Raw genomic sequence first — 461,373 nt, 5'->3', positions numbered from 1 at the left:
CCCCAGCGGTAACGCACGCCGATCATGTTCAGCGCGCCGACCACCACATCCCCGGCCTTGCCGGCCATGCCGGACAGGAACGAGCGAGCACCGCTTTCGCTTTCGGACGAAGCCGGCGCAGCAGTGGACGACGTTTGGGAGGAGGAATTAGGGAGCGAGGAAGAACTGGAGGAATTCGACGCAGTCGGCGTTGAAAACGAGGCATTCTGGCTAAAACCGGCGGCTTCGTCTGCGAAAACACTGGGTGCTGCGGTCAGTAGTACGCCAACGAACATTCCGGCGACAACGCGCGTGCAAACTTGTGTGAGAGATCGCTGCTGCATTGGGCGGTAGATTTTGCCTAAAAATCAGAGGGCTACGGAAAAAGTTTGGTCGATACTAGCCAGTAAGTATTTGTGTGTCAAAACAAATAGAAAAATACAATCGTCACACGCACCCAATTGGTGAATATCAGCGATCGAACGCCGCTTTGAGCAGCTTTCGAGTGTAAGGGTGCGCAGGATCCGCAAAAATCTTCTCGACTTCCCCGCTCTCGACGATGGAACCGTTCTGCATCACTGCCACCCGATGCGCCATCGCACCGATCACCGCCAGGTCGTGGCTGATGAACACAAAGCCGAGATTGTATTTGTGCTGAAGCTCGGCGAGCAGCTTCAACACCTGCTGCTGGATCGATACATCGAGTGCGCTGGTCGGTTCGTCGAGGATCAGGATGCGCGGCTCGAGCACCAGCGAGCGCGCGATCGCGATGCGTTGCCGCTGGCCGCCCGAAAACTCATGCGGATAGCGATGCAGCACCGTGCGGTCGAGCCCGACCTCGCGCAGCACGGCGACCACCTTGTCGCGCCGCGCCGCGTCGTCGAGTTGCGGACGATGCAGCGCAAGCCCCTCGCCGACTATCCGCTCTATCGTGTGCCGCGGCGACAGCGAACTGAACGGATCCTGAAAGACCACCTGCATCTCGGAGCGCAGCGCGGTCCGTTCGGGTCCGCGATAGCTCGCGAGCGGGCGCCCCTGGAATTCGACGTCGCCGTGTGCGCGTTGCAGCCCGAGCAGCGCCATCGCGAGCGTCGACTTGCCGGAACCCGATTCGCCGACGATCCCGAGCGTCTCGCCCTGCCGCACCGACAGATTCGCGTCCGACACCGCGCGAAACTGTCCCGCGCGAAACCAGCCACGAAACCCCGGCAGCTTCGTGCGGAAATCGACCGAAACACCACGCGCTTCGAGCAGCACGGGCGCAATCGGCATGACCGGCATCACCGTGCGTTCGGGCCGGCTCTCGAGCAGCCTACGCGTATACGGATGTTGCGGCGACGTGAAGATCGCATCGACGGTACCGCTCTCGACCAGCTTGCCCCGCTCCATCACCGCGACGCGCTGCGCGAAACGCCGCACGAGATTCAGGTCGTGCGTGATCAGCAGCACAGCCATGCCGCGCTTCTCCGCTTCGTCGCGTTGCAGTTCGAGCAGCAGCTCGACGATCTGCGCGCGGATCGTCACGTCGAGCGCGGTGGTCGGTTCGTCGGCGAGCAAGAGACGCGGCCGGCACGCGAGCGCCATCGCGATCATCGCGCGCTGCCGCTGCCCGCCCGACAGTTGATGCGGGTAACTGTTCACGCGCCGCCCGGGCTCGGTGACGCCCGTGCGCGCCAGCAGCGCGACCGCCCGCTTGCGCGCCTCGGCCGCGCTGACGCCGTCGTGTACGACGATCGTCTCGGCGATCTGCTCGCCGATCGTATACAGCGGGTTCAGCGCACTCATCGGCTCCTGAAAGATCATCGCGATGTCGGAGCCGCGCAGCGCGCGCATGCCGCGCTCGCTCTTCGCGAGCAGATCCTCGCCGGCGAAGCGGATCGCGCCGCCGATCGTCGCGTCGTTCACGAGACGCAAGATGGACAGCGCCGTCACCGTCTTGCCCGAACCCGATTCGCCGACGAGCGCCACCCGCTCGCCGCGTTCGATCGCGAGCGAGACGTCGTCGACCGCGACGGTGTCACCGAAGCTCACATGCAGACGATCGAGTTCCAGCAGCGGACCGTCCGCTGCGTGCACACCCGGCGCGCTCATTGATTGCCTCCGGCGCGCATCGCATCGGAGAGTCGCGTATCGAGCGCATTGCGCAGCGCGTCGCCCATGAACGTCAGCAGCAACAGCATCGCGACGAGCACGCCGAACGTCGACAGCGAGATCCACCATGCGTCGAGATTCGCCTTGCCCTGCGCGAGCAGTTCGCCGAGGCTCGGCGTCGGCGGCGGCACACCGAGGCCGAGAAAATCGAGGCTCGTCAGCGCGAGGATCGAACCGCTCATCCGGAACGGCAGGAACGTGATCACCGGCGTGAGACTGTTGGGCAATACGTGACGCCAGATGATCTGCCAGTTCGACAGTCCCATCGCGCGCGCCGCACGCACGTAGTCCTGCGTACGGTTGCGCAGGAATTCCGCGCGCACGTAGTCGGACAACCCGATCCAGCCGAACAGCGACAGCAACACGATCAGCAAAATGAAACCCGGCTCGAAGATCGACGCGAAGATGATCAGCAGATACAGCTCCGGCATCGCGCTCCAGATTTCGATCAGCCGCTGCCCGACGATATCGATCCGCCCGCCGAAGAACCCCTGCACTGCCCCGGCCAGCACACCGAACACCGTGCCGATCACAGTCAGCACGAGCGCGAATTCGACCGACACACGAAACCCGTACAGCAGACGCGCGAACAGATCGCGGCCGCGGTCGTCGGTGCCGAACCAGTTGTCGCGCGATGGCGGCGCCGGGTTCGGCGCCTTCGAGAAATAATTCAGCGTGTCGTAGTAATAGCGGTTCGGCGGATACACCACCAGGTTGCCGGGTGCCTGCAGACGCTTCTGGACGTACGGGTCGAGATAATCGGCGGGCGTCGGGAAATCGCCGCCGAAAGTCGTCTCCGGGTACTCGTGAAAAAGCGGGAAGTAATAGTGGCCGTCGTAGCGCACGACGAGCGGCTTGTCGTTCGACCACAGCGGCGCAGCGAGACTCGCCGCGAACGCGACGATAAAAATGATCATGCTCCAGTAGCCGAGACGCTGCTGCCTGAAACGCTGCCACACACGCCGTGCCGGCGACGGCGACACGAATGCGCGCACGGTCTGCGTGCGTGCGGACTGATCGGATCGGACGCGGGCTCGATTCAAGTCAGCGCTCCAGTTGTTCGAATTGAATACGCGGATCGACCCAGACGTAGCAGAGGTCCGAGATCAACTTCGTCGCGAGGCCGATCAGCGTGAACAGATACAGCGTGCCGAGTACGACCGGATAGTCGCGCCGCGTCACCGATTCATACGACAGCAGCCCAAGTCCGTCGAGCGAGAACAGCGTCTCGATCAGCAGACTGCCGGTAAAGAACGCGCCGATAAACGCGGCAGGGAACCCGACGATCAGCGGCAGCAGCGCGTTGCGGAACACGTGCTTCCACAGCACGCGTCGTTCGGACAGCCCCTTCGCGCGCGCGGTCAGCACGTATTGCTTGCGGACTTCGTCGAGGAACGCGTTCTTCGTCAGCATCGTGACGACCGCGAAGCTACCGACCACCGACGCGACGACCGGCAACGTGATGTGCCACAGATAATCGACGACCTTCCCCGCGAGGCTCAGTTGCGACCAGTTATCCGACGTGAGATTGCGCAGCGGAAACAGCTGCAGGAAGGTACCGCCGCCGAACAGCACGAGCAGCAGCACGCCGAGCACGAAACCCGGAATCGCATAGCCGACCAGCACGACGAGACTCGTCGCCACATCAAAACGCGAGCCGTTGCGCACCGCCTTCGCGATGCCGAGCGGCACAGAAATCAGATAGGTGAGGAAGAACGTCCAGAGCCCGATGCTGATCGACACCGGCAGCTTCGACACGATCAGCGACCACACGCTTTGATGCCGGAAATAGCTGTCGCCGAGATCGAAACGCGCGAAGCGCTTCAACATCAGCACATAGCGTTCGAGCGGCGGCTTGTCGAAACCGTATAGCGCTTTCAGTTGCGCGATCTGCTGCGCGTCGACGCCGGTATGCGCGCGTAGGCCGAACGGCGACGCCTGCTCCGCGCCCCGGCGCAACTCGTGCGCGGCCTGCTCGACGGGACCGCCCGGCACGAACTGGATCACGACGAACGTCAGCGTGAGGACACCGAGCAGCGTCGGGATCATCAGCAGCAGGCGCTTGAGTATGTAGCTCCACATAGGCGGCGATCGAACAAACGAAACGGTCAGAGAAACGAAGCGGAGCGTATCAGTGCTGCTGCGCGAACCACCAGGTCGAGATGATCCAGTCGTTCGCCTCATAGTACAGCGGCAATGTCTTCGGCCACGCGAGGCCACGCCTGAATGCCACGCGATGCGTCGCGCTGTACCAATGCGGCACGACATAGTAGCCGTGCATCAGCACACGGTCGAGCGCATGCGTTGCATCGAGCAGCTGTTCGCGCGTCTGCGCATTGACGAGCGCGCGCAGGATCGCATCGATCGCCGGCGAGCGAACACCGATCAGGTTGCCGGAACCCGGCTCGCCGGCCGCCTTGCTGCCGAACCGGTCGATCTGTTCGGAGCCCGGCACCTGGACGCCGGGGATGCGGATCGTCGTCGCGTCGAAATCGAATGCGTCGAGCCGCTTCTGATACAGCGCGAAATCGACGGTACGAAACGTCGCGACGATCCCGAGCTTCTGCAGGTTGCGGACATACGGCGCGATGACCGGATCCATCGACGACGCCGATCCGGAGTCGTCGAGAATCTCGAAGCGGAACGGTTCGCCCTTCGCGTTACGCAGCGCGCCGTCGCGATAATTCCAGCCCGCCTGCGTGAGCAACGCACGCGCTTCGAGCAGGTTCGCGCGCAGCGAACCAGGCGGATCGGTATTGGGCTGCGTGGGCGGCGGCCCGAACACGGCGGGATTGAGACTCGAGCGCCACGGGTTCAACAGCGCGAGTTCGCCCGGTGACGGCAGGCCCGTCGCCTTCAGTTCGGTGTTCGAGAAGAAGCTGTCGACCCGCGTGTATTGCCCATAAAAGAGCCGGCTGTTCAGCCACTCGAAGTCGAACGCGAGATCGAGCGCCTTACGCACGCGAACGTCCTGAAAGATCGTGCGGCGCTGGTTCAGCATGAAGCCCTGCATGCCGCCGCCGTTGTGCTGCTCGAACTCGTGCTTGATCAGTTCGCCGTCGTCGAATTTCTTGCCGACCACGCGCCGCACCCAGTTGCGCGCGATGTACTCGACGTACGCGTCGTACTCGCCCGCCTTGAACGCTTCGAGCCGCGCGACCGAATCCGAATACAGCTTGTAGACGATGCGATCGAAGTTGTTCATCCCGACCCGCACCGGCAGCGCCGCGCCCCAGTACTTCGGGTCGCGACGATATGAAATCGTGCGGCCGTTGTCGTAGTGCTCGACCACATACGGGCCGCTTGCGATCGGCTCCTGAAACGCCAGTTGATCGAACGGCACGCGCGTGCCGTCCGGCTTCAATCCCCACTTGTGCGAGAACACCGGCATGCTGCCCGCGATCAGCGGCAGTTCGCGGTTCGGTTGACGAAATTCAAAACGGATCGTCGACGGATCGACGACGACCGCGCGCGTGATGTCGGCAAAGAACGCGGACATCGACGGCGACGCCTGCGGACTCTTCAGCATGTCGAGCGAGAACTTGACGTCGGCGGCCGTGACCGGATCGCCGTTCGAGAAGTGCGCACGCGGATTGATGTGGAACGTGGTCGACAGGCGATCTGGCGCGATGCGGATGTCATCGGCGAGTAGTCCGTATGCGGACGCCGCTTCGTCCATGCTGCCGATGGTCAAACTCTCGAACAGCATCTCGATGCCCGGCGCCGAATTGCCTCGCAACGTGAATGGATTGAACTTATCGAAGCTCGTCAGGCGGTTCGGATTCGCGAGGACCAGCGTGCCGCCCTTCGGCGCGTCCGGATTCACGTAGTCGAAATGACGGAAGCCTTGCGGATACTTCGGCTCGCCGTATTGCGCGATCGCGTAGACCGCGTGCGCGGGCAGCGCGAAGGACATCGCGGCCAGCAACGCAAGCGCGCTCGCAATGAGACGCTGCCACCGCGCCGGAACGCTGCGACGACGGACCCGCGACGGCATTCGATCCGCGATGCGCCGCTTCGCGCGACGCGCGCCATTCCATCGCGAACCGATTGTCATAGAGTCCTTGCTGGTCAGTGGGCTGTGGCAATGTGAGAGAATTCTACCCAAAACCCGCGCGCCGTCCGCTGCCGTTCACCACCACGCGGAGCGCACACCGACTTCATTGGGAGAATTCATGGGCTTTCTCGCTGGCAAACGAATCCTGCTGACCGGCCTGCTGTCGAACCGTTCGATCGCGTACGGCATCGCGCAGGCCTGCAAACGCGAAGGCGCGGAACTGGCGTTCACGTACGTCGGTGACCGCTTCAAGGAACGCATCACCGAATTCGCGACCGAGTTCGGCAGCGACCTCGTGTTCCCGTGCGACGTCGGCGACGACGCGCAGATCGATGCGCTGTTCGCGTCACTGAAAACGCACTGGGACAGCCTCGACGGCGTCGTTCACTCGATCGGCTTCGCGCCGCGCGAGGCGATCGCCGGCGATTTCCTCGACGGCGTGACGCGCGAAAACTTCCGCATCGCGCACGACATCTCCGCCTACAGCTTCCCCGCACTCGCAAAGGCCGCGCTGCCGATGCTGTCGCCGAACGCCGCGCTGCTGACGCTGACGTACCTCGGCGCCGAACGCGCGCTGCCGAACTACAACACGATGGGTCTCGCCAAGGCATCGCTCGAAGCGAGCGTGCGTTACATGGCCGTGTCGCTCGGCGCGAAGGGCGTGCGGGTGAACGGCATCTCGGCCGGTCCGATCAAGACGCTGGCGGCGAGCGGCATCAAGGGCTTCAAGCAGATTCTCGATTTCGTCGAGGACAACGCGCCGCTCAAGCGCAACGTGACGATCGAGCAGGTCGGCAATACCGCTGCGTTCCTGCTGTCGGATCTGGCCGGCGGTGTGACTGCCGAAATCGTGCACGTCGACAGTGGCTTCAATGCGGTGGTCGGTGGGATGGGTATGGCCGCGGCCGCGGCGGAGTAACGCGATTCGCGCGGCGCCTCTCTATTAGCGTCGCGCGATTTGACCGGCCATAAAAAAACCGCCCTGCCCGGGCGGTTTTTTTGTCTGAGCGTGCGGCGTACTTGCCGCTCAGTCTCGCTCAGTGCCAGTGACGACCACGGTCGCCACCACGATGATCCCAGTGGCCCGGCGGATGACGGCGATACCATTCGTCGCGACCCCAGTAGCGACGGCCATCCCAGTAGCGGTCGCCATGCCAGCCGATCACGATCGTCGGGCCGCCGTACACCGGCGCGCCGTACACGGGGGCCGGCTGATACACGACCGGCGGCGGCGGCGGTGCATAAACCGGAGCCGGTGCGACATAGACCGGGGCGGGAATGCCGATGTTCAGACCGATGTTCACGTGAGCCATCGCTGCGCTCGATGTGCCAATCGCCAACGCCCCGATCACCAGCGTAACAAGACGAGCGGACTTCATGGATTTCACCTCTTTTGGGAACATGTTTTGTTGACTCGACTATAGCGCACGAAGGCTACCCGCATATTTCACGTTTGTAATAACTGATGCAACAGATCGCATCGAACAGTCCTGGGTAACGTATCGTTATATCTCGGGTGGGTCCGTGATAATTGCCGGCCTGACGTTGCTCTCGCAGTGGTGCGGCGTTTTATGAGACGGTGTATGGGGCGTGAATTTACCTGGGATCGCCAGGTAAATTTCCAGCACTCACAGCCCTCCACTTAGAACCCTCACGCCGTTTACGGACGGTTCGTCCGCAAAATCTCCACGACGAAATCGATGAACACGCGCACCTTCGCCGCAGGCAGGTGACGCGACGGATAAAGCGCGTACAGCGCGAATCCTTCGCCCGGCCATTCGGGCAGCAGTTCGACCAGACGCCCTTGCGCGATCAGATCCCGCACGCCGTTCGCCTTGAAGCGCGCGATACCGCCACCCGCGAGACACGCCGCGAGCATCGTCCCGGCCTCCGTGACGGACAGACGACCCGTTGTCTTCGCCGGCACCATCCGGCGCCCCGACCGGTATTTCCATTCGAGCGGCTGCCCCGTCATCGTGTTGCGCATCTGGATGCACGCGTGATGGATCAGATCGCCGGGTGTTTCGGGACGGCCATACTGTTCGATATAGCTGGGCGCGGCGACCGTCATCACGCGCGTGTCGGCCAGCTTGCGTGCAATCAGCGACGACGAAGGCGGCTCGCCGAAACGCACCGCGATATCGAAACCTTCCGCGATGAGATCGCCGAGCTGTTCGCGCGACACAAGTTCCAGCGAAAGCTCCGGATGGCGTTGCAGGAACACGGGCAGTTGCGGCGCGAGAATGTGCCGCGAAAAAAACGGGTCGACGTTCACGCGCAGCTTTCCGCGCACTGCCGCCGACGCGCCCGCAGTAAACGTCACCGCGTTGCCGATGCCCGTGAGCAGCGGACTGATCTCCTCGTAGAAGCGCCGCCCCTCGTCCGTCAGCATCACCGAACGCGTCGTGCGGTCGAGCAGCCGCACACCGATCTTCGACTCCAGCCGGCCGAGCGCGCGACTCACGCCGGACGGCGACAACCCGAGCGCATCGGCGGCGCGCGCCATGCTGCCGTTCTCGACGATCGCGGCCAGCACGCCGACGTTCGCGAGCAGGCGTCCATCGAAACTCATGTTTTTCTCCGCCGATCGATTCGTGCTTGGAAGGCATGAATTATGTGACATCGATTCAATTCCATCAATGATCGCCGACGCCTATGATCCAGTCCATCGGTCGGTCGCCGCTATTTTTCGCGCCGGCATTCAATCATTCGATGGAGCCCCGCATGTCATTCAAACTGTCCCGTCGCGATCTGTTGAAAAGCGCGTCGAGCGTCGCCGCCCTGTCCGCGCTCGGTGGAATCGGCGGGCTCGACAGCCGACGCGCCACTGCCGCCGAAGCAGACCCTGACGCGATCCCGCGAGTACCCGGCACATACGGTGCCGCGTTCGCACCGATCGATAACGCGCTGCGCGACGCGGTTGCGAACCGCGTGGCCGCCGGTGTCGTTGCAATGGGCGCGACCCGCGACGGCATCGTCTACGAAGGTGCAGCCGGCAGCGCGAACGCCGGCACAGGCGCCGCCATTTCGCCAGACACTGTGTTCTGGCTGCTGTCGATGACGAAGGCGATCACCGCGACCGCGTGCATGCAGTTGATCGAGCAACGCAAGCTGTCGCTCGATCAACCGGCCGCCGAGATTCTTCCGCAACTGAAAGCGCCACAGGTGCTCGACGGTTTCGATGCAGCGGGCCAACCGAAGCTTCGTCCGGCCCGCCGCCCGATCACCGTGCGCCATCTGCTGACGCACACGTCCGGCTACACGTACAGCATCTGGAGCGAGAACCTGAGCCGCTACGAGAACACGACCGGCATGCCGGACATCGGCTACTCGATGAACGGTGCGTTCGCTGCGCCGCTCGAATCCGATCCTGGCGAACGCTGGCAGTACGGCATCAGCATGGACTGGGTCGGCAAGCTCGTCGAAGCGGTCAGCGATCAGTCGCTCGAAGTGTATTTCCGCGAACGCATCTTCGCGCCGCTGGGCATGCGCGACACGGGCTTTCTGATCGGCAGCGCGCAGAAGCAGCGCGTCGCGACGATGCAGCGCCGTCAACCCGACGGTTCGCTGAAACCGGAACCGTTCGAGGTCAACCAGCGCCCCGAGTTCTTCATGGGCGGCGGTGGCCTCTTCAGCACGCCGCGCGATTACATGACCTTCCTGCAGATGCTGCTGCACGACGGCACCTTCCGCGACGCGCGCATCCTGCAGGCCGATACGGTGGCGTCGATGTTCCGCAATCACATCGGCGATCTGCGCGTGACCCGGATGGACACCGCGCAGCCCGCATGGTCGAACAGCTTCGACCAGTTCCCCGGCATGCGTCATCAATGGGGACTTTCGTTCGACATCAACACGCAGCCCGGACCGCACGGCCGCAGTGCGGGCAGCGTCAGTTGGGCCGGGTTGCTCAACTGCTACTTCTGGCTCGATCCGGTCAAGCGCGTGACCGGGACGCTATTCACGCAGACGTTGCCGTTCTACGACCCCGCCATCGTCGATCTGTACGGCCGCTTCGAAGCCGGGCTGTACGACGGTTTGCGGCACGCTTGATCTTTCTCGCGCTGCCGGATGGTTCATCGCGGCGCTCATTCATCGCTCATTCATCACTCACTCTTCGATAAGGAATTCATAGTCATGTACGCGATCACTGGTATCACTGGACAAGTCGGCGGCGCGCTCGCCCGCACGCTGCTCGATTCACATCTGCCTGTGCGCGCCGTCGTGCGCGATCCGGCACGTGCGCAAATCTGGGCAGAGCGCGGCTGCGACGTCGCGCAGGCGTCGATGGAAGACGCCGCGTCGCTCGCCGCTGCGTTCGAAGGCGCCGACGGCGTCTTCATCCTGCCGCCGTCGAACTTCGATCCGTCGCCGGGCTTTCCGGAAGCGCGCGTCGTCATCGACGCGGTGAAGCGCGCGATAGAAATCGCAAAGCCGGGCAAGGTTGTCTGCCTGTCGACGATCGGCGCACAAGCCACGCAATCGAATCTGCTGAGCCAGCGCACGCTGATGGAAGAAGCGCTGCGTACGCTGCCGATGCCGGTTACGTTCCTGCGTCCGGGCTGGTTCATGGAAAACGCCGCGTGGGACGTGGCCCCTGCACGCGACGAAGGCGTCGTCCGGAGCTTCCTGCAGCCGCTCGACAAACCCGTGCCGATGGTCGCGACCGCCGACGTGGGACGCGTCGCCGCACAGTTGTTGCAGCAGACATGGAGCGGCACGCGCATCGTCGAACTGGAAGGCCCGCAACGCACAAGCCCGAACGATCTCGCCGCCGCATTCGCCCGGATACTCGGACGACCGGTTCACGCCGAGGCCGTGCCGCGCGAAACTTGGGGCGCGCTGTTCAAGTCGCAAGGGATGAACGATCCGATGCCGCGCATCCAAATGCTCGACGGCTTCAACGAAGGCTGGATCGATTTCGAAGGCAGCGAAGCGTCGGTGCTCAAGGGCAACGTATCGCTCGAAACGGTGCTGCGCACGCTCGTCTCGCAAGCGGCTTGAACTGACCCGAACGCCTGTGTGCACCGCGAAGCGTCGCGATTTCGCGGTGCTACACTGCCCGACTTCAACAGGCAACCAGGCAACAGGAAGTCGCAGCGTGAATCATTCCTTCGATACGTTGATCATCGGTGCCGGCTCGGTGGGCATGGCGGCAGGCTATTTTCTGAGTCGTGCGGGGCAACGCGTGCTGCTGCTCGATGCAGGCGATCCGCCGCACGACGCCGGTGCGCATCACGGCAGCACGCGTCTGATCCGTCATGCGTACGGCGAAGGCGCCGGCTACGTGCCGCTCGCGCTGCGCGCGCAACAGCTGTGGCTCGATCTCGAACAGCAGACCGGCACGCCGATATTCGCGCCGACCGGCGTGCTCAACATCGGCGACGCGGACGAGCCCTTCATCACCGAGGTGCAACGCGGTGCGGCATTGAACGGACTGCGGCTCGACGTGCTCGACGGCGCAGCCGCATCGAAGCGCTGGCCGGCATGGCGGCTCGATGCGCATCAGGTGGTGTGTCACGAGCCCGATGCGGGCGTGCTGTTCTGCGAGGAAGCGGTACGCGGTTATCGCCGGCTCGCGACGCAGGCCGGCGCGGTACTGCATCCGCATACGACGATCACGCATATCGAAGCCGACGACACACGCGTCATCGCCGTCACCGCGCAGGGCGAGCGCTACGAAGCGCGGCACGCGATCGTCTGCGCCGCGCGGTCGAGCCACGCGCTGCTGCGCGAGCTGGGCGTCGCCATTCCGGTGACGCGTCTGCGCAAGACCTTCGCGTGGTTCGATGCCGAGCCTTCGCGTTTTGGTCAGACGGCTTTCCCAGGTTTCTCGATGTCGTCGGAAGTCGGACAGTTCTACGGTTTCCCCGATCTCGAGAACGCGGGCCTCAAGGTCGGACGGCACGACGGCGGACAGATTCTCGACGCCGATGCGTCGATCGCCCCGTTCGGCGCTCACACCGAAGACGCGGACGATCTGCAGCGCTTCGTCGCGCGTTATCTTCCCGACGCGGGCGCGTTGCGCATCGGCAAGACCTGTCAGTACATCATGACGCCGGACAGCGACTTCATCGTCGACCGGCTGCCGGGCCATCCGAACCTTCACGTCGCGACCGGTTTCTCCGGACACGGTTTCAAATTCGCCAGCGCGCTCGGCGAGGCATTGAGCGAGTGCGTGATCGATGGCGGGAGCCACGCGGACCTGTCGCTGTTCTCGCTCGCGCGCTTCGCCGACGCCTGAGGTCGCTTAAAGCCGCTCAGTCAGTACCCAGTCGGCATCGCCAACACCCTCTCCCGCGCCGCCCGAAAAAAAATCCAGCGGCCCCGGAATAATCGTCTTTCCTCGCGGTTCACCTCTACGACACGCATCGATCGACACGTGCGGACACCGAAGTGTCCGCCATCGATCGCTTCTATCTCACGTCCGCGAGGAATACTCATGAAAGCTTCATTCACCGTCAAGGCGGCACTGCTCGCCGCGTTGTGCGCATCGTCCGTTTTCCAGATCGCCTCGGCACAGACCACGCAGCCCACTCAACCCGTGCAGGCGCGCAACGTCGTGCTCGTGCACGGCGCGTGGGCCGACGGCTCCAGCTGGAACGAAGTGATTACGCGTCTGCAAGCTGCCGGCCTGCATGTGACCGCCGTACAGAATCCGTTGACGTCGCTCGCCGCGTCGGATGCGGAGACACGCCGCGTGCTCGCGCAGCAGGATGGTCCGACGGTACTGGTCGGGCATTCGTGGGCAGGCACGGTGGTGAGCGATGTCGGCACCGACCCGAAGGTCTCGGCGCTCGTCTACGTGGCCGCGCGCGCGCCCGATGCAAACGAGGATTTCGTCGCGCTGTCGGGCAAATTCCCGACGATGCCGGTCCGTGCAGGCGTGCAGAATGACAACGGCGAAACGACCATCTCCGAGCCGGCCTTCCTTAATTACTTCGCGAACGGCGTCACGCCGGAACGCGCGAAGGCGCTGTATGCCGAGCAAGTGCCGACCGCGGCAACGATCTTCGGTAATCGCACGACGGCGGCCGCATGGCACACGAAACCAAGCTGGTACGCCGTGTCGAAATACGATCAAACGATCTCACCGGATCTCGAACGCTTCCTCGCGAAACGCATGAACGCGACGACGATTGAACTGGATGCGGGACATCTCTCGCTCGTGTCGAATCCGCAGGCGATTGCGAATCTGATTCTCGCGGCGGCGGGTCGTCTTCCTGGTGCGGCAACAGTTCCGGGGCCGGTAGCTTCGGCGAAGTAAAGCTGCGCGGGCTGCGAGGCGGCACGCGACGGTTATGATGCAAGGTCTTCACGACCGTCCATGCATCCCAGCCGACCGACCGCCATGCACACTCGCCCGCCCGTCGTCTTCATTCACGGTTTCATCGGCTCGCTCGCGATAAACGGACACGCGCCGTCGTTGCACGAGCGCACGACCGTCGCGCCGGATCTGCTGGGCTACGGCGCGTGGCGTAACGCGCCGCCCGAATCGATCTCGCTTCCCGCACAGGCGGAGCACGTGCACGGACTCATCGAAGTGCAGTTCGGTTCGACGCCGGTCGATGTCGTCGGTCACTCGGTCGGCGGAGCGATTGCGATGCTGCTCGCGCACGCGCATCCGCAATCCGTTCGACGGATCGTCAACGTCGAAGGTAACTTCACGCTGGCCGATGCGTTCTGGTCGGCGTCGGTGGGACGCATGAGTGCTCAGGAAGCGGACGCGATGCTCGACGGTTTTCGCAGCGATCCGCCCGGATGGATCGGCGGCGCGATTCCGCATCCGACGCCGGAGATACGCGACGTCGCCGTCGACTGGCTCGCGCATCAGCCAGGTTCGACGCTGCGTGCGATGGGGCAGTCGGTGGTCGCGACCACGGGCGACAACGGTTATCTCGCGATGGTCCGCGACGTGTTCGAGCGGCATCCGGTATATCTGCTCGCGGGTGAGCGATCGCGGGATGGGTGGAACGTACCGGACTGGGCAGTTGAGCAATGCGCGGGTTTTCAGACGATCGAGCACTGCGGCCATCTGATGATGCTCGAGCGACCCGATGCGTTTTCGGCGGCGGTTGAGCGTTGTCTCGATTGAGTGACGCGTCGTCACGACTAATTGTTAAAGATACGGGCGCATCGGGCGCCCGTTTTATCGTCAGCCTTCGCCGGTGGCATATTCGTTTCAACCACCCGATTCTGGCTCGACTCATCACGCTAAACCACACTACTCCGCGTACCCGCAATTAATACCTGGTCCCGTCTATTCAAGATACGCAAGCGGAACAATTTTCCGTCAGATTATCCCCAGGTTAATCGCCTGATACCCGCTTGTTTAATATTCCGTTCTTCGTTCGTTTTGTATAATCTCCGGGCTCGAAAACCTCATACACCCTCTGTCACAACACAGTCATTAATAGTCCGGTTACGCGCGGAGTTACTCCATGAGTTTTCTACCCAATGGGAACAGCGGTATGGCGGGGGGCGGACTGTTTCCGTCCGGACTTTCGAACCTCGGTTCGATCGCGGGTGCCGCGAGCCAGGCGGGCGCGCTGGCCGGCGTTCCCGGCACCGGGCTGATCGGCGGCGCAACGAAGGCGGTCCAGCTCGCGCAGACCGGCATGTCGCTGCTGGGAAAGACGCCCGCATCGATTGCCGATGCGCTGAACAGCGCGTCCGGCGCGCAGCCGAAGCTGACCCAGGACAACCGCTTCGTCACGATGGATTCGCCGCTCGGCAAGGACGTACTGCTCGTCAATGCCGCGGTGATCGACGAATACGTGAACCAGATGCCCGAGATTCATCTCGATCTGCTTTCGCACCAGAACAATATCGAAGCCGAACAGGTCGTCGGGCAACTCGTGTCGGTCACACTCGATCCGCAGGGTTCGACATTGACCGGCATGGTTACCGCGTCGTCGCAAGGCGATAAACGATATTTTCACGGATATGCCGTGTCGTTCGGACGCGCGGGCAATTCGGGTTCCGTGACCCGCTATGAGATGACCGTCGTGCCGTGGTTCTGGTTTTTAACGCGCTCGACCGATTGCCGCATTTTCCAGAACCAGACCGCACGCGACATTCTGACCGGGATATTCACTGAACACGGTTTCCAGGATTTCGAATTCAATCTGAAAACCGCGCAGGTTCCGCTCGAATACATCGTGATGTACGGCGAGACCTATTACAACTTCTGCGCGCGACTGATGGAGCAAGAGGGACTGGTCTGGACGTACCGCTACGAGAAAGACAAACACGTTCTCGTCGTCGCCGACAGCAACGACGTGTTCCAGCCCGTGCCGCAGATGGACGGCGTCCCCTACTACGCCGACAGCTCCGCGAGCGAACTGAACGGCATCGACGGTTGGGACGAGGCGTTCAACTTCCGTGTAGGCAAGATCGTCTATCGCGACTTCAACTACAACACGCCGTCGACGCCGCTGATGCACGTCGAAGTGCCGACGGTGCTGAAGAACCCGAACATCGGAACGACCGAACGCTACGAGTACCACTCGCTCTACGATCACGGCGACGACGGCAACCGCTACGCGCGCTATGCGATGCAGGCCGAAGAAGCGCTCGCGCGCAAATTCAATGGCACGGGGTTCGCGTGGCGCATGACGACGGCGGGCCGCTTCAAGCTGACCAATCACGATACGTCGGCGTACAACGACAAGGAATTCGCGATCCTGCACGTCCGCCATCACGCGGTGAACGACTACTCGCGTCACGCAGCCGATCTGCCGTATCGCAATTCATTCTCCTGCCTGCCGATCGACATCCCTTACCGGTCCGAGCGCCGCACGCCGAAGCCGTACATGCAGGGCATGCAGGCGGCGATCGTCGTGGGACCGAAAGGCAACCCGATCTATACGGACGGCAGCCGCGTGAAGCTGCACTTCATGTGGGACCGGCGCGGCAAGAGCGACGGCACCGACTCGATGTGGATTCGCGTGTCGCAACCGTGGGCGGGTGCAGGCTGGGGTGGCAGCACGATTCCGCGGGTGGGCCAGGAAGTGATTGTCGCGTTCAATGAGGGGGATCCGGATAACCCCGTTGTGGTGGGACGCGTGTTTAACGGCGAAGCGTCGAATCCGTACCACGGCTCGGCCGGCAAGACGATGGGGATTCGCAGCCAGACGATTCAGGGACAAGGGGCGAACGAGCTGCGGTTTACCGATGTGAACGGAGCCGAGGAAGTGTTCCTGCATGCGCAGAAGGACATGAACACCACGATCCTCGACAACGAGACGCACACGGTGCAGAACGGCATGCGCACGGTCACCGTCAATACCGGCGACGAGAAGAAGCAGATCACTAAGGGCAACCTGAACGAATCGGTTGCGCTGTTGCGCAGCACGACGGCAACGACGGTCGAGGTCACGACGCCCGCGAAGGATGGCGGCGGCGGGACTCAGGACTATGAGGCTGAGCGCGGCATCATGCTGAAAGTGGGTGCGAGCATGGTCATCCTCGCGCCGGAAGGGATCAAGCTCCAGCACAACGGTTCTACCATCATGATCGATGACTCCGGGGTATCGGTGAACGGGAAGCGCATCGATCTGAATCCTCCTGCGGCCTGAGCCATGAACTATACGATCCACGAAGGTACATTCGCGTTGCCCGATGCCGCAGCCGATCGCACGGTCAACATGCTGTTGCTCAACATCGGGCCCGGCGGGCTCAGCCTCGTCGTGTCGCGCGATGTGCTGCGCGACGGCGAAACCGTCGACGGCTTCATCGAGCGGCAATGGACCACCGCGTCGCGGCAGGTGAAGGACCTGGCCGAGGTTGCACGGCGCACCGTCGCGGTCGGCGTGAAGCAACTGCCCGGCGTGCAGATCGACAGCACGATGCAACAGCAGGGCCGCACCTTCCATCAGTCGCAAACCATTTTCCGCATCGACGACGCCGGCCGGATGATGGTCATGACGACCACCTGTGCGTCGCCACTCACCGACGAGCAGCAGACCGCGCTTCAACACATGCTCGACAGCTTCGAGCCGCGCCAGCCCGAGCCTCCCACGCTTCACGCCTAACCCTGCGACCGACCGCTCATGAGCCAGCCTGCCGCACGTAAAAACGATCCCATCGAACATACGTCGCTCCTCGGCGACCTGCTCAGCATGGGCGGGTCGCTGCTGGGCAGCATCGGTATCGGCTGGGCGCTGACGACGCTCGCCGAGGGCGCGGTACTGGCCGGCCTCGCCGCACTCGAAATCGGCACGGGCGGCCTCGCGACGCCCCTCGTGATCGGCATCGGGATCGGCGTCGCGGCCCTCATGGAAGGCTCGGGGCTGAACGAGAAAATCGACGACGCCGCGCACTCGCTGGGTAATGCGATCGCTCCACCGGAGATCAAGGGCTACATCGATAACGGTTCGCCGAACGTCTACGTCAATGGTGAGAACGCCGCACGCGCCGCCGCCCCGAGCGACCTCGATACCGTTCATTGCGACAACCACTCCGGTCCGCAGATGATCGCGCAGGGCTCGGACTGCGTGTTCATCAACGGTCAGCCGGCCGCGCGCGTGAAAGACAAGACCACATGTGACGCGGATATCGCGAAGGGCTCCGACGACGTGTTCTACGGCGGTGGCACGCTGACCGTGCGCGAGATTCATGCGGCACGCAAGTGGGTCGCGATACTCGGCGCAGCGATCGGTATCGCGCTCGCGCTGTGCGGTCGCGGGAAGATGAGCTGGAGCTCGCTGAAAAGCGCCCTGCCCTGTCTCGCGATGAATCTCGGCGCAGGCCTGATCGGCGGATGGATCGGCAGCAAGTTCCGCACGATGATGGGTCATCCGGTCAACGTGATCACGGGCGGCAAGATTCTCGACGGCGAACACGATACCGATTTCGTTCTGCCGGGCGCGTTGCCGATCGTCTGGCGCCGCTTCTACAGCAGTCACGACGATCGCGCGGACAGTCTGTTCGGCCCCGGATGGAGTGTGCCGATCAGCGTCGAACTGAAACTGGTTCGCGATGCCGACGGAAATCTCGAGTCGATCGCGTACCACGACGAACAGGGTCGCGAGACTGTGTTCCCGGCGGTTCTCGCGGGCACGAGTCACTTTAGCGTGCCGGAGGCGACGTACCTGATCTGCACATCGGGTGGTCACTACGTCGTCGAAACGACCGACGGTTTCTATCGCGATTTCGGCCCCGCACACACAGCATTTGATGAAACGTTAAAGCTGCGGCGATTCGAAGACCGCAACGGCAACTGGATCGAAGTCGATTACGAGGCCGCCGACGGTGCGATGCGTCCTGCCCGGCTGCAGGACAGCTGCGGACGCACGCTGCGGTTCGTTCACGTGGACGGCATGTCGCAGCGGATTGCCGCGATCGAACTGGTGCGCGGTGTCGAAGGCGAGCCGGCAGAAACGCTGGTCAGCTACGCGTATACCGATGCGGGCGAACTCGCGAGCGTCACCGATCGCACTGGCCAGACGACACGCCGCTTCGCCTACGAACATGGCCTGATGACGAGCCATGTACTACCCGGCGGCCTGCAGTGCTTCTACGCTTGGCAAGGCACCGGGAAAGAGGCGCGCGTCGTGCGCCACTGGACCGACGACGGCGAATCGTATGTGTTCGACGCGGACGTCGAACGTCGGACCGTGACCGTCACCGACCAGCTTGGCCGTGTGATGCGCTGGGAGTGGAACGAAGATCGCCAGCCCACCGCGTGCACCGATGCCGAAGGCCATGTGTGGCGGCTCGAGTGGAACGATCTGCGGCAACTGGTCAGCGCCACCGATCCCAACGGCGGCGTCACCCGCTTCAAGTACGACGATCTGGGACGCCTCGTCGAACGGATCGACGCACTGGGTGCCGCGGAAAAGACCGAATGGAACGGCTACTTCGATCTACCTGTTGCAGAAACGGATGCAGCGAACCACCGGTATGCGTACCGGCACGATGACCGCGGCAACCTCACGGTCGCGATCGATCCCGCAGGCGGCCGCACCGAATATCACTATGACGAACGCGGCCTCGTTCACACCATTCGCGATGCGCGTGGTGGCTATAAACACCTCGAGTGGAATCGCCGCGCGCAACTGACCGCGTACACCGATTGCTCGAACAAGACGACACGCCTCGTGTACGACGCACGCGGTGCGCTCGCACGCATCACGGATGCGGCCGGCAACGCAACTGCTTATGAAGCCGATCCGATTGGCCGCGTGACGGCCGTCGTCGCCGCCGACGGCGCGCGTCAGGCATTTCGCTACGACACCGTGGGACGGCTCGTCGAAGTCGTCGATGCGAACCAGCGCAGCACGCGCTATGAACTGAATCCGCGCGGCCTGCTCACCGCGCGCACCGATGCAGCCGGTCGCGTCGTGCGCTTCGGCTACGACGGCGCATACCGCATCGCCACCCTCACCAATGAAAACCGCGAAAACTATCGCTTCGCGTACGACCGGAACGATCAGGTCGTGCGGGAGACGGGACTCGACGGAATCGGCCGGACTTACGAGTATGACGCTTGCGGCCACGGCATCCGCACAACCGATGCCGTGGACACGTCGTCAGCGCTCGTCACTGCATACGAGCGCGACGCACTTGGACGTGTCGTTGCGAAGGACGTCGACGGATTGCGATGGCTCTACGTCTATAGCAACACGGGACAACTGAAGAAGGCTGAGACCTGGAATCGTTCGCGTAGCGGCCTGTCGTTGCAGAACCGCGTCGAACTTGCTTACGGACCTCGCGGCGAAGTGACGGGCGAGCGCGGTCCAATGGGCGCACTCGGCCACCGGTACGACGAACTGGGCAACCGTGTCGCGACCGCATTGCAGGACGGCCGCACGATCAACTGGCTGTATTACGGCTCCGGGCATCTGCATCAGATCAACCTCGACGGTATGGTCGTGACCGATATCGAGCGCGACGATCTGCATCGCGAGATATCGCGTACTCAGGGAAAACTCGCCAGCCGATACGGTTACGACGCGATCGGCCGACGGACCGCGCATGACGTTCGCGCGGTCGGCGCGTCGTTCGAATCGAACGAGATGCTGCTGCAGAAGCAATGGCAATACGACCCGGTCGGCGAGGTATTGAAGAAGACCCACCTCCTCCACGGCGAGACGCGTTATCGCTACGACGCGACTGGTCGTATCGAACAGGCGGTGGGTAATGGCGTGCCGTCCGAAGTGTTTCGCTGGGACGCGGCGGCCAACCTCGTGTCGAGCGATCATCCCGGCGGCTACGTCGAGCACAACCGGCTCAGGATGTTCGAGGACAAGCGCTTCGAATACGACGTCTACGGACGTCTATCGAGAAAGCTGTGCGGGCACGGTCCACGCAAGGACCAGCAGTTTGTCTACGATGCGGCGCACCGCTTGACGCAGGTGAGGACGGTCGAAGGCAACGGCATCTCGACGGTGCGCTTCGAATACGATGCGCTGGGCCGGCGTATCCGCAAGACGAACGGCTACGTGAGTACGGATTTCGTGTGGGACGGCATGCGGTTGCTGCAGGAACGGCGCGGCGATGATGAAGCCACTTACCTGTATGAGCCGGACAGTTATGTGCCGCTCGCCCGGATCGACAGCCGGCCGGCGGAGGCGGCGAACGATAGTTCGGTTGAAGCGGCGCCGGAGAACGTCTATTACTTTCATAACGACGTGTCGGGGCTGCCCGAGGAACTGACGGATGCCGAGGGTCGGCTGGTGTGGCAGGCGCAGTATAAGGTTTGGGGGAGTGCTGTTCGGGAGGAGTGGATACTCGAACAGCGAACCGATTCGACGTACGGGTCGCGGCAGACCATGCCCACAGCCAGGTCTGTACCGTTGCCGCAAAACCTGCGATTCGAGGGACAATACCTCGATCGTGAAACTGGACTGCACTACAACACGTTCCGTTTCTACGATCCAGATGTTGGACGATTCATCAATGAAGACCCGATCAGCCTTGCGGGCGGCTTCAATCTGTATCAGTACGCACCCAATCCATTGGTATGGATTGATCCATGGGGATGGGCGTGTATCAAGAACAAGGAGGATGGTCTTGCTCGAGAGGCTCGGGCAAAGGACATTCTCGAGCAGCGGTACGGCAAAGAGAACGTTCTCAGCGAACGGTACCTCAGAGATGCAAACGGCAAGTCGGTCAAAGATCCGATCACAGGGGAAAGACGGCGTGTCGACTTCGTAGTAAAAGGACAAGACGGTGTCTGGCGTCCGGTGGAAATTACCAGCCAAACGGCACCTAAGTTTGACCAATTGGCCAAGGAGTTGCGAATCCGGGAAATGGGCGGTACTTTTGCAAAGAATCCCAATACTGGGGAAATAATCCCCGTGGATGGTGTTTCACGAGTCATAAGGGCTAGATGACCATGGTAGATCTTAGTTTGCACAACATCCCAGTACTCTTGTCCGCGAACAAGAGCGACGCGTATCGCGATCAAATCATCAGAATATCGACATCACTTCTCAATTTCCTTAAAGAAAACGATTTACTTGTTAACGCAGATCCTTTTGACGAAGGTGGGAAGATCAAGGAAGATTTTGTTCTGAGAATGTCCAATGTAACTCCTGACGGGCTTGAACTCTTCAAAAAAATCATCCCTGGTTGGTCAGCCTATATCGATAAAGGCGGAGAAATTGAAAATGTTTCCCGACTCGAAAAAGGTTTAAAAAAAATACGTGAAGAGAAATAAGATCAAGCGCGGCTTGTGCTTGCCTAGATCGCAAATTTCGGCGAAACAAAGAGCGATCAGAGGCAGCTTGAAAGTGTACGAAGCCTCTATCAAATCAGCCTCGATGGTATTCGTCGCTTTGGTTCCGGGCTAGAGCGACGTTAGAACAAGACCGGGGAATGGTCCTTTCCACGTTGATCTGGTAACGGGATGACTGAATTCGCGAAAGAAAATCTTTACGTGGTATCAGCAAAACTCAACGACTGGGTTGGGAGCGCCGAATTTCAACCAGATATCCAGCTTCCCTGGAATAATGTATCTATTGCGCAGAAAATAGATACTGAATTTCATATGAACATCAAATGGAAGCGTCTTAAAAGACTGGATTTCGATTACTTCAGAAATGTGACTCCGATTGTGAGTCAGAAATTCGCAGATCTTTGTCACGAACAGAGCGTTGATTGCCAACTAGCTCCTCTAAGAATAATCCTTAATGGAGATAAGCTCGATGGAATTTTTCATTTCCTCCTTTTGAATAGATTTATTTCCATCGTGGACGCGAGCCAAACCTCTCATGCCAGGATGATGACGCTCGACGGAAAAAATTATGAGATGAACAGATTTTTCCCAGAAATACCGGAATACGATATGCTGGAAAATATCGCATTTAATGAATCTGAGAAGCCACCCTTTTTTATGGCACCGGAAATCGGCAACAAGCGTGTCTGCACGCAGAGATTCAAGGATAGCGCTGAACGCAATAAAATGAAAGGAATCGAATTTAAGAAGATCGATGAAAATTTTAAATATCGATCACTTTCTTTTCAGTAGAACAAAGACACGAAGATAGCGAAACAAAATATGACACATCCGGTGTTCGCGCACTTTCCGTCGAGAGGGTTTGGATAACGAAATTCAGAAGCCACGAGAATAATCAAAATAAAATCATGATAAAACTTAAATTAATCAATCCGGCACAACCCCTATCCGAAGATGATCTCATCGATTTCGAGAGAGAGTTTGAAATCAAAATTCCGGCCAGACTGCGCCAACATTATTTAAAAGAAAATGGTGGCTTTCCAGACTGCCACAAAATGTACTACGTTCCCAAAGGCGTCGACCCTTGCGACGCAAATGGAGTGACGTTTAATGGATTTTATCCCATAAAATATACTTCGACACCAGATGGGTCAACCTTAGAAGCAAACTACACGAGCTACACAGACGATCAAAAATTGTTCGAGAAGGATGAGTACATTCCTTTCGGATTTGATGTAAGCGGCTTTCCACTTCTCATGAAATTCAGTGGCTGCGCAATTTATCTTCTCGACAGAGACGAAGTAGACGACGATGATCGAGAAGTCATCAAATTTATCGCTCCCTCCCTGCAAGATTTTATCGACGGCCTCATGCCGGGAGATGATTTTGAAAAATTAATGGAGGATTGTTAATGCGATCAAGCACACCCGCTAATTCGACACGATCACTTCAAAACATCGGCTCTTCGCTCTTCCCCACGCGATATCGTCGTCCACCAGCTAATCGACAGCGCGACTTCAAGTAACGGATTGATGACCCCGCTCCGCCACCTTGAGTGGCCGCGCGGCAACCGCGAAAGAAACCAAAAGCCGGACGCGGCTTTGGAACAGGCCTCCAAGCAAATCCACACACGCCTCCATTCACCGAGAAGCGCCCCCACTCCCCGGCACCACCCCACGCGGCAACCCCGGCGGCGGCCCACTATCCGGCAGATTAAACACCGGCATCGACGACGGACAGCGAAACGTCTTCAACACATCGCTCGTCAGCGGATTCGCAACGCTGCCGGTGCTGGCAATATCGAGCACTGCCTTGCGACCATCAAAGTCGAACGCGACGCGCGTGCGTCCTGGCGTAGCCGTCTCGACCACATGACCCGCCTGAAGCAGACGCATCAGTGCCCACGGCCCGTCGGTCGAGATCGTCGACGTATCGGGCCGGATACGTGGACTCGCGGTGATCTCCGCATGCACGCCGCCGCGCGGTCCCGGCCACGTCACAGTGAAAGGCGCCACCGGACCGTGCTGATAAAGCGACGTCTGCCCGTCGATATCGAGCGACAGGCTCGTCACGGTCGGATCGAGTTCGGGAATGCGGATGTCCGCTTTCCACGCCAGCTGCTTGTGACCCGGATCGTTGAAGAAGACGTCGCGAATCGCCTTCGCGTGTTCGAACGGCTCGAGATCGGGTCCCTGCACAGGCTCCGTAGCGCCCGGCAATGTGCGGTAGCGCCACGGCTTCGCAGAAGTATCGACGAACGGTGCAAGGGTCTTCGCAAAAAAATCGTCGATCACGCCGTCCTGTGCGAACACGCGCGTGAAGTCGTCGATGCTGACGTCGCGCTTGCTCTCGGGTGAAAACGGATAGTTGCCCTCGATCGTGAGCCGGCACGTATCGCCGACCACCGCCTGCATCTCGCGCGACAGCAGCTGTCCGATACCCTGATTGACTTCGTGCGAACCGTCCGCGGCAAGCTGCAGCAAGACCTCCCGGAACGGTGCCGGCATCGTGTCGGCGGTCATCTTGAGTTTCGCCGCCGTATCGCTCGCCGGCGGCATGCTGTTGTTCGACAACGCGTTGTCCGAAACAGTCAGTGCCGTGTAGTAGTCGTTCAGCAGATTGGTCACGCCGTTGAGGCCGGTCTTGCCCGCCTGCGCGGCCGCCGCTTGCGGACTGGCCTGCGTATCGGCGTTTCCGGTGACGACTTCGCGCAGCGCCGCGAAGCGATTGTCGACGAGTTCACGCTCGACGCGTTCGGATGCGCGAATGCCGAGCGCCTTGTCCGTCTTCTGGTTTATCTGGTCAGCCGCCTTCTGCAGAAAAGAACCATCCGAACCGGACACCGATTGCGTCAGCGTCGTTTCGCGAACCGCTGCACGCGCCAGACGCGCAAGCGGCGAATCGGGTGCGGCGAAGCTACGCAGCACCTGCAGATTGAACGCCAGGCTCGTGCCGCTCACGGTCCGGAGGTCACCGAGAAAACTATCCCATTGCTGTGCGTACTCCATCAGATACTCGCGACGCACCGCTTCGGTCAGCGCATCGTCCCTTCCGGTTGCGCCGCTCACGATCTCAGCTGTTTTTTTTTGAGCCGCAGCGGACGGCCCCGCGAGATACGAACGTCCCATCACCCACGCATCGTCATCGCGTGCGGCCTGCACGAATTCTCCCAGGCGTTTGTCGAACAGGTTCCGGTAGCCATCGAACGTGAACAGACCCGGCACCCCGCGCGACAGCGGCTGACCGCTCGCCCGCGTGAACACGGTCCCGGCTTGCGGCCCGACCGCGCGCAGCAGCGTGAATTCGTCCGGTGCTTCTTTCAGCATCGCGGACTTCGCGCGTTCATAGAGACGATCCGTCGCGTTGCTGCCGTCGAGAAACGCGCGGGCCTGCTGGATCATCGCATCGTTGCGGATCAACGGCGACTGTACGATTCGCTCACCGGAGAACAGCTGCTGAACGTGATCGATCATCGATGCCCGGCCGCCGAAGATCGCCGCACTGTCGGTTTTCGCCCAGTCGTCGAGTACCCAGGCCTTCACGTCGGCAGCGTTGAATTTCGCCTTGTCGTAAAGCATCAGGTAAACGCGCAGCGCGTCGTAGGCGGTTTTCGAGTCCTTGGTCGCGACGGCCTGCGAAATCACATCCTCCATTCGATGCACGATTTGCGGCAGCAGCAGGTTGTCTTCCAGTGCATCGTATGTGCGGTGACTTTCGGTCACGATGTCCGGCGGCGTGTACAGACCGTAGCGCCACGTGCTGTCTGGATCGGACAGATCGAGAGTCGGAAAGGTCGGCAGATAGCGCGCTTCGGTCAGTGTGTCGGGCGCGCCTTCGGGTTTAGGTGCCTTGTAGAACTGGGTGACATGCGCGGTTAGCGCCTGCACCTTGCGACCCTCCACGCGCAGATAATCGCTGTTATTGCCGAAGCTCACGCGCAGGCCGACGGCAAGCCACACGAACAGCAGTAGCGCCAGCGCGTGACCGACAAACCTGAGCATCCGGAAACGATATTCCCAACGCAGATTGGGGCTGACGAGATGCGCTTCGGGAAACACGATCTTCGTGAACAGATCGTGCAGGAAAAAGCTCTGGTTGCCTTCCGGGCGTCGCGCAGCATCGGCCGACGCTTCGGTCAACGCTTCCGGATCTGCAGCCAGTCGCCGTGCGACCGTATGACGGTCCGCCGCGATTTCATCGCCCGTTTGCGATGCGCTCGTGAAGTACACGCCGCGCAATGTCGAATGCAACTGGGTATCGTCGTAACGGGAATCCAGGAACAGCCGTTCGACCAGGTCGTCGAGCGGTCGGATTAGTGCGTCGAACTCCTCGGGCAACGCCGCCAGCCGACGGCGCTTGCCGGTGTCGTATTCGTCCTGCAGACGCGTATCGATAGCAGCCGTCAGACGCGTAGCGAGTTGCATCAGCTCGTCGTGACTTCGTTCGTCGACTGAAGTCCCATGAACCGTGTAATAACCCGCCGTGTCGATCAGCACCGCATCGTTCGTCAACCACCAGTCCACTGCCGTGCGATCGCCCGTACCCACGCGCGCTCGATGGCAGCCTCGATGTGCCAGGAAAAGTCGCTGATCGAACTCGCCCCAGCCGGCAATGCGGCAAGCGCGCGGGCGAAGTCGCGTTCGAGCACGTCGCTGTCGATCGCCGCGTGGCGCACGATCCGGCGCAGGTCGCTGTCGGGCTGCTGGAACATCTGGTGCAGCCAGTGAACAAGCTCAACATACGGGTTGCCACGCAGCTTGCAGAAACCGGTAGCCGATTCGATACCGCGATAGAGCAGAACACCGAGCTTGCCGAACAGCACCTGGCGCGAAATCGTCATCCTTTCCCCTGATTGGTTACTGCAACGTGAGCGGTGAGCTGACGTCTGGACCCGAATGAACTCTGTCCAGATACGTCACCACAACTCCTGGCATTGGCGTTCTGCCTTTAAAACGCCAATTATCTTTAATCGATCTTATTTGTTTTGAGTCGCATTGATGGAATCGATCATACATGCCACAAACGAATCAGGTAGACGACGATATGAGCATTAAACGGATCCGAGCCTGGCAATGTGAAAAACGTTGTCCGTTCGGCATATGGTTTTAACATTCCCCCTTTCGAGCCCCGGAAAAATCGCACAAACCAGTGCTTATCAATGGAAACAGCATCGCCAACAAATCGCCAGTCAACTCCAAAAAGACAATCACAGAGAAATAAAGAATTTCAAATATTTAACACTCAATCCAATAAATTCACGACATTTAACTTAATTCATAATTCTTCACATTAATTACGATGATTATTCGAATTTCGATGAACGAAAAGAATCCCATCGTGCTTAAAATGAGTCTTTATCGCCCACGAATTTCTCCATGCGCTCACTTCGTCTGCCGTGGCGCCGCCAGCCTCATATGCCTGACATCGAACCTGTACTGTCCGGATCGGCTCATCGAAGGATCGAGCGCGACTCCTACGAGCACATCGCGCGCGCGACGTCGTCCAGCGCGCGCGATGGCGATGCGGCAATACTTGAACTGATCGGCAACGACGGACAGGGCAAGACCGCGTTCCTGCCCACCACCGACGATATGGAGCATGCAAGCGATATCGTGCAAGGTCTGCACGCGCAATACTGGCGCGCACTGACCGATCCGCATGCGTCGTTGTCCGGTTCATGGATCGGACAACCGGACGAACCGCCGACGTCCGCAGCCGCGGACAATGCCGGGGACGGCTGGCAATCGCACGGCGAAAACGACGAAGCCCGTTCGCTCGAGACGCTGCTGTCCGGCGAATGCACGCTTGAGAAAATCTTCGGCAAACTGGAAAGCGGCGCCAACGGCACCGTTGCCGATCTCGAAGCCGAACCCGTGCCGGAAGTGCTGCGCCTTTTTGCGCCGCCCGAATATCACGCAGCGGTAGCAAGCCAGACTGCCGCGCTGCCCCCCGCACTCACCCGGCGCGAACACCACGCGCTGTCGTTCGATAGTCCGCTCGCCGCACCTGCACGCAAGGACGAAGCATGAACACGGCACATCTGAACGGCCTGTCGCTCGTTGAACAGATCGCCGAAATCGAAGCGAGCGTCCGCATGCAACCGGCCGTCGCGTCGCATCGCTGGGCGCTGTTCCAGCTGATGTGCGCGATGGGCAACTGGACGCGTTCGATCCAGCAGCTGCAGACGTGGGCGAAGCTCGAACCGCAACACACGCAGATTGCGCAAACGTATCGTGACCTGATTCGTGCCGAACACTGGCGACAAAAGGTTCTCGCGGGACAGCAGCGCCCGGGGTTCATCCTCGAGCCACCCGCATGGACAGCGCAATTGATCGACGCGCTGCGGCTCGCCGCAGACGGACACAACGACGCAGCGGACGACGTACACGCGAGCGCGCTAGAAACCGCGCCGCCCGTCGCCGCTCATACCTCGCACGGACACACCGAATGGATCGCCGACAGCGATTCGCGCTTCGGCCCCGTATGCGAAGTCATCACGGCCGGACACTATCGATGGGTGCCTTTTTCGGATCTGGCTGCATGGCACATCTCGTCGCCGGTCAACCTGATCGATCTGATCTGGGCGCCCTGCAAGCTAACGCTCGCGGACAGCAGCGTCGTGCACGGCCTGATGCCCGCTCGTTATCCCGGCTCGGAAGCATGCGCCGATACGTTGCGCCTCGGCCGCGAAACCGTATGGCAGGAATCGGGGCGCACCGGGGTCATTGCGCTGGGACAGAAAACCTGGATCACGGACCAGGGCGACTTCGGTCTGTTCGAGTTGACGCACTGCCAGTTCGGCACGCCTGCGACGATCGACGATAAGCAGGAAGGCAGCAGCCATGACCACACGTAAAGACGAGCTCTCCGGCCGCACGCCGCGCCGCGCGAATGCGCATCTGATGCCGACGCTGCTTGATCGCCTGCGTGACGATGCCCCGCATCGTCACGTCGAGACCGCCGACGAATACACGGTCACGCGCAAACAGATGCGCGACATCGTGCAGCGCGATCTGACCTATCTGCTCAACACGACCAGCATCGAAGACCAGATCGATCGTGAGCGTTACCCGCACGCGGCTTCGTCGACCGTCAACTTCGGCGTGCCGCCGCTCGCCGGTACGTTTCTCGCATCGCGTCAGTGGAACGACCTCGAGCGGATGATCCGCCATGCGCTGACCGATTTCGAACCGCGACTGATTCCCGATTCGCTGGTGGTGTCGCCCCGCCACGCGATCGACGCGGGTGAACATCACAACATCCTCGCGTTCGAAGTGCGCGGCATGGTTCACATGGATCCCTATCCGCTCGAATTTACGGTGCAGAGTTCGCTCGATCTCGAAACGAGCGAAATCCAGATCACCGGCATACGCAGCACCTGAGCAGACACAGCCCGACCACCATAACGAGACCTTTCGATGGACCCGCGACTGCTCGACTACTACAACCAGGAACTCATCTACATGCGCGAGCTGGCGGGCGAGTTCGCGCACGCGCATCCGAAGATCGCGCGCCGGCTCGGCATGCAGACGGGCGAAGTCGCGGACCCCTACGTCGAACGTCTGATCGAATCGTTCTGCTTCATGGCCGCGCGCATGCAGATCAAGCTGGATGCGGAGTTCCCGCGCTTCACCGGCCGGCTGCTCGAAGTGATCTACCCGAACTACATTGCGCCGACGCCGTCGATCGCCGTCGCACGGCTTTATCCAGGAAAGGCGGAGGGGAATCTCGTCGGGGGTTATCGCGTTGCGCGCGGCACGGCGTTCACTGCGCAGGTTCCCGATGGAGAAAAAACCGCATGCCAGTTCACGAGCGGCCAGGACGTGACGCTCTGGCCGCTGACGATTACCGAAGCGCGTTTGACCGGCATTCCGCCGGACATTCCGTCGCTCGATCGCTACGTGCCGCCCGACCGGCAGGTGCGCGGCGCACTACGACTCAAGCTCGCGGTCACGGGCGATGTGCGCGTGGCCGATCTGCGAGGACTCGACCGGCTGCCTGTCTATCTCGCCGGCGACGAACAGGTCGCATCGCATCTGTTCGAACTGCTGCACACCGCGAGCATCGCATCGGTGATTGCGCCGCCAGGCGAATTCGGTGCAACGAATCGTCCGCTCGCCGCTGTCACTGTCGACGCGGTCGAACACGAAGGATTGCGTACCGATCAAAACCTGCTGCCGCTCACATGGACGAAATTCCATGGGCACAATCTTCTGCACGAATATTTCGCGTGCCCGGAGCGCTTCTGGTTCTTCGCACTGAACGGCCTCGCTGAGGGCTTGTCGCAGATCGACGGACGCGAGGTCGAGATCGTCGTGCTGCTCGATCGTGCGCCAGGCCCGCTCGCGAATCTCGTCGACGCATCGCGCTTCGCGCTGTTCTGCACGCCGGTCATCAATCTCTTTGAGAAGCACACCGACCGCATCGAAATCTCCCCGCTCGAAACCGAGTTTCACCTCGTGCCGGCCCGGCTCACGCCGCTCGACTACGAAGTGTTCTCCGTCGCGACCGTGTATGGACAGGTCGCGGCAACCTCCGAGGAACTGGAATTCCGCCCGCTCTATCAAACGTTGAACGATGACGAGGGCAATCACGGTCGGTATTTTTCGACGCGGCGCGAGCGGCGGCTCGCGTCCGACTCCGCGCGTCGATACGGCACACGTACGCCGTATATCGGTACCGAAGTCTTTCTGTCGCTGGTCGATCAGAACGAAGCGCCGTATGGCGAGAACATCCGCTTTCTGTCGGTCGATGCACTGCTGACCAACCGCGATCTCGCGACGCTCGTCCCGCGCAATGGCATCCGCGATCTGACAACCGCACAGTCCGCGCCGGTCGAAAGCATTGGGCTGATTCGACCACCGAGTCCGCCGCGTGCCCCCTTCGCCGAGCGCGAAACCGCATGGCGATTGATCCGGCAACTCAATTTCAACTATCTGCCGCTCGACGATCTCGATCATCGCGACGGAGGACAGGGTTTGCGCGATCTGCTTCGGTTGTACCTGTCGGACGGGAACACGGAACACAGTCGGCAGGTGGAAAGTCTGATCGGCGTGAAGACGCGGCCCGTCACGCGCAAACTTCCGGGTACGGGACCGATGACGTTCGGACGCGGGATCGAATGCACGCTGACGGTCGATGAAGCGGGTTTCTCCGGCGCGAGTCCTTATCTCTTCGGGCTCATCCTCGAACACTGGCTGGCGCGGCATGTGTCGATCAATAGTTTCACGCAGACCGAACTGCATTCGATGCAGCGCGGCAGCGTGGCTCGATGGCCGGTTCGCACTGGTACGCGCGGAGTGCTGTGATGAAGCGCGCCACCCTTCCCGCGCGCGTCCGCGACAGCACGCTTTCGCCCGACCTGCTCGAGCGCCTGCAGGCCGAGCCGTGGCGCTTCGGGTTCCTGTCGCTGCTGAGGCGCATCGGTGCGAATGCGGCGATCGATCCGGTCGGCACCGCGCGTCGCCCTCAGGCCGAACCGTTTCGGCTCGGGCAGCAGCCGAGCCTCGCGTTTGCGCCGCGCGAAATCGCAAGCGTGCAGGAAGCTGCGGGACGCCTCAAGGTGCGGCTGTTCGGCCTCGGCATGCTCGGACCGAATGGTCCTCTGCCGATCCACGTTACCGAGATCGCGAAGGATCGCGACGAAGGTCGGCACGACCCGACGACCGTCGATTTCTTCGACATCTTTCATCATCGCTTTTTCACGCTGTTCTATCGGGCGTGGGCTTCCGCGCAGTCGACGGCGGGACTCGACCGATGCGACGACGAGCGTTTTTCGTTTTACGTCGCGAGCCTGACCGGTCACGACGTCGGCGAAATACGGCGACGTCCGCTGCCGTCGCATGCGCGGCTTGCTGCCTCGGCTCATCTCGTCCGCGAGTCACGCAATCCGGATGGACTACGCGCGACGCTTGCCCATTACTTCGGCGTGCCGGTCGCCATCGAAGAAAACGTATTTCACTGGATCGAAATCGATCCGGCGGATTGCGGCCGCATGGGTCGTCCGGGACCGGCTGCAACGATGGGGCACGGAGCGATGCTCGGGCGCGTTGCCCCCGATCGTCAGCATCGCTTTCGTATCGTGATCGGCCCGGTCGATCTCGCGGCGTATCTGCGCTTCACGCCGCAAGGCGAGGATCTGCCGCGCGTCGTCGAGTGGGTGCGTGCGTTCGTCGGTCATGAGCTCGAATGGGAACTGGAACTGCGTATCAAGCCCGACAGTGCGCCGCCTGCAGTGATGGGCGGCGCGCAGCGCATCGGGTGGTCGGGATGGCTCGGGTATCCGCACGCTGACCGGCCGATCACCGGCATGCGATTCGAACCCGAGCGTTACGCACGACACTTCGAGCGCGAAGCCAACGACAGGCGGAAAACATCATGAGCAAGAAGCACGCAGCCGGCCGGGTCGAGTCCGGTAAAGCCGCGGTCAAGAACACACCGCAGCACGACTGGCTGACACCCGTCACCGACACGGCTCCGTGCGGTCCGGATCTCGAATACGACCATGACTTCGTCGTGCTGTTCGCGAGCGCCGCGCCGAGGCAGGATGTGCAGTACGGCGCGTTCATCGGCGGGCCGGATCCGGTCAACTGGAGCGAGGTCGAACGCGACTGCAAGCGGCTCATGATGCGCACGAAGGACATGCGCGTCGCGATTCTCTATACGCGGTGCCGCACGCGGCTCGGTGGCGCAGCGGGGCTCGCCGAAGGCATCGGGTTGCTCGCCGCGTGGCTGCAGACGTTCGCCGGGCGCGTGCATCCGCAGTCCGATACTGATACTGATACCGAACACGACGCGGCGCTCGAAATGCGGATGAATGCGCTGCAGGCACTCACCGATCCCGAAGGACTGCTGGCCGACGTGCGCGAAATCGTGCTCACGAAATCGACGCTCGCGCGGCTGCAGGTCCGCGACGTCGAGCGCGCGTTTGCGTGGCCGCGCGCTACCGATGCACTCGCGCCGGAGTCCGTCGCGCAGCAGTTACAGGATCTGCGTACGCAGCAACCGGCGACGATGTTGGGCTTCGATGACGCAGTCGCCAGTCTCGCAACGATCGATGCGTGGTGCGCCAGTCATCTCGAAGCGTATCGGCCGGATCTGTCGCCGCTGAGCCAGCTGCTCGGCAAGTTAACTGCACCGATAAACGCATCCAGGTCGTTCGAAACAGCTATCGAACCGGGTTCTGAACCGGATGAATCATTGGAAAGCGACACACAGTCAGAACCCGAACCGACGAATGCCGTTCCTGGCCGCACGCCGACTCAGTCCTCTGCGGAACCTGCGGATCGCCGGGCAGCCCTCGACCTGATCCGCTCCGCTCGTACATGGTTCGAAATCCACGAACCGAGCAGCCCGATTCCGGTGCTGCTCAAACGTGCGGAACAGTTCGTCGGCAAACGCTACGCGCAGGTCGTCACGGCGATTCCCGCCGAACTTCTTGCGCAGTGGGAAGAGACTGGAGATTCGTGACGTGCGGGACAGAAGTGCATTCGGTCAAAGCGTGCAATCGAAAGTCCCAATGACCTGAGCGTCAAACTTCTGGCAGCGACCTGCGCGACCATCAGGACGGAATGATCGACAGCGTGCGACGCTTGCCATCGAGTCGCGCATCGCCCCACTAGTGCGCATCACCCTGCTGCAGCACACCTGCTATCCAGCGCTCCTCGGACGCCTGAAGATGCGCCCGCATGGCCGTTTGCGCCGAGATGGGATCGCCGGCCTGCAATGCCTTGAGAATCTGCTCGTGCTCCTTGACCGCTTCAGCCCAGGTTTCCGTGCTTTCCGAATGTCCCCGGATGGCCGCGGCGATCGGGTCGTGACGGCTATCAAACAGTTCGCCGACAAAGCGGCTCAGCACAGAATTGCCTGCCACCTCCGCGATGAGCATATGAAATTGCCGGTCTGCGTCGATGGGCGATTTTCCCGCTATGGCGAGCCGTTTCATCCGCTCGACGGTTCGGCGCAAACGGTCGAGGGCGGCGGCCGAAAATCGCCCGGTGGCCAGCACGATCACTGAGCCTTCTATGGCCCCACGAGCCTGCATCAATTCGGAAGGGCTATCCCCCAACGCCGGTATCGCGTTGCCGTCCCCTTCGCCGGGATCGCGGACGTAGATCCCCGATCCGAGACGGATCTCGATCTGACCGCCGATTTCCAGAGCGATCAACGCTTCACGCAACGACGGACGCGAGACCCCGAGGGTCGTGGCGAGCTCGCGCTCGGGCGGCAACCGGCCGCCCGACGGCAATCCGCCTTGACGGATCAACGCAAGAATCTGCGTCGCCACAGATTGGTAAAGCCGCTTTGGTTCTGTCTGTTTCATCGCCGCACAATGCTCGCTCGAATTCCCGGCTATCCCGGGTTCGAAGCGAGTCTACCATGGCGGCAGAATCCCTTATCGACTGGGGCACTCAGCGAGATATGAGGGTTTTTACCATTGGTATGGTCAGTTGTAGTTTATTGATATTGGCTTGACCAAATGGGTGTTCCAGGCTCTAATTCGTCGAAACTGGACTGGCCAGTTTCCACCCGTTCCGGGGCTGCGCCAGTCACCATGGAGACACGCATGACGAGTGCCAACACGCGGCAAGCACCAGACGTTTCCGCTGGACAGCCGGCATCCCCCACCATTCTGCAGTTGCAGGGTGTGGGCAAGCGCTTCCCCGGCGTTGTTGCACTCGATGGCATCGATCTCGATCTACGGTCCGGTGAGGTCCACGCCATCTGCGGGGAGAACGGCGCCGGTAAATCGACGCTGATGAAAATCATCAGTGGCCAGTACCACGCGGACGACGGTGTGGTGCGCTATGAAGGCGCGCCGGTGAAATTCTCGTCCACCTCCGAGGCACAGGCCGCAGGCATCGCGATCATCCACCAGGAGCTGAACCTGGTTCCCCACCTGTCGGTCGCGGAGAACATCTACCTTGCGCGTGAACCTAAGCGCGGCCCGTTCGTCGACTACCGCACGCTGAACGCCAACGCGCAGCAGTGTCTGCAACGCATCGGACTGAACGTGTCGCCGACGACGTTGGTCGGTGCACTCTCGATTGCACAGCAGCAGATGGTGGAGATCGCGAAGGCGCTGTCTCTCGACGCGCGCGTGCTCATCATGGATGAACCCACGTCATCGCTGACCGAATCGGAAACGGTCCAGTTGTTCCGCATCATCAGGGAACTACGCGCTGACGGGGTGGCGATTCTGTACATCTCGCACCGGCTCGACGAGATGGCCGAGATCGTGGACCGCGTCACGGTGCTGCGCGATGGCCGTCATATCGCGACGAGCGATTTCGCGGCGACGACCGTCGACGAGATCGTGGCCCGGATGGTCGGACGTCCGCTTTCCGACGCGTATCCGCCACGCGAGTCCACGCCGACGGATCAGGTCCTGCTGAGGGTGCGCGATCTGCAAAGGACAGGCACGTTCGGCCCGCTTTCGTTCGACCTGCGCAAGGGCGAGATCCTTGGCTTCGCGGGTCTGATGGGCGCGGGACGCACCGAAGTCGCCCGCGCGATCTTCGGCGCCGAGCGGCCCGATTCCGGTTCCATCCTGCTGGGTGACACCCCTGTCGTGATCGGCTCGCCGCGCGAAGCCATTCGCCACGGGATCGCGTACCTGTCCGAAGACCGGAAGAAAGACGGCCTCGCACTCTCGATGCCGGTGTCCGCCAACATCACGCTGGCCAACATCCGGGCTATCTCGTCGCACGGCTTTTTGCGCTTCTCCGAGGAGACGGCCATCGCGGAGCGCTACGTTCGCGAACTCGGTATCCGTACACCGACGGTCAGCCAGATCACGAAGAATCTGTCCGGCGGAAATCAGCAGAAGATCGTCATCAGCAAGTGGTTATACCGCGGCTCGCGCATCCTGTTTTTCGATGAGCCGACGCGCGGCATCGACGTCGGCGCGAAGTACGCGATTTACGGGCTGATGGACCGCCTGGCCGCAGACGGCGTCGGCGTCGTCCTGATCAGTTCGGAACTGCCCGAGCTGCTCGGCATGACGGATCGTATCGCCGTGTTTCACGAGGGGCTTATCACCGCTGTCCTCGAGACCAGACAGACCAGTCAGGAGGAAATCTTGCACCACGCATCAGGGAGAAGTCATGCTTGAAGTTACATCGGGCCGCGCGCAGGCTCTCGACATACAGGTACGGCAGCGACGCCGTGACCTGATCCAGAAATTTGCCGCACTGGGCAGCCTCGTGGTGCTGATCGTCTCGTTCTCGCTGACCAGCTCTGCATTCTTCTCTGTCGACAACCTGATGACCGTTGCGCTTCAGGTCACGTCCATCGCGTACCTCGGCGTGGCCGCAACGTGCGTGATCATTACCGGGGGCATCGACCTGTCGGTCGGATCGGTGCTGGCGCTGGCGGGTGTCGCGGCCGCCCTGCTCGTCAAGGCCGGCGTACCGATACCCATCGCGATGCTGGGCGGCATGCTCGTCGGCGGCGCCTGCGGATGGGTCAACGGCATCTGCGTCACGCGCATGGGGCTGCCGCCGTTCATCGCGACTCTCGGCATGATGCTGGTCGCTCGCGGTCTGGCACTGCAGATCACGGGCGCGAGACCCGTCTCCGGGCTCGGCGAAGCCTTCGGCAAGCTCGGCAACGGCGCGCTTTTCAAGATCTCTCATATCGGGGCTGACGGCTTTCCCGACACGACCTTTCCAGGCATTCCGTACCCCGTCATCATCATGGTGGTCCTGTTCGTTGCGGTCTCCGTTCTGCTGTCGCGAACGTCGCTGGGCCGTCACATCTACGCAGTCGGATCGAACGCGGAAGCCGCGCGACTGTCCGGCGTCAACGTGCAAGGCGTCAAGCTCTTCACCTACGTCCTGTCCGGATTGCTCGCAGGCGTCACCGGCTGCGTACTGATGTCGCGCCTCGTCACGGCCCAGCCGAACGAAGGCGTGATGTACGAGCTCGACGCCATCGCAAGCGCGGTCATCGGCGGGACGTCATTGATGGGTGGCGTCGGCACGATCTCCGGCACGGCCATCGGCGCGTTCGTGATCGGCGTGATGCGCAACGGCCTGAACATGAACGGCGTATCGAGCTTTATCCAGCAAATCATCATCGGTGTCGTCATTCTCGGCACCGTATGGATCGACCAACTCCGGAACCGGAAGTTGTAATCAGAAGATGAAGTCCAAACCACAATCAAGGAGCGAGACATGAAAAAGCTATCCGTGCTGGCAACGGCCGCAACGATGTGCGCGATGTTCAGCGCGTACGCGCATGCGGCAGGCGGCGAAATCGCCGTCATCGTGAAGACGGCCAACTCCAATTACTGGCAGAACGTCCAGAAAGGCGCCACCGCCGCCATGGCCGATGCGAAGGGATACACGATGACCTTCCAGGGCCCTGCCGCGGAGTCCGCCATCGCCGATGAAGTCAACATGGTCGAGAACGCCGTCAATCGTCACGTCGCGGGCATCGTGCTGGCACCGTCCGACCCGGATGCGCTGGTCCCCGCGATCAAGAAAGCGTGGGAAGCCCACATCCCCGTCGTGCTGATCGACTCGGCGGTGTCCGATGCCGGTAAGCAGTACTACCAGTCGTTCCTGTCGACCGACAACGAGAAAGCCGGCGAACTCTGTGCGAAGGCGATGATCGATCGGGTTGGACAGACCGGCAAGATCGCAGTCATGTCGTATGTGCCGGGAGCCGGATCGGAGGTCGGTCGCGTCGGCGGGTTCCGCAAGTACATTGCCGCGCATTCGAAGCTGCAAGTGGTCGGCCCGTTCTATTCGCAGTCGCAGATGGCAACTGCGCTGAATCAGACGACCGACGTGCTGTCGGCCAACCCCGACCTGAAGGGCATTTTCGGCGCCAACGAACCGACCGCCGTCGGGATGGGACGCGCCCTTCAACAATCTGGAAAAGGCGGCAAGGTCATCGCAATCGGCTTCGACGGCAACCAGGACCTGCAAGGGTTTGTTCGCGACGGCACGATCCAGGCCATCGCAGTTCAGAGTTCCTATCAGATGGGCTACAAGGGAATCCAGACCCTCGTCAGCGTGATCGGACACAAGCCTGTGTCGAAGCAGGTGGACACGGGCGTCATGATGGTCGAAAAGCAGAACCTCGATTCGTCCGACGCCAAAAACGTTCTCTACTGATGAACGCGCCGGCGCGGCGGTTTTTTATAGCCGTCCGCCGGCACCTCCGCCTTCGGACATAGCCTCCATGAAAGCCATTGCAACGCACGCGCTGCCACGAAGTGGACTGGCGATGAGCACACTGGGCCTCGGCTGCTCGCAACTCGGCGGACTCTACAAGCCGATGTCCGCCGCAGAGGCCAACGCGCTCGTCGACTGGGCGTGGAACGCCGGCATCCGTTATTTCGATACCGCGCCGTTCTACGGCTATACGCTTTCCGAGCGGCGCGTCGGACAATCGCTGCAGATGCGCGAGCGCGAACACTATGTCCTGAGCACCAAGGTCGGCCGGCTCATGTGCCCGGATGACACCGTTCAGGCCGGCGACGACGGATGGGCGCACCCTCTACCCTTCCGGCCGCGTTTCGACTACACCTTCGACGGCATCATGCGTTCGTACGAGGACAGCCAGCAACGCCTCGGCATGCCGAAGATCGACGTCCTCTATGTTCACGACATCGGCGTTGCCACGCACGGCGACGGGCATTCACGGTACTGGGAGCAACTGACTCGGGGAGGCGGGTTCAGGGCGCTCACCGAACTGCGCGACTCGCAGGCTGTTGCTGCGATCGGACTCGGCGTCAACGAATGGCAGATCGCCGTCGACTCGATGCAGGAAGCCGATCTCGACCTCATCCTGCTGGCCGGCCGCTACACGCTGCTCGAACAGGACGCGCTCTCGCCGTTACTCGACCCATGTGTGCGCAGCGACGTTTGGATCGTCGCCGGCGGCGTATTCAATTCAGGCGTGCTGGTGGGCAACGGCAAGTTCAACTACGCCGATGCGCCGGTTGAAGTAGCACGGAAGGTTGCGCGTCTCGCCGACGTATGCGCGCGGTTCGAGGTTCCACTCGCGGCAGCGGCACTTCAGTTTCCGCTGGCGCACCCGGCCGTCGTGTCCTGCGTGGTCGGAGCGAGCAGTATCGAGCAGTTGCAGAAGAACGTCGCATGGCTCGAAACGCCGCTTCCGCCAGAGCTTTGGCAAGCGTTGCGGCACGAGGGGCTGGTCGCAGAGTCGGCTCCGGTCCCGGAGGCCTGCGCGTGACGTTCCGAATCGATGCTCATCGCACTTCTGGCGAATTGTCAGCCGTGTTGGTTACTGGCCACCTCAAACGCTGGATGCCATCGACCGGGACTTCGGTCCGCAGGACCTCGCTCCTCTGCTTGCGCAGTCCAGCGTGCAGCGAACGTGCTCGTCCAGTTACAGAATCGATCAACCGTCCGGCGATCGACAAGCTCACTCAACAGGATGCCTAAATGCTTAGCGTCATTTGCGAATCGCCGGGCGTGTTGCGCCACGAAAACCGTGAACTCCCTCACCGCGCCGAAGGCGAAGTGCTGTTGCGGGTCAGTCGCGTGGGTATTTGCGGCACTGACATGCACATCTATTCCGGGAACCAGCCCTACCTGCAATATCCACGGGTCATGGGGCATGAACTGTCCGCGATCGTCGCGGAGGCCGATCCCGGCGCGCACGTTGTGTCCGGCGATGCCGTCTATGTGATGCCCTACCTGTCGTGCGGGCAGTGCATCGCCTGCAGACAGGGCAAAACCAACTGCTGCGTCAACATCAAGGTGCTCGGCGTGCATCGTGACGGCGCGTTGACGGAATACCTGTCGGTGCCCGCGCAGTTCGTGCATAAGGCAGAGGGCGTAACACTCGACCAGGCGGCGATGCTCGAGTTTCTCGCGATCGGCGCACACGCGGTACGCCGCGCCGATGTGTCGGCTGGCCGGCGGGTCCTCGTCGTGGGCGCGGGACCGATCGGCATGGCGGCCATGCTGTTCGCGAACCTGCGCGGTGGGCACGTCACCTGCCTGGACACGCGCGCCGATCGTCTTGCGTTCTGCGCGAAGCACATCGCCGTCGCCACGGTTCAGGCCGGGCCGAATGACGTCGACGAACTGTCGGCGATGACCGACGGCGAGTTCTTCGACGTCGTGTTCGATGCGACGGGCAACGTCAACGCGATGAACCGCGGTTTTGAGTTCATCGCGCACGGCGGCAAGTACGTGCTGATTTCGATCGTACCGGGCGAGATCACGTTCTCCGATCCGGAGTTTCACAAGCGCGAAGCAACGCTGCTCAGCAGCCGCAATGCAACCGCAGAAGACTTCGAGACGGTACTCGTCGCGATGCGCGCGGGCCGCATCCCCGACAAGGCGCTCAATACTCACCGGATGAGTCTGGCCGACGTACCTACCGCGTTCCCGAAGCTGATGGAGCCTGGACAGACCGTCGTCAAGGCGCTGGTCGAGTGCTGACGTGCTAACGGAAGCCGCAGGGATCGCTCGAGATGAGTGCCCCTGTTCTTTAGCACATTACTTCGATCACTTTCCGACATGAGGTTGCCATGCGTTACTGTTTCGCCCTGGATCTGAAAGATGACCAGGCGCTGATCGCCCGCTACGAGGAGCATCACCGCGCAGTGTGGCCGGAAGTGCTGCAGCATCTGCGCGAGCATGGAGTGCTGGGTATGGAAATTTTTCGCCTCGGGACTCGCATGATGATGGTCATGGACACCGATGATGCTCGGTTCGATGCGGAGCGTACGTCCCGAGCCGCAGAAACCAATCCGGCGATTCGCGCCTGGGAAGATCTGATGTGGACTTTCCAGGCCCCTACTCCGTGGACACCAGCCGGCCAGAAGTGGATGTCGATGACGCGGATATTCGACCTTCGACAGCAGTCTTGATCGCCAGGATTTGGCGGATTTCGAGAACCACTATTCAGCGTGCGTTTCGATAATCAGCGACGTCTGGATTAACCGGACGATCCTGCATCACGTGCGTCTTATCGAGTTCGCTAGCGCGATCAATCCGCTCTTCAATCAGTCGATCGATGCGATGACGCAGGCATTGAACATTGATCGAGGCTCGGCCGCCAAAAAGAAAAAGCCCCGCAAGTCCGAGAACTTGCGGGGCTTTGTCACCGCCTATTGGCGGAGACGGAGTCCGCCGCAATGAGTTCTAGCGAGTGACGTAAAGCTACAGGAAAATCCATATTCTATAAGGATTTCAAGCGAATGATCCCCTAATGAGTTCTGGCAAGTTCGCGCTGGTTCGGGTATTCTATGCAGTACAACATGCAATACATTGGAACCGACGTAATGCCGAAGAAAGCACCGGAACTCAAACCGTTACAGTTGCCGAAACTGGTTAAAGAACTCAAGGCGAAGCCGAACGGCGGAAAGGTTGCAGTAGGCGGCGTTGACGGCCTGTATCTGCGAATCGTTGGCGATTCAACCGCATGGGTTCTATGTGCCGCAATGGGCACGCGAACCAACGCCAAGGGCTTGCAAGTCGTTCGCCGGTTGAACATGGGCCTTGGCCCGTATCCTGAAATTTCGTTGTCGGACGCGCGCCTGAAGGCCGCCGAACTCCGCAAGCAAATTCGCGATGGAATCGACCCGCTGGCAGCGAAGAAAGCCGACAAGCAAGCCGAAACGCAACGCTTGGCCAAGCTGAAAACGTTCCGCGATTGTGCGAAGGCCGTTATCAAGCTAAAAGCCAACGAACTCCGCAACGAAAAGGCGCTGGCGCAATGGGAATCGACGCTTGAAACCTACGCGTATCCGTTGCTTGGCGACCGCCACGTTAGCGAAATCACCAAACAGGACATCGTTGCAGTACTTGAACCTATTTGGCGCACGAAGCACGAGACCGCAAGCCGGTTGCGCGGTCGCATTGAAGCCGTGTTCCACTATGCCAAGGCGAACGACTATCGTGAAGGTGACAACCCCGCCGAATGGAAAGGTACGTTGCAACCGCTGCTTGGCAACGTCGAACGCACTGTTGAACATCATGCCGCATTGCCCTACGGTGAGATTGGCGCGTTCATTGTTGAACTACGCGAGCGGCAAGGCTTATCGGCCCGCGCGCTTGAACTCGCCATTCTGACCGCCACGCGATCAAACGAAGTGCGTTCCGCAACGCGGAGCGAGTTCGACCTAGCGGCGAAAACTTGGACGATCCCCGCCGCGCGCATGAAGATGAAAAAGGAACATCGCATTCCCCTATCGGATGCCGCAATCGAGTTGCTAAAAGCGTTGCCGAAAATCGAAGGAACGGACCTCATGTTCCCCGCCCCGCGCGGCGGTGTCATGTCGGACAACGTGTTCAAAGCGCTGTTTGAGCGCATGAAACGCGACGATTTAACCGCGCATGGGTTCCGGTCAACCTTCCGCGATTGGGCCGGTGAAACGACCGCATATCAACGCGAAGTAATCGAACACGCCCTAGCCCATCAACTCAAAGACAAGGCCGAAGCCGCATACCAACGCGGTGACTTACTTGCGAAGCGTGCTCGGTTAATGGCCGATTGGGCAAAGTATTGCGCAACGGCTCAAATGGTAACGACGGACAACGTCATTGCGATTAATGCGGCGTAATCCTACCCACAGTTTGAGGAAATTTAAAATGAGAAAATATGCTGTTGTTGCACTTGCATTCACGTCCATTAGCGCACATGCCTTTACTGATGAACAATGCGTATCTATCAGCGACGATGCCGCATACATTGCTCGCGCACGTGACGGCGGTGCGCCAATGGCTTCCCTGTTGAATCAATACGATACTAGCGCCGCATGGTCGGACAAAAGTAGAAAGCAACGCGCAGTCGCGATCAATGCAATTTATACGTCACCTGCATTTCTAGACAAAACACCGAACGAAGTTCGTGCCATTGTCATAGGCAATTGCCGCGCCCAAAAATAGGCCGATTGACCGAACGCCAAACGAAGCCCGATAGCGCCACCTGTCGGGCTTTTGCTTACCCGCCCCTTCCCAGCATCACACCAAGCCCGCCTAGCGCTCGCTCGCAAGCCACACTGGCATAGCGCCGCCCTACTGTGGGCACGCTTCGACCTATTCTAGTTCGCATCCCGATCAATTCCGCATTCAATCATCGAATAAGTTACTGGTTCGATTATTCCGCATTAAACCCTGATTTTATAAATCATATTTTTAGCAGTCATTTGTTGAATTCATTGAGAAAAAAACCGGTATCCAAAATATCACTTGGCCTCGCGATTGCTCCGCTCGTTAATATCTCTTTCATGCTGCTAGCGAGTAGCGAAAACCAGCGGCAACCAATTACAGATATTGCACGGAGTATTGAAAATGACAACTCGTTTTATTCGTCTTCCTGAGTTGATGGAACGCACCGGTTTACCGGAAAGCACGATTTATTGGCGCATGAATCATGGCACTTGGATTCGCCCGGTAAAGATCGGCCTCCGCGCTGTCGCATGGCTTGCCCATGAAATCGACGCACTTTGTGAAGCAATGGCAAACGGCAAGACGCATGATGAAATCGTTGCATTGATTGTCGATTTGACCGCAGCACGCAGCAAGTCAAAATCGGCGGAGTAATTTTCCGTTACTACGCCAATAACAATAAGGCTTTCCGGTTCATTGCACCGGTATGACCTGCATTCCGTACCGCATAAAATGAACATGGCACCTATTCAACCCGATAGCATTCCGCGAGAACTCCGCGACCGCTTCCAATGGGTCAATTGGACGTACCGCGTCGACGAAAAGAGCGTGGAACGGAAAGTGCCGTTGAATCCCCGCGATGGCAGCAACGCCAGCGTCAACCACCCGACCAGTTGGGCGGATTTTGACAGCGCTATGGCCAACGTCGAAACGGGCCGTTGCGCCGGTATCGGCTTCATGTTGACGCAGAACGACCCATACGCGGTAATCGACATTGATAACCCTGTGGGCAAGGTTGATCCCTCCGACATTGACCGCGTTTATCGGATCGGCAATGCGTTGATCGGAGACGCAAACAGCTACACCGAAGTTTCACCTTCCGGTAACGGCATTCACATTTGGATGAAAGCGGACATTCCGCCCAACGGTGTGCGCTCGTCGGCTGACTCTATCGAACTGTACTCAACCGCCCGATTCATGACCGTAACGGGGAACGCGTACGGTGAAGCGAAACCGATCAACCAAGCTGACGAACTAGCCCGGGCATTGCATGGCGCGCTCGATACCTGTTCCAAGCCGCACTACGACGTAATCGAAAAACCGTGCAACAGAGACGCCGCCGCAATCCTAAACGATATCTGCGATTGGAAGAACGGCGCGGAATTTGAACGCAAGGCCCGCTTGGACTTCGGTGTTGAAGATGATAGCGGTGTTGACCAAGCCGTTATGAACGCCATCGTGTTCGCTTGTCAGAACGTCGAAAAGGCGCGGGAATGTTTCAGCATGACCCCGCGCGCGAACCGCGACAAGTGGCGCACACGTAAAGACTATCAGGACGCTACGATTCGCCGCGCTTTTGACAAACTAGCAAACGGCGTCAAGTCGATCGATATCGCCGCGCTGATCGCAAGCGGTAGCGAAACCCTAGCGGCGTTCAAGAACGTCGCATCGGTGGCGGAAGTGAACGCCCATATGGTCAACGGTCCTCCAGCCAAGGCATTCCCGATTGCCGGACGCGATGAACTGATTGCCGGTGACGTGTCGGAACTGGCGAACCAATGGCGCATGTTCGGCGTGCTTCCTGCACGCGGAACCGCCGCAATTCACGGTGCATCGGGTTCCGGCAAGTCGTTCCTAGCGTTGGATATGGCGTGCGCAATCGCCGAAGGTACGAAGGGCCGTTCGCGCTGGGCCGGTCAATTGATCGAAGCCGCGCCGGTTCTATACGTCGTTCTAGAAGGCGCAGCGGGCTTCAAAGCGCGCGCGAAGGCTTGGGAGCAAAACCGCGCACGCAACTTGCCGGAAGGCTTGAAGGTTTTATCTTCGAACTTCGCGCTGAACAGCAAAGACGACGTTGAAAGACTGATCGAAACGATTCCAAATGGAACCGTAGTGTTTATCGACACATTGGCACAAGCTGCACCCGGTATGGATGAAAATTTATCGCGTGATATGGGCGAAGTGGTTAGCGCTATCCAACGCATTGCAAGCGCCCGCAACGCGCTGGCGGTACTGATTCACCATTCAACCAAGGCCGAAGAAAACCGGACCATGCGCGGTCACGGTTCGCTTTACGCATCGCTTGACGCTGTTATCGAAGTTAGCCGAAGCAAAGACACGAACGAACGGTATTGGACGGCGGTAAAGACGAAAGACGGCGGCGACCGTAGGACGTTCAGTTTTACGCTTGAAACGGTCGAACTTGGTTCCGCTACGTTTGCAGGTGAAACGATCGAAATTACCAGTTGCGTATGTGCCCACAGTGGGCCGGTTGATGCGAGCGGCAACGCTACGGCGGGTCCGACAAGGGCGACACCCGAAAGTCAAAGGGCATTGCGCGGCAACGATCAAATCGTATTTAAAGCATTGAATGCCGTAATCGGTGGATTGAAAGACCCGATGCACGGCGCAAGTAAAGACGAATGGTATCGCGGGTTCGAAGAAACAGATTACGGAAAGGGAAACAAAGCAGCAACCGTAGAACGAACATTTAGCCGATCTATGAAATCACTTTTGAAAAATTCGGCGATTATGGAAATGAATGGACGTTACATGACAGCATTTGCAGCGCTAATGATGCGGGCCAATGAATAGCCGGACGGACAAAGTTGAACAGGCCGCAAAGCCGCACGGGGTGGGCTTCGGACAAAACAGACATTTTCGGACAACCTTAACTTTTGTCCGCCACCATTTTCCCGGACAAACGGACAATCCCCCTTTAGGGGGTGTCCTGTACGGAATGGAAACGCCGATTTCGCTTTGCTAGTTGCCCGCGTCGCAAGCATCGCAAACTGGTATCGACGGAAGTTAAGGCGTGTTAGCTGTCGCATTGAATAGTCAGAGTTGCTACCGATCTGTCACACCCAGATCGCCGGAAGCATTGACAGGTATAGAACGAACCACAGCGCTCCCCCATACACACGCCGGGTAACTACTGTGGGTACAAATTAACGAGTTTTGGGAGTTATCGAAATGAACATTGAACACCAAATCAATTCGCAGTACGAAACGATTATCGAAACGACCGCCGTTAGCTGGATGGTTGAACAACTTGCCGACCCGGCGAAGTTGCCAGCGGCCTACGGATTCCAAGACGAATACAACAGCAGTGGAATGCGCCTTAGCCCGTTGCGCACGATGGACGCATCAACAAGCAAGTTTGTTCGCCGCGTTCCGTTCAGTGGATTGGCGGATCACTCTTCCGCCAACGAATTCGGTAGTTAAAGGGATTTCTTTTGTACCTCGACAACTGTACTGCAAACCGTACCGCATACGCATCCACACATACGGAGCAAACCATGAATACGAAACTTGGTCACGAATTCGAGCAATTCTTTAACAACGGGTCCATCGGTCGCGCACTCTCGCGGGCCGGTATCAAAGACCCGTTAGCGTTCTCTATCGCGCTTCGGTCCCTTAGCGAATCGAAGAAGCGCAAAAACAGCGAAGATCACGCCGGTTTGCTTGACGCGATGCTTCTGTCTGCCGTCACGCAATGGGCCGATGAATTCAAAGACTATTTGACACGCTATCGGGGTTATCGGTATCTCGCCGGTGAACTGTTGATTGAGAACACTGCAAGGGAACTTCGCTCACTTGCGCCGGTTGTCAAGCGGTACGTCGGTATAACGCTTCGTTGGCGTCAAGAAGCCCTGTACGAAAAACCGGAATATACGTTCAAAGTTGGCTCGATGTTGATTACCGAACATCCTATGAAGACATTCAACCGGCATTCCGGAATTATCGACATGGAACGAAGATTGAAAACGAAGCCCGAATTGCTTTCATTGCGTTGGGAGTTGCTTTGTATTATGCGAATCGGTGACGCATTCTTTAGTCGAGACGAATGGGAGGATACTGTTACCGAAGTTGGTCCGAATAATTAGGGGAAACCATCGCATGGATTTTAACGAGACGCGCGATGACATTTGGACAGGTATTACATAAATTGCCCGCACTCCCTTAAAAAATTCTTGTTAAACGTAATATGGCGCTGTTAACCTATTTTTAATTTAATTAGATGACGGCTTTAGTCATGACGACGGGAAAATGGGTAACGGGGTCGGCGACCTCGAAAGTCGAAAATAAGCCCACAGATGGGTTCGCGATGATCGGCGAGACCTTGGGAACGGACGGCACGCAACGAGCCGCGCCACGGACCGCAGATCAAGCGACAAGCGAAGATGGGCGGGTGGACAAGCGCCACACTCGCGCCAAGCTTGGGACGGTACAGGAAGTACGGTATGAAATGGCCCGTCTTTATCGCCAAGCCAGAAACGGCAAGGTTGACGTGTCGGATGCTTCTAAGTTGGCGCATATGTTATCGCAACTATCACGCGTAATTGAAACATCAGATATCGAAGCGCGTATTGAAGAACTTGAGCGGCAACGGGGCCGGTAATGCGAGCCGGACTTAAAACCCGGCTTGAAAAGCTGGAAGGCGTCCGATTAGAGCAAGGTCCGAATAAGGTTCTTCACTGCAAACCCGACGCAATCAAATGGGGCGGAATAGACGGAAGTATCGAAGTTTGGCTTCAGGGATACTTCAAACCCGGATTCAATCCCGGGAAAGGCAAGATAAGCAAATTCAAAGGTAAGTTTGTCGTCATTCCAGAATACGAATCACTAGACGCATTTGAGCAAGCCGCATCACAGCAACAAATCAAATCACTAGCATTTACAGGCGATAGGCGCGGCAAAGACCTGATAGATACATCAGCCGAACCGCGTAGTAAGTTCGTCGATACAGATGATATTACATCGTCAAAATGGCGAACGAATCGTTAAACGTATTTTCAACTTAACTTACATTAGGCAACCAACATGAAAACCCTCGTAACTCAGCCCGCCGCAACGTCTTTCGTTCAAATCATGGCAACGGCGACCGGTCGCAAAGCGCGCCTTGGCGATGCTGAAAAACTGGAATGCGGTGCGGCCCCGTTCGTTCTGAAAGCCGATATCGCATTGCGCGACGCAATCAACACGGTTGCACGCCTGACCGACGACAAGACGCGAACCGAAGTTGCACGGCATGCTGCGGCTCGCAAGGTCGCGCTGGATACTGTGGGCACTATCCGCAAAGCTGCTACCGATATCGCCGCACATGCCGACACACTGAACGAACGCGCGATGACCAGCATCAACAGCTATTTCGACAACGCACTACCCGGCGACGGTATGACCGCACGTATTAGCGCATGGGTTGCCGATACGCTGAAATCGCCGGAAGGTGTCGCAAAGGTCAAGCAAGCGGCGAAGGAAGATAGACGCGTTGCCGCAGTGCTACATGCCGAACCGCTGTTCCTGACTGGTATCACCAAGGGATTGCGCGATAGCATCGTTACGGATGTAATCGCTACGCGTTTGCCCGATGCAGCAAAGCAGTTGACCGACGCCGCCGACCTTCATGCAATCGCGCCGAAGTATGAAAAACTGGCGGCGGAACTCCCGACCCATCTTTACAACAGCGCATTGGCCGACCAAGCCGATACGCGCGTTGAAATCTAATTTCTGTTGTGCGCCCGTAGGTTAAAGCCTACTTTGGCCCGGTATCTCAAGCGGATATCGGGCTTTTTTTACCAATACCAGATAGGATTCCGAAATGCTTATCGAAACAAGCAAGCACTGAGTCTTGCACAAACGGCGCCTGCGTCACCTCAACTCTTGGTGAGATATTTGACGATCGCCTTGAATGGTTCGCTTCCAAGAAGATTGACAATTCCTGTCGCGACGTTCACGGTCGCAGCAGCACTAGCGATGGCTTTGCCGAAGAACCCGCCAGCGTCTGTTTTTTCGATCGCTTCGCGATACTCCGCGTCTACGACAACATTGCCCATTGCGCAATTCAGAGCATCGACTACAGGAAAGATGCCTGTAATGAAGTATTCATCGAGGCTTGTGGTGATGCGATTGAGATAGCGCATTATTACGAGCTTGACGTCATCGGGAATGTCGTCGGCGTCGATGATCTTCGTACGTGCCTCGGCGAACGTCTCGTTAAGTTCATTCAATGTGGTCGGTGGCTGCATGCTCTCGCGTTCATTCAGCATTGTTTCAACCATCGACAGGTGAACAAGCGACACCGCCGAAACATTGGATATGAAAGTTTGCCACTGCCCATTCAGGTTCTGCTTGACGATACCATCACGCAACTGCACTTCTAACGTTCGCATATGCGTCAGATGCACCGGAAAGAGCCTGTTTGTCGCTTCCGAAACGTCACCGGCGAGGACTATCAACTTCGATAGACGCGAAAGAAGCTCTTCCTCGCTGCTGGTGTGTAGTAGCTCGCTCCAAGCCTGTCTGCAGACTTTTTGCTGATTAATGGCGTGAATGCCCTTAAGAATCTCGTGCAGTCGTGCGGCTGGATTGTTCTTGACTTTTTTTGTCATTTTTTCGATGCAGGCAAGTTCGGACCAGTCCCGATTATATCGGGACGAGCGGATGGCTGGGCGCTACAGCACGGAGCAGCGCACACGCTACATAGCTACCAACATGTTGTGATCCCCGATTTATAAGCCGTTTCTTTGATGGAATTGGCATCGGATCGAACCATACAGGCTCGCATGCAGCTTGTTGACACAGCCCCGGTTCGATGCCAGCGCAACCAAAAATGTGGGCATACGATCATTTTTGCTATGCAGTATTTTATGCAGCACAGAGCGATCGACAGATAACAAAAAACCCCGTAAGTCTTTGAACTTACGGGGTTTCCTGACCACCGGATGGCGGAGACGGAGGGATTCGAACCCTCGATCCAGGTTTTGGCCCAGATGCTCCCTTAGCAGGGGAGTGCCTTCGACCTCTCGGCCACGTCTCCCAAACTTTCGCTCGCGCCAGGGAGGCAGCGCGACGAAGCCAAGATAATAGCGGGTTCGCCGATTGAGGTCAATTTTCAGGGCGCACTTTTTGGCTCATCGCGTCACGCGGGTGACATGCATGAAGACACGCATAAAACCGCTGCGTCCGCGACCTGCGCCCTTATACGTGATCGAGCTCGAATGCCTTATGCAGCGCGCGCACGGCGAGCTCCATGTACTTCTCGTCGATCAGCACCGAGATCTTGATTTCGGACGTCGAGATCATCTGGATGTTGATGCCCTCTTCCGACAGCGTGCGGAACATCGTGCTCGCGATGCCGACGTGCGAACGCATGCCGACGCCGACCACCGATACCTTCGACACCTTCGGATCGCCCAGCACCTGCTCGGCGCTTATATGGCCCTTCACCTGGCCGGTGAGGATGTCCATCGCACGCTGATAGTCGCCGCGGCCGACCGTGAACGTGAAGTCGGTCTTGCCCTGAACGCTCTGGTTCTGGATGATCATGTCGACGTCGATGTTCGCGTCCGCCACCGGGCCGAGAATCTGATACGCGATGCCCGGCTTGTCGGGCACACCCATCACCGCGATGCGGGCCTCGTCACGCTGGAACGCAATGCCCGAGATGACTGCTTTTTCCATGGTCTCGTCTTCTTCAAAAGTGATCAGGGTGCCCGACGACATTTCGGCTTCGAGCGGCATCAGCGGATCGGTCAGGCTCGACAGCACACGCGTCTTCACCTGGTATTTGCCGGCGAATTCCACCGAGCGGATCTGCAGCACCTTCGAGCCGAGGCTCGCCATTTCGAGCATCTCTTCGAACGTCACGCGATCGAGCCGGCGAGCCTCTTCGACGACGCGCGGGTCAGTGGTGTACACGCCGTCGACGTCGGTGTAGATCAGGCACTCGTCTGCTTCCAGCGCTGCCGCAACTGCGACCGCCGACGTGTCCGAACCACCGCGGCCCAGCGTCGTGATGTGGCCTTCGGGATCGATGCCCTGGAAGCCGGTGATCACCACGACCTTGCCCGCGTCGAGATCGCGCATCACGCGCTCGCCGTCGATTTCGTTGATGCGTGCTTTCGTGAACGCGCTGTCGGTTTTGACCGGCACTTGCCAGCCGGTGTAGCTGACCGCGTCGACGCCCGCTTCATGCAATGCGATGGACAGCAGACCGACGCTGACCTGCTCGCCGGTCGACGCGATCATGTCGAGTTCGCGCGGGCTCGGCTGCGCCGAAATTTCTTTCGCGAGGCCGAGCAGACGATTGGTTTCGCCGGACATCGCCGACGGCACCACGACCATCTTGTGGCCCGCCTTCTGCCATTTCGCGACGCGCTTCGCGACGTTCTTGATGCGCTCGGTCGAGCCCATCGAAGTGCCGCCGTATTTGTGTACGATGAGTGCCATTGTCGTTCTGAACTGAGGATGAAATCGCGTCGGGCGCGCTGCAAGCGGCCGCACAACAGGGCCGCACAACAAGCAAACGTTCGGGAACGACGGCGAAGTATGTGGCGGCGCAGGCAACGCGCGCGGATTTGCCCGCGAAATCGCTCGTAGCCGGCAATCACGCCTCTTGGGCGAGACACGACACGAGGAACGGTAAAAGCGGTCCGGGCAAACAAGTAACCGTACCCGATCGGCCGTAAAAAAACAAGCCAAATCCCTGGGATATGGCCCGCAAACGCTTATCTATCAAGGATTTGCAGGGAAACCGGCCATTTTTTCCGGGTCGGCTGGTGGTTTGCGTTGAGGACCGTCGCGCACTCAGGCGATCGACAGATCCTCGCGCCATTCGATACGCCGATACCGTCCGCCCGCGCCCTTCTCCGACGATACGATCGCCGCGCGATTCACGCCAAGCAGCGGCACGAACAGCAGTTCGTCGCCGCAAAACAGCAGCGGGACATCGCGTTGCCACGACGGCACGCCCCGCTCCTGGAACAGGTTTTTCAACGTACGGTTGGGTCCATCAACGCTCGTGCGCATCCGCTCGCCGCCCGCACGCGAGCGAGCACTGAGCGGTGTGCGCATCAACACAGCTTCGGGAATGGCATCGGGATCGTCGGCGTCAACGTCGACAAAGACGAACGTCCCGCGCCACGCCCGCAGATGCCACACCGCTTCGCCACGCCACGCAAGCGTCGCGGCTGGCCTCTGTGCGAGTGCCGTTTCGTCGGCGGGATCGGCGCTGTCGCCGGCTTCCCAGTAGACGTCGTCGCGATACACGCGCAGCGCCTGTCCCGCGTGATCGATCCGCAGTCCGTGATCGTCGCCGATCGTGCGCAACTGGCGCAGCGCATCGATAAGGCGTGCTGCGGGCGCGGCGGGCAGTGCGAGCGTGCGCATCCAGTAACGCAGAACGTTCAGCACGCGATCGTCGTCGAGTGCGAGCAGCGCGTCGCGTGACAACGCCCTGCCCTCGTCGCGCGATGCGTCCTGCAGATCGAGTCGCGCGAGGTCGTCGAGCAGACGTTGCGCCGATGCCGCGTGCGCAGCCGTCCTCGACAACGCATCGCGAAAACCCGGAAAGTGCACGGCAAGCGTCGGCAGCACGTCGTGGCGCAACGCGTTGCGCGCATAGCGTGTGTCCGCGTTCGACTCGTCGTCGATCCAGCGCAACGCGTGAGCGCGCGCATATTGCTCGAGCTGCGCACGCAGCAGCGGCAGCAGCGGACGCACGCGCGTCGCAGCGGCACCGGCCGGCAAGCGCTCGGGCGCCATCGCGGCCAAACCGGCCAGCCCCGCGCCGCGCAGCAGTTGCAGCAGCACGGTCTCGGCCTGATCGTCCGCGTGCTGCGCAAGCCACAGTACATGCACGTCGTGTTCGGCGCACATGGCATCGAGCGCACGGTAGCGTGCATCGCGCGCCGCGGCTTCGATGCCGGTGCCCGCATCGCGCGCAACGTCGACACGTCGATGCGCGAACTCAATGCCGCGCATCTCTGCGAATGCCGCGCAGTGTCGAAGCCATGCGTCCGCATGCGCGCTCAGACCGTGATGCACATGCAGCGCGACGCAACGTGACGCGCCCAGCACGCGCACTGCCGCGTCGAGCAGCACGGACGAATCGAGTCCACCGCTGAACGCGATCGCGATGCGCGCGTCAGCAGCGAGCGCAGCCGATGCCGCGCCGACAGCCTCGATTACGAGGCGGTCAGCGGGTGTGTCGGAGGAGGAAGTCACGGTGGATCACCGCGCACAGAGAGGATTAAGGAAACCCGCGACGCTTACGCGCCCGGCGTCGTTTCCTTGAACTTGCCGTAGGCCATCAGCCGCTCGAAGCGACGCTGACGCAGGTCTTGCGTGCTCATGCCCTGGAACTGACGCAGCGTGTCGGCGAGCGCGCGACGCAGCAGCGCGGCCATCCCTTTCGGATCGCGATGCGCGCCGCCGAGCGGCTCGTTGACGATCTTGTCGATCAGCCCGAGTGCCTTCAGACGATGTGCAGTGAGCCCGAGCGCTTCGGCTGCTTCCGGCGCCTTCGCCGCGCTCTTCCACAGGATCGATGCGCAGCCTTCCGGCGAGATCACCGAATAGGTCGAGAATTGCAGCATCAGCACGCTGTCGCCGACGGCGATCGCGAGCGCACCGCCCGAACCACCCTCGCCGATGATCGTCGCGATGAGCGGCACCTTCAGTTCGGCCATCACGTACAGATTGCGGCCGATCGCTTCCGACTGGCCCCGCTCTTCCGCGCCGATGCCAGGATACGCGCCAGGCGTATCGATGAACGTGAAGATGGGCAGCCCGAATTTCTCGGCGACGCGCATCAGGCGCTCGGCCTTTCGGTAGCCTTCCGGACGCGGCATGCCGAAGTTACGCGCGGCGCGTTCCTTCGTATCGCGGCCCTTCTGCTGGCCGATCACCATGCACGGATGGCCGCCGAAACGCGCGAGGCCGCCGACGATCGACAGATCGTCCGCGAACGAGCGGTCGCCATGCAGTTCGTGGAAATCGGTGAACAGCTCGTTGACGTAATCGAGTGTGTAAGGACGTTGCGGATGGCGTGCGATCTGCGAGACCTGCCAGGGCGTCAGGTTCGCGTACAGGTCTTTCGTGAGCAGCTGGCTCTTCTTGGAAAGCCGATCGATCTCTTCCGAAATATCGACGGCCGAATCGTCCTGCACGAAGCGCAATTCTTCGATCTTCGCTTCGAGTTCAGCGATCGGCTGTTCGAAATCCAGAAAGGTGGTCTTCATTGGTTGGAATCCTTGGACTTACCGGCAGCGCGTATTCTAACCGCGCCCGCCCATGTCAAAACCTGCTCGCAACTATTAAATCCGGGAATTGATAGTTGCGCAGCGACAGAGAGGATAAGCGCTTAGCTCTCGACCGACAACGGATCGAGGCTACGCCACATGTACCAGGTGGCGACCGTGCGCCACGGCTCCCAGTTCGCGGCGACTTCACGCGCCTCGCTGCGCGTGACCGGCTCGCCGCTGAAGTAGTTGACGCTGATCGCGCGGATCAGCCCGAGGTCGTCGAGCGGCAGCACATCCGGACGCGACAGGTTGAAGATCAGGAACATCTCCGCGGTCCAGCGGCCGATGCCGCGAATCTGCGTGAGCTCCGCGATCACCGCCTCGTCTTCCATCGACGTCCACTTGCCGACGTGCAACGCGCCCGATACGAAATGCTGCGCGAGATCCAGGATGTATTCGGTCTTGCGCTTCGACAGCCCGCACGCGACGAGCTTGTCCGGGCCGAGCTTGATGAACTGCTGCGGCACGAGCTTCGGACACGCGCTCTCGACACGCTGCCACACCGCCTGCGCAGCCGCGACCGAAATCTGCTGACCGACCACCGAGCGCGCGAGCGTGACGAACGGATCGCCGCGCGATTGCAGATGCACGGGGCCGAATTTCGGAATCAGTTTCTTGAGAATGCGATCGCGCTTGACGAGATCGGCGCACGCCTTGTCCCAATAGATGGGTCGCGTGACTTCGGGCGCGAGGCCGCCGATTTGCACCGGCACCGCGACTTCGGTATCGGTCGTGGCGCGCGACTTGCGGACGATCTCGCCGTCATGCAGTTCGTCGACTGTGAATTCCTGCGCGCCGTCGGCGAGCGCGTCGGGCAATGCGCCGTTCGCTTTGGCGGCACGTTTGCCGGGTGCCGCTTTGGTGCGTACATCCGCTGCCGGTGTGCGCGTCGAACGCGACAGCTTCGGCACATGCGATGCATCGCCGTTGAGCGTTCCGCGTTTCGCCGCGGTTTTCTTTGCTGCACCGTTCGCGGCTTTCGCCGCATGCGACGTCGCGCGCTGCGGCGCACGCGCGCCACTCTTCGCGTGCGTCGTTTTCGTCACGGGTGCCGCGCCTGTCTGAGACGCGGCTCGTTTAGCCTGCGTCTTCGTGGCCGTTGCCATCCTGCCTCCTGCCTGGCGTGTCGATCAGAGGGAAGTGCGGGAAGCGCTCACACGCGCCGCCACTCAGTCAACCCGCCCGGTTTGTCTTCAAGTGCGATTCCGGCTTCGAGCAGTTCTGCCCGGATCCGGTCTGCCTCGGCGTACTGCTTCGCCTGCTTCGCCGCGACGCGCGCGGCGATCCGCGCTTCGATTTCTGCTGTGTCGAGCCCAGCCTCATCGGCACTGCCGCCCGCCTGTTGCAGATAGGCGCGCGGTTCGCGACCGAGCAGACCGAGCACGCGCCCGAGACCTTGCAATTGCCGTGCAAGCGACGCGTCGCGTGTGCGATTGACTTCGCTTGCCAGTTCGAACAACACCGACACCGCGACCGGCGTGTTGAAGTCGTCGTTCATCGCCGCGCGGAACCGCTGCGCGTACGCGTCACTCCAGTCTAGTGCAGACGAGTCGGGTGTCACGTCTTTCAATGCGGTGTAAAGACGCGTGAGCGCGCCGCGGGCGTCGTCGATATGCGCGTCGCTGTAGTTCAGCGGCGAACGATAGTGTGCGCGCACGATGAAGAAGCGCACCACTTCGGCGTCGTAGCGTTCGAGCACCTCGCGGATCGTAAAGAAGTTGCCGAGCGATTTCGACATCTTCTCGTTGTCGATCTGCACGTAGCCGTTGTGCATCCAGTAATTGACGAACGTATGCCCCGTCGCACCTTCGCTTTGCGCAATTTCGTTTTCGTGGTGCGGAAACTGCAGGTCCTGGCCACCGCCGTGAATGTCGAACTGCTCGCCGAGCAGCGTGCAGCCCATCGCCGAGCATTCGATATGCCAGCCCGGACGGCCGCGGCCGTATTTCGAATCCCAGCCGGTGTCAGCGGGCTCGTCGGGCTTCGACTGTTTCCACAACACGAAATCGAGCGGGTCCTGCTTCGCGTCGTTCGCAGCGACGCGTTCGCCCGCGCGCAGATCCTCGATCGACTTGCCCGACAGCTTTCCGTAGTTCGCGAACTTGCGCACCGCGTAGTTCACGTCGCCGTCGGCGGCCTGATACGCGTAGCCGTTCGCTTCGAGCTTCTCGATCATGCCGAGCATCTGCGGAATGAAATCGGTCGCGCGCGGTTCGTGGTCGGGACGCTCGACGCCGAGCGCGTCCAGGTCTTCGTGCATCGCCGCGATAAAGCGGCTGGTCAGCGACTTGATCGTCTCGCCGTTCTCGACCGCGCGACGGATGATCTTGTCGTCGATGTCGGTGATGTTGCGGACATAGGTGACGTCGTAGCCCACCAGACGCAGCCAGCGCTGCACGACGTCGAACACGATCATCATGCGCGCGTGCCCGATGTGGCAGTAGTCGTACACCGTGATCCCGCAGACGTACATCCGCACGACGCCCGGCTGCAGCGGCGCGAAAGATTGCTTGTCACGCGCGAGCGTGTTGTAGATGCGCAGTGATTCCATAGAGACGATGCGTGGTTCGAAAGAGATCCGGCCGGCATTGTGTGCATGGAGCCCATCGAACGACGGACTCATGCGCTGCAGCACATCGGACAGCAAACCGGTGCACTGTGTGCTCGCACTTAGTGCTGTGGTGGGCTGCCATCGACGCGGAGACAACCACGAGTGGCGAAAAGAGAATCTGTGGTTCGACGGAACGCGCAGACCTTTTGTTAGAATGGGTCGGAGTATAACACCCCGACCTCAGCCTATGAAACCTTCCAGCGGCCGCGCGCGCAGCGCTGCGACCCTCGCCGCGACGGCCTTTTTCGGCGTCGCGCTCACGCTCTTTCCGGGCATTTCCGCGCATGCGGAGAAAGCCAGTGCGCTGCCGCAAGGGCCGGCCGTGCGCGACGGCACGCCGGAGATCGATTCGTCGATCGAGCAGAAAAACTGGACCGAGGCACTCGCGCAACTCGACGCGCGCATCGCGTCGAATCCGCGCGACGCACAGGCGAAATTCAAGCGCGCCACCGTGCTCGCGCGGCTGAATCGCGACGACGAAGCGATCACCGCGTTCACCGAACTCACGCAGACTTACCCGGAACTGCCCGAGCCGTACAACAACCTTGCCGCGCTGTATGCGAAGCACGGCCGCTACGATGACGCGCGTGCCGCGCTCGAAACCGCGACGAAGGTCAATCCCAGCTACGGCCTCGCGTACGAAAATCTCGGCGACCTGTATCTGCGTCTCGCGAGCGCCGCGTATCAGCGCGCGCAGGGCCTCGGCAAGACGAGCGCGACGACGCAGCAGCGTCTCGCCGACATCCAGAAAATCGTCGCGCCGCCGAAGGTCGCGGCAAAGTCCGCGAAGAAATCTGTATCGGTCGACGACTACACGAATCGCGCAACGTCGAACCTGACCGACACGCCGAGCTTCCAGTTCGGCGGCCCGAGCGGCTCGTTGCCGGTGCAGCCTTACGTCGCACCGGCGCAATAACGAATTAACTGCATTAATCGAATCCGTACGCGCCGGCTGGCACCGGCGCCGTTCGTTCACCGCGTTTTTTCCAACCCGAGGATCTTCATGAAATGGTTGATGCTGGCGCTCGGCAGCGCCGCCCTGATCGCACACGCCCCCGCCTTCGCACAAACGGCTTCGCCGACGACGCACCCGTCGGTGCTGTTCAAGACGTCGGACGGCGACATCCGCGTCGAGCTGTATCCTGAAAAAGCGCCGAAGACGGTTGCCAACTTTCTCGACTACGTGAAGTCCGGCCAGTACAGCGGCACGATCTTCCATCGCGTGATCCCGGGCTTCATGATCCAGGGCGGCGGCTACACGACGAGCTTCGCCGAAAAGCCGACGCGCGCACCGGTCGCACTCGAGAGCCGTAACGGTCTGAAGAACACGGTCGGCACGATCGCGATGGCTCGCACCAGTGATCCGAATTCAGCGACCGCACAGTTCTTCATCAACACCGTCGACAACGCAGGCCTCGACTATCCGAATCCGGACGGCAACGGCTATGCGGTATTCGGCAAGGTCACCTCGGGTATGGACGTCGTGAAGAAGATCGAAGGCACGCCGACGACGACGCGCGGACCGATGTCCGACGTGCCGCAGAAGTCGGTCGTGATCGAATCGGCGACGGTGATCGGCAAGTAACGCAGGTAACGGTTACGGTCACCCGAAGCCAATCAGCCGCGCCGGGCACGCAGCGGGCCGGCGCGCTAACATAATCCAATCGCTGCCGGGCGCGGCGTCGTGCGGCTTGTGCCGCGCGGCCCGCGCTTTTCACTCGATTTTTACTTAATCCTGCACTTCAAAGGTTGCCATCATGGTCGAACTGCATACGAATCACGGCGTCATCAAACTCGAACTGGACGCGGAAAAAGCGCCGAAGTCGGTCGAGAATTTTCTTAACTACGTGAAGGCCGGTCACTACGACAACACCGTGTTCCACCGCGTGATCGACGGCTTCATGATCCAGGGCGGCGGCTTCGAACCGGGCATGAAGCAGAAGCCGACCGAAGCGCCGATCAACAACGAAGCGAACAACGGTCTGAAGAACGTCAACGGCTCGATCGCGATGGCTCGCACGAACGATCCGCACTCGGCCACCGCACAGTTCTTCATCAACGTGAACGACAACGACTTCCTGAACCACTCGTCGCCGACGCCGCAGGGCTGGGGCTACACGGTGTTCGGCAAGGTCGTCGACGGGCTCGACGTGGTCGAGAAGATCAAGAAGGTAAAGACGGGTTCGAAGGGCTTCCATCAGGACGTCCCGGCCGATGACGTGATCATCGAGAAAGCCGTCATCGTCGAATAAGTTTTCGAGACACTGGCCACACCCGTGTCACCGTCGAGGACATGCGGCCGCCTTCGGGCGGCCACTTCGCGGTTTGCCGCGGGGTCGACCACAAGGTTGACCACCACTATCTGGCGCACTTCGATGCTGCAAGAAACGCCGCTGCGAAGCGTCGCTGCGGGCGTGCCCGGCGAGGGCAAACGCCCGCACGCCGCCCGCCCGTTTTTTTTCCTCTCCGATCTCCATCTGAGTGAGGCGATCCCGCGCACGGTCGCGGCGTTCGAACACTTCATCCGCGTCACGGCGGAGCAGGCCGACTCGGTGTTCATTCTCGGCGACCTGTTCGAATACTGGATCGGCGACGACATGCTCGCCGAACCGTTCGCCGCCCGCATGGCCGCGCTGATGCACACACTGTCGGAGCGTGGCGTCGCGCTCTACATCATGCACGGCAATCGCGACTTCCTGCTCGGCAAGCGGTTCATGAAAGCAGCCGGCGCGATCTGGTTGCCCGACCCGATCTCGATCACCGCGTTCGGCACGCGCATCGCGCTCGCGCACGGCGATGCGCAGTGCACGTCGGATCGTGGGTATCAATGGTTTCGGCGGCTCGCGCGCAATCATCTGGTGCAGATGCTGTTTCTCGCGTGGCCGTTTCGGTGGCGCCAGGCGCTCGCGCTGCGGATGCGTTCGGCGAGCCAGGAAGGTCGCGCACGGCCCGTGTCGCCGCGCTACGACGTGACGCGTGCAGGCATTGCGGCGCTGTTCCGCAAGACCGGCACGGCGACGATCATTCACGGCCATACGCACCGCCCTGCCCGTCATCTGGAAGCAGGCGGCGTGCGCTGGGTGTTACCCGACTGGGATCTGGATCACGGCGAACGACGCGGCGGTTATCTGCGCGTCGATGCCGAAGGGTTCAAGGTATTGCCGATCGACTGAAATTCAGTCGAGGTCGCCTTCCAGCGCGGCCGACAGTTGACGCAACCCGCGCAGCGTCACATCGGTGCCCTGCATCGCTTCGATGCGCGTGCCGAGCCGCTCAAGCGCCGCAACGATTTCGTCGACACGCTGGGTCTGCGTGGCCGCGTGATCGATCAAGCCGTGAATCGCCAGCGACATTGGGTCATCCGCATTCGGCGTGATCCCGTATGCGCAGAACGCGGAGCGCTCGGGCGCGACGTTGGTGCCAACGTCGATCTGCCCTTCAACGACCGACGAACCGCCGCGCGACGCAGCCGGCGCAATCACGCGCGCCGGATTACCGACCGCCGTGCCACCCGCTGGCACCGGCTTCACGACGACCGCATTCGAACCGATCTTCGCGTCCGCGCCGATCGTGAAACCGCCGAGCACCTTCGCGCCAGCACCGACGATCACGCCGCGCTCGAGCGTCGGATGCCGCTTCGCCCCGCGTTCGAGTGACGTGCCGCCGAGCGTCACGCCTTGATAGATCGTGCACTCGTCGCCGACCTCCGCCGTCTCGCCGATCACGACGCCCATCCCGTGATCGATGAATACGCGCCGGCCGATCGTCGCGCCCGGATGGATCTCGATGCCGGTCAGGAAGCGCGCGATCTGCGACACGAAGCGTGCGAGCCAGCGACGACGCATGCGCCAGCACGCGTGCGCGAAACGATGCAGCACCAGCGCGTGCAGGCCCGGATAGCACGTGAGGACTTCCCAGGCGCTGCGAGCGGCGGGATCGCGCTCGCGAATCGTGGCGACATCTTCGCGGAGTCTCGTGAACATGGCAGTGACCGTCGTGGGGGAGGAGCGCCGCCGGTTAGCATCCCGGCAGCTTTGCTTAGAACGTTTCCGGGATTGTAGGGCGACTGTGCGAAACGTGCCGGAAGTCCACGCGGACGGCAAGGTCGTCCGCTGACAGGTTGCTGTCAGGCTGACAGGCCGACCTGCGTTGGCCTGTGCATGAACCTGGGAACCGGGCGGTTCAGTCGCCGCTGTCGGGCGCTTTCGCCTTCAGCAGGATGTGCTTCGCGATGCCACGCACGATGTTCACCTCTTCGCGCTCGAGGCCCGCGCGTGCGAACAGTCGACGCAGCCGTGACATCAGCTTCTTCGGATGGGCGGGATCGAGGAACTCCAGCGCGATCAGCGCGTTCTCGAGATGGACGTACATGCGCTCGATTTCATCGCTGGCCGCGCGCGGTCCGTCCAGTTCGTCTGGTGCACGAACCGGCGCCGATGCGGCCGATGCCGATGCAGACGTCGCATCGCCGAGGTACGCAACGCGCAGTTCATACGCGAGCACCTGGATCGCCTGCGCGAGGTTCAGCGAGCTATACGCCGGGTTCGCCGGAATGTGCGCGAGCGCGCTGCACCGCTCGACATCCTCGTTCGACAGACCGGTGCGCTCGTTGCCGAACACGAGTGCGATGTCGCCGGCCGCGGCCTGGATGCGTGCCGCGTTCGCGGCCGCGCGCGGCGTGAGTTGCGGCGGACCGTATTCGCGTGCCCGCGCGGTCAGCGCGATCGACCATTGCACGCCGGTCAGCGCATCCGCGAGCGTCGGCACGACGTGCGCCGATGCGAGCACGTCGTCGGCACCGCTCGCCATCGCGATCGCTTCCGGATCGCTCTGCACGTGCGCGACGCGGGGCGCCACCAGCACGAGCCGCGAGAAGCCCATCGTCTTCAGCGCGCGCGCCGCCGCGCCGACGTTGCCAGGATGGCTCGGCTCGACCAGCACGAAGCGCGTCGACGTGAAGCCGCCGCGCACAGGGCCGGCCTCGCCCGAGGAAGAATGGCGGGAAGCAGGAGAAGAATCGGAAGACTGAACCACGATGGATGCCGGCACTCTGCAAGGACTGGAAAGCGGCTATGGTAGCGCCAATGGCGCCCCGGCCCAATCTGCACCGTCGACGCCGCGAGATATCGTCTCGCCTTTAACCGACCTGCCTCGCCCGTCGCCATGCATGCGCGGCTTCCCGCGCGTCTGGCCGGAACAGCCCCGGTTCGGGTAAAATCACGGCTATTCGCGCCGTCTTCGAACGTGCGCCCCGCTCTTCTTCAATTCGTCTCCGTGGCCGGAACGCGCGCCGAAACCGCGTTCCGTGTTGTTTAAGATCGCGCCTGCCGGCTTTCGCCGGCATATCGCACCATCCGGTTCGCAGCGGCACTGCACCGGCAAAAAGGATCCAGGCTCATGCATCCCATGCTCAACATCGCTGTCAAGGCTGCGCGCCGTGGCGGACAGATCATCAACCGCGCATCGCTCGATCTCGATCTGGTCCAGGTCAGCAAGAAACAGCACAACGATTTCGTCACGGAGGTCGACAAGGCATCCGAAGCGGCCATCATCGATACGCTGAAGACCGCCTACCCCGATCACGCGATCCTCGCCGAAGAATCTGGCCGCTCCGACAACGACTCCGAGTATCAGTGGATCATCGATCCGCTCGACGGCACCACCAACTTCATTCACGGCTTCCAGTACTACTGCGTGTCGATCGCGCTCGCGCACAAGGGCACGGTCCAGCAGGCCGTGATCTACGACCCGACCCGCAACGACCTGTTCACCGCCTCGCGCGGACGCGGTGCGTTCCTGAACGACCGCCGCATCCGCGTCGGCCGTCGCGACCGCCTCGCCGATTCGCTGATCGGCACCGGCTTCCCGTTCCGCGAGACCGACTCGCTCGACGCGTACTGCACGCTGTTCGCCGACATGACGAAGGCCTGCTCGGGCCTGCGTCGCCCCGGCGCCGCCGCACTCGATCTCGCGAACGTCGCAGCCGGCCGTCTCGACGGTTTCTTCGAACAGGGCATCAACGCGTGGGACATGGCGGCAGGCAGCCTGCTGATCACCGAAGCGGGCGGCCTCGTCGGCAACTACACCGGTGACTCCGACTTCCTGCATATCGGCGAAATCGTCGCGGCGAACCCGAAGGTGTATGCGCAGATGGTGCCGATCCTGTCGCGCTACAGCCGCACGCGACAAGCGGCCTGATAGATCGCGTCCTGCAAGGCGGCTTCGGCCGCCTTTTTCTTTATGTGTTGGGCTGCGCGGTGGTTGGCTGTCATTTGCCACACGCAGAACCGCCTGTCCGGGCCCTGTCCGACGCGCGCGATCCGCACGCGTTCTCTCGCGCTGTGTTCCAATCGGTGCCATGAAAAAAGGTTTCTTTACGATCATCGCGGCGCAGTTCGTGTCGTCGCTGGCGGATAACGCATTGCTGATCGCGGCGATCGCGCTGCTGACCGTGATCCAGTCGCCCGCATGGATCACGCCGCTGCTGCAAATTTTCTTCACGATCTCGTACGTGTTGCTCGCACCGTTCGTCGGCGCATTCGCCGACGCGCTGCAAAAGCGTCACGTGATGTTCATCTCGAACGCGCTGAAAGCGTGCGGTTGTCTGCTGATGATCGGCGGCGTGCATCCAATGCTCGCGTATGGCGTCGTCGGCTTCGGCGCCGCCGCGTATTCGCCGGCGAAGTACGGCATTCTCACCGAGCTGCTGCCCGCCGAACGCCTCGTCGCGGCGAATGCGTGGCTCGAATCGGCGACGGTGCTGTCGACGATCGTCGGCACGATGCTCGGCGGCGCGCTGATCAGCACCTACGCGACGCACTTCGTCGCACACGCGCACCTGCCGCTGATCCGCACTGCCGCCGATCTCGCAATGCTCGCCGTGATGATCACGTACGCGATCGCGGCCGCGATCAACTTCGGCATCCCCGACACCGGCGCGCGCTATCCGAACCGGCTGCTCGAACCGCGCAAACTCGTCGGCGATTTCGCAAACTGCTTTCACGTGCTGTGGTCCGACAAGCTCGCGCAGATCGCGCTGTGGGTGACGACGCTGATGTGGGGCGGCGCGGTCACGCTGCAACTGCTCGTACTGAAATGGGCTGATGTGAATCTCGGGCTGTCGCTGTCGAAAGCGGCGGTGATCCAGGGCGTGGCCGGCCTCGGCATCGCGGTGGGCGCAGCGGCGGCGGCCGCGTGGATTCCGCTGCGCGGCTCGCTGCGTGTGCTGCCGGTCGGCATCCTGACAGGGCTCGTCGCGATCGCGATGGCGTTCTACAGCAAGGGACTCTTTCCGCCGGGCGCGGGCTTTCGCGTCGGGCCGTTCGTCGCGCCGTTCTATATCGTGCTCGCGTATCCGCTGATGATCCTGCTCGGCGCGCTGTCCGGCTTCTTCATCGTGCCGATGAACGCGGTGTTGCAGCATCGCGGCGCGACGCTGCTGTCGGCGGGACACTCGATCGCCGTGCAGAACTTCAATCAGAATCTGGCCGTGCTGCTGATGCTCGGTGCGTATGCGCTGCTGTTGACCGCGAAGATGCCGGTGCAGTGGATCATCGTCGTGTTCGGTTCGTTCATTACCGTAATGATCTGGCTCGCGCGGCGGCGGAGTCTGGTGAATGCGCGGGAAGCGAATCTGGCGGGGTTGATTGGGGAGTGAGGACAACGGCGAACGGCAACGCATGGAATTCAAACACCGTCCTGCCCGATGAGTCGCTGATCAAGCGAAAAAGCCTCGCGCGAAAGCGAGGCCCCGATCGCAATCGGACAGCGACCGCCTCAGTCCGATAGACGGTTTACTGCGGCAGCGGAAAACTTCCCAGTACCCAATTCCGCTCCCCCTTTTTGCTCCTGTCATTACTGGCCGCGGCGCAGACCACATCGTTGTCCGCCTCCCAGATCTGCGCCGCGTGATAGAAGCAGGTACCGCCCGTCCACTTTGTGTGTCCATAGCGGGACACTGAGGGAATCTCGACTCGATCCTGGTTGGCGTTGTCGCTGTACACCGGCAGCCAGCGGCTACGGTTGCCGGTCACCGACAGACACACGAAGAAGTGCCCACCTTGGACAGCCAGCGCGGAATCGACCGTGCACCTAGTGGACTCACGTCTGCCGAGTACATCCGGCAAAAGGTACAGGACCAGTCCCCGCTGAAATTCAGCGCCCTCGACATTCATTAGCACGTCCGCCATGTTGAAACTCCAGAAAGTGCGGAGCATCGCCGGACCAGGCATGCGCGTGGCCGGTTTATCGAAAGCTCCGTTGATCCAGAAAATCCGCGCAAGCCGCAGGAAAACGGGATGCGCCCGAAGGCTTACCGGGTTCCTGCGAAGCAACGGACAGACATGTCGGCCGACAACATCAACTTAACCAGTCGATGCGCCGCATGGAATGAGCCATAGGTGGTGGCCGGCGGCACGTGAAATACATCACGGGGAAAGAAGTGGCTCGCCCGACTGAGCGCGGCTCATCGAGCGGGTCACGTCAGGCGCGGAAATTCATGCTGATCCGGTTCGCGTCACGGACTCCGACAGTGCAGCAACCTCGCTCGCGAAAAAAGTCCCACTCCGCGCAATATCGTCCATCCAGCCAGGTCCCCGTCGACCACCCGACGGGTTAAACTCACGCCCTGAACACCACGCAAAAAGACACCGAGGATGGGCAACCAGATCGCAGCAGTCGACGCCAAAACCAACGAATTGGCACAGCACACACCGATGATGCAGCAGTACCTTCGCATCAAGTCGGAACATCCCGGCACGCTCGTCTTTTACCGGATGGGTGACTTCTACGAACTGTTCTTCGACGACGCGGAAAAAGCGTCGCGCCTGCTCGATCTGACGCTGACGCAACGCGGCGCGTCGGCGGGCAATCCGATCAAGATGGCCGGCGTCCCGCATCACGCGGTCGAGCAATATCTCGCGAAGCTGGTGAAGCTCGGCGAGTCGGTCGCAATCTGCGAACAGATCGGCGATCCGGCTACGTCGAAAGGGCCGGTCGAACGCAAGGTCGTGCGCGTCGTCACGCCCGGCACGCTGACCGATGCCGCCCTGCTCTCCGACAAGAACGACGTGTTCCTGCTCTCTGCATGCGTCGGTCACAACCGTCGCGGCGTCGCGACGACGCTCGGTCTCGCGTGGCTTAATCTGGCGAGCGGCGCCCTCCGTCTCGCGGAGATCGCACCCGATCAGGCCGCGGCCGCATTCGAACGCATCCGCCCTGCAGAAATTCTCGTCGCCGATACCGGCAGCGATGCGAGCGCATGGTCGCCGCCCACCGGCTTCGGTGCGCTGACCCGCGTGCCCGCGTGGCATTTCGATACAACGTCGGGCACGAAGCGGCTGTGCGATCAGCTCGACGTCGCGAGTCTCGACGGCTTCGGCGCGCACTCGCTGTCGAGCGCATGCGGTGCAGCGGGCGCGCTGTTGCTGTACGCATCGGCGACGCAGGGTCAGCAGTTGCGCCACGTGCGTAGCCTGAAGGTCGAATACGAATCGGAGTACATCGGCCTCGACCCTTCGACGCGTCGCAATCTCGAACTCACCGAAACGCTGCGCGGCACCGAATCGCCGACGCTGTGTTCGCTGCTCGACACCTGCTGCACGACGATGGGTAGCCGTCTGCTGCGTCACTGGCTGCATCATCCGCCGCGCGACGCGTCGATTGCACGCACACGTCAGCAGGCGATCGGCGCATTGCTCGACGCGCCGCCGGCCAACGGTGTCGATGCATTGCGCGGCGCGTTGCGGCAGATCTCCGACATCGAACGGATCACCGGGCGGCTCGCGCTGCTGTCGGCACGGCCACGCGATCTGTCGAGTCTGCGCGATACGTTCGTGTCGTTGCCGGCGCTACGCACGCAGCTCGCCCAGATCACAGCCGGCGTCGACTCGCTGGTGCGGATCGAGGTGGCACTCGAACCACCCGCGCCGTGCGTCGATCTGCTGCGTCAGGCGATCGCAGAAGAACCGGCGGCGATGGTGCGCGACGGCGGCGTGATCGCGCGCGGCTACGACGCCGATCTCGACGAGCTGCGCGACATCTCGGAGAACTGCGGCCAGTTCCTGATCGATCTCGAAACGCGCGAACGCGCGCGCACCGGCATCGGCAATCTGCGCGTCGAGTACAACAAGGTGCACGGCTTCTATATCGAAGTCACGCGCGGCCAGACCGACAAGGTGCCCGACGACTACCGGCGACGTCAGACGCTGAAGAACGCCGAGCGCTATATCACGCCCGAACTGAAAACCTTCGAGGACAAGGCGCTCTCCGCACAGGAGCGCGCGCTGGCCCGCGAACGCGCGCTGTACGACGCGCTGCTGCAATCGTTGTTGCCGTTTATCGCGGACTGCCAGCGGGTCGCATCGGCACTGGCCGAGCTGGATCTGCTCACCGCATTCGCCGAACGCGCCCGCGCGCTCGACTGGGCCGCGCCGACGTTCCGCGAAGCGGGCGGCATCGAGATCGAACAGGGACGCCATCCGGTCGTCGAGGCGCAGGTCGAGCAGTTCATCGCGAACGACTGCACGCTGAACCCCGAGCGCAAACTGCTGCTGATCACCGGCCCGAACATGGGCGGTAAATCGACCTTCATGCGGCAGACGGCGCTGATCGCGTTGATGGCTTACGTCGGCAGCTACGTGCCGGCGCGGCGCGCGGAGTTCGGTCCGATCGATCGCATCTTCACGCGCATCGGCGCCGCCGACGATCTGGCCGGCGGCCGTTCGACGTTCATGGTCGAGATGACGGAAGCCGCCGCGATTCTCAACGACGCGACACCGCAAAGCCTCGTGCTGATGGACGAGATCGGACGCGGCACGTCGACGTTCGACGGCCTCGCGCTCGCATGGGCGATTGCGCGTCATCTGCTCGCGCACAACGGCTGCCATACGCTGTTCGCGACGCACTACTTCGAACTCACGCAGTTGCCGATCGAGTTTGCGCAAGCGGCGAACGTGCATCTGTCGGCCGTCGAGCACGGCCACGGCATCGTGTTTCTGCATGCGGTCAACGAAGGCCCCGCGAACCAGAGCTATGGGTTGCAGGTCGCGCAACTGGCGGGCGTGCCGTCGGCGGTGATCCGCGCGGCGCGCAAACATCTCGCGCATCTCGAGCAGCAGTCGGCGGGACAGCCGGCACCGCAGCTCGATCTGTTTGCTGCGCAACCGCTGTTGCTGGAGGACCGCGACGATCGTGATGACGACGCGCCCGCAGCCACAGAGAACCCGGCAACCCAGGCGCTGCTCGAACGCCTGCGCGCGATCGATCCGAACGAACTGCGTCCGCGCGACGCACTCGATCTGCTGTATGAACTGCACGACCTAGCTACTCCGCCGGATGCGGACGATTGATCGACCGATGCATCTCGCACGGCCGCGTCGCAATCTCGCGACGCGGGTCGCGGCTATCGCTTTACTCGCGATAGCCGCGTCGGCACATGCAGCCGAACCACGGCGCTATGCATTCGCGGTCATCGGCGGCACGATGCACAGCCCCGCCGACGAAGCGCCGACGCAGCGGCTCATCGACGCGATCGGCCGCGATCCGCAGATGTCATTCATCGTCTACGACGGCAATCTGAAAAGCGCGAAGGAAGCGTGCCGCGATTCGCTGTATGAGCGACGCCAGGCGCTGTTCGAAGCGTCACGTCCGGCGCTCGTGTTCATTCCAGGACAACACGACTGGACCGACTGCGGTACTGCGGCGGCCGGTGGCTTCGATCCGGTGGAGCGGCTCGATCTGCTGCGGCAGACGCTGTTCTCGGAAAGCGAGTCGATGGGCCAGAACCCGCTGACGCTCACACGCGAAAGCGAAGTGTCGCGCTTCCGTCCGTATCGCGAAAACGTGCGCTGGCAGGTCGGCGATACGGTGTTCATCGGACTGAATGCACCGGGGCCGAACAATCATTATCTGAACGCCGGTGGACGCAACGGCGAGTTCGAAGACCGCGTGATCGCCAACGGTTTCTGGCTCGAACACGCCGCCGAATACGCGAAGCGTCGCGATGCGCGCGCGATCGTCGTGTTCATGCAGGGAGACCCCGATCCGGAGCGGTACGAGCGACCTGAGCGGTTCGCGTGGCTGCGCTTCGGACGCAACGCGCGACGCGATGGGTATCTGGAATTCAAGCGGAGTCTGGTGAAGCTCGCACAGACCTTTCGCGGCCCGGTGCTGCTCATTCACGAAAACGATGAACCACTGGCAGGCGGTTTTCTGATCGACCAGCCGCTGCGTAACGACAAGGGTGCGCTCGTCACGAATCTGACGCGCATTGCATTCGCGCCGCGCGATCGTCTCAGCGAGTGGGTACAGGTTGATGTGGATCTGGCGCGACGTCCGCCGTTTCGCGTGATCGTGCGGGAGGTGCCGAAGAATCTGCCGGTGCCGCCGGCAATCCAGCCACCCAGCCCGCCGCACGAAGAACCGATGCTGCCGCCGATGCCGGAAGTGCCGGGATTACCTGGCGTGCCGCCGGCCTCCGAAGTGGCTCCGCTCGATGTGCCGCCGATTCTTCAATCCCCCGGCGAAGCGAGCGGCGCGTCGAGTAGTTCATCGGCTAGCTCATCGGGTAACTCACCCAGCAACGCGGCAAGCGGCATATCTCCCCTCCCGCCGCTGTCGCCGCATCCGGCAAGCTCAGTGCAGCGTGGGCCCTGATTTGCCGTCGTCGTCTTCGTCATCCTCGTCGACGATTTCGAGACCATCCGCGCCGTGCGCGTGTTCGTGCTGGATTTCGTCCTCGGTGGCGGGACGCACTTCCTTGACGCTCAGCGAGAAACGCAACGCCATGCCTGCAAGCGGATGATTGCCGTCGAGCACGACCTTGTCTTCGGCAACGTCGGTCACCGTATAGATCAGCGCATCGAGATCTTCATCGCCCTCTTCCGGCGTGCCTTCGAACTGCATGCCGACTTCGAGCGGCTCCGGGAAACGCGTGCGCGGTTCGATCTTCACGAGCTCGGGATCGTACTCGCCGAACGCATCCTGCGGGGCAAGCTGGATCTGGGTTTCGAAGCCCGGCTCATGGCCGTCGAGCTCTTCCTCGATCTTGGGGAACGTGCCATCATAGCCGCCGTGCAGATAGACCATCGGCTCGTCGCTTTCCTCGATCAGATTGCCCTGCGCATCCGATAGCTTGTACGCGACCGACACGACGGTGTTCTTTGCGATTTTCATTCGATTCTCCAGAATACAAATCACATTATACGATGCCCAAGCGGCCCCTTGACCACCTGGCCGGCACGGCTTCAGCCCCGGTTTCACCTGAGCGTTCGCGTGCCGGTTCGACTCCGCTTCCGTCCGCGGATCAACCCACGCCACTACTCGGCAATCTCACTCCGTCGCAATTCATGCGCCGGTACTGGCAGAAAAAACCGCTGCTGATCCGTCAGGCCATTCCGCAGGTTGCGGCGCCGCTGTCGCGCGACGAACTGTTCGATCTCGCCGGCAACGACGACGTCGAAGCACGCCTCATCACGCGCGCGCGCAATCGCTGGCAACTCGCACACGGGCCCTTCGCACCCGACGATCTGCCGACCCTTCGTCAGCGGGCATGGACACTGCTCGTGCAGGGTGTCGATCTGCACGACGATCGCGCGCGAGCATTGCTCGACCGCTTCCGTTTCGTTCCCGACGCACGCCTCGACGATCTGATGATCTCCTTCGCAACCGACGGCGGCGGCGTGGGTCCGCACTTCGACTCTTACGATGTGTTCCTGCTGCAGGTGCATGGCAAGCGCCGGTGGCGCATCGGTGCGCAACGCGACCTGTCGCTCGAGGAAGGTGTGCCGCTGAAAGTGCTGCGCCATTTCGAACCCGACGAAGAGTGGCTGCTCGAACCGGGCGACATGCTGTATCTGCCGCCGCATATCGCACACGACGGCGTCGCTGAGGGCGAATGCATGACGTGCTCGATCGGCTTTCGCGCGCCGTCCACTGGCGAGCTGACGTCGCAGTTCCTCTATCACCTCGCCGAGTCCGGCGGTGACGCTGCGGGCTCCACGGCGTTGTATCGCGACCCCGGCCAGCCTGCTGTCGAATCTCCGGCCGAATTGCCGCAAGCGCTCGTCGCGAAAGTCGGCGAGATGCTCGCGAAGGTCCGCTGGAATGAGCGGGATATCGTTTCTTTTCTCGGCGCCTACCTGAGCGAACCAAAGCCCTCGGTGTTCTTCGACCCGCCCGAACGCCCCTTGACCGAGGCCCGTTTTGCTGCGCTTGCGGCGAAGTCGGGAATCCGGCTCGACCGGCGCACCCTGCTGCTATACGACCATCGCGCATATTTCGTGAATGGCGAAGAAAATCCATTGGCAAACGCGCGAAAATGGCTCCCTGAATTCGCGAATAAACGGTCTTTGAGTGCGAAACGCTTTGTAACACTCTCACACGATTCATCGGTGACAGCACTGCTGCACGAGTGGTATTGTGCGGGCTGGGTGCAAGTGGGCGAGCTTGCGTGAAGCTGCCTGCGTGCCATACCGTACGAAGAAAATTTGTATGAGAAAGACAACGTATTGACCCCGGATTTGTCGACGGTCGATACGAAAGTGCATATAATTTCCGCCCAAGCCGTAGGGAAGATTCACGCTCATGCAGAAGTGCATCTCCACCAGCGGCCGAGGTCGATGTTGGAGCACATTACCGGTAATATTTTGCGCTGTTGCTTACCTTTAACCATAAAAGGACGTGATCATGAAGAAATCCCTCCTCGTAGCATCCCTGTTGGCAGCTGTGGCACTGGCCGCATGCAACAAGAGCAGCGATCAGGCTGCTGCACCGGCTAGCGACGCAGCGGCTGCTTCGGCACCGGCTGCTGCCGCTTCGGACGCAGCTACGGCCGCATCGGGCGCTGCTGCTGCTGCAAGCGACGCTGCTGCTTCGGCTACGGGTGCCGCTTCGGACGCAGCTGCTGCTGCTTCGGCCGCTGCTCCGGCATCGGGCGCAAGCCAGTAAGCTGTACTCGCCTTCGGGCGAAGCCGCATCGGGAACCACACGGTTCCCGAACGGAAAACAAAACGCCACGGATACTCTCCGTGGCGTTTTGTCATTGTGGGCCCGCTTTTCTTTGAGTCTTTGAGGCCGAATCGTATCGCTCAGGACAGCCCGGCCCTATCCGAAAAAAACTCCTGCACCACCCCGATCTCGCGTGTCCGTTTGAACGGCGGCAGACTCTGCCAGATTCGTCGCCCATACGGTTTCTCGACAAGCCGCGTATCGCAGATCATCAGCACGCCGCGATCCGTCTCCGCGCGAATCAGACGGCCCGCACCCTGCTTCAATGTGATGACCGCCTGCGGTAGCTGATGGACCGCGAACGGGCTCAAACCCTTCTTCGTCAGCGCGTCGAGACGCGCCGACAACACGGGGTCATCCGGCGGCGCAAACGGCAGCTTGTCGATCACGACGAGCGACAGCGCATCGCCGCGCACGTCCACGCCTTCCCAGAAGCTCTGACTGCCGACCAGAATCGCATTCCCGTACGCACGAAACCGTTCGAGCAGTTCGGTGCGGCTCGCATCGCCCTGCACCAGCAGCGGCATGTTCCAGCCACGCGTTTCGATCACTTCGCGCAGCTTGTTCGCGATACGGTCGACTGCGCGCAACGTCGTGCACAGCATGAAGACGCCGCCGCCTGCCGCTTCGATCGCGGGTAGCGCGGCGTCGAACACGGCGTCCGTGAAAGCCGGCGACGACGGCTGCGGCAGATTGCGCGGCACGTACAGCAGGCCTTGGGTCTCGTAGTCGAATGGACTGGGCAGCGTCATCGAGCGGCGCGCGTTCAAACCCATCTGCGCGGCATAGTGCGTGAAGTCGCCGCGCACCGACAGCGTCGCCGACGTGAACACCCATGCACGCGGCACACCCGCACGCTGCCGTGCGAAAATCGGCGCGACGGAAAGCGGCGTCTCGTGCAGTTGCACGGTATGCGAAAAGACTTCGATCCAGCGGACCTTTTCGTCGGTGTCATCGCCCTTGCCTGCAGCGTCTGCCTCGACGACTTCGGTGCCGTCCTCGCGCGTGCGCGTGATGCGATCGACCACTGCCGGAGCAGGTGCAGCGGCATCCGCAGCGGGCGACGTCGTCCAGCCGGCGAGCAGCTTCTGCAGTTCGCGCGCACGGCGCAGACACGCACCGATCGACTCGGCGCGCTCCGCCTGCCCGGCAAGCGCCGACGCGAGCGCATCGAGCTCCGTATCGAGCACGTCGAGCGCGGCGAACAGCGGATGATCGACCGCCAGTTGCGCGACCGACATCCGCACGACGTCCTCACGGAACGCGAGGCGCACGTCGCGCGCCGCGCGCTCCAGCGCGCTGCCGAGCTTCACCCACTCCACCGCATCGCGCGCATGTCCGAGCCCTTCCGCGACCGCATCGCGCGCAAGCTCGAGCAGTTGCGCCGTCGACAGCGTCTCGCCGAAAAACAGCGTCGCGGTTTCAGGCAATTGATGCGCTTCGTCGAAGATGATCGTATTCGCGGTCGGCAGCAGTTCGGCCATACCGGTGTCGCGCAGCATGATGTCCGCGAAAAACAGGTGATGATTGACGACGACGATATCGGCCTGCTGCGCTTCGCGACGCGCCTGCATCACGAAGCATTCCTTGTAGTGCGGACACTCCTGGCCGATGCAGTTGTCGCGCGTCGACGTGACCATCGACCACACCGCCGCCGTTTCCGGCACGCTCGCGAGCTCGGCCTTGTCGCCGGTGCGCGTGATCTTCGCGAACCGGACGATGTCCTGCAGATACGACGTTTCCTGCCGCGACGGCAGGCGGCCGTTGTCGGCGGTACGTTGCAGGTAGTAGTGGCACAGATAGTTCGCGCGGCCCTTCAGCATCGCGACCGTCACCGGCACCGCGAGCGCATCGCGCACCGTCGGAATATCGCGTTGAAACAGCTGATCCTGCAGATGCTTGGTACCCGTCGAGACGATGACCTTGCCGCCCCACAGCATCGCCGGAACGAGATACGCGTAGGTCTTGCCGGTGCCGGTGCCCGCTTCGACGATCAGCGTGTTCTCGCTGCCGTCGAGCGCGCCGGGTTCGTCGACGGGGGCCGCATCCGTGGCGGCGCCCTGAAGCTTGCGTGCGGGGCGCTTCTGCGCTTCGAACATCGCGGGCTCGGGCATCGCGCGGCCCGACGCTTCCATCGCGGCCGCAACCGCGCGCGCCATCTCGATCTGCGAAGCACGCGAGCGATAGCCATCGATCTGCCGTGCGAGCAGACCGTCGGCAGCGAAGATGCCATCGAGCTCCGCGACACGGCGCGGGTTAAGCGCGGGCGTCACGCGTGCATCGCGTGCATCGCGCGACACCGCGCCGGCGTCCGTCGAAGGACGCGAAGAAGAAACAGACGATGAATTCAAGGCAAGCGGTTCCTGCAAAATCCGGTGTGCGCGGGGCACGCCCGGCGCCTGCCAGGTGGCCCTATCAGGCGCGTCCGTCCGGTTCGAGCTGCAACTGCAGCAAGATGATTGTGTCCTTGACCTTGAGCTTGCGCTTTTTCAGCCGCTGCAGCTCCAGGTCGTCGATGCCGTGCTCTTCCGACATCCTGTCGATCAGCCGGTCGAGCCCACTGTGCTCCGACTCCAGCTGCAGAATGCGGTCGCGAAGCGTATCCGCGTTGATGGCGTGATGATCGCGCATGCTCTCGCCTCCTCTTCCCGAAGCGGCGGAGGGGCAATGGATTCAGCCGCTTCGCCTGCGGTTGCTGTCCGGCTTGAAACGCGTTACTGGCCCTGCTGCTGCCGTTGCTGCTGAAGCTGCTGCTGTTGTTGCTGTTCCTGCAATTGCTGCTGCTGTTTCTCGCGGGCTTTCTCGGCGGCTTGCTTCTGGCGCGCCTCGACGTCCGCCTTGTGCTGCGCGGCGTTTTCCTGCTTCTGCTGGAAGCGCTGCGTGTTCTCGACCCGCTCCTGCGCCTTCTGCGCGCCCTGCTGCCGCGCCTGCTCGAGCTTCTGCTGGAAACCCGCCTGCTTGCTATCGTAGGCCTGCTGGTTCGCCGCTGCCTGCGACGCACCGATACCGCGTTGCGCCTGATCGAGCGCATGCTGGCGCTGCTTGTCCTGATACGCCTGCTCGTTCGCCGCGCGCTGCGGCGCTTCGGCCGTGCGCTGCGCCTGATCGAGCACATGCTGGCGCTGCTTGTCATCGTACGCCTGCGCATTGCGCGCGTCGTTCGCGGCGCGCTGCGGCGCATCGACTTCGTTCTGCGCACGGTTGAGCGCGGCCTGCTGATCGCGCTTCAGCGCCCGCGCGACACGCTGCTCGTCGTCGAGCGCGAGCTGTTCCTTGCGGATATCCGCCTGCTCCTTGCGCATATCTTCGCGCGCCTTGCCGAGGCAGTGATTCACGAAGAACCTGCTGTAGCAGTCGTGCTCCGCCACGCCATAACGGTAGCTGTTCTCCGCGCCCCTGCGATCCAGATCCTTCTGGCGCGCGTCAAAAGCGTTCGTAGCGTCCGCGTCGTCGCCGGGCGATGGCATGGATGCCGCCATCGGCGACGAAGCCGTAGCCGGCACTGCGGAAGCCGCGGTATCCGATTGCGCGAACGCCGGAGCCGCAACAACAAACAACCCCGCGACGAAACAGGCTACCGCCCGTACGGCAAACAGGGCGCGAGGCGCGGCAGCAGCACGCGATAAAAGAGAAAAGCGGGAGTTCGGCAACGTCGGGGATGGGCAGCGGGACATGCCCGAAATTCTATCACCGTGCGCTTGAGCGTCCTGGCATTTATGGCAAAATGCCCCGCTTCACCAACCCGGTCGCGGCCGGCAGGAACCTCAAGACTTTATGACGGAAACCGTAGCACTCAAGATCGTACAGCGCATCGCCACCGAACTGGCCGTCCAGCCGCGCCAGGTTGCCGCCGCGGTGCAACTTCTCGACGAAGGATCGACTGTTCCGTTCATTGCCCGCTACCGGAAGGAAGTAACCGGCAATCTCGACGACACGCAGTTGCGTAACCTCGAAGAGCGTCTGCTGTATCTGCGCGAACTCGAAGACCGGCGCGCGACGATCGTCGCGAGCATCGACGAGCAGGGCAAGCTGACCGACGAGCTGCGCGCCGCGATCGAAGGCGCCGACAGCAAACAGGTGCTCGAAGATCTCTATCTGCCGTACAAGCCGAAGCGCCGCACGCGTGCGCAGATCGCGCGCGAGGCCGGGCTCGAACCGCTTGCACAGCTGCTGCTCGCCGATCCGCAGCGCGATCCTGCCACCGAGGCCGCCACCTACGTCGACGCGGAGAAAGGCGTCGCCGACGTGAAGGCCGCGCTCGACGGCGCACGCGACATCCTCTCCGAACAGTTCGGCGAAACCGCCGACCTGCTCGGCAAGCTGCGCGATTACCTGTTCAACCAGGGCGTGCTGTCGTCGAAAGTGGTCGAGGGCAAGGAAAGTGCGGAAGAAGAAAAATTCCGCGATTACTACGATTATTCCGAAACCATCAAGACCGTGCCGTCGCATCGCGCGCTCGCGCTGTTCCGCGGCCGCAATGCCGGCGTGCTGATGATCAAGCTCGGCCTCGGCGAAGAACTCGACGCGCAGGTGCCGCATCCCGGCGAAGCGATGATCGCGCGCCACGTGGGCATCGCGAACCAGAATCGCCCCGCCGACAAATGGCTCTCCGATGTGTGCCGCTGGTGCTGGCGCGTGAAGGTGCAGCCGCACATCGAAAACGAACTGCTGACGAATCTGCGCGAAGAAGCCGAGCACGAAGCAATCCGCGTGTTCGCGCGCAATCTGAAGGACCTGCTGCTTGCCGCGCCGGCCGGCCCGAAGGCTGTGATCGGTCTCGATCCTGGCATGCGTACCGGCGTGAAGGTGGCCGTGGTTGACCGGACTGGCAAGGTGCTCGCCACCGACGTGATCTATCCGCACGAGCCGCGCCGCGACTGGGATGGTTCGATCGCCAAGCTCGCGCGTATTTGCGCGCAGACGCAGGCCGAACTGATCAGCATAGGCAACGGCACGGCGTCGCGTGAAACCGACAAGCTCGCGAGCGAACTGATCGCGAAGCATCCTGAATTCAAGCTGCAAAAGATCGTCGTGTCGGAAGCAGGTGCATCGGTGTACTCGGCGTCCGAACTCGCGGCGAAGGAATTCCCCGACATGGACGTGTCGCTGCGCGGCGCGGTATCGATCGCGCGACGTCTGCAGGACCCGCTCGCGGAACTCGTGAAGATCGAGCCGAAGGCGATCGGCGTCGGCCAGTATCAGCATGACGTGAATCAGCGCGAACTCGCGCGTTCGCTCGATGCGGTCGTCGAGGATTGCGTGAACGCGGTCGGTGTCGACGCGAACACGGCGTCGGTTGCGCTGCTCGCGCGCGTGTCGGGGCTGAACGCGACGCTCGCGCGCAATATCGTCGACTTCCGCGATGCGAACGGCCCGTTCCCGTCGCGCGAACATCTGCGCAAGGTGCCGCGTCTCGGCGATAAAACGTTCGAGCAGGCCGCTGGCTTTCTGCGCATCAACGGCGGCGACAATCCGCTCGACCGGTCGTCGGTGCATCCGGAAGCGTATCCGGTGGTCGAACGGATTCTCGCGAAGATCAGCAAGCATGTCGGCGACGTGCTCGGCAATCGCGAAGCGCTGTCGGGACTGTCGCCCGCCGAATTCGTCGACGAGCGCTTCGGTCTGCCGACCGTGCGCGACATCCTCGTCGAACTCGAGAAACCGGGCCGCGATCCGCGTCCGGAATTCAAGACCGCGACGTTCCGCGAAGGCGTCGAGAAGGTGTCCGACCTCGCGCCGGGGATGGTGCTCGAAGGCGTCGTGACGAACGTTGCGGCGTTCGGCGCATTCATCGATATCGGTGTGCATCAGGACGGTCTCGTCCACGTGTCTGCGATGTCGACGCGCTTCATCAAGGATCCGCACGAAGTCGTGAAGGCAGGTCAGATCGTCAAGGTGAAGGTGCTTGAGGTGGACGTGAAGCGTCAGCGGATTGCGCTGACGATGCGTCTCGACGATGACTTCGCCGGCGGTTCGGCGTCGCGGGGCGGCAATGCGCAGGATCGCGGGGCGAATCGTTCGGGCGGCTCAGGCGGTGGACGTCCGCAGCAGCAGCAGCGGTCGCGCGAGCCGGAAGCTGGCGGTGCGATGGCGGCTGCGTTCGCGAAGCTCAAGCAGCGGTAGACGAACACCGCGTTGCGCGTCGCACGAATCAGCGTGCGACGCGCAACGGGGATAACGCAGTACGCGTTCGCCAATCGGCACAAAAAAGCCCACGCATGCGTGGGCTTTTTTTCATTCGCGCATATCGCGCGTTGTCTACGCTCAGATCTCGATCTTCGTCCCCAACTCGACAACCCGGTTCGCCGGAATACTAAAGAAGTCCGTCGGCTTCGCGGCATTCTGATGCATCCACGCGAACACGCGCTCGCGCCACACCGACATCCCCGGCAACTGCGTCGGCACGACCGTTTCGCGCGCGAGGAAGAACGACGTGTCCATCAGTTCGAACGTCATGTCGTGCGTGCGACCGACCTCGAGCAGCACGGCCTTCACATCGGGCGTCTCGTTGAAGCCGTACACCGCCTTCACGAGATAGAGTCCACCGTCGATCACCTTGACCGTGACGCGTTCGGCATCGTCGACATACGGAATGTCGCGCGTGACGAAGGTCAGGAAGATCGTGCGCTCGTGCAGCACCTTGTTGTGCTTCAGGTTGTGCAGCAGGCTCACCGGCACGAGCGAGTCGCTGCCCGTCAGATAGATTGCCGTACCGGACACGCGATGCGGCGGATGCGCGAGCAGCCCCTGCAGGAACGGCATCAACGGAATACCGTCGGCGGCGGTGCGGTCCTTCACGATCATCCTGCCCTTGAACCAGGTCATCAGCAGGAAGAACAGCAAAGCGCCGATGCCGAGCGGCAACCAGCCGCCCTCCTCGACTTTCAGCAGATTCGCGCCGAAGAACCCCAAGTCGACGATCATGAACACCGCGATGATCAGCGCGACGAGGATCTTGTTCCAGTTCCACACCTTGACCATCACGACGCACGCGAGCACGGTCGTGATCACCATCGTCGCAGTAACCGCGATGCCGTATGCGGCTGCGAGATTATCCGAGCTCTTGAACGCGACCACGATGCACAGGATGATCAGCAGCAGCATCCAGTTCACGACCGGCACATAGATCTGGCCGATCGCGAGTTCCGACGTGTGCAGGATCTTCATCCGCGGCACGTAGCCGAGCTGGATCGCCTGGCTCGTCAGCGAATACGCGCCCGAAATCACCGCCTGCGATGCGATCACCGTCGCGACCGTCGACAGCACGACAAGCGGCAGCAGCGCCCAGTCGGGTGCGAGCAGGAAGAACGGATTTTCGATTGCCTTCGGGCTGTGTATCAGCAGCGCGCCCTGGCCGAAGTAGTTGAGCACCAGCGAAGGCCCGACCAGCGCATACCACGCGACGCGAATCGGCTTCGCACCGAAGTGGCCCATGTCGGCGTACAGCGCCTCGGCGCCGGTCAGCACCAGCACGACGGAACCGAGCACGACGTAAGCCTGCAGCACGTGTGCCGACATGAAAGTGAAAGCGTAGTACGGGTTCAGTGCCTTGATGACGACCGGCGCCTGGACGATATGCGAGATACCGAGCACGGCGATCGTCACGAACCACACGACCATGATCGGTCCGAACAGCCGGCCGACCATCGCCGTGCCGTGCCGCTGGATCCAGAACAGGATGACCAGGATCACCATCGTGAGCGGCAGCACCAGATGCGAAAGTTTCGGCGCCGCGATCTGGAGCCCTTCGACCGCGGACATCACCGAGATCGCCGGCGTAATCACCGCGTCGCCGTAGAACATGCAGGCGCCGAAGATGCCGAGCATCATCAGCAATCCAGCCCCGCGGCTCTTCTGGTTGAACGAACGTAGCGACAACGCCATCAACGCAAGCACGCCGCCCTCGCCGTTGTTGTCGGCGCGCATCACGAACAGCACGTACTTGACACTGACGACGATGATGATCGCCCAGAACAGCAGCGAGATGACACCCAGGATCGACGCTTCGGTGAGGGGAATGCCGTGCGATGGGCTGAAAGCTTCTTTCAGCGAATACAGCGGGCTCGTGCCGATGTCGCCGAAGACCACTCCGATTGCAGCGATCGCAAGGGAAGGCAGCGGTTGCTTCCGCATGTGATGGGTATCTGTCATAAACGCAAAGAATCCGTTCCGGAGCGGAGTAAAACGAGCGCTATTCTAACTGCGGGCCAGAACCCGCCGTCCAGTCGTTGTGGATCCACGACGCCGACGGTCCGCGAAGTGTAGCATCGCGTCCACGGCAAGTCTGCGTGCGACTGGGACTATTGGCGGACTGTTGCGCCCATTCTGCGGCGCGCTTGCGGCCGTTCGTGTGACGCGGTAGCAAAACCCTGTCACCCACAAAAAAGGAGCCGCGAGGGCTCCCTGTAGCAACGCGATAACGACAACCCCGGACTACCCGGCGTGCCGCATCGCTTATGCCTTCGATGCGGAATCCTGCGCGGTGCCGCGCTTGATCCATGCGCCGAGATTGTGCGGCCGAACCGTGTCCCATTCCTCGAACGGCTGGTGGATCCACGGGTTGGTCGGCAGGTACTGCACGTGAAAATCCGGCTTGACCTTCGAGCAGCCCTTGTACCAGAGCACCGCGGAGCGCACCGACGTGATCGCCGGATAACGCTCTTTCAGATGCTGCTGAACCCGCGCGAGCGTTACGCCGGAATCGACCAGATCGTCGACCAGCAGCACGTTGCCCGACAGTTCGCCGCGCGTCATCGTGATGTACTGCGCGATGTCGAGTTCGCCCTGCTCGGTGCCGGCGGCCTCGCGATACGAACTCGTAGCGAGAATGGCCAGCGGCAGATCGTAGATGCGCGACAGCTGGTCGCCGACGCGCAGACCGCCGCGCGCGAGGCACAGGATCTTGTCGAACTTCCAGCCGGAATCATGCACCGCGAGCGCGAGCAATTCGATCAGCCGGTGATACTCATCCCAGCCGACCCACAGGTTCTTGTCGTCGTTACGCGGGTCCTTCATTGCGATCATGGGCACACCCTGCGTCATGGTCAGACCTTGAACGGATGGCGCAGCAGGATCGTTTCGTCGCGGTCCGGACCGGTCGATACCATGTCGACCGGCACGCCGGAAACTTCCTGCACGCGTTCGAGGTACGCACGCGCATTCGCGGGCAGCACGTCCCACGACTTGATGCCGACCGTGCTTTCCTTCCAGCCGCCGAACGTTTCGTACACCGGTTCGCAACGCGCGACTTCGAGCGCACCGCGCGGCAGCAGATCGACCGCCTTGCCGTCGATCGTGTAGCCGACGCACAGCTTCACTTCTTCGAGGCCGTCGAGCACGTCGAGCTTCGTCATGCACAGGCCCGACACGCCGTTGATCTGGATCGAGCGGCGCAGCGCGGCGGCATCGAGCCAGCCGGTGCGGCGCGGACGACCCGTGACCGAACCGAATTCCTTGCCGACGTTCGCGAGCGTCACACCCACCTGGTCCTGACGATCGGCGTTGTCCGCGTCGTACAGCTCGCTCGGGAACGGGCCCGAACCGACGCGCGTGCAATACGCCTTCGTGATGCCGAGGATGTAGTGCAGCTTCTGCGGACCGACACCGGCGCCGGCCGTTGCCGCGCCCGCGACGCAGTTGCTCGACGTGACGAACGGATAGGTGCCGTGATCGATGTCGAGCAGCGTGCCCTGCGCGCCTTCGAACAGCAGGTTGCGGCCGGCTGCGTTCTCGTCGTACAGACGGCGCGAGACGTCGGTGACCATCGGCTTCAGACGGTCCGCGTAGCTCAGCATCGTGTCGAGCGTCTGCTGGAAATCGACGGGTGCCGCGCCCAGGTACTGGGTCAGCACGAAGTTGTGATAATCGAGGTTTTCGCGCAGACGCGCGGCGAAACTCGTCGGGTCGAACAGGTCCTGCACGCGCATGCCGCGGCGTGCAACCTTGTCTTCATACGCGGGGCCGATGCCGCGACCCGTCGTGCCGATCTTGCTCGCGCCGCGATGGGCTTCGCGCGCCTGGTCGATCGCGACGTGATACGGGAGGATCAGTGTGGTGGCTTCGGAAATGAACAGACGTTTCTGGACGTCGATGCCGGCGGATTCGAGCTCGCCGATTTCCTTGAACAGCGCTTCCGGCGACAACACGACGCCATTGCCGATGTAGCACGCGACGCCCGGGTGCATGATGCCCGACGGGATCAGACGGAGGATCGTCTTCTTGCCGCCGATGATGAGCGTATGGCCGGCGTTGTGACCGCCCTGGAAGCGAACGACGCCGTGTGCGTGGTCCGTCAGCCAGTCGACGATCTTGCCCTTGCCCTCATCACCCCACTGGGTCCCCACCACGACGACGTTGCGCCCGGCGTTCACATTCACTGCGCTGGCAGACATGTTGTTTCGTAAGCTGGTTAAAAACGTATTCTACCCATGTTCGCGGCAGGCTCCGAATTTTTGCGTTTCCGCTCAAAGGTCTGCAAAAACCGGTGCCGCGTTGGGCTTTGTTCGTGCGTTGTTCGCGCTTTGTTCAGGGCCGCTTTTCGACGACCCACGCACCGTTGCGCTCGACCAGTACACGGTCGCATGCGAATTCGTCGAGGTCGTGGTCATGGCCCGGCAGCGCGTGGATTACGACCTCGCCGGCGTCGCGCAGTGCCGCGACACTCGCGCGCAATGCGTCGTCATGCTGCCACGGTGCGAGGATCGCGCTGCTGCGTGCCTCGACCGGCGAAATGCGCGCCACTTCCCGCAGATCGAGCGAGAAGCCGGTCGCCGCACGGGCCCGGCCATACGCCTGACCGACGTGGTCGTAACGGCCGCCGCGCGCGACCGCGTTCGGCACGCCGTCGACATACGCGGAGAACATCACGCCGCTGTGATACGCGTAGCCGCGCAGATCGGCGAGATCGATCATCACTTCGGCGCCGTCGACCTGCTTCGCAAGGAACGCGAGATCGTCGAGTGCACGCGCGATTTCCGGTGCGTTCGGCAGACGGGCGCGCGCCTCGTCGAGCACCGATGCGTCGCCGTACAACGTCGGCAGTGCGCGCAGTGCATCGCGCGTCACCGGTTGCAGATGCTCCGTGAGTTCGACGAGCCGTGGCACGTCCTTCGCCGCCAGCGCGTCGAACAGCGTTTCGCCGAGTTCGGATGCGGCCGGTTCGCCGTCGAGCAGCGCGGCCAGCACGCCTGCATGACACAGGTCGAGCCGCACCTTCGCGAGACCCGCGAGACGCAGTGCGTCGAGCATCAGCTGCTGGATTTCGAGATCGGCTTCGAGCCCTGCGTGACCGTAGATTTCTGCGCCGATCTGGATCTGCTCGCGCGTCGCGTGGAGGCCGCGCGGTCGCGTGTGCAGCACGTTGCCCGCGTAGCACAGGCGCGTCACGCCCTGACGGTTCAGCAGATGCGCGTCGATGCGTGCGACCTGCGTCGTCATGTCCGCGCGCAGTCCGAGCGTGCGGCCGGACAGCTGATCGACGAGCTTGAACGTGCGCAGGTTCAGATCGCTGCCGCCACCGATCAGCAGCGACTCGATGTATTCGAGCAGCGGCGGCATCACCATCTCGTAGCCGTACGCGCGGAAGCGATCCAGCAGCCTGCGCCGCAGTTCTTCGATCTTGCGGGCCTCCGACGGCAGCACGTCGGCAATATTCTCGGGAAGTAACCAGGTCGACATCGATGCAGTCCTACGACGGTAAGCGCGACGCGAAAGCGCCGGCAGAAAATGGTATGCGTGCCTGAGGCGGTGACCGGCCGGTGAGAGCGGAATACACACGCACTGACGCCCGTATGCGGGACATCCGGTGCGTCGCGCCCTTTGCGGCTTGTCAGGTGGCGATCAGCAGCAGCACGAGTCCCAGCGACATCACGATCAGGCCGCCGATCCGGATGTGATGCGGCGGCCGCTCCGCTATTCTACGAAACGTGTCGCGCCACGCGCTCGGAAAAACGAAAGGGAACATTCCCTCGATGATCAGCATCAGTGCGATCGCGAGCAGTAACGAGCCGGCTATGTCCATTCGGGTGACGACGCCGCGATGCGTGTGCCGCGGCGCTCCGGTAATCAGTGTTTGCGTGACGTCGCAGCGGCATCCGGCGATGGGCCGCCGGACGGACTGCGCATGAAGCGGAAGAATTCGCTGCTCGGGTCGACGACGATCACGTCGTTCGGCTTGAAGCTGTTCCGGTAGGCCTGCATGCTCTGGTAGAACTCGTAGAACTGCGGGTCGCGACCGAACGCGTCGGCGGCAATCGATGCCGCGTTGCCATCGCCCTCTCCCTTGATCGTCTGCGCCTGACGGTACGCGTCGGCGATCAGCGCCTGCTGCTTGCTGTCCGCATCGGCCTTGATCTGGTCCGCTTCCGACTTGCCTTCCGCGCGTTCGCGCGCAGCCGCCTGTTCGCGGCCCGCGATCATCCGCTTGTAGACCGAGTCGGCCATCGCCGCAGGAAAATCGATCCGCGTGATCTGCACGGCGAGCACGTCGACGCCGAGCGACGCCGCGGCCTTCTGCATGCCGTCGCGCGCTTCGGTCGCGATCGCCTGCTGCTTCGCGAGCGCGTCGGCGACCGAATACTTCGCGAACGCATCGCCGAGCGACGTGCGCGACAGCAGCGCGAGCCGGTCGGGCAGACTTTGTATGTCGCCCTTCGTTTCGGCGACGAGCTTCAGCGGATCGCTCACGCGATACTTGATGACCGGATTCACGAGCAGATCGGACTTGTCGGCGCTGGAATAGCGGTCTTCGTCCGGTGCGTCGAACGTCTGGATCCGCGTGTCGACGAGACGCAGTGTCTGCAGCGGCGCCGGCAGCTTCACATGCAGGCCGGGGCCGACCAGCGTGCCCTCGCCCGCACCGCGCGACGACAGCACACCCATGTGACGCTGATCGACGACGAACACCGTCGACGACGCAATGAACAGCACCACTACGATGCCGACGACGAGCGCAATGATTCGATTCATGGTGCGCTCCTTATTGCTGCTGCGGCGTGTCGTCTTCGCGGCCGCGGCTGCGAAAACCTTCACGCGAACGAAGAGGATCGCTCGCGGCCACGGCCTGGCTGGCCGGAGCCGCCGACGTCGCGGCAGCAGCGCCCGATGCGGCGCCTGCGCTGCCGGTCGCTGCCATCGCCGCAGCGTCCGCGTTCGATGCGGACGCATTGCCCGAGGCACCGGTGGCTCCCGTAGCAGCTGCAGCACCCGCACCTGCGGCACCGCTTGCAGCAGCCGCTTCTGCTGCACGTTGACGCGTCTGCTCGACGAGTTTATCGAGCGGCAGATACAGCACGTTGTTGCCCGACTTGCTGTCGACGAACACCTTCGTCGTATTCGAATAGATGTGCTGCATCGTGTCCAGGTACATGCGTTCGCGAATCACTGCGGGCGCCTTGGAATACTGCGCGTAGACCTGCTTGAAGCGCGCGGCGTCGCCTTGTGCCTCGGCTACCACGCGGTCGCTGTAGGTCTTCGCTTCGTCGATCATCTGTGCGGCCTGGGCTTGCGCATGCGGCAGCAGATCGCTTGCATAGGCCTGCGCGTCGCGCTTCGCACGTTCGCTATCCTGATGCGCTTTCGCTGCGTCGTCGAAGGCGGCCTGCACCTGCTCTGGTGCCTGCACGCCCTGGATCGTCACGCCGGTGACCGCGAGGCCCGTGTGATATTCGTCGAGCGATTGCTGGATCGCATCGCTCAGTTGCTGGCGGATTGCTTCGCGATCCTGATAGAGGATGTCGTCGGTGCTGCGCGCGCCGACGATGCTGCGTATCGCAGCCTGCCCGGCCTGGGTCACACTCTGCTCGGGATCGACGCTGCGGAACAGGTAGTCGGTCGGCTTGCGAACCTGGTACTGCACCGAGAAGCGCACGTCGACGATGTCGGCATCGTGCGTGAGCATCGACGCGTCTTTCACGTTCGCGAGACGCACGACGTTGTTGCGGCCGATCTCCACAGAGTGGATCTGCCCGACGTTGACCATCTCGTGAGTTTCGAACGGATACGGCATGCGCCAGTGCACGCCCTGCCCGGCGGTATAGCGATACTCGCCGAACTGCGACACGACACCGGCCTCGCCATCCTGCACGACGAACACGCCGCTGCCGAGATAGATCGCGATCAGCACGCCGACGACAATGCCGACACCGATGCGCGCGCCGCGTCCGTTATCCGGACGACGCTCGCCGCCATTCCCGCCACCCGATCCGCGGCCGAACAGCTTCGACAGACGCCGGTTGAAGTCGCGCCACATCTCGTCGAGATCGGGGGGGCCTTCGCCGTCCTTGCCGTTTTGCGGACGACGCGGTTCATTCGGACGCTGCCGGTCGCCATTGCCGTCGCCTCGTCCCCAACGCGGGTCGTTCAGCGACAACATGCCGCGCACACGCAGCCAGATACTCCGCTCGTTGTAATCGTTCACCTGAGTTCGTTCACCCGAATAGACAGCCGGTCAATGCAATTGGAACGGGTCAACGCCCGTGTTCCGGGATCTTGCGATGCTCGTGCGGAGCCGCGGCAGATGATGGCTCGTCCGGCAGTTGAGGCGCCCCGCCGGCAAGATGTTCGGCAGCAGCGATTTCAGCGATGGCCGCGCGCAATGTGTCCAGCCCTTGCCCTGTGCGCGCACTCAAAAAGACGCGCGAAATATTACCATACTCATCCCTTTCAACCGCGTCGCCACGGGCCGCCAGCTCAGGCACCGCGTCGATCTTGTTGAACACCAGCACCTGCCGGATCGCGTCCGCGCCAATCTCGTGCAGCACGTCGTTGACCTGGTCGATCTGATCGAGCCGGACCGCGCTCGACGCATCGACGACATGCAGCAGCAGATCCGCGTGAATCGTTTCCTCGAGGGTCGCGCGGAACGCCGCGACCAGCTGGTGAGGCAGCTCGCGGATGAAGCCGACCGTGTCGGATACGACCACCTGTCCCACGTCGCCGCCGAGGTACACACGACGCGACGTTGTATCGAGCGTCGCGAACAGCTGGTCGGCCGCGTAGGCCTGCGCTTTCGTCAGCGCATTGAACAGCGTCGACTTGCCCGCGTTCGTATAGCCGACGAGCGACACCGACATCGTGCGATTGCGTTCGCGCGCGCGTCGCTGCGTGCCGTGCTGACGACGCAGTTTTTCGAGCCGCGTCTTCAGCGCCTTGATGCGTTCGCCGATCAGCCGGCGGTCGGTTTCCAGCTGCGTTTCGCCAGGTCCGCGCAGACCGATACCACCCTTCTGACGTTCAAGGTGGGTCCACGCGCGGATCAGCCGCGTCGCCAGATACTGCAGCTGCGCGAGCTCGACCTGCAGCTTGCCTTCGTGGCTGCGTGCGCGCTGCGCGAAGATGTCAAGGATCAGACTCGTGCGATCGACGACACGCCTGTTAAGCGCGCGCTCCAGATTGCGCTGCTGCGCCGGCGCGAGTGCGTGATTGAAGATGACGAGTTCGATGTCGTTCGCCTCGCACGCGAGCCGCAATTCTTCAGCCTTGCCGCTGCCGACGAACATCGCGGCATCGGGACTGGAACGGCGACCGGTGAGGGTAACGGCAGGATGGGCGCCCGCGCTTTTTGCGAGCAGGCTGAGTTCTTCGAGACTGGCAACGAAATCGATCTTTCCGAAGTCGATGCCGACAAGCGCTGCGTTAATCAAATTGGTGGTGGTCAAGATGAGGCGGCCGGCAAGGCTCGCCGTGAGCGACGCCAGGCCGGCCGCGACGAATGGTTAGGCCGCTGATTCGGCATCGGGGTGGAAGTTCACCGGACGGGCGGGCACGACAGTCGAAATAGCGTGCTTGTACACCATCTGGGTCACCGTATTCCGGAGCAACACGACGTACTGGTCGAACGATTCGATGTTCCCTTGAAGCTTGATGCCGTTGACCAGGTAGATCGACACCGGCACATGCTCTTTACGCAGTGCGTTCAAAAACGGGTCTTGTAACAATTGCCCTTTGTTGCTCATAGCAAACTCCGTGTTTTTTGCAGGTTGACTGAATTGTCGGCGAAGGAAAAAGGGATCCGCCGTCAATCGCTACACTATAGCCGATTTTCGTTTTCGCGCACTGCGCCGGCCATCCGGCCAAACCCAATGCACACGCGGGTTTCAGCCTGAAACTCAGCCTTTGTCCGCGTAAGGGTTCGTCGACGAACGAAACTCTATTCGCAATGGAGTGCCGGTCAGCGCGAAAGTTTCCCGGAAGCGGTTTTCAAGGTAGCGCTTGTAGGTTTCGGTAATCGCGTCGAGCGCGTTGCCGTGGACCACGATGATCGGCGGATTCTGGCCGCCCTGGTGCGCGTAGCGCAGTTTCGGGCGCACCGGACCGCGCCGGCGCGGCTGCTGGAATTCAACCGCGTCGATCAATGCGCGCGTCAGTTTCGGCGTCGGCAGCTTCGCCATCGCTGCTGCGTACGCATCGTCGACGGAACGCATCAACGGGCCGATGCCGGTCTTTTCCGTAGCCGAAATAAAGTGGAATTTAGCGAAGTCGAGGAATTTCAGCTTGCGTTCCATGTCGACTTTGGTGCGCTCGCGCACGTGCGGATCGAGACCGTCCCACTTGTTCACACCGACCACGAGCGCACGCCCCTGCTCGACGACGAAGCCCGCGATGTGCGCATCCTGATCCGAGATGTCCTGACGCGCGTCGAGCATCATGATCACGACGTTCGCATCTGAGATCGACTGCAGCGTCTTCACGACCGAGAATTTTTCGATCGCTTCGAACACCTTGCCGCGACGACGCAGGCCCGCGGTATCGATCAGCGTGTATTTCTTGCCCTGCCGTTCGAAGTCGACGTAGATCGAATCGCGCGTCGTGCCCGGCATGTCGAACGCGATCACGCGCTCTTCGCCGATCAGCGTGTTCACGAGCGTCGACTTGCCGACGTTCGGCCGCCCGACGATCGCGATCTTCACGCCGCGCGCTTCCTTGTCCTCTTCGCTTTCTTCCGGATGTCCCGCGTACGCGACTTCGAGCGCATCGCCGATCATCTCGGTCACGCCATCGCCATGCGCGGCGGAGATCGCACGCGGATCGCCCAGGCCGAGTTCGTAGAAGTCGGCGGCGACCATGCTGTACTTCATCCCCTCGGCCTTGTTCACGACGAGGAAAATCGGTCGGCCGGTCTTGCGCAGATAGTCGGCGATCGACTTGTCCTGCGGCGCGAGTCCGTTGCGGCCATCGACGATGAACACGACGATGTCGGATTCTTCTACCGCCTGACGCGTCTGCCGCGCCATCTCGTGCAGGATGCCGTCCTTCGCGACCGGCTCGAAGCCGCCGGTATCGACCACCAGATACGGCCGCTCGCCGACCCGCCCTTCGCCGTAGTGGCGATCGCGCGTGAGCCCCGGCAAATCGGCGACGAGTGCGTCGCGCGAACGCGTGAGGCGGTTAAACAGCGTGGATTTCCCCACATTGGGGCGCCCAACGAGGGCAATGACGGGTTTCATCTGATGTTGTTCACGGTGAAACGCGGCGCGCGGAAAATCGCGGCGCCGCGAACGGCGTCAGGCAGCCGCTTCGCGGCGGCATCTGACGAAAATTATCACGAATCCAGCCGCGGCCGGACAGGCGGGAAGTCTGCTGACGTCTGCTTGTGCCTGTTTTTCACAGCGTTCCATCAGCACGGAGCACACGTTTGTACGCAGGTTCGGGCGACAGCTTCCGCCCAGGTCGATCGCCGCTCTCGAGCACGCCTTAGTGTGCAAGATAACGTGCGAGACAAAGCGGATTGTCGTACCGCGCCGGCTTTCTACCTCTGGCCACGCGACACGGCGCACATCGACCGCTAAGGGGCAACCGGCACGGCGCCCCTGAAAAACATGCGGCCGGCGCTACAGCCGGCCTGCATTCATACCGTCAACGTGTTGGCAATCAGCGCGGACGGAATCCGTACAGATCGCCGTCGTGCGTCTGCACGACCAGCGTATCGCCGGCCAGCACCGGTGCAGCGGTGATCGGGCTACCGTCCGTCTTCATCCGCGCGATGAACGTGCCGTCGTCACGCGACAGGAAATGTACGTAACCCTCGAAGTCGCCCAGGACAACCGCGCGGCCGAGCAGATACGGAATGCCGACATCGCGGTTCTTGAGCTTGTCGGTATGCCACAGCGGGTTGCCGTTGGTCGCATCGAACGCAGACACCACCGACCAGTCGTCACCACCGACCACCGCGCGATCGTCCTGTGCAAGACCACTCGTGCTCGAGAACGGCTTCTCCCACACCGGACGCCCCGAGTTCGCGTCGAAGCAGCCGAGCTGCCCCTGGAACGTCACAGCACAGGCCTGCGCACCGACCAGCGTCGGCGGGCCGGTTACGTCGTTGATCCGCTCGACTTCAGTCACGCCCTTCGGATACGACACCGGCGTCTGCCAGAATGCGTCGCCGCTCTGCAGGTTGATCGCCGCGAACGAACCGCCCGGGAAACCGGCCAGCACGCCAGCATCGCCGGCGAACGTCATGCCCGACGACACCCGCAGGTTCAGCGGCACTGCGCGGTTCCGGTAGATCCACTTCTGCTCGCCGGTCTGCGCGTTGAACGCCGCGATCTGGCCGTCGATCGTACGTACGATCACGAGGCCGTTGCCCACGAGCGGCGGCGAAATGATTTCACCCTGCACGCTGCCCTTCCACAGCACCTTGCCGTCCGGTCCGAGCACATAGACGCCGCCCTTCAGCGCACCGACCGCGGTCAGCGTGCCGTCGCTGCCGACGCCCGCCGACAGATCGCTGCCGACCTTCGTGCGCCAGATGTCCTTGCCGGTCTTCGCATCGATCTTCGCGACCGAGCCATTGGTCCCCGCCGCATACACGGCGTCGCCGACGGCGACCGGCGAGAACAGATAGCGACCTGCCTTCCCGACACTCGACTTCCACGTCTGCTGAACCTCGAGCACGGGTTTGAACGCGGTGAGCGGCGTCGGCACGCGACGCTCGTCTTTCGTGGATGAGCAAGCCGCCAGGGTGAGCGCGGTCATCGCACAGGCAACGGGCACAGCGTAACGTTTCAGCAGATTCATCGTGAGCGAAGCTTGGGTGAGAGGTTGATCGATGGACGGGCGGCGCTACACGCGCCGCTTAGCCGCCCAGTGCGTCGAGCTTGAACTGGACCAGCTGGCGAGCCGACGAATCGGCCTTCGGCAGCGTGTCGAGTGCGAGCTTGTAGGCGGTGCGCGCGTCGTCGCGTTTGCCCTGGGCCGCGAGCAGATCGCCGCGACCGTTGGCGACGACGCCCTTGAACGCATCCGACTGCGGTTGCGCAAGCAGCGCGAGTCCGGCGTCGTACGCTTTTTCGTCGAGCAGCAGCGACGCGAGACGCAGCTTCGCGATCTGCTTGAATTCATCGTCCTTCGCGTGGTCGGCGGCCCATTGCAGCTGCGCCTTCGCACCCGGTTCGTCGCCGGCCGCGTAAAGCGACTTCGCGGCGGCGAGTGCGGTCATCTGCGCGTACGGGGTGCCGCCGAACTTGTCTTCCATATCGGAAGCGACGCGTGTGACCTTCGCCTTGTCGTTCGATGCGACCGCCTGCTGCACCTGGTCGTACAGCACGGCTGCTTCGGTGGACTGGCGGCGCTGCCAGAAGTGCCAGCCGTTCCAGCCGGCTGCAACAACGAGCACGGCCAGCACGATCCACGTGGTCGAATTGCCCCACTGTGCCCACCATGCCTTCAAACTTTCGAGTGATTCCTGTTCGTCGTGGTAACTCATCGCGAGGCGATTCCTTCCTTATATCGACCGCAGCGGGCGCTTCGGCTGTCGGCCGGGGTGTGCGCTTTAGCGCGTTGATCCGGTCCCATGCCAAGCACTCACTACTGTCTCATGCAACATCGTTGCGTTATATCTGTCCGTGCCGAGCCGCAGTCAAACCGCCGCGATCAGTCCTCGCCGTCATCGGCGGATGCAACCATCGCATTGATTAGAAATTCGGTCAAGTCTTCGGCCGCGACGTTCTGTTGTTCGCTCTTACCGTTATTTTCAGCGGCACCGCGCAGCGGTTTGACCCCTACCGTGCCGTTCGCGATCTCGTCATCGCCCAGGATCACCGCGAACGATGCGCCGCTTGCATCGGCGCGCTTCATCTGCGACTTGAAGCTCGCGGGCTGGCCATCGACGCTGCAATGCAGGATCACGTCGAGCCCGGTATCGCGCAGCCGCTCGGCGACGATGAACGCCTGCTCGCGTGCCGCTTCACCCTGGTGGACGACGTACACGTCGCAGCCTTCCTGCTCCGGCACGAGGTTCTCTTCTTTCAGCAGTTCGAGAATGCGCTCGATGCCCATCGCCCAGCCGCATGCAGCCGTCGGCTTGCCACCCAGCTGTTCGATCAGCGGATCGTAACGGCCACCGGCCGCCACCGTCCCCTGCGCGCCGAGCTTGTCGGTCACCCACTCGAACACGGTGAGATTGTAGTAGTCGAGCCCGCGCACGAGCCGCGGATTGATCTTGAACGGAATGTTGTTCGACTTCAGCAGACGTTGCAGTCCGTCGAAGTGCGCGCGCGATTCGTCGCCGAGAAAATCGATCAGCTTCGGCGCGTTCTGCGCGATCTCCTGCAGATCCGGATTCTTCGTGTCCAGCACGCGCAGCGGGTTCGTGTACAGACGGCGCTTCGCCTCTTCGTCGAGCGCGTCCTGGTGCTTTTCGAGGTACGCGATCAGTTCGACACGATGCGCGGCGCGTTCGTGCGCGAGGCCGAGCGAATTGATCTCGAGCTTGATGCCCGACAGCCCGAGGTCGTCCCACAGGCGCTGGCACATCAGGATGATTTCGGCATCGGTGTCCGGGCCCGCGAAGCCGAGCGCCTCGACACCGACCTGGTGGAACTGGCGATAGCGCCCGCGTTGCGGACGCTCGTGACGGAACATCGGACCGATGTACCACAGACGCTTCGGACCGTCGTACAGCATGTTGTGTTCGATCGTCGCCCGCACGGCGGCGGCCGTTCCCTCGGGACGCATCGTGAGGTTTTCGCCGTTGAGCGCGTCGGTGAAGCTGTACATCTCTTTCTCGACGATGTCCGTCACTTCGCCGATACCGCGCGTGAACAGTTGCGTGTGCTCGACGATCGGCGTGCGGATGTTCTGGTATCCGTACGAACGGAGCATCGACTTCACGGTCGATTCGAAAAACTCCCACAGCCCTGCTTCCTGCGGAAGGATGTCGTTCATGCCCTTCACGCCGGACAGCTTCTCGAGCTTCTTTTTCTGTTCAGTCATCTGTCTTCGATCGACGAATATTTAGTTGAGCGCCGTTGCGCGACCGTAGGTGCGCTCGACGTAATCGCTCACGATTTGCTGGAATTCTTCTGCGATGTGCTCGCCGCGCAGCGTCTTCACCTTCTCGCCGTCGATGTACACCGGCGCGGCCGGATTTTCGCCGGAGCCCGGCAGGCTGATGCCGATGTTCGCGTGCTTCGATTCGCCCGGACCGTTGACGATGCAGCCCATCACCGCGACGTGCATCTTCTCGACGCCGGGGAACTGATCGCGCCACGCCGGCATCGACGTGCGCAGATACGTCTGGATCTGCGATGCGAGTTCCTGGAACAGCGTGCTGGTTGTCCGTCCGCAGCCCGGACACGCGATCACCATCGGCGTGAACGAACGCAGGCCCATCGTCTGCAGGATTTCCTGGCCGACGATCACTTCGCCGGTACGTGCACCGCCCGGTTCCGGCGTCAGCGAAATCCGGATCGTGTCGCCGATGCCCTGCTGCAGCAGCACTGACAACGCGGCCGTCGATGCGACGATACCCTTTGAGCCCATCCCCGCTTCGGTGAGCCCGAGGTGCAGCGCGAATTCGCAACGCTTCGCCAGCTCGCCATAGACGGCGATCAGATCCTGCACGCCGCTGACTTTGCACGACAGGATGATCTTGTTGCGTCCGAGGCCGAGTTCGACCGCGCGTTCCGCCGAGCCGATCGCCGACTGGATCAGCGCTTCGTACATCACGCTCTGCGCGCCCCACGGCTCGGCGCGCGCGCCGTTCTCGTCCATCATCCGCGCGAGCAGATCCTGGTCGAGACTGCCCCAGTTCACACCGATTCGCACCGGCTTGTCGTAGCGGATCGCCGCTTCGATCATCTGTGCGAACTGCGTGTCGCGCTTCGCGCCCTGACCGACGTTGCCCGGATTGATCCGGTACTTCGACAGCGCTTCCGCGCAGGCCGGATAGTCGCGCAGCAGCAGGTGGCCGTTGTAGTGGAAGTCGCCGACGAGCGGCACCGTCACGCCCATCCGGTCGAGTTGCTCGCGGACTGCCGGCACGGCGGCTGCGGCTTCCGGCGTGTTGACCGTGATGCGCACGAGTTCGGAGCCGGCCTGCGCCAGTTCCTTGATCTGGATCGCGGTGCCGATGGGATCCGCGGTGTCGGTGTTGGTCATCGACTGCACGCGCACGGGCGCGTCGCCGCCGATCGTCACGAGCTGGCCGCCCCAACGCACGTCGACTGCATGCGACTTGCGACGCGGCGCATGGCCGCCGAAAACGGGCTCGGACGAACAGATCTGGCTGCTGGAGGGCAAGGGATCGGAATGCATCGAAAAATCCGCAAAAAATCGGCCGGGCGTCTGCGCACATGGGCGCCACCCGACCGGGGAGCGCCGCAGGCCGTTGGCCGCGACGCGTCGTTACTGAATCAAGGCAACGCGAAACGCGCGACGTTGCCTCGGGCCGACGAATACTTGGCGGGATCGACCGGCTGGCCGTCGATCGTCATCGACTCGAGGCCTGCCTTGTTGCCCACCGTAACCTTGAACGGCGCCGCGCCGGTGACTTCCTTCGTCTCGCCGGCGTGGACGAGCCCGGAGAACAGCTCCTTGCCGTCTTTCCCACGCACGCTGAACCAGCTGTCCTGGGTCACACGCATCGCGACGATCGCTTCGCCGTCCTGCGCGACGACTGCCGACGCTGCTGCAGCAGCTTGTGCTGTTGTTGCCGTTGTTGCCGTTGTTGCCACTGCCGGCGCGCTCGCGGCGTTCTGTGCCTGCGCTGCAGGCGCAGTCGTCGCAGCGGCTACCGATGCGGGCGCCGTCCCTGCGGACAGCGGGGCCGGCATCGGAGCGGAAGATGCTGTCGTCGTATCGGCGGCCGTCGACGCCGCTTGCGCATCCGGCGCGCTGGCCGAGTCTTCGGCGGCCGTCGTTGTCTGACCCTGCGCGACCGTCGCGGATGCATCGGCCGGCGCGTTTGCCCCGGTCGTACCGTTTGCGCTCGCCTTCAACCGCGCGAGCCATGCGGACGATTCGCCGCTGTTCGTGTGCCACATCGCCAGCGCGATGACCGCGACGACAATGGCCGCGATCCCCCACAGCCACGACCGGTGCCGCGGCGCGCCACCAAGCGACAGCGACACTTTGCCGCGCGGCAGATCGCGTCCCGACGACGCGGGCATCGACAGATCCGGCTGCGCCACGCCCTTCTCGCGGCGCAGTGCCTGCGTGAACGGGGCGGGATCGGCGCCGAGCATCCGTGCGTAGCTACGCACGACGCCGAGCGCGAAAGTCGTGTCCGGCAGATGGCTGATGTCGCCCGCTTCGAGCGACCGCAACTTCGGGGCGGCGACTTTCAGACGCGCCGACACATCGTCGATCGACCAGCCCTTCGACTCGCGCAGCTGCGCCAGACGGGCGCCCACTCCCGCGAGGGAATCCAGCCCGCTCAGCGCTACCGGCGGCACAGCGGCCGGCGTGGGGCGGCTTGCGTTCGTCTCGGTGTCCTGCGGCTGCGGGTGCTGCGGCTCACTCATCCCAAGTCCTTTCGCGTCGATTCTTTTTCACTCGTGCGATCCTTCGGGACACCCCCGCCCCAAAACCGGATTCGCAGACCGTTTATAACAAAATGCGCGGCCAGTTGTACCAATTGCCGCTTCCGATCGATTCTGCAAACTTTCGTTCAACCAGTCATAACCAGTCTTGCCGGCAACGCCGGAACCTGACTGCGTCTGTTTCTCGCGACGGCGCCAGCCGCCACATCACACAGCACGGACCTCGATAACCTTCGCCGCCTTCCCGGTGCGTTCGGCAAGCCGTGTGCGGTCCTGGACCGCACCGGCAAGCTGACCACAGGCCGCATCGATGTCGTCGCCGCGTGTCTTGCGCACGGTAGTCACGACACCTGCGTCGATCAGCACCTGTGCGAACCGCTTGATCTGTTCCGGCTTCGAGCGGAAAAGTCCGGACTCCGGGAACGGATTAAACGGGATCAGATTGAATTTGCACGGGATGTCGCGCGTCACCGCCAGCAGTTCGCGCGCCTGCGCTTCACTGTCGTTCACGTTGTCGAGCATGCAATATTCGAACGTGATGAAGTCACGCGGTGCGACCCGAAGATACCGGTCGCACGCGGCCATCAGCTCGCGCAGCGGGTACTTTTTGTTCAGCGGCACAAGCATGTCCCGCAGATTGTCCGTCGGCGCGTGCAGCGAAACAGCGAGCGCCACGGGCAGATCGGCGCCGAGGCGATCCATCATCGGCACCACGCCCGATGTGGACAGCGTCACGCGCCGGCGCGACAGGCCGTACGCGTTGTCGTCGAGCATCAGACGCATCGCCGGTACAACCGCGTCGTAATTCAGCAGCGGCTCGCCCATGCCCATCATCACGACATTGGTGACCGCGCGTTCGCCCTTGCCGTCGCCGCCCGTTGCACGACCGCCGGCCGTACCGCGCGCCGCGCGCAGCGCGAACTCGGCCATGCGCAGCTGGCCGATGATTTCACCGGTGGAGAGATTACGTGAGAAGCCCTGCTTGCCGGTCGAGCAAAAGCGGCAATTCACCGCGCAGCCGGCCTGCGACGACACGCACAGCGTGCCGCGGGTTTCTTCGGGAATAAAGACGGTTTCAACGGCATTGCCGTTGCCGACGTCGACGAGCCATTTACGCGTGCCGTCGGCGGAAATATGGTCGCTGACGATGTCGGGCATCGTCAGGGTTGCGCGCCCTTTCAGCTTTTCGCGCAGGGATTTCGCAAGATCGGTCATGCCGTCGAAATCCGCCGCGTTGTACTGGTGAATCCAGCGCTGCAATTGCTTGGCGCGAAACGGCTTTTCGCCGAGGCTGTCGCAATAGGCGACAAGCCCCTGAGCGTCTAGATCGAGAAGGTTGACGGTTGTGCTCGTCATATCGAATCCTGCCATTTCAGTGCGAGACCACGTTCATGCAAAACAAGCTGCATGAACGTTCCAGCCGTTCGCGCCCGTTCCTGCTTTACCTTACTACTTTACCCGGTGATTAACGCGAGTAAACGTTGACTTCCGGGAAGAAGAACGCGATCTCATTACGCGCCGTTTCAGCGGCGTCCGAGCCGTGCACGGCGTTCGCGTCGATGCTGTCGGCGAAATCCGCGCGGATCGTGCCCTTCTCTGCCTTCTTCGGGTCCGTCGCGCCCATCAGCTCGCGATTCTTCAGGATTGCGTCTTCACCTTCCAGCGCCTGCACCATCACCGGGCCGGAAATCATGAATTCGACGAGGTCCTTGAAGAACGGGCGTGCTGCGTGAACCGCGTAGAACTTTTCCGCGTCGGCGCGGGACAGGTGCACCATGCGTGAGGCGACGATCTTCAGACCCGCGTTTTCGAAACGGCTGTAAATCTGGCCGATCACGTTCTTTGCCACTGCATCCGGCTTGATAATCGACAAAGTGCGTTCGAGCGCCATAAAAACTCCAGAAAATTAAGAGGTTACAGATTCAAATGAATCCGCTATTGTAGCATGTTCCGATGTATGATTGCGATTGAACCCTTACAATCAGAAAGCATCTAACGAAGGGTTGCACCAACGTCGCACGATCGCAAGGCACAACCCGTCCGGCAAGCATTGCAACTCCTTAAGACACGGTTAATCTTAGGGATGTAGTTTTCACGCGTAGGGCGGGCAAGCCGGGCCGAACCGGCAGACGGCGGGCACCACCACTACGCACACACTGCGCTCGGCGCAAGGAGAAACCATGAACGAGTCCTACAACTTTGGCCGTGGCGGCACCGTCACCTCGGTCGAAACCCGTAACCGCGTACTGCGCAATACCTATTGGCTGCTCGCGCTGTCGATGGTGCCGACGGTGCTCGGCGCGTGGGTGGGTATCGCGACCGGGTTCTCGCTGTTCGCCGCCACCAGCCCGGCGATGAGCATGCTGGCCTTCTTCGCGATCGCGTTCGGCTTTATGTTCGCGATCCAGCGCACCAAGGACAGCTCGGTCGGCGTGTTCGTGCTGCTCGGCTTCACGTTCTTCATGGGCCTGATGCTGTCGCGCATGCTCAGCTTCATCCTGGGCTTCTCGAACGGCCCGTCGCTGATCATGCTCGCGTTCGGTGGCACCGGTGTGATCTTCGCCGCGATGGCGACGATCGCCACGGTCAGCAAGCGCGACTTCTCCGGCCTCGGCAAATGGCTGTTCGTGGGCGTGATCGTGCTGCTGCTGGCGATGGTCGCGAACATGTTCCTGCATCTGCCGGCGCTGATGCTCACGGTGTCGGTGCTCGCCATCGTGATCTTCTCGGCGTACATGCTGTTCGACGTACAGCGCGTCGTGAACGGCGGTGAGACGAACTACATCACCGCGACGCTCGCGATCTACCTGGATCTGTACAACGTGTTCGTGAACCTGCTGGCGCTGCTCGGAATCTTCGGCGGCAACCGCAACTAAGCGATACGGCACTGTCCGGCTAACCGCCGGACAGCGGTACGAAAAAAACGCCCATGACGAACATCGTCATGGGCGTTTTTTATTCACCGGCGACTCCCGTCGCCCCACTTCGGCATTCAATCCAGAGCCATCACAGGCTCAGCCACGCAAACCCCTCTTCCTGCGACGCGACGATCACATCTTCCATCGCCCCACCCAGCACTGCTGCCATCGCCGCTTGCGCCAGTTCCGGCAGATTGTTCTGCTGACTCAGATGCGCGGCCACCAGGTACCGCAGCTTCGAACGATCCAGCGAAGCCAGAATGCCGGCAGCATCGTCGTTGTTCAGATGCCCGTGCGCGCCGCCGATCCGCGCTTTCAACGACGGCGGATAGCGGCTCGCCGCGAGCATCCGCAGGTCGTGATTGCATTCGAGGATCAGCGCATCGCAGCCGCTCAGCACCTCGGTGATGTGCGGGGTCGACGTGCCAACGTCGGTAAGCACGCCGAGTCTCGCCGCGCCATCAGAAAGCACGAACTGCAGCGGCTCGCGCGCATCGTGCGGCACGGTGTACGGCAGCACCGACACATCGCCGATCGCGACCGTCTCGTCGCCCCACAACACATGCAGATCGACGTCCGGCTCGTCCGCGCCGACCGCGCGCGCCGTGCCCCAGCTCATGTACAACGGGATCGACCATTTGCGGGCGAGCGTCAGCGCGCTGCCGATATGGTCGCTGTGTTCGTGCGTGATGAGAATGGCATCGAGTGTCTCGGCTTCCGCGCCGACACGCATCAGTCGCCGCTCGACTTCTTTCGCGGAGAACCCGCAGTCGAGCAGCACGCGCGTGGTCGTCGTGCCGCTGTGCGCCTCGACGAGCAGCGCGTTGCCTTCACTGCCGCTGCCGACGCTCGCGAAGCGCACGGCCTCGCCTAGTTCAGTTGCGCGTGCAGCAGCGACACGATGCGCTGCGCTTCCGACGACGTGTCGACCTGCCCGTTCGAATCGATCACCGCGACCTGGGTCGCCGTATCGCCGCGCGGCCGCACGTTGACCATGAACTCCTGGCCCTGCTTCTTCGCCGCGCTGTTGCTGTAGAACAGCTTGCCGAACAGGCCGTCGCGCTTCAATTCCTGCATCGAGTCGGCGTAACGCACGTAGTAGATGCCCTTCGCGCGATCGCGGTTGTCGACCGTGAAGTTGGTGCGGTCGAGCGCGAGACCGACGCGCAGCCACGCACGGTCAAACGACTCCTGCAGATCAAGCGTCGCCGCGCCGTTCGACGTATCGAGCTGCGCGGGCGCCGTGGCCGGACGCGCGTCGGTCAGCAGTTGCTTCGACTGCGCGTCGGTCAGGCCGAACTTCTGCATCAGCTTCGCGAGGAATTCCGCTTCGAGCGCCGGATCGCGCGGCCGCTCAACCCAGCGCGACCCTGTCTTGTCCTGGCCGGTCAGCACTTCTTCCATCGCGCTGTGCGTGATCGAGATATCGGTCGCGCCGTTCTGGTCGCGCGACACGAGCGTGCGGAAGCTGTCGCGCGTGCCCGACGAATACGCGAAGTCGATCACCTTGCCGATCGTGCGGCGGAACCAGTCGTCCGGAATGTTCGCGCGGTTCTCCGCCCAGTCGGTCGACATGATGCCGGTCGCGGGCGAGTCGGTCTTCACCGAGAAACCGTTATCGCGCCAGAAATCCTGCAACTGCGGCCACAGCTGATCCGGCGAGCGGCCATCGACGACCAGCCAGCGATGATCGCCGTCGCGCTCGATGTGCATGCCGAACGGGTCTTGCGCATTCGGCACGCCTTCGGTCGTGTTGCCGGCCGGCGTGACGGCACGTTGCGGTGCGCCGCCGAATGCCTTGTCGGTGGGCGGTGCAGCGTAACGCTGGTCGATCTGCGCAGTGGTCAGGTCGCTCGGTACTGCCAGCGGCGGTGCACTGCTCGTCGACTTGTAGTTGACGCGGTCGGAAGCGAACCAGTCGTTCAGCGTATCGCAGCCGGCAAGTGTGACGAGAGCAAGCGTCAGCGCCGCCATGCGGGTTGCGTGGAGGGAAAGTGCGGAACGTTTCATGAGGTCCTTCGTGAAGCTGGAACGCGGTGCCTGGTTCTGGGCCTGGAACGCGGCGGGATCGACGTCGGTTAAGGGGATGCCGGTGACGGTCCGGCCCGGTCGGGCAACCGGGCCGATGCCGCTTCAGCCTGTCAGGTCCGCTTCACGCAGCGCGGCGCGCACCACGTCGTGGTAGCGCTCATCGAGCGGCGTCAACGGCAAGCGGATGCCGCCCTGAATGCGGCCCAGCTGTTGCAGCGCCCACTTCGCGGGAATCGGGTTCGATTCGATGAAGAGGTTCTTGTGCAGCGACAGCAGTTTCAGGTGAATCGCGCGCGCGGTTTTCGCGTCAGCGGCAAGCGCAGCCTTGCACAGCTCGCTCATCGCTCGCGGCGCGACGTTCGCGGTCACGGAAATATTGCCGTGGCCGCCCAGCAGCATCAGCGCGATCGCAGTCGGATCGTCGCCGCTGTAGATGCCGAAATGCGCGGGCGCCGACTTGATCAGATGCGCCGCGCGATCGATATTGCCGGTCGCTTCCTTCACACCGATCACGCCCGGGACGCCGGCCACGCGCAGGATCGTTTCGTTCGTCATGTCCGCGACCGTACGGCCCGGCACGTTGTACAGGATCACCGGCAGATCGACGGTTTCCGCGATCTTCGCAAAATGCCGATAGATGCCTTCCTGCGTCGGCTTGTTGTAGTACGGCACGACCTGCAGCGTCGCATCGGCGCCGGCACGCTTCGCCTGCTCGGTCAGCTCGATTGCCTCGGCCGTGGAATTGCCGCCTGAGCCCGCGATCACCGGAATCCGGCCCGCTGTGTGCTCGACTGCGGTCTTGATCATCAGCACATGCTCTTCCACCGACAGCGTCGCCGACTCGCCGCTCGTCCCGACGACGACGAGCCCGTTCGTGCCCTCTTCGATGTGCCAGTCGATCAGTTTGCGGAACGCCGGCAGATCGAGGCTGCCGTCTTCGAGCATGGGTGTGACGATTGCGGGAATGCTGCCGCGAATCCAGATAGCGTCGTTGCCGTGGGTGCCGTTATTCATGAAACGCCGTGAAGAAGGGAATCGATAAATCGCGATTGTAGCGGATTAGCCCGCGAGGTCGTAACGCGGAGGGAGTCCGGTGCGCTCCGACCCGGCCGGACGGCCATCGGGCGGCTCGAAGACCGCACAGATACGCTGCACGAAAGCAGGTCGGGGCTGCTCCATAAAACCGTCCTGAAAAGCCACCACCCGCAACTTGCCGCTCACCACGTCGAGCAGTTCGCCCGACGCGAGCAGGAAGTCCGGCCGTGACGGTTTGCCGACTGTCTCGTTGCCGTGTGCGAAGGTTTCGTAGATCAGCACGCCGCCCGGCGCAAGCGCTGCGAGCAGCAGCGGAAACAGCGGCCGATGCAGATAATTCGTGACGACCACCGCAGCAAAACGCGCGTCGTCGCGCAACGGCCAGCCTGCTCCTTCGAGGTCGGCGGCGAGCGGTGTGACGAGCGGCTGGTCTCGCAGCGTGGCCAGCGCATCGGTGTCGCGATCGATTGCGGTCACCGGATGGCCGTGCGCCGCGAACCAGCGCGTATGACGTCCACCGCCGCACGCGACATCGAGCACGGCGCCGCCCGGCGCGACCAGATGCGTCCAGTGACGCACCCAGCGCGACGGTTCACCGGCCACAGGTGCCGCGGAGGTCAGCTCGCTCATGCTGCAAAAAAGCGCGTGGACGATCAGTTGTACGAGAGACCCATCGCCTCGCGCACATCCCGCATCGTCTCGACGGCGAAGCGACGTGCCTTGTCGCAACCGTCCGCGACGATCGCGCGCAGCAGCGACGGATCGTCCATGTACTTCTGCGCACGTTCGAGCATCGGCTGCTGTTCGCGCAGGATGCCTTCGATCACCGGCTGCTTGCAGTCAAGGCAACCAATGCCCGCAGTCCGGCAGCCCTTCTGCACCCATTCGTGCGTGGCTTCGTCCGTGTAGACCTGATGCAGCTGCCACACCGGGCACTTGTCCGGATCGCCCGGATCGGTGCGGCGCACGCGAGCAGGATCCGTCGGCATCGTGCGAACCTTCTTCGCAATTGTTTCGGCATCCTCACGCAAACCGATCGTGTTGCCGTACGACTTCGACATCTTCTGTCCGTCGAGCCCCGGCATCCGCGAGGCTTCGGTCAGTCGCGCCTGCGGTTCCGGCAGGATGATCTTGCGCGCGCCTTCGAGATAGCCGAACAGCCGCTCGCGATCGTTCAGCGACAGACTCTGCGATTCCTGCAACATCGCGCGGGCCTGTTCGAGCGCTTCGTCGTCGCCTTCCTGCTGATACGCGTTACGCAGCTCGTGATACAGCTTCGAGCGCTTGCCGCCGAGTTTCTTCGCAGCCTCGAGCGCCTTCGCTTCGAATTCCGGTTCGCGGCCGTACATGTAGTTGAAACGGCGCGCGATCTCGCGCGTCATCTCGACGTGCGGCACCTGGTCCTCGCCGACCGGCACGAGCGACGCGCGATACAGCAGGATGTCGGCGGCCATCAGCACCGGGTAGCCGAGGAAGCCGTAGGTGGACAGATCCTTGTCCTTCAGCTTCTCCATCTGCTCCTTGTACGTCGGCACGCGTTCGAGCCAGCCGAGCGGCGTGCTCATGCCGAGCAGCAGCGACAGCTCTGCATGCTCGGGCACACGGCTCTGGATGAACAACGTCGCCTGCGCCGGATCGATGCCCGATGCGAGCCAGTCGATCAGCACTTCCCAGACGTTCTTTTCGATCACCTCGGGCGTTTCGTAGTGCGTCGTCAGCGCGTGCCAGTCGACGACGCAGAAGAAACACGGGTATTCGGACTGCAGCCGCACCCAGTTTTTCAGCACGCCGTGATAGTGGCCGAGGTGCAGCGACCCGGTGGGTCGCATGCCTGAGAAGATACGGTCAGGGAACATGGATTTTTATGAGAATAGCGAAACGAGAGGAGACAGGATGACGGTCACCGCTGCGTAACCGAGGCTGACGAGCGGCTGCAGCCAGTACCGCGTCAGCGCACCCGTCATCAGGAGCGCCATCACGATGAAGAATCCATACGGCTCGATGCGCGACAGCGCGATGGACTGGCGAGTAGGCAGCAGCGCGGACAGTATGCGGCCACCGTCGAGCGGCGGCAGCGGAAACAGATTCAGCACACCGAGCACGAGGTTGACGCCGACACCGGCCGCAGCCATCCGCGTGAAGAACGGCTCGTCGACGCCGGCCACCGCAAGCCCGACGCCGAATACGCCCCACACGAGCGCCTGAACGAAATTGCATGCGGGCCCCGCGAGCGCGACCCACAGGCTGCCCCAGCGCGGATTGCGCAGGTTGCCGAACGCGACCGGCACCGGCTTCGCGTAGCCGAACATGAATGCGCCGCTCGTCGCGAAGTACAGCAGCAGCGGAATGAAGATCGTGCCGAGCGGATCGATGTGCCGCATCGGATTGAACGACACGCGACCGAGCACATAGGCAGTGTTGTCGCCGAGCGCGCGCGCGACGTAGCCGTGTGCCGCCTCGTGAAGCGTGATCGCGAAGATCACCGGCAACGCGTAGACGACGATAGTTTGTATCAGGGAAGAATCCATAGCGCGCTATTGTAGCAACGCGGCCGCAGACGGCCGGCCGCTTTCTTTTACAGTGTGTTCGGGGCGCCTCGCAGCGCCACTCATGCCGGCTGCTCGAGCCCGAACGGCGCGAGACTGCCCCGCCCCGCGCGCACCAGCACCGGCTCTTCGCCGCTCAGATCGATCACCGTGGACGGCTCGCACGGACACGCACCACCGTCGATCACCAGATCGAGCTGCTTTTCGAGACGAACGCGAATGTCATCGGGATCGTTCAGCGGTTCGGTTTCCCCGGGCAGGATCAGCGTCGAGCCTAGCAGCGGCTGACCCAGTTCCTCGAGAATCGCGAGCGTGATCGCGTGATCCGGGACGCGCAGCCCGATGGTCTTGCGCGACGGATGCGACAGCCGGCGTGGCACTTCCTTGGTCGCCTGCAGCACGAACACGTACGGCCCCGGCGTCACCGATTTGATCAGCCGGTACTGACGGTTGTCGACCATCGCGAAATTGGAAAGCTCGGACAGATCGCGCACGAGCAGCGACAGCAACTGACGCTCGTCGAGTCCGCGAATCCGCCGCAGCCGTTCGACGGCCTGCTTGTCGTCGAGATGGCACGCGAGCGCGTAGCTCGAATCGGTCGGCAACGCGACGACGCCGCCGTCGTTGATGATCTGCACCGCCTGCTTGATCAGACGCGGCTGCGGATTATCCGGATGAAGCCGAAAAAATTGCGACATGTCGATCAGAGAATAAAGTGGAACGCGACGTGGGTTGGTGATGCCGTTGCGGCACCGCGTGGCATCACAGCCAGCGTTCCCAGACAGGTTTGAGATCGGCGGGAAGCGGCGGCAGGCTGCCGAGTTCGACGCGGCTCTCGCCCGGCGAATGGAAATCGGATCCGCGCGATGCTTCGAAACCGAAGCGGCGTGCGACGTCCGCATATTCGCGATATTGATCCGGCGTGTGGCTGCCGGTGACGACTTCGATTGCCTTGCCGCCGAGATCGATGAATTCGCCGAACAGCGCGTCGAATTCCACTTGCGTATACGCGTACCGACCCGGATGCGCGATCACCGCTTCGCCGCCCGCGACCTGAATCCATTTGACTGCATCCGCGAGCTTCGCCCAGCGATGCGAGACGTAGCCGGGCTTGCCGTCGCCGAGATAACGGTTGAACGCGTCCTGGGTCGATTCCGCGTAACCGTGCTCCGCCATGAAGCGCGCAAAGTGGGTCCGCGACATCATGTCCGGGTTCGACACGTATTTCAGCGCACCTTCGTACGCATCGGGGATGCCGAGCGTGGCAAGTTGCTCGCCGATCGCCTCGCCGCGCGCCGCGCGTCCATTGCGGGTGCGCTCGAGACCGTCGACGAGCGCCGCGCATTCGTGATCGACGTGCAGCCCGACGATGTGCACCGTCCGCGACGCCCACGTCACCGAAATCTCGACGCCGCTCAGATAGCGCATGCCGAGCGCCTCGGCCGTTTCGCGTGCCTCCCGTTGACCGCCCAGTTCGTCGTGATCCGTCAGCGCCCACAGCGTCACGCCGCCTGCGTGCGCGCGGCGCGCGACGTCGGCCGGCGCGAAATGGCCGTCGGAAACGGTGGAGTGACAGTGGAGATCGGCGTTCATGGGTGCTCGAGGATTTTCACACTCCATTTTACTGCAATGCAGTAACGCAGATGCGGCCAATCTCGGTGACAACTCACGCCGCGCTGCAGCACCTTATGCGCAAAAAGTCACGGAAGTGACATCACGCGCAGAACGCTTCGATCAGCGCGGCAACCTGTTCCGGCTGATCGTGATGGACCATGTGCCCCGCGTCATCGATGATTTTTTCGCGCCAGTCGGGAAATGCGCTGAACCGCGCCTTGAACTCCGCGAGCGGAATCTCGCCGGCGAGTTGCGCGAGCGTCGGCGACGCGACCGCTTCGACGTGCAGCACCTTCGCGCGCACCTTTGCCCACACGGCCATCACCTCGTCGAGCCGGTACAGCATCGGGCCACGCAGTTTATGCGCGGGATCGGCGAGCAGCATGTAGCCGCCCTCACCGTCCGGCCGCGACCAGTGCGGCGCGAGAAAGCGTGCGCGCTGCGGAAGCAGTCGTTCGTTGGTCTTGATGAGCCGCGCGGCGACCTCTTCAAGCGACGCGTAATGCTTCAGACGCGGCGGCTCGCGCATTTCGTCGAGCCACGCCCGCAGGCGCCCCGGCATCTGCTTCGGATGCGCCGGCGGCAGACCGAAGCCCTCCAGATCGACGACGCGACGCACCCGCTCGGGCCGCGCGCCCGCATACAGGCACACCACGTTGGCGCCCATGCTGTGCCCGACCAGATTCACCTCGCCCGACGGCGCGTAATGATCGAGCAGCGCATCGAGATCGGACAGGTACTCGTGAAACCAGTAATGACCGCCGCCGTTCGCCGCGACGGGCCAGTCCGACAGTCCGAAGCCGCGCGCATCCGGCGCGATCACCTGCCAGTCGCCGCCAAGCGCATCGACGACGAACTGGAACGACGCCGCGACATCCATCCAGCCGTGCAGCATGAACAGCGTGGGCGCGTCCGGGTTACCCCAGCGACGCACGTGCAGCCGGACGCCACGGACGGTAACGAATTCGGACCGGGAGGTATTCATGAGTTGATCTGCCAAAAAAGAACGGTCGTCCGATTATAGCCAGCTTCGCCGCTTGAGGCAGCGGCGGCATGCTGGAGGCATCACTCAATCGGTGGATGGGCTGTCGGAGGCGGCGAGCGCCGCCAGCTCGGTTTCGTCGAAACCGGCGTCGCGTCGCGCGGCAAAGTTGAACGGGCCGCGCAGCTTCGGCGCGTGATAGCGCTCGGCAAGCTCGATATAGGTCGGATGCGGATCGAGCCCGCGTTCGTCGCACAGGTGACGAAACCAGCAGTTGCCGATCAGCACGTGGCCGATCTCGTCGTGCAGGATCACATCGAGAATCGCCGCGGACGCGTGATCGCCTGCCTGCTGAAGCCGTGCGCGGATCGGCGGCGATGCGTCGAGACCGCGCGCTTCGAGCGTGCGCGGCACGAGCGCCATCCGTGCGAGGACGTCGTCGCGGGTACGGTCGCACATGTCCCACAGGCCATCGTGCGCGGGGAAATCGCCGTACGCGTGACCCAACTCGCCCAACCGCGCGACGAGCAGCGAGAAGTGATGCGCCTCCTCTGCCGCGACCTTCAGCCAGTCGACGTAAAACGCCAGAGGCATGTCCGCGAAGCGCCAGACGGCGTCGAGCGCAAGATTGATCGCGTTGAATTCGATGTGCGCGAGCGCGTGCAGCAGCACCGCGCGCCCTTCCGGCGATTGCATGCTGCGGCGCCCGAGCCGGCGCGGCTCGACCAGTTCGGGACGCTGCGGCCGTCCCGGCAGATCTGCGGGCTCGGCGATCACCGCCGCCGGCAGACACACCGCCACGCCGCTCGCGACCTGTTCGCGCAGCAGACGCGTCACCCGGGCCTTCACCGGCGGAGCGGATTCGCGCAGCGCGGCCAGCGCCGCAGTCCGCGCACACAACGGCGCGGACGAAACAGAAACAGTGGAAGCAGCGGAACTCATGACGGACAAAAGCAAGACCTGCGAAGAAAACCCCACGATGCCCGGAAAAACCGCTGCAACGACCAGAACCGACCCTCCGATCCCACGTCACCCAGCCGGCATGCACAACCGTTTACAATACGCGATTCGATCACGATGCAGCGCGCTGGCGCTGCGAACGCGTGTTTGCGCCGCCCGCGCAGCACGCGACGCACAGGAGACACCGTGGCAATCTACAAGCTCGGCGGCGCGGCCCCGACCATCCATGAAAGCGTGTTCGTCGCGGATACGGCGACGATCATCGGCAAGGTCGAGCTCGAGGAAAACGCGAGCGTCTGGTTCGGCGCGGCGATCCGCGGCGACAACGAGCCGATTACCGTCGGCACCGGCAGCAACATCCAGGAAGGTGCGGTGCTGCACACGGACCCCGGCTACCCGCTGACGATCGAAGCCAACGTGACGATCGGCCATCAGGCGATGCTGCACGGCTGCACGATCAAGGAAGGCGCGCTGATCGGAATTCAGGCGGTGGTCTTGAATGGAGCGGTAGTCGGCCGCAACTGTCTGGTCGGGGCGGGCGCGGTCGTGACCGAGGGCAAGGTGTTTCCGGACAACTCGCTGATCCTCGGCGCGCCGGCGAAGGTCGTCCGCGAACTGACGGACGCGGACATCGCCGGCATGCGACGCAACGCGGCGAACTACGTGGAACGCCGCGAATATTTCAAGGCGCAGCTCGTACGGATCGGCTAGATGGCGATCGTACGACGGCGTGCCGGCACGGCAGCAAGCCGTGTCATCAACCAGGGAAAAGTTGTGAAGGACGAGCTGCAAAAATTTATCTTCAGCGCGGCGCCGGTGCGCGGCGAGATCGTTTCGCTGCGTAACACGTGGCAGGAAGTGCTGACGCGTCGCGACTACCCGACGCCCGTGCGCACGATACTCGGCGAAATGATGGCGGCGTGCGCGCTGCTGTCCGCGAATCTGAAATTCGACGGCACGCTGATCATGCAGATCTTCGGCGATGGCCCGGTCAAGATGCTGGTCGTGCAGTGCGCGTCGGATCTGTCGATGCGTGCCACCGCGAAGTTTTCGGGCGACGCAGCGGCCACGATCGGCGACGACCTGACGCTGATCGACCTCGTCAACGCGGGCGGTCACGGCCGCTGCGTGATCACGCTCGATCCGCAGGACAAGCAACCTGGCCAGCAGCCATATCAAGGCATCGTGCCGCTGTCGGGCTTCGACGGGCCGCTGAAATCGATGGCCGAGGTGCTCGAGCACTACATGCATCACTCGGAGCAGCTCGACACGCGTCTGTGGCTCGCCGCCGATGCCGAACGCGCCGTCGGCATGCTGCTGCAGAAGCTCCCCGGCGACGGCGGCATCGTCCCGCATCCGGGCGAACTCGACGCCGACACGTGGGACCGCGTGTGCACGCTCGGCGGCACGCTGTCGCGCGAAGAACTGCTGACCGAAGAGCCGGACACCGTGTTTCGCCGGCTGTTCTGGCAGGAAAACGTGCAGCACTTCGAGCCCGCGACCGCGCGCTTCCAGTGCAGCTGTTCGCGCGAACGGGTCGGCGCGATGCTGAAGATGCTGGGCCGCGAAGAAGTCGATAGCGTGCTCGAAGAGCGCGGTCACGTCGAGGTCCACTGCGAGTACTGTAACCAGCGGTACGAGTTCGACCCGGTCGACGTCGCGCAACTTTTTGTCTCCCCGGGGCTCTCAGAAGGATTGACGCCCGCTGCGACGCAACGACACTGACGCGTAGCGCAGGCTGGGGGCGACGGCGGCACGGTTCATCGATCGCCGCAGTGTGGCGAGATGTATGACGGGCGGTGTCGCACGACAATCAATAGCCGTGCGATACCGCCGACGGAGATCCAGCAATGAAAACGCCTCTTCCCATCCTTCTGCTGTCGGGCCGCAAAACCGCGATCGCACTGTCGCTTGCCGTGGGTGCCGCTGCGCTCGCAGGCTGCGCAATGGAGCCGCCGGGCCCTTCACCGATCTACAGCCGTCTGCCGGCGGATCAGTCCGGGTTGCCGAACGGCACACGGCCGCTCACCGAACAGGAACGCCAGCGCTACGATGTGATCGACCGACAGGTGTTGAACGAACAGAACCAGCAGATGGCCGCCGAAGCCGCCGCTCAGGCGTATGCGCGTTACTACAGCCCGCCGGTGAGCGTCTATGGCAGCTATTACGGCGGCGGTGGATGGGGCCGTGGCTGGGGAACGGGCATCGGCTACGGTTATTCGCCGGGCTGGGGATGGGGCTGGTAGTCCGATCGTTACCGCACAGGTTTCGGCCAATAAAAAAGCGCGATGAACATCGCGCTTTTTTTCGTTTCGGAGAGCCACGAACCGCGTGGCCGTAATCCGGTCAATGCTCAATGCTGGGCCGTGCTCTTTCCCTTCGCTTCCTTGCCGTCCTTACCCTTCTTCCCCGCGTGCTTGCGGTCCGGCCTCGCACGCGACTCCGGATTCGGCACGACGCGCACCGGAGCCGCCGACATCACGCCACGCGTCGACGTCGCCGAGGTCGGCGTATTCGCCGCAACCGGGCTCGATGCGTTCGGCGACACGAACTGCACGAACACCTCGCTGTCCTTCACCATCCCCATCTCGTAGCGCGCGCGCTCTTCGACGGCGGCCGTGCCGTTCTGCAGATCCTGCACCTCACCTGCGATCCGCTCATTGCGCAGTTTTTCATCCGCGTTCTTTTTCTGCTGTTCACCGAGCTGCTGCTGCAGTTCGTGAACGCGCAGCCAGCCGCCGTGCCCCCACCAGAGTGGGAACTGGATCAGCGCCAGCAAAACGATCAGAACGACAGTGACGAGCCGCATGAAAAAGGGAGTGCAGATAATACGCGCCGCCCTGCGCTATACGCAGGGCGGCAGGTTGATGCGGAAACGAAGGATGACGGCTGCAACGCTTGACGTACTTAGCGCAGGTTGTAGAACGCCGACTTGCCCGGGTAGCTCGCGATATCGCCGAGATCTTCCTCGATGCGCAGCAGCTGGTTGTATTTCGAGATACGGTCGCTACGCGACAGCGAGCCGGTCTTGATCTGCCCGGCGTTCAGCCCGACTGCGATGTCGGCGATCGTCGAGTCTTCGGTTTCGCCCGAGCGGTGCGAGATCACCGCGGTGTAGCCGGCGCGCTTTGCCATTTCGATCGCGGCGAAGGTTTCGGTCAGCGTACCGATCTGGTTGATCTTGATCAGGATCGAGTTCGCGATGCCCTTGTCGATGCCTTCCTTCAGGATGCGCGTGTTCGTGACGAACAGATCGTCGCCGACCAGCTGGATCTTCTTGCCGAGCTTGTCGGTAAGCAGCTTCCAGCCTGCCCAGTCGCTTTCGTGCATACCGTCTTCGATCGACACGATCGGAAACTTGTCGGCGAGCGTCGCGAGGTAGTCGGTGAATTCCGCCGACGACAGTTGCAGGCCTTCGCCCGCCAGCTGGTACTTGCCGTCGTGATAGAACTCGCTGGCCGCGCAGTCGAGCGCGAGCAGCACGTCTTCGCCCGCACGGTAGCCGGCTTTCTCGATGGCCTGAAGGATCGTCGACAGGCATTCGTCGTTGCTGCCGAAGTTCGGCGCGAAGCCGCCTTCGTCGCCGACCGCCGTGCTCATGCCGCGGTCTGCGAGGATCTTCTTCAGCGCGTGGAACACTTCGGCGCCGCAGCGCAGTGCTTCGCGGAAGGTCGGCTGGCTGACCGGCACGATCATGAATTCCTGGATATCCAGGCTGTTGTTCGCGTGCGCGCCGCCGTTGACGATGTTCATCATCGGCACCGGCAGTTGCATCGCACCCGAGCCGCCGAAGTAGCGGTACAGCGGCAGGCCGGCTTCTTCAGCGGCCGCCTTCGCGACGGCCATCGACACAGCCAGCATCGCGTTCGCGCCGAGGCGCGACTTGTTGTCGGTGCCGTCGAGTTCGAGCAGCGTCTTGTCGAGGAAAGCCTGCTCGGAGGCGTCGAGGCCCATGATGGCTTCGGAGATTTCGGTATTGATGTGCTCGACCGCCTTCAGCACGCCCTTGCCGCTATAGCGGCCGGTTTCGCCGTCGCGCAGCTCGATCGCTTCACGCGAGCCGGTCGATGCACCCGACGGTACCGCTGCGCGGCCCATCGTGCCCGATTCCAGCAGCACGTCGCATTCGACGGTGGGGTTGCCTCGCGAATCGAGAATCTCGCGACCGATGATATCTACGATAGCACTCATGGTTTCCTCAAGAAATAACGGTGGATGCTTTACGGTGACGACCGCGTTCGCGCCTTGCGTCTGTCGTCAGACGCCGCTGAAGGTCGTCGGTTCATCTGCGCCGAGCCGGTCGGGCGGCGCCGTTTCGTCTCTTCGTGAGCCGGTGTGTCGATGCGTGCATCGCCGCCGGCCTTTCGTCTCCCCTCCATCGATTCGTCCACGGCGCTTATCGCAAGCACCGCAGACGCCGCATCAGTTGAAATCGCTTTCGAGGAACGGCGCGCGTTTTACCGCCGCGTCCAGTGTAATCAAGGTTTCGAGCAGATCGGCCATGCGGTTCAGCGGCACCGCGTTCGGGCCATCCGACTTCGCTTCCGCCGGGTTCGGGTGCGTCTCCATGAAGACGCCCGCGACGCCCGTCGCGATTGCAGCACGCGCGAGCACCGGCACGAATTCGCGCTGACCGCCCGAGCTCGTGCCCTGCCCGCCCGGCAACTGCACCGAGTGGGTTGCATCGAACACGACCGGTGCGCCGGTTTCGCGCATGATCGCGAGCGAACGCATGTCCGACACGAGATTGTTATAACCAAACGACACGCCGCGTTCGCAGGCCATGAAGCGGTCTTCCGACAGCCCTGCTTCACGGGCCGCTTCACGTGCCTTGTCGATCACGTTCTTCATGTCGTGCGGCGCGAGAAACTGGCCTTTCTTGATATTGACCGGCTTGCCCGAGCGCGCGCACGCGTGGATGAAATCCGTTTGCCGGCACAGGAACGCCGGCGTCTGCAGCACATCGACGACCGCCGCGACCGGCTCGATCTCGTGTTCGCTGTGAACGTCGGTCAGCACCGGCAGGCCGAGCTGGCGCTTCACTTCGGACAGGATGCGCAGCCCTTCGTCCATGCCCAGACCGCGGAACGACTTGCCGCTGCTGCGATTGGCCTTGTCGTACGACGATTTGTAGATGAACGGAATACCCAGTTTCGCGCAGATTTCCTTCAGGCGGCCGGCGGTGTCGATCGTCATCTGTTCGGATTCGACGACACACGTGCCCGCGATCAGGAAGAACGGCTTGTCGAGACCGGCTTCGAATCCGCAGAGTTTCATGCCTTCTCCCCTACCTTTTTCGCCGTGCTCGACAGCGACTGCCGACGCACGAGCGCCGCTTCGACGAACGACTTGAAGAGCGGATGACCGTCGCGCGGCGTGGACGTGAATTCCGGGTGGAACTGCACGCCGACGAACCACGGATGCATGCTACGCGGCAGTTCCATCATTTCCGGCAGATCTTCGCTGGGAGTACGGGCGCTGATGATAAGGCCGCCGGCTTCGAGCTGGGGCACGAAGCGGTTATTGACTTCATAACGGTGGCGATGGCGTTCGTTCACGTCCTTGCCGTAGATCTCTTCGGCCATCGTGCCGGGCTTGATCGGGCAGCGCTGCGAACCGAGGCGCATCGTGCCGCCGAGATCGGATTCTTCCGTGCGCTTTTCGACCTTGCCTTCGCGGTCATACCACTCGGTGATCAGCGCGACGACGCGGCTCGGCGTCTCCGGATCGAATTCGGTGCTGTTCGCGTTCGCGAGGCCGACGACGTCGCGTGCGAACTCGATCACCGCGAGCTGCATGCCGAGGCAGATGCCGAGGTACGGCACCTTCGCTTCGCGGGCGTAGCGGATCGCCTTGATCTTGCCTTCGGTGCCGCGCCGGCCGAAGCCGCCCGGCACGAGTACCGCGTCGAGATGCTTGAGGCTGTCGATACCGTTCGCGTCGATCTCTTCGGAGTCGAGGTACTGGATGTTGACCTTGGTCGACGTGTGGATCGACGCATGGCGCAGCGCTTCGATCAGCGACTTGTACGACTCGGTCAGATCGACATACTTGCCGACCATGCCGATCGTCACTTCGTGCTTCGGGTTCTCGAGCTTGTCGACGAGCGACGCCCACATCGACAGGTTAGCCGGCTTCGGTGCGATCTTGAGTTCGTCACAGACGATCTTGTCGAGCCCCTGGTCGCACAGCATCTGCGGAATCTTGTAGATGCTGTCGACGTCCCACACCGAGATCACCGCGTCTTCCGGCACGTTCGAGAACAGCGAGATTTTCGCGCGTTCGTCGTCGGGGATCGGGCGATCGGCGCGGCACAGCAGCACGGTCGGGAAAATCCCGATCTCGCGCAGCTTCTGCACGCTGTGCTGCGTGGGCTTGGTCTTCAGTTCGCCGGCCGTCGCGATGAACGGCACCAGCGTGAGGTGCACGAAGCATGCGCTGTTACGGCCCATGCGCAGGCTCATCTGCCGCGCGGCTTCGAGGAACGGCAGCGATTCGATGTCGCCGACCGTACCGCCCACCTCGACGATCGCGACGTCAGGCTCGCCGCACGTCGCGGATGCCGCGCCGCGCTCGACGAAAGCCTGGATTTCGTTTGTGATGTGCGGGATGACCTGCACCGTCTTGCCCAGATAATCGCCGCGGCGTTCCTTGCGGATCACCGATTCGTAGATCTGGCCCGTGGTGAAGTTATTGGCCTTGCGCATCTTCGTACTGATGAAGCGCTCGTAATGGCCGAGGTCGAGGTCGGTCTCCGCTCCGTCTTCGGTCACGAACACTTCGCCGTGCTGAAACGGGCTCATCGTGCCGGGGTCGACGTTGATGTAGGGATCGAGCTTGAGGAGGGTGACTTTGAGGCCGCGCGATTCGAGGATCGCGGCGAGAGAAGCGGCGGCAATACCCTTGCCGAGGGAAGACACTACGCCGCCGGTGACGAAAACATATTTGGTCATCGCTGGATGCTCGCGGGAAAAACGGATTATACCGTAAAGCAGGGCCCCAACCCAGCAATGTGCGGGGCATCCGGTGCAACTTCAGCCCGCTTGCGGCGACGCGCGGCACGACCGTTCGAACCTGCGCTGCAACATCGGCTCAACTGTCTTTTTGAGATTGTCCGGTGTGTGCGTGAGCATGCGATGACGTCGCGCCTTTTCCGACGCATAAACCACCGGTCGATACACGTCACACAGTACGCAGTGCGGTGCATTCGCGTCCGGCGAATCGATTGTCCGCCCCCAACCCACTCGCTACGCGCGTCGTTCGAGTTCGCGCAGCATCCGCTGAATTGCCCGCGCGGTTTCGATCGGCTTTTCCATCGGATACAGATGACTGCCCTCGATCCATTCGAGATGTCCGTCGGTCGCGCGCCGCGTCGCCTGGAGACCGGCCTGGCGGATCTCCTTCGACTGCGTGCCCGCGATGAACCCGACCGGCACCGGCGCGCCGCGCGCGAGCCGCGCACCGAGCGTGTGCGGCAACGTGCGATAGATCCGGTATTCGGTGCGGCGATCGAACGCGAGTGCGCGCGAGCCGTCCGGCGCGCTCTGTGGAATCCCGAAATCGATGTAGTCGGACAGCACGCGTTCGTCCCAGCGCGCGAACGCCGGCTTCGAATGGAAATGCCGCCATGCCTCCTCGCGGCTCGTCCAGTGCGTGCGCCGCGTGCGCGTGGCTGCGGCCGGCGACAGCCGCTCGTCGAGCCCCGTCCACTGCGACACGCGCAGCATGCTGCTGCGCCAACCCGCGACGACCGGCGAATCGAGCATCACCACGCCCCTCACCCACTGCGGCTTTCTCAGCGCGGCCATCAGCGACAGATAGCCACCGAGCGAATGGCCGACGAGCCACACCGGCTGTTCGTACGTGCGACCAATGTCCTCGAGCAGTTGTTCGACCAGATGCGGCCAGTCCTGCGTCACCGGAAAGCGGGCATCGTGGCCGATGCGCTCGATGAAACGCAGATCGTAGTCGTCCGACAGCTCAGCGAAGATCGTTCGATAGATCGACGCTGGAAAGCCGTTCGCGTGCGAGAAGTGGATGATGTTTTTCAACTGCGGCTGTCTCCGTTCTGAACGCGGTTTTGAACCTTGATGCTTCCCCCGGATCGCGGCACGTCCGGCCGTGAACCGTGATCACCGGTCCATCCAGTAACGCCGCTGCGTGTCGCGATACCGATCGAGCGACAGCGTCGTGCCTGCCGCTTCGATCGTCACCGCGCCATCGTCGTCGCTGCGGGCAAGTTCGATATGCCGCGCTTCGTAACGCGCGAACACGCCGGGATGCGGATGATGAAATCGGTTGCGATAGCCTACCTGAAATACGGCAACGAGCGGACCGACAGAGTCGAGGAACGGCTCAGTCGACGACGTGTGGCTGCCGTGATGCGGCACGAGCAGCACCGGCGCGCGCAACGCAGCCGGATCGCGCTCGCGCAGCGTGCGTTCGACTGGCGCCTCGATATCGGCGGCCAGCAACGCGGCGAGCGCAGGGGTGCCGTTCGGCACGGGGATGCTGACGCGCAGCACGCAGCACTGGTCATTGGCCTTGCCGTGCAGCGGACCGGGGTCCGGCCACAGCATCGCGAAGTCGACGCCGTCCCACTGCCAGTGCTGCCCGGCCACGCAGCGTACGCGGTCGGCACCCACGGCAATTGCGCGACTCCACAGCGCGTTCGTGCCCGGCAACGACGCGAGCAGTTGCCGCACGCCGATGTTGTCGAACACGGCCGGCGCACCGCCCGCGTGATCGGAGTCCGAATGACTGACGACGAGCGCATCGAGCGTCGTCACGCCGTGCGACTGCAGGAACGGCACGACGATGCGCTCACCCGCATGCGTCGACTCCGGACCGGGACCGGCGTCGAACAGCAGCGTGTGATGCGCAGTCTGGACGAGAATCGACGAGCCCTGCCCGATATCGAGCGCGATCAGCCGGAACGTGCCCGACGGCGGTCCGGCCTGCGGCGGCAACAGCAACGGCAGCAACGCGAACGCGCCGGCCGGGCGCATCGGCCAGCCGCGCGGCGCGAGACACCACGCGACGCCGAGCGCTGCGCAGGCCAGCGCGCCTGCGCCGGGTCGCGGCAGAAACCACAGCGCCCATTTCGGCGCAGCGAGCCATTGCAGAAACGGCATCAATGCACGCAGCAGTTCGTGCGCGACGTCGAACGCGTAGGCGTCGAGCGGCGCGGGCAACACCGTGCCGACGAGTACCGCAGGCGTGACAAGCAGGCTCATCCACGGAATCGCAACCGCATTCGCGAACGGCCCGACGAGCGGAATCTGCGCGAACCACCACACGGTGAGCGGCGCCAGCGCGATCGTCACCGCGAACTGCACACGTGCGCCTTCGCGCAGATGCGTGGTACCGGCACGCAGACGGCGCAGCATGAAGCGCCTGAGAGGAGATAAATCAGCGATCCCAGGATCGGGCAATGCCCGATGCGACGGTCCGGACAACGCGAACAGAATCGCCGCGACCGCGCAGAACGACAGCCAGAATCCCGCCGACAGCACCGACCACGGATCGATCACCAGCACGAGACCGAGCGCCCACGCAAGCACGACCGTCGCCGGCACCGTGCGACCGCTCGCGAATGCGAGCGCGACGACCGTGAGCATCCACAGCGTGCGTTGCGCCGGCACGTTGAAGCCGGCCAGCGCCGTATGCACTGCGGCGAACGCCGCGCCGCCGAGCGCCGCGACTTTCTGCGCCGGCACGCGCAGCGACCAGTTGCGACCGATGAATCCCGAGCGTCGCCACACGCCACCGACGAGCCACGCGGCGAAGCCCGCGACAAAACCGATATGCAGCCCGGAGATTGCGATCAGATGACTCGTGCCGGTCACGCGCATCGTGTTCCAGTCGACGGCGCTCACTGCATCCTGCGCACCGACTGCAAGCGCGACGACGATCCCGCGATGCGGTGCGTCCGCGAGGACGGCATCGATTCGTGCGCGTAACGCATCGCGCCAGCGATCGATTACTATATCGACGCTATGTGCGTCGCCGCTAAGCCGAAGCGCACGAATGGGCGCGCTGACGTAGCCGGTCGCGCGTACGTCGCGTTCGAGCCACGCCGCCTCGATATCGCGTACGCCGGGGTTCTCGTTGCCATGCGGCCGCTTGAGGCGCACCGGCAAACGCCAGCGCGAACCGGGCGGCAATGCGGGCGGCGGCGCATCGCGGGCAATCCACGACAGCTGCAGCGTGCGCGGGAAATGTGGAATGGGTGCGTCGACCGAGTCGACATGAAACAGAAAGCGCACGCCGATTGCGTCGCTGGAAGTCAGACCGTCGACGTAGCCCGTCACGTCGATATCGCGTCCTTCCCATGCATGCGGCAAGCTCGTCGCGAGACGCAGTTCCGCACGCCACGCGGCGTAGCCGAAACCGATGCAGGCGGAGGCGAACAGCAGCACGCATGAGCCCACGACAACATATCCGCGCGCCTTCGCGTGACACCACATAGCGACGCCGATACTCGCGAACATCGCCGCGATCAGCAGACACCACACCTTCGTCGACGGCAACACCGCCTGCTGCTGCAAAACCATCACGCCCAACGCAAATCCGCACCACACTGCCCGCATTCGCCCTCCGCAACCGCCATCGAAAGCGGTCGCCGCGTCGGCGACAAAACGGTAAGCGTGGCTCACCGCAGCGGTCGCGAGAACGCGGCCCGCTGCAGACGATTATGCGGACGATCGGGCGAGCCGGGGCAACGCGGCGTGCGCGTTAGCCGTTGTGCCAAGGGCGAGTTCGTCTTCGCTAATGCCGCGTAGTTGCGCGAGGCATGCGCCGATACGCGGCACCTGGTCGGGAGTATTGCGTTCGCGGTAAAGCCATTCGGGCGCGATGTCGGGTGCGTCGGTTTCAACGACGAGCGCTTCGAGCGGCAACTGCTCCGCGAGCCGGCGAATCTGCCGAGCCCGCTCGAACGTCAGATTGCCGCCGAAGCCGAGATGCATCCCGTGATCGATGAACGCATTCGCCTGCTGGAAGCTGCCGTTGAACGCGTGCGCGATGCCGCGATGTACGTTATGACGTCGCAGTCCCTTCAACACCTGGTCCTGCGATTTGCGCACGTGGCAGATCACCGGCAGATCGAATTCGCGCGCGAGCTTGAGCTGCCCGTTATAGAAGAACTGCTGACGTTCGTCGTCGAGACCAGGAACGAAGTAGTCGAGACCGATTTCGCCGAGCCCGACGAACAGCGGATCGTCGAGGCTCGCCTCGATCTCCATCCGCAGCGCGTCGAGATCGCTGTCCTGCGCGCGCGGCGTGAAGAGCGGATGAATACCGAGCGCGTACGCGCCGCCCCTCACCTTGTGCGCCAGTTCGCGGACCCGCGAAAAATGCTCGCGTGCGACGCCGGGAATCACGATCCGAGCGACGCCTGCATCGTGCGCCGCCGCCGCGACCGCGTCGCGGTCCGCGTCGAATTCGGACGCGTCGAGATGACAGTGCGTGTCGATCCACATGCGGTGCGCTCCGCCAAAGTCGAACGTTAAACGGGAGCCTTGGGCTCCTCGTGCAGCACGCCGTCGCGCAGACGCATGATGCGATCACAGCGTCCCGCGAGTTCCAGATCGTGCGTGACGATCACAAAGCTCGTGTTCAGCGTTTTGGACAGTTCGAGCATCAGGTCGAACACGGTGTCCGCCGTGCCGCCGTCGAGGTTGCCCGTGGGCTCGTCGGCAAGCACGCACGCGGGCTTCGTCACCAGCGCGCGCGCAATCGCGACACGTTGCCGCTCGCCGCCCGAGAGTTCGCCCGGCCGATGCTTCGCACGATGCGCAAGCCCGACGCGATCGAGCATCGCGAGCGCTTCGCTACGCGCGGCCTCGGTGGTCATACGGCGAATGCGCAGCGGCATCGCGACGTTGTCGAGCGCCGTGAATTCCGCCAGCAGATGATGGAACTGATAAACGAAACCCAACGCGCGATTACGCAGGTCGTTGCGCTCGCGCTCGGACAGCTTCGTGAACGGCTTGCCCAGCACCGACACCTGGCCCGCGCTCGGATCGTCGAGGCCGCCGAGCACGTGCAGCAGCGTGCTCTTGCCGGACCCCGACGCGCCGACGATTGCGAGCTTCTCGCCGCGATGCACGGTCAGCGCGGTGTTGTCGAGCACTTGCACGTTCAGACCGCCCTGTACGAACGCTTTCGAAATGTTGAAGGCTTCGAGCACATACGGGTAATGCTGGGTGTCGCCGGACATCGTTTCGGGCCGCTTTTGCTTTTGCGTTTGATCAAGATCGAGATTACTCATAGCGGAGCGCCTCCGCCGGACGAATCTTCGCACCGCGCCAGCTCGGGTACAGCGTCGCGAGCGACGACAGCACGAACGCGATCACGCCGATGCGGATCACGTCGCTGGCAACCAGCTCCGACGGCAGCTCACTGATGAAGTACACCGACGGCGGCAGGAACTGCACGCCGAGCAGATGCTCGATCATCGGCACGAGCCACGGAATGCTCCACGCGACGAGACAGCCGAGCGCGACACCCGTCGCCGTGCCGATGAAGCCGATCGTCACGCCCTGCACGACGAAGATCTTCATGATCGATCCCGGCTGCGCGCCGAGCGTGCGCAGGATCGCGATGTCCGCCTGCTTGTTGGTCACCGTCATCACCAGCGACGACACGAGATTGAATGCCGCGACCGCGATGATCAGCGTGAGGATGATGAACATCATCCGTTTCTCGATCTGCACGGCCGAGAACCACGTCTTGTTCTGCTGGGTCCAGTCGCGGATGTACAGGTCGCCCGATAACGAGCGCGCAAGCTGATGCGCGACCTCTGGCGCACGCTGCATGTCCTTCAATCGCAATCGAACGCCGGTCGGCGCAGGCAATCGGAACAGCGCCTGCGCATCGCGGATGTTGATCAGCGCGAGCGTACTGTCGTATTCGTAATGCCCGGACTCGAACACGCCGACCACGGTGAACTGCTTGAGACGCGGCAGCATGCCGGCCGGCGTCATCGTGCCCTCCGGTGCGACAAGTGTGATCTTGTCGTCCTTGCGCACGCCGAGGTTGGCCGCGAGATCGGCGCCTAGCACAATGCCGAAATCGCCGGGCGTCAGCGCGTTCAGCGTGCCTTCCTTCATGTCCTTGCCGATGTCCGACACCTCCGGCTCCAGCGACGGCTCGACCCCGCGCAACGCGACCCCGCTCACCGCATCGGCGCGCGTGAGCAGCGCCTGCGCTTCGACGTAAGGCGCCGCGCCGATCACCTCGTGGTTCTGTCGCGCTTCCTTCGCGGTCAGCTGCCAGTTGGGCATCGAGCCGGTCGGCGAAAAGATCTCGACGTGCGCGAGCACCGACAGCATGCGGTCGCGGACTTCCTTCTGGAAGCCGTTCATCACCGAGAGCACAACGATCAGCGCCGCAACGCCGAGCGCGATGCCCGACATCGACACGAGCGCGATGAACGAGATGAAGCCGTTGCCGGTCGTGCGTTTGCCGGCGCGGGTATAGCGCCAGCCAATCTGCCATTCGTAGGGAAATTTCAAGCGAATCCTTGTCTGCGTTCTGCGGCCGTCGGCGCGGTATGCCGTCGTGCGGCGCGGCCGGCCCCGACCGCGCACCACTGTTGCCCCCGGAAACTGCGCCTGCCGTCGTTTTTTACTGGTGCTGCTGTTGCTGCTCTACCGTTGCGTGTCGTGCGATGTCGTGCCGCAGCGTCCATTTTCGCGCCCGCACCTTACGGCCGGGTATTACGGACGCTTACCGGGCGCCTGGTCCATGTTGCATCGCGCCTGTTGCTTCGGGTGTCGCGGAGGCTTAATGGTTCCTTCCGGACTCCTGCCGCACACTATGTTTATTGTGCGACTCCGCCGTGGAAGCGCCGCGCCGACACTGCATAGACACCGATCAACCGCGAAGTTTGCCATACAATGCGCAGCATCATGCATGTCGACCGTCTCCATCTTTTACTGCCTTTCGCGCTGCCTGCTGCAGCCGACGCATCCGCCGCACTGTCCGGCACCGCTTATCCGGCGCTCGCCCGGCTGATCGCCCGGGCGACCGAAATCGAACGGGTGATCGGCGAGGACTTCCAGCGCACGCTGCCACACGAACGCTGGATCGCCCGGCGCTTCGGCGCCCTCGCCCAGGCATCGCCCGCAGCAGCAGCCGACGAAGCCCCGCTCGCCCCCTACATGCTGCTCGCCGACGGCGGCGATCCCGGCAACGCGACGTGGGCCTGCGTGCAGCCGGTCCACGTGCGCATCGCGCACGACCATCTCGTGCTGATCGATCCTGCGTCGCTCGACGTGTCCGACGACGAAGCCACGGCATTGCTCGCGCTCGCGCGGCCGCTGATCGAAGAACTCGGTGTGCGTATCGAGGCGCCGCGACCGACGCGCTGGTATCTGTCGAGCGACGCGTTCGGCACGCTCGCGGGCGCGTCGCCGCTGCGCGCGAGCGGCCGCAACATCGAAATCTGGCTGCCGCACGAAGCGCATACCGGCGCCCGTTCACGGATGTGGATGAAGCTGCAGAACGAAGTGCAGATGGCGTGGTTCGAGCATCCGGTCAACGAGGCCCGCGAAGCGCGCGGGCTACCTGCGGTCAACTCGATCTGGTTTCACGCGCAGGGTGCCGCGCAGCCGGTGACGAGTCCGTTCGCGCGGGTGTTGTCGGCGGCTGCGGCTACGCGCGGACTCTCGCTCGCGTCGGGAACGCCGGTCGGCGATGCGCCGGCTTCGTTCACGGCGCTCGAAGTGTCGACTGCGGCGTCGACCACGACCTCGACCGGCACCACCCTCGTCGAACTCGATCCATTATCGGCGCCGTTCCTCGAACAGGACTGGGCCCGCTGGAACGACGCGTTCGCGGCGCTCGAGCGCGACTGGTTCGCGCCCGCGCTCGCGGCCTTGCAGGCCGGCACGCTCGGCGCATTCGACGTCACGCTGTGCGGCGACACCGGTTCGGTTTCGCTCTCCGTGACCCGGGGTGACCTGCGCAAATTCTGGCGACGCCGCGTACTCGCATCGCTGTTCATCGAATGATTTCACGACTCTCCGACAGCGTTCCCGCATGACTCGAATCGTTACGCGCAAGTGTCCTCCCGCCGACGCCGAAGTGCTGGCCCGGCACGGTCTGCATCCGGTCCTCGCGCGACTCTACGCGGCACGCGGCGTGTGCCGCCCCGACGAACTCGAAACGGGCCTCGCGCGGCTCGTGCCGCCCGGCTCGCTGAAGGGCTGCGACGACGCAGCCGCGCTGCTCGCCGATGCGATCGCCGCCGGTCGCCGGATGCTGGTCGTCGCGGACTACGACTGCGACGGCGCAACCGCGTGTGCGGTTGCCGTGCGCGGGCTGCGGATGTTCGGCGCGCAGATCGACTACCTCGTGCCGAATCGCTTCGAGTACGGCTACGGACTCACGCCCGAGATCGTCGCGCTGGCCGCGTCGCGCGCCGACGTGAAGCCCGATCTGCTGATCACCGTCGATAACGGCATCGCGAGCGTCGACGGTGTCGACGCGGCGAACGCACTCGGCATCGACGTGCTCGTCACCGATCACCATCTGCCCGGCGACACCCTCCCCGCCGCGCGCGCGATGGTCAATCCGAATCAGCCGGGCTGCACGTTCCCGAGCAAATGCATTGCGGGCGTCGGTGTGATGTTCTATGTGCTGCTCGCGTTGCGTGCGGAGCTGCGGCGTCGCGGCGCGTTCGGCGACGCACGGCCGGAGCCGCGTCTCGACGGCCTGCTCGATCTCGTCGCGCTCGGCACCGTCGCCGACGTCGTGAAGCTGGACGGCAACAATCGCGTGCTGGTCGCGCAGGGCTTGCAGCGCATCCGCAACGGCCGCATGCAGCCGGGCATCGCCGCGCTGTTTCGTGCGGCGGCCCGCGATGCGCGCAACGCGTCCGGTTTCGATCTCGGCTTCGCGCTCGGTCCGCGTCTGAACGCGGCGGGCCGGCTGTCGGATATGTCGCTCGGCATCGAATGCCTGATCACCGACGACATCGGGCGCGCGTGGGAACTTGCGCAGCAACTCGACGGGATGAACCGCGAGCGACGCGAAATCGAGGCCGGCATGCAGCAGCAGGCGCTCGCCGATCTGTCGTCGGTCGATCCCGAAGGCGCCGCGACAATCACGCTGTTCAACGAGACGTGGCACCAGGGCGTGATCGGTATCGTCGCGAGCCGGTTGAAGGAGAAATTTCACCGGCCGTCGTTCACGTTCGCACCCGCCGACGATCGCGGCGAACTCGTCAAGGGTTCGGGCCGTTCGATCCCCGGCTTCCATCTGCGCGACGCGGTCGATCTGATCTCGAAGCGCGAACCGGGTCTGATCATGAAGTTCGGCGGTCATGCAATGGCCGCCGGCCTCACGCTCGGCGCCGCCGACGTGCCGCGCTTTTCCGCCGCGTTCGAAGCGGTCGCCCGCGAGTGGCTGTCGGAAGACGCGCTCGCGCGCACGGTCGAAACCGACGGCGATCTCGAGGACGCGTACTTCACGCCGCAGTTCGTCGAACTGATCGAAGCCGCGGTATGGGGTCAAGGGTTTCCGGCACCTGTGTTTTCCGGTGAATTCGACGTGGCGTCGCAGGCGCTCGTCAAGGACCGGCATCTGAAACTTCAGTTGCTGCGCGGCCGGCAACGTTTCAACGCGATCTGGTTCAACCACACCGAGACGCTGCCCGCGCGGACGACGCTTGCGTACCGGCTCGCGTGCGATACGTGGAACGGCGTCGCGCGGGTGCAGTTGATCGTCGAGCACGCGGCCGGCTGAAGAATCCACCCGAAGCAGCAAGGCAAACCCATGCCGCAGGCTCGTGAGGCGAGCCCGATGGGCTATAATTTCGTCCTTTTACAGCATCGGAAGCAAGAAGACCGACATGGAAGCGGAACGCCTCAACGCGATCGAAAGCTCCCTCGCAGACCTGCGCAATCGCGCGGGCGAGCTACGGGGGTATCTTTGACTACGACAGCAAAGCTCTGCGTCTAGTCGAAGTCAACCGGGAACTCGAAGACCCGAACGTCTGGAACGACTCCAAGCACGCCCAGGCACTCGGCAAGGAAAAGAAGCTGCTCGAAGGCGTCGTCGATACGCTGACAGCGCTCGATAACGATCTGCGCGACGCGCAGGATCTGTTCGACATGGCACGCGAGGAAAACGACGAAGACACGCTCGTCGCATGCGAAAGCGACGCGGCCGGACTCGAACAGCGCGTCGCCGACATGGAATTCCGCCGGATGTTCTCGAACCCGGCCGACCCCAACAACGCATTTCTCGACATCCAGGCCGGCGCCGGCGGCACCGAAGCGTGCGACTGGGCCGCGATGCTGCTGCGCCAGTACCTGCGCTACTGCGAGCGCAAGGGCTTCAAGACCGAAGTACTCGAGGAGTCGGAAGGCGACGTCGCGGGCATCAAGAACGCGACGATCAAGATCGAAGGCGAATACGCGTACGGCTTCCTGCGCACCGAAACCGGCATTCACCGGCTGGTGCGCAAGTCGCCGTTCGATTCGTCGGGTGGACGGCACACGTCGTTCTCGTCGGTGTTCGTGTACCCGGAAGTCGACGACTCGATCGAGGTCGACATCAACCCGGCGGACCTGCGCATCGACACCTACCGCGCGTCCGGCGCGGGCGGTCAGCACATCAACAAGACCGACTCGGCGGTGCGGATCACGCACATTCCGTCGGGCATCGTCGTGCAGTGCCAGAACGACCGCTCGCAGCACCGCAACCGCGCCGAAGCGATGGCCATGCTGAAATCGCGCCTGTACGAAGCGGAAATCCGCAAGCGTCAGGCCGAGCAGGACAAGCTCGAAGCCGGCAAGACCGATGTGGGCTGGGGGCATCAGATCCGTTCGTACGTGCTCGATAACAGCCGTATCAAGGATCTGCGTACCAACGTCGAAATCAGCAATACGAAGAGCGTGCTCGACGGCGATCTCGACGCGTTCATCAGCGCCAGCCTGAAACAGGGCATCTGACGTCACATGGGGCGGCGCAGCGTGCGACCGCCCCGCTCTGAAGTCATTGAAGTCACTCAAGCCGTATAGCGTGCAATCCTGTTGCCGTTGCGGGACCTTCCCGATTACCGAACCATCATGACCGAACCGAATCAGCCGAATGCCGGAGCCGAGCCGGACGACAACCAGATCATCGCCGAGCGCCGCGACAAGCTGCGCGCACTGCGTGAACAGGGCGTCGCCTATCCGAACGATTTCCGTCCCACGCATCACGCGGCCGATCTGCAGACGCAGTACGCCGACCACGACAAGGAAGCGCTCGAAGCGAATCCGCTCGAAGTCGCCATCGCCGGCCGGATGATGCTCAAGCGCGTGATGGGCAAAGCGAGCTTCGCGACGGTGCGCGACGGGTCGGGCCAGATCCAGTTCTTCATCACGCCCGCTGACGTCGGCGAAGCCACGTACGACGCGTTCAAGAAGTGGGACCTGGGCGATATCGTCGCCGCGCGCGGCGTGCTGTTCCGTACGAACAAGGGCGAGCTGTCGGTGCGCTGCACGGAGCTGCGTCTGCTGTCGAAGTCGCTGCGTCCGCTGCCGGACAAGTTCCACGGTCTCGCCGATCAGGAAATGAAGTATCGCCAGCGCTACGTCGATCTGATCGTCACGCCGGAATCGCGTCAGACGTTCGTCGCGCGTACGAAGGCCGTGTCGTCGATCCGCCGGTTCATGGCCGAGGCCGACTTCATGGAAGTCGAAACGCCAATGCTGCATCCGATCCCCGGCGGCGCGGCGGCCAAGCCGTTCAAGACGCATCACAACGCGCTCGACATGCAGATGTTCCTGCGTATCGCGCCCGAGCTGTATCTGAAGCGGCTCGTAGTTGGCGGGTTCGAGCGCGTCTTCGAGATCAACCGGAATTTCCGCAATGAGGGTGTGTCGGTGCGGCACAACCCGGAATTCACGATGATCGAGTTCTACGCGGCGTACACCGATTACACGTGGATCATGGACTTCACCGAGCGCCTGATCCGCCAGGCCGCGATCGACGCGCTCGGCACCACGGCGCTCACCTATCAGGGCCGCGAGCTCGATCTGTCGAAGCCGTTCCATCGGCTGACGATCACGCAGGCGATCCAGAAGTACGCGCCGCAATACACCGACGCGCAGCTCGCCGATGCAGCGTTCCTGCGCCCCGAGTTGAAGAAGTTCGGCGTCGACGCGTCGCAGCCGCAATTCCTGAACGCAGGTGTCGGCGCGCTGCAGCTTGCGCTGTTCGAAGAGACTGCCGAATCGCAGCTGTGGGAGCCGACCTATATCGTCGACTATCCGATCGAAGTGTCGCCGCTCGCGCGCGAGTCGGATGCGTTCCCCGGCATCACCGAGCGCTTCGAGCTGTTCATCACGGGCCGCGAGTTCGCGAACGGCTTCTCCGAGCTGAACGATCCGGAAGACCAGGCTGCGCGTTTTCGCAAGCAGGTCGACCAGAAGGACGCCGGCGACGAGGAAGCGATGTACTACGACGCGGACTACATCCGTGCGCTCGAGTACGGCATGCCGCCGACAGGCGGCTGCGGGATCGGCATCGACCGTCTGGTGATGCTGCTGACCGATAGTCCGAGCATTCGCGACGTGCTGCTGTTCCCGCATCTGCGTCGCGAAGACTGACGCATTGATTGCTGTACGCGCGTAGCGCTCTAAAGGGCGGCCGGATCATCCGGCCGCCCTTTTCTTCTTATGGTTTGTAACTATCGGTAAAAGCCTGTCGATACGCCAATGCTGACGCGCACGTTGCCGGTCGAAACATCGTGAGAATTCAAGGCTCCTCGCACTCGCGACCGCCCTTTCACGCGGCCCGCATCGACAGCGCTGCGGATTTGGTTACAAATTGAAACCCGGCCGGTTCGTACGTGTCCGACACTAGTCTCGATCACAGTCGACTCTGCTAGAGACGGAGGCCAATCATGGACAATCTGAACAACACACAGCCCGCGCAACAGAACACTTCACAACGCCGTATGCACCCGCTCGTCGCGACCGCAGCCGGTGCCGTGATCGTCGCCAGCCTCGCGGCTACTGCGGCCGTCACGGGCCTGTTCCCGAAGGCATCGAGCACGGATGCGCAAAACAATCAGACGCAAGCCGCGCAGGTCTCGCCTGGTGCATCGCAGGCGGTCGTCGATTCGGCGGCGCCGGCTAATCCGGCTGCTTATGCGCAGCAACAGGCACCGCGTGCGCCTGCGCCGACGCGGCAGCAGCAGCAATACGCGGCCCAGCAGGCACCGCAATACGCGCAACAGCAGCCGGCTCAACCGGCGTACTGCCAGAGCTGCGGCACGGTCGAAGGGATTTCGGCTGTTCGTCAGGAAGGTCACGGAACGGGGGTCGGCGCGGTCGGCGGTGCAGTGGCCGGCGGCGTGGTCGGTAACCAGTTCGGACGCGGCGGCGGCCGTACCGCGATGACGATACTGGGCGCACTGGGCGGTGGGCTCGCCGGTAACTCGGTCGAAAAGCATCTGCGCAGCACGACGTCGTATTCGGTCCGCGTGCGGATGGAGAACGGCCATACGCGCTACTTCACGTATGCGTCGCCGCCACCGTTCCAGCAAGGCCAGCGCGTGCGTGTCGAGAACGGCACGATTGTGGCAGGCTGAGGTTGCTTGCTGGCGGCTTTGAGCGAGGATCACGATCGCGTATCGTGATCTGACTTAGGCAGCGGCACAAACAAAAAGGCGATTCCTCACGGAATCGCCTTTTTTATTGCGGCCTGAAATTGCGACCTGAAGACGTCGCGACTCAGTAGTCCGCGTCTTCGATCCACGCGGCCTGAATAGCCTCAAGAATCTTTTCGTTCGACCGGTTCGGGTCGTCGTCGAAGCCTTCCAGTTCCATCACCCAGCGGTGCAGATCGGTGAAGCGCACCTGCTGCGGATCGATGTCCGGGTGCTTGTCGGTCAACGCCATCGCGATGTCCTGCGTGTCGGTCCACTTCATGGCTGCTCGCTCCTGTTAGTGATTTTCCTTCGCGTGATTGATCGAATAGCGCGGGATCTCGACGACGAGGTCTTCGCTTTCCGGCACGATCGCCTGACAGGATAACCGCGACTCGCGCTCGAGCCCCCACGCCTTGTCGAGCAGATCGTCCTCGTCTTCTTCCGACGGCGTGAGCGCGTTGAACCCTTCCCGCACGATCACATGACACGTCGTGCACGCACACGATTTTTCGCACGCGTGCTCGATCTCGATGCCATTGTCGAGCAGATTGTCGCAGATGCTCTTGCCCGGCACGGCATCGATCACCGCGCCTTCCGGACACAGCTCGACGTGAGGCAGCACAACGATTTGAGGCATACGTATTCCGTTAAGTCCGCGACGCGGCTGCCGGGTCGGCTTCGCGTCATTTTACTGGTCGCGCGTGGAGTTTTGGGCACGCGCGGCTGTTTTGGTTTGGCCGATTTGGGGCGGCCCCCCGCTCAGATCTCGTCGAGCTTGCGACCCGCGAGTGCGCGGCGAATGCCCTTGTTCATCCGGCGCGCGGCGAATTCGTCGGTGCCTTCGGCAAGCGTTTTCGTCGCGGCTTCGATCGTGTCGACGTCGTCGCCCTGCGCGACTGCCTGCAACGCGGCAATCTGCGTATCAAGCTGCGCGCGTTCGGCTTCGTCGAGCAGTTCGCCATCGGCGGCAAGCGCGGCGCCGGTCGCTTCCAGCAGACGCTGCGCCTCGACCTGCGCTTCGCGCAGGGCGCGGGCACGCATGTCGACTTCGGCGGTCTGGAAGCTGTCTTCGAGCATCTTCGCGATATCGTCGTCGGCGAGACCATACGATGGCTTCACGACCACCGACGCCTCGACGCCCGACAACTGCTCACGTGCGAACACGGACAGAAGACCATCCGCATCGACCTGATACGTGACACGAATCCGCGCCGCGCCGGCGGCCATCGGCGGAATGCCGCGCAGTTCGAAACGCGCGAGCGACCGGCAGTCGGACACAAGCTCGCGCTCGCCCTGCACTACGTGGATCGCCATCGCGGTCTGGCCGTCCTTGAACGTCGTGAAGTCCTGCGCGCGTGCGACCGGAATGGTCGAGTTGCGCGGCACGATCTTCTCGGTGAGACCACCCATCGTCTCGACGCCGAGCGACAGCGGAATCACGTCGAGCAGCAGCCAGTCGTCGCCTTCCCCGCCACGGTTGCCGGCCAGCAGATCGGCCTGGATCGCCGCGCCGAGCGCGACGACCTTATCGGGATCGAGATTGATCAGCGGCGGCTGGCCGAAGAACGCTTCGACCGCGCGGCGAATGACGGGCATCCGCGTCGCGCCACCGACCAGCACGACGCCCTTGAAATCAGTCGTCGTTACCTTCGCGTCGCGCAGCGCTTTCTTCGTCGGGCCCAGCGTGCGCTGCACGAGCGCGCGCGTGACCGTTTCGAACGTCGCTTCGTCGATCGTCAGATCGAGTTTCGCACCGTTCGACAGCGTCGCCGCCAGCCGCGCGAACGGCGCATCGGACAGCGCCTCCTTCGTTTCGCGCACGGTATCGAGCAGCAGACGCACGTCTTCGGGCGTCAGCGTTGCGGGCGCGATGCCGGCCTGGTCGAGTGCATGGCGATACAACGCCTGGTCGAAGTCGTCGCCACCGAGCGCCGAATCGCCGCCGGCCGCGAGCACTTCGAACACACCCTTCGTGAGTTTCAGGATCGACAGATCGAACGTGCCGCCGCCGAGGTCGTACACCGCATAGAGGCCTTCAGCACCGTTGTCGAGGCCGTATGCGATCGCGGCTGCGGTCGGCTCGTTCAGCAGACGCAGCACGTTCAGGCCCGCGAGTCGCGCGGCGTCTTTCGTCGCCTGGCGCTGCGGTTCGTCGAAATACGCGGGCACCGTGATCACGGCGCCGACGAGTTCATCGCCGAGCGTGTCTTCGGCGCGCTGGCGCAACGTCGCGAGAATTTCAGCGGACACTTCGACCGGGCTCTTCACGCCGTCGATCGTGCGGATCTGCACCATCCCCGGCGCGTCGACGAAATCGTACGGCGCGTTCTCGGCGCCTTCCACTTCACTCTTGCCACGGCCCATGAAACGCTTGACCGACACGATCGTGTTGCGCGGATCGGTCGCGGCCTCGGCCTTCGCGATCCGGCCGATGCGTCGACCGCCCTTCGGCAGATAACGCACGACCGACGGCAGCAGCGCGTGACCGTCCTCGTCGGGCAGCACGTCGGGCACGCCGCTGCGCACCGCCGCGACGAGCGAGTTCGTGGTGCCGAGGTCGATGCCGACTGCGAGGCGCCGCTGGTGCGGCGCGGGTGCCATGCCGGGTTCGGAGATTTGCAGTAAAGCCATCAGTGATCTTCTTCGAAATCGTTCGATCCGCATCGGGCGGATCGCATTGCTGTTGGGGGCGTTATCGCGAGTTGCGGTGCCTTGCAGGCGCTCACGCGTCGAGCCGTTCGATCTGGGTGCCGATCTCCGTCGCGACGCGCTCGATGAACATCAGCTGGCGCACCGCTTCGCTCGCGGCCTGATCCACGCCGCTGTCGAGCAGCGCAGCGAGCTTGCCGAAACGCACGCGCTCTTCGTCACGCAACTCGGACAACAGCGCGTCGAGTTCATCGACGTTCTTCGCGCCGGCCGCGTCTTCGATCCGCTCGCGCCATTCCATCTGCTGCATCAGAAACGCCGGTTCCATCGCGGTGTTGTTCTCCGCGCCGACGTCGATGCCGCGCAGTCCGAGCAGATACGTCGCACGTTTCAGCGGATCGCGCAGCGTCTGATACGCCTCGTTCGTGCGCGTCGCCCACTGCATCGCGATGCGCTTCTGCGCATCGCCGGCCGCCGCGAAACGGTCGGGGTGCACCTGCGCCTGCACGGTGCGGTAGGCGTCATCGAGCGCGTGCGCGTCGAGCGCGAACTGCGCCGGCAGGTCGAAGAGATCGAAGTGGCTGTCGTTCAGCGAGGCCATCTGGGTGTCGTTCGCGTGGTGTGCGTGGGTCGCGTAGGTCGGTTCAGGAACTGCAGGCGTTCGGGATTCACAGCAGAGGAGGCAACGCTCGAGAGCAAATTAAAAAGGCGGCCCGCGCCGCCTTTTTGCCGCCCTGCGCGCGATTACACGCGGAACGATTCGCCGCAGCCGCACTCGTCCTTCACGTTCGGGTTATTGAACTTGAAGCCTTCATTCAGCCCTTCGCGCGCGAAGTCGAGTTCCGTGCCGTCGATATACGCGAGGCTCTTCGGATCGACGATGATCTTCACACCGTTGCACTCGAATATCTGATCTTCCGGCGCGAGTTCATCCACATACTCGAGCTTGTACGCGAGCCCCGAGCATCCGGTCGTGCGCACGCCGAGCCGCAACCCGACGCCCTTACCGCGGCGGACCAGGTACTTCTGCACGTGCTGTGCCGCTTTTTCCGTCAACGTGATTGCCATAACGTCTCTCATTGCTCCGTTGCGCGCCGTTCTGCGTTATATCCGCCACGCGCGTCGGCCCTGCTTCGCTTCTGCTGTTCCGTGTGCGTCGGCAGCGACCGGCGTGCTGCGGCAGTGTTTCCGCCTGGGCCCGCCGCACGCTGCCGTTGCCTTCTGCGTACTCGCTCAGGCAGCTTGCTTGTCGCCTGCTTCGGCCGTCTCGCCGCCATGACGCTGACGGTAGTCGGCCACGGCTGCCTTGATCGCGTCTTCCGCGAGGATCGAACAGTGGATCTTCACCGGCGGCAGCGCGAGTTCTTCCGCGATCTGCGTGTTCTTGATCGACATCGCTTCGTCAAGCGTCTTGCCCTTCACCCATTCGGTGACGAGCGAGCTCGATGCGATCGCCGAACCGCAACCGTAGGTCTTGAACTTCGCGTCTTCGATCACGCCGTCCGCGCCCACGCGAATCTGCAGCTTCATCACGTCGCCGCATGCCGGCGCACCGACCATGCCGGTGCCGACTGCATCGTCATCCTTCGAGAAGGAACCGACGTTGCGCGGGTTTTCGTAGTGATCCAGAACCTTGTCGCTATAAGCCATGATTACACTCCTTGATTCGTTTCAACCTGCATTCGATATGAACGGGCGCGTCAGTGCGCAGCCCACTGGATCGTCGAAATATCGATCCCGTCCTTGTGCATTTCCCACAGCGGCGACAGGTCGCGCAGCTTCGCAATCTTGGACTTCAGCAGGTTGATCACGTAATCGACGTCCTGCTCGGTCGTGAAACGGCCCACTGTGAAGCGGATCGAGCTGTGCGCGAGTTCGTCGTTACGACCCAACGCGCGCAGCACGTAAGAAGGTTCGAGCGACGCCGACGTGCACGCCGAACCCGACGACACCGCGACATCCTTCACCGCCATGATCAGCGATTCGCCTTCGACGAAATTGAAGCTGATGTTCAGGTTATGCGGCACGCGCGTGTCCATGTCGCCGTTCACGTAGACCTCTTCGATCTCGGACAGGCCGCGCAGCAGACGGTCGCGCAGCATGCGGATGCGTTCGTTCTCCGTCGCCATTTCTTCGCGTGCGAGACGGAACGCTTCGCCCATGCCGACGATCTGGTGCGTCGCGAGCGTGCCCGAACGCATGCCGCGCTCGTGACCGCCACCGTGCATCTGCGCTTCGATCCGCACGCGCGGCTTGCGGCGCACGTACAGCGCGCCGATGCCCTTCGGGCCATACGTCTTGTGCGCCGAGAACGACATCAGGTCGACCTTCAGCTTCTGCAGATCGATCACGACCTTGCCGGTGGCCTGCGCCGCATCGACGTGGAAAATGATGCCTTTTTCGCGGCAGATTTCGCCGATCGTTTCGATGTCCTGGATCACGCCGATCTCGTTGTTGACCGACATCACCGACACCAGGATCGTGTCCGGACGCAACGCTGCCTTGAAGACGTCGAGATCGATCAGACCGTCGTCCTTCACGTCGAGATACGTCACCTCGAAGCCTTCGCGCTCGAGTTCGCGGCAGGTATCGAGCACGGCCTTGTGCTCGGTCTTCACCGTGATGATGTGCTTGCCCTTGCTCTTGTAGAAGTGCGCGGCGCCCTTGATCGCGAGGTTGTCGGATTCGGTCGCGCCGGAGGTCCAGATGATTTCGCGCGGGTCGGCGTTGACGAGCGCCGCGACGTTTTCGCGCGCTTCCTCGACTGCACGCTCCGCATCCCACCCATACGCATGGCTACGCGATGCCGGGTTGCCGAACTGCTCGCGCAGATACGGGATCATCTTGTCCACCACGCGCGGGTCGACCGGGGTCGTCGCGCTGTAGTCCATATAAATGGGCAGGTGGAGGGTATCGTTGTTCATCAGTTGCTCCGGGGACATATTGTTCTGACGTTGCATTCCGGCTCGCTCTCGGGCGCGCTCAGGAACTCGCCATGTTGAAAACGGAATTCGGTCCTTTCGGCACCGCGCGCACCGTTTCGGTCGCGGGCGCTTCGCTGCGCCGGTCGCGGATCACCGCGGGGGCGTTTTCGCGCGAGCGCTGCTGATCGACCAGATCCTTCAGCGATACCGAATCGAGGTATTCGACCATCTTCTGGTTCAACGTCGACCACAGTTCGTGCGTCATGCAGTGGCCGTCGTGCTGCTTCGTACCTTCGCAGGTGCCCTTGCCGCCGCATTGGGTCGCGTCGAGCGGTTCGTCGACGGCGATGATGATGTCGGCGACGGTCACGTCCTCGGCGCGGCGGGCAAGATTGTACCCGCCGCCGGGTCCGCGCACGGACTCGACGATCTCATGACGGCGCAATTTGCCGAACAGCTGTTCCAGGTAGGACAGGGAGATGTGCTGGCGCTGGCTAATACCCGCAAGCGTCACCGGGCCCTGCTCCTGGCGCAGCGCCAGGTCAATCATCGCCGTGACGGCGAAACGGCCTTTCGTGGTGAGTCTCATGATGTGTGGGTGTCCGCAATTCTCGACAATTTTCGTCAAGTATAAATACATGAGCGTTTTAGTCAAGTATCCCTATCGCGAATTGGGTCATTACTTAACTGCAAACGGCCTGAATGCGTGCTACGTATGAAGCAATTGGGGGCGAAGGACTGCGACAAGCCCACGGCATGCCGCTTCGCACTGGTCGAGCACCTGCTCGAAGCCGGCCGCGCCGCCGAAATAGGGATCGGTGACCTCGCGCGAGCCTGCCCAGCGGCGATCCGTCTCGGGCACGAATTCCATCAACAGACGGATCTTGTCGCGCTGCGCCGGCGGGCAGACGGCGCGCAGTGCAGCGACGTTGGCGTCATCCATCGCGATCAGCAGATCGAAGCGCTCGAAATCGGCGGCAGCAATCTGCCGACCTCTTAGCGCGGACAGATCGTAGCCGCGCTGCCCTGCTGCACGTTGAGCGCGCTCGTCCGGCGCCTCGCCGATGTGCCAGTTGCCGGTACCGGCCGAATCGACCTCGATGCGGTCAGCGAGCTTTGCCTCGGCGAGTTGATATCGCATCACGCCTTCCGCACTCGGGGAACGGCAGATGTTCCCGAGACAGACAAAGCAGATGGCGATGGATTTCATCAGCGGCTTTTTTTCGTTCGTTTGCGCGGGCGTGCTGCGCAGGTTAGATGGGTTGGGAAAACGGGTGCCGCGATTATACAAAGCGGCTGTCGAGCACGCGCCGGGCTTCACCGGCGCGTGACGGGTTCAAATCAAAACGATGCAGCCGACGGCATTGCCGCGGCACGCGACGGTTTCAATGGCATGTCAGCCGTGTCGGCGATCAGTCCGTACGACACCGTACGCGCAAGTTCTGCTGTCAGCTGATTGGCGGCGAGCGGCGCCTGCGATGCGCGCGAAGCAACATCGCTGCAGATGTGAAGGAACGCAGCCGCTGCGAGCGGCACAACAATAGCCAAAGGCCAGTACACCGATATTTTCGTTTTCATGATGTCACTCTCTACGTTCGGCGCCGGGTACCGCGGCTCACGATGCGTCGCGTCCAGACCCATTGCGCCTCGATGAAATTGTAGAGGTTCCGGCAATCCGGAAAAACCCGCGCAACCAGAATACAGTGTTGCCTCGTGATGAACAGTTGGCGGATCAGCGTCATCGACGCCGCGATGTAAACGAGCAGACAAAATACTTACAAAAACATACAGACGCGGGAAGCGGTCCAGCGGAAAATCAGGTCGACTTTCCTTCCGGACCGTATCGATGTCGATTCCGCTGAAACGCGTTATCCCGCTCGCGAGCCTCGCACTCGCGATGTTGCTTGGCGGCTGCGCCGCTTACCCTGACGGTTCACCGGTGTACGGCAATGGCTACGATCCCGGCTACTCAGGCTATGGCGACATCGATGGTGGCCCAGGCTATTACGGCGCGCCGCCCGTGCAATCGAACGTCTATCTGGGATTCGGCGGCTACTCGGGGCCGTCTTATCCGGACCGCAACCCGTGGTGGGGTCAACCAGGCTATCGCGGACGCCCCGACGACAACGGGCATCGCGGCTCCGACCGAAGTGGCTGGCGACCCGATCATGGCGGCTGGCGTGGGCCAGGCGGCAATCAGCCTCAAGCGAACGCACCGGGCGGAGGACGACCTTCGAACCCGCCTCAGCAGGCGCCGGGTGGAGGAAACGGCTGGAACCGCGGTAACGGTGGCGACAGAGGGCACGGCGGCGATTGGGGCAACCGTGGGGGCGGACGCGGAGGCAATCGTGGAGCGGCCAGCAACGACGACCAGTCTCACGGCAGCCGCCACTGACTCTAGTACGCGCTACGCGCCGCGATCAGCCGAGATGGCTACGCTGCGCCTTGTACAGTTCGCGAAAAGTACGTCCGACCGGCGCGGGCATATCGCGCGTGCCGGTCCAGCCACCGCCGAGCGGCAGCCGCGCGATCGAACGCTTTTGACCGCCCATCCGTTCGAGCACCCGCACCGCGAACTTCGTCAGCAGCGCGTACGCATCCGGATGCAACGCGAGATAGCCCCAGACTGCGAGCCCCATGCGCTCGCGCCACGGACGTAACCGACGCTCCACCTGTTTCTCGCGCAGCTTGCGCAACAGATCCGATAACGGAATCCCGACCGGGCAAACGCTGTTGCACTCGCCGCACAGCGTCGCGGCCTGCGGCAGATCGAGCGCCTTGTCGAGTCCGACATAGCTCGGTGTCAGCACGGAACCCATCGGCCCCGGATACACCCAGCCATACGCATGTCCCCCGACCTTCTGATAAACCGGGCAATGATTCATGCACGCGCCGCAGCGGATACAGCGCAGCATCTCCTGAAAGTCACCGCCGATAAGACCCGTACGTCCACCATCGACGAGCACCACATACATATGCTCAGGACCATCCTGGTCGCCTGCTCCACGCGGCCCGGTCAACAGCGAGAAATAGTTTGACGTCGTCTGGCCGGTCGCCGAGCGCGGCAGCAGACGCATCGCGGTGGCCAGATCCTCGAGCGTCGGCAGCACCTTTTCGATCCCCGTGATCGCAACGTGCACGCGCGGCATCACCGTGCACATGCCCTCGTTGCCTTCGTTCGTGACGATCGCGACCGAGCCGGTTTCCGCGATCACGAAGTTGCCGCCGGTCACGCCCATGTCGGCGGTCATGAAGTGCGGACGCAGGATCTCGCGCGCCTCGTGCGTCATTTCCGGGATCTCGGTAAGACGCGGCCGCTGATGCGTCTTCGCGAACAGATCCGCGATCTCGTCCTTGTCCTTGTGCACGACGGGCGCAATGATGTGGCTCGGCGGCTCGTTGTCGTTGATCTGCAGGATGTACTCGCCGAGGTCTGTTTCGATCGACTGCACGCCCATCTCGCCGAGCACCGCGTTCAGCCGCATTTCCTCCGACACCATCGACTTCGTCTTGATCACCTTCTTCACATCGTGACGACGTGCGATATCGGCGACGAGGCGCGCGGCTTCCTGCGTCGTCTCCGCGAACAGCACTGTCACGCCGCGACGCGTCGCTTCACGCTCGAAGGTTTCGAGCCAGACGTCGAGGTTGTCGAGCGCGCGGTTGCGGCGCGCCTTCAGTGCATCGCGTGTCGCGTGAAAATCGATCGCGGTCATCGCATCGGCGCGAGCCGAGACGAACTTCGTCGACAGCTTCGTGAGGTTCTGCTGCAGACGCTGGTCGGCAAGCTTCTGGCCTGCGCGCGCCTTGAACTGCATCGATTGAACTTGCATGGCGACTCTGGGGAAAGCGTGGAAACGGAAGCGGCTTGAGGGACGTGAGCGACCTGATCGACGCGCGGATCAGGCGTCGCCGGCCAGCACCTGCGCGATGTGCAGTACTCGGGTCGTCGTGTCGCCCGTGCGACGCAGACGCCCTTCGATGTTCAGCATGCAGCCGAGATCGCCGAGCACCACCGCACCCGTACCGCTCGCGGCGATGTTCGCGCACTTCTCGTCGACGATCGCCGTGGAGATGTCACCATACTTGATTGCGAACGTGCCGCCGAAACCGCAGCAGTGTTCGCAGCCCTTCATTTCGGTGACCGGCACGCCGGCCTGAGCGAGCAATTCGCGCGGCTGCGTCTTGACACCCAGTTCGCGGAGTCCCGAACACGAATCGTGATACGTCACCTGTCCGTCGAATCCGACTTCGTCCAGTTCGATCTTCGCGACGTTGACGAGGAAATCGGTCAGCTCGAATACCTTCGGTTGCAACCGGCTGTAGCGGCCCATCAGTTCGGGATCGTCGCGGAACAGGTCGCCGTAGTGTGCGTGAATCATGCCGCCGCACGAGCCCGACGGCACGACGACGTAATCGAACTGCTCGAACTCGCGCACTGCCTTCTCGGCGAGATCGCGGGCGATGCGTCTGTCGCCCGAGTTATAGGCGGGTTGTCCGCAGCAGGTTTGCGCGGGCGGCACGACGACTTCGAAGCCGGCGCGTTCGATCAGCTTGATCGTCGAGAAACCGATTTCCGGGCGCATCAGATCGATCAGACACGTGACGAACAGTCCGACTCGCATGAGGTCTCCTCCAGAATGATGGTCCCGATTATCCGCTGTTTGATCGTCTGCACCAACGCTGTACGAGCGTCGGATCGGGCCGCGCGGATTCGAAGGCTGCCTCGGACGGCGTTCGCTTTTTTCACCATACGAGATACAATCGATTTTCCCGCTGTTTGACGCGTCAACTGATCTACCCCCCAATGAGCGAAACAAACCCGGATCCCAAGACTTCGATCCAGGTGATCGAGCGCATGATGCGCCTGCTGGACGCCCTCGCGGCGCACAGCGATCCGGTCAGCCTGAAAGAACTCGCCCTGCGCACGGAGCTGCATCCGTCGACGGCACACCGCATTCTCAACGACATGGTCACGTGCCGGCTGGTCGATCGCTCGGACCCGGGCACCTATCGGCTCGGTATGCGTCTGCTGGAACTCGGCAATCTTGTGAAAGCGCGCCTGTCGGTACGCGATGCTGCATTGATGCCGATGCGCGAACTGCATCGACTCACAGGGCAAACGGTCAATCTGTCGGTGCGTCAGGGAGACGAGATCGTGTATATCGAGCGCGCCTATTCGGAACGCTCGGGCATGCAGGTGGTGCGCGCGATCGGTGGCCGTGCGCCGCTGCACCTGACCTCGGTAGGCAAACTCTTTCTCGCCGCCGACGAAGCCACCCGCGTACGCGCGTACGCAACGCGCACGGGTCTGTCGGGGCACACGCAGAACAGCATCACCGATCTCGCGAAGCTCGAACGCGAACTGAATCATGTGCGTCAGCAGGCATGCGCGCGCGACAACGAGGAGCTCGAACTGGGGGTGCGCTGTATTGCCGCAGGCATCTACGACGACACGGGCAAACTGGTCGCTGGTCTGTCGTTGTCGGCGCCTGCCGATCGACTACAGGATTCGTGGCTCGGGCAAGTTAGCAAGACCGCGCTTGTGATCTCGGAATCGCTCGGCTATCACCAGGACGCAGCGAAGGTCGCGCAGAGTCTCAACGGCCATGCGTCGCATCACGCTTAAACGGCACCACGCGCCTATGCTGTAAGCGCGCAAAAAAAGAGCCTCGCATCGCGAGGCTCTTTTGCATTTGAAGCTGCGCCCGTCGTCTACAGGCGCGCGCTGACGAAATCAGGTACCCGCGCCGCCAGCGTCCGCGCTCGTGATGCGCGCTTCGCCGCCATTGTCGAGCCACGTCCGCAGACGCACCGCATCCGCGAATCGCGAGTACTTGCCCGACGAGTCGAGCAGCACCATGATCATCGGACGGCCGTGAATGGTCGCCTGCATCACGAGGCATTCCCCTGCTTCGTTGATGAAGCCGGTTTTCTGCAGGCCGATATCCCACGTCGGGTTACGCACCAGCGCATTCGTGCTGTTGTACGCGAGCGTGCGCTTGCCGGTGAACACTTCGTAGCTGCGATCGGTCGAGAAGCGGCGGATCAACGGGTACTGATACGCAGCGTTGACCATCTTCACGAGATCGCGCGCGCTCGATACGTTCTGGCTCGTGAGACCCGTCGAATTCTCGAAGTGCGTATCGGTCATGCCCAGTTGCTTCGCCTTCTCGTTCATCGCGGCGATGAACGCCGGACGACCACCCGGGAAGTAGCGCGACAACGCAGCAGCCGCACGATTTTCCGACGCCATCAACGCGATGTGCAGCATGTCCTCACGCGACAGTACCGATCCAACCGACAGACGCGAGCCGGTGTTCTTCTCGTAATCGCGGTCTTCGTCGGTGACCTCGATCTGCTCGGTCATCGGCGCCTTCGAATCGAGCACGACCATCGCGGTCATCAGCTTCGAGATCGACGCGATCGGCACGACAGCGTGCGAGTTCTTGTCGAAAAGAGGCTCGGACGAATTCTGGTCGACGACGTACGCAACGCTGGAACGCAGCGCGAGCGCATCGGGCGTGTCGTGCAGACCAAACGCCTGACCCACCGTCGGCGGACGCGGCTGGAACGCGACGCGGCGCACCACGGTGCGATGACGGCCGTTCATCGTGTACGCGACGCGGCGCTTCTTCGCGACGACGCGCGGCGATTCGTCGCTCGCCTTCGCGGCGGCGGTCTTCACGGCGACACCTTTAGCGGCGGATTTCGAGGACCGCGCAGCCACCTTCGCAGCAGCAGGCGTGGCCTTGCGCGTGGTTTTGGCGGACTGGGCGTGGACGGTACGTTTGGCGTGCGTAGCCGTGGACGCGGCGAACGCGTCTACCGGCACCGCAGCAAATGCCGCAGCGATGACGGCCGAAGCGGTCACCGACAGCACGGCGCCGAGTACGGCACCGTGGAGCGTTTTGAGCGGCGAAAACATGTCGGTTTTCATTCGTGTTCTGAAGGGAGCGGCGGGAGTTTTCCGCAAGTGTAGTAAAAGCGTGAAAAATTAGCAATATTAAGCACTTATCGGTTCTCGTTAAACCTCGTTGTAAGGTTTGATTGAGTGAACCAAACAAGTCTTGTCTTTCGATCGAAAAAATCGATCGTATGGGTAGCAACCGCGGGAACCCTGCTTGCCGGCTTAACGGCCAATCCAGCTGTGGACTTGATGGGGGCAAACGCGAAGCAGTTTTAGCCCCATCGCCCAGGACCTGACCGACGACGGAACCACGCGGTGGCGCGCATTCGACCGCAGCCCGCAAGTTAACGTTCCGTGACAATAACCGGTTTACATCGAACGCGAATTTTGCCCCACTTCCGACCGCGCTGCAGCGTGCACCACAAGAGGCGACGGGTTTTCCGCAGCCTTCATCCAGTCGTCATGCTCTTCGCATAACGTGTTGTTTTATCAGTAAATTCTTAATATTGTGCGATGCACAAAAAGAACTTGACATCCCGAGAGGCTCACCTAAAATGGGAACCATTGTGCGACGCACAAAACGCATACGGCGCGATGCATGACCCAAAACCGTGCCGGGTGCTACCCAGGTTTCTGCCGTTAACCCACACGGTCTGCGCCAGACAGATCGTAATCAGGAGCGTAAACATGAGTCTGCTGACCCCCGAGCAAATCGCCGCAGCCCACAAGGCCAACCTCGAAACGCTGTTCGGCCTTACGACGAAAGCGTTTGAAGGCGTGGAAAAGCTGGTTGAACTGAACCTGCAAGTCGTGAAGTCGACGATCGCTGAGAGCCAGGAAAACGCGCAGCGCGCGCTGTCGGTGAAGGACGCGCAGGAACTGCTGGCACTGCAAGCCAGCCTGACGCAACCGGTCGCGGAAAAGGTTCTGTCGTACGGTCGTCACCTGTATGAAATCGCATCGTCGACGCAAGCCGAATTCGCCCGCGTCGCGGAATCGCAATACGAAGAGCAGAACCGCAAGGTGCAAGCGCTCGTTGACAACGTCGCGAAGAACGCACCGGCTGGTTCGGAAACCGCTGTCGCCGTGATCAAGTCGGCCATCACCGCCGCGAACACGACGTACGAAACGGTTCACAAGGCAACGAAGCAAGCTGTCGAAATCGCTGAAAGCAACTTCAACGCAGCCGCATCGGCCGCGCAGAAGGCCGCTACGCAAGCAGCCGCACAAGCTTCGCGCTCGACCAAGAAGGCTGTCTAAGCTTCTGCACCAAACGATGCGGGGCGTCAGGCCTCTCGCAGTAGCAGGATCGAATCGCAAGATCATCGAGCTGTACCGTATCAGGCAACAGCGCCGTGCCGCTCTCCTTCCGGAGAGTTGCACGGCCCAACGCTCCGATACGTCAAGCAGCGTATCGTTTCCCGGCTCGGCCGGGATTTTTTTGGGCGATACGTAAGCGCTACCTCAGCGACACTCGAGCAACACCGATCTGCATCCACACATCCGTGCCAGAAAAAACGGCGCGCCCCGCAAAGGGCGCGCCGTTTTTTTATCGCCGACATCTGTCCGCTATCAGAGAACGGACATCACACGCGTCATTACTTCTTACGTTGCGGCGGCAGGTCGGTACAGACACCTTCGTACAGTTCGGCAGCCATGCCCACCGATTCGCCGAGCGTCGGATGCGGATGGATCGTCTTGCCGATATCCGTCGCGTCCGCGCCCATCTCGACCGCGAGACATACTTCGCTGATGAGGTCGCCGGCATTCAGTCCGACGATCCCGCCGCCGATCACGCGATGCGTCTCTTCATCGAACAGCAGCTTCGTGAAGCCCTCGTCGCGACCGTTTGCGATCGCGCGGCCGGACGCTGCCCACGGGAACACCGCCTTGCCGTACTTGATGCCTTCGGCCTTGCACTGGTCTTCGGTCTTGCCGGCCCACGCAACTTCCGGGTCCGTGTAAGCCACCGACGGAATCTGCAGCGCGTCGAAATACGCCTTCTCGCCGTGCGCCACTTCGGCCGCGACGTGCCCTTCGTGCACGGCCTTGTGCGCGAGCATCGGCTGCCCGACGAGGTCGCCGATCGCGAAGATGTGCGGGACGTTCGTGCGCATCTGCTTGTCGACTTCGATGAAGCCACGGTCGGTCACAGCCACCCCCGCCTTGTCCGCGCCGATCTTCTTGCCGTTCGGGCTACGGCCCACGGCCACCAGCACGAGGTCGTAGCGTTGCGGCTCGGCCGGCGCTTTCTCGCCTTCGAACGACACGTAGATACCGTCGTCCTTCGCTTCCGCAGCCGTCGTTTTCGTCTTCAGCATCACGTTTGCGAAACGCTTGCTGTTGTACTTCTCCCAGACTTTCACGAGATCGCGGTCGGCGCCCATCATCAGACCGTCGAGCATTTCGACGACGTCGATCTGCGAGCCGAGCGTCGCGTACACGGTTGCCATTTCGAGGCCGATGATGCCGCCACCGATCACGAGCATCCGTTGCGGAACCTGACGCAGTTCGAGCGCACCGGTCGAGTCGACGACGCGCGGATCATCCGGAATGAACGGCAGCTTCACCGCCTGCGAGCCGGCTGCGATGATCGCCTGCGCGAACTTGACGACCTTCTTGCCGCCTTCGGTCTGCACTTCGAGATGGTGCGGATCGACGAACGTGCCGACGCCCGTCACCACTTCGACCTTGCGCGCCTTCGCCATGCCGGCGAGACCGCCGGTCAGCTTCTTGACGACGCCGGACTTGAAGTCGCGCAGCTTGTCGAGATCGACCTGCGGCTTGCCGAACGTGATGCCGTGCGATGCAAGCGCAGCCGCTTCGTCGATAACGAGCGCGGTATGCAGCAACGCCTTCGACGGAATACAGCCGACGTTCAGACACACACCGCCGAGCGCCTGATAACGCTCGACGAGCACCGTCTTCATGCCCAGATCCGCCGAGCGGAATGCCGCCGAATAACCGCCGGGACCCGAACCGAGCACGAGCATTTCGCATTCGATATCGGCGCTACCCGAGAAGCTGCCGGCCTGCGGAGCAGGAGTAGCCGCCTTCGGAGCCGCCGCTTGCGGTGCGGGCTTCGCCGCTTCGGTTTTCTCAGGAGCCTTCGCAGGCGCCGCTTCCTTCGCGGGCGCAGCAGCCGATGCCTCGACCGTTGCGATCACCGTGCCTTGCGACACCTTGTCGCCCGGCTTGATGCGGACTTCCTTCACAGTGCCAGCGACGTCGCTCGGCACTTCCATCGACGCCTTGTCCGATTCGAGCGTCAGCAGCGACTGCTCTTTCTCGATGACGTCGCCGGGTTTGATGTTCACTTCGATGACATCGACATCGTTGAAATCGCCGATGTCCGGCACCTTCACTTCGACGAGACTCATGGTGTCCCCTTCTTTTGTTGATCGCGATCGGGCGGACCGGCGGCATCAGCCGACATACGCCAGCTTCAAAAAGCCGCAGACCCTGCGACGACGTCCGCGACGCGCGGCATCGAAGCCCGCGTCGCGGCCGTCTTCAATCGACGATCAAAGAATCACACGCCGGAAATCGGCAAGAATAGACGACAGGTACGCATTGAAGCGCGCCGCCTCGGCGCCGTCGATCACGCGATGGTCGTACGACAGCGACAGCGGCAGCGTCAGGCGCGGCACGAACTGCTTGCCGTCCCACACCGGCTTCATCGCTCCGCGCGACAGGCCGAGAATCGCCACTTCAGGCGCGTTGATGATCGGCGTGAAGTGCGTGCCGCCGATACCGCCCAGCGACGAAATCGAGAAGCAGCCGCCCTGCATCTGGTCCGGCTTCAACTTGCCTTCGCGAGCGGCCTTCGACAGATCCGCCATTTCCTTCGCGATGTCGACGAGCCCCTTCTTGTCCGCATCGCGGATCACCGGGACCATCAGACCGTTCGGCGTATCCGCGGCGAAACCGATGTTGTAGTACTGCTTGAACACCAGGTTGTCGCCGTCGAGGCTCGCGTTGAACGTCGGGAATTTCTTCAGCGCAGCGACGCACGCCTTGATCACGAACGCCAGCATCGTGAACTTCACGCCGGCCTTTTCGTTTTCCTTGTTCAACTGCACGCGCAGCGCTTCGAGCTCGGTGATATCGGCTTCGTCGTTGTTCGTGACGTGCGGAATCATCACCCAGTTGCGATGCAGGTTCGCGCCTGAGATCTTCTTGATGCGCGACAGCGGCTTCGGATCGACCGGGCCGAACTTCGTGAAGTCGACCTTCGGCCACGGCAGCAGATTCAGTTCGCCACCACCCGCAGCAGCCGGCGCAGCACCGGCAGGCGCCGCACGCTGACCGGTCATCACGCCCTTCACGAACGCGGTGATGTCGTCCTGCGTAATGCGGCCCTTCGGACCCGTGCCCTGAACACGCGACACGTCGACGCCGAGTTCGCGTGCAAACTTGCGCACCGACGGCGACGCGTGGCTCGCGCGCTGCGTGCCACCGACGCCTGCGGGAATCTCAGGCGCGCTTGCAAGCGCGGACGGTGCCGACGGCGCGGGCACCGCAGCCTGCGGTGCATCGGCGGATTTCTGTGCCGGCGCCGCTTCCTGCTTCGGCGCCGGAGCAGGCGCTGCAGCAGCACCCTCGCCTTCGAGCAGTACGATCACGGAGCCTTCCGACACCGCGTCGCCTACCTTCACCTTGATTTCCTTGACGACACCGGCAGCCGGGCTCGGCACGTCCATCGTCGCCTTGTCGGATTCGAGCGTGACGAGCGACTGTTCCTTCTCGACACGATCGCCGACCTTCACGGCCACTTCGATCACCGGCACGTCCTTGTAGTCGCCGATATCCGGGACCTTCACTTCCTGAACGCCGCCACCGCTCGCAACAGGAGCCGCGGCAGGTGCAGCAGCCGGCGACGGCGCGGGCGCAGGTGCCGGAGCAGCAGCCGGTTGCGCACCATTCGCCTGGGCCGGCTTCGCCGCGCCTTCGGCGCCGTCGAGCACGACAATCAGCGTGCCTTCCGAAACGGTATCGCCGAGCTTGATCTTCACTTCCTTGACAGTGCCCGCTGCGGGGCTCGGCACGTCCATCGTCGCCTTGTCGGACTCCAGCGTCACGAGCGACTGCTCTTTCTCGACGGTGTCACCCGCCTTCACCAGCACCTCGATCACAGGAATGTCCTTGTAATCGCCGATGTCCGGCACCTTCACTTCAATCGCTTGACTCATTGTGGGTGTCTCCTGGGGCGCACGTGCCTTCCCATGCGGGAAGGCACGTGCGACACACGCGGGGGGTGATGCCTTAAACGGTCATCGGGTTGGGTTTGGCGGCATCCAGGTTGTACTTCGCGAGCGCATCGGCAACTACCTTGCGTTCGATCGTACCTTCGTCGGCCAGCGCGTTCAGCGCGGCGACGGTCACCCAGTAGCGGTCCACCTCGAAGAAGTGACGCAGATTCTCGCGCGTGTCCGAGCGGCCATAGCCATCGGTGCCCAGCACGACGAAACGTTGCGGCACGAACGCGCGGATCTGTTCGGTCAGCGCGCGCACGTAGTCCGTCGATGCGATGACCGGACCTTGTGCATCCTTCAGCAGCTTCTCGACGTGCGAGACCTTCTTCTCTTCGCTCGGATGCAGCAGGTTCCAGCGCTGCACTTCGTGGCCTTCGCGCGCGAGTTCGGTGAAGCTCGGCACGCTCCACAGATCGGCGGCGACGCCCCAGTCGTTCTTCAGCAGGTCGGCGGCGGCGATCACTTCGTTGAAGATCGTGCCCGCACCCATCAGCTGCACGCGCGGACCCTTCGATGCTTCAGCCTTGCGGAACGCGTACATGCCCTTGATGATGTCCGCGGCCACGCTGTCGCCCTGCGGAATCGCCGGGTGTTCGTAGTTCTCGTTCATCACCGTGACGTAGTAGTACACGTCTTCCTGCTCCTGCACCATCCGGCGCAGGCCGTCCTGCATGATCACCGCGAGTTCGTAGCCGAACGTCGGGTCGTAGCTGATGCAGTTCGGCACCGATGCCGCCCACAGCAGCGAGTGGCCGTCTTCGTGCTGCAGCCCTTCGCCGTTCAGTGTCGTACGGCCTGCGGTACCGCCCAGCAGGAAGCCGCGCGAACGCATGTCGCCAGCGGCCCATGCGAGGTCACCGATACGCTGGAAGCCGAACATCGAATAGAAGATGTAGAACGGGATCATGATCTCGCCGTGCGTCGAATACGACGTCGCGGCTGCGATCCAGTCCGACATACCGCCGGCTTCGTTGATCCCTTCCTGCAGGATCTGGCCGGTTTCCGATTCACGGTAGAACATCAGCTGATCGGAATCTTCCGGCACATACTTCTGGCCGTCCTGATTCCAGATACCGATCTGACGGAACAGGCCTTCCATACCGAACGTACGCGATTCGTCCGGCACGATCGGCACGACGCGTTTGCCGAGCGCCTTGTCCTTCAGCAGGATGTTGAGAATCCGCACGAACGCCATCGTCGTCGAAATCTCGCGGCCTTCGCCCGTGCCCTTCAGCAGCGGCTCGAATACTTCGAGCGCCGGCACCGGCAGCGATTCCGCCTTCTGCCGGCGAGCCGGCAGATAGCCGCCCAGCTCCTGGCGGCGTGCGCGCATGTACTCGAGTTCCTTCGAGCCTTCTTCGAACTTGAGGTACGGGACGCTCGCAAGATCTTCGTCCGCGATCGGCAGACGGAACTGGTCGCGGAACTGCTTCAGCTGCTCCACCTGCATCTTCTTCTGCTGGTGGGTGATGTTCATCGCCTGACCGGCTTCGCCCATGCCGTAGCCCTTGATCGTCTTCGCGAGGATCACGGTAGGCTGGCCCTTGGTCTGCGTCGCTTCCTGGAACGCCGCGTAGATCTTGTGCGGATCATGGCCGCCGCGGTTCAGATTCCAGATGTCGGCGTCGGACCAGTCGGCGACGAGCGCCTTCAGTTCGGCCGTATTGAAGAAATGCTCGCGCACAAAAGCGCCCGACTCCGACTTGTACGTCTGGTATTCGCCGTCGACGACTTCCATCATCCGGCGCATCAACGCACCCGTGCGATCGCGTGCGAACAGCGCATCCCAGCGGCTGCCCCACACGACCTTGATCACGTTCCAGCCGGCGCCGCGGAATTCGCTTTCGAGTTCCTGGATGATCTTGCCGTTACCGCGCACCGGACCATCAAGGCGCTGCAAATTACAGTTGATCACGAACACGAGGTTGTCGAGGCGTTCGCGGCCGGCCATGCCGATCGCGCCGAGCGATTCCGGTTCATCCGTTTCGCCGTCGCCGAGGAACGCCCACACCTTGCGGCCTTCGGTCTTCGCGATGCCGCGCGCCTGCAGGTACTTCATGAAGCGCGCCTGGTAGATCGCCATGATCGGACCAAGGCCCATCGACACCGTCGGGAATTGCCAGAAGTCCGGCATCAGCCACGGATGCGGATACGACGAGATGCCCTCGCCGCCCACTTCCTGACGGAAGTTGTTCAGCTGGTTTTCGTTCAGACGTCCGAGCAGGAAGGCGCGCGAGTAGACACCCGGCGACGAGTGGCCCTGGACGAACACGAGGTCGCCGCCATGCTCGGCGGACGGCGCATGCCAGAAGTGGTTGAAGCCGACGTCGTACAGCGTCGCGGCCGAGGCGAACGAAGCGATGTGGCCGCCGACGTTCGTATCCTTGCCGGCGCGCAGCACCATCGCGATCGCGTTCCAGCGCGTGTACGAGCGGATGCGGTGTTCGATGTCCTGGTCGCCGGGGATCTTCGCCTGACGCGAAACGGGAATCGTATTGATGTAGGGTGTGTTGGCCGAGAACGGCAGGTGTTCGCCGTGTACGCGGGCGAATTCGATCTGCTTCTCGATCAGGTAATGAGCGCGGTCAGGCCCGACCGCAGAAATCACGCCATCCAGCGCTTCAAGCCATTCGCCGGTTTCCTGTGGATCGTCGTCTTTTTCGGCGGCGACATATTTCATGACTTCGTCGGGTACAGCGGACATGCTCGTCTCCTGGAATGGAAGGAACGCCTCTTTGGACAGACTGAACGGATGACGCGGACAAGGTTCATCCACGGCAGCTAGCTTTGCCGCCGATTGTAATGAGTCGCCCGATGTCCTTGCAACAAAATTTTCGAATTACGAGATTCATTCTCATAATGCGAAAAATTGCTGCGGCGCACCTCGTATTGACGCTTCCTTTGCCGATACGTCGGCTAGTTTGCTCCGAATAGGGGGAGTTTCCGTGCTTTTTTGCGGCATTTGAGCCCGACACGCTGCGCTACAATGCCGCAATGTTGACCGAACGGCTTTTCGCACGCTCGGCGCGGCCGTCCGGTTCGCCGGCGGACTCGTCGCCGTCCCGCTGGCACCACGGACCGTGGTGGTCGAACTCCTATTTGCTGACGCCGCTCCTGTCGATCCTGGTGTTCCTGATCGTCATGAGTCTGATCCTCTGGAGCCTGAACCGGCGCGAGCAGCAGCAACAGGAAGACACGCTCTATCGCAACGTCGCGTGGGCGCAGCAGCAGATCCGCCTGTCGATGACGGGTGCGCAGGAACAGATCCAGGCGCTGTCGCGCGACCTCGTCGCCGGCCATGCCGATCCGCATTCGTTCCAGGTGTCCACCACGGACATCATGCAGGGGCATCCCGAGATCCTCTACATGAACTGGTACACGAGCCAGCAGCAGCCGCGCTGGCCCAATACCGCGCTACCGCTGTTCGGCCAGCGCCTCGCCAAACCCAACGACACGCAGATGGACGAGGCCGTCAAGGCCGCGTTCGCCGAGGCGCGCAACACGCGCCGCCAGATCTACTCGCCGCTGATCTACGACGACGTCGGTAACGGCTATCTGACGCTGCAGACGCCGGTCTATCGCGACCGCGAATTTCTCGGCACGATCGCCGCGGTGTTTTCGATCGAAGGGATCCTGAAGCACGACATCCCGCCCGAGCTGTCCGCGAAGTACAAGATCTCGATCATCGACGTCAACAATCGCGAGCTTGCGACGACATCGTCGCGCCCGCGTCTGCCGCGCGACGTCTACTACGACCTGCCGCTCGACCCGCCGGGCCGTGGCGTGTCGGTGCGCGTGTACTCGTATCCGCAGATGACCAACTTCACGAACAACACGCTCGTGTGGCTGGTCGCGGGTCTGTCGTGCTTCGTGCTGTGGAGTCTGTGGAGCTTGTGGAAGCACACACGGCAACGCTTCGAGGCGCAGCAGGCGCTGTACGCGGAAGCGTTCTTCCGCCGCGCGATGGAAAACTCCGTGCTGATCGGCATGCGCGTGCTCGACATGCACGGCCGCATCACGCACGTGAACCCCGCGTTCTGCCGGATGACCGGCTGGGACGAAAGCGACCTCGTCGGCAAGAACGCACCGTTCCCGTACTGGCCGCGCGACGCGTATCCGGAAATGCAGCGCCAGCTCGACATGACGCTGCGCGGCAAGGCACCCTCTTCCGGCTTCGAGCTGCGCGTGCGTCGCAAGGACGGCTCGCTGTTCCACGCGCGCCTCTACGTGTCGCCGCTGATCGACAGCTCGGGACGGCAGACCGGCTGGATGTCGTCGATGACCGACATCACCGAGCCGAAGCGCGCGCGCGAAGAACTCGCCGCCGCGCACGAGCGTTTCACGACCGTGCTCGAAAGCCTCGACGCCGCCGTGTCGGTGCTGGCCGCCGACGAAGCCGAGCTGCTGTTCGCGAACCGCTACTACCGGCACCTGTTCGGCATCCGCCCGGACGGCCACCTCGAACTCGCGGGTGGCGGTTTCGACAGCGGCGAAGCATCGTCCGATTCGATCGACATGGTCGACGCCTACGCCGGCCTGCCCGCCGCCGCGCTGACCGAAAGCACCGCCGACGCGCAGGAAATCTACGTCCAGAGCATCCAGAAGTGGTTCGAGGTGCGGCGCCAGTACATCCAGTGGGTGGACGGCCACCTCGCGCAGATGCAGATTGCAACCGACATCACGACCCGCAAGCAGGCGCAGGAACTGGCCCGTCAGCAGGACGAGAAGCTGCAGTTCACGAGCCGCCTGATGACGATGGGCGAAATGGCGTCGTCGCTCGCGCACGAACTGAACCAGCCGCTCGCCGCGATCAATAACTATTGCTCCGGAACCGTCGCACTGGTTAAATCTGGTCGAACGACGCCCGACAACCTGCTGCCCGTGCTCGAAAAGACCGCGCAGCAGGCCGTTCGGGCAGGCATGATCATCAAGCGGATCCGCGAATTCGTGAAACGCAGCGAACCGAAGCGCCAGGCTACCCGCGTCGCCGATATCGTCGCGGACGCGGTCGGTCTGGCCGAACTCGAGGCGCGCAAACGCCGCATCCGCATCGTGACCGACCTGCGTTCGCGGCTGCCCGTGATCTATGTCGACCCGGTGCTGATCGAGCAGGTGCTGGTGAACCTGCTGAAAAACGCGGCCGAAGCGATGCACGATGCGCGACCGAATGCGATCGATCCGGTGGTCCGCGTGGTCGTGCGGCTGGACAGCGGGTTTGTTTGCATCAGTGTTGTCGATCAGGGGCCGGGCGTCGACGAGGCGATGGCCGAGCGTCTGTTCGAGCCGTTCTACAGTACCAAGTCGGACGGCATGGGGATGGGTCTCAACATTTGCCGTTCGATTATCGAATCGCATCGAGGTCGTCTGTGGGTGGTCAATAACGTCGAGGCGGACGGCCACATCACAGGTGCGACCTTTCACTGCAGTCTGCCCATTGGGGAGCCTGACGGCCCGAGCAACGGCGGGTCCGAGGCGCCGATACCACAAACCGTTACGGGAGAGCCATGAACACCCCAGTCACCACACAGGAAACCGTCTTTGTTGTCGACGACGACGAGGCCGTGCGAGATTCGCTGCGCTGGCTGCTGGAGGCGAACGGCTACCGCGTGCAGTGCTTCTCCAGCGCCGAGCAGTTTCTCGACGCGTGGCAACCGGCACAGCATCCGGGGCAGATCGCGTGTCTGATTCTCGACGTGCGGATGTCGGGCATGAGCGGGCTCGAATTGCAGGAGCGACTGATCGCCGACAACGCGTCGCTGCCGATCATCTTCGTCACGGGTCACGGCGACGTGCCGATGGCCGTGTCGACGATGAAAAAAGGCGCGATGGACTTCATCGAAAAACCGTTCGACGAAGCCGAACTGCGCAAGCTCGTCGAGCGGATGCTCGACAAGGCGCGTAGCGAAAGCACCAGCGTCCAGCAGCAACGTGCAGCGGCAGAACGCCTCGGCAAGCTCACCGCGCGCGAACATCAGGTGCTCGAGCGGATCATCGCAGGCCGCCTGAACAAGCAGATCGCCGACGACCTCGGCATCAGCATCAAGACGGTCGAAGCGCATCGCGCGAACATCATGGAAAAGCTCAACGTCAACACGGTCGCCGATCTGCTGCGGCTCGCGTTGTCGAACAAGCCGCAACAGCAGCAGTAGTAGCAGGCATCCATCCATCGTTAAGCCGGGCGCCGTCGCATCGGACGCCGCCACGACGAACGTATTGACGCCGAGCTCGTGCATGCACGCATGCGTGTGTGCCGCTTTCCTGTCTGTCGAAGAGGCCCGGCCTGTGTGGCCCGGCCTTTTTGTTTGTGCGTTTGCGCGGCAGGCGTTTCAGCAGCATCGCCCGCACACCGCTCCCCTCGTCGCACGCACTCGCGACGGTATAATGTCGATCCCGGCGCATCGCAGTTTGTGCGCCGCGCGCTTTTCCCGACCCGCCAGGTTCCTGCAGAAAACCGCCACCACATTCGCCCTGCCTGCAGCCCGCATTTCTATCGCTCTGACCGACCATGACAGCCAAACTGATCGACGGCATCGCCCTTTCCAAGACCCTGCGCACCGATGTCGCGACACGCGCCGCTGCGCTGACGGCCCGCGGCCATCGCCCCGGCCTCGCGGTCGTTCTGGTCGGCGACAATCCGGCGAGCGAGGTGTACGTCCGCAACAAGGTGAAGGCCTGCGAAGACAACGGACTGTTCTCATCGTATGACCGCTATCCCGCGACGCTTTCCGAAGCCGACCTGCTCGCGCGCATCGATGCGTTGAACCAGTCGCCGGAGATCCACGGGATTCTTGTGCAGTTGCCGCTGCCGCCGCATATCGACAGCCACAAGGTGATCGAAGCGATCGCACCGGAGAAGGACGTCGACGGCTTTCACGTCGCCAATGCAGGCGCGCTGATGACCGGCAAGCCGCTATTCCGTCCGTGCACGCCGTACGGCGTGATGAAGATGTTCGACGCGTACGGTATCTCGCTCGCCGGTGCGAACGCGGTTGTGATCGGGCGCTCGAACATCGTCGGCAAGCCGGTCGCGCTGATGCTGCTCGAAGCAGGCGCGACGGTCACGATCTGCCATAGCAAGACCCGTGATCTCGCCGCGCACACACGCACCGCCGACGTGATCGTCGCGGCCGTCGGCAAGCGCAACATTCTGACCGCCGATATGGTGAAGCCGGGCGCGACGGTGATCGACGTCGGCATGAATCGCGACGACGCAGGCAAGCTCTGCGGCGACGTCGACTTCGCGGGCGTCAAGGAAGTGGCCGGCTACATCACTCCGGTGCCGGGCGGCGTCGGTCCGATGACGATCACGATGCTGCTCGTCAACACGATTGAAGCTGCTGAACGCGCGGCGAGTCGCGCTTAAAGAGTGACGCGCGCGCTTCTGTCCGCGCGCTCCTGCTTCTGCGTCAATTTCAGTTCGCCGGCTCGACGTTAGTATCGTCGGCGCCCGACGAGCGGCCAGATGTCCCCGGCGCACGCGCAATGCGTCGCCGGCACCAGTGCAACGCGGGCCGCTCGACAAAATGCCACGACAGCGCCGCGCACAGCAGAATCGCCGGCGACGCGATCAGCAGCCCAGTCAGATGATCCAGCTTCGGCGCCACCGCGGCGACACACTGCTGGATCGCGAATCCATACAGATAGATCCCGTACGAGTAGTCGTTACGCGGCACCCAGCGACGCAGCCACGGCGTCGTGCCGGCCCACAGCACGCCATACGCGAACGCCAGATAGAACAGCGGCTGCGCAGCCGCCGTATCGTGGAACGCGAAGTACAGTCCGAACAGCGCGAGCGCCGCCATGCCGTCGATCCGCACGTATTCGCGCAGCCCGTACAGCAGCATCCCCAGCATGAAGAACGGTTCCGGCCAGAACGAGTAGCCGCCGGGTTTATCGGCGAAATCGCGCAGCCCGATCTGCAACGGATCGACGTGGACATGCAGCCCGAACGCGACGAGCCCGATGAGCGCCGCCGCGACGATTCCGCGATTCGTCGACAGCAGTCCGACCATTCCCGTCGCGAGCACGATCAGATAGCAGCGGACTTCGAGCGGCAGCGTCCACAGCGGCGCGCTGACGTCGGGACCGAAGCGGTTGTGCTCGAACACGCCGGGCAGCACCCAGCCGCGCTTCAGCACGAGCGTCGAGAAGTTGTCGAGATTGGCCCACGTCGCGTGCAGATGGAAATACGCGGACAGCGGCAGCGTCGTGAACAGCGGCCCGATCGCGAACACCGCGAATAGTGAGCCGACCGCAACCGCCGGCCACAGACGCGCGACCCGCAGCGCTATGAAGCGCGGCGCCGAGCGCTGACGCGCGAAGCTCGCGGTCACCAGCATGCCGCTCAGCAAGAAGAACGCGTACACACCGAAAGGGCCCGAGCCGTCGAACCCGAGCGCGGTCCCGACCGGATCGCTGGTGCCGTCGGGCAACTGGATCAGGAACGCGTGGTAATAGACCACCGAGATGGCGGCAATCAGACGCACGAGGCCGAAATTGTTCCCGTTGCGCGACAGCGAATGCGAAAGCAGATTCATCGCGATAACAATGACCGTGCGGAAGAGGAAAAGAGAAAAGGACAGGCAGGCCGGCGGACGTCGCGGCACTGGACGAAGCATGCCCGTCACGATGCGGCAAACGCCCGGCGATGACGGTGCGCTCGCCCACAGTCGCGGCGCATGTCCCAGGCGCGACGAGCGACGCGAAACCGGCCCGAAAAAAATCGAGAAAAAACCTCCACCGCGCCCTCGCCGCGAAGTTCTGGTAATTTGTCCCGTAGGTGGACTGGAATCGCCGCGCACTGCCCCCATACTGTTCACATGGCCCGGGCGATCGGCGTGGCCACGCGGTCCGGTCCGGCGCTGCGGCGGTTTCGCCGGCAGCACGCCATTTCGCCTGCCCCCTTTTTCGCGTCAGACAGGAAGCACCATGTCCCAAACCCAATCGACATCCGACAATCCGCTCCTCGACTTCTCCGATCTGCCGCGCTTCGGTGACATCCGCCCCGAACACGTGACGCCCGCGCTCGACGTGCTGCTCGCCAACGCGAGCGCCGCCGTCGAGCGGGCCAGTGCGCCCGCCACGCCGTCGTCGTGGGCCGACGTCGTCGAGCCCGTCGAGCACGCGACCGAACCGCTGTCGCGCGCGTGGGGCGTCATCGGCCATCTGAACGCCGTCGCCGATACGCCGGAGCTGCGGGCGGTGTACGGCGAGAATCTGTCGCGCGTGACCGAGTTCTGGTCGAGCGTCGGACAAAACCTCGCGCTGTACGAGAAGTACAAGGCGATTGCCGCAGGCGGCGAATTCTCGTCGCTGACCGGCGAGCGCCGCAAGATTCTCGATAACGCGCTGCGCGACTTCCGCCTGTCCGGCGCCGAACTGCCCGAAGACCAGAAGCCCCACTTCGCCGAATTGCAGGAGCGCCAGGCAGGGTTGTCGAAAGCATTCTCCGATCACGTGCTCGACGCGACCAACGCGTACGCGTACATCGCAACCAGCGAAGCCGAACTCGCCGGTCTGCCCGAAGACGTGATCGCGGCCGCGCGCGAAGCGGCGGAACGCGAAGGCAAGGAAGGCTGGAAGTTCACGCTGCACTTCCCGTCGTACTTCCCCGTGATGCAGTACTCGGAAAACCGCGCGATGCGCGAAGCGATGTACCGCGCGTACGTGACGCGCGCGTCGGAGCTCGGCGCCGCGTACGGCGGCGGCAAGCCCGAGTGGGACAACACCGCGAACCTCGCCGAGCAGTTGACGCTGCGTGCCGAAGAAGCGCACATGCTCGGCTACCGCAACTTCGCCGAGGTGTCGCTTGCACCGAAGATGGCGGAGTCGCCGGAACAGGTGATGGCGTTCCTCAAAGACCTCGCCGACCGCGCGCGTCCGCATGCGGAACGCGACTGGCAGGAACTGCGCGCCTTCGCCGCCGACGAACTCGGCATGACCGAACTGCAGCCGTGGGACACGACGTTCGCCGCCGAGCGCCTGCGTCAGAACCGCTATGCGTTCTCGGAGAACGAGGTCAAACAGTACTTCCCCGAAGACGCGGTGCTGAAGGGTCTGTTCAAGGTGATCGAGACGCTGTTCGGCGTGCGCATCCGTCGCGACGAAGCCGCGCTGTGGCATCCGGATGTGCGTTTCTTCCGCGTCGAGAATCAGGACGGCGGACTCGTCGCGCAGTTCTATCTCGACCTCTACGCACGCGAAGGCAAACGCGGCGGTGCATGGATGGACGATGCGCGCGGGCGTCACAAGCTCGCGCACGGCGCCGTGCAGACGCCGGTCGCCTACCTGACGTGCAACTTCTCCGCGCCGGTCGGCGGCAAACCCGCGTGCTTCACGCACGACGAAGTGATCACGCTGTTCCATGAAACCGGACACGGCCTGCATCACATGCTGACGCGCGTCGAGGAACTTGGCGTGTCGGGGCTCAACGGTGTCGAGTGGGATGCGGTCGAACTGCCGTCGCAGTTCCTCGAAAACTTCTGCTGGGAATGGGACGTGCTGTCCGACATGACGTCGCATGTCGATACCGCGAAACCGCTGCCGCGCGAACTGTTCGACAAGATGCTCGCGGCGAAGAACTTCCAGAGCGGTTTGGGCACTGCGCGGCAGATCGTGTTCTCGATGTTCGACATGCAACTGCACGGCGACTTCGATCCGTCAGGCCCGAAGAGCGCGAACGATCTTGCACGCGAAATCAACGAGCGCTTCCACGTCGTGCCGCAGGCATCGTTCTCGCGCTGGCCGAATACGTTCAGCCATATCTTCGCGGGCGGTTACGCGGCGGGCTACTACAGCTACAAGTGGGCGGAAGTGTTGTCGGCCGATGCGTATGCGGCGTTCGAAGAAGCCGCGCAGGCGTCGAACGGCAGCGTGCTCGATGCGGCAACCGGCACGCGCTATCGCAAGGAGATTTTAGAAGTGGGCGGCAGCCGTCCCGCGATGGAATCGTTCAAGGCGTTCCGTGGCCGCGAGCCGCACATCGATGCGCTGCTGCGGCACAACGGGATGACGCCTGCGGCGACGAACTGAACGCTGTCGATCGTCTGACCAGACCGGCGCTCCGCCTCGTGCGGGCGCCGGTTTTTTATTCGCGATGCAGCCGGAAATCGACCTCGGACGGCCGCCCTTCCAGCGACAGCACCGCACGAGCCGCAGGCGCACGGCTCACCACCTTGCCGCGCCGTACAACCGCGAGCCGCGCTGCGCGTAGACGGATCGCCTCGACCGGATCGCGCGCATCAAGCACCACGCAGTCCGCCGCACAGCCCGGCGCGATCCCGTAGCCGTCGAGCCCGAGGATGCGCGCCGCGTTCACCGTCACCGCGTCGAAGCACGCATGCATCGCGTCGACGCCCGTCATCTGCGCGACGTGCAGCCCCATGTGCGCGACCTCGAGCATGTCGCCGGATCCGAGGCTGTACCACGGGTCCATCACGCAGTCGTGGCCGAACGCGACTGTGATGCCCGCGGCCAGCATCTCGGGCACACGCGTCATGCCGCGCCGTTTCGGATAGGTATCGGAGCGGCCCTGCAGCGTGATGTTGATCAGCGGATTCGCGATCGCTGCGACGCCAGCCTCGCGCATCAACGGCAGCAGCTTGCTGACGTAGTAGTTGTCCATCGAATGCATCGACGTCAGATGCGAACCCGCGACGCGACCATGCAGTCCGAGCCGATGCGTTTCGGCAGCGAGCGTTTCGATGTGGCGCGACAACGGATCGTCGGATTCGTCGCAATGCATGTCGACGCGTAGCCCCTTGTCCGCCGCGAACTCGCACAGCAGCCGCACCGACTGTGCGCCGTCCGCCATCGTGCGTTCGAAATGCGGAATGCCGCCGACCACATCGACGCCGAGCGCAATCGCACGCTTCAGGTTGTCGAATGCGCCGGGACTGCGCAGCAGACCATCCTGCGGGAACGCGACCAGTTGCAGATCGAGATACGGTGCGACGCGACGCTTCACTTCGAGCAGCGCTTCGACTGCGAGCAGCCGCTCATCGCAGACGTCGACGTGACTGCGAATCGCGAGCAGCCCGCGCGCGACGGCCCAATCGCAGTACTGCAACGCACGTTCGACGAGCGCATCCTGCGTCAGCTGCGGCTTCAGTTCGCCCCACAACGCGATGCCTTCGAGCAGCGTGCCCGACGCGTTCACGCGCGGCAGTCCGTACGACAACGTCGCGTCCATATGGAAATGCGGATCGACGAACGGCGGCGTGACGAGCGAACCCGCCGCATCGATTTCTTCGGCTGCGGTTGCCGCGAGATGTGGCTCGACCGCGACGATGCGGTCCGCGTCGATGCCGATGTCGACGAGTCCTTCGTGTCGCGCTGTACCGCGCGGCAATGCGGCGCGACGGATGATCAGGTCCATGAGCGTCTCCTGTGACTGGTTCCGATTCTATCGGCACCAGAAAGCCGTGCGGGAAATCGGCGAATCAGACCGACGCAACCTCGTCGGGCCCGGCTTCATCGTCCTCGTCGCTGTCATCGAACAACACAAACTGGCCATGCTGCGCGGCATCGTCCTCTTCGAGCCGCACGCCGACACCGAGCAGCCGCACCGGCTGATTGCGACGCGCAAAACCTTTTTCGAGCAGGCCGAGCAGCGTCGGCACATCGGTCGCATCGCCGACGCATTCGACCGTCGTCCGCTGAAAATCGGCGAAGCGGATTTTCACGAACAGCTTGTGGATCGCCGGCCCTGCCTGCGCGCGTTCGATGCGCTCGTCGAGCATCGCGGTGAGTCGACGCACTTCGTCGGCGCACGCATCGAGCGTCGTGAGATCAGTGACGTAAGTGGTCTCGACGCTCACCGACTTGCGCTCCTGGTCCGCGCGAACCGGCCGCACGTCAATGCCGCGCGACAGCTCATAGAGCCGCTTACCGAACACCCCGAAGTGCTGATGCAGATCGATCAGCGACCACGTGCGAACATCCGCGCACGTCACGAGCCCGAGTTTTTCGAGCCGCGCCGCCGTCACCTTGCCGACGCCGAAAATCTTGCGCACCGGCAACGCGGCAACGAACGCATCGACCTCGTGCGGTCGCACGACATGAAGGCCATCCGGCTTGTTCCAGTCCGACGCGATCTTCGCGACGAACTTGTTCGGTGCCACACCCGCCGACACCGTCACGCCGACCGTCTCGCGCACGCGCTCGCGAATCTCTTTCGCCATCAGCGTCGCACTGCCCTTGCAGAGCGTGATGTGCGTGACGTCGAGATAGGCTTCGTCGAGCGACAACGGTTCGACGTCGGCGGTGTAGTCGCGATAGATCGCCATGATCTGCCGCGACGCGATGCGGTACTTTTCCATCGACGGCGGCATCATCAGCAGATCGGGACACTTGCGCATCGCGAGCGCCGACGACATCGCCGAATGCACACCAAAGCGACGCGCCTCGTAGTTGCAGGTCGCGACGACGCCGCGATGCTCGGGCCGGCCGCCGACCGCGAGCGGGCGACCGCGCAGCGACGGGTCGTCGCGCATTTCGACCGACGCGTAGAAGCAGTCGCAGTCGCAATGGATGATCTTGCGCGGCGGCGACGCTTCAGACGAATGCGGACGGGAATCGGGATCGGGCGTATCCAAGATGCCGATACTGTACAAAAACACAGGGGTTTTTACAAGAATCGGACACCGGTTTCCGCGCTTTTTTGACGTATCCGTATCGGCCGCGCGCGCACGATCCGTATCGCTGTGCGGCGCCATACGGGTCCTATACTGGCCGACAACCCCATCGCAGGGCAAACAGAGGAAAGCGCGGATGAAAACGATCGGAGTGATCGGCGGAATGAGCTGGGAGTCGTCCGCCGAGTATTACCGGCTGCTGAACCGTTACGCGAAAGCGCGTCTCGGTGGTCATCACAACGCGCGCAGCGTGATGGTGACGGTGGATTTCGCGCAGATCGAAGCCGATCAGCGCGCCGGCGACTGGGCATCGCTCGGCCGCCAGATGGCGGATGCGGCGCGACAACTCGAACGCGGCGGTGCCGATCTCGTGATGCTCGCCACCAACACGATGCACCGCGTCCATGAATCGATCGAGCAGGCGATCAATGTGCCCTTCCTGCACATCGCCGATCCGACCGGCGCGGCGTTGCGCGAGGCCGGTATCGAACGCGTCGGCCTGCTCGGTACGCGCTATACGATGGAACAGCAGTTCTACGTGGGACGTCTGCGCGAACGTCACGGACTCGACACCGTGATCCCCGACGACGACGAACGCGCCGACGTGCACCGGATCATCTACGACGAGTTGTGCCACGGCACGATCGACGCGCAATCGCGCGATACGTATCGGCGCGTGATCGATCGCCTCGCCGCACGCGGCGCGCAGGCGGTGATACTCGGGTGCACGGAGATCACGTTGTTGATCAAACCGGAAGATTCGACGCTGCCCGTGTTCGACACGACGGCGTTGCATGCGCAGGCGGCGGTTAACTGGGCGATCGATGAAGACAGCGCACGCAGCAGCTAGCGATGAATCGAGCACCGCAAATGAAAAAGCCCGCATCGCGTGATAAGCGAAACGGGCTTTTTTAATGCGTGGTTGCGGGGGTAGGATTTGAACCTACGACCTTCGGGTTATGAGCCCGACGAGCTGCCAGACTGCTCCACCCCGCGTCAGAGGAAGCGAATTGTACTGACGCATGCTGGATGCGTCAAACGAATCTGCCGATTATTTTTCGTGCGCCGAACGATCGCGCGCGAACGCACGGAATCGATACGCTCAGCGACTCGCCTACGAGCACTGCACACAGGCAACACCCGAGGTTCGCGGTAAGATTCATGCAACCAGATTCAACCGGGAAACACCGATGAAGTTAGCCACGTGGAACGTGAATTCGCTCAAGGTCCGTCAGCAGCACGTGATCGACTGGCTCGAAACCAGTCAGACCGATGTGCTGTGCCTGCAAGAGCTCAAGATGCCCGACGAGAAATTTCCGCGCGCCGAGTTCGAAGCGAAGGGTTACCGCAGCTGGTTCGCGGGACAGAAGACCTATAACGGCGTCGCCATTCTCGTGCGCGACGGGCTCAACGTGGACGACGTCACGGTCCTACGCAACATCCCGGGCTTCGAGGATCCGCAGCAGCGCGTGATCGCTGCGACGATCGACGGTGTGCGCGTGATCTCCGCGTATTTCCCGAACGGTCAGGCGCCCGGCACCGAGAAATTCGCGTACAAGCTGAGCTGGCTCGCAGCGCTGCACGCGTGGCTCGAAAAAGAACTCGTCGCGTATCCGAAGCTCGCGCTGCTCGGCGACTACAACATCGCACCGGACGATCGCGACGTGCACGATCCCAAGGCATGGGAAGGACAGAATCTGGTTTCGCCGGAAGAGCGCGCCGCATTCACGGGGCTCATCGCGCTGGGCCTCGTCGACGCGTTCCGTCTGTTCGATCAGCCCGAGAAAACCTTCTCGTGGTGGGACTACCGGATGCTCGCGTTCCGCCGCAACGCGGGGGTACGTATCGATCACATCCTGCTGTCGCAGCCGCTCGTCGCGAGCTGCACGTTCTGCGACATCGACAAGACGCCGCGCAAATGGGATCAACCGTCGGATCACGCGCCGGTCGTCGCACAACTCGATTAAGACGTATTGATCTCGCAGGTCTTGCGCGCGAAGCATGCACTGCACACGCGCAAGACCTTTTGACCGTCACGACTCCAGGTGCAGTTCCTGGATCTTGCGCGTAATCGTGTTGCGACCGATACCAAGCCGCTCGGCGGCTTCGACCTTGCGGCCACGCGTGAAGTCCAGCGCTTCGCGAATCACCGCCGCTTCGAAACGACGCGACAGTTCGTCCATCACATCGGGCGAGTTCTCGCGCAGCAGACGCGCCACCTCGGTACGCAAACCGTTTTCCCAGATGCTCGCCGGCGGCGTCGCGGGCAGCGCTGCTCCGCCCATCAGCGGCGAACCGATCACGCCGTTCGATGCCGCGACACCCGACGCAGCAATACCGGCGATCCCGGCGGATGCACCGCTCGCGGCCTCCCCCACCCCGAGGCCACCCATCCCTGCCACACCGTTGCTGTCAGGCCCGAGATCGGGCGGCAGATCCTTGATCTCGATCGTCTGCGCGGGCGCCATCACGGTCAGCCAGTTCGCGAGATTTTCGAGCTGACGCACGTTGCCCGGAAACGGCAGCGACGTCATGTAGGCCAGCGCTTCATCCGACACGCGTTTCGGCTCGACGCCGAGATCGCGTGCGCTCTTCTGCAGGAAATGTCGGGTGAGCAGCGGAATGTCTTCGTTGCGTTCGCGCAGCGCGGGCAAGCGCAGACGGATCACGTTGAGCCGGTGATACAGATCCTCGCGGAACAACCCCTGACGCACACGCGCTTCGAGATTCTGGTGCGTGGCCGCGATCACGCGCACGTTCGCACGCAGCGGGTTGTGTCCGCCGACGCGATAGAACTGTCCGTCGGACAGCACGCGCAACAGACGCGTCTGCAGATCGAACGGCATGTCGCCGATTTCATCGAGAAACAGCGTGCCGTTCTCCGCCTGTTCGAAGCGGCCCTGGCGCATCGCCTGCGCGCCGGTGAACGCACCGCGCTCGTGGCCAAACAGTTCGGATTCCAGCAGATCCTTCGGAATCGCTGCGGTATTCAGCGCGATGAACGGTCCGTTCGCACGCGGACTATGCCGATGCAGCGCGCGCGCCACCAGCTCCTTGCCGCTGCCCGATTCGCCGGTGATCAACACGGTCGCCGCCGAATGCGACAGCCGACCGATTGCGCGGAACATGTCCTGCATCGCGGGCGCCTGGCCGAGCATCTCCGGTGCATCGGCGACGCGATCGTCCCACGTGTGTTCACCGCGCACGCTCTCATCGACCGCGCGACGGATCAACTCGACGGCCTTGTCGACGTCGAACGGCTTCGCGAGGTATTCGAACGCGCCGCCCTGAAACGCAGCGACCGCGCTGTCGAGATCGGAGAACGCCGTCATGATGATGACCGGCAGACCGGGCACCTTCTCGCGCACCGTCTGCAACAGTTCGAGCCCGGAGCCGCCCGGCATCCGGATGTCGGACACCAGCACCTGTGGGCTATCGTGGTCGAGTGCGCCGGCTGCCTCGCGAACGTTCGCGAAGCTGCGCGTCGCGAAGTTCTCGCGTGCGAGGGCCTTTTCGAGCACCCAGCGGATCGATTGATCGTCGTCTACTATCCAGATCGGCTTCATATTGGTCGTTCAGAAGGAAGGCGTGGTCCTAGCAGTCGAGCGGCAGCAGGATCTGAAACTCGGTATGTCCCGGCCGGCTTTCCACTTCGATCAGTCCGTCGTGCTGCTGCACGAACGTCTGCGCGAGCGTGAGGCCGAGACCGCTGCCGTCTTCGCGCCCGGACACGAGCGGATAGAAAATGCGGTCGCGAATATCGGCCGGAATGCCGGGGCCGTTATCGATGATATGCAAGTCCAATGCCAGCTTGCACAGGCGTTTCGCGATCGTCACCTTGCGCGCGACGCGTGTGCGCAACTCGATGCGCGCATCGCCCTGCGAGATGCGTTCGCGCAATGCTTCGGCCGCGTTGCGGACGATGTTCAGCAGCGCCTGGATCAGTTGTTCCTTGTCGCCGCGCAGATCGGGCACGCTCACGTCGTAGTCGCGCTCGATCGTGAGGCCGCGCGGAAATTCCGCCATGATCACTGCGCGCACGCGTTCGCATACTTCGTGGATGTTCACGTCGCCGACGATGTGCGGATGTCGGTGCGGCTCGAGCAGACGGTCCACCAGTGTCTGCAGCCTGTCTGACTCCTTGATGACCACCTGCGTGTATTCGCGCAGTTCGTCGCGTTCGCGCGCGCCGAGTTCGAATTCGAGCAGTTGCGCCGCGCCGCGAATGCCGCCGAGCGGATTCTTGATTTCGTGCGCGAGATTGCGGATCAGCTGTTTGTTGACCGAAGTCAGATCCTGAATGCGCTCTTCGCGATCGGTGCGCAGATGGCGCTCGTTCTCGAAGAGTTCGAGCAGCACGTAGTCGGGCGCGCTCTCGAGAAAACCGACGATTGCGTGCACGTGCAGCGGCTCGTGCGCTGCTCGCTCGAGCACGGCATCAAGATGCGTCGCATGAAAACGCTGCTCGGCGATCGATGCGATCGTCGCGACCAGTTCGTCCGCGTTCGCGTAGATGTCCGGCCACGTCATCTGCGTCAGTTGCCTGCGCGACAGTTCGAGCATCGCTTCGGCCGTCGGGTTCGCGAACGCGATGCGCAGCGTGCGCTTTTCGAGCACGAGAATGACCGTCGGCAATGCCTCGAACCCGGGGAGCAGACCCGAGTCGACGAGCTGCGGATCGTCGGACAACGGTTCCGCCACGCCCTTCCTCGCCTTGATCAGATTCTTCAGAACCATCGTTCAGTCTGGCCGGTATGAGACAGTGAAGTACAGCAGTTGCTCGCGAGGCTGCAACGAAAAAGGGACGGCGCCGCCGTCCCTTCGTTACCGATCGCGAGCGTCGGGCGCGCGCTTCGCTGCTAGTCGCAGACGAAGCGCCATCGCCGTTTACAGCGAGTAGTACAGTTCGAACTCGACTGGGTGCGTGGTCATGCGCACGCGTTGCAGTTCGCCTTCCTTCAGATCGAGGTACGCATCGATCATCGTGTCGGTGAACACGCCGCCGCGCGTCAGGAACTCGCGATCCTTGTCGAGCGCTTCGAGCGCCTGGTCGAGGCCGGCACATACGGTCGGGATCTTTGCATCCTCTTCCGGCGGCAGGTCGTACAGGTTCTTGTCGGCAGCTTCGCCCGGATGAATCTTGTTCTGCACGCCGTCGAGACCCGCCATCATCAGTGCCGAGAAGCACAGGTACGGATTGGCCAGCGGATCCGGGAAGCGCGTTTCGATACGGCGACCCTTCGGGTTGCTCACGTGCGGAATACGGATCGATGCCGAACGGTTGCGCGCCGAGTAAGCGAGCTTCACCGGTGCTTCGAAGTGCGGCACAAGACGCTTGTACGAGTTCGTACCCGGGTTCGTGATCGCGTTCAGCGCGCGTGCATGCTTGATGATGCCGCCGATGTAGAACAGCGCGAATTCCGACAGGCCTGCGTAGCCGTTGCCCGCGAACAGGTTGACGCCGTCCTTCCAGATCGACTGGTGAACGTGCATGCCCGAACCGTTGTCGCCGACGATCGGCTTCGGCATGAACGTCGCGGTCTTGCCGTACGTGTGCGCGACGTTGTGGACGATGTACTTCAGTTGCTGCGTCCAGTCGGCGCGCTGCACCAGCGTCGAGAATTTGGTACCGATTTCGTTCTGGCCTTGGCCCGCCACTTCATGGTGGTGCACTTCGACCGGGATGCCGATCTGCTCGAGCAGCAGACACATTTCCGAGCGGATGTCCTGGAACGAATCGACCGGCGCGACCGGGAAGTAGCCGCCCTTCGTGCCCGGACGGTGACCCGTGTTGCCGCCTTCGAATTCCTTGCCCGACGACCACGGTGCTTCTTCCGAGCCGATCTTGACGAAGCAGCCCGACTGGTCCGTGTTCCACTGGATCGAGTCGAAGATGAAGAATTCGGGTTCCGGACCGAAGAACGCGGTGTCGCCAAGACCCGAGCTCTTCAGATAGGCTTCAGCGCGCTTTGCGAGCGAGCGCGGATCGCGTTCGTAGCCCTTGCCGTCGGCCGGTTCCACGACGTCGCAGGTCAGCACGAGCGTCGATTCTTCGTAGAACGGGTCGATGAACGCGGTGTCCGCGTCCGGCACGAGCAGCATGTCCGAAGCTTCGATGCCCTTCCAGCCGGCAATCGACGAACCGTCAAACGCATGGCCGCTTTCAAACTTGTCGTCGTCGAATGCCGACACCGGCACCGAAACGTGTTGCTCTTTGCCGCGCGTGTCGGTGAAACGGAAGTCGACAAACTTGACGTCCTCGTCCTTGACGAGTTGCATGACGTCGGCCACGGATTTACTCATAACCTATCTCCTGATTAACGAATTCGGCGGATCGAGCCGCCGCCCAAATCTAGCTGACCCGTCCGGGCCCGTCCACCCGATCCTTCGAGTGGAGCGAAAAACCGGCGATCGAATCGATCGGCACCAATAAAGCAGCTTCCATGCCACACATGCGCCAAAGCAGCGCAATCCTTTTGCCGGCGTGCGTCCGCGGGGAATCGACCCGGTCGTTGCCGCGGCTTCGCCAGGACACACGACGCACTTCGGCACTATAGCGGTGCATTCGTATGTCCCGCGTTATCTTCGAACACAAAAATGGTGCATTTCGCCCATTCTGCACCGATCCGGCGCATCCGCGCGATCGCTTCGTTCATCGCGTGTTGCGTCGCGACGAATGCGCGCGGTACTGCTCCGCGTGCCGCGCCATCAGCGCGTAGCAGCGCGCCCGCGCCACACGCTAGAATGATTTTTTGGTCCAAGGAGAATCGCCGTCATGAGCACGCTCGAACAGTTGTACGCCCAGGCGGATAAACGCCGCGTCGAAAACCAGTTGCCGTATGCCGGCGCCGTGTCCCCTGCCGAAGCCTTCGAGTTGCTGCAGCTCGATCCGCAAGCCCGGCTCGTCGATGTCCGCACGCGCGCCGAGCTCGACTGGGTGGGTCGTCCGGTGATCGGCGACGGCCAGTATGCGCACATCGAATGGACGCGCTATCCGGGCGGCGTGCCGAACACAGAATTCGTCGAGCAGCTTCGCCAGGTCGTGCCGCCCGATACGCCCGTCTTGCTGCTGTGCCGTAGCGCCGCGCGCTCGAAGCTCGCCGCGATCGCGGCCACCCAGGCCGGCTTCACCCGCGCGTTCGATCTGCTCGAAGGATTCGAAGGCGACAAGGACGGCCAGGGACATCGCAAGACGGTTTCCGGCTGGTGCTTCCGCGGACTGCCGTGGATCGGCGCCTGAACGACCTTGGCGCATCTTGAGCTATCGTCGGCACTGGACATGACACGCCGATGATGCAAACGCCGCAGCGATAACGAAATGCCTCCGCACAACGGAGGCGCGCATTCAACCCTGCGGCTTCGCGCCGCCTGCCTCCGCCGCGACCTCGACGATATCGCCGCCGAGCAGATGCACGCCTTCGCGCAGCTTCACGAACGCGGCAGCAACCGCTTCGGGCTCGCCCTTCACGCCCAGATCGATGTGCCGGCGCGCGTAGATGCCGCCGCGCTCCGCATCGCCGACGCTCGGCAGACTGAACACCCGCACGCCCGGAAAATCCAGCTCGATCTTTTCCATCAGCGGCGTCAGCGTCGATTCGGGCAACTCGAATACGAACAGCGATTTCTCCGCGTGCGGCGTCGCGTGATGCAGATGCGCGTAGCGCGAGTCCAGCACCCATTCGATCATCGGCCACGCCATCACCGGAAAGCCCGGCACGAAATGATGATCGCCGACCGAGAAGCCGGGAATCTTGTTGTAGCCGTTCGGAATGATCGACGCGCCGCGCGGAAACGTGCCCATGTTCAGGCGATGGCGATTCTCCGGCGAATCGAGATCGATCGGCGTCGGCGAATTCGCCGGATGCATGTCGCGGATGCGCTGCTGGATCAGCACTTCGGCTTCGGAATGCAGTTCGAGCGGCACGCCGAGCGCGGTGGCCGCGCACTGGCGCGTGTGATCGTCCGGTGTTGCGCCGATGCCGCCCGTCGAGAACACGATGTCGTCCGACGCAAACGTGCGGCGCAGCGTCGCGACGATCCGTGCAGGATCGTCGCCGACGTACTCAGCCCACGCGAGTTCGAGACCACGCGCGCCGAGCAGTTCGATGACCTTCGCCAGATGCTTGTCGGTACGTCTGCCCGACAGGATTTCATCGCCGATGATGATGACGCCAAATGCCATTACGGCCTCTCGATAAAAGTCAGTAGGGAGTCACCGCCGTGCGCGCGCCCTGCTCGTCCGCGCGCATCCGCTGCAGCGCGCGCAGGCAGTAGTAGCCGAACCAGAGCGCCGAAAACACGAGGATGAACGCGTAGATCCAGATGGTCACGGCCGTGATGACCGGAAACAGCACGATCAGCCAGACCGACGACGCCCACAGCAGCGTCGGCAGCGAACCGAGCAACCCGCTCGCGACGCCGATCAGCAGTAGCGGCAGCCGGTAGCGACGTATCAGCGCACGCCGTTCGTCGGCGCTCGCATGCAGCGCAAGCGCATCGTAGGTCATCACGCGATACGTGAGCCAGCCCCACAGCAGCGGCGGAATCAACGCGAAGAACGGCGGCACCAGCCACAGCGGCAGCGTGATTACCAGCAGCACGAGACAGATCACGGTGGTCACGAGCGAATGCGCGAGGCTACCGTACCATGTTCCGCCGCGCCGCATCTCGAGCGCCGCGAACTGCCGCGCCGACAGATGGCGGATCACAGCGGGCATCGACAGCGTCGCGATCAGCAGCAGCACGGTGACGACGATCAACGGAATCGCCACCGCGATCACGATGAACGGCGCGATCACCGCATGCAGCGACGAAAACCCGAGCCAGCCGAACAGGTTGTACAACGTCGTCGTGAACGACCAGCCTTCGAGCCACGTGCGCGTCGCGCCGGTCAGCGTCTGCCAGAAGAACCACAGGATCAGGCCCCACCCGACCGTGGCCGCCGCGAACGGCATGAACGTCAGCCACAGCATCCGCGGATGAAGCGCACTCGTCAGCGCGCGCCCGAACGAGCGCAACAGATCATTCATGCGAGCCGGTGCCGGTGAATGAAGCGGTGGGAAGAAAAGGAAACGGAACAGTCATCGGGACAGGATAAACCAGTCGCGATGACGTCGGTAGGTTGTGGGACGGATGGGCGAGGAAAGACAGATCGAAGGAATGCAGCAGCAGCGAGACAGCAACGCCCCTCGTCAAACCGCTGCGGCATCCTCGCCAGGCGAACCAGGCGAACCCGGCGTCCGCCCCTTCGACGAAAGCCGCTTCGCGATGCGCTTGAACGCGAGCCCGTGCTGCGCCCAGAAACCCTCGCCGTACGACCGCCCGTCGAGCTGGTCGCGAATGCCGGTCGGCTCCATTTCGCGGCTCCACGACACGCTGCGGAACAGCATGTCCCACCACGGAAACAGCACGCCGAAATTGCAGCCGTACTTCAAGCCTTCGTGCCCGTAACCGATCGCGTGATGCCGGCGATGGAACGTCGGGCTGACGAGCAGCCGCTCGCCGAGCCAGCCGAAGTACATCCGGATGTTCGCGTGCTGCACGCTCTGCGCGAGATTCGTGATCGCGACCAGCACGACGAACTGCGCCGGCGGTACGCCGATAAACAGCGCGATCAGCGCAAAGAAACTCGCCTGCAGCAGATCGTCGAACAGATGGTTGCGGTCGTCGGCCCACAACGACATCTGCCGCTGGCTGTGATGCACCGCGTGCAGTTCCCACCAGATGCCCACGCCATGCTGCCAGCGGTGATACCAGTAGCCGGCGAAATCGAGGATCAGCAGATAGATCGCGAACGTGACGAGCGGCTGCGTCGTCACGCCGGGCCAGATGTTGTCGATCTCGATGTTCGCGATATTGCGCAGCCGCAGCCAGCCTTGAACGTTGTCGAAGAACGGCTGCAGCGCGAAGAAGAAAAAGAGGTTCAGGATGCCGAGCTTCGCGATCCACGTGTAGATCACGTCGACGCGCACGGCCTTGCGGTTGTCCCACTTCTCGACCGGGCGCAGCGCCTCGAGCGGCCGCAGCACCGCGTACATCGCGAGCACTTCGAGCACGCCGACGATCACCCAGTACAGGCTGTCGTACGTATCCTCGTCGTAGTCCATCAGATCGAAGCGATACAGCAACGGCTGCACGACGTCCACGTACAGCGCGGTCTGTATCGTGGAAACGAGGCTGTCGAGAGCGGAGAAGATCAGATGGAACATGGTACCTGTCACGCTTCACACGTCGTGCCGGCCCGCATGCGGACCGGCGTTACCGCGACACGTGCTACCGTCACGCGCCGTTCGGCGCGGTGACCGGCGCGCGGTCGTAGAAATAGATGCCGTGCGGCGAACGGCCGACGGCGATCGTCTGGATCAGCTTGCGCGTCGTCAGGTCGATGATACCGACGTGCTTCGCGAAGCGGAACGTTACCCATAGATACCGTTTGTCGGCCGTCAGTTCCATATCGTCGGGCCCCGGCATCAGACCGGTGATGTCACCGACGTTGGTCAGCGTGTCTTCGTCGATGATGCTGATCGTGCTCGCCACCCGGTTCGACACCGCGACGTGCCGGCCGTCATCGAGCGAGCGGAAGTTGTGCGCGCCCTTGCCGGTCGGAATCGTCTTCACGATCTTCTGGTTCCGCCAGTCGACCACCGCGACGTAATCGGCGCCCGTCATGCCGATCAGCAGGTATTTCTCGCCCGGCGTCATCCACAGTCCGGCGGGCACCTTGCCGACTTTCATCTTCCATTTGACGGTCTGCGTAGCCAGATCGACCGCCGCGAGTTCGCCCGAGACCTGCAGCGTGACGAACACAGTCTTGCTGTCGTTCGTGAACGCCATGTGACTCGGCATCACCGCGAGCGGCAGACGCTTCGCGAGCGTCAGATCGTGGCCGTCGTAATGATAGATGTCGAGCCGGTCGAGCCGCAGCCCGGTCGTGACGAGCCATTTACGATCGGGCGAAAAACCGAGTTGATACGGATCTTCGATGTTTTCGATCCAGCGTTGCGGCTTGCCGGTTTTCGGATCGACGAACAGCAGATTGTTCGACACCGAATTCGCGACGATCAGCGACGAGTTGTCCGGCGTCGCCATCAGGTGATGCGGTTCCTTGCCGGTCGGCACGGTCGCGACGACCTCGTGCGTGGTCTCGTCGATCAGGCTCAGCGTCGCTTCGCCGGAATTGAGCACGATCACGTTGTTCGCGTGGACTGCCGGGGAGAAAAAACCTGCGGCAACGGCGAGTGCCGCGCCTGCTGCGAACGTGCCGGTCAACTGATTAAAGCGGCGAAGGGAAAATTTGCGCATGAAGTGTCACATCGAAGAACAGCCGTCATTGTAGAACGTTTGCCGGCGCGCGCGGTTGACGCAAATCGACCGCGCGCGGCGAATCCGTTCAACGCTGCATCGATTCCCAGACCTTCGCGAGCCGTTTGACCGACACCGGCATCGGCGTGCGCAACTCCTGCGCGAACAGCGAAATGCGCAGTTCTTCCAGCAGCCAGCGGAATTCGGTCAGACGCGGATCGGCGACACCGCCGCGCTGCGCGAGCGCACGCTGATAGTGCTGCGCGAGCGGCTGACATTCCGCCGACTGCCGCGCGTCGCGTGCCGAATCGGCCTTCAGCTTGTCGATGCGCAGCGCGATGCCCTTCAGATAGCGCGGAAAATGCGCGAGCTGCGCATACGGCGTATCGATGACGAAGCGCTTGCCGACCAGCGCGTCGAGCTGGTTCTGCATGTCCGCATACGCGGCAGCGAACGGCTTCGCCTGCGGCAGCTTCTTCAGCACGGCGGCGTAGTCGCCGAGAATCTGCCCGACGAGCCGCGCGATTTCCTGCGCGAGCAGCGTGAGCCGCCCCCTGCCTTCGTCGCGGCGCGCGTGAAAACTCGCGTCGTCGGTGGGCAGCGGGTCCTGCAGACACGCGCGGTCGAGTGCGACGTCGATCAACTGGTCGCGCAATTCTTCCTGCGTGCCGCGCGGCATGAACTGCATCGCCATTTCGCGCAGCCCCGGCAGGTTCTTCTCCAGATAGCGAATTGGCTCGCGCAGCTGCAACGCGAACAACCGACGCAGCCCCGCACGATGAATCCGCGACGCTTCGTCAGGAGAATCGAACACTTCGACGTCGCAGTGCGTGCCGCGATCGACGAGCGCCGGATAACCGAACAGCGTCTGCCCGCCACGGCGGATTTCGAGCAGTTCGGGAAGCTTGCCGAAATTCCAGGTCGTGAGGTTTTCGTACAGCGCGGTGGCGGTCGCGGTCGCAGGTGCCGATGCAGCGCCCGTTTCGCGCGGCGTGGACGGCGCTTTGCCGCGAGCCGCGCCACCACCTTGCGTTGGAGTCTGCGCAACCGTGCGCGCGTCACCCGGCGCATCGTTCAGCGTCACCCCCGCCGCAATCTTCTGAAACTGCTGCTGCGCCTGACCACCAAGCTCCGCACGCAACTGCGAAAGATTGCGGCCCATCGCAAGCTGCCGCCCGTGCTCGTCGATCACCTTGAAGTTCATGAACAGGTGCGCGGCCAGCGTCTCCAGCTTGAAGTCCGCCTGACGGACAGCAACCTGTGTCTGCTCGCGGATGTCGGCGATCAGCGTCTCCAGGAACCCACCCGCGCCGAAGCGCTGCCCTGCCGTGCGCTCGACAAAACCCGCCGCATATTCGGGCAGCGGTACGCAATGGCGGCGCAACTTCTGCGGCAGCGACTTCAGCAACAGCTGGGTCTTCTCTTTAAGCATGCCCGGCACGAGCCATTCGCAACGCCGCGCATCGACCTGGTTCAGCGCATACAGCGGCACCGCGAGCGTCACGCCGTCGCGCGGCGTGCCCGGTTCGAAGTGATAGGTCAGCGCCATCTCGACGCCGGACATCGTCATCCGCTTCGGGAACAGATCGGTCGTGACGCCGGCGGCTTCGTGACGCATCAGATCGTCACGCGACAGGAACAGCAGCCGCAACTTCTCTTCCGGCTGACCGCTCTTTTTCACCTCGTCGCGATACCAGCGCTCGAACGACGCGCCGGTATGGATGCCCTGCGGAATCGCCTGGTCGTAGAACCCGAAGATCAGCTCGTCGTCGACCAGCACGTCCTGGCGGCGTGACTTGTGTTCGAGTTGCTCGATGTCGGCGAACAGCTTGCGGTTGTGCGCGAAGAACGGGAGCTTCGTATCGAATTCGCCTTCGACCAGCGCGCCGCGGATAAACAGCTCGCGTGCCCGCGCCGGATCCTGGCGGCCGAACGCGACGCGCCGCCGGTGATACACCGTCAGCCCGTACAGCACCGCCCGCTCGAACGCCGACACCTGCGCCGCGCGCTTCTCCCAGTGTGGCTCCGACAGCGATTTCTTCAACAGATGCGCACCGACGCGCTCGATCCACTCCGGCTCGATCTTCGCGATACAGCGCGCGTAAAGCCGGCTCGTCTCGACGAGTTCGGCGGCGATCACCCAGCGCCCCGCTTTCTTCACGAGCGCCGAGCCCGGCCACAGGAAAAACTTGATGCCGCGCGCGCCGAGATAGTGCGGCTCGTCGTCGGCTTTCAGACCGATGTTGCCGAGCAGCCCGGTCAGCAGTGCGAGATGGATCTGCTCGAACGTCGCTTCGCTTTCGTTCAGCCGCCAGCCGTGTTCGCGGACCACCGTCAGCAGTTGCGAATGGACGTCGCGCCATTCGCGCAGCCGCAGATGCGACAGAAAATTCGCGCGGCACGCGTCGGCGAGCTGGCGATTCGACTTCTTGTGCTCGACTGCTTCCCCGAACCACGCCCAGATTTTCAGCCACTGCAGGAATTCGGAACGCTCGTCGGCGAACTTGCGGTGCGCCTGGTCGGCCTGCTCCTGCGCTTCGACCGGACGGTCGCGTGGATCCTGCACCGACAGCGCGCTCGCGATGATCAACACTTCGGCGAGCGCCTGCTGATCACGCGCGGCCAGAATCATCCGGCCGACGCGTGGATCGAGCGGCAGCCGTGCCAGTTCGCGACCGAGCGGCGTGAGCGCGTTGTCGTCGTCGACGGCGCCGAGTTCGTTCAGCAGCTGGTAGCCGTCGGCAATCGCGCGGCCCGGCGGCGGCTCGATGAACGGAAACGTTTCGATGCCGGTGAGATGCAGCGACTTCATCCGCAGGATTACCGACGCGAGCGACGAGCGCAGGATCTCCGGATCCGTGAAGCGCACGCGCGACTGGTAATCGGTCTCTTCGTACAGGCGGATGCAGATACCGTCGGCAACCCGGCCGCAGCGACCCGCGCGCTGGTTCGCTGCGGACTGCGAAATCGACTCGACCTGCAACTGCTCGACCTTGTTGCGGTACGAATAGCGCTTCACGCGCGCGAGCCCCGTATCGACGACATAGCGGATGCCCGGCACCGTCAGCGAGGTTTCGGCGACGTTGGTCGCGAGCACGATGCGGCGCGCGTTCGACGAACGGAACACGCGCTCCTGCTCGGCGGCCGACAGCCGCGCGAACAGCGGCAGGATCTCGGTATGCGGTGGATGGTGCTTGCGCAGCGCTTCGGCGGCGTCACGGATCTCGCGCTCGCCGGGCAGGAACACGAGTACGTCGCCCGAGCCTTCGCGGCACAGTTCGTCGACTGCATCGACGATCGCGTCCATCAGATCGCGATCGCGGGCTTGCCCGCTTCTGGCGCGGTCGCGTCCGCTCGTGCCTTCAGCGGCTTTCACGGCGGGACTATCTTCGGCCACTGGCCGGTAGCGCACTTCGACCGGATACAGCCGCCCGCTCACCTCGATCACCGGCGCGGGCTTTTCGTCGCTGCCGAAGTGACGCGCGAAGCGGTCCGCGTCGATCGTCGCCGATGTGATGATCAGCTTGAGGTCGGGCCGCTTCGGCAGAATTTCTCTCAGATAGCCGAGCAGGAAGTCGATGTTCAGGCTGCGCTCGTGCGCTTCGTCGATGATCAGCGTGTCGTATGCGCGCAGCAGCGGATCGGTCTGCGTTTCGGCGAGCAGGATGCCGTCGGTCATCAGCTTGACCGACGCGCCCGGCGCGAGATTGTCCGTAAAGCGCACCTTGTAGCCGACCACTTCGCCGAACGGCGTGCCGAGTTCTTCGGCAATCCGTCGACCGGTCGCCGACGCCGCGATCCGGCGCGGCTGCGTGTGACCGATCAGCCCGCTGCCGCCCGCGCCGAGACCGCGTCCGAGCGACAGACAGATTTTCGGCAGCTGCGTCGTCTTGCCGGAGCCGGTCTCGCCGCTGACGATCACCACCTGGTTCGCCGCGATCGCCCGCGCGATCTCGTCGCGTCTGCCGGACACGGGCAGCGCTTCGGGGAACGTAATCGGCGGAATGGGATTCGGTTCGACGACGCGCGGTGCGCGCGGCGCGCTGCGGTTGGGCCGCTCGGCGCGCTCATTGCGGTCGGTACGGTCGGTGCGGCCACCCTCGCCGCGCGGCTTGTCGCGGCGCGGTGAAGGTGCAGACGGCGATGCGGACGGAGTGGCAGACGGCGACGCTGACGGCAACACAGACGAAGCAGCAGACGACGCCGGCGAACGCTGCGCATCGCGCGGCACCGGCGCCGTGTCGCGGCGAGGCTGCGCCGGTTTGTCTTGCCCGGCGCCCGATGCATTTTTTGCGTTCGGCGAGGCGGGACTTTTGGGTACATTCGACATGGGGGCGCATTATAATCCCGGCATGAATTCTCAAACCGACCTCGTCCCCACGCCCGCGAGCGCGCCGGCCCCGTCCGCCGCCACGGAATCCGACTTGCAGCATGCGCAGTTCGTCGACTGGATGCGATCGGTCGCCCCCTATATCCACGAGTTCCGCAACAAGACGTTCGTCGTCGGGTTCGGCGGCGAAGTCGTGCATCAGGGTCTGCTGAATGCGCTGGTGTCCGACATCGCGCTGCTGCAGGCGATGGGCATCCAGATCGTGCTGGTGCACGGGTCGCGTCCGCAGGTCGAGGAGCAGATGAGCCTGCACGGCGTCGAGTCCGAGTTCTCGCACGGCATGCGCATCACCGACGCCCGCGCGCTCGAATCCGCGAAGGAAGCCGCCGGCGAAGTGCGTCTCGACATCGAGGCCGCGATCAGCCAGGGTCTGCCGAACACGCCGATGGCGCACGCGCACATCAACGTCGTGTCGGGCAACTTCGTGACGGCGCGGCCGGTCGGCATTCTCGATGGCGTCGACTTCGCGCACACGGGCGTCGTGCGCAAGATCGACGCGGAGTCGATCCGCCACTCGCTCGCGAGCCGCAAGCTGGTGCTGCTGTCGCCGCTCGGCTTCTCGCCCACCGGCGAAGCGTTCAACCTGTCGATGGAAGATGTCGCGTCCGCCGCCGCGATTGCGCTGCGCGCCGACAAGATCGTGTTCCTGACCGAAACGCCCGGCCTGATGCAGGACGGCGAAGAAGGCACCGAACTGGTCCGCGAACTGTCGCTCGACGACGCGTACAAGCTGCACGAAACCGGCGAGGTCACCGGCGACGCCGGCTTCTATCTGAAGCATTCGATCCGTGCATGCCGCGGCGGCGTCGCGCGGGCGCACATCATCCCGTACGCGCTCGACGGCAGCCTGCTGCTCGAACTGTTCCTGCACGATGGCGTCGGCACGATGATCTCGTACGAGAACCTCGAGAGCCTGCGCGAAGCGACGCCGGACGACGTCGGCGGCATCCTGACACTGATCGAGCCGCTCGAAACCGACGGCACGCTCGTGCGGCGCGGACGTCACCAGATCGAACGCGACATCGACCACTTCTCGGTGATCGAGCACGATGCGGTACTGTTCGGCTGCGCGGCGCTGTATCCATACCCGCAGGAGCGCATCGGCGAAATGGCCTGCCTGACCGTCGCGCCCGAAGCACAAGGCTCCGGCGACGGCGAGCGCCTGCTGAAACGCATCGAGCAGCGCGCACGGGCGCGCGGCCTCACGCGCATCTTCGTGCTGACGACGCGCACCGAACACTGGTTCCTCAAACGCGGCTTCGTGAAGGCAACGGTCGACGACCTGCCGGAAGATCGCCGCCGCCTCTATAACTGGCAGCGCAAGTCGCTCGTGCTGATGAAGCAGCTCTGAGCGCACACAATAACGACTGCCGCCCCACCCCGTTACAGGAGAAGCACAGAATGGCCCGTATGGTTCAATGCGCGAAGCTCGGCAAGGAAGCCGAAGGCCTCGATTTCCCGCCGCTGCCGGGCGAGCTCGGCAAGCGGATCTACGAGAGCATTTCGAAGGAAGCGTGGCAGGCATGGCTCAAGCAGCAGACCATGCTGATCAACGAGAACCGTCTGAACATGGCCGACCCGCGCGCGCGCCAGTACCTGATGAAGCAGACCGAAAAGTTCTTCTTCGGCGAAGGCGCCGATCAGGCGTCGGGCTACGTGCCGCCGTCGCAGAGCTGATCGCTTCCCGATCTGTCGACCGATCCGCGCCGCGTGCGCGGATTTTTTTTGCCTTTTTCGAGCCGCCGAAAGCGTCGTCCGGACGTGATCGACGCGTACCCGGCGATCCGCCGGAATCGCCCGCCACATAAGGGTTAAGCGGACGCTCCACTCCTCCCGCAGCACCCCGCGTTTGCGCGATCCTCTGTCATCGTGCTATCATGTGCATCGTTTCAACAGCAATTCACCCTCATTCGCGTTCAATTCGCGGCTGGGTTGCCGCTTGGCACCAGCGTCCTTCGGGGCGTTTCCAGGCAGCGTCGCCCGTCACGAATCGGATAGTTTTTTATACAAGAAGGCTTGTCGGTTACTCGCAGTTTGAGCTGCGGTTCGAGCCGCGGTTTGAGTCGAAACTCATCACCGGCCTTTTTCGTTTCAAGCCTTTCAATGGCGCAGGCCGCAGTGCCCGCGTCGTCCTGCATCTGCCCCCCTCCACGGCCACGCAGATGCAACCCTGTCAGCACCTCGAACGAGTGCAATTTCGCGACGGCCCGTGCGATGCGGGGGCGTCGGCGTTTTTCTTCGCCACTGCGTGACTCGCCGGCTTCGTGCCGTCGTCCGCTCGCGAAACTGCACTTTCCCGACAACCGTGGCCCGGCGTTCGCGTCCGGTCGCAGTCCATTGGAAAGGGAGTTTCACCTTGACCGCATCCAGCAACGGCTTCTGGCGACATCGCAAGCAGGACGATCGCCTCACCCTCGACGACATCACCGTCGTCGACAAATCCCTCCTGAAGCGCGCAGTCGGCGCGATGGCACTCGGCAACGCGATGGAATGGTTCGACTTCGGCGTGTACAGCTACATCGCCGTGACGCTCGGCCAGGTATTCTTCCCGTCGAGCAGTCCGTCCGCGCAGTTGATCGCCACGTTCGGTACGTTTGCAGCCGCGTTCCTCGTGCGGCCGATCGGCGGGATGGTGTTCGGGCCGCTCGGCGACCGCATCGGCCGGCAGCGTGTGCTCGCGATGACGATGATCATGATGGCGTGCGGCACGTTCGCGATCGGCCTGATTCCGTCGTACGACTCGATCGGCATTCTCGCGCCAGTGCTGTTGCTGGTCGCGCGGCTCGTGCAGGGTTTCTCGACCGGCGGCGAATACGGCGGCGCCGCGACCTTCATCGCCGAGTTCTCGACCGACAAGCGACGCGGTTTCATGGGCAGCTTTCTCGAATTCGGCACGCTGATCGGCTACGTGCTCGGCGCGGGCACGGTCGCGTTGCTGACGGCCACGCTGTCGCATGACGCGCTGCTGTCGTGGGGCTGGCGCGTGCCGTTCATGATCGCCGGGCCGCTCGGTCTGGTCGGTCTGTACATCCGGCTGAAGCTCGAGGAAACGCCCGCGTTCAAGAAACAGGCCGACGCGCGCGAAGCCGACGACAAAGCGCATGCGCCGCAGCCGCTGCGCGAACTGCTCGCGCAGCAATGGAAGCCGCTGCTGCTGTGTGTTGGCCTCGTGCTGATCTTCAACGTGACCGACTACATGGCGCTGTCGTATCTGCCGAGCTATCTGTCGGCGACGCTGCACTTCGACGAAACGCACGGTCTCTTCCTGGTGCTGCTCGTGATGGTGCTGATGATGCCGATGACGCTGTACGCAGGACGGCTGTCCGATCGCCTCGGCCGCAAGCCGGTGATGCTCGCGGGTTGCGTCGGCCTGTTCGTGCTGTCGATTCCCGCGCTGTTGCTGATCCGTACTGGCGACACGCTGCCCGTGTTCGGCGGTCTGCTGATTCTCGGCGTGCTGCTGTCGTGTTTCACTGGCGTGATGCCGTCCGCGCTGCCCGCACTGTTCCCGACGCGCATCCGCTACGGCGCGCTCGCGATCGGCTTCAATATCTCGGTGTCGCTGTTCGGCGGGACGACGCCGCTCGTCGCCGCGTGGCTCGTCGATACGACCGGCAATCTGATGATGCCCGCGTACTACCTGATGGGCGCGTCGCTGATCGGCATCGTGTCGGTGCTCGCATTGCGCGAGACGGCGCGCAAGCCGCTGCCGGGTTCGGGCCCGAGCGTCGCGACGCATGCGGAAGCGCACGCGGTGCTGCGCGGTCATCGCGAGGCGGAAGAGATGGATGAGGCCTACGAAGCGAGTGCGACTGCGCGGGCTTGATGCATGAAAGAAGAAACGGGCCGGCGTCGAGAGACAACTCGATGCCGGCCCGTTTTGCGTTCTGTCGTGCGTCGCTTTCAGTGCGGCGTTAAACCGTCAACGTATGCAGCGTCGCCGTCGCGCGTGCGTCCGTGATTTCCAGCATCCCCACCGACACCGGCAACTTGAAACGCCGCGGCCCCGCGCTACCCGGATTGACGAACAGCACGCCGTCGCGCGTATCGACGAGCGGCTTGTGCGAGTGTCCGGTCACCACGACGCCGATATCGTCGCGAAGCAGATCGTCGGTCACGTCGGCGATGTCGTGTACGACGAGGATCGTCACCTGCTGGATGGTCAGTGTCGTGTGAACGGGCAATGCATGCGCCCATGCACCGGTGTCGTTGTTGCCACGGACGACAGTGAGCGGCGCGAGCGCGGCAAGCGCATCGAGTACCGCGCGCTCGCAGATATCGCCGGCATGCACGATCGCATCGCAACCGGCGAGCTGGGTCAACGCCTCGGGACGCACGAGGTTGTGCGTGTCGGAGATCAGGCCGATGCGGGACGTCGATGATCGGGTGGACATGGGTGATTCGGCGATGACGTTAGCGTTGATGGTAGAGCATCGAATGAAAACACACGCGGTCACACCACTGTGGCAACACGCTGCCGCCTTCCGACCAGCCCCTTCGTCGCCCCCTGCACCACCACCGACACAACCGCCGCGCACGCAAAAGCCAGCAGCACACCGGTATGCGGCAACAGCGTCGCGGTCACCGCGAAGAACGCCGCGAACGAAGCGCGCCCGATCACCATACCGCGCGTCAGCAGCGCGACGAAGCCCGCTCCATGTGCGCGCTGCGCGGACACCGCGAGCACCATCCCGAGCAACGGAAACACCGACAGCAACCCGCTCCACGCAGCGCCCATCGATGCGGACAGCGCCGTCACCGCGAGCGTCAGCAACGCGCCTGCGAGCATCCGCATGCCGAGGTCGACGGCACCGATGCGCGCGACCGGCACGACCGTCGTCGTGCGCGGCAGCCAGGTCTGCGACACCATCACGGCCGCGCACGCGGCGGCAAACGCCCACGGCAATTGCGCAGGCAGTTGCGCGAGCAGCAGCACCGCGACGCCCCACGCGACGAGTCCGGCGCTCGCGGCAAGCGGCCATGCGAAGCGTCGGCAGGTCCATGCATACGCGAGGTTGAACGCCTCCGACCCGGCGATCGCTGCAATCGAAGCAAGCGATGCCTGCGCAGCAAAAACAGGCCCGCGTTCGAGCGCGAGCAGCAGCACGATCGGCCCCGAGACCACCGGCAGCCCAGCGAGCCAGCCCGAGACTGCCGGTCCCCACACGCGACCGGCTATCGTGAGCGCCGCCAGAAAACCTGGGACGAGCGCGAGCTTGAGCGCGAGCAGCACGTCAATCCTCCTGTACCACGCGCTCGATGCGCCGGTCCGGAATGAACCACAGCACAGCGGCGAACGTGTAAAGCCCTACCGATATCCACGGCTCGACGAACGCGAGCACCACGCCCGCCAGATAGATCACGACCGACACCTTGCCCTTGATGTCGCGCCCGACCGCTTTCGCAATCGTCGAGTCGCGTCCGTGGCTACGGATCAGCACGTGAATCAGGATGAAGTACGCGAACGCCGCCATGCACAGCACGAAACCGTACAGCGCGGTCGGCCACGACGCGAGATGACTCTCGCCGATCCAGTGCGTGACGAGCGGAAACAGCGACAGCCAGAACAGCAGATGCAGATTCGCCCACAGCACTGCGCCGTTGACCTTCTGCGCCGCATGAAAAGTGTGATGGTGATTGTTCCAGTAGATCCCGACATAAACGAAGCTCAGCACGTACGCGAGAAACACCGGAATCAGCGGACGCAATGCGTCGAGACCGATGCCTTCGGGCACCTTCAGCTCGAGCACCATGATCGTGATGATGATGGCGATCACGCCATCGCTGAAGGCTTCGAGTCGTCCTTTGCCCATCTGCCGGGTTCCCTGTCGGTTGGCGCATTGCGCGCGGGTGACGGGATTATCGGCGATGCGCGGGCGGGTTGTCGATGCCGCTCGGCGTGCGGCATCGACCCGTTTCATCTCGTTATTCGAGTGGCTTTAGTCTGTCGAGCAACGTGGGGATCAGTTCGCTGATCGTCGGGTGAATGTGCATCGCGTATTGCAGCGTGGTGTATGGCGCATCGGCGGTCATGATGTCGATGAACGTGTGGATCGCCTCATCGCCTTCGATGCCGTGAATCGCCGCGCCGAGAATGCGCTTCGTCTGCGGATCGACGAGTGCCTTCATGAAGCCGTCCGTTTCGCCGCGCTCGCGTGCGCGGCCCACGCGCGACATCGGCATCGTCGCGATCAACGCGGGACGGCCGCTCGCGCGCACGTCGCTCTCCGATAGCCCTACGCGTGCGAGCGGTGGATCGACATAGACCGCGTACGCCATGATGCGATCGTCGACGCTGCGCTTACCGCCATCGAGCAGATTCGCGGCGACGATCTGGAAGTCGTCGTAGGACGTATGCGTGAATGCACCTCGACCGTTGACGTCGCCGATCGCCCAGATGCCGGGCACGCGCGTGCGCAACTGGCCGTCGACGGGAATCATGCCGTGCCTGTCGGTCGCGAGGCCGGCCGCGTCGAGGCCGAGATCGTCGGTGTTCGTACGACGGCCGGTGGCGAACAGCAGATGGCTCGCGTCGACGGGTTCGCCGCTGCTGCTACCTGCTGCGAAGCTCACGCGCACGCCGCTGCCGTCGACCGCGAGCGGCTCGACGCGCGCAGGCTCCGCGCCGAAGCGAAACACGATCCCCTCGCGTTCGAGCACCGACTGCACGCCATGCGCGAAATCCTCGTCCTCGCGCGCGAGTATCCGATCGCCGCGCACGAGCACCGTGACGCGGCTGCCGAAACGGCGGAACACCTGAGCGAATTCAAGCGCGATATAACTGCCGCCGACGATCGCGAGATGATCGGGCAACTCAGTCAGTTCGAGTAACGAGGAATTGGTGTGATAGCGGATGCGCTCGAGTCCTTCGACCGGTGGAACCACCGCGCGCGTACCCGTGTTGATGAAGATCTCGTCGGCTTCGAGGTCTTCTGTCGTGCCGTCGTTGTTTTCGACGCGCAGCGTGTGCGGGCCGGTGAAGCGCGCATGCCCGTTGAACACCGTCACGTTCTTCGTGCCGCGCAGCCATTTCTCCACGCCGTCGCGCGACTCGGCCACGACGCCGTCCTTGCGCGTCTTCACCTTTGCCAGATCGACATGAACCGGGCCGCCGATCTGCACACCCAGTTCCGCCGCGTGCCGCGCGACATGCGCGGCACGCGCGCTCGCTACATAGCTTTTGGTCGGCGTGCAACCGACGTTGACGCAGGTGCCGCCGAACGCCGCGCGCTCGACGACCGCCGTCGTTCTGCCGCTTTCACCGAGGCGCGCGGCAAGCGGCGCGCCGCCTTGCCCTGTGCCGATGACTACCGCGTCGAAATGCCGAGGCATGACCGATCTCCCGAAGCTGTTGGCTCCGCGTCATCTTACGCCTCGATGTGGATAGCTCCTGTGCGCTTGCGCATTGTCATCAGTGAACCGCGCATCAAGCCGCGCAATCGCCGCAGTCGCCGTGATGGAACAGCCGGCGCGAGCGCTGCAACGCGGCCTGAGCACCGCGCGTCGCGACCATGAAACCCACCTGCCCGAGATTGAAATCCTGCGACACCATCAATTGCATGAGCGAGACCATCGGCAGCACGAGTGCCGGGTGATATAGCTGTCGTTCGATCAGATCCTTCATGGCCGCTCCCATCGCGCGGAGCCGCTTCGGCGCTGCGCTGCAAATGACGTTTCGATGAGAGCATTTTAGGAACCCAGCGCCCGCAGATAAATGGGCGGAATACGAAGTCACTTGTCGCGTGAAGCGAACAATCGCCGGCAGCGCGGCGGACCGTGCGTGGCGGACGCTCGGCACGCCCGCCGGCGCGGGTTCGACGCCTAGTCGAGCGGCGTCGCGATGAACTCCGGCAGCGCCTCCGCGCGCGCCGACAACGCTGCGAGCGCCGGATAGCGGACCGGATCCAGCGCACCCGGCAGCATGAAGTCCGTGAAGCGCCACGCCACCGCGATCGTGATGTCCGGCTGCATCAGCCGTTCGCCGCACAGCCAGCCTTCGCGATTCGCGATCATCGACTCGAGCTGCGTGTACGCCGCGTGCATCTGCGTGTTCACGCGGTCCACCCACGGTTCGTGCTGCCGCTCGACGGGCCGCAAGTGGCGCTCGTACACCTGCTGCATGGCTTTTTCCGTGGCAGCGAGCGCGAAGCCGACGAGCTGCAGCCGCGCGGCTGGGTCCTCGGGCATCAGCCGCTCTGCCGGCGCGACCTTGTAATCCAGATGATCGAGGATCAGCGACGACTCGATCAGCAACGTGCCGTCGTCCTCGATGAACGTCGGCGCCTTCACGACCGGATTGATCTTCACGAACGTGTCGTAGTCGCGAAACACCGACACGTTGTGACGCTCGAACGGCAAGCCGAGCACGCCGAGAGAAATTGCGACGCGACGCACGTAAGGGGAGTCCAGCATGCCGATCAACTGCATCTTCGTGCTCCAGATAAGGAAGAGGATCGCCGGGGAACGCCGGCTCGCGAAGCCGCGATGAAGCGGCTTCGCGAGTGTCGCATTCCTGCGCGTCGCGCTCAAGGCTCGGTGTATTACGGCGTGCTTGCGTGGCGATGGCGGAGCGGGACGGCGATGCGAGTCTTGCTGTCACGGCGTGGCTTCGCGGCGTGCGTGTACGTGTGCGCGTGGGATGCCGCGCGGAAGTACGCACGGAGATACCCGTTCGACTCCCCTTCCCTCGCCTTTTCGTCGCGCCGTGCATGACCGCCTCCTGTTCGTCGTCCGAAGCGCGATTTGCGCGCTTTCGTTGCACGACGAACGGCGATCCGCCGGTTCGACACGACACAACAAAATTCTTTGCGCGGCCGGCACGCTGCAGCATCGCGTCGCGCGGAACGGCCCCTGCTTCCCGTTACTTCAACTGCTCCTCGATCGATCGCGTCAGCGGCGTCTGGACGTCGCCGGTATGGCGGGTCGATACCGCTTCGATCAGCACGATCCAGCACTCGTCGTGCGCGACCGGGTTGTGCAGCACGCCCTTCGGCACGACATGCACCATCCCTTCGGAGAGTTCGACCACGCGACCGCCTTCGTATTCCATCCGCAGATGGCCGCGCAGGATGTAGAACAGCTCGTCCTCGTCGCGATGGCTATGCCACGTCAGCTCGCCCTTCACCTTCGCGAGTTTCATGTACTGATCGTTGACCTGCGCGACGACTTTCGGCGACCAGTAGTCGGTCACGTCATCGAATGCGGACGCGAGATCGAACGCTTCCGCGAATCCTGCTTTACTCATGCTTATCTCCACATCGGAATGATCGATACCGCGAGCAGGATGCCCAGTACCGTGTTGACGGTTCGCCATTGACGCGGCGTACGCAGCAGCCGCGCGAGCAGCACGCCGGCCGCGCACCACAGCGCCATCGACACCAGCGCGCTGCCGCCGAACGCACAGGCGAGCAGCAGCGCGAGGTGCAGCGGCCCGTTCGCGAGCATCGCGAACGACGCGGCCGCGCCGAGCGCCATCGCCCAGCCTTTCGGGTTGAGCCACAGCAGACACGCGCCGCCGACGAGCGTCGTCGGCATCGCGGAGGCCTGCGCGCCGCGCCTGAGATCCGGCGGCCCGCTGCGCGCGATCTGCCACGCGAGCCACAGCAGATACGCGCTGCCGATCGCCTTCATCGCCGTCTGCAGCGCGGGGGCTGCGAGCAGCACGCTCGCGAGGCCGGCGGCGGATGCGGCCGCGAGCGACGCGAGACCCACCGCGATGCCGGCCATCAGCGGAATCGAACGGCGAAAGCCGAAGCGCGAGCCGGACGCCGTCGCGAGCGCGGTTGCACCGCCCGGCGTGATCGTCGCGACGACGACGAACAGGAGCAGCGGCGCAAGCGAACCGGCGCCTGCAGTAGACACGGAGGAAAGCACGGACATGGCGGACACGCTGACGTAACCCAAAGAGACGTCACTGTAGCCAGCCGGCCATCATTAGAAAATCGAAAGATTCTGATGCCATGTATTAGCTTCTATAATGCGACGATGGCACGCAACCTTGTCCACAACCTCGATATCTCTCTTGTCCGCACGTTCGTCGCCGTCGCTGAGCGCGGCAGCATGACGGTCGCCGCGAACACGCTGCACCTCACGCAGGGCGCAGTGAGCCAGCAGATCAAGCGGCTCGAGGAATCGTTCGGCTCCAGCCTGTTCGAACGCGTCGGGCGTCAGCTGGAACTGACGCAGGTCGGCGAGCGTTTTCTCGGCAAGGCAAAGCGCCTGCTCGGGATGAACGACGAGATCTGGGCCGACATGGCCGCGCGGCCGCTCGCAGGACAGGTGCGGCTCGGCGTGCCGTACGACCTGGTCGGCGCAAGTTTCTCGCCGATCTTCAAGGCGTTCACCGAGGCGTGGCCGAATGTGGAGATGTCGATCGTCTGCGGCTCGTCGCCGGAACTCGCGGACTGGCTCGCGCGCGGATCGCTCGACCTCGCGGTGGTCGAAGAGCCCGCGACCCATGCGGGCGGCGAATGTCTGCGGGTCGAACGGCTGGTGTGGGTCGGCGCACGCGGCGGCAATGCGCACCTGAAGCGGCCGCTGCCGATCTCGATGGTCACCGACACCTGCGCGTTTCGCGACAGCGTGCTCGACGCGCTGCGCGAGCACGACATCGAATGGCGCACAGTGTTCGAGAGCGGCAACATCGAAGCGACGACCGCGACGGTGCGCACCGGCCTCGCGATCACCGCATGGCTGGTGTCGACGGTTCCGGCCGATCTCGACATCCTCGGCGCGGATGCGAAGCTACCGGAGTTGCCGCCGTTCGCGATCAGCCTCTACCTGCCGGAGCATGGCGGCAGTCCGGTCGCGCGCGAACTCGCGCAGTTCGTCAGGGATGGGTTGTTGAAGCAGCATCGGGCGGCTGCGGCTTGATGAGGTGGATCAACGGAGTGATTTGATCCACCACAGCGCGAGCTTATGACGTGCGTTCAGGCGCGGGGGGCGGGATACGCCGTTCCGCTCACGATGTCGTCGATAGCAACACCGTCCCAATCGACCGATTGAACATCGCGACGCTTCACGCCCAGATACTGGCTATGACAATACAGCCCCTGCACCCATTGACCGCGCAGATAGGGATCGGCAAGCGACGAGAACTTCCCCGTGATCGGGTTCGCCATCGCGGCTTCAATACATTCGAAGCCGAGCGCCGGGGAAAATAATGCGCGGAGTCCCATGTCGCTGAACTGGAAGAAATGCCACGGACGTTCATGCGACGAGTACGAGAAGTGTGTCTCGATGAACAGCATTCCGCCGACCTTCAGCAGTTTCGATATTTCCTGCGCGACGACCCAAGGCATGGCCAGATGCTCGAACACCGCGGTCGAATAGATCAGGTCGAATTTCTGTTCCTTGTCGAAGTACGTGGAAAGCTTGTGGGCATCGCCCACCACGTCGACGTTATTTCCCGGGTAGTAGTCGAATCCAGTGTACTTCGCGTTGGTGAACAGACTTTTGGCATTGGATACTCCGGTGACCTCGCGGCTACCGATCTCGAGCACGCTCATGCCCTCGTGATTTCCAAGCTCGAGAACCAGATTGCTCTGGTTTAGATGGGCGTTTTTCAGCTTGTCCGGCGCCGGGATACTGTTGTCCAGCAACGCGCGATCTATCTCGGCATCGGACATCGTCGGCTTGAACTGCATCCTTTGCTCGTTCTGCCCGTATCTGACGAAGTGTGCGAATCCCGTGAACATCGGGTTTCTCAACGCTTCCTGTGCAAGATCTGCATTGGCGAGCAGGTAGCCCAATTCGCTGAAATTTTCAAAAGTCGCGAGTTCTTTGATCATCTTGGGGAAAGTTTTGACTGCAACGGTCACTAAGAATGTGCATCGGCTTTTCAGCCGGAGAGATAGCTTAACCGGGGCAATCAGACTGGACCAGGATGAACTGGTTGTGACACTCGCGTGTGTCGAGTTTGCGCGTGCGTTTTGGTAGTCGATCCGGCCGGCGCTCGAACGGTATCATCGGGCCTTCGCTCAAACAAGGCCCGCCTCGCCTGACGCGATGATTCGACCAAGGGTTCAACATCGTGATTCGCTAGCGCCTCGCCGGGTTGCGTGAGCACATCCGCTTAACCGTAGATGCAGCCCCCAGCGAAGCGCTTCAACCTCACCGCCCCACAGCCAGCACCCCACTCGCCCCACGACGTCCCGCTTCGACGAGTGCGCCGAATCCAAGCCCGATCGTCGTCCACAGAATCGCCTGCATGCCGAGCGCGGCCATGCGAAATTTCCACAGCAGCACGGCCGGGAAGGCAGCGGGGACTTCGTTGATCGACGGCAGTCCGGCCTGCACCGCCGCGATGATGACGATGAACACGCCGGCCGCGAGAATCGCGCCGTTCCATGCGCCGTAGCGCGCCGCCGCGCGACGCCGCAGCTTCAGCGAGAACACCGTCGCCGCGAGCGAGATCGCGATCATCAGGAAGTACAGGCCCGTCCGATAGCCGATCGTCTCCGGGTCGCCGACCGATGGCGGATTGGCCGGGTATTTGAGCCCCGGCACCACGACGATCGACACGAACGCCGCGAGCGCCAGGCATGCGGACAACGCGCGTGCGCCGAGCTTGCCGACGCGGCCGTACGCATACGCGAACACCAGCGAGAACAATCCGCCCGCCGCTGCGCCGTACACGACGCAACCGGTCAGCAGACCGAGCCCTGCCTGCGTATGGCGGCTGACGAGTTCCGGCTCGGGCGCTTCGCCTTTCGCCGCATCGGCTTTTTCTTCGAACGAAATCGCGCGATCTACCTGCGGTTCACCCGCGATCCTCGCGAAACCGAACGTGAGCAATCCTGCGGCGATGCCTACGAGCATCCCGCGCATCAACAATCGACCTGTCATCGCAATGCTCCGTCAGTGGCAGGGAAAGCCGAGCAGATGGCGGCCGTCGTGCACGAACTCGTGCACATACATGCCGGGAATCAGCGATGTCGCGCCTTCTTCCGCGCCGACGAAGTAGATCGCCAGCAACAGCAGCAGACCGCCGAAGACGAACCACGGCAACAGCTCACGCAGCGGGATGGGTGCCGGCTGGGCAGCCGGTTGGAAAACAGCATCGGTCATGACGGACTTCTCCTGGGGTTGCGCGCCCCGATAGTCGTTGGAAAGAGAGGACGCAAAGCTAGGGTCTGGCTTCCGGTTCGTCGATGAACCGATTACAGTGGCGCGACCGCGCCGGGCTTGCACCGGCTTCCTTGCTTTGGTGACGGTATTCTACGCGTTAAACCTCGCTGTGCCGCCCTACGGTGAAGCGCTTTACAAGGGACGATGTGATGCACACACGGCTCTGGCTCGTGAGCCACGCGGCCACCGCGGCGATGCGCGCGGGCCGCTTTCCATCGGACGATCCGCTCGACGCGCGCGGCATCGCTGACGCGCACGCGTATCGCGAGCGGTTCGATGTGCCGCGCGATGCGACCGTATTCGTCAGCCCCGCTCTCTGCGCACGCGAAACAGCCGACGCGCTCGGCCTCGCTGCACAGCCTGCGTCCCCGCTCGCCGATATGGACTACGGCCACTGGCGCGGCCAACGTGTCGCCGATGTCGCAAACGCCGATCCATCCGCGCTGTCCGCATGGAGCACCGACCCCGACGCCGTCGTGCCCGGCGGCGAATCGTTCGCTGCGGTAGCGACACGCGTCGCGCGATGGCTCGATGCACTCGACGACGTCCCTTTCGTCGTCGCGGTCACGCATGCGGTGGTGATTCGCGCGGCTGTGCTGCATACGCTGAAGATCCCTCTCGCTGCAGGCATGCGGATCGAAATCGGGCCGCTGTCGAGGGTGGAGCTGCGGCGTTCGATGCGTGGTTGGGTGTGGTGGCCTGGTGCGTAGCGTGCGTGCGCTGAAGGATCGCGCACGCTACGCTGCGGCGTCGCTTTGCTGCGGTTGCGGTCGGGTCGCATCGCGAATTGACGGAGCCTCGTCTCGCGACTTCACCTGCGCGATCGCCATGCTCACCATTGCATCGTCGCCCCCACGCCCGCCGCGCTGCTACCGCTGGTCACCCCCGCGCCGGCCCGGACTTGCAGGTTATCGGTCAGGCGCGCGGTCGCGCTAACCGCAACCGCCTGGTAACCACGATACGTGCCGACACCTACACCGAGCGCAATCGTCTTGTCCTTGTCGACATCGCCAATCATGCTGAGCGCAGTCACCGCCGCGATACCCGAGTATGCGTTGCGCGCGGTTTGATCGATGCTCTGTTGCACACCGGCGATGCGCCTGTCCGTGTAGCTGTTCGCTTGCCGCATTCCGTCCGACGTGACCCGGTTCAATTGATCGAGATTGACCGCATCGGTGGCTTGCGTGCCTTCCGCTACGTTGACGAGTTGCCGTTGCTGCGCGGCATTGCCTATCGAGACGACATTGCGGCGGCCGCCATCGTTCGAATTCGCTCCGATCGCCGCCGAATTGGCACCGGCGGTGACGGTGGGCTTGTCGGCGCCGGTGCCCTTCATGTCGGCAGCCACGCCGTTGGCGGTTCTGATCTGCTCGACACGTTCGTAGATACCCGTCGATAGCGACGAAAGCTGCGCGCCGACGTTTGCGACGCCGGTAGACAACGAGCCGATGCCCGTCGACACAGAGGTGGCCAGCGACGCCACGTTGCCGTCGGTCGTGCTGAGGCCGGTGGACAGCGAACTCATGCCGTTCGCGATCGACGTCGACAACGAAGATACGTTGCTGCCGGTCGTGCTCAGTCCGGTGGACAGCGAACTCATGCCGTTCGCGACCGACGTCGACAACGACAATACGTTGCTGTTTGTCGTACCCAGCGCTGTGGACAGCGAACCGATACCCGCCAAGGTCGACGTGGACAGCGACGTCAGTTGCGACACGTTCACGGCGTCGGTCGGCTGGACGCCGTCGGCGACATTCGCAAGCGCTACAGGCTTTTGTGAGTTGGCGCCGCCCAGCGTGACTTTCGTGTGATCGGGGCTGTCGTACTGCACCGAATCGGCGACGACGGTCGATAAGGAACTGACGTTGCTGGCGGCAGTACTTAGACCGGTCGACAGTGAACCGATGTTGCCGTTGGCCGTGCTCAGGCCGGTAGATAGCGAACCGATGTTGCTGTTCGCTGTACCCAGTCTAGTCGACAGTGAACCGATATCGCCGTTGGCTGTACTCAAGCCCGTCGATAACGAACCGATACCCGTCGAAACAGAAGTGGACAGCGACGACAGCTGCGCACCGTTCACTGCGTCCGTGCTATCCGGACTTACCGTGGCCGGCATAAGACCGGTGATCAGATGCCCCTTCATATCGACAGTCGCGTTGATTTCGACCTTGGAAGATTTAATGGCCAATGTGCCATTATTAAGGCCAACGATCTGCACTGCATTGCTTACATTATTCGCGCTCTCTAAATACCCATTTCCATCCCCAGTATTTCCAATTGAAAAAGAAAAATTCCCATCAGATGGGTTTTCTGTATGCGTACCATTGGCATCAATAATCACGCCAGCGGTACCATGAAATGCAGCGAAATACCCACTGTTACTCGCCGGAGGCGCAGTCTGCGCCAGCGCGAGATTCACGCTCAAGCCACTCCCGGAAAACAGCAAAACCACGCGAACGATAGCAAGCGAGTAGCGTCGCGAAGGCGATCCCGATCTCAAGCGCCCCGACGAAGATTTCCCTCGCCCACGAACAAGCTCCGAAGCAGCAACCCAGGCGCCCAGTGCCGGATTCCACATTGACCGATACAAGCGGTTCACAGTCCCCTCCCTTTATTAGAAAATAAATAACGCGAACGCCTTTCAGACAGGCATCGTCGGATTACGATTTATTTTCTAAAACTAGCAGGGATCTTATTTTTGTTTGTGAACCTACGTGACATACCACCTTGATTAACAGTTATCAACAAATAACACGAGTCGAATAACTCCAGATACATCTGTTTTATTTATTTCATTTCGAATATCTTCATACGGCAATGAACTCGCAAATGAAAACGCGGCCGGGATCGACGCGAATCGATCCGGCCAGACGCACTCCATGAATTGAACAAAACCGAAGCGCGCGTCCACGCGCATCACGCGCCGCTCAATCGGCCTTACCCGCCGGCTCGTAAAACAACGCGAACAGTTCCGACTGCGAACCGATGCCGAGCTTCGCGTAGATATGCTTCTTGTGCGCGCGCACGGTCTCGAACGAGATCGTGAGCTTCTCCGCAATCGCTCGCGACGAGAAGCCGCTCAGCGACAGCATTGCCACTTCGATCTCGCGCGCGGTCAGCGTGCCGCGCCCCTGCTTGCCGGACAATGCACCGACGCGCGCAGGAAAATCCACCAGTTCGGCACCGGCCGAAGCCGCGCGCTCCGGCACCGCACAGAATTCTTCGTGTCGCAGCCGCTGCTGCATCAACGCGAGCACCCACGGCGCGAACAGCGTCAGCAGTGCAATCTCCCGTTCGTGATAACGCCGCGTGCAACCGAGCGAAAAACCCATCGTGTGATCCGCATCGATCACGACATTGAAATGCACCTCATCGCCGACGATGTTCTTGCGGAAATAGCGCAGGTAGTACTCGGTCATGCGGAAGTTGTCGGGCGCGACGTCCGCGAGCGTATAGAAGCCCGATGCGTGCGTTTCGAACGCGGCGAGATAGAACGGATCGAGTTGATAAAGCGCCGCGAGATAGTCCTGAAACATCAGGTCGATCTGCCCGTCCGGCATCGCCTGCTCCGCGCAGACGAACGGCGGCGCGTGACGCGCGAAACGCAGCGCCACCCAGCTGTCGAAGCCGATGTGCCGCTCGAGTACTCTCGTCAGACGCGCCCAGAAATGCGGGCTGTCGAGCGCGTCGATGGCCGAGCCAATCTCTCGATGAAACGCGAGATCGCGCCATTCAAGCTCCATCCGTTCTCCGTTGAGGTAACCCACGTGGGTGATTTGCGAACAAAAATAACACGCCGATAATGCGCCGAAGGACATCGCGTGCGCCCGGGCCAATCCGCGCCGGCGCACGGCAACCGCAAGGAGACAGACGATGCAGGTAGAACTCGCGCAACTCGCGCTCGTCGACGGCGGCCTCGAACGCAATACGCGTAAGGTCGTTGAAATAATCGATCGCGCGGATGCGGCCGGCGGCACGCAGCTCGTCGTGTTTCCCGAAGCGACGCTATCGGGCTTTCCGACCCGCGACAACGTCGCCGACGTCGCACAGACGCTCGACGGCCCCACGCTCACTGCTGTGCGCGATGCCGCGCGGCAAGCCGGCGTCGCGGCTGCGGTCGGTTTTGCGGAACGCGACGGCGACCGCTTCTACAACACGACGGTGCTGATCGATAGCAGCGGTGCGATCGCACTGAAGTACCGCAAGGTGCATCTGTGGGCGTCGGATGTCGGCGTGTTCACGCCCGGTGAGCGCTACGACACGTGCCTGTGGAACGGCTTCACGGTCGGTCTACAGATCTGCTACGACATCGAGTTTCCCGAAGGCGCCCGCGCGCTCGCATCGCTCGATGCGGACCTGCTCGTCGTCACCAACGGCAACATGGATCCGTTCGGCCCCGTGCATCGCCGCGCGATCGCCGCGCGCGCGATGGAAAACCAGATGTTCGCCGTGATGGTGAACCGCTGCGGCCCCGGCGACGACAACCTGACCTTCCCCGGCGAATCCGCGCTCGTCGAGCCGTCGGGAGAAATCGCTGCGGTCGCGGGTGCCGACGAAACGGTGCTGCGCGTGAACGTCGATCGCTCGCTGCTCGAAGCGAGCCGCGAACACTATCGCTATCTGCATGACGCACGGGTGCCGCTCGCACTCACCCGCGTCGAACACGACGACGGTTCGCGCTCGCTCGTGATCGAACCGCGCCGTCGTCGGGATTAATCCGCACACTCACGTTTCGTGATTCAACGCTGCACCTTCAGTAGCGCTTCACTGCTGTTCCGTCGGTCGCGCCTCCTGGCGCGGCCCGTTCAAGCCGTCGTCGTATCGCGCCCATTCGGGGCCGCGCTCCGCAAGAGAGCGTTTCACGCCTGCCCGCAGGCTCAGGAGACATCATGCAAGACAGGGAAGATCAACCGCATCTGAAACGCACGCTGGGCCTGCCGTCTGTGCTGCTGTTCGGCCTCGCGTACATGGCTCCGCTGATCGTGTACGGCACGTACGGCGTGCTCGCGAAAGCCAGCGACGATACCGCCGCCCTCGCCTACCTGCTCGCGCTGATCGCAATCGCGTTCACCGCATTGAGCTACGGCAAGCTCGCGCGGCTTTATCCGGTGGCCGGCTCCGCGTACACGTACACGCGCAAGACGTTCAATGCGCACCTCGGTTTCATGATCGGCTGGGCGACGCTGCTCGACTACTTCTTCCTGCCGATGGTGATCTGGCTGATCGGGGCCGCGTATCTGAACGCCGCGTTTCCGCACGTGCCCGTGTGGATCTGGATCGTCGCGTTCATCGTGCTGACGAGCGCGCTGAACATCGTCGGTATCGAACTCGCCGCGCGCTTCAACATCGTGCTGATGGTCGTGCAGCTCGCGATCGTCGCGCTGTTCGTCGGCCTGTGCTGGCACTATGCAGCCGCTGCAGCCGGCCCCGGCGGCATCGCCGCAGCCGAACCGTTCTTCCGGCCGCACGTGCCGCTGTCGTCGACGATGGCGGGCGCCGCGATCGCCGCGTACTCGTACCTCGGCTTCGACGCGGTGTCGACGCTCACCGAGGAAACCATCGATCCGAAGAAGAACATGCCGCGCGCGATCCTGTTGATCGCGCTGATCGGTGGCGCGATCTTCGTGATTGCGTCGTACACGATGCAGCTCGCGCATCCGGGCGTCGAGTTCAAGGACACCGATTCGGCCGCGTTCGAAGTCGCGAAGATGATCGGCGGCGACATCTTCGTCAGCGTGTTTCTCGCGGGGCTGATCCTCGCGCAGTTCGCGTCGGGGATCTCCGCGCAGGCGAGCGTCGGACGACTGCTCTACGCGATGGGCCGCGACGAAATCCTGCCGAAGCGTGTGTTCGGTTTCATCCATCCGCGCTTCAAGACGCCGGCGATCAACATCGCGATCGCGGGCATCGTCGGATTGATTGCGTTGAAGCTCGACGTCGCGACGTCGACGTCGTTCATCAACTTCGGTGCGTTTCTCGCGTTCACGGCGGTGAATCTGTGCGTGGTGCGTATCTATCTGTCTGGCGAACATGGCGACAAGCGGATCGGCTTCATCGGCGGGCTGGTGTTTCCGCTGATCGGCGCAGTCGCCGATATCTGGTTGCTTGTGAGTCTAGAGAAGACGGCGCTCGTCCTGGGCGCGATCTGGTTCGTGCTGGGGCTGCTGTATCTGTGCTGGATTACGCGGCTGTTCCGGCAGGCACCGCCGGAGGTGGCGATTTGATTTGCGGGTGATATCGTGACGGGCGGTGCCGGCCTGGGAGGCGGCGCCGCTCGTGATGCTTCTGTGCCACCGCGCGCAGACTCCAGGAGAGAACGATGAAGCACGCCGGTTCAGCCTCACTCGATCAACTCGACAATACGCTAGGCCTCCTGCGCGAACTGCCGGGCCTGAGCGAAAAATCGCGCGGCGTATTTTATCGACGCGGTAAAGCGTTCCTGCATTTTCACGAAGACCCGACGGGGCTTTACGCCGATCTGCGTGCCGGGGATGTCTTTGAGCGGTACCCCGTCAACACGGCGGCTGAAAGAGCGAAGTTCGTGGCACTGGTGCGCGTGGCGTTAGACCAACGCTAAAGGGTTAAGGGCGAAGAAAACCCTCGCCCCCACACCCCGTTCAATACAACGGCGTCCCAGCGTTATAAGCACCGACAAACGACTGCCAGTCCAGATTCACCTGCGCTGCATAGCTGAACGCGAAGCTCGAAATCTCCGATGCCAGTCCGCTGGTGCTCGTGACCGCATCGGTGATCTGCTTGTCGATGCTGTAGCTGACGATCGCGCTGTTATAGTCCTGATCCGAGATCGCGTGAGCCGATGCGAGCGCCTGCCCGAGATAGGTCGCGGCGGTATTGAGCTTGCCCGCGCTGGTCAGCTTCGTATAGTCGAAATCTTCCTCGAAGGGCGACTTCTCGTGGAAGTAGAACGTCATGCCGTTGATCGTCGCGTAGCCGACGAGCACGTCGGCGTTCAGCGTCTGCGCCTTGTTGGTCAACGCGACGCGCGCACCATCGTTGCTGCCGTCGGCGGACGACAACGTCTGCCCGTTGCTGCTCGCCACCGCAGCGGCGCTCGCGGTTTCCTGCTTCACTTCGAGAATCACGTCGTCGGACGTGGACGTCGACTGTCCTTCGATCAGCACGTAGTAGCGCAGCTTGCCGAGACTGCCCACGCCCGAACCGAGCTTCTGGTGAATGTCCTTCACCTTGTAGTAGCTCGTCGCGTACTGCTTCGACGAAGCGATCGTGCTGATGTAGCTGCTCATCGCCGCCGAGATGCTGCTGTACGTCGTGCTGTTCACCGCGACCAGCGTGCCGGCGATATTCTGGAACGCGCGCACGCCGTTCGTCACCTGTGTGTATTTGCTTAGTAGATCGGAGCGGCTATCGTCCTTCGAATCGCCGATCGTCGATTGCACCGCACCCGACGTGTTGCCGTTCTTCAGCTGGAAGCTAAGTTCGTCGTTGCTGCCCTTGAAGTCGCTCATCTCGCTGATGTACGCGCCGACCATCGTCTTGATCGCGGTCGTGATGTCGCTGTCCGCGATGCCGTTCGCGCGGCCCGCGAGGACCATGCTGGTCGCGAGTCGGCGCAGGTCCCACACGTACTGGCCGAGATAGCCTTCGTCGAAGTCGTCGACGGAAAACACGTTGTTGCCGCCGCTGTCCTGCCACGCGCCGAAATTGCTGATATGCGCGTCGCCGCCGATCCACGTGTAACCGGTCTGCGTGGTCGTGTAGCTCGACGCGGGCAGCGTCTTCATGTCCTGATAGAAGATGTGATCGGTGCCGCGATAGAACGAGAATGCGTCGCCGGCCATCGTCGACATTTTCGTCGCGAGATCGGTGCTGTCCGTGGCCGCGAACGGATGGTTGGTGTTATAGATTTGCGTCACCACCCAGCTGGTGCGCGAGGTCTGCGCATGCGCAGAAACTGAGCCCAGCAGACAGGCAGCGGCGGACAGCGCGATCCACGATTTTTTCATTGTCTTCCTCGGATAAAGAAAAGGAGCGACACGGTCGCTCCTTGCGGTTTCTTATGATGGCTGCGTCATTCAAGCAGCGCGGGATGACAACGGCGTGACGGGGTACTGAGGGTTATAGTCGCGTGAATACTGCAGCCCGCTATTTCGAACTACCGGCAGGAAACCTCATGACGCTCTCAAAGCAATACGGCAGATTCCTTTTGCTCGGCGCGTTGCTGGCGTCGACGGGACCAGCAGCTGTATTCGCACAGGAAGCCACACCGCGCACCGCTGCTCGCGAGATTCCGGAGATCGGCATCGATCGCTCGGGGTTAAGCATGCAAGACGAAGCCGTTCGGCAAAAGACGCTGAAAGACATTCGCACGCTTCATGCAAGCTGGTTTCGCGACGGACCGAGTTCGGGATCGGCACAGGCCGTGATCAATTTTGTCGATGAGGTTCGGCTGGCGAAACAGCAAGACCTGAAGGTCCTGGTCAACATCCTTCAGATGGACGAAGACTACGACGTTGCATTGCCGATGAACGATCACGGCTGGAGAGCAAAGAAACTCAGCCAGATCGATCTGGCTAGATTCTCGCAACGATTCCGCCGCCTGCTTGACGCGTTGAGAGCGGCCAATCTGTCCATCGACGCAGTGGAATTCGGCAACGAGGACGACACGTACTACTACGACGCCGATGTTCCGAATGGACACAGCGCCAGCCCCGATGAGTTGCATACCTGGTTGAAGGGCTATGGCGAATTCCTGAAGACAGGTGCCACGATGCTGCACGACCCTCGTTACTATCCGCAGGCAAAGATCGTGACGTTCGGAATCGCGCATGGCTATACGGCGCCCGGCAAGCCGCCGCAGTGTCTTCCGAACCCGGCGCATGCGGTTGCGATGTTGAGCAACGTCGATGGTTTCAATTATCTCGACAACACCGGGTATCGCGTCGACGGTTATGGCACGCACATCTACGCGTCGCCGCGCGATCCCGGCGCAGGCGCGACCGCGCTGCTGCGTCAGGACATATGGGCGCTCGGCCGAAACACACCGTTCTGGATCACTGAATGGGGATTCACGGACGCCACGAAATTCCCTAACCAGAAGGGGCAAACCGCAAGCGACGGGATGAAAGCAATGCTCGATGCGTTCGACGACCTGAGTCAACGCGCGCCGGTTGGCCCGATGTTCTTCTACTCGTACAACTCCGGGCTGCAGGATGCCGATGGCAAACCGGCTGGTCTCGTGAATTCGCAAGGGACATTCGTCCCGGCGGCAAACGTGTTGTCGGCGCGGGCAGCGCAGGTTCCCGCACGCTAGACGCATTGTCTCTCACCGTTGCCGGGTCCAGAGATCGCCTTGTGAGAGCACAGGCCGATCGCACGTCCCGTGAAGAACGACACCACGCGAAGCATGACGAGCAGTCTATTTCTCGCGTCGGATCGAGCGATTAGTGTTGAATCATCCGCGAACCCGAGCCGTTCGATTCGAGCGAAGGCCGACGCGGTGGCAGAGAAACGTAATCGACCGGCAACTGCACGGCGATCGCCTCCTCTGTCTCGAGATTCATTCCCGATGCTCAAAGACCGCAAGGAGAAGCACCATGGCGACACTCGTCAACCTCACGAAAACGACGCCCACCGCAGTACAGATCTGGGGATTTCACGATCCATGCAACGTCCGGGACGTCGCGGCCGCATTGAACACGATCGCGGCCGGCCTGAGCGGCGACGGCCACACCATTCACGTGATGTCGGGAACGCACGGATACTGCAGCGGCCAGGTCGGCGCAGTGGCGACACGCGAACAGAAATTCGCGGCGGAAGACCGCGCGCTCGCGGCCCCGAAAACGAAAGACGGCAAGACGGTTGCCATCGCGGTGCACGACTTCAACACCGACAAGCTGCCCGCCCCCGATCCGGCGACGGCCGCGCTCGCGAAGCTGAACACCGACATGCGCAGCATCGTGGGCAGCAGCACCGGCACCGCGACGTTTCTGCTCGCGTACTGCTGTAGCGCGGGGACGCGTTAAAACCGTCGCGCATTGCCGCTAGCAGTTGATGGTGGAACACGCGGCTTCGATCGCTCGAAGCCGCGTCACGTTAAAGGCCGACGTTCCCTCGGCCGCCGTTCCACTGCCGGTAGCGCTGCGTCAGCTTGCGCGTGCGTAGCTGATCGATCACCAGCGTGAACGCCGCCGAGTACGCCGCTGCGTTTCGACCGGCACGTCCTGTACCGAGCGCGCGCAGCCGACGCTTGACGAGCGCCATCCGCGCGAGCGCAGCCATCATCTGGTCCTTCCAGCCTACCGATTGCGCGGCGACCGTATCATTGCCGCCCGCTTGCCAGCGCGCCGGCAGATCGGGGGCAAGCGCAAGCGCGGTCGCCATGCCGACCATCGCCACGCCGCTGTCGACGACCGCTTCCGCAACCGCACGGCGACGAACGCCGCCGGTCGTCATCAGCGGCATCGTCGCCACAGTAGCCAGCTCTTTCGCGAACGCGAGAAAGTACGCTTCGCGTTCGAGCGTGCGACCGTCGGCGGCACGTCCCTGCATCGCGGGACTTTCATAGCTGCCGCCAGACAGCTCGACGAGATCGACCGGCAGTTCGTTCAGCCACAGGATCACCTGCTTCGCATCCTGTTCGGAGAAACCGCCGCGCTGGAAATCCGCTGAATTCAGCTTCACGCCGACACCGAAGCCCGGCGACACGCGCGAGCGCACCGCGCGCACGACGTCGAGCAACAGACGTGCGCGGTTCTCGAGACTGCCGCCCCACGCGTCGGTGCGTCGGTTGGTTAACGGCGACAGGAACTGCGACAGCAGATAGCCGTGTGCCGCATGAATCTCGACGCCGTCGAATCCCGCGCGCTCGGCTGCAGCCGCCGTGGTCGCGAAGCGTTCGATGGTCTCGTGGATCTGCACGTCGGTCATCGGTTGCGGCTGCGCGAAGCGTTTGCTGTACTTGCCGAGCTCCAGCGCGACCGCCGACGGCGCCCACGCGGCACCGCCCAGATCCGCGCTGACCTGACGCCCCGGATGATTGATCTGCATCCACACCTTCGCGCCTTTGCGATGGCTTTCGCGCGCCCATTCGATGAACGGCTCCAGCGACGTGCCCGCCTCCAGTACGACGCCGCCCGGACCGGTCAGCGCGCGGCCGTCGACCATCACGTTGCCGGTAATGATCAGACCCGCGCCGCCGTCGGCCCACGCACGGTACAACCGATACAGCGTCGGACCGGGCAGCTGCCCGGGGTCGGCCATATTCTCTTCCATCGCCGCCTTGGCGATGCGGTTCGCAAGCGTGGTGCCGTTCGGCAAACGCAGCGGGGTGAAAAGGGAGGAAGCAAGGGAGGAAGCCATAGCTGAAAGCCCGGAAATAACGATGACACCGCTATACTAGGTTTCAAGTCAACTTGAAGGTCAAGGGCGATGAAAATCGGCGAACTGGCGGCACAAACGGGCCTTGCACCCTCCGCGATCCGTTATTACGAACAGAGCGGCCTGCTGCCCGAACCGACGCGCGGCCCGAACGGTTACCGCGTTTATCCCGAAGCGGCGATCGAACGGCTGCGTCTGATCCGGAATGCGCAGCAACTGGGTTTTTCGCTCGATACGCTACGCGATGCGTTCGCCAGCACCGAAACGTTGACGGCCGACAATCTGCTGTGCGGACTCGATAAGCGGCTCGACGAGATCGCGCAGTCGATGGCTACGCTGCGCGCACAGCGTAGCGAATTGCAGCGGCTGCGTGCGCTGGTGGTCGATGCGCGTGAGACGGGGACGTGTGCGGGGATTGTGAAGGGTACGCACGCGGAGACGGGGGCGTGTGTCGAGGCGCCGGGGGTTTCGTCGCATAAGCCGGAGCCGGGTCAGCCGCGCAAGCCATCCAGGCCGCGTGCGCCTGCTGCTCCCGTGCGCACTGTTCGCAACGGTCTCGCCCAGCGCTAGTCCTATCACACCGACTCCGCGAAATTCTCCGTATAGCCGAGCAATAACGTCGAACCGCCCTGCACGATCTCCGCGAGTTCGTGCCACGCATCGCCCGTTGCTTCGCCGGTGCAACCATATAGCGTGGACAGATCTGCGACGAGATGTTCGGCCTGCTCCGGCTGCAACGGCTGCTCGCGCACGAAGCCGAGCCACGACGCACCGATCCCGAAGAAGCGATAGCCGTGCTGCTCCTGCATGCGCCGGATCACCGCGTGATTCCGGAACACGTTCCAGTCGCTGACGAAATAACCGTTGGGCAAGCCGGCGATCAGCAGATCGTCGGACGGCACCGGAAGCCGCTGCACATACACGACGTCGTCGAGCACGTTCGATGGTTCGCGGTTCATCGCGACCAGTGCGTCGATGTCTTCGTCGGCGGTGGTCAATGTGCCGGGCACGTCTTCCCATGTCAGCCGCAGTTGAGGGTTCTGCAGTTGCGCGGCCACGTGTGCGAGACGCTTTGCATCGAACGCGTGAACCGAGTCCCGGTTATCGAAATCGATCCCGTCGTAGTCGATGTCGATGTCGATGTGTTCGTGCTGCTGAGCGTGGCCGCTGGTGTAGCAGCATTGATTCAGATCGTCGAGCGTGCAGAGGAAGCGGAACCCAGGCTCGGTCCGATGCAGTTCGTCCAGGAAGGCCAGAACCTCCTGCAGCGAATCTGGATTGGCAAGGCGCCTGCAGCTGAATGTATCGACTGGCCTGAATGGCTTTGAAGGATCGGGGTTCCGGAAGTCGATAGCATCGATCTGCATGGAGGTGGCCGCCCGGGAGAGAGACTGTCCTGCCTGTCGTGCAAATCGCAGCACGCGAATCGCACACACAGGCAGGACGCAAAGCAAAGAACGTCAGTCGTCGGCCGTCTGCGCAGCAGTAGCCGCTTCAACCGACTCAAGCTCGCCAGCCCGCGCCTCATCATGCGGCACAACCTCGATCGGAACAATCGGAATCCGCCGATGCGCAGGCCCGCCACGCGACGCCGCGAACGGCATCGCATGTTCCGGCGCACCGCATTCGCGCAGCAGCGAACGCAGTTCGTTGATCACCGGAAACACTTCGTGATTCCAGTCCGCGCCCTGGCGATCGTGCGCTTCCTGCTCGCGCTCGACGATCCAGCGGTCTTCCTTGAAAATGCGTTCGGTGAACCACACGAGCAGCGGCCACGCAACATCGAGCAGCACACCAACCCGCGGACGCCGCACCGACAGCAGCCCGAACGTGCGGTTCGTGCGCTGTTCCGCGTCGAGCGGCACGTAGACGATCCACAGATCCATCACGACCGTCTTCGACGAGTTGACGATACGCAGAGTCTGGTACGGATACTGCGTGCGGATCGTCATCACGTCCTTGTCGTTACCCGACGTGCCCTGACGGCTCTGCCCGAAAATGATCGCCTCGCCGACCGGCTGCTGTCCTTCCATCCGCGCGAACGTGTAATCGACTTCGACCCAGTCGTCGCCGCGACGCCGGCCGAGCGAACGCGCGCGCATCTGACCCATCTGTTTGCGATGCAGGAACTGATGGTTCATGTCCATCAGGTTCTCGTGCATGAACGAGTAATGGCACGCGACTTCGCGGCCGAAGCGCCGCGTCTTGTACGCGGGGTCGCTCGATGCATCGAGGTTCGGCAGCGGACTCTGCTCCGCGAGCGCGGGGTCGCCGGGGAATACGAAAATCAGTCCCGATACTTCGCGGCACGGGTACGAACGCACGCCGTTCGGCAAACGCTCGCGCCCAAGATAAGGGACGTCGATACAGCGGCCGGTGCAGTCGTAGGTCCAGCCGTGATAGCAGCAGCGGATCGACTCGCCGTCGACCACGCCGCCATGCAGCGGCACCTGACGGTGCGCGCAGCGGTCTTCGAGCGCAAAGATCGCGCCCGACTCGGTGCGCACGAGCACGATCGGCTCGCCGGCAAACGTCACGCCGTGCGCCTTGCCGCGGCGAACCTCACGCGACCATGCGAGCGGATACCAGTGATCGGGATGAATATCGACGCGGCGCAGATCGCGCTCGGACGTCTCGGGGGCAGAACCGGTTGCACTGCCTTCCAGCGGGGGAACTGCATGCACGGGAGAAGCCTCCTTGTACAGCGGGGTGGGCGGCCTGGCCCACGGATGATCTCTGGCCTGGGCCGACAGTTTACTCGATGCACACGCTCCCCGGGGCCTGGGATCTGCACTCACCCAGGCGCCGGGGTCTTCTCCCGATTCCTCCGTTGCACATCAAACGCACCCGCCCCGCCCGCGGTTCAGCCCCCGCTACGCACGACCGGCTCGACCTCGCGACGCCGGTTCGCGACCCGCACCGCGTCGAAATACGCGGCATTGGGCGGCCGCTTCAGATAGCGTCCCGCGCCGCGTTGCGCACGCAGCTCGCCGTCGGCCCACACGAGTTCGCCGCGCGACACCGTGTGTGTCGCCACGCCCTGCACGGTCATCCCTTCGAAGACATTGAAGTCGACGTTCTGATGATGCGTCTTGACGGAGATCGTCCGCGACGCCTGCGGGTCCCACACGACGAGATCCGCATCCGAGCCGACCTCGACCGCGCCTTTACGCGGATACAGGTTGAAGATCTGCGCGGCATTGGTCGACGTGACGCGCACGAACTCGTTCGGTGTCAGACGCCCCGCGTTGACGCCGTGATGCCACAGCACCGCCATCCGGTCCTCGACGCCGCCGCAGCCGTTCGGAATTTTCGTGAAGTCGTCGCGGCCCATTTCCTTCTGCGAGGCGCAGAACACGCAGTGATCGGTGGCCGTCGTATGCAGATGACCGGCCTGCAAACCAGCCCACAATGCATCGCGATGTTCCTTCGCGCGAAACGGCGGGCTCATCACGTGAGCGGCCGCGCGATGCCAGTCGGGATCGCGGTACACCGATTCGTCGATCACCAGATGCCCGGCCAGCACTTCGCCGAACACACGATGTCCGTCGCTGCGCGCGCGCACGATCGCATCGAGCGCATCTTTCGCCGACACGTGCACGATATACACCGGCACACCGAGCACCTGCGCGATGCTGATCGCGCGATTCGCGGCCTCGCCTTCCACTTCAGGCGGTCGCGACAGCGGATGCGCCTCCGGTCCGGTGAAGCCGCGCGCGAGCAGTTCGCGCTGCAGACGGAATACGAGTTCACCGTTTTCCGCGTGCACGGTGGGCAGCGCGCCGAGTTCGAGCGCGCGCGAGAAGCTGTTCACCAGCACCTCGTCGTCGGCCATGATCGCGTTCTTGTAGGCCATGAAATGCTTGAAGCTCGACACGCCGTGCTCGTGAACGAGCGTGCCCATGTCGCGGTACACCGAGTCGTCCCACCACGTCACCGCGACGTGAAAGCCGTAGTCGGACGCGGCTTTTTCGGCCCAGCTGCGCCAGTCCTGGAACGCGGCCATCAACGGTTGACGCGGCGACGGGATCACGAAATCGATGATGCTCGTCGTACCGCCCGCGAGTCCCGCCGCCGTGCCGGTGAAGAAATCGTCGCTGGCGCGCGTGCCCATGAACGGCAGTTCCATGTGCGTGTGCGGATCGATGCCGCCGGGCATCACGTACTGGCCGCCGGCATCGACGATCGTCGCGCCGGCCGGCGCATCGAGATCGGCGCCGATCTGCGCGATCGTGCCGCCGGATGCGCTGTCGTGACACAGCACGTCCGCGCGATAGCTACGGTTGGCGTCTACTACGGTGCCGCCGCGAATCAGGGTTGCCATGATGTCTCTCTCTCCGTGCGACGACGCTGCGCAGATTGCGCAGCGTCGTCTGTGTACCTACGTGTTGCTCGTTACGTCATGCGAGGCATCGCACGCGCATGCTCAAGCCCGCGCCACCCGCGTCCGCGCACTCCCCGCCGACTTCATCCAGATCCCATACACCAGCGCGGCCAGCGCAAGCCCCACGAACCACGCATACGTGTAGAGGCTTTTGAACGCATCCGGCACATTCGGAAACGACGCCGGAAACGCGGTGTTCAGAAACCCCGGCAGATTCGGCAGCACACCGATCGCCAGTGCGACCACCGCCGCGATGTTCCAGCCGCCGACATACGCATACTCGCCGCGCTCGTCGAACAGTTCGCGATGATCGAGTTCCGTGCGACGGATCAGGAAGTAGTCGACCATCATGATCCCGGCCACCGGCCCGAGCAGCGCCGAATAGCCGACGAGCCACGTGAAGATGTAGCCCTGCGTGGTCGCGAGAATTTTCCACGGCATCATCACGATCGCGATCGTCGCGGTGATCATCCCGCCGGTGCGGTACGAAATGCCCTTCGGCCACAGGCTCGAAAAGTCGTACGCAGGGCCGACGAGATTCGCCGCGAGGTTGCAGCACATCGTGTCGAGCGTGAGGATGATCAGCGCGAGGCCGACGCCGATGCCGGTCATACGGCTCGTCAGATCGATCGGATCCCAGATCGCCTGGCCGTAGATCACGACCGTCGCCGATGTGACGACGACCGAGATCACCGACAGCAAAGCCATCGGCAGCGGCAAACCAATCGCCTGGCCGATCATCTGGTCGCGCTGCGTTTTCGCGAAGCGCGTGAAGTCGGGGATGTTCAGCGCGAGCGTTGCCCAGAAGCCGACCATCGCGGTGAGGCCCGGCCAGAACGTCGCCCAGAACAACCCTGCTTTCTTCCCGCCGGCGACGAACTGCGACGGCGTCGACAGCATCGAACCGGCGCCGCCCGCCTTCGACGTCGCCCACCACACGAGCGCGATGCACATCACGACCTTGATCGGCGCGGACCAGCTTTCGAGCCAGCGGATCGAATCGGTGCCGTTGACGATGAAGTAAATCTGCAGTGCCCAGAACGCGAGAAAGCACGCGGCCTGGCCAATCGAAATATCGATGAACGGCAACGCCGTGCCGTGCAATGCGTTGCCGGTCAGGATGTTCAGCAGCGTATAGATCGCGCTGCCGCCGAGCCACGTCTGGATGCCGTACCACCCGCACGCGACGATCGCGCGCAGCAGCGCCGGCAGCTTCGCGCCCTGCGTGCCGAACGACGAGCGCACCAGCACCGCGTACGGAATGCCGTGCTTCGCGCCCGCATGACCGATCAGCAGCATCGGCACGAGCACGATCACGTTGCCGAGCAGCACGGTCATCACCGCCTGCCACGGCGACATGCCCTGCTCGGTGAGGCCGGCTGCCAGCATGTACGACGCGATGTTCATCACCATGCCGACCCACAACGCAGCGAAGTGATACCAGCGCCACGTGCGCTGCGTGCTGCCGGTCGGCGCGAGGTCGTCGTTGTAGAGCGCGCTGTCCTGGACACTGGCCTGCAATGGCGAATCGCCGGGTACCGCGGACTGATTCATCGAAAGATCTCCCATCGTCGAAAAGCCGGCGCGCCGTCATGAATGCGGCGCGTCCGGCGGGAGCACGCGAGGCGTGCGGTACGTGCTGTGGTTAAAGTGTTCTGCTCATGCGGCGTGTGCCGTGTGGTCCGCCTGCTCATCGGTCGCGACGACACGCGCCGGGTTGTTCGGATGCGTCGTCCAGTTCGACGATGCGCCCGAGTCGACGCGCTCCATCGTGATGCATTGATCGACCGGGCACACGTGCATGCATAAATTGCACCCGACGCAGTTCTCGTCGATCACATCGAAGTGACGCTCGCCGTCCTTTTCCTTCGTGATCGCCTGATGCGACGTGTCCTCGCATGCGATGTGACACAGCCCGCACTGGATGCAGCGGTCCTGATCGATGCGCGCCTTGATGTCGTATTGCAGGTTCAGGTATTGCCAGTCGGTGACGTTCGGGACTGCGCGGCCGCGGACGTCGTCGAGTGTTGCGTAGCCTTTTTCGTCCATCCAGTTCGACAAACCATCGGCGAGATCGGAGACGATCCGGAAGCCGTAATGCATCGCGGCCGTGCACACCTGCACGCTGCCCGCGCCGAGCACGATGAACTCGGCCGCGTCGCGCCACGTGGTGATGCCGCCGATGCCGGAGATCGGCAGGCCTGGGGTTTCCTTATCGCGTGCGATTTCCGCGACCATGTTCAACGCGATCGGCTTCACCGCCGGTCCGCAGTAGCCGCCGTGCGTGCCCTTGCCGTCGACGGTCGGCATCGGCGCCATCTGGTCGAGATCGACGGCGACGATCGAGTTGATCGTATTGATCAGCGACACGCCGTCGGCACCGCCCTTGTACGCGGCACGCGAGCCGAGCCGGATGTCGCTGATGTTCGGCGTGAGCTTCACGAGGCACGGCAGCCGCGTGCCCTCCTTCACCCAGCGCGTGACCATCTCGACGTACTCGGGCACCTGACCCACCGCCGCGCCCATCCCGCGCTCGCTCATCCCATGCGGGCAACCGAAATTCAGTTCGACCGCATCGGCGCCGGTATCCTCGACGAGCGGCAGGATCCATTTCCAGTCGCGCTCATTGCACGGCACCATCAGCGACACGATCATCGCGCGGTCCGGCCAGTCGCGCTTCACCTGCGCGATCTCGCGCAGGTTCACGTCGAGCGGACGATCGGTAATCAGTTCGATGTTGTTCAGCCCGGCCATACGCTGCCCGTTCCATTGCACCGCGCCGTAACGCGAGCTGACGTTGACGACGTGCGGATCGAGTCCGAGCGTCTTCCACACGACACCGCCCCAACCCGCCTCGAATGCGCGGTTGACGTTGTAGGCCTTGTCGGTCGGTGGCGCGGACGCGAGCCAGAAAGGATTCGGCGACGTGATGCCGGCAATCGTGCAGCGAAGATCGGCCATGTTCGGCTCCGTGGGGATTGCGTTTGTTATGTCGTTTGCGTGGAGGCGGCTTACGCAGCGCGTATCGCCGTGCGCGCGAACATCCGGTCGATCGATGCCGCCGCGAGCTTGCCGTCCTGCACCGCCTGCACCGTCAGATCGAGACCGGTCGCCGCGCAGTCGCCGCCCGCCCATACGTCGGGCAGCGACGTGCGTCGCTCGTCGTCGACTTCGATGCGTGCGCCGTCGTGTGTCAGCAGGTCGGCGTCGAGCGCATTCGCGATGAGAGTCTGGCCGATTGCCTTCAGCACCATGTCGGCTTCTATTACGAAGCGCTCGGCTTCGTTGCCGTTCGCTGCGCGGCGTTCGAATTCGACGCCTGTTACGCCGTTTTCATTGCCGAGTACGCGGACCGGTCTTGCATCGAGTACCAGCGCCACGCCCTGCGTTTGCGCGAATTCGCGCTCGGCCCACGTCGCGCTCATCGCATCGACGCCGCGCCGGTACGCCATCGTCACGCTCTGCGCGCCCAGCTTGCGGCTTTGCACGGCCGCATCGACGGCTGTATTGCCGCCGCCGATCACGACGACGCGCCGGCCCACCGGCAGCGTCGACAGATCGTCGGCCTGGCGCAGCCGCGCGATGAAATCGACTGCATCGAGCACACCGGCGAAACCCTCTCCTTCGATCTGCAACGCACGCACACCCCCGAGCCCGATACCGAGAAACACCGCGTCGTACTGCGTGCGAAGCTCGGTGAGCTTCACGTCGCGGCCAAGCATCACGTCGCCACGCCAGTCGATTCCACCGATCGACAGCAGCCACGCCACTTCCCGTTGCGCGAAATCGTCAACGGTCTTGTACGCGGCGATGCCGTACTCGTTCAGACCGCCCGCTTTTGGACGCGCATCGAACAGCGTCACCGCGTGACCGGCCATCGCGAGACGATGTGCGCATGCGAGTCCCGCTGGGCCTGCGCCCACTACCGCGACACGACGTCCGCTATCCGCCGCACGATGGAATAACGTCACACCCGCGCTCATCGCCCAGTCGGTCGCATGACGCTGCAACGCACCGATCGCGACCGGCTCGCCGTCCTGGTGATGACGCACGCACGCGCCCTCGCACAGGATCTCGGTCGGGCACACGCGCGCGCACATGCCGCCGAGCGGATTCGCCGACAGGATGTCGTGCGCCGCGCCCTTCAGGTTGCCGTTGCCGATCTTGCGGATAAAGCTGGGGATATCGATCTGCGTCGGACACGCGTTCACACACGGCGCGTCGTAGCAGTAGTGACAGCGGCTCGAAGCGACGGCCGCGGCCTGCGCGTCGAGCAACGGCGCGACGTCGCTGAACTGGCACGCGAGTTCGGCGGCGGGCAGACGGCCGGAGGTGATGTCTCCCGTTTCCTTGATGGTCATGCGCACTCCTTGAAGCGGGTTGCAAGCGGGTGGCAAGCAGGTTGCAAAAGGCGGCACGAATCCACCGCCTCATAAGAATGAGAACGTCCGGACTGCGGTATTCGTTAAACGAGTTTCAGCGGATGTCAGGAAGCCGGTTCGCGTGCACGCTCGAGCATCGCGTGCAGCAGCACGTTCGCGCCGGCCTCGATCCATTCGAGCGTCGCGTCTTCGATTTCGTTGTGACTGATGCCGTCGATGCACGGCACGAACACCATCGACGTCGGCGCGACCTTCGACAGGTAGCAAGCATCGTGGCCTGCTCCCGACACGATGTCGCGATGCGGATAGCCGAAGCGCTGCGCCGCGTTGCGCACCGACTGCACGCACGCGGTATCGAACGCGATCGGCGCGTAGTAGAAAATCTGCTCAAGCTGCGTCTCAAGACCGATGCCGTCCGCGATACGCGCGACGCCTTCGCGCAGCTCGGCATCCATCTGCGCGAGCACCGCGTCTTCGGGATGACGGAAATCGACGGTGAAGAACACGCGGCCGGGAATCACATTGCGCGAGTTCGGATGCACCTGCATCATGCCGACCGTCGCGCATGCGAGCGGCGCATGATCAAGGCCGATGCGATTCACCAGATCGACGACACGCGCCGCGCCGAGCAGCGCATCGCGACGACGCGGCATCGGCGTCGGACCCGCATGCGCCTCCTGCCCGGTCAGCACGATTTCGTACCAGCGCTGACCCTGCGCGTCCGTGACGACGCCGATGGTCTTGTGCTCCGCTTCGAGAATCGGCCCTTGTTCGATGTGCAGTTCGAACGCCGCGTGAATGGGCCTTGGCTGGCCGCCGCACGGCACGTCGCCCGCATAGCCGATGCGCTGTAGTTCCTCGCCGATCGTCTTGCCGTCGACGTCCTTGCGCGACAGCCCGTACTCGAGCGTGAACACGCCCGCGAACACGCCCGACGCGACCATCGCCGGCGCGAAGCGCGAGCCCTCCTCATTGGTCCAGATCACGACTTCGATCGGATGTTCGGTCTCGATGCCGCGATCGTTCAGACTGCGGATCACTTCGAGCCCGCCGAGCACGCCGTAGATGCCGTCGAAGCGGCCGCCCGTCGGCTGCGAATCCGCATGCGAACCGGTGACGACCGGCGTCGCATTTGCGTTGCGACCCGCGCGGCGCATGAACACGTTGCCCATCTGGTCGACCGTGACCGTGCAGCCCGCCTCCTTCGCCCAACTGACGATCAGGTCGCGCCCTTCGCGGTCGAGGTCGGTCAGCGCGAGACGGCACACACCGCCCTTGGGCGTCGCGCCGATCTTCGCCATCGACATCAGGCTGTCCCATAGACGCTGGCCGTTCACGTGGATCGACAGGTCCAGCGCGGCTTCGGTCACTGCGTTCATCGCATGCACTCCTCGTCGGGATGGAGCGTCGGCTCCGTCCTTGCAGGCCGCCGCGTTGTAAGCGGCGGGTGGGGAAAAGGACGCTTCGAAGCGTCTTCGTGAATTGCTTTGTGCTGCTTGGTGCTATGCCGTGCTGCATTGCGTTGCGTCGTCGCGGGTCGTGCCGCGCGCCTGGGCGGTGCATCCGTGCCGGACTTCCAGGCATTTCGCCCGCCGCCGGTGCATCGCCGCAACGCAGTTTCGGTCCCTCTGTTTCTGCTGCGCCAATCCTGTCCGATTGGACAGGTTTTATACGATTTGCGCCGCGATTTCAATGACTTCTTTTCGAGCGAAAAGCGTGCCATTGCGAGATAGCAGAAACCCTAAGCAGTGGATGAGCGACGTGCAGGCGGGTCGATGCGACGAGTGCGAACCGGTCATGCCGATGTGGCTACAATGAGGCGCGATGAAACCCGGTGAACAGCACCGGGCACCCGCTGCATCGCAACGACAAGGCCCGACGATGAAGAGCGACGACATGCCTGCGACGAATGCGGGTTCCGCGGAAACCGCCGCGCCACGACGGCGCAAGGCGCACATCCGCCATACGAACGAAGCGCACCTGCTCGCGTGCGCGGAGGCCGTGTTCGCCGAACGCGGCCTCGAAGGCGCGAGCACCGCGATGATCGCGGAACGCGCGGGCCTGCCGAAGGCCAACCTGCACTACTACTTTCCGACCAAACGCGATCTGTACCGTCGCGTGCTCGAAGACGTGTTCGAAGACTGGCATCGCGCCGCCGATACGTTCGATGCGAGCAGCGATCCAGCAGAAGCGATCGCCGGCTACGTACGCGCGAAAATGGCGTTGTCGCGGCGCCGGCCGCTCGGTTCGAAGGTGTGGGCGAACGAGATCATCCACGGCGCGACGCACATGCAGGACATACTCTCTGAACGCGTGAAGCCATGGATGGAAACACGCATCACGATGATCGACGACTGGATCGCGCGCGGCCTGATCGCGCCCGTCGATGCGCGCACGTTCCTGTTCACGATCTGGGCGCTGACGCAGCATTTCGCCGATTTCGATGCACAGATCACGGCGCTCGCGGGCAAGCGCGCGCTGTCGAAGAAAGCATTCGATGCGACGACCGAAGAAGTGGTTACGCTGGTGTTGCGCGCGTGTGGCGCGACTGAAAAAGAAGGCCATCCTCGCGCCTGATGCATTCGCGCGATCAACCGAACACGGAGTACTCCGATGTCATTGCTTGGCAAGCTCTTCGGCAGCAAACCTGCACCCGATAAACAGACTCTCTCTGCTGCCGACTACGCGGAGCGCTACGCCGCCCATATCCGGTCATGCGATCCCGGCTACGAAGTCAGCGTGCAGCACGGCGATAACGCGGCGATGACGAGTGTCCACTGGAAAGACGACCAAGGCGGTACTGCGAACCAGTTTATCGGCAACTACTATAGCCGCTATCTGCTCGCGCCGAACACGATCGAAGCGCTGTTCGAAGAGCAACGGATGCAGGCCAAAACGACGCTCGCGAGTTTCGGTCAGCCGGGGCCCGTACTCGATATGATCATGCCGATGCTAAAGCCGGTCAGCTGGCAGCACATTGCGTTGAACCAGCTTAAGCAAGGCAATATCCCGACGGAGGAAAGTCCGTTTATCGTCGAGCCGTTCGTGGGTAACCTCGTGCTGACTTACGTCGAGGATCGCCCCGATCAGATGGGTTTTCTGAATCCGAAGCAGGCTGCGGAGCTTGGACTGAACCAGGCATCGCTATTCGAAGCTGCGCGATCGAATCTGCGCAAGCTGCTGCCGCAACTCGTCGTCGAAGGCGGCGGTGGACGCTACGCGGCACGGCTCGATCGCAACTACGATGCAAGCATGATTCTGCTGTTCGACGAATGGCGCGACCGTCTCGCGCTTCAGGACGAGCCGGTGATCGCGCTGCCCGCGCGCGATGAACTGTTGATCTGCGGCAGCACGGATATGGACAGCGTCAATGGCTTGCGGCAGATGGCTGCGGAGATCGTGGCTGGCTCGCCTTATGCGCTGTCTGCCGAACTGTTTGTGTGGCGGGAGGGCCGGCTTCAGGTTCTGGCAACATGATTCACGTCCAATGACATCGGATTCGGGTCACGCAGTGTCTTCAGGAATGGCAACTGCGCGAGGGCCCCGCCCTTAACTCACCCATTGCGACTGGAGCGAACTCCATGCAGCTTCTCGATCATGTTTCGATCGGTGTTCCCGACATTCAGGCAGTGCGTCCGTTCTACGATTCGATCATGAAAGCGCTGGAAGCGACGAAGGTCTATGAGCGTCCCGATGCACTTGGGTATGGCGAACGCTGCTCGTCGGACGACACGGTATCGACTTGTCTTTCGGTTTATCTGGACCCCGCGACAATCGGCGAGAACAGGCGTCATTGGTGCTTCAAGGCGCTGTCCCGCAAACACGTCGATGATTTTTTCGCTGCGGGTGTAGCTGCGGGAGGACGCTCCGATGGCGAACCTGGTCTTCGGCCTCGCTACCATGCCGACTACTACGCGGCGTTTCTCTTCGATCCCGCCGGCAATCGCGTAGAGGCGGCATGTCATTCCGCGCAAGGTTGATACGCTGCTAGCGAGTAACAGAGGCAAGCTGATTTCGCACACAACCCATCCAAAACAAACGTGAAAATCAAACCCGGCCTCATCCTCGAACTCGTCGTCAATCTGGTGCTGCCGTGGCTCGCGTATCGAATCGCGCAGCCGCACTACGGCGATACCGGTGCGCTCTACGCATCGGCCATCCCACCGCTCGTATGGAGCATCGTCGAATTCGCGCGGTTGCGCCGCGTCGATGCGCTAAGCGCGCTCGTTCTGCTGGGCATCGCGCTGTCGATCGTGATGATGGCGCTGGGCGGCAGCCCACGCGTCCTGCTGATGCGCGAGTCGCTGGTGTCGGGCGCAATCGGTGTCGCGTTTGTGGTTTCTCTCGTTCTAACGCGGCCTTTGATCTTCTACCTCGCGCGCGCATCGATCGCGCGGCAGCAGCCCGACAGCGTCGAACGTTTCGAAACGCTATGGGACGACAAGCCTTCGTTTCGCAGCGCGATGCGTTTGATGACGGCCGTCTGGGGCGGCGGACTCGTCGTCGAGATGCTGCTGCGTTGCTGGTTCGCATGGAACTGGTCCATCGAACGCGCGCTCGTCGTGTCGCCTGTCGTCAGCTATTCGATCTACGGGGTGCTGATCTTCTGGACCTTCTGGTATCGCGGCCGCCTGCAAAAACAGGGGCGGGAAGCCAACCTGCTTTAGGCCGCCGCGTCACACAGCTAAAAACTCACGACGCCCCTCGTCACGGATGGATGGTTTCGCCACGCTTCAGCATGCCGATGAATTCCTCGATCTTGCGCGCCCGCGTTTCGGGCTTTTTCGCGTTCTGTATCCGAAACAGGATCGCGTAGCGGTTGCGGCTGTTCAGCGTGGCGAAGAACGCGCTGGCTTTGGGATTGGCGTCCAGCGCGACCTGCAGATCGTCCGGCACCGTCGAGTTGCGAGCGGACGTATAAGCCATTTCCCAGCGACCGTCTTTCCTGGCTTTCTCGATTTCCCGCATGCCCGGCGGACGCATTCTGCCGTCGGCGATCAGTGCTTCAACCTTGTCCTTGTTGAGCTGCGACCAGATGCTTTTCGCGGAGCGTCGAGTGAAGCGCTGTAACCAGTACTCCTCGCTCTCGGCCTGCTTCTGACCATCGATCCAGCCATAGCAGAGCGCGCCCTCCACCGCTTGCGCGTAGGTCAAGGTCGGTTGTTTGGCGCCCTTCTTCGCGAGGCGCAACCATATCCCGGTCGACGTACCTTCGTTTTGCGCCAACCAGTTTTCCCAATCGTGCTGGGTGGCAAATATCAGATGCGCTTCAGTCATGGCAACGACCCGCGTAGTTGGATTCATGATCGATCGCAGTATATTCGCCGCAAATTTCTCTACCCCTTTTCCTCAACCCCGCCAGCACACCCGCGCGTGATACAAAACGTCGCCATTCCTTTCTGCCTGCCATGCAAATCCGCTGCCTGGTCATATAGCGGGAAGCCCATTACGCGGCCCCAACGAGCACGCTCGATAAACGATGCCGTAAGCCACACCGTAAGCTTCCGGTCAAAATGCGTAACAACTGTGAGCGCGGCTGAAACCTCTTGCACGGAGGATCGACCTACACTCGAAGCGCTTTACCTTCATCTATCTGTTTGTACCGGCCCGCGCTCCAGTGCGGGTCGCTTTTTGCGCGTTGCCATGCGCTGCAGGAAAAGATCGTGATCAGGCTCCTCGTCGCCCTCGCATCAAGCGTTACGCTCGCCGGCTGTATCGTCGCACCTCCGTATGGTTACGCGCCGGCTTACGGCTACGGCTACTACCCCGCGCCCGCCTATTACGCGCCGAGCGTCGGTGTGGATATCGGCATCGGCCACGGCTGGCGCAGATAGTCGGGCTTGTCTCTCCGGCGTTCGATGCCGCGAACGATATCGCGGGAAACCATGTCTTATGAGTCTGGGTCGTAACCGATCCGGCGCTGCCCTTTCGACCATATTTCGTGCAGATTTCAGCACGCATTCCATGCACGTGGGCCGGCGTTTATTGGGCTCGGATCTTCGAGGGAACGCGAGTCGTTCCCCGTCGCGCGCTCATCGACCAATCCGCTTTCGTCACTGCATCTGAATCGCCCATGGATATACCCGGTTCCCCGGTCGCAAGAACCGTGAGCTCCGTCGCACTCGCGGCGATGGGCCACCTCTACGACAGCGGCGCACGACTGATGCGCCGCATCTACGACCGCCGTCTGCACGACGCGGCCGTGCTCGACCCCGCACGCGATTTCCCCGATGCCGCGCGTTTCGAAGCGAACTGGCAGACGATTCGCGCAGAAGCATTGCAGGTCGCGGCCAGCCTCGCACGCATTCCGCGCTTTCACGAAGTGATGCGCGAGCAAGCCGACATCTCGGACAACGACGGACGCGACTGGCGCATGTACATCATGCAGGCGTACGGCGTGCGCTTCCCGCGCAATCTCGCGCGCTGCCCGACGCTCGCGTCGATCGTCGCGCAGTCGCCCGACGTGCTGTCAGCATCGTTCTCGTTTCTCGCACCGGGCAAGCACATCCCGCCGCATCGCGGGCCGTTTCGCGGCATCCTGCGCGGCTATCTCGTGCTGTCGATGCCGCTCGATGAGCAAGGCCAACCCGCTGCGACGCTGACCGTCGACGGCCACGCACATCGGCTGCACGACGGCGCGTTCATGCTGTGGGACGACACGTTCATGCACGAGGTACGCAACGCGAGCGACGAAGTGCGCATCGTGCTGCTGCTGGACGTCCGCCGTCGCCACATGCCGTTCGATTTGCGGCTGCTGTCGAACGCGGTGATTGCACTCGTGCGGTTGGGCATCCGGTTGCACGGGTCGAAGATCGCGGTCTAGCTGTGGGTTAGTCGACGCCGAGCCGGACCGGTCGAGACTGGCCACATAAACGCTAGAGCAAAACACGCCTCGCAGTGAGTGCGCGTTCACGCGCGCACTCCCGCGCACCCCCTCTTCGTACGCAACGTACGACGCGCACCCCGACTCGCCTTCCCCCTTTCTGCTCCTCATCAGCGCGATTCGCGCACCGCGCGCTCGCCGCTACGCGAGACCGTCGCCGCTCCGTGTATACCCTGTTGCAGTCATTTTTTTTGCATGAAACACTGCCCTTCATCTGCTGTACCGGACTTCATTCCGATATACCAGACAACAGGATCGCCAGCGTGCAATGACCTCGCCCCCACAAGCGGCAGGCGTCGGCACCGCGCACACCTGTTGACCGCCCTCTCCTTCACGCACGAAGAAGCTCTCACCAGATCGGGATCGAACATGAGATTTGTCAGGGAAAGCGCAAGATTCACCGGCGTGCTCGTCGCAGCCGGTCTGCTGATGCTCGCGGGCTGCACGAAGGTCGCCGCGCCGGAACAAGGCGCTACCGCCACAGCCGATTCGACGTTGAAGCAGGTCCTGCAGCGCGGCACGCTTCGCGTCGGCGATTGCCTGACCTTCGCGCCGTTCGGCTTCTACAACAAGGACGGCCAGCCCGACGGCTACGACGTCGACCTCGCGAAAGAACTTGCGAAGCAGATGGGCGTGAAGCTCGAGGTCGTGAACACGACCAGCGCGAACCGCATTCCGAACCTGCAGACCAGCAAGGTCGACGTGGTGTTCTGCAACTTCACGCGCAACCTCGAACGGGCGAAGGAAATCGCGTTCACGAATCCGTACGTGGTCGCGAGCGAGGCGCTGCTCGTCAAGAAGAGCAGCGGCATCAAGTCGATTCAGGACATGTCGAATCGCACGATCGCGACCGTCAAGGGTTCGACGAACGGCGACGAGGTGCGCTCGCTGAACATGCAGGTGAAGATCCAGGAATTCGACAGCTCGCAGGCCGCGATCCTCGCGGTCAAGCAGGGCCAGGCCGACGCGATGATCGAGGACAACAATTTCCTCGCGTATCAGGCGTCGCTCGATCCCGATCTGGTCGTGACCAACGAAGCGCTCGTGCCGCTCGAGTACAACGCGTTCGGCGTGAAGGCCGGCGATCAGGTCTGGCTCAACTATCTGAACCTGTTCCTGTTCCAGGTCAACGCATCGAAGGAAAACGCGCAGTTGTACAAGAAGTGGTTCGGCGCCGAGCCGCGGTTTCCGCTGAATCCGCAGTACTGAAACCCGGCTGACATCGCGCGGCTCGATCGACGGAGACACCATGAGCTATGAATGGGTGACCCTTGCGGGTTATTGGAGCGATTTCGTTCGCGCGTCGTGGCTGACGCTCCAGGTCACGCTGCTGGCCTTCGTCGTCGCGCTGGTGCTCGGCCTGCTCACCGCGCTCGCGAGTACATCGCGCGTCACGTTGCTGCGCGCGATCGCAAGGGTGTACGTCGAAGCGATCCGCAATACGCCCGTGCTGCTGCAGATTTTCATCGTGTTCTTCGGGTTGCCGTCGCTCGGCGTCACGCTTGGCGCGTATACGGCTGGCGTGATTGCGCTGGGCCTGAACGTCGGTGCGTATCTGGCCGAAGTGTTTCGCGCGGGGATCCAGTCGGTGCCGCGCGGTCAGCTCGAGGCGGCATCGATTCTCGGCCTGGACCGCTCGCAGATTTTCGTCGAGGTCGTGTTGCCGCAGGCCGCACGCGCGGTCTATCCGGCGATCGTCAACAACCTGATCCAGCTGCTGCTCGGTACGTCGCTGCTGTCGGCGATCGCGCTGCCGGAGTTGAGCGGCACGGCGACGGTCATCAACGCGCGCACGCTGCTCTATATCCAGACCTTCTCGATCACGCTGATCGCCTATCTGGTCTTGAGCAACGTGTTGTCGTGGGTCGCGGGACAGATCGGCGTGCGGGTCTTTCATCCGCCGCTCGTCGTGAAGAAACGCACACGCTGGCCTTTCGCGGTCGCGCGGCACGCCGATCGCTAAAACAGGAGACCGACCATGTCGAGCGAACTGCTCATGACCAGCCTGTCGATCCTGCTGCAAGGATTGCTGGCTACCCTGCTGCTCTCCGCGGCGGCGATCGTCGGCGGTACGCTGATTGGACTGCTGGCCGCCGTGCTGCGCTCGTTCGGGCCATGGGACACGCAGCGCATCGCCACGCTCTATATCGAACTGTTTCGCGGCACGCCGGTGCTGATCACGCTGATGTTCATCTACTTCGGCGTGTCGTACTTCGGCTATGCGATCGATGTTTTCGCGGCAGGTGTCGTCGGCCTGAGCGTCTATCAAGGCGCCTATATTGCCGAGGTGTTTCGCTCGGGCATCGAGGCCGTGCCCAAGGGCCAGTGGGAAGTGTCGCAGATCCTCGGGCTCAGCAAGATGCAGGCGTTCTTCTCGGTGATCCTGCCGCAGACCGGAAAGATCGTGCTGCCGCCGCTCGTCGGCCAGTATCTGTCGCTGATCAAGGACACGTCGATCGTCAGCATGATCGGCATGTCGGAATTGATGCATGGCGGCCAGGCCATCGTCGACCGGGTCGGCAAACCGGTCGAAATCTATGGCCTCGTTGCCGTGCTTTATTTCATCGTGTGCTTTCCCCTGTCGCAGTGGGTACGCCACCATGACCGAAGAAGGAGCCTGCTGTCATGACCACCGTTACCACCGCTACCACCGTTCCCACCGTCACGGCGACGAAGCCCATCATCAACCTGGCCGGCGTCAGCAAGTCGTTCGGCGCGCTGCAGGTGCTGAAGGAAATCAATCTCGATGTGCGGTCGGGCGAAGTACTCGTGCTGATCGGTGCATCGGGCTCGGGCAAGAGCACGGTGCTGCGCATCATGAGCGGCCTCGAAACCGCCGACACGGGCGAAGTCTGGGTCAACGACGTACCACTGCACGATGCGCGCCGCGCGAAGGAAATTCGCGGCCACGTCGGCATGGTGTTCCAGCAGTTCAACCTGTTTCCGCACAAAAGCGCGCTCGGTAACGTGACGCTCGCGCTGATCAAGGCACGCAAGATGAACGCGGCGGATGCACACAAGCGCGCGATGGATGCGCTCGACCGCGTCGGTCTCGTCGATCGGGCCGAGCATTACCCGAGCCAGCTTTCCGGCGGACAGCAGCAACGCGTCGCGATCGCACGCGCGCTCGCGGTCGAACCGGGCATCATGTTCTTCGACGAAGCGACGTCCGCGCTCGACCCGGAACTCGTCGGCGAAGTCACCGAAGTGATGCGCGGCCTCGCGCGCGACGGCATGACGATGGTCGTCGTCACGCACGAGATGGGCTTTGCGCGCAAGACGGCGGATCGCGTCGTGTTCATGGACAAAGGCGTGATCGCGGAACAGGGGGCACCCGAGCAGATTTTCGTGAATCCGCAGAACGAACGGACCCGTCAGTTTCTGCATCGCGTGCTCGATCATTGAGTACGTCACTAAAAAAAACAAACCGCGATCCCGATCGCCGACGGAGTTGAACGCATGTCCGCAACAGAATCATCGAGGGCGAGAGGGGTCGACCGCGTAATCGGTATGCTCAGGCAGTTGCATATCGCGCGGCGTCCGATGACGATGCGCGAGTTGATCGAAGCGACCGGCGCGCCGCGCTCGAGCATCTACGAACTGGTGACGATACTCACCGAAGCCGGATGGCTCGAAACCTCGGCGGACGGGAATGTGTTTTTCGGCCGCGAAATGCACTACTACGGCTCCGATTACGCGATCCATAACGATCTGATCAGCCGCGCGCATCAGGCGATCCTCGCGCTCGTCCGCACGCACGACGAAACCGCGCAGCTGTGCATCCTCGAAGGCAACAAGTACACCGTGGTGCTGTCGGAAAGCAGTTCGCGCCCGTTCAACATCAGCTCGGACATCGGCGTGAAGGTGCCGATTCCATGGACCGCGTCGGGTCGCCTGCTGCTGGCGCATCTGAAGGCGGAAGAAATCCGCAGCCTGATCCCGGATGAAGACTTTATCCTCGACAACGGCCGGCGCGTCGAATTTCAGGACTTTATTGCGGACGTGCAGCGTGCGGCTGAACAGGGGTACTGCTGCACCGAAGGTCTGTCCCACACGTTCCGGCTGTGCATGGCAGCGCCGGTCCACGACCGCACGGGTCTTCCGGTTGCCGCGCTGTGCTTCATGACGAGTCGCGACACGGATCCGCAACGGCGCGCGACGATGCTCGAAGATCTGATCCGGTCTGCTAAAGCGCTGTCGCGAGCTTAGGGGTCGTTCGCACCCCTACCCCCGCGAATGCCTCGCACCGATCTCCTGCAGATCGAGATCGTGTTCAAGCTCATGCAACAGTTCGTCGTGCAGTTGCCCCGAGCGATGCAGCCTCAGCAGTTCCGCGCGGCCCGCGGCGACCGCCGCGAGTATGACGTCGTAGTGCGCGGCGCGCGCGCCGACGGGAAACGACTCTTCCTGCTGGATCCGCGCGGTGATTTGCGCACGATAGCTGTACTGCTCGAAGAGCCGCGGATGAATCAGCGTGCCGTCCGGCGCGCGCACCAGCGGCTCGATCGCGGCGAGCTGCGCGGCTTCGAGACGGGCCCACGCCTGAATTTCGGTCAGATGATGGGCAGCACGCACATCGTCGCGCGTGAGACGGATTGCCGCTATCAGCGGACCGATCGTCGTGCCCTGCAGCAGCACCGTCACGAGTATCACCGCGAACGCGGCGACCAGCGCGAGGTCGCGGCCCGGTATCGTTTCGGGTAGCGACAGCGCGATCGCCAGCGTGACCACGCCGCGCATCCCCGCCCAACTAACGACCGTCGCGGCCCGCCAGCCTCCGGTCGGCTCGACAGGTCCGGCGGACCGGCGCCGAACAAGACGCTCGAACATCGAACGCAGCCCGACCGCACTGAACACCCACACGAAGCGCGACAGCACGACCGCTCCGACGATCGCGGCGACGGCGGGACCATACGCGTCGAGCACGTCGCCGAAACCACCGAGCCGCACCACCACGCCGCGCAACGACAACCCGATCAGCACGAACACCAGCGCTTCGAGCAGAAACACAACGACCTGCCAGAACGCCGTGCCGCGCATCCGGACCGACGCCGAAAAGATTTCATGCTGATGCCAGCCGAGCATCATCCCGCACGTCACCGTCGCGAGCACGCCCGACACGCCCGCCATTTCGCCGCCGATATACGCGATCCAGCCGGCCAGCACCGACGCGGTGATGACGAGGTATTCGTCGTCGAGCGCGCGCAGCAAACGAACCACGAGCCAGCCGATCGCAAGACCGACCGCGACGCCGCCCAGCGCGAGCGCGCCGAACGTCAGCGTCGCTTTCCCGAAGCTGAATGCGCCGGTCAGCGCAGCCGTGATCGCGAAGCGGAACAGCACGAGACCCGCCGCGTCGTTCAGCAGGCTCTCGCCTTCGAGCAGCGCCATCAGCCGGCGCGGCAATGCGACGCGCGCGAGCACGGCCTTCGCGGCGACGGCATCCGGCGGCGACACGATTGCGCCGAGCGCGAAGCACGCGGCCCACGGCAACCCCGGCACGACGAGATGCGTGATGTAGCCGACCACGAACGTCGTGAACGCAACCGCGCCGACCGCGAGCAGCAGGATGCCGCTCAGGTTGCGCTTGAAGTCGTCCCAGACGAAGAAGTACGCGCCGTCCATCAGCAGCGGCGGCAGGAAGACGACCAGCACGAGATCGGGATCGAGCGTGACCGGCGGCAGACCGGGCACGAACGCCATCGCCGCGCCGCCGACCAGCAATGCGGCCGCGGGCGGCAGCCGCAGACGCTTCGCCGCGAGTTCGAGCACGATGATCGCGATCAGCGACAGCAACACCAGTTTGAAAGCCTCTACGGAAGACATGGGCTCTGCCTCGGAAAAATTGGAAACGGGCGTGGGTTATGCAAGCGACGCCGCGCGATGCACTTCGGCCATCCCGATCAGATAGCCGCGCACCGCGATCCACACGCGTTCGCGCAACGCGGCCGCGTCGGTCTCTTCGCGCTCGCCGGCCATGTCGACGATGCCGTGCGCGAGCGCGAGCACGTCCTGCGCGGCGACTTCGCGGTTAGCGACGACGGGCGCATCGGGATGCGCAAGCGCATCGACGATCACGCGATGCAACTGCTGCGCGACGCGTTCGTTCTGATCGCCGAGCGGCAACCGGCGCTCTTCGAAATCGATCAGCCGTGCAAGCGCCGGCCGACGCATCTGATGCGCGACCGCCGCATCGATGATCCGCGCGAGTGCGCCGGTGCAGGTCGTTTCGACGGACGCGCGCCGCGCGTCGTCGAGCAGTACGCTGGTCTCGCGTTCGATCAGCCGTGCAGTGAGCGCGTCGCGATTCGGAAAGTACTGATACAGCGACCCGATGCTGACGCCCGCGAGCGCTGCGACCGCGTTGGTCGTGTAGCCGTCGGGGCCGCGCGTTTCGAGAATGCGTGCGGCCGCTTCGAGGATCGCATCGACGGTCGCAGCGGAGCGCCGTTGCAGAGGTGCCTTGCGGGGTGCGAGTGGAGCGTTGGGGGACGTGCGGGTCATGGGCAAAAAAGATTGAGTCAAATGCTGCTGGCTAACATGATCGAACGGCCTCAGCCGCTCGTGCTGCTAAAGATTCGCTGAGCCAGGCTACCGCGCCAACCCGAATCGAATCACACGATCTTCGCACCCCGCTCCTCGAGCATCTGCCGGAGAATGCCGCGATGGCAGCGCTGCTCGTCCTCGCAATAGCAGCCGACCGAAAAATCCGCCGACGCGGACAGCACCGCCAGCGTATCGAGCACCTTGCCCGGATCGCCGTCCATCTCCGCGCGAAAGCGGCGCACGAACGCGTTCCATTCGGCATCGGTGGTCGCGGCCTTCGCCTGCGCCATCAGCGGCAGACTCGGCGCGAGCACCGGCAACCAGACATCGTAGTAATCACGCGACGCGAACTCGCTTTTCGGCACGCCGCGCGGCGGTCGTCGCACGGTGCCGATGCGCACGCCTTCGTGTGCCGCGCGCGGCGAACCCAGCCTGACGATACGGATGCTCATCGTGGTCTCCTGCGATCGAGGGGTCGATGATTCCGGACAGTAGCCGCGTTCGGCCGCATTCGCAACCGGGGGCGATGGTGCGATGCATAGGCGGCACCGCGTACAGGGGTATAGACGTAACAGCCCGCACGCGTGTGACAATGCGGGGCACTTATTTTTGCGTATTTACGCGATAGCCCCACGGAGCCTCTAATGATCGACTGGTCTGCCGTTCTGGCCGTGTTTTCCGTGTATATCGTCGGCGTGATGATGCCCGGGCCGAACTTCGTTGCGGTCGCGCACAAGGCTGCGTCGTCGACGCGCCGTCAGGCGCTCGCGATGGTGCTGGGGATCGTCTTCGTGAACCTGTTCTGGGCGTCGTGTGCGATTCTCGGCGTGGGGATCGTGTTCGCGGCGTTTCCGTGGATAGCGGTCACGGTGAAAGTAGTGGGTGCGGCTTATCTGATCTGGTTCGGTGGCCGGCTGATCGTCGCATCCGTTGGCGCACGCCCACAAATCGACGCCGGCGACGCATCGCTGCAGACCGGCAGCCTGCGCCGCGCGTTCGCCCAGGGCTTCGCGACGAACATCGCGAATCCGAAATCGATGGCGTTCTTCGCGGCCGTGTTTGCATCGGCGACGCCGGCGCATGTGTCGCCGGTGACGTTCATCGCGATGCTCTCGGTGGTCGGTGTCGTCGCGACGTCGTGGTACGGCTTCGTCGCGCTCGTGCTATCGCATGCAGGCGTCGCCGCGCGCTATCGACGCGGCAAGGCATGGATCGACCGCGCGTGCGGCGCGGCGATCGTCGCGCTGGGTGTGCGGCAGCTGTTGCGTTAGCCGCGTTGACCATGACGCGCGGCGTTTATTCCACCCGATGCGCAGCAAACCCTTCGACACCCGGCGCGACGTCTGCCTTCAAACTCAGCGCGGGAATCTCGTACTGCCCGCCGTTCTGACGGCGAAACGGTAGCGGCGTAGCGGTTTCGAGCGTGTCGATCCGCTGCCCGAGCGATTCGCGGATCTGCGCGACGCGGTCCGCATCGGTCTTGCTCGTTCGATACACGACGAACGGCGGCAGCACATCGAAGCCCGGGTAATACAGCACGCCGTGATGGATCGGGAACAACAGGTCGTCGATCGGCCCGTTGATGCCGCGCGGACCATAGTGTGATTCCCAGCCGCCGGTCGTTACCAGCAGCATCGCGCGCTTGCCGGCCATCGAACCCTCGCCGTAACGATCGCCCCAGCGCCGGTCCGAATGCTCGCCGACGCCGTACGCGAACCCATGCGCAAACACGCGATCGACCCACCCTTTCATGATCGCGGGCATCGTGAACCACCATAGCGGAAACTGCAGGATCACCGTATCCGCCCACAGCAGCTTCTGCTGCTCGGCAGAAATGTCTTCGCGCTGCTCGCCCAGCTTGTAGCCGCGCTCCGATTCCGCGATCGGATCGAACGGCGCGGTGGATTCTCGCTGCGGATAATCGGCTGCATCGAGCGGCGCTTTCCAGTTCATCGCGTACAGGTCGGACACCTGGACGGTATGACCAGCGCTGGTCAGCCGATCGACCATGAAGCGATTGAGCGTGCCGTTCAGCGAACGCGGTTCGGGATGGGCATAGACGATAAGAACTTTCATGACGGGGTCTCTAAAGAAGAAGAACGATGCGCCAGCGTACCGCCGCCCGAGGTATAGTCGAAATGAATTGTTCAGATAGCAGGTATTCGAATGACTAATTTACGTCGACTCGACCTCAATCTGCTCGTGACGCTCGATGCGCTGCTGGAAGAGCGCAACGTGACGCGCGCGGCGCAGCGGTTGAACTACTCGCAGCCGTCGGTGAGCGTGCAGCTCGCGAAACTGCGGGACACCTTCGGCGATCCGCTGCTGCTGCCTGGTCCGCGCGGCATGATGCCCACCGCACGCGCGCTCGAACTGCTCGAACCGTTGCGGCAGGCGCTCGGCGAACTGGAACGCGCTGTGCTGCCGGCAACACCGTTCGACCCCGCGACCGCGCAGAACACGTGGCACGTCGCCGCAACCGACAACGCCGAACAGGCGATCCTGCTGCCGCTGCTCGCGCGTCTGCGCACGCTCGCGCCGCATACGCGGCTCGCGGTGATCCAGGCCGAACCGCCGCGCCTCGGGAAACAGGCGCAGACCGGCGCGATCGATCTCGGCTTCCATACGACCGATGAAATCCCGGAAGGTCTGCGTTACCGTCCGCTGTTTCGCGAGCATTACGTGCTGGTCGGACGCATCGGGCACCCCAAGCTCAAGCGCCGGCCGACGCTCGCGCAGCTGTGCCAGCTCGAGCACGTGATCGCTTCGCCGGACGGCGGCGGCTTTCGCGGCGTCACCGATACCGTGCTCGAACGCGCGGGGCTGCAGCGCCGCGTCGTGCTGTCGGTGCCGCATTTTCTGTTCGTGATGTCGGCGGTCGCGAACACCGACCTCGTCGCGATGCTGCCGTCGCGGCTCGTGCGCGGCGTGCCCGGTCTGAAGGTGTTCGAACTGGCCGTCGACATCCCCGGCTATGAAATGTCGATGTTCTGGCACGAACGCTCGCACCGGGACCCCGCGCACCAGTGGCTGCGGGAGCGGATCGTGGAGACGGTGTAGGGTCGTCGAAGGAAAACTCCCCTCCTTCGCCTCGCCGAACGCAACTTCGCGTGCCGCGTGTTGAAAACGCCGCGGACGCATACAGTCTCTCGCATGGTTGGCGTAGCTCCCTAACCCATTTCTCAGGAGAACATGCGATGAGCGCTGCAGTGATGAACGGTGGTCCCGGGCTTGTTCAGTACAACCCCGGTATGCAGTTTCCGCAACAGAACAACAATGCATCGATGATGTTGCAGATGCTGGTGACGCTTCTGTCGGAATTCCAGCAACTGTTGCAGACCGCCGAGCAAGGCGGCCAGCAAGGTGGTCAGGGCGGACAGCCGGGTGCCGGTGCGCAGCCCGGTGGCGGCGCGCAGCCGGGCGGTGCGCCGGTCGCGGGCGGCGGTGCGCAACCGGGCGCGGTTGGCGGCACGCAGCCGGGTGTGATCGGCGGTGGCGGCCAGCAATTCAACGCGCAGAACGCGTCGGGTGCGCTGTCGAGCTATATGAGCGCGAACGGCGTGCAGTCGTTGAATCCCAGCCAGCTGTACCAGCTCGCATACAACCCGCAAGGCAACGCGACGCCGACCGATTCGGCCGCGGCCAAGTGGATGCTGCAGAACCCGAGCGTCTTCAACCAGATCGAAACGCACGACGTGCCGGGTTCGGATGGTATCGCTGGTGTGAACGACTTCCAGTGGGCCGCACAGGGCGGCATGGGGAACGCCGGCGGCGCGGGTGGTGCAGGCGGTACGGGCACCGCGCCGTCGTTCGGTGGTGGCATGCCGCAAATGCCGCAGATGCCGATGGGTGGCGGAATGCCGATGGGCGGCACGATGCCGCAGACGCCTGCGTTCCAGATGCCGATGCCGCAAACGCCGGCCTTCACGATGCCTCAAGGCGGCGGCACGCTGCCGCAGAACGGCGGTGCGCAACAGATGAACGCGCAAAGCGCATCGGGCGCGCTGTCGAGCTACATGACCGCGAACAACGTGCAGTCGCTGAATCCGAACCAGCTGTACCAGCTTGCGTACAACCCGCCAGCAAACGCGACGCCGACCGATTCGTCCGCAGCGCAGTTCATGCTGCAGAACTCCAGCGTGTTCAACCAGATCGAAACGCACGACGTCGCGGGTTCGGATGGGATCGCCGGTGTGAACGACTTCCAGTGGGCGGCGCAAGGCGGGGGTTGAGCAGCGGATGCGCGAGCGGCAAGTTTCATTTCACGAATGACGCCCGCCTGGAGATGACGCGTGACAGAGAAAACCCGCGCGGCCTTTGGCTGTCGCGGGTTTTTCGTTTCAACGCATGCGGATCGCGAGCGCACCGAGATTCAGCGCGAACGCCGTCATCGCGCTATGGGTTGAGCCGAGCGCATGCATCAGCGGCACGGTCAGGAACGTGCCGCCGAAGCCGAAGATCATCATCACCGGACGCCGGCCGATGCGATCCGACAGCCAGCCGTCGGCTGTGGGGTGGCGTTGAGACGACGGTCGTTTGCGGCCGCTACGCTTCCCACCTCGCAGCCTGCTCGCGAATCGCAGTCGCAAACCGCTCCGCGCTCCACGATTCCGCCAACGCGCGACGAAACAGCCCCTGCTGACTTTCCGGCGCAAGTCCACCGCGCGGTGGGTCTTTGTCCAGATTCGTCGGAAACGGATAGCCCTCTGCACACGATGCGATGACCGCTTCGACTTCCGCTGGCTCCAGGCTCGACGCTGTCGTGTGTTCGAGAAGAATGGGGTACAACGCTTCGCACATGCGCGGGCGATTCAACGATTCCATCGCACGGCCATACGCCGACGAAATCTGCAGCAGGTTCGCCATCCGCTGAACGGTCGCTGTCCGATTCGCGCCGGCTGCGTGGAATAGCGCGGGGTTAAAGAACAACGCATCGCCTTTTTCCAGCGGCAACTGGATGCAGTGTTGCTCGAAGTAATCGCGGAAGTCCTGACGACGCCACGCAAGATAGCCCTGCGCATACCGCTGCGAAAACGGCAACAGCTTGGTCGGCCCGCTTTCCACCGGCATGTTGCTATGAGCGACGGCGCCTTGCAGCGTCAGAAACGGCGACATCGCGTGAACGTGCGCCGGATAGCGTTCGGCTTCCGCGACCGTCTGGAATCCGAGGTGATAATCGCGGTGCGCCTGTTGCGCCTGCCCACCCGGACGCACGACGTTCACTTGCGACGTCATCTGAAAGTGCGGCCCGAGCCATGCTCCGGCGATCGCGTAGAGCGCGGTATTCGCGAAGTATCGTGCGAACACCGATGGCGCGCGCAGACAGAGCTTCTGTTGCGCATTCCATATCCGGTCGTTTGCACCGGCCTTCGCGAAATGGTCCGCTGCTGCGACGCCGGATTCGCGTTCGTCGCGGATGATCGCTTCGAAGACCTCGGTCGCGTCATCGATGGGCGCTGTGTCGGCATAGGCCCGTTTTAGCACCAGCACACCTGCGCCGCGATTTAGAACCTCGATCCATTCCTGCTGCAGGTTTGCGCGGTCTGTCGTGTCTTCGGTGTTCTCGATGCAGCCGCGTAGCGAATCGCAGTCGTACACCGGGACGTGCTCGCACATCTCTGCGGCAAATCGCGGACGGTCGCTCTCCTGCTCTCCGTGCCCTGTGCGAAGCGCGGCGATGAAATCTTCGAGCGAACAATCCTGCTCGCGATACCAGTGGCGTGATTCCGTGCGTTGCATGGTGTCTCCTGCTGTTCCTCTGCCAAAGATAACGCGGTGGAGATCAGGCTTCGGAATTGTCTTCGCAGTCTTGCCAATACTTCAGCGGGTCGCGATGATCCGGGTACTGCGCATCGAGCCAGTCCGACAGAATCTTCCACTGCGGATGATTCGGCCCGCTTCTCGTGTCCCAGAACGACTCTTTGAGAATGCTGTTACCGCCATCGCGATCGCGGACGACAATCCGGCAACGCTCGTCCGAATCGTGGAATTCGGCTTTCAGGTAGTAGCGCGGCAGTATCTGCAACGTCGCGTTCGCGCCGAACCTGCCCTCGGCTCGCACCACCTTATCGCTGTAAATTCTCAGCACGCCGTCCACGGACCGGTCTGCTCTCCATCCAACCGGCAGCCTCACGACGCATTCGTCCTTGCCGATCTTGACCCAGTCCATGCGCCACGCGCGGGCGAGCACATCGCGCATGTGGGCGGCATCGTCATAGCCTCGCGGTATTTCCATCTGGGTCGGGAAAACCACCAGGTCGTCGCGGCCCTGCGTGGGCTGGCCGACGGGCTTGAAGGGATCGTCGTCGAACGGATTCGCCTTTCTGCCCGACGACGACATGGCCTTCCCGGTCGATCCGCCACCAAACAGACTCTCGGCAGCCTGCCGTGCACGTTTCGATTTTTCACTGCTCATCACTATCTCCGGGAAGTCTGAATTGAAGGGGTGTTCCGATATGGGGGATTTTCACGCATATTTTATGCGAGCGTCAGTGCCGGGGGAAATTTCGTAGCAGGCCGAGCGGCCGCTGGAGGGGATTGCGAGGAAAATCCGTCGTCCTCGCTTCGGGGTGCTCGGGAAGATGGCGGATGCGCCACCTCCCCTGCTGTTAGCGATATGCGCGTAGCAATCAGATTCGCTTCGCCTCACGGATACTTTTCAGGAATGCACGCGTTCTGTCGCGCGTGGGGTCGCCGAAGATCTGTTCCGGCGGCCCTTCTTCATAGACGGCGCCGTCGCACAGAAAACAGATCTTTGACGACACTTCACGCGCGAACCCCATCTCGTGCGTGGCGAGCAGCATCGTCATGCCTTCGTCCGCGAGATCTCGCACGATATTCAGCACTTCGGAGACGAGCTCCGGATCCAGCGCGGACGTGATTTCATCCAGCAACAGCACCATCGGGTCCATCGCCAGCGCACGGACAATTGCCACGCGCTGCTGCTGACCGCCGGACAATCGATCCGGATATTCCTTCGCCTTATGCTCAAGACCAATGCGCTTGAGCAAGGCCATCGCGCGCGCTTCTGCTTCGTCTTTAGGACGCTTCAGCACGCGAATCGGCGCGAGCGTCACATTCTCGAGGACGCTCATATGCGGAAACAGGTTATAGCCTTGGAACACGATGCCGATGTCCCGACGCAACGCGTCCACGTCCACGCCTGGACCGGTGATCCGGTCTCCGTGGACCAGTATTTCGCCGTCGTCGATCAGTTCGAGGCCATTGATGCAGCGGAGCAGCGTCGATTTCCCCGAGCCCGACGGGCCGATCAGGCATACGACGTCATGCTCATTGACCGTCATCGCCAGGCGCTTGATGACTGGCACGTCACCATAAGACTTCGAGATATTGCGAATGTCGATGAACGACATGGGATCGTCTCCTCAAACGCCACCGGCACGCATACGTGCGCGATCACGCCGCATCATCCGCTCGACGAATCTTGTCTGCGGAATCGATACGACGATGAACAGCAAAGCCACCGTGCTAACCGCGGAAAGGTTGTAGTAGTTCGACGCGATCAACATCGATTGATTGAATGAGTCGATGACACCGACGACCGAAACCAGCGCGGTATCTTTCTGCAACGAGATGAAGGAATTGAGCAGCGGCGGAATGATCTGCCGGATGCCCTGCGGAACGATGACAAACCGCAACGTCTGAAAGTGCGACAGCCCAAGCGAACGGGCAGCGGCGTTCTGACTCCAGTGAATGCTCAGGATGCCGGCGCGATAAATTTCCGCGACGTACGCACCCACCGTCAACGTCAACGCGACAATCACGAAGACCGTCAGCGACATGTCCTTAAGCACGGGTATGCCCGTCAACGGAATACCGAAGCCGACCAGATAGATCACCAGCACGGCGGGGACCGCGCGAAAGATATCGACGTAAGCCGTTGCGATCAAACGAATCGGTTTGCCGGCGGCACCCGGCGCGAACATCGCCAGCGCCACGATCAACCCCCAGATCAGCACCAGCACTTCCGCGATGATCGAAACCTTGACGTTCATCCAGAAGGCGGTCAACACCAACGGGAACGTCTTGACCATCAACGGCACGAGGAAGAACGTCCTGGCCACCGCCTGGTGGTTGACGAGGAAGAACTGAAACACCAGCACGACGACCAGTTGCGCCAGTGCATAGCCGAACGCGATCAGGCAATGATCTCTTGCTTGCGAACGCGCCGCCCGCGCGTCTGCGTAATTCTCGCGCGCAACCGCATCGCGAATGCGACCGCTCCATCTGAGTGCGCGAGTCAGCGGCAAAACGATCGCAAGGGAGAGCAACGCGAGCAGCACCGCGCCCGCGTTGACCACTACGCTGTTGAATTGAGCAGCGATGAGCGGTGCACGCAAAACGCTAATCGTGTACCAGCTCGCCAGCACAACGACGAATACCGCAGCGATCGACATGAGCAGTAGCGACGTGGGCACACATGGCGTCTTTCCCATCCGCAGACGACGTCCATTTCCTGCCGGACTGGGTACGACGTCACTCGCCTGCCGTGTTGCTTCGCTCATGGTTTCGGCTCTCTCGATCGGGCTCGGAATTCGTTTCGCTTAAGGGCTCAGCACCGGTACGGTGGCCGGGTCCTTGCCGAGTTCGGGAGTCAGGTATTTGGCGCTCAGCTTCTGGAGGGTGCCGTCTTTCTTGAGGCCATCGACCAGCTGGTTAAATGCCGCGAGATTCGGAGAGTCCTTGTTCACCAAGCCGCCCCACTTCTCACCGGTGTCGAAGCGACCCACGACTTCCACCGCGCCATTCGAGTTCTTCGCACGCAGCAGGACATTCGGTGTGTCGTAGACAACTGCATCGACCTGCCCGGCTGCGAGCGCCGTGTACATCGACGGCGGGTCGTTGAATACCTTGGGCTGCTCGGTAGGCTTGATCTTGTCGACGATGTAGTCGTAGGCCGTCGTGCCGCGCTCGACTGCATAGCGCAGACTGCTCAGATTCTTCTTGTCCACCTTGGTCCCGGTTTTGACGAGAACGCCCTGATCCGAGCTGAAATAAGGATCGGTGAAATTCACGATCTTCTTGCGTGCATCGGTGATCGTGATTTCGCTCAGCGCGATATCGAATCCCTGCGATTGCCCGGTCAGAATCTGCTGGAACGAACGGCTCACCAGGATCACTCGATCAAGCCCCGCACGATAGGCCATGTTTGCCGCCATGCAGTACTCGAATCCGTCCTTGATCGTATCGAGAGAGTCGCCGTTCCACCAGCCCGGCACACCGAGAACCGGTCTGACCGACAGCGCACCCGGCACGACGGTCGTCAATTTGACGGAGCCCTTTTGTCCGGTTACCTCGCAGTTGCCGAAGTCCGGTGCTGCGAATGCCGTGACGGCAAACGCGCTTAAGGCGACTGATAGCGTCGCGCGATAAAGCCACGCCGTGAGATTCCTTCCAGGGGAAATAATGCGTTGCATGACGTCAGTCTCCTCATTGGTAGAGTATGGGACCTTCAAGGACTGTGGGCGTTACTAGATCAACCGAAGCCAGGTGTCGCCGGCTGCGCAATGCCGCCGTGAGGCATGCCACCCGACACGTCGCCCCAAAGGACTGCGTGATCTTCAGGCAACGCGCGAGAGTTCGGCACCGACAACCAGAGTCGCATCAGCATGCGATCCTGCCCGGTCGTCACGTCGTCCTTGAAGGCCGTGCGGCCATGATAGATGACGTGATTGTTGAGAAGCTGGATATCGCCGGGCGCAAAGCGCATCTCGAAGCAATGCTCCTGTGCGAGCTCAAGCAGCATGCGGATCGCTTCGTGTTCGGCATCGGTCAATTTGCGCACGCTGGGGAGCAGTTGAGCATTCTCGATGTAAGTCAGCGAAAAGTGACTCGTCAGCTTGCCGTCGCGCACACCGAAAACCGGCAGATCGTAGGTGACATACTGGCCACCGGCCTCTTCCCCGAAGCGGCTGCGCGAAATGGCTTTGCAAAGCAACGCATGCAAATCCGGCCGACGCTTCAGCATTTCGTTGTAGACCGTCGCGCTGCTCGCGAGCTTGCTGACTCCACCCTCGGACGCCTGACGGACACAAAGCAGCCCGACAACGTCGCAGCGATCAGTATGAAAGCGCAATTCTCCGGGAGACAAGGTCCGGGCACCCGATGAAAGAAATTCCTTGCCCGATGCATCCACCGTTGCACCGTATAGCTGCGCACCGATTCCCGCGCCTTCGTCTTTTATCTCGCGCATCAACTCGCCGCGGCGATTCTGGAACATCGGCGTACCGAGGTAGCGACCGAGCGCGTACCAGATGCGGCGTAGCTGTTCCGCGTCGTAACGACTGACGTCGAGGCCGCGGATTTTCACCATCCCTGAGCCGTTTTCGAGCTCTTCGCGCACGTCGTCGAAAAACGCTTCGGAGCCCGGCAACGGAAAGTTGTCGCGGTTCACGTCCTTCCAGTCGATACCGCGCGATTTTTCGACTGCTGCATCGATCCCGTCCAGCACGGCATCAGGAAACTCTTTCACCCAACGCGGGTTCGCATGCATTTCGACACCGTTCCATAAGCATGCTCCTTGCAGATAATCGGCGGAATACATTAGCTCTCCAAATTGAATTGATGCCTCGTCACGCTTGCTGTCTGACACGAAGAATCTTGTTCACCCTGAACGTCTGACGTATTCCGTTGGGGCGCTCTGCCGTATCGAAGAATTGTATATACAAGGTATGCACAATAGGTTGAACCTTGAATCACAGCAAGGAGTTCTCGCTGGCGTCCGGGAAAACACTTAAGTGGGGCTGGTGGCGTTTATTCGCGTTGCCTGTGTTGCGTGTTCGTTGCGGCGGGATAGCTCTTGAAGCTGCCCGCGATCAGGGGGTTTTCTGTACTTGCCTCAGGCTTGTATATACAAATTAAGCAGCCAATTCGGGGTTCACAACCAGGGCAAGTGCTTAGGCGGGATTGCAGTCCCGAGCAGGCGGGAATTCGCCCGCAGTCACGGCGCGCACTACGAATGGTGAATACCGGAGCAAGGTCAAAGCGACAGCAAGTGTTCTCGTGCGTGCGGCGATCTATCGTGGGTCAGGGCAACGAAGTTCTCTATCGCACCCACCACCGTGCCGCACGCTGGACGGCTTATATATTGCAGGCACTCGGGAAACTTCTTGCGCTCACCACATCGTATCCAATGGATACATCAATGATCAGTACGTTTTTGGGCTGAAGTAAAATTCCAATGCTAAAGTGGTGTCTTCCAAAAACTTCCAAACTGCGCGATGAACCGCAGAATGAAGATCGTAGGTGGCCTTCAGCTCGCCACGCTAACTGGTGCGGAGATCGGTGCACTGGCACGGCCGGTTGTGCAGCGATCGGACGGACCGGTCATTTACGTAGATCACGCCGACACCGAGACGTTGCGGAACAAGTATCAAAGCGATCCATATGTCGATACATCGGCAATCGTGGACGTCGGTGGGGTCTGGGGCAAGAATACCCTTCTCGAAGCGCTGGGTAAGAAGGTCGACTATATCGTGGCTTCACATGTGATCGAACATGTTCCCGATCTGATCACGTGGCTCTGCGAGCTCGTTGCAGCCCTAAAGCCTGGTGGCGAAATCCGGCTAGTGATTCCCGACAAGCGCTTCACCTTCGATTTCAAACGACGGGTTACCGTGCTCGCAGACGTGACCCCCGCATATCAGGCGCGGACGCGCCGCCCGCTACCCGACCAAGTATTGGATTTCGCCAGGTATTACACCCTGATCGATGCAGCCGATCGATGGCGCGGCAAAGGGTTCGACACGCCCACGGAGTTCACGCTGCAGCAAGCTCAGGCCTTCGCGTCAGACGCTGCCAGTGGTACATATCGGGACGTGCACTGCTGGGTCTTTACACCTGCCAGCTTCGCGAGCCTGATGCGCGATCTTGTCGGCGCAGGACTGATCGCGGTGCAGTGCTCGCAGTTCTACGACACTGAGCTAGGCGACATGGAATTCTTCGTGCAAATAAAGGCCGGTAGCGACCTTTCGAGCTGGCAAGAAATGGAGAGGCAATGCACGGACTGGGAGCGCACGCTAATCCGCCGGTTCCATCCGCGCGTGATGCGCCACCGTCTCCAGGCTACGTTCCCGCGCGCAGCATCCGTCATCCGGAGGATTGTTCGGCGCTAGACACGTGCACGCAATGAGCTCTATCTTCCCCAGCGAGGATGCCCTTACACACAGCACAGGGGTTCGCATGCGCGGTGACAAACGACAGTAGCCTCTCACCGATGCGATGGGCGAAATCCAGCTTTCTCTGTCTGGCGTCGAGGTTGCGACGCGGTAGAGCTATCTCGTGAAGCGGGCGACCGCGAACCTGTTTGCGTGGATGACAATGGGAAGTCTTGAGTACCCTAATCGGCAAAACGCCCTCAAACCGTTGACTTGCAGCGTTTTCTGGTAGCCCACGGAAGATGCCTGGAAGAACCTGGTGCCGGGGACCGGACTCGAACCGGCAAGCTGTTAAGCGGCGGATTTTCGTCACACCACGTCTTTCGACGCCGGCCTCGAGAAGAAACTCGCGAACCGTTCGTGCGCTGGACTATGCCTTCACCGTCGCATGCGCAGCAGAATCTTCCGCCGCGCTGCCTTAGGCGCCCCCCGTCTAGTCTCTACACCTTCCGCACCACGCACAGCGAAGAAGCTGCGTGCATGGAGGGCTTGGCTCGGCGTTGCCTCGGCGCGCGCTGCACGTCAGGGGGTTCGCCGAATTTGAGGGGTTCTGCACCGGCCGTTTCCGGCCGGGCACTCAATGTTTTAAGTCCGCTATGTTTACCAATTTCATCACCCCGGCAAGGGCGGACGCGATTCTACCATCGCCCCGCAGGCCGGCCAAACGGAGCGCCCCGCCCCGTCTGCCTCTGCAGTCATCGCGCAGTCATAAACGGCCCCGATAATCCGTCGAAGAAAACGTTTTCAACGGGGTAAATCTTGACGATTCCGACGATCCGGGACGTCGCCGCGCATGCAGGTTTCTCCATCGCGACGGTCTCGCGCGCGATCAACGCGCCGCACACGGTCAATCCAGTCACGCTAGAAAAAGTCCGTCAGTCGATCGACGCGCTGCACTTCCGTCCCAGCCCGATCGGTCGGCAGCTGCGCGGCGAACGCACGCGGCTGATCGGCGTCGTGATGCCGACTGTCGCGAACCCGGTGTTCGCCGAATGCCTGCAAGGCATCGACGATCTCGCGTCCGCGCAAGGCTATCGTCTGATGCTGATGACGACGCAGTACGACGCCGATCGCGAACGCCACGCAATCGAAACGCTGCGCGCACAACGCGTCGAAGGGATGATCCTCACGGTCGCCGATGCGGACACGCATCCGATGCTCGATGAACTCGACCGCGACGGTCTGCTCTACGTGCTCACGCACAACGACACGGTGCGTCGTCCGGCGGTATCGGTCGATAACCGTCTCGCCGCGTACGACGGCGTGCGCATGCTGATCGCGCACGGCCATCGCCGCATCCTGATGCTCGCGGGCACGCTCGCCGCATCGGACCGCGCGCGGCTGCGTCATCTCGGCTACGCACAGGCGATGCAGCAGGCCGGTCTCGCGCCAGCGCCCGCGCTCGAAATCGACTTCAACGCGGACGAACTCGCGCCATCGGTGCTCGCGCATCTGACCACCGGTCCGCAGCGCCCGACCGCGCTGTTCTGCAGCAACGACCTGCTCGCGATGGTCGTGATGCGCGGTCTGCGCCGCGCACGTCTGCAGATTCCGACCGACATGTCGATTCTCGGCTTCGACGGTCTCGCGATGGGCGAGCTGCTGTCGCCGCCGCTCGCGAGCATCGTCGCGCCGAATCGCGAGATCGGTAGCGCTGCCTGGCAGCGCCTCGTCGCACGTCTCGACAACACGAACCACGACGCGCCGCTCGCATTGACGCTGCCGCACACGCTGCGCGAAGGCGCGACGATTGCGACGATCGCATCCACGTCGTCGACAACGCTCGCTCATCCGTCTGCAGGCACGCGTCCGCGCAGTGCCGTCTGATCCGTTCCCGTTCCGCCCGACCATCAGGAGACCCGCTGTGATCCGCCGTTCCCGCTCCGGCCCTACCCTTTTCTCACGGACGCTGCGCAGAGCCGCATCGTTCGCACTCGCCACGATCTCGACCGGCGCATTGCTCGCAACATTCGTTGCGCCGACGTCCGCATCCGCCGACGAAACCGCGATCTGCTACAACTGCCCGCCCGAATGGGCCGACTGGGCGAGCCAGATCAAGGCGATCCAGCAGAAGACCGGCATCCGCGTGCCGTTCGACAACAAGAACTCGGGCCAGGCGATCGCGCAGATGATGGCCGAGCAGAAGAGCCCGGTCGCCGATGTGGTTTATCTCGGCGTGTCGTCGGCATTCCAGGCGAAGGACAAGGGTGTGATCCAGCCGTACAAGCCGGCGCACTGGGACGACATTCCGGCGAACCTGAAGGACCCGCAAGGCTACTGGTTCGCGATCCACTCGGGCACGCTCGGTTTCTTCGTCAACAAGGATGCGCTTGAAGGCCGGCCGGTGCCGCAATCGTGGGCCGATCTGTTGAAGCCGGAATACAAAGGCATGATCGGTTACCTCGATCCGTCTAGCGCATTCGTCGGCTATGCGGGCGCGGTTGCGGTGAACGAGGCGCTCGGCGGCAACTTCGATAACTTCCAGCCCGCACTCGACTGGTTCCGCAAGCTGAAGGCCAACGCCCCGATCGTGCCGAAGCAGACCGCGTATGCGCGCGTGCTATCCGGTGAAATTCCGATCCTGCTCGACTACGACTTCGACGCGTACCGTGCGGAGTACAAGGATCACGCGAACGTCGCGTTCGTGATTCCGAAGGAAGGCACGATCGCGGTGCCGTACGTGATGAGTCTCGTGAAGGGCGCGCCGCACGAAGCGAACGGCAAGAAGGTGCTCGATTTCGTGCTGTCCGACGAAGGCCAGAAGCTGTGGGCGAACGCGTACCTGCGTCCGGTCCGTGCGAACGCGATGAGCGCCGACGCCGCCGCGAAGTTCCTGCCCGCGAGCGACTATGCACGCGCCCATGCCGTCGATTTCTCGAAGATGGCCGGCAAGCAGCAGAGTTTCGGCGAGCAGTATCTTCAGGTGATGCATTGAACGACATCACGTTCCCGCTGCGCTGGCGCGTTGCATTGCTCGCGCCGGCGCTCGTCGTGTTCATCGCATTCTGGCTGCTGCCGATGGTCGCGCTGCTGCAGGTGAGCGCCGACGGTCACGCGTTCGCGACGTACCGCGCGTTGCTGTCGAACGAGCGCTACATGCAGAGTCTCGGCGCGACGGTGCTGCTGTCGGCTGCAGTGACCGCGGCGACGCTCGTGCTGTCGGTGATCGCGGGTCTGCTGCTCGCGCGCAGCGAGTTTCCGGGCAAGCGTTTGCTGCTCGCGCTGCTGACGTTCCCGCTCGCATTTCCCGGCGTCGTCGTCGGTTTCATGGTGATCATGCTGGCGGGACGTCAGGGGTTGATCGGCGCGCTGTCGATGAAGCTGACCGGCGATCGCTGGGTATTCGCCTATTCGATGGCCGGTCTGTTCATCGGCTATCTGTACTTCTCGATTCCACGCGTAATCGTCACCGTGATGGCATCCGCCACCAAGCTCGACGCATCGCTCGAAGAAGCCGCGCGTTCGCTCGGCGCATCGCCGTGGCAGATCATGCGCGACATCGTGTTGCCGGCGCTGTCGCCTGGCCTGATCGCTGCGGGCGCCGTGTGCTTCGCGACCGCGATGGGCGCGTTCGGCACCGCGTTCACGCTCGCCACCGATATCTCCGTGCTGCCGATGACGATCTACACCGAGTTCACGCTGAACGCGAACATGGTCACGGCTGCGGGTCTGTCGATCGTGCTCGGCATCGTCACGTGGCTCGTGCTCGCACTTGCGCGCAATGCGACGGGTTCTGCCGTCGCGGCGACCGCATGATCCGTGCGCCGCGCAATACATCGTCCGATCCGCGCTGCCTCATGAATTCACCGACCCATACCGCCGCACCACAAACACGCCTTTCGTCACGCTTCCAGTCGCGCGCGCTGCTCGCCATCGCGCAATGGGGCGTCACGCTACTGCTGTGCGCATTCCTGATCGTGCCCGTCGTGATGTCGATCGTCGCGGGCCTGACCGTCAATTACTTCAAGGGCGTATCGAGCGGCCTGACGCTGCGCTGGCTCGCCGAAGTGTGGGCACAGTACAGCGGCTCGGTGTTTTTATCGCTTGAAATCGCGGCGATTACGCTCGCTGTGACGCTCGTGACAGGCGTGCCGGCCGGCTACGCGCTCGCACGCAGCAAAACGCGCGCGGCACGCTTCGTCGAAGAGCTGCTGGTGCTGCCGATCGCGCTACCCGGACTCGCGTCGGCGCTCGCACTGCTCGTCGTTTACGGCGGCTTTACCGCGTTTCGAATGAGCATACTGTTCATCGTCGTCGGGCATGTGGTGTTCACGCTGCCGTTCATGGTCCGCGCGGTCGCGGCGATCTGCGCGAGCGCGGACCTGCGCACGCTCGAGGAAGGCGCTGCGAGTCTCGGCGCGACGTTCATGCAGCGCTTCGTGACGATCGTGCTGCCGAACGCGCGGCCCGGCATCGTCGCGGGTGCGCTTGCGGTGCTCACGCTGTCGATCGGCGAATTCAATCTCACATGGATGCTGCACACGCCCGACACGAAAACGCTGCCCGTCGGTCTCGCCGATACGTACGCGTCGCTGCGCATCGAGATCGGCAGCGCGTACACGATCCTGTTCTTCATTATGACAATGCCGCTGCTCGTCGCGATGCAGTGGTTCGGCGTCGACCCGACCGGCCAGCGCAACACGACGAAACGCCGCCGCCCGCGTGCAACCCATGCCGCCCCTGCGGCGCCGCTTTCCACCGATCCGCAGGAAGATTCGCCATGACCCCCGCCTCGATTCCGATCACCCTCACGCAGTGCGCGAAGACGTTTCGCGGCACACGCGTGCTCGAACCGCTCGACCTGCGCATCGACGCCGGCGAAACGCTCGTGCTGCTCGGCCCGTCGGGTTGCGGCAAGACAACCACGCTGCGGATGATCGCCGGGCTCGAAACGCCCGATGCGGGCGGCCGCGTCGCGTTCGGCACCGACGACGTCACCGCGCTGCCGATCGAGCGACGCGAAGTCGGCATGGTGTTTCAGAGCTACGCGCTGTTTCCGAACCTGACGGTGCGCGGCAACGTGGGCTATGGGCTGCGTATTCGCGGTGTCGATAAGGCGGTCGCGCACGGCCGCGTCGACGAACTGCTCGCGATGATGCGGCTCACCGCGCACGCGGACAAACCTGTGGATCAGCTGTCGGGCGGCCAGCGTCAGCGCGTTGCGCTTGCCCGCGCACTTGCACCGCGACCGCGCGTGCTGCTGCTCGACGAGCCGCTGACCGCACTCGACGCACGACTGCGCGACACGCTGCGCGGCGAAATGAACGCACTGCTGCGCGGCCTCGGCATCACGACCGTGTACGTCACGCACGATCAGGCCGAAGCGATGGAACTCGGCGACCGCGTCGTCGTGATGAGCGCGGGACGCATCGAACAGATCGGCTCGCCGCGCGATATCTACTACCGTCCCGCGAGCCGCGCGGTCGCGCAGTTCATCGGCACGATCAACCGGCTGGCTGGAGAAGTGCGCGCGGGACAGTTGACGACTATTGGCGGTACGGTACCGCTGCCTGCCGCGCACTCATCGAATGCAAACGCCACCACGTCGCGCGAACTGTTCTTCCGTCCCGAGGACGCATACCTCGCCGATCCCGCGCATGCGCATCTGCGCGGCACGATCGAGGCTGCCGCATTCCTCGGCGAACGCACCCGTCTGACGATTGCCGGCGCGGCGCCCGACGCGCTCATCGTCGACGTCGCAGGTCGCGTCGAGCTGGCGCGCGGCACGCCGGTCGGCATTTCGATCGGCGAAGACGCGCTGATTGCATTATCGTGATGAAAGCGCGGTTGACTGACTGCACCGCTCACGCACCGACCTACCAGGATTTTTTATGTTGCTTGCCCAGATCAGCGATCTGCACATCAAACGCCCGGGCGCGCTCGCGTACCGCCGAGTCGACACCGCCGTGTGTCTCACCCGCTGCGTCGAACGACTGAACGCGCTGCTGCCGCGCCCCGATGCCGTGCTCATCACCGGCGATCTCGTCGACCAGGGCACCGCCGAGCAGTACGCGTACCTGAAAACGCTGCTCGCCCCGCTCGAGATGCCGTACTACCTGATGGTCGGCAATCACGACGACCGCACGGCATTGCGCGAAGCGTTCCCCGACCGCCCCGAACTCAAGACCGAAGGCGAGTTCGTCCAGTACGCGATCGACGTCGGCCCGTTGCGCATCGTCGCGCTCGATTCCGTGGTGCCGGGCCAGAGCGGCGGCACGCTGTGCGACGCGCGACTCGCGTGGCTCGAAGCCCAACTCGATGCCGCGCGCGACCGCCCTGTCGTCGTCGCGCTGCATCACCCGCCGTTTGTCACCGGCATCGGACACATGGACGAAATCCGACTCGAGCCTCGCGCCGCTGAACGGCTTGCGGCAATCATCGCGCGTCATCCGAACGTCGAACGCGTGTTGTGCGGGCACGTGCATCGCCCGATCTTTGCGCGCTTCGGCGGCACGATTGCATCGGCGGTTGCCTCGCCCGCGCACCAGGTCGCGCTCGATCTGCGCGACGACGCACCGTCCGCGTTCTCGATGGAGCCCGCCGCGTTCGCGCTGCATCGCTACGATCCCGCGACCGGGATCGTCACGCATCACGCGTACGTCGATGCGTCGGATGGGCCGTATCCGTTTTATGAACCCGAAGGCGCGTTGATCGATTGAGCGGTGTGTTTCCTCGCGAGCCCGGAGTCGCTGACGAGCCCGTAAAAGGGCTCTGAGCGGCCTGCTGCACGATCGGCGGGGCTCCGGTATCATCGGCACGCTCGAAGTCCGTCTGCCGGCCTGTGTGCCGGCTCATCGTCTGCCGTTCCGCTCATGTCCACGCCCCACGCCAACTCTTCCGCGCCGCCCGACCGGTCGCTCGCCGGCCTGCTGCTTCTGCTCGCCACGATCGCCGGCGTCGCCGTCGCGAACATCTATTACAACCAGCCGCTGCTTGACGACTTCCGTCGTTCGTTTCCGCAAAGTGCGGAGTGGGTCGGCGTCGTGCCGGCCGTCACGCAGCTGGGCTACGCGGCCGGGATGTTGTTGCTTGCGCCGCTCGGCGACCGCTTCGACCGACGTCGTTTGATCCTGCTGCAGATCGTCGGCATGTGTGTCGCGCTGCTGGTCGCCGCGACCGCGTCGACACTGGCCGTGCTGATCGCTGCCAGCCTCGCGATCGGCATACTCGCGACGATCGCGCAGCAGGCCGTCCCGTTCGCTGCTGAACTCGCGCCGCCGGCACGCCGCGGCCACGCGGTCGGCACCGTGATGAGTGGCTTGCTGCTCGGCATTTTGCTTGCGCGGACTGCGGCGGGTTTTGTGGGTCAGTATTTTGGCTGGCGTGCGGCGTTTGGTGCGTCGGTGGTGGCGTTGCTGGCGCTATCGGTGGTGATCGTGATGCGCCTGCCGCGCAGCCAGCCGACGTCGACGTTGCCGTACGGCAAGCTGCTTGCATCGATGTGGCATCTGACTGTCGAACTGCGCGGGCTGCGCGAATCGACGCTGACGGGTGCGGCGTTGTTCGCCGCATTCAGTATTTTCTGGAGCGTGCTTGCGTTGTTGCTCGCGGGTGCGCCGTTTCACATGGGGCCGCAGGCTGCTGGGCTGTTCGGGATCGTCGGTGCGGGTGGTGCGCTTGCTGCGCCGTACGCGGGTAAGTTCGCTGATAAGCGCGGGCCGCGCGCGATCATTTCGCTGGCGATCTTGCTGGTCGCGGTGTCGTTTTTGATTTTCGGGGTGTCGGGTGCGAGTATTGTCGGGCTGGTGATCGGTGTGATCGTGCTCGACGTTGGTGTGCAGGCGGCGCAGATTTCCAACCAGTCGCGGATTTATGCGCTTAAGCCTGAGGCTCGGAGTCGCGTTAATACGGTTTATATGGTGGGGTATTTTATTGGTGGCGCCGCCGGGTCTGGTGTCGGCGCGGTTGTCTGGCCTGCGTTTGGGTGGATTGGGGTTTGTGTTGCAGGTGTTTTGTTTGCTGCTGCGGCGGGGTGGAGTCATTCTCGTGGGCGACGGGAAGCTGTTGTTGCTGCTTCTTCCTGATTTTTTGTTTTTCTGTTTATTTCCGCTGAGCGGTGCTTAATTGCGCCTCGCGGCGCAGGCGTTGCCCCTGTGCGGGGCGGCACCTACTTTTCTTTGCCGCGGCAAAGAAAAGTAGGCAAAAGAAAGCCGCCGATACGAAGCTTCTCTTTTCCGTGTGTGACCCCAGTGGCACTCGCCTAAGTGGGCACCACGTTCACGCTGGATAGTGGTCCGAGACGAGATCGTCCCCCGCATAGCGACGCGGAGTGACAAGGGGCTCGCACATCCCGCGGCGCACTGGTGTGCGCGCGGACCGGTCTGCATGGGAAACCATCTGGAAGATTGGGGCACAGGCAAAACGCGACCGCGTTGAGAGTCGATGAGTGACCGCCACGAACATATGGCCGCATGTATGACCGCATGCAATGGCAGCCCGCCAAGCGATCACATTAAACCGAGGGCGTTATGCCTCACGGCGGCGAAGCCCGCCGGAACGGAAGACTGCCTTGTCACTAAGGCAAGCGGTGCGAGGGCTGATCTCGTCTCGGACCACTAAGCAGAGTGGGCGTGGCGCCCACTTAGGCGAGTGCCACCGAGGCAACACGCGGAAAGGACAAGGTAACGTTTCGAGCGGCTTTCTTTGCCTACTTTCTTTGCCGCGGCAAAGAAAGTAGGTGCCGCCCCGCACAGGGGCAACGCCTGCGCCGCGAGGCGCAATTAAGCACCGCCCAGCGGAAATAAACAGAGAAAACAAAAACCACCCACCGCTACGCGAAAAAACATCAACGCCTTTTCATAAGAAAAACAAAAACCTTCTCATGAACAGAAACATCCACAATCTCATTCCCAGTCTGCTTCGCGAACGCAGCGAAGTCCCTCTGCGACCCAGGATCCGTCGCCAGCACCTTAAGAATCTGCCCGCTCTCCATATCAGCAAGCGCCTTCTTGGCGCGCAAAATCGGCAGCGGGCAGTTCAGCCCGCGTGCATCCACTTCCTTATGAACCTGAATCTGCATCGACGGTAACCTTCGTGACGGGCGTCGAACGACGCCGCATAGATGCTCCGATTCTACCGCAGCCTCCCCGCGCTCACAGCGTCACCGCCTGCCCGCTCTGCAGCGACTCCCGCAACGCACTGCCGATCCGCGTCGCCTCCAGCGCATCCGCGAGACTCGCCCCCGCCTGCTCGCCGCTAGATGAACCACCCAACGACACCGCCGCCACAAAAGCCTGCGCCTCAGCAAGAAAAGCATCCTCGAAACGCTCAAAGAACGTCGGCGTGCATTCGTTACGCACCCCACCCGCATCGAGAATCTCGACGCGATTCACACGCGGAATCCGCCCGATCGTCATCGCGCCCGCCGTGCCGATCACCTCACTGCCCGTGTCGTTGCCGTGCGCCATCGTCCGCGACGCGTAGAACATCGCAATACCACCGCCTTCGAATTCGCAGATCGCCACGCCGTTGTCGACGTCGCCAAATTCGCGCAGCCCCTCATGCAATGCAATCGTGCCGGTCGCGTACACGCGCGTCGCGCGCGGTTTGCCGAGCAGCCAGCGTGCAACATCGATATCGTGCACGGTACAGTCGAGAAAAATGCCGCCCGACGTCGGCGCAAAGCGCACGAAGAATCCATCGGGGTCGTTACGGTCGCAGGTCTGCGAGCGCACGAGAAACGGCCGGCCGATCGCGCCCGCGTGGATCTTGTCGAACGCATCGCGGTAGCTCGGATCGAAACGTCGCATGAAGCCGATCGTCGCCTGCAGATGCGGATAGCGTGCCGCCTCGGCAATCACGCGCTCGCACTCGGCGAGATCGAGCGACAGCGGCTTCTCGCAGAACACATGCTTGCCGGCCTGCAACGCATCGACGATCTGCTGCGCGTGCAACGCCGACGGCGTGACGAGCCACACGGCATCCACATCCGGGTCGGCGAGCAAAGCAGCATACTCAGCATAGAGGCGCGGTTCGGGCAACGTATCGCGCGCCCACGCAAGCTCTTCTTCGAGCGGACTGCATGCCGCGACGAGCACCGCGCCCGGCACACGGTACGCGAGATTCTGCGCATGCCGGCGCCCAAGCCGGCCCAGTCCGACGATACCGACGCGCACCGGTCCCTTACGTCCACTCGAACTCATCGCACAGCCTCATCGAGCTTCACCGCGCGGCCTTCACGCCACGACCGCGTCGCGGCCTCCGCGAGTTCAAGCGCCTTCATCCCGTCGGCGACGGTCGTGCGCACCGGCTTGCCATGCGTCACTGCTTCGAAGAAATGCGCGATTTCAAGCGCATACGCCGCGCGGTAGCGTTCGAGGAAAAACGCCTCAGGCACGTCGCTCGATACTTCGGTCTTCGAATACGCGACCACTTCGGTCGGTCGCACGTTACCGGCCTGCAACATCCCTTCGCTGCCGAGCACTTCGAAACGCTGGTCGTAACCGTACGCGGCGCGGCGTGCGGTGTTGATCTGGCACAGGCGGCCACGCTTCGTGCGGATCGTCACTGCAGTCGAATCGATGTCGCCCGCCGCCGCGATCGCGGGATCGGTCAGGCAGCTGCCGGTTGCGTGCAGCGTGTCGGCTTCGTCGTCGAGAATCCAGCGGAAAATATCGAAGTCGTGGATCAGCATGTCCTTGAAAATGCCGCCCGAATGCTTGATGTAGTCGACCGGCGGCGCACCCGGATCGCGGCTCGTCACGACGAGCATTTCCGGCGTACCGATCTCGCCCGCGTCGATGCGCGCCTTTAGCGCGGAGAACGTCGGGTCGAAGCGTCGTTGAAAGCCGATCATGCACACGACGCCCGCTTTCGCGACCGCATCCGCACAGGCACGCGCGCGTTCAAGCGTGAGGTCGACCGGCTTCTCGCAGAACACGTGCTTCTTCTGCGCGGCCGATTGAAGGATCAGATCCGCGTGCGTGTCGGTGCTCGAACAGATCACCGTCGCGCCGACCGACGCGTCGCCCATCGCGCCGTCGATGTCCGCGACCTGCGCGCCGTGTTGCGCGGCGAGCGCGGCAGCGGCTTCGCGGTTCACGTCCACCACGTACTTGAGTCGCACGCCCGGCTGTCGCGCGAGATTCGCCGCGTGAATGCGGCCGATGCGGCCGGCGCCGAATACGGCGACGTCGATCGTCTTGCCGGTTGAAGTTGTGTCAGTCATCGTAGCCTCCAGTGTCTTTCGATTCTTCTACGTTCAGTTCGAGCTTGTACGCGAGCGCGATAAACAGCGCCTGGCACAGGCAGATGGTGCTGGTCAGCGAGCGGAATGCGAATGCGCTCCCCTCCTTCACATACAACTGGGTCGTCGCATAGCGCGCGAGCGGCGACAGCTGGCTGTCGCTGATCACGAGCGTCTTCGCCTGGTGGTGATGCGCGACGCGCAGGCAGTACTGCGTTTCCTTGCCGTACGGCGCGAAGCTGATCGCGATCACGACATCGCCCTTCTTCACGCTGCGGATCTGTTCGCGATACATACCGCCGAAACCGGATACGAGATGCACACGCTTCGGCGTGTGCTGCAATGCGTAGACGATGTAACTCGCCACCGGAAACGACCGCCGCACGCCGATCACGTAGATGTTGTCGGCGTGCTGCAGCATCTTCACGGCGGCGTCGATCTGCGCGTCGTCGAGCCCTGCTTCAAGTTCGTCGAGACCGCCGCGGCAGGCCGCGACGAATTCGCGCGCCACCGAGCCGCCGGACAACCGGCCGCCCGGCTTGTCGTCGATCAGTTTGCGGATGCGCTGCTGGTAGCTGGTCGCCGAGGCGCTCTGGCCGGTGTACGCCTGGCGAAACACCGCCTGCAGATCGGAGAAACCGGAGAAGCCGAAGCGCTGCGCGAAGCGCACGACCGCCGACGGATGCACGCCGCAGCTCGTCGCGATATCGCTGGTGCGATCGACCATCACGCTCGAGCGATGCTGCTCGATATACGTCGCGACGCTCTTCAACTGACGCGGCAGCGATTCGTAATTTTCGGCGATGCGCTGCATCAATTCGTCGACGCTCGGCAACTCTTCAGTGCTGTCGTCCGCCATGGTCGTCTCTCTCCTCTTTTTTGCGCTGCAAAACCGCGTCCTGCGTATCTTCTAAACGCCTGCATCGATCGCAGAACGTGCTGCCGATTATAGGCAGCCCATTTCCGAAATGGAACGGATTTTCCATTTTTATTTGCAGTGAAATTTTCATTGCAACACGCAAAAAGATCGCCTAATCTTGGTCGTGAGCAGCGTAGCGGCGTACATGGACGTAGGTAGAAACACGTAACAACCCATCCATGTAGTCGTGCGCGAGCTCCCTTCAAAAACGACAGACCGAGAAAGGTGGAGACATGAGACTTTGCAAAGGCAAGGCTTCGCTCAGGATGCTGGCGGCAGCGCTTGCGCTGGCGACCGGGTTCGGCGCGGCATCGGTGGCGCAGGCAGCGGATGCGCACTTCGTGCTGATCAGCCACGCGCCGGATTCCGATTCGTGGTGGAACACGATCAAGAACGCGATCAAGCAGGCCGACGAGGACTTCAACGTTCAGACCGATTACCGCAATCCGCCGAACGGTGACATCGCGGACATGGCACGCCTCGTCGAACAGGCTGCTGCGCGTAACTACGACGGCGTGATCGTCACGATCGCCGACTTCGACGTGCTGAAAAGCTCGATCGGCAAGGTGACCGAGAAGAAGATCCCGCTCGTCACGATCAACTCCGGCACCGAAGAACAGAGCGCGCAACTCGGCGCGATCATGCACGTCGGTCAGCCCGAATATGTCGCGGGCCATGCGGCCGGCGAGAAAGCGAAGGAAGCCGGCGTCAAGTCGTTCCTGTGCGTGAACCACCTCGCCACTAACACGGTGTCGTTCGATCGCTGCCGCGGTTTCGCCGATGCGATCGGCGTCGACTACAAGACCTCGACGATCGACTCAGGCCAGGATCCGACCGAAATCCAGTCGAAAGTCAGCGCCTACCTGCGCAACCATCCGAAAACCGACGCGATCCTGACGCTCGGTCCGGTGCCGGCCGCGGCGACGCTGAAGGCCGTCCAGCAGATGGGCCTCGCGGGCAAGATCTACTTCTGCACGTTCGACTTCTCCGACGACATCGCGAAGGCCATCCAGGCCGGCACGATCCAGTTCGCGATCGATCAGCAGCCGTACCTGCAAGGCTATATCCCGGTCGCCGTGCTCGCCATCGTGAAGAAGGAACACACGACCGACCCCGCCAAGATCCGCGCACTGCTGCAGGCGAATCCGAAGTTCAAGGCCCGCCTCGAAGCGTACGGTCTGCAACCGTCGTATGGACCGAAGAACATCCGTTCGGGTCCGGGCTTCATCACGAAGGCGAATCTCGACAAGGTCATCAAGTACGCGGGCCAATACCGCTAACGCCTGGTCGTTCAGTTTCATTCAGTTAGCCGCCAGCTTCACGCGCGGCGCCGCACACGGGCGGCATCGGTGGAGTGCTTCCGCCATCGCTGCCCCGTTCATCGCGGCTTGAATTGCTTAACCTGTTTTTCACCGGACGGCCGACGCATCTGCGTCGTCCGCGCCGGGTATCGAGGAGACATCATGGGCGTTGCCGGCAAACACTACCCTTCGCATGCGGGTGAAAACTCGGACGAGCAGTCGTCGAGTGCATCCGCGTCGCCCGCCGCTCCGGCGGCCACCGCTTCGGCGGCCGCTGACGAACGCATCCGCAAGGAATCGTGGTTCGGCCATCTGCTGAATCGCCCGGAATTCGCGGCGATTTCCGGCACCGTGCTGGTGTTTATCGTGTTCGCGCTCGGCGCGGGCGGCTCCGGCATGTTCAATCTCGACGGCGTGATGAACTGGTCGCAGGTCTCCGCGTACCTCGGCATTCTCGCGATCGGTGCGTGTCTGCTGATGATCGCCGGCGAGTTCGATCTGTCGATCGGTTCGATGATCGGCTTCGCCGGCATGATGGTCGCGATCCCGGCGGTGTATTTCCACTGGCCGCTGTCGCTGGCCATCCTGTTCGCGTTCGCCGGCTCGATGCTGCTCGGTGCGCTGAACGGCTACCTGGTGATGCGTACGCGGTTGCCGTCGTTCATCGTCACTCTGGCCTTTCTGTTTATCCTGCGCGGTCTCACGCTCGCGCTGTCGATCATGGTCGCGGACCGCACGATCATCTCCGGTGTCGGCGATCTGGCGAAGCAGGACTGGGTAGCTAACCTTCTGTTTCATGGCGTTGCGCTGCATGGCCTGTTTGCGTGGCTCGCGCACATCGGCGTGGGGCAGATGCTCGACAACGGTCAACCGCTGGTGCCGGGCGTCCCCAAAGTCATCCTGTGGTGGTTCGCACTTGCAGCCGTCTTCGCATTCGTGCTCGCCAAAACCCGCTACGGCAACTGGATTCTGGCAGTGGGCGGCGATGCAAACGCCGCAAAGAACGTCGGCGTGCCGGTGCGCCGCGTAAAAATCTCACTGTTCGTGCTGACCGCGTTCTGCTCGTGCCTGTTCGCGGTGCTGCAGGTGTGCGACATCGGCTCGGCTGCTGCAGACCGTGGGCTGCAAAAAGAATTCGAAGCGATCATCGCTGCGGTGATCGGCGGCACGCTGTTGACCGGCGGCTACGGCTCGGTCATCGGTGCGTGTTTCGGCGCACTGATCTTCGGCGTCGTGCAGATCGGCATCACGTACACGAACGTGAGTTCCGACTGGTTCCGCGTGTTCCTCGGCGTGATGCTGCTGATCGCCGTGCTGTTCAACCACTACGTGCGCCGCCGCGTCGCGCAATCGTAAGTCACGAGGAGACGACCATGTCCGAACCTGTCAAAGACACCGCAACTTCCAGTGGCGACACGATCCTCGCGCTCGAAAACGTCAGCAAGTATTTCGGCAAGGTGATCGCGCTGTCCGGCGTCACGCTGCGCCTGAAGCGCGGCGAAGTGCACTGCCTGCTCGGCGACAACGGCGCCGGCAAGTCGACGCTGATCAAGACGCTCGCGGGCGTGCATCAACCGTCCGCCGGCGAATATCTGGTGGACGGCAAGCCGGTTCATTTCGAATCGCCGAAAGACGCGCTCGATCTCGGCATCGCAACGGTCTATCAGGATCTTGCGCTGGTGCCGCTGCTGTCGGTCGCGCGCAACTTCTTCATGGGCCGCGAGCCACAGAAAAAACTGTTCGGCTTTCTGAACGTGATGGACCTGCAGACCAGTGCCGTCACCGCGCGCGACAAGCTCGCCGAAATGGGCATCAACGTGCGCGACCCGCATCAACCGATCGGCACGATGTCCGGCGGCGAGAAGCAATGTCTCGCGATCGCACGTGCGATCCATTTCGGCGCGCGCGTGCTGATTCTCGACGAACCCACCGCCGCGCTCGGCGTGAAGCAGAGCTTCAACGTGCTGAAACTGATCCACACCGCGCGCGCGAAAGGGATCTCCGTGATCTTCATCACGCACAACGTGCACCACGCGTATCCGATCGGCGATTCGTTCACGCTGCTCAATCGCGGCAAGTCGCTCGGCACGTACACAAAAGAAACCATCAGCAAGGACGAAGTGCTCGACATGATGGCCGGCGGCGCCGAGATGCAAAAGATGATCGGCGAACTCGACGGCGCGGTGATCTGACGCCCCTCATCTGACGCCCCTCATCTGACGCCCCACTCGCGCAGCCCAGACTTCCAGGAATCCCCATGGCTCTAACCACTTCCAATCAAACCGGCACGAGCCGCTTCGCGGCGGGCCGCACGCGCGACGTCGTGTGCCTCGGCCGTCTCGCGGTCGATCTCTACGCACAGCAGGTCGGCGCGCGGCTCGAAGACGTGTCCAGCTTCGCGAAATATCTCGGCGGTTCGTCGGCGAACATCGCGTTCGGCTGCGCGCGACTCGGGTTGAAATCCGCGATGCTCGCGCGCGTCGGCAACGACCACATGGGCCGTTTCCTCACCGACTCGCTCGCCCGCGAAGGCTGCGACACGAGCCACGTCGCGATCGACCCGGACCGCCTCACCGCGCTCGTGCTGCTCGGCCTGAAAGACCGCGACACGTTCCCGCTCGTGTTCTACCGTGAGAACTGCGCAGACATGGCCGTCGACGAAGCCGACTTCGACGAAGCATTCATCGCATCGTCGAAAGCGCTGCTGATTACCGGCACACACTTCTCGACCGAGCAGGTGAACCGCACGAGCCGCCGCGCACTCGACTACGCGCGCCGCAACCAGGTGCGAACGGTGCTCGACATCGATTACCGGCCGGTGCTGTGGGGCCTAACCGGCAAGGCCGATGGTGAAACCCGCTTCATCGCGAACGAAAGCGTCACTGCGCATCTGCAGCGCATCCTGCCGCTCATCGATCTGGTGATCGGCACCGAGGAAGAATTCCGCATCGCCGGCGGCAAGACCGATCTGATCGACGCGCTCGCGATGGTCCGCGCCGTGACGCCGGCCACGCTCGTCGTGAAGCGTGGTCCGCTCGGCTGCCAGATCGTCGACGGCGCGGTGCCCGCCTCGCTCGACGATCTGCCAATTCAGGGCGGCGTCGAAGTCGACGTGCTAAACGTGCTCGGCGCGGGCGATGCATTCGCGTCCGGCTTCCTGTCCGGCTGGCTGCGCGACGAACCGCTCGAAGCTTGTGCTCGCGCGGCGAATGCGAGCGGCGCACTCGTCGTGTCGCGTCACGGCTGCGCACCCGCGATGCCGACGCCCACCGAACTCGCGTACTTCCTGCGCGAAGCGAAAGCGGACCCGCAGCGGATGCGCCGCCCCGATCTCGACGCGACGCTCGCGCGGCTGCATCGCGTGACGCCGCCGCGCACGCCGCGCGACGAAGTGCTCGGCTTCGCATTCGATCACCGCAACCAGTTCTTCGATCTCGCGCAGCAGACCGGTGCCGACGAAAGCCGCATCGCGCGTCTGAAGGGGCTGTTCGTCGAAGCGGTCGCGCAGACCGAAACGGCGCTCGGGTTGCAAGGGCGTGTCGCGGTGCTGATCGACGACCGCTACGGTCAGGATGCACTGAACGCGGCGACGGGTCGCGGCTGGTGGATCGGTAGGCCAGTTGAACTGCCGGGCTCGGTGCCGCTCGTGTTCGATCACGGCCGCTCGATCGGCACGACGCTGGTCAACTGGCCGCAGGAACACATCGCGAAGTGTCTGGTGCAGTATCACCCCGACGAGCCGATCGAGCAGCGGCTCGAACAGGAAGCGCAGCTGCGCGCGCTGTACGACGCGGCGCAGGCAAGCGGCCACGAACTGCTGCTCGAAGTGATTCCGCCGAAGCATCTGCCGCAGGGGCCCGACATCGTCTATCGTGCGTTGAAGCGGCTGTACAACATCGGTATCTATCCGGAGTGGTGGAAGCTTGAACCGATGGACGCCGCGCAATGGAAAAGCATCGACGCGCTGATCGCCGAGCGCGATCCGTACTGTCGCGGTGTCGTGCTGCTCGGGCTGTCGGCTGCGGTCGACCAGCTGTGCGACGGCTTTCGCGCGGCGGCGGCATCGGCGACCTGTCGCGGTTTCACGGTCGGGCGTACGATCTTCCATGAAGCGAGCCATGCATGGCTCGCTGGACAGATCGACGACGACGAAGTGATCGCGCGCGTGCGCAAGACGTTCGAAACGCTGATCGACGCGTGGCGCGATGCGCGCAACGCGGCCGGCGTGACGAACATCGCGACGAAGCGCGGCGCTCATCAGGAGCAGGCGGCATGAATCAGCGCATCTTGCATCACGAAGCTCAAAACCAGCCGGCGCCCGCGACCGGCACGATCCGTCTCACCGCGGCGCAGGCAGTCGTCCGCTACCTCGCCGCGCAGCGCGTCGCGACCGAAGACGGCAGCGGCACCGAGCCGCTGTTCGGCGGCGTGTTCGCGATCTTCGGGCACGGCAACGTCGCGGGTCTCGGCGAAGCGTTGTACCAGCATCGCAACGAACTGCCGACACTGCGCGCACATAACGAACAGGCGATGGCGCACAGCGCGATCGCGTATGCGAAGGCGCATTTTCGTCGCCGGATGATGGCGGTGACGACGTCGATCGGCCCGGGTGCGACGAACCTCGTCACGGCCGCTGCACTCGCGCACGTGAACCGTCTGCCAGTATTGCTGCTGCCCGGCGACATCTTCGTGTCGCGCGCACCCGATCCGGTGTTGCAGCAAGTCGAGGATTTCCACGACGGCGGCATCTCCGCAAACGATGCACTGAAACCCGTGTCGCGCTACTTCGACCGCATCGTGCATCCGGCGCAGTTGCTGAACGCGCTGCCGCGTGCGATCCGTGTGCTGACCGATGCCGCGCTGTGCGGCCCCGTCACGCTCGCGTTGCCGCAGGACGTGCAGGCCGCTGCGTGGGACTTCCCCGCTTCGTTCTTCGAGCCACGGGTCGTGCGTCCGCATGCGCCCGCGCCGCGCATCGACGAACTCGAAGCGGCTGTAGAACGGCTCGCGCAGGCAAAACGTCCGCTGATCGTCGCGGGCGGCGGTGTGCTGTACGGCCATGCCGCCGATACGCTCGCGACATTCGCGGCCGTGCACGGCGTGCCGGTCGCGGAAACGCAGGCGGGCAAAGGTGCGCTCGCGTGGGATCATCCGCTGAATGCAGGCGCGCTCGGCGTGACCGGTTCGCCGGCAGCAAACGGCCTCGCACACGACGCGGACTGCGTGCTCGCTATCGGCACGCGGCTGCAAGACTTCACGACCGGCTCGAACACGCTGTTCACACAGGCCGACGTGATCGGCATCAATGCGAATGCATTCGACGGCCTCAAGCATCGCGCGCTCGCGGTCGAAGCCGATGCACGTCTCGCACTCGATGCGCTCGGCGAACGCCTGCGCAACTGGCACGCGGACCGCACGTGGACCACGCGCGCGCAGAGGGCCGCCGAAGGCTGGCGCAACACCGTCAGCTCGCTGACGAACACGCCGCAGCGCGAAACGGTACTGCCCTACGACGCCGACGTGATCGGCGCGGTGCAGCGTTCGCACCCGCGCTCGACGACCGACGACATCGTCGTCTGCGCGGCCGGCACGCTGCCCGCCGAACTGCACAAGCTGTGGCGCGCGGGCCGGCCCGGCGCGTATCACGTCGAGTACGGCTATTCGTGCATGGGCTACGAGATCGCCGGCGGACTCGGCGCGAAACTCGCGCGGCCCGAGCGCGAAGTGATCGTGATGGTCGGCGACGGCAGCTATCTGATGATGAACAGCGAGATCGCGACGTCGGTGATGCTCGGTGCGAAGCTGATCGTCGTAGTGCTCGACAATCGCGGTTACGGTTGCATCAACCGGTTGCAACAGGCGTGCGGCGGCGCACCGTTCAACAACATGTTCGACGACTGCGTGCAGGGACCGGCGGGCGCACCGGCAATCGATTTCGCCGCGCATGCGCGCGCGCTTGGCGCGAACGCCGAACACGTCGCGAACGTCGCGGAACTCGAAGCCGCGCTGCAACGCGCGCGCGCCGCCGATCGCACCTACGTGATCAGCATCGATACCGACGCAGCCCGCACCACCGACGATGGCGGCTGGTGGTGGGAAGTCGCGGTGCCGGAAGTGTCATCGCGCGAAGCGGTCCGCGACGCGCGTGCGCAATACGAAGCCCAGCTCGCCGCGCGTTCGCACGCTGCCGGCGATGCCGTCAACGATTGATCGAGGAACCGCGCATGACTCCGTTCGAAGTACGCATCGGCATCAACCCGCTGTCGTGGATGAACGACGACCTGCCGTCGCTCGGCGGCGAAACACCGCTTGAACTCGCACTGACCGAAGGCCGCGAGATCGGCTACCAGGGGTTCGAACTCGGCAACAAGTTTCCGCGCGAACCGCAGGCGCTCAAAGCACTGCTCGCGCAATACGACCTGTCGCTCGTGTCGGGCTGGTACTCGGGCCGGCTCGCGAAACGCAGCGTCGAAGAAGAAATCGCCGCTGTCGGGCCGCATCTCGAACTGCTCGCTAAAAACGGCGCGACCGCGATGGTGTACGGCGAAGTCGCCGACACGATCCAGGGCTCGCCGCGTCCGCTGTATCAACGGCCGCGCTTTTTCAGCGAGGCTCAATGGGACGAATACGCGGCACGTGTCGATGCATTCGCGCGCTACACGCTGAGTCACGGCGTGCGGCTCGCGTATCACCATCACATGGGCGCGTATGTCGAGACGCCCGCCGATGTCGACCGTCTGATGGCGAAGACCAGCGACGCGGTCGGCCTGCTGTTCGACGCGGGACACATCACGTTCGCGGGCGGCGATCCGCTCGACGTGCTCGACCGTCACATCGCGCGCGTTTGCCACGTGCACTGCAAGGACGTGCGGCCTGCCGTGATGAAGCTCGCACGCAACCGCAACTGGAGTTTTCTTGAAGCGGTGATCGCGGGCGCGTTCACGGTGCCGGGCGACGGTGCGGTCGATTTCCCCGCGATCATCGCGAAGCTCAAGCGGCACGGCTATCGCGGCTGGCTCGTCGTCGAGGCGGAGCAGGACCCGGTGGTTGCGCCGTCGTATGCGTATGCGAAAAAGGGTTATCAGACGCTGCGTGCGCTCGTCGATGCGCCGCTTGAACCTGCGGCATCCACGAAGGAGGCAGCATGAGCCTGCTCGTCAAGGCAAAGCGCGAAGGTCAGACGATCGCGCGCGTGACGCCGGAGTCGGCCGGCTGGCAGCACGTCGGCTTCTCCGCGCATCGTGTCGCGCCGGACGGCATCCTGCAGGTGCTCGAAGCGACGCGCGAGGTGTGTCTCGTCGTGCTGTCGGGCACGGTCGATATCGAAACGCCGCAGACGCGCTGGACCGGCCTCGGTTCGCGCACGAGCGTGTTCGACGATGCGGCGCCGGTCGCCGTGTATCTGCCGCCGAAGGTGCGCGCCACGTTGCGCGCGCGCACGGCTGCGGAGATCGGCATCGCGAGTGCACCGGCCAAGGGGCAGTATCCGGTGCGGCTGATCGACCCATCGCAGATGAAGCGCTCGATGCGCGGCAAAGGGCAGAATACGCGCTACGTATGCGATATCCTGCCGCAGACCGAGCCTGCTGAATCGCTGCTGGTCGTCGAAGTGCGCACGCCCGGCGGTCATGCGTCGAGCTATCCGCCGCACAAGCACGACACCGACAACGTGCCGGTCGAAAGCTCGCTCGAGGAAACGTACTATCACCGGCTGAACCCGCCGCAAGGCTTCGCGTTCCAGCGCGTGTACACCGATTCACGCGACATCGACGAATCGATGGCCGTCGAGGATCACGACGTCGTGATGGTGCCGCGCGGCTATCACCCGGTCGTCGTGCCGTATGGGTACGACTCGTACTATCTGAACGTGATGGCCGGTGATCGACGCGTATGGCACTTCAAGAACGATCCTGCGCATGAGTGGATCATCGAGCGCGACTCGCGTGCGTAGTTAAAGTTAAGTTAAGGGGATTGTTTTGCGGCGACATCCACCGCAAGCGACCCGTCCTCTCCCATCCGCACCCTGCCCTTCGACACGTCGCGCCGATACGCGTACAGGTCGAAGTGCATCGGGTCGGCGCTCGAACTGTCGTGGATCAGCGTGCGACCGTTGACGACCAGCGAGTTGAACATCTTGATGTCGCCCGATTCGATCCACACGTAGCTGCTATTCGCTCCTCCTGCGACCGCCGGCGGATGCGCGATCGCAGCGCCCGCTACGCGCTGGAATTTCAGCACGAGCCCTTCGTCGGTCACCTCACCGCTTTCGAGCCGCCCTTGCAACACCGGCGGCGGAAACACCGTGTACTGATCGAACACGAGCTGATTGCCGTCGAGCTTCACGCCCTTGCGAGCGAACGGCGTCAACGACGCGAGCGGAATGTTCAGCGCGCGCAACAGACCCGCCTGAGGCACCCCGAGCACCGACACCGAGTCGGGCGTATACACGAGATGCCGCTCGTCGCGTACGGTGAGCGTGCCGTGCATCTTCGTCGGCAGCCAGACACCGGGGAAGTGATTCCACAGCTTGATGCCGCCAGTCACGTCGAGGCCGCCGTTCGCGGGCGTCAACTGCAGATCGTTCAGCGAGCGCGGCGAGTAGTCGAGCAGATAGTCGTTGAAGAGCGCGGCCATCGCGGGCCACGGCTCGACGACTTCACCGCCGAGGATATGGATGTCGTACTGATCGGGATCGTCGAGATCGACCGGCTGGCCTGGATGCTTCGGCACCATCTGCGCATCGAGCGTGCGGACGTGGAAACCGATGCGACCCGCGACGTAGAAGTCCACGTTCTGCACATGAATCAGCGGCGCGACGCCCGGCGAATGACGCTCGTCGATGACGACGCCTGCCGTGCCGCGTTGCGGTTGACTCATCGACGTGCGCAGGCTCGCCGGAATCACGCTGGCGGTGCCGGCGATGGCGGTCGTGCCGTCCGGCGAGTGTGCGCGCAATGCGGGCGGCACGCGCTGCCATTCGGCGCGCGCGAGTGCGAGCGATGCCTGTTGCGAGCGCAGGAAGCTGTCGTTGTAGCGCGCGGTTGCGCTGCCCGTTTGCGCGGCTTCCGTGGCCGTGTCGTGCGCTGCATCGGCGAGCGTCGGGTATGACGGCAGATGCACGTCGAGCGCGCCGGCTTCGTCGAACGTGAAGTAGCCCGCGGCCATCTGCTCGCGGTAGTGGTACAGGTCGAGTACGAACGGTGCGTTTGTGGTGCTTGACGTGCCTGTGTCGAGCGGCGTGATCGCCATGTCGATGTTCATCGGGATCGAGCGCATGAACTTCACGTCGCCGCCCTGGATCAGCATCCCGCGCGCGGGCATCGTCGCGGGCCACGCGATGTCGTGCAGCGTGCCGTCGTCGAGTGTGAAGCGCACGCCGGCCGGCGACGTGTCGATCCGCGTGATCGTCATTCGCAACGCGGGCGGCGGCGTCAGCTTCGCGACCGCCATCACGACGTCGTCGCCTTCGAGATGCGCGATCGGCGTGTCGACCTTCAGCAGATCCGCCATTCGCACGTGCGCGGCGCGCATCAGATTATCGGCAGAGACGCCCGCGACTTCGGTGTGATCCGCGTGGAAGACCATCTCGCTGGCGTTACGCATCGCGAGCGTGCCGGTCAACGCGATCGGCACCCAGCCGTCGCGCTGCATTTCGCCGGTGATTTTCAGGCGGCCGTCCTGCGGTTCGACGCGCATGTTGCGCAACGGCGAACCCTGGTACTGAAACAGATAGCGGTTAAAGATTGCCGTCAGCTTCGCCGCGTCGAGCGTGACCTCGCCGCGATGCACGCTGATCGACACGCTGGTCGGATCGTCGAACACGATCGGATCACCGGCGTGTGTCGGCGTCAGCGTCGCGGCCATCCGATGAATCATGAAACCGATGTCGCCGGTCACGCGAAAATCGACGTCGCGCGCGAACATCATCGAGCCGTCGATGCCGGAGTCGCGGAGCGTCAGCGGTCGCGTGCGGGCAACGCTCATGCCGCTTGCGGAAGGGACGCGGGCGGCGATGTGCTGCTCGTCGGCGAGTTGCTGGGCTTTGGCGGTTTCTAGTTTGGGACGGGGGGAGGATGCGGGGGTTGCGGTTGCGGCTACTGTGGCGGGAGTCGCGCTTGCGTTCGCATTGGAGTCCGCATTCGCGTCTGCGCATGCGGCGATGCCGAGTGCGCTCAGTGCAACGAGCACGATCGCCGACACTGCCAGCATGTAGCGCAGTTGCCTGGGTTTGCGCTGCGTATCCGCGCGGCGTTTGTTGTCGATGTCGTGCATTTCGTCTCCTCCCTGTGCGGTCCGCTCGGGAACGGCACACTGGACTATCTATCGGTATCGGCGCGTATGCGCTCATACGGCGGCGTAAAAGCGGCCACCTTCGCCCTTGATTGTCTTTATTTGTGGCCCCGTTGCCGACAAGATTCCTGGAGGGCCGGCACCAAACGCTCAGACGTTCGAATTAAACAACACGTGGGGCGGGGAACCGCGTGGGATGGGCGTGTATGTGTGGCGTGCGGGGGCTTGTCAAACGAGGGGAGCGTGGACGAACCCGTCGCGGGCGCGATGCGTGGCGTGCGGCAGCGCGGCAATCGGGTTGTGTAGCGCTGTCGCGCGACGCGGAGACCACGGGGCAAGCCGGTAGACGAAACGGCTTTTCACGGTACGCCCGCTATCGGTGATGGCTTCGATCGAAAGAGATTCGCATCGATGCATGCTTCACTCCATTGGCGACGTGGCATTAAAGAGCGAGGCCTCGCGGATTAAATCATTGCCCTTTCCAGGGCTATCGGACAGACCTTCGAGCAACAGTGCTACGTTCACGCAGACTGCCGTCCCCCTATCAAACACGGAGAACCACATGAGCGATGCCATCGTACGACATGCAACCCCGGGCGCCTTGACGGAAGCGTGGGCGAGAGAATTTTCGGAAGCAATCGAAATCCCCGCAGGCGCAAAGTACATCGTGTTGAGCGGCGTCGGCGCGTTGCCGTCGAACGTCGATGCCGATCCACGCACGGTGGCCTACTTCGGCGATACACGAACCCAAACGAAAAGCATACTGGATCAGATCAGCAAAACCCTCAGCAGCAAGGGCTATGCATTGGACGACGTCGTTGTCGTGCAGGCCATCTTTGTCGCCGATCCCGCGAACAACGGCAGGCCGGACTACGAAGGTTTTTCGAGTGTTTATCTCGACTATTTCGGCTCGCAGGCACAACCGAACTTGCCCACTCGCACCCGCTCGCAAGTCGTGGGGCTGGTAGAGCCTGGATGGCTTGTTGAAGTCACGGTGACCGCAGCCAAAGCGGCGTAACGGTTCGTCACGGTGCCCCTGGCCGCTGATGCGATGCGCGCGCATCGCCCACGCGGCCTGTTAGCGTCCCGCGCTCACTCGCCTGGCTGCAAGAAAGCCTCAACCACGAACAGCAAAAGTGACCACAATCAGAGCGGAAAAGACCACCGCCGGCGCAAGATGCTTGAACGACTCCCGGTTCCGCAACAGCGTAAAAAGCACACCGACCATAATCGCTCCGGCCAGCGTCAGCCCAAACACCCTGGTGTGTTGTCCAAAAAGAAGTACCGCACTGAGCAGCTCAAGCGCGCCACAGAGCAAGCGAAACCACGCCGGATAACCCCAGCGCGCAAAGTCGCTCTTCACCGCGCCGCGTCCTGCGAGATTGACCACGCCCGCCACCGCAAACAGAACCGTCAGGATCATCGCGAGAATCGATTCGAGAGATACGCCGTTCAACACCATCGTCATGCTCCGTCGATTTGCTGAGCGTTCGTGTGTCCAGAGAGGTCCGCAATCAGGCCAGGGCCGTGAGGTTGCCACGCAAGCACTCGCCGGGCGTGCTGACCGCTGACTGTCTGGTCGAGTGCCAGTGCATCGGCGAACGGTCCAAGCGATTCACGGGCATCGTCGAGCGGCCACGGATCGACACGGTCGACGCCGACCGATGCCCGAATCGCTTCACCTATTTCGGCAAGCGCAACGGCCTCTTCCGCGACCACGTTGAAGATCTGGCCCGCGACTCGATCGCCCCCGCTTGCCGCCTGCTCCACCGCGCTCAGGTAAGCCGTCGCGAGATCATCGACGTGAACGGCAGGCCAATGATTGCGACCATCACCGACGATCCGCACACTGCCTGCCTGATGGGCCATGCCGGCCAGCATGCCGAATACGCCGCCGCCGTAGCCGTGCACCATCGCCGGCCTGAGAATCACGGCGGCAATCGAGCGGCTCGCTGCGAGCGCCAGCACACGTTGCTCGACAGCCGGCCGCCACGCGACGAGCGGCGTCGGGTTCAGTGCCGACGCTTCGGTCACGGGCTCGCCTCCCGTATTGCCGTAGACCCAGGTGCCCGACGTGTAGACAAACGCCGCACCCGGACGCAAATACGCGAGCATCGCGACGACCGCGGCTTCGTCGGCAGCAGCGGCGGACGCATCGTTGGTCGACGCGGTGTGCACCACGCCATCGGCGGCACCGACAGTCGACGCAAAAGACTGCGGCTCACGCAGATCGCCAACATGCAGTTGCACACCGAGACGTACCAGCGCGCCGGCGGCCGCCGAGCTGTCCTGGCGCACCAGCGCCGTCACCTGATGGCCGAGGCCGATTGCCTTGCGCGCAACCGCCTGCCCGATAAAACCAGTACCGCCTGTCATGAACAGTTTCAAAGCGTTCTCCAATGATGGGTCGCGAAATCGAATGATCGGAAGAACGAGACTCATTGGTCTCGTTTAGGCGAATCTAAACGAGACTAACCAGTCTTGTCAACTACTCGACGATCTGCTATTTATCTGGGATGGACACTTCTTCCCTCCCCGACCTGAGCCCGCTGCAATACCGCAAGCGATCCGCGATCCTTGACGGCGCGAGAATCGTTTTTTTACGCGAGGGGTTCGGTCTGGCAACGATGGACGATGTCGCCTCGGCTGCCGGCGTGGGCAAACAGACGGTCTATCGTCACTTCAAGTCGAAGGAGGCGCTCTTCGTGGGTCTGGTGAGCTCGATGTGCGGCCAGGTGGGTGGATTTCTTGCCGGCGCTCGGGACGAGCAACCCGATGAATCCCCCGAAGTCGCGTTGCGCGAGTTGGGGCGGGTCCTGGCGCAAATCCTGATCGCGCCGGATTATCTGCGGCTGTACCGGGCCATCGTCGCCGAGGCCGAACGTCTTCCGGAACTCGGCCAGGTGTTTTACGAAAATGGCGCGAAGGTCGTGCGCGCGTTCGCTGCGAAAATTCTGCGCAAGCGGTTTGATGAATCGACTGCGGCATTGCGGGCGGCGACATTCGTTCAGCTGGTGCTGGGCGACGCGTATCTGGAACTGTCGATCGGCTACGCCGTGCCCGATGTTGAAGCGCGGTTTGCGCTGCAGATTGACGAGGCGGTGGCGGCTGCGCTTCGTTGAGGGATCGCGCGCAACGGCGTGTCGTGAGCGAAGCAAGACATCCGCATACGCGATCGCATCGACCACTCACGCTAAGGCAAAGTCCCAACCGACTTGCTGAACAGCACGACCGGCAACGCAGCCAGAATCCGGACCATCATCGCCGGAGGGTAGCCGGAATGACTTCGCACACCATCATCGACCGCTTCTTCCGCACGCCTGAACCGCGTGCAGATCCGCATCTCAACCGGCGGCGCATCCGCTCCGAAGGGCGCGCGGAACGCCGACACCCAAGGTCGTTTGTCGTCGAAGGCGACGTACATCGGCGTCGCACAGCAACTCGCGATCATCCGGCGGGTCTTCGTATGCGAGGTCAGCTTCGCCGGCTGGAGCAGGTCCGCGCCCCGTGTACACGCAATGCTGCCACGGCGAAACACCATGAACTCCGTGCCACCGTCGGCGCCCGACATCGGTGCTGAACTGCCGGATGCCGCATGACGTTGGCCTGCCGCCTGACAGTCGTCGCAGTAGCACGTACTGACCATCATCGGTTGGGCCCACGCGCTGATCTCGACCGTGCCACATTGGCAATGCCCGACGTAGGCTGGATTTTTTGCGGTCATGGGCGTTGCTCCTTGTGGCTCTACTAGCTCACACATCGGTTTGAAAGCGATGCGGTCGGCAAGAGGCCGAAGTCGCAATTACAGGGTCGCGATGACACGCGCGATCGTATTCAAATTCGATCGATGTATGCGGAGCCGACGGGTTGGCGTGAAAGAACTACCCCGCATGTTCACGCACATTCGACGAATGGCCGCTCCGGGTCAACCTTCAACGTGGTTCTCGCCCCCCGTCGTCTCAACGGTCAACCGGACACCGTGTACTCGAACGATCTGGCGCGTACGACCGGAACCGGTTTGCCGTGTTCCGGATTGCATGCGAAACAAACGCCTTCCGTCGTTAGCGACACCGCGCACGAGAATATGATGCCGTCGTCCGCTGCGTCATGCACGTACTCAAAGTGAAGAACACCTTCAAAGACCAGAACGTATCTCGTCACAGTCCCTGTCCCGGATTGACGATCGAATTTCAGGATCGCGGTTGCCTGGTCACCAAGCTCACAATGCATGGATCCGGACTCGTCTACAAACCGTCCGTCATGAAATTCGGCAGATGTCACGCATGAGTCATGCAGGCCGTGAGTTTCCCGAAGAAATTCATCGATTGCTTCCTGGCTTTTGACCATCCTCGGCATTTCAGTGGACGTAATTTTCCACCCATATCGTGATTGCTTGAGTGGCTCATTGTCGACGATCTATCGACGCGAACGATGAAAACGATCGATCGCAAACCCACTCCGACGCACGAACGACACACAACCTCGCTATCATGCGACCCCACTGCGTCGCCCACCCCCGAGCCCCGATGTCCATCACCGTCCCCTTCCCCACCGAACTCCGCGACTGGATCGCCGACAACCTCACACGCGGTGTCCCTCCGCAGACGATCGTTCAGGAACTGGTCAATCGAAAGAACCCGGTCGAACTCGCGTCGGGGATGGTCAACGCGATCACGTCGGCGTTTCTGTACGGCACGGCGTTGCCCGGCGACAAGCTCGAAATCGGCGGTGCGCCGGTGACCTACGAACTGGAGTCGCTGCGCGTGCCCGACGGTTCGCTGATTACCGTCGGCGAGCGCAAGGTGCGGGTCGTCGCGAGAATGCAGCGGCCTGCCGCGATCCAGCTCGGCAACTTTCTCAGCACGAGCGAATGCGAACAACTGATCGCGCTCGCGCGCCCGCGCCTGAATCGCTCGACCGTCGTCGATCCGGTGACAGGCCGCAATGTCGTCGCAGGGCATCGCAGCAGCAGCGGCATGTTCTTTCGTCTCGGCGAAACGCCGCTGATCGCGCGCATCGAAGCGCGGATCGCGGAACTCACGGGGCTGCCCGTCGAAAACGGCGAAGGCCTGCAGCTATTGAATTACGAAGCGGGCGCCGAATCGACGCCGCACGTCGACTATCTGGTCGCGAACAACGCGTCGAATCGCGAGTCGATCGCGCGCAGCGGTCAACGTGTCGGCACGCTGTTGATGTATCTGAACGATGTCGATGGCGGCGGTGGCGAAACCGTGTTTCCGCAGATCGGCTGGTCGGTGGCGCCGCAACGCGGGCACGCGCTCTACTTCGAATACGGCAACCGTTTCGGGCTGTCCGATCCGGGCTCGCTGCACGCGAGCACCCCGCTACGCGCAGGCGAGAAGTGGGTCGCGACGAAGTGGATTCGCACGCGCCGCTTCGTGCCACGCGATCAGGCTTAGTGCTAAAAAACGCGGCTCGAAAACGCGGGGCGATATAAACGCCCCGCCCTTCTCTACCGAAACCTCAACGCGCCATCACTTCGTCGGCCACCCAGCCGTCCGACGTCAGATGCACGCCCTCGCGCAACTGCATCGTGCCCGCGCCTTCGACGACGCGTTTAATCATCGGGAACACGCGCTGCACGTCGGCATCTTTCGCCCACGTCGCCGGTTCGATCTTGTACGTGTAGATCACCGACGTCGCGGTCTTGCCCTCGACCGGCGCGGGCCGTTCCCACCCGACCACCTTATCGAGCGTCAGCGTCGCCGCGCAGAAATCGGCCGGATGCGTGACGCTTCCGGTCGCGGTCGCGACCACTTCCGGAACGTGCAGATAGTATTTCTGGCCTTCGTCGGTCAACTGATACTGCCGCGCGGTCGCGGTGATCTTCTTGCCGGCCGGGTCAGTACGTTCGACCGTCATCGTCTTGCCCGCGACGAGGCCGACCTTCTCGAGCACTGGCATCTGGATCGCGTCGCGCGTGCCCGCGGCGACGTCGTCGGTCGTCACGTAGATCGGCCAGTCGTATTTCGCGAGACACAGGTGGCCGCGTTTCGCGAGGAAATCGTTGATCGTGGTCGTGAAATTCTCGCGGCTGACGTCCTGGCTTTTATCGTGGCAGCCGGCAAACAGCGTAAGGGAAATCATCGCAGCCGCGCCGCAAGCGAGGCGGACGGCAGTGGTACGTCGAATCATGGTGTGTTGCTCGAGTTGAATGACTGGGATGCAAATAAGGCACAGACAGATCGCAACGCGCGGCCACCCTTGCAGGCGAGCCGCGCGGGCTCATCGTCAGTTCACACAGGCACCGCTCGCAGGCGGCGTGGCGGGCGGCTGGTAACCGTCGGTCAGCGTGTTCAGGAAGCAGACCAGATCGGCGATGTTCTGCTGCGTCAGCTGCGGCGTCGAATGGATCGCACGCGGCTTCGCACCGTCGGCAGCGGTCGTGCCGCCGGCGTCGGTCTGCCCTTGCCCCATCGGCAGTTCTTCGTCGATGTTGCCTTGAAACGTGACCGGCAGATCGTTGAAGGACTGCGCGGTCGCGCCCGACGCCGCCGTCGGGAACAGCGCATACGACGGGTTCTGCACCATGTGCGTCGTATCGCCGCCGGTGCTCGGATACCAGTATTCCGGGTTCGTATCGCGGGTGTTGTAGAAGTTCAGTACCTGCGTCAGCGAATGGAATACGCCGTTGTGGAACAGTGCGGTCCGTGTCGCGACGTTGCGCAGCGTCGGCACCTTGAAGCGGCCGCAGTACGGATCGGGCACGTTGACGCCGGTGATCGAATCCGGACCGGCGCCGCTGTTGGCCGTACCCGGCGTATGAATGTTGTTGAGCGGACCGCACAGCCCCATGTCGACAAACGATGCGTTCGTGTTCGCCGGAATCGGATCAGGGTTGCCAGGAATCTGCGTGTCGTTACGCGGTGCGCCGATCGCCTGGTACGTGAAATCGGTCATCAGACCAACCGAGCCGTTGAAGTTCGCGCCGGCATAGTGGCAAGCCACGCATCCTGCGCCCTTATCGGTGTCGTTGAAGAGCTGGAGGCCGCGCATTTCCGCCGCCGTCAGCGTCCCGCCGATCTTGTTCGACTCGAACAGATCGAACTTGCTCGAGTACGGCGCGAAGCTCGGGTCTTCCACCTGATACGCCTGCAATGCGACGCCGACGTCGGTGAACGTCGCGTTCGCGTCGGAGAATACGCCCGCGCCGAAGGCCTGCTGGAACAGCGCCGCATACGACGCGCTCTGCACGGTCTGCACGACGACGGCCGGCGACGCATTGTTCATTTCGAGCGGATTGAGCAGCGGCAGCGCCGGCTGCGTGGCGAGCGTCGTCGCGCGGCCGTCTTCCATGAAGCCGCCGCCGGGCGCGTTCTGCGTGATGCCGTCGGGGTTCTCGGCGATGTCGTTGTACGGCGGCGTCATCGATTTATAGCGCAGCGAAGGCACCGCGCGCTGTCCCGCCTGCGACGGATCGGAGCCGAGCTGTACCGACAGGCTGTTCGGCGGCCCGTACGCATACTGCGGGTTGTGACACGTCGCGCACGACATGTTCTTGCCGCTCGACAGGTTCTTGTCGAAGAACAGTTGCTGGCCGACCTGCGCGGCCGCGCTCAGCGTGATCTTCGCGGGAGGCGCGAGACCGCCGGTCGAGCCACCACTCGACGAGGTCTGGCTCGAGCCGCTATCGCTGCCACCGCCGCCGCAGGCGGTCAGCAGCACGGAGAATGCGCACAGTACACCGAAGAAAATTTTTCGCATTTCAAGGTCTTTGATTGCCCGGGTCCTGGGACCGCTTCTGCGCGGTTCCGTTGAAGCCGAAGGTCACCCGACAACAGGAGTCACGATACGCAAACTGCCGGGCCGCACATTGCGGCCCGGCAGCGAGATCAAAAGCTTGTTGTCGCGGGAGACCATGCAGCGCCTCCCGCCAGTCACACACTTACTTCGCGAGTGCCCAGATGTTGGTCTGGCTTGCGTCCGGACCCGCAGCACGCGAGGCCAGCGACGTACCCGTCACGTCGACCGGGTTCAGCTTCTGCGTGTAGGTAGCCGGCGTGATGTACGCGTGGTTCATCGGTCGCACGGCGTCGAAGTGCGTATCCGCGCTGCCCGCGAGTTCCGGCAGGTTCAGGATGTTGCTGGCGATGAACGATTCCGTGTACTTCGCACGGGCGAGGTACGTGGCCGGCTGTGCCGGGTCACCGATCTGGAACATGTCCTGCATCGTACGCACCAGCGAGAAGTGGCTGTACTCGTCGCTGTCGACGATGTTCGGGTTGGCCTGGTTCGTTGCCACACCGAAGATCGAATTGCCGTGACCGTGGTTGCCGCCGTTGTACTTCGCCGTCGTCACCGGCGTGAACTTGCCGTTCGCGAACGTGAGCGGAGCCTGGTTGACGTCGGAGGTCACCGGGTTCCAGCCGCAGCATGCCGTCGAGCTACCTTCGCCTTCGTCGAACATCACGACGATCGCCACCTTGCGCTGCTTGTTGGCCCACAGCGGCGATGCCTGGATCTTCGTGATCACCTGACGGACATAGTCGTCGCCACGCTGAACGATCTGCGTGCTGCCGCCCGAGCACGACGGATCGGAGCCGGTGCCGTGCATGTCGTCGCACTGGTCAGGCATGATGAAGTTGATGCTGCCCACGTCGCCGGAGGCCAGGTCGGTGCTGAACTGGTCCGGGTTGTAGCCGGCCGGGATCGGGTAAGCCGTCGACTTCGCCCAGTCGGCTGCGCTGTACTGCGTGCCGAAGATGGTGCGGTTGTCGGCCATGAACTCCGGCAGGTTACGCGTCGGCTGATAAGCCATGCCCGGATGGTGCTTGGTCTTGTACAGCGCGTTCGGAACAGCGAATGCCGTGCCGTTGCTGCCCGGGCCCGTGTACGTGTCCGTAATCGCGGCATCGGCGATGCTGTCCGAGCGCGGGTCTTGACCCGGGTTCATCGACTCGCTGTAGGTACGCCACGTCAGGCCAGCCTGCGTCAGCAGGTTGAACAGCGACGGCGACTGGACGTTGTGGTTCGCGCTCGATCCGACCGTCGTACAGGCGGCGTTCGTCAGGCCCGTCAGGTGCGTGGTGTCCTGCGTCGGCAGTGCACCGGTCGCGACGAGCGGCTGGCCATCCGACGCCTTGCCGCCGGCAAACGCCACGTCCGTCGGGGCGTTCGCGCCGCTCGTGCCGGCACCGCAGCCCCACCAGTTGTCGTCGACGATACCCCAGTCGTCCGCACCGCCGAGTGCCGTGTAGTTCGGCTCGCTCGGGTTACCCGTCGAGTAGTACGTCGTGAACTGTGCGTTGCTGGCCAGGAACTGGTTGATGAACGGTGCGCTCGTCGAACCGAGAATACCCGGCGTGCCCGTCACCGGCGCCACGCTGTGGTTCTCCAGCATGATCACGAAGATGTTGTCGTAGCGCGGAATGCCTTCGACGTTGAACGCGGCCTGTTGCGATTGCGCGTACGTGATCGGCGCCTGCTTCGTCGTCGATACGACGGCGGTCGCGGCGGTCACGCCCGCAGCGCCGACCAGCGACGGATCGCCGCCCGGCACCGCGAGGTTGTCCGGATACTGGTCGTGACGGTCGAGCTTGGTCGTCGCGTACGTGTAGCGGTTGCCGAGTTCGTTTTCTTCGAACAGCATCGCCTGCTGCTCGGCACCCGACAGCTTCGTCACATCGCTCAGCAGATTCGCCGCGGTGATCGCCACCGACGACGCACCCAGGGCCGGCGCGCTCATACGCGTGACCAGGTTGGCCTTTTCGGTCGCGTAGGTCGTGCCGTTCGCTTCCACCAGACGCTGCACTTCGCTCGACATCGGGCTGATCACGACGTTCGTCGCGCCCTGGTCGGCGATCTGCGCAGCCGAAGCGCGCAGGATCACGTGGCTGGCGACGGCCGCACCGCTTGCCGTGTTCTTGGCATTCGTGCTGACATCGGCAATCAGTTGACCCGTGGCGGTCGATTGCAGCGAGAAATGACCATTCGCGTCCGTCGTTGCCGTGGCTTCCGACGCGTCGCACACACCATTGCCGTTCGCGTCGAGGCAAACCGTCGCGCCGGTGTAGTAGCCGGCCTTGACGGTCGGGTTACCGGTCGTGCTGCCCGGCGTGACAGCGGCCGCGTTCACGACGCCCGAGAACGTCGTCGGCGTCGGGTTGCTGGCCGTCGTCGCCGGATGGTTGTCGCTACCTCCGCAAGCGGCGAGCACACAGGCTGCCGCAATCGAAGTTAGAAGGAGGGTGCTGCGATTTGCTAAATGGACCGACATTGTGGGTGCCCCTGTAGGTTGCATGTGCGACTACTTTCTTCTTTGCAAACAGCTGTGCGTTACCTGCGGAGCCGGATTATCAAGTCGATAAATTAATATTTCGTGAAACCACCCGTTAAGGAATTTTACGATTCAATTTCTCAATTCCAACAGAATCATTACATCGCAAATAAGCAGCGGAGTGTCGCTACCTTGCAGACGACCCGCCCTGTCCTTCCCGTGCCGGAAGGCCTCCCGCCCCTGGACGCACTTCGCGCTCACCTGGAATGTCGGAAAAAGTAATGATCAATAAGGATGACTTGTAAGCTCGCGCTCCCATTTTTGAGCGCGTGCTTTTTTACGTGGAGACGGATTAGTCTCAGTCGTCGGCAGCGAATATTTATGTCGTGCCGAAGGTGTGGAATCCCGATGAACGCGTCGCTTCGCAATCCCTGGCAGACGATGCGGAGTGCATCGGTGCTGTGCTCGCTACCCGGGCGGAAAACGCGTGATGCTCAGCCGACGCCGAGCCATTCGTCGATCACGTCACGCCGCTCGCGAAACGCATCGAACGTGCCGTCGAACACGATCTCGCCATGCCCCATCACGGCGACACGTTGCGCGAGTGCATGCGCGATCGCGAGCCGCTGTTCGATCAGCAGCATCGCGACGCCGCGTTCGCTCAACGTGCGCAGACAGGCGGTCACCTGTTCGATGCGCTGTGCGGCGAGCCCTTCTGTCGGCTCGTCGATCACCAGCAGATCGGGGTCGCCGAGCAACGCGCGAGCAAGCGCGAGCATCTGCTGCTCGCCGCCCGACAGTGCGCCGGCACGCGTGCGCTGTCGTTCGTGCAGAACCGGGAACAGCGCGTATGCGTCGTCGAACGTGAAGCGCGGTGTGTGGCTGTGGCCGCGCCGCATCTGTCCGAGCAGAAGATTTTCGTGGACGGTCAGTGTGGGGAATACGTCGCGATGTTCGGGCACGTAGCCGATACCGAGCCGCGCGATCTCGAACGGTCGCAGCCCGCTCAACGAACGACCCGCGAAATTGAGTTCACCGTCGCTGCGGACCAGCCCCATGATCGCGCGCGCGAGCGTCGAGCGCCCCGAGCCGTTGCGGCCCGCGAGCGCGAGTACCTCGCCCGCTTCGATGCGCAGGTTCACGCCGTGCAGCGCCTGGCTCGCGCCGTGCCATGCACGCAGATCGCGGATGTCGAGTAGCGCTGTCATCGCGCGAAACCGTCTTTGAGGTCGCTGCCGAGGTAGGCGGCGCGTACCGACGCATCCGCACGGATCTCGGTCGGCGTGCCGGTCGCGATCACGCGACCGCCGACCAGCACCGAGATGCGATCGGCGAGGCCGAACACGGCATCCATGTCGTGCTCGATCATCAGCAGCGTGCGGCCGGCGGTCGCGCCGCGGATCAGTTCGATCGCGCGCGCGGCCTCCGCGCGGTTCATGCCCGCGGTGGGTTCGTCGAGCAGCAGCGTGTGTGCGCCGCCCGCAAGCGCGAGACCGAGATCGAGCGCGCGCTGCTCCGCATAGCTGAGCGTGCCAGCCAGCGTATCCGCACGCGCGCCGAGGCCGACCGCATCGAGCACCTGTTCGGCGCGTGCGTCGGCGGCACGGAAACGGGTCCAGCGACGCCACACGCTGCCGCGCCCGCGCTCCGCGAACAGCGCCGCACAGCGCAGGTTGTCGAATACCGACAGCCCCACGAACAGACTCGTGCGCTGAAAACTGCGCGCGAGGCCGCGTCGGCTGATCGCCGCAGCACCCAGCCGCGTGATGTCGACGCCGAACAACTCGATGCGCCCCGCGCCCGGCCGGCTCGCGCCCGCGATCAGATCGAACAGCGTCGACTTGCCCGCGCCGTTCGGACCGATCAGCGCGTGACGCTCGCCGGGCTCGACGACGAGATCGACGCCGCGCAGCACTTCGGTCGCGCCGAAGCGTTTTTCGATACGGTGGAGTGTGAGGGCGGCCGTCATGGGGCGGGGTCGTGCGATTCGCGAACGTTGGCGGCTACGGCTACGGCTGCGGTTGTGGCGACATGAAGCGCACTACCCTGTCCCTGTTCCTGTTCCCGCTTCACACGCATCGCTTCCGCGCTCGCCCATCGACGTCGCGCAGCCCGCGCCGCGACGAAGCCCATCGCCGCCAGCAGCACAACGACTGCGGCGATCGTTGCAACGTGCGCGTCGATCGGCGTCGTGCCGTCGGCGTGACCGGCCGGGAACCAGTTCGCGAGCGCTCCGTTGCTACCCGCATCGTCAGCGCCGAACTGTCGCGCGTACGCCCACTGCACCGCGACGACGATCGCCGCGACCCACGCACACACAGCGCTCGCGCCGAGCAGCCACGGCGCGACGCACGTGCGCCAGCCGTAACGCGTAAGCCGCGCGGACGCGCGCGCGGCGAAACCGGCGAGACCGTCGGGCGAGCCGACCACGACCGCGACGAACAGCAGTCCGAGATAGAACAGCCACGCGCGCGTGACGCTCGCGACCGCGACGCTGAAGAACGTCAACACGACCGCGCCCGCGACCGGCCCAAAGAACGCCCCGGTCCCGCCGATCACGGTCGCGATCAGCACGGCGCCGGAGCGCAGCATGCCGACGCTTTCCGTCGATACGAGTTCGACGTTGATCAGTCCCAGCGTCCCCGCGACGCCCGCGAAGAACGCTGCGCACACGACGCTCGCGTAGCGCACGCGTCGCGGCTCGCAACCGATCGCCGCCGCGCGCACCGGGTTGTCGCGCACCGCGTTCGCGATGCGCATGAACGGCGTACGCGACAGCGCGAACATCGCGACGCACGCGAGCACGCACCATATGGCGATCAACACGTACGCTTCGCGCGCGGGGCCGAAGGTCCACGCGCCGAGTGCGGGACCGCTCGCGCGATCGATCGCGACGCCCGCCTCGCCGCCGAACCAGTCGGGCAACGTCCACGCGGCGGCGGCGATCAGCTCGCCGATGCCGAGCGTGATCATCGCGAACGCGGTGCCCGCGCGACGCGTCGATACGTAGCCGGTCAACACGCCTACCAGCGCGCCGCCGATCCCGCCTGCGAGTGGCAACACCGGCAGCGGCACACCAAACGCGTTGAACAGACGAGCGGCGATCAACGCGCCGAGTCCCGCATGCACCACGTGACCGAGCGACAGCAAACCCGTTTCGCCGAGCAGGATGTTGTACGACAGCGCGAACACGATCATCGTCGCGGTTTGCGCGAGGTAGGCGAGCAGCCAGGTGTTGGGGGATTTCGACGATACGAATAGAGGCACCATCAGCAGCACGATGAGTGCGAGCCAGGGTGCGAGTGAGCGTAGCGAGGGTGTGCGCGAGGTGATACGGACGCGCTGGGAAGATGTGCCGATGTCCTCGTTTGCTTCATCCAACGCGCGCACGTCATGTGCCCCGCGTAATTCTCGCGCATCGCGTGACCGACGTGTTTCGCGCTCGCCGGACGCCGCACGCTCCCCGCCCCTCTCGCGCGACCCACGTCCCGCCCCCCGCCGATCAAACGGCCCGCGTGCGTCAGACATCGTCTTGATACCGGCCGAACAGTCCGCGCGGCCGCAGCGCCAGCATCGCGACGAGCAGCAGATACGGAATCAGCGGTGCCAGCTGCGCGAGCGTCAGGCCGCCCCACGCGGATGACATCGGTTGCCCGAGCGCCGCTGCGATGCCGCCCAACGACACGTCGCTCGCGACCGCGAACGTCTGCACACAACCCACGAGCAGCGACGCAGCCAGCGCACCGCCGAGCGACCCCAGTCCGCCGATCACGACAACGACAAACACGATCGAGCCGACCGATTCGGCCATCGCCGGCTCGATCACGAAGAGCGGTGCCCCGATCACACCGGCGAGTGCCGCGAGCGCGGTGCCCGCTGCGAACACGAACGTGAACACGCGCGGCACGTTGTGACCGAGCGCCTCGACGGCCTCCGGATGCGTCAGCGCGGCACGCACGATCAGCCCCGTCTTCGACACGCGCAACACTGCGTACAGCACCGCGAGCATCGCCAGCGACACCGCCATCATGAACGCGCGATAACGCGGAAACGCGGCGCCGTCGAACGTGAAGAGCGCACCGTCAAGCGCATGCGGCACCGGCGCGGCAAGCGCCTGCAAGCCCCAGACGAGCTTCACCGTTTCGCCGATCAGATAGGCGGCGCCGAACGTCAGCAGCAGTTCGGCGAGATGGCCGTGCGGACGCACGCGACGCAACAGCACACGCTCGAACACCGCACCCGCAAGCCCGACGACAAGCGGCGCAAACACGAGCGCGCCCCAGAAGCCTGTCTTCGCGGCGATCGTCACGCCGACATACGCGCCGAGCATGTAGAAGCTCGCGTGCGCGAAGTTGAGCACGCCGAGCATGCTGAAAATCAGCGTCAGTCCCGCCGACAGCATGAACAGCAGCAGCCCGTAGCTGACGCCGTTCAGCAGGTTGATCGCAAGCGACTGCATGCGGCTCGTGCGCTCAGTCAGCGGTGCTGGTGCCGGCGCCCGCCACGGCAAGCGGCAGAAGCGCGGCTCGCAGTTCGGCAGGCAGCGCGACCGGTCGACGCGTCGCGCGGTCCACGTAGACGTGCACGAAATGTCCCTGCGCGGCGGGCTGCGTATGCCCTTCGCGAAAGAGTCCGATCTCGTAGCGCACGCTCGACGAACCGAGCCGCACGACGCTTAACCCCGCCTCGACCTTCTCGGGAAACACGAGCGGCGCGAAGTAATTGCACTGCGTCTCGACGACCAGCCCGATCGTCTCGCCATGCTCGACGTCGAGCACGCCCGCGCGGATCAGATACTCGTTCACAACCGTATCGAAGTAGCTGTAGTAGACGACGTTGTTCACGTGGCCGTACACGTCGTTGTCCATCCAGCGCGTGGTGATCGGCAGGAAGTGGCGGTACGCGGCGCGCAGCGCGGGAGCGGGTTTGTTCATCGTGTGTCTCGCCAATGGATGCGCGTACGCGGGATCAAAGCGATTCGGTCAGCATCCGACGATAATCGTCGGCGCTCGCTTCGCGCGGATTGGTCTTGTGACAGTGATCGGCGAGCGCGCCCTGGATCACCTTGTCGAACACAGCCGGCTCGACGCCCATCTGCCGCAGACCGGTCGGCAGGCCGAGACGCGCGGTCATGTCGAACAGCGCCTGCGCGAGATCGGCGTGCTCGGGCAGCTTCATTGCATGACGCATCCGCGCGTAGCGATGGTTCGCGACCACCGTTTCCGAATGCTCGTTGAAGCGAAGCACGGCAGGCAGCACGACCGCGTTCAGCGTCCCGTGATGCAACGACGTGCGGCCGTTCACCGGCACGCCGCCGAGCGGATGCGACAGCGAATGCACGCAGCCGAGTCCCTTCTGGAACGCCATCGCGCCCTGCATCGATGCGCTCATCATGTTCAGGCGCGCGTCGCGATCGTTGCCGTCGGCGGTCGCGCGCTCGATGTGCGTCCACGCGCGTTCGAGGCCGTCGAGTGCGATGCCGTCGGCAGGCGGATTGAACGCGGGCGCGAGAAACGTCTCGATGCAATGCGCGACCGCGTCCATCCCGGTCGCGGCGGTCAACGACGACGGCAGGCCGAGCGTCAGCCCCGGATCGCAGATCGCCGCCTTCGGCAGCAGATGCCACGAGTGAAAGCCGAGCTTGCGCCCATCGTTCAGGATCACGATCGCGCCGCGCGCGACTTCGCTGCCGGTGCCGGCGGTGGTCGGAATCGCGATCAGCGGCGCGGCGGCTTCGGTGATGCGGCCGCTGCCGCCCTCGATCGTCGCGTAACTGGTCAGCGTCCCTGTGTGTGTCGCCGCGATCGCGACGCCCTTCGCGAGATCGATCGACGAACCGCCGCCGACCGCAATCAATCCGTCGCAACGTTCGTCGCGATAACGCGCGGCGGCCGCGAGCACCATCGCTTCGGTCGGATTCGACGGCGTGTCGTCGAACACCGGCACGTCGCCGAGTTGCAGCGCCGCGAGCGTCCGCTCGACGAGACCGGCCGCGACGACACCCTTGTCGGTGACGATCAGCGGCCGCGTGATGCCGGTCCGCGCGCACTCCGCGCGCAGTTGCGCGAGCGCGTCGTAGCCCAGATGGATATGCGTCAGGTAGTAGATGTACGCCATGCCAGTCTCCATTGGAATCAGCGGATCATGCTATGCGTGCGGCGGGTTGCCGGACGGTTGTCTGTCGCGCGTTATTGTCCCGGCCGTTCGACGAATTCGAACGGCAGCCCACGCCGGCGCATCCATTCGCCGAGCGCCTGACCGGTGCCCGCGCGCCACGGCCGCAGCTTCGCCGGTTCGACGAGCCGGTATTCGAGCAGTTCAGGCGACAGCGCGATCGTGCCGTGCGCGCGCACGTGGTACGCGATGATCAGTTCGTTCTTGCGGATGAATTCGTACACGCCGATCAGTTCGACGGTTTCCGCGTGCAGCGACGTCTCTTCGAGCACTTCGCGCGCGATGCCCTGCTCCGGCGTCTCGCCGTTCTCGAGAAAACCGGTGATCAGCGCGAACATCCCCTCCTGCCACGCGGCGTTGCGCGCGAGCAGGATCTTGCCTTCGTACTCGACGATCGCCGCGACGACCGGCAGCGGATTGTTCCAGTGGACATAGCCGCAGGTGTCGTCGGGACACGCGCGGCGCACGCGGCCGCCTTCGTGTTCGGGATCCGCGCGCTCGGAAAGCGGCTTGGCACAGCGGGGACAGTATTGGTAATCGCTCATGGTCGAGGGGTGGAGAAAGGTCGATGCGGGGCGTGGGTGGTTGTCGGGTTGCGGTTGCTTTGCAGTTTCGATGTTGTGCGGCTGCGCGCGGTCGGGTCTTTCACGTGACGCGTTACGAAGACCGCCGCGCGGGTCATGGTACCTCTCATGTGGCATGTGCGCGCGAACGTCTCGATAGCCAGGCGTCCTGGCAACCGGTCGCGCGAAGCGACGCGAAAGCGGATATTTTAGTGCGCGGCTCGGGAAGATGTTCGAGGGATCGGTGAAGAGAGGCGGAGGTACGGACAACGCGGGGATGCGAACGGTGCAGATCGATGGATCGAATGGCTGGGCACGCGTCGTACGTGGGCTGCTTCGTTGCAGCGGCTAGACGGCACGAAGGACGTGCGGCCTGGCTTCGGTGCTTCGGTGCACACACGATGCGGGTTTTTCCAAGCCGGGAACGCAAACACCGCAGTTCCCTATTTAGCGTGGCCGGACCCGAACAGTGTGCAAACACCTTCTACATGTGCCATCGCTTCATGCGCCCGCGCAATCGCTACGCCGAGGCTCTTCGCGTCGATGCACGCGGACCCTTCGCCTGCACTTAGCGTCGCGGCCGCCGTCCAACCACCACAACCGCAACAAGCCCAACCGCCCCCAACATCAACGCCCCAGCCGCAAGCCACAGAGCCGGAGAGAACGACCCAGTGCGCTCCGCGATCGGCGCCGCGACGAGCGGCCCGACGATCTGACCAAGGCCGTACGCGGCAGTCGCATAGCCCATCAGTCCGGCTGCGCGATCGCCATGCAGACGACGCGCCTCGCGCATCGCGAACAGCGTGATCGCGGTGAACGGCAATCCGATCAGCACGCTGCCGAGCGCGAAGCCCGCCGCCGTCGGCCATACGATCCCGAGCACGATCCCCGCCGCCTGCAACACATAGCACGCGGCGAGCAGCGAACGGTTCTCCCAGTGCGACGGCAGCCGCGCGGCGCACAACGCACCGACGATCAGCGCGACACCGAACATCGGCCAGAACAGATCGGGCCATGCGGACCCAGACGGCAACGCATGGCGCGCGATCACCGGAAGAAAAGTCGCCGTGATGATGTAGCCGAAGCCGGGAATGCCGTACAGCACGACGAGCCAGAACGCGTCGGCGCGATGAGTCGCGGGTGAGGCGCTGGCGGCTGCGTTGATCCGCTGAACCGGAGTCGCTGCAGCCGTTGTGGAAACGCGCGCAATCGCATCACGCGACGGCACGACGAACACACGCCACACAAGCGCCGTGAGCACCGCCGCGATCGCCGCAAACGCCGCCCAGCCCACCGACGCCCCGTACCCGGCCGCCGCCCCCGCGAGCAATCCCGTGCCCGCGATGCCGAAGCCCGGTCCCGTGTAGATCACGCCGCCCCACGCGTTCGCATTGAGCGTCGCCAGGCGCCGCAATCCCCACTGCGACGCGAACACGAACGTCCACGCGCTGACCACGCCCGCCGCGAAACGCACGACGACCCACACACCAAACGACGAGGTCACGCCCATCGCGAGCGTCAGCAGCACGGTCAGCACGAGGCCGGCACGCACCATCCTCGCGTGCTCGATGCGCAGCGCCGCACACGTCGTCGCGCCGAGGAAATAGCCCGCGTAGTTCGCTGACGCGAGCCAGCCGCCATGTCGAAGATCGAGCATCCCGCCCGACAGCATCAGCGGCAGCAACGGCGTGAACGCGAACCGCCCGATGCCGAGCACCACCGCGAGCGCGATCATGCAGCCGAGCGCGGCACGCCGGGCGGCATGCGGTTCGGAACGGTCGGCGAGCGAGGCGGAGGCGAAATCGGTCATGAAGCGATGGCGTGGAAACCAAAGGCAAAAAGGCGTTGCCGGATGGCGCTCATCCTAGCTCCACCACCTCATCACAAAAAATGAATTATCCTGATGCTACCCATCGCTGAGAGAGAAACATGGACCTCGCCGCCTTGACCATTTTCCGCGCCGTCGTGCGCGAGAACGGCATCACGCGGGCTGCCGCGAAGCTGAACCGGGTGCAGTCGAACGTGACGACGCGCATCCGGCAGCTCGAAGAGCAGCTCGGCACGGAGCTGTTCACCCGCGACGGTCGTCGGCTGGTGCTGACGCCCGCCGGCGAAACGCTGCTGCCCTACGCCGAGCGTCTGCTCGCGCTCGCCGACGAGGCGCGTCACGCCGTCCGCGAGAATCGTCCGAACGGACGCCTGCGGCTCGGCACGATGGAAAGCGTCGCGGCGAGCCGTCTGCCGAGCCTGCTCGCGCGCTATCACCAGACGTGGCCCGACGTCGCGCTCGAACTCGAGACGGGCACGACGGGTCGGCTGATCGAACGCGTGCGTGAATTCGAGGTCGACGCGGCGCTGATCGCGACGCCGCTCGACGGCGGCCTGCCCGGCGAGCCGTTCGAAACGCTGCCGGTGTTTCGCGAGGAACTGGTGATGCTGACGCCGCGCGGTCATCGGCCGATTCGCGAGGCACGCGACATCGCGCTGTCGACGCTCGTGGCATTCGAGCGCGGTTGCGCGTATCGCAGTTACGTGGAGCGGTGGTATACGCAGAACAATTTGCGGCCGGCGCGTGTGCTCGAACTCGGTTCGTATCACGCGATCGTCGCGTGCGTCGCGGCCGGTGCGGGCGTCGCGGTCGCGCCGCGCTCGGTACTCGAGCTGCAGCCGCAGATGAACGACATCGCGATCCACTCGCTCGGCGCACTCGGGAAAATCGATACGCTGCTGATCTGGCGACGTGGGCATTTTTCGGCGGCGCTCAATGCTTTGCGCTCAGCGTTGCTTGAGGACAGCAATATTGGCGAGACTGACGCGGACGCCGCTCGCGGTGAGGGTGTGTTGCAGCCGGCGTAGGACAACGCGACACGGTCGGGCAATCGAACCCGTACGAGCGAGCATCAAGCAGTCAATCAACCGAATCGCCCATAAAAAAACCGCGCGTTTCGCAACGCGCGGTTTTTTTACATCGGCCATCGGCAGTATCGCCAACGCCTACAGCCGAACCAAAGCCCGCTTAAAGCAGCCCTTCGACCCAACCCTTCACACCCGCAAGCGCCGCCGGCAACCCCGCCGGATCCGTACCGCCCGCCTGCGCCATATCGGGCCGTCCACCGCCCTTGCCGCCAACCTGCTGCGCGACGAAGTTCACGAGTTCGCCCGCCTTCACCTTCTTGCTGGCCTCGGGCGTCACGCCCGCGATCAGACTAACCTTGCCGCCTTCGACCGACGCAAGCACGATCGCAGCGCTCTTGAGTTTGTCCTTCAGCTTGTCGACGGTTTCGCGCAGCGTCTTCACGTCGGCGCCTTCGAGCGTCGCCGCAAGCACATGCACGCCCGCGACATCGACCGCCTGGCCGACGAGTTCATCGCCCTGGTTCGACGCAAGCTTCGACTTCAGCGCGCCGAGTTCCTTTTCGAGCGACTTCACCTGGTCCTGCACCTGCGCGATCCGCTGCGTCAGTTCCGACGGCTGCGCCTTCAATGCGGCCGCTGCTTCGCTGATGCGCGAGTCGAGTTCCTGCACGTAGCGCACCGCGTTGTCGCCGGTGATCGCCTCGACGCGGCGAATCCCTGCCGCGACGCCGCCTTCCGCCACGATCTTGAAGAAGCCGATGTCGCCGGTGCGGCTCACGTGCGTACCGCCGCACAGTTCGCGCGAGAAGCCGAGATCGAGCACGCGCACTTCGTCGCCGTACTTCTCGCCGAACAGCGCCATCGCGCCGCCCTTCACCGCGTCGTCGTACGGCATCACGCGGACGATGCCCGGCGCGTTCGCGACCACTTCCGCGTTGACGATCGCCTCGACGCGGCGGATCTGGTCGTCGGTCATCGGTGCGTTGTGCGCGAAGTCGAAGCGGGTCTTCTCAGGATCGACGAGCGAGCCCTTCTGCTGCACATGCGAGCCGAGCACTTCGCGCAACGCCTTGTGCATCAAATGGGTAGCCGAGTGATTGCGCACCGTGCGGGCGCGGCGCACCGCGTCGATTTCCGCCTTCACGACGTCGCCAACTTTCAGCGTGCCCTGTTCGAGCGTGCCGTGATGGCCGGTCACGTCGGCCTGCACTTTCAGCGTATCCGCGACTGCGAAGCGCACGCTCGCGTTGGCGAGCACGCCCTGGTCGCCGACCTGGCCGCCCGATTCCGCGTAGAACGGCGTGTGGTCGAGCACGACGACGGCCTGTTGACCGTTCTCGACAGCCTTCACCGACGCGCCGTCCACATACAGCGCGACGACCTTCGCGTCGTCGAACACGATCTCGTCGTAGCCGTGGAACGTGGTCTTCGCGCCCGAGTATTCGAGGCCCTGCGCCATCTTGAACTTGCCGGCCGCGCGCGCCTGGTCGCGCTGACGCGCCATCGCATCGTCGAACGCCGGTTCATCGACGGTGATGCCGCGTTCGCGACAGACGTCGGCGGTCAGATCGAGCGGGAAACCGTAGGTGTCGTGCAGCTTGAACGCGAGTTCGCCGTCGAGCGTCTTGAGACCCTTTGCATCGAGATCGGCCAGCGCGCCTTCGAGGATCGACATGCCGTGCTCGATCGTTTCGAAGAAGCGCTCCTCCTCCTGGCGCAGCACGTCGGTCACGCGCGCCTCGGCTTCTTTCAGCTCCGGATACGCGGCGCCCATCTGCGCGACGAGGTCCGGCACCAGCCGGTTGAAGAACGCGCCTTTGCGGCCGAGCTTGTAGCCGTGGCGGATCGCGCGGCGCACGATCCGGCGCAGCACGTAGCCGCGCCCTTCGTTGCCGGGAATCACACCGTCGACGATCAGGAACGAGCACGCGCGGATGTGATCGGCGATCACCTTCAGCGAGTTGTTGGTCAGATCGGTCACGCCGGTTTCACGCGAGGCGGCCTTGATCAGCGCCTGGAACAGGTCGATCTCGTAGTTGCTGTGCACGTGCTGCAGCACGGCGGCGATACGCTCCAGACCCATGCCGGTGTCGACGCACTGCTTCGGCAGTGGCGTCATGTTGCCCTGCGCGTCGCGGCTGAACTGCATGAACACGAGATTCCAGATCTCGATGTAGCGGTCGCCATCTTCTTCAGGCGATCCCGGCGGGCCGCCCCACACGTCCGGGCCATGGTCGTAGAAGATTTCCGAACACGGGCCGCACGGGCCGACGTCGGCCATCTGCCAGAAATTGTCCGACGCGTAACGCGCGCCCTTGTTGTCGCCGATGCGGATGATCCGCTCGACCGGCACGCCGACTTCTTTCGCCCAGATGTCGTGCGCCTCGTCGTCCTCGTGATAGACGGTGACCCAGAGCTTTTCTTTCGGCAACTGATAGACGCCGGTCAGCAGTTCCCACGCGTAGTGGATCGCGTCGCGCTTGAAGTAGTCGCCGAACGAGAAGTTGCCCAGCATCTCGAAGAACGTGTGATGCCGCGCGGTGTAGCCGACGTTTTCGAGGTCGTTGTGCTTGCCGCCCGCGCGTACGCTGCGCTGCGATGTCGTGGCGCGCGCATAGGGCCGCGATTCCGCGCCGAGAAAGACGTCCTTGAACTGCACCATGCCCGAGTTGGTGAAGAGCAGCGTCGGGTCGTTGCCCGGCACGAGGCTCGACGAGCGGACGATCGTATGGCCCTTCGATTCGAAGAACTTGAGGAATTTCTCGCGGATTTCGGCGGCTTTCATGGCGTGCGGGGAGCGGTCTCTGCTTGATCTGGCGACATCGCGGCGATGCGCCAGCGGGTTATGGCGCTGGTCGATGCCGGTCAGACGGTGAAACGACCGATTATACGGGATCAACGCCCGCGCGAGGGTGCGTGGGCGTTGGCGGGCGGGGGTCTGGCCGTTCGGCCGGGTTTGGGGGCATCCGCTTCGGTGACGCTCGCCTCGCCGGCCAGGCGCTAGCACCATTGCGCCGCACGCGCCTCTGCCGTTTGGCCGGATGCCCAGTCGCCCGGTATTCGCTTAATATGGCCAATCGCTGCGCCTGGCCTCGCCGTGCCGCAGCCCGCTCACAGCAAACTACTCGGGACCAGGGTCGGCGCTATATGAAACCGACTCCGGCCGGCAAGGAGACAAGGTCCGAACATGGGTGCACTCAGTCATCTCCGCGTGCTCGATCTCACCCGCGTGCTCGCGGGTCCGTGGTGCGCACAGACGCTCGCCGATTTCGGCGCCGACGTGATCAAGGTCGAACGGCCGGGTGTCGGCGACGATACGCGTCACTGGGGGCCGCCCTACCTGAAAACGCCCGGCGGCGAGGACACTCACGAGGCCGCGTACTACCTCGCGGCGAACCGCAACAAGCGCTCGGTAACCGTCGACATCGCGACGCCCGAAGGGCAGAAGATCGTCCGTGAACTGGCCGCGCACAGCGACGTCGTGCTCGAGAACTACAAGGTCGGTCAGCTGAAAAAGTACGGGCTCGACTACGACTCGCTGAAAGCGGTGAAGCCTGACCTCGTGTACTGCTCGGTGACGGGCTTCGGCCAGACTGGTCCGTACGCGCAGCGCGCGGGCTACGACTTCATCGTCCAGGGTATCGGCGGCTTCATGAGCATCACCGGCGAGCGCGACGCGCTGCCGGGCGGCGGTCCGCAGAAAGCAGGCGTCGCGATCGCCGATCTGATGACCGGCATGTACTCGACGGTCGCCGTGCTCACCGCGCTCGCGCATCGCGACCGCACGGGCGAAGGCCAGTACATCGACATGGCGCTGCTCGACGTGCAGGTCGCGATGCTCGCGAACATGAACTCGAATTTCCTCGCGAGCGGCAATGCGCCCGCGCGCTGGGGCAACGCGCATCCGAACATCGTGCCGTACCAGACGTTCCAGACCAGCGACAGCTGGATCATCGTCGCGGTCGGCAACGACGGACAGTTCCGCAAGTTCGTCGAAGCGGGCGGCCGCGCCGAACTCGCCGACGACGACCGCTTCGCGACTAACCCCGCACGCGTGCGCAACCGCGACGTGCTCGTGCCGATCCTCGCGGAGATGGTGCGCACGCGCGGCAAGCTCGAATGGATCGGGGCGCTCGAGGCGGCCGGCGTGCCGTGCGGGCCGATCAACGATCTGGAAGAGGTGTTCGACAACGAGCAGGTGATCGCGCGCGGGTTGCAGGTCGATCTGCCGCATCCGTCGGGCGGCACGGTGAAGCTGGTGCGCAATCCGGTGAACATGAGCGCGACGCCGCCGCAGGCCCGCTCGCATCCGCCGACGCTCGGCGAACATACCGACGAAATTCTGCGCGATGTGCTCGGTTACGACGATGCGCGGATCGCCGCGTTGCGGGGCCAGTCGGTGATTTGAACGCGGACGCCCGCCCCTACTCGGGCAAAAGCCCCGCCGCCCGATAACTGTCGATCACCGTATCGTAGAGCTTGATATCGGAGCGGCCTCGCGCCAGCAGTTGCGCGCCGGAAACTGCCGCGAAGATCGCGCGTGCGCGCTTCTTCGCATCTCTCGAAGCCACGATTTCTGCGGCCACCAGATTCTTCGCAAGCCACGCGACGTTGACGTCGACGAAGGACTGAATCTCCTTCTTCACGACGTCCGGCAGGTCGTCGTTTTCTGCCGTCATGAAACTGGCCAGACACATGCGGTTCTCGTTCTCGAGCGCGGCCCGGAACGTCCCTGGGAATTTGCGCAGACGGTCGGCGGGATCGGGCGTGCTGGCCGACAGTTCTTCCAGCGCCGCCGCTGCGTCTTCCCAGTAACGCCGCGCGACGGCTGCGGCCAGATCCGCCTTGCTCGGGAAATGGTGATAGAGGCTCGCGGCCTTGATGCCGACTTCCTGCGCAAGCGCACGCAGATTCAATCCACCGTAACCGTGCGCCTGCGCGATCGTCGTCGCGACGGCCAGGATCCTGTCACTGGAACTGGTGCTCGAATTTGTGCCCGCCTGCTTGTCCACGAATCGCCTCTCGATAAATACGAACCGCCCGCGCAATCGCCTGGATCGGTTGGCCTGGGTTGGCCTGAATAGCCGCTGCACGGCAGCGTATTCCCGATAGTAGCGTGCCGCCGCGTCCGCGGACAGGATGCAACCGGATCGCCCTCCCGATTCAAAGGTGTTGACGTCACCGAACATAAGCCCTAGTTTACATCCTAACAAACGTTAGGTAGTTTAAAAATCCTGGCTTTGTCGGCTTCCGATCCAACACTTTTTGAGGCTCCCTATGAGCACCGAACTCAGCACCGAACTCGTCTCCCTGGACGCAACCAGGCTCGCAGAATTGATCCGTAGCAAAGAAGTCTCGCCAGTAGAAGTCATGCAGGCGCATCTCGACCGCATCCAGTCCGCGGATCAGAAAATCAACGCGATCGTCACGCTCGCCGACGACGCGCTCGACGCCGCGAAAGCCGCAGAGGCAGCCGTTCTCGCGGGGAAAGAACTGGGACCGCTGCATGGCGTTCCGTTCACGGCAAAAGACTCCATCGACACCGCCGGCGTGCTAACCCAACGCGGCTCGCCGATCTTCAAGGGCCGTCTGCCCGACACCGACGCGACCAGCGTCGCCCGGATGAAAAAGGCCGGTGGCGTGCTGATCGCGAAAACCAACCACCCTGAGTTTTCCTTCTGGATCGAGACCGACAACCTGCTGTCCGGACGCACGAGAAACCCGTGGAATCTGGACCGTACGCCGGGCGGGTCGAGCGGTGGCGAATCGGCGGCCATTGCAGCGGGCATGTCGCCCATTGGGCTCGCGACCGACGTGGCAATCTCGGTGCGCGGTCCGGCGGCGCTGACCGGCGTCGTTGGCCTGAAGGCAACGCACGGACGCATTCCGATGACCGGCATCTGGCCGCGCGTGCCCCGCCGCTTCTGGCACATCGGTCCAATGGCACGCAGCGTGCGCGACATCGCGCTCGCGTATTCGCTGCTGGCAGGTCCTGATGGCGCAGACGGTTTTTCCACGGCTCCGCTCACGCTCGATACGGGCATCGGATCGACACCGGGCCGACCGCTTCGCGTGGGCTGGCTCGTCGAACCGGCCTTCGCCCCGGTGGATGCCGACGTAGCAGCCACCGTCCAGGCCTCCGCCGACGCACTGCAAAGCCTGGGCGTCACCGTGGAGCCGGTGCGCATTCCCGTGCTCGAACAGATCAACTCGCTCGAGTTGCTGTGGAAACTTCAGGTGATGGAAACGAAGCCCGCGTTCCGCGAGGTAACGGCCGGACACGAAGACAAGATCTTCAAGCATGTGCAGGCGGTCTATGACACGCCCGACACGTCGATCGCCGATTTCGTTCATGCAGAGCAGCAGATCGAACAGCTGCGCGACGGCTTCGCCGCGTACTTCCAGCGTTACGACGCGTTGCTCTGTCCGGTGACGCCGGTGCCGGCGCATCAGCACGACGCCACCGAGTTCGTCATCAACGGTCAGACCGTGTCTTCGTTGCACGTGATGAGTGCGACCGCGCCTCTGAGCGTGACCGGACTTCCTGGCCTGTCGATGCGGTTCGGCACGAGCCGCGACGGGCTGCCAGTCGCCGTGCAACTGGTCTCGCCGTGGATGGCGGAGTCGACGCTGCTGCATCTCGCTTCGCTGCTCGAAAGCGTGAGCCCTGTCCGGGGTCTTCACCCGGATTTGTCCAGCCTGTGATTCGCGTCGAGCGGATCGATAGAACCTGACCCGGCGCCGACGCATTCCGTATTGAACGGAAAGCGATCGGCGCCGATTTTCTGAACGAGCCTTCGGGAGAATCCAGACGTGTCGAACGCAGTGAACACACAACGCCGCCGCTTGTTGAGCAGTGCATCCGCGCTGGCGGGACTTAGCTTGCTAGACCTGGCGGGGATGGCCCACGCAAGCGCAGCGACGCCGGCCGTTTCGCCGCAACGAACGACTCCATCGACCACGCTCGGTCCGATCCGCCAGATCGACGCAGGCAGACTGAACATCGGTTATGTCGACACAGGCCCCGCCGATGGACCGGTTGCGATCCTGCTACATGGCTGGCCTCACGACATCCACAGTTTCACCGACGTGGCGCCGATCCTGTCGGCTGCGGGCTATCGTGTGATCGTGCCGTATCTCAGGGGTTATGGCTCGACGCGCATCCTCTCCGCGGACACGCCGCGCAACGGACAGCAGTCCGTCTTCGCGGTCGACGTCATTGCGCTGATGGATGCGCTGAAGATCGACAAAGCCGTACTCGCCGGCTTCGACTGGGGCGGACGAGCCGCCAACATCATCGCAGCGGTATGGCCGGAGCGCTGTCGTGCGCTGGTGTCGGCCAGCGGCTATCTGATCGGCAGCCAGGAAGCGAACCGGAAACCGCTGCCGCCGCAGATCGAACTGCAGGCATGGTTTCAGTACTACTTCGCAACGGAGCGCGGCGCCATCGGTTACGCGGAGCATCGCGACGAATTCAACAAACTGATCTGGCAGCACGCGTCGCCACAGTTCAGGTTCGACGACGCCACGTTTCTGCGCACAGCCCGCGCGTTCGACAATCCGGACCACGTCGCCGTCGTCATCGATAACTATCGCTGGCGATTGGGACTCACTCATGGCGAAGCGCAATACGACGATCTGGAAAGACGGCTCGCGCAGGCGCCGAAGATTTCCGTCCCGACGATCACGATGGAAGGCGACGCAAACGGCGCGCCGCATCAGCCGCCCGCCGCGTACGCGAAACAGTTCATCGGCAAGTATCAGCATCGCGATATCAGCGGCGGCATCGGTCATAACTTACCGCAGGAAGCGCCTGACGCATTTGCCGATGCCGTGCTGCAAGTCGTGAAGCTGTGACCGCCAGGCGTGCTGCTTGAGATTTGCGTGAGTCGGTCGCCCCGCCCATGCATTGCAATGGGCGGGCTCAATGTGCGTCAATGCGCATCCGGCGGCGGCGCCGCATTGGCGACCGGCTGCGTGAAAAACGCACCGATAAGTCCCACGCAGAAACACAACGCGACAGCAAGAAACGCGTCCGCGAACGTCAGCGTGAGTGCCTCCCGCATCAACAGCGCATGCAACTCGGTTAAGCCTGCGCTCGCAGCGTTCAGCGTATCGCCCGCCGCTTCGGAAATGCGCGCGCTCTGGCTCTGCAAAAACGCGCCGACCACAGGACGTCCGATGCTCGCGTGTTCCGCCAGCCGTTCATAGTGAAAGTTCAGACGATCGTTGAGCATCGTGCTCGCGACCGCAATACCGATCGCGCCGCCGAGATTGCGCATCAGATTGAACAGCCCGCTCGCCGATCTCAGCCGCGAAGGCGGCAGTGAACTGAGCGCCATGATGACAATCGGCGGAATGGCGAGTTGCTGACCGAAGCCTCGCAGCGCCTGCGGAAGCAGTAGCTGCTGCCAGCCCCAATCGCTCGTCAGCGGCGCGTAGAGATAGCAGCCGAGGCCGAACATCGTCAGCCCGATGAGCAACAGGTAGCGCATGTTCATGTATCGCGCGAACACCGTGTAGGCAATCATGCCAAGCAACTGGAAACATCCGACCGACAGCAGCGCCTCGCCCGTCTCGAGCGAATCGAAGCCCCGCACCCGCGCGAGAAAAACCGGCGTCAGATAAACCGTGCAGAAAATCCCGATGCCGATGATGAACGACAACACGCTGCATATGCCGAAGTTGCGTACCGCGAGTGCGCGCAGGTCGATGATCGGATCGTCGGCCGTCAGCGCGTGCACGATAAACAGGAAGCCGCACAGAACGGACGCCCACGTGCACAGCAGGATGACCTCGTCGCTGAGCCAGTTCTTGCGCGGCCCTTCTTCGAGCACGTATTCGAGGCAGCCCAGACACACCGACATCAACGCTATGCCGACGTAATCGCCCTTCTTCAGCAGCGACGGGTTTGCGTGATCGAAGTTGACGAAACGCGGCACGAACAGCGTAACGATGATGCCCGGCACGACGTTCAGATAAAACAGCCAGTGCCACGACCACTCGGCCGTGACCCAGCCGCCGATCACCGGGCCGATCGTCGGCGCGAGCGTCGACAGTGCGCCGATGGTCGTGGCCGCGATGAGGCGCTGCTTCGGCGGAAAGATCACGAAGACGGTCGTGTAGACGGTCGGGATCATCGCCGCCCCCATCGCGCCTTGCAGGCCGCGAAACAGGATCATCGAATCGATGTCCCATGCGAGCCCGCACAGCATGCTGGTGATCGTGAAGCCGAGCGCGGAAAAGGCGAACACCCAGCGCGTCGAAAACACTCGCGTGAGCCAGCCCGACATCGGAATGACGATGATTTCCGCGATCAGATAAGCCGTCTGGACCCACGACAGTTCGTCCTGGCTCGCAGAGAGTCCGCCGCCGATATCGCGCAACGACGACGCGACGATCTGGATGTCGAGCGTCGCCATGAAGAAGCCGAGACACATGATGCCGAACGCGACGAGCTTCGTGCGCGTCGGCAGATCCATCGGATTCGGCAATGGAGTAGCAGAAGTAGTCATGCTGGCTAGTCGTCGGTCAGATCGAACAGTTCGCTCCGGAGCGCTTTCATGCGCCGGCTTCCAAAGCGTTCTTCGAACTCGGCTTGTGCTCTAGTCCAGTGAGGGCGCGCTTCTTTCAGACGTGTAGCCCCCGCGTTTGTCAGTGCGATGGTCAGCTCGCGTCCCCCACCCTTCCTGCTTTCGACAAGACCATCGCGCTGAATTGGCCGGATCGCACGCACGATGCTCGTGCGATCCATGACCATCGCCATCGAGAGCTGCTGCATCGACAGGTCGCCATGCATGTCCAGGCGATTGAGGATCGAGTACTGCGTCGTCGTCAGGCCGACGTGTGCAAGGTGCTGACTGTAGATCTGCGAGATAAAGCGCGAGGCCTGGCGCAGCGCAAAGCAATCGTCATCGAGCATCGTTTCCATGAGTCGGGCACCTCAAAAAGTGCGTATGCACGTTGTTTGTCGAAAATAAGCGTGCATACGCACGCTTTATGCTAAAAAAAACGGACCGCTAGCGTTCGATCGAACGCCGGGGGTCGCCGGTCGGGGTTTCGTGTGTGATGGTGAACAGTTCGCGACGAAGCGCTGTCGTGCGCGCCTTGCCGAACTTGCGTTCGACTTCATCGTGTGCGTCGCGCCATGCCTTTTTCGCCTGCTCGTACGCGTGTTTCCCACGCTCCGTCAGCGTGAGGAGATGGACTCTCGCGTCCGCTTTGTCGAGCTGCGATTCGATCAGGCCGTCTCGTTCCAGCGGTTTCAACGCACGCGAAACCGTGGTCCGGTCCATCACCATTTCGGTTGCCAGCATCGCAATCCTGACTTCGGACTGACTGGCGAGCTTGCCGAGAATAGTGAACTGGGCGGCCGTCACGCCAGCCGACTGGAGATGCCGGTCATACAGCTGCGTCATGTACCGCGCCGCCTGACGCATGGCGAAGCAGTGACATTCATCGTGACGGAGTGAACGGTTCATTCGCGCAGTGTATCGATGTATATGCACACACGCAAGATATTTGGGGCGATGAGTTATCAGTAATTTAGATAGGTTAGTGACGCCTGCGGAGGCCAGGTTCACACATTTCGTTGCCCCATAGTCGCCAGCACACGCACGCCCTCTTCCCAATCGCCGAGTCCGCTGTCCGCATTGATATGCCCGCGCGGTCCGATCTCGAACCACTCGCTGCCCCACGCGTTCGCGCACTGGCGCGCGAACGGCAGTCCGCAATAGGGATCGTCAGAACTCGCGACCACGGTGCTGCGAAACGGCAGCTTCGTGAGCGGCACCGGTACGAAGCCGCCGATCTCCTGCGGGAACTGCGGGTCGGTCGAGTCGGGCAGCGCGACAAGCAACGCGCCCGCGATCTTCGCGAGCGCATCGGGCGTCGCATACTGCGCGGCCCAGAATGCGACCGTCAGACAGCCGAGGCTATGCGCAGCGAACAGCACCGGCTTCGACGCAGCGGCGACGCTTGCATCGAGCGTGCGGCACCACGCGTCGCGCTGCGGATGGTGCCAGTCCGTCATCGGCACGCGCTCGCATTGCGGGTAAGCCGCTTCCCAGCGCGTCTGCCAGTGTCCTTCGAGTGAATTTTGATAGCCCGGCAGGACCAGTACGGTGTGTTGATCGAACATCGTGGTTTTTCCTGTCGACCGCAGTTGGCGCTTTAGCGCTTACTGCGGTCCCATGTAAGTTAATCGCTGTGGTCTTTACGGAAACACGCGCCCCACCCCCGCCCCGCGCGGATCCGCAGCCGGCTGCGGCTGCGTGCCGTCGACGCGCACCATCTGCACGTCGCCGTTGAACGACTGCCCCTGCAACTCATAGCCTAGCCCGCGCAACTGCTCCGCGAGTTCGCCATCGATCGGATGATACGGCTCCCAGTCAATCGTCTTCGGCGGCAGCAGCTGATGATGGAAGCGCATCGCGGCAAGCGCGTCAGTGGGCGACAGTCCGAAATCGTACAGATCGATGATCACCTGAAAGATCGACGTGAAGATCCGCGAGCCACCCGGCGTGCCGATCACGAGCGCCACCTTGCCGTCTTTCAGCAGAATGGTCGGCGTCATCGACGACAGCGGCCGCCGTCCCGGCGCGATCGTATTCATATCGCCCGCCGTCACGCCCGGCTTCACGACGAAATCGTCCATCGCGTCGTTCAGCAGAAAACCCGCACCGTCGATCACGACCCCCGAACCGAACGCGCCGTTCAGCGTGTACGTGTTCGATACCGCGTTGCCCCATTTGTCGACGACCGAGAAATGAGTGGTTTGCGCCTTCTCGGGCAGTGCATCGCCGAGACCCGGTTTGACCGGCGCGGCGCCCGGCACTTCGTCGGGACTGACTTCGTCGGCGCGTTGCGCGAGGTACGCGTCGTCGATCAGTTTATCGACCGGCACGCGGTACGCATCCGGATCGGCCATGTACTGCTGACGATCGGCGAACACGCGATCCTCGAGCTGCGAAATCAGATGAATGTACGGCGCGGAATTCAGATCGAGCCCGGCGAACGCGGGCTTCAGATAGGCCTTCATTTTCAGCAGCTGGATCAGCGCGACGCCACCCGAACCCGGCGGCGGTGCGGTGACGATCCGGTAGCCGTTCCAGTCGGCCGTCACCGGTTCGCGCCACACCGCATGATATTGCCGCAGATCGTCCTTCGTGATGAGGCCATGGCCGACCATCTGCCGGTCGATCAGATCGGCAGTGCGGCCTTCGTAGAATTCGCGGCCGCCGTCGCTCGCGATGCGTGTGAGCGTCTGCGCAAGTTCCGGCTGGCGGAACGTGCTACCCGCCTTCAGGTCGGCGAAATACGCGTCGAAACTGGTCTTGCCGGCGAAACCCGGCGCGGCGTTGTCGCGACGTTTCTGCAGCCACGGCTCGACGGTGAAGCCGTCGGTCGCGTAATGGATCGCGGGCGCGAGCACCTGCTTCCATTTGAGCTTGCCGAAGCGGCGCTGCGCGGTCCACAGCCCGTCGACCGTGCCCGGCACACCTGCCGCACGCGCACCGACGGCGCTCAGACCCGGCACGACATTGCCCTTGTCGTCGAGATACATGTCACGCGTCGCGCGCTGCGGCGCGCGCTCGCGGTAGTCGAGAAAATACGGTTTGCCGTCGACGAACAACGTCATGAAACCGCCGCCACCGAGATTGCCCGCATCGGGAGACGTGACGGCAAGCGTGAAGGCGATCGCGACGGCGGCATCGACCGCGTTGCCGCCTGCGGCGAAGATCTGCTGCGCGGTGTCCGCGCTGTAGCGGTCGGGCACCGCGACCGCCGATGCATCGAGTACCGCTTGCGGCGGTGCGGTTTTTGCGAGCGCGGGTGTGGGTGCGATGCCGGTGAAGCTCGCGACGAGCGCCGCGACGAAACCGAACGCCATGCGCCAGCGGTGCATCGTGCCTGCCGTGCGTGGCGCACAGGACGCGGAAACTGAAAAAGAACGCGTCGCACGACGCAACCCGTAGAGCGAAAAAGACATCGGCTGAACTCCCTTAACCGAGGGCGTCATCTTGCCGAACAGCCCAACTTCACGCAACACGACGACGGGCCAACACGCCGGCCACGACCAGTGACGACGGTAAAGCCGCTCAATGCCCCGCGCCGATCAACCCACCCGCCGCCGCGCCGACGATCGTCCCGACCGGGCCACCGGTCAGCACATAGCCGAGCGCACCACCGGCGCCGGCGCCAATCGCCGCATGCGCCTGCGAGCGGGACATCGAGCCGCATGCACACAGGCTCGTCAACAGCAACGCGGCGGTTGCGATCTTCAGCGTGGCAGTGACAGGACGGTTCATCATGATTCGGTGCTTCCTCGTAATTTCGTGTGCAGTGGGCCGCCGGATTCAGCAAGACCAGCGGCACCGTCCGCCAAAACACACGCAAAAAGCGCGCAGAAAACGCGGCAACGGTTCGCGACGGCACACTGCGTCGCGACGGACGCATCCTAAGCGGGCCGCGCCCGCGCGGACAAAGCGTTTTACCCGCTGTTACAGCGTGCAACGGCGCTGTTACCACGCAGCAACCACGCGTCGGCCGGGCGCCCGCGCTGCCGCCCCGCAGGCAAAGACTGCCGGCCCTTGACACGTCAGGTAGAATTGACAAATCAACGGGCGCGGTCCGTGCCCCAATCGACTCTCTCCTTCTCGCATGAACAACGAACGCAAAGACGCCGATCGCGGCGACGCGCCGGCGGCGTCCAATTTCATCCGCAACATCATCGACGACGACAACCGCTCCGGAAAGTGGGGCCAACGCGTCGAAACGCGCTTCCCGCCCGAACCGAACGGCTATCTGCACATCGGCCACGCGAAGAGCATCTGCTTGAATTTCGGCATCGCGCGCAACTACGGCGGCGTCTGCCATCTGCGCTTCGACGATACGAATCCGGAAAAAGAGAGCTTCGAATACGTCGACTCGATCGTCGACGCGGTGCGCTGGCTCGGCTTCGAGTGGAAGACCGACAGCACCGACCATCAATACTTCGCGAGCGACTACTACGACCGCCTGTACGAATACGCGGAGCTGCTGATCCAGCGCGGCAAGGCGTATGTGGACAGTCAGTCCGCCGAAGAGATGCGCACGAACCGCGGCTCGGCGACCGAGCCGGGCGTGCCGTCGCGGTTCCGCAGCCGCACGCCGGAAGAAAACCTCGACCTGTTCCGCCGGATGAAAGCCGGCGAGTTCAAGGAAGGCGAGCACGTGCTGCGCGCGAAGATCGACATGGCATCGCCGAACTTCAACATGCGTGACCCGGTGATCTACCGGATCCGCTTCGCGCATCACTACCGTACGGGCGACACCTGGTGCGTGTACCCGATGTACGACTACACGCATTGCATTTCGGATGCGCTCGAAGGCATCACGCACTCGCTGTGCACGCTCGAATTCGAGGATCACCGGCCGCTGTACGACTGGATCCTGAACGAACTCGCCGAAGCGGGCATCTTCACGCGACCGCTGCCGCAACAGATCGAATTCTCGCGGCTGAACCTCACGTACGCGATCACCAGCAAGCGCAAGCTGCTGCAACTGGTGACCGAAGGCCACGTCGACGGCTGGGACGATCCGCGCATGCCGACCATCGTCGGGTTGCGCCGCCGCGGCTTCACGCCGGGCAGCATCCAGCTGCTGTGCGATCGCATCGGCGTGACGAAGGTCGATTCGTGGATCGACATGAGCGTGTTCGAAGGCGCGCTACGCGACGATCTCGACGACAAGGCGCCGCGCGCCGCCGCCGTGATCGATCCGCTGAAGCTGATCATCGACAACTTCCCCGAAGGCACGACCGAGCCGTGCAGCGCGCCGGTGCATCCGCATCATCCGGAGCGCGGCACGCGGGCGTTCGAGATTTCGCGCGAACTGTGGATCGAACGCGACGACTTCAACGAGACGCCGCCGAAGGGTTTCTTCCGGCTGTTCCCCGGTAACAAGGTGCGGTTGCGCTACGGCTACGTGGTCGAATGCACAGGCGTCGACAAGGATGCGGACGGCAACGTCACTGCCGTGCACTGCAATTACTTCCCGGACAGCAAGTCGGGCACCGAAGGCGCGAATAACTACAAGGTGAAGGGCAACATCCACTGGCTGTCCGCATCGGATGCGGTGCCGGCCGAAGTGCGCCTGTACGACCGCCTGTTCCGCGAAGCACAACCGGACGCGGGCGGCCGCGATTTCCTCGAAGCGCTAAATCCGGATTCGAAGCGGATCGTCAGCGCATGGGTCGAGCCCAGCGTGCGCGATGCCGAACCCGAAGCACGCTATCAGTTCGAGCGGCACGGCTACTTCGTCGCGGATCGCTACGACACGAAACCGGGCAAACCGGTGTTCAACCGCATCGTCGGGCTGCGCGACAGCTGGGGCAAGCCGGCCTGACGGAATGCAGAGCGAGAGGTTGCAGTGAGGTTGCAATAGCATCGCGCGGCGCGGCCGGGTTTGCCGCACCGCGCGATGTTTGAATCAGGCCGTTTGAGGTTGCGTCACGAAGGCGCATTGCCGCAGCACGCTACGAGAAAAAAATGCGCGGTCACCGCGCGGAGAAGAAAACCATGAGACCTGCAGTCCGATGCCGGCTGGCCGCGCTGTTCGCGACAGCGTGCGTTGCATCGACTGCGCCTGCCGCTGATCTCACCGGCACGCTGAAGAAAATCCACGACGAAAACACGATCGTCCTCGGTGTGCGCGACAGCTCATTTCCGTTCTCGTACTCCGACGGCCAGCGCACGGTCGGTTACTCGCAGACCATCGCGCTCGCGATCGCCGACGAAGTCAAACGCACACTTAATCTGCCTACGCTGAAGGTGCGCGAGGTCACGGTCACGTCGACGAACCGGCTGCCGATGCTGCTCAACAGCCAGATCGACATCGAATGCGGATCGACCGCGCACACTCGCGAGCGCGAGAGCCAGGCGGCGTTTTCGAACAGCTTCTTCGTGTACGCGGTGCGACTGATCGCGCGACGCGATGCAGGCATCGCAGACTTCAACGATCTCGCGAACAAGACCGTCACGACGACAGCGGGCACAACCATCGAGCGACGGCTGCGTCAGTTGAACAGCGACCGGCAGTTGCACATGCGCATCGTCAGCGCGCGGGACCATCGCGAGGCGTTCGCGATGGTGCAGGCGTCGCGCGCGGCTGCGTTCGTGATGGACGAGCCGCTGCTATACGGCTTCAAGGCGAGCGATCCGCATCCGGATGACTATGTCGTCACCGGGACGCCGCTCGGCGACGAGATCTACGCATGCATGTTCCGCAAAAACGACGAGCCGTTCAGGAAGCTCGTGAATAGCGTGATCACGTGGATGCAGACGTCCGGCGAGGCCGAGCATCTGTACGACGTGTGGTTCATGCAGCCGATTCCGCCGAACGGCGTCCGTCTCGGCTTTCCGCTGACGCCGCAGATGCGCGCGTTGTTTGCGCATCCGAACGATACGCCGATCGATTGAAGCGCTGACGACGTAACAGGCGAGCCCGCATCACAACGTCCGATGCAACTCCGCCAGCGACAGCGTCGTCTCGAACAGACGCGAGAGACTGCGGCTCGCGTACTGCGCGATTTCATCGAGCGTGACCCAACGCCACGCGTCCATTTCGGGGATCATCACGCCATCGGAGCGACGCGGAAACAGCGACGTGCATACGCACGACGACAGATCGAGTTCGTCTTCGCGTGCGCGGGCCGCGAACAGATGCAGGTCCTTGTCGCGCCGGTAGACGAAGCGGCCGAGATCTTTCAGACGATCTGCCGCGAGCACGATACCGGTCTCTTCGACCAGTTCGCGCAGCGCCGCGACGTGCGGCGTTTCGCCCTCTTCGCCCTGCCCCTTCGGAATGTCCCAGTGCGTGGTTTCGGTCGCGTGCGCGAGCAGCAGACGACCGTCGGGATCGAGCAGCACGATGCCGCACGAGACGGTGCGCGATGTCATCGGCGGCACTCCGGCGCAGCGGAGTAACGCATGCATTCGACAACAACGCGCGAGACGTGCGGGGAAATCATCAACTGTTCCGGTGGTCGCAAAAGCGGGCCGGTCAGGATATCACGCTGTTTTTAGCGCAGCGCGCGGTCCGATCAGCGCACCGACACCTTATATCCATCCGTCAACGTCCCCAGAAACGCGACCACGTCCTTGATCTCCGCCTCATCGAGCGACGGTGCATCACCGCGCTTGCGATCGAACGGCGGATCGGTGTTCAGATTGGTCCAGTAACGCTTCGGCAGATCGTCGAACTTCTGCACGACGCCCTTCGACACCGGATAGAACTTCTCCGGATTCGTGTCGCGCTCCGCGTAGAAGCGCACGACTTCGTCGAGCGAACTGTAGATGCCGTTATGGAAGAAGCGCTTTTTCAGTGCGACGTTGCGCAGCGTCGGTGTGCGGAAGATGCCGCAGAATTCGTCGCGGCCCTTCAGATCCTGACGCTCCGGTCCGCATGCACCGAGATCGTAATAGTGCGGGTCGTGATTCACCTTGAGCGCGCGGTTACGCGGCACGCCGATCGCGATCAAGCCGAAGTCGCTGAACTGCGGCGGCGAACCGTCGCGGGCGCGCTGGCTGAGGTGGCAGCTCGCACAGTTGCCCTTCTTTTCATCTTCGAAGAGCTGCAGGCCGTGCAGTTCGGCGGCACTCAACTGCGTCTTGCCCGCGAGATACGCGTCGTACTTGCTCGTGTACGGATAGAAAATTTCCGGCGACTGCTCGAAGGTTTCGAGTGCCTTCAGCACGGCATCGAACGTCGCGTCGTCGCTGTCGAAGATCTTTGCACCGAACGCATCGCGGAACTCTGCCGCGTACGGCGCCGCCTTCACGGCCGCCGCGACCTTGTGCGGCGTGGTGCCCATCTCGAACGTCGACAGCAGCGGAATGCGCGCCTGATCCGCACCGTGATCGACTCGACCGTCCCACGTCAAACCACCGGTCGGCCCCGCGTCGATGCTCTCGTCGCCCTCGTCTTCCGAGTCGTGAAAGTGCTCGCTGAATGCAGGCACCGACTGCAGGTACTTCAGCGTCGGCACTGCGCGAAAACCGGGCTGACGCATGTCGCTGCCGCCCAGTTGCACCGCCAGCGCGTTCGGCGCAGTGAAGCCGCGCTCGGGGCTGTGGCACGACGCGCACGCGAGCTTGCCCGACCCCGACAGCGACGGATCGAAGAACAGCTGCTTGCCGACCGCGGTCATCTTGCGAACCGCTGCGTACACCTCGGCGCGCGACTGGCCACCGGCCGGCGCATCCGTCTTCGCCGCAGGCGCAGACGCAGACCCAGGCACAGAAGCCGCGCTCACGCCCGATGCTCCCGATGCACCCACCGCCCCAGCCCCCGGCTCGCGCGCATCGCACGCCACCAGCGCCACCATCATCAACGGCACCAGCGACACGCCCATCGCCGCCGCACCGATTCGAATCCCCGTCAGACCACGCCGCATAGATAGCACATTCTTGTGTTGATCAACCGAGCGAGCGTATGTCACCGATATGTCTACCAAATGACATACACCCTACGGCCTACCAACCATCCCTGAACGTCGCGCGATGCGAATCCAAGCAGATTGAACGGAAATCTTAAGCGTCCAGTAATGAATTACATCGTTCTGTCAAAAACCGCTGCGAGACTTCGGTCGCAGGTTGACCTTCGGCCGAGAGCCTCGGGCAACCCTGTCCCCAACGCGAGAGAGACAAACCGATGAACAAGAAACTGATCTGCGCGACGCCCATCGCGATCGCGGCAGCACTCGTGCTGTCCGGCTGCGGCGGCGACGACGTGACGAGCAAACCGCAACTCGGCGCCGTGCAAAACGTCGTCGTGATCTATGCGGAGAACCGCAGCTTCGACAACCTGTACGGCAATTTCCCCGGTGCGAATGGATTGCAGAACGTCGCCGCCGCGAGCACACGCCAGCTCGATCGGGACGGCTCGGTGCTCGCGACGTTGCCGCAGGTGTGGAACGGCCTCACGCAGACCGGCGTCACGCCCGCCATCACCCAGGCGATGACCGCGAACCTGCCGAACGCCCCGTTCGCCATCGACGATCCGAACGGCTTCAACGCGCCGGCCAGCGCAACGACGCGCGACCTGTACCACCGCTTCTACGAAAACCAGATGCAGATCGACGGCGGCAAGAACGACAGGTTCGCTGCGTTCGCGGATTCGGGCGGCCTCGTGATGGGTCACTACACGATGAACGCCGACAAGCTGCCGCTGTGGAAAATCGCGCAGCAGTACACGCTCGCGGACAACTTCTTCATGGGTGCGTTCGGCGGCTCGTTCCTGAACCACCAGTGGCTGATCTGCGCGTGCACGCCGACCTATCCGAACGCGGACAAGAGCCCGGCATCCGGCTCGATCTCGTCGGTGAATACGGACGGCGTGTCGCTGACGCTCGCGGCCAACTCGCCTGCGTCGTCGCTGTCGGGCCCGCCGAAGTTCGTCAACTCCGGCAACCTCACGCCCGACTTCTTCGCGGTCAATACGATGCAGCCGGCGTATCAGCCGAGCGGCAACAAGGCGGCCTCGGGCGGCGACGCGAACCTCGCCGATCCGTCCGCCGCGACGACGCTGCCACCGCAGACGCAGCAGAACATCGGCGACCTGCTGAACAGCGCGGGCGTGTCATGGGCATGGTACGGCGGTGCGTGGGGCGCGGCGGTGCAGGCGGCGCAGAACGGCACGTCGGGTGTGATCTACGGTGCGAATCTGACTGCGCCGAACTTCCAGCCGCATCACCAGCCGTTCAACTTCTTCGCGAACCTCGCGCCGGGTTCGACGAATCGCTCGCAGCATCTGCTCGACGGTGGTCTTGCAGGTTCGGAGTTCATCAAGGCAATCGATGCGGGCACGCTGCCGGCCGTGTCGTTCTACAAGCCGCAGGGCAACCTGAACGAGCACGCGGGCTACACCGACGTGACGTCGGGCGACCAGCATATCGTCGACGTCATCACGCATCTGCAGAACAGCCCGCAGTGGAAGAACATGGTCGTGATCGTCACGTACGACGAGAACGGCGGCTTCTGGGATCACGTCGCGCCGCCGAAGGGTGATCGCTGGGGTCCGGGCACGCGGATTCCGGCGCTGATCGTGTCGCCGTACGCGAAGAAGGGTTTCGTCGATCACACGCAATACGACACGACGTCGATCCTGCGTTTCATCACGGCGCGCTACAAGCTGCCCGCGCTGGCAGGTCTCACGGCTCGCGACAGCGCGCTGAAGGCGAACGGCAATCCGGCAATGGGCGACCTGACCAACGCGCTTGACATCGCGCACTGAGGTACTTCTCCCCCGTACTTCTCTCCGTTAAGCAGCAGCCGCGCTTTATGCGGGGTCTTTGCAGGGCAGCCTCGGCTGCCCTTTTTTATGTGAATTTGTAGACGACTAAAAAGCAAATGAATGGGTGCCGGCGGACTGTCTCTCATATCCACGCAACGCCTCTGCGACTAAGCGACAGAGTATGTGCGACAGCCCTACGCCTGCCGTCGTGCGGCGGCTCCCGGCCAGCAACGGCCGGTCGACACCGGTGTTCAAATCGTCAACAATCAGCTATCAAACGTCCATCCGGAGACTTGGCAGATGTCGGACATAACCCTACGCCCTGCTACAAAACACGACTGGGACTTCGTAGCATTCGTCACTGAAGCGTGCATGCGCGACTATGTCGAGCAAACCTGGGGACAATGGCGAGCAGACAGTCCTGAGGACTTTGATGCAAACCTACATCAGATCGTCCAGTGCGATGGCCACGACATTGGATGCATCGCATTGGTCAATGAACCTGCGGTCTTGGTCGTGAAGACCCTCTACATTCTGCCAAGTCATCAGAATCGCGGCATTGGTGCGGTTTTGATGCAGCAGATCATCGATCACGCAGGTGCGAGCAAAAAGCCAATTCAACTACGCCTCCTTCGTGTGAATCCCGCAAGACGTTTCTACGAGCGGCATGGCTTTGTTGTGACTCATTCTACGGATGAGCGGCACTTCATGGCTCGTCCGTCCAGTTGACGTCGTCTGGCATCGACTACACGATTTACGCTAGCGGAGAAAGGGCCCTGTCAGTTTCAGAATTCGGCCGCAACCGGTCAGTGGACGGGGCCGTTGAAACCGTCAACGACTTGACCTGCATTGCCTCAACATAAGGATATTTGGATGGGCGAATTTCCTCCCAGCATCTAATTGACCTTGACATGTAAGACGCTACTGCCGGTCGGGGACATTTGAAGCGAATTTTTCATCTGGGTAGCATCACGCGGCAATGGGGGCGTTCGGTATGGATTGGAAACTAGCGCAGTCGGTTGCTGACGATTTTGTCAGGCAGATGCAGTCTGGCGACGGGCCAGGTTGCGGCGTCATGCTGTTCGACGAGACACAAACTCGCGCTGAAGCGTTCGGTGGTTTCGCCAACCTCGAGCATCGCATTCCATTCTCAGCGCAAAGTGTCGTCAGACTCGCATCGGTCACGAAACACGTTGTTGCCGGCCTCGCGCTGAAATGCGTCGATCTGGGCATCCTCAATCTGGACGAATGTCTGAGTGCGCATCTTCCGCAACTCTCTGGCAAGCAGCGTGCGGTGTCTGTGCGAGGAGCGCTAGACATGACCGGCGGCCTGCCGGATATGATCGACTCTGCATGGCTGCTAGGCATCCCGCGCACTGCGTTGCTGGATCGCGAGCGCGTACTTGCGTTTCTCGCTGCAATCCAGGATTTGAATTTCAATCCGGGCGATGAATTCTCTTATTCGAACGCGGGATACCGGTTGGTGGAGGCAGCGATCGAAGCCCAAGGCATCGCCCTCGAAGCTGGAATCAGGGATCACCTCTTCGAACCGCTCGGCGTGTATGCCGCCATGCCGCGCGATCAGGCCGATGTCGTGCCGCGTCTCGCAACGGGGTACTGGTGGGGGTCAAACGGCTGGCGTCACGGTATCTCGGGGATGCCGTATTGCGGTGCCGACGGACTGGCAGCAAGCGCTGAACAGTTTGTCGTCTGGTTGAAAGCACTTCTTGCCGGTCGCGGCCCCGCTCGCGGTCTGATGGACCGCCTGGCGGCCTCTGCGACATTGTCCAACGGACGCGAGACGGGCGTAGGCCTAGGTCTAGCGAATAGCCATATTGCGGGATATGCCTTCCACGGCTTTGTCGGCGGCCTACCGGGATATCGGTCGGCATTCCTGCTGTCACCGGCTTTGAAGCTCGGCGCGTTCGCGGTTGCAAACCGGGAAGATGCCGATGTTGGGGGGGCAATCGCTTCGGTGATTTCAGCGCTGCTGGGTGCGCAAACGGACGAGCTGCCGCCGGCCGCCGCATTGCCGGATGGCATGTTCGTCACAGCGGATGGCCCCGACTGGCTGGAGATCAAACGGGGCTACGCGACGTTCCTCGGCGCACAAAGTTTTCTGCATCCGGTAGGCAACGGACAGTTCGATAGCCGAGCATTCTATTCGCCCATGCGGCTCCGACAGGACGGCGACGATATTGTTGGCGAGGTGGGGCATCGCTTCCGGCGCTTCCAGCTGAGTTCGGCATCCCCAACGCCCAGCCACAATTGGGCCGGCGAATGGCGTCTTCGGGCGCACGGCGGGATGATCAGAATCGACGTCGAAAATAACGAAGCGCGAATTGCGATCGGCTCTGGTCCTGCGACCGACAGCTTGGTCCTCACCCCTCTCGACGAGTGCCGCGCACTATTTGAACGTGCCGAAGGACCGCGACGGCAGCGCGTCAGTCTGAGCTTCAGCCCAGATGGTCGGTCCGTCTTGCTCGCGACGCAACGTAGTCGAGTGCTGCGATTCGAGCGTAGCTGAATCTCTGTTTGTCAACGTCGGCCTGTCCGACTCGCCTTTTCTATGTCCGCTTTCGAGAGAGTCGAAGGGCTGGAGCGGGTCGGGTATTGCCAATCGCAGCAGAAACAATGCTACAACTTCGGCGCGGACGTCGGTCGGTCGCGAGAACTTTGACGCCCCCCTGACAATCGTGGCGCGGCTACACATAGGTCCGTGATTTTTGACGTGCGTCTTCGCGATATTCATGGCGCCCTACGGATCCGATCAGAGAAACAGCAACACCCCGTTCAATTCCGCTTCATCGCGCGCACGCGCGAACCAGCGCTGCGCAACCGGCACCGCATACAACCTCGGCGCACCGAACCTCGGCCAGAAGTGGCACAGCCCCGGCACGATCACCTGCACGACCGGCAGGCCGATGTCGGGCCGCGTCTTGTCGACGACGAGCACGTCGAGTCCCGCCGACGCAATCTGTCCGTTGGTGTACGCGATCGCATCGTCGAGCGAGCCCTCGCCTGCGCGCGGCCATGCGGGCGCGCTGGTCTCGCCGACGCCTTCCGCCGGGTACAGGAAGCGCGTCGACGACAGCCGCGCGTGATCCCACGGCGGCGGTCCATTCGCCGACACGTCGAGCAGTTGATTCACTTCGGTCAGCGCGCGCTGCACCGCGATCCGGTAGTCGGGATGACAGCCGAAGCCGATCGAAAAACGCTGCGTGTCCGGCTGCTCGGCGAGCGCGACGATCGTCGGGATGTTCAGGTCGTGTGTGATATCGAGCGCCCATAGACGCCAGCCCATCGAGCGGTATTCGGCTTGCAGCGCGTCGAAATACGGATCGGCAAAGCTCGCGAGATCGACGCCCGGTCGTTCGATCTGGTTGTACCACCAGATCGCAGCGGCATCGCGCTCCACCAGTTCGAGCAGCCCCTGCAGGATCGCTTCCTCGATACGCGAGCCGGCCGCGCTGCCGTTCGGATTGTGGATGCAGTACTGCGGATCGCCACGCTCGGGCACATCGGCGTAACAGTAATCGAGCGGCACCCAGTGACGTCGCCCCGATGCAAGCGACCACGCAGGCGTCCAGTCGATCGAGCGATCCAGCGCGAAGCGCGGCGGCACCTGTTTGCGGACGTCGTCGGTGCGCGCGTTGATCGTATCGCGTTGCTCGAACTGCGCGTCGCTGAACTGCTGCAACGCGTTCACGTGAATCGCACCGTCGTCGGCGAGTTCGATGAAGCTCGCGCGCGTCACCGCTTCGTCGCCCTGATATTCTCCGCTGAAACGCTCGAGCGTTTCGCACAACGCGCTGACGCGTGCCTGTTCGTCGGTGCGGCCCTTGCCCGAGCAGATCCTGTCGAAGCGGTTAGTGCGCGGCACCGCACCCGGACACGTCAGATAGCCCGCGACATAAACCTTGCGGAGCCCCGCATGACGTCCGGGCATCGGATGCAGATAGGCGATCGCGCCACTCACGGGCGAGATCAGATGTTGATAGCGCTGGAAGGTCTGCTGCGGATCGGCGCTTCGATAACCGCCGTCGGCGTGTGCTGTCGACTGAGCGGGCAGCAGAACAGGCCTGCGTTCCGCCTGCTCGCGCATCCAGTGCGGATTGCCGCAACGCGGACACTGCGGCCGACGCACCACGCGATGCGACGTCGTCGCCAACGTATCGAGTCGCAGCGCGATCAGATGCGAACGCGCCTGCAGCAGGCGGTCGTCACTCACCGCCAGGCGTTCGACGAACGCGGCCACGAGCGCGGCGACCGCACCAAGCCCGGCACGCGAATGCGCGGGCGGCAGACGTGTCGCATCAGCTGAATGATGGCGACCGAGCAACGCTTCGACCGGCCGGTTGCGCGTAGTCCAGTAGCGCACGCATTCGATACAGGGAGCGTCTTCCGCAGGCGCGGCGAACAGCGGACCAATCGTCGGCTGCACGCCTTCCTGCACGACCGTCAGCACGGTGTCACCACGCGCCGCGATGCGCGCGACGGCTTCGATCAATTCGGGCCGGTCGTATGAATCGCTCACCGCGATCGTGAACGGCGCGTTATCGTCGACAACGATGCCGCTGTCCGACAGCGCGTGCATCAGCGGTTCCGCAGGCGTACCGAATGCAACGACGCTCACGCGCAGTTGCCCGACGCGCGCGATTGCATCATCGCCGTCGACACCGGTGCGCTCGAAAAACCCGCGACTCAAATCGCGTTCATCGGGTTCATCGACACGCACACAACCCTTCTGCACGAACCGGTCGAGTGCACCCAGCACCTGCCATTCGGAAAACACCGGCGCGAGTGCAGCAAAAATCTGCGCGATCGTCATCCGCTCGCGCACGCACGCGGCGACCTGCACGTACACCGCGCCCGACAGCATCGTGCGCGCGAATTCATCGACGATGAACAGCGTGTCCGGCCCTGCGTCGAGTACCAGCAGATGCGGCTTGAAACGCAGCGTGCGCGTGAAATCGTCGAGCATGAATAGAGGCGGCGTGCAGATAAAAACAGCGAATAAAACAGCGAGCCCGGCGCGGAGTACATCTGGCGCCGGGCGCGAAGAACACAGGCCGACGTGCAGTTCACACGTCAGACAAACCCATCAGCAGCAAGTGAACAGATAGCTCGGCCCTGCATCGTTATAAACCGACAGCGCCACCGCTTCTTCATCGCTCGGCAGCGGCCGAACCGGCACGCCGAACGTCATCACGTTCTGCGGCAGTGTCCAGCGTTGCGCGGCTGCGTCCCAGCCGAAGTTCGGACCGACTTCCGTCACCGTCAGATCGAGCAGCCACGGGCATTGATAATCGAAGTAGCGGCCGAGCGCGTCGAACGGATTCGCGAGCAGCGCCTGCTTGAATTCCGCATCTTTCCATGAGAGCGCGATTGCGCGCAGGTACACCTCCTGAAACTCCAGCATCGAGTCCAGCGAGGGAACGTTGTTGTTCAGTGCCATGTGAGCCTCACTCTTCGCAGCTAAGGATGTTGATGTGCTTCGCGTTGTACGCCGCGAGCGCGATCGCGTACTGGTCCTGCTGCTCCGGTGCGGGCGGCAGCATCAGTTGGAGCGCATTGTTCTCTTTCGTGATCCAGCCGCCGTTGGTCGGCGGCGACCACGTTGCACTGTCGGCATGCACTTTCAGCGCGAGATTCAGCGGATAGTGATAGCCGAAGCGTTCCTGCAGCGCGGCTTTCGGATGGGCGATCAACTGCTCGAGAAACGCCGGGTCGTGCCATGCCGCCGCGATCGCCTGAACGATCACGGCGCGGTACTCGAGAAATTCGTCGTAGGTCGGGAAACTGCCAAGCTCACTCAGATCACTCATCGATGCTCTCCGATAGGAGGGGTTGAACGGTGTACTGCAATCGTCGCAGTTCATCCTGCGCTTTCTGGCTGACGCGAACCATCGCCGCCGGTCCCGCGAGGGACAGCGCGCGACGGTATAGCGCAATGGCTTCGGCCTGGTCGCTGCCGTCGTCCGCATCCGGCAGATAGCGGACTTTCTTCAGCAGCAGTTCGGCTTCGTAATAACGTTCGTCGAGTGTGTCGCACAGCGCGAGACACGCATCGATACCGGCTAGCGCAGCCGCGCGGTCGCCGTGCATCGCGTCGATCTCCGCGACCAGCGACGCGTAGTACGTGAGTCCCAGCTGGCAGCCCGAGCGACGCAGCGCGTCGACGTGCGCGACGGCCGCGTCGCGGTCGCCGTCGCACCATGCATGGACGATCGCCGCGTAGCGCTCGACTGCGTTCAGCCCGTAGATGCGCGACAGCCGCAGGATCGTGCCCGACGTCACGCGTGCGCCTTCGCGGTCGCCTGCGCATTGCTGCATTCTCGCGAGGTACATCAGCGTGACGCCGAGCGTCGGCAGATGATCGCCGCAGGTCGCGCTGTAGACCGCTTCGCGTGCCTTCTCCAGTGCCGCGTCCGCGCCGTCTTCCATCACCCACATCACGCTCGCGAGCGCGGCCATCGACCACGCGCGAATGTCGAGTCCGAACATCCGCGAGTGGCCGCCGTCGCGCCGCACGTCGTAGCGATCGAGTGCGGTCTGCAGCGCGATGCGCGCACGCGCGTAATGCCCGTCGATCCACAGGCTCATCCCATGCATCGCGTGCGCGGCGACGCCGATGCTGTCGTCGCCGCATGTATCCGCGAGGTCGAGCAGTTGCCCGGCAATATGGCGCACCGCTGCGCGATCGCTCGCGACATGGTGGTAGGTCGCGAGCGTCCACAGTGCGCTCGCGGCGAGGCGCGCGTCGCCGAGTCCGCCGGGACCGTCGACACGATGAAGCAACCGCTCCGCATGTACGCGCACCTCCGGATCGGCCCAGCCGAAGCGGGCCATCCGTGCATGCGTAAGCGTGAGATCGGCGCGTGCCGCGTCCTGTTCGCGGTCCGCGTGACGGCAGTGCTCGAGCCACGTGCGTACCGCTTCCGCGTAGCGGATCGCATCGTCGTGCAGCGCGCGTTCGAGCGCGCGACGCGCCGCCTGCAGACCGTGCTGCACGGCATCGGCATGCAGGCTCGCCGAGGCGAAATGATCGGCGATCCGCGCGGCGTCGCCGGCTTCCGCGACGAGTGCCCGCGCGACGCGCTCGTGATTGCCGCGACAGAGTTTCGCGGGCATCGATCCATACGCGGCGTCGCGAATCAACGCGTGACGGAATGCATACGACACCCCGCCCAACCGATGCCGCGCGTAGACGACCCGCGCTTCGAGCAGCCGCCGCAGATGCTCGTCGAGCACCGCCGCATCGTGCGGCGACGCAGCCGCCAGCAGTTGCGCGTCCACTTCGAGACCGATCGTCGCGGCAAGCTGCGCGGTATCGCGCGCGCCGTCGACACGTTCGAACGACAGCTCCAGCATGTCGCGCAGACTGCCCGGCAACGGGTAATGCGCGGACGATGCGACGCTCGCCAGCGGACGACCCGGCTCCGTTGTCGCGCCGCTCGCCACCAGCTCACGGATGATCTCCTCGGCGAACAGCGGAATGCCGGCCGTACGCTGCGCCAGAAAATCGAGCGAGGCAGGATCGACGTCGTCGTGTGCGAACAGCGCAGCGATCAACTGTCGCGCATCGTCGCGCGACAGTCGACGCAGCATCAGCCGCGTCGCGACGCCACGCCAGCGCGCGAGATTCTCGGGACGAGACGTAAGCACGACCCAGACCGGCGTGGTGTCGGGATGACGGCGCAACGTGTCGAGAAAGTCGACGGTCGCGCGATCGATCCACTGCACGTCCTCGATCGCCAGCAGCACCGGCGCCCCGCCGCCGATCGACGCCAGCAGCTGACGCAGCACGTCGAACAGCATCTGCTGCTGACGCGCGCCCGACCAGCGCAGCGCGGCCGCATTCGCCCTACCGCTGCTGTCGATGCCGAGCCACGCGGCCAGCGTCGCGCGCGCCGCTGCATGATCGCAGTCTAGCGGCGCGAGCATCCGGTCGAGCACGGCGAGCGCGGCATCGGGCGATCCGTCGGTATCGATCTGCCAGTGCGACTCGACAAAACGCAGCACCGGAAACAGCGCGTGATTCATCTGCTCGGGCAGGCACGTGCAACTCGCGAACGCATGACGTTCCGTGCGCACCGCTTCGCACAGTTCATGCACGAGACGCGACTTGCCGATGCCGGCTTCGCCGACGACCAGCCGTGCATCGGGACGTTTGTTCGCTGTGCCTGTCAACTGCGCTTCGACAAACGCGTGCCAGTCGCGAATCAACGTGCCGCGCTCGCGATCGCGACCGATCATCGGCACGCTCGCGCCGTGATCGAGCGAATCGAACTGCACGTGTTCGTGACGTTCGCCGAGCAGCGCATGGACCGGCCGCGGCGACGCGCCCGCAGTGGCGAACTGCAACGACGTCGGCGCGTAATCGACGTAGCGTTCGAGCGAGCGGCGCGCATCGTCGCTCAGCAGGATCTGTCCGGGTTGCGCGTGGCGCAGTAGCCGCACTGCTTCGCCGGTCATCGCACCCACCGGTCGCGCCGACGTCTGCGACAACAGCGTGCCGACGTGCAGCGTCGCGGCGATCTCGACGTGCCACTGCGGTACAGGTTGCACACTGTCGTCCGCATCGGATTGTGGCGCGGACGCGGCGCTTGCCGTGCGCACGATGTCGAACGCGGCACGCGCCGCGCGACGTGCGGCGCGATCGATCCCGTCCGGATAGCCGAAGTAGAACAGCAGCGTGTCGCCGAGCGTGCCTGCCACCTGGCCACCGTAGCGGACCGCGATGTCGGTGCAACGCGTCAGCCATTGCGCTTCGTACGCGTCGAGCGCGTCGGGAGTCGCGGCATCCGCCGTGCTATCGACCGCGCCCGTGATCGTGACGCTGCAACACAACGCGGTGACCTGTCTGCGCTCGCCGCTTTGCGTGGCGGCAGCGACTGCATCCGGTGTGCTGAAACGCGCGGACGTCGCAGCACCCGACGACAGATTGCGCCGCGACGGTTTGTAGTCGAACTCGCCGACCAGCGCCGGAAAATGAATCTCGCGAAACCGCTCGAGCAGTTCGGTCGCCGATCCGGCGCGTTGCCGTGGATCCTTGTTCAGCGCAAGACGCAACACCGTACCGAGCGGATGCGCTGCGATCGCCGGCGGCAGCGCGACGTCGACCGGACTCAACTGCTGGTAGAGAATTTCCGCGATGCTCGCGCCCTGCATCACCGCGTGGCCGGTCAGACATTCGATGACCATCAGCCCCCACGCGTACAGATCGCTCGCGAGGGTCGGCGTTTCGTTGCGCAACTGCTCGGGCGCGCAGTATTGCGGCGTGCCGAGCACGTCGTTCATCTGCGTCAGCGTGTGCTCGTCGACGCGCCGCACGTCGGGCAGCAGGACGCCAATGCCGAAGTCGAGAATTTTCGCGTGCGGCACGCCGTCGATCGTCGTGACCATCACGTTGCTCGGCTTCAGATCGCGATGCACGACGCCCGCACGATGCGCGCTCGCGAGGCCGTCGAGCACCTGCGCCATCAGCAGCCCGGTCGTGACCGCCGGCAATGCGCCGTCGGCGCGCAGCAGATCGCGCAGCGTGTGTCCCGGCACGAACTCGAAAACAGCGAACAGGTTGCCGTCAGGCGTCTCGCCGCGATCGAGCAGCGCGACGACGTTTGGATGATGCAGCCGCTCGCACAACAGCATCTCGCGCTCGAAGCGCGCACGCAGACGTCGGCGTGCTTCGTCGGGTTGCGTCGCGTCTTCGCGCAGCAGCTTAACCGCGACGGTCTGCCCGGTCTCGATGCAGACCGCTCGATAGATCGACCCGCTCGCGCCTTCGCCGAGCAGTGCACCGGGTTGATAGCGATGAGCGCGCGGATCGCCGGGCAGACGCATGCCCGTGAGAACAGACAACGTCGATACGGGCGCGACCGAAGCAGAAACCGATGAAGACACCGCCGTCACGATCTCGCTCAGCCGATGTGCAACGACGACCGCGTGACCGCCGGGACCGGCCGGTACAGCGTGTAATCGACCTGCGCGGCCGGCGCAGACTGGCATTCGAGCATCTCGCCGCGAAACACGCGAAACCCTGTCGAGCCGAATCGCACGCTGCCGCGCCGGCGCTCGACCAGTTGTCCGCTACCCGGCGACAGCAATGCACCGATCTGCGCGCGCGCCCGATGGATCTGCACGTTCACGTGCGACACGTCGTTGCCGAGCATCCGTGCGAGCACTTCGAGATCGATCCAGCCTTGCGACGCTGCGTCATAACCGGCCCGCGCATCCGTGAAACGCAGCCGCGCGAGCGTCACGATGCAGTAGTGATGCGCGCGTTCGCCGAGATCGGTCATCCCGCCGCGCGTATGCAGCACCGCGCGGACATGTTCCTCGTCGCGGCTTACAGTGAAGTCGATCTGCTGCAAGCGTTCGGACAGGTCGGACGGTTCGGGCATCGCGAGCGTCGAATGACGTCCGTATGCGAGTACGAGACGCCATGCGAGCGGCCCCGACACGACTTCGTCGCCGTCGCGCAGCACGCGCATCGTCGGCATGTCGTCGCATAGCCAGTCGCCGTCGGCGGAGCGCACGACGGTGACGGCCGGCGTCGTATCGCCGGGCAGCACGTGTGCAGTGTCGAGAAGAATCGGTCCGGCGGGAGCGCGCAGCGGCCACAGCATGTCGGCGGGGTCTCCCAGTTCGCCGACCCGCCAGTGCATCGCGCTCGCCTTGCTGAAGTGAATCAGATCGCCCTGCTGCAGCACCACGCGCTCGCCGTCACGCACGAGGGTGCCGGACACCAGCGTGCCGTTGCTGCTGTGATCGTGTAATTCCCAGCGCCCGCCTGCCCAGCGGATGTGCGCATGCATTCTGGATACGTACGGATCTGCAATCACTGTGTCGCAGCGTCCGCCGTCCCGTCCGAATACGTGATGCGCACGTAGCAGACAGGATTCCCCCGTAAAGCTGTTTTCAAGTGTCGCCATTGCCACACCTTCTTAAATTCGTTCTTTACCGGCTTACATCATTGCCAGTGAAGCAACCGATCCGGCGAGTGGTCCGCTCGCCATTTTTTTATCGTTGCCATTCAGAACCCGCGTGTCTATGCGCGGCTCTTTTTCATTCGCATTTCCAGATTGGAGGCCAATAGTGCCCGAGGTCAAATACCTGTGCAAGCGCTCATCGCGGCATCGCTTCGCAGCGTGTGCAAACGGCAAGAATTTCCGTCATTTTCATTTGTCTGGCATCGACGAATGCGCTGTGGACATGACAGCGCAACGATTCCGTGCTTCCGCATTAGCGCTTTCTCCGGCATAGCGAATCGCCCCAGGTGTAATGGCCTGTAATTGATGGTGCCCCCCCTTCGCAGCACCATGAACTCACTCAGAACGACAGGCAACATTTCGTGACCAGGGAGGTTGTCGGCAGCGATTTTTTTAATGCCGTCGATCGGCCACGAACGCTCTTTCTCTGAGTCTTCGTTCGAGTACGCGCATCGCCCATTTTTTTCGAATTTCGGGGAGAGGCGAACGCGTGCCTGAACGAAACCGGTCCGCCGTCCACCTCGATGTCCAAACCCGATTTTTTTCTTGAGGATTTCAAAATGAGCGCACTTACTTTTCTCAACACGACTCCGTACATCGCCCAGTTCGTCGTGTTCAAGGGCGAGCAGGTCGTCGCCCGTCTGCCCGGCATTGCGCCGAACGCGCAACTGCAGGTTCCGTCGGACGACACCTACCAGGTGACGGCCACCACGATCCTCGAAGGCAACACGTACACGTCCGCGCCGGCGACCGTGTCGGGTGCGATGGGCTTCGTCGCGCAGGTCAAGCAGAACAACAAACAAGGCACGTACGACTTCGAAATGAAGGTCGAAGCGAGCAACTCCGCCGACCAGATGGTGTTCCAGAAGACCACGATCAACCCGGTCACGTTCTCGATCTCGAAGAACGGCGTGCTGCTGCAGAACGTCGTCGTGCAGAACTCGTTCCTCGTGAAGACGCTGCAGATCGGCAGCACGTACTCGATGTACGCGGTGGTCAACGGTGTCACGACGGACACCACGCAGACCAACAATCCGAACGCCGTGATCACGGCGCAACTCGACAACACCGATCTCGAGTCGGGCTACTTCACGCTCACCGCGTCGTAATAGTCACACCCGAGTTGCGACCGGGCACACGGCGCGTGGCGCGCACGGTGCCCGGCTCGCGAGCGACGGCTCCCTTCCCGTGCTCATCGCACCCGACACCATGAACGCTCCCGCATCCAACCGCATGCTGCACATCGCCAATCGCACTGGACGGATGGCACGTGTGCGGCTGTCCTGCGCGAATCACATGATCTGGGACGTGTGGGTCACGCCGATGGGCGCTACGCTCGCCCCCGCTTTCGCCCCGCAACGGTTGACGTTCGATGCGCGCGTCATCGAGCACGCGACCCAGGTCGCGTATCACAGCGCCGCGACCGACGTGAATTCGTCCTGCTCGATCGCCGCGCGTCTCGTGTCGCAGAGCGGCGCGCGCATGTTCACGCTCGATGCGAGTCCGCAAGCCGCCGCGCCCGGACTGCACGTGCACAACGAGAGCAGCGGAAGCATCGATTTCGTCGCGCGCTATCTCGACAGTCCGTACCGTCTCGCGGGATTCGTCGCGCCGGGTCGCGCGCTAAGGATTGCGTATGCGCCGCTCGATCTGGTGGTCGTGCTCGATGGCCTCAGCGCGCAGCAACGGCTGCCCGCAGTGGAGGGGGCGTGGGCCATCGCGGCACCGGCAGAAGCAGGCGGGTTTCCGGTCATCGAACCGTGGCATCCGCCGGATGCGTGAAGCCGGAGCCAACGCCTTTTCGTCAACCGTTACGTCATTCCACTCGAGGTCAGTCATGCCCGCAGCACTACTCACCCCTTATCCGCACGCGATCCAGCAGCGGCCCAACTCGTGCTGGGCAAGCGCGGGACGTTCGATCACGAACTGGTACCTCAGCACCAATCGCGGGAATCCTGCCTCGCCGCCCTACGGTTCCGACCAGGCGTTCGCGAACGCGTGGGCGATCGCCACGAATACCCCGGCGAATGCCAACATCAACGTGCAGCAGTCCGCAGCCGCTGCGCTCGGCGATCTGCAATTCGACAACAACACCGACGAACGCGCGTTCCCCACCGCCGCCGAAATCTACGACTCGATCAACATCGGCGATCCGCTGCTCGCGATCGTCGGAGCCGCCCTGCCGAATCCCAGCCCGGATCTCGCATGCAATGAGGGGCACTGGGTGGTGATCATCGGCATCACCAGCAACCAGAACGATGCGACGGTCAGCGTGTTCGATCCGGACGACGGGTTGATTCACGCGGTGCCGTACAGCGACACGACGTATCAGCAGGGGATGTACTGGCAGAACACGTCCTACGTGTCCGAGTATTCGCCGTTCGCGGAAAGCGATGTCGACGTCGACGGTATGAGCGATGTGGTGGATGCGGGGAACGCTGGGCTGGCGCAAGTGTCCGCACCGACTCCGACTCCGACTCCGACTCCGACTCCGACTCCGACTCCGACTCCGACTCCGACTCCGACTCCGACTCCGACTCCGACTCCGACTCCGACTCCGACTCCGACTCCGACTCCGACTCCGACTCCGACTCCGACGCCAACGCCAACGCCCCCCAACCCGCTAACCATCAGCCCATGGACAAGCGAAGCACGCGGCGGCGTCCAGCTTCGGGTCGACTGGGCCGCGCAAGGCGACGGCTCGAGCGTTCAGTTGAAGATCGCGCAGACAGCCGGCCCCGGTGACGCGAAAAGCTATCAGGCCGTCCTCGGCCGCACGCCCGGCATGAACAAGCAGGGCATCTGGCAGTTCGGCGCGGGCATACCGCTCGAGCTGACGCTCACGCTCAGTCAGGTGCCGGGCACGCAAGACAATCCGCAGCCGCAGGCGAACCTGTGGGCGTCCTATCCGCTGACGAATGCGGAAGGCGTGCACAAGGTCATCGCGACGTGGCCGATCGACACATCGTCGTGATGTCGACGCTGAAGCGATGAGGAGCCGCTCATGACCGAATCCACCCGACCGCCGATCCCGCAGGGTAACGGCCAGTGGGAAGTTGCCATCCGCACCGGCGTGCTGCTGCGCGTGAGCTGGATATGGCACGACGCGGGTCAGCGTGTCGAGGTGGAACTGCTGCAACTGGCCGGGCCCGGCATGCCGCATCACTACACCGGCATGCTGAGCTTCGACCCGTTGGGTCAGCGCAGCGGCACGTGGGTCTTCGGCGCGTTCGACGCGCCCGTCGATGCCACGCTGAGCCTGCGGCACGAGCACGAAGAAACGAACGCGCTGCTGTGGGCGAACGTCCCGCTGACGCCCAACGAATTCTTCTCCGACGCGATCGCGCAGTACAAACCGTTGCCGCCGCCCGACCCCACGCCCGACGATCCGGACGATCCCGAAGAAGTCGAGATCGACGCGCTACCCGGCACGGCCGACCTGTTCCCGCTGCTGTGGCTGCGTCCGCCGACGCCGGGACAACTCGCCGACGCGCTGCTGCGCTACATGACCGCCGCCGATCCGTCGAGCCTGCCGCTGTACGTGACGCTCGCGGCGATCAGCGGCACGGGCGCCGCCGCGCAAAAACAGCAGGCGGCGACGACGTTTCGCGGCACGGCCGCGTTCATTAGCGATGTGTCGACGCAACCTGCGCCGATCAATCAGTTGCCCGCGATGCGCGTGACGCTGCTCGCGACAACCGGCCATCGCACGCTCGACGAACTGCTCGCCGAAGCTCAGACGCTGCTCGGCGAGAGCGTTGCGGATTTTCTGGCGAGCAGTGTCTGCACGACGGCGCAACAGGACGCATGGCAAAGCGTCTTCACGCTGGCGCTGGTCGGCACATCGGCGGACGGCACGCTCGCCACGCAGCTCGTCGACATCCTGCGCGTGATTCACTACATGCAGGCACTCGCGACAGGTAACCACGCGCTGTGTGCCGATACCGTGCGCCGGCTACTGCTCGACGCGACGCCGTCGTTGCCCGATGCAGTATCAGCCGCACCGCTGTCGGGCAGCGTGAGCGCGCCGGCGCCGCAAGCGCAACAACAAGCACCAACACAAACACAGACGCCCGCTGCGTCGCCCGCCATCGTCGGCCAATGGTCGCTGCTCGGTGTCGGCGAAGTAGAAGTGGCGCGCCAGAGCCTGAGAGGCTATGCGGCGGGGGAACTCGCCGAAGTCGTCAACCTGATGCCGAGAGAACGTCAGGAGCGACATGAACGCAGTGTGCAGGACAGCGAGCGGCACATGCGCCATGACGAAGAGCGCAGCCGCAGCGACGACACGAGCAGTCACAGCGACGCCGCAAGCGAACTCGCGGACACGCTGAAAGAAGCGATGTGCACCGAAGGACTCGTGCGCAACCTGAGCAACGTGACGCCGAGCTACAGCAACCTGAATCTGCTGCTGACCGGCACCGCCGCCGACGGATCGGGCAAGCTCGCGCTCGACGGCAACAACGTCGCGAAGCTCGTGCAGCGGATGAGCGAACAGGCCGCGCAGAAAGTCGCGGACCGGATGAACGTACAGCGGCGCGATGTGTGGCGAGAGTGGCGTGAACGCCGCGAATCGCAATGCATCGACAACCGCGACGGCGAGCGTCTGGTCGGTGTCTATCGCTGGGTCGACCGGTTGTTGCGGGTGTCGCTGAAGCCGCGTGGTCGTCGGTTGATACTGGCCGTGCAGGTGCAATCGCCTGCGAGCGCGTGGATCGCGCAGGTACTCGCGCAGGGAGCGTTTCCGCTCGTCAAGCCGACGCCGCTCGCGGCGTTCAGCACCGCCGACGGTCAGGGCTATGCGCTCGTCACGCCGACCAGTTATCAGAGCTGGGGCGCGCAATACGGGCTGACCGATCTGCCCGCGCCGCCCGCCGACCAGATCACCGTGTCGGCGCAAATCAACCGCGTCACGGTCGCCGATACGTCGCTGTTGCGCGTGCCCGTCGGCTACATGGTTGCGTCGGGCAGCGCGACGCTCGCGATGGCGAGCACCGCGTATGGGCTTGTCGCAAGCGTCGGCGGGACATCGCTGACGGGGAACACCGCCACTGCGCCGGTGGCGGTCACGGTGACGATGCCGACGGTGTCGTCGTCGAGCGTCAGCAATCCGACGCTCACGCCACCGACGCCGCCCGTCGCGTGGTTGAACACGACGACGTTCACGAACACCGATGCGGTGATCGGCGCGCGCGGCGCGGTGCCCATCACCGTGATGAGCGACGCGCCGCTGTTCGGCTTGAGCGTCGAGCTGATCTGTCAGCGCGTAACGCTCACCGACCCAGTGACGAAGAACATCGTGGACCCGCTGCTCGTCGAGTGGCAGATGCAGGTCTACACGCGGCTCTTGCGTGCGTACCAGGACCAGTTGCGCACGTACGACGCCGACTCGGTCGCGCGCATCGCGGCCGCGAGCGCCAACGAAACCGCCGGGATTCAACGCGACGTGCTGCAGAGCGAATGTCTCGATCTGCTGTGCGCGACGAGCGCGACAAGCGACCCGCAGGCGCTGACCGGCTTCTTCGACTGGACTTGCATGAGCTGGCATTACGACTCGCCGCCGGCGGGCACCGGGCCGCGTCTGATCGACGCACCGGCTGCGCCCGTCGTGACCGAGCCGGCGTCGGCGCGGCTCTTTCGCCGCTTCCTCGATGCGGATCTCGCGTGGGTGCTGATCCCGCTGCGCGCCGAGACGCAGGACCAGGCGCTGTTCGCGCTGCAGTGGCAGGCGCGCTGGCCGGCGCCGCCTGTGCCACGCGTCGACGGTGGCGCCGACGTGCCGGTCGCGCAATCGACTGTCATTCCGCTCGAAGAACAGCGCGGCGGGCTCGAAGAACAGCACGCCCTGCTCCCGGCGCCGCGTCCCGCATGGACGCTGCGCGTACCGCTACCGCTTATCTATCTGCAACGCGGTGACGCGCTGCCGCGCTTCGGCGCGCAACCGCCGCATGAACCCGTGGAGACCTCATGAGCCATCCTTCATCCCCTTCTCACGCACACGCGCCGCACGATCCGAATCAATGGCCCGTCTGGCCGATCGGCATCGTGGTGCCGTACGCGGGCCTGCTCGCGACAACCGACGCAAGCAGCACGATCATCAGCCAGGTCCGCGCCGAGCTGGCCCGTCAAGGCTGGCTCTATTGCGACGGCAGCGCGTATTCGATGCGCGCGTACTGGGAACTGTACGGCGTGATCGGCAGCAGCTTCGGCAGCGACACGACGACGTTCAACGTGCCCGATCTGCGCGGGCGCTTCGTGCGCGGCGTCGACGGCGGCGCGGGTAACGATCCCGATGCGGCGAAGCGCACCGCGCAGCCGTCGAGCGGCGCGTCCGGCGATCACGTCGGCTCGTGGCAGGCCGACGCGTTCCAGGGCCACGAGCATTTCTACGTGTCGACGATGGAAAGCCCCGACACCGCCGAGCCACCCGGCAGTCCGCTGCTGATCCCCAATCCCGAGCAACCGACGACCGGCGTCACGACCGACAACACGAACGGCACGCCGCGTACCGCGTCCGAAACGCGCGCGGTCAACCTCGCGCTGAATTACCTGATCCGTTGCCGCTAAACCGCTGCCGTTGAATCGATAGAAAAGGAGTGTTCCCATGAAAGTCGCCATCATCGGCGGAGGCGTCGCGGGCATCGCGGCCGCCTACACGCTGCTCGCGGACAAGAACGTCACCGCTGTGCATCTGCTCGAGGCAACCGGTCGCTACGGCGGACGGGCTCGCACCGACACGACGTCGATCCCCGGCTTCGCGTTCGACAAGGGCGCGCAGTACATCCAGGACCCGACGCTCAATCCGCTGACGGCGATCGCGAAGAAACTCAACTTCGATACCGTCGAGGAAGATGCGGTGTATCGCTTGCGCGTCGAGACCGAAGACGGCTGGGAAACGCTGCCGACGACCGAGCCGCAGGTGCAGGCGGTCGTCGATGAAATCCAGGCCTCGTTCGACGAAAACAGCAAGAAGCCGAATGTGATCGTCGCGGGCAAGCCGCGCAAGATCGAGGAGGTCCAGCTGTTCGGTCACGCGACGTCGACGTATGGACCGTTCACCGAATCGGCAGAGACATGGCAGTACATCGCCGCCGATCGCGCGCGCGAAGCAAAAGGCGACGGCGAAGAGAATCTCTTCGTGGTCAAGGGTATCGGCAGTCTCGTCGCCGCGTGGGGCCAGAAACTGCGGCCGACATCGGGCAGCACCTACGTCGAGCACTTCGGCGCGGTCGTGTCGAAGATCGCGTACGACGACGACAAGGTCACGCTCACCTACGACAGCCAGAGCCTGACCGTCGACGCGTGCATCGTCACCGTGCCGGTGTCGGTGCTCGGCGACGGCAGCATCGCGTTCGAACCGGCGCTGCCCGACGCGCATCGCAACGCGCTGAAAGTGCTACGCCTCGGCTCGTACAAGAAGCTCGCGCTGCGGCTGCGCACGTCGCCGGCCGACATCGTGCCCGGCACCAACTACTACCTCGCCGAAGACGATCCGCCGGGCGTGTGGCAGTACTACCGCCTGCCCCATGCGGACGACGTGCTGATCGCGCACGCGGCAGGCGATTTCGCGGCGGCGCTCGACCGTCTGCCCGACAGCGAGGTATTCAAGCTGTTCAAGACGCGCATCCAGACCGCGTGTGACGGCGTGTTCTTCACGACCGGCCGCGCGATGACCAACTGGAGCAACGAACCCGCCGCGCGCGGTGCGTATTCGTACACCGCGTTCACCGGCGGCGGCCCCGACGATCCGAACGCATTGAAGGCACGCGACGCACTCGCTACGCCCGTGAAGCGGGTGTACTTCGCCGGCGAAGCCACCGACCCGTCGTGCTACGGCACGCTGCAGGCCGCCTACTTCTCGGGCGAGCGGGCCGCAGTAGCCGTGTTGCACGACGTCCACGCGGCGTGAGCCACACCGCGTTCGATCGCGCGGCATCCGTCGCGCGAGAGTCAGAACCGGTTCGTCGGCACAGGTCCGCGAAACGGTTATCGATAAAGGGAGCCACGTGATGTACCGCACCGTATCCGCAACCCACTATCCGGCGCTCAACGCCGCGCTGCACCGCGCGCACCGTCGCATCAGCAACATGATGATGGGCTCGGGCACACGCCTGCCCGTCACCCTCTGCCATATCGACGACGAACGCGGCCACGTCGCCGTCGGCGTCGATACGGCAGCATCGATCGCGAGCGTGCATCGCCACCTCGAAACGCTCGCCGGCGACGCGCCGTTGCACCTGTTTCCGTGCGCGCCCGCTGTCCGTCACGCCAACAAGCGGGACTACAACCGGCCGCCGGTCGGTGGCCTGTATCTCAGCTGTCCCGACGTGGCGAGCGAAGGCACGCTCTGTCTCGCGGCCACGCGCGAAGGGCAAGCAGGATTCGTGACCTGCGGACACGTCGCGGTTCGCACCGCCGTCGACGTCTATCAGCCGCGCCGAAGCGCCACGAACGACTGGCGCATCGGACGCGTGGTCGCGGTCACCGACTACACCGGCAACGCGAGCAGCGACAGCGCATTCGTCGCCGGCACGACGGCGATTACCGAACGCGCGATCTGGCGTTCGAGCAACAGCACCTACAGCGTCGACGCGATTTACGATGCACCGGCCCGCGGCATCGCCGTGTCGATGCAGGGCGCGTCGAACCAGACCGCGCTGCGCTCCGGCGTCATCTGCGCAAAGAACGTGACGGTGACGTTCGACGATCAAGGCGTGCTGACCGATCAACTGCTCGCGAACTACGTCAGCTCCGGTGGCGACAGCGGCGCGCCGGTGTTCTACGTCGCAGGCGGCGCGTCGGTGTACATGGTCGGTCTGAATGTCGGTGCAACGCTGCCTGCCGATGTGCAGCCGGCGCCCGACGAGCATCAGTGGCCACCGTCGACGAACGGCACTTACGCGGTGATCAGCCCGTGGATGAGCGTCGAGCGGGATCTGAATCTCACGCTGGGGCTGCAGGTGATCACGCCTTGATGGAGTGTGCAGACGGTTGACGGACGTGTGCTCGATGGAGCGGCCGGCAACCGTATTGAATTGAAGAGCGTTTCGCGCGGGATGTACCGCACAAAAAAGATATCCGCTGTCTACGGATAGCTGTGAAGCCGAAGACCATAGCGCACATCGTCCGCGCGATTCGCCGCACATCCCGCAAATGATTATTCCCATCTCAACAAGATTGATGCGTTCTTGACGCCGATCGCGATCAAAGCGATTCAATCCATTAAGAGCGCGTGCTCATTGGTCGCGATATCCATAAAGAAAGCGCTAAATATTTCGGTTCAGGCAATACTGTTTTGGCGAAACGATAAGGAATCGACGCGCGCGGTGTGTCCGATATTTCCGACGGTGGTGCTTCCAGCGTTTTACAGCGAACTTTTGCGTGGATAGTCTGCGACCCGGTGTTACCGCTAAAACACACAAACAACGCGCTGGAGAAAAAATGAAACGCAAAGTGCTACCCCTGATCTCGATCGCGACGCTCGCTACCGCGGGCGCCGCCCATGCCCAGAGCAGCGTGACGCTATACGGTACGATCGATACGTCGCTGACCTATGTTCACAACGCCGCCGGCAACAAGAACCTGTGGGCGCTCGGCAACAGCAGTGCGGGCAATCTGTCGGGTACGCGCTGGGGCATCAAGGGTGCCGAAGATCTCGGCAGCGGTCTGAAGGCGATTTTCCAGTTGGAAAACGGCTTCGATCCGTCGACCGGCAAGCTCGGCCAGGGTAACCGCATGTTCGGCCGCCAGGCGTTCGTCGGTGTCGCCAGCGACGCATACGGCACCGTGACGCTCGGTCGCCAGTACGATCCGCTGATCGACCTCGTGCAAGGCATCACCGAAGACAACTACTTCGGCAGCGCGTTCGCCACTGCCGGCGACGTCGACAACTACGACAACAGCTTCCGCGTGAGCAACGCCGTCAAGTACGCATCGCCGGTCTGGTCGGGCCTGCAGTTCGAAACGATGTACTCGTTCGGCGGCATCGCCGGCAGCACCGGTTCCGAGCAGTCGTACTCCGCCGCACTCGCGTACAACAACGGCCCGATCGCCGTGGCCGCCGGTTACTTCTGGGCCGCCAACAGCCCCGCTTCGGCCGGTCCGCGCAGCACAGACGCAGGCGCAGGCTGGACCAGCTCGTCGGACGGCACGTTCGACGGCCCGATCAACCTCGGCTACGACACCGCGCACTCGCTCGGTATCGCGCGCATCGCCGGTCAGTACACGCTCGGCGCATTCACGCTCGGCGCCGGCTACAGCAATGCGCAGTATCGTCGCGACAGCGCATCGGCATTCGCATCGAACGAGAAGTACAACACGGGGCAAGGCTTCGTGAACTACCAGGCGTCGACCGCCCTGCTCCTCGGCCTCGGCTATAGCTACACGAAGTCGAGCGGCGACACGTCGGCGACGTATCATCAAGTGTCGATCGGCGCGGACTACAACCTGTCGAAGCGCACCGACGTCTACATGACCGCTGCGTATCAACATGCAAGCGGCCAGACCGGCGACGGTACGGGCGGCTCAGTGGCGGCGCAGGCTTCGATCGGTTCGTATGGGTATGCAGGGACGAGCACGCAGGAGATGGTGAATCTGGGGCTTCGGCACCGGTTTTGATTTGATTCAGGCGATCGCGGCGTGAGTAGATGAAACGCGCTGCGTGACCGGACATGACGAAGGGATATCGCGGATGCGATATCCCTTCGTGCTTTTCTTCAGCCTGATTTTGCGTCGGGCTTATCGAATCGCAACTGGACTACTGCGTTTCGCTATGCCGCGTGTGCGATGCGGACAGCTCGAGCGCCTTAAGCGAACTCATCAGCGACATCAGCGTCGAGAATGCGTTTCCTTCCGTACCACCGCCCAGCTGGATCTGCGGCACGAGCGGCACCTTGGCTGTCTCGAAGGCCTCTGCGAGTCGCAGCATCACGGTCTGCGTCAGCTGCTTGTCGGCACCGTCGCCCTGCAACGCTTCGGACTTCGCCTTGATTGCCGACGCTTCCGCTTCGCCCACCGAACGAATCGCCGACGCGCGACCCGAGCCCTCCATCTCCTGACGGAATTTCTCAGCGTGAGCCAGCGCCTCGATTTCCTGGCGACGCTTCTCGGCTGCCTTCACGCTCGCCGAGCCCATGTTTTCCTTGATGCTGATGTCGACGAGCGAGCCCGTGAGCTCCTTCTGCTTGGCCGCGCGCTGCTCCGCTTCGTTCAGCTCGCGTTGCTTGTCGGCCGCGATCTGCTTCTGCGCAAAAGTCTCGACCTGTTCACGCGCAATCTGCCGGTCGCGCAACTGGGCCATGATGTTTTCGATCTGTACGTCACCGCCCTGCGCTTTCGGCGTGCCGATCAGCACTTCCTCGAATTCCAGCGAATACGCCTGGAAACGCCCGCGCATATCGTTCGATGCATTGGCCTGCAGCTCGCTGCGCGACTGGATCAGCTCGATGAAGGTCTTCGTCTGCGAGACGTTCTTGAAATACGACGACACCATCGGATCGAGCGTCTGCTCGACGAGCTGCGCGATGTTGCCGAAGCGCTGCACGACCATCGGCGCCTTGCGATAGTCGATGTGCACGACCACCGACAACGGCAGCAACGGCTCGAACGCATCCTTCGTGATCAGCGTAATTTCACGCAGATTCGAATCAAAGTTCGATCCGCTCTCGCCCGACTTCCACATCAGCACGAAGTTCGTCGTCGGCACGAGTTCGATCTTGCCCGCGTACGTGTTGAACGCGTACTTGCCCGGCATCAGCGGGTCACGCCATACGCCGCGGCAACCGCTCTCGACGAGCTCGCCGTGGCTATATTCGCTGCCCGACAGATCGGCGCCGCGACGACCCGTATAGGACACGACGACGCCTGCAAAGCCGACCGGAATCACGGTCTTGCGAATGAACTCGATCGTCGCGAACAGACGGTTGATGTACCACGTCCCTTCGACCAGCACGCGCTCCTGACGACCACGGCGACCGCCGGCAGCCAGAAACTTCTGCGGCTCCTGATACGAGTTGTGGACATCGCCGACGTCCGGCGCGAGCAGTTCGTCCTTCGGCAACGCGGGACCGTCCTGTACCGTGACGATCGCGAGCAGGTCGGAATCGTGTTCGCCCTCTGCGCCCTTCACGACGACCGGCGAGAATCCCGAGCGCTGATCGAGAAGCTCACGCATCTTTTCGTAATAGGCTTTCTCGGCGGCCTTAAGCGACAGCGAATAGGTAGCCTCTTCCGTCATCACGACAAAGAGCGCGGGATTCAGAATGTGCGTGCCTTCGCGCAATACCTTGCGCTGCGGGCCCTTCTCGCCGCCTTTTTCAAGGAAGGCGCGCACGTCGCGAAAATCATCGATGTTCGAGTTGTCGGCAAGCGTCTGTCCGGCGGGCAGATCGCGACCATCGCGGGCAAACACATAGCCGATCTTGCCTTGCGTCACCGACACCATCGAATGAATGTGGACACGGTATTGAAACGGCGCGAAAAAGTGAAAGCCGCCGCGACGCAGGTCCGGTTGAAAACCTGCTTCTCCGCTGAGTGCAAGCAGCCCCGACTTGACCGAGCCGTTCAGGCTCCAGAGCTTTTCGACCACGCCGACGCGGTCGTTTGGAATGTAGCGGATGATTCCCGATATCCAGACCAGCAATGCGATTGCCAGTATCACGGCGATGGCGAGTACCGCCATCTCCCCGTTTTGCAGCATATGACTCATGGTCAATTTCCCTCACAGCCTTTATCGGGCCTTCCCGTTTTGTTCTTCTGCAACCCATTCTTGATGCGGCTCCGGGTAGGTAGCACGCAGAAAGGCTCGTTGTCCGGTTGCCGCTTATTACTCTATCAGTGCCAATGCGGATAGCTAGTTGCGCTTTCGATTAACTCGTCTAGAACGTGTTGGCGGGTGGTGTTGAAACGTTCGAAGGCAGCGTGAATGCGTCGGGTTTTTTCGTGGCCTTGTGGCTTGAAAATGCAGAGAATTCTGGAGTTATGGAATGCGAAAAATCGTGGATCTTTAAAACGATTTCCCGACCATAAGCAACGCCCAATGCCTATGACCGATATATTGCGTAACACCGCCGTCATACGCGATCATCCATATCTGAAAACCGCTCGGCAATCCACCAGGTTCAGGCTCTTACCGGATGCCCCGAGGCTACCAGGCGACAACAAGGAAAAGTCCACATGAGCAGGACGATCGGTATCTGGTTCATTGCGATGATGGCGTTGGGCTTTGCGTGCATCTACGCGGGCGATGCGACGAAAGGTTCAAACCTCGAATGGTTTGCGCCGGCGTCGTCGGACATGCGCGCGCAACTCTCTCCGCTAATGGCAGAAGCCGATGCGATCGATGCCGCACAAGTCGGCTTCGGTCAGCAGAAAAAGGCCTTCGAGGCCGAGGTTGCCACGCTCGCCAAACCACAATCGACACCCGACGATGCGCGCCAACAAAAGGCGATCGACATCGCACACCGTGCCGATGCATTGGAACAACAGGCGTACAACATCAGCAATCGCGCCGACGTGTTGCGATCGCATGCACTGTCCACATCGAACACCGTCGATGCACACGCAGCAGGCGCTGTCGCCGGATACGCGGACAGGCTGGCACAACAGATCAGCCTGAACCAGGCGGGACACAAAGACCCCAACGCGCAGGACGCGCGCAGCTATGCGAAAAACTTCCTGCGTCTGCCTTCGCCGGGCGATCGCTGGCGGCGGTTATGGTCGCTGCGTAGCGATCTGTTCTTCGCGGCGGGTTTTGGATTCTTCTTTCCGCTGATGATCATCATCCCTGTGGGCGCGTTCGCGCTGCGCATTCTCAGGGCGAAGCGTCTGCGCCGTGTCGGCGTGCCAGCGTTCGGTCGGATTACTAACGTTCAGCGTCAGGGGCTGGTCAACTATATGCCCAATTACCGGCTGTCGATTCGACTGGAAACCGGCGAGGATGCAGTTGCCCATGCGCTCAGTTACCAGGGCTTTCAGGTTGGGCAGCAACTGTCGCTGCTCGTCGATCCGAAAAACCGGACACGTGCCGTTCTGGCGTGACGATTCGTTATCGATGTGAAGTAGATGCAGCGCTGGTCGCACAGACTTGCGATCAACGTAGATCGAGATTCAAAGAAGGGAAATGCCTACGCGCCGGCTACACGAGAATTCGCAACGACGAAGCGCGCGCAACAGAAAGTCCGGGCGCTGGATCAGACTGGCCCGCCCTACACGATTCGAACGTGTGACCTACGGCTTAGAAGGCCGTTGCTCTATCCAACTGAGCTAAGGGCGGATACCGACAAACGCGATCGACGCCAACCGGCCGCAAAGGCAACGGACCCTACGCATTGGGTCCATCAACACCAGAGAGCCGGTAGGCGAGACCGCGATTTTAACCGACCGCGCGCTCGCTGACGAGTTTGCCGGTTATCCGTCGTTTCAATTGAACCTCAGAAACATCAAACCGGCTGCGGATGCAGCATGAACCAGCCGAGACACAGCGCCCCCGCGATCACGCAATACACCCCAAACGCCGCAAGCCGTCCACGTCCTTCGAAGTAGCGCATCAGAAAGCGTACGCTCAGGTACGCGGCGATCGCGGTCAACACACCGCCGAGCACCGCATCTCCGAGTTGCCCCGGCGAGTGCAGCAGCTTCGGTACTTCGAGCAAGCCGGCCGCGAAGATGATCGGCGTGCCGAGCAGGAACGCGAATTCTGCGGCTTTCTCAGCGGTGAGACCCGCTGCATTGCCGGCGATCATCGTGAGGCCGCTGCGCGAAAAACCGGGGATCAGTGCGCCGATCTGTGCGAGGCCAACGAGAAACGCCTGGCGGAACGTCAGTCGCTCCGGCGCAAAATGCACGCGCGAGCGTTGCAGCCGATCGCCGAACCACAACAGCACGCCGTTGACGATCAACGCGATCGAGACGATCCGCAGATCGTGGAACAGATGCTCGAGCCGCTTTTCCAGCAGCAGCCCGACGATGCCCGCCGGAATGGTGCCGATAATCAGCGCCCACATCATGTGGCCGTCGTCGTTATGACGACCGCCCAGCGATGCGAAGAAGCCGCGCACCAGTGCGACCCAACGTGCGCGGAAGTACCACAGCAACGCGAGCGCGGTGCCGAGATGCAGTGCGACGAGAAACGGCAGCAGTTGCGGTGCATGCTTGTCGATATGCATGCCGAACAGCGCGGGAACGAGCAGCGTATGCCCAAGACTGCTGACCGGAAAAAGTTCGGTGACGCCCTGCAAGACGCTCAGAAAAATCAGAAACCACAAGCTCACGCGGCGGCCCTCTATGGTGAAATTAAATGTGAAATAAGCGCGAAAAAAAACGGACGGCGCGCCGGGCTCGCGACCCGGCGTCCAGAGGCGCACCGATTATGACTGCGGGAAAAGGCACCGCCAAGCGTTTACGCGTAGATAAAAAAATTCGCGGCAGCGACGGCTTACATCGATGAAAGCAAAAGCCCGCCAGGGCGGCGGCCTTGCGGGGAAGGCGGGTAGCTTGAACGAGCCGGACCCGACGTCACAGCGTCACGTATGGACAAAGACCAGATACGCGACGCGCAACGGCAATCGGACGGACCTAGCGCGCGATCTTGTAAAAGAAATACACCGTGCTGCAGGTAAACATGCCGAACAGGGCAACGCCCATTGCCATCGCGAGATCCATGACCGCCTCCGGAGATCGACTGCCGGCAACGAATGGCCGGGACAGTCAGACGAATTATCGACAACGCGAGCCTCGCGTCACACCCGCAATTTCCCGGGAGAGGGTTTCCCCGTAGCGCAAAGCAGCGCACAATCCACAGTCGCCTGCGGTCCCGCCGCGCGTTGCACCCGTCGCGCATTCCTTCAATCCCGGTTTCTTCCGTCGTTTCGTCCATGCCCGAATTCCAGCATCAACCCATCGTCGAAATCGCGCACGGCGCGTCCCTCCTCCGCTTCGCGCCGCAGACCGGTGGCCGGCTGCTGTCGTGGCATATCGACGGCCAGCCGGTGATCCACTGGCCCGATGCGGCCGACTGGAGGCAGCCGTCGAAAATCCGTGGCGGCAATCCGCTGCTGTTTCCGTTTCTCGGACGACATCGCGTCGATGGCCGGCTCGGCTTCTGGCGCGATGCACAGGGCGTCGTGCGCGAGTTGCCGATGCACGGCTTCGCCCGCGACCTGCCGTTCGCGGCGACGACCGAAGCCGACGGCCGCACGCTGCACATGACGCTCGTCGACAGCGACGCGACCCGCGCGGGCTATCCGTTCGGTTTCCGCTTCGAAGCGGTCTACCGGCTCGTCGACGAACACACGCTCGACGTCGCGCTGACCACGTCCAACACCGGCGACGCAGCGCTGCCCTACTACGCGGGCCATCACTTCTACTTCGAACTGCCGCACACGCAGCGCGGCGAGACGACGCTCGAACTGCCGCCGACACACCGTCGCCATCAGCAGCCCGACGGCACGATCAGCGCGCCGGAAGCCGGCGAGCCGCGCTATACGCTCGACGATCCGCGCATCCTCGATCGCTTTCATTGCCTCGAAGGCGGCGATGCGCAAGTGCGACTCGTCGCACCGGGCCTGAACCGCATCGTGACGATCGATCTGCAGCGTCCCGGTTCGATCGACTGGTACGCGGTGACGACCTGGACCGAAGCCGCCGACTCGGACTTCTACTGCGTCGAGCCGTGGCTCGGCCTGCCTGATGCAATCCACAACGGCCTCGGCCTGCGCTGGCTCGAACCCGGCGTCACCGAGACGGCCACACTGCGCATCCACGTCGCGTCCACTGCCGAAACCCGCTGACGGATACGGCGGCAGCGCCGCATCGTTTTCGCGGGGTCTGCAGCAAAACCGTTAGAATCGGGCGTTTTTGCCTCCGCCGCGTAATCGGAGTCAGCACGCGGAGTCAGCGCGCGGCGGTGCTTTGCGAGGTCCAATGCTGGGAACAACAATCAGACGGCTGGTCCGTGTGCCGCTTGCGGCTACGCTCGTCGCACTTCTTGCCGCGTGCGGATCGGCGCCGGTCGGGCCCGGGTTCTACCGGGTCGAACGGGGCGATACCCTGTCGAAAATCGCGCGCAGCAACCGCGCGTCGGTGCAGAGCATCGTGCGCTGGAACAACCTGTCGAATCCGGATGCGATCGAGGTCGGCCAGGTGCTGCGCGTCGAGCCGCCGGCGAACTCCGCAGGCGTAGCGGGCGGCTCGCGTAGCGGTAGCAGCAGAAGCAGTACAGCTTCGGCGAGCCCGCGCAGCGCACCGGTCGAAACGGAAGCGCCGTCCGCCGCCCCTGCCACGTCGATCTCGCTGATCTGGCCGGCGAACGGCACCGTGATCCGCACATTCGACGGCAAGAACTCGAAGGGCATCGACATTAGCGGCGCAGCCGGCACGCCGGTCGTCGCGGCGGCCGCGGGCACGGTGGTCTACGCGGGCAACAGCTTGCGCGGCTACGGCAATCTGCTGATCATCAAGCACCAGTCGGAATACCTGACCGCGTACGCACACAACCGCGCGCTTCTCGTGAAGGAAGGCCAGGCGGTCACGCAAGGCCAGAAGATTGCCGAAATGGGCGACACCGACAGCGACCGCGTGATGCTGCACTTCGAACTGCGCTATCAGGGCCGGTCGATCGACCCGTCGCGCGCGCTGCCAGCACGCTGATCGCCCTGCCCGGACGCTGTTGCAGCACGCCGATGCAGAACCGGCCGGGAACCCCAGCCGCCTCGCGACGCTCCATTGATTACGAGACGCGGTTTTCCGCCGCGTCGTCTACAGGGATCTCGCGATGAAAACCGCAACTTCCGCGGCCGGCACGGCTGCCTTCGTACGGGCCACCGCGCTAGCCGGGCTGGCCACACTGGCCGCACTGTCCTTAGCGAGCGTGGCGGGCTGCTCGAGTACCACCACGCTGACCTATCTGCCCAGCGGCGAAACCGGCTTCGCGATCAACTGCAGCGGCAGCGACGCGAGTTCGAACTGGGGCGAGTGCTACCGTCGCGCGGGCGAAGCGTGCGGCGCGTATGGCTACGACGTGATTTCGAAGGATGTGGACAACGGTGCGACCGCGGGCGGGTCGCTGGGTGGATTGTTCGGCGCGAACGTCAAAAACCGGTCGATGGTGGTGCGCTGCAAGCAGTGACCCGGCGCCTGCGTGCTGTGCCGCTGCCCGAGCCGCAACCGGCCCGACAGCGGGTCGACGCGTGACGCGAACGCGAACAGCACGCCGAACGCGACGGGGCACACTCCCACGAAAGTCCACAGCAGAATCATCGACGCAGTCCGGTTCGTCACCGGAGCATCATACGCAGCAACTTGCGACACCGCAGTGAAGTGGCCGCTTCCCGCATCTGGGTGGTCAGTCGCTCCCCGCAGCAAAACCGACGACGAAAAAAAAGCCCGGCACGCGGCCGGGCTAACGGGGGTTCGGCGCATATCGGCAAAGGACCGGTTCACCATGCGCCGATTGGAAATCTAACAACCTGCCTTTATATGTGCAATCTATTAATTTCCAGGAAAATGTGTTGCGGCGCACGGAGTACGCATTACGTGAAGAAAAATCCCCGACATACCTCGTTAATCCCATCTTAATATACAGACGAATTTTTAAAATTTAACTGTCTCATTATCTAAGGCATTGACCCAAAACGCAGGCTGGGCAGGCCTCTCAGCTATCTCAACATAGTTCGCAAAATGCTCTCAACCAACAAATATCGTTAAATCGACCCAGCATGTCGCGAATTTTTCGCACCGCATAATGAGATGTGCGGCAGTGCACGAATGAGTGAGGATTTTTGAAATCCGCGATAGGCTTCCGGTCCGCGATGTATTCCCTCGGTACTAATTGTCCGAATAAATAAGAGATACGGTTGAGTTAATTTATTACGTTTGCATCACAGAAATATGCATTGCATGCGAGGTTGCACGATGCTTTTACCGCCTGTCGATGGTTTATAGTAACGGCCGCCTTCCGCTTCCCCACCCTGCTCCGATGACTTCGTCCGACTCGTCCCATAGCCCGCTGTACGCCAAGCTGCTCGGTGAAACCGCCAAAATCGGCTGGCCTGAACTCGAACGGTTCTTTGCCCGCGGGATGCTGCTGCGCGTCGCGGGCGATCTCGACCTCGTGAGCGTCGCCGAAGCGATTGCCAGCGACGATACCGCGCAGGTCGCGCAATGGGTATCGGCGGGACTCGTCGAACGCATGCAGGAGAACACCGCCTCCGACTATGCAGCACGCGACCCGAACCTGTGGGCGGTCGTCGTGTCGCCGTGGGTGTGCGTGCAGGAACGCGCTTGAACGACAGCGACTCTGCGCGGACCGGTTCCGACTCGGTCGCACCTGTTCACTGGCATCGCCGGGTTTTCACGCTCGCGTTTCCGATCGTCATCGCCAATCTCACGCAGCCGATTCTCGGCGCCGTCGACACAGCAGTCGCCGGTCATCTGAACAGCGCGTCGTATCTCGGCGGCGTCGCGCTCGGCGGACTGTTCTTCAACTTCGTGTTCTGGGGTTTCGGCTTTCTGCGGATGGGCACGACCGGGCTCGTCGCGCAGTCGTTCGGCGCGAACGATCCGGACGCGCTGCGGATGAACGTCGTGCGCGCGCTGCTGCTCGCGTTCGCCATCGGCGCCGTGCTGCTGCTCGCGCAGGCTCCGCTGATCGACTACACGCTGCGCGCGCTCGGCGGCAGCGCGGACGTGCAACGACACGCGCGCGCGTACTCTCACGCGCGCATCTGGGCCGCGCCGTTCGCGCTCGCGAACTACGTCGTGCTCGGCTGGCTGCTCGGCACGCAACGCGTGCGCGCGGCGCTCGTCATCCAGGTGTTCATCAACGTCGTGAACGTGATCGCGGTGCTGTTCTACGTGTATGGACTCGACGGCGGCGTCGCGGGCATCGGCGCCGCCACCGCTACCGCCGATGTGCTCGGTTTCGTACTCGGCGCGGCGCTGCTGCGGCATCTGCGGACACATGACGGGCCCGCGCCGCGACGCATCGATCTGTTCGATCGCGATGCATTGAAGCGGCTCGTCGTAATCAATCGCGACATCTTCGTGCGCACGCTGTGTCTGCTTGGTTCGTTCGGCTGGTTCGCGCATCTCGGTGCGCAGCACGGCGATGCGATCCTCGCCGCGAACGCGTTGCTGCTCAATTTCCAGACCTTCATGGCTTACGGACTCGACGGCTTCGCGCATGCTGCGGAGGCGCTCGTCGGCGCGGCAATCGGCGCGCGCGATCGCAACGCTTTCCGGCAGGCCGTCCGGTCGACGATGCTCTGGGCAGGATGCGGCGCGCTCGGATTCTCGCTGGTGTATGCGGGCGCCGGCGCATGGATCGTCGAACGGCTGACCGATCAGGCGTCGATCCGGCAAGCCGCCGAGACCTATCTGCCGTGGGCGGCGCTATCGCCGGTGATTTCGGTGTGGGGTTTTCTGCTCGACGGCGTGTTTATCGGCGCGACGCGCACGCGCGAATTGATGCATGCGATGGCCGTCTCGTTCGCGGTGTTTCTCGTCGCGTCGTGGGGGTTCGTCGCGGCGTACGGCAACCATGGGCTGTGGGCCGCGTTGCTGGTGTTCATGGCGGCACGCGGTATTACGCTGGGGCGTCTGCTGCCGAGGGTTGCGCGAAGTATCGCGTGAAGATCCGTGCGTCCACGCACCCCACTTCGCACAACGCGTCCCGGTTACCACTTGAAACAAGCGCATACAGATCGAAGCGGCGATTCATGCTGGAATGCGTTCAGCCCGCGCGCTCCGCGCGAACAGTGCGTGCGGGTCAGAAGCCTCGGCGTGCCCGCGCCGGGGCTTCGTCTTTTGCGGCAGCTACATCATCCACACCACCACGTCGTCATCAAGCGTTACTGCGCGTCGGGCGCGACGATCATCGACGGCGGGCGCGTGTCGGTCGGAACGCCGTGGTAGTCGGGCGGATCCTGCGGCGGCGCCCGATGAGGCGTCGACGAACCGTCGGCGCAAGCGGAAAGAAGCAGAACAAAGGACAAAACGAAAGACGACTTTAGCGGAAACCGCCATGCAACACGATTCATAGGCTTTTCGACAGAAAACAGAAAAAGTGCGACGGCGCACACCGTCCGGCCGTGCAGTCTACCTGCAATGCGCGGAGCACGACGGCAACGCACCGTCCTTCCCCTTTGCCGCAACTGACCTACCATAAAGGGATGGCTGCATTAAGCAAGGAGGCTGCCATGGATGCTGAAACAATCGCCGGGCTGATCGGGCTCGCTGTCGGGTTGCTGGTGCTGGTTGCGTTGTCGGTGTTCGAATCGCGTCTATATCGCCGCGAACACGATGGCGAAGGCATGATGCACCACTGGTTCGCGGTCCATCACATGCCCGCGTGGATACGGCGTAGACACTGACCGGCGCCGGCGCGAATCGCTCGGGAGCGGACGGCGCGTTCGTCCGCTCCTGCGTCCGCGCGTTTGACTTCAGGAATCACCCAACCGCCCGCCACGCGGGCGCGTGTCTTGCTGTGCCGCTTTTTCTGACACCCGTCCTACACTCCCGCCTTCGCGAGAATCACGATCGACACGCCGAGCGCGCTCTGCTGAGCGTCTTCGTTGCGATACGAGTGCGGTACGTGCCCCGGAAACGCGAGCACGTCGCCGGCTTCGAGGCCGTGCCGCTCGCCCGCGACGAATATCGCAACGCGGCCTTCCAGGCACGTGAAATATTCGCGCGTGCCCGGCAGATGCGGCGTACCGCGCATGTAGCCGCCGGGACTGAAGGTCATCGTTTCGAGAATGCCGTCGGGCATCGGCTCGGGGACGAGCGGCCGGATCGTCAGTCCGTTGCCGCGATTCTGCGCAGCGACTTCGGCTGCCGACCATCGACGCACCTTCGCGCGCGGCGACGCGAGCAGTTCGTCGAGCGGCACGCCGAGCGCGCCCGCCGTTTTCATCAGCACTGCCAGCGACGGATTGCCGTCGCCCGACTCAAGATTCGCGACCGTCGAACGCGGTAGACCCGACGCCTTCGCGAGCCCCTCCTGCGTCAACGCGCGCGCATGCCGTAGCGCGACGAGATTGCGCGCGAGGTGCTGCGCGGCGTGCAGGGCATCGTGAGCCTGCTCGTCGGCGGATTCGTCCGCTGACGGCGGTAGGGTTTCGTCCATCGTATCGACTATCTGACAAGGGGTTGGACAACGCGCTGGGGACAGCGACTGTGCGTTCCTATTATCGGGCCATCGAGCTTGCACTCCTAACGTAACCAGTGCGCGGCTCTCTTACAAGGACCTCCCCATGACCCGATCGATCGAACCCTTCGCCAACGCACGCGTCGCCGTCACCGGCGGCACCTCGGGGCTCGGCCTCGCATTGATGGACGAACTGCTCACGCGCGGCGCGCGGGTCGCATTCGTCGCCCGCACGGCGGAGCGCGTCGCAGCGATCGCGGCGGCCCGTCCGAACGCGGTCGGACTCGTCGGCGACGTCGCGAACAAGGACGACATCTATCCGCTCGCGCTGCAGATCGGCGGCGTGCTCGGCGGGCTGGATGTGCTCGTCAATAACGCGTCGTCGCTGGGACCCGTGCCGCTCGCGCGGCTCGCCGACACGGAATGCGAAGACCTCGAAGCCGCGCTCGCGGCGAACCTGCTCGGGCCGTTCCGGCTCACGAAAGCGCTGCTCGGCTCGCTGACCTCGGCTGCACGCGAGCACGGCGGCGCGATCGTGCTGAACGTGTCGAGCGATGCCGCGATCGAGCCGTACCCGCTGTGGGGCGCGTATGGCGCGAGCAAGGCCGCGCTGCGCCACATGACGCGCATCTGGAACGCCGAACTCGCCGGCGAGCGTGTGCGCCTGCTGTCGCTCGATCCCGGCGACATGGACACGCCGTTGCATGCGCTTGCTGTGCCCGATGGCGACCCGGCTGAACTGAAGCCGCCTGCTGTTGCTGCTCGCGAGATCGCCGATGCGATGGGTGCGGCGCTGTACGAATTGCGTGGAGCGTCGACAGAACGCGAAGCCGTCGATGCACGGAGCCAGGTATGACCATGCGTGCTGCTACCTCGCCCATACAGCGCCCGCACGATGCACGGCTGCTCGTCGTCGATCGCGATGGTCGTATCGCTCAGCGTCCGCGCGTCGCGTTCGCCGGGCTGCTGCGTCGCGGCGACTGCGTGATCGCCAACGACGCGGCCACGCTGCCTGCGAGTCTCTCTGGTATTCACGTGCGCAGCGGCGCGGTCATCGAAGTTCGGCTCGCGGGTCATGCGGCGTTCGCTGCTCACGCGATGACGCGCTTCAGTGCCATCGTGTTCGGTGCAGGCGATTTCCACACGCCGACTGAAGCGCGTGCCGCACCGCCGATTCTCCGTGAAGGCGATCGACTGCGCTTCGGCGATCAGCACGCGACCATCGCGCGTTTCCTCGATCACACGCGTTTCGTCGAGCTGCATTTTGATGGTGACGCCGCGCAGGTGTGGCGCATGCTCGCGCAGCACGGCAAGCCGGTGCAGTACGCGCATCTGCGCGATCCACTCGCGCTGTGGGACGTGTGGACTTCAATTGCTGCGCAGCCGGTTGCGTTCGAAGCGCCTTCTGCAGGTTTCATGTTGGACTGGCAGACGGTTGCGTCATTGCGTGCACGCGGCATTCCGTTTGCGACGCTCACGCATGCAGCTGGTCTTTCGTCCACTGGCGATGCCGCGCTCGATGCCCGTCTGCCGCTCGATGAGCCGTACAGGATTCCTGTCGCGACGGCCGCGCTCGTTTCGGCGACGCATGCGCGCGGGGGGCGGGTTGTCGCGATCGGGACTACCGTTGTGCGGGCGCTCGAGCATTCGGCGCGGGTCGATGGCATCGTGCATGCGGGTGATGGCCTTGCGACTCAGCGTATCGGTCCGCATACACGGTTGCGGGCGGTCGATGTGATCGTGTCGGGGACGCATGAGCCTGACTCGAGCCACTATGCGTTGTTGCGGGCGTTCGCTGGGGCGGCGACGTTGATGCGGGTTACCGCTGCTCTCGAAGCTGGCGGGTATCGGACGCATGAGTTCGGTGATTCGATGTGGGTTGAGCGTGAGGCGCATGCGACGCATGTGTGCGATACCTGTGCGGAGGTGAGTAGCGTGTGAACGCATACTGTGCCTGGTTTTTTGCTTGTGCTTTTTTTTGTTTTTTCGCGTGGTGGTGCTAATTCGCGCCTCGCGGCGCAAGCGTTGCCCCTGTGCGGGGCGGCACCTACTTTTCTTTGCCGCGGCAAAGAAAAGTAGGCAAAAGAAAGCCGCTGACACGAAGCTTCTCCTTTCCGTGTGCGGCCTCGGTGGCACTCGCCTAAGTGGGCGCCACGTTCACTCTGCCTGGTGGTCCGAGACGAGATCAGCCCTCGCGCCGTTTGCCTTCGTGACAAGGCAGTCATTCTTCCCGCGGGCTTCGCCGCCGAAGGGCTCAGCACGCTCAATGGCGTGCGTCATGCTCGCGCTCTGTGTGGGCTTGCATGTGATCCTTTGCGCTGCCGCTTGCTGACCTTCCCACTGGGCACACGGCTTGCTGAATCGAAAGCAAGGACAGCGGTTGCGCGATGTACCACCCGCGCACCGCTGCCTGCGTATGCGTGCGCTCTCACCAGCTGCGCGTGCGCCCCTTCCTCGCCTTTCCTGATCGACTATCCGGCCACGAGCCGTAACGGAGACGACCATGACCCTCGGAACCATTCTGCTGATCGTGCTGATCCTGCTGCTGATCGGCGCCTTTCCAAGCTGGCCGTATAGCCGCGGCTGGGGCTATCGGCCAACCGGCCTTCTCGGCGTCGTACTGATCGTCGTAATCGTGCTGCTGCTACTCGGGCAAATATGACCTTGTCGTAAGCATCAGATCGCATGCGGCCGCTGCACGCGGCTGCGTGCAATCGTTTTTTCCAGTCTTTTCCATATACCCCCACCCCCTATACACAAGCCACGCGAAATTCTATACTCGCCCCGGTATAGAGGAGCATCCGCATGGGTCATACGATTCAGGACAAACAGAAGCTGCTTAATCGCGTCCGGCGCATCAAGGGGCAAGTCGAAGCCATCGAACGCGCGCTCGAAGACGAGCATGGATGCGCAACAGTGCTGCAGCGGATCACCAGTTGTCGCGGCGCAATGAATGGTCTGCTCGCGACCGTGCTGGAGGATCACATCAGGAATCACCTCGTCGATGCAGAGGTCGACGACGATCCGTCCGAAAGCGCGACGGAACAGTTGATCGACGTGGTTCACAGTTACTTCAGGTAGGGCGGCACATGAGCAACGATAAAAACCCGTTCGGCAGCGGTCCGTTTCGCGCCGCGCACGATCACGTATTCCTCGGTGCCGCGCATCAGCAGAACGAACGCAGAACGTGGGCGGTCATTGCGTTGTGCGCGGCAATGATGACGGCGGAAATCGTCGGCGGCAGTGTGTTCGGTTCGCTCGCGCTCGTCGCCGATGGATTGCATATGTCGACGCATGCAGGCGCAATGCTGATCGCGGCGCTCGCCTACACGTATGCGCGTCGGCACGCGACTGATTCTCGCTTCGTGTTCGGCACCGGCAAGCTCGGCGATCTCGCGGGGTTCACGAGTGCGATCGCGCTCGCGATGATCGCGGTGCTGATCGGTTACGAAGCGGTGTCGCGGTTTCTGTCGCCGGTGCCGATCCGGTTCGACGAAGCGATTCCCATCGCCGTAGTCGGCCTGCTCGTCAATCTCGCGAGCGTGTGGCTGCTGCGCGGCGATCATCACGGACATTCACACAGCCACGATCACCACCATTCGCACACCCACGACGCTCACGCGCATTCGCACGACGAACCGACAGCCAGCGGCAGCCATCACTCGCATCACGCTCACGGCGCGCATCGCGATCACAACATACGTTCGGCTTATATCCACGTGATGGCCGACGCTGCGGTGTCCGCGCTCGCGATCGTCGGTCTCGTCCTCGCGCGGCAGTTCGGATGGCTGTGGATGGACCCGCTCGCGGGCATGATCGGCGCGGTCGTGATCGCGAACTGGTCATACGGTCTGATGCGCGACACGGGGGCGATCCTGCTCGACATGAGTCCCGATCAGCGGATGACTGAAGACATGCGGCACGCGATCGAACGCGCCGGCGACACGGTGCTCGATCTGCACGTGTGGCGTGTCGGCCCCGGACATATGAGTGCGGTGGTTTCCGTCGCGACGCATGAGCCGCGCCGCGACACGCGGTTCTATCACGCGATGCTGAAGCGATTCGAAGGGCTGTCGCATGTGACGGTCGAAGTGAATCCGCCGGAAGCACTCGCATAACGCGAGCCGCAACCGGCGATCGCTAAGCCGACGCCCCTATCATCGACGACGCCAGCAACGACTGCGTATAAGGATGCGACGGCGCACGCAGCACGTCGAGCGTATCGCCGGCTTCGACGACACGCCCCGCCTTCATCACGATCACACGATGCGCCATCGCACGCATCACCGCGAGATCGTGCGTGATGAACAGATAGCTGAGGTGATACTTCTTCTGCAGTCGCGTCAGCAGATTCAGCACCTGCTTCTGGATCGATACGTCGAGCGCGCTGGTCGGTTCGTCGAGCACGAGCAGTTCCGGCTCGACCGCGAGCGCGCGCGCAATCGCGATACGCTGCCGCTGACCACCTGAGAATTCGTGCGGATAACGCGCCATCGCTTCGGCGGGTAGCCCCACTTCGTCGAGCAGCGACGCGACGCGCGTGCGCCGCTCCGCTGTTCCGACATCCGGATGATGCACCGCGAGCCCTTCGCCGACGATCTGCTCGACCGTCATCCGCGGCGACAGCGAACCGTACGGGTCCTGGAACACCACCTGCATCCGCGAATACAGTTCGCGACGCGAGCGGTTCGTGCCGGACGCGGGCAGCGGAATGCCGTCGATCTGGATCTGGCCGGAAGCCGGCACTTGCAGGCCGAGGATCGTCGCGGCCAGCGTCGATTTACCTGAGCCCGATTCACCGACGATACCGAGCGTTTCCCCACGCCGCACCGTGAGATCGACTTCGTGCACCGCGCGGAACGTCGCGCGACCGAACGCCGAGCGCCAGCCCGGCGCCGGAATCCGGTAATCGACCGTGAGCTTTTCCACGTCGAGCAGACGCCGCGCGCCCGGGGCGATCGGATCGACTGCGCGCTGCGGTTCGCTGTCGAGCAAACGCTGCGTGTAGGGATGCTGCGGGTTCGAGAACAACGCCTCGGTCGTGCCGGTTTCGACCAGCACGCCCTTCTCCATCACCGCGACCCGCTGCGCGAAACGTCGCACGAGATTCAGATCGTGCGTAATCAGCAGCACGGCCATCCCACGGTCGGCGGCTTCCTGCTCCTGCAGGCCGATCAGCAGATCGACGATCTGCTGGCGCACGGTGACGTCGAGTGCGGTAGTCGGTTCGTCGGCGAGCAGCAGACGCGGCCGGCACGCGAGCGCCATTGCGATCATCGCGCGTTGCCGCTGACCACCCGATAGTTGATGCGGCAAGCTGTCGATGCGCCGCTCCGGTTCCGGAATGCCGGTACGCCGCAGCAGTTCGATTCCACGTTCGCGCGCCGCGTTCGGTCGCAGCCCTTCGTGCAGCCGCAGACTCTCCGCGATCTGCTTGCCGACTGTGTAAAGCGGATTGAGCGCGGTCATCGGTTCCTGAAACACCATCGCGACGTCGGCGCCGCGAATGCCGCGCATCTGTTGCTCGGTTTTCTGCAACAGGTCCTCGCCGTCGAGCAGCATGCGGCCGCTCAGTTCCGCCTGCGCGACGAGCCGCAGGATCGACAGCGCGGTAACGCTCTTGCCCGAACCCGATTCGCCGACCAGCGCAACGCGCTCGCCGCGGCCGATCGACAAGCTCAGTTCGCGCACCGCTAACGTGTCGCCGAAGCGCACCGAGAAGCGATCGATTTCCAGCAGCGGACGGGCTGTGTTTGGTGCGTTCATCGCGGACCTCCGCCAAACGCGGAACCGCGCATCCGGTTATCGAGCGCATTGCGCAGCGCGTCGCCCATGAAGGTCAGCAGCAGCAGCGTGATGACGAGCGCCGCAAACGCCGACACCGAAATCCACCACGCGTCGAGATTGTTCTTGCCTTCCTGCAGCAGCTCGCCGAGGCTCGGCGTCGGCGGTGCAACGCCAAGCCCCAGAAAGTCGAGGCTCGTCAACGACAGGATCGCCGCGCTCATCCGGAACGGCAGGAACGTGATCACCGGCGTGAGGCTGTTGGGCAGCACGTGCCGCCACATGATCTGCCAGTGCGTGAGACCCATCGTGCGCGCGGCCTTCACGTAGTCGAGCGAGCGGTTGCGCAGGAATTCGGCGCGCACGTAATCGGACAGCACGAGCCAGCCGAACATCGACAGCAGGATGAACAGCAGCCACAACGTCGGTTCGAAAATCGACGCGAAGATGATCAGCAGGTACAGGTCCGGCATCGAACTCCAGATCTCGATCAGCCGCTGGCCGATCAGATCGGTACGTCCGCCGTAGAAGCCCTGCACCGCGCCCGTCAGCACGCCGATCAGCACGCCCGACACGGTGAGTGCGAGCGCCATCAGCACCGACAGCCGGAAGCCGTACAGCAGCCGCGACAGCACGTCGCGGCCGAACTGGTCGGTGCCGAGCCAGTTGTTCGCCGACGGCGGCGCCGGGAACGGATGCGCGGCGAAGTAATCGATCGTGTCGTAGTGGTAGTGATTCGGCGGATAGATCGCGAAGTTGCCCGGCGACTCGAGCCGCGAACGGATGTACGGGTCGAGGTAGTTCGCGCGCGCCGGAAAATCGCCGCCGAACGTGAGCTCCGAATAGTCCTTCACGATCGGAAAATAGTAATGCCCGTCGTAGCGGACGATCAGCGGCCGGTCGTTCGCGAGCACTTCGCCGAGCAGGCTGATCGCGAACAGCGTCGCGAAGATCACGAGGCTCCAGTAGCCGAGCTTCTGCTGCCGGAAACGCAGCCACGTGCGCCGCCATGGCGACGGCGACGGCGCATGCGCGACGACCACGGGCTCAGCGGTCGAGACGGTGGAACTGGATGCGGGGGTCGACGAGGACATAGCAGACGTCAGCGATGAGTTTGGTGATGAGACCGATCAGCGTGAACAGGAACAGCGAACCGAGCACGACCGGATAGTCGCGACGAATCACCGAGTCGTATGAAAGCTGGCCCATGCCGTCGAGCGAGAACAGCGTCTCGATCAGCAGGTTGCCGTTCAGGAATGCGCCGACGAATGCAGCCGGCAAACCGGTGAGCAGCGGAATCGCCGCGTTGCGCAGCACGTGCTTCCACAGTACGTCGCGCTCGGCCGCGCCTTTCGCGCGCGCCGTCAGCACGTACTGGCGACCGATCTCTTCGAGAAACGTGTTCTTGGTCAGGATCGTAACGATCGCGAAGTTGCCGACCACCGATGCGGTAACCGGCAGCACGATGTGCCACAGGTAGTCGAGCACCTTGCCGAACGCGGAGAGGTCGGCGAAGTTGTCGGAGGTCAGGCCGCGCATCGGGAACACCTGCCAGAACGTGCCGCCGCCGAACAGCATCAGCAGCAGCACGCCGAGCACGAAGCCGGGGATCGCGTAGCCGGCGAGCACGAGGATGCTCGTCACCGTATCGAAGCGCGAGCCGTTGCGCACCGCTTTCGCGATCCCCAGCGGCACGGAGATGATGTACGTGAGTATCACCGTCCAGAGCCCGAGCGTGATCGACACCGGCGCCTTCGAGCGGATCACGTCCCACACGCTGTTGTGCTGGTAGTACGACTGGCCGAGATCGAACGTCGCGTAGTGCTTGAGCATCATCACGTAGCGCGTGAGCGGCGGTTTGTCGAAACCGAACTCCTTCTTGATCTGCTCGATCTGCTGCGGATCGACGCCCTGGCTGCCGTGATAACCGCCGCCGCCCGCCCCCGCCTCTCCGCCACGGCCGGCGCCGTGGCGGAGTTGCATCATCACCTGTTCGACCGGCCCACCCGGCACGAACTGCGTGACGACGAAGGTCAGCGTCACGACGCCGAGCAGGGTCGGCACCATCAACAGCAGACGCCTGAGAATGTAGGCCAGCATGCGCGCTCCTCAGTGTGCGGCGGTTTGTGCAGCGGGTTGTTTCTGTGAACCCGCCTTCACGTACCAGTAGTCGATCACCCAGTCCTCGTATTGATACGAGTCCGGCACGACCGTCGGATACCCGAGCGTCGCCTTGTAGGCGATCCGCGCGCCCGGCGCGTAGTATTGCGGCACGAGGTAGTACGAGAACGTCAGCACGCGATCGAGCGCGCGGGTCGCCGCTTCGAGATCGTCGATCGTCGTGGCGGAGAGCGCGTCCTGGATCAATGCGTCGACGGCTTTCGAACGGATGCCCGGGTAGTTCTCCGAGCCGACTTCCGACGCGGCCGCGCTGCCGAACCGGCGCTTTAGCTCTGCGCCCGGAATCGACACCGGCGGATAGATAAACGTCGTCATGTCGTACTCGAAGTTGTCGAGTCGCTTCTGATACAGCGCGCTATCCAGCTCGCGGATGTGCGCCTGGATGCCGAGGTTCGCGAGCGCCTGCATGTACGGCAGGATCAGACGATCCATGCCGGGCTGATCGTCGATGATCTCGATCGTCATCGGGTTGTCGTTCGCGTCGCGCAGCGCGCCGTCGCGATAGTGCCAGCCCGCTTGCCCGAGCAGATCGCGCGCGACGCGCAGGTTGCCGCGCAACGAGTTCGGCGGCAGCGTGTCGGGTTGCTTCAGCATCGGTCCGAATACTTCGGGCGGCACGCTTGCGCGCAATGGTTCGAGCAGCGCGAGTTCCTTCGGTCCCGGCATGCCTGTCGCACCGAACGGGCTCGCGTCGAAGAAACTCTGCAGACGCCGGTACTGACCGTAGAACATCATCCGGTTCATCCAGTCGTAGTCGAACGCGAGACCGAGCGCGCGACGCACGCGCGCATCCTGGAACATCGGCTTGCGCAGGTTGATCAGAAAACCCTGCATCTGCGCGGGGCCGTCGCTGAATTCGCCGCGTTTCAGCATGCCGTTGCTGAAGTTCTTGCCGACGTATTTGCGCGCCCATTGTGTGGCACTGTATTCGACGTCGACGTCGTCGTTGCCTGCCTTGAACGCTTCGAGCTTTGTGTATTGATCGAGGTACAACCTGAACGTGATGTGCGCGAAGTGGAACATCCCGCGTCGCGACGGCAGGTTCGTGGCCCAGTAGTCCGGATTGCGTCGGTAGACGATTTCCTTGTCGTTGCGGCGCGATTCGATCAGGTACGGACCGCTCGCGATCGGCGGCACAGTAGCAAGTTGATCGAACGGAATGCGCGTACCGTCCGCGCGCATGCCCCACTTGTGCGAGAACACCGGCAGATCGCCGGCGATCAGCGGCGCATCACGTTCGGCGTGGCGGAAGTCGAAGCGGATCGTCGAGCTATCGATCACCGTCGCGCGGCGGATCACCGCGAACTGCGCGTTGAAGAGCGGCGATGCTTTCGGGCTCGTCAGCGTGTCGAATGAATACTTGACGTCGGCGGCAGTGACCGGATCACCGTTCGAAAAGCGCGCGGCCGGATTGATGTGGAACGTCGCCGACGTGAGATCGGGGGCAACCTGAACGTCATCGGCGATCAGCGCATATTCGGACGCGAGTTCGTCCCAGCTGCGCTGCATCAGCGTCTCGAACATCAGGTTCTTCATGTCGGGCGCGGGTGCGCCGCGCACGAGAAACGGATTCAGTGAATCGTAGCTCTGTGCTTCGTCGTAGTTCTGGAAACGCAGTGAACCGTCCGACGGTGCGTCGGGATCCGCGTACGCGAAATGCGTGAAGGTGGCCGGATAGCGGGGTTGATCGTACTGCGAGATCGCCGGGGCAGCTTGCGCTGGCACTGACGCCACCACCATGCCAAGCGCAACAGCCAGGCTCGCGGCTGCACACAGCCCTCGGAACTTCGCGGATTTCATCATCGATATGGGTGGGGACGCGCTTCGGCTCGTGACCGGCACGCGACTCGCCGAACGGCATGCCCGGCAAAAAGAGATCGCTCCGTCACGGCGGACAACCGACCGTTGTCCGCCGGTCTAACCGGAGCGACCAACCCTAAACTGCTCTACCGCTACTACACGTCAGAACTTGTACGTCGCGCCGATCTGTGCAAAACGACCGATGTACGTGTAGATCGACTGGTCGTAGCCGTTCTGGTCCAGCGTGCCTTGTGCGAAGACCGGATCGTACGGCGGCGTGCGATTGAAGATGTTGTCGATGCCGCCGAAGATGGTCCAGTGCTTGAAGCCCGTGTACGTCACCATCAGATTGAACTGGCTGTACGAACCAACCTTGTTCGGCTCGGCCAGCAGATTCTGTGCGTACGGGCCGGTGAACTGCCACGTCAGCGCAGCGTCGAACTTGTGATACGACCAGTCCAGCGTGGTGTTGCCTCTCCAGCGCGGGAAGCTGCCGCCGAACGGTTGCGTCAACGTGTAGTTGTTACCCGCACCGTTGACCGGCGCCTTGCCCGGGCTGCCGAGCTTGAAGCTGTTCACGTAGGCCCAGTCACCCGACAGCGTGAACGTGCCCACGGTCTTCGTCGGCAACGCCTGGCGGAACGTTCCTTCGAAGCCGTTCGTGTCGAGGTAACCGAGGTTCGCGTACGGAATCACCCTGTACAGCAGGTTGCCGTTTGCATCGGTCACCGTCTGCGACGGCGAGCCCTGACCAATCACGTTATCCACGCGAATCCGGTACCAGTCGAAACCGAAGTCCGTCGTACGGGTCGGCGACATCTGGAAGCCGATGTTGAAGTTACGCGTGCGCTCCGGTGCGAGATTCGGATTGCCCTCGGTAATCGACGTGTAGTTCAGGCCGGTGTTCTGGTCCACCTGAATGCCCAGCGTTTGCGATTTGCTGTTCTCGACGAACGTCGGCGCGCGGAAGCCACGGCTATACGACGTGTACATCGTCAGCGCCTGAACCGGCTGGTAGCGCAGTGCAAAGCGCGGCGAGAACGCACCGCCGACATCGCTGTAGTGGTCGTAACGACCCGACTGGCTGAACGTCAGGTTGTGGATGATCGGAATATCCACCTGGTAATAAACGGCCGCGACGTTGCGCTGGCCGTTCACGGTCTGCAGCAACGGGTTGATGACCTGGCCCGATGCGAACGCATCACCTGGGTTCATCACTTCGCTCTGGTGCGTGAACTGCGCACCGAGACCGAAGCCCACGTCGCCGGACGGCAGATGGAACAGCGTCGGCGTGGACAGCGTTGCATCGACAGTGTCGAGCTTCGAGATCGCCAGGTTGTTCGCGTCCTGGTACAGGCCGTTCAACCCGTTGGGCGTTGCAGCCGGATTCGCAAAATCAAACGTACCGTTCTGATAGATATTGGTCAGCGCGTTCGTGTTGATCTGGTTCGTGTACGTGTTCGAAACCGTGCTTTGCGAATGACTGACCGACGTCGCCCAATCCCAGTCGCCGTTCGGCAGGCTGAACGAACCCTTCAAGCCAGTCGACGCACGCCAGTAAGTGGCATACGTTTTTTCCGCTATGCCGTTCGGAAACGAATACGTGAGCGGCGTGGCCACCCCGAACGGGTTGTACGGGTTGCTGGCCGGCACGTTGATGTTGAACGGCTCGAGCAGCTTCGTCTGCGGGTTCATGATGAGCGTCGGATTCTGCGGGTTGCCGACTACGTTGCCCCAGATACCGTCGTTCGTGGTGGTCGTGTTGCTGCTGATCAGGAAGTCGCCGAACGCCGTCGTCGTATCGTTGATCTTGAAGTCGGCGTGAACCTTCGCGTTGAAACGCTCCATCATCGGAGCGATCGACATGTTTTCCGCGGTGTTGCGTCCGCACACCGTACCCGGCGATCCCGCGGTCAGCGAGTTGGTCGCTGCAGGCTGCACCGTGGCGCCGTACGCGCAATTGGACAGCGCCTGGATGCCGTTAGCGCCGTTCCAGTACGACGGCGAAAGCAGCGAGAGACCGCCCGGCTGATTCGTGAAATCCTGATTGCGCGTCGAGTCGCGGTCCGCGAGCGTGAAGCCGTTCGACTTGTAGTAGCTCGCGGCGGCCGTCACGTTGAAACGATCGGAGTTGAGATCGCCGAAGCCGGCCAGCACGCCGAACTTGGTCGTGCCGTCGCCGTTACCGGAATTGATCGCGCTGCCGTAGCTGCCGTCGAGCTGCAGCCCCTGGAAATTGTGCTTCGTGATGATGTTGACCACACCCGCAACCGCGTCCGATCCGTACTGCGACACCGCGCCGGTCTTCACGATTTCGATGCGCTCGATATCGTTCAGCGGCAGCGTGTTCAGATCGAAGAACGAGTCGACGCTGTTCGAGAAGAATGCGAACGGTGCAACACGCTGCCCATCCACCAGCACCAGCGTGTATTTTTCGCTGAGACCGCGCAGCGCGATACCTGCGGCGCCCGCCGCAAAGTTACCCGACTGGCCTTCGCTCCAGCTATTCGCCGAGTTGGCCGAGGTGTCGCGCAGAAAATCGGCGACGGTCGTCGCACCGCTGTTCTGGATGTCTTTTTGCGTAACCGTCTGCACCTGGTTGAAGCCAACCTTGTCGGACTGACGGATCAGCGAGCCGGTGACTTCGAACCGCTTCAGCTGCTGAACGTTGCCTTTGCCGGTCGTGGTCGTGGTGCCAGTCGCATCGCTGGTCGCGGCGGTGGCCGCGGGCGGTGTCGCTGCAGTTCCCGACGCGGGAGCGGCGGCCGCCGCTGCCGGCGTGCTACCCGTAGTCGTCGCGTCTACCGCGGCTCCCGCTGCGGGAGGCTGACTTTGTGCGAAAGCCGGCACGGCCATTGCGGCCGACAACGCCAGCTCGGCCCAGAATAGTCTTTTGACGGCTAACGCCAATGCTCGCTGTTTCATGATTCCCCTTTCTCTTGTCAGTAAGGTCACGCCTGTAAGTGAGGAGCGGTCTTATGGACCTCTCCGCCCGATCCACGGCAACTGCACATGCCGCGCTCCGCTCACACCCCCCGCACTTTTTGCTCGCGCACTTATGGCGTTCACTGGATTGACGGGGACTCTCTTATTAAAATCGGACTACTAATTTATTACATTGAGACAACGGCCTGATTTCCGACTTCTTTCTACTGCTGCACTGCGTTTTCTTTTCTGCCCGACTAGTTGCCGAACCGGCCGGCCGCTAGAACAGCGCCGGAGTCCCTACCCACCGGCCGCTAGAACAGCGCCGGAGTCCCTACCCAGACAAGCACCGCTTCTTCGGCGGCGGTATTCGACCATTCATGAGGCACGGTCGACGCAAAATGCGCGCTGTCGCCGGTCTCCAGCACGAAGGTGGTGCGCTCCAGCGTCAGCGAGATCCGGCCGCTCACCACGTATACGAATTCCTCGTCCGCGCGCGTCGAGACCACCGACGATCGCTCTCCAACCGGCATCCGTACCAGCATCGCTTCCAGCTGGCCGCCGACCGACAGGTTCGTCATGCGCCCGAACAGATTCGCGGTGTCCGCAAAGCCGAACAGCTTGAGTTCTTTACCGCGATGCACCGATCGGGCTTCGGTCGGCGTATCGATGAAGTACTGCACCGTGACGCCGAGCGCCTTCGCGATGCCCACCAGCGAAGCGACCGACGGCGTCGCGTGCCCACGCTCTATCTGCGACAAAAACGACTTCGAAATACCCGCCACACTCGCGGTCTCATCCAGCGTGCACTTCAGCCTCTTGCGAAGTACACGTATCTTTTCGCCTAAATCCGGTGCGATCTGTGCCTTGTCGGCGAGCGAAGAAGTCATCGGAGATCTGTGTCCCGCATTCAAGGTTTTCCTGACATGGCGAAGTCCATCGATCGAACCGCAGGTCCGACGCCACATTGAAAGAGTCGCCTTGCATCCGCGTCCGCGAAGATCGTCTGGAAGATGAAACCCTCCTCTTTCGAGTCGGCACCGACCGTGAGTGCTTCACGCGTCGAGCCGGACTACCGCATTGGGGTCGCTTTCTACTGCTTTCTTATCGCTGTTTTTACTGCTGCCTCCACCGCTGCTTCCATCACGACTTCGATGCGACCAGAACCCACAAACGCGCGAGATCGGCCGAACCGTCCTCGCCTTTGACCGTTTTGAACACCTGCACGGCGCGCGCTTTCTGTCCTGCGATGTAGTACGCAACGCCCAGATGCAGCTGTGCCTGATCGGGATGATCGAGACCGCCCTTCGCGATCGCGGCTTCCATCGCGGCGATGCCCTGTTTGGCCTGTCCCGCGAATACGAGGTTGAAGCCGGCGTCGACGGGAGCCACGGGGTTCGCGGCATCGGCGGGTGCCTGCGCGCGTTTCGTCGCCAGCGCCTGCAGACGCTTCTCGCGATCCGCCTGCGCGTCGTGACCCAGTACGCCGCTAGAGAACCCCTGATCGATGACCTGCTTGCCTTCGGCCGTCGTGCCGGCGACGATCGCGAGCTGGGTCATCTCCATGTAGTCGTCGGCAGTGTTGAGTGACCCGGTTGCGCGGCGCAACCGGTAGGTGTCGATGTCCAGTGCCGACGAATAGCGCGGCTTGCTGCGAATCGCCTGGAACAGATCCGCCCAGTACGACTGCTTCGGGTAATACGCGACCAGTTTTTCGAGAGCGCCGCGATACGCGGTGTCGTCCTTCACACGTTGCGCGCAGGTTGCGAGCAACTGCAATTGCGACTCGTCCGGCGCGTGACCGGCGCGCGTCGCCGCATCGATGCCGGGTTTGAGTGCGCTCACCACGTTCGCGCAATCGTTCGACAGGTAATACGACTGCACGAGCAGCGTCCGCATGTCGGGATCGGTGCCGCCTTCCTTCTGGTAGCGCTGCGCGATCTTGACGGCCTGCGCGTAATTCTTTTGCTGGAAGTAAATGCCTGCGAGCGCGGCGGTCGTGCGCTGTTCGTCCGCGCCCTTCAGCTGGCCGGAGTTCAGCAGCGTTTCGTAGGCCTGCGCGGCAATACCCGACTCGCCGGCTGCCGCCGCAGCGGCACCGCGCATTTCCTCGATCATGTACGTTTCATAGGGCGTCTTGCCGGGCACTGCAGCGGCCTGATCGATCTTCCCCAGTGCATCCTTGTACTTGTGCGCGCGATAGAGATCCTGCGCGGCATTCAGCGGTTTCGCGACGTCGGGACGCAACGTGTCCGCCGCCAACGACGGCGCGGACCATACGGCAAGTGCGGACAGCCCGCCGAGTGCCATTGCGACGGCGACGTGCCTGAACCGTTGATGAATCGCTCGCATTGCTGCTTCCTTATTGCATGTACTGTTCGTTGCCGATCAAACCGATCTTCGTCGCGCCGAGACGTTGCGCCGATGCCATCACAGCGGCGACGTCCTTGTATGGCACCAGCTTGTTCGGGCGCAGATGGATTTCCGCCTGCACCGGTTCGGCCGCGATCTGCGAGAGCTTCGACTCGAGCGCGGCACGGTCCGGCACCAGCACACCGTTCCACGTCGTCGTGCCGTCGAAGTCGATATCGATCTGCACGACTTCCGGTTGCACAGCGGGTGGCGGCGGATTGCCGATCGGCAGATTCATCTTGATCGCGTGCGTCTGGATCGGGATCGTGATGATCAGCATGATCAGCAGCACCAGCATCACGTCGATCAACGGCGTGGTGTTGATGTCGACCATCACTTCCGGCTCGCTGCTTCCGCCGCCTGACGATACGTTCATGCCCATGTTGTTTTCTCCTGTCGATGGGACTTAGTGCTTTAGCACTTAGTCCCATCCCATGCCTGAGTTAGTGCTTCAGCACTTACTCAGGCGGTCGGCCCCACTTAGCGCTTTAGCGCTTACTCAGGCGCTCGACCTCAACTACCCACCACGCGCCGGCGGCTCCGTGATAAACGAAACCTTCGCAATACCCGCCCGTTCGCAGGCAGTAATCACGCGACCGATAAATTCATAACGCGTGTTCTGGTCGCCGCGAACGTGCACTTCCGGTTGCGGCATCATCACCGAAACGGTTTTCAGCTGGGTCAGCAGCGTCGGCGCATCGATGAGCTTCTCGTTCCAGAAGAAATCGCCGTCGCGGTTCACCGCGATCACGATGCTCTTCGGCGTCGTCTGCAGCGGCTGGATCGTTTCCTTCGGCAACTGCACCGGCACCGTGTGCGTGACCACCGGAATCGTGATCAGGAAGATGATCAGCAGCACCAGCATCACGTCGACGAGCGGCGTAGTGTTGATGCTGGAAATCACCTCGTCGCTATCGCCTTCCTGCCCCACGCTCATCGCCATGATCGACTCCGCTTATTGAGCCAGCGATGCCTGACGCGCCGACCGCTTCGTCCCGGCGAGCAGAACCGTATGCAGTTGCGCGCCGAACGTGCGGACGCGTTCCATCACGGACTTGTTGCGGCGAACGAGGAAGTTGTAGCCGAGCACAGCGGGCACCGCGACGGCGAGACCGATCGCCGTCATGATCAGCGCTTCGCCGACGGGGCCTGCGACCTTATCGATCGAAGCCTGCCCGGCGATACCGATTGCCGTCAACGCGTGATAAATCCCCCACACGGTACCGAACAATCCGACGAACGGTGCCGTCGACCCGACCGTACCGAGGAAGGCCAAACCGTCCTGCAATCGATTCGATACGCTGGTGATCGCACGCTCGACCGACGTATCGATCCACGTGTTGCGATCGACCGCTTCGAGCAGCGCTTCGTCATGATGTTCACCGGCTTCGATCGCGGTTTCGGCGATGAAGCGGAACGGCGACGATTCATCGAGCAGCTTCGCGCCTTCGGTCAGCGACGGGGCGGTCCACAATTGTTCGTCGGCGCTCTTTGCGCGACGGTTTGCACGGAACTGCTCGAAGAACTTGGTGATCATGATGTACCAGCTACCCATCGACATGAGCACCAGCAGGATCAGCACGAAACGCGCGACGAAGTCGCCGTTCTTCCACAACGCACCGAGCCCATACGGGTTGGTCACCGTCTCCGAGGTTGCCGGCGCGGGTGGCGGCACCGGCTGGTCCGCCGCCGGCGCCGCGGCCTGTGCAGTCTGCGGCGCTGCCGTCACGGCGGAGGCGGTCGCCGCCGCATCACTGGCCTGCGCGTGGGCAAGCTGCGGTGCGATGAGCGTGCCCACCGAGGTTACAGCGATCAACATGCTTGCCGCCAGCGCGGCTAGAGTACGCGTCTTCATACCTGCTCCAGTTCATTCGTTGAACTTGTAAATCCGGACTAATACATCGCTACCGGTACCGTACGACCAGTGTGCTCAATTCAGGTTGAACGAGAACGGAACCTGCACACGAACAGCCTGGCCTTGCGAAATGCAATTGAACTGCTTGACTGCGTTGAATGCTGCGCGATCCAGCGACGAGTCCTCGGAGGACTTCGCGACGTGCTCATTCGTCACGTGACCCTGCGGATCGACGACAAACTCAATGAGGACATCGCCCGTCACGTTGTTTTCCTGCGCTTCCTTCGGATAGCGAATCGACGAACGGATCTGATCGGAATTCGGACACACCACGCCCACTTCCGTGCTCGGCGCCTTCGCAGGCGTCGCCGCAACGGGTGCGGGTACTGCCGGCGCCGATACGACGGGCGTGGCCTGGTGAGTAATGGTCTGTTGCGGCGGCGCCTGCACCGGCACCTCGGGCGGCGGCACGAACGGCGGCGGCGGCGGTGCGAACTTCGGCGGCGGCAACTGGACCGTAGGAATCGGCGGCGGTGGCGGTGGCTTCACCGGCTCGATGATCTTGGTTTCGATCGGATGCTGGATGACCTGCACGACCTTCGTCGCGAGACCGTTGAGAAGTGCGTAGATCAGCACGATGTGCAGCAGCAGAACCGCACCGATGCCGCCAAAGCGGCGCATGGGACTCTGCTGCTTGCGACCGAACTCGCGCGGACGCCCCGGACGATCGACCCGGGCGGTAACTGCAGGTAGTTGCCCTTCGACTTTCATGCCTGCCATTGCTCCTCAAGCGCGAACCGTTCGTTTCGTCGACCGCTGCAACGCGTCATGTACGCAACATCCGTGCTTCGGGTCGATCGAAAGTCATATCGCATATATTTTGGAGTACGAAACTTATGCCGTAGATTCACATCGGCAACGTCTCGCTCCACGCATCCCACCGTGCGATGCCCGGTCCATCGCCGAGCGTCGATAACAATCGGCGTCTCGCGATTTACAGGTCCGCACAAACCCTGATAGACAGGATTACTAATTTATAAATATGGCTGCGGTCACGCTTCGAGAAACTGATCGTGGGGTCCGCGTCCGGCGACTGTTCCCTCCCCTGAGGGGTGGGCCGTTCGTCATGGGAGGCGACGATAGCAGGACAAAAAATCAAAGGTCAAACTTTTTTTGATGGGAGCAAAAGAAGTTTGCCCGGAATAAACTTTTTTGCAGTCTTGAGCCGGCCGGTTATAAATTTGAAAGCAAATATGGAACGGATTTTGTCAATCGTCCGTGAAGACGTTGGAGGATCGAATGCGTTCGGATTGCAGCGGCGTGCACCTATTTCGACGGACGCGGAAACGTTGGAACGCGACGGCCGGAAGGCCTGACTGAGCGGCTCTGCGCCTTGTTTACAGGGCGTATGCGCCAGATTGGTGAACTGTAAAGATGTGCTTTGGCGACGGAGAAGCTCGGCACGCGAAAGCTCACTTTCTCTCAATTTAATTAGGCATTCGAATCAGTTATCAATCGCCCTGAGAATTTCGAATAAACGCTCTAGATGTGTCTTTTAGAACACTTACAATTTCCATTTTCAATAATTACGAATAAGAAATTTAATGGAATTAATTTGAAAGGAATGGGTGAAGGCGGCTTCGCTCAACGGCCATTGACGGGCGCACCGCAATCGCGGCAGCACTACGGATGCTTCCGCCGCCGATACACACGTCGCGCGCACCGCGTTGCGAACAAGAAGAACAAACGATCGCCCACCGCACACCGATCGAGTCGATGAACCGCACGTGAACCCCATCGAAGCAGCACAGAACAAAAGCATCGAAGCAAAAGAAAAGGGCCCACGGCAAAACACCGTGGGCCCTTCTGCTTTTTTCGTGGTCGGAGCGATAGGATTCGAACCTACGACCCTCTGATCCCAAATCAGATGCGCTACCAGGCTGCGCTACGCTCCGACGAATCGGCGATTCTAACTGGGTTCGTGGTCCGCCGTCAAATCCATGTCGCGGGACGATAATTCACTGACGGGTTGCGCGATCGCAAATGAACGTGCGCAGCGGACTCCGGTCCACCCGTGAACAGCAAACCGCTAGCGAACCGCAGAAGCTCACACGCGCTCGCGTACAAACAAGGAGACAGCCGATGAACCTCATCCTCTGGCGTCACGCCGAAGCCGAAGACATCGCGTCGAGCGATCTAGCCCGCCAGCTCACCGCGCGCGGCCGCAAGCAGGCGCAGAACGCCGCGAAGTGGCTACGTGCCCGCATCGAGGCCGATGCGGTGATTCTGGCGAGCCCGGCGGCGCGCACGATACAGACAGCGGAATCGCTGACCGATCAATACCGTGTGATTCGCGAGATCGCGCCCGATGCAAGCGCGACCGCCGTGCTCGAGGCAGCCGGCTGGCCCGACGGGATCGCGGGCACCGTCGTCGTGGTTGGCCATCAGCCGACGCTCGGTCACGTCGTCGCGCGGCTTCTCGCCGGTAGCGGCGCGAGCTGGCCGGTCAAGAAGGCGGGCATCTGGTGGATAGAAAGCCGCGACCGGCTCGGCGACGGACAGGCTGTCCTGCGCGCGGCGATCTCGCCGGACCTGATCTGACGACAAACCGCAACGACCTGCCAACCACCAGGAAACCACCCGGAAACCCGCATGCCGCCTGCATGCGCGACACGTCAAGCTTACGACACGTCATCGAATCGTCATCCCATTGCCATGCGAGCGTCACTGGCCATTACTACATTGGCGAAAAAGTGCAGCCCACCTTTTTCACCAAGGAACGCCACATGCGAGAACTGCCGACGCCTACCCTGCCCCTCGCCTCGATTCTCCCGCTGGAGCCGCGTCGCCGTCTGCCCCGCGCCGAAGAAACCGTCACCGCGCAACATCGCCTGCAAGTTGCATGGGCGCGCAGCGACGAAGAGCTTCGTGAAGCCCAGCGCCTGCGCTTCCGCGTTTTCGCCGATGAAATGGGCGCCCGTCTCACGGGCCCGGCCGGCCTCGACGTCGATGCATTCGATGCGTACTGCGACCACCTGCTCGTCCGCGACCTCGACACGCTGAAAGTGGTCGGCACGTATCGCGTGCTGCCGCCGCATCAGGCCGCGCGCATCGGGCGTCTGTATGCGGAAAGCGAATTCGATCTGTCGCGTCTCACGCACCTGCGTCCGAAGATGGTCGAAGTCGGCCGTTCGTGTGTGCACCCCGACTACCGCAGCGGCTCGGTGATCATGTCGCTGTGGGCCGGTCTCGGTTCGTACATGCGCCACAACGGCTACGAAACGATGCTCGGCTGTGCGAGCGTCGCGATGGCCGACGGCGGCCACTTCGCGGCCAACCTGTACTGCTCGCTGCGCGACAACGCGTTGACGGCGCCCGAATATCGCGCGTTCCCGCATACACCGCTGCCCGTCGACGAGTTGCGCACCGGCGCCGACGTCGCCCCGCCGCTGCTGATCAAGGGCTACCTGCGGCTCGGCGCGAAGATCTGCGGCGCACCCGCCTGGGATCCCGACTTCAACACAGCAGACTTTCTCACGCTGTTCCGTCTGTCCGACATCAACGCGCGCTATGCGCGGCACTTCCTCGGCGACGTGCTGTGATGATGCGTTGGGCGTCAGGCGCGCGGCGATCGCGAGCCAGCACTGACGCCAGCAAGCCACCAAAAAAGAAGCCCGGCGAAAACACCGCCGGGCTTCTTCATTTCACATGCAGCATGCAGCCGACCGTAGCCGTCGCACCAACCGGCCCGCTAGTCGTCCTTGTCCGTATACACCACCCGATACGGAATCCCGACCTTCTCCCACTCCGCCGCTTCCTGGATCAGGTTGTAATCGGTCAGCGGATTGTTCTCGACCCACTCGTGCGGCAGCCGCACTTCGTAGCCGCCCGCAGCTTGAGCGACGCGAATGCCGGGCAGCCCGACGTCCGCACGGCGACGGCACAGCAGCGATGCAAGGCGCAGACAGAACAGCAGCGGCCATTCGACGTCGCGTGTCTGCGACAGCTTGCCGAGCTTGCCCGCATGGCCCAGCACCAGCGCGGCGAGGCGCGCCTGGTCGGTGCGCGAAAAGCCGGGCATGTCCGCGTTGCTGGCGATATATGCCGAGTGCTTGTGATACGCGCTGTGCGAGATCGACAGGCCGATCTCGTGCAACGCGGCCGCCCAGCCGATAAACATCCGGTTTTCAGTGCGACGTTCCGCATCGGGTTCGTCGAACTGATCGTAGAAACGGATCGCGAGTTCGCCGATCCGCGCGGCCTGCGCGCGATCGATCCCGTAACGTCGCATGAATCCTTCGACGGTCACGGTCCGCATGTCTTCGTGCTGCGAACGGCCGAGCAGGTCGTACAGCACGCCGAGACGCAGCGCGCCGTCGGTGGTGTCGACATAGTCGATGCCGAGTTCGTCGAAGACCGCGAGCATGATGGACAGCCCGCCCGCCAGCACTGGTATGCGATCCGACTTCAGCGCGACGAGCTTCAGCCGGTTCACGTTCTCCGCCTTGATCAGCGCGCGTCGCAGCTTTTCGAGGCCGCCGCGCGAGATGCCGTGCGTGATGCCCGGATCGTTGAAGCCGTTCGCCTCGACGAGTTCGGCCAGCGCGCGCGCGGTGCCCGACGAGCCGATCGCCTGCTCCCAGCCGGTCTTGCGGTATTCGTTCGAGATGATCTGGATTTCGCGCGTGGCCGCGAGTTCGGCCTGACGCATCGTGTATTCGTCGACGTTGCCGGCTGGGAAGAATGCGCGGCTATGACTCACGCAGCCGATGTACAGGCTTTCCATCTTGATCGGCGTGTAGTGCGAACCGATGATGAATTCCGTCGAGCCGCCGCCGATGTCGACCACCAGCCGCTTGCCCGCGCTCGCCGGCACCGAATGCGCCGCGCCCGCGTAGATCAGCCGCGCCTCTTCCCGCCCGGCGATCACTTCGATCGGGAAGCCGAGCGCCGCCTGGGCCTCGACGAGAAATTCGCCGGCATTCTTCGCGACGCGCAGCGTGTTGGTTGCGACCGCCCGCACATGATCCGGATGGAAATCGCGCAGACGTTCGCCGAAACGCTTCAGCGCATCCCAACCCCGCACCTGCGACGCGCGGTCGAGCAACTTGTCCCGCCCGAGGCCGGCCGCCAGCCGCACGGACTCGCGGAGCGCGTCCACCTGGTAGATCTGGCTGCCTGCGTCGGTTTCCTCGATCCGGCCGACGATCAGCCGGAAGCTGTTCGAACCGAGATCGACTGCGGCGAGGAGTTGCGAAGATTTGACCATCGATTGGGCGGACTCCATACGCGCGAGCGCCGCCATCTGACCGGTTGCGGCGCTATTTAAAGTCGCCATTCTAAGCGGACTGGACCTCACGATGTCACTCTCGGGGGGATTGAGTGCCTTATCGTCACATCGCACTGCGTCTTAATTAAGACAAAGCACGAATACGGCGTAAAATTTATGACATTCCGAATGTCATAAAAATTTCATCGATCTGTGAGAGTTTCCGAGCGACCCTTTACCCCCTCTTCCGATCTTCCTTTCTCGCTGCCGATGTCCAACCGCTACCCTCTTCTCAATCGCGAGCTGGGCATTCTGGGTTTCAACGAGCGCGTGCTGGCGCAGGCTGCAGACCCCGCCGTGCCGCTGCTCGAACGCCTGCGCTTCATCTGCATCACCAGTAGCAACCTCGACGAATTCTTCGAAGTCCGCATGGCCGGCCTGCACGAGCAGATGCGCGACAACCCGGGCGCGCTGTCGCCCGACGGCATGTCGCTGCAGCATGTGTACGACCTGGTCGTCGAACGGGCGCAGAAGCTCGTGCACCGGCAATACACGATGCTGCACGAGATCGTGCTGCCCGCGCTCGAACACGAAGGCATCCACTTCCACGGCACCGAAGCGTGGAACGAAGCGCAGACCGCGTGGGCGCGCCAGTATTTCATCGACGAGCTGCTGCCGGTGCTCACGCCGATCGGCCTCGATCCGGCGCACCCGTTTCCGCGCGTGCTCAACAAGAGCCTGAACTTCGTCCTCGAGCTGGAAGGCAAGGACGCATTCGGCCGCCAGGCGTTGATGGGCATTGTGCAGGCGCCGCGCGCGCTGCCGCGGCTCGTGCGGATGCCGGAGGAACTGTCGGGTTATCCGCATGGCTTCGTGCTGCTGAGCTCGCTGCTGCAGCGTTTTGTCGGCGAGCTGTTTCCGAATCTCGTCGTGCGCAGCTGCAACCAGTTCCGCATCACGCGCAACAGCGAACTGTTCGTCGACGAAGACGAAATCACCAACCTGCGCGTCGCGCTGCAGGGCGAACTGCCCGCACGCCATCTGGGCAATGCGGTGCGGCTCGAGGTGTCGGCAGAAACACCGTCGCATCTCGCCCGCCGGCTGCTCGACGAGAGCGCGCTGCAGGAAAAGGATTGCTACTACGTCGATGGTCCGGTGAATCTCGTGCGGCTGATGCAGTTGCCCGAGATGGTCGACCGGCCCGATCTGAAATTCGTCCCGCACATCCCGGCGATTCCTGCGCAGGTTTCCAATAGCGCGAGCCTGTTCGATGTGATCGATCAGGGCGACGTGCTGCTGCATCATCCGTACGAGAGCTTCCAGCCGGTACTCGAACTGCTGCTGCAGGCGGCGAAAGATCCGAACGTCGTCGCGATCAAGCAGACCATCTATCGCACCGGCACCGACTCGCCCCTGATGGACGCGCTGATGCAGGCCGCGCGCAACGGCAAGGAAGTCACCGTGGTCGTCGAACTGCTCGCGCGCTTCGACGAGGAAACCAACATCAACTGGGCTGCACAGCTCGAGGCGGTGGGCGCGCATGTGGTGTACGGCGTCGTGGGCCACAAGTGCCACGCGAAGATGATGCTGATCGTGCGGCGCGTGTCGGCGGGCGGCAAGTCGGTGCTGAAGCGCTACGTGCACCTCGGCACCGGCAACTATCACCCGCGTACCGCGCGTCTGTACACCGACTTCGGTCTGATGACGGCGGATCAGCAGATCTGCGAAGACGTCCATCACGTGTTCCAGCAGTTGACCGGCATCGGCGGCGAACTCGCGTTGCATGAGCTGTGGCAGTCGCCGTTCACGCTGCATCCGAAGCTCGTTGCGGCGATTCGTGCTGAGGCCGAGAACGCGCGAGCGGGCAAGAAGGCGCGCATCGTTGCGAAGATGAATGCGCTACTTGAGCCGACGGTGATCGCCGAGCTTTATGAAGCTTCGCAGGCGGGTGTGAAGATCGATTTGATTGTGCGTGGTGTGTGCTCGCTGCAACCGGGTGTGTCGGGGTTGTCGGAGAACATCACGGTGCGTTCGATCGTCGGACGCTTTCTTGAGCATCACCGGATCTACTACTTCTATGACGGCGGCAAGGAGCAGGTCTTTCTGTCCAGCGCGGACTGGATGGATCGGAATCTGTTCCGGCGTGTGGAAGTGGCGTTTCCGATCAATAACCGGCGGCTTAAGCGGCGTGTGATTGCCGAAGGCTTGTCCGCGTTTCTCGGGGATAACCAGTCTGCGTGGTTGATGCAAAGCGATGGGCACTACCGTCGTCGGCGTCCGGGCAAATCGTCGCGCAATGCGCAGATGAGTTTGCTGACGAAGTTCTGTTCGTAGCAGCCACGGTCAGCGGCAGGGAGCGCGACGCGGTTGCGAAGCTTCGGTGGCCGCTCAGTTGATCAACCCGGCCGGCGTTCTGCCTGCCGGGTGACCTCGTGTCAGGGACAGTAGAAGGTACGTACTGGCCTCAGCACAGCTCTCCACCCTACTTCGCTACAGCCGCCGCATTAGCGCGCGCCTTGTGCAATTTCTTATAACTGTCGATCAGGCGGTGGTGCCTGTCGAGACCCTCCAGTTTCATACTCGTTGGCGTGAGCCCATGGAAGCGCACGCTGCCGTCCACCGACCCCATTACCGCGTCCATCCGGGCGTCGCCGAACATCCGGCGGAAGTTGAGCGCGTAGTCGTCCAGATCCAGATCGTCATCGAGCAACACCTCCAGCACCACGTTCAAGGCCTGATAAAACAATCCGCGTTCGACCGTGTTGTCGTTGTATTGCAGGAACGCTCCCACCAGTTCCTGCGCCGCTTCGAATTGCTGCAAGGCAAGATTAATCAGCAGTTTCAACTCGACGACGGTTAGCTGCCCCCAGTCCGTATTCTCGTCAAATTCAATGCCGATCAAGGTGGCAATGTCGGAGTACTCATCCAGTTCGTTGTTTTCCAGCCGATCGAGCAGCGCCGTGAGCGCTGCGTCGTCCAGACGATGCACATTCAAGATATCGGCGCGGAACAACAGCGACTTGTTTGTGTTATCCCAGATCAAATCCTCTACCGGGTAAACTTCGGAATAACCGGGCACGAGAATCCGACAGGCGACGGCACCCAGCTGGTCATACACCGCCATGTAAACCTCTTTGCCCATGTCTTCGAGAATACCGAACAACGTAGCGGCTTCCTCGGCGTTGGAGTTTTCACCCTGGCCGGAGAAATCCCATTCGACAAACTCGAAATTCGCTTTGGCACTGAAAAAGCGCCACGACACCACACCGCTGGAATCGATGAAGTGCTCGACAAAGTTATTTGATTCAGTCACGGCGTTACTGACGAAGGTAGGCTGAGGCAAATCGTTCAGACCTTCAAAACTGCGCCCCTGCAGCAACTCCGTCAGACTCCGTTCCAGCGCCACCTCGAAGCTCGGGTGAGCGCCGAACGAGGCGAAAACACCGCCGGTCCGCGGGTTCATCAAGGTGACGCACATCAACGGGTAGGTGCCACCTAGCGACGCATCCTTCACCAGCACCGGAAAACCCTGCTCTTCCAGGCCTCGAATCCCGGCGAGAATGCCGGGGTATTTCGCCAGCACTTCCTGCGGCACATCAGGCAGCGCAATCTCACCTTCCAGAATTTCGCGCTTTACGGCCCGTTCGAAAATTTCGGACAGACATTGCACCTGCGCTTCGGCCAGCGTGTTACCGGCACTCATGCCATTGCTGACGAACAGGTTCTCGATCAGGTTGGACGGAAAGTACACCACTTCGCCGTCCGACTGCCGCACATACGGCAGCGAACAGATACCCCGCTGCACATTGCCGGAGTTGGTGTCGTACAGATGCGAGCCACGCAACTCATCATCGGGGTTATAAATTTCCAGACAGTACGCATCCAGAATTTCAGCCGGCAGCGCATCCTTGCGGCCGGGCTTGAACCAGCGCTCGTCCGGGTAATGGACAAACGCCGCATTGGCGATGTCTTCGCCCCAAAACGCGCCGCCATAAAAGTGGTTGCAATTCAGGCGCTCGATAAACTCGCCCAATGCCGACGCCAGCGCGCTTTCTTTGGTCGCTCCCTTGCCATTGGTAAAACACATCGGCGAATGCGCATCGCGGATATGCAGCGACCACACATTCGGAACGATATTGCGCCACGAAGCAATTTCAATCTTCATGCCGAGGCCCGCCAGAATGGCCGACATATTGGCGATGGTTTGCTCCAGCGGCAGATCCTTGCCCGCAATATAGGTGCTGGCACCGGAAGCCGGTTGCAACGTCAGCAACGACTGAGCATCGGCATCCAGGTTTTCTACTTCTTCAATGACAAACTCGGGTCCGGCCTGCACCACTTTTTTCACTGTACAACGGTCGATAAAGCGCAAGATGCCGCGGCGGTCGGCTTCCGAGATATCCGGCGGCAACTCGACCTGAATCTTGAAAATCTGTTGGTACCTGTTTTCCGGATCAACAATATTGTTCTGCGACAGGCGGATGTTTTCCGTCGGAATGTTGCGATTTACGCAGTACAACTTCACAAAATAAGCGGCACACAAGGCCGACGAAGCCAAAAAATAATCGAAAGGCCCCGGTGCCGAGCCATCGCCTTTATAACGGATAGGCTGGTCGGCCACTACCGTGAAGTCATCGAACTTAGCCTCAAGACGCAGCTTGTCGAGAAAGTTGACTTTAATTTCCATGGGAGAACGCCAAGGCGGTGCTCAAAATGATGTGACCGCCATTATCCATCACCAGGTGCGGTTGCTGTTGCAGATCGCCAGGTGCTGGCGGTGTCCGTTGACGAGCTGATGCTCTCCGCTGAGTCCGCTAAGGTCGCTTTGCAGGCCGGAGCACGAACTCACTGCCGGGCACGACTGACAAAGCCTGGCCGCAGCATTCAAGGTCAGCCGAATCTCAATGCCTAACCTGGCGCCCGGCGACGATCGAACCAGAACGACAAGCCCACGCTCAGCAAAATCAACAGCGTCGCGATCACCGTCCAGCGCGTCACCGGCTCACCCAGCGTCACCGCGCCCAGCGCAACCGCGACAATCGGATTCACGTACATACAGCTGCTCGCGATGATCGGACTCGTGTGCCGGATCAAATAGCCATAAGCGACATAAGCCCCCATCGTCCCGATCATCACGAGATAAACGAAGGCAACAGCTGCGCCGAGCTTGAGGTCCATCATCCGCTCGTCGAGCGCCCATGCGATCACAGTCGACACCGCGCCGCCGAGTCCCACCTGCAGCGACGTCGACAGGAACAGATCCGACGGCATCCGCAACCGCCCCGCGAGATGCGCACCACCGGCCCAGAACAGCGCACCGACCAGAATCGCGAGACTACCGCCCGCCGATCCAGCGGAGGTGTCCCCATGATTCAGCACAGCGATCCCGACAAGCCCGAGCGCAACCGCGCCCCACTCGCCTTTTGTGATCGGCCGACCAGCGACCGCCGCGATCACCGTCGCGAACAGCGGCACGGTCGCGACCATCACGGCAGCCATGCCCGTGCCGACGGTACGCATCCCGACCGCGAGCATCCCGCTCGACATCGCGACGAGCATCGTCCCGACGAGCCCCGCGTTGCGGATCTCAACCAACGTCGGCCATTGCGGACGACGCTGCACAGCGAAAATAAACAGCCCGATCCCCGCGAACAGATTGCGCAACCCGGACAGCAGCAGCGGCGGAAACGACTCCAGCGCCACATGCACGGCGAGATACGTCGAGCCCCAGACGATATAGACGAACGCCAGCGACAGCGCGATGCGACCGCCCTGCGTACGCGGCAGCCGCAAGGGCAAGCGTGAGAAGAATGACCGATCCATGCGTTCAGCCCACCTGTGCAGCAAGGGCAAGGGCGCCCGCGCCCGGAAAAAGATTCAGGACGCGCAGACGCGCACACTCCGCGTGAAGCGCAGCGAGGCGGACAAGGCAGAACGGCATGATGGTCGAGCAGGAAAAACAGGAGACTGACGATAAGCCCGGCCACGCGAAGCGCGGAAAACCCGGGATCAGTGCGGCGCGGTCAGCCGGCTGACACCGAAATCGTCGGCGGCGGAGGAACATCCCGGCGGGACACGGCAAACGCAACGCACACCGGCAGCATTATGCAGGAGAGTCGGAAGGGACTTGTCAGGCCAAACGTAAAAATTGTTTCGACAGCGAAGCATCGCGGGCGCCGCGAACGGCGCCCGCGACCGTTCAGTTGCTCATCGCGCCGGACGCTTCGTGCTTCATGCCCATCGCGTCGCCGCCCTTCTTCATCTTGTTGTGCTTCGCCATCTTGTCTTTCGACATGGAATCCTTGGACATCGAGTCCTTCGACATCGAATCCTTGGCCATCGCGCCGCCCGACATCGCATCGCTTGCCTGAGCGAATGCGCTGCCGGCGCCGAGTGCCAGGGCCAGGGTGGTAACTGCGATCGCAAACTTCTTCATGAGATAACTCCGTTTTATCGATTGATCAAACCGGCTACGACGAACGCGTCGTGCCGGGTACTTCCAAAGCTTCTGCCGTGCGTGGCCGCCCGCTTCAGGCGACGACCCGCGCGTCAGGAGCCTCCGAACCAGTTGTAGCCCTGGTCGACCCAATAGCCGCCGGGATACGTGTTGGTGACGAAAATCTCGACGATGTGTTTCGGGTTCTTGTAGCCGAGCTTGGTCGGCATCCGCAGCTTCATCGGATAGCCGTATTTCGCGGGCAGGCGGCTGCCGTCGTAGTCGAATGCGAGCAGCGTCTGCGGATGCAGCGCGGTCGGCATGTCGATGCTTTCGAAGTAGTCGTCCGCGCATTTGAAGCCGACGTACTTCGCGGTCGTGTCCGCGCCGACGCGGTGCAGAAAATCGCGGAACGGCGTGCCACCCCAGCGGCCCACCGCGCTCCATCCTTCGACGCAGATATGTCGCGTGATCTGCTCCTCATGCGGCAGCGCGTACAGCTCGGGCAGCGTCCACACGCGCTGGCCCTTGACCAGACCGCTCACGTGCAGCCGATACGACGCGCCGTCGACATCGGGTACTTCGTCGATGCCGTAGTACGCGTTGAACGGAAACGGTCGCGTGATCTGCGCCTCGGTGTAGGTGGGCGCGAGTTGAGTCGGGTCGAACAGCAAGCCCTGCGCGCGATCGTTCAGTCGCGAGACCGCGGTGAGGAATGCGTTGACCGAATCGTTATCGGTCAGCGAGCAGCCAGTCAGCATCGACAGGCCGCCGAGCGTCAGCAACTGCTTGCCGAAGCGGCGCCGCGACGGCATCGAGAGCTCACGGCGTGCATCGATCAGGATCGACTCGCGATCGAGTTTCTGCGGAGAAGGTCGTTTGATATCGCTCATGACGGTGTCCGTGAATTAGCGGCCGCGCAGCATCGCGAGCAGCGAGCGCGGCACCAGTGCGACGAGCGCGAGATGCACGACGAGAAAACTGGCCATGACCGCCATCGCGCAGAAATGCACGATCCGCGCGGTGTCGTAGCCGCCCATCAGTTCGCGCAGCAGCGGAAACTGCACCGACTTCCAGATCGCGAGCCCCGACAGCACGAGCACGACCAGATCGACGATCACGACGACGTATGCGAGCTTCTGCACCGCGTTGTAGTGACTCAGATCGTCGTGCGCCAGCCGGCCGCGCAATGCACTCACCAGATCGCGCAGTACGGCACGCGGCGACAGCGGCAAGAACTTGCGCATGAACCGCCCGCTTGCGATGGTCAGGATCAGATAGACGAGCCCGTTGAACACGAGCAGCCACATCGCCGCAAAGTGCCACTGCAGCGCGCCGCCGAGCCAGCCGCCGAGCGTGATCGCGGGCGGAATCGAAAAGCCCGCGAATACCGGCGACGCGTCGTAAATCCGCCAGCCCGACAGCATCATCGTGATCGCGGCGAGCGCGTTGAGCCAATGCGTGACGCGCACCCAGCGCGGGTGGATCGGGCGCTCGCGCGGCACGCTCGGTGTGGGTGCCGGCGCGGACGCGGGCATGGGTAAGGGATTCATCGTGAGCTCCTTCGTGATCGTGGGGGGCCTACTGGCACGCCGGCAGATCGGCGGCCTGCAGCACGTCGCCGGTCGCGGCGTTCTCGACGAACGCGACGACGCCGAAGTGCGACGCCGGGACGGGTGCGGTGGCGCCGGGATCGTCGAGTGCGAGTGCGCGGCGAATCTGCGCATGTCCGGATGCGAGCGGAACGGGGCCGATCCACTGCCGCACGACGCGCTCATGATGCAGCGTCGCACCGCTGTTCTCGCCTGCCTTGACCTGCGAGACGAGCGAGTTCTCGTACACCGCGACGTAGGCGTTCAGAGAATCAGGCGATGTGTTTGATGCACGCGCCGCGAACTGCGCGTCGATATCGACTGCATTCGCCGCGCCGCCCACTCGCGGCGCAAGCGCAACCGATACATCCGCCGTCGCAGGCTCGCCGACGATCCGCTTGACCCGGTCACCGAAACTCTCCGCACTCGACCAGCCGCGCAACTCACGTCCCGCGACGAACACTTCAGGCGTGTAGATCGTGTGGCCGCCGCCGAGATCGGTCAGGCTCTGCTGCCGTTCGGTAAAACGATGCTGCGAGAAGCGGTCGGTCCAGCCGAGGCTGTTCCAGTAATCGACGTGCATCGCGAGCGGCACGATGCCCTGCGCGACGCCGCTCTCTTTCCATTGACCGAACCAACGGTCGGCCGGCGGACAGCTGTCGCAGCCTTCGCTGCTGTACAGCTCGACGAGCGCGACGCGATGCGCGGGGCTGTGCGCGATGCACTGGCCTGCCGCTGCATTCGCGGCCCCGCTCGCGACGACAGCACCGAACGCGGCAAGCAACGCAAAAACGCGCACAACGTTGCGTGCAAGAAAAATCCGCGCAATCAAACCGCGGCTCGAAACGATAGACATGACGTGCTCCTGCGAGGAATCCGAACGTTGGTCGGTGCAGGAACGTCGTTATGACAGCCGGAGCGAAGATTTTTTTGCAGACGGTACGCGATAGACGATCGTCGGCATGACGTCAGGCGATCGTCAGAAACCCAAGCGCGACGGGTTGCCAAGCCCCCGCCGGCCGGTGTATCGTGTGCGCTGCTAACGCGGGGGTCCTGCGTCGCACATCGTCTTCGGGCGGTGAGCCACGTGGGTGAGAAATACCCTTTGAACCTGATCTGGATAATGCCAGCGCAGGGAAGCGTACGGGCTTCGCTGCTTATCCCTGCAAGACCTCCCGCGAAACCCGACTCACTTCATCTCGTCTCCTGCTTAGCCGCCCCACATTGCCTGGCTAGAGGAGATAACGCATGAACGCCAACCCGAAGTTCCTTTCCGCCGACGCTCACGTCGACGAAGCCGCTGTCGCGCCGCTGCCCAATTCCCGCAAGGTCTACGTGACCGGTTCGCGCCCGGACATCCGCGTACCGATGCGCGAAATCTCGCAGGCCGATACGCCCGACAGCTTCGGCGGCGAAAAGAATCCTCCGGTCTATGTCTACGATACGTCGGGCCCGTACTCCGATCCCGAAGCGAAAATCGACATCCGCGCCGGTCTGCCGGCGCTGCGTCAGGCGTGGATCGAAGAGCGCGCCGACACGGAAGCGCTGACGGGTCTGTCGAGCGACTTCAGCCGTGAGCGCGCCGCCGACACCGCCACCGCCGACTTGCGCTTTCAGGGCCTGCACCGCACGCCGCGCCGCGCGGTCGCCGGCAAGAACGTGTCGCAGATGCACTACGCGCGAAAAGGCATCGTCACGCCGGAGATGGAATACATCGCGATCCGCGAGAACCAGCGTCGTGCCGAGTATATTGAGAGCCTGAAAACGAGCGGCCCGAACGGCGAAAAACTCGCCGCGATGATGGGTCGCCAGCATCCGGGCCAGGCGTTCGGCGCCAGTGCGTTCGGCCCGAATGGCCTGACGGCGATCACGGCCGAGTTCGTGCGCGAAGAAGTCGCACGCGGCCGCGCGATCATCCCGAACAACATCAATCACCCGGAAAGCGAACCGATGATCATCGGTCGCAACTTCCTCGTGAAGGTCAATGCGAACATCGGCAACTCGGCAGTCACCTCCTCCATCGGCGAGGAAGTCGACAAGATGACGTGGGCGATCCGCTGGGGCGGCGACACGGTGATGGATCTGTCGACTGGCAAGCACATTCACGAAACGCGCGAGTGGATCATCCGCAACAGCCCGGTGCCGATCGGCACGGTGCCGATCTATCAGGCGCTCGAAAAGGTCAACGGCAAAGCCGAAGATCTCACATGGGAAATTTTCCGCGACACGCTGATCGAACAGGCCGAGCAAGGCGTCGACTACTTCACGATCCACGCGGGCGTGCGTCTGCAGTACGTGCCGCTGACCGCGAAGCGGATGACCGGCATCGTGTCGCGCGGCGGCTCGATCATGGCGAAGTGGTGCCTGGCTCACCACAAGGAAAGTTTCCTGTACGAGCACTTCGAAGACATCTGCGAAATCATGAAGGCGTATGACGTCGCGTTCTCGCTCGGCGATGGTCTGCGTCCCGGCTCGATCTACGACGCAAACGACGAAGCGCAACTTGGTGAGTTGAAGACCCTCGGCGAACTCACGCAGATCGCGTGGAAGCACGACGTGCAGACGATGATCGAAGGCCCCGGCCACGTGCCGATGCAGCTGATCAAGGAAAACATGGACCTGCAGCTGGAATGGTGCGACGAAGCGCCGTTCTACACGCTTGGACCGTTGACCACCGACATCGCACCGGGCTACGACCACATCACGTCGGGCATCGGTGCAGCGATGATCGGCTGGTTCGGCACCGCGATGCTCTGCTACGTGACGCCGAAGGAACACCTCGGCTTGCCGAACAAGGACGACGTGAAGACCGGCATCATCACGTACAAGCTCGCCGCGCACGCAGCCGATCTGGCGAAGGGCCATCCGGGCGCGCAGGTGCGCGACAACGCATTGAGCAAGGCGCGCTTCGAGTTCCGCTGGGAAGACCAGTTCAACCTCGGCCTCGATCCGGACAAGGCGCGTGAATTCCACGACGAAACGCTGCCGAAGGATTCCGCGAAGGTCGCGCACTTCTGCTCGATGTGCGGTCCGCACTTCTGCTCGATGAAGATCACGCAGGACGTTCGCGAGTTCGCTGCGCAGCAGGGCGTGACCGACGACGAAGCGCTGAAGAAAGGAATGGAAGTGAAGTCGATCGAGTTCATGAAGAAGGGAGCGGAGATTTATCAGCGGCAATAAGCGTTAATGCGCTGCTGATATAGATTCCGCTTCACCGTGCGCGCGGACCGATGGGTCCGCGCGCACGGTTTCATTCAGCGTCAGTGCCCAAGCGATTCGGCGCCGACCGGTTTCGTACCGCCCGTCGACGGATGCGCGGCCTGCTTCACAAGCAGCGCCACACACGATACGACACCCGCGACCGCGATCGTCGCGAAGATTCCCTCGAACGACACGTGACGACGCGCCAGCTCGGCCACGAGAAACGATCCCGCGATACCGCCGAAGCGTCCAATGCCGAGCATCCACGCGACGCCGGTGCCGCGCCCTTGCGTCGGATAGAACGCAGCAGCGAGTGCAGGCAGCGACGACTGCGCGGTGTTCATCAACACGCCCGCGGCGAACACAGTCAACACGAGCAGCCCGACGTTGCCGAGCGCCTGGCCGATGCAGTACACACTCACTGCTGTCAGCGCATAGCACACCGCGACGATCCGGTTCGCGTTGAAGCGATCCATCAGCACGCCGCACAGCACCGCACCGACACCGCCGAGCGGGAACAGCGCGGAGATCAGCGTCGCGCGCTGCGGATTCAGGCCGGCTTCCTTCAACAGGATCGGCATCCAGTTGATCGACGCGTAGAAGATCACGAGCCCCATGAAGTACGCGAACCACAGCATCACCGAGCCGACGATGTAATCGCGCGACAAGACCACGCGCATGCCGCTGCGGCCTTCGACGTGCGCTACCGTCTCGGTCATCGTGAACGATCCGGCTTCCGATGCTGCCGATGAAATGCGCGCGAGCGTCGCGCGAATCAGCTCGGCAGGATGCCCTTTCGCGACGCGATAACGCACCGACTCGGGCAGCTTGAGCAGCAGCAGAACCGTCAACACGAGCGGCACCACGCCGCCCAGTTGCAGCACGCTACGCCAGCCCCAATGCGGGATCATCCATGCGGCGAGAAAGCCGCCGCATGCAGCCCCGAGCGGAAAGCCGCAGAACATCAGATTGATCAGCGTCGCGCGACGACGATCGGGACAGAACTCTCCGATCACCGTCACCGCGTTCGGCATCGCCGCGCCGAGCCCAACGCCGGTGACGAAACGCAACGCGGTCAGCTCAGACAGATTGCCCGAGAACGACGATGCGAAACACGCGACACCGAACAGGCCGACTGAACCGGTCAGCAACGCGCGCCGGCCAAGCCGGTCGGACAGCGGACCGGACACCAGCGCGCCGCACGCGAGACCGAACAGCGCAGCGCTCAGCACCGGTGCGAGCGCGGGCTTGCTGATGCTCCACTCGTTGACCAGCGAAGGAGCGATGAAACCGATCGCGGCGGTATCGAAACCGTCCAGCAGCACGATCGCGAAACACATCGCGAAGATGAGCCACTGGAAACCCGAGAACGGGTGCTCGTTGATGAACGTCTGCACATCGACGACAGGGCGCTGGTTCACGTCTCCTCCACTTCGTTCTGACGGCACGCGACAGTGCCGTCTCTGTTGCATCCGTGCCGGGCCTGGACCGGTGAATGATACCGACGCATGCGGTGAAATCGGCCGCCTCAAAAAGTTCTATATAAGAACAACGATTCATATAACGAACACGATGCCGCACTGTAGCGAAGACGTAAGCGACGGGTCAACGGGGGATAACCCGCGGGTTTACGCGGGCTCATACTGCCTGGCCGGGCCGCTGGTTCCGTCCGGAAACATCCCCTTACCAAACCAACATTTCCCTGACAAGCGCACACAACTGGAAACCGCGCGACGCGACGCACGCGGCTACGATGGGATTAACAGGGGCGTCCTGCGCTCCGGAATCCAGAACCATCGAGGAAGGAGGCTCATCATGAAGACGATTCGTCGAATCGGTACGTTTGCGGCGATCGCAGCGGTCGTCACCAGTCTAGCGGCGTGCGACGGCATGACCACGCGGCAACGCGATACGGCCATCGGCGCGGGCGTCGGCGGCGTGGCGGGCGCGGCGATCGGCGGCAATGCGCTGTCGACGCTCGGCGGTGCGGCGGCCGGCGGTCTGATTGGTAATCAGGTCGGCAAGTAAGCCTGCGGCGACAGACGCGCAAAGCCAGATATAGCCAGGCAGAATCAGGGAGCCCGAACGCCGCGTACCGCAGGCGGTGTCGATACGTTGCGCAACGAACGCGGCGTCGACAGAGAATGAAGAAACAACGGCGCGGCGCATCCATCGACAGATGCGCCGCGTCTCTTTTTGCAACGGCGTGAAATATGCGGTTACTGCTTCGCAACCCGGGCGTTGCGCGTCGGGCGTAAGCTCGGAGGATCTCGCGGCGCCGCGCGCCGATTGAAGGAGTTCCGTCATGAACACCCGTTTCGCCACGCCAAGACTCGTCGGCACTGTCGGCCTGCTGGCACTGGCCGGTTCGCTCTCCGGCTGCTACTACCCGTACGGTTATTACCCGGGCGGCTACTACTCGCCGGGCTACGCAACCTATTACCCGACCGTGCCGGCCGCCACGACGCAGCAGGCCGTGCCGGCCCCGCCGCCGCCTTCGGCATCGTCGAGGGCAGTACGCCCTCCCGTCGCCACACCGGACGAGCAATACGAGCCGCCGCCCACCTACGCAGTCGCGCAGCCGCCGGTGTATGTCGCGCCTGCGTATCCCGCCTACCCCGCGTACTACCCCGGCTACTATCCTGCGTACCCTTCGTGGGGCGGTCCGGCGTGGTGGGGTCCGTCGATCTCGCTGGGCTTCGGCTGGGGCGGTGGTCGCGGATGGCGTGGCGGCGGTCGCGGCTGGCATCACTGATCGCCTGATCGTCGGTTACCGGCGCGTTGCAGTGGAACGCGCCAGGGTCCGCTGCGCAATCGTCGCTTAGCGTGATCGTGCGGCGCGCGTCCGGCTCGTTCGTGTAAGCGCCGCGTCGCGCTGGTTTTCACGAAGACCGTCGCGTGCTCTGCACTTTCTTCACGACTTCGATCATCGCCGCGTGTGCCACGCGCGCCGAAGAACTTCTTCCGGATCCGGACGCCCCCGCATCCATACGCGAACCTTCGTTCCCGCTTACGCAGTACGCGCGGCACACCTGCCGGGTGACACGCCCGCGTCCGCACGCCACACCCTAAGCTTCTTTCCCGCCTCCACAGCACACGCGACACCCACCGCGTGACGCACCGACGTCCACACTCCACCGCTCTATCACCTGTCTCGACGACCCACGCGCCTTCATCCCCCTCGCGCAACGATCCACACCCCCGGTTTCTTCCCGTCGCGCTTCCGCGTAGTTTCCCGCCTTGACGTAACGCGCGGGGGTTCTATGCTGGCAGGTGCCACACCGCACTATCTACTTAATACGCGACCCCACGTCGTGCGACTGCACGACGCCGCCGCCATCCGTCCTGACCCGACCGACGCGCCGAAGTCGAAAACAAAGCGTCGATTCGAACAACAACGAAGCTTTGAACAAGATTGGAGCGAACGCGAAGGCGTCAAATCCAATCGACAGGAGACGCGATGTTCCATCAACTGTTGACCCCCATCGGCAACGCGCTGTTGCCGTCGTTCCTCGTCGCGGTACTACCGATTCTCACGGTGCTGCTCATGCTCGGCTGGGCTCGCCGTCCCGCGTGGCAGGCATCGCTGGCCGGGCTCGTCGTGGGGCTGCTGGTCGCGATTTTCGGCTGGCAGTTTCCGGCCGGGCTCGCCGTGAACTCGGTCGTCGCGGGCGCGGTGTTCGCGTGCTGGCCGGTCATGTGGATCGTGTTCGCCGCGATCCTGCTGTACAACATCGCGCTGCGCTCGGGGCGCTTCGCGGCGTTCCGCATGTGGATGATCGACAACCTGCCGAACGACCGGCGCATCGTGCTCGTCGTGATCGGCTTCTCGTTCGGCGCGCTGTTCGAAGGCATCTCGGGCTTCGGCACGCCGATCGCGATCACCAGTTCGCTGCTGATCCTGCTCGGCTTCCCGACGCTCGAGGCGCTGACCTTCACACTGATCTTCAACACCGCGCCGGTCGCGTTCGGCGCACTCGGCGTGCCGATCACCGTGCTCGGCGCAGTGACCCATCTGCCGACCGATGCGCTCGCGAAAATGGTCGGCCGCCAGTTGCCGTTCTTCGCGCTGCTGCTGCCGTTCTACGTGATCGCTGTCTACGCGGGCTTTCGCAACATGCTGCGCGTGTGGCCGGTGCTGCTGGTGTCGGGCGCGAGCTTCGCGCTCACGCAGTTCGTCACGTCTAACTACGTCAACTACAGCCTGACTGACGTGCTGTCGTCGCTGGTGTCGCTGATTCTCACGATCCTGTTCCTGCGTGTGTGGAAACCTGCAGCCGATCCCCGGTTCGCAGTCAACGTCGATCGCGTGAACGAGGTGCGCGGCAAGGTGAGCGGCGCGCAGGGCTGGTATCCGTGGTTGATCGTCGCGATCGTGGTGATCGTCTGGACCGTCGCGAAGGTGTTCACGATCGGCGACGTGAAGATCCCGTGGCCGGGTCTCGACAAGGCCGTGTTCATCACGCTGTACAACACGCCGTATGGTGCGATCTGGGACTTCCAGCCGCTCGCGACCGGCACCGCGATCCTCGTTGCGGCGATCATTACCGCGATCGTGGTCGGTCTCGGCGTGCGCGAGTTCGGCCGCGCGATCGTCGATACGTGGGTGCAGACCCGCATCGCCATTCTGACCGTCGCGACGATCGTCGGCCTTGCGTACCTGATGAACTACTCGGGGCTCACGTATACGCTCGGGCTGGGTGCCGCGTCGGTGGGCGCGCTGTTCCCGCTGGTGTCTGCGTTCCTCGGCTGGGTGGCCGTGTTTCTGTCCGGTAGCGACACGTCGGGCAACGCGCTGTTCGGCAACCTGCAGGTGGTCGCTGCGCATCAGTTGAACCTGAATCCGGTGCTGATGGCCGCGACCAATTCGTCGGGCGGTGTGATGGGCAAGATGATCTCGCCGCAGAACATCTCGACCGGCGTCGCCACCACCGAGCTCAAGGGCAAGGAAGGCATCGTGTTCGCGAAGACCTTCAAGCACTCGATCATCCTGACGATCGCGCTCGGTATCCTCGTGTGGCTGCAGCAGAACTTCCTGCAGGGAATGATTCCGCACTGACGCGGACGTTGTGGTTCGTGCTGCGCCGCGCGTGGTTTGCGCGGCGCGGTGCCCTGATCTCACCTCACGCTCTTCCGCTTCTCTCGCCCGCCTCACTCGCAATTTTTCTCACATACCCGTGAGAATTGATCGTTTGGAGCGCCACTGACGGCGCGTCTACGATGGCAGCCATCGACCGCGCAGCCCCTTGGCAGCGCCGGTCCGCGTGTTCTCCCGTTTCTTGCCATTTCATCCCGGCGTGAAGCTTTTCGCGCGACCGCGCTGCTACGATGCGTTCGCGTTGCGACTCAACCGCACTCAACGCCGACCTCATGAATCCAGTCAACATCGCCCAGCTTGTTTTTCTCGCGTCCCTGTGGGGTGCATCGTTCCTGTTTATTCGCGTCGGTGTCGCCGACTTCGGCGTCGCGCCGTTGATGGCGCTGCGCGTCGGCATCGGCGCGCTGTTTCTGCTGATCGTGATGTTCACGCGTCGTCCGGTGCGCGAATCGCTCGACACGCTGCGCACGCGCGCGTGGCCGCTGCTGATCGTCGGCATCCTCAATTCGGCCGCGCCGTTCTGTCTGTTCGCGTATGCGGAGCTGACGCTGTCGGCGGGCGTGACGTCGGTGATCAACGCGTCGACGCCGCTGTGGGGCGGGCTCGTCGCGTACCTGTGGTTGCGCGACCGGTTGAGCGCACTGCGCGTGCTGGGGCTCGTTGTCGGCTTTGCGGGCGTGCTGCTACTCGTGTGGGATCAGATCGCGACGCCGCACGGTGCAGCGGCCACGCCGACGACCACCGCGCTCGCGGCCGGCGCCGCACTCGCCGCGACGCTGCTGTACGGGATCGCCGCGAACTACACGAAGCGTCACCTGACCGGCGTCGATGCACTGACGGTCGCCGCCGGCACGATGACCGGCGCGACGATCGTGCTGGCGCCGCTCGCGGTGATCTGGTGGCCGGCCGCGCCGATCTCGCGCGACGCATGGGGCGCGGTGCTCGGCCTCGGTATCGCGTGCACGGGCGTCGCGTACATGCTGTTCTTCCATCTGATCGCGGTCGTCGGGCCGGCCCGCGCGATCACCGTCACGTTCGTGATCCCGATCTTCGGCATCCTGTGGGGCGCGCTGTTTCTGCATGAGAGCGTGTCGGTCGGAATGGTCGAAGGCTGCGCGGTGATTCTCGTCGGCACCGCGCTCGCGACGGGTGTCGTCAAGCGCATCCCCGGCTTCGGACGACGCGGCGAAAAACACGCGTAGCCCATCCTCCTGCGCCTTTCGTCAAAACAGCGCGGCCCCGGAATTCCGGGGCCGCGCTGTTTTTTGCAGAACGCTTCGCGCATTCCGCCGCCACAAAAAAAATAGCCCGCACTCCAAAGGAGTGCGGGCGAAACCGTCGCCCTACGAGGATAGGCGACGGGGCCACCGGGGCCCGCGTGCAACGCACGCGAGCCGTCGTCGGGGTCGCGCCGGTTCGTCGTCCGGCGCGCGAGTTGGGCGATACTTCGGGAAAACGCGCAAACCCTTGCTACATAAGGCTTGCATCCCGTGTCGGAGGAGATAAAAGCAGCTTACGTGCCAGCAAGCGATGTCACAGATCGACCGGCGCAACTCCTTGATTGTTATGGGTCTAGGTGCGCTGCGGCGAAAAACGGCGGGCGGGCGCCCGCGGCGTTACGGGGTAACGTCACGTTACGTGACGGGGGTTCCTCAGACGAAAAAACCCGCCGCGGCTTGCACCGGGCGGGTTTTCAGAGGGCTACCGGACCGTGGCCGCGAAGGCCGGGAGGGTTCGGTTCAGCGGGTCGATCCGCTGATCGGCCGGGGTTTAATCCGCGAGATCGGCCCGGGTTTAATCCAGGCAGATCAGTGACGGGTTTAATCCCCAAAGATCAGCGTAGCTGATCAACCATCAACGACATGATCTGCTTCGCCTGCGGCGACGCATCGATACCGCCCTTGTCGTCGACGACGGCCACGCGCGTCTGCTCCGGCGTCACCGCGCGGACGTTGACGAGATACTGCTTCGCGACCTTTTCCTTCTTGCCGTGGAACACCTGGCTCCAGAAACCCTGCTCGGCGGCAGTCAGATCGCGCGGATCGACGTAGCGGATGAAGTACAGGCCACGTGCGCGATCGCGGTCGTCGACCGTGAAGTTGCTGCGGTCGAGCGCAAGACCCACGCGCAGCCATGCGCGGTCGTACGGCTCGCCGAGGGTGAGCTCGGTCGACGTGAACTGCGCGGAGCCATCGCTGCTGTCGGACGATGCAGGCGTCGGCGTCTGTGCCGCCAGCGCGACGTTCGCCGCAGCCGTGGCAGCCGCCGCCGATTTCGCACCGGCAGTCGCCGCGCCCGGCGCGGTCTGCGTGCCCGCCGGCGACAGCGTGGCATTCTGCGACCCACCGCCGCTACGCGAATCGGCAAGTGCGAGCGACGCCATCAACCGCTTCAGATATTCGGCTTCGAGCGCCGGATCGTTCGGCTTCGGTTCCCACTTGCTGTTGTCGTTGTTCGCGCCGGTCATCGCTTCGCGCATGCCCTTCTGGCTGATGAACACGTAGGTGCCGCCGTTCGGTGCCGAGTCGAGACGCGTGCGGTACTTGTTGCGCTCGGACGCGACGTACGAATTGCCCATCGCCTTCGACAGCGTGTTGCGGATCAGACCGTCGTTGATCGCCGCATGGGTTTCGTTCCAGTCGGTTTCCATCACGCCCTTGTCGCGCTGGTCGACGACGAGCAGGAAGCCCTGCTCCTGCCAGAAACGGCGAATCTGCGGCCAGGCCTGTTCGGGTGTCTTGTTGTCGATGACGAGCCAGCTCTCGGTGCCGTCGCGCTGGATGTGCATGTTGCTGACCGGCGGCACGACCGCGTTGGTCGGCGGCGCGGCCTTCTGGACCTGCTGCAGCGAAGAAAGCGACGTTTCGCCGCCCTGCGGCGGCAGCGAACGCTGATCGGGCGTCTCGTCGATCATGTTCGGCGGAATGGCCAGCGACACCTGCTTCGATCTGGAATCGCTCTTGTAATCGATTTTGGTCGGCGACGACGTGCCGCAACCGGCGACCAGTCCACCTGCCATCAGCAATGCTGCGAACCGCTTGGTAAGACGAAGATCAATCATGTTCGGGAAATCCTTCGCAACGCCCACGGCAAGTTTTCCGTGGATCAACCCGACATTTTACCGATCCAGCGAGAGGATGTGCAAAAAGCGGTGTGGGGGGAGACGCAACGCGCGTCAGTCGGTGGAATCGGTGTGTGCGGTGGTCTTCACGAGGTCCGCCGGCGCGAGCCAGCGAAACGCGGTCAGGCCGTTGCGGTCGTACGTGCATTCGGCGGCGGCGGGGTCCATGATGGGCTTCGCTTTCTTCCGTTTCGCGGCGGCGGTCGATGCAGCAGAAGCGGCTGAAGCAACCGAAGCCGCAGACGCTGCGCGCGGCGCCGAGGCCGACGATGCCGCCGCAGCGACCGCTGCTTCGGACCCGGCTTCATCGTCAGTTGCATCCCCGGCAGCAGATGCAGCCGACGGCGCGGAAGCCGCCGGCACCGCCGAAGCCGCCCGTTGAATCGTGCCCTCGACGACAACCCGCGACCCATAAATCGCGACGCCCGTATGCGAGACCTTCAGCGGCTCGGACGATTCGGCGGCGAGCGCGTCGCGCATCGTCTGTTCGCAGGCGTTCCCGTTGCGATACACGGCGGCGCATCCGGCCGTCAGTGCGATCGCCGCCGCGATGCCTGCGAGAATGAAAGTGCGGGTCTTCATCGAGCTTCCGTAGTTCAGTGCGACGCCAATTGTAGCGTAGCGACCGCATGCGACTCCCCGTCGATATGCGCGCGCTGGCAGAATACCGGCGACCGTCGGTTTGCGCGCCGTCGAACCGCCCGCTTCCGGCAGCCGCGCCGCGCTTACGGAATATTTCCGCCCTCTTCATTCGCCCTCGATGATCCTGCCGCCCGCTTCGTTGCCGTCGTTCGCCGCTGTGGCCGTGCTCGCGGTCGCCGCGTACGTCGCCACCAACATCGACAACCTGTTCGTGCTGCTCGCGTTTCTCGCCGACGTCCGCGATCGTCGCAGCGGTGACACGCGCCGCATCGTCGTCGGGCAGTTCATCGGATCGGCCGCGCTGGTTGGCGCGTCGCTCGCGGTCGCGGCACTGCTCGCGTCGGTACCGGACCGCGTGATCGGGCTGCTCGGTCTGCTGCCAGTCGCCGTCGGTCTCGGCAAGGCATGGACGTGGCTGCGTTCGCGGCGCTCCCCTGCATCGCAACCTGATGGACAGACGCAACCGGTGACGCAGAGCACGTCCGCATGGACCGTTGCCGGCGTCGCGATCGCCAACGGCTCGGACAATCTCGCCGTCTATGTCGCGCTCTACGCGGGACGCAATGCAGTCGACAGCACGTCGATCACCCTGGTCTTCGCCGCGATGACCGCACTGTGGTGCGCGGTCGCCGTGTGGCTCGTGCGGCATCCGTTGCTCGGCGCGCCGCTGCGGCGTTATGGTGCGGCGCTGCTGCCGCTGGTGTTGCTGATCGTCGGCTGCTCGGTGATCGTCGAGCACGACACGTGGCGGTTACTGTCCGGCGGCTAACTCAACGTCCCGCAGATATCGTTATTACGATCGCCGGATACGCGCAACGCGTTCACGTCCGATAATGGCGGCACCGCCCACCTTCTTTTCACGGCTACCCCCATGCGTATGCTCCGTCACCCGCTCGCCAGAACCTCGTTAAGCGCCGCGCTCTGCATCGCGTCGGCAGCGCTGTTGCTGACCGCCTGCGCCACTGCGCCGCACGTCGCTCAAGTAGACAGCGCCGCGCTCGATGTCGCGATCGCCGGCCCGCAGCGCAGCGACGCCGCGAAAGCACGCGACGTCTACCGTCATCCGAAGGAAACGCTGCAGTTCTTCACGATCGCGCCGACGCAGCGCGTGCTCGAGATCGCGCCCGGCGGCGGCTGGTACACGGAAATCCTCGGGCCATATCTGCACGATCACGGCACGCTGTACGAAGCGGAATACGCGAGCCCGTCGGCGGAATCGCTAGCTGAAGAGCGCGCGACGAGCGTCGTGTTCGCCCGCAAGCTCGCGGCAGCGCCCGCGCTCTATGCGAACGTAACCGTAGGGACACTGCATGAAGGACAGTTCAGCTTTGCGGTGGACGGCACGATCGACCGCGTGCTGACCTTCCGCAACATCCACAACTGGATCAAGGATGGCCAGATCGACGCGAACCTGCGCGCGTTCTACGCGGCGTTGAAACCTGGTGGAGAACTCGGCGTGGAGGAACATCGCGCGACGCCGGGCACGTCGCTGCAGCAGATGATCGACAGCGGCTACGTGACCGAAGACTACGTGATCACGCATGCGCGTGCGGCCGGTTTCGAATTGCTCGCGCGCAGCGAGATCAACGCGAATCCGCGCGACACGAAGGATTATCCGCATGGTGTGTGGTCGCTGCCGCCGACCTACCAGGGCGGCGCGACCGATCGCGCGCGTTACGCGGCGATCGGCGAATCGGACCGGATGACGCTGACGTTCATCAAGCCGGTCGCACACTAAACCACGAATAACCGCAGCCTATTCGGTCCACGCTTCCGGCAACGTCTGCGTGAGCGTCGACACGAAGCTCGCGGTTTCCGCCTGACGCGGCCGCGTGAACACATCACGCGCACTACCCGACTCGACGATCGCGCCGTTGCTCAGGAACACGACATCGCGTGCGATCGATGCAGCGAGACGCAGATCGTGCGTCGCCATCAGCATCGTCATCCCTTCTTTCGCGAGCTGCTTCAACACCTCGACGACTTCGGCTGCGAGGCCGGGGTCGAGCGCCGAGGTCGGTTCGTCGCACAACAGCACTTCCGGCGACGGCGCGAGCGCACGCGCAATCGCGACGCGCTGCTGCTGACCGCCCGACAGCGTCACCGGCCACGCATCCGCCTTGTGCGCGATGTCGACCTTGGTCAGCAGTTCGAGCGCGCGTTCTCGGGCCCGCTCGCGATCCCACTTCTGCACGGTCAGCAGACCTTCCATCACGTTCTCGATCACCGTGCGATGCGGGAACAGCTGGAAGTTCTGGAACACCATGCCGGTGCGACGACGCACGGCGAGGATGGCATCGCGCGAAGGCTTTTCGGTGCGGCTGAATTCGAGCCGCTGCTCGCCGAGTTCGAGCGCGCCGGCCTCGGGAATCTCGAGCAGGTTCACGCAACGCAGCAGCGTGCTTTTGCCACTGCCGGAAGGACCGATCAGCGCGGTCACGTTACCCGGCTCGAGCGAAAGATTCACCGAGTTGAGTACGCGATGCTCGCCGAAATATTTGTCGATACTGGAGAGGCGGATCATCCGTTCCCCGACTGGAAAAGCGCGTGCCGGCCGAACTTGCGTTCTAGCCGCACCTGGGCGGACGACAGCACCGAGCTGAACACGAGATAGATCAGTGCGGCTTCGGTATAGAGAATGAGCGGCTCGTACGTCACCGACGCGATGCGCTGCGCGGCCTGGAAAATTTCCGGCACGGTCAGCACCGCCGCGAGCGACGTGTCCTTGACGAGCGCGATGAACGAGTTCGACAGCGGCGGCAATGCGACGCGTGCCGCCTGCGGCAGGATCGCGCGACGCAGTGCCTGGCCGCGCGTCATCCCCATCGAATACGCGGCTTCCCACTGCCCTTTTGGAATCGACTCGATCACGCCGCGGATCACTTCGGAGTTATACGCGCCGACGTTCAGCGAGAAACCGATGATCGCTGCGGTGAGCGGATCGAGCACGATGCCGACGTTAGGCAAGCCGTAAAAGATCACGAACAGCTGCACCAGCAGCGGCGAACCGCGAATCAGCCACACGTAGAAGCGGACGATCGCGATCGCCCACTTCGGCCCGAACAGGCGTATCAGCGCGGCGCCGAACGCGAGCGCGAGCCCCAGCACGAACGAAACGATCGTGAGGGGCACCGTGAACTGCAGCCCTGCGACCAGCAGCGGCCACAGCGACTGCGCCATCAATTGCAACCATGCCGGCATCATTCAGGCGCTCCGTGCGCTTACTGGGAGACGTCCTTGCCGAAGTACTTGTCGGAGATCTTCGCGTACGTGCCGTCGGCCTTCATGTCGGCGAGCGCCTTGTTGATCGCGGCGACCAGTTCCGGGTTGCCCTTGCGCAGCAGCACGGCGGACTTGTCGGCGTCGCCGGAGTCGTCGAGCGCGACGATCTTGACCTTCGCGTCCGGACGGTGCTTCTTGAAGTCGAGGTACGACAGCGAGTCGTTGACGGTCGCGTCGACGCGGCCCGACGTCAGCAGATCGACCGATTCGTTGAAGCCCTGCACCGCGATCACATCGGCGCCATGTGCGGCGGCGATCTTGCCGAAGTTGCTGGTCAGCGTGTTCGCCGACTTCTTGCCCTTCAGGTCGTCGAAGGTCTTGATCGTGGTGTTGTCCGAGCGAACGATCAGCGCCGCGTGCGACACGATGTACGGCGTCGAGAAATCGTACTTGACCTTGCGCGCGTCGGTGATCGCGACTTCATTGATTACGGCGTCATAGCGGTTCACGTCGAGGCCGGCGATCAGACCATCCCACTTGCCTTCGATAAACACCGCCTTCACGCCGAGCCGCTGCGCGATCGCACGGCCGATTTCGACGTCGAAGCCCGTCAGTTGACCCGAAGCATCGTGAAACGTGAACGGCGCGTAGGTGCCTTCGGTGCCGATCTTGAACTCGCCGGACGACTTGACCTGCGCGAGGCCGTCGGCTGCGAACGCCGCGGTCGCCGTAGCGATCTGCAGCAGACCGATCAACAGGATGGATCGAATCGACTTCATCTGGATGAGCTCCGTGAGTGTGTGGTATCGGTTTTTGCGGTGCGGAGCCGGCACGGATGCCGGCCCCGCAGAGTGGCCGGACTGTAGCAAACGGTCCTTGTTTTCACAACGCTTTTTGCGCTTGATGAATATACCGGAGCAGAATAAGGTAGACCGATCGCGTGGCGTTGGCAAGGCTCGGCAATACGGATGGCAGCGCGGAGAACAGCAAGACGCGCGCCGCCTGGGCCGGCGGCGCGCAGTGATCTGCAGGTGGGTTCGGGACCCGTCAGTAGGTTTCGAGGTGCAGCCGGCCTTCCTTCCTGAGCCGTTCCCACAGTGCGTCCCAGAGCATGCCCTGAGCCTCGGCGATCTCCTTCAACGCCTGCAGCACGCCGTCTTCCATGCCCTTGAGGCCACACACATAGATGTGCGTGTTGTCGTCTTTCAGCAGCTGCGCGACGTCGGGTGCGCGTTCGCGCATCGCGTCTTGCACGTAGCGCTTCGGCTGTTTCGGCGTCCGCGAAAACGCGAGGTTCGTGTCGATGAAGTCTTTCGGCAGGTTCGTGAGCGGGCCGAAGTACGGCAGCTCTTCTTTCGTGCGCGCGCCGAAGAACAGCATCAGCTTGCCGGTCGCCCCCTTCAGACGACGCCGCCGCCGATACTCGGTCATCGCGCGCATCGGCGCGGAGCCGGTGCCCGTGCAGATCATCAGCAGATGCGAGTTCGGATGGTTCGGCATCAGGAACGTGCCGCCGAACGGACCGATCACGCTGACCACGTCGCCCTTCTTCAGGTCGCACAGATAGTTCGAGCAGACGCCGTCGGTCGGATTGCCCGCGTGATCCTGCTGCACGCGCTTCACGGTCAGCGACACGTTGTTGTAGCCGGGCCGCTCGCCGTCGCGCGGACTCGCGATCGAATACTGCCGCGCGTGATGCGTGCGACCGTCGGCGGTCGTGCCGGGCGGCAGGATGCCGATCGATTGCCCTTCGAGCACCGGAAACGGCGTCGCGCCGAAATCCAGCACGATGTGATGGATCGCGCTATCGGTGGCGGCATCGGTGAGGCGGTAGTTGCCGACCACCGTCGCGCGTATCGGTGCCTTGTGCGTGTACAGATTGACGTACGCCTTCGCGGCGGACCACGGCGGCACGACGGAACCGCGCACGGTGTCGGTCGTGGGGCCGGGCGCTGCTGCGCCAGCCTCGGTGGACGCCTCAGTTACCGCATCGCTACCGCCTGCCGCTGACTCCGGCAACGCACGCTCTTCCGGCAGCACGTCCCACGTGAGTTGCGCGTCGATCGGGTACGCGTCTTCGCGTCGCACCGTGCGCCAGTTGTCGATCGCGCCGGTCGGGCACGGCGGCACGCACGCCATGCAGCCGTTGCACACGTCCGCCTTCACGACGTAGTTGTTCGAGTCGTGCGTGATCGCGTCGATCGGGCACGTCTCTTCGCACGTGTTGCAGCGGATGCAGATTTCCGGATCGATCAGGTGCTGCTTCAGGATGTCGATCGATACTGGCGCGTTCATGGCAGTCTCTCTTCAGTTGAAGCGGACGTATTCGAAATCGACCGGCTGCCGGTTCACGCCCATCGCGGGCGGCGCGATCCAGTTCGCGAACTTGCCGGGCTCGGCCACGCGTCCCATCAACGACGCGACGAACGCGCGGTCTTCCGGCGTCGGCAGCCACTTCGCCTCATTCGCGGCCCATTCGCCTGCATCGATCACGCGGCCTTCCGGCGCGACGCGCACGCCGGCGAACGTGCCGATCTGCCGGTTGAACGCCTTGTGCGGCACCGTCAACCGAAACTCGATGCCTGCCTTTTCGAGCACCTTGTTCCAGCGCCCCACCCCCGCCACCGAATCCTTGATGTAGTCGTCGCGCAGCACTTCGTTCATCGCGTTCAGCATCGGCACCTCGCGCTCGACGAGTTTGCCGTCCTGCACGTCGAGCAACCGGTAGCTCTGGCCGTTCAACCGATGATCGTCGTCGCGCTTCGTTTCCTCGTAACGGCCCTTCAACCCAGAGCTATAAAACGTCGCCGCATTCGACGAATGATCCGCACCGAACAGGTCGATCGTCACCGAGTAGTGGAAGTTCAGATAGCGCTGGATCGTCGGCAGATCGATCACGCCTGCCGAGCGCAGACGCGCGACGTCGTCGGTCTGCAGTTCGTTCATCACCTGCGCGGTACGTTGCACGACACGCGACACGCCCGATTCGCCGACGAACATGTGATGCGCTTCTTCGGTCAGCATGAACTTCGTCGTGCGCGCGAGCGGATCGAAGCCCGACTCCGCAAGCGCCGACAGCTGGAACTTGCCGTCGCGATCGGTGAAGTACGTGAACATGAAAAACGCGAGCCAGTCCGGCGTTTTCTCGTTGAACGCGCCGAGAATCCGTGGATTGTCGTCGTCACCGGAGCGGCGGCCGAGCAGCGCTTCCGCTTCCTCGCGACCGTCGCGGCCGAAGTAGCGATGCAGCAGATACACCATCGCCCACAGGTGGCGCCCTTCCTCGACGTTCACCTGAAAGAGATTGCGCAGGTCGTACATCGACGGCGCGGTGAGTCCGAGGTGACGCTGCTGCTCGACCGACGCCGGCTCCGTGTCGCCCTGCGTGACGATGATGCGGCGCAGGTTCGCGCGATGTTCGCCCGGCACGTCCTGCCACGCAGCTTCGCCCTTATGCTCGCCGAAGTTGATCGTGCGGTTAGCGTCACCGGGCGCGAGAAAAATACCCCAGCGATAGTCGGGCATCTTCACGTGATCGAAGTGTGCCCAGCCGCCTGCATCGACGCTGACCGCCGTGCGCAGATAAACGTCGTAACCGTGCGAGCCGTCGGGGCCCATGTCGCCCCACCACGACAGAAAATTCGGCTGCCATTGTTCGAGCGCGCGCTGCAATGCGCGGTCGTCGGCGAGGTTCACGTTGTTCGGGATTTTTTCGCTGTAGTTGATCGACGAGTTGATCGTGGACATGTCGGTTCCTTGTGCGGAGTGCGGCCAGGTGTTTCGCGAGAGGCGCGCGTGATGCTTAGTGCGCGATGCAATGCGGTTCGAAGCGCTCAAACCCGCGCGACGTCGAACTGCGCCTTGCTGCCCTTGCCGTACACCTTGAGCGCGCCCTTCTCGCCCACTGCGTTCGGCCGGTTGAAAATCCAGTTCTGCCACGCGGTGAGGCGGCCGAAGATGCGCGTCTCCATCGTCTCGGGACCGTTGAAGCGCAGATTCGCTTCGAGCCCCGTCAACGCATCCGGCGACATTGCCGCGCGCTCTTCGAGCGCGATGCGGATTTCGTCGGCCCAGTCGATGTCGTCGGGCGCGGCGGTGACGAGGCCGAGACGTTCTGCATCGAGCGGTCGCAATGCGGTGCCGATCTGCGAGCGCAGCGCGTCGAGTTGCTGCGCGTCGTCGTAGAAACGCCGCGCGAGCCGCGACTGATGCGTGACCATCGGATACAGACCGAAGTTGACTTCGGACAGCGTGAGCAACGGCTCTTCGTCCTCGTTGCTCGGCAGCGACTCCATGTACGAACGGTCGGCGGCGAACGCGAGTTCCGCAAACGTGCCGGCGAAGCACGAACCCGGTTCGATGAGCGCAAACAGCGAACGCGACGACACGTCGATCCGCGCGAGCGTCCGGCGCAGCATGCCGATCGTTTCGCGGACGAACCAGTGGTCGCGATGCTGCATTAGCGACGCGTCTGCTGCGAGCACTGCGCGCGCGTCGCCTTCAGTGCGGAAAATCCACGTGCCGATGTCGAGTTCGTTGGTGCGCATCGACAGGATCGCGTCGTCGAGCTCGCGCGCGAAGCGCAGCGGCCACCAGTTCGCGCCGGCGGCGGCGATGCCGTCGATGTCGGTGGGCTGCGCTGTAGCCGGTGCTTTTGCGGTGAAGGTCGCGGTGCGTTTTGCGCGATCGATCGCGACGTCGACGGTCGCATAAGCGAGACCATCGTTGCGTTCGGTGCGCTCGATATACGTCAGCGCGATGCCCTGCGCGTCGGCGGGACGATCGCTCTGCGCGGCGAGTTCGAGCGCACGTGCGCTGACCGCATGATCGAACTGGTTCGGCTTCGCGACTTCATCGACGAGCCGCCATTCCTTCGCGCGCTCGCCGCGAATCCCTTCGACCACGGTGCAGAAAATATCGGCGCGATCGTGGCGAACCTTGCGTTTGTCGGTGAGCCGCGTGAGACCGCCGGTGCCGGGCAGCACACCGAGCAGCGGCACTTCGGGCAACGCCACCGACGACGAACGATCGTCGACGAGCCAGATCTCGTCGCAGGCCATCGCCAGTTCGTAGCCGCCGCCCGCGCACGCACCGTTCACCGCCGCGATGAACTTGAGCCCCGAATCACGCGACGAATCCTCGATGCCGTTGCGCGTCTCGTTGGTGAACTTGCAGAAGTTGACCTTCCACGCATGCGACGAGAGCCCCAGCATGAAGATGTTCGCGCCCGAGCAGAACACGCGGTCCTTCAGGCTCGTCATCACCACCGTGCGCACTTCCGGATGCTCGAAGCGGATCCGTTGCAGCGCATCGTGCAGTTCGATGTCGACGCCGAGATCGTATGAATTGAGCTTCAGCTTGTAGCCGTCGCGGATGCCGCCGTCTTCGGCGATGTCGATGCCGAGCGTCGCGACCGCGCCGTCGAACGACAGCTTCCAGTGGCGGTACTGCGAGGGGTTAGTGCGGTAGTCGACCGGCTGGATGGCGGTGGCGACGGATTCGGCGGTGGACATGAGTGGGTGTCTCCTAATGAATGCATGCGGCTCGATCAAACTTGATCGAACAATAGTGCATTACATTGCATACGTAAAGCACTTTAATGCACTTTCAGGAGAAACCCTGGTCCGGGGGCCAGCAGCCGTTCAGTCGGCGGTTTCCGCCGCGAGACGCGCGGCCAGCCGGTCGCGCAGTTGCAGATAGGCGTCGGCGAGCGTCTTCTCGCTGGTGTCGAAGGTCATGTCCGCGCGGCCGTACAGCTCGCTGCGTCCGGCGAGAATCCGCTTCAGGTCTTCCATCGCTTCGCTGTTGCCGGACATCGGCCGCAGATCGCCCTGCGCGACGACGCGGCGCATGTGCTCCTCGGGCGTTGCCTGCAGCCACACCGTGAAGCAGTGCGACAACAGCGCGTTGAACGTGCCCGCCTCCGACACGAGACCACCCGGCGACGCGATCACCGCGCGCTCGTGTTCGCCGATCACGGCCTCCAAAGCGCGATGCTCGTAGCGGCGATACGCGCTCGCGCCGTACAGCGAATGAATCTCCGACGGCGGACAGCCCGCCAGTTGCTCGACCACCTTATTCAGCTCGACGAACGGTACTTTCAGCTCCTGCGCGAGCATCCGGCCGAGCGTCGATTTGCCCGCGCCACGCAAGCCGATCAGCGCAATCCGGTCCTTGCGATGCGGATCGCGCGGCGCCTGCGCGAACAGGTCCGCGAGTGCGACCCGTGCGCGCTGCAGCGCGGCCTGATCGCGGCCCTGCAACAGCTCGCGGATCAGCAGCCATTCCGCCGATGCGGTCGTCTCGTCGCCGATCACTTCCGCGAGCGGACAGTTCAGCGTCGTCGCGATCTGCCGCAGCACCAGCACCGACGCATTACCGACCCCCGACTCGAGATTCGCCAGATGCCGCTCGGACAGACCGGTCTCCTGCGCGAGCGCCTTGCGGGTCATCCCGCGACGCGCGCGCAGCAACCGCACGCGCTCGCCCATCGCGGTCAGAAACGGGTCGCGCTCTTCGCGCTCGCCCTTCTGCGCGTCGGCTTCCGCGACGTCGGCGACGGGATCGGAAGAGTAAGTTTGCTTCATATGATGGATTCCGTTTGCGCGAACATATGTACTATAGTGCTTGACATGCATCAAGCAAGCGGTTAATTTTCGCCAAAAGCTGGCAGAACAACAAACGTTAATGCACGTGTTTCGCCCGTTGCCGTATTCCGGCAGCGCCCAGGAGACAGCCGCCCGACGCGCATGTAGTGCAGTGCGCGCGAGCGGCCCAGGAGATTCGCATGTCCCCTTCCGATTTTCAGCGGCTGATTGCGGGCGTCACGTCGCAACTCGCCGACCGTCCGCTCGACGCCGCGCTCGCGGACTGGCTCAACGCAACGTGGCCCGCGCACGGCGACGTGTTTCGCGAACTCGCCGACGCGTGCCGCGAAGGCGTCGCACAGGGTTGGCTGTGCAATCGCGAAGCCGGCGGCCTGCGCTACGGACGCATCTTCAAGGCACTCCCCGATACCCACGGTTTCTCAGTCGATGTCGTCGACATGAAGGACATCGCCGGTCCACATCACGTGCATCCGCACGGCGAGATCGATCTGATCGTGCCGCTCACCGAAGGCGCGACGTTCGACGGTCATCCGGCCGGCTGGTGTGTGTATGGTCCGGGCAGCGCGCATCGTCCTACCGTCGCTGACGGCGAAGCGCTCGTGCTGTATCTGCTGCCGCAAGGCGCCATCGAATTCACGCCTGCCTGAACTGAGGGACATCGCCATGACCGAACTTCTGCTCAATCACGTCGCGGGCCGCTGGGTGGCCGGCGACGGCCCCGGCGTCACGCTCAGCGATCCCGTGACCGGCGAATCGCTGGTGCGTGTGTCCGGCGATGGGATCGATCTCGCCGAAGCGTTCGCATTTGCGCGCGAACAAGGCGGTGCCGCGTTGCGCGCACTCACCTACGCGGAGCGCGCGGCGAAGCTCGCGGAAATCGGCAAGCTGCTGCAAGGCAAGCGCGACGACTACTACGCGATCGCACTCGCGAATTCCGGCACGACGCGCGGCGATTCCGCGGTCGATATCGACGGTGGGCTCTTCACGCTGTCGTACTACGCGAAGCTCGGTGCGACCACGCTTGGTGCGGAGTCCGGCGGGTACTACACGACGCTCGGCGGCATGCATGCGCTGCGTGACGGTCCGTCCGTTTCGCTCAGCAAGGACGGATCGTTTGCTTCGCAGCACGTGCTTGTGCCGACGCGCGGTGTCGCGCTGTTCATCAACGCGTTCAATTTTCCGTCGTGGGGGCTGTGGGAAAAAGCCGCGCCTGCATTGCTGTCCGGCGTGCCGGTGATCGTCAAGCCCGCGACCGCGACTGCATGGCTCACGCAGCGGATGGTCGCCGACGTCGTCAATGCGGGCATTCTGCCGCCGGGTGCGCTGTCGGTGATCTGCGGACGTTCGGCGGGACTGCTCGACGAGATCCGCGCGTTCGATGTCGTGTCCTTTACCGGCTCTGCCGAAACCGCCGCGACGCTGCGCGCGCATACCGCGTTCGTGCGACGCGGCGCGCGACTGAACGTCGAAGCGGACAGTCTGAACAGCGCGATCCTGTGCGCCGATGCCGCGCCGGGCACCGCCGCGTTCGATCTGTTCGTCGCCGAAGTCGCACGCGAAATGACCGTGAAGTCCGGGCAGAAATGCACGGCGATCCGTCGCGCGTTCGTGCCGTCCGTGTTTCTCGATGCGGCCGTCGATGCGTTGCGTGCGCGGCTATCGACCGTCGTGACCGGCAACCCGCGCAACGAAGCGGTGACGATGGGCGCGCTCGTGAGCCGCGCGCAATACGACGCGGTACGCGCAGGCATCGCGACGCTTCAAGAAGAGGCTGAGCTTGTGTTCGACGGCTCGGGCGCATCGTTGGTCGATGCCGATCCCGCAATAGCCGCATGCATCGCGCCGCATCTGTTCGTCTCACGCGACCCGGATCGCGCGACGCGGCTGCATGAAGTCGAAGTGTTCGGCCCGGTCGCGACGCTCGCACCGTATCGCGTATCGAACGAAGCAGACGAATTACCCGAAGCGCATGCAATCGCACTCGCACGACGCGGCGAAGGATCGCTGGTCGCGTCGGTCTATGCGAACGACGATTCCCATCTCGCCCGCGTCGCGCTCGAACTCGCCGATTCGCACGGTCGCGTGCATGCGGTATCGCCGACGGTCGCGCGCAGTCACACGGGCCACGGCAACGTGATGCCGATGTCGCTGCACGGCGGACCGGGACGCGCGGGTGGCGGCGAAGAACTCGGCGGTCTGCGTGCGCTCGGTTTCTATCACCGTCGCAGTGCGATCCAGGCGCCGGCTGCGTCGCTAGACGCATTGGCACAGACAACCACGTAACGCGGAAGCCAAACACAACACCGCAGTCCGACGGCTCACGACCCATCGACACAGATCGAGCGCACGCCGCCCCACCGTTGGAGGAAACATGGAAGCCCTGCTGGACACGCCGGCCGATCCGCCTGCTCACCTATCTGTGCGAGAACCCGCGCCGCCGCCTGCCCGCTTCAATTTCGCGGCGCACCTGTTCGACCTCAACCGGTCGCGCGCGACGAAGACCGCATACATCGACGACATCGGCGAGACCACGTACGCCGAACTCGAAGACCGTGCACGCCGCTTCGCAACCGCTTTACGCGAGCTGGGCATCCACGCGGAAGAACGCATCCTGCTCGTGATGCTCGACACGGTCGAGTTGCCGATCGCGTTTCTCGGCGCGTTGTATGCGGGCGTCGTGCCGGTCGTCGCGAACACGCTGCTCACGTCCGCCGACTACGTGTACATGCTGACGCACAGCCATGCGCGCGCGGTGATTGCATCGGGCGCGCTGCTGCCGGTCGTCGCCCAGGCGCTAGGCGACGCCGAACACGACGGCTGTCTGCTGATCGCATCGCAGCCCACTCCCACCGACCTGCCGTGCGCATACGTGCTCGCACCGCTAATCGACCGTTCGCCGCCGGCCGTGCGCGCGGCATCGAGCGGCGCCGACGACATCGCGTTCTGGCTGTATTCGTCCGGCTCGACCGGCAAGCCGAAGGGCACCGTCCACACGCACGCGAATCTCTACTGGACTGCGGAGTTGTACGCGAAGCCGGTACTCGGCATCGGCGAACACGACGTGGTGTTCTCGGCGGCGAAGCTGTTCTTTGCATACGGTCTCGGCAACGGACTCACGTTTCCGCTATCGGTCGGCGCGACTGCTGTGCTGATGGCCGAACGTCCAACCGCCGACGCCGTGTTCGCGCGGCTGGTGCGTCATCGTCCGACGATCTTCTACGGCGTGCCGACGCTGTACGCAGGCATGCTCGTATCGCCTGCTTTGCCCGCGCGCACAGACGTCGCGCTACGCATCTGCACGTCGGCGGGCGAAGCGTTGCCGCGCGAAATCGGCGAGCGCTTCACCGCGCATTTCGGCTGCGAGATTCTCGACGGCATCGGCTCGACCGAGATGCTGCACATCTTCCTGTCGAACCGTGCAGGCGACGTTCAGTACGGCACGACCGGTCGACCGGTGCCAGGCTACGATGTCCAGCTACGCGACGAAGCAGGCCGGCCGATCGCGGACGGCGAAGTCGGCGATCTGTACATCAAGGGGCCGAGCGCCGCCGTGATGTACTGGAGCAACCGCGAGAAAACACGCGCGACGTTTCTCGGCGAATGGATCCGCAGCGGCGACAAATACCGCCGGCTCGACAACGGCTGCTACGTTTACGCGGGACGCAGCGACGACATGCTGAAGGTCAGCGGACAATACGTGTCGCCGGTCGAGGTCGAGATGGTGCTGGTACAGCACGATGCGGTACTGGAAGCAGCGGTGGTCGGCGTCGATCACGGCGGCCTCGTGAAAACGCGTGCGTTCGTCGTGCTGAAGCACAGTGCCGACGCATCGGACACACTCACCGATGAACTGAAGACGTTCGTCAAGGCACGCCTCGCACCGCACAAGTATCCGCGCGACATCGTCTTCGTCGACGATCTGCCGAAAACCGCAACCGGCAAGATCCAGCGCTTCAAACTGCGGGAACTGCTCTGAACTGGAGATTCGTCTCGATGCCTGGCTTGACCGACACCGATACCGCTTCCACCGCGACGTTCGCCGCACTGCCCGCCACCGCCACACGCGACGCTCTGCGGATCGAATACCGCTGGCTCGACGCCGGAGCACCCGATGCACCGATTGCGGTATTCCTGCACGAAGGCCTCGGCTCGATCGCGATGTGGCGCGACTGGCCGCAGACGCTGTGCGACCGGCTCGGCATGCGTGGGCTCGTCTATTCGCGGCCCGGCTATGGACGCTCGACGCCGCGTCCATCCGGCGAACGCTGGCCCGTCAACTTCATGCGCGACCAGGCGCTCGACGTACTGCCCGCACTGCTCGACGTACTCGGCATCGACACAGCCACGCGCACACGGATGTGGGTGATCGGCCACAGCGACGGCGGTTCGATCGCGCTGCTGTACGCGGCCGCGTTCCCCGACGCGCTCACCGGTGCAGTCGCGATCGCGCCGCACGTGTTCGTCGAACAGGTATCGGTCGGCAGCATCGCGGAAGCAAAAGTCGCGTACGAAACCAGCGATCTGCGCGACCGGCTCGCGCGCTATCACGCGGACGTCGATTCCGCGTTCTACGGCTGGAACGACATCTGGCTCGATCCGGCTTTTCGGACATGGAACATCGTCGGGAAGTTAGCGGCGATCCGTTGTCCGCTTCTCGCGGTGCAGGGTCACGACGACCACTACGGGACGATGGCGCAGATCGACACGATCGCCGGGCAGGTGCCGCACGCGCAACTCGCCAAACTCGACGGCTGCGGACACTCGCCGCATCGCGACGCTCCGGGTGCGCTGACCGACGCGATCGCATCGTTCGTCGAAACGGTAAGCAAACGCTAAACGCAGCGGCCAACCGGCTAAACCACTGAGACACCGGGCCGCCGACCCACGTCAGGCCTGCCCGGACCGCTCACCTGTCAAAACACCCCCACCGCCCCACCCCTCGCCGATTAATTTTTTTCGCACTTCGCGATTATTTTTCGACCCGTCGAGCGATTTTTTTTCGACACCCCGAGTCATATTTTTTAAATACCCCGCAGAGTATGCTGGCGCGTCGCTGGGCGGACGTGCAAGCAACGATGCGTCTCCCGGCCTGTCGCGTCGTCGCTGGAGGCGCCCGTGTCGCCCGCATTCCCCACAAGATTCCGCAGCGTCGCCGCTGGTCGCGCTTCATGCGCGCGCCGATGCAAACGTTTCGCTTACGCGCTGAGGCGCGGTGCGGCATTTGCATTGATTGCCGGCCTCTGCGCCGGCACGCTCGCCGCCTGCGGCAACGATGACGACCGCGCGCAGGCTGCCAATCCGTCTCAGGCCGCCGACGCATCGCAAACGCCGTCATCCGCTTCGTCGTTCAACAACACCCCGCTCGCTTCGCAGTTCTCGCAAGGCAGCAACGCCGCTCCCGCAGTCCAGATTCCGCCGTCCTCGATCGTCGAGACGCCCGCGCAGACGCCGGCTGAAGCCGACGCGGCGGCGTCCGCTCCGCTCGTGCCTCCCGTCATTCATACCGTCGACTGAAGTTGCTGCACCCGGAACGGTGCCGTGCCGAGTTTGTTTGCACCGTGGCTCACATCCAACCTGAAGATCGAAGCTCAACATGACCTCTAAAAACCGTCGAGACTTTCTGCGCGCAGCCGCCCAGGCTGCGGGCTCCGCCACCGCGTTATCGATGCTGCCGCTCGGCATCCGTAACGCGCTGGCGATCCCCGCCAACAATACGACCCGCAGCATCCGCGACATCGAGCACATCGTCGTGCTGATGCAGGAGAACCGTTCGTTCGACCACTACTTCGGCACGCTGCGCGGCGTCCGCGGTTTCGGCGATACGCGCGCGATCAGTCTGCCGAACGGCAAGCCGGTGTGGAACCAGCCGCTCGCGGCAGGCGCCGGCGAAGTGCTGCCGTTTCATCCGACCGCGTCGAACCTCGGTCTGCAGTTCATCCAGGATCTGCCGCACGACTGGGCATCGACGCACGCCGCATGGAACGGCGGCCGCAACGATCAGTGGATTCCGTCGAAGGGCACGACGTCGATGGCGTACCTGACACGCGACGACATGCCGTTCCACTACGCGCTCGCCGATGCATTCACGATCTGCGACGCGTACCACTGCTCGATCCTCAGCCAGACCGATCCGAACCGCTTCTACATGTGGACCGGCTGGGTCGGCAACGACGGCAACGGCGGCGGCCCGGTGCTCGCCAACGACGAAGTCGGCTACAGCTGGACGACCTATCCGGAAGTGCTGGAAAAAGCCGGCGTGTCGTGGAAGATCTATCAGGACCAGGGCCTCGGTCTGAATGCACAGGGCGGCTGGGGCTGGTCGAACGACTTCCCGTACATCGGCAACTACGGCGACAACTCGCTGCTGTACTTCAACCAGTACCGCAACGCGCAGCCGGGCAATCCGCTGTTCGACAAGGCGCGCACGGGCACCAACGTGCAGGCCGGCGGCACCTTCTTCGACATTCTCCGCAAGGACGTGCAGAGCAACACGCTGCCGCAGGTGTCGTGGATCGTCGCGCCCGAAGCGTATTCCGAGCACCCGAACTGGCCCGTCAACTACGGCGCGTGGTACATCGACCAGGTGCTGCAGGCGCTGACGTCGAACCCCGAGGTGTGGAGCAAGACCGCGCTGCTGATCAACTACGACGAGAACGACGGCTTCTTCGATCACGTGCCCCCGCCGTTCCCGCCGACCGCAGACAACGCGAACGGCATGTCGACCGTCGACGTGATCAACGAAAACTTCGCGGGCAGCGACCGCTTCGCGCCGGGCCCGTACGGCCTCGGACCGCGCGTGCCGATGCTCGTCGTGTCGCCGTGGTCGAAGGGTGGCTGGGCGTGCTCGGAAGTGTTCGATCACACGTCGGTGATCCGCTTTATCGAAGCGCGTTTCGGCCGTCAGTACAACATCCCCGAGCCGAACATCACGCCGTGGCGTCGCGCAGTGTGCGGCGATCTGACGTCGGCATTCGACTTCGTCGATCCGAACCGCTCGTTCCCGCCGCTGCCGAGCACGACCGGCTATGCGCCGCCGGACCAGTTGCGTCATCCCGACTACGTGCCGGTGCCCCCCACCACACAGGCGGTGCCGGATCAGGAACCGGGCGTGCGTCCGCTGCGCGCGCTGCCTTACGAAACGTTTGTCCGGATCGGACACGACTCGGGCAGCAGCCGTCTGACGATGCGCTTCATCAACACGGGTCGCGCCGCCGTATCGCTGGCGGTGTACTCGGCGGGCAGCATCTACGCGCCGCGCACGTACACGGTCGGCGCGCGCAAGCGGATCGTCGACTACCTGCTGCCGTTCCAGCACGAAGGCCTGTTCGACTACTCGGTGCATGGACCGAACGGTTTCCTGCGCCGCTTCGCGGGCTCGTTTGCCGCGATGGATCCGACGAGCGGCAACGGCCAGCAGGCGCTTCCCGAAGTGCTCGAAGGCTACGACGTCGCGAACGGCAACCTGCAACTGCGCCTGCGCAACAACGGCAAAGCGCGCTGCACGTTCACGATCGCCAATGCGTACGATCCGAAGCACACGGTCCAAAAGAAGGTGCGCGGCGGCGATAGCGAAGATCTGTACTTCGATCTGCGTCACGTGCATGGCTGGTATGACCTGACGATCACGGTCGATAGCGATCCGGCGTTCGTGCGCCGTCTCGGCGGTCACGTCGAAACGGGGCGTGACAGCAAGAGCGATCCGGCGCTGGGTGCGCAGTCTTGATGGGTTAGGTTGTGGGTTATCGCGGGCGGGGCTTGTGTGTTGAATGCCTCGCTCGCGATTGAAGATTGAACGCGGCCGGTGTGGCCGTATCGTGCGTGGCGTAACGCGTGCGGTACGGTTACATCGGCCGCTTTTCTTCAACGCGCTTTTGCGTTCGCGTTCAATGGTAAGCCGTCAACAAGCGACGCCCTTCCAACGAGAGGCAGAAGGTCAGATGCCAAGCCGGTTCTGTTGACGAGGCATTGAGGCGACGCTGATGGCCCGTCCTGAGCGATGCGCCCAGTTCTACCTCATAGTGCGACCGGCGACAGAATGGGGAGTGGCCCCACCGCGCCCTGGAGCCTGCGCGCGGGTTCCGTTCTGTGAAGATGAACAGCGTAAGTGTCCCACGGCAATTTGATGCTCTCTCCTGAGCGGGACGCAGCCTGGATCATCATCCTTCCCACCTCACCACGGTGATAGCCTCCGTGAGTCACAACATGCGTCAGTATCTCTTCGCGCGTCATGTACCCGTTATCACCATCTGTAAATGCGAAGGATACCGATTGGGACAGTATCGTCGGTGTGGCCGCTTTCACGTAGTCGAGATACCACTGATCGAGCACCGCGACCTCTGAATGCAGTTCGTCGAGCTCGGGAGTCTCGGGTGTGTTGTCGGCAGCGAAGCCGTGACGGTCACCCACCAGGTGTGCCGCGAAGATCTTGTTCACGATGAGGCAATGGTTCATCAGGCGAAGCGCCGAGTGACGCTCTTCGGCATGTCGCCGGACGTCGAGCCCCTTCATTGCCTCGAACATTTCGTCATGCGCCCACGCCTGATAGCGAAACATCCGAAACAACAGTTCGTTCGAACCCATGATAGTCACCTGTCCCGTTTCCAATAATATGTGAGCGTGACCTACATTATTTTGAGTTGGAGACCAGATGTCTACTCGCGTTTCCGATGCCGCGGCGCTAATGCGGAAAGCCCCACGTCAGGCACGTTCTCGGGCAACACTGGAAGTGATAGTCACTGCGGGAGCTCACGTTCTGGATACGCGAGGATGGTCCGGATTTACGACCAACGAGGTCGCCCGGATTGCCGGTGTCAGTATCGGCTCGGTGTATCAGTACTTCCCAAACAAGCTCGCCCTGGTCGACGCCATCCGGCGTCAGCATTTTGATGACGTACTGGCTGTCTTGCAGCGCGCGTGTGTCCGCGAATCTACGCCCGAGCGTCTGATCGCGTGCCTGGTCAGCGACCTGATCGCGGTTCATCGAAATTACCCGACGCTGCACAGGACACTCCTGGACTTGCCAGCGATGGAGGAAACGAAGGCTGCCTACGAGGAGTTCCAGAAAGAGTATCTACGCAGATATGCGCTTGTCGTCGCAGTCTATCGAGGAAGCGATCCTGACAAAGAGGACCGTATAACTGCACAGGTCCTATCTTCCGCACTTGAGGGCGTCATCCACAACGCGGCTCGACGGGGGCTGCTGGCGCGCCCCCGACTAAAGCGTGAACTCATCAGACTGGTCCGCAGCTATCTTGAATGCGCTTATGACGCCGCGGCGAATTCACGCCGATGAGGCGTCGTTAAAAGACCGCGTACGTTCAACGTTCCAGATGCGGCTCGATCAGATCCTCGAACCAGTCGATGAACGCATTGAGCCGGCGCGAACGCTGCCGTCTGTGCGGATACAACGCGGACACTTCCATCGATGGCGCGCGCTGCGCGGGCATCACTTCGACGAGCCGCCCTTCGTCGATCAGATGCTGCACGTCGAAGCGCGGGATCTGGATCAGCCCGATGCCCGCGATGCAGCACGCGATGTACGTCTCCGCGTTGTTGACGATCACACGGCTCGGCACGGACAGATGCAGCACGCGTCCGTCGTTGTGCTCGTCGGTGTATTCCCACGGCAGTTCGCGTCCGGTCGTCGGCGATGCGTAGCCGACCATCCAGTGACCGGCCGTTAGTTGCTGCGGATGTGCCGGCACGCCGTGCTCGTTCAGATACGCGGGACTCGCGCAGTTGATCAGCGCGATGCGCCCAAGCGGCCTCACGACGAGACTGCTATCCACCCGCTCGCCAACGCGGATCACGCAATCGACACCTTCCTGGATCAGATCGATCGAACGATCAGCGGAACGCAGCGCGAGTTGCAGCTTCGGATGACGTCGAAGTAGACCAGGCAGCGCCGGCGTGACGAGCCGTCGCGCGATGCGACTCGGTACGTCGACGGTCAGGCGACCCGCGACGTCGAGACGCGCGCGAAACAACCGGTCGATGTCCTCCGCCTGCGCGAGCAGTTCGCGCGCGCGGTCCATCAACAGCAGACCATCGGCGGTGGGTTGCACACGACGCGTCGTCCTGTGCAGCAGCCGCGTGCCCATCGCGGCTTCGAGTTGCTGGATCGCCGACGATACCGTCGCGCGCGGCAGTTCGAGCACGTTCGCGGCCTTGATGAAACTGCCCATCTCCGCGATGTGCACGAACACCTTCAGTTGATCGAGCCGGTCCATCGTTTCCTCGTCGGGGCTGCGGCGCAGTCACCAGGATAGCGCCATACGAACGCGACGATTGTTCAGTAATCGGGATGATTAATCCAGCATTCGCAGGCTTATCTTTAACAATGTTTTCCCTAGACTGAACGCCCAACCTGAACGAGGAGCTTCTCATGGCAGATCATTCGCTCAACGGCAAAGTCGCGCTGATCGCGGGCGGCGCGAAAAATCTGGGCGGCCTGATCGCACGCGATCTCGCTTCGCACGGCGCGAAGGCCATCGCGGTCCACTACAACAGCGCGGCCACCGCCGACGCAGCCGCAGCCACCGTCGCGGCGATCAAGGAAAGCGGCGTCGATGCGCGCGCGTTCCAGGCCAACCTGACGACAGCCGCCGCCTGCGAGAAACTGTTCGACGATGCGAAGAGCGCGTTCGGCCAGATCGACATCGCGATCAACACGGTCGGCAAGGTGTTGAAGAAACCGTTCGTCGACATCACCGAGGCCGAGTACGACGAGATGTTCGCGGTCAATTCGAAGAGCGCGTTTTTCTTTCTCAAGGAAGCGGGCAGGCATCTCGAAGACAACGGCAAGATCGTCACGCTGGTTACGTCGCTGCTGGGTGCGTTTACTCCCTTCTATGCGGCGTATGCGGGCGGCAAGGCGCCGGTCGAGCATTTCACGCGTGCGGCGTCGAAGGAGTTCGGGGCGCGCGGTATCTCGGTGACGGCTGTCGGCCCTGGTCCGATGGATACGCCTTTCTTCTATCCCGCCGAAGGGGCCGATGCGGTTGCGTATCACAAGACCGCCGCGTCGCTGTCCTCGTTCAGCAAGACGGGGCTGACCGATATTCAGGACGTCGTGCCGTTGATCCGTCATCTCGTCACCGATGGGTGGTGGATTACGGGGCAGACGTTGTTGATTAATGGGGGGTATACGACGAAGTGAGGTGCGGGGAAATGGTCGTGTTGCGTGGTGGGCGCGTTGCGAGGTGAACGCGCTACGAAGTAGTCGTGCCGCGAAGTGGTCACACGCTATGAGGTGTGCGCGTGATGACGTGGTGCGATCGCGTAGTGCATCAAGCGACGACGCGCGATAAAAAAACGCCGACGGGCCAGGCTGGCCGTCGGCGTTTTGCGTTACTGCATGCAGCACGCGGTACTCACGTGACTTAGCGCTCTACCCCACACTCACCCGTGCCGCCTCATCCGCCGACCGCTCACCACCGCGCGCAAGCACCGGTGCCAGTGCCTCACCCGTATGACTACGCGCAACACGCACCAGTTGCTCCGGCGCCGCCGACGCGACGATCGTGCCGCCGCTCGCACCACCTTCCGGACCGAGGTCGATGATCCAGTCGGCTTCCGCGATCACGTCGAGATCGTGTTCGATCACGACGACGCTATGCCCCGCGTCGGTGAGCCGGTGCAGCACGCGGATCAGTTTCGCGACGTCGGCCATGTGCAGGCCGACCGTCGGTTCGTCGAGCACGTACAGCGTGTGCGGCGCCTTCTGTCCGCGCCGCGTGATGTCGTCGCGGACCTTGCTTAGCTCGGTGACGAGCTTGATACGCTGCGCCTCGCCACCGGACAGCGTCGGCGACGGCTGACCGAGCGTCAGATAGCCGAGCCCGACGTCCTTCATCAACTGCAGCGGATGCGCGATGTTCGTCATCGACGCGAAGAAATCGACGGCTTCGTCGATTTCCATCGTCAGCACGTCGCCGATGTTCTTGCCGCGCCATGTGACCGCGAGCGTTTCCGGATTGAAGCGCTGACCGTGGCACACGTCGCATGGCACCTTCACGTCGGGCAGGAAGCTCATGCCGATCGTGCGCACGCCCTGCCCTTCGCATGCGGGGCAGCGACCATCGCCGGTGTTGAACGAGAAACGCGACGCAGTGTAGCCGCGCGCGCGTGCTTCGAGCGTTTCGGCAAACAGTTTGCGGATCGTGTCCCACAGACCGATATACGTGGCCGGGCACGAACGCGGCGTCTTGCCGATCGGCGTCTGGTCGACTTCGAGTACGCGATCGATTGCTTCCCAGCCGGTGATCGATTCGCAGCCATGCCACGCATGGCTCACCGTGAACGACGGACGTGGCGCACTGCGAGCGAGCACACTCGACCGGCGATCGGTACGCGGTGCGTCCTGCTGCACGGCCTTGCGCGCGCGTCGTGTGGCCGGCGACGACAGCACCGACCGGCCGACCGCGTCGAGCAGATTGGTCATCAGCACGTCGCGTGCAAGTGTGGACTTGCCGGAGCCGGACACGCCAGTCACAGCAACGAGTCGCGCGAGCGGAATGCCGACGGTCACGTCGCGCAGGTTGTGCAGCTTCGCGCCGTGCACGGTCAGCCATTGCTCGGGCACAGCAGGCCGGTTCTTGCGCGCGGGTTCGACCACACGTCGAGCCTGCAGCGGATGCGCGATCGGCCGCGCGAGAAACTGTCCGGTCAGCGAGCCGGGTTGCGCAGCGAGATCCGCGACGCCGCCCTGCGCGATCAGCGTGCCGCCGCGCTTGCCCGCGCCCGGCCCGATATCGATGATGTGATCGGCGCGACGAATCGTATCTTCATCGTGCTCGACGACGACCAGCGTATTGCCCTTGTCGCCAAGCTTGCGCAACGCGTTCAGCAAAATGCGGTTGTCGCGCGGATGCAGACCGATGGTCGGTTCGTCGAGCACATAGCAGACGCCCTGCAAATTACTGCCGAGCTGCGCGGCGAGCCGGATGCGCTGCGCTTCGCCACCCGACAGACTCGGCGCGGCACGATCGAGACTCAGATAACCGAGCCCGACCTCCTCGAGAAACTGCAGCCGGCTACCGATCTCGCTGACGACGTCGCGTGCGATATCCGCATCGCGCCCCGTCAGACCAAGCCCGTCGATCCACTGACGCGTATCGGTCACCGTCCATTGCGCGACGTCGACGATCGCCTGTCCTTCGAACGTCACCGCGCCCGCAACCGGATTCAGTCGCGTGCCGTGACAATCCGGACACGGCTCGTCGCCGACACCTTCCGGTTCCTGCTCTTCCGACGGCAGGCTCTGTTCGCGACCTCGGCCATCTTCGGCCACCACGGTATCGTCGTACGCGGCGCGCTGTTCGCGCGTCAACGCGAGGCCCGTGCCGACGCAGGTCGTGCACCAGCCGTGCTTGCTGTTGTACGAGAACATCCGCGGATCGAGTTCCGGGTAGCTGGTGCCGCACACCGGACACGCGCGCTTCGTCGACAGCACTTTCACTTCGCCGATCCGCCCGGTGCCGCGGCTCTTGCTCAACGCATCCTGCAAGCCATCGAGCGGCGCAAGCAGATGCATCACGCCCTTGCCGATCTCGAGCGTTTCGTCGAGCCGGCGCCGCAGTTCCGCTTCATCATCGGCGGACACGACGAGGTCGGCCACCGGTAGCTCGATCGTGTGTTCGCGGAAGCGGTCGAGCTTCGGCCACGGATCGACCGGCACGAATTCGCCGTCGACGCGCAGATGCGTATTGCCGCGCGCCTTCGCCCACTTCGCGAGATCGGTGTACACGCCCTTGCGGTTCACGACGAGCGGCGCGAGCATCCCGACATGCTGGCCGCGATGATCGCGCAGCAGCTGCGCGGCGATCGACTCGACGCTCTGCGCGGCGACCGGCGTGCCGTCGTGGATGCATTGCTGGATACCGAGCTTCACGTACAGCAGACGCAGAAAGTGCCAGACCTCGGACGTGGTCGCGACGGTACTCTTGCGACCGCCGCGCGACAGGCGCTGCTCGATCGCGACGGTCGGCGGAATGCCGTACACCGCGTCGACCTCGGGGCGGCCGGCCGGCTGCACGATCGAGCGCGCGTATGCGTTCAGCGATTCGAGGTAACGGCGCTGCCCTTCGTGGAACAGGATGTCGAACGCGAGCGTCGACTTGCCCGAACCGGACACGCCGGTAATCACGTTGAACTTGCCGTGCGGAATGTCGACGTCGAGCGCTTTCAGATTGTGCTCGCGCGCGTTGACGATGCGCACGACGCCCTCGCCTTCCACCGCGCGACGCGCCCGCGCTGCGGCGAGCGCGGTTTGCAGCGGCTTGCCGGATGCGGCATCGACGGTATGGGCCGAGCCGATCGCGCGATCGTATTGCGTCAGCGCGACGCCCGTGTGCGAGCCCTCGCATTGCTTCACGTCGTCGGGCGTGCCTGCGCACAGCACGAGACCACCGCCGTCGCCGCCTTCGGGGCCGAGGTCGATCAGCCAGTCGGCCGCGCGGATCACGTCGAGGTTGTGCTCGATCACGATCAGCGAATGGCCACCGGCGAGCAGCTTGCCGAACGCGCGCATCAGCTTCGCGATGTCGTCGAAATGCAGACCCGTGGTCGGCTCGTCGAACATGAACAGGCGGCCGGCGGTTTGCGGCTTCGCGGCGCGCGCGCTACGAGGCTGCGCCGTTTCCGCGAGAAAGCCCGCGAGCTTCAACCGCTGCGCTTCGCCACCCGACAACGTCGGCACCGGCTGACCGAGCTTCACGTATTCGAGCCCGACATCGACGATCGGTTGCAGCACGCGCAGCACGTCGGCATCGTTCGCGAAGTACGCGACCGCCTCACTGACTGTCAGCTCGAGAATATCCGCAACGCTGAGCGCGCGCGCCGGCGTGCCGCGCTCGATCTTCACTTCGAGCACTTCCGCACGATAGCGACGCCCGTCGCAATCGGGGCAGCGCAGATAGACGTCGCTGAGGAACTGCATCTCGATGTGCTCGAAGCCCGAGCCGCCGCAGGTCGGGCAACGGCCGTCGCCCGAGTTGAAGCTGAACATACCTGCGGTGTAGCCGCGCTGCTGCGCGAGCGGCGCCTTCGCGAACAGCTTGCGGATCTCGTCGAATGCACCGACGTAGCTGGCCGGATTCGACCGCGCAGTTTTGCCGATCGGCGATTGATCGACGAACACGACGTCGCTGACATGCTCCGCGCCCGACAGATTGCGGTACGCACCCGGCGATTCCGTCGGATTGCCGAAGTGGCGCGCGAGCGCCGGGTACAACACGTCCTGCAGCAGCGTCGATTTACCCGAGCCCGACACGCCGGTCACGCAGACAAGCCGCTGCAACGGAATCTCGACGGTAACGTCGCGCAGGTTATGTTCGGAGGCGCCTTCGAGCACGATGCGTGGCGTGTCGTCGGTCACTTCGCGACGCGCCCAGTGCGCGGCATCCGCGACGTGCTTGCGACCCGCGAGATAGTCGCCGGTCAGCGTGCCGCCCTTGCGGATGTCGGCCGGCGTGCCGTCATAGATGATCGTGCCGCCGCGCTCGCCGGGACCGGGGCCCATGTCGATCAGACGGTCGGCCGCCAGCATCACCGACGGATCGTGCTCGACGACGACGAGCGTATTGCCCGCATCGCGCAGCCGATGCATCGCCTCGACGATTCGGTTCAGGTCGCGCGGATGCAACCCGATGCTCGGCTCGTCGAGGACGAACAGCGTCTTGGTCAGCGACGTGCCGAGCGCGGTGGTGAGGTTGATCCGCTGCACCTCGCCGCCCGACAGAGTGCGGCTTTGCCGGTCGAGCGTCAGATAGCCGAGCCCCACGTCGCACAGATATTTGAGCCGCGTGCGGACTTCGGCGAGCAACAGCTTCAACGCATCGTCGAGCAATGCGCTCGGCAGCGTGATGTCATCGAAGAAACGGCGGATGCGTTCGATCGGCAACAGCATCACGTCGTGCACTGTGAGCCCCGGCAACGCTTCGAGCTGCGCGCGATTCCAGTCGACACCGCGCGGCAAAAAGCGCAGCGCCGGCGCGAGTACCGCGTCGGCGTTCGCCTTCGTGCCGAGCCGCCATTGCATCGATTCGGTTTTCAGGCGCGCGCCGCCGCACACTTCGCACGGCGTGTAGCTGCGGTACTTCGACAGCAGCACGCGGATGTGCATCTTGTACGCCTTCGATTCGAGATACTCGAAGAAGCGCTTCACGCCGTACCAGTGGCTCTGCCACTTGCCGTTCCAGTCCGGCGAGCCGCCGATCACCCAGTGACGCTCTGCGTCGGTCAGTTCCGACCACGGCGTATCGCGACGGATGTCGGCTTTCGCCGCGTAGCGCATCAGGTCGTCCTGGCACTCCTTCCACGCGGGCGTCTGCATCGGCTTGATCGCGCCGCCGCGCAGCGTCTTGCGTGCATCGGGGATGACGAGGCCGAGATCGACACCGATCACGCGACCGAACCCGCGACAGGTTTCGCACGCGCCGTACGCCGAATTGAACGAGAACAACGCGGGCTGCGGGTCGGCGTAACGCAGGTCGCTGTCGGGGTTATGCAGGCCCGTAGAGAAGCGCCATACAGGCGCTGCCTTACCTGCATCGGTCTCGGCGCCCTCTGCAGGCAGCACGTACACATTCACACGACCCGCGCCGCGTTTCAGCGACGCTTCGATCGCCTCGACCGCGCGCGCCTTGTCGACGTTGCGCAGCCGGAAGCGATCCGCGACGACATCGAGCACCTTGCGCGGCCCCGTCGGCGACGCGACTTCGCGCTGCGCCTGCACGCGCGTATAGCCGCTCGCGGACAGCCACTGTTCGATCTCTGCTTCGGATGCGGACTCGGGCAACTCGACCGGAAACGTAACGACCAGCCGCTGATCGTCCGCCTCGGTGCGCGCGAGCAGTTCCGCGTAGATGGTTTCGGGCGAGTCGTGCCGCACCGGCTGCGCGTTACGCCGGTCGAACAGTTCGGCCGCGCGCGCGTACAGCAGCTTCAGGTGATCGTTCAGTTCGGTCATCGTGCCGACCGTCGAACGCGAACTGCGCACCGGGTTGGTCTGATCGATCGCAATCGCAGGCGGCACACCGTCGACGCGATCCACCTGCGGCCGGTCCATCCGGTCGAGAAACTGCCGCGCATACGCGCTGAACGTCTCGACGTAACGCCGCTGGCCTTCGGCGTACAGCGTGTCGAACACAAGGCTCGACTTGCCCGAGCCGGACGGCCCGGTGACCACCGTCATTTCCCCGGTGTGCAGGTCGAGATCGACGTTCTTGAGATTGTGCTGGCGAGCTCCGCGAATGCGGATGGTTCCGTGAGAGGACAATTTGCTGACCGTCTGAAGGGGTTGGTCCGGCTTCGAGACACCGCGTTGCGGGAGCCGGAATTGACCGGAACACTATACTGTATGTTTATACAGTTTTCTACCCTGTTGGTGGGAGGGGCTTGGGGGCGCACATGGCGTCACCCAACGTGCACGTTTATGCACGTTTACATTCTTGTTCGTGCACGTTAGCATGCATGCATGAATCCCGATCTCCCTCTCGCCCGACGCGACGAAATTGCTCATCGACTCGCACAAGGCCAGCCAGTCGTAGCCGCCGCGCTCGCTGCCGAATTCAACGTTTCCGAAGATGCCGTTCGCCGCGATCTGCGTGCGCTGGCAGCCCAAGGGCTCTGCCGAAGGGTCTACGGCGGTGCGCTGCCGGTCACGGCCGCCAACACGCCGATGACGGGCCGCATCGACACCGCCCTCGAGCGCAAATCGGCGCTCGCGCGCGCGGCGTTGCCGCTAATACATTCGGGAGAACTGCTGTTTCTCGATACCGGCAGCACCAATCTCGCGCTGGTCGACCTGTTGCCCGAAGACACCGACATCACCGTGGCAACCAACTCGGTCGATATCGCAGCGGCCGTGCTGCGCCGGCCCGACCTTCATCTGATCATGATCGGCGGATCGGTCGATTCCACGGTCGGCGGATGCATCGATGCGAGTGCCGTGCAGCAGGTTGCGCAAATGAATATCGACCGGTGTTTCATCGGATCCTGCGCGATCTCGCCGAAGGGCGGCATCAGCGCATACGGTCTCGCCGACGCGACGTTCAAGCGCGCGGTACTCGCGGCCGCCGGGCACGCGATCGTGCTCGTGCTGAACGAAAAGTTCGATACGCGCGCGCCTCACAGGATTGCGGCCATCGGCGAGCTCGATTGCGTGGTCGTCGAACCTGACTTGCCGCGTGCAGCCCGTACGGCACTTTCGAAAGCCGGCACCTCGGTCGTGGTGTCCGCGGAGGCAGTCAGATCATGAACGTGCGCTCGACTATCCCCGAACAGGAAGCGACGGTGCGAAGCCTGCCTGCGGCCCGACTCGCCACGCGTCTGGCGTTTCTCGTGGCCGGCTTCGGCGTGTCGTGCTGGGCGCCGCTCGTTCCGTTTGCCAAAGCGCGACTGGGCGTCGACGACGGCGTGCTCGGACTCCTGCTGCTGTGCATCGGCGTCGGGTCGGTCGTCTCGATGGTGGCCACCGGCGCGCTCAGCGCACGATTCGGCAGCAAACCGGTCATCGTCGCGGGTGGCGTCGGGCTGTCCATCGTGTTGCCGTTACTCGCCGTCGTCGATACGCCGCTCGCGCTCGGTGGCGCGCTGCTCGCATTCGGCGCGTTCCTCGGCTCGCTCGACGTCGCGATGAACATTCACGCCGTCGAGGTGGAACGAGCGGAAGGCCGGTTTCTGATGTCGGGATTTCACGCGCTGTTCAGCGTAGGCGGATTCGCGGGCTCGATGTCGATGACCTTTCTGCTTTCATTGCACATCGGAACGTTCGCGAGCGCGTTGCCCTGTGCCGTGCTGATGCTCGCCGTCATCGCGGCGGCGCGTTCACGGCTGATGGTGACGACTCAAACAAACGACGGTCCGCTGTTTGCGCTGCCGCGCGGCATCGTATTGCTGCTTGCCGCATTGGCCGGCATCACGTTTCTCGTCGAAGGCGCGTTGCTGGACTGGGGCGCGTTGCTGATCACCGGCAAGGCACTCGTCGGCGCCGCCCAGGGCGGACTCGGCTACATGTTCTTCTCGATCGCGATGACGGCCGGCCGGTTCGGCGGCGACGCGCTGACCGCACGGATCGGCGATCGCGCGACGATGTTCTGGGGCGGCCTGCTTGCGATCGCCGGCTTCGTCGTGCTGCTGACTGCACCGGTCGCGGTTGTTGCGATGACCGGCTTCGTATTGATCGGCCTCGGCGCGGCGAATGTCGTACCGGTACTGTTTCGCGGCGCTGGCTCGCAGCGCGCGATGCCCGCCACGCTCGCGGTCGCGGCGATCACCACGACGGGCTACGCAGGAAACCTCGCGGGACCGGCGAGTGTCGGTTTCGTCGCGAAAGCCGTGGGATTGCCGAGTGCTTTCTGGATGCTCGCGGTTTTGTTATGTCTTGTGCCGGCGTGTGCTCATCTGGTTGGGCGTCGGGGTTGATGCGAGTGATCGGGTGCGTGGTTTGTGTTCTGGATGGGCGGGGTATCGAAGCTCCGGCCTAGCCCCCAGTTCCCGGTTATCCGCATCTCTTTGACCGATTGCGCCATACATCCCGGACAACAACGCGGCAACGATCAAGACCCAACCGTCCGCTCTCCCACACCCGCCCCTCCCGCCGACGCCAATAAGCCGCCTTGCGCGGCGCCGCGTCGATAACCCACCCACAACACTGCCGGAATCAAGGTCGGCCGGCGGCAAAACGAAGACGCCCTACGTGCCGCCGCCCCTTCCAGCAAAGGATTCGGACCGGTGTCTCGCTTGGCAAGGATACGTGCATAAAACAGTACCTTGTATAAAACAGTAGTGCCTGCTAGAGTGCTCCCATGCTCCAGGCTGGAGATGGATCCGGCGACCGTGGGTTGCTCAGTACCGACAGCGCCCACCCTCAACGTGGCGATTAATGAAAACGCAGTTAAAGAAAGGAACGCTCGATATGTGCGTGCTGGCCGTCCTCGCCCGCGGGGATAGCTACGCCTACGAGCTTGTGTCGACGCTGGCGGAAACGATGGAAATCAGCGAAGGCACGATCTATCCGTTGATGCGTCGCCTGCAGGCAGAGGCGTGGGTGTCGACTTACCTCGTCGAGTCGAGTTCGGGGCCACCCCGCAAGTACTACTCGCTGACGGGTGCCGGGCGCAGCAGTCTGATCGAGATGGAAGACGAGTGGCGCAGTTTTGTAGACGAGGTCAACGGCGTGCTGGGGCAACAGGGCAAACAGAACTCAGGAGACAACCCATGAAGCAGGACGAATTCATCGAAGTGCTGCGCCGGGAACTCGGTAGTCTGCCCAGACAGGCGGTCGATGAAATGGTGGCGGACTATCGCGAGTACATCGGCGACGCACTCGCCGCCGGGCGCCGCGAAGAAGACGTGATCGCCGCGCTGGGCGATCCGGTCAAGCTGGCGCGCGAACTGAAAGCGCAGGCGAACTATCAGCAATGGCAAAGTCGGCGCTCGGTCGGCAATCTGCTTCGCGTGATGATGTCGATCGCAGGGCTGGGGCTGCTGAACGTGCTGCTGCTGGTGCCGTTCATGTTGTACCTGGTGGTGTTGACGTTCGGTTACGTGGCCTTCACCGGGCTCACCATTGCCGGGATTGTCGGCGTGGTCGCCTTGAGTGGACACCACCTGTTCGGCACGCCGTCGCACGGCATTCCGTCGATCCACCTCGGCAGCAGCCAGCACGACAACGCCAGCGACGCAGATATCGCCACCGCCAGCAGCGACAACGGAAGCAGCGAGGAAGCGCCGGGCAACCTGAAGGATCTGAAGATCGTCGGCGACCGGTTTGTCTTCGATCTGCAGGACGGCAGCAGAATCCGGATGGTGACGCGCGCCGGTCCGATCGAGATGCGCAACGACGATGACGAACTGAAGATCGAGAGCCCGAGCGACAAGGCGCGGGAACTTCTGACCAAAGAGAAGGACGGCACGTTGAGTATCCGCCGCGATGAGGTGGCGACGCTCGACGTGAGAAATGACGACGACGATCGCGTGTCGTTTGTCGGCGCTGGGCAGGATGGCAAGTCGGCCAGATGGAAAATGTCCAGCTCCGACGGCGACCACGTGGAGATCACGGAAGACGCGCATGGCAACACCAGCAGTTTCAGCGCCAACAGTGGTTCGGACTCGGTGCAGATCCGCAACGGCAGTATCGATATCGACGATGGGCATGACCGGATTCGCGTCCACGCATCGGATAGCAAATACAACTATCTGGTCGCGATGCTGCCGATAGGCGTGCTGGGTCTGCTGTTCTGCATCTGGCTGACACGAATCAGCTGGCGCGCCGCGACGCGCTACGTCAAGCAACAGATCGACGTGGTCTCCGCAAGTCTCGATCACGGCCAGATGCCCTGAAAGTCAAACGATGAAACGCAGCTATGGCTTCAAATAGCCATTTAATGTTCGGATACCTAAACACATAAACAGCACTCGCACGTTCTCTCTACTAGAGGAAATCGTCATGAACATCGATTACCCAAGCGCGGTTTCAAGAGAAAGCCGTCCCCATAGCGCACCGGCATTGCGCTTCGCTTCCGGCCGTGAAGTCAGTCCGCTGCGTTTTTTCGCGTGGCTCGTTGCAGGCTGGCGTGCGGTCAGCTTGCAGCCGGTGCTGTGGCTCAGCATCGTGCTTCTCTGCGCCGACTTCATTACGCTGCTCGGCTTCCTGCCGTTGTTGCGGCCGCTGGCAGTGTTTCTGGCGCCGCTCATGGTGGGCGCGCTGATGGTCGTGCAAGAAGGTTCAAGCCGGGACGAGCCCGTGTCGTTGCGCGACCTGTGCGCGGCTATCGGCCGCAGCAGCAACGCACTCTGCATGATCGGGCTGTACGCCGCGGTGATTGTCGCAATCGGTTATGTCGTCATGCTGGCGATTTTCAATGTCTCGCTGATGACGTCGACTACGGCCAACGGTGTCCATAATCTGTCGATCAGCTACGGCGGGGCCTCGGGCCTGCGCGGCACACTCGAAGCCGTGTCCGGCGTGTCGATCTACGCTATCGCCGTCGCTGCCGCATGCTTCGCGCCGGCACTCGTGATCTTGCACAACATGACGCCGCTCGACGCCATGATCGCGAGTCTCAGCGGCACGCTGCGCAACTGGCCACTGACGCTGGGCTGTTTCGTCGTAGTCACCGTTGCGGTGCTGTTCATGCCGATGTTGCCGCTCGCGGTGCGGGCTTTCGTCGTGACACCGCTGTTGACTGCGCTGCCGCTGCTGGCAATCTACGGCGCGTATCGTGATGTGTTTGCCGGCAAGTCGGGCAACGTGAAGTAGCGCGTGCGCGGCGAGATGACGTTGTCTCTGTTTCGGGAAACGGCAGCCGCCCCGCGCGAGGGAGCGGCTGCCGCGACACGTCACCCGTGCACGACTACCCCGCCGCCCGCTTTCCCACCCCCGCCCCCGCCTGCCGCCGCCGATAAACCGTGTCCCGCGACGCCAGCCAGTAATACAGCGGCGAAGTCAGCAGCAAGCCGATCACCCACGACAGATCCGCACCATCGAGATACTTCGGCACCGGTCCCGCGTACATCGGCGTATTCATGAACGGGATCTGTACGGCGATGCCGACCGCGTACGCAATCAGCGCCTGCGGATTGAAGCGGCCGTAGATGCCGCCATCCACCTTGAAAATCGACTGGATGTCGTAATTGCCCTTGTGGATCACGTAGAAGTCGATCAGGTTAATCGCGGTCCACGGCACCAGCACGACCAGCAGCGCAAGCACGAGATCGACGAGGTTGCCGACGAAATCCGTCGATGCGCCGATCGCGCCGTAGCAGCATGCGAGCAGGATCACGATCGACAGCACCGCACGCGATTTCGCGGTCGGAATCCAGCGATACGCGAACGTCTGCAGCGATGTGATTGTCGCGAGCACCGCGCCGTACAGATTCAGCGCGTTATGGCTGATCACGCTCAGCAGGAAGAGGACGAGCATCGGCAGGCCGAGCGGTCCGGTGGCCTGCTTGACGGCGTCCATCGTGTCGGCGCCGGGTGCCACCGCGAGCACGGCCACCGCGCCGAAAACGAACGCGAGCGTCGAGCCGATCGTGCAGCCGAGATACGTCGCCCAGAACGTCGACGACACGCGCACATTTTCCGGCAGATAGCGCGAATAGTCGGACACGTAGGGTGCAAAAGCGATCTGCCACAGCGCGGACAGCGACACCGTAGCGAGCCAGCCGGCGATGTTGAAACCGCCGCGCGTCAGAAAATCGCCAGTCGACACGTGCGTGAAGATATAGCCGAACCCGATGAAGATGCCGATGCCGAGCACCCACGTCCCGATGCGATTCAGGATGTGGATGAAGTGATACCCGATGATGCCGATCAGCCCCGAACCCACCGCGCCAATCACGATGCCGACCGGCACCGGCACGCTGCTTTCGATACCGTGCAGCGACTTCCCGGCAAGCACGATATTCGATGCGAAGAAACCGACGTACATCACGCCCGCGATCAGCGTAACGAGCAGCGCGCCCCACGAGCCGAACTGTGCACGACTCTGGATCATCTGCGGGATGCCCATCTGCGGACCCTGCGCGGAATGCAGCGCCATCAGCACGCCGCCGACCGCCTGCCCGACGACGATCGCGACGATGCCCCACAGCAGGTTCAGGTGAAAGATCTGCACGCCGAGCGCGCCCGTGACGATCGGCAGCGGCGCGATGTTGCCGCCGAACCAGAGCGTGAACAGATCGCGCACCTTGCCGTGGCGATCTTCAGGCGGTACGTAGCCGATGGTGTGTTTTTCGATTAATGGTGAAGCGGTGTTTTCTGCGGTACTCAAGTTCGTCTCCTACCCATGTAACTTAATCGGAGCAGAGGCTCTAGCGCCGCGCTCCAACCCCATCCCATACCCTCAACGCGTCGCCGTCAGATGCGCTACCAACCGCCCCAACATCGCATCGCACGCATCCAGTTGCTCGACGGTCACGAATTCATCCGGCTTGTGCCCCTGATCCATACTCCCGGGCCCACACACCACCGCAGGAATACCAGCCCGATCGAAGAGCCCGCCTTCGGTCCCAAACGCAACCGTCTCAAACTCGCTAGAGCCGCTGAGCAACGCAAGCAAACGCGCCGCCTCGCCATCATGCGAAGTCGCGAGCGCCGGATACGCGGATAGCGACTGCAAACGAATGTCCGTGTCTGCTTTCACTGCGCGCATCTTCGGCAGCAATTCCGCCTCGGCGTAAGTCTGCAATTCGTCGGCGACCGTATGAGCATCGAAACCCGGCAACGCGCGCACTTCGAAATCGAACTCACATTCCGCCGGCACGATGTTGAGCGCGCGGCCTCCTTTGATCGTGCCCGTCTGCACCGTCGAGTACGGCGGATCGAAACGCTCGTCGTGATGTTCGGGCTCCGCAAGCTGCTCGCCGATCTGTTCAAGACGGTTGATCAGACGCGCCGCGTACTGAATCGCGTTGACGCCATAAGGCGCATACGCCGAATGACACGGCGCGCCCTTCACCATGCAGCGCATCGCGAGCTTGCCCTTGTGACCGAGTACGGGCTTCAACTCTGTCGGCTCGCCGATCAGACACAACACCGGCTTGTGCGGACGTTTCTCGAGATCCGCGAGCATCGACCGCACGCCGAGGCAACCGACTTCCTCGTCGTAGGAAAACGAGAGATGCACCGGCATCGTCAGCTCGCGTTGCCGTTCGACGAACAGCGGCACCGACGCGAGCACCGACGCGATGAAGCCCTTCATGTCCGCAGTACCACGGCCGTACAGACGCCCTTCCCGTTCGTTGAGCGCAAACGGTTCGACAGTCCACGCCTGGCCGTCGACCGGCACCACATCCGTGTGACCCGACAGCACGATGCCGCCACGATCGCGTGGACCGATCGTCGCGAACAGATTCGCTTTGGTCCGCTCGTCGTTGTAGAACAGTTCGCTGTCGACGCCGAAATCGGTGAGGTATTGCCTGATGAAATCGATCATCTGCAAATTCGAATCGCGGCTGACGGTCGCAAAGCCGATCAACCGTTCGAGCAGCGCGCGGCTGGATCGCTCATTCATCGCCCGGCACTCCGTAACTTGGCGCAGCGGTCGGATTCAATGCGCGCGTCACGTAGTCCTGCATCTGCGGCTTATATGCGGTCCACAGATCGTGCAGCTTGCCGAGCGGATCGTCGTCGGCCCAATCTACTCGCAGATCGACGATCGGCCAGCTCGGATCGCCGACGATCTTCAGCGCCGCCGAATGCACGGGCCCCGCTTCGCCACCTGCGGCCATCGCCGCATGCATCGCAGCGAGCAGGCGATCGGCCAACGCACCGGATGCGTTCGCGAACGCCGGCACCATCGCGTCGATCACGTGCGTACCCGCGAGCATGTTGCCGGCCGCGACGCATTGCGCACCGGCCACTGCGTGATACGTGCCGAGCGCTTCACTGCCGCTGAAAAACGCGGTGCGTCCGCGCGAATCGATCACGGTCACCTGTCGATATTCGCTCCACGCATTCGCACCGAGCGCCTGCTCCAGTGCAGCGGCGGGATCGAGTTGCGCATGTTCGAGCGAGTCGAGAATCTGCGGGCCGAGTGCGGGCAGCGTGACGTTCTGCGTCGCCACTGCACCGACGCCTGCACGCACCCACGGACAGCGCGCACCCACCGCGATGCTCGAAGAACTGATCGCGATGCCCAGTTGCCCGGTTTCCGCGCAACGTCCGACGATCGAGAATGTCATGTTGCCTCCTCAGCCTTGCGGCGGGGTCCAGCCATCGGGAATCACGGCGATCACGTCGATTTCCACCAGCCATTGCGGCTGACCGAGCGCGGTCACAACGAGGCCCGTCGAAATCGGAAACACGCCCTTGAGCCACTTGCCGACTTCCTGATACACCGGCTCACGATAGCGGATGTCGATCAGATATGTCGTCGTCTTGACGATGTGGGTCAGGTCGCTACCCGCTTCTTCGAGCAGCTGCTTGATGTTCTTCATCGCCTGCTCGGCCTGCGCCCGCGGATCGCCGAGGCCGACCAGATTGCCGTCGAAATCCGTACCGATCTGGCCGCGCACGTAGACGGTATTGCCGGCGCGCACCGCCTGGCAAAGATCGTTGTCGAGCGACTGGTTCGGGTACGTATCCTTCGTGTTGAACATGCGGATACGGGTGTGCGTGGGTTGGCTCATCGATGCACCTTGATGTCGGTAGTATTCAGTTCAGGAATGGGAAGAACGACGCATGCGGTTCGGTTCAGTGCGGTTCACGCCGATAGCGATGCGTCGGCCGCGTTTGCGTCGTGCGGCATTGCTGCATGACGCTGCGATCCGTCGTATTGCGCGAGATATTTGCGCTGCGTGGCGATGTGATCGGCGACGTGCTTCGCGTCGTGCCACACGCCCCAGATAAATGCAGAGCCGCGTCGCGACAACCACGGCAACCCGAGGAAATACACGCCCGGCTCTTTCGACACGCCGCGCTGATGTTTCGGCTTACCGTTGGCGTCGAACGCATCGACCTGCAGCCAGTTGAAATCGACTGCATAACCGGTGGCCCAGACGATCGACGTCACGCCTGCTGCGGCGAGATCGAGTTCGAGCAGTGGATGCGTCAGACACTCCGGGTCGGCGGGAATCGTGCGCGCATCCGGGTCTTCGGGAAGATCGAGACCGTTGCGTACCGCGTATGCATCGGCAGCGTCCAGCAGCGACAGGTAGTTTTCGTCGCCGGCCGCGATGTTTTCCGCGAGATCGGGCTGGAATGTCGCGATGCCGTCGTCGAACGAACGGGTCAGCCCGACGAGCGTGATTCCTTGATGCGCGAGTCGCCGGAAGTCCACCGTATGGCCGCCGCGCGCACCGCTCACTGCAATCGTTACGTGCTCCTTGCCCGGCTGCATGACTTCCGCATCCCACTCGCCGAGCACCCCGAGCCACCAGCAGAAATCGCGTCCGCGATACCCGCGCGGCGGACGGTTGTGCGGCCCCACCGACAGGTACACCGGCCTGCCCGAACGATGCAGTTCATCGGCGATCTGTACGCCCGACGAACCCGCGCCCACCACGAGCACCGCCCCCGCCGGCAATTGCGCGGGGTTGCGGTAATCGGCGGAATGAATCTGCGTGAGCCGCGCGTCTTGCGGCGCAACCGACGGAATCAGCGGACGCTGGAATGGCCCGGTCGCGACCACCACACGGTTGGCTTCGATCGTGCCTTCCGACGTATCGATCGTGAAGCCCTGCCGGCCCCTATTACGCACGACTTTCGTCACTTCGACGCCGGTGCGGATCGGCGCGTCGAACTTCTGCGCGTAGGCGACGAAGTAATCCGCGACCTGATCCTTCGAGGCGAACGCATCCGGATCGACGTTGGCAAACTCGAGATTCGGGAAACGGTCGTGCCATGCAGGCCCGTTCGCGACCAGCGAATCCCAGCGGCCCGTGCGCCAGCGTTCCGCGATCCGGTCGCGCTCCAGCACGAGATGCGGGACGCCAAGCCGGCTCAGATGTTCGCTCATCGCGACGCCGGCCTGACCGGCGCCGACGACGACCGTGTCGATTGACGTTGCTTCCACTGACATGGCTGTTGTCCTTCTGAAAGACGGATTGATTCGAAGCGGCCGCGAGAACGTGCGAGAAGTCGCGTGGGCCGCTGTCTCTTTCGAGAAAATCTACGCGCGTCCGCAGAATCTGAAAAATATATTTAAAAAATGCATAGCATCGGGTTTGGCTATGCAAGATCTTTTTGATCGCTGCACAATGCGCGCATCGAAAGTCCATGCAGGGAGCCTCGTCGATGGAAAATCACCCGCTGCGCTACTCATTGCGTCAGTTGCGCTACTTCGTCGTGACGGCGGAAACGCTGTCGTTCACCGCAGCCGCCAAACGGCTGCACATCTCGCAGCCGTCGATCTCGACCGCGCTCGCGGACCTCGAAGTGTCGTTCGGCGTGCAGCTGTTTATCCGCCATCACGCGAGCGGTCTGTCGTTGACGCAGGCGGGACGCGATCTGCTCGGCCAGGCGCGCAATCTGCTGAAAACCGCCGAAGAACTGCAGGCCACAGCGAAGGAAATGGACGGCGGCATGACCGGTGCGATCACGCTCGGCTGCATGGTGTCGCTTGCGCCGCCGTTGATGCCTGGGCTCATCAGCCGCTTCACGCGCGAACACGCGGGCATTTCGTTTCGCACCGTCGAAGCGCATCAGGACGGTCTGCTGAAAGGACTGCACGACGGTTCGCTCGATATCGTGCTGACCTACAGCCTCGATCTGACCGACGACATCGCGTTCACGCCGCTGCTTCCGCTACCGCCGTACGCGATCCTGCCGGCGACGCATCGTCTCGCGCGGGCGCGCAAGGTGTCGCTCGAAGACCTGCTGACCGAGCCCTACGTGATGCTCGATCTGCCGCATAGCCGCGAGTATTTCGCGTCGTTGTTCGATGTGGTCGGCGGCCGGCCTGCGCCCGCTTTTCGTTCGTCGCAACCGGAAGTCGTGCGAGGCATGGTCGCGAACGGTCTCGGCTACAGCATCCTCAACTTCCCGCTCAAATCGACCCGCACCGTGGATGGCGAAGACTTCGTCATTAAGCGTTTCAAGGACAACGTCAAGGCGACGACGCTCGGTATCGCACAGTCGCGCACGATGAAACCGCGTCAAGTGGTGCATCGGTTCGCATCGTTCTGCGAGACCTACATCCGCAAGCTGCACGTTAACCCGTAACCGACAGCCGCCCTCGAAGATCATGACGTACGCTGTATAGCTAAAAGCTTTGCTTTGTATCCGAAAACAATATTTTAGCTAGCAATTTGGCTTGATAGATTGATATTCATGTCGAGCGCACAACGGCGTCAAAGCCTGTATCAGCGCGCTCTCGCGGGGATGACCACAGGGAGGGGGCTTCATGGCTGACCCGGCACGAACGATCACAGTCCATGCACTCGTCGACGCGTTGCGAACGGGCTGCGAACGGCCATTCGGCGACGCACGCTCGATGCCGCCGTGCGTGTACACGTCGCCCGAATTCCTGTCGCTCGAAGAGCGCAACATCTTCGCGCGCGAATGGCAATGCGTCGGCCGTGCGAGCACGCTGAAGGAACCCGGCGACTATCTGACCGCACGCATCGTCAATCAACCGATCGTCGTGATCCGCAACGAGAAGATGCAACTGCGCGCGATGTCGAACGTGTGCCTGCACCGGATGTCGGTGCTGCTCGAAGGACGCGGCAACGTGCGTCGCATCGTATGTCCGTATCACGCGTGGAATTACTCGCTCGACGGCGAACTCGCCGGTGCGCCGCTGATGGACCGGCAAGCGGGATTCAGCAAGGAAAACTATCGTCTGCCCGCCGTGCGCTGCGAAGAATGGCAGGGATGGCTGTACGTGACACTCGATGAAAACGCGCAGCCCGTTCACACACAGCTCGCGCAGTTGAATGAACTGATCGACGCCTACGGGATGACCGATTACGTCGAGACTTTCCACGAAGAACACGTGTGGGACACCAACTGGAAGATCCTCGCGGAAAACTTCATGGAGAGTTATCACCTGCCGATGCTGCATCGCGCGACGGTAGGCCCGCATTCTCGGCTCGAAGAGATGGAGTGCCCGCCGGGTTACCCCGCGTTCAACTATCACTGGATCACGAAGGAAGCGTCGCTGCCGATCGGCAATGCGCATCCCGACAACACGCGGCTCACGGGACACTGGCGCAAGACCACGGCGTTGCTCGCGATCTACCCGACGCATCTGATCACACTAACGCCCGGCTATTTCTGGTACCTGGTGCTGCAGCCGCAGGGCGTGGATCAAGTGCACATCCGTTTCGGCGGCGGACTTTCTCCGGAATTCATCGCTGACCCCGAGGCCGCGACGCATATGGCAACGCTAAAAAAACTGCTCGACGAAGTGAACGCGGAAGACCGGCGCGGCGTGGAAGCAGTGTTTCGCGGCGTGCATGCGCCGCTCGCGAAGCCCGGTCATTTGAGCCATCTCGAACAGCCTAACTACGATTTCGCCCGCTACCTCGCGGACAAAGTCGACACGCAGTGAACGCATCCGCACCTGGAAAGGACCCGCTCACGATGTCAAACCTCTCCTACATCTCGTTCTCGGGCGTGAGCAAATCGTATGACGGCGAGCACTACGTCGTCGACGATCTGAGTCTCGACGTGCACAAGGGCGAATTCCTGTCGCTGCTCGGACCGTCGGGTTCGGGCAAGACGACCACGCTGATGATGCTCGCGGGTTTCGAATCGCCGACGCACGGCGAGATCCGTCTCGATGGAAGACGGCTCGACGACAAGCCACCGCATCAGCGCGACATCGGCATGGTGTTCCAGAACTATGCGCTGTTCCCGCATCTGACGATCGCGGAGAACGTCGCGTTTCCGCTGTCGGTGCGACACGTGAGCCGCGCCGAACAGAAAGCGCGCGTGAAGCGCGCGCTCGAGATGATCGAACTGCCGCATCTGGCGAACCGCCGTCCGTCGCAGCTATCGGGCGGACAGCAGCAGCGCGTCGCACTTGCACGCGCACTCGTGTTCGAACCGAGCGTCGTACTGATGGACGAACCGCTCGGCGCGCTCGACAAACGTCTGCGCGAAACGATGCAATACGAAATCATGCGGCTGCATCGCGAGCTGTCGCTGACGATCGTCTACGTGACGCACGATCAGGCCGAAGCACTGACGATGTCGGACCGCGTCGCGGTGTTTTCCGACGGACGCATCCAGCAGGCTGCGACGCCGAGCGAACTCTACGAGAACGCGCAGAACGCATTCGTCGCGAACTTCGTCGGCGAGAACAACGGGCTAACGGGACGTGTAGTCGACGTGATCGACGATATTGCGACGCTCGTGCTCGCGGACGGCAGCGCGATTCGCGGCCGCTGCGAACGCGGCCTGCACGCGGGCGACGACGCGATGCTCGCGCTGCGCCCCGAGCGCGCACATATCGCCGGCCCGGACGGCGCACACATCGACGATGAGAACAACGTAGTGCGCGCGCAGGTCGACGAGCTCGTGTACTGCGGCGACCATCATCGCGTACATCTGACGCTTGGTTCACGCGACGGCATCGTCGTGAAGGTGCCGAACACGCAGCGTCACGCGCTGCCGTCACCAGGCAGCACGATCGACATCGCGTGGCGGCACGACGACTGCAAGATCCTCGCGGCCGATCCACGACAGATACAACCACCACCGCTGTCCTCTTCCACCACCACGCCCGCTACAGCAGGAGCCAACTAACATGCGCACTCTCATTCAAGCACAATGCGCGGTAATCGCCACACTCGCGTTCGCCACCGTGACCGTTCAGGCCGCGGAGACGCTTTCCGTCGTGACGTTTGGCGGCGCGTACGAAGCGGCCGCGAAGAAAGCGTACTTCGAGCCGTTCACGGCGGCGACCGGCATCGGCTTCTCGACCGAATCGTACGACGGCGGCCTCGCGAAACTCTCCGCGATGGAACAGGCGAACAACACTACGTGGGACCTGATCGACCTCGAAACGAACGATGCGATCACTGCATGCGACGAAGGCCTGCTGAAGAAGTTCGACAGGAAGTCGATCGGCAAGACGAGCGATTTCATTCCCGGTTCGATCAGCGATTGCGCGGTCGCGAGCATGGTGTGGTCGACGGTCTACGCATACGACGCGAGCAAGCTGAAAACCGCGCCGACCACCGTGAACGACTTCTTCGATCTGCAGAAATTCCCCGGCAAGCGCGGTCTGCGCAAGTCGCCGAAGGTCACGATGGAATGGGCGCTGATCGCCGACGGCGTCGATCCGAAGGATGTGTACAAGGTGCTCGGCACGCCGGCCGGCGTTGATCGCGCGTTCAAGAAACTCGACACGATCAAGAAGAACATCGTGTGGTGGGAAGCCGGTGCGCAGGCGCCGCAGTTGCTCGCGGACGGTGCGGTCGTGATGACGCAGGCGTACAACGGCCGCATCGACGACGCCGCGAAGAAGGACAACAAGCCGTTCAAGACGGTGTGGGACGCGCAGATCTACGACTACGACTGGTGGGGCATCCCAACCGGCGCGAAGCACGCGGATGCAGCGGCGAAGTTCATCGTGTCGGCATCGCAGCCGAAAGCGTACGCGGACCTGTCGAAGTACATCGCGTATGCACCGCCGCGCAAGGATGCGATCGCGCTCGTCGATAAACAGCGTCTCGCCGATCTGCCGACCGCACCCGCCAACTTCAAGCGCGCGCTGCAGATCAACGCGAACTTCTGGGCCGACAACGCGGACCAGATCAACAAGCGCTTCCAGGTGTGGCTGACGCAGTAACGTCGGCATCGAACGAGAGTCCAACTTGACCACCAGCATGCCCGTGTCGGCTCATGCCGCGGCCCAGGGCTCCCCCACGGGAGCCTTGGGCCGCGCGTCGTATCAGAAGGCGCGTCGTCGCGCGTCGTTGCAGGCGCTGCTGCTCGCGCTGCCGCTGATCGTATTTCTGCTGTCGACGTTCATCGCGCCGATCGTGTTACTGCTCGCGCGCAGCGTGCAGAACCACGAAGTGCCCGACAGCATGCCCGCGCTGACGCATGCGCTCCGCGCATGGGACGGCCACGGCGTGCCCGACGAACGCACGTTTTCGCTGCTCGCGTCGGGACTCAGGAGCGCGCAGCAAAACGACCAGCTCGGTAACGTCGCGCGGCGGCTGAATTTTGCGCAGGCCGGGTTTCGCAGCCTGTTTCTGCGTACCGCGCGTCAGTTGCCCACGGATGCGCCGCCCGCATGGAAGCCCGCGCTGATCGCACTCGACGAACGCTGGGGCGATCCGGAAACATGGCGTCAACTGAAACGCGCAGCTACTTCACCGACACCCGACTATCTGCTCGCCGCCGTCGATGCGCAGGTCACACCACAGGGCTCGGTCGCGTCGTTGCCGGACAACGCGTCGGTGTATCGACAGGCGTTTCTGCGCACGATCTCGATCAGTGCGTCGGTGACGCTGCTGTGTCTGCTGCTCGGTTATCCGGTCGCGTGGCTGCTCGCGAATCTGCCCGCAAAAAGCAGCAACCGGTTGATGCTGTTCGTGATCGTGCCGTTCTGGACATCGCTGCTCGTGCGCACGACTGCGTGGTACGTGCTGCTGCAACCGGGCGGTGTGATCAACAGCGCGCTGATGAGCTTCGGCTTCATCACGCATCCGGTGCCGCTCGTGTTCAATCGCGTGGGCGTGTTGATCGGCATGACGCACATACTGCTGCCTTACATGATTCTCGCGATCTATTCGGTGATGAAGGGCGTGTCGCCGGTGTACGTGCGCGCGGCGCAATCGCTCGGTGCGCATCCGTTTACCGCGCTGGTTCGCATATACATTCCGCAGACGCTGCCGGGTGTCGGCGCAGGCTGCTTTCTCGTCTTCGTGCTCGCGCTCGGCTACTACATCACGCCCGCGCTGCTCGGCGGCGCAGGCGACGAAATGATCAGCCAGCTGATCGCGCTGCAGACGAACACGCAACTCAACTGGGGACTCGCCGGTGCATTGTCGGCGTACCTCGTGATCTTCACGGCGATTTTCTATTTCGTGTTCAACCGGCTGGTCGGCATCGACCGGTTGCGGTTCGGTTAATACGCTTGGAGTGCGCTTCAAGCGCATACGGGAACGAACGACATGCAGGAACAACGCAACAAGGTGCTGACCGAACGCATCGCTTCGCGCTGGGTGCGATTGCACACGGCCGTCGTGCTGTTCTTTCTGATTGCGCCGATTCTCGCGATCATTCCGCTGTCGTTCAATTCAGGCGCGTATTTCTCGTATCCGTTGCAGGGCTTTTCGCTGCATTGGTACGAGCAGGCGTTGACGAGTCCGGACTGGCAGCGCTCGTTGTTGAACAGTATCGGTATCGGTGCTGCGTCGACGCTGATCGCGACGTGTCTCGGCACGCTCGCTGCGTTGGGCCTGAGCCGTGCGCAGTTTCCGCTGCGCTCGCTGATCATGCCGATCGTGATCTCGCCGATGATCGTGCCGATCGTCGTCGTCGCAGCGGGCTTCTATCTGATCTTCGCGCCGCTCGGGCTCGTGAACTCGTACCCCGGCGTCGTGCTTGCGCATGCGGCGCTTGGCACGCCGTTCGTCGTGATCACGGTGACCGCTTCGCTGCTGTCCTTCGATCAGAGTCTGTTGCGTGCGGCTGCCGGGCTCGGTGCAACGCCGTGGGTCACGTTCAAACGCGTGACGTTGCCGCTGATCACGCCCGCGGTCGCGACCGGCAGCGTGTTCGCGTTCGCGACGTCGTTCGACGAAGTGATCGTGATCCTGTTCATCGGCGGCCCGGATCAGAAGACCGTACCGCGACAGATGTGGAGCGGCATCCGCGACTCGATCGATCCGTCGATCCTCGCGGTCGCGACGATGCTGATCGTGTTCGCGGTGCTGCTGTTCGCGAGCATCACCTGGCTGCGCGGCCGCACGGCGGCGGCTAGCCAGGCGCTCGTTTAATGCGGACGCACTACGCGCCGGATCACGTCGTAGAGAGACCCGATTGCTGCGCGGCCTGCATCACCTTCGTGATGTAGGTCGGATCGCCGGTGCCGGCGGGCGTCGAGTTCAGGTTGTTGACGTCGACGCCGTTCGGACCGGAGTTGTATGCGCGCAGCGCAGCGCCCATGTTGCCGCCGAATTGCGTCGACAGCGCCTTCATGTATTTCGCGCCGGCCATGATGTTGTCGCCCGGGTCCGAGATGTTGCCGCCGCCGTATTGCTGGAATTCGTTCGGGCCGAGCTGCATCAGGCCGCCGCCAGGCGTGCTCGCAATCCCCTTCGACTCCTGCCAGATCTGTCCGGCGAGAATGCCCGGCGGCACGCCTGTAGCCTGCGAGGCCGCTGCGATCTGCGTGCTGTATTTGCTCGCGACTTGCGCCGGTGTCAGGTCGGTGCCCGGCGCAGCGGTCACATCACCCACCGACGATGAGCCTGAAGACGGTGCGGCCCCTGCGGGCGGCTGCGTAGCGGGCTGAGTGGCCGGCTGACCCGTCGGCGGAGCAGTCGCTGCGAGCGTCTGCGGCGGTTGCGTCGCTCCTGGTGCGCCCGACGGTCCCTGCGACGACGGCATCGGCGCGCCCGATGCGGCAGCCGGCGGGAACGACGAACCCGGTGACGATGCACCGCCGACCGACGGCGTGCCGCCGCTGTCATCGCCGGAGCCCTGCATCTGCTGCAGCAGGAACTGGATCATCTGCAGCAGCTGTTCGAGAAACTGGATACTCTGCGTAGATGCGTTCTGCGATGGATCACCGAGACTGGTGTCCAGATTTAACGACTGACTTCCATTGATGCCGATCATGTCCGACTCCCGCGCACGGTTGACTTGTGGCGATTATCGGACTCGACTTCGCTGCGCGAGAAAGCGCGATGCGAAGCGACGGACGGAAATGCGAAGCGTAGGGTTCTCAGGCAAGAATCCTCACCGCTGTTACCAGGGCACGACCTGTCCGAGATAGTCGACGTAATGCAGCCCGGCGCGCCCTTCATGCGCTTCGATCGTGCTGACCAGATTCGGAATGCTTTCTTCGATCGTCAGACGCGCGCCGGAGCCGCCCATGTCCGTCTGGACCCAACCGGGTGCCATCAGTAGCAAGGTCCGCGGCGACTCGGCGTGGCTGGCCGCGTACGTACGCATGAACATGTTCAGCGCGGCCTTGCTGCCGCGATAGACCTGAAAATTGCCGTTAGTCGCGTTCGTGAGGCTGCCCTGCCCCGACGACATCACACCGATCGTGCCGGTCGAAGGAACGAGGTCCTGCAGCGTGTGGATAACGCGCATCGGACTCAGCGCGTTCGTGACCATCACGCGTACGAACTCGTCGGTCGATACATCGGCTGTCGTTTCGCGGTCGTCGTTCTTGACGCCGGCGTTTACGAACAGCACGTCGATGCGACGACCGGTCAAACGGGCACGCAGGTCCGCGACCTGCTCGGGAACCGCGACGTCGACGGTTTCTACTTCGAGTGCGCCGTCGGAAGTGGCAGCGATCTGGCGGAGTTTGTCGGTGGATGCGGCTCGTCCCGTCGCGATGACGTGGTAACCGCGCTTCAGATACTCCTCGACCATCGCGAAGCCGAGGCCGCGCGATGCACCGATGAGGAGAACCGTTTTCTGCGAAGAGGTGTTTGGCATGGCGTTTCCTTTAAACGAGGCCGCTATCGGGCCTGAAGTGAAGGCCATCGGAGCGATCCTGCTGAATGAGTGTCGACTGCCAATATATCGGCGCATCACAGGTGGCGGAAGGCGCGCGAAATGCAACTACACTATGCATCGGACGCCCTACCTCACCGCCCTTTGCCGCGACCACGCAATGTCTGAACCGGACCTCAACCTCCTCTTCGCGCTCGATGCGTTGCTCACCGAGAAGAACGTGACGCGCGCCGCCAAAGCGCTGCAATTGAGCGCGTCGGCGATGAGCCGCACGCTGAGCCGGCTTCGCGCGGAGACCGGCGATCCGCTGCTGGTGCGGGCCGGACGCGACATGGTGCTGACGCCGTACGCGGAGGAAATTCGCGAGCGCACGCGGAATCTCGTCCGTGACGCGCGTGCGGTGCTGCGTCCGCCGCCCGAAGCCCCCGATTTTTCGACGCTACGCCGCACCTTCGCGATTCGCGCGAACGAAGGGTTTATCGAAGCATTCGGTGCATCGCTGATCGCCGAAGTCACCGCGCTTGCGCCGTTCGTGCGTTTGCACTTCGTGCCCAAACCGGAAAAGAGCGCGACGGCTTTACGCGAGGGGTCCGCCGATCTCGAGGTCGGCGTGCTGGAGGAAATGGGCCCCGAGGTGCGCGTGCGGGCGCTGTTTCGGGACCGCTTCGTCGGTGTGGTCAGAAAGGGGCATCCGCTCGATGCGGAACAGGACGTGACGCTCGAACGATACGCGGCGTTCGGTCATGTCGCGACGCCGTACGGTCGCCAGATAACCGGGGCGCTCGATGCTGCGATGGCATTGGCCGGGTTCGAGCGAACTGTCGTAGCGATGGTTCCGAGCTTTACGTCGGCGCTCGCCGTGGTTCGCGCGTCGGATCTGATCGCGCTGCTGCCGGCGTCGTTCATGGATACGCAGCCTGATGCATCCGTTGCTGATTATTCGTTCGAGCTTCCCGTCGCGACCGAAGGCTTCACCGTCTCGCAGATGTGGCATCCGCGGCTGGAGGTCGATCCGGTTCATCGGTGGTTGAGGGAGCTGGTGTTGACGGTGTGTCGGCGGCGGGTGGCGTTGTGAAGAGACCTCACTCACCCCAGCCGCAGTATCCCTTTACAATCCGACACTTCGATCCAGAACCGTGACGCGCACCATGAAACTCCTTCTTGCATCGACCCTCGCGACGATCATCGCAGCCACCAGCGCCGTTGCCGTGGCCCAGACGCCGCCCCAGCAGCAGTGCGCGATCGGCAAGGTCACCGGCGTCGGCGGATCGGCGCAGAGCATGCACGACTATCTGGCCGCACCCAGCCGCGATCAGTATCGGATCGTCAACGAGAACCCGATCTCGTGTCAGGTCTCCGACGACGGTCACGCATCGGCCTGTACCGGCCTCGTGAATCTGCGTAATGACCGCGTCAGCGTGTACGACGACATCGATGCGACGACGATGTCGGTCGTCGCGCGCGTCGAGCTGGATCACGGGCAGACCTACCCGGTGATCATCGTCGTGCAGAAGAAGGATGTGCGCTGCGAGGAGTGAGCGCAGTGAAAGGCGGAAACGCAGAGAGAAAAGCTTTCCGTACCACCGGGCGCCGTCGGACTGGCGCTGCCCGGATGTGCACTGCGGCGCCAACCGCCGCGTGACGGAACCACTTCCCCGGGCGCCCGGTATACCGGATCGCTTTGATTGAATTTAACGGCATACACGGGGTCGTCGAGCAGACGGGGTTTCCCTGATGGACACCGCGTTGCAACACTCCCCGAGTCAGTCCGCCCGGTCTGTCTTCCCCACCACACCCGGCCAGACGATCTCCAGCTCCAGCGCAATCGAACGCGCGAGCCCTTCCATATCCGGAAACAGCGACGCGTTCGTGATGTTCATCCGGTACAGCGATCGCATCGCGTCCTCACGCACCGACGGCGGCAGCACGATCTTGCGCAGCAGTTCGTCGTCGCTCGAATAGTTGTTCAGGATCTCGTCGAGCGATTTCTGCAGCAGTCCCGGCAACACGAACGTGCCCGCCTGCGCGATCAGCCGCTGATCCATCTCCGACGGTTCGCCGAACCAGATCACCGGGTTCTTGTCGGTCAGGAAGAATTTCTCGAAGTTACCTTTGCGGCGCGGATCGATCATGTCGCGCGTCAGATGCGGCGTGGTGCTCGGGTACGCGCGGTTGGTCCATAGCGCCGGCGTGTTGACCGCGTAGATCGCCGCGTCGGACACCGCCCGTTCGAGCGCGAAAAACGCGGCCACGTACGGGGATTTCGTGAAGTCGAGCAGGCGCGTCGGTGCGCCATGATGCTGCATCAGCCCGAGGCAGCGCAGGTCGTCGGACAGCGCGCGCACGTCGGACAGATAGTTGTGCGCCTTGCGCCGGAAAATACGGATCGCGCGCTGTTCCTGAATGCGCCACGTGGTGCGATCGGGCACGAACGCGGACAGGTAGCGCGACAGCGAACTCTGCAGCGGCCAGTTGGCGTCCTGCTGGCCGCGAAACGCCCAGCCGTCGAGTTCGGACGTCAAGTCCATGAACTGCTGCCAGTTCGACACCACCGTCGTTTTCACTTCGTCCACCTTGTCCGGTCAGTCACGCTTCGTATTTATACGATAAGGTACCCCGTGTCGAGCGTGGCGAGCGTCGCGGCACGATCGAGTGCCGCCGCGTGCGTTGCATGCACGCGATACAGCGTGTCGCCGGGCGCGACGCTCTGCCCGACACGGCACAGCAGATCGACACCCGCGCCCGCATCGGCCGGCGCACCCGCCTGCCGCGCGATGCCGGCTACCTGCCAGCCGTCGATCGACGCCACCACACCACCCTGCGCAGCCTTCACGTCGTGCACCCGCGCAGCCGGCCGCACGGGTTGCGCATGCCGCCCCTGCGCATCGACGATCCGCTCGAACGCCGCACGCGCCGCGCCACTCGCGAGCAGCGTCTGCGCGATGCGCCGCCCTTCGTCGACATCGCGTACACCGGGCGCCCATGCAAGGATATGCGACGCAAATGTCAGTGCCTTGTCTCGCAGATCAGGCGGCGCATCGGCAGCGTCGTCGAGTACGAGATCGATGTCGCGGACCTCCAGCGCCGGACCGATGCCCCGGCCGACCGGCCCGCTGCCATCGGTGACGAGCGCCTTCACCTGCAGGCCGACGCCTGCTCCCACATATTCGAACAATGCGGCAAGCGCGTGTGCTTCATCGGCATCCTTCAGCTTTGCACGCGGGCCGCACGGCAGATCGACCATCACGTGGGTCGAACCCGCCGATACTTTCTTCGACAGGATCGACGCAACCGACCAGCGGTTCGTGTCGAGCCCGAGCGGCCGCGTGAACGCGTTGATCCGGTCGTCGATCAGCGAGTGATTGAGCTTGCCGTTCCACGCGATGCAAGCGCGCGCGGTCTCGACGCAATGGCGCACTTCCCCCGACGTCAGATCGACACGCGCGACGGTTTCCATCGCGTCCGCAGTGCCGGCCGCCGACGTGATCGCACGCGACGACGTCTTCGGCATCGCGAGCCCGTACGCCGCGACGATCGGCACGACGATCAGCGTGATGCGGCTGCCGGGGATGCCGCCCATCGAATGCTTGTCGACGACGATCGGCTCGTTCCATTCGATTCGCGGCATCCGCTTCGCTCGCACCCGCGCGAGCGCGAGCACTTCGGCGTCGCTCACGTGCTGGCATGCGTGCAGCAGGAAGCGGTCGACGTTGCGCTCCGCGTAGCGCAACGCGAGGATGTCGTCGAACAGCGCTTCGTACTGGGTTTCGTCGAGCGATGCGCCCGCGAGCTTGGCCTGCAGCAGCGGCGTGCTGGACGGCGGTTCGATCGCGTGCCGCAGCGCGTGCATGAAGCGCTCGATGCCCTCTTCGAGCGAACCGTCGTTGACGATGCGGCGAATCTCGACATCGGCGGTACACGGTTCGACTTCGCGCGCGACGCGGGCCCGCACCTGCTCGGCCGTTTCGCGGCCGCGTCCGAGCAGCCGCGCTTCGAGCACTTCTGCCGGCGCACCGACTTCAATTACGACGAGCCGAGGCACACGCGCGGCGAGATCGCCGATCATCCGGCGCGAGCCGTTCGCGATCACATGACGGCCCTGCGCGATCGCATCGAGCAGATCACGCCGCAACCCATACCGCAGCCCGTGTGCGGACCACGTGACGAGAAATTCGCCGCGTGCGTCGAGCGCATCGAACGTGGCATCGTCGAGTGCGTCGTGGTCTTCACCGGGCGAGCCGGCCGGTCGCGTGATCGCGCGCCGCGCGAAACAGAAGTTGGGTTCGAGACGGCGCGCGCCTTCGATCAGCGAATCCTTGCCGGCCCCGCTCGGGCCGACCACGAAGAAGAAGATGCCCGCGCTTGTTGTGTTCGGCGCGCTCATCGCGCTTACTCCGCTTCGTCCAGCCCGATGTCGACGCAGGCTGCCGCCTGATTGATCTTGCTGGTGGAGATGTAATCGACGCCGGTCTTCGCGATCGCGCCGATCGTCGCGAGGCTGATGCCACCCGATGCTTCGAGCTGCACGCGGCCACCCACCATCTCGACGGCGCGCGTCATGTCTTCGACCGACATGTTGTCGAGCATGATCACGTCGACGCCCGCTTCGAGCGCTTCGCCGACCTGCTCCAGACGGTCGCATTCCACTTCGAGTTTCGTCAGCACCGGCAACTGACGACGCGCGCGCTGCACCGCCTTCGCGATGCCGCCGCACACGGCGATGTGGTTGTCCTTGATCATCACGCCGTTGTCGAGGCCGAGCCGGTGATTCAGCCCGCCGCCGCACGTCACCGCGTGCTTTTCGAGCATCCGCAGGCCGGGCGTCGTCTTGCGCGTATCGATCAGGCGAGCGCGCGTGCCGGCCACTGCCGCAACGTACTGTGCGGTCAGATTCGCGATACCCGACAGCCGCTGCACGATGTTGAGCGCGGTGCGCTCGGCCGTCAGCACGCTGCGCGCAGCGCCGCGCACGTCGAGCAGCACCGCGCCCGCGTCGACCTTGTCGCCGTCCTTCACGCGCACGACGAGCTCGAGCGTTGAGTCGTAGCGCGAGAACACGCGCGCGGCCACGTCGATGCCCGCGACGATCAGCGGCTCGCGCGCGTTCATGTAGAACGAGCCCGTCTCGTGCGCTTCGATCATCAGCTGCGCGGTCAGGTCGCAATAGCCGATGTCCTCGGTCAACCATGTGTCGATCAGGCGGTCCGTCTGGAATACGTCGTACATGATGTGTTTATCCTTCTCTAACGGAAATAGCGGAAATGGCGGGAATATTAGCGGTGCTTCAGGCGCCGGTCGGCCATCATCAAGAGGCCGTTGCAGGCAAGTGCGAAAACGGTCAGGAACAGCGCAACGGCCATGATCGTGCGGATGTCGCCGAGATTCATCGCGCTCGTCAGCAGATAGCCGAGTCCGCGTTGCGACGCGAACATCTCGCCGATCAGCACGCCGAGCAGCGTCAGCGAAAAACCGAGCCGCAGCCCCGCGACGATCTCCGGAAAAATCGCCGGCAGCACGACGTGCAGCACCGTCCGATGAAACGACAGACGCATCGACTTCGATGCACGCAGATAGACGGGCCGCATCTGACGGATCGCGTTCATCGTGAACATCAGGATCGGGATCAGGCCGTGCATCACGCCGAACGCGACTTTCGCGGACAGCCCGAGCCCGAACACCAGCAACACGAGCGGATACAGTGTGACCTTCGGCAGCGAGTAGAGGTTCAGCAGGATCGGTTCGGCGACCACGCCGGACATCCGGTTCACGCCCAGCACGACGCCGAGCGCGACGCCGCCCGCGAGCGCGATGACGAGTGCATAGGCAAGCGCCCGTGCGGTCTCGCCGACGTTCTGCCAGAACGCCTGGGTGCCGAGCATCGCGACGAGCGTGCGCACGGTGCTCCACGGTGAGCCCATCGCGCTGTCGCCGACGGCCCAGTGCAGACACTGCCAGCACAGCACGACCACAACGGCGACCAGCAGCATGTCGGTGAAGCGTTTCATCGCAGTGATTTCCATTGCGTTGACATTAGCGTTGACGGCGCGCCTGGAACCGGTGATCGATCCGGTTCAGCACGACGTTCACGAGCGTGACGAGCACCAGCACGAACAGCATCAGCGAATACATGTCGTCGTTCTGGAAGTTGTTGTACGCATAGCCGATCGCGTAACCGATGCCGGAGCCGGACAGGATGAACTCCGACGCGATCACGCCGATGAACGAGTACGCGACCGACAGCTTCACGCCGGTGAACAGATAAGGCAGCGTCGCGGGCAGCTTGATGTGAATCGCCGAGCGCCACGGCGACAATCGCATCACCTGTGCGCTCTTGTGCAGCGCGCGCGGAATGCGGTCGAGTCCGTTCAGCGTCGCGGTAATCATCGTGACGACGGCGAGCATCACGGCAATCGCGATGATCGGTGCCGAACCGACGCCGAGCAGCACGATAAAGACAGGATAAAAAATGAACGTCGGCACCGCGTAGTAGCTGGACAGCAGCGGCTCGATCGAGCGGCGCAGCGACGGCAGCGCATGAATGCCGAGCCCGAGCACGAAGCCGAGCAGCACCGACACGACCGATGCGGCGACGATGTTCGCGAGACTCGTTACGATGTCGTGATCGAACTTGCCGCTTTTCAGCAGCTCGATGCCGTGCGACACCATCGCGGACGGCGGCACCAGCACGCTCGACGGAATGACGCCGACGCGGCACAGCAGTTCGACGAGTGCGACGAACCCGACGACCACCACGATACGGACAAGCGTTTCGGTTTTCACTTCGAACCCTGTGTCGGCTAGTACTCGCACGCCGGTTGCACGCCCATCACTTTCAGCGATTCCACACGCAGCTTTTCCCACAACCGCGCGTTCACTTCGCCGAAGCGCGGCGTCGACACGACGCGGCTGTCGCGCGAACGCTCCCAGCCGGTTTCGACGATATCGATGAAAAGGCCCGGTCGCGCCGACATCACGCCGACGCGATCCGACAGCATCGCGGCTTCGTCGAGCGCATGCGTGATCAGCAGCACCGTCGCCGACGTTTCGCGCCACAGCCGCAGCAGTTCGTCGCCCATCAGCAAACGCGTTTGTTGATCGAGTGCACCGAACGGCTCGTCGAGCAGGATCAGACGCGGCTGGATGACCAGCGTGCGCGCGATGCACACGCGCTGCCGCATGCCGCCGGACAACTGCGCCGGATAGGCGCCGGCAAAATCCTTCAGCCCCATGAAGCCGAGCGCGTAATCGACGCGCCGGCGAATCTCCGCACCGTCGACACCCGCCATCCGCAGACCGAACGAGATGTTGTCGCGCACCGTGAGCCACGGAAACGACGCGTCCTCCTGGAACACGACGCCGACGCCGTCGGGCACGCCCTTCACCGACTGACCCTCGAACGTGACCGTGCCGGAACTTGGCTTGGACAGACCGGCAAGTGCGTCGAGCAACGTCGACTTGCCGCAACCCGACGGACCGACCACCGAGAAAAACTCGCCGCGCGTGAGCGTCAGATCGATCGGACCGAGCGCATGAAACAGCTCCTTCGATCCGTTCTTGCTGAAATAGCGCGTGACGCCCGCGAGTTCGACGTGCGCTTCCTGCGGCGCCGGCGCACGCAGCGCCGAACTCTCGACGATCTGCAGCGCGGGCGGCGCATTGAACGCTTTCATAGCTTGCTCCTCGCCTTGAGGTCGGCGGGCAGATAACTCAGGTCGACGAGCTTCGACCAGTCGACGTCGCCATTCAGCTCGCCGATCAGTTTCAGGCCATCCGTCATGCGATCGAGTTCCGCGCGATCGAAGTCGCCGTCGCTCCACATCCGCGACTTGACCATGTTGTCGACGGCTTCGCGCGCGACGTCGGGCGTGAGCTTGAAGCTGGTTTCGAGCAGTTTCGCGGCACCGGCCGGATCGGCGTAGACCGATTCGACGCCTGCGCGGCGCCCCGCGATGATCGCGCGCAGTTCGTCGGGATGGCTCTTCGCGAACTCGCGCGTGGTGATGCCGACGGACGTGGTCATCGGCTGCAGAATCTCGCCCGCGCGATACACGGTGCGGTACTTGTCCTTGCGCACGATCGACAGCGGTTCGATCAACGCGGCACCGGACACCGCACCCTGCTCGAGCATCGTGAGGCCGTTCACGTAGCCGCCGGATGCGACGCGCTGCACCTTGCTGCCGTCGATGCCCTTCGCTTTCAGCACCATCAGCAGCAGCATTTCCGATACGCCCTTCGGCGACGTGATCGCGACTTTCTTGCCGACGAGATCGGCGACGCTGTGCACCGGCGAATTCGGCATCGTCACCATCGACGCTTCCGCGACGCTGCGCGTGCCGACATTGACGATCACGAGATCGAGGCCCTGACGTTGCGCGGCGAGCGCCGCGGCCACCGCCACTTCGCCGTAAGGCGTCTTGCTCGCGAGAATGTTGCGGACCGTCGTGCCACCGCCGCCCGACGTGAGGATGCCGGTGATGTCCACGCCGGCTTTCTTGAAGAGACCCTTGTCCATCGCGACCGCGTACGGCAAACCGTACAGACTGCTGCCCCACTGCGTGACCGAGATCTCGTCGGCGCGCAGGTTGGTCGCGGGTATCACGCATGCCGAGATGGCCAGTGACGCAGCGAGCGTCGCGCCAACCCGTTTGAGGAAACACTTCATATAGATCACTCCAGACAGGAATCAGATGGCTATAGAAGCTGCGCACCGCCATCGACCAGCCGAACGATCAAATGAGCGTACACGCGGTAATCGGAAGAGTAAGTGCAATGCCTATGCCATGGTTAGCGGTGTTTACCCGCGACTCTTCCCGCGCGCTTCGTATGAATTAATTCTTTTATATTCAACACATTGGAAGAAGTCCTAAAATTCAGCTCCGCTGACAACAGGCTTTCCGTCGATCTCGCACTGCACCACCAGAAAACATGTACACACTATAAAAGCGCATGTGATCACGCATCTGGCCAGCGCGTCCCCGTATTGGTGAAGCGCAGCAGAATTCAGGAATGCCCGCCGCGCGTCGACCCGAATCGATAATTTGAATATGAAACGGGCAGCGGGGGCAAGCGAAGAAAGCGGGGATGAGGGGAATTGAAGCGGGAAAGCAGAACGCTAGACACCCGCGAGATGGTTTCCGAGGCGCAGTGGCCATTCGTTGTCGAACCAGTCGAGCTGCGCACGATGACGCGCGGCCAACACTTCGAGGCAGCGCTCGCCGCGTTTCAGAAGATGGACTTCCACTTGCCGTCGATCGGCCTCGCGCGGCCGTCGCTCGACGAATCCCGCCGCTTCGCAGCGGGACACCAGCATCACGACGCCATGCTGCAGCGCCTGCAGACGTTCCGCGAGTTCGCCGACGGTGGCCCACTCGCGTCCCGGCATGCCCTTGATGTGCAGCAGCATCAGATACTGCAGCGGCGTAATGCCCTCCTCGCGCAGGATCGTCTCCGACACATGGAGGAAGCACCGCAACCGGTAGCGGAATTCCGACAGCTTTTCGAAATCGGCCTTCGTGAGCGCCTGATCGCTGGAATTGTTCATCGCGCTACCGGGACGATGCATGCGTCGCGTTGCGTCAACGCGGCGGCAGAGCTTCCTGCTCGTCGTCGGATTGTTTGCTGCGCGTCAGCGACATGCTGCGGAACTGCTCGCGCTGACGTTCCTCGTTAAAGATCGACAGCGACGGTTTGACCAGATCGTAGCGGGACACGATGCCGATCAGGCGATACGTTGCTTCGTCGGCGACGACCGGCACACGATCGAGTGAACGCGCGGCGAGACGCGCAGCAACGAGGCGGCAGGTCTCGTCGGGCAGCGCGACGTCGGGCAGTGCGCTGCCGCACAGATCGCCGACGTACGTCGTAGCCGCGTCCGCCTGAGCGACCGCAAGCAGCATCTGCCGGTCCACCATGCCGACCAGCCGGCCCTCGCGCACCACCGGGAACGCACGATGCACCTGCTGCGGACCAAAGTGCTGCTCGAGTGCGGCGGCGACGCTAGCGCCTGCATCGATGCTCGTCACAGTGCGCGTCATGACTTCGTCGACGTGATGGCGTTCGAGCGGATCGATACCGTATTCGCGGTAGATGTGATAACCACGTCGTGCGATTTTCTCGGTCAGGATCGAGCGGCGCATGTACAGCACCGTAAAGCCGTACGACACAGCCGCGGAAGTCAGCAGCGGCAGCAATGCGTTTGCGTCGTGCGTCAGTTCGAATGCGAAGACCACCGCCATGATCGGCGCGCGCATCATGCCGCCGAGCGCCGCCGCCATGCAGACCAGCGGCCACACGGCCGGTTCGCCGCCGGGCATCATCGGACCGATGACCGCGCCCACGCCTGCGCCCATCATCAGCAACGGAGCGAGCACGCCGCCCGACGTGCCGGAGGCCAGCGCGATCACCCAGATCACCGCCTTGACGAGCACGATCGCCAGCACGACGCTCACTGCGAGGTGATTCTGCAGCAGGTCGCCGATCACGTCATAGCCGACGCCGAGCGTGCGCGGCTGAAAATAACCGCCGATACCCACTGCCAGGCCACCCAGCGCGGGCCACCACATCCAGTGCATCGGCAAACGGGCAAACAGGTCTTCGACCTTGTAGAGCCAGCTCGACAGCGCCCACGACAGCACGCCCGTCAACAGCCCTGCCACCGCGCACGATGCGAGGCCGAGCGGACCGAGCGGCAATGTTTGCAGCGGAAACAGCGGACCTGCGCCCATCAGCAGCGGCCGCAAAAATCCGGCGACCGCGCACGCCACCGCAACCGGCAGCAAGCTGCGCGGACGCAGTTCGAACAGCAGCAGTTCGACGGCCAGCAGCACCGCCGCGACCGGCGTGCCGAACACCGCAGTCATCCCGGCCGTTGCGCCGGCGACCAGCAGCGTCTTGCGTTCACCGCTCGACAGATGGAAGAACTGCGCGATCAGCGAGCCGATCGCACCGCCCGTCATGATGATCGGCCCTTCCGCGCCGAACGGGCCGCCGCTGCCGATCGCGATTGCCGACGCGAGCGGCTTGAGCACGGCGACCTTCGGCGACATCTTGCTCTTGCCGAACAGGATCGCCTCGATGGCTTCGGGGATGCCGTGGCCGCGGATCTGCTCGGAGCCGTAGCGCGCGATCAACCCGACGATCAAACCGCCCAGCACCGGCACGACGATCACCCATAGCCCCAACCCGTTCATCGACGGCGAGTGGTTATCGATCGACGTGGTCTGAAAGAAGAACAGGTTCGTAAAGAAGCGGATCAGATGCAGCAGGAAGTCTGCGGCGACGGTGCTCAGCACGCCGAGCGCCGCGGCAATAGCCGCGATTCTCAGGAGCCGGGTATCGGTGGCGAAATCGCCTTTTGAAGTATTCACGTGTACGTCGATTCGGGGTTGTCGGATTGAAAAACAGGACCTTCACGCATCGCGTCGATGCGTGGGATGGCTCGGTATTACCTCATCTTGCGATGTAATTGACTGCAGGCTCGCTGGCTGGCCGAACGATAATCGAACGGGTAAACGCCAATTTCCGCCTCTGGAGACACGGTACTATACATCACATTGTGATGTATAATGAAATTGGCGTGACGGTGTGTGTTGGTATAAAGACTTGCACGCCGTAACCGCAATGGAGGTCGGAGCAATCATGCTGGCACCATTCGAACGCATTCTTCTTTGCTACGACGGCACGCCGGAAGGTCGGCGCGCGCTGCGTTGCGGCGCGATGCTCGCGCGGCAACTGCAAACCGAAACCCACCTTCTGTCGATACTCGACGTCACCGGCTGGTCGAACGGATTCGATGTGTTGTCGTCGATGAAATTCGAAGTCGACGAACAGGCCGCAAGAGAGACGCTGCAGGACGGCATCGACCAGTTGCGCGCATGGGACGTCGCCGTCACCGGCCATTCCATCGTCGGCAATGCCGTCGACCATATTGCCGGTCTCGCGAACTCGCTCCGTGTGGATCTGATCGTGATCGGACATCATCCGCACGGCTTCTTTGCACGCTGGCTGTCGGGCGAAAACCATGCGTCGCTTCTCGATCGCGTGTCGTGCGACGTGCTGTTCGAAGTCGTCCATTGACGGCTTTGCACAGACCGCAGACTCCAGGGAGGATCGGGCAATGGACGAACAACCTCGCGAGCACTACAAGGGCTGCCAGATCCGCGCGTGCGCGCAGATCGACGCGAGAGCCGCCGACGGTCTGGAACTGGGCGTCCTCTATCAACCGATTGCGGTGATCGAATGGTGTGACAGTGCGGGCACGCATCGCAAGCTGCTATGCGATCGCAAGGGACGCATATTCAACTGCCCGGAAGATGCATTGCGGCTCGCTGCCGCGATGGCGAAACGTTTTGTCGACACGACGCTGGCAGGCGTCGGTGCCGTTCAGGTTCAAACTCAAGCTCAGGAAAAGCGCTAGCCAGCGCGCGGCATGCTCGCCGCGCGCATCGTACCGGCTAGAGTCCCCAGATGATGTCGGCGTTATGCTTGCTCGCCTCGCGCATCATGTCGAGGAACGGCCATGCGCGTTGCGAAAGACCGCCGCGCGAATCGCGCTGACCGCCGGGCGAGGTGTACAGCGCTTCGAGTGCGATCTCCGCTTTTGTTTCGTCGGATATCGCCGATTCGAGCCGCTCGATTGCATGCGGCATTTCGTCGTGAGTGATCACGCCGCGCACGTCGAGTCGTTTGCCGACGAGACCTAGCAGATATTGGGCGAGATCTCGCAGCATCACGACGTCTGCCGCGGCTGTCGATTGAAAAGTGATCATCATGTTTCCTCCCGTTCTCCCTCTTGAACGCACATCTGATTATATCACGACGTGATATTTAATCATTCGATGGATCGAGACAGGGTTCTCTAGCCGGACGCACGTCGTTATGCGATATAGTTTCTGCTCATTTGCCTGATGAATCTCCCATGAAAGACGCACGGAATCGCGATCTGACCAAAGCCAACTTCGAGCAGCTGTCGGAATTCCGCTACCACATGCGGCGCTTCGAACGCTTCTCCGAACAGGCCGCGCAGAGCGAGGGCATCACGCCGTTGCAGTACCTGCTACTGCTGCACATCAAGGGCTATCCGGGTCGCGACTGGGCAACGGTCGGCGAACTGGCCGAGCGGCTGCAGGCGCAGCATCATGGCGTGGTTGCGCTGGTATCGCGTTGCGAAGCGCTCAGTCTGGTCCGGCGCAAGGTCAGCGCGACGGATCGGCGTCAGGTGGAAGTCCATCTCGAGAAGGCCGGCCAGAAAGTGCTGGAGAAACTGGCGGAACTGCATCGCGCGGAATTGAAATCGCTGAGCGGCGCGTTCCAGATTCCGCACATCGACTACGAGTGATCCAGCGGCCTGCGTGTTACGTGTTGCCCGCAAGCCACGTCACTCACCATCCGGACCGCACAGCTTGCGCAGCAGATGCAGCACCGCGACGCGTTCGACCGCGTTCAGGTCCGCCATCGTCAGTTCGCTGATGCGCGCCGCGGTCGGTGTCGTCTGATCGAGCAGCGTGCGGGCCCGCCCAGTCAACTCGACGATGCTCTTGCGGCGATCGTCCGGATTGGCCTGTAATTCGACGAGCCCCCTCGCCTGCAAACGCTCGATGATGCCGCGCACGGTCGCGCCGTCGATCGCGGTCGCCTTGCCGAGATCGCTGATCGACGACGGACCGAGCCGACGGTTCGCCGACAGCACCGCGAACTGCACCGCGGTGAGCTGCGGGTCGTCGATGGTCTGGCTGAAGATCGCGAGATGCCGCTGATACGCGCGACGCAGCAGATGCCCGATCTGCTCGGAGAACTCGTAGTCCGATGCGTCGACCTGAGCGGGCGCGACCGGTTCGGGGAGGGACTTGGGCTGCACCATGATCGATCGTGATCTCGCGAAAGGAGGGAAAGACGATACGGTCGTCGACCCGCGCATTCTACAAACTTTCGCCGCCTGCGTTGGCGGGGCGGTGCCGGTGCCGGTGTGTCGCCTCCGCTCGCCTCTCTTTCCTGTGTCAGCCCAGCTGTCGTACCGCGATCCGCGCAGCTGCGGCGATTACGTCATCGCGTGGCTGCGCATTTTGCGTGCTCTGCGTGTAATAGACGCCTAGCACGATCGGGCCGTGCACCGATACGGACGCATCCGGCCATAGCACTGCGAGATCGTTCGTCGTGCCGTATTCGCCGGTGCCGGTCTTGTCACCGGCTGTCCACGTCGCCGGCACGCCTGCGCGGACGCGATGCTGGCCCGTCTTGCAGCCGATCAGCCAGTCCTTCAGTTGCTGACGCTGCGGCGCCGGCAACGCGTCGCCGAGCGCGAGCGACTGCGTGCTGTGCGCCATCGAGGCAGGCGTCGCCGTGTCGCGCGGATCGCCGGGAATTGAGGTGTCGAGCTCGGTCTCCAGGCGATCGAGACGGAACGTCGCGTTGCCGATCGAACGCGCGAACGACGTGATCGCCGCCGGTCCGCCGAGCATTTTCACCAGCACGTTCGCGGCCGTGTTGTCGCTGTACTCCAACGTCGCCGCGCACAGCTCGGCCACCGTCATGCCGTCGCCGGCGTGCGGGCCCGTGACGGGCGAATAGGTCACCACGTCGTTCGATGAATAGCGCAGGCGCTGCTGCATCAGCGCCGGTTCGGTCACGCCGCGTGTCAGCACTGCGCCGACGAGGATCAGCTTGAACGTGCTGCACACCGGAAAGCGTTCATCCGCGCGATGCCCGACTTGCTTGCCGGTCGCGGTATCGATCGCAAAGACGCCGAGACGGCCGCCGGCATCGTGTTCGAGTGCGGTGAAATCGTCGGCGTGGATTTCTGCCGCACCTGCTGTTGCACGCAGCGACAGTGCAGCAAATGGAAGAGCCGCGGCCGTTAGCAGCATGGTGCGGCGTTGGGGCGAATGAGTCATCGACAGTCCTTGTCACATGATGGAGGGTGACGCGACTGTGAACCTGTACCGATGTGCGGACAAACGATGATATTTAGGCCGTGGCAATAGAAAAACTTTTGCTTTGCTTCGCTTCGTTCGAAGCGAGTGGTCGGTGAAAATCGCCGCCCTGCTGCGGACAGGAGCACAATAACCGCCGAGACGATGCCGCACACACCGTGGTCCCCGCCCGCCAATCGCCCCCACCTCGCTTCGAAGGAAACGCTCATGGAGCAATACGGCCTCGCGAACATCTGGGAGAACGGCGACTTCGCGACGCGCGGCATTCTGGTCGTGCTGACGGTGATGTCGATCGTGTCGTGGCTGGTGATCGTCATCAAGTTCTACCGCATCGCGCGCATCCGCCGCGCGACCGCGCGCACCGATGCACGCTTCCGGCAAAGCGGTTCTTTCGACGATGCGTGGACGCTCGAGCGCCACAACGATCCGCTGCTTGCACTCGCGCGTGCGGGCTACGACGCGGCGGAACATCATCGGGACACGCCGTCGCATCTGAGCGGCCGCATCGACGTGTCCGACTGGATCGAGCGACGGCTACAGGACACGATGGACGAAACAATCGTGCGGATGCAGGGCGGCCTCGCGCTGCTTGCGTCGATCGGCAGCACGGCGCCGTTCGTCGGCCTCTTCGGCACCGTGTGGGGCATCTATCACGCGTTGCTCGTGATCAGCGAGACCGGGCAGACCTCGATCGACCAGGTCGCGGGACCGGTCGGTGAATCGCTGATCATGACCGCCTTCGGGCTGTTCGTCGCGATTCCGGCAGTGCTCGGTTATAACGCGCTCACGCGGGCGAACAGGGATATCGTGACGACGCTCAGGCGGTTTGCGCATCGGGTGCATGCGTATTTTGTTGCAGGGTTGCCGTTGACGGTGGGTGGGCAACTTTTCGCGCAAGACGATTCCACGAAGTAGCGCAGCTCTTTAAGCCGCGCTACTACGCCACGCCCCCCTCGCCTACGCCAGATAAGGCCGCTCCACCGCAAACAGCGCACGCCGTACAAACGTGCGCCACTCTTCCGGCGCGCGATCGCCCGTCACATAGATCCCCGCCATCAACGCCTGCGCACGCAGCACCACAGGCAGACCGTCCAGCACATGCGCCGCCGCCGACGCATCGCCACGACGAGCCAGCGTGAGGAAGCGCTCCAGCCTGCCCGACAGATCCGGGATGCCGTACTGCGTAGCCAGCGTCGTCAGGAAAGAATGGACAGCAGGCGTGCTCGCAGGGACGCCCATGCCTAGCGCGAGTACCGCCGTGTTCTGGTCGATGCCTGCGTCGGCGGCCATGCTTTGCGCACGCGCGCGCAGCGCGGCCGACGCGCCGGACGATGCCGCCGCCATCCGCAGCACATGGGCCTCAGCAGGCGTACCTTCGGAAAACGACACCGCCTCGTCGAGCCTGCCGGCGACGAGGAACGCAATCGGTCGATACGCGCCGGGAGTCGATGCGTCTCCATGCTCGTACATCAGCAGATCACGCACCGACGAAGACTGCTGGGCCAGCAACGCCTCGCGAGACTTCGCGGCTTCCGGATCGACCAGGCGCGCCGCTCGCAGCAATTCGACTGCTACCGACTGGCGCAGTGCGGGGCTCGTCGACATCACCACCTCGTAATCCGCCACTGCGTCACGGTAACGCCCGTGGATGCTGGCGTTCCAGCCAGCGCCGTTCGCATACCACCCGGAATCGGGCCAGTGTCGATGCCCGGCTTCGAACGCGGCGTCCTGAGCAGGACCATCCGGCATGCACCGCGTGACGAGGTAGGCCAGGTCCGAGTGGTCGGGTGACCTGTCGGCCAGTGCCCGCTGCCGCGCACACACGGTATCGTGTGCCGCCGTGCCCTTCACCGCGTCCTGCTCGAAGCGCATGGCCGTCACGTCGATCGGGAAGCGCGCACGGCGAGCCGCGAAGGCCTCGTCGAAACCGGGAACGCTGCCGGCGAGGCTCAACCAGTCGGCGAGGTAGGCGGTGTCCGGCGCATCGAAACGCACATGCGACAGCAGCATCGGCGTTGCGGCGGCCTTGTCGTTCAACTGCTCGACGAGCACGTCGGGCGACAGATCAGCCGTATCCTGCAGCACCGTGCGCGTACCGCCGCCCTGGCTCTGGATGCGCGTGGGCGGTGGGGCGAATACCACGTCCGTGGTTGCAGGCTGCCAGCGTTGCGGCGGCAGCAGACGCGCGGGATCTGCGCGGCTCACGCCATAGGTTGCTGTCCATCGACGCAACGGCGCAGCGCCTGCCACGGTGTAGACCACGTCCTTGTCGGCGCGATTGATCGGTGCGTTGAACGCTTCGATCGGATCGCCGTCCTGCGTGTGCGTCTCCACGGCGATATCGCGACCGGAGTGAATCTCGACGCGCGCATACGCGTTGGGCGCGAGTGTGAGCCGCTTTCCGTCGACGGTCGTCACCACCGGCCGCGCCAACGGGTTGTAGACCACCACGGTGGCCTTGTCGATCGACCAGCCGAACGCCAGCACCGACCCGACAATGCCAACAGCCACAGCGGCACGCGCGAGCCCTGGGAAGAATCCGCTGGCCGAGCGAAAACGGTCCCAGAAATCGAGGTGCTCGACCTGCTGGAAGCGCTCGGTATCGATGACGAGCGTGTTGTAAGCGGGAGGACACGCGGGCACGGTGGCCGGCGCTTCCGGCAGCGCCTCACCATGCGTCGCTGCAGCGATGCTCGCCTCGGTACGCAGCAACTCGCCGAGCACCGCACGGCCGAGCCGCGACAGGCAGCCGGCCGTGTGATTGATCCAGCTATCCACGATGCGCAGCCACTCGTTGATGTTCTCGCGCACTGGACCACGCAGACCCAGCTCACCCAACATCGCGGACCAGCTTTCCTGGCCAAGCTCGGTCAGCACCCGCTCGCCCGGCTGAACATAGTTCGCGTGATCGAACACATTGAGCAGCGCGCGGTGCACAGCCTCCGCATGGGTCAGCACGTCCTTCACACCGCGCTTGTCGACCGACCCGCTCGCGGTCACGCGTCGCCAGCAACGTGCGAGCGCGGCTTGCGTGTCGCGCAGTTCAGCTTCGGCATGATGCGCATAGTGCAGCACGTGCAACAGCGCTTTGAGATACGCAGCCCATTGCGGCGACAGCTGTTCGGCGTGCGCGTGATGCAGGCTACGCACGTGCTTGAGCACGTCCGCCAGACGCGTGCGTACTTCGGCACGCTCCTTCCCCACTGCATCGATCGCCGGCTGCAGCTCGCTGTGCTTGAGGATGCGTCCGCGATGGCGAATCACGCCGTCGGCGGCGGTGTACACGCCGTCGCGCAACGAACGCAGTAACGCGTGCTCCTGGTCCAGCGAACGCAGCGCTTCCAGATCCTGACTGATCGATGCGGGGTACAGCGTTTCCGGATCGAGTGCGTCGTCTGCCGGTATCTGCTCGTACAGCGCGTCGGCACGCGCGGTGTGTCGCGTAAAGGGGAAGCCCAGATAGATGCCGCGGTAATGCGGTTTCATCTGCTCGATGGCGAATTGATCGTCGAGCCGCTGCAACGTGACATCCTGCTCGACCGCAGCGTGCTCGGTCTTGCCGATCAGCTCCTGGGTCACGCGCTCGCGCAGGTCCGGTGCGTGATCGAAAAGAGACCAGGCACTGCGTGTGTCTTCCGGTGCAAACAGGTAGGTACGCTTCGCGTTTTCTTCGCGCTCGTGGTTGCGCGGATGCGTTGCCCACATGCGCGGCGGCTGCGCGAGCTCGGCCTTGAAGATGCGAAACGCCGACGCGTCGCCGACAGGCACCTGCGGCCGCTGACCGTAAGCCGGATCGTTGTAGATCCGTCCGAGCCGGGTCGCAATGGTCTGCTGCACGACGAAGACGTCGCGCGGAGGACGTTCGGAAGCGGCCTCGCCACGCACGAAACCCACGGCGCGCTCCCACGCGTCGTCGGCCACCTGCAACTGATGCAATGCGTGGATCAGCGCGTCGCTGCCGGTGAGCGACACGGCGACCAGGTCGGCCTGCATTTCCATCTCGCGCGACAGCGCGCGCTGCACGATCATCACCAGACGGAAGCCGGTATCGACGATCGAGCGCAGCGCCCACACGATGAGACTCAGCCCCCAACCGATCCACGCGATGCGAAAGTCGAAACGCGACAGGCTCAGCAGGAAACCATCCAGTGCATCGCGCTTACCGACGATATGCGCGGCGATCTGCTGCGTGGTGTACACCCATCGCCCGAGCGCCATCGAGCGTTGCGCGAAGTGCCCGAACTCGTGCGCACAGACCGCCTTGAACTCGCCCAGGTTGAGCATGTTCACGAGGCCGAGCCCGATCTCCAGATTCTTTCGCGACGGAAATACAAGATTGACGAGCGACAGGTCGTAGAACACCGCCGCATTGACCCGACCGCTCACGAATACTTTGTGCGGCCTCGGTGCGCCGGCATCGTCGGCTACCTGGTCGAGAAAAGCGAACAGGTTCGGCTGCTCCGCGCGCTTGAGTTCGATCACGCCCGCATACTCGCCCTTCCTGACGAAGAACAACGCCTTGATCAGGAACACCGTCAGAAACAGACTGCACGCGCAGACGAGGAAATCGACCGGGTTCGAATGTGCGTTGAGTGCCAGCAGCCGGTTAATGCCCGTCATTGCAAACCAGACGGTCAATGCGAGGTAAAGCGCGATGAACGTAATCAGCCCCGCTACCGCGAGCCAGGCTTTACGTTTATACGATGCGTTGGGACGCGTAAAACCGGCCGGTACGTCTGATGGCCCCGTAGGATAGTGGTTTTTCATGGCAAATTTAGTTTTAGTATCTGACGACGATTCAAGGTGTTTCGAATTGCTTGTCTACACCGAAGAAAGCCCGACTTTCTCTTTTGCTTCACCATTATGCCGGCCTCTTTGTGAAGCCACCACGTCTACTGAACAACACATTCGTATCCTTCAGGAATTATTTCCTTGAACGAACGACGTTCTGTTTTTTCAAAATAAACGGAATCGTTTTTGAGATGCTCGCGTGTTGTGCCTAAACTAAATGCAGTATTGCTTGAGAGAACCGCTAAGGGCTGTCGCCGCTTTTGCTAAAGGCATGATTGATTGAGCGCCGACGGCGTAGAGCGATGGCGCCGGAAATGAAAAAAGGACTTACGGCTCACACCGTAAGTCCTTCATCAATCTGGTCGGGGCGAGAGGATTTGAACCTCCGACCACCTGCACCCCATGCAGGTACGCTACCAGGCTGCGCTACGCCCCGAAAGCGTGAAAGTATAACAGACAGTTCTTCGGATTTGAACGCCGCCACTCGTCACGCGATACAAAACTTCTTCCTGCTAAACCGTTAGCGGCCCAGCGCGTCGAGCACTTTCAACAGTGCCTTGCGCAACGCATCGACATCGACGGCGCCTGTCGTTTGCGGGGCGGCTGTGTCGTTCGGCTCATCGACACCCGCGACATCGGCGGCGGCATTGTGCACGACTGCACCATGCGAGTCCAGCCGGTTGCGCGCGCCGTTGATCGTGAAGCCCTGCTCGTACAGCAGCTCGCGGATCCGCCGGATCAGCAGCACCTCGTGATGCTGATAATAGCGACGGTTGCCACGACGCTTCACCGGACGCAACTGCGTGAACTCCTGCTCCCAGTAACGCAGCACATGCGGCTTCACGCCGCATAGTTCGCTCACCTCGCCGATGGTGAAGTAGCGTTTTGCTGGAATCGGAGGCAAGACGACTTTTTCGATCGTCGCTGTCATCGTCAGTTAGCCGGGTGGGTTGCGCGGAAACGCACGGACGTCGACGCGCGTTCAGCGCGCGAAACTCGCTTCAGCGCCATTCTCTACCAGCGCTTTCAGCTTTTGACTTGCGTGAAACGTGACGACGCGGCGTGCGGCGATTGGAATCGCCTCGCCGGTCTTCGGATTCCTGCCGGGACGCTGTGGCTTGTCGCGCAACTGGAAATTACCGAAGCCCGACAGCTTCACGCTGTCGCCGCTCTCCAGTGCATCGCGAATCACCTCGAAGAAAGCTTCGACCATGTCCTTCGCTTCCCGCTTGTTGAGTCCGACATTATCGAACAGCAACTCGGCAAGCTCGGCTTTGGTCAGTGTCGGCGCCTCGCCCGATGCGCCCGCGGAGGATGTCGGGATATCGCGAATCATGGCGCTGCGTTGCGCCGCAAGAAGGGCTTCGAAATCACTCGAGTTCATTTCATTCATATCTGTCAAATGGCGCGCCACCCCAAAACCGGAAAATGCGGAAACTGCCGTTCGCAGGTGATCCGTGGGTTATCCGCGCAGCCGTGCGCCATATGCTCGAGCCAGACGATTCACCAGAGTCTGAATGGCCGTATCGACCGTTTCATCCTGAAGTGTCCCGCCAGTATCTTGCAAGGTTACACGGAACGCAAGGCTTTTCTCGTGCTCAGCCAACCCACTGGAAGTATTTGATTTTGGACGAAATTCATCGAAAAGCGCAACCCTTTGAACGCTCTTGCAGGCGTCGTCGGAAAGGGCCTTTTGCATCTCGTCGAGCAGTGCCTGAACCTCGATTTTCTGATCGACAACGACAGCAATATCACGCCGCACCGGCGGGAATTTAGAGACATCCGAAGGCGTCGGCAACGCACGCTGAATTAATGCGTCGGTGGCAATCTCGAACAGAATCGGCGCATGCGGCAGATCGTATTTCTGCATCCAGCGCGGATGCAGTTCGCCGATCCAGCCGACCGCGTGACCCTCGAGTTCGATACGCGCGCTGCGTCCCGGATGCAGCGCCGGATGTTCGGCCTTCACGAAACGTACGATTGCGGGTGCGAGCAGCGCTTCGAGGTCGCCCTTCACGTCGAAGAAATCGACCGCGCGTGTCGACGCGCCCCACTGCTCTTCGAGCGTGGGACCGTACGCGAGCGCGCCGACCATCTTCGGCTGCGCGTAGCCTGCGACTGCAAGATCACCATCCTTCACCGCCGCGTCGGACAGATACACGCGCCCAGCTTCGAACACGCGAACGCGATCGGCACGACGATTCAGGTTGTGACGCAATACGCTGATGAGGCTGCCGAACAGCGTGGTGCGCATCACCGACAGCTGGCTCGCAATCGGATTCAACAGTCGCACCGGCTTGTCGTTGCCGGCGAAATCCTGCTCCCACTCCGCGTCGACGAAACTGAAGTTCACGGTCTCCGCGTAATCGCGCGCGGCGAGCGCGTGACGGATCGTGTGGATCGAGCGTTGCGTTTCGTTGGTCGCGCGCATTTCGCTCGTCGCGACCGGCGGTCGCGCGGGAATCTTTTCGAAGCCGTAGATACGCGCGACTTCCTCGATCAGATCCTCTTCGATTTCGATGTCGAAGCGATGCGGCGGCGGCGTGACGACGAACGTGTCGCCGTCGCGCTCGAACGTGAGACCGAGGCGCGTGAAAATCTGCGCGATCTCGTCGGCACCGATCGCGACGCCGATGATGCGGTTCGCGCGCGACACGCGCATCTTCACCGGCGCGCGCTGCGGCAGATTGACGATCTGGTCATCGACCGGACCGGCTGCGCCGCCGCAGACGTCGAGAATCAGCTGCGTGATGCGCTCGATATGCTCGACGGTCGTCGAGTAATCGACGCCGCGTTCGAAGCGGTGCGCCGCGTCGGTCGAGAAATTATAGCGACGCGCGCGACCGCGAATGCTGTCGGGCCACCAGAACGCGGCTTCGAGATAGATGTTCGTCGTATCGAGCGTGACCGCCGTGCTGTCGCCGCCCATGATGCCCGCGAAGCTCTCCACGTGCTGCTCGTCCGAGATCACGCCGACGGTTTCGTCGAGCTCGACCGTGTTGCCGTTCAGCAGCTTCAGCGTTTCGCCGCGACGGCCCCAGCGCACATCGAGGCCGCCATGAATCTTGTCGAGATCGAACACATGCGACGGCCGGCCCAGTTCGAGCATCACGTAGTTCGAGATATCGACGAGCGCGGAGATGCTGCGTTGACCCGAACGCTCAAGACGCTCGACCAGCCATTGCGGCGACTTCGCGCGCGCATTGACGCCGCGAATCACGCGACCGGAAAAGCGGCCGCACAGATCGGGCGCCGAGATCTTCACCGGCAGCGTTTCGTTCAGCGTCACAGCTACCGGATGAATGTCGAGCGGATGCAGCGGCGCGCCGGTGATCGCGGCAGTTTCGCGCGCGACGCCGAACACCGACAGGCAGTCGGCCTTGTTCGGCGTCAGCTTGATTTCGAAAACGGTGTCGTCGAGGTTCAGCGTTTCGCGGATGTCCTGACCGATCGGCGTCGCTTCCGGCAGGATCAGTAGACCGCTGTGATCTTCCGACAGCTTCAGTTCGCGCGCGGAGCACAGCATGCCCTGGCTCTCGACACCGCGCAGCTTCGACAGCTTGATCGCGAACGGTGCACCGCCCTCTTCGGCCGGCGGCAGTTCTGCACCGACGAGCGCGACCGGCACCTTGATGCCCGGCGCGACATTCGGCGCGCCGCAGACGATGTTCAGCGTCGTGCCCGTGCCGGCATCGACCTGGCAGACGTTGAGCTTGTCCGCATCCGGATGCTTGACGACCTCGAGCACTTGCCCGACGACGATCTTCGACGTCGGCGGCGCAACCGGGCGCAGCCCTTCGACCTCGAGGCCCGCCATGGTCAGCGCATGCGACAGCTGATCCGTCGTCAGTTGCGGATCGACAAAGGTTCTCAGCCAGGATTCCGGGAATTGCATGATTCTGTGTACGTTCCAGTCAGAGTTAGGTCCACGTCCAGCGGAGGCATCGGCACCCCGTCGGCGTCACGGCTTGCGGCACGCGCCTCGTCGGCGCCGCGCAGCCGCCGGTATCAAGCTCGGGCTCAGGCGAACTGGCGCAGGAAACGCAGGTCGTTCTCGAAGAACAGACGCAGATCCTGCACGCCGTAACGCAGCATCGTCAGCCGCTCGAGGCCGCTGCCGAACGCAAAGCCGATGTAGCGCTCCGGGTCGAGGCCCATGTTGCGGATCACGGTGGGATGCACCTGACCCGAACCGGAAATCTCGAGCCACTTGCCGGCGTTCTTGCCGTGCTCGAACATCATGTCGATCTCGGCGGACGGCTCGGTGAACGGAAAATACGACGGGCGGAAGCGCACGAGAATGTCGTCGCGCTCGAAGAATTTCTTCAGGAAATCCGTGTAGACGCCCTTTAGATCAGCGAAGCTGATGTTCTCGTCGATCCACAGGCCTTCGACCTGATTGAACATCGGCGAGTGTGTCGCATCGCTGTCGACGCGGTACGTGCGGCCCGGCGCGATCACCTTGATCGGCGGCTTGTTCATGCGCGCGTAGCGGACCTGCATCGGACTCGTATGCGTACGCAGCAGTAGCGGGCGCCCTTGCGCATCGTTGCCCTCGACGTAGAACGTGTCCTGCATCGAACGCGCCGGATGGTTCTCGGGGCTGTTCAATGCGGTGAAGTTGTACCAGTCGGTTTCGATCTCGGGGCCGTCGGCCACATCGAAACCAATCGTACGGAAAATCTGTTCGACGCGCTCCCACGTGCGCATCACCGGATGCAGGCTACCGGTGCCGGTACCGCGACCGGGCAGCGTGACGTCGATCGCCTCGGCGGCGAGACGCTGGTTCAGCAGCGCATCGGCGAGCGCCTGACGGCGCGCCGTCAGCGCGGCTTCGACCTGCTGCTTGGCGACGTTAATGCGTGCGCCTTCGGTCTTGCGCGTGTCGGGATCGAGCTTGCCCAGGCCCTTGAGCAAATCGGTCAGTACACCCGACTTGCCGAGAAAGCGGGCTTTCTCGTTTTCGAGGGTCGTGATGTCAGTGGCGAGTTCGAACGCTTTCTGCGCGTCGACGACAATCTGGTCCAGATCCATTGATCCCATCTTTTCAACGTCAGTGTTCAATCAAAGCAAAACGGGCTCGACCAACAAAAAAGGGGCTCGGTGAGGAGCCCCGTTTTTGTTGCAGCGTCACCGAGACTACCGGATATTCGCTGCAACGAACCACGCAGTACAGATGTGCTAACTAGCGCAATCAGGCTGCAACGGCGGCTTTCACCTGCTGAACGATCGCAGCAAAAGCGGCCTTGTCGAACACAGCCATGTCGGCCAGCACCTTGCGGTCGAGTTCGATCGAAGCCTTCTTCAGGCCGTTGATGAACACGCTGTACGTCATGTCGTGCTGACGCACCGCCGCGTTGATACGCGTGATCCACAGTGCGCGGAACACACGCTTCTTGTTGCGGCGATCGCGATAGGCATATTGCCCGGCGCGCATGACCGCCTGCTTGGCGATGCGATAGACGTTATTGCGACGGCCGCGGTAACCCTTGGCCAGCTTGATGATCTTCTTGTGGCGGGCCCGTGCGGTAACCCCACGTTTGACTCTAGGCATTACGAACTCCTTTGAGTTTTAGTTAAGGGTTAGGCGAACGGCAGCATTGCGCGCACGGAGCTCAGATTTGACTCATGAACTGCCGTGGAGCCACGCAGGTGACGCTTGTTCTTGGTGGTTTTCTTGGTAAGAATGTGGCGCTTGAAGGCCTGACCGCGCTTGACGGTACCGCCCGGACGCACCACGAAGCGCTTTGCAGCACTCTTCTTGGTCTTCATCTTCGGCATGACGACAACTCCATTATTTGATGGATATGGGTGTGCGGTTGGCGCAAACGCCCTTTACCGCCCTTCGAAACCCACTCCACTTGGTATGCAGTAGCCCAACCCGCGACCACCGCTTTTTCAGGAACGGTGTCCGCATGCGGACACCGTTCCGAAACCTGCCTGCCTCCGCCAGCACTTCCAACGGCGAAGACGTCCTGCTTATTCTGCTGCCGGGCACGTCACACGACGCGCCCCGCTACTGCTCACTTCTTTTTCTTCGGCGCGAGAACCATGATCATCTGGCGCCCTTCCATCTTCGGCATCTGCTCGACCTGACCGACTTCGTCGAGGTCGGTGCGCAGGCGCTCGAGCACGCGCATACCAATTTCCTGGTGGGCCATTTCGCGGCCACGGAAACGCAGCGTGATCTTCGTCTTGTCGCCGTCCTCGAGGAAGCGTATGAGATTACGCAGCTTCACGTTGTAATCCCCGTCGTCGGTACCCGGCCGGAATTTGACTTCCTTGACCTGGATGACCTTCTGCTTGAGCTTGGCCTCGTGTTGCTTCTTCGCTTCCTGGTACTTGAATTTGCCGTAGTCCATCAGGCGGCAAACAGGCGGTACCGCCTGCGGAGCAATTTCGACCAGATCAACGTCCTGCTGCTCCGACAGTCGGAAAGCATCGGCGAGTTTCACGATGCCCAGCGGTTCGTTGTCGACTCCGACGAGACGCACCTCAGGTGCGGTTATTTCGCCGTTGATGCGATGCGGCTTTTCCGTAGCGATGTTACGTTTCCTCTAAAAATTAAAAAAACGAGCCGCGCTGCCACAGTGGCTCAGCGAAACGCCTGCACGTCTTCACGCAGGCGCTCGACAAAGGCTTCGACCGGCATTACGCCCAGATCGACGCCGCCACGGGCACGCACGGCTACCGTTTGTGCATCACGCTCTTTATCGCCGACCACAAGGAGGTACGGCACCTTTTCGAGCGTGTGCTCGCGTATTTTATAGCTTATTTTCTCGTTGCGCAAATCGGCCTCTACTCTAAGCCCTTGTTTTTGCAACGTTTGGGCCACCTGACAGGTGTATTCGGCCTGATTTTCCGCGATATTCATCACGACCACCTGCATCGGCGCGAGCCAGGACGGCATTGCACCAGCATGGTGCTCGATTAGAATACCGAGAAAACGCTCCATCGACCCGACGATCGCCCGGTGCAGCATGATCGGCCGGCGACGGCCATTATCCTCGGCCACGTATTCCGCGCCGAGCCGCTCCGGCAGCACCATGTCGAGCTGCAGCGTGCCGCACTGCCACGACCGGCCGAGCGCATCCTTGATGTGATATTCGACCTTCGGACCGTAGAACGCGCCCTCGCCGGGCAATTCTTCCCACGTGACGCCGCACGCAGTCAGCGCCTCGCGCAACCCCTGCTCCGCGCGATCCCAGGTTTCGTCGGTACCGGCGCGCGCATCCGGGCGCAGCGACAGCTTGATGTCGACCTGATCGAACCCGAAGTCCTTGTAGACGCTCATCGCCAGCGTATTGAACGCAATCGACTCGCTGATGAACTGCTCTTCGGTACAGAAAATATGTGCGTCGTCCTGCACGAAACCGCGCACGCGCATGAGCCCATGCAGTGCGCCCGACGCCTCGTTACGATGGCACGAGCCGAATTCGGCGTAGCGCAGCGGCAGATCGCGATACGAGCGCAGCCCGTGATTGAACACCTGCACGTGCCCCGGACAGTTCATCGGCTTGATCGCATAGTCGCGCTTCTCCGACTCCGTCGTGAACATGTTCTCGCGATAATTTTGCCAGTGGCCCGACGCTTCCCACAGCGAGCGGTCCATGATCATCGGCGTCTTGATCTCGAGATAGCCGGCATCGTTCACGCGACGGCGCATGTACTGCTCGACCTGCTGCCACAGCGTCCAGCCGCGCGGATGCCAGAACACCATGCCCGGCGACTCGTCCTGCATGTGGAACAGATCGAGCTGCTTGCCGAGCTTGCGGTGATCGCGCTTCTCGGCCTCTTCCAGCATGTGCAGATACGCGTCCTGATCTTCCTTCTTCGTCCAAGCGGTACCGTAGATGCGCTGCAGCTGTTCGTTCTTCGCATCGCCGCGCCAGTACGCGCCCGCGAGCTTCATCAGCTTGAAGACCTTCAGCTTGCCCGTCGACGGCACGTGCGGACCGCGGCACAGATCGGTGAAGCCGCCGTGCGAATAGAGCTTGATTTCATCGGTAGCCGGAATCGATTCGATGATCTCCGCCTTGTACTTCTCGCCGATGCTCTTGAAGTAATCGACCGCCTCGTCGCGCGACACGACACGGCGCGACACCGGCTCGTCTTTCTTCGCGAGCTCCTGCATGCGCTTCTCGATCTTCTCGAGATCTTCCGGCGTGAAGGGACGGCTGTACGCGAAGTCGTAGTAGAAGCCGTTGTCGATCACCGGACCGATCGTGACCTGCGCTTCCGGATACAGATCCTTCACCGCATAGGCGAGCAAGTGCGCGGTCGAGTGACGGATGATGTCGAGGCCATCGGCGTCTTTCTCGGTGACGATCGCGAGCGACACGTCATGATCGATCAACGCGGACGTATCGACGAGCTCGCCGTCGATCTTGCCGCCCAACGCGGCCTTCGCGAGACCCGGGCCGATCGACGCGGCAACTTCCGCGACCGTGACCGGATGCTCGTACTGTCGAACAGAACCGTCAGGCAAACGTATCGAAACCATTGCGCTCTCCGTGATGCCGACCGGCGGCGGCATATCCAACAACCGTAAAAAGCCAAAAAAAATGCGGCCCCGCTTTCGAGGGGCCGCATTTCACATTTTCAGCAAACTGCAAGAGCGAAAGAGGTCCTCGACTAGCGTCGTTCCGAAGTAGTTTCGGTCAACGTTCGCGGTGTCATAACCGTATTCGCCTTGATGGCGCCGATGCGCCTGCTGCTTGCCACAAAAAACTCCAGCAAGCCGGAGTTTCGATTTTCGTTGGTAGGCTCGATTGGACTCGAACCAACGACCCCCACCATGTCAAGGTGGTGCTCTAACCAGCTGAGCTACGAGCCTAAAGAAGCGAGATTATAAGAAGCCAGCCAAAACTTGGCAAGCCCTTTTATGCAGAGACTTTAGAAATTCTGCACGGCACCGCGAAGCAAGGTCAGAGGTCACGCCTTGCGCGACGCACGAACGACCCCGACCACTTCGCCGAGCAACGTACACGCGCGCTGAATCTGCGCCGCGCTCGACACCTCGACAGTGAACTGCATGTACGCCGCGTTGCGACGGCTCTGCGTCTTCACGCCGATCACGTTCATCTTCTCGCGCGCGAACACTTCGGAGATGTCGCGCAGCAGTCCTTGCCGGTCGCTCGCTTCGATCGCCAGATCGACCGGATAGACGGACTGCCCGCGCCCGCTCATCACGTCGGCGGACCAGGTGGTTTGCAGCACGCGCTCGGGTGCGCGATCGGCCATCCGCAGGAACGTCGGACAGTCACGCCGATGCACCGACATCCCTTTGCCGCGCGTCACGAATCCGCTGATCTCGTCCGGCGGCGCGGGACGACAGCAGCGCGCGAGCTGCGTGAGCAACGCGTCGACGCCGACCACCAGCACGCCCGTCGATGCGCCGTGCGCGACACTCGCGCCGCTGCTGCGCTTCTCGAACTGCTCGGGCACCTCGATCTCGGGTTCCGCAGGCGGTGCGTCGTGCAACGCCTGCTCGACGAGACGCAAACTGAACTCTTCCTTGCCGACCGCCGAGAACAATTCGTTGGTTTCTTCGAAGCCGAGCTTCGCCGCCAGCTGGTCGAGATTGACCGACGTCTTGCCTTCGCGTTGCAGGGTCTTTTCGACCATCGCGCGACCGTTCGCGATGTTTTCCTGCGCATCGACCGCGTTGAACCACGCACGCACCTTCTGGCGCGCGCGCGGACTATGCATATAGCCGAGCTGCGGATTGAGCCAGTCGCGTGACGGCCCACCTTCTTTCACCGAAACGATCTCGACGGTTTGCCCGTTCTGCAGCGACGTATTGAGCGGCACCATCGCGCCATCGACGCGTGCACCACGGCAACGATGACCCAGTTCGCTATGCAGGTGATACGCGAAATCGACCGGCGTCGAACCTTGCGGCAGCGAAATCACGCGCGCCTGCGGTGTCATCACGTAGATGTGGTCGTCGTCGAGTGTGGCCTGGCGCAGTTGCTCCCACGGCTGGCTCGCCTGCTCCTTGCCGTCTTCCGCTTCGCCGTCGGACACATCGTCCTTCCACGCGAGCAGTTGACGCAACCATGCAATCTTCTCGTCGTACTTGTCGTTCGCGCTGAACTGACCGCCGTAGCCACGCGTGCCGGCTTCCTTGTAGCGCCAGTGCGCAGCGACGCCGTACTCCGCGAAGCGATGCATCTCCTGCGTGCGGATCTGCACTTCGAACGCACGCCCGTCGTCGCCGATCACGACCGTGTGCAGCGACCGATAGCCATTCGGCTTCGGCCGGGAGATGTAGTCGTCGAACTCTCTCGGCACCGGCTGCCACAGGTTGTGCACGATCCCGAGCACGGTGTAGCAGTCCTTGATGTCCGGCACGATCACGCGAAACGCGCGCACGTCATAAAGCTCGGCGAAGTCCAGCGCCTTGCCGCGCATCTTGCGCCAGATGCTGTAGATGTGTTTCGGTCGCCCGCTGACTTCGGCCTTGATCTGCGCCGCAGCCAGTTCCTGCTGCAGCCGTTCGATCGCCTCGGCCACATACGACTCGCGCTCGACGCGCTTCTCGTCGAGCAGCTTCGCGATCCGCTTGTATGTGTCGGGTTCCTCGAAGCGGAACGCGAGATCCTCGAGCTCCCACTTCAGTTGCCAGATGCCGAGCCGGTTCGCGAGCGGCGCGTAGATGTCGAGTGTTTCGCGCGCGACGTCGGGCGTCGGTGTGATCTTCGCGGCCGCGTAATAGCGCATCGACTGCAGCCGCGACGCGAGGCGAATCAGCACGACGCGAATGTCCTGCGCGAACGCGAGCAGCATCTTGCGCAGCGCTTCGATCTGCGCGCGACGCGCCGCCTCGGCGTCGCGACCTGCTTCGGGGAACGCGTTCTGCGCGGCACGCAGACTGACCGTGCCGAGACGCAACAGCTTGCGCACGTCGCCGACCAGTTGGCCGACTTCCTCGCCGAAGTTCTCCGCGATCACCTGCTCCGGATCCTGCAGATGCGGCGTCAATCCGAACAGCGCCGCCGCCAGCACAGCAGGCGGATCGACGTTGAGCGTGCGCATGATCGACGCAGTGCCGGCCGCGTGCTCGGCGAGCAGCTCGCCGGACGACAGCCGCACGTCGCCCGCATGCAGACGCACGAAGGCCAGCGCGTCGTCGAAGGACGGGGTCGGCGGGGAAACGGTCGTAACGGTATCGGTATTCATGGTGCTGCTGCAATCCGCCGGGCCATGTTCATGCTGCAGGCCGGCGGAGATTCGACGGTGGTCCTAGCTACGCTGCGCCGCCACCACGACGACTTCGACGAGGCACTTCGGATTCGCGAGGCTTGCTTCGACGGTGGCGCGCGGCGGCGTCGCACCTTGCGCGACCCACTCGTCCCACACCGCGTTCATGCCGGCGAAGTGCGCCATGTCCGAGATGTAGATCTGCACGGACAGCAGATGCGACTTGTCGCTGTTCACTTCGGCGAGCAGACGGTCGATGTGGCCGAGCACTTCGCGCGTCTGGCCGGCGATGTCCTGATCCGTGTCTTCGGCGATCTGGCCGGCGAGATACACGGTGCCGTTATGCACGGCGATTTCGGAAAGACGCTTGCCGACGTGGTGACGAATGACTGCCATGAAATGTCCTGACGGTTGAAGAGGAATCGGATGGTTCGCGCGAATCACAAACTGCACCGCGCGAGCCCCATATTATGACGCGTCGGCAGACTCGCCGATGAAGAAGCGCGTCGCGATGCCGATCTGGTCCGGAGACAGAAATGCCGGCGCATGTCCGACGCCGTCGATCTCCACGCTCGACACCGCACGTCCACGCTTGACCATTGCCTCGAGCGTGTCGCGCGACAGCAGATCGGACTGCGCGCCGCGCACCGCGAGCACAGGACCGGGCGCTGCTTCGAGCGCGCGCCACAACGCCGCTTCGCCGAGCGCCACCAGCTCCTGCGTCGTCGCCGCGAACGGTTCCGCGATGCGCGGATCGTAGCGGAACTGCCATGCGCCATCGCGCTCGTGCAGCAGCGGCGTGTTGATCTCACGCCACTCGTCGGAAGTCAGCGGACCGAACGACTGCGCGAGCAGCGCCGCGTGATCGATGCCCGCCTGCAGCGTGTCGAAACGCGCGGGCTTGCCGAGGTAATCGCCGATGCGCGCGACAGCCACCGGTTCCAGATGCGGACCGACGTCGTTGAGCAGCAGCTTGCGGATCGGCGTGTCGGGCAACCCGGCGAGCGCCATGCCGATCAGCCCGCCCATCGACGTGCCGAACCAGTCGACCGTTTCGACGTCGAGCCGGGCGATCAGCGTAACCATGTCGGCCACGTATTGCGGCACGCTGTAGCCGGCCGGATTGACGAGCCACGACGACAGGCCGCGCCCCACGATGTCCGGACACACGACGCGATAAACACCCGCGAGCGCACGCGCGACGCGATCGAAATCGCGCCCCGAGCGCGTGAGTCCATGCACGCAGACGAGCACCCGCGGATTCGCCGGATCGCCCCACTCCGTGTACGCGACGCGATGCAGTCCGCTCGCGCTCGCGCACTGGACGAAACGCTGGCGGGGCACGGCGGGATCGGCAGATGGGCGGGCAGCGAGGGACGTGGCGGTCATCGGGGATTCCTTGCGAGAACAGAGAAACGTGCGGAGAAAGACGCGGTGCAGTACGCAATCTGTGTGGTCGATTGTAAACCGCTTTGCTGCGTGCCCCCCGGCAAGGGCGGACGGCCTCAGAAGTCCACGCACATAAAACAAAACGGGCGAAGCTCACGCTTCGCCCGCCTCGTACGACCCCTTCGAACCGCTTCAGCTCACCGCGCTCACATCGAGCGGCGCGCCCGTCTTCGCTTTGATCTCATCGACCGAGACGCCGGGTGCAAGCTCAGTCACCTTCAAACCGTCGCCGGTCACCTCGATCACGCCGAGGTCCGTGATGATCTGATCGACCACGGCGACACCGGTCAGCGGCAGCGTGCATTCTTCGAGGATCTTGTGCTGGTCGCCCTTCGCGACGTGCTCCATCAGCACCACGACGCGCTTCACGCCCGCCACCAGATCCATCGCGCCGCCCATCCCCTTGATCATCTTGCCGGGGATCATCCAGTTCGCCAGATCGCCCTTCTTGCTGATCTGCATCGCACCGAGGATCGCGAGATTGATGTGGCCGCCGCGAATCATCGCGAACGAATCCGCCGACGAGAAGATCGACGAACCCGGCAGCGTCGTCACCGTCTGCTTGCCCGCGTTGATCAGGTCGGCATCCACTTCTTCGTCGGTCGGCGACGGGCCGATACCGAGCAGTCCGTTCTCCGACTGCAGCCACACTTCGACACCTGCCGGCACGTGGTTCGCGACCAGCGTCGGCAGCCCGATGCCCAGGTTCACGTAGAAGCCGTCCTGCAATTCCTTCGCCGCGCGCGCGGCCATTTCGTCACGAGTCCATGCCATGATCAGTCTCCTTTCGCGCGGACGACACGTTGTTCGATGCGTTTTTCCGGATGCGCATTGAGCACGATGCGCTGCACGAAGATGCCCGGCGTGTGGATCGCGTCCGGATCCAGCTCACCGACCTCGACGATCTCCTCGACCTCGACGACCGTGATCTTGCCGGCCATCGCGCACATCGGGTTGAAGTTGCGCGCGGTGCGGCGATAGATGAGATTGCCCGACTTGTCGGCCTTCCATGCCTTGACGAGCGCGACGTCCGCGGTCAGCGAATGTTCGAGCACGTAGTGGTTCTCGCCGAACTGGCGCGTTTCCTTGCCTTCGGCGATCAGCGTGCCGTAGCCAGTGTTCGTGAAGAACGCCGGAATGCCCGAGCCACCGGCGCGCAGCTTCTCGGCAAGCGTGCCCTGCGGCGTGAATTCGAGTTCGAGTTCGCCGGCCAGAAACTGACGCTCGAACTCCTTGTTCTCGCCGACGTACGACGAGATCATCTTTTTCACCTGCCGCGTTTCGAGCAACTGGCCGAGACCGAAGCCATCGACACCCGCGTTGTTGCTGATGCAGGTGATGCCCTTCACGGCGGAATCGCGCAACGCCGCGATCAGCGCCTCCGGGATGCCGCACAGACCAAAGCCGCCGACGGCAAATGTCTGCCCGTCCTTGACGATGCCTTCGAGCGCGGCAGCCGCGCCTGGATAGACCTTGTTCATCAATATGTCCCTTCCTTGATATGGAAACCCGAAAACGGATCGGTGCGATGGTGCGCGAAGGCCGCGACAGAAACCCGGCCCGACATCCCATTCTAGTCGTGCGAAGCGGACGTCGTCGCTGGATTGCGCAACGCGTCGACGGCCTGCTCCGCTGCTTGTGATTTGTCTGAAAGGGTACGATGTGGCGGCGCTGCGGCACAATACGCAAAAGTACATAAGCAATCACCACAACCCCGGCCACAGCCCGTCGCACCATGCCCGCCCTCGACTACCAGACTGCCTTCCACCTCGCGCCGATCGGGCTCGTGCTGTCGCGCGAACGGATCATCGAGGACTGCAACGATCAGCTTGCTGCGATCTTCGGCCGCACGCGCGAGTCGCTGCTGGGTCAGTCGTTCGAGGTGCTGTACCCGTCATCCGACGAATTCGACCGGGCCGGCGCGCGCATCACGCCGATCATGACCGCGCAGGGCAGCTACGCGGACGACCGCATCATGAAGCGCGCAAACGGCGAACTGTTCTGGTGTCACGTGACGGGACGCTCGCTGAACCGCCGCGATCCGCATGCGGCCGGCGTCTGGACATTCGAGGATCTGAGCGCGACACGACGCGTCGCGGTGGAGTTGACGCCGCGCGAACGTGAGATCGCCGCGCAGCTGGTGACGGGAAAAACAAGCAAGCAGATCGGCCGCGCGCTCGACATCAGTTCGCGCACGGTCGACATCTACCGCGCGCGGCTGATGCGCAAATACGATACGGGGAATGCGACCGAACTGCTGCAGCGGCTGCTTGGTTGATTCGATCGCTACCGTTCAGGCGGTCTTGACCAGCGTAGCGCCTTCGATTGTCGCGCGCAGCAGATCAGGAATCGGTGCCGACTTGCCGGCCGCATAGTCGATCCACACGCAGCGCGCGGCGCCGCGCGCGTAGACGGTGGCCGGATCGTCGGCACGGGTCAACTCGAAGCCAGTGTCGAAACTGCTACGCCCCGGCTTGCCGACCGTCATCCGGCCGATCACGTCGCCGGGATAGTGCAGCTGCTTCAAGAACTCCATCGACGCATTGACGATCACCGGCCCCTGCCCCTCGCCGTTACCGCCGGCGATGCCGAGACGCTCGAACCAGGAAATCCGCACCTGCTCCATATAGCGAAAGTAGACCGTGTTGTTCACATGGCCGAATGCGTCCATGTCGCCCCAGCGGATCGGCATCGACATCTCGAAGACTGCGTGATACTCGTTCATCGTACTCATCTTGCTTCTTCTACTTTGTTAAAACAGCGGTGCCGCAAAAACTGTTGTGGAAACCTCAGGCCAAACCGAAACCGTCGTCGGCGGCGATGATCGAGCCGTTGATGAACTGCGATTCGTCGGCGGCGAGCAACAGCAGCAGACCATCGAGATCTTCCGGCTTGCCCACTCGATGACGCGGCAGCATCGACACCAGCTTCTGCCCCTGCTCGGTCGACCAGTGATGGTGATTGATCTCGGTATCGATATAGCCGGGGCAGATCGCGTTCACGTTGATGCCGTGGCGGCCCCATTCCTGCGCCATCGCCTTCGTCATGTGGACGACGGCCGCCTTGCTCATCGAATACAGCCCGATCTGCGGCAGCACGCGCAGCCCGGCCATCGACGCGATGTTGATGATCCGGTACGCCGGTTTCTGGCCGCCGTTGTTGCTGCGCATGATCATCCGCTTCGCGACTTCCTGCGCGACGAAGAAAGCGCCGCGCGTGTTCGTGTCGAACACGTATTCGAAATCGGCGGGCGTCACGTCGGACAGCTTCTGCGTGGTCGACACGCCGGAATTGTTCACGAGGATATCGATCGTGCCCGCTTCCGTTTCGGCATGCGCGACCGCCGACTTGATGCTCTGGTAATCCGTCACGTCGAGCGACACGACGTGCGCCGCGCCGCCGGACGCCTCGATCTCGGCGCGCAGTTCCTTCAGGCGCTCGGTGCGGCGGCTGGCCAGCACGACCTTCGCGCCCGCCTGCGACAGCACCTGCGCAAAGCGCTTGCCGAGTCCGCTCGACGCGCCGGTAATCAGCGCGACCTTGCCTTCCAGATTGATCGAACGGCCCATTGTCGTTCCCTTTCTCGTTGATGGTGGCGGGTACGGAGCCGCCACGAAGCCACTACAAAGCCATCACAAGGCGCTTCGACTTCGTGCGGCAACACCGTACCACATAAATAGAACGATCGTGCTAATGTTTGCTCATCGGGTTGCGGCTCAAGTATCGTTCGCTGACAATACGAACCCGAGAAAAAAGCATTCTAACGGTAAGAGGAGCATCGATGACCCCCACCAGTCTCATTGAGCAGTACGGCCCGCGCGAGTCGATGGAATACGACGTCGTGATCGTCGGCGGCGGCCCGGCTGGTCTGTCTGCGGCGATCCGGCTGAAGCAGCGGGCGCAGGAGAAAGGCGTCGAGATCGGGGTCTGCGTGCTCGAGAAGGGCTCGGAAATCGGCGCGCACATCCTGTCGGGCGCGGTGATGGACCCACGCGCGATCACCGAACTGATTCCGGACTGGAAGGAAAAAGGCGCGCCGCTGAACGTCGAGGTCACCGAAGACCGTTTCCTGTTCCTGTCCGAAACCGGCGCGAAGACCGTGCCGGGCTGGGCGCTGCCAGACAACTTCAAGAACCACGGCAACTACGTGATCAGCCTCGCGAACGTGACGCGCTGGCTGGGTCAGCAGGCCGAAGCGCTCGGCGTCGAAATCTTCCCGGGTTTCCCGGCTGCCGAGGTACTGTACAACGACGACGGCTCGGTCAAGGGCGTCGCGACCGGCAACATGGGCATCGGCAAGAACGGCGAGCCGACCGAAAACTTCCAGCTCGGCATGGAGCTGCACGCGAAATACACGCTGTTCTGCGAAGGCGCACGCGGACACCTCGGTCGCCAGCTGTCGGAGCGCTTCAAGCTGCGCGACGGCGTCGATCCGCAGGCCTACGGTATCGGCATCAAGGAACTGTGGGAAATCGATCCGGCGAAGCACAAGCCCGGCCTCGTGATCCACTCGGCCGGCTGGCCGCTCGAGAACGATACGTACGGCGGCTCGTTCCTCTATCACATCGACAACAACCAGGTGATGGTCGGCTTCATCGTCGGGCTCGGCTATACGAATCCGTATCTGTCGCCGTTCGAGGAATTCCAGCGCTACAAGACGCATCCGGCGATCCGCGCGTTTCTCGAAGGCGGCAAGCGCGTGTCGTACGGCGCGCGCGCAATCACCGCCGGTGGTCTGCTGTCGCTGCCGAAGCTGGTGTTCCCGGGCGGCGCGCTGGTCGGCGACGACGCGGGCTTCCTGAACGCCGCGCGGATCAAGGGCAGCCACGCGGCGATCAAGACCGGCATGCTCGCCGCCGACGCCGCGTTCGACGCGGTGCAGGCCGGCCGCCAGTCCGACGAACTCGCCGCGTTCCCCGAAACGTTCAAGACGTCGTGGCTGTACACCGAGCTGCATCGCGCGCGCAATTTCAAGCAGTGGATGAGCAAGGGTCTGTACCTCGGCACGCTGATGGTCGGCATCGAGCAGAAGGTGCTCGGCGGCAACGTGCCGTGGACGCTGCATCATCAGCACTGGGATCACGAGATGCTGAAGCCGGCGTCGCAGTGCAAGCAGATCGAGTATCCGAAGCCGGACGGCAAGCTGACGTTTGATCGACTGTCGTCGGTGTTCATCTCGAACACGAATCACGAGGAGAACCAGCCGGCTCACTTGACGCTGAAGGATCCGAGCGTGCCGGTGGACGTCAACCTGCGCACCTACGCGGGCCCGGAAAGCCGCTACTGCCCTGCTGCGGTGTACGAGTTCGTGAAGAACGACGACGGCGGCGAACGTCTGGTGATCAATGCGCAGAACTGCGTGCACTGCAAGACCTGCGACATCAAGGATCCGACGCAGAATATCGTGTGGGTCACGCCGGAAGGTGGTGGCGGTCCGAACTATCCGAATATGTGACGGTGCTTCCGTTCACAATAAAAAACGCCGCGTCTAGCGGCGTTTTTTATTGGTGCTCTTATCGCACACCCAGACTCAAGGCGCGCTCGCCGCAATCTTCGGCGTTGCAGTCGTCACGTCGCCGCATTGCGCGCGATGCCGCAGCGCGTGATCGATCAGCACCAGCGCGAGCATTGCTTCGGCGATCGGCGTCGCGCGGATGCCGACGCACGGGTCATGCCGCCCGAACGTCTCGACGACGACCGGCTGACCGTTCCGATCGATCGAGCGACGCGGCGTGCGAATGCTCGACGTCGGCTTGATCGCGATCGATACCGTGATGTCCTGCCCCGTCGAAATCCCGCCGAGCACACCGCCTGCGTGATTGCCGACGAAGCCGTCGGGCGTCAGTTCGTCGCCGTGCACGGAGCCGCGCTGCGCAATGCTCGCGAAGCCCGCGCCGATCTCGACGCCCTTCACTGCGTTGATGCCCATCATCGCGTGCGCGATGTCGGCATCGAGACGATCGAACAGCGGCTCGCCAAGACCGACCGGCACGCCCGATGCCACCGCGTTGATCCGCGCGCCGATCGAATCGCCGTCCTTGCGCAGCGCGTCCATGTACGCCTCGAGCTGCGGCACGAGGTCGGCGTTCGCTGCGAAGAACGGGTTCTCGCTCACATGCGACCAGTCGACGAACGGCACGTCGATCTCACCGAGCGCCGCCATGTACGCGCGAATCTCGGTGCCGAACTGTTCGCGCAGCCACTTCTTCGCGACCGCTCCTGCGGCCACCGTCGGCGCCGTCAGACGCGCGGACGAACGACCACCGCCGCGATAGTCACGGATGCCGTATTTCTGCCAGTAGGCGTAGTCGGCGTGGCCGGGACGGAACGTGTCGGCGATGTTGCCGTAGTCCTTGCTGCGCTGGTCGGTGTTGCGGATGAGCAGCGCGATCGGTGCGCCGGTGGTGCGGCCTTCGAATACGCCCGACAGGATCTCGACCCTGTCCTCTTCCTTGCGTTGCGTCACGTGGCGCGACGTGCCCGGCTTGCGGCGATCGAGTTCGAGCTGGATGTCGGCTTCGGACAGCGTCATGCCGGGCGGACAGCCGTCGATCACGCAGCCGATCGCGGGCCCATGCGATTCGCCGAAACTCGTGACGGTGAAGAGCGTGCCGAGAGTATTGCCGGACATGAGGGGAGTCCAAAGAAAAGCGGGGAAAGCGATATTATGCCAGCCCACCCGTCGAGGGGGCGGCCGGCATCGCTAGCGGGGGCCTTGCAGCGTATGCCCAGGCGCCCTGACTACGAGACGCTATTTGCGCGCACCTCGCAAGTCGCTGACGATCTGCTGCAGCCTTTCCGGCGTCGCTTCGTCCGGACTCAACGGCTCGCCGACCGCCAGCGTCAGCCGGCTCATCACACCTTTGTGCACCGGCCGCGGCACACGCGCCTCGCCGCTGCGCGAAAAATAGCTGCCCCACAATCCGCGCAATGCCATCGGCACGACCGGCACCGGCGCACGTCGGATGATTTCGGTCACGCCGTGACGGAACGGATTCATGTCGCCCGTTTTCGTCAGCTTGCCTTCCGGGAAAATGCACACGAGATCGCCGTCGGCGAGCGCCTCCGCGCAGCGCTCGTAAGCGCGCTTGAGCAGCGCCTCGTCTTCGTGCGCCGGCGCGATCGGAATCGCTTTCGCGTGGCGGAACAACCAGCCCGCGAACGGCGAACCAAAGATGCGGTGGTCCATCACGAAACGGATCGGCCGCGGGCTCTCGGCCGCGATGACGATCGCGTCGACGTAGCTGACGTGATTGCAGACCAGCACCGCCGCGCCCTCTTCCGGAATCCGCTCAGCGTGCACGAGGCGGATCCGGTAGAACGTATGCACCAGCACCCACGCGATAAAACGCAGCAGAAACTCCGGCACGAGCGAATAGATATAGATCGCGACGACGATGTTCAGCAGCGCAGTGGTGAGGAAGATGCCCGGAATGCCGACGCCCAGCGACGTCAACCCCACCGCCATCAACGACGACACGATCATGAACAGTGAATTGAGAATATTGTTCGCGGCGATGATCCGCGCGCGATGCGTCGGCTGGCTACGCGCCTGGATCAGCGCGTACAGCGGCACGCTATAGAAGCCGCCGAACATCGCGAGCAGCAGCAGATCGATCAGCACGCGCCAGTGCGCGGGCACTGCGAGAAACTCGCCGACCGACAGCAGATGCGGTGCAGTCGGCAGCGCGTGACTCGCGAAGAACAGATCGATCGCGAACACGCTCATGCCGATCGAACCGAGCGGCACGAGGCCGATTTCAATGCGGCGCTTGGACAGCCGTTCGCACATCAGCGAGCCCGCGCCGATACCGATCGAGAACGTGGCGAGCAACACCGTGACGACATCCGGATTCGCCGACAGCACCTCCTTCGCAAACCGGAAAAACGACGACAGGAACGTCGCGCCGACGAACCACAGCCACGAGATGCCGAGCAGGCTCAGAAACACCGTGCGGTCTTCGCGCGCGAGTTTCAGGTTGCGCCATGTCTCGCTGAACGGATTCCAGTTGATGCGCAGATCCGGCTGCGCAGCCGGCGTCACCGGCACGAGGATCGACACCGCGCGACCCGCAAGCGCGATCACCACGCACATCCCCGCGAGGATTCCAGCGCCGTGCTCGACGAACCCGGCAGCCGCGCCGCCCGCGATCGTGCCGATCAGGATCGCGACGAACGTGCCCATCTCGATCATCCCGTTACCGCCGACCAGCTCCGACTTCGACAGATGCTGCGGCAGATACGAATACTTGACCGGGCCGAAGAGCGTCGAATGGACGCCCATCAGGAACGTGCACAGATAGAGCAGCGATGCGTTGTGAAACCAGAAGCCCGCGCCGCCGATCAGCATCACGCCGATCTCGAAGGTCTTCACGAAACGCGTCAGCACGGCCTTGTCGTATTTATCGGCGATCTGGCCGGAGGTCGCCGAGAACAGCACAAACGGCAGGATGAAGATCGCCGAGATCAGGAACGCGGCCGTCTTCGGATCGACGCCGGAGAAACGCGCGGCCTGATACGTGACGAGCGACGTGAAGCCGATCTTGAACACGTTGTCGTTCATCGCACCGAGGAACTGCGTCCAGAAGAACGGCGCGAAGCGCCCTTCGCGCAGCAGGCTGAACTGGGATTCGTGTGCGCGATCGTCGCGGGCGGCGCGGCGGTCGGCGGGGACTGAACTTGACGGGCGGTCGCTCATAGGTATCGGGAATGGGGAGTGCGGCAATGCGCGTGTAAAAACAGATGCGTTCGGATCGGGCACGCATGTCGAGGATGCCCGGACGATCGTCGATCACCCACAAAAAAAGCGCACGCTTTCGCGCACGCCCTGGTATCGCCTGATTTGCCTAACGGGGCGACGGCTGCCACGCCATCGCGCCTCGCCAGGACTATCGCGCCTGCTGCGGCTCCTGCTCTTCCGGCCAGTCGCGGATATAGGCCTTCAGCATACGATTCTCGAAACCCTGTTCCTCGACCACCGCCTTCGCGACGTCGTAGAACGAGATCACGCCCATCAGTGCGCGGCTTTCGAGTACCGGCAGATAGCGGACGTGATGTTCGAGCATCATGCGGCGCACTTCGTTGACGTCGGTTTCAGGCGTGCAGGTGATCGGATGATCGTCCATCACCTTGCGAATGGTCGACGAACCGACGCTGCCGCCGTTCTTGTGCAACGTCAGGATGATTTCGCGGAACGTCAGCATGCCGACCAGATCGCCGTATTCCATCACGACGAGCGAACCGATATCGTGCTCTGCCATCGCGGTGACTGCGTCGTCCAGTGACGTGTCGGGCGTGACCGTAAAAAGGGTGTTGCCCTTGACCTTGAGAATGTCGCTGACTCGCATGATTTGTCTCCTGTCGATCAGAGGGGGCGTTGCGGCGCCTATGGGGCGCTTACTGGGCGCCGGCTCTGATCCCATGCAAAAAAAGTTGCGGATGACGCCGGGTGTGCATAACTGACTTTCGATCCTAGCGGAAAGGCCCGCAAAAGGAAAGCGCGCACAAGCCCCACCGACGCCCGCCGGAAGCCCGTCCGGCAACGAACACAGTATGGAACAAACGCTCGCGGGACGCTCCGAAGCGCCCCAAAAAGCGCCGACCGCGCGCGGGCCGGATGATACGATGGCCGGCACTTTCACCTCTCGCGCACGCCGCTCCCGGCTGCGCCGCCCAGCATGTCCGCCAACCGTTTCGATACGCTCGCGCTGCACGCGG

399 protein-coding genes, 6 tRNA genes, 3 pseudogenes and 2 riboswitches (2 of these 410 running past the window's edge) are annotated in these 461,373 nt (G+C 63.1%); of the genes and pseudogenes, 174 read left to right on the top strand and 234 right to left on the bottom strand.

Annotated elements, in window-relative coordinates:
- The 5 genes from E1748_RS17585 to E1748_RS17565 form a co-directional block, all read right to left on the bottom strand.
- On the bottom strand, positions 1–323 hold the 5' end (the start) of the coding sequence (locus E1748_RS17585) for a C40 family peptidase (protein ID WP_133648449.1). 385 nt of this gene lie to the left of the window's left edge; only the first 323 of its 708 coding nucleotides appear in the window; it begins with the start codon at positions 321–323; its stop codon lies beyond the left edge, outside the window.
- 127 nt (positions 324–450) lie between these two features.
- Entirely contained in the window at positions 451–2,070 is a 1,620-nt protein-coding gene (locus E1748_RS17580; protein ID WP_133648448.1) for an ABC transporter ATP-binding protein, read from the bottom strand.
- Complete coding sequence (locus E1748_RS17575) at positions 2,067–3,173, bottom strand: ABC transporter permease (RefSeq protein ID WP_133648447.1); 1,107 nt, start codon at positions 3,171–3,173, stop codon at positions 2,067–2,069. The genes E1748_RS17580 and E1748_RS17575 overlap by 4 nt, the downstream gene beginning before the upstream one ends.
- A gap of 1 nt (position 3,174) precedes the next feature.
- Positions 3,175–4,212 (bottom strand): microcin C ABC transporter permease YejB, encoded by a 1,038-nt coding sequence (locus E1748_RS17570; RefSeq protein WP_133648446.1) that lies wholly within the window; start codon positions 4,210–4,212, stop codon positions 3,175–3,177.
- Between the two features lie 49 nt (positions 4,213–4,261).
- Positions 4,262–6,187, bottom strand: coding sequence for an extracellular solute-binding protein (locus tag E1748_RS17565; RefSeq protein WP_133648445.1), 1,926 nt, complete (start codon positions 6,185–6,187; stop codon positions 4,262–4,264).
- Between the two features lie 118 nt (positions 6,188–6,305).
- Between E1748_RS17565 and fabI the strand changes: the two genes are divergently transcribed.
- Positions 6,306–7,106 (top strand): enoyl-ACP reductase FabI, encoded by an 801-nt coding sequence (gene fabI / locus E1748_RS17560; protein ID WP_133648444.1) that lies wholly within the window; start codon positions 6,306–6,308, stop codon positions 7,104–7,106.
- Between the two features lie 118 nt (positions 7,107–7,224).
- On the opposite strand, the gene E1748_RS17555 is transcribed toward fabI, so the two are convergent.
- Entirely contained in the window at positions 7,225–7,566 is a 342-nt protein-coding gene (locus E1748_RS17555; RefSeq protein ID WP_133648443.1) for a hypothetical protein, read from the bottom strand.
- A 281-nt stretch (positions 7,567–7,847) separates the two neighbouring features.
- Entirely contained in the window at positions 7,848–8,759 is a 912-nt protein-coding gene (locus E1748_RS17550; RefSeq protein WP_133648442.1) for a LysR family transcriptional regulator, read from the bottom strand.
- A gap of 152 nt (positions 8,760–8,911) precedes the next feature.
- On the opposite strand from E1748_RS17550, the gene E1748_RS17545 reads away from it, so the two are divergent.
- From E1748_RS17545 to E1748_RS17495, 11 genes are all read left to right on the top strand, one after another.
- Positions 8,912–10,240 (top strand): serine hydrolase domain-containing protein, encoded by a 1,329-nt coding sequence (locus E1748_RS17545; RefSeq protein ID WP_133648441.1) that lies wholly within the window; start codon positions 8,912–8,914, stop codon positions 10,238–10,240.
- Between the two features lie 84 nt (positions 10,241–10,324).
- Positions 10,325–11,191, top strand: a complete 867-nt coding sequence (locus E1748_RS17540) for an NmrA family NAD(P)-binding protein (protein ID WP_133648440.1) — start codon at positions 10,325–10,327, stop codon at positions 11,189–11,191.
- Positions 11,192–11,288: 97 nt separating this feature from the next.
- Positions 11,289–12,431 carry an N-methyl-L-tryptophan oxidase gene (gene solA, locus E1748_RS17535; protein ID WP_205965254.1) on the top strand — a complete coding sequence of 381 codons (1,143 nt, stop codon included), beginning with the start codon at positions 11,289–11,291 and terminating at the stop codon, positions 12,429–12,431.
- A gap of 198 nt (positions 12,432–12,629) precedes the next feature.
- Positions 12,630–13,454, top strand: a complete 825-nt coding sequence (locus tag E1748_RS17530) for an alpha/beta fold hydrolase (RefSeq protein WP_133648439.1) — start codon at positions 12,630–12,632, stop codon at positions 13,452–13,454.
- A gap of 84 nt (positions 13,455–13,538) precedes the next feature.
- A complete protein-coding gene (locus tag E1748_RS17525; protein ID WP_133648438.1) occupies positions 13,539–14,282 on the top strand; it encodes an alpha/beta fold hydrolase in 744 nt (247 codons plus the stop codon).
- Positions 14,283–14,628: 346 nt separating this feature from the next.
- Positions 14,629–16,767: a type VI secretion system Vgr family protein gene (locus tag E1748_RS17520; protein ID WP_133648437.1), complete on the top strand. Its 2,139-nt coding sequence runs from the start codon at positions 14,629–14,631 to the stop codon at positions 16,765–16,767.
- A 3-nt stretch (positions 16,768–16,770) separates the two neighbouring features.
- Positions 16,771–17,223, top strand: a complete 453-nt coding sequence (locus E1748_RS17515; protein WP_133648436.1) for a DcrB-related protein — start codon at positions 16,771–16,773, stop codon at positions 17,221–17,223.
- Positions 17,224–17,241: 18 nt separating this feature from the next.
- Complete coding sequence (locus E1748_RS17510) at positions 17,242–21,528, top strand: RHS repeat-associated core domain-containing protein (protein WP_133648435.1); 4,287 nt, start codon at positions 17,242–17,244, stop codon at positions 21,526–21,528.
- Positions 21,525–21,854, top strand: coding sequence for a hypothetical protein (locus E1748_RS17505; RefSeq protein ID WP_205965253.1), 330 nt, complete (start codon positions 21,525–21,527; stop codon positions 21,852–21,854). Before E1748_RS17510 ends, E1748_RS17505 begins: the two co-directional genes overlap by 4 nt.
- Before the next feature lie 189 nt (positions 21,855–22,043).
- Positions 22,044–22,664, top strand: a complete 621-nt coding sequence (locus E1748_RS17500; protein ID WP_133648434.1) for an Imm43 family immunity protein — start codon at positions 22,044–22,046, stop codon at positions 22,662–22,664.
- Between the two features lie 116 nt (positions 22,665–22,780).
- Positions 22,781–23,284 carry an SMI1/KNR4 family protein gene (locus tag E1748_RS17495; protein WP_133648433.1) on the top strand — a complete coding sequence of 168 codons (504 nt, stop codon included), beginning with the start codon at positions 22,781–22,783 and terminating at the stop codon, positions 23,282–23,284.
- 228 nt (positions 23,285–23,512) lie between these two features.
- On the opposite strand, the pseudogene tssM reads toward E1748_RS17495, so the two are convergent.
- Positions 23,513–26,314 (bottom strand): annotated as a pseudogene (tssM, locus tag E1748_RS17490) (type VI secretion system membrane subunit TssM); the annotation flags it as partial.
- Positions 26,315–26,406: 92 nt separating this feature from the next.
- Positions 26,407–26,712, bottom strand: a pseudogene (locus E1748_RS17485) (type VI secretion system ATPase TssH); the annotation flags it as partial.
- A 535-nt stretch (positions 26,713–27,247) separates the two neighbouring features.
- Here E1748_RS17485 and E1748_RS17480 point away from each other — a divergent pair.
- Genes E1748_RS17480 through E1748_RS17455 form a run of 6 tightly spaced genes read left to right on the top strand, consistent with a single transcriptional unit; the run spans position 27,248 to position 33,341 of the window.
- Positions 27,248–27,901: a TagK domain-containing protein gene (locus E1748_RS17480; RefSeq protein ID WP_133648432.1), complete on the top strand. Its 654-nt coding sequence runs from the start codon at positions 27,248–27,250 to the stop codon at positions 27,899–27,901.
- Positions 27,898–28,728, top strand: coding sequence for a type VI secretion system accessory protein TagJ (locus E1748_RS17475; protein ID WP_133648431.1), 831 nt, complete (start codon positions 27,898–27,900; stop codon positions 28,726–28,728). The genes E1748_RS17480 and E1748_RS17475 overlap by 4 nt, the downstream gene beginning before the upstream one ends.
- The gene (gene tssE / locus E1748_RS17470) at positions 28,715–29,254 is read left to right on the top strand and encodes a type VI secretion system baseplate subunit TssE (protein WP_240766680.1); all 540 of its coding nucleotides are present in this window, start codon (positions 28,715–28,717) and stop codon (positions 29,252–29,254) included. Before E1748_RS17475 ends, tssE begins: the two co-directional genes overlap by 14 nt.
- Before the next feature lie 36 nt (positions 29,255–29,290).
- Positions 29,291–31,180: a type VI secretion system baseplate subunit TssF gene (gene tssF / locus E1748_RS17465; RefSeq protein WP_133648430.1), complete on the top strand. Its 1,890-nt coding sequence runs from the start codon at positions 29,291–29,293 to the stop codon at positions 31,178–31,180.
- Positions 31,180–32,253, top strand: a complete 1,074-nt coding sequence (gene tssG, locus E1748_RS17460) for a type VI secretion system baseplate subunit TssG (RefSeq protein ID WP_133648429.1) — start codon at positions 31,180–31,182, stop codon at positions 32,251–32,253. Before tssF ends, tssG begins: the two co-directional genes overlap by 1 nt.
- Positions 32,250–33,341 (top strand): type VI secretion system protein TssA, encoded by a 1,092-nt coding sequence (locus E1748_RS17455; RefSeq protein ID WP_133648428.1) that lies wholly within the window; start codon positions 32,250–32,252, stop codon positions 33,339–33,341. Before tssG ends, E1748_RS17455 begins: the two co-directional genes overlap by 4 nt.
- Before the next feature lie 148 nt (positions 33,342–33,489).
- Here E1748_RS17455 and E1748_RS17450 read toward each other — a convergent pair whose 3' ends face one another.
- A complete protein-coding gene (locus E1748_RS17450) occupies positions 33,490–34,194 on the bottom strand; it encodes a FadR/GntR family transcriptional regulator (protein ID WP_133648427.1) in 705 nt (234 codons plus the stop codon).
- A gap of 243 nt (positions 34,195–34,437) precedes the next feature.
- On the opposite strand from E1748_RS17450, the gene E1748_RS17445 reads away from it, so the two are divergent.
- The 15 genes from E1748_RS17445 (at position 34,438) to E1748_RS17370 (ending at position 48,481) form a co-directional block, all read left to right on the top strand.
- Positions 34,438–35,985, top strand: a complete 1,548-nt coding sequence (locus E1748_RS17445; RefSeq protein WP_133648426.1) for a sugar ABC transporter ATP-binding protein — start codon at positions 34,438–34,440, stop codon at positions 35,983–35,985.
- Entirely contained in the window at positions 35,978–37,009 is a 1,032-nt protein-coding gene (locus E1748_RS17440) for an ABC transporter permease (protein WP_133648425.1), read from the top strand. The genes E1748_RS17445 and E1748_RS17440 overlap by 8 nt, the downstream gene beginning before the upstream one ends.
- Before the next feature lie 39 nt (positions 37,010–37,048).
- Complete coding sequence (locus E1748_RS17435; protein ID WP_133648424.1) at positions 37,049–37,996, top strand: ABC transporter substrate-binding protein; 948 nt, start codon at positions 37,049–37,051, stop codon at positions 37,994–37,996.
- A gap of 67 nt (positions 37,997–38,063) precedes the next feature.
- On the top strand, positions 38,064–39,080 hold the full coding sequence (locus tag E1748_RS17430; protein ID WP_133648423.1) for an aldo/keto reductase: 1,017 nt from the start codon (positions 38,064–38,066) through the stop codon (positions 39,078–39,080).
- Positions 39,081–39,292: 212 nt separating this feature from the next.
- Complete coding sequence (locus tag E1748_RS17420; protein WP_133648422.1) at positions 39,293–40,300, top strand: zinc-binding alcohol dehydrogenase family protein; 1,008 nt, start codon at positions 39,293–39,295, stop codon at positions 40,298–40,300.
- Between the two features lie 89 nt (positions 40,301–40,389).
- Complete coding sequence (locus tag E1748_RS17415) at positions 40,390–40,731, top strand: L-rhamnose mutarotase (RefSeq protein WP_133648421.1); 342 nt, start codon at positions 40,390–40,392, stop codon at positions 40,729–40,731.
- A 414-nt stretch (positions 40,732–41,145) separates the two neighbouring features.
- Positions 41,146–42,426: a tyrosine-type recombinase/integrase gene (locus E1748_RS17410; RefSeq protein WP_133648420.1), complete on the top strand. Its 1,281-nt coding sequence runs from the start codon at positions 41,146–41,148 to the stop codon at positions 42,424–42,426.
- Positions 42,427–42,454: 28 nt separating this feature from the next.
- Positions 42,455–42,751 carry a hypothetical protein gene (locus tag E1748_RS17405; RefSeq protein ID WP_133648419.1) on the top strand — a complete coding sequence of 99 codons (297 nt, stop codon included), beginning with the start codon at positions 42,455–42,457 and terminating at the stop codon, positions 42,749–42,751.
- Positions 42,752–43,156: 405 nt separating this feature from the next.
- The gene (locus E1748_RS17400) at positions 43,157–43,408 is read left to right on the top strand and encodes a helix-turn-helix transcriptional regulator (protein WP_133648418.1); all 252 of its coding nucleotides are present in this window, start codon (positions 43,157–43,159) and stop codon (positions 43,406–43,408) included.
- Positions 43,409–43,492: 84 nt separating this feature from the next.
- Entirely contained in the window at positions 43,493–45,568 is a 2,076-nt protein-coding gene (locus E1748_RS17395) for an AAA family ATPase (protein ID WP_166653583.1), read from the top strand.
- 378 nt (positions 45,569–45,946) lie between these two features.
- The gene (locus E1748_RS17390) at positions 45,947–46,198 is read left to right on the top strand and encodes a hypothetical protein (RefSeq protein WP_133648416.1); all 252 of its coding nucleotides are present in this window, start codon (positions 45,947–45,949) and stop codon (positions 46,196–46,198) included.
- A 74-nt stretch (positions 46,199–46,272) separates the two neighbouring features.
- A complete protein-coding gene (locus E1748_RS17385) occupies positions 46,273–46,860 on the top strand; it encodes a hypothetical protein (RefSeq protein WP_133648415.1) in 588 nt (195 codons plus the stop codon).
- Between the two features lie 149 nt (positions 46,861–47,009).
- Positions 47,010–47,375 (top strand): hypothetical protein, encoded by a 366-nt coding sequence (locus E1748_RS17380; RefSeq protein WP_133648414.1) that lies wholly within the window; start codon positions 47,010–47,012, stop codon positions 47,373–47,375.
- A complete protein-coding gene (locus E1748_RS17375) occupies positions 47,375–47,761 on the top strand; it encodes a hypothetical protein (protein ID WP_133648413.1) in 387 nt (128 codons plus the stop codon). The genes E1748_RS17380 and E1748_RS17375 overlap by 1 nt, the downstream gene beginning before the upstream one ends.
- Before the next feature lie 36 nt (positions 47,762–47,797).
- Entirely contained in the window at positions 47,798–48,481 is a 684-nt protein-coding gene (locus E1748_RS17370) for a hypothetical protein (protein ID WP_133648412.1), read from the top strand.
- A gap of 149 nt (positions 48,482–48,630) precedes the next feature.
- On the opposite strand, the gene E1748_RS17365 is transcribed toward E1748_RS17370, so the two are convergent.
- The 7 genes from E1748_RS17365 to cysS all read right to left on the bottom strand — a co-directional run bounded on the left by E1748_RS17365 (position 48,631) and on the right by cysS (position 56,611).
- Positions 48,631–49,365 (bottom strand): hypothetical protein, encoded by a 735-nt coding sequence (locus E1748_RS17365; RefSeq protein ID WP_133648411.1) that lies wholly within the window; start codon positions 49,363–49,365, stop codon positions 48,631–48,633.
- Positions 49,366–49,699: 334 nt separating this feature from the next.
- Positions 49,700–49,793 (bottom strand) — tRNA-Ser (locus E1748_RS17360).
- A 161-nt stretch (positions 49,794–49,954) separates the two neighbouring features.
- Positions 49,955–51,205 (bottom strand): aspartate kinase, encoded by a 1,251-nt coding sequence (locus E1748_RS17355; RefSeq protein ID WP_133648410.1) that lies wholly within the window; start codon positions 51,203–51,205, stop codon positions 49,955–49,957.
- 357 nt (positions 51,206–51,562) lie between these two features.
- Positions 51,563–52,981 (bottom strand): tRNA lysidine(34) synthetase TilS, encoded by a 1,419-nt coding sequence (gene tilS, locus E1748_RS17350; RefSeq protein ID WP_133648409.1) that lies wholly within the window; start codon positions 52,979–52,981, stop codon positions 51,563–51,565.
- Positions 52,982–53,025: 44 nt separating this feature from the next.
- Positions 53,026–53,997, bottom strand: coding sequence for an acetyl-CoA carboxylase carboxyltransferase subunit alpha (locus E1748_RS17345; RefSeq protein WP_133648408.1), 972 nt, complete (start codon positions 53,995–53,997; stop codon positions 53,026–53,028).
- 122 nt (positions 53,998–54,119) lie between these two features.
- Positions 54,120–55,166: a DNA-3-methyladenine glycosylase family protein gene (locus E1748_RS17340; protein WP_133648407.1), complete on the bottom strand. Its 1,047-nt coding sequence runs from the start codon at positions 55,164–55,166 to the stop codon at positions 54,120–54,122.
- A gap of 47 nt (positions 55,167–55,213) precedes the next feature.
- A complete protein-coding gene (gene cysS, locus E1748_RS17335) occupies positions 55,214–56,611 on the bottom strand; it encodes a cysteine--tRNA ligase (protein ID WP_133649414.1) in 1,398 nt (465 codons plus the stop codon).
- A 247-nt stretch (positions 56,612–56,858) separates the two neighbouring features.
- Here cysS and E1748_RS17330 point away from each other — a divergent pair, with 247 nt between their 5' ends.
- The 4 genes from E1748_RS17330 to E1748_RS17315 all read left to right on the top strand — a co-directional run bounded on the left by E1748_RS17330 (position 56,859) and on the right by E1748_RS17315 (position 59,844).
- The gene (locus tag E1748_RS17330) at positions 56,859–57,587 is read left to right on the top strand and encodes a tetratricopeptide repeat protein (RefSeq protein ID WP_133648406.1); all 729 of its coding nucleotides are present in this window, start codon (positions 56,859–56,861) and stop codon (positions 57,585–57,587) included.
- 87 nt (positions 57,588–57,674) lie between these two features.
- Positions 57,675–58,256 (top strand): peptidylprolyl isomerase, encoded by a 582-nt coding sequence (locus E1748_RS17325; protein ID WP_133648405.1) that lies wholly within the window; start codon positions 57,675–57,677, stop codon positions 58,254–58,256.
- 172 nt (positions 58,257–58,428) lie between these two features.
- Entirely contained in the window at positions 58,429–58,923 is a 495-nt protein-coding gene (locus E1748_RS17320) for a peptidylprolyl isomerase (protein WP_133648404.1), read from the top strand.
- A 123-nt stretch (positions 58,924–59,046) separates the two neighbouring features.
- Positions 59,047–59,844 (top strand): UDP-2,3-diacylglucosamine diphosphatase, encoded by a 798-nt coding sequence (locus E1748_RS17315; RefSeq protein WP_133648403.1) that lies wholly within the window; start codon positions 59,047–59,049, stop codon positions 59,842–59,844.
- Positions 59,845–59,847: 3 nt separating this feature from the next.
- Here the strand turns inward: E1748_RS17315 and cysE are convergent, their stop codons facing one another.
- The gene (gene cysE, locus E1748_RS17310; RefSeq protein WP_133648402.1) at positions 59,848–60,654 is read right to left on the bottom strand and encodes a serine O-acetyltransferase; all 807 of its coding nucleotides are present in this window, start codon (positions 60,652–60,654) and stop codon (positions 59,848–59,850) included.
- 199 nt (positions 60,655–60,853) lie between these two features.
- Positions 60,854–61,705: an RNA methyltransferase gene (locus tag E1748_RS17305; RefSeq protein ID WP_420819329.1), complete on the bottom strand. Its 852-nt coding sequence runs from the start codon at positions 61,703–61,705 to the stop codon at positions 60,854–60,856.
- A 363-nt stretch (positions 61,706–62,068) separates the two neighbouring features.
- Between E1748_RS17305 and E1748_RS17300 the strand changes: the two genes are divergently transcribed.
- Both E1748_RS17300 and lplT read left to right on the top strand, forming a co-directional pair.
- Complete coding sequence (locus tag E1748_RS17300; protein ID WP_133648400.1) at positions 62,069–62,869, top strand: inositol monophosphatase family protein; 801 nt, start codon at positions 62,069–62,071, stop codon at positions 62,867–62,869.
- Positions 62,870–63,029: 160 nt separating this feature from the next.
- Positions 63,030–64,328: a lysophospholipid transporter LplT gene (gene lplT / locus E1748_RS17295; RefSeq protein ID WP_133648399.1), complete on the top strand. Its 1,299-nt coding sequence runs from the start codon at positions 63,030–63,032 to the stop codon at positions 64,326–64,328.
- 136 nt (positions 64,329–64,464) lie between these two features.
- Here lplT and E1748_RS17290 read toward each other — a convergent pair whose 3' ends face one another.
- Positions 64,465–64,860, bottom strand: coding sequence for a hypothetical protein (locus E1748_RS17290; protein WP_133648398.1), 396 nt, complete (start codon positions 64,858–64,860; stop codon positions 64,465–64,467).
- A gap of 465 nt (positions 64,861–65,325) precedes the next feature.
- On the opposite strand from E1748_RS17290, the gene mutS reads away from it, so the two are divergent.
- Both mutS and E1748_RS17280 read left to right on the top strand, forming a co-directional pair.
- The gene (gene mutS, locus E1748_RS17285; RefSeq protein WP_133648397.1) at positions 65,326–68,019 is read left to right on the top strand and encodes a DNA mismatch repair protein MutS; all 2,694 of its coding nucleotides are present in this window, start codon (positions 65,326–65,328) and stop codon (positions 68,017–68,019) included.
- A complete protein-coding gene (locus E1748_RS17280; protein WP_420819328.1) occupies positions 68,006–69,325 on the top strand; it encodes a hypothetical protein in 1,320 nt (439 codons plus the stop codon). The genes mutS and E1748_RS17280 overlap by 14 nt, the downstream gene beginning before the upstream one ends.
- Here E1748_RS17280 and E1748_RS17275 read toward each other — a convergent pair.
- Positions 69,305–69,844 carry an FKBP-type peptidyl-prolyl cis-trans isomerase gene (locus tag E1748_RS17275; RefSeq protein WP_133648396.1) on the bottom strand — a complete coding sequence of 180 codons (540 nt, stop codon included), beginning with the start codon at positions 69,842–69,844 and terminating at the stop codon, positions 69,305–69,307. The genes E1748_RS17280 and E1748_RS17275 overlap by 21 nt on opposite strands.
- 32 nt (positions 69,845–69,876) lie before the next feature.
- On the opposite strand from E1748_RS17275, the gene E1748_RS17270 reads away from it, so the two are divergent.
- Together E1748_RS17270 and E1748_RS17260 are read left to right on the top strand one after the other, a co-directional pair.
- The gene (locus E1748_RS17270) at positions 69,877–71,124 is read left to right on the top strand and encodes a cupin domain-containing protein (RefSeq protein WP_133648395.1); all 1,248 of its coding nucleotides are present in this window, start codon (positions 69,877–69,879) and stop codon (positions 71,122–71,124) included.
- 232 nt (positions 71,125–71,356) lie between these two features.
- Complete coding sequence (locus tag E1748_RS17260; RefSeq protein ID WP_166653581.1) at positions 71,357–71,617, top strand: hypothetical protein; 261 nt, start codon at positions 71,357–71,359, stop codon at positions 71,615–71,617.
- A 140-nt stretch (positions 71,618–71,757) separates the two neighbouring features.
- Here the strand turns inward: E1748_RS17260 and E1748_RS17255 are convergent, their stop codons facing one another.
- The 3 genes from E1748_RS17255 to E1748_RS17245 all read right to left on the bottom strand — a co-directional run bounded on the left by E1748_RS17255 (position 71,758) and on the right by E1748_RS17245 (position 75,351).
- Positions 71,758–73,977, bottom strand: a complete 2,220-nt coding sequence (locus tag E1748_RS17255) for a DNA repair helicase YoaA (RefSeq protein ID WP_420819340.1) — start codon at positions 73,975–73,977, stop codon at positions 71,758–71,760.
- 115 nt (positions 73,978–74,092) lie between these two features.
- Positions 74,093–74,308: a DUF465 domain-containing protein gene (locus E1748_RS17250; protein ID WP_133648392.1), complete on the bottom strand. Its 216-nt coding sequence runs from the start codon at positions 74,306–74,308 to the stop codon at positions 74,093–74,095.
- 83 nt (positions 74,309–74,391) lie between these two features.
- A complete protein-coding gene (locus E1748_RS17245) occupies positions 74,392–75,351 on the bottom strand; it encodes a hypothetical protein (protein ID WP_133648391.1) in 960 nt (319 codons plus the stop codon).
- Between the two features lie 100 nt (positions 75,352–75,451).
- On the opposite strand from E1748_RS17245, the gene E1748_RS17240 reads away from it, so the two are divergent.
- Entirely contained in the window at positions 75,452–77,800 is a 2,349-nt protein-coding gene (locus tag E1748_RS17240; RefSeq protein ID WP_133648390.1) for a Tex family protein, read from the top strand.
- Positions 77,801–77,941: 141 nt separating this feature from the next.
- Here E1748_RS17240 and E1748_RS17235 read toward each other — a convergent pair whose 3' ends face one another.
- From E1748_RS17235 to ndk, 17 genes are all read right to left on the bottom strand, one after another.
- Positions 77,942–79,828, bottom strand: coding sequence for a potassium transporter Kup (locus tag E1748_RS17235; RefSeq protein ID WP_133648389.1), 1,887 nt, complete (start codon positions 79,826–79,828; stop codon positions 77,942–77,944).
- Positions 79,829–80,131: 303 nt separating this feature from the next.
- Positions 80,132–80,719, bottom strand: coding sequence for a phosphoribosyltransferase (locus E1748_RS17230; protein ID WP_205965252.1), 588 nt, complete (start codon positions 80,717–80,719; stop codon positions 80,132–80,134).
- 2 nt (positions 80,720–80,721) lie between these two features.
- The gene (locus E1748_RS17225; RefSeq protein ID WP_133648387.1) at positions 80,722–82,068 is read right to left on the bottom strand and encodes an adenylosuccinate synthase; all 1,347 of its coding nucleotides are present in this window, start codon (positions 82,066–82,068) and stop codon (positions 80,722–80,724) included.
- 133 nt (positions 82,069–82,201) lie between these two features.
- The gene (locus E1748_RS17220) at positions 82,202–83,353 is read right to left on the bottom strand and encodes an ATP phosphoribosyltransferase regulatory subunit (RefSeq protein WP_133648386.1); all 1,152 of its coding nucleotides are present in this window, start codon (positions 83,351–83,353) and stop codon (positions 82,202–82,204) included.
- Positions 83,354–83,504: 151 nt separating this feature from the next.
- Positions 83,505–83,696 carry a DUF2065 domain-containing protein gene (locus tag E1748_RS17215; RefSeq protein WP_133648385.1) on the bottom strand — a complete coding sequence of 64 codons (192 nt, stop codon included), beginning with the start codon at positions 83,694–83,696 and terminating at the stop codon, positions 83,505–83,507.
- 44 nt (positions 83,697–83,740) lie between these two features.
- On the bottom strand, positions 83,741–84,643 hold the full coding sequence (gene hflC / locus E1748_RS17210; protein ID WP_133648384.1) for a protease modulator HflC: 903 nt from the start codon (positions 84,641–84,643) through the stop codon (positions 83,741–83,743).
- 10 nt (positions 84,644–84,653) lie between these two features.
- Complete coding sequence (gene hflK / locus E1748_RS17205) at positions 84,654–86,093, bottom strand: FtsH protease activity modulator HflK (RefSeq protein WP_133648383.1); 1,440 nt, start codon at positions 86,091–86,093, stop codon at positions 84,654–84,656.
- A 49-nt stretch (positions 86,094–86,142) separates the two neighbouring features.
- Positions 86,143–87,318: a GTPase HflX gene (hflX, locus tag E1748_RS17200; protein ID WP_166653616.1), complete on the bottom strand. Its 1,176-nt coding sequence runs from the start codon at positions 87,316–87,318 to the stop codon at positions 86,143–86,145.
- 72 nt (positions 87,319–87,390) lie between these two features.
- Entirely contained in the window at positions 87,391–87,630 is a 240-nt protein-coding gene (hfq, locus tag E1748_RS17195; protein WP_133648381.1) for an RNA chaperone Hfq, read from the bottom strand.
- Positions 87,631–87,783: 153 nt separating this feature from the next.
- The gene (gene der / locus E1748_RS17190) at positions 87,784–89,121 is read right to left on the bottom strand and encodes a ribosome biogenesis GTPase Der (protein ID WP_133648380.1); all 1,338 of its coding nucleotides are present in this window, start codon (positions 89,119–89,121) and stop codon (positions 87,784–87,786) included.
- 424 nt (positions 89,122–89,545) lie between these two features.
- Positions 89,546–90,691, bottom strand: coding sequence for an outer membrane protein assembly factor BamB (gene bamB, locus E1748_RS17185; protein ID WP_133648379.1), 1,146 nt, complete (start codon positions 90,689–90,691; stop codon positions 89,546–89,548).
- Positions 90,692–90,749: 58 nt separating this feature from the next.
- Positions 90,750–91,379, bottom strand: a complete 630-nt coding sequence (locus tag E1748_RS17180) for a YfgM family protein (RefSeq protein ID WP_133648378.1) — start codon at positions 91,377–91,379, stop codon at positions 90,750–90,752.
- A 167-nt stretch (positions 91,380–91,546) separates the two neighbouring features.
- Entirely contained in the window at positions 91,547–92,887 is a 1,341-nt protein-coding gene (gene hisS, locus E1748_RS17175; protein ID WP_133648377.1) for a histidine--tRNA ligase, read from the bottom strand.
- 21 nt (positions 92,888–92,908) lie between these two features.
- On the bottom strand, positions 92,909–94,210 hold the full coding sequence (ispG, locus tag E1748_RS17170; protein WP_133648376.1) for a flavodoxin-dependent (E)-4-hydroxy-3-methylbut-2-enyl-diphosphate synthase: 1,302 nt from the start codon (positions 94,208–94,210) through the stop codon (positions 92,909–92,911).
- 98 nt (positions 94,211–94,308) lie between these two features.
- Complete coding sequence (locus tag E1748_RS17165; protein ID WP_133648375.1) at positions 94,309–95,418, bottom strand: helix-turn-helix domain-containing protein; 1,110 nt, start codon at positions 95,416–95,418, stop codon at positions 94,309–94,311.
- A gap of 225 nt (positions 95,419–95,643) precedes the next feature.
- A complete protein-coding gene (gene rlmN / locus E1748_RS17160; RefSeq protein WP_133648374.1) occupies positions 95,644–96,792 on the bottom strand; it encodes a dual-specificity RNA methyltransferase RlmN in 1,149 nt (382 codons plus the stop codon).
- Positions 96,793–96,901: 109 nt separating this feature from the next.
- Positions 96,902–97,327 carry a nucleoside-diphosphate kinase gene (gene ndk / locus E1748_RS17155; protein WP_133648373.1) on the bottom strand — a complete coding sequence of 142 codons (426 nt, stop codon included), beginning with the start codon at positions 97,325–97,327 and terminating at the stop codon, positions 96,902–96,904.
- Between the two features lie 289 nt (positions 97,328–97,616).
- Between ndk and E1748_RS17150 the strand changes: the two genes are divergently transcribed.
- Positions 97,617–98,312: a Bax inhibitor-1/YccA family protein gene (locus E1748_RS17150; RefSeq protein WP_133648372.1), complete on the top strand. Its 696-nt coding sequence runs from the start codon at positions 97,617–97,619 to the stop codon at positions 98,310–98,312.
- A 130-nt stretch (positions 98,313–98,442) separates the two neighbouring features.
- Here E1748_RS17150 and E1748_RS17145 read toward each other — a convergent pair whose 3' ends face one another.
- From E1748_RS17145 to E1748_RS17100, 10 genes are all read right to left on the bottom strand, one after another.
- The gene (locus tag E1748_RS17145) at positions 98,443–99,216 is read right to left on the bottom strand and encodes an MBL fold metallo-hydrolase (RefSeq protein WP_133648371.1); all 774 of its coding nucleotides are present in this window, start codon (positions 99,214–99,216) and stop codon (positions 98,443–98,445) included.
- Between the two features lie 8 nt (positions 99,217–99,224).
- The gene (gene bamC, locus E1748_RS17140) at positions 99,225–100,364 is read right to left on the bottom strand and encodes an outer membrane protein assembly factor BamC (RefSeq protein WP_133648370.1); all 1,140 of its coding nucleotides are present in this window, start codon (positions 100,362–100,364) and stop codon (positions 99,225–99,227) included.
- A 123-nt stretch (positions 100,365–100,487) separates the two neighbouring features.
- On the bottom strand, positions 100,488–101,399 hold the full coding sequence (gene dapA / locus E1748_RS17135; RefSeq protein WP_133648369.1) for a 4-hydroxy-tetrahydrodipicolinate synthase: 912 nt from the start codon (positions 101,397–101,399) through the stop codon (positions 100,488–100,490).
- Between the two features lie 45 nt (positions 101,400–101,444).
- Positions 101,445–102,050 carry a class I SAM-dependent methyltransferase gene (locus tag E1748_RS17130; protein WP_133648368.1) on the bottom strand — a complete coding sequence of 202 codons (606 nt, stop codon included), beginning with the start codon at positions 102,048–102,050 and terminating at the stop codon, positions 101,445–101,447.
- 23 nt (positions 102,051–102,073) lie between these two features.
- A complete protein-coding gene (locus tag E1748_RS17125; protein ID WP_133648367.1) occupies positions 102,074–103,276 on the bottom strand; it encodes a tryptophan--tRNA ligase in 1,203 nt (400 codons plus the stop codon).
- 6 nt (positions 103,277–103,282) lie between these two features.
- Positions 103,283–103,948 (bottom strand): site-2 protease family protein, encoded by a 666-nt coding sequence (locus E1748_RS17120; protein ID WP_133648366.1) that lies wholly within the window; start codon positions 103,946–103,948, stop codon positions 103,283–103,285.
- 80 nt (positions 103,949–104,028) lie between these two features.
- Positions 104,029–104,664 carry an L-threonylcarbamoyladenylate synthase gene (locus E1748_RS17115; RefSeq protein ID WP_133648365.1) on the bottom strand — a complete coding sequence of 212 codons (636 nt, stop codon included), beginning with the start codon at positions 104,662–104,664 and terminating at the stop codon, positions 104,029–104,031.
- 64 nt (positions 104,665–104,728) lie between these two features.
- Positions 104,729–105,559 (bottom strand): 3',5'-nucleoside bisphosphate phosphatase, encoded by an 831-nt coding sequence (locus E1748_RS17110; protein ID WP_133648364.1) that lies wholly within the window; start codon positions 105,557–105,559, stop codon positions 104,729–104,731.
- Between the two features lie 121 nt (positions 105,560–105,680).
- Positions 105,681–106,565 carry an alpha/beta fold hydrolase gene (locus E1748_RS17105; RefSeq protein WP_133648363.1) on the bottom strand — a complete coding sequence of 295 codons (885 nt, stop codon included), beginning with the start codon at positions 106,563–106,565 and terminating at the stop codon, positions 105,681–105,683.
- Positions 106,566–106,649: 84 nt separating this feature from the next.
- Positions 106,650–107,504, bottom strand: coding sequence for a ferritin-like domain-containing protein (locus E1748_RS17100; protein WP_133648362.1), 855 nt, complete (start codon positions 107,502–107,504; stop codon positions 106,650–106,652).
- Positions 107,505–107,708: 204 nt separating this feature from the next.
- Here E1748_RS17100 and E1748_RS17095 point away from each other — a divergent pair, with 204 nt between their 5' ends.
- From E1748_RS17095 to E1748_RS17085, 3 genes are all read left to right on the top strand, one after another.
- Positions 107,709–108,233 carry a gamma carbonic anhydrase family protein gene (locus tag E1748_RS17095; RefSeq protein ID WP_133648361.1) on the top strand — a complete coding sequence of 175 codons (525 nt, stop codon included), beginning with the start codon at positions 107,709–107,711 and terminating at the stop codon, positions 108,231–108,233.
- A gap of 63 nt (positions 108,234–108,296) precedes the next feature.
- Positions 108,297–109,247 carry an Hsp33 family molecular chaperone HslO gene (gene hslO / locus E1748_RS17090; RefSeq protein WP_133649412.1) on the top strand — a complete coding sequence of 317 codons (951 nt, stop codon included), beginning with the start codon at positions 108,297–108,299 and terminating at the stop codon, positions 109,245–109,247.
- 125 nt (positions 109,248–109,372) lie between these two features.
- The gene (locus E1748_RS17085) at positions 109,373–109,768 is read left to right on the top strand and encodes a hypothetical protein (protein ID WP_133648360.1); all 396 of its coding nucleotides are present in this window, start codon (positions 109,373–109,375) and stop codon (positions 109,766–109,768) included.
- Between the two features lie 107 nt (positions 109,769–109,875).
- Here the strand turns inward: E1748_RS17085 and ftsB are convergent, their stop codons facing one another.
- The 9 genes from ftsB to E1748_RS17040 all read right to left on the bottom strand — a co-directional run bounded on the left by ftsB (position 109,876) and on the right by E1748_RS17040 (position 121,042).
- Positions 109,876–110,331: a cell division protein FtsB gene (ftsB, locus tag E1748_RS17080; protein WP_133648359.1), complete on the bottom strand. Its 456-nt coding sequence runs from the start codon at positions 110,329–110,331 to the stop codon at positions 109,876–109,878.
- A 98-nt stretch (positions 110,332–110,429) separates the two neighbouring features.
- Entirely contained in the window at positions 110,430–111,713 is a 1,284-nt protein-coding gene (gene eno / locus E1748_RS17075) for a phosphopyruvate hydratase (RefSeq protein ID WP_133648358.1), read from the bottom strand.
- A gap of 231 nt (positions 111,714–111,944) precedes the next feature.
- A complete protein-coding gene (gene kdsA, locus E1748_RS17070) occupies positions 111,945–112,799 on the bottom strand; it encodes a 3-deoxy-8-phosphooctulonate synthase (protein WP_133648357.1) in 855 nt (284 codons plus the stop codon).
- Positions 112,796–114,475, bottom strand: coding sequence for a CTP synthase (locus E1748_RS17065; protein WP_133648356.1), 1,680 nt, complete (start codon positions 114,473–114,475; stop codon positions 112,796–112,798). The genes kdsA and E1748_RS17065 overlap by 4 nt, the downstream gene beginning before the upstream one ends.
- 294 nt (positions 114,476–114,769) lie before the next feature.
- Positions 114,770–115,573, bottom strand: coding sequence for an alpha/beta fold hydrolase (locus E1748_RS17060; protein ID WP_133648355.1), 804 nt, complete (start codon positions 115,571–115,573; stop codon positions 114,770–114,772).
- A gap of 81 nt (positions 115,574–115,654) precedes the next feature.
- Positions 115,655–118,114 (bottom strand): DNA internalization-related competence protein ComEC/Rec2, encoded by a 2,460-nt coding sequence (locus E1748_RS17055; RefSeq protein ID WP_133648354.1) that lies wholly within the window; start codon positions 118,112–118,114, stop codon positions 115,655–115,657.
- Between the two features lie 102 nt (positions 118,115–118,216).
- Entirely contained in the window at positions 118,217–119,005 is a 789-nt protein-coding gene (locus tag E1748_RS17050; protein WP_133648353.1) for a TatD family hydrolase, read from the bottom strand.
- Positions 119,006–119,031: 26 nt separating this feature from the next.
- The gene (gene lolD / locus E1748_RS17045) at positions 119,032–119,745 is read right to left on the bottom strand and encodes a lipoprotein-releasing ABC transporter ATP-binding protein LolD (RefSeq protein ID WP_133648352.1); all 714 of its coding nucleotides are present in this window, start codon (positions 119,743–119,745) and stop codon (positions 119,032–119,034) included.
- A 43-nt stretch (positions 119,746–119,788) separates the two neighbouring features.
- A complete protein-coding gene (locus tag E1748_RS17040; protein WP_133648351.1) occupies positions 119,789–121,042 on the bottom strand; it encodes a lipoprotein-releasing ABC transporter permease subunit in 1,254 nt (417 codons plus the stop codon).
- 384 nt (positions 121,043–121,426) lie between these two features.
- Here E1748_RS17040 and E1748_RS17035 point away from each other — a divergent pair, with 384 nt between their 5' ends.
- From E1748_RS17035 to E1748_RS17015, 5 genes are all read left to right on the top strand, one after another.
- Positions 121,427–122,542, top strand: coding sequence for a regulator (locus E1748_RS17035; RefSeq protein WP_133648350.1), 1,116 nt, complete (start codon positions 121,427–121,429; stop codon positions 122,540–122,542).
- Positions 122,543–122,570: 28 nt separating this feature from the next.
- On the top strand, positions 122,571–124,277 hold the full coding sequence (recJ, locus tag E1748_RS17030; protein WP_133648349.1) for a single-stranded-DNA-specific exonuclease RecJ: 1,707 nt from the start codon (positions 122,571–122,573) through the stop codon (positions 124,275–124,277).
- A 106-nt stretch (positions 124,278–124,383) separates the two neighbouring features.
- Positions 124,384–125,488, top strand: a protein-coding gene (prfB, locus tag E1748_RS17025) for a peptide chain release factor 2 (protein WP_133648348.1) whose coding sequence is annotated in 2 segments (ribosomal slippage) — positions 124,384–124,464 and positions 124,466–125,488 — 1,104 coding nt in all. Because the reading frame shifts where the segments join, the coding sequence is not laid out codon by codon here.
- Between the two features lie 117 nt (positions 125,489–125,605).
- Positions 125,606–127,132 (top strand): lysine--tRNA ligase, encoded by a 1,527-nt coding sequence (gene lysS, locus E1748_RS17020; protein WP_133648347.1) that lies wholly within the window; start codon positions 125,606–125,608, stop codon positions 127,130–127,132.
- Between the two features lie 296 nt (positions 127,133–127,428).
- Positions 127,429–128,118 carry a glycine zipper 2TM domain-containing protein gene (locus E1748_RS17015; RefSeq protein WP_133648346.1) on the top strand — a complete coding sequence of 230 codons (690 nt, stop codon included), beginning with the start codon at positions 127,429–127,431 and terminating at the stop codon, positions 128,116–128,118.
- Positions 128,119–128,260: 142 nt separating this feature from the next.
- Here E1748_RS17015 and iscX read toward each other — a convergent pair whose 3' ends face one another.
- The 10 genes from iscX to E1748_RS16965 all read right to left on the bottom strand — a co-directional run bounded on the left by iscX (position 128,261) and on the right by E1748_RS16965 (position 135,329).
- Positions 128,261–128,458 (bottom strand): Fe-S cluster assembly protein IscX, encoded by a 198-nt coding sequence (gene iscX, locus E1748_RS17010; protein ID WP_133648345.1) that lies wholly within the window; start codon positions 128,456–128,458, stop codon positions 128,261–128,263.
- Between the two features lie 15 nt (positions 128,459–128,473).
- Entirely contained in the window at positions 128,474–128,815 is a 342-nt protein-coding gene (fdx, locus tag E1748_RS17005; RefSeq protein ID WP_133648344.1) for an ISC system 2Fe-2S type ferredoxin, read from the bottom strand.
- 122 nt (positions 128,816–128,937) lie between these two features.
- Entirely contained in the window at positions 128,938–130,809 is a 1,872-nt protein-coding gene (gene hscA, locus E1748_RS17000; protein WP_133648343.1) for a Fe-S protein assembly chaperone HscA, read from the bottom strand.
- 91 nt (positions 130,810–130,900) lie between these two features.
- Positions 130,901–131,428, bottom strand: coding sequence for a Fe-S protein assembly co-chaperone HscB (gene hscB / locus E1748_RS16995; RefSeq protein ID WP_133648342.1), 528 nt, complete (start codon positions 131,426–131,428; stop codon positions 130,901–130,903).
- Positions 131,429–131,571: 143 nt separating this feature from the next.
- Positions 131,572–131,895, bottom strand: coding sequence for an iron-sulfur cluster assembly protein IscA (gene iscA, locus E1748_RS16990; RefSeq protein WP_133648341.1), 324 nt, complete (start codon positions 131,893–131,895; stop codon positions 131,572–131,574).
- A gap of 165 nt (positions 131,896–132,060) precedes the next feature.
- Positions 132,061–132,477 (bottom strand): Fe-S cluster assembly scaffold IscU, encoded by a 417-nt coding sequence (iscU, locus tag E1748_RS16985; RefSeq protein ID WP_133648340.1) that lies wholly within the window; start codon positions 132,475–132,477, stop codon positions 132,061–132,063.
- A gap of 50 nt (positions 132,478–132,527) precedes the next feature.
- On the bottom strand, positions 132,528–133,751 hold the full coding sequence (locus E1748_RS16980; protein WP_133648339.1) for an IscS subfamily cysteine desulfurase: 1,224 nt from the start codon (positions 133,749–133,751) through the stop codon (positions 132,528–132,530).
- Between the two features lie 58 nt (positions 133,752–133,809).
- Entirely contained in the window at positions 133,810–134,340 is a 531-nt protein-coding gene (iscR, locus tag E1748_RS16975) for a Fe-S cluster assembly transcriptional regulator IscR (RefSeq protein WP_133649411.1), read from the bottom strand.
- Between the two features lie 120 nt (positions 134,341–134,460).
- Positions 134,461–134,961, bottom strand: a complete 501-nt coding sequence (locus E1748_RS16970; RefSeq protein WP_133649410.1) for a low molecular weight protein-tyrosine-phosphatase — start codon at positions 134,959–134,961, stop codon at positions 134,461–134,463.
- Positions 134,962–135,092: 131 nt separating this feature from the next.
- Positions 135,093–135,329: a hypothetical protein gene (locus tag E1748_RS16965; protein WP_133648338.1), complete on the bottom strand. Its 237-nt coding sequence runs from the start codon at positions 135,327–135,329 to the stop codon at positions 135,093–135,095.
- Positions 135,330–135,597: 268 nt separating this feature from the next.
- Here E1748_RS16965 and E1748_RS16960 point away from each other — a divergent pair, with 268 nt between their 5' ends.
- Complete coding sequence (locus tag E1748_RS16960) at positions 135,598–136,146, top strand: hypothetical protein (RefSeq protein WP_240766677.1); 549 nt, start codon at positions 135,598–135,600, stop codon at positions 136,144–136,146.
- A 25-nt stretch (positions 136,147–136,171) separates the two neighbouring features.
- On the opposite strand, the gene E1748_RS16955 is transcribed toward E1748_RS16960, so the two are convergent.
- Both E1748_RS16955 and E1748_RS16950 read right to left on the bottom strand, forming a co-directional pair.
- Positions 136,172–137,584: a lactate utilization protein B gene (locus tag E1748_RS16955; protein ID WP_133648337.1), complete on the bottom strand. Its 1,413-nt coding sequence runs from the start codon at positions 137,582–137,584 to the stop codon at positions 136,172–136,174.
- A gap of 69 nt (positions 137,585–137,653) precedes the next feature.
- Entirely contained in the window at positions 137,654–138,376 is a 723-nt protein-coding gene (locus E1748_RS16950; RefSeq protein WP_133648336.1) for a (Fe-S)-binding protein, read from the bottom strand.
- 182 nt (positions 138,377–138,558) lie between these two features.
- Between E1748_RS16950 and E1748_RS16945 the strand changes: the two genes are divergently transcribed.
- Complete coding sequence (locus tag E1748_RS16945) at positions 138,559–139,380, top strand: IclR family transcriptional regulator (protein ID WP_133648335.1); 822 nt, start codon at positions 138,559–138,561, stop codon at positions 139,378–139,380.
- Positions 139,381–139,488: 108 nt separating this feature from the next.
- On the opposite strand, the gene pbpG is transcribed toward E1748_RS16945, so the two are convergent.
- Positions 139,489–140,691: a D-alanyl-D-alanine endopeptidase gene (pbpG, locus tag E1748_RS16940; protein ID WP_133648334.1), complete on the bottom strand. Its 1,203-nt coding sequence runs from the start codon at positions 140,689–140,691 to the stop codon at positions 139,489–139,491.
- A gap of 657 nt (positions 140,692–141,348) precedes the next feature.
- Here pbpG and E1748_RS16935 point away from each other — a divergent pair.
- Positions 141,349–141,921 (top strand): phasin family protein, encoded by a 573-nt coding sequence (locus E1748_RS16935; protein WP_133648333.1) that lies wholly within the window; start codon positions 141,349–141,351, stop codon positions 141,919–141,921.
- Positions 141,922–142,259: 338 nt separating this feature from the next.
- Here E1748_RS16935 and lpdA read toward each other — a convergent pair whose 3' ends face one another.
- The 3 genes from lpdA to aceE form a co-directional block, all read right to left on the bottom strand.
- Complete coding sequence (gene lpdA / locus E1748_RS16930) at positions 142,260–144,041, bottom strand: dihydrolipoyl dehydrogenase (protein WP_133648332.1); 1,782 nt, start codon at positions 144,039–144,041, stop codon at positions 142,260–142,262.
- Positions 144,042–144,185: 144 nt separating this feature from the next.
- Positions 144,186–145,853 (bottom strand): dihydrolipoyllysine-residue acetyltransferase, encoded by a 1,668-nt coding sequence (aceF, locus tag E1748_RS16925; protein WP_133648331.1) that lies wholly within the window; start codon positions 145,851–145,853, stop codon positions 144,186–144,188.
- Between the two features lie 73 nt (positions 145,854–145,926).
- Positions 145,927–148,620, bottom strand: coding sequence for a pyruvate dehydrogenase (acetyl-transferring), homodimeric type (aceE, locus tag E1748_RS16920; RefSeq protein WP_133648330.1), 2,694 nt, complete (start codon positions 148,618–148,620; stop codon positions 145,927–145,929).
- Positions 148,621–148,910: 290 nt separating this feature from the next.
- Here aceE and fixL point away from each other — a divergent pair, with 290 nt between their 5' ends.
- From fixL to folD, 3 genes are all read left to right on the top strand, one after another.
- Complete coding sequence (gene fixL / locus E1748_RS16915; RefSeq protein WP_133648329.1) at positions 148,911–151,424, top strand: oxygen sensor histidine kinase FixL; 2,514 nt, start codon at positions 148,911–148,913, stop codon at positions 151,422–151,424.
- Positions 151,421–152,065 carry an oxygen response regulator transcription factor FixJ gene (gene fixJ / locus E1748_RS16910; RefSeq protein WP_133648328.1) on the top strand — a complete coding sequence of 215 codons (645 nt, stop codon included), beginning with the start codon at positions 151,421–151,423 and terminating at the stop codon, positions 152,063–152,065. The genes fixL and fixJ overlap by 4 nt, the downstream gene beginning before the upstream one ends.
- Before the next feature lie 356 nt (positions 152,066–152,421).
- Positions 152,422–153,279: a bifunctional methylenetetrahydrofolate dehydrogenase/methenyltetrahydrofolate cyclohydrolase FolD gene (folD, locus tag E1748_RS16905; protein ID WP_133648327.1), complete on the top strand. Its 858-nt coding sequence runs from the start codon at positions 152,422–152,424 to the stop codon at positions 153,277–153,279.
- A 49-nt stretch (positions 153,280–153,328) separates the two neighbouring features.
- Here the strand turns inward: folD and E1748_RS16900 are convergent, their stop codons facing one another.
- Complete coding sequence (locus tag E1748_RS16900; RefSeq protein ID WP_133648326.1) at positions 153,329–154,453, bottom strand: acyltransferase family protein; 1,125 nt, start codon at positions 154,451–154,453, stop codon at positions 153,329–153,331.
- Positions 154,454–154,844: 391 nt separating this feature from the next.
- On the opposite strand from E1748_RS16900, the gene E1748_RS16895 reads away from it, so the two are divergent.
- Positions 154,845–156,947, top strand: a complete 2,103-nt coding sequence (locus E1748_RS16895; protein WP_133648325.1) for a M3 family metallopeptidase — start codon at positions 154,845–154,847, stop codon at positions 156,945–156,947.
- Between the two features lie 55 nt (positions 156,948–157,002).
- Here the strand turns inward: E1748_RS16895 and E1748_RS16890 are convergent, their stop codons facing one another.
- Both E1748_RS16890 and dinB read right to left on the bottom strand, forming a co-directional pair.
- Positions 157,003–158,292, bottom strand: a complete 1,290-nt coding sequence (locus E1748_RS16890) for an amidohydrolase family protein (protein WP_133648324.1) — start codon at positions 158,290–158,292, stop codon at positions 157,003–157,005.
- A gap of 64 nt (positions 158,293–158,356) precedes the next feature.
- Positions 158,357–159,511, bottom strand: a complete 1,155-nt coding sequence (dinB, locus tag E1748_RS16885) for a DNA polymerase IV (protein ID WP_240766675.1) — start codon at positions 159,509–159,511, stop codon at positions 158,357–158,359.
- Between the two features lie 175 nt (positions 159,512–159,686).
- Between dinB and E1748_RS16880 the strand changes: the two genes are divergently transcribed.
- Positions 159,687–160,400, top strand: coding sequence for an aspartate/glutamate racemase family protein (locus E1748_RS16880; RefSeq protein ID WP_133648322.1), 714 nt, complete (start codon positions 159,687–159,689; stop codon positions 160,398–160,400).
- Between the two features lie 69 nt (positions 160,401–160,469).
- Here E1748_RS16880 and E1748_RS16875 read toward each other — a convergent pair.
- A tRNA-Met gene (locus E1748_RS16875) sits at positions 160,470–160,546 on the bottom strand.
- Between the two features lie 194 nt (positions 160,547–160,740).
- On the opposite strand from E1748_RS16875, the gene xth reads away from it, so the two are divergent.
- Positions 160,741–161,517: an exodeoxyribonuclease III gene (xth, locus tag E1748_RS16870; protein WP_133648321.1), complete on the top strand. Its 777-nt coding sequence runs from the start codon at positions 160,741–160,743 to the stop codon at positions 161,515–161,517.
- Between the two features lie 66 nt (positions 161,518–161,583).
- Here xth and ntrC read toward each other — a convergent pair whose 3' ends face one another.
- The 3 genes from ntrC to glnA form a co-directional block, all read right to left on the bottom strand.
- Positions 161,584–163,116, bottom strand: a complete 1,533-nt coding sequence (ntrC, locus tag E1748_RS16865) for a nitrogen regulation protein NR(I) (RefSeq protein ID WP_133648320.1) — start codon at positions 163,114–163,116, stop codon at positions 161,584–161,586.
- A 28-nt stretch (positions 163,117–163,144) separates the two neighbouring features.
- Positions 163,145–164,287 (bottom strand): nitrogen regulation protein NR(II), encoded by a 1,143-nt coding sequence (glnL, locus tag E1748_RS16860; RefSeq protein ID WP_133648319.1) that lies wholly within the window; start codon positions 164,285–164,287, stop codon positions 163,145–163,147.
- Between the two features lie 150 nt (positions 164,288–164,437).
- A complete protein-coding gene (gene glnA / locus E1748_RS16855; protein ID WP_133648318.1) occupies positions 164,438–165,853 on the bottom strand; it encodes a type I glutamate--ammonia ligase in 1,416 nt (471 codons plus the stop codon).
- Between the two features lie 472 nt (positions 165,854–166,325).
- Between glnA and E1748_RS16850 the strand changes: the two genes are divergently transcribed.
- On the top strand, positions 166,326–166,790 hold the full coding sequence (locus tag E1748_RS16850) for a rhodanese-like domain-containing protein (RefSeq protein ID WP_133648317.1): 465 nt from the start codon (positions 166,326–166,328) through the stop codon (positions 166,788–166,790).
- Between the two features lie 105 nt (positions 166,791–166,895).
- Here E1748_RS16850 and E1748_RS16845 read toward each other — a convergent pair whose 3' ends face one another.
- The 5 genes from E1748_RS16845 to hrpA all read right to left on the bottom strand — a co-directional run bounded on the left by E1748_RS16845 (position 166,896) and on the right by hrpA (position 175,181).
- Positions 166,896–167,732, bottom strand: a complete 837-nt coding sequence (locus E1748_RS16845) for a competence/damage-inducible protein A (protein ID WP_133648316.1) — start codon at positions 167,730–167,732, stop codon at positions 166,896–166,898.
- Positions 167,733–167,751: 19 nt separating this feature from the next.
- Positions 167,752–168,579: an EI24 domain-containing protein gene (locus E1748_RS16840; protein WP_133648315.1), complete on the bottom strand. Its 828-nt coding sequence runs from the start codon at positions 168,577–168,579 to the stop codon at positions 167,752–167,754.
- Positions 168,580–168,741: 162 nt separating this feature from the next.
- Positions 168,742–169,758, bottom strand: coding sequence for a sterol desaturase family protein (locus E1748_RS16835; protein ID WP_133649408.1), 1,017 nt, complete (start codon positions 169,756–169,758; stop codon positions 168,742–168,744).
- A 70-nt stretch (positions 169,759–169,828) separates the two neighbouring features.
- Positions 169,829–170,851, bottom strand: coding sequence for a YVTN family beta-propeller repeat protein (locus E1748_RS16830; protein WP_166653580.1), 1,023 nt, complete (start codon positions 170,849–170,851; stop codon positions 169,829–169,831).
- Between the two features lie 88 nt (positions 170,852–170,939).
- Positions 170,940–175,181, bottom strand: a complete 4,242-nt coding sequence (gene hrpA / locus E1748_RS16825) for an ATP-dependent RNA helicase HrpA (protein ID WP_133648314.1) — start codon at positions 175,179–175,181, stop codon at positions 170,940–170,942.
- Positions 175,182–175,203: 22 nt separating this feature from the next.
- Here hrpA and argA point away from each other — a divergent pair, with 22 nt between their 5' ends.
- A complete protein-coding gene (gene argA / locus E1748_RS16820) occupies positions 175,204–176,592 on the top strand; it encodes an amino-acid N-acetyltransferase (RefSeq protein ID WP_133648313.1) in 1,389 nt (462 codons plus the stop codon).
- Positions 176,593–176,642: 50 nt separating this feature from the next.
- Positions 176,643–176,918: an oxidative damage protection protein gene (locus tag E1748_RS16815; protein WP_133648312.1), complete on the top strand. Its 276-nt coding sequence runs from the start codon at positions 176,643–176,645 to the stop codon at positions 176,916–176,918.
- Between the two features lie 239 nt (positions 176,919–177,157).
- On the opposite strand, the gene E1748_RS16810 is transcribed toward E1748_RS16815, so the two are convergent.
- Entirely contained in the window at positions 177,158–177,379 is a 222-nt protein-coding gene (locus E1748_RS16810) for a hypothetical protein (RefSeq protein WP_133648311.1), read from the bottom strand.
- Positions 177,380–177,597: 218 nt separating this feature from the next.
- Between E1748_RS16810 and proP the strand changes: the two genes are divergently transcribed.
- Positions 177,598–179,067 (top strand): glycine betaine/L-proline transporter ProP, encoded by a 1,470-nt coding sequence (gene proP / locus E1748_RS16805; RefSeq protein WP_133648310.1) that lies wholly within the window; start codon positions 177,598–177,600, stop codon positions 179,065–179,067.
- Between the two features lie 88 nt (positions 179,068–179,155).
- On the opposite strand, the gene E1748_RS16800 is transcribed toward proP, so the two are convergent.
- The 8 genes from E1748_RS16800 to E1748_RS16765 all read right to left on the bottom strand — a co-directional run bounded on the left by E1748_RS16800 (position 179,156) and on the right by E1748_RS16765 (position 185,120).
- Positions 179,156–179,635: a metallophosphoesterase family protein gene (locus E1748_RS16800; RefSeq protein WP_133648309.1), complete on the bottom strand. Its 480-nt coding sequence runs from the start codon at positions 179,633–179,635 to the stop codon at positions 179,156–179,158.
- 59 nt (positions 179,636–179,694) lie between these two features.
- A complete protein-coding gene (locus E1748_RS16795; protein ID WP_133649406.1) occupies positions 179,695–180,471 on the bottom strand; it encodes a hypothetical protein in 777 nt (258 codons plus the stop codon).
- Between the two features lie 4 nt (positions 180,472–180,475).
- Positions 180,476–181,054, bottom strand: coding sequence for a TMEM175 family protein (locus tag E1748_RS16790; protein ID WP_133648308.1), 579 nt, complete (start codon positions 181,052–181,054; stop codon positions 180,476–180,478).
- 112 nt (positions 181,055–181,166) lie between these two features.
- Positions 181,167–182,573: an FAD-containing oxidoreductase gene (locus E1748_RS16785; RefSeq protein ID WP_133648307.1), complete on the bottom strand. Its 1,407-nt coding sequence runs from the start codon at positions 182,571–182,573 to the stop codon at positions 181,167–181,169.
- Between the two features lie 94 nt (positions 182,574–182,667).
- Entirely contained in the window at positions 182,668–182,865 is a 198-nt protein-coding gene (locus E1748_RS16780) for a hypothetical protein (RefSeq protein WP_133648306.1), read from the bottom strand.
- Positions 182,866–183,062: 197 nt separating this feature from the next.
- Positions 183,063–183,668, bottom strand: a complete 606-nt coding sequence (locus tag E1748_RS16775; protein WP_133648305.1) for a glutathione S-transferase family protein — start codon at positions 183,666–183,668, stop codon at positions 183,063–183,065.
- Between the two features lie 433 nt (positions 183,669–184,101).
- Positions 184,102–184,485 carry a cupin domain-containing protein gene (locus E1748_RS16770; protein ID WP_133648304.1) on the bottom strand — a complete coding sequence of 128 codons (384 nt, stop codon included), beginning with the start codon at positions 184,483–184,485 and terminating at the stop codon, positions 184,102–184,104.
- Positions 184,486–184,487: 2 nt separating this feature from the next.
- Complete coding sequence (locus tag E1748_RS16765; protein WP_133648303.1) at positions 184,488–185,120, bottom strand: LysE family translocator; 633 nt, start codon at positions 185,118–185,120, stop codon at positions 184,488–184,490.
- 105 nt (positions 185,121–185,225) lie between these two features.
- Between E1748_RS16765 and E1748_RS16760 the strand changes: the two genes are divergently transcribed.
- Positions 185,226–186,113 carry a LysR substrate-binding domain-containing protein gene (locus E1748_RS16760; RefSeq protein WP_240766667.1) on the top strand — a complete coding sequence of 296 codons (888 nt, stop codon included), beginning with the start codon at positions 185,226–185,228 and terminating at the stop codon, positions 186,111–186,113.
- 56 nt (positions 186,114–186,169) lie between these two features.
- On the opposite strand, the gene E1748_RS16755 is transcribed toward E1748_RS16760, so the two are convergent.
- From E1748_RS16755 to E1748_RS16745, 3 genes are all read right to left on the bottom strand, one after another.
- Positions 186,170–187,060: a class I SAM-dependent methyltransferase gene (locus E1748_RS16755; protein WP_205965251.1), complete on the bottom strand. Its 891-nt coding sequence runs from the start codon at positions 187,058–187,060 to the stop codon at positions 186,170–186,172.
- A gap of 292 nt (positions 187,061–187,352) precedes the next feature.
- Positions 187,353–188,087 carry a CbtA family protein gene (locus tag E1748_RS16750; protein WP_133648301.1) on the bottom strand — a complete coding sequence of 245 codons (735 nt, stop codon included), beginning with the start codon at positions 188,085–188,087 and terminating at the stop codon, positions 187,353–187,355.
- A gap of 12 nt (positions 188,088–188,099) precedes the next feature.
- A complete protein-coding gene (locus E1748_RS16745; protein WP_133648300.1) occupies positions 188,100–188,309 on the bottom strand; it encodes a CbtB domain-containing protein in 210 nt (69 codons plus the stop codon).
- A 39-nt stretch (positions 188,310–188,348) separates the two neighbouring features.
- Positions 188,349–188,491, bottom strand: a riboswitch (cobalamin riboswitch).
- A gap of 27 nt (positions 188,492–188,518) precedes the next feature.
- Here E1748_RS16745 and E1748_RS16740 point away from each other — a divergent pair.
- On the top strand, positions 188,519–189,079 hold the full coding sequence (locus tag E1748_RS16740) for a histidine phosphatase family protein (RefSeq protein ID WP_133648299.1): 561 nt from the start codon (positions 188,519–188,521) through the stop codon (positions 189,077–189,079).
- 122 nt (positions 189,080–189,201) lie between these two features.
- Here the strand turns inward: E1748_RS16740 and E1748_RS16735 are convergent, their stop codons facing one another.
- From E1748_RS16735 to E1748_RS16730, 3 genes and pseudogenes are all read right to left on the bottom strand, one after another.
- Positions 189,202–190,788 carry a YadA family autotransporter adhesin gene (locus E1748_RS16735; protein WP_240766665.1) on the bottom strand — a complete coding sequence of 529 codons (1,587 nt, stop codon included), beginning with the start codon at positions 190,786–190,788 and terminating at the stop codon, positions 189,202–189,204.
- 66 nt (positions 190,789–190,854) lie between these two features.
- Positions 190,855–190,968: pseudogene (locus tag E1748_RS32095) on the bottom strand (ESPR domain-containing protein); the annotation flags it as partial.
- 328 nt (positions 190,969–191,296) lie between these two features.
- Entirely contained in the window at positions 191,297–192,112 is an 816-nt protein-coding gene (locus E1748_RS16730) for a response regulator transcription factor (protein WP_133648297.1), read from the bottom strand.
- Between the two features lie 130 nt (positions 192,113–192,242).
- Between E1748_RS16730 and E1748_RS16725 the strand changes: the two genes are divergently transcribed.
- The 3 genes from E1748_RS16725 to E1748_RS16715 all read left to right on the top strand — a co-directional run bounded on the left by E1748_RS16725 (position 192,243) and on the right by E1748_RS16715 (position 194,946).
- Positions 192,243–193,085 (top strand): carbon-nitrogen hydrolase family protein, encoded by an 843-nt coding sequence (locus E1748_RS16725; RefSeq protein ID WP_133648296.1) that lies wholly within the window; start codon positions 192,243–192,245, stop codon positions 193,083–193,085.
- A 173-nt stretch (positions 193,086–193,258) separates the two neighbouring features.
- A complete protein-coding gene (locus tag E1748_RS16720; RefSeq protein WP_133648295.1) occupies positions 193,259–194,593 on the top strand; it encodes an APC family permease in 1,335 nt (444 codons plus the stop codon).
- A 95-nt stretch (positions 194,594–194,688) separates the two neighbouring features.
- The gene (locus E1748_RS16715) at positions 194,689–194,946 is read left to right on the top strand and encodes a hypothetical protein (RefSeq protein WP_133648294.1); all 258 of its coding nucleotides are present in this window, start codon (positions 194,689–194,691) and stop codon (positions 194,944–194,946) included.
- Positions 194,947–194,986: 40 nt separating this feature from the next.
- Here E1748_RS16715 and E1748_RS16710 read toward each other — a convergent pair whose 3' ends face one another.
- Positions 194,987–196,354, bottom strand: coding sequence for a DUF2252 domain-containing protein (locus E1748_RS16710; protein ID WP_133648293.1), 1,368 nt, complete (start codon positions 196,352–196,354; stop codon positions 194,987–194,989).
- A gap of 167 nt (positions 196,355–196,521) precedes the next feature.
- Here E1748_RS16710 and E1748_RS16705 point away from each other — a divergent pair, with 167 nt between their 5' ends.
- Together E1748_RS16705 and E1748_RS16700 are read left to right on the top strand one after the other, a co-directional pair.
- Complete coding sequence (locus E1748_RS16705) at positions 196,522–197,661, top strand: hypothetical protein (protein WP_133648292.1); 1,140 nt, start codon at positions 196,522–196,524, stop codon at positions 197,659–197,661.
- 283 nt (positions 197,662–197,944) lie between these two features.
- Positions 197,945–198,373, top strand: a complete 429-nt coding sequence (locus tag E1748_RS16700) for a hypothetical protein (RefSeq protein ID WP_133648291.1) — start codon at positions 197,945–197,947, stop codon at positions 198,371–198,373.
- A gap of 70 nt (positions 198,374–198,443) precedes the next feature.
- Here the strand turns inward: E1748_RS16700 and E1748_RS16695 are convergent, their stop codons facing one another.
- Positions 198,444–199,709 carry an NADH:flavin oxidoreductase/NADH oxidase family protein gene (locus E1748_RS16695; protein WP_133648290.1) on the bottom strand — a complete coding sequence of 422 codons (1,266 nt, stop codon included), beginning with the start codon at positions 199,707–199,709 and terminating at the stop codon, positions 198,444–198,446.
- A gap of 69 nt (positions 199,710–199,778) precedes the next feature.
- Here E1748_RS16695 and E1748_RS16690 point away from each other — a divergent pair, with 69 nt between their 5' ends.
- Positions 199,779–200,297 carry a MerR family transcriptional regulator gene (locus E1748_RS16690; protein ID WP_133648289.1) on the top strand — a complete coding sequence of 173 codons (519 nt, stop codon included), beginning with the start codon at positions 199,779–199,781 and terminating at the stop codon, positions 200,295–200,297.
- Between the two features lie 5 nt (positions 200,298–200,302).
- Here the strand turns inward: E1748_RS16690 and E1748_RS16685 are convergent, their stop codons facing one another.
- From E1748_RS16685 to E1748_RS16655, 7 genes are all read right to left on the bottom strand, one after another.
- Positions 200,303–201,094, bottom strand: coding sequence for a hypothetical protein (locus E1748_RS16685; RefSeq protein ID WP_133648288.1), 792 nt, complete (start codon positions 201,092–201,094; stop codon positions 200,303–200,305).
- Positions 201,095–201,187: 93 nt separating this feature from the next.
- Positions 201,188–202,411, bottom strand: a complete 1,224-nt coding sequence (locus E1748_RS16680) for an aromatic ring-hydroxylating oxygenase subunit alpha (RefSeq protein WP_133648287.1) — start codon at positions 202,409–202,411, stop codon at positions 201,188–201,190.
- 179 nt (positions 202,412–202,590) lie between these two features.
- On the bottom strand, positions 202,591–204,051 hold the full coding sequence (hydA, locus tag E1748_RS16675) for a dihydropyrimidinase (protein WP_133648286.1): 1,461 nt from the start codon (positions 204,049–204,051) through the stop codon (positions 202,591–202,593).
- A 102-nt stretch (positions 204,052–204,153) separates the two neighbouring features.
- Positions 204,154–205,665 carry an NCS1 family nucleobase:cation symporter-1 gene (locus tag E1748_RS16670; protein ID WP_133648285.1) on the bottom strand — a complete coding sequence of 504 codons (1,512 nt, stop codon included), beginning with the start codon at positions 205,663–205,665 and terminating at the stop codon, positions 204,154–204,156.
- Positions 205,666–205,770: 105 nt separating this feature from the next.
- Positions 205,771–207,072: an NAD-dependent dihydropyrimidine dehydrogenase subunit PreA gene (gene preA, locus E1748_RS16665; protein WP_133648284.1), complete on the bottom strand. Its 1,302-nt coding sequence runs from the start codon at positions 207,070–207,072 to the stop codon at positions 205,771–205,773.
- Positions 207,073–207,122: 50 nt separating this feature from the next.
- The gene (locus E1748_RS16660) at positions 207,123–208,472 is read right to left on the bottom strand and encodes an NAD(P)-dependent oxidoreductase (RefSeq protein ID WP_133648283.1); all 1,350 of its coding nucleotides are present in this window, start codon (positions 208,470–208,472) and stop codon (positions 207,123–207,125) included.
- 125 nt (positions 208,473–208,597) lie between these two features.
- Positions 208,598–209,872, bottom strand: a complete 1,275-nt coding sequence (locus E1748_RS16655; RefSeq protein WP_133648282.1) for a Zn-dependent hydrolase — start codon at positions 209,870–209,872, stop codon at positions 208,598–208,600.
- Between the two features lie 445 nt (positions 209,873–210,317).
- Between E1748_RS16655 and E1748_RS16650 the strand changes: the two genes are divergently transcribed.
- From E1748_RS16650 to E1748_RS16635, 4 genes are all read left to right on the top strand, one after another.
- Positions 210,318–211,070, top strand: a complete 753-nt coding sequence (locus tag E1748_RS16650) for a TetR/AcrR family transcriptional regulator (protein WP_420819326.1) — start codon at positions 210,318–210,320, stop codon at positions 211,068–211,070.
- Positions 211,071–211,106: 36 nt separating this feature from the next.
- Positions 211,107–211,970, top strand: coding sequence for a DUF1444 domain-containing protein (locus E1748_RS16645; protein ID WP_133648281.1), 864 nt, complete (start codon positions 211,107–211,109; stop codon positions 211,968–211,970).
- Positions 211,971–212,074: 104 nt separating this feature from the next.
- Positions 212,075–212,473 carry a VOC family protein gene (locus tag E1748_RS16640; protein WP_133648280.1) on the top strand — a complete coding sequence of 133 codons (399 nt, stop codon included), beginning with the start codon at positions 212,075–212,077 and terminating at the stop codon, positions 212,471–212,473.
- Positions 212,474–212,533: 60 nt separating this feature from the next.
- Entirely contained in the window at positions 212,534–213,160 is a 627-nt protein-coding gene (locus E1748_RS16635) for a VC0807 family protein (RefSeq protein WP_133648279.1), read from the top strand.
- A gap of 40 nt (positions 213,161–213,200) precedes the next feature.
- Here the strand turns inward: E1748_RS16635 and E1748_RS16630 are convergent, their stop codons facing one another.
- Entirely contained in the window at positions 213,201–213,770 is a 570-nt protein-coding gene (locus E1748_RS16630; protein ID WP_133649403.1) for a YdeI/OmpD-associated family protein, read from the bottom strand.
- A 386-nt stretch (positions 213,771–214,156) separates the two neighbouring features.
- Here E1748_RS16630 and E1748_RS31515 point away from each other — a divergent pair, with 386 nt between their 5' ends.
- From E1748_RS31515 to E1748_RS16600, 7 genes are all read left to right on the top strand, one after another.
- Positions 214,157–214,327 carry a hypothetical protein gene (locus tag E1748_RS31515; RefSeq protein WP_166653579.1) on the top strand — a complete coding sequence of 57 codons (171 nt, stop codon included), beginning with the start codon at positions 214,157–214,159 and terminating at the stop codon, positions 214,325–214,327.
- Positions 214,328–214,623: 296 nt separating this feature from the next.
- Entirely contained in the window at positions 214,624–215,316 is a 693-nt protein-coding gene (locus E1748_RS16625; RefSeq protein ID WP_133649402.1) for an aspartyl/asparaginyl beta-hydroxylase domain-containing protein, read from the top strand.
- A 429-nt stretch (positions 215,317–215,745) separates the two neighbouring features.
- Positions 215,746–216,585: an ABC transporter substrate-binding protein gene (locus E1748_RS16620; RefSeq protein WP_133648278.1), complete on the top strand. Its 840-nt coding sequence runs from the start codon at positions 215,746–215,748 to the stop codon at positions 216,583–216,585.
- A 40-nt stretch (positions 216,586–216,625) separates the two neighbouring features.
- The gene (locus tag E1748_RS16615) at positions 216,626–217,339 is read left to right on the top strand and encodes an amino acid ABC transporter permease (RefSeq protein WP_133648277.1); all 714 of its coding nucleotides are present in this window, start codon (positions 216,626–216,628) and stop codon (positions 217,337–217,339) included.
- A gap of 15 nt (positions 217,340–217,354) precedes the next feature.
- Positions 217,355–218,005: an amino acid ABC transporter permease gene (locus E1748_RS16610; RefSeq protein WP_133648276.1), complete on the top strand. Its 651-nt coding sequence runs from the start codon at positions 217,355–217,357 to the stop codon at positions 218,003–218,005.
- Positions 218,002–218,781: an amino acid ABC transporter ATP-binding protein gene (locus E1748_RS16605; RefSeq protein ID WP_133648275.1), complete on the top strand. Its 780-nt coding sequence runs from the start codon at positions 218,002–218,004 to the stop codon at positions 218,779–218,781. The genes E1748_RS16610 and E1748_RS16605 overlap by 4 nt, the downstream gene beginning before the upstream one ends.
- A 54-nt stretch (positions 218,782–218,835) precedes the next feature.
- The gene (locus tag E1748_RS16600) at positions 218,836–219,585 is read left to right on the top strand and encodes an IclR family transcriptional regulator (protein ID WP_133648274.1); all 750 of its coding nucleotides are present in this window, start codon (positions 218,836–218,838) and stop codon (positions 219,583–219,585) included.
- Positions 219,586–219,600: 15 nt separating this feature from the next.
- On the opposite strand, the gene E1748_RS16595 is transcribed toward E1748_RS16600, so the two are convergent.
- From E1748_RS16595 to E1748_RS16585, 3 genes are all read right to left on the bottom strand, one after another.
- Positions 219,601–221,202: a Na+/H+ antiporter gene (locus E1748_RS16595; RefSeq protein WP_133648273.1), complete on the bottom strand. Its 1,602-nt coding sequence runs from the start codon at positions 221,200–221,202 to the stop codon at positions 219,601–219,603.
- A gap of 36 nt (positions 221,203–221,238) precedes the next feature.
- Positions 221,239–221,880, bottom strand: coding sequence for a TetR/AcrR family transcriptional regulator (locus E1748_RS16590; RefSeq protein ID WP_133648272.1), 642 nt, complete (start codon positions 221,878–221,880; stop codon positions 221,239–221,241).
- A gap of 110 nt (positions 221,881–221,990) precedes the next feature.
- Complete coding sequence (locus tag E1748_RS16585) at positions 221,991–222,374, bottom strand: DUF488 domain-containing protein (protein ID WP_133648271.1); 384 nt, start codon at positions 222,372–222,374, stop codon at positions 221,991–221,993.
- Between the two features lie 192 nt (positions 222,375–222,566).
- Between E1748_RS16585 and E1748_RS16580 the strand changes: the two genes are divergently transcribed.
- Positions 222,567–223,193, top strand: coding sequence for a LysE family translocator (locus E1748_RS16580; RefSeq protein WP_133648270.1), 627 nt, complete (start codon positions 222,567–222,569; stop codon positions 223,191–223,193).
- Positions 223,194–223,218: 25 nt separating this feature from the next.
- Here E1748_RS16580 and E1748_RS16575 read toward each other — a convergent pair whose 3' ends face one another.
- Positions 223,219–223,998: an NAD(P)H-dependent oxidoreductase gene (locus E1748_RS16575; protein ID WP_133648269.1), complete on the bottom strand. Its 780-nt coding sequence runs from the start codon at positions 223,996–223,998 to the stop codon at positions 223,219–223,221.
- A gap of 90 nt (positions 223,999–224,088) precedes the next feature.
- Here E1748_RS16575 and E1748_RS16570 point away from each other — a divergent pair, with 90 nt between their 5' ends.
- Both E1748_RS16570 and E1748_RS16565 read left to right on the top strand, forming a co-directional pair.
- Positions 224,089–224,982 carry a LysR family transcriptional regulator gene (locus E1748_RS16570; RefSeq protein WP_133648268.1) on the top strand — a complete coding sequence of 298 codons (894 nt, stop codon included), beginning with the start codon at positions 224,089–224,091 and terminating at the stop codon, positions 224,980–224,982.
- A 137-nt stretch (positions 224,983–225,119) separates the two neighbouring features.
- On the top strand, positions 225,120–226,154 hold the full coding sequence (locus E1748_RS16565; RefSeq protein ID WP_133648267.1) for a hypothetical protein: 1,035 nt from the start codon (positions 225,120–225,122) through the stop codon (positions 226,152–226,154).
- A gap of 108 nt (positions 226,155–226,262) precedes the next feature.
- Here the strand turns inward: E1748_RS16565 and E1748_RS31925 are convergent, their stop codons facing one another.
- The 7 genes from E1748_RS31925 to E1748_RS16530 form a co-directional block, all read right to left on the bottom strand.
- On the bottom strand, positions 226,263–226,388 hold the full coding sequence (locus E1748_RS31925) for a hypothetical protein (protein WP_276324123.1): 126 nt from the start codon (positions 226,386–226,388) through the stop codon (positions 226,263–226,265).
- Positions 226,389–226,467: 79 nt separating this feature from the next.
- Positions 226,468–227,661: a phytanoyl-CoA dioxygenase family protein gene (locus E1748_RS16555; protein WP_133648266.1), complete on the bottom strand. Its 1,194-nt coding sequence runs from the start codon at positions 227,659–227,661 to the stop codon at positions 226,468–226,470.
- A gap of 43 nt (positions 227,662–227,704) precedes the next feature.
- Complete coding sequence (locus tag E1748_RS16550; protein ID WP_133648265.1) at positions 227,705–228,337, bottom strand: hypothetical protein; 633 nt, start codon at positions 228,335–228,337, stop codon at positions 227,705–227,707.
- Positions 228,338–228,551: 214 nt separating this feature from the next.
- A complete protein-coding gene (locus tag E1748_RS16545; RefSeq protein ID WP_133648264.1) occupies positions 228,552–229,295 on the bottom strand; it encodes an amino acid ABC transporter ATP-binding protein in 744 nt (247 codons plus the stop codon).
- Positions 229,296–229,307: 12 nt separating this feature from the next.
- The gene (locus E1748_RS16540; RefSeq protein ID WP_133648263.1) at positions 229,308–230,447 is read right to left on the bottom strand and encodes an amino acid ABC transporter permease; all 1,140 of its coding nucleotides are present in this window, start codon (positions 230,445–230,447) and stop codon (positions 229,308–229,310) included.
- 39 nt (positions 230,448–230,486) lie between these two features.
- The gene (locus E1748_RS16535; RefSeq protein ID WP_240766663.1) at positions 230,487–231,398 is read right to left on the bottom strand and encodes an ABC transporter substrate-binding protein; all 912 of its coding nucleotides are present in this window, start codon (positions 231,396–231,398) and stop codon (positions 230,487–230,489) included.
- 20 nt (positions 231,399–231,418) lie between these two features.
- Positions 231,419–232,534 carry a TauD/TfdA family dioxygenase gene (locus E1748_RS16530; protein ID WP_240766661.1) on the bottom strand — a complete coding sequence of 372 codons (1,116 nt, stop codon included), beginning with the start codon at positions 232,532–232,534 and terminating at the stop codon, positions 231,419–231,421.
- 640 nt (positions 232,535–233,174) lie between these two features.
- On the opposite strand from E1748_RS16530, the gene E1748_RS16525 reads away from it, so the two are divergent.
- From E1748_RS16525 to E1748_RS16485, 8 genes are all read left to right on the top strand, one after another.
- A complete protein-coding gene (locus E1748_RS16525) occupies positions 233,175–234,056 on the top strand; it encodes a methyltransferase domain-containing protein (protein WP_240766659.1) in 882 nt (293 codons plus the stop codon).
- An 801-nt stretch (positions 234,057–234,857) separates the two neighbouring features.
- Positions 234,858–235,925: a substrate-binding domain-containing protein gene (locus E1748_RS16515; RefSeq protein WP_240766658.1), complete on the top strand. Its 1,068-nt coding sequence runs from the start codon at positions 234,858–234,860 to the stop codon at positions 235,923–235,925.
- 115 nt (positions 235,926–236,040) lie between these two features.
- The gene (locus E1748_RS16510) at positions 236,041–237,033 is read left to right on the top strand and encodes an ABC transporter substrate-binding protein (RefSeq protein ID WP_240766741.1); all 993 of its coding nucleotides are present in this window, start codon (positions 236,041–236,043) and stop codon (positions 237,031–237,033) included.
- On the top strand, positions 237,030–237,854 hold the full coding sequence (locus E1748_RS16505; protein WP_133648260.1) for an ABC transporter permease: 825 nt from the start codon (positions 237,030–237,032) through the stop codon (positions 237,852–237,854). The genes E1748_RS16510 and E1748_RS16505 overlap by 4 nt, the downstream gene beginning before the upstream one ends.
- Positions 237,855–237,895: 41 nt before the next feature.
- Positions 237,896–238,822, top strand: a complete 927-nt coding sequence (locus tag E1748_RS16500) for an ABC transporter permease (protein ID WP_133648259.1) — start codon at positions 237,896–237,898, stop codon at positions 238,820–238,822.
- Entirely contained in the window at positions 238,819–239,874 is a 1,056-nt protein-coding gene (locus E1748_RS16495) for an ABC transporter ATP-binding protein (RefSeq protein WP_133648258.1), read from the top strand. The genes E1748_RS16500 and E1748_RS16495 overlap by 4 nt, the downstream gene beginning before the upstream one ends.
- Positions 239,875–239,929: 55 nt before the next feature.
- Positions 239,930–240,757, top strand: coding sequence for a phosphodiesterase (locus E1748_RS16490; RefSeq protein ID WP_133648257.1), 828 nt, complete (start codon positions 239,930–239,932; stop codon positions 240,755–240,757).
- Positions 240,758–240,910: 153 nt separating this feature from the next.
- A complete protein-coding gene (locus tag E1748_RS16485) occupies positions 240,911–242,122 on the top strand; it encodes an MFS transporter (RefSeq protein WP_133648256.1) in 1,212 nt (403 codons plus the stop codon).
- A 761-nt stretch (positions 242,123–242,883) separates the two neighbouring features.
- On the opposite strand, the gene E1748_RS16480 is transcribed toward E1748_RS16485, so the two are convergent.
- From E1748_RS16480 to E1748_RS16465, 4 genes are all read right to left on the bottom strand, one after another.
- Positions 242,884–243,111, bottom strand: coding sequence for a sulfurtransferase TusA family protein (locus E1748_RS16480; RefSeq protein WP_133649398.1), 228 nt, complete (start codon positions 243,109–243,111; stop codon positions 242,884–242,886).
- Positions 243,112–243,190: 79 nt separating this feature from the next.
- A complete protein-coding gene (locus E1748_RS16475) occupies positions 243,191–244,240 on the bottom strand; it encodes a Gfo/Idh/MocA family oxidoreductase (protein ID WP_133648255.1) in 1,050 nt (349 codons plus the stop codon).
- Positions 244,237–245,265 carry an inositol 2-dehydrogenase gene (gene iolG / locus E1748_RS16470; protein WP_133648254.1) on the bottom strand — a complete coding sequence of 343 codons (1,029 nt, stop codon included), beginning with the start codon at positions 245,263–245,265 and terminating at the stop codon, positions 244,237–244,239. Before iolG ends, E1748_RS16475 begins: the two co-directional genes overlap by 4 nt.
- Positions 245,258–246,142, bottom strand: coding sequence for a MurR/RpiR family transcriptional regulator (locus tag E1748_RS16465; RefSeq protein WP_133648253.1), 885 nt, complete (start codon positions 246,140–246,142; stop codon positions 245,258–245,260). The genes iolG and E1748_RS16465 overlap by 8 nt, the downstream gene beginning before the upstream one ends.
- 293 nt (positions 246,143–246,435) lie before the next feature.
- Here E1748_RS16465 and E1748_RS16460 point away from each other — a divergent pair, with 293 nt between their 5' ends.
- The 7 genes from E1748_RS16460 (at position 246,436) to iolB (ending at position 255,454) form a co-directional block, all read left to right on the top strand.
- Positions 246,436–247,482: a sugar ABC transporter substrate-binding protein gene (locus tag E1748_RS16460; protein ID WP_133648252.1), complete on the top strand. Its 1,047-nt coding sequence runs from the start codon at positions 246,436–246,438 to the stop codon at positions 247,480–247,482.
- 183 nt (positions 247,483–247,665) lie between these two features.
- Positions 247,666–248,859: an ABC transporter permease gene (locus E1748_RS16455; RefSeq protein WP_133648251.1), complete on the top strand. Its 1,194-nt coding sequence runs from the start codon at positions 247,666–247,668 to the stop codon at positions 248,857–248,859.
- A 17-nt stretch (positions 248,860–248,876) separates the two neighbouring features.
- Positions 248,877–249,695, top strand: a complete 819-nt coding sequence (locus E1748_RS16450) for an ATP-binding cassette domain-containing protein (RefSeq protein WP_133648250.1) — start codon at positions 248,877–248,879, stop codon at positions 249,693–249,695.
- A gap of 65 nt (positions 249,696–249,760) precedes the next feature.
- A complete protein-coding gene (locus E1748_RS16445; RefSeq protein ID WP_133648249.1) occupies positions 249,761–251,779 on the top strand; it encodes a bifunctional 5-dehydro-2-deoxygluconokinase/5-dehydro-2-deoxyphosphogluconate aldolase in 2,019 nt (672 codons plus the stop codon).
- Positions 251,776–253,713, top strand: coding sequence for a 3D-(3,5/4)-trihydroxycyclohexane-1,2-dione acylhydrolase (decyclizing) (iolD, locus tag E1748_RS16440; RefSeq protein ID WP_133648248.1), 1,938 nt, complete (start codon positions 251,776–251,778; stop codon positions 253,711–253,713). The genes E1748_RS16445 and iolD overlap by 4 nt, the downstream gene beginning before the upstream one ends.
- A gap of 14 nt (positions 253,714–253,727) precedes the next feature.
- A complete protein-coding gene (iolE, locus tag E1748_RS16435) occupies positions 253,728–254,651 on the top strand; it encodes a myo-inosose-2 dehydratase (protein WP_133648247.1) in 924 nt (307 codons plus the stop codon).
- A complete protein-coding gene (gene iolB, locus E1748_RS16430) occupies positions 254,648–255,454 on the top strand; it encodes a 5-deoxy-glucuronate isomerase (protein WP_133648246.1) in 807 nt (268 codons plus the stop codon). Before iolE ends, iolB begins: the two co-directional genes overlap by 4 nt.
- A gap of 11 nt (positions 255,455–255,465) precedes the next feature.
- Here iolB and E1748_RS16425 read toward each other — a convergent pair whose 3' ends face one another.
- A complete protein-coding gene (locus tag E1748_RS16425) occupies positions 255,466–257,712 on the bottom strand; it encodes a hypothetical protein (protein WP_133649397.1) in 2,247 nt (748 codons plus the stop codon).
- Between the two features lie 643 nt (positions 257,713–258,355).
- Here E1748_RS16425 and E1748_RS16420 point away from each other — a divergent pair.
- On the top strand, positions 258,356–258,811 hold the full coding sequence (locus E1748_RS16420; protein ID WP_240766650.1) for a Rid family hydrolase: 456 nt from the start codon (positions 258,356–258,358) through the stop codon (positions 258,809–258,811).
- A 99-nt stretch (positions 258,812–258,910) separates the two neighbouring features.
- Here E1748_RS16420 and E1748_RS16415 read toward each other — a convergent pair whose 3' ends face one another.
- Entirely contained in the window at positions 258,911–259,261 is a 351-nt protein-coding gene (locus E1748_RS16415) for a DoxX family protein (RefSeq protein WP_133648245.1), read from the bottom strand.
- Positions 259,258–260,181, bottom strand: coding sequence for an NAD-dependent epimerase/dehydratase family protein (locus E1748_RS16410; RefSeq protein WP_133648244.1), 924 nt, complete (start codon positions 260,179–260,181; stop codon positions 259,258–259,260). The genes E1748_RS16415 and E1748_RS16410 overlap by 4 nt, the downstream gene beginning before the upstream one ends.
- Positions 260,182–260,309: 128 nt before the next feature.
- On the opposite strand from E1748_RS16410, the gene E1748_RS16405 reads away from it, so the two are divergent.
- Positions 260,310–260,915 carry a TetR/AcrR family transcriptional regulator gene (locus tag E1748_RS16405; RefSeq protein WP_133648243.1) on the top strand — a complete coding sequence of 202 codons (606 nt, stop codon included), beginning with the start codon at positions 260,310–260,312 and terminating at the stop codon, positions 260,913–260,915.
- Positions 260,916–260,986: 71 nt separating this feature from the next.
- Here E1748_RS16405 and E1748_RS16400 read toward each other — a convergent pair whose 3' ends face one another.
- Positions 260,987–261,517, bottom strand: coding sequence for a GFA family protein (locus E1748_RS16400; protein ID WP_133648242.1), 531 nt, complete (start codon positions 261,515–261,517; stop codon positions 260,987–260,989).
- A gap of 802 nt (positions 261,518–262,319) precedes the next feature.
- On the opposite strand from E1748_RS16400, the gene E1748_RS16395 reads away from it, so the two are divergent.
- Positions 262,320–263,213, top strand: coding sequence for a 2OG-Fe(II) oxygenase (locus E1748_RS16395; protein ID WP_133648241.1), 894 nt, complete (start codon positions 262,320–262,322; stop codon positions 263,211–263,213).
- Between the two features lie 64 nt (positions 263,214–263,277).
- On the opposite strand, the gene E1748_RS16390 is transcribed toward E1748_RS16395, so the two are convergent.
- The 11 genes from E1748_RS16390 to E1748_RS16340 all read right to left on the bottom strand — a co-directional run bounded on the left by E1748_RS16390 (position 263,278) and on the right by E1748_RS16340 (position 276,577).
- Positions 263,278–263,949, bottom strand: coding sequence for a hypothetical protein (locus E1748_RS16390; RefSeq protein ID WP_133648240.1), 672 nt, complete (start codon positions 263,947–263,949; stop codon positions 263,278–263,280).
- Positions 263,950–264,045: 96 nt separating this feature from the next.
- Positions 264,046–265,518 (bottom strand): cytochrome-c peroxidase, encoded by a 1,473-nt coding sequence (locus tag E1748_RS16385; RefSeq protein ID WP_133648239.1) that lies wholly within the window; start codon positions 265,516–265,518, stop codon positions 264,046–264,048.
- A 181-nt stretch (positions 265,519–265,699) separates the two neighbouring features.
- A complete protein-coding gene (locus tag E1748_RS16380) occupies positions 265,700–268,030 on the bottom strand; it encodes an alkaline phosphatase family protein (protein WP_133648238.1) in 2,331 nt (776 codons plus the stop codon).
- 494 nt (positions 268,031–268,524) lie between these two features.
- The gene (locus tag E1748_RS16375) at positions 268,525–269,238 is read right to left on the bottom strand and encodes an ABC transporter ATP-binding protein (RefSeq protein WP_133648237.1); all 714 of its coding nucleotides are present in this window, start codon (positions 269,236–269,238) and stop codon (positions 268,525–268,527) included.
- Positions 269,235–269,999, bottom strand: coding sequence for an ABC transporter ATP-binding protein (locus E1748_RS16370; protein ID WP_133648236.1), 765 nt, complete (start codon positions 269,997–269,999; stop codon positions 269,235–269,237). The genes E1748_RS16375 and E1748_RS16370 overlap by 4 nt, the downstream gene beginning before the upstream one ends.
- Entirely contained in the window at positions 269,996–271,390 is a 1,395-nt protein-coding gene (locus tag E1748_RS16365) for a branched-chain amino acid ABC transporter permease (protein WP_240766740.1), read from the bottom strand. Before E1748_RS16365 ends, E1748_RS16370 begins: the two co-directional genes overlap by 4 nt.
- A gap of 160 nt (positions 271,391–271,550) precedes the next feature.
- Positions 271,551–272,489 carry a branched-chain amino acid ABC transporter permease gene (locus E1748_RS16360; RefSeq protein WP_133648234.1) on the bottom strand — a complete coding sequence of 313 codons (939 nt, stop codon included), beginning with the start codon at positions 272,487–272,489 and terminating at the stop codon, positions 271,551–271,553.
- A 13-nt stretch (positions 272,490–272,502) separates the two neighbouring features.
- The gene (locus tag E1748_RS16355) at positions 272,503–272,964 is read right to left on the bottom strand and encodes an acyl-CoA thioesterase (RefSeq protein ID WP_133648233.1); all 462 of its coding nucleotides are present in this window, start codon (positions 272,962–272,964) and stop codon (positions 272,503–272,505) included.
- Positions 272,965–272,998: 34 nt separating this feature from the next.
- Positions 272,999–274,147 carry an iron-containing alcohol dehydrogenase gene (locus E1748_RS16350; protein ID WP_133648232.1) on the bottom strand — a complete coding sequence of 383 codons (1,149 nt, stop codon included), beginning with the start codon at positions 274,145–274,147 and terminating at the stop codon, positions 272,999–273,001.
- 71 nt (positions 274,148–274,218) lie between these two features.
- Entirely contained in the window at positions 274,219–274,749 is a 531-nt protein-coding gene (locus E1748_RS16345) for an NUDIX domain-containing protein (protein ID WP_133648231.1), read from the bottom strand.
- Between the two features lie 586 nt (positions 274,750–275,335).
- Complete coding sequence (locus E1748_RS16340) at positions 275,336–276,577, bottom strand: YbfB/YjiJ family MFS transporter (RefSeq protein ID WP_133648230.1); 1,242 nt, start codon at positions 276,575–276,577, stop codon at positions 275,336–275,338.
- 119 nt (positions 276,578–276,696) lie between these two features.
- On the opposite strand from E1748_RS16340, the gene E1748_RS16335 reads away from it, so the two are divergent.
- Entirely contained in the window at positions 276,697–277,623 is a 927-nt protein-coding gene (locus E1748_RS16335; RefSeq protein WP_133648229.1) for a LysR family transcriptional regulator, read from the top strand.
- 160 nt (positions 277,624–277,783) lie between these two features.
- Here the strand turns inward: E1748_RS16335 and alaS are convergent, their stop codons facing one another.
- A complete protein-coding gene (gene alaS, locus E1748_RS16330) occupies positions 277,784–280,408 on the bottom strand; it encodes an alanine--tRNA ligase (RefSeq protein WP_133648228.1) in 2,625 nt (874 codons plus the stop codon).
- Positions 280,409–280,810: 402 nt separating this feature from the next.
- Here alaS and E1748_RS16325 point away from each other — a divergent pair, with 402 nt between their 5' ends.
- Entirely contained in the window at positions 280,811–282,031 is a 1,221-nt protein-coding gene (locus tag E1748_RS16325; protein WP_133648227.1) for a CaiB/BaiF CoA transferase family protein, read from the top strand.
- 16 nt (positions 282,032–282,047) lie between these two features.
- Here the strand turns inward: E1748_RS16325 and E1748_RS16320 are convergent, their stop codons facing one another.
- Positions 282,048–282,635 (bottom strand): TetR/AcrR family transcriptional regulator, encoded by a 588-nt coding sequence (locus E1748_RS16320; RefSeq protein ID WP_240766739.1) that lies wholly within the window; start codon positions 282,633–282,635, stop codon positions 282,048–282,050.
- Positions 282,636–282,900: 265 nt separating this feature from the next.
- Here E1748_RS16320 and E1748_RS16315 point away from each other — a divergent pair, with 265 nt between their 5' ends.
- Entirely contained in the window at positions 282,901–284,328 is a 1,428-nt protein-coding gene (locus tag E1748_RS16315; protein WP_133648225.1) for an amidase, read from the top strand.
- 108 nt (positions 284,329–284,436) lie between these two features.
- On the top strand, positions 284,437–285,480 hold the full coding sequence (locus E1748_RS16310; RefSeq protein ID WP_133648224.1) for an alpha/beta fold hydrolase: 1,044 nt from the start codon (positions 284,437–284,439) through the stop codon (positions 285,478–285,480).
- A gap of 77 nt (positions 285,481–285,557) precedes the next feature.
- Here E1748_RS16310 and E1748_RS16305 read toward each other — a convergent pair whose 3' ends face one another.
- The 6 genes from E1748_RS16305 to E1748_RS16280 all read right to left on the bottom strand — a co-directional run bounded on the left by E1748_RS16305 (position 285,558) and on the right by E1748_RS16280 (position 290,933).
- Positions 285,558–287,138 (bottom strand): DHA2 family efflux MFS transporter permease subunit, encoded by a 1,581-nt coding sequence (locus E1748_RS16305; protein WP_133648223.1) that lies wholly within the window; start codon positions 287,136–287,138, stop codon positions 285,558–285,560.
- Positions 287,139–287,143: 5 nt separating this feature from the next.
- Positions 287,144–287,554, bottom strand: a complete 411-nt coding sequence (locus tag E1748_RS16300; protein ID WP_133648222.1) for a MarR family winged helix-turn-helix transcriptional regulator — start codon at positions 287,552–287,554, stop codon at positions 287,144–287,146.
- Positions 287,555–287,642: 88 nt separating this feature from the next.
- Positions 287,643–288,104: a MarR family winged helix-turn-helix transcriptional regulator gene (locus E1748_RS16295; RefSeq protein ID WP_133649395.1), complete on the bottom strand. Its 462-nt coding sequence runs from the start codon at positions 288,102–288,104 to the stop codon at positions 287,643–287,645.
- 98 nt (positions 288,105–288,202) lie between these two features.
- On the bottom strand, positions 288,203–288,763 hold the full coding sequence (locus E1748_RS16290; RefSeq protein WP_133648221.1) for an RBBP9/YdeN family alpha/beta hydrolase: 561 nt from the start codon (positions 288,761–288,763) through the stop codon (positions 288,203–288,205).
- A 75-nt stretch (positions 288,764–288,838) separates the two neighbouring features.
- Positions 288,839–290,515, bottom strand: a complete 1,677-nt coding sequence (ggt, locus tag E1748_RS16285) for a gamma-glutamyltransferase (protein ID WP_420819339.1) — start codon at positions 290,513–290,515, stop codon at positions 288,839–288,841.
- A 208-nt stretch (positions 290,516–290,723) separates the two neighbouring features.
- Entirely contained in the window at positions 290,724–290,933 is a 210-nt protein-coding gene (locus tag E1748_RS16280) for an ornithine carbamoyltransferase (RefSeq protein ID WP_133649394.1), read from the bottom strand.
- 352 nt (positions 290,934–291,285) lie between these two features.
- Here E1748_RS16280 and E1748_RS16275 point away from each other — a divergent pair, with 352 nt between their 5' ends.
- Complete coding sequence (locus E1748_RS16275) at positions 291,286–293,010, top strand: glutamine--tRNA ligase/YqeY domain fusion protein (protein WP_133648219.1); 1,725 nt, start codon at positions 291,286–291,288, stop codon at positions 293,008–293,010.
- Between the two features lie 173 nt (positions 293,011–293,183).
- A complete protein-coding gene (locus E1748_RS16270) occupies positions 293,184–294,083 on the top strand; it encodes a transporter substrate-binding domain-containing protein (RefSeq protein ID WP_133648218.1) in 900 nt (299 codons plus the stop codon).
- Positions 294,084–294,113: 30 nt separating this feature from the next.
- On the opposite strand, the gene E1748_RS16265 is transcribed toward E1748_RS16270, so the two are convergent.
- Positions 294,114–294,563 (bottom strand): NUDIX hydrolase, encoded by a 450-nt coding sequence (locus E1748_RS16265; protein ID WP_133648217.1) that lies wholly within the window; start codon positions 294,561–294,563, stop codon positions 294,114–294,116.
- A 143-nt stretch (positions 294,564–294,706) separates the two neighbouring features.
- A complete protein-coding gene (locus E1748_RS16260; RefSeq protein ID WP_133648216.1) occupies positions 294,707–296,059 on the bottom strand; it encodes a cytochrome-c peroxidase in 1,353 nt (450 codons plus the stop codon).
- Positions 296,060–296,316: 257 nt separating this feature from the next.
- On the opposite strand from E1748_RS16260, the gene E1748_RS16255 reads away from it, so the two are divergent.
- From E1748_RS16255 to E1748_RS16245, 3 genes are all read left to right on the top strand, one after another.
- Positions 296,317–297,897, top strand: coding sequence for an acid phosphatase (locus E1748_RS16255; RefSeq protein WP_133648215.1), 1,581 nt, complete (start codon positions 296,317–296,319; stop codon positions 297,895–297,897).
- Between the two features lie 183 nt (positions 297,898–298,080).
- A complete protein-coding gene (locus E1748_RS16250) occupies positions 298,081–298,626 on the top strand; it encodes a GNAT family N-acetyltransferase (RefSeq protein ID WP_133648214.1) in 546 nt (181 codons plus the stop codon).
- 265 nt (positions 298,627–298,891) lie between these two features.
- The gene (locus tag E1748_RS16245; protein ID WP_166653578.1) at positions 298,892–300,424 is read left to right on the top strand and encodes a serine hydrolase domain-containing protein; all 1,533 of its coding nucleotides are present in this window, start codon (positions 298,892–298,894) and stop codon (positions 300,422–300,424) included.
- A gap of 243 nt (positions 300,425–300,667) precedes the next feature.
- On the opposite strand, the gene E1748_RS16240 is transcribed toward E1748_RS16245, so the two are convergent.
- The 5 genes from E1748_RS16240 to E1748_RS16220 all read right to left on the bottom strand — a co-directional run bounded on the left by E1748_RS16240 (position 300,668) and on the right by E1748_RS16220 (position 308,834).
- Positions 300,668–302,881 (bottom strand): TOMM precursor leader peptide-binding protein, encoded by a 2,214-nt coding sequence (locus tag E1748_RS16240; protein ID WP_133648212.1) that lies wholly within the window; start codon positions 302,879–302,881, stop codon positions 300,668–300,670.
- A gap of 120 nt (positions 302,882–303,001) precedes the next feature.
- On the bottom strand, positions 303,002–303,355 hold the full coding sequence (locus E1748_RS16235) for a BMA_0021/BMA_0022 family TOMM bacteriocin (RefSeq protein ID WP_133648211.1): 354 nt from the start codon (positions 303,353–303,355) through the stop codon (positions 303,002–303,004).
- Positions 303,356–303,362: 7 nt separating this feature from the next.
- The gene (locus E1748_RS16230; RefSeq protein WP_133648210.1) at positions 303,363–303,725 is read right to left on the bottom strand and encodes a BMA_0021/BMA_0022 family TOMM bacteriocin; all 363 of its coding nucleotides are present in this window, start codon (positions 303,723–303,725) and stop codon (positions 303,363–303,365) included.
- Positions 303,718–307,743: a TOMM system kinase/cyclase fusion protein gene (locus E1748_RS16225; RefSeq protein WP_133649393.1), complete on the bottom strand. Its 4,026-nt coding sequence runs from the start codon at positions 307,741–307,743 to the stop codon at positions 303,718–303,720. Before E1748_RS16225 ends, E1748_RS16230 begins: the two co-directional genes overlap by 8 nt.
- Positions 307,744–307,820: 77 nt before the next feature.
- A complete protein-coding gene (locus tag E1748_RS16220) occupies positions 307,821–308,834 on the bottom strand; it encodes an FHA domain-containing protein (protein ID WP_133648209.1) in 1,014 nt (337 codons plus the stop codon).
- 617 nt (positions 308,835–309,451) lie between these two features.
- Between E1748_RS16220 and E1748_RS16215 the strand changes: the two genes are divergently transcribed.
- The 8 genes from E1748_RS16215 (at position 309,452) to E1748_RS16185 (ending at position 319,505) form a co-directional block, all read left to right on the top strand.
- A complete protein-coding gene (locus tag E1748_RS16215; RefSeq protein WP_133648208.1) occupies positions 309,452–310,000 on the top strand; it encodes a hypothetical protein in 549 nt (182 codons plus the stop codon).
- 100 nt (positions 310,001–310,100) lie between these two features.
- Entirely contained in the window at positions 310,101–310,673 is a 573-nt protein-coding gene (locus tag E1748_RS31510; RefSeq protein WP_166653577.1) for a hypothetical protein, read from the top strand.
- Between the two features lie 55 nt (positions 310,674–310,728).
- Positions 310,729–311,865, top strand: coding sequence for a papain-like cysteine protease family protein (locus E1748_RS16210; protein ID WP_166653576.1), 1,137 nt, complete (start codon positions 310,729–310,731; stop codon positions 311,863–311,865).
- Between the two features lie 30 nt (positions 311,866–311,895).
- A complete protein-coding gene (locus tag E1748_RS16205) occupies positions 311,896–314,859 on the top strand; it encodes a hypothetical protein (protein ID WP_133648206.1) in 2,964 nt (987 codons plus the stop codon).
- Positions 314,856–315,455, top strand: a complete 600-nt coding sequence (locus E1748_RS16200; RefSeq protein WP_133648205.1) for a tail fiber protein — start codon at positions 314,856–314,858, stop codon at positions 315,453–315,455. Before E1748_RS16205 ends, E1748_RS16200 begins: the two co-directional genes overlap by 4 nt.
- Before the next feature lie 37 nt (positions 315,456–315,492).
- A complete protein-coding gene (locus E1748_RS16195; RefSeq protein ID WP_133648204.1) occupies positions 315,493–316,797 on the top strand; it encodes a flavin monoamine oxidase family protein in 1,305 nt (434 codons plus the stop codon).
- Positions 316,798–316,897: 100 nt separating this feature from the next.
- Entirely contained in the window at positions 316,898–317,863 is a 966-nt protein-coding gene (locus tag E1748_RS16190) for a chymotrypsin family serine protease (protein ID WP_133648203.1), read from the top strand.
- A 466-nt stretch (positions 317,864–318,329) separates the two neighbouring features.
- Positions 318,330–319,505: a porin gene (locus tag E1748_RS16185; RefSeq protein WP_133648202.1), complete on the top strand. Its 1,176-nt coding sequence runs from the start codon at positions 318,330–318,332 to the stop codon at positions 319,503–319,505.
- Between the two features lie 139 nt (positions 319,506–319,644).
- Here E1748_RS16185 and E1748_RS16180 read toward each other — a convergent pair whose 3' ends face one another.
- A complete protein-coding gene (locus E1748_RS16180; protein ID WP_133648201.1) occupies positions 319,645–321,594 on the bottom strand; it encodes an SPFH domain-containing protein in 1,950 nt (649 codons plus the stop codon).
- A 587-nt stretch (positions 321,595–322,181) separates the two neighbouring features.
- On the opposite strand from E1748_RS16180, the gene E1748_RS16175 reads away from it, so the two are divergent.
- Complete coding sequence (locus E1748_RS16175; protein WP_133648200.1) at positions 322,182–322,925, top strand: hypothetical protein; 744 nt, start codon at positions 322,182–322,184, stop codon at positions 322,923–322,925.
- A gap of 158 nt (positions 322,926–323,083) precedes the next feature.
- Here the strand turns inward: E1748_RS16175 and E1748_RS16170 are convergent.
- Together E1748_RS16170 and E1748_RS16165 are read right to left on the bottom strand one after the other, a co-directional pair.
- Positions 323,084–323,160, bottom strand: a tRNA-Arg gene (locus E1748_RS16170).
- Positions 323,161–323,326: 166 nt separating this feature from the next.
- Positions 323,327–324,157, bottom strand: a complete 831-nt coding sequence (locus tag E1748_RS16165; protein WP_133648199.1) for an undecaprenyl-diphosphate phosphatase — start codon at positions 324,155–324,157, stop codon at positions 323,327–323,329.
- Positions 324,158–324,760: 603 nt separating this feature from the next.
- On the opposite strand from E1748_RS16165, the gene E1748_RS16160 reads away from it, so the two are divergent.
- The 6 genes from E1748_RS16160 to E1748_RS31505 all read left to right on the top strand — a co-directional run bounded on the left by E1748_RS16160 (position 324,761) and on the right by E1748_RS31505 (position 330,256).
- Positions 324,761–325,675 carry an aldose epimerase family protein gene (locus E1748_RS16160; protein WP_133648198.1) on the top strand — a complete coding sequence of 305 codons (915 nt, stop codon included), beginning with the start codon at positions 324,761–324,763 and terminating at the stop codon, positions 325,673–325,675.
- Between the two features lie 133 nt (positions 325,676–325,808).
- Positions 325,809–326,534, top strand: coding sequence for a peptidoglycan DD-metalloendopeptidase family protein (locus E1748_RS16155; RefSeq protein WP_133648197.1), 726 nt, complete (start codon positions 325,809–325,811; stop codon positions 326,532–326,534).
- A 124-nt stretch (positions 326,535–326,658) separates the two neighbouring features.
- On the top strand, positions 326,659–327,012 hold the full coding sequence (locus tag E1748_RS16150; protein ID WP_133648196.1) for a hypothetical protein: 354 nt from the start codon (positions 326,659–326,661) through the stop codon (positions 327,010–327,012).
- 849 nt (positions 327,013–327,861) lie between these two features.
- Positions 327,862–328,170 (top strand): DUF2288 domain-containing protein, encoded by a 309-nt coding sequence (locus E1748_RS16140; protein WP_133648194.1) that lies wholly within the window; start codon positions 327,862–327,864, stop codon positions 328,168–328,170.
- Entirely contained in the window at positions 328,167–329,516 is a 1,350-nt protein-coding gene (locus E1748_RS16135; protein WP_166653554.1) for an MATE family efflux transporter, read from the top strand. Before E1748_RS16140 ends, E1748_RS16135 begins: the two co-directional genes overlap by 4 nt.
- 566 nt (positions 329,517–330,082) lie before the next feature.
- On the top strand, positions 330,083–330,256 hold the full coding sequence (locus tag E1748_RS31505) for a hypothetical protein (RefSeq protein WP_166653575.1): 174 nt from the start codon (positions 330,083–330,085) through the stop codon (positions 330,254–330,256).
- A 137-nt stretch (positions 330,257–330,393) separates the two neighbouring features.
- Here E1748_RS31505 and E1748_RS16125 read toward each other — a convergent pair whose 3' ends face one another.
- Entirely contained in the window at positions 330,394–331,011 is a 618-nt protein-coding gene (locus tag E1748_RS16125) for a helix-turn-helix domain-containing protein (protein WP_133648191.1), read from the bottom strand.
- A gap of 127 nt (positions 331,012–331,138) precedes the next feature.
- Here E1748_RS16125 and E1748_RS16120 point away from each other — a divergent pair, with 127 nt between their 5' ends.
- From E1748_RS16120 to dmeF, 5 genes are all read left to right on the top strand, one after another.
- Complete coding sequence (locus tag E1748_RS16120; protein ID WP_133648190.1) at positions 331,139–331,888, top strand: SDR family oxidoreductase; 750 nt, start codon at positions 331,139–331,141, stop codon at positions 331,886–331,888.
- Complete coding sequence (locus E1748_RS16115; protein ID WP_240766646.1) at positions 331,885–332,973, top strand: S-adenosylmethionine:tRNA ribosyltransferase-isomerase; 1,089 nt, start codon at positions 331,885–331,887, stop codon at positions 332,971–332,973. Before E1748_RS16120 ends, E1748_RS16115 begins: the two co-directional genes overlap by 4 nt.
- Before the next feature lie 562 nt (positions 332,974–333,535).
- Positions 333,536–333,694: a DUF3309 family protein gene (locus E1748_RS16110; protein WP_133648189.1), complete on the top strand. Its 159-nt coding sequence runs from the start codon at positions 333,536–333,538 to the stop codon at positions 333,692–333,694.
- Positions 333,695–333,837: 143 nt separating this feature from the next.
- Positions 333,838–334,113, top strand: a complete 276-nt coding sequence (locus E1748_RS16105) for a metal/formaldehyde-sensitive transcriptional repressor (protein WP_133648188.1) — start codon at positions 333,838–333,840, stop codon at positions 334,111–334,113.
- A gap of 8 nt (positions 334,114–334,121) precedes the next feature.
- A complete protein-coding gene (gene dmeF / locus E1748_RS16100; RefSeq protein WP_133648187.1) occupies positions 334,122–335,150 on the top strand; it encodes a CDF family Co(II)/Ni(II) efflux transporter DmeF in 1,029 nt (342 codons plus the stop codon).
- Between the two features lie 22 nt (positions 335,151–335,172).
- Here the strand turns inward: dmeF and E1748_RS16095 are convergent, their stop codons facing one another.
- From E1748_RS16095 to E1748_RS16040, 12 genes are all read right to left on the bottom strand, one after another.
- The gene (locus E1748_RS16095) at positions 335,173–336,798 is read right to left on the bottom strand and encodes an ABC transporter ATP-binding protein (protein WP_133648186.1); all 1,626 of its coding nucleotides are present in this window, start codon (positions 336,796–336,798) and stop codon (positions 335,173–335,175) included.
- The gene (locus tag E1748_RS16090) at positions 336,795–337,910 is read right to left on the bottom strand and encodes an ABC transporter permease (protein WP_133648185.1); all 1,116 of its coding nucleotides are present in this window, start codon (positions 337,908–337,910) and stop codon (positions 336,795–336,797) included. Before E1748_RS16090 ends, E1748_RS16095 begins: the two co-directional genes overlap by 4 nt.
- Positions 337,864–338,916: a microcin C ABC transporter permease YejB gene (locus tag E1748_RS16085; protein WP_133648184.1), complete on the bottom strand. Its 1,053-nt coding sequence runs from the start codon at positions 338,914–338,916 to the stop codon at positions 337,864–337,866. Before E1748_RS16085 ends, E1748_RS16090 begins: the two co-directional genes overlap by 47 nt.
- A gap of 9 nt (positions 338,917–338,925) precedes the next feature.
- On the bottom strand, positions 338,926–340,797 hold the full coding sequence (locus E1748_RS16080) for an extracellular solute-binding protein (RefSeq protein ID WP_133649391.1): 1,872 nt from the start codon (positions 340,795–340,797) through the stop codon (positions 338,926–338,928).
- Between the two features lie 162 nt (positions 340,798–340,959).
- On the bottom strand, positions 340,960–343,722 hold the full coding sequence (locus tag E1748_RS16075; RefSeq protein WP_133648183.1) for a TonB-dependent receptor: 2,763 nt from the start codon (positions 343,720–343,722) through the stop codon (positions 340,960–340,962).
- 314 nt (positions 343,723–344,036) lie between these two features.
- On the bottom strand, positions 344,037–344,612 hold the full coding sequence (locus E1748_RS16070) for a helix-turn-helix domain-containing protein (RefSeq protein WP_133648182.1): 576 nt from the start codon (positions 344,610–344,612) through the stop codon (positions 344,037–344,039).
- Between the two features lie 253 nt (positions 344,613–344,865).
- Positions 344,866–346,074 carry a tetratricopeptide repeat protein gene (locus E1748_RS16065; RefSeq protein ID WP_133648181.1) on the bottom strand — a complete coding sequence of 403 codons (1,209 nt, stop codon included), beginning with the start codon at positions 346,072–346,074 and terminating at the stop codon, positions 344,866–344,868.
- A gap of 10 nt (positions 346,075–346,084) precedes the next feature.
- Positions 346,085–346,516 carry an ExbD/TolR family protein gene (locus E1748_RS16060; protein ID WP_133648180.1) on the bottom strand — a complete coding sequence of 144 codons (432 nt, stop codon included), beginning with the start codon at positions 346,514–346,516 and terminating at the stop codon, positions 346,085–346,087.
- A gap of 135 nt (positions 346,517–346,651) precedes the next feature.
- Positions 346,652–347,077, bottom strand: a complete 426-nt coding sequence (locus tag E1748_RS16055; protein WP_133648179.1) for an ExbD/TolR family protein — start codon at positions 347,075–347,077, stop codon at positions 346,652–346,654.
- A 12-nt stretch (positions 347,078–347,089) separates the two neighbouring features.
- Positions 347,090–347,989: a MotA/TolQ/ExbB proton channel family protein gene (locus E1748_RS16050; RefSeq protein ID WP_133648178.1), complete on the bottom strand. Its 900-nt coding sequence runs from the start codon at positions 347,987–347,989 to the stop codon at positions 347,090–347,092.
- A gap of 75 nt (positions 347,990–348,064) precedes the next feature.
- Positions 348,065–348,760, bottom strand: a complete 696-nt coding sequence (locus E1748_RS16045) for an energy transducer TonB (protein ID WP_133649390.1) — start codon at positions 348,758–348,760, stop codon at positions 348,065–348,067.
- A gap of 1,107 nt (positions 348,761–349,867) precedes the next feature.
- A tRNA-Pro gene (locus E1748_RS16040) sits at positions 349,868–349,944 on the bottom strand.
- A gap of 187 nt (positions 349,945–350,131) precedes the next feature.
- Here E1748_RS16040 and E1748_RS16035 point away from each other — a divergent pair.
- Together E1748_RS16035 and E1748_RS16030 are read left to right on the top strand one after the other, a co-directional pair.
- Positions 350,132–350,590, top strand: a complete 459-nt coding sequence (locus E1748_RS16035) for a SixA phosphatase family protein (RefSeq protein ID WP_133648177.1) — start codon at positions 350,132–350,134, stop codon at positions 350,588–350,590.
- Positions 350,591–350,775: 185 nt separating this feature from the next.
- Complete coding sequence (locus tag E1748_RS16030; protein WP_133648176.1) at positions 350,776–351,591, top strand: GNAT family N-acetyltransferase; 816 nt, start codon at positions 350,776–350,778, stop codon at positions 351,589–351,591.
- A 149-nt stretch (positions 351,592–351,740) separates the two neighbouring features.
- Here the strand turns inward: E1748_RS16030 and ppx are convergent, their stop codons facing one another.
- Entirely contained in the window at positions 351,741–353,327 is a 1,587-nt protein-coding gene (gene ppx, locus E1748_RS16025) for an exopolyphosphatase (RefSeq protein ID WP_240766644.1), read from the bottom strand.
- A 201-nt stretch (positions 353,328–353,528) separates the two neighbouring features.
- Here ppx and ppk1 point away from each other — a divergent pair, with 201 nt between their 5' ends.
- The gene (gene ppk1 / locus E1748_RS16020) at positions 353,529–355,592 is read left to right on the top strand and encodes a polyphosphate kinase 1 (protein ID WP_133648174.1); all 2,064 of its coding nucleotides are present in this window, start codon (positions 353,529–353,531) and stop codon (positions 355,590–355,592) included.
- A gap of 148 nt (positions 355,593–355,740) precedes the next feature.
- Here ppk1 and E1748_RS16015 read toward each other — a convergent pair whose 3' ends face one another.
- Positions 355,741–357,945 (bottom strand): OsmC domain/YcaO domain-containing protein, encoded by a 2,205-nt coding sequence (locus E1748_RS16015; RefSeq protein ID WP_133648173.1) that lies wholly within the window; start codon positions 357,943–357,945, stop codon positions 355,741–355,743.
- Positions 357,946–358,166: 221 nt separating this feature from the next.
- A complete protein-coding gene (locus E1748_RS16010; protein ID WP_133648172.1) occupies positions 358,167–359,081 on the bottom strand; it encodes an EamA family transporter in 915 nt (304 codons plus the stop codon).
- Between E1748_RS16010 and E1748_RS31500 the strand changes: the two genes are divergently transcribed.
- A complete protein-coding gene (locus E1748_RS31500; protein WP_166653574.1) occupies positions 359,080–359,229 on the top strand; it encodes a hypothetical protein in 150 nt (49 codons plus the stop codon). The two genes, E1748_RS16010 and E1748_RS31500, sit on opposite strands and share 2 nt — an antisense overlap.
- 228 nt (positions 359,230–359,457) lie before the next feature.
- Here the strand turns inward: E1748_RS31500 and E1748_RS16005 are convergent, their stop codons facing one another.
- From E1748_RS16005 to E1748_RS15990, 4 genes are all read right to left on the bottom strand, one after another.
- Complete coding sequence (locus E1748_RS16005; protein ID WP_133648171.1) at positions 359,458–359,694, bottom strand: pentapeptide MXKDX repeat protein; 237 nt, start codon at positions 359,692–359,694, stop codon at positions 359,458–359,460.
- 113 nt (positions 359,695–359,807) lie between these two features.
- On the bottom strand, positions 359,808–360,587 hold the full coding sequence (locus tag E1748_RS16000; RefSeq protein WP_133648170.1) for a molybdopterin-dependent oxidoreductase: 780 nt from the start codon (positions 360,585–360,587) through the stop codon (positions 359,808–359,810).
- Positions 360,588–360,602: 15 nt separating this feature from the next.
- Positions 360,603–361,232: a cytochrome b/b6 domain-containing protein gene (locus E1748_RS15995; protein WP_133649389.1), complete on the bottom strand. Its 630-nt coding sequence runs from the start codon at positions 361,230–361,232 to the stop codon at positions 360,603–360,605.
- A gap of 43 nt (positions 361,233–361,275) precedes the next feature.
- Positions 361,276–362,142 (bottom strand): DUF1223 domain-containing protein, encoded by an 867-nt coding sequence (locus E1748_RS15990; RefSeq protein WP_133648169.1) that lies wholly within the window; start codon positions 362,140–362,142, stop codon positions 361,276–361,278.
- 180 nt (positions 362,143–362,322) lie between these two features.
- Positions 362,323–362,442, top strand: a riboswitch (TPP riboswitch).
- 92 nt (positions 362,443–362,534) lie between these two features.
- Here E1748_RS15990 and thiC point away from each other — a divergent pair.
- The gene (gene thiC, locus E1748_RS15985) at positions 362,535–364,466 is read left to right on the top strand and encodes a phosphomethylpyrimidine synthase ThiC (RefSeq protein WP_133648168.1); all 1,932 of its coding nucleotides are present in this window, start codon (positions 362,535–362,537) and stop codon (positions 364,464–364,466) included.
- 80 nt (positions 364,467–364,546) lie between these two features.
- Here the strand turns inward: thiC and E1748_RS15980 are convergent, their stop codons facing one another.
- Positions 364,547–365,908: an MFS transporter gene (locus tag E1748_RS15980; RefSeq protein WP_133648167.1), complete on the bottom strand. Its 1,362-nt coding sequence runs from the start codon at positions 365,906–365,908 to the stop codon at positions 364,547–364,549.
- Positions 365,909–366,302: 394 nt separating this feature from the next.
- Between E1748_RS15980 and E1748_RS15975 the strand changes: the two genes are divergently transcribed.
- From E1748_RS15975 to E1748_RS15960, 4 genes are all read left to right on the top strand, one after another.
- Positions 366,303–366,515 carry a glycine zipper 2TM domain-containing protein gene (locus E1748_RS15975; RefSeq protein WP_133648166.1) on the top strand — a complete coding sequence of 71 codons (213 nt, stop codon included), beginning with the start codon at positions 366,303–366,305 and terminating at the stop codon, positions 366,513–366,515.
- Positions 366,516–366,792: 277 nt separating this feature from the next.
- Complete coding sequence (locus tag E1748_RS15970) at positions 366,793–367,242, top strand: hypothetical protein (RefSeq protein WP_240766642.1); 450 nt, start codon at positions 366,793–366,795, stop codon at positions 367,240–367,242.
- Positions 367,243–367,947: 705 nt separating this feature from the next.
- A complete protein-coding gene (locus tag E1748_RS15965) occupies positions 367,948–369,546 on the top strand; it encodes an L-lactate permease (RefSeq protein WP_133648165.1) in 1,599 nt (532 codons plus the stop codon).
- Positions 369,547–369,815: 269 nt separating this feature from the next.
- Positions 369,816–370,787, top strand: coding sequence for a DMT family transporter (locus E1748_RS15960; RefSeq protein WP_133648164.1), 972 nt, complete (start codon positions 369,816–369,818; stop codon positions 370,785–370,787).
- 632 nt (positions 370,788–371,419) lie between these two features.
- On the opposite strand, the gene bamC (E1748_RS15955) is transcribed toward E1748_RS15960, so the two are convergent.
- Positions 371,420–372,646: an outer membrane protein assembly factor BamC gene (bamC, locus tag E1748_RS15955; protein ID WP_133648163.1), complete on the bottom strand. Its 1,227-nt coding sequence runs from the start codon at positions 372,644–372,646 to the stop codon at positions 371,420–371,422.
- A gap of 114 nt (positions 372,647–372,760) precedes the next feature.
- Positions 372,761–373,288: a hypothetical protein gene (locus tag E1748_RS15950; protein WP_133648162.1), complete on the bottom strand. Its 528-nt coding sequence runs from the start codon at positions 373,286–373,288 to the stop codon at positions 372,761–372,763.
- A gap of 178 nt (positions 373,289–373,466) precedes the next feature.
- On the opposite strand from E1748_RS15950, the gene E1748_RS15945 reads away from it, so the two are divergent.
- Together E1748_RS15945 and E1748_RS15940 are read left to right on the top strand one after the other, a co-directional pair.
- A complete protein-coding gene (locus E1748_RS15945) occupies positions 373,467–374,117 on the top strand; it encodes a cadmium resistance transporter (protein ID WP_133648161.1) in 651 nt (216 codons plus the stop codon).
- Positions 374,118–374,219: 102 nt separating this feature from the next.
- On the top strand, positions 374,220–375,086 hold the full coding sequence (locus E1748_RS15940) for a class I SAM-dependent methyltransferase (RefSeq protein ID WP_133648160.1): 867 nt from the start codon (positions 374,220–374,222) through the stop codon (positions 375,084–375,086).
- 18 nt (positions 375,087–375,104) lie between these two features.
- Here E1748_RS15940 and E1748_RS15935 read toward each other — a convergent pair whose 3' ends face one another.
- The 7 genes from E1748_RS15935 to E1748_RS15905 form a co-directional block, all read right to left on the bottom strand.
- Entirely contained in the window at positions 375,105–375,872 is a 768-nt protein-coding gene (locus tag E1748_RS15935) for an amino acid ABC transporter ATP-binding protein (RefSeq protein ID WP_133648159.1), read from the bottom strand.
- Positions 375,869–376,549, bottom strand: a complete 681-nt coding sequence (locus E1748_RS15930; RefSeq protein ID WP_133649387.1) for an amino acid ABC transporter permease — start codon at positions 376,547–376,549, stop codon at positions 375,869–375,871. Before E1748_RS15930 ends, E1748_RS15935 begins: the two co-directional genes overlap by 4 nt.
- Positions 376,550–376,569: 20 nt before the next feature.
- Positions 376,570–377,349 (bottom strand): amino acid ABC transporter substrate-binding protein, encoded by a 780-nt coding sequence (locus E1748_RS15925; RefSeq protein ID WP_133648158.1) that lies wholly within the window; start codon positions 377,347–377,349, stop codon positions 376,570–376,572.
- A 268-nt stretch (positions 377,350–377,617) separates the two neighbouring features.
- Positions 377,618–378,865, bottom strand: a complete 1,248-nt coding sequence (gene boxA, locus E1748_RS15920; protein WP_133648157.1) for a benzoyl-CoA 2,3-epoxidase subunit BoxA — start codon at positions 378,863–378,865, stop codon at positions 377,618–377,620.
- A gap of 12 nt (positions 378,866–378,877) precedes the next feature.
- Positions 378,878–380,317: a benzoyl-CoA 2,3-epoxidase subunit BoxB gene (gene boxB, locus E1748_RS15915; RefSeq protein WP_133648156.1), complete on the bottom strand. Its 1,440-nt coding sequence runs from the start codon at positions 380,315–380,317 to the stop codon at positions 378,878–378,880.
- Positions 380,318–380,403: 86 nt separating this feature from the next.
- Positions 380,404–382,083: a 2,3-epoxybenzoyl-CoA dihydrolase gene (boxC, locus tag E1748_RS15910; RefSeq protein ID WP_133648155.1), complete on the bottom strand. Its 1,680-nt coding sequence runs from the start codon at positions 382,081–382,083 to the stop codon at positions 380,404–380,406.
- A 129-nt stretch (positions 382,084–382,212) separates the two neighbouring features.
- Positions 382,213–383,157, bottom strand: a complete 945-nt coding sequence (locus tag E1748_RS15905; protein ID WP_133648154.1) for a helix-turn-helix transcriptional regulator — start codon at positions 383,155–383,157, stop codon at positions 382,213–382,215.
- Between the two features lie 200 nt (positions 383,158–383,357).
- Here E1748_RS15905 and E1748_RS15900 point away from each other — a divergent pair, with 200 nt between their 5' ends.
- The 6 genes from E1748_RS15900 (at position 383,358) to E1748_RS15875 (ending at position 390,901) form a co-directional block, all read left to right on the top strand.
- On the top strand, positions 383,358–383,825 hold the full coding sequence (locus tag E1748_RS15900) for a DUF4863 family protein (RefSeq protein WP_133648153.1): 468 nt from the start codon (positions 383,358–383,360) through the stop codon (positions 383,823–383,825).
- 16 nt (positions 383,826–383,841) lie between these two features.
- Positions 383,842–385,461 carry a 3,4-dehydroadipyl-CoA semialdehyde dehydrogenase gene (locus tag E1748_RS15895; protein WP_133648152.1) on the top strand — a complete coding sequence of 540 codons (1,620 nt, stop codon included), beginning with the start codon at positions 383,842–383,844 and terminating at the stop codon, positions 385,459–385,461.
- 88 nt (positions 385,462–385,549) lie between these two features.
- Entirely contained in the window at positions 385,550–387,154 is a 1,605-nt protein-coding gene (locus tag E1748_RS15890) for a benzoate-CoA ligase family protein (RefSeq protein WP_133648151.1), read from the top strand.
- A gap of 17 nt (positions 387,155–387,171) precedes the next feature.
- Positions 387,172–388,014, top strand: coding sequence for an alpha/beta fold hydrolase (locus tag E1748_RS15885; protein WP_133648150.1), 843 nt, complete (start codon positions 387,172–387,174; stop codon positions 388,012–388,014).
- A 390-nt stretch (positions 388,015–388,404) separates the two neighbouring features.
- The gene (locus tag E1748_RS15880; RefSeq protein ID WP_133648149.1) at positions 388,405–388,692 is read left to right on the top strand and encodes a hypothetical protein; all 288 of its coding nucleotides are present in this window, start codon (positions 388,405–388,407) and stop codon (positions 388,690–388,692) included.
- Between the two features lie 79 nt (positions 388,693–388,771).
- Entirely contained in the window at positions 388,772–390,901 is a 2,130-nt protein-coding gene (locus E1748_RS15875; RefSeq protein ID WP_133648148.1) for a phosphocholine-specific phospholipase C, read from the top strand.
- A 290-nt stretch (positions 390,902–391,191) separates the two neighbouring features.
- Here the strand turns inward: E1748_RS15875 and E1748_RS15870 are convergent, their stop codons facing one another.
- Positions 391,192–391,758, bottom strand: coding sequence for a DinB family protein (locus E1748_RS15870; RefSeq protein ID WP_133648147.1), 567 nt, complete (start codon positions 391,756–391,758; stop codon positions 391,192–391,194).
- A gap of 67 nt (positions 391,759–391,825) precedes the next feature.
- Between E1748_RS15870 and E1748_RS15865 the strand changes: the two genes are divergently transcribed.
- Entirely contained in the window at positions 391,826–392,470 is a 645-nt protein-coding gene (locus E1748_RS15865) for a TetR/AcrR family transcriptional regulator (RefSeq protein ID WP_133648146.1), read from the top strand.
- A gap of 25 nt (positions 392,471–392,495) precedes the next feature.
- Here the strand turns inward: E1748_RS15865 and E1748_RS15860 are convergent, their stop codons facing one another.
- Entirely contained in the window at positions 392,496–393,407 is a 912-nt protein-coding gene (locus E1748_RS15860; RefSeq protein ID WP_133648145.1) for a LysR family transcriptional regulator, read from the bottom strand.
- A 155-nt stretch (positions 393,408–393,562) separates the two neighbouring features.
- Here E1748_RS15860 and E1748_RS15855 point away from each other — a divergent pair, with 155 nt between their 5' ends.
- Positions 393,563–394,336 carry an SDR family oxidoreductase gene (locus tag E1748_RS15855; RefSeq protein WP_133648144.1) on the top strand — a complete coding sequence of 258 codons (774 nt, stop codon included), beginning with the start codon at positions 393,563–393,565 and terminating at the stop codon, positions 394,334–394,336.
- Positions 394,337–394,567: 231 nt separating this feature from the next.
- Here E1748_RS15855 and uvrA read toward each other — a convergent pair whose 3' ends face one another.
- Positions 394,568–400,456 (bottom strand): excinuclease ABC subunit UvrA, encoded by a 5,889-nt coding sequence (gene uvrA, locus E1748_RS15850; RefSeq protein WP_133648143.1) that lies wholly within the window; start codon positions 400,454–400,456, stop codon positions 394,568–394,570.
- A 198-nt stretch (positions 400,457–400,654) separates the two neighbouring features.
- Here uvrA and E1748_RS15845 point away from each other — a divergent pair, with 198 nt between their 5' ends.
- The 5 genes from E1748_RS15845 to E1748_RS15825 all read left to right on the top strand — a co-directional run bounded on the left by E1748_RS15845 (position 400,655) and on the right by E1748_RS15825 (position 405,442).
- On the top strand, positions 400,655–401,437 hold the full coding sequence (locus E1748_RS15845; protein WP_133648142.1) for a DeoR/GlpR family DNA-binding transcription regulator: 783 nt from the start codon (positions 400,655–400,657) through the stop codon (positions 401,435–401,437).
- On the top strand, positions 401,434–402,603 hold the full coding sequence (locus tag E1748_RS15840) for an MFS transporter (RefSeq protein ID WP_133648141.1): 1,170 nt from the start codon (positions 401,434–401,436) through the stop codon (positions 402,601–402,603). Before E1748_RS15845 ends, E1748_RS15840 begins: the two co-directional genes overlap by 4 nt.
- 460 nt (positions 402,604–403,063) lie before the next feature.
- Positions 403,064–403,402: a PadR family transcriptional regulator gene (locus E1748_RS15835; protein ID WP_133648140.1), complete on the top strand. Its 339-nt coding sequence runs from the start codon at positions 403,064–403,066 to the stop codon at positions 403,400–403,402.
- Between the two features lie 20 nt (positions 403,403–403,422).
- The gene (locus E1748_RS15830) at positions 403,423–404,523 is read left to right on the top strand and encodes a DUF1700 domain-containing protein (protein ID WP_240766640.1); all 1,101 of its coding nucleotides are present in this window, start codon (positions 403,423–403,425) and stop codon (positions 404,521–404,523) included.
- 106 nt (positions 404,524–404,629) lie between these two features.
- Complete coding sequence (locus E1748_RS15825; protein ID WP_276324122.1) at positions 404,630–405,442, top strand: BPSS1780 family membrane protein; 813 nt, start codon at positions 404,630–404,632, stop codon at positions 405,440–405,442.
- 94 nt (positions 405,443–405,536) lie between these two features.
- Here the strand turns inward: E1748_RS15825 and E1748_RS15820 are convergent, their stop codons facing one another.
- The 5 genes from E1748_RS15820 to E1748_RS15800 all read right to left on the bottom strand — a co-directional run bounded on the left by E1748_RS15820 (position 405,537) and on the right by E1748_RS15800 (position 410,708).
- A complete protein-coding gene (locus E1748_RS15820) occupies positions 405,537–406,958 on the bottom strand; it encodes a purine-cytosine permease family protein (RefSeq protein WP_133648138.1) in 1,422 nt (473 codons plus the stop codon).
- 72 nt (positions 406,959–407,030) lie between these two features.
- Positions 407,031–408,200 (bottom strand): acetylornithine deacetylase, encoded by a 1,170-nt coding sequence (gene argE / locus E1748_RS15815; RefSeq protein ID WP_133648137.1) that lies wholly within the window; start codon positions 408,198–408,200, stop codon positions 407,031–407,033.
- Positions 408,193–408,870, bottom strand: a complete 678-nt coding sequence (locus E1748_RS15810) for a DUF1028 domain-containing protein (protein ID WP_133648136.1) — start codon at positions 408,868–408,870, stop codon at positions 408,193–408,195. Before E1748_RS15810 ends, argE begins: the two co-directional genes overlap by 8 nt.
- A 9-nt stretch (positions 408,871–408,879) precedes the next feature.
- Positions 408,880–409,317 carry a RidA family protein gene (locus E1748_RS15805; RefSeq protein WP_133648135.1) on the bottom strand — a complete coding sequence of 146 codons (438 nt, stop codon included), beginning with the start codon at positions 409,315–409,317 and terminating at the stop codon, positions 408,880–408,882.
- 74 nt (positions 409,318–409,391) lie between these two features.
- A complete protein-coding gene (locus tag E1748_RS15800; protein ID WP_133648134.1) occupies positions 409,392–410,708 on the bottom strand; it encodes a flavin-containing monooxygenase in 1,317 nt (438 codons plus the stop codon).
- Positions 410,709–410,923: 215 nt separating this feature from the next.
- Between E1748_RS15800 and E1748_RS15795 the strand changes: the two genes are divergently transcribed.
- The 6 genes from E1748_RS15795 to E1748_RS15770 all read left to right on the top strand — a co-directional run bounded on the left by E1748_RS15795 (position 410,924) and on the right by E1748_RS15770 (position 417,588).
- Entirely contained in the window at positions 410,924–411,850 is a 927-nt protein-coding gene (locus tag E1748_RS15795; RefSeq protein WP_133648133.1) for a LysR family transcriptional regulator, read from the top strand.
- Positions 411,851–412,031: 181 nt separating this feature from the next.
- Complete coding sequence (locus tag E1748_RS15790) at positions 412,032–413,180, top strand: SRPBCC family protein (protein WP_133648132.1); 1,149 nt, start codon at positions 412,032–412,034, stop codon at positions 413,178–413,180.
- A gap of 32 nt (positions 413,181–413,212) precedes the next feature.
- Complete coding sequence (locus E1748_RS15785) at positions 413,213–414,379, top strand: ABC transporter ATP-binding protein (RefSeq protein ID WP_133648131.1); 1,167 nt, start codon at positions 413,213–413,215, stop codon at positions 414,377–414,379.
- A 1-nt stretch (position 414,380) separates the two neighbouring features.
- Positions 414,381–415,427 (top strand): ABC transporter substrate-binding protein, encoded by a 1,047-nt coding sequence (locus tag E1748_RS15780; protein ID WP_133648130.1) that lies wholly within the window; start codon positions 414,381–414,383, stop codon positions 415,425–415,427.
- A 37-nt stretch (positions 415,428–415,464) separates the two neighbouring features.
- Positions 415,465–416,718 (top strand): ABC transporter permease, encoded by a 1,254-nt coding sequence (locus tag E1748_RS15775; protein ID WP_133649385.1) that lies wholly within the window; start codon positions 415,465–415,467, stop codon positions 416,716–416,718.
- 42 nt (positions 416,719–416,760) lie between these two features.
- Complete coding sequence (locus tag E1748_RS15770; protein ID WP_133648129.1) at positions 416,761–417,588, top strand: ABC transporter permease; 828 nt, start codon at positions 416,761–416,763, stop codon at positions 417,586–417,588.
- A 22-nt stretch (positions 417,589–417,610) separates the two neighbouring features.
- On the opposite strand, the gene E1748_RS15765 is transcribed toward E1748_RS15770, so the two are convergent.
- Both E1748_RS15765 and E1748_RS15760 read right to left on the bottom strand, forming a co-directional pair.
- Entirely contained in the window at positions 417,611–418,432 is an 822-nt protein-coding gene (locus E1748_RS15765; protein WP_133648128.1) for a lytic transglycosylase domain-containing protein, read from the bottom strand.
- A gap of 129 nt (positions 418,433–418,561) precedes the next feature.
- On the bottom strand, positions 418,562–419,266 hold the full coding sequence (locus tag E1748_RS15760; protein WP_133648127.1) for an SDR family NAD(P)-dependent oxidoreductase: 705 nt from the start codon (positions 419,264–419,266) through the stop codon (positions 418,562–418,564).
- Positions 419,267–419,444: 178 nt separating this feature from the next.
- Between E1748_RS15760 and E1748_RS15755 the strand changes: the two genes are divergently transcribed.
- Together E1748_RS15755 and E1748_RS15750 are read left to right on the top strand one after the other, a co-directional pair.
- Positions 419,445–420,359 carry a LysR family transcriptional regulator gene (locus E1748_RS15755; protein ID WP_133649384.1) on the top strand — a complete coding sequence of 305 codons (915 nt, stop codon included), beginning with the start codon at positions 419,445–419,447 and terminating at the stop codon, positions 420,357–420,359.
- Between the two features lie 73 nt (positions 420,360–420,432).
- Positions 420,433–420,822, top strand: a complete 390-nt coding sequence (locus tag E1748_RS15750) for a hypothetical protein (protein WP_133648126.1) — start codon at positions 420,433–420,435, stop codon at positions 420,820–420,822.
- A gap of 225 nt (positions 420,823–421,047) precedes the next feature.
- Here E1748_RS15750 and E1748_RS15745 read toward each other — a convergent pair whose 3' ends face one another.
- From E1748_RS15745 to E1748_RS15705, 9 genes are all read right to left on the bottom strand, one after another.
- The gene (locus E1748_RS15745; RefSeq protein WP_240766639.1) at positions 421,048–421,857 is read right to left on the bottom strand and encodes an FRG domain-containing protein; all 810 of its coding nucleotides are present in this window, start codon (positions 421,855–421,857) and stop codon (positions 421,048–421,050) included.
- A 26-nt stretch (positions 421,858–421,883) separates the two neighbouring features.
- Complete coding sequence (phnN, locus tag E1748_RS15740; RefSeq protein WP_133648125.1) at positions 421,884–423,668, bottom strand: phosphonate metabolism protein/1,5-bisphosphokinase (PRPP-forming) PhnN; 1,785 nt, start codon at positions 423,666–423,668, stop codon at positions 421,884–421,886.
- A gap of 5 nt (positions 423,669–423,673) precedes the next feature.
- Positions 423,674–424,510, bottom strand: coding sequence for a carboxylating nicotinate-nucleotide diphosphorylase (gene nadC, locus E1748_RS15735; protein WP_133648124.1), 837 nt, complete (start codon positions 424,508–424,510; stop codon positions 423,674–423,676).
- A 47-nt stretch (positions 424,511–424,557) separates the two neighbouring features.
- On the bottom strand, positions 424,558–425,289 hold the full coding sequence (locus E1748_RS15730; protein WP_133648123.1) for an ABC transporter permease: 732 nt from the start codon (positions 425,287–425,289) through the stop codon (positions 424,558–424,560).
- Positions 425,290–425,314: 25 nt separating this feature from the next.
- Complete coding sequence (locus E1748_RS15725; RefSeq protein ID WP_205965249.1) at positions 425,315–426,094, bottom strand: ABC transporter permease; 780 nt, start codon at positions 426,092–426,094, stop codon at positions 425,315–425,317.
- Positions 426,082–426,954, bottom strand: coding sequence for an ABC transporter ATP-binding protein (locus tag E1748_RS15720; protein ID WP_133648121.1), 873 nt, complete (start codon positions 426,952–426,954; stop codon positions 426,082–426,084). The genes E1748_RS15725 and E1748_RS15720 overlap by 13 nt, the downstream gene beginning before the upstream one ends.
- The gene (locus E1748_RS15715; protein ID WP_133648120.1) at positions 426,951–427,946 is read right to left on the bottom strand and encodes an ABC transporter substrate-binding protein; all 996 of its coding nucleotides are present in this window, start codon (positions 427,944–427,946) and stop codon (positions 426,951–426,953) included. The genes E1748_RS15720 and E1748_RS15715 overlap by 4 nt, the downstream gene beginning before the upstream one ends.
- Positions 427,947–428,396: 450 nt before the next feature.
- Positions 428,397–428,825: a MarR family winged helix-turn-helix transcriptional regulator gene (locus tag E1748_RS15710; RefSeq protein WP_133648119.1), complete on the bottom strand. Its 429-nt coding sequence runs from the start codon at positions 428,823–428,825 to the stop codon at positions 428,397–428,399.
- A gap of 34 nt (positions 428,826–428,859) precedes the next feature.
- Positions 428,860–430,650 carry a chloride channel protein gene (locus tag E1748_RS15705; protein WP_133648118.1) on the bottom strand — a complete coding sequence of 597 codons (1,791 nt, stop codon included), beginning with the start codon at positions 430,648–430,650 and terminating at the stop codon, positions 428,860–428,862.
- Positions 430,651–430,921: 271 nt separating this feature from the next.
- Here E1748_RS15705 and E1748_RS15700 point away from each other — a divergent pair, with 271 nt between their 5' ends.
- Positions 430,922–431,359 carry a universal stress protein gene (locus tag E1748_RS15700; RefSeq protein WP_240766637.1) on the top strand — a complete coding sequence of 146 codons (438 nt, stop codon included), beginning with the start codon at positions 430,922–430,924 and terminating at the stop codon, positions 431,357–431,359.
- A gap of 40 nt (positions 431,360–431,399) precedes the next feature.
- The gene (locus tag E1748_RS15695; RefSeq protein ID WP_133648117.1) at positions 431,400–431,699 is read left to right on the top strand and encodes a hypothetical protein; all 300 of its coding nucleotides are present in this window, start codon (positions 431,400–431,402) and stop codon (positions 431,697–431,699) included.
- Between the two features lie 37 nt (positions 431,700–431,736).
- Here E1748_RS15695 and E1748_RS15690 read toward each other — a convergent pair whose 3' ends face one another.
- Entirely contained in the window at positions 431,737–432,054 is a 318-nt protein-coding gene (locus E1748_RS15690) for a DUF1840 domain-containing protein (RefSeq protein ID WP_133648116.1), read from the bottom strand.
- A 146-nt stretch (positions 432,055–432,200) separates the two neighbouring features.
- Between E1748_RS15690 and E1748_RS15685 the strand changes: the two genes are divergently transcribed.
- Positions 432,201–432,620, top strand: a complete 420-nt coding sequence (locus E1748_RS15685; RefSeq protein WP_133648115.1) for a MarR family winged helix-turn-helix transcriptional regulator — start codon at positions 432,201–432,203, stop codon at positions 432,618–432,620.
- A gap of 39 nt (positions 432,621–432,659) precedes the next feature.
- Here E1748_RS15685 and E1748_RS15680 read toward each other — a convergent pair whose 3' ends face one another.
- Both E1748_RS15680 and bla read right to left on the bottom strand, forming a co-directional pair.
- On the bottom strand, positions 432,660–433,142 hold the full coding sequence (locus tag E1748_RS15680; protein ID WP_133648114.1) for a MarR family winged helix-turn-helix transcriptional regulator: 483 nt from the start codon (positions 433,140–433,142) through the stop codon (positions 432,660–432,662).
- A 136-nt stretch (positions 433,143–433,278) separates the two neighbouring features.
- A complete protein-coding gene (bla, locus tag E1748_RS15675) occupies positions 433,279–434,172 on the bottom strand; it encodes a class A beta-lactamase (protein ID WP_133648113.1) in 894 nt (297 codons plus the stop codon).
- A 246-nt stretch (positions 434,173–434,418) separates the two neighbouring features.
- Here bla and E1748_RS15670 point away from each other — a divergent pair, with 246 nt between their 5' ends.
- On the top strand, positions 434,419–435,126 hold the full coding sequence (locus E1748_RS15670) for a MotA/TolQ/ExbB proton channel family protein (protein ID WP_133648112.1): 708 nt from the start codon (positions 434,419–434,421) through the stop codon (positions 435,124–435,126).
- Positions 435,127–435,168: 42 nt separating this feature from the next.
- Here the strand turns inward: E1748_RS15670 and E1748_RS15665 are convergent, their stop codons facing one another.
- The 16 genes from E1748_RS15665 to E1748_RS15585 form a co-directional block, all read right to left on the bottom strand.
- Entirely contained in the window at positions 435,169–438,978 is a 3,810-nt protein-coding gene (locus tag E1748_RS15665; RefSeq protein ID WP_133648111.1) for a M48 family metallopeptidase, read from the bottom strand.
- 383 nt (positions 438,979–439,361) lie between these two features.
- Positions 439,362–439,438 (bottom strand) — tRNA-Pro (locus E1748_RS15660).
- Positions 439,439–439,522: 84 nt separating this feature from the next.
- Positions 439,523–439,933: a MerR family transcriptional regulator gene (locus E1748_RS15655; RefSeq protein ID WP_133648110.1), complete on the bottom strand. Its 411-nt coding sequence runs from the start codon at positions 439,931–439,933 to the stop codon at positions 439,523–439,525.
- A 51-nt stretch (positions 439,934–439,984) separates the two neighbouring features.
- Positions 439,985–440,395, bottom strand: a complete 411-nt coding sequence (locus E1748_RS15650; RefSeq protein ID WP_133649381.1) for an integration host factor subunit alpha — start codon at positions 440,393–440,395, stop codon at positions 439,985–439,987.
- Between the two features lie 69 nt (positions 440,396–440,464).
- Positions 440,465–442,897 (bottom strand): phenylalanine--tRNA ligase subunit beta, encoded by a 2,433-nt coding sequence (gene pheT / locus E1748_RS15645; protein ID WP_133648109.1) that lies wholly within the window; start codon positions 442,895–442,897, stop codon positions 440,465–440,467.
- 125 nt (positions 442,898–443,022) lie between these two features.
- On the bottom strand, positions 443,023–444,036 hold the full coding sequence (gene pheS / locus E1748_RS15640; protein ID WP_166653573.1) for a phenylalanine--tRNA ligase subunit alpha: 1,014 nt from the start codon (positions 444,034–444,036) through the stop codon (positions 443,023–443,025).
- A gap of 160 nt (positions 444,037–444,196) precedes the next feature.
- Positions 444,197–444,556, bottom strand: coding sequence for a 50S ribosomal protein L20 (gene rplT / locus E1748_RS15635; protein WP_006052502.1), 360 nt, complete (start codon positions 444,554–444,556; stop codon positions 444,197–444,199).
- 29 nt (positions 444,557–444,585) lie between these two features.
- Positions 444,586–444,783 carry a 50S ribosomal protein L35 gene (rpmI, locus tag E1748_RS15630; RefSeq protein ID WP_133648107.1) on the bottom strand — a complete coding sequence of 66 codons (198 nt, stop codon included), beginning with the start codon at positions 444,781–444,783 and terminating at the stop codon, positions 444,586–444,588.
- 242 nt (positions 444,784–445,025) lie between these two features.
- Positions 445,026–445,547 carry a translation initiation factor IF-3 gene (gene infC, locus E1748_RS15625; RefSeq protein ID WP_133648106.1) on the bottom strand — a complete coding sequence of 174 codons (522 nt, stop codon included), beginning with the start codon at positions 445,545–445,547 and terminating at the stop codon, positions 445,026–445,028.
- A gap of 50 nt (positions 445,548–445,597) precedes the next feature.
- On the bottom strand, positions 445,598–447,505 hold the full coding sequence (thrS, locus tag E1748_RS15620) for a threonine--tRNA ligase (RefSeq protein ID WP_133648105.1): 1,908 nt from the start codon (positions 447,503–447,505) through the stop codon (positions 445,598–445,600).
- A gap of 256 nt (positions 447,506–447,761) precedes the next feature.
- Positions 447,762–447,838 (bottom strand) — tRNA-Val (locus tag E1748_RS15610).
- 98 nt (positions 447,839–447,936) lie between these two features.
- Positions 447,937–450,186, bottom strand: a complete 2,250-nt coding sequence (locus E1748_RS15605) for a RelA/SpoT family protein (protein WP_133648104.1) — start codon at positions 450,184–450,186, stop codon at positions 447,937–447,939.
- 63 nt (positions 450,187–450,249) lie between these two features.
- Positions 450,250–450,603: a RidA family protein gene (locus E1748_RS15600; protein WP_133648103.1), complete on the bottom strand. Its 354-nt coding sequence runs from the start codon at positions 450,601–450,603 to the stop codon at positions 450,250–450,252.
- A gap of 72 nt (positions 450,604–450,675) precedes the next feature.
- Positions 450,676–451,596: an alpha/beta fold hydrolase gene (locus E1748_RS15595; protein WP_133648102.1), complete on the bottom strand. Its 921-nt coding sequence runs from the start codon at positions 451,594–451,596 to the stop codon at positions 450,676–450,678.
- Positions 451,597–451,788: 192 nt separating this feature from the next.
- Complete coding sequence (locus tag E1748_RS15590; RefSeq protein WP_133648101.1) at positions 451,789–452,430, bottom strand: CoA transferase subunit B; 642 nt, start codon at positions 452,428–452,430, stop codon at positions 451,789–451,791.
- Positions 452,431–452,432: 2 nt separating this feature from the next.
- Positions 452,433–453,137, bottom strand: a complete 705-nt coding sequence (locus E1748_RS15585; RefSeq protein WP_133648100.1) for a CoA transferase subunit A — start codon at positions 453,135–453,137, stop codon at positions 452,433–452,435.
- 254 nt (positions 453,138–453,391) lie between these two features.
- Between E1748_RS15585 and E1748_RS15580 the strand changes: the two genes are divergently transcribed.
- Positions 453,392–453,934: a LuxR C-terminal-related transcriptional regulator gene (locus E1748_RS15580; protein WP_133648099.1), complete on the top strand. Its 543-nt coding sequence runs from the start codon at positions 453,392–453,394 to the stop codon at positions 453,932–453,934.
- A 15-nt stretch (positions 453,935–453,949) separates the two neighbouring features.
- Here the strand turns inward: E1748_RS15580 and E1748_RS15575 are convergent, their stop codons facing one another.
- Entirely contained in the window at positions 453,950–454,381 is a 432-nt protein-coding gene (locus E1748_RS15575) for an acyl-CoA thioesterase (RefSeq protein ID WP_133649380.1), read from the bottom strand.
- A gap of 64 nt (positions 454,382–454,445) precedes the next feature.
- Complete coding sequence (locus E1748_RS15570; RefSeq protein WP_133648098.1) at positions 454,446–455,225, bottom strand: SDR family oxidoreductase; 780 nt, start codon at positions 455,223–455,225, stop codon at positions 454,446–454,448.
- A 212-nt stretch (positions 455,226–455,437) separates the two neighbouring features.
- Here E1748_RS15570 and E1748_RS15565 point away from each other — a divergent pair, with 212 nt between their 5' ends.
- Positions 455,438–457,111: an electron transfer flavoprotein-ubiquinone oxidoreductase gene (locus E1748_RS15565; protein ID WP_133648097.1), complete on the top strand. Its 1,674-nt coding sequence runs from the start codon at positions 455,438–455,440 to the stop codon at positions 457,109–457,111.
- A gap of 75 nt (positions 457,112–457,186) precedes the next feature.
- On the opposite strand, the gene aroC is transcribed toward E1748_RS15565, so the two are convergent.
- The 3 genes from aroC to E1748_RS15550 form a co-directional block, all read right to left on the bottom strand.
- Entirely contained in the window at positions 457,187–458,287 is a 1,101-nt protein-coding gene (gene aroC / locus E1748_RS15560) for a chorismate synthase (RefSeq protein WP_133648096.1), read from the bottom strand.
- 120 nt (positions 458,288–458,407) lie between these two features.
- Positions 458,408–460,354, bottom strand: a complete 1,947-nt coding sequence (locus E1748_RS15555) for an MFS transporter (RefSeq protein WP_133648095.1) — start codon at positions 460,352–460,354, stop codon at positions 458,408–458,410.
- 190 nt (positions 460,355–460,544) lie between these two features.
- The gene (locus tag E1748_RS15550; RefSeq protein ID WP_133648094.1) at positions 460,545–461,003 is read right to left on the bottom strand and encodes a CBS domain-containing protein; all 459 of its coding nucleotides are present in this window, start codon (positions 461,001–461,003) and stop codon (positions 460,545–460,547) included.
- 330 nt (positions 461,004–461,333) lie between these two features.
- Here E1748_RS15550 and E1748_RS15545 point away from each other — a divergent pair, with 330 nt between their 5' ends.
- A protein-coding gene (locus E1748_RS15545) for an O-acetylhomoserine aminocarboxypropyltransferase (RefSeq protein ID WP_133648093.1) crosses the window boundary here: on the top strand, positions 461,334–461,373 show its start. 1,283 nt of this gene lie beyond the right edge of the window; 40 of the gene's 1,323 nt are visible here — the first part of the coding sequence; its start codon is at positions 461,334–461,336; its stop codon lies off the right edge, out of view.

Origin of the sequence: Paraburkholderia flava (genome assembly GCF_004359985.1) — a bacterium.
In the GTDB taxonomy this organism is placed as follows: Bacteria; Pseudomonadota; Gammaproteobacteria; order Burkholderiales; family Burkholderiaceae; genus Paraburkholderia; species Paraburkholderia flava.
Note: the sequence above shows the minus strand (reverse complement) of the source record. Positions and strands in the feature narration are given on the sequence as shown.

Bases quoted from the DNA above. Each gene is read 5' to 3' on its own strand.
- E1748_RS16720 (WP_133648295.1), top strand. From the start codon at position 193,259: ATGCAAGACAGGGAAGATCAACCGCATCTGAAACGCACGCTGGGCCTG.
- E1748_RS16110 (WP_133648189.1), top strand. From the start codon at position 333,536: ATGACCCTCGGAACCATTCTGCTGATCGTGCTGATCCTGCTGCTGATC.
- E1748_RS15590 (WP_133648101.1), bottom strand. From the start codon at position 452,430: ATGGCATGGACTCGTGACGAAATGGCCGCGCGCGCGGCGAAGGAATTG.
- E1748_RS16690 (WP_133648289.1), top strand. From the start codon at position 199,779: ATGAAAATCGGCGAACTGGCGGCACAAACGGGCCTTGCACCCTCCGCG.
- E1748_RS16255 (WP_133648215.1), top strand. From the start codon at position 296,317: ATGAACAAGAAACTGATCTGCGCGACGCCCATCGCGATCGCGGCAGCA.
- E1748_RS15970 (WP_240766642.1), top strand. From the start codon at position 366,793: ATGAACACCCGTTTCGCCACGCCAAGACTCGTCGGCACTGTCGGCCTG.
- E1748_RS17370 (WP_133648412.1), top strand. From the start codon at position 47,798: ATGAAAACCCTCGTAACTCAGCCCGCCGCAACGTCTTTCGTTCAAATC.
- rpmI (WP_133648107.1), bottom strand. From the start codon at position 444,783: ATGCCGAAGATGAAGACCAAGAAGAGTGCTGCAAAGCGCTTCGTGGTG.
- E1748_RS16545 (WP_133648264.1), bottom strand. From the start codon at position 229,295: ATGTCGTTCATCGACATTCGCAATATCTCGAAGTCTTATGGTGACGTG.
- iolB (WP_133648246.1), top strand. From the start codon at position 254,648: ATGAGCCTGCTCGTCAAGGCAAAGCGCGAAGGTCAGACGATCGCGCGC.
- E1748_RS15875 (WP_133648148.1), top strand. From the start codon at position 388,772: ATGACCTCTAAAAACCGTCGAGACTTTCTGCGCGCAGCCGCCCAGGCT.
- E1748_RS17410 (WP_133648420.1), top strand. From the start codon at position 41,146: ATGCCGAAGAAAGCACCGGAACTCAAACCGTTACAGTTGCCGAAACTG.
- E1748_RS16525 (WP_240766659.1), top strand. From the start codon at position 233,175: ATGAAGATCGTAGGTGGCCTTCAGCTCGCCACGCTAACTGGTGCGGAG.
- E1748_RS16580 (WP_133648270.1), top strand. From the start codon at position 222,567: ATGATCGACTGGTCTGCCGTTCTGGCCGTGTTTTCCGTGTATATCGTC.
- ftsB (WP_133648359.1), bottom strand. From the start codon at position 110,331: ATGCGGCTCGTCACTGTCGTTCTGATCGTTTTGCTGGCGCTGATCCAG.
- E1748_RS16060 (WP_133648180.1), bottom strand. From the start codon at position 346,516: ATGGGCATGAACGTATCGTCAGGCGGCGGAAGCAGCGAGCCGGAAGTG.
- E1748_RS17495 (WP_133648433.1), top strand. From the start codon at position 22,781: ATGATAAAACTTAAATTAATCAATCCGGCACAACCCCTATCCGAAGAT.
- E1748_RS16065 (WP_133648181.1), bottom strand. From the start codon at position 346,074: ATGCGAGCGATTCATCAACGGTTCAGGCACGTCGCCGTCGCAATGGCA.
- E1748_RS15810 (WP_133648136.1), bottom strand. From the start codon at position 408,870: ATGACATTCTCGATCGTCGGACGTTGCGCGGAAACCGGGCAACTGGGC.
- E1748_RS15765 (WP_133648128.1), bottom strand. From the start codon at position 418,432: ATGATCGGCATCAATGGAAGTCAGTCGTTAAATCTGGACACCAGTCTC.
- ppk1 (WP_133648174.1), top strand. From the start codon at position 353,529: ATGTCCAACCGCTACCCTCTTCTCAATCGCGAGCTGGGCATTCTGGGT.
- E1748_RS16935 (WP_133648333.1), top strand. From the start codon at position 141,349: ATGAGTCTGCTGACCCCCGAGCAAATCGCCGCAGCCCACAAGGCCAAC.
- E1748_RS16360 (WP_133648234.1), bottom strand. From the start codon at position 272,489: ATGCAGTCGCTTGCGATCAACCTGCTGAACGGCGTCAGCTACGGGCTG.
- E1748_RS16445 (WP_133648249.1), top strand. From the start codon at position 249,761: ATGGCTCTAACCACTTCCAATCAAACCGGCACGAGCCGCTTCGCGGCG.
- E1748_RS16660 (WP_133648283.1), bottom strand. From the start codon at position 208,472: ATGACCATCAAGGAAACGGGAGACATCACCTCCGGCCGTCTGCCCGCC.
- E1748_RS16325 (WP_133648227.1), top strand. From the start codon at position 280,811: ATGGGTGCACTCAGTCATCTCCGCGTGCTCGATCTCACCCGCGTGCTC.
- E1748_RS15575 (WP_133649380.1), bottom strand. From the start codon at position 454,381: ATGAACGAGTATCACGCAGTCTTCGAGATGTCGATGCCGATCCGCTGG.
- iolG (WP_133648254.1), bottom strand. From the start codon at position 245,265: ATGACTGACACAACTTCAACCGGCAAGACGATCGACGTCGCCGTATTC.
- E1748_RS17150 (WP_133648372.1), top strand. From the start codon at position 97,617: ATGAACGAGTCCTACAACTTTGGCCGTGGCGGCACCGTCACCTCGGTC.
- iscX (WP_133648345.1), bottom strand. From the start codon at position 128,458: ATGAAGTGGACCGACACGCAGGACATCGCGATGGCGTTGACCGACAAG.
- E1748_RS17330 (WP_133648406.1), top strand. From the start codon at position 56,859: ATGAAACCTTCCAGCGGCCGCGCGCGCAGCGCTGCGACCCTCGCCGCG.
- E1748_RS16725 (WP_133648296.1), top strand. From the start codon at position 192,243: ATGCAGGTAGAACTCGCGCAACTCGCGCTCGTCGACGGCGGCCTCGAA.
- E1748_RS16770 (WP_133648304.1), bottom strand. From the start codon at position 184,485: ATGAGTAAAGCAGGATTCGCGGAAGCGTTCGATCTCGCGTCCGCATTC.
- E1748_RS15555 (WP_133648095.1), bottom strand. From the start codon at position 460,354: ATGAGCGACCGCCCGTCAAGTTCAGTCCCCGCCGACCGCCGCGCCGCC.
- E1748_RS17315 (WP_133648403.1), top strand. From the start codon at position 59,047: ATGCTGCAAGAAACGCCGCTGCGAAGCGTCGCTGCGGGCGTGCCCGGC.
- E1748_RS16695 (WP_133648290.1), bottom strand. From the start codon at position 199,709: ATGGCTTCCTCCCTTGCTTCCTCCCTTTTCACCCCGCTGCGTTTGCCG.
- E1748_RS17110 (WP_133648364.1), bottom strand. From the start codon at position 105,559: ATGAACGCCGATCTCCACTGTCACTCCACCGTTTCCGACGGCCATTTC.
- E1748_RS16425 (WP_133649397.1), bottom strand. From the start codon at position 257,712: ATGCTGGCAGTGTCGGCGATCGTGCTCGTTGCACTGAGCGCACTCGGC.
- E1748_RS16260 (WP_133648216.1), bottom strand. From the start codon at position 296,059: ATGCGGCGTGGTCTGACGGGGATTCGAATCGGTGCGGCGGCGATGGGC.
- E1748_RS16175 (WP_133648200.1), top strand. From the start codon at position 322,182: ATGCGCGCGCAACTCTCTCCGCTAATGGCAGAAGCCGATGCGATCGAT.
- E1748_RS16385 (WP_133648239.1), bottom strand. From the start codon at position 265,518: ATGCGAAAAATTTTCTTCGGTGTACTGTGCGCATTCTCCGTGCTGCTG.
- E1748_RS16045 (WP_133649390.1), bottom strand. From the start codon at position 348,760: ATGAAAGTCGAAGGGCAACTACCTGCAGTTACCGCCCGGGTCGATCGT.
- E1748_RS15585 (WP_133648100.1), bottom strand. From the start codon at position 453,137: ATGAACAAGGTCTATCCAGGCGCGGCTGCCGCGCTCGAAGGCATCGTC.
- E1748_RS17035 (WP_133648350.1), top strand. From the start codon at position 121,427: ATGCGCAGCATCATGCATGTCGACCGTCTCCATCTTTTACTGCCTTTC.
- E1748_RS15840 (WP_133648141.1), top strand. From the start codon at position 401,434: ATGAACGTGCGCTCGACTATCCCCGAACAGGAAGCGACGGTGCGAAGC.
- E1748_RS16380 (WP_133648238.1), bottom strand. From the start codon at position 268,030: ATGTCGGTCCATTTAGCAAATCGCAGCACCCTCCTTCTAACTTCGATT.
- E1748_RS15790 (WP_133648132.1), top strand. From the start codon at position 412,032: ATGGCTGACCCGGCACGAACGATCACAGTCCATGCACTCGTCGACGCG.
- lysS (WP_133648347.1), top strand. From the start codon at position 125,606: ATGACCGAACCGAATCAGCCGAATGCCGGAGCCGAGCCGGACGACAAC.
- E1748_RS16240 (WP_133648212.1), bottom strand. From the start codon at position 302,881: ATGCTCGACGATTTCACGCGCACGCTGCGTTTCAAGCCGCATCTGCTG.
- E1748_RS16230 (WP_133648210.1), bottom strand. From the start codon at position 303,725: ATGAGTGATCTGAGTGAGCTTGGCAGTTTCCCGACCTACGACGAATTT.
- E1748_RS16015 (WP_133648173.1), bottom strand. From the start codon at position 357,945: ATGGAAATTAAAGTCAACTTTCTCGACAAGCTGCGTCTTGAGGCTAAG.
- rlmN (WP_133648374.1), bottom strand. From the start codon at position 96,792: ATGACGAGCACAACCGTCAACCTTCTCGATCTAGACGCTCAGGGGCTT.
- E1748_RS15795 (WP_133648133.1), top strand. From the start codon at position 410,924: ATGGAAAATCACCCGCTGCGCTACTCATTGCGTCAGTTGCGCTACTTC.
- E1748_RS15775 (WP_133649385.1), top strand. From the start codon at position 415,465: ATGCCCGTGTCGGCTCATGCCGCGGCCCAGGGCTCCCCCACGGGAGCC.
- E1748_RS16155 (WP_133648197.1), top strand. From the start codon at position 325,809: ATGCTGGGAACAACAATCAGACGGCTGGTCCGTGTGCCGCTTGCGGCT.
- hscB (WP_133648342.1), bottom strand. From the start codon at position 131,428: ATGGCCTCGCTGAACGACAGCCACTTCGATCTCTTCGACCTGCCGGCG.
- E1748_RS16555 (WP_133648266.1), bottom strand. From the start codon at position 227,661: ATGCAACGCACGGAATCACGCCACTGGTATCGCGAGCAGGATTGTTCG.
- E1748_RS17225 (WP_133648387.1), bottom strand. From the start codon at position 82,068: ATGTCTGCCAGCGCAGTGAATGTGAACGCCGGGCGCAACGTCGTCGTG.
- E1748_RS17385 (WP_133648415.1), top strand. From the start codon at position 46,273: ATGAATACGAAACTTGGTCACGAATTCGAGCAATTCTTTAACAACGGG.
- E1748_RS17120 (WP_133648366.1), bottom strand. From the start codon at position 103,948: ATGGATTCTTCCCTGATACAAACTATCGTCGTCTACGCGTTGCCGGTG.
- E1748_RS16280 (WP_133649394.1), bottom strand. From the start codon at position 290,933: ATGAACCGTCCTGTCACTGCCACGCTGAAGATCGCAACCGCCGCGTTG.
- E1748_RS31505 (WP_166653575.1), top strand. From the start codon at position 330,083: ATGGATGCTGAAACAATCGCCGGGCTGATCGGGCTCGCTGTCGGGTTG.
- xth (WP_133648321.1), top strand. From the start codon at position 160,741: ATGAAGTTAGCCACGTGGAACGTGAATTCGCTCAAGGTCCGTCAGCAG.
- E1748_RS17520 (WP_133648437.1), top strand. From the start codon at position 14,629: ATGAGTTTTCTACCCAATGGGAACAGCGGTATGGCGGGGGGCGGACTG.
- E1748_RS16095 (WP_133648186.1), bottom strand. From the start codon at position 336,798: ATGAACGCACCAAACACAGCCCGTCCGCTGCTGGAAATCGATCGCTTC.
- E1748_RS17515 (WP_133648436.1), top strand. From the start codon at position 16,771: ATGAACTATACGATCCACGAAGGTACATTCGCGTTGCCCGATGCCGCA.
- E1748_RS15960 (WP_133648164.1), top strand. From the start codon at position 369,816: ATGCGTTCGCGTTGCGACTCAACCGCACTCAACGCCGACCTCATGAAT.
- E1748_RS16395 (WP_133648241.1), top strand. From the start codon at position 262,320: ATGTCCATCACCGTCCCCTTCCCCACCGAACTCCGCGACTGGATCGCC.
- E1748_RS16485 (WP_133648256.1), top strand. From the start codon at position 240,911: ATGTCCACGCCCCACGCCAACTCTTCCGCGCCGCCCGACCGGTCGCTC.
- E1748_RS17125 (WP_133648367.1), bottom strand. From the start codon at position 103,276: ATGTTCCCTGACCGTATCTTCTCAGGCATGCGACCCACCGGGTCGCTG.
- E1748_RS16335 (WP_133648229.1), top strand. From the start codon at position 276,697: ATGGACCTCGCCGCCTTGACCATTTTCCGCGCCGTCGTGCGCGAGAAC.
- E1748_RS17085 (WP_133648360.1), top strand. From the start codon at position 109,373: ATGAAAACGCCTCTTCCCATCCTTCTGCTGTCGGGCCGCAAAACCGCG.
- E1748_RS16960 (WP_240766677.1), top strand. From the start codon at position 135,598: ATGTCGATTCCGCTGAAACGCGTTATCCCGCTCGCGAGCCTCGCACTC.
- E1748_RS17400 (WP_133648418.1), top strand. From the start codon at position 43,157: ATGACAACTCGTTTTATTCGTCTTCCTGAGTTGATGGAACGCACCGGT.
- E1748_RS16205 (WP_133648206.1), top strand. From the start codon at position 311,896: ATGACCGAATCCACCCGACCGCCGATCCCGCAGGGTAACGGCCAGTGG.
- E1748_RS16030 (WP_133648176.1), top strand. From the start codon at position 350,776: ATGCGAGAACTGCCGACGCCTACCCTGCCCCTCGCCTCGATTCTCCCG.
- E1748_RS17480 (WP_133648432.1), top strand. From the start codon at position 27,248: ATGCGCTCACTTCGTCTGCCGTGGCGCCGCCAGCCTCATATGCCTGAC.
- E1748_RS16710 (WP_133648293.1), bottom strand. From the start codon at position 196,354: ATGAAAAAATCGTGGATCGCGCTGTCCGCCGCTGCCTGTCTGCTGGGC.
- E1748_RS16655 (WP_133648282.1), bottom strand. From the start codon at position 209,872: ATGAACGCAGTGACCGAAGCCGCGCTGGACCTGTCGATCCACGTGAAC.
- E1748_RS15720 (WP_133648121.1), bottom strand. From the start codon at position 426,954: ATGAAAGCGTTCAATGCGCCGCCCGCGCTGCAGATCGTCGAGAGTTCG.
- E1748_RS16000 (WP_133648170.1), bottom strand. From the start codon at position 360,587: ATGAGCGATATCAAACGACCTTCTCCGCAGAAACTCGATCGCGAGTCG.
- E1748_RS16315 (WP_133648225.1), top strand. From the start codon at position 282,901: ATGAGCACCGAACTCAGCACCGAACTCGTCTCCCTGGACGCAACCAGG.
- pheS (WP_166653573.1), bottom strand. From the start codon at position 444,036: ATGGATCTGGACCAGATTGTCGTCGACGCGCAGAAAGCGTTCGAACTC.
- glnA (WP_133648318.1), bottom strand. From the start codon at position 165,853: ATGAGTAAATCCGTGGCCGACGTCATGCAACTCGTCAAGGACGAGGAC.
- E1748_RS16370 (WP_133648236.1), bottom strand. From the start codon at position 269,999: ATGACGGCCGCCCTCACACTCCACCGTATCGAAAAACGCTTCGGCGCG.
- hydA (WP_133648286.1), bottom strand. From the start codon at position 204,051: ATGGCAACCCTGATTCGCGGCGGCACCGTAGTAGACGCCAACCGTAGC.
- pbpG (WP_133648334.1), bottom strand. From the start codon at position 140,691: ATGAAAACCGACATGTTTTCGCCGCTCAAAACGCTCCACGGTGCCGTA.
- E1748_RS16355 (WP_133648233.1), bottom strand. From the start codon at position 272,964: ATGAACAAACCCGCTCCCGCGCTGCGCGCCGCGTACCGCCACTTCCTG.
- E1748_RS17220 (WP_133648386.1), bottom strand. From the start codon at position 83,353: ATGTCGACCTGGTTACTTCCCGAGAATATTGCCGACGTGCTGCCGTCG.
- E1748_RS16740 (WP_133648299.1), top strand. From the start codon at position 188,519: ATGCACACACGGCTCTGGCTCGTGAGCCACGCGGCCACCGCGGCGATG.
- aroC (WP_133648096.1), bottom strand. From the start codon at position 458,287: ATGTCCGGCAATACTCTCGGCACGCTCTTCACCGTCACGAGTTTCGGC.
- bamB (WP_133648379.1), bottom strand. From the start codon at position 90,691: ATGAATCTGCTGAAACGTTACGCTGTGCCCGTTGCCTGTGCGATGACC.
- E1748_RS15700 (WP_240766637.1), top strand. From the start codon at position 430,922: ATGCTGGCACCATTCGAACGCATTCTTCTTTGCTACGACGGCACGCCG.
- E1748_RS16900 (WP_133648326.1), bottom strand. From the start codon at position 154,453: ATGAATCTGCTTTCGCATTCGCTGTCGCGCAACGGGAACAATTTCGGC.
- E1748_RS15605 (WP_133648104.1), bottom strand. From the start codon at position 450,186: ATGAATACCGATACCGTTACGACCGTTTCCCCGCCGACCCCGTCCTTC.
- rplT (WP_006052502.1), bottom strand. From the start codon at position 444,556: ATGCCTAGAGTCAAACGTGGGGTTACCGCACGGGCCCGCCACAAGAAG.
- E1748_RS16980 (WP_133648339.1), bottom strand. From the start codon at position 133,751: ATGAACAACGATACCCTCCACCTGCCCATTTATATGGACTACAGCGCG.
- E1748_RS16350 (WP_133648232.1), bottom strand. From the start codon at position 274,147: ATGGCGTACATCTACTACCTGACGCATATCCATCTGGGCTACGACGCG.
- hrpA (WP_133648314.1), bottom strand. From the start codon at position 175,181: ATGTCGAATGTACCCAAAAGTCCCGCCTCGCCGAACGCAAAAAATGCA.
- E1748_RS16815 (WP_133648312.1), top strand. From the start codon at position 176,643: ATGGCCCGTATGGTTCAATGCGCGAAGCTCGGCAAGGAAGCCGAAGGC.
- fdx (WP_133648344.1), bottom strand. From the start codon at position 128,815: ATGCCTCAAATCGTTGTGCTGCCTCACGTCGAGCTGTGTCCGGAAGGC.
- E1748_RS16150 (WP_133648196.1), top strand. From the start codon at position 326,659: ATGAAAACCGCAACTTCCGCGGCCGGCACGGCTGCCTTCGTACGGGCC.
- E1748_RS15780 (WP_133648130.1), top strand. From the start codon at position 414,381: ATGCGCACTCTCATTCAAGCACAATGCGCGGTAATCGCCACACTCGCG.
- recJ (WP_133648349.1), top strand. From the start codon at position 122,571: ATGACTCGAATCGTTACGCGCAAGTGTCCTCCCGCCGACGCCGAAGTG.
- E1748_RS16575 (WP_133648269.1), bottom strand. From the start codon at position 223,998: ATGAAAGTTCTTATCGTCTATGCCCATCCCGAACCGCGTTCGCTGAAC.
- E1748_RS16745 (WP_133648300.1), bottom strand. From the start codon at position 188,309: ATGACCGATGCTGTTTTCCAACCGGCTGCCCAGCCGGCACCCATCCCG.
- E1748_RS16765 (WP_133648303.1), bottom strand. From the start codon at position 185,120: ATGTCCGTGCTTTCCTCCGTGTCTACTGCAGGCGCCGGTTCGCTTGCG.
- E1748_RS17420 (WP_133648422.1), top strand. From the start codon at position 39,293: ATGCTTAGCGTCATTTGCGAATCGCCGGGCGTGTTGCGCCACGAAAAC.
- iscU (WP_133648340.1), bottom strand. From the start codon at position 132,477: ATGGCTTATAGCGACAAGGTTCTGGATCACTACGAAAACCCGCGCAAC.
- E1748_RS15935 (WP_133648159.1), bottom strand. From the start codon at position 375,872: ATGATCCGCCTCTCCAGTATCGACAAATATTTCGGCGAGCATCGCGTA.
- E1748_RS16475 (WP_133648255.1), bottom strand. From the start codon at position 244,240: ATGAGTTCGAGTGGACGTAAGGGACCGGTGCGCGTCGGTATCGTCGGA.
- E1748_RS16685 (WP_133648288.1), bottom strand. From the start codon at position 201,094: ATGCAGATCGATGCTATCGACTTCCGGAACCCCGATCCTTCAAAGCCA.
- E1748_RS16245 (WP_166653578.1), top strand. From the start codon at position 298,892: ATGGATTGGAAACTAGCGCAGTCGGTTGCTGACGATTTTGTCAGGCAG.
- E1748_RS16950 (WP_133648336.1), bottom strand. From the start codon at position 138,376: ATGCGAGTCGGACTGTTCGTCACGTGTCTGATCGATCTGATGCGCCCG.
- E1748_RS16050 (WP_133648178.1), bottom strand. From the start codon at position 347,989: ATGAAGACGCGTACTCTAGCCGCGCTGGCGGCAAGCATGTTGATCGCT.
- E1748_RS15895 (WP_133648152.1), top strand. From the start codon at position 383,842: ATGACCGAACTTCTGCTCAATCACGTCGCGGGCCGCTGGGTGGCCGGC.
- E1748_RS17505 (WP_205965253.1), top strand. From the start codon at position 21,525: ATGACCATGGTAGATCTTAGTTTGCACAACATCCCAGTACTCTTGTCC.
- E1748_RS17525 (WP_133648438.1), top strand. From the start codon at position 13,539: ATGCACACTCGCCCGCCCGTCGTCTTCATTCACGGTTTCATCGGCTCG.
- E1748_RS16890 (WP_133648324.1), bottom strand. From the start codon at position 158,292: ATGGACCTGATCATCCGTCGCGCCGCATTGCCGCGCGGTACAGCGCGA.
- E1748_RS16955 (WP_133648337.1), bottom strand. From the start codon at position 137,584: ATGCAAGTTCAATCGATGCAGTTCAAGGCGCGCGCAGGCCAGAAGCTT.
- E1748_RS16460 (WP_133648252.1), top strand. From the start codon at position 246,436: ATGAGACTTTGCAAAGGCAAGGCTTCGCTCAGGATGCTGGCGGCAGCG.
- iolD (WP_133648248.1), top strand. From the start codon at position 251,776: ATGAATCAGCGCATCTTGCATCACGAAGCTCAAAACCAGCCGGCGCCC.
- pheT (WP_133648109.1), bottom strand. From the start codon at position 442,897: ATGCAATTCCCGGAATCCTGGCTGAGAACCTTTGTCGATCCGCAACTG.
- E1748_RS16750 (WP_133648301.1), bottom strand. From the start codon at position 188,087: ATGACAGGTCGATTGTTGATGCGCGGGATGCTCGTAGGCATCGCCGCA.
- E1748_RS17290 (WP_133648398.1), bottom strand. From the start codon at position 64,860: ATGGCGGACGTGCTAATGAATGTCGAGGGCGCTGAATTTCAGCGGGGA.
- lplT (WP_133648399.1), top strand. From the start codon at position 63,030: ATGAAAAAAGGTTTCTTTACGATCATCGCGGCGCAGTTCGTGTCGTCG.
- dapA (WP_133648369.1), bottom strand. From the start codon at position 101,399: ATGAATAACGGCACCCACGGCAACGACGCTATCTGGATTCGCGGCAGC.
- hisS (WP_133648377.1), bottom strand. From the start codon at position 92,887: ATGACTGAACAGAAAAAGAAGCTCGAGAAGCTGTCCGGCGTGAAGGGC.
- tssG (WP_133648429.1), top strand. From the start codon at position 31,180: ATGAAGCGCGCCACCCTTCCCGCGCGCGTCCGCGACAGCACGCTTTCG.
- E1748_RS15800 (WP_133648134.1), bottom strand. From the start codon at position 410,708: ATGTCAGTGGAAGCAACGTCAATCGACACGGTCGTCGTCGGCGCCGGT.
- E1748_RS16970 (WP_133649410.1), bottom strand. From the start codon at position 134,961: ATGAAATCCATCGCCATCTGCTTTGTCTGTCTCGGGAACATCTGCCGT.
- E1748_RS16420 (WP_240766650.1), top strand. From the start codon at position 258,356: ATGAGCGATGCCATCGTACGACATGCAACCCCGGGCGCCTTGACGGAA.
- E1748_RS16235 (WP_133648211.1), bottom strand. From the start codon at position 303,355: ATGGCACTGAACAACAACGTTCCCTCGCTGGACTCGATGCTGGAGTTT.
- thrS (WP_133648105.1), bottom strand. From the start codon at position 447,505: ATGGTTTCGATACGTTTGCCTGACGGTTCTGTTCGACAGTACGAGCAT.
- E1748_RS17450 (WP_133648427.1), bottom strand. From the start codon at position 34,194: ATGAAACAGACAGAACCAAAGCGGCTTTACCAATCTGTGGCGACGCAG.
- E1748_RS16835 (WP_133649408.1), bottom strand. From the start codon at position 169,758: ATGTTCCATCTGATCTTCTCCGCTCTCGACAGCCTCGTTTCCACGATA.
- E1748_RS16300 (WP_133648222.1), bottom strand. From the start codon at position 287,554: ATGGAAACGATGCTCGATGACGATTGCTTTGCGCTGCGCCAGGCCTCG.
- E1748_RS16405 (WP_133648243.1), top strand. From the start codon at position 260,310: ATGGACACTTCTTCCCTCCCCGACCTGAGCCCGCTGCAATACCGCAAG.
- E1748_RS17435 (WP_133648424.1), top strand. From the start codon at position 37,049: ATGAAAAAGCTATCCGTGCTGGCAACGGCCGCAACGATGTGCGCGATG.
- E1748_RS16705 (WP_133648292.1), top strand. From the start codon at position 196,522: ATGACGCTCTCAAAGCAATACGGCAGATTCCTTTTGCTCGGCGCGTTG.
- E1748_RS17130 (WP_133648368.1), bottom strand. From the start codon at position 102,050: ATGAGCGAGCTGACCTCCGCGGCACCTGTGGCCGGTGAACCGTCGCGC.
- ispG (WP_133648376.1), bottom strand. From the start codon at position 94,210: ATGCATTCCGATCCCTTGCCCTCCAGCAGCCAGATCTGTTCGTCCGAG.
- E1748_RS15950 (WP_133648162.1), bottom strand. From the start codon at position 373,288: ATGAAGACCCGCACTTTCATTCTCGCAGGCATCGCGGCGGCGATCGCA.
- E1748_RS16075 (WP_133648183.1), bottom strand. From the start codon at position 343,722: ATGAAACAGCGAGCATTGGCGTTAGCCGTCAAAAGACTATTCTGGGCC.
- E1748_RS17260 (WP_166653581.1), top strand. From the start codon at position 71,357: ATGAAGAAATCCCTCCTCGTAGCATCCCTGTTGGCAGCTGTGGCACTG.
- E1748_RS17300 (WP_133648400.1), top strand. From the start codon at position 62,069: ATGCATCCCATGCTCAACATCGCTGTCAAGGCTGCGCGCCGTGGCGGA.
- E1748_RS17100 (WP_133648362.1), bottom strand. From the start codon at position 107,504: ATGAGTTCCGCTGCTTCCACTGTTTCTGTTTCGTCCGCGCCGTTGTGT.
- preA (WP_133648284.1), bottom strand. From the start codon at position 207,072: ATGGCCGATCTTCGCTGCACGATTGCCGGCATCACGTCGCCGAATCCT.
- E1748_RS16965 (WP_133648338.1), bottom strand. From the start codon at position 135,329: ATGAAAACGAAAATATCGGTGTACTGGCCTTTGGCTATTGTTGTGCCG.
- E1748_RS15730 (WP_133648123.1), bottom strand. From the start codon at position 425,289: ATGAAACGCTTCACCGACATGCTGCTGGTCGCCGTTGTGGTCGTGCTG.
- E1748_RS16340 (WP_133648230.1), bottom strand. From the start codon at position 276,577: ATGACCGATTTCGCCTCCGCCTCGCTCGCCGACCGTTCCGAACCGCAT.
- argA (WP_133648313.1), top strand. From the start codon at position 175,204: ATGAATTCTCAAACCGACCTCGTCCCCACGCCCGCGAGCGCGCCGGCC.
- E1748_RS15565 (WP_133648097.1), top strand. From the start codon at position 455,438: ATGACCCCCACCAGTCTCATTGAGCAGTACGGCCCGCGCGAGTCGATG.
- E1748_RS31500 (WP_166653574.1), top strand. From the start codon at position 359,080: ATGCGTTCAGCCCACCTGTGCAGCAAGGGCAAGGGCGCCCGCGCCCGG.
- E1748_RS16495 (WP_133648258.1), top strand. From the start codon at position 238,819: ATGACCCCCGCCTCGATTCCGATCACCCTCACGCAGTGCGCGAAGACG.
- E1748_RS15860 (WP_133648145.1), bottom strand. From the start codon at position 393,407: ATGGACCGGCTCGATCAACTGAAGGTGTTCGTGCACATCGCGGAGATG.
- E1748_RS15685 (WP_133648115.1), top strand. From the start codon at position 432,201: ATGAAAGACGCACGGAATCGCGATCTGACCAAAGCCAACTTCGAGCAG.
- fixJ (WP_133648328.1), top strand. From the start codon at position 151,421: ATGAACACCCCAGTCACCACACAGGAAACCGTCTTTGTTGTCGACGAC.
- E1748_RS17440 (WP_133648425.1), top strand. From the start codon at position 35,978: ATGCTTGAAGTTACATCGGGCCGCGCGCAGGCTCTCGACATACAGGTA.
- ppx (WP_240766644.1), bottom strand. From the start codon at position 353,327: ATGGCGACTTTAAATAGCGCCGCAACCGGTCAGATGGCGGCGCTCGCG.
- E1748_RS16125 (WP_133648191.1), bottom strand. From the start codon at position 331,011: ATGGACGAAACCCTACCGCCGTCAGCGGACGAATCCGCCGACGAGCAG.
- E1748_RS16265 (WP_133648217.1), bottom strand. From the start codon at position 294,563: ATGACATCGCGCACCGTCTCGTGCGGCATCGTGCTGCTCGATCCCGAC.
- E1748_RS15925 (WP_133648158.1), bottom strand. From the start codon at position 377,349: ATGAAGTCGATTCGATCCATCCTGTTGATCGGTCTGCTGCAGATCGCT.
- E1748_RS16590 (WP_133648272.1), bottom strand. From the start codon at position 221,880: ATGACCCGCACGTCCCCCAACGCTCCACTCGCACCCCGCAAGGCACCT.
- E1748_RS15945 (WP_133648161.1), top strand. From the start codon at position 373,467: ATGATCCTGCCGCCCGCTTCGTTGCCGTCGTTCGCCGCTGTGGCCGTG.
- E1748_RS17415 (WP_133648421.1), top strand. From the start codon at position 40,390: ATGCGTTACTGTTTCGCCCTGGATCTGAAAGATGACCAGGCGCTGATC.
- E1748_RS17275 (WP_133648396.1), bottom strand. From the start codon at position 69,844: ATGAAAATCGCAAAGAACACCGTCGTGTCGGTCGCGTACAAGCTATCG.
- mutS (WP_133648397.1), top strand. From the start codon at position 65,326: ATGGGCAACCAGATCGCAGCAGTCGACGCCAAAACCAACGAATTGGCA.
- E1748_RS16785 (WP_133648307.1), bottom strand. From the start codon at position 182,573: ATGCCTCGGCATTTCGACGCGGTAGTCATCGGCACAGGGCAAGGCGGC.
- E1748_RS17545 (WP_133648441.1), top strand. From the start codon at position 8,912: ATGTCATTCAAACTGTCCCGTCGCGATCTGTTGAAAAGCGCGTCGAGC.
- E1748_RS16090 (WP_133648185.1), bottom strand. From the start codon at position 337,910: ATGTCCTCGTCGACCCCCGCATCCAGTTCCACCGTCTCGACCGCTGAG.
- E1748_RS16375 (WP_133648237.1), bottom strand. From the start codon at position 269,238: ATGACAGCGCTACTCGACATCCGCGATCTGCGTGCATGGCACGGCGCG.
- E1748_RS15975 (WP_133648166.1), top strand. From the start codon at position 366,303: ATGAAGACGATTCGTCGAATCGGTACGTTTGCGGCGATCGCAGCGGTC.
- E1748_RS16895 (WP_133648325.1), top strand. From the start codon at position 154,845: ATGTCCCAAACCCAATCGACATCCGACAATCCGCTCCTCGACTTCTCC.
- E1748_RS15550 (WP_133648094.1), bottom strand. From the start codon at position 461,003: ATGCGAGTCAGCGACATTCTCAAGGTCAAGGGCAACACCCTTTTTACG.
- E1748_RS15690 (WP_133648116.1), bottom strand. From the start codon at position 432,054: ATGATGATCACTTTTCAATCGACAGCCGCGGCAGACGTCGTGATGCTG.
- E1748_RS17500 (WP_133648434.1), top strand. From the start codon at position 22,044: ATGACTGAATTCGCGAAAGAAAATCTTTACGTGGTATCAGCAAAACTC.
- E1748_RS16880 (WP_133648322.1), top strand. From the start codon at position 159,687: ATGAAAACGATCGGAGTGATCGGCGGAATGAGCTGGGAGTCGTCCGCC.
- E1748_RS16700 (WP_133648291.1), top strand. From the start codon at position 197,945: ATGGCGACACTCGTCAACCTCACGAAAACGACGCCCACCGCAGTACAG.
- E1748_RS16595 (WP_133648273.1), bottom strand. From the start codon at position 221,202: ATGTCTTCCGTAGAGGCTTTCAAACTGGTGTTGCTGTCGCTGATCGCG.
- E1748_RS16115 (WP_240766646.1), top strand. From the start codon at position 331,885: ATGACCATGCGTGCTGCTACCTCGCCCATACAGCGCCCGCACGATGCA.
- E1748_RS16465 (WP_133648253.1), bottom strand. From the start codon at position 246,142: ATGGCGGACGACAGCACTGAAGAGTTGCCGAGCGTCGACGAATTGATG.
- eno (WP_133648358.1), bottom strand. From the start codon at position 111,713: ATGAGTGCTATCGTAGATATCATCGGTCGCGAGATTCTCGATTCGCGA.
- E1748_RS17540 (WP_133648440.1), top strand. From the start codon at position 10,325: ATGTACGCGATCACTGGTATCACTGGACAAGTCGGCGGCGCGCTCGCC.
- E1748_RS16600 (WP_133648274.1), top strand. From the start codon at position 218,836: ATGTCCGCAACAGAATCATCGAGGGCGAGAGGGGTCGACCGCGTAATC.
- ntrC (WP_133648320.1), bottom strand. From the start codon at position 163,116: ATGAAGCCGATCTGGATAGTAGACGACGATCAATCGATCCGCTGGGTG.
- lolD (WP_133648352.1), bottom strand. From the start codon at position 119,745: ATGTCCGGCGACACCCAGCATTACCCGTATGTGCTCGAAGCCTTCAAC.
- E1748_RS16200 (WP_133648205.1), top strand. From the start codon at position 314,856: ATGAGCCATCCTTCATCCCCTTCTCACGCACACGCGCCGCACGATCCG.
- E1748_RS15695 (WP_133648117.1), top strand. From the start codon at position 431,400: ATGGACGAACAACCTCGCGAGCACTACAAGGGCTGCCAGATCCGCGCG.
- nadC (WP_133648124.1), bottom strand. From the start codon at position 424,510: ATGTACGACGTATTCCAGACGGACCGCCTGATCGACACATGGTTGACC.
- E1748_RS15900 (WP_133648153.1), top strand. From the start codon at position 383,358: ATGTCCCCTTCCGATTTTCAGCGGCTGATTGCGGGCGTCACGTCGCAA.
- E1748_RS16290 (WP_133648221.1), bottom strand. From the start codon at position 288,763: ATGTTCGATCAACACACCGTACTGGTCCTGCCGGGCTATCAAAATTCA.
- hflC (WP_133648384.1), bottom strand. From the start codon at position 84,643: ATGAATCGAATCATTGCGCTCGTCGTCGGCATCGTAGTGGTGCTGTTC.
- E1748_RS16160 (WP_133648198.1), top strand. From the start codon at position 324,761: ATGCCCGAATTCCAGCATCAACCCATCGTCGAAATCGCGCACGGCGCG.
- E1748_RS15965 (WP_133648165.1), top strand. From the start codon at position 367,948: ATGTTCCATCAACTGTTGACCCCCATCGGCAACGCGCTGTTGCCGTCG.
- E1748_RS15995 (WP_133649389.1), bottom strand. From the start codon at position 361,232: ATGCCCGCGTCCGCGCCGGCACCCACACCGAGCGTGCCGCGCGAGCGC.
- E1748_RS16400 (WP_133648242.1), bottom strand. From the start codon at position 261,517: ATGACCGCAAAAAATCCAGCCTACGTCGGGCATTGCCAATGTGGCACG.
- E1748_RS16295 (WP_133649395.1), bottom strand. From the start codon at position 288,104: ATGAACCGTTCACTCCGTCACGATGAATGTCACTGCTTCGCCATGCGT.
- E1748_RS15750 (WP_133648126.1), top strand. From the start codon at position 420,433: ATGAAACTCCTTCTTGCATCGACCCTCGCGACGATCATCGCAGCCACC.
- E1748_RS17050 (WP_133648353.1), bottom strand. From the start codon at position 119,005: ATGTGGATCGACACGCACTGTCATCTCGACGCGTCCGAATTCGACGCG.
- E1748_RS17375 (WP_133648413.1), top strand. From the start codon at position 47,375: ATGCGAGCCGGACTTAAAACCCGGCTTGAAAAGCTGGAAGGCGTCCGA.
- E1748_RS16645 (WP_133648281.1), top strand. From the start codon at position 211,107: ATGTCATTGCTTGGCAAGCTCTTCGGCAGCAAACCTGCACCCGATAAA.
- E1748_RS17390 (WP_133648416.1), top strand. From the start codon at position 45,947: ATGAACATTGAACACCAAATCAATTCGCAGTACGAAACGATTATCGAA.
- E1748_RS16945 (WP_133648335.1), top strand. From the start codon at position 138,559: ATGAGCGAAACAAACCCGGATCCCAAGACTTCGATCCAGGTGATCGAG.
- E1748_RS15715 (WP_133648120.1), bottom strand. From the start codon at position 427,946: ATGAAGTGTTTCCTCAAACGGGTTGGCGCGACGCTCGCTGCGTCACTG.
- E1748_RS15595 (WP_133648102.1), bottom strand. From the start codon at position 451,596: ATGACCGCCACGTCCCTCGCTGCCCGCCCATCTGCCGATCCCGCCGTG.
- argE (WP_133648137.1), bottom strand. From the start codon at position 408,200: ATGAATGAGCGATCCAGCCGCGCGCTGCTCGAACGGTTGATCGGCTTT.
- E1748_RS17115 (WP_133648365.1), bottom strand. From the start codon at position 104,664: ATGTCGCAATTTTTTCGGCTTCATCCGGATAATCCGCAGCCGCGTCTG.
- E1748_RS15665 (WP_133648111.1), bottom strand. From the start codon at position 438,978: ATGAAAAACCACTATCCTACGGGGCCATCAGACGTACCGGCCGGTTTT.
- E1748_RS17580 (WP_133648448.1), bottom strand. From the start codon at position 2,070: ATGAGCGCGCCGGGTGTGCACGCAGCGGACGGTCCGCTGCTGGAACTC.
- E1748_RS16640 (WP_133648280.1), top strand. From the start codon at position 212,075: ATGCAGCTTCTCGATCATGTTTCGATCGGTGTTCCCGACATTCAGGCA.
- E1748_RS16610 (WP_133648276.1), top strand. From the start codon at position 217,355: ATGTCGAGCGAACTGCTCATGACCAGCCTGTCGATCCTGCTGCAAGGA.
- E1748_RS16850 (WP_133648317.1), top strand. From the start codon at position 166,326: ATGAGCACGCTCGAACAGTTGTACGCCCAGGCGGATAAACGCCGCGTC.
- E1748_RS17365 (WP_133648411.1), bottom strand. From the start codon at position 49,365: ATGACAAAAAAAGTCAAGAACAATCCAGCCGCACGACTGCACGAGATT.
- E1748_RS15870 (WP_133648147.1), bottom strand. From the start codon at position 391,758: ATGGGTTCGAACGAACTGTTGTTTCGGATGTTTCGCTATCAGGCGTGG.
- E1748_RS16275 (WP_133648219.1), top strand. From the start codon at position 291,286: ATGAACAACGAACGCAAAGACGCCGATCGCGGCGACGCGCCGGCGGCG.
- E1748_RS16565 (WP_133648267.1), top strand. From the start codon at position 225,120: ATGAGCGCTGCAGTGATGAACGGTGGTCCCGGGCTTGTTCAGTACAAC.
- der (WP_133648380.1), bottom strand. From the start codon at position 89,121: ATGAAACCCGTCATTGCCCTCGTTGGGCGCCCCAATGTGGGGAAATCC.
- E1748_RS17345 (WP_133648408.1), bottom strand. From the start codon at position 53,997: ATGAAGACCACCTTTCTGGATTTCGAACAGCCGATCGCTGAACTCGAA.
- E1748_RS15600 (WP_133648103.1), bottom strand. From the start codon at position 450,603: ATGGCAGTCATTCGTCACCACGTCGGCAAGCGTCTTTCCGAAATCGCC.
- boxB (WP_133648156.1), bottom strand. From the start codon at position 380,317: ATGTCCACGATCAACTCGTCGATCAACTACAGCGAAAAAATCCCGAAC.
- E1748_RS16585 (WP_133648271.1), bottom strand. From the start codon at position 222,374: ATGAGCATCCGTATCGTCAGGCTGGGTTCGCCGCGCGCGGCACACGAA.
- E1748_RS16500 (WP_133648259.1), top strand. From the start codon at position 237,896: ATGAATTCACCGACCCATACCGCCGCACCACAAACACGCCTTTCGTCA.
- E1748_RS17325 (WP_133648405.1), top strand. From the start codon at position 57,675: ATGAAATGGTTGATGCTGGCGCTCGGCAGCGCCGCCCTGATCGCACAC.
- E1748_RS15835 (WP_133648140.1), top strand. From the start codon at position 403,064: ATGAAAACGCAGTTAAAGAAAGGAACGCTCGATATGTGCGTGCTGGCC.
- E1748_RS15670 (WP_133648112.1), top strand. From the start codon at position 434,419: ATGGAGCAATACGGCCTCGCGAACATCTGGGAGAACGGCGACTTCGCG.
- E1748_RS16415 (WP_133648245.1), bottom strand. From the start codon at position 259,261: ATGACGATGGTGTTGAACGGCGTATCTCTCGAATCGATTCTCGCGATG.
- fabI (WP_133648444.1), top strand. From the start codon at position 6,306: ATGGGCTTTCTCGCTGGCAAACGAATCCTGCTGACCGGCCTGCTGTCG.
- folD (WP_133648327.1), top strand. From the start codon at position 152,422: ATGACAGCCAAACTGATCGACGGCATCGCCCTTTCCAAGACCCTGCGC.
- E1748_RS16190 (WP_133648203.1), top strand. From the start codon at position 316,898: ATGTACCGCACCGTATCCGCAACCCACTATCCGGCGCTCAACGCCGCG.
- E1748_RS16105 (WP_133648188.1), top strand. From the start codon at position 333,838: ATGGGTCATACGATTCAGGACAAACAGAAGCTGCTTAATCGCGTCCGG.
- E1748_RS17235 (WP_133648389.1), bottom strand. From the start codon at position 79,828: ATGACAGATACCCATCACATGCGGAAGCAACCGCTGCCTTCCCTTGCG.
- E1748_RS16055 (WP_133648179.1), bottom strand. From the start codon at position 347,077: ATGGCGATGAGCGTGGGGCAGGAAGGCGATAGCGACGAGGTGATTTCC.
- ndk (WP_133648373.1), bottom strand. From the start codon at position 97,327: ATGGCGCTCGAACGCACTTTGTCGATTATCAAGCCGGATGCAGTGGCA.
- E1748_RS17165 (WP_133648375.1), bottom strand. From the start codon at position 95,418: ATGAGTGAGCCGCAGCACCCGCAGCCGCAGGACACCGAGACGAACGCA.
- E1748_RS15940 (WP_133648160.1), top strand. From the start codon at position 374,220: ATGCGTATGCTCCGTCACCCGCTCGCCAGAACCTCGTTAAGCGCCGCG.
- E1748_RS15930 (WP_133649387.1), bottom strand. From the start codon at position 376,549: ATGCCGGCATGGTTGCAATTGATGGCGCAGTCGCTGTGGCCGCTGCTG.
- E1748_RS16615 (WP_133648277.1), top strand. From the start codon at position 216,626: ATGAGCTATGAATGGGTGACCCTTGCGGGTTATTGGAGCGATTTCGTT.
- E1748_RS17320 (WP_133648404.1), top strand. From the start codon at position 58,429: ATGGTCGAACTGCATACGAATCACGGCGTCATCAAACTCGAACTGGAC.
- E1748_RS15785 (WP_133648131.1), top strand. From the start codon at position 413,213: ATGTCAAACCTCTCCTACATCTCGTTCTCGGGCGTGAGCAAATCGTAT.
- E1748_RS16570 (WP_133648268.1), top strand. From the start codon at position 224,089: ATGACTAATTTACGTCGACTCGACCTCAATCTGCTCGTGACGCTCGAT.
- E1748_RS31510 (WP_166653577.1), top strand. From the start codon at position 310,101: ATGAACGCTCCCGCATCCAACCGCATGCTGCACATCGCCAATCGCACT.
- tssF (WP_133648430.1), top strand. From the start codon at position 29,291: ATGGACCCGCGACTGCTCGACTACTACAACCAGGAACTCATCTACATG.
- E1748_RS15885 (WP_133648150.1), top strand. From the start codon at position 387,172: ATGCCTGGCTTGACCGACACCGATACCGCTTCCACCGCGACGTTCGCC.
- kdsA (WP_133648357.1), bottom strand. From the start codon at position 112,799: ATGAAACTCTGCGGATTCGAAGCCGGTCTCGACAAGCCGTTCTTCCTG.
- E1748_RS17380 (WP_133648414.1), top strand. From the start codon at position 47,010: ATGACGACGGGAAAATGGGTAACGGGGTCGGCGACCTCGAAAGTCGAA.
- fixL (WP_133648329.1), top strand. From the start codon at position 148,911: ATGTTGACCGAACGGCTTTTCGCACGCTCGGCGCGGCCGTCCGGTTCG.
- E1748_RS16010 (WP_133648172.1), bottom strand. From the start codon at position 359,081: ATGGATCGGTCATTCTTCTCACGCTTGCCCTTGCGGCTGCCGCGTACG.
- E1748_RS15890 (WP_133648151.1), top strand. From the start codon at position 385,550: ATGGAAGCCCTGCTGGACACGCCGGCCGATCCGCCTGCTCACCTATCT.
- E1748_RS16270 (WP_133648218.1), top strand. From the start codon at position 293,184: ATGAGACCTGCAGTCCGATGCCGGCTGGCCGCGCTGTTCGCGACAGCG.
- alaS (WP_133648228.1), bottom strand. From the start codon at position 280,408: ATGAAAGCCGCCGAAATCCGCGAGAAATTCCTCAAGTTCTTCGAATCG.
- ggt (WP_420819339.1), bottom strand. From the start codon at position 290,515: ATGGCGTTCGGTTTCGTCGCGGCGCTCGTCGCGAGCTTCACCGGCATC.
- tssE (WP_240766680.1), top strand. From the start codon at position 28,715: ATGACCACACGTAAAGACGAGCTCTCCGGCCGCACGCCGCGCCGCGCG.
- E1748_RS15770 (WP_133648129.1), top strand. From the start codon at position 416,761: ATGCAGGAACAACGCAACAAGGTGCTGACCGAACGCATCGCTTCGCGC.
- E1748_RS16085 (WP_133648184.1), bottom strand. From the start codon at position 338,916: ATGCTGGCCTACATTCTCAGGCGTCTGCTGTTGATGGTGCCGACCCTG.
- E1748_RS17355 (WP_133648410.1), bottom strand. From the start codon at position 51,205: ATGGCACTCATCGTACACAAATACGGCGGCACTTCGATGGGCTCGACC.
- E1748_RS16005 (WP_133648171.1), bottom strand. From the start codon at position 359,694: ATGAAGAAGTTTGCGATCGCAGTTACCACCCTGGCCCTGGCACTCGGC.
- E1748_RS17240 (WP_133648390.1), top strand. From the start codon at position 75,452: ATGACGGAAACCGTAGCACTCAAGATCGTACAGCGCATCGCCACCGAA.
- aceF (WP_133648331.1), bottom strand. From the start codon at position 145,853: ATGAGTCAAGCGATTGAAGTGAAGGTGCCGGACATCGGCGATTACAAG.
- E1748_RS16195 (WP_133648204.1), top strand. From the start codon at position 315,493: ATGAAAGTCGCCATCATCGGCGGAGGCGTCGCGGGCATCGCGGCCGCC.
- E1748_RS16715 (WP_133648294.1), top strand. From the start codon at position 194,689: ATGAAGCACGCCGGTTCAGCCTCACTCGATCAACTCGACAATACGCTA.
- hscA (WP_133648343.1), bottom strand. From the start codon at position 130,809: ATGGCTTTACTGCAAATCTCCGAACCCGGCATGGCACCCGCGCCGCAC.
- iolE (WP_133648247.1), top strand. From the start codon at position 253,728: ATGACTCCGTTCGAAGTACGCATCGGCATCAACCCGCTGTCGTGGATG.
- E1748_RS17215 (WP_133648385.1), bottom strand. From the start codon at position 83,696: ATGGACATAGCCGGCTCGTTACTGCTCGCGATCGCACTGATGCTGATC.
- bla (WP_133648113.1), bottom strand. From the start codon at position 434,172: ATGACTCATTCGCCCCAACGCCGCACCATGCTGCTAACGGCCGCGGCT.
- E1748_RS17105 (WP_133648363.1), bottom strand. From the start codon at position 106,565: ATGAATACCTCCCGGTCCGAATTCGTTACCGTCCGTGGCGTCCGGCTG.
- E1748_RS17530 (WP_133648439.1), top strand. From the start codon at position 12,630: ATGAAAGCTTCATTCACCGTCAAGGCGGCACTGCTCGCCGCGTTGTGC.
- E1748_RS16670 (WP_133648285.1), bottom strand. From the start codon at position 205,665: ATGAATCAGTCCGCGGTACCCGGCGATTCGCCATTGCAGGCCAGTGTC.
- E1748_RS15905 (WP_133648154.1), bottom strand. From the start codon at position 383,157: ATGAAGCAAACTTACTCTTCCGATCCCGTCGCCGACGTCGCGGAAGCC.
- E1748_RS17280 (WP_420819328.1), top strand. From the start codon at position 68,006: ATGCGGACGATTGATCGACCGATGCATCTCGCACGGCCGCGTCGCAAT.
- E1748_RS16210 (WP_166653576.1), top strand. From the start codon at position 310,729: ATGCCCGCAGCACTACTCACCCCTTATCCGCACGCGATCCAGCAGCGG.
- E1748_RS15710 (WP_133648119.1), bottom strand. From the start codon at position 428,825: ATGAACAATTCCAGCGATCAGGCGCTCACGAAGGCCGATTTCGAAAAG.
- E1748_RS16830 (WP_166653580.1), bottom strand. From the start codon at position 170,851: ATGCGCAAATTTTCCCTTCGCCGCTTTAATCAGTTGACCGGCACGTTC.
- E1748_RS31925 (WP_276324123.1), bottom strand. From the start codon at position 226,388: ATGATGATCTTCGGCTTCGGCGGCACGTTCCTGACCGTGCCGCTGATG.
- E1748_RS17180 (WP_133648378.1), bottom strand. From the start codon at position 91,379: ATGAGTTACCACGACGAACAGGAATCACTCGAAAGTTTGAAGGCATGG.
- E1748_RS17395 (WP_166653583.1), top strand. From the start codon at position 43,493: ATGGCACCTATTCAACCCGATAGCATTCCGCGAGAACTCCGCGACCGC.
- boxA (WP_133648157.1), bottom strand. From the start codon at position 378,865: ATGAACGCGCCAGTATCGATCGACATCCTGAAGCAGCACCTGATCGAT.
- E1748_RS17270 (WP_133648395.1), top strand. From the start codon at position 69,877: ATGCCCAAGCGGCCCCTTGACCACCTGGCCGGCACGGCTTCAGCCCCG.
- cysE (WP_133648402.1), bottom strand. From the start codon at position 60,654: ATGTTCACGAGACTCCGCGAAGATGTCGCCACGATTCGCGAGCGCGAT.
- E1748_RS16620 (WP_133648278.1), top strand. From the start codon at position 215,746: ATGAGATTTGTCAGGGAAAGCGCAAGATTCACCGGCGTGCTCGTCGCA.
- cysS (WP_133649414.1), bottom strand. From the start codon at position 56,611: ATGGAATCACTGCGCATCTACAACACGCTCGCGCGTGACAAGCAATCT.
- E1748_RS17445 (WP_133648426.1), top strand. From the start codon at position 34,438: ATGACGAGTGCCAACACGCGGCAAGCACCAGACGTTTCCGCTGGACAG.
- E1748_RS16345 (WP_133648231.1), bottom strand. From the start codon at position 274,749: ATGAGCGATTACCAATACTGTCCCCGCTGTGCCAAGCCGCTTTCCGAG.
- E1748_RS15990 (WP_133648169.1), bottom strand. From the start codon at position 362,142: ATGTCTATCGTTTCGAGCCGCGGTTTGATTGCGCGGATTTTTCTTGCA.
- E1748_RS16730 (WP_133648297.1), bottom strand. From the start codon at position 192,112: ATGGAGCTTGAATGGCGCGATCTCGCGTTTCATCGAGAGATTGGCTCG.
- E1748_RS16490 (WP_133648257.1), top strand. From the start codon at position 239,930: ATGTTGCTTGCCCAGATCAGCGATCTGCACATCAAACGCCCGGGCGCG.
- E1748_RS15760 (WP_133648127.1), bottom strand. From the start codon at position 419,266: ATGCCAAACACCTCTTCGCAGAAAACGGTTCTCCTCATCGGTGCATCG.
- aceE (WP_133648330.1), bottom strand. From the start codon at position 148,620: ATGTCCGCTGTACCCGACGAAGTCATGAAATATGTCGCCGCCGAAAAA.
- E1748_RS15655 (WP_133648110.1), bottom strand. From the start codon at position 439,933: ATGACAGCGACGATCGAAAAAGTCGTCTTGCCTCCGATTCCAGCAAAA.
- E1748_RS17015 (WP_133648346.1), top strand. From the start codon at position 127,429: ATGGACAATCTGAACAACACACAGCCCGCGCAACAGAACACTTCACAA.
- E1748_RS16775 (WP_133648305.1), bottom strand. From the start codon at position 183,668: ATGCAGTTGATCGGCATGCTGGACTCCCCTTACGTGCGTCGCGTCGCA.
- E1748_RS15755 (WP_133649384.1), top strand. From the start codon at position 419,445: ATGTCTGAACCGGACCTCAACCTCCTCTTCGCGCTCGATGCGTTGCTC.
- E1748_RS17340 (WP_133648407.1), bottom strand. From the start codon at position 55,166: ATGGCAACGGCCACGAAGACGCAGGCTAAACGAGCCGCGTCTCAGACA.
- E1748_RS17565 (WP_133648445.1), bottom strand. From the start codon at position 6,187: ATGACAATCGGTTCGCGATGGAATGGCGCGCGTCGCGCGAAGCGGCGC.
- E1748_RS16650 (WP_420819326.1), top strand. From the start codon at position 210,318: ATGAAACCCGGTGAACAGCACCGGGCACCCGCTGCATCGCAACGACAA.
- E1748_RS16625 (WP_133649402.1), top strand. From the start codon at position 214,624: ATGGGCCACCTCTACGACAGCGGCGCACGACTGATGCGCCGCATCTAC.
- E1748_RS17055 (WP_133648354.1), bottom strand. From the start codon at position 118,114: ATGCGGGCAGTGTGGTGCGGATTTGCGTTGGGCGTGATGGTTTTGCAG.
- E1748_RS15805 (WP_133648135.1), bottom strand. From the start codon at position 409,317: ATGAGCCAACCCACGCACACCCGTATCCGCATGTTCAACACGAAGGAT.
- E1748_RS16790 (WP_133648308.1), bottom strand. From the start codon at position 181,054: ATGGGCAAAGGACGACTCGAAGCCTTCAGCGATGGCGTGATCGCCATC.
- lpdA (WP_133648332.1), bottom strand. From the start codon at position 144,041: ATGAGTCTCGTCGAAGTGAAGGTGCCGGACATCGGCGATTTCAACGAT.
- bamC (WP_133648370.1), bottom strand. From the start codon at position 100,364: ATGAAACGTTCCGCACTTTCCCTCCACGCAACCCGCATGGCGGCGCTG.
- bamC (WP_133648163.1), bottom strand. From the start codon at position 372,646: ATGATTGATCTTCGTCTTACCAAGCGGTTCGCAGCATTGCTGATGGCA.
- iscA (WP_133648341.1), bottom strand. From the start codon at position 131,895: ATGGCAATCACGTTGACGGAAAAAGCGGCACAGCACGTGCAGAAGTAC.
- iscR (WP_133649411.1), bottom strand. From the start codon at position 134,340: ATGAGACTCACCACGAAAGGCCGTTTCGCCGTCACGGCGATGATTGAC.
- E1748_RS16120 (WP_133648190.1), top strand. From the start codon at position 331,139: ATGACCCGATCGATCGAACCCTTCGCCAACGCACGCGTCGCCGTCACC.
- E1748_RS16455 (WP_133648251.1), top strand. From the start codon at position 247,666: ATGGGCGTTGCCGGCAAACACTACCCTTCGCATGCGGGTGAAAACTCG.
- E1748_RS15650 (WP_133649381.1), bottom strand. From the start codon at position 440,395: ATGAATGAAATGAACTCGAGTGATTTCGAAGCCCTTCTTGCGGCGCAA.
- dmeF (WP_133648187.1), top strand. From the start codon at position 334,122: ATGAGCAACGATAAAAACCCGTTCGGCAGCGGTCCGTTTCGCGCCGCG.
- E1748_RS16800 (WP_133648309.1), bottom strand. From the start codon at position 179,635: ATGTCCACCCGATCATCGACGTCCCGCATCGGCCTGATCTCCGACACG.
- E1748_RS16780 (WP_133648306.1), bottom strand. From the start codon at position 182,865: ATGAAGGATCTGATCGAACGACAGCTATATCACCCGGCACTCGTGCTG.
- E1748_RS16810 (WP_133648311.1), bottom strand. From the start codon at position 177,379: ATGCAGGACGACGCGGGCACTGCGGCCTGCGCCATTGAAAGGCTTGAA.
- E1748_RS16550 (WP_133648265.1), bottom strand. From the start codon at position 228,337: ATGAGCAGTGAAAAATCGAAACGTGCACGGCAGGCTGCCGAGAGTCTG.
- E1748_RS17455 (WP_133648428.1), top strand. From the start codon at position 32,250: ATGAGCAAGAAGCACGCAGCCGGCCGGGTCGAGTCCGGTAAAGCCGCG.
- thiC (WP_133648168.1), top strand. From the start codon at position 362,535: ATGAACGCCAACCCGAAGTTCCTTTCCGCCGACGCTCACGTCGACGAA.
- E1748_RS16185 (WP_133648202.1), top strand. From the start codon at position 318,330: ATGAAACGCAAAGTGCTACCCCTGATCTCGATCGCGACGCTCGCTACC.
- E1748_RS16450 (WP_133648250.1), top strand. From the start codon at position 248,877: ATGTCCGAACCTGTCAAAGACACCGCAACTTCCAGTGGCGACACGATC.
- E1748_RS16605 (WP_133648275.1), top strand. From the start codon at position 218,002: ATGACCACCGTTACCACCGCTACCACCGTTCCCACCGTCACGGCGACG.
- E1748_RS15865 (WP_133648146.1), top strand. From the start codon at position 391,826: ATGTCTACTCGCGTTTCCGATGCCGCGGCGCTAATGCGGAAAGCCCCA.
- E1748_RS17430 (WP_133648423.1), top strand. From the start codon at position 38,064: ATGAAAGCCATTGCAACGCACGCGCTGCCACGAAGTGGACTGGCGATG.
- E1748_RS17405 (WP_133648419.1), top strand. From the start codon at position 42,455: ATGAGAAAATATGCTGTTGTTGCACTTGCATTCACGTCCATTAGCGCA.
- E1748_RS16760 (WP_240766667.1), top strand. From the start codon at position 185,226: ATGGCACGCAACCTTGTCCACAACCTCGATATCTCTCTTGTCCGCACG.
- E1748_RS15570 (WP_133648098.1), bottom strand. From the start codon at position 455,225: ATGGGCCGTTCGATCAATCTGGAAGGCAAGGTCGCGCTGATTACCGGC.
- E1748_RS16070 (WP_133648182.1), bottom strand. From the start codon at position 344,612: ATGACTTCTTCGCTCGCCGACAAGGCACAGATCGCACCGGATTTAGGC.
- E1748_RS16305 (WP_133648223.1), bottom strand. From the start codon at position 287,138: ATGACTACTTCTGCTACTCCATTGCCGAATCCGATGGATCTGCCGACG.
- E1748_RS16215 (WP_133648208.1), top strand. From the start codon at position 309,452: ATGAGCGCACTTACTTTTCTCAACACGACTCCGTACATCGCCCAGTTC.
- E1748_RS17550 (WP_133648442.1), bottom strand. From the start codon at position 8,759: ATGAGTTTCGATGGACGCCTGCTCGCGAACGTCGGCGTGCTGGCCGCG.
- E1748_RS17230 (WP_205965252.1), bottom strand. From the start codon at position 80,719: ATGACGCAGGGTGTGCCCATGATCGCAATGAAGGACCCGCGTAACGAC.
- E1748_RS17245 (WP_133648391.1), bottom strand. From the start codon at position 75,351: ATGTCCCGCTGCCCATCCCCGACGTTGCCGAACTCCCGCTTTTCTCTT.
- E1748_RS15680 (WP_133648114.1), bottom strand. From the start codon at position 433,142: ATGGTGCAGCCCAAGTCCCTCCCCGAACCGGTCGCGCCCGCTCAGGTC.
- E1748_RS15855 (WP_133648144.1), top strand. From the start codon at position 393,563: ATGGCAGATCATTCGCTCAACGGCAAAGTCGCGCTGATCGCGGGCGGC.
- E1748_RS17475 (WP_133648431.1), top strand. From the start codon at position 27,898: ATGAACACGGCACATCTGAACGGCCTGTCGCTCGTTGAACAGATCGCC.
- E1748_RS16225 (WP_133649393.1), bottom strand. From the start codon at position 307,743: ATGCGTCTGCCCGGCGATCCGCGCGCTCATCGCTATCAACCCGGTGCA.
- E1748_RS16540 (WP_133648263.1), bottom strand. From the start codon at position 230,447: ATGAGCGAAGCAACACGGCAGGCGAGTGACGTCGTACCCAGTCCGGCA.
- E1748_RS17570 (WP_133648446.1), bottom strand. From the start codon at position 4,212: ATGTGGAGCTACATACTCAAGCGCCTGCTGCTGATGATCCCGACGCTG.
- E1748_RS16220 (WP_133648209.1), bottom strand. From the start codon at position 308,834: ATGGCGACACTTGAAAACAGCTTTACGGGGGAATCCTGTCTGCTACGT.
- E1748_RS17250 (WP_133648392.1), bottom strand. From the start codon at position 74,308: ATGCGCGATCATCACGCCATCAACGCGGATACGCTTCGCGACCGCATT.
- E1748_RS16180 (WP_133648201.1), bottom strand. From the start codon at position 321,594: ATGAGTCATATGCTGCAAAACGGGGAGATGGCGGTACTCGCCATCGCC.
- E1748_RS16840 (WP_133648315.1), bottom strand. From the start codon at position 168,579: ATGAATGATCTGTTGCGCTCGTTCGGGCGCGCGCTGACGAGTGCGCTT.
- E1748_RS15845 (WP_133648142.1), top strand. From the start codon at position 400,655: ATGAATCCCGATCTCCCTCTCGCCCGACGCGACGAAATTGCTCATCGA.
- phnN (WP_133648125.1), bottom strand. From the start codon at position 423,668: ATGAGCGCGCCGAACACAACAAGCGCGGGCATCTTCTTCTTCGTGGTC.
- E1748_RS16080 (WP_133649391.1), bottom strand. From the start codon at position 340,797: ATGAAATCCGCGAAGTTCCGAGGGCTGTGTGCAGCCGCGAGCCTGGCT.
- boxC (WP_133648155.1), bottom strand. From the start codon at position 382,083: ATGTCCACCGCCGAATCCGTCGCCACCGCCATCCAGCCGGTCGACTAC.
- glnL (WP_133648319.1), bottom strand. From the start codon at position 164,287: ATGGTTCTGAAGAATCTGATCAAGGCGAGGAAGGGCGTGGCGGAACCG.
- E1748_RS16035 (WP_133648177.1), top strand. From the start codon at position 350,132: ATGAACCTCATCCTCTGGCGTCACGCCGAAGCCGAAGACATCGCGTCG.
- hfq (WP_133648381.1), bottom strand. From the start codon at position 87,630: ATGAGCAACAAAGGGCAATTGTTACAAGACCCGTTTTTGAACGCACTG.
- E1748_RS15580 (WP_133648099.1), top strand. From the start codon at position 453,392: ATGCCCGCCCTCGACTACCAGACTGCCTTCCACCTCGCGCCGATCGGG.
- E1748_RS16140 (WP_133648194.1), top strand. From the start codon at position 327,862: ATGACTTCGTCCGACTCGTCCCATAGCCCGCTGTACGCCAAGCTGCTC.
- E1748_RS15825 (WP_276324122.1), top strand. From the start codon at position 404,630: ATGAACATCGATTACCCAAGCGCGGTTTCAAGAGAAAGCCGTCCCCAT.
- E1748_RS16845 (WP_133648316.1), bottom strand. From the start codon at position 167,732: ATGGCATTTGGCGTCATCATCATCGGCGATGAAATCCTGTCGGGCAGA.
- E1748_RS16630 (WP_133649403.1), bottom strand. From the start codon at position 213,770: ATGACTGAAGCGCATCTGATATTTGCCACCCAGCACGATTGGGAAAAC.
- E1748_RS17065 (WP_133648356.1), bottom strand. From the start codon at position 114,475: ATGACCAAATATGTTTTCGTCACCGGCGGCGTAGTGTCTTCCCTCGGC.
- E1748_RS17510 (WP_133648435.1), top strand. From the start codon at position 17,242: ATGAGCCAGCCTGCCGCACGTAAAAACGATCCCATCGAACATACGTCG.
- E1748_RS16390 (WP_133648240.1), bottom strand. From the start codon at position 263,949: ATGATTCGACGTACCACTGCCGTCCGCCTCGCTTGCGGCGCGGCTGCG.
- E1748_RS17555 (WP_133648443.1), bottom strand. From the start codon at position 7,566: ATGAAGTCCGCTCGTCTTGTTACGCTGGTGATCGGGGCGTTGGCGATT.